Origin of the sequence: Streptomyces sp. NBC_01384, assembly GCF_045040035.1 — a bacterium.
GTDB lineage: Bacteria > Actinomycetota > Actinomycetes > Streptomycetales > Streptomycetaceae > Streptomyces.
In genome coordinates, this window is sequence record NZ_CP109560.1 from 854968 (window position 1) to 1180806 (window position 325839).

266 protein-coding genes and 24 pseudogenes are annotated in these 325839 nt (G+C 69.4%); 113 read left to right on the top strand and 177 right to left on the bottom strand.

Annotation, left to right across the window (positions count from 1 at the left end; translation table 11 throughout):
• Positions 1 to 135: 135 nt before the first annotated feature.
• From OG747_RS51585 to OG747_RS51615, 7 genes are all read right to left on the bottom strand, one after another.
• Positions 136 to 1014 carry a DUF4097 family beta strand repeat-containing protein gene (locus OG747_RS51585; protein WP_331743272.1) on the bottom strand — a complete coding sequence of 293 codons (879 nt, stop codon included), beginning with the start codon at positions 1012 to 1014 and terminating at the stop codon, positions 136 to 138.
• Positions 1015 to 1161: 147 nt separating this feature from the next.
• The gene (locus tag OG747_RS51590; RefSeq protein WP_405886417.1) at positions 1162 to 2778 is read right to left on the bottom strand and encodes an MFS transporter; all 1617 of its coding nucleotides are present in this window, start codon (positions 2776 to 2778) and stop codon (positions 1162 to 1164) included.
• Positions 2779 to 3141: 363 nt separating this feature from the next.
• Positions 3142 to 4338: a cytochrome P450 gene (locus OG747_RS51595; protein ID WP_331743265.1), complete on the bottom strand. Its 1197-nt coding sequence runs from the start codon at positions 4336 to 4338 to the stop codon at positions 3142 to 3144.
• A gap of 37 nt (positions 4339 to 4375) precedes the next feature.
• Complete coding sequence (locus OG747_RS51600; protein ID WP_331743262.1) at positions 4376 to 4594, bottom strand: MbtH family protein; 219 nt, start codon at positions 4592 to 4594, stop codon at positions 4376 to 4378.
• An 85-nt stretch (positions 4595 to 4679) separates the two neighbouring features.
• Entirely contained in the window at positions 4680 to 21047 is a 16368-nt protein-coding gene (locus OG747_RS51605; protein WP_331765212.1) for an amino acid adenylation domain-containing protein, read from the bottom strand.
• A gap of 88 nt (positions 21048 to 21135) precedes the next feature.
• Entirely contained in the window at positions 21136 to 24984 is a 3849-nt protein-coding gene (locus tag OG747_RS51610) for an SDR family NAD(P)-dependent oxidoreductase (RefSeq protein WP_331765213.1), read from the bottom strand.
• Positions 24981 to 25766: an alpha/beta fold hydrolase gene (locus OG747_RS51615; protein WP_331743252.1), complete on the bottom strand. Its 786-nt coding sequence runs from the start codon at positions 25764 to 25766 to the stop codon at positions 24981 to 24983. Before OG747_RS51615 ends, OG747_RS51610 begins: the two co-directional genes overlap by 4 nt.
• 454 nt (positions 25767 to 26220) lie before the next feature.
• Between OG747_RS51615 and OG747_RS51620 the strand changes: the two genes are divergently transcribed.
• Positions 26221 to 27030, top strand: a complete 810-nt coding sequence (locus tag OG747_RS51620) for an AfsR/SARP family transcriptional regulator (protein ID WP_331743250.1) — start codon at positions 26221 to 26223, stop codon at positions 27028 to 27030.
• Here the strand turns inward: OG747_RS51620 and OG747_RS51625 are convergent.
• Positions 27011 to 28531 (bottom strand): FAD-dependent oxidoreductase, encoded by a 1521-nt coding sequence (locus OG747_RS51625; RefSeq protein ID WP_331743247.1) that lies wholly within the window; start codon positions 28529 to 28531, stop codon positions 27011 to 27013. The two genes, OG747_RS51620 and OG747_RS51625, sit on opposite strands and share 20 nt — an antisense overlap.
• 422 nt (positions 28532 to 28953) lie before the next feature.
• Here OG747_RS51625 and OG747_RS51630 point away from each other — a divergent pair, with 422 nt between their 5' ends.
• The gene (locus tag OG747_RS51630) at positions 28954 to 31245 is read left to right on the top strand and encodes a DPP IV N-terminal domain-containing protein (RefSeq protein WP_331743244.1); all 2292 of its coding nucleotides are present in this window, start codon (positions 28954 to 28956) and stop codon (positions 31243 to 31245) included.
• A 128-nt stretch (positions 31246 to 31373) separates the two neighbouring features.
• Here the strand turns inward: OG747_RS51630 and OG747_RS51635 are convergent, their stop codons facing one another.
• Entirely contained in the window at positions 31374 to 34331 is a 2958-nt protein-coding gene (locus tag OG747_RS51635; RefSeq protein WP_331765214.1) for a BTAD domain-containing putative transcriptional regulator, read from the bottom strand.
• Between the two features lie 340 nt (positions 34332 to 34671).
• A complete protein-coding gene (locus OG747_RS51640) occupies positions 34672 to 34839 on the bottom strand; it encodes a hypothetical protein (RefSeq protein ID WP_331743238.1) in 168 nt (55 codons plus the stop codon).
• A gap of 291 nt (positions 34840 to 35130) precedes the next feature.
• Between OG747_RS51640 and OG747_RS51645 the strand changes: the two genes are divergently transcribed.
• The 3 genes from OG747_RS51645 (at position 35131) to OG747_RS51655 (ending at position 37755) form a co-directional block, all read left to right on the top strand.
• Positions 35131 to 36081, top strand: coding sequence for a 4'-phosphopantetheinyl transferase superfamily protein (locus OG747_RS51645; RefSeq protein WP_331743235.1), 951 nt, complete (start codon positions 35131 to 35133; stop codon positions 36079 to 36081).
• 85 nt (positions 36082 to 36166) lie between these two features.
• Positions 36167 to 36490, top strand: coding sequence for a 2Fe-2S iron-sulfur cluster-binding protein (locus tag OG747_RS51650; RefSeq protein WP_331743232.1), 324 nt, complete (start codon positions 36167 to 36169; stop codon positions 36488 to 36490).
• Positions 36490 to 37755, top strand: a complete 1266-nt coding sequence (locus OG747_RS51655) for an FAD-dependent oxidoreductase (RefSeq protein ID WP_331743228.1) — start codon at positions 36490 to 36492, stop codon at positions 37753 to 37755. The genes OG747_RS51650 and OG747_RS51655 overlap by 1 nt, the downstream gene beginning before the upstream one ends.
• 208 nt (positions 37756 to 37963) lie before the next feature.
• Here OG747_RS51655 and OG747_RS51660 read toward each other — a convergent pair whose 3' ends face one another.
• From OG747_RS51660 to OG747_RS51670, 3 genes are all read right to left on the bottom strand, one after another.
• Positions 37964 to 38716, bottom strand: a complete 753-nt coding sequence (locus tag OG747_RS51660; RefSeq protein ID WP_331743225.1) for an LmbU family transcriptional regulator — start codon at positions 38714 to 38716, stop codon at positions 37964 to 37966.
• 102 nt (positions 38717 to 38818) lie between these two features.
• A complete protein-coding gene (locus OG747_RS51665; protein ID WP_331743222.1) occupies positions 38819 to 39361 on the bottom strand; it encodes a winged helix-turn-helix domain-containing protein in 543 nt (180 codons plus the stop codon).
• Positions 39362 to 39897: 536 nt separating this feature from the next.
• Positions 39898 to 40887, bottom strand: a complete 990-nt coding sequence (locus OG747_RS51670) for a ParB/RepB/Spo0J family partition protein (RefSeq protein WP_331744962.1) — start codon at positions 40885 to 40887, stop codon at positions 39898 to 39900.
• 479 nt (positions 40888 to 41366) lie between these two features.
• Between OG747_RS51670 and OG747_RS51675 the strand changes: the two genes are divergently transcribed.
• Positions 41367 to 42029, top strand: a complete 663-nt coding sequence (locus OG747_RS51675; RefSeq protein WP_331743218.1) for a ScbR family autoregulator-binding transcription factor — start codon at positions 41367 to 41369, stop codon at positions 42027 to 42029.
• Between the two features lie 402 nt (positions 42030 to 42431).
• Here OG747_RS51675 and OG747_RS51680 read toward each other — a convergent pair whose 3' ends face one another.
• Together OG747_RS51680 and OG747_RS51685 are read right to left on the bottom strand one after the other, a co-directional pair.
• A complete protein-coding gene (locus OG747_RS51680; RefSeq protein WP_331743215.1) occupies positions 42432 to 43667 on the bottom strand; it encodes a cytochrome P450 in 1236 nt (411 codons plus the stop codon).
• A 108-nt stretch (positions 43668 to 43775) separates the two neighbouring features.
• On the bottom strand, positions 43776 to 44462 hold the full coding sequence (locus OG747_RS51685) for a ScbR family autoregulator-binding transcription factor (protein ID WP_331744959.1): 687 nt from the start codon (positions 44460 to 44462) through the stop codon (positions 43776 to 43778).
• A gap of 424 nt (positions 44463 to 44886) precedes the next feature.
• Between OG747_RS51685 and OG747_RS51690 the strand changes: the two genes are divergently transcribed.
• On the top strand, positions 44887 to 46854 hold the full coding sequence (locus tag OG747_RS51690) for an acyl-CoA dehydrogenase (RefSeq protein ID WP_331743212.1): 1968 nt from the start codon (positions 44887 to 44889) through the stop codon (positions 46852 to 46854).
• A gap of 120 nt (positions 46855 to 46974) precedes the next feature.
• Here the strand turns inward: OG747_RS51690 and OG747_RS51695 are convergent, their stop codons facing one another.
• The 3 genes from OG747_RS51695 to OG747_RS51705 are packed head-to-tail and all read right to left on the bottom strand — an operon-like array spanning position 46975 to position 49948.
• Positions 46975 to 47376 carry a DUF6009 family protein gene (locus OG747_RS51695; RefSeq protein WP_331743209.1) on the bottom strand — a complete coding sequence of 134 codons (402 nt, stop codon included), beginning with the start codon at positions 47374 to 47376 and terminating at the stop codon, positions 46975 to 46977.
• Positions 47373 to 48872, bottom strand: a complete 1500-nt coding sequence (locus OG747_RS51700) for a phage/plasmid primase, P4 family (protein ID WP_405886422.1) — start codon at positions 48870 to 48872, stop codon at positions 47373 to 47375. Before OG747_RS51700 ends, OG747_RS51695 begins: the two co-directional genes overlap by 4 nt.
• Entirely contained in the window at positions 48869 to 49948 is a 1080-nt protein-coding gene (locus tag OG747_RS51705) for a bifunctional DNA primase/polymerase (protein WP_331765217.1), read from the bottom strand. The genes OG747_RS51700 and OG747_RS51705 overlap by 4 nt, the downstream gene beginning before the upstream one ends.
• An 814-nt stretch (positions 49949 to 50762) precedes the next feature.
• On the opposite strand from OG747_RS51705, the gene OG747_RS51710 reads away from it, so the two are divergent.
• Entirely contained in the window at positions 50763 to 52634 is a 1872-nt protein-coding gene (locus OG747_RS51710; RefSeq protein ID WP_331743199.1) for an ABC transporter ATP-binding protein, read from the top strand.
• Between the two features lie 376 nt (positions 52635 to 53010).
• On the opposite strand, the gene OG747_RS51715 is transcribed toward OG747_RS51710, so the two are convergent.
• From OG747_RS51715 to OG747_RS51725, 3 genes are all read right to left on the bottom strand, one after another.
• Positions 53011 to 53640, bottom strand: a complete 630-nt coding sequence (locus tag OG747_RS51715) for a hypothetical protein (protein WP_331743196.1) — start codon at positions 53638 to 53640, stop codon at positions 53011 to 53013.
• A 654-nt stretch (positions 53641 to 54294) separates the two neighbouring features.
• On the bottom strand, positions 54295 to 55875 hold the full coding sequence (locus OG747_RS51720; RefSeq protein WP_331743190.1) for a multicopper oxidase domain-containing protein: 1581 nt from the start codon (positions 55873 to 55875) through the stop codon (positions 54295 to 54297).
• On the bottom strand, positions 55872 to 56384 hold the full coding sequence (locus tag OG747_RS51725) for a hypothetical protein (RefSeq protein WP_331743187.1): 513 nt from the start codon (positions 56382 to 56384) through the stop codon (positions 55872 to 55874). The genes OG747_RS51720 and OG747_RS51725 overlap by 4 nt, the downstream gene beginning before the upstream one ends.
• Positions 56385 to 56451: 67 nt before the next feature.
• On the opposite strand from OG747_RS51725, the gene OG747_RS51730 reads away from it, so the two are divergent.
• The 4 genes and pseudogenes from OG747_RS51730 (at position 56452) to OG747_RS51745 (ending at position 61281) form a co-directional block, all read left to right on the top strand.
• Positions 56452 to 56907 carry a MarR family transcriptional regulator gene (locus tag OG747_RS51730; protein WP_331743184.1) on the top strand — a complete coding sequence of 152 codons (456 nt, stop codon included), beginning with the start codon at positions 56452 to 56454 and terminating at the stop codon, positions 56905 to 56907.
• Between the two features lie 1418 nt (positions 56908 to 58325).
• Positions 58326 to 59564 carry a ParA family protein gene (locus OG747_RS51735; protein ID WP_331743181.1) on the top strand — a complete coding sequence of 413 codons (1239 nt, stop codon included), beginning with the start codon at positions 58326 to 58328 and terminating at the stop codon, positions 59562 to 59564.
• A complete protein-coding gene (locus OG747_RS51740) occupies positions 59561 to 60673 on the top strand; it encodes a ParB/RepB/Spo0J family partition protein (RefSeq protein WP_331743178.1) in 1113 nt (370 codons plus the stop codon). The genes OG747_RS51735 and OG747_RS51740 overlap by 4 nt, the downstream gene beginning before the upstream one ends.
• An 81-nt stretch (positions 60674 to 60754) precedes the next feature.
• A pseudogene (locus OG747_RS51745) lies at positions 60755 to 61281 on the top strand (ATP-binding protein).
• Here OG747_RS51745 and OG747_RS51750 read toward each other — a convergent pair.
• Positions 61282 to 62571, bottom strand: a complete 1290-nt coding sequence (locus OG747_RS51750) for an MFS transporter (RefSeq protein ID WP_331744956.1) — start codon at positions 62569 to 62571, stop codon at positions 61282 to 61284.
• Positions 62572 to 62903: 332 nt separating this feature from the next.
• Positions 62904 to 63461, bottom strand: a pseudogene (locus tag OG747_RS51755) (nuclear transport factor 2 family protein); the annotation flags it as partial.
• 274 nt (positions 63462 to 63735) lie between these two features.
• Between OG747_RS51755 and OG747_RS51760 the strand changes: the two are divergent.
• From OG747_RS51760 to OG747_RS51790, 7 genes and pseudogenes are all read left to right on the top strand, one after another.
• Positions 63736 to 65103, top strand: coding sequence for an MFS transporter (locus OG747_RS51760; RefSeq protein ID WP_405886427.1), 1368 nt, complete (start codon positions 63736 to 63738; stop codon positions 65101 to 65103).
• A gap of 1126 nt (positions 65104 to 66229) precedes the next feature.
• Positions 66230 to 67255 (top strand): bifunctional DNA primase/polymerase, encoded by a 1026-nt coding sequence (locus OG747_RS51765; RefSeq protein ID WP_331765409.1) that lies wholly within the window; start codon positions 66230 to 66232, stop codon positions 67253 to 67255.
• On the top strand, positions 67252 to 68784 hold the full coding sequence (locus OG747_RS51770; protein WP_331743172.1) for a phage/plasmid primase, P4 family: 1533 nt from the start codon (positions 67252 to 67254) through the stop codon (positions 68782 to 68784). The genes OG747_RS51765 and OG747_RS51770 overlap by 4 nt, the downstream gene beginning before the upstream one ends.
• Positions 68785 to 68974: 190 nt before the next feature.
• Positions 68975 to 69358: a DUF6009 family protein gene (locus OG747_RS51775; RefSeq protein ID WP_331743169.1), complete on the top strand. Its 384-nt coding sequence runs from the start codon at positions 68975 to 68977 to the stop codon at positions 69356 to 69358.
• A gap of 80 nt (positions 69359 to 69438) precedes the next feature.
• Positions 69439 to 69718, top strand: a pseudogene (locus OG747_RS51780) (transposase); the annotation flags it as partial.
• Positions 69719 to 70297: 579 nt separating this feature from the next.
• Positions 70298 to 71236, top strand: a complete 939-nt coding sequence (locus OG747_RS51785) for a MerR family transcriptional regulator (protein WP_331743166.1) — start codon at positions 70298 to 70300, stop codon at positions 71234 to 71236.
• A gap of 74 nt (positions 71237 to 71310) precedes the next feature.
• Positions 71311 to 71877: a GNAT family N-acetyltransferase gene (locus tag OG747_RS51790; protein ID WP_331743163.1), complete on the top strand. Its 567-nt coding sequence runs from the start codon at positions 71311 to 71313 to the stop codon at positions 71875 to 71877.
• A 702-nt stretch (positions 71878 to 72579) separates the two neighbouring features.
• On the opposite strand, the gene OG747_RS51795 is transcribed toward OG747_RS51790, so the two are convergent.
• Positions 72580 to 74118 (bottom strand): glycosyltransferase family 39 protein, encoded by a 1539-nt coding sequence (locus OG747_RS51795; protein WP_331743160.1) that lies wholly within the window; start codon positions 74116 to 74118, stop codon positions 72580 to 72582.
• 447 nt (positions 74119 to 74565) lie between these two features.
• Between OG747_RS51795 and OG747_RS51800 the strand changes: the two genes are divergently transcribed.
• The 3 genes and pseudogenes from OG747_RS51800 to OG747_RS51810 form a co-directional block, all read left to right on the top strand.
• Complete coding sequence (locus OG747_RS51800; protein ID WP_331743158.1) at positions 74566 to 75795, top strand: sensor histidine kinase; 1230 nt, start codon at positions 74566 to 74568, stop codon at positions 75793 to 75795.
• A complete protein-coding gene (locus tag OG747_RS51805; protein WP_331743154.1) occupies positions 75761 to 76450 on the top strand; it encodes a response regulator transcription factor in 690 nt (229 codons plus the stop codon). Before OG747_RS51800 ends, OG747_RS51805 begins: the two co-directional genes overlap by 35 nt.
• A gap of 745 nt (positions 76451 to 77195) precedes the next feature.
• Positions 77196 to 77588 (top strand): annotated as a pseudogene (locus OG747_RS51810) (transposase); the annotation flags it as partial.
• A gap of 15 nt (positions 77589 to 77603) precedes the next feature.
• On the opposite strand, the gene OG747_RS51815 reads toward OG747_RS51810, so the two are convergent.
• Complete coding sequence (locus tag OG747_RS51815; RefSeq protein WP_331743151.1) at positions 77604 to 77954, bottom strand: hypothetical protein; 351 nt, start codon at positions 77952 to 77954, stop codon at positions 77604 to 77606.
• Between the two features lie 256 nt (positions 77955 to 78210).
• Here OG747_RS51815 and OG747_RS51820 point away from each other — a divergent pair, with 256 nt between their 5' ends.
• Positions 78211 to 79440 carry a ricin-type beta-trefoil lectin domain protein gene (locus tag OG747_RS51820; RefSeq protein WP_331743148.1) on the top strand — a complete coding sequence of 410 codons (1230 nt, stop codon included), beginning with the start codon at positions 78211 to 78213 and terminating at the stop codon, positions 79438 to 79440.
• A gap of 429 nt (positions 79441 to 79869) precedes the next feature.
• Here OG747_RS51820 and OG747_RS51825 read toward each other — a convergent pair whose 3' ends face one another.
• Complete coding sequence (locus OG747_RS51825) at positions 79870 to 80340, bottom strand: ArsI/CadI family heavy metal resistance metalloenzyme (RefSeq protein ID WP_331743143.1); 471 nt, start codon at positions 80338 to 80340, stop codon at positions 79870 to 79872.
• Positions 80341 to 80476: 136 nt separating this feature from the next.
• Here OG747_RS51825 and OG747_RS51830 point away from each other — a divergent pair, with 136 nt between their 5' ends.
• From OG747_RS51830 to OG747_RS51845, 4 genes and pseudogenes are all read left to right on the top strand, one after another.
• Entirely contained in the window at positions 80477 to 80809 is a 333-nt protein-coding gene (locus OG747_RS51830) for a metalloregulator ArsR/SmtB family transcription factor (RefSeq protein ID WP_331744951.1), read from the top strand.
• Positions 80806 to 81552, top strand: a complete 747-nt coding sequence (locus OG747_RS51835; RefSeq protein WP_331743139.1) for an MIP/aquaporin family protein — start codon at positions 80806 to 80808, stop codon at positions 81550 to 81552. The genes OG747_RS51830 and OG747_RS51835 overlap by 4 nt, the downstream gene beginning before the upstream one ends.
• Positions 81553 to 81598: 46 nt before the next feature.
• Positions 81599 to 82015, top strand: coding sequence for an arsenate reductase ArsC (locus OG747_RS51840; protein ID WP_331743136.1), 417 nt, complete (start codon positions 81599 to 81601; stop codon positions 82013 to 82015).
• A gap of 162 nt (positions 82016 to 82177) precedes the next feature.
• A pseudogene (locus OG747_RS51845) lies at positions 82178 to 82741 on the top strand (LLM class flavin-dependent oxidoreductase); the annotation flags it as partial.
• A 314-nt stretch (positions 82742 to 83055) separates the two neighbouring features.
• Here OG747_RS51845 and OG747_RS51850 read toward each other — a convergent pair.
• The 5 genes from OG747_RS51850 to OG747_RS51870 all read right to left on the bottom strand — a co-directional run bounded on the left by OG747_RS51850 (position 83056) and on the right by OG747_RS51870 (position 87930).
• A complete protein-coding gene (locus OG747_RS51850; protein ID WP_331743133.1) occupies positions 83056 to 83808 on the bottom strand; it encodes a glucose 1-dehydrogenase in 753 nt (250 codons plus the stop codon).
• A gap of 45 nt (positions 83809 to 83853) precedes the next feature.
• Positions 83854 to 84618, bottom strand: a complete 765-nt coding sequence (locus tag OG747_RS51855) for an SDR family oxidoreductase (RefSeq protein ID WP_331743129.1) — start codon at positions 84616 to 84618, stop codon at positions 83854 to 83856.
• A gap of 380 nt (positions 84619 to 84998) precedes the next feature.
• A complete protein-coding gene (locus tag OG747_RS51860; protein ID WP_331743126.1) occupies positions 84999 to 85652 on the bottom strand; it encodes an NAD(P)-binding domain-containing protein in 654 nt (217 codons plus the stop codon).
• Positions 85653 to 85994: 342 nt separating this feature from the next.
• Complete coding sequence (locus tag OG747_RS51865) at positions 85995 to 87005, bottom strand: ester cyclase (RefSeq protein WP_331743123.1); 1011 nt, start codon at positions 87003 to 87005, stop codon at positions 85995 to 85997.
• A gap of 49 nt (positions 87006 to 87054) precedes the next feature.
• On the bottom strand, positions 87055 to 87930 hold the full coding sequence (locus OG747_RS51870; RefSeq protein ID WP_331743121.1) for an SDR family NAD(P)-dependent oxidoreductase: 876 nt from the start codon (positions 87928 to 87930) through the stop codon (positions 87055 to 87057).
• Between the two features lie 422 nt (positions 87931 to 88352).
• Between OG747_RS51870 and OG747_RS51875 the strand changes: the two are divergent.
• From OG747_RS51875 to OG747_RS51905, 7 genes and pseudogenes are all read left to right on the top strand, one after another.
• Positions 88353 to 88493, top strand: a pseudogene (locus OG747_RS51875) (site-specific integrase); the annotation flags it as partial.
• Positions 88494 to 88750: 257 nt separating this feature from the next.
• Positions 88751 to 90208: a recombinase XerD gene (locus OG747_RS51880; RefSeq protein WP_331765223.1), complete on the top strand. Its 1458-nt coding sequence runs from the start codon at positions 88751 to 88753 to the stop codon at positions 90206 to 90208.
• A complete protein-coding gene (locus OG747_RS51885) occupies positions 90208 to 91998 on the top strand; it encodes a hypothetical protein (RefSeq protein WP_331765224.1) in 1791 nt (596 codons plus the stop codon). The genes OG747_RS51880 and OG747_RS51885 overlap by 1 nt, the downstream gene beginning before the upstream one ends.
• Positions 91895 to 92860 (top strand): hypothetical protein, encoded by a 966-nt coding sequence (locus OG747_RS51890; protein ID WP_331765225.1) that lies wholly within the window; start codon positions 91895 to 91897, stop codon positions 92858 to 92860. Before OG747_RS51885 ends, OG747_RS51890 begins: the two co-directional genes overlap by 104 nt.
• Positions 92860 to 93261 carry a hypothetical protein gene (locus tag OG747_RS51895; protein ID WP_331743110.1) on the top strand — a complete coding sequence of 134 codons (402 nt, stop codon included), beginning with the start codon at positions 92860 to 92862 and terminating at the stop codon, positions 93259 to 93261. The genes OG747_RS51890 and OG747_RS51895 overlap by 1 nt, the downstream gene beginning before the upstream one ends.
• Positions 93262 to 93295: 34 nt before the next feature.
• A complete protein-coding gene (locus tag OG747_RS51900; protein WP_331744949.1) occupies positions 93296 to 94114 on the top strand; it encodes a transposase domain-containing protein in 819 nt (272 codons plus the stop codon).
• 12 nt (positions 94115 to 94126) lie between these two features.
• A complete protein-coding gene (locus tag OG747_RS51905) occupies positions 94127 to 94618 on the top strand; it encodes a hypothetical protein (RefSeq protein ID WP_331743107.1) in 492 nt (163 codons plus the stop codon).
• 23 nt (positions 94619 to 94641) lie between these two features.
• Here the strand turns inward: OG747_RS51905 and OG747_RS51910 are convergent, their stop codons facing one another.
• The 3 genes from OG747_RS51910 to OG747_RS51920 all read right to left on the bottom strand — a co-directional run bounded on the left by OG747_RS51910 (position 94642) and on the right by OG747_RS51920 (position 96905).
• Complete coding sequence (locus tag OG747_RS51910; protein WP_331743104.1) at positions 94642 to 95043, bottom strand: DNA-binding protein; 402 nt, start codon at positions 95041 to 95043, stop codon at positions 94642 to 94644.
• Positions 95040 to 95288 (bottom strand): hypothetical protein, encoded by a 249-nt coding sequence (locus OG747_RS51915; protein ID WP_316771341.1) that lies wholly within the window; start codon positions 95286 to 95288, stop codon positions 95040 to 95042. Before OG747_RS51915 ends, OG747_RS51910 begins: the two co-directional genes overlap by 4 nt.
• Before the next feature lie 636 nt (positions 95289 to 95924).
• On the bottom strand, positions 95925 to 96905 hold the full coding sequence (locus OG747_RS51920) for a helix-turn-helix domain-containing protein (RefSeq protein WP_331743097.1): 981 nt from the start codon (positions 96903 to 96905) through the stop codon (positions 95925 to 95927).
• A gap of 127 nt (positions 96906 to 97032) precedes the next feature.
• Here OG747_RS51920 and OG747_RS51925 point away from each other — a divergent pair, with 127 nt between their 5' ends.
• From OG747_RS51925 to OG747_RS51935, 3 genes are all read left to right on the top strand, one after another.
• Entirely contained in the window at positions 97033 to 97998 is a 966-nt protein-coding gene (locus OG747_RS51925; protein ID WP_331765410.1) for an NADP-dependent oxidoreductase, read from the top strand.
• Between the two features lie 30 nt (positions 97999 to 98028).
• A complete protein-coding gene (locus OG747_RS51930; protein WP_331743093.1) occupies positions 98029 to 98349 on the top strand; it encodes an NIPSNAP family protein in 321 nt (106 codons plus the stop codon).
• 79 nt (positions 98350 to 98428) lie between these two features.
• Complete coding sequence (locus tag OG747_RS51935) at positions 98429 to 99415, top strand: SMP-30/gluconolactonase/LRE family protein (RefSeq protein WP_331743090.1); 987 nt, start codon at positions 98429 to 98431, stop codon at positions 99413 to 99415.
• 242 nt (positions 99416 to 99657) lie between these two features.
• Here OG747_RS51935 and OG747_RS51940 read toward each other — a convergent pair.
• Positions 99658 to 100499: pseudogene (locus OG747_RS51940) on the bottom strand (transposase family protein).
• 493 nt (positions 100500 to 100992) lie between these two features.
• Here OG747_RS51940 and OG747_RS51945 point away from each other — a divergent pair.
• From OG747_RS51945 to OG747_RS51955, 3 genes are all read left to right on the top strand, one after another.
• Positions 100993 to 101184: a hypothetical protein gene (locus OG747_RS51945; RefSeq protein WP_405886436.1), complete on the top strand. Its 192-nt coding sequence runs from the start codon at positions 100993 to 100995 to the stop codon at positions 101182 to 101184.
• Positions 101185 to 101411: 227 nt separating this feature from the next.
• Positions 101412 to 103610 (top strand): zinc ribbon domain-containing protein, encoded by a 2199-nt coding sequence (locus OG747_RS51950; protein ID WP_331765226.1) that lies wholly within the window; start codon positions 101412 to 101414, stop codon positions 103608 to 103610.
• Between the two features lie 346 nt (positions 103611 to 103956).
• On the top strand, positions 103957 to 105081 hold the full coding sequence (locus OG747_RS51955; protein WP_331743084.1) for a DUF6011 domain-containing protein: 1125 nt from the start codon (positions 103957 to 103959) through the stop codon (positions 105079 to 105081).
• A gap of 169 nt (positions 105082 to 105250) precedes the next feature.
• Here OG747_RS51955 and OG747_RS51960 read toward each other — a convergent pair whose 3' ends face one another.
• The 3 genes from OG747_RS51960 to OG747_RS51970 form a co-directional block, all read right to left on the bottom strand.
• Complete coding sequence (locus OG747_RS51960; protein WP_331743081.1) at positions 105251 to 106153, bottom strand: hypothetical protein; 903 nt, start codon at positions 106151 to 106153, stop codon at positions 105251 to 105253.
• Positions 106154 to 106304: 151 nt separating this feature from the next.
• Positions 106305 to 107153 carry a hypothetical protein gene (locus tag OG747_RS51965; protein ID WP_331765227.1) on the bottom strand — a complete coding sequence of 283 codons (849 nt, stop codon included), beginning with the start codon at positions 107151 to 107153 and terminating at the stop codon, positions 106305 to 106307.
• A 218-nt stretch (positions 107154 to 107371) separates the two neighbouring features.
• Positions 107372 to 108628 (bottom strand): MFS transporter, encoded by a 1257-nt coding sequence (locus tag OG747_RS51970; protein ID WP_331765228.1) that lies wholly within the window; start codon positions 108626 to 108628, stop codon positions 107372 to 107374.
• A 129-nt stretch (positions 108629 to 108757) separates the two neighbouring features.
• Between OG747_RS51970 and OG747_RS51975 the strand changes: the two genes are divergently transcribed.
• Positions 108758 to 109642, top strand: coding sequence for a winged helix-turn-helix transcriptional regulator (locus tag OG747_RS51975; protein ID WP_331765229.1), 885 nt, complete (start codon positions 108758 to 108760; stop codon positions 109640 to 109642).
• Between the two features lie 221 nt (positions 109643 to 109863).
• Here OG747_RS51975 and OG747_RS51980 read toward each other — a convergent pair.
• Positions 109864 to 110202 (bottom strand): annotated as a pseudogene (locus OG747_RS51980) (IS3 family transposase); the annotation flags it as partial.
• 581 nt (positions 110203 to 110783) lie between these two features.
• On the opposite strand from OG747_RS51980, the gene OG747_RS51985 reads away from it, so the two are divergent.
• Positions 110784 to 111767, top strand: a complete 984-nt coding sequence (locus OG747_RS51985) for a helix-turn-helix transcriptional regulator (protein ID WP_331765231.1) — start codon at positions 110784 to 110786, stop codon at positions 111765 to 111767.
• A gap of 84 nt (positions 111768 to 111851) precedes the next feature.
• On the opposite strand, the gene OG747_RS51990 is transcribed toward OG747_RS51985, so the two are convergent.
• The 4 genes and pseudogenes from OG747_RS51990 to OG747_RS52005 form a co-directional block, all read right to left on the bottom strand.
• Positions 111852 to 112835: a ricin-type beta-trefoil lectin domain protein gene (locus OG747_RS51990; protein ID WP_331765232.1), complete on the bottom strand. Its 984-nt coding sequence runs from the start codon at positions 112833 to 112835 to the stop codon at positions 111852 to 111854.
• Positions 112836 to 113274: 439 nt separating this feature from the next.
• Positions 113275 to 113646 (bottom strand): annotated as a pseudogene (locus tag OG747_RS51995) (transposase); the annotation flags it as partial.
• 1253 nt (positions 113647 to 114899) lie between these two features.
• Entirely contained in the window at positions 114900 to 115478 is a 579-nt protein-coding gene (locus OG747_RS52000) for an isochorismatase family protein (protein ID WP_331765233.1), read from the bottom strand.
• A 365-nt stretch (positions 115479 to 115843) separates the two neighbouring features.
• Positions 115844 to 116038 carry a DUF1918 domain-containing protein gene (locus OG747_RS52005; RefSeq protein WP_331744943.1) on the bottom strand — a complete coding sequence of 65 codons (195 nt, stop codon included), beginning with the start codon at positions 116036 to 116038 and terminating at the stop codon, positions 115844 to 115846.
• A 489-nt stretch (positions 116039 to 116527) separates the two neighbouring features.
• On the opposite strand from OG747_RS52005, the pseudogene OG747_RS52010 reads away from it, so the two are divergent.
• Positions 116528 to 116683 (top strand): annotated as a pseudogene (locus OG747_RS52010) (ATP-binding protein); the annotation flags it as partial.
• 43 nt (positions 116684 to 116726) lie between these two features.
• Here the strand turns inward: OG747_RS52010 and OG747_RS52015 are convergent.
• The 3 genes from OG747_RS52015 to OG747_RS52025 form a co-directional block, all read right to left on the bottom strand.
• The gene (locus tag OG747_RS52015) at positions 116727 to 117218 is read right to left on the bottom strand and encodes a MarR family winged helix-turn-helix transcriptional regulator (protein WP_331765234.1); all 492 of its coding nucleotides are present in this window, start codon (positions 117216 to 117218) and stop codon (positions 116727 to 116729) included.
• A gap of 1132 nt (positions 117219 to 118350) precedes the next feature.
• The gene (locus tag OG747_RS52020) at positions 118351 to 118473 is read right to left on the bottom strand and encodes a hypothetical protein (protein ID WP_405886442.1); all 123 of its coding nucleotides are present in this window, start codon (positions 118471 to 118473) and stop codon (positions 118351 to 118353) included.
• A 396-nt stretch (positions 118474 to 118869) separates the two neighbouring features.
• A complete protein-coding gene (locus OG747_RS52025) occupies positions 118870 to 119490 on the bottom strand; it encodes a MerR family transcriptional regulator (protein ID WP_331765235.1) in 621 nt (206 codons plus the stop codon).
• A 219-nt stretch (positions 119491 to 119709) separates the two neighbouring features.
• Between OG747_RS52025 and OG747_RS52030 the strand changes: the two genes are divergently transcribed.
• Complete coding sequence (locus tag OG747_RS52030) at positions 119710 to 120132, top strand: DUF3291 domain-containing protein (protein WP_331743055.1); 423 nt, start codon at positions 119710 to 119712, stop codon at positions 120130 to 120132.
• Positions 120133 to 120412: 280 nt separating this feature from the next.
• Positions 120413 to 120865: pseudogene (locus OG747_RS52035) on the top strand (transposase); the annotation flags it as partial.
• A gap of 134 nt (positions 120866 to 120999) precedes the next feature.
• Here OG747_RS52035 and snpA read toward each other — a convergent pair.
• The 4 genes and pseudogenes from snpA to OG747_RS52055 all read right to left on the bottom strand — a co-directional run.
• Positions 121000 to 121653 (bottom strand): annotated as a pseudogene (gene snpA / locus OG747_RS52040) (snapalysin); the annotation flags it as partial.
• 461 nt (positions 121654 to 122114) lie between these two features.
• On the bottom strand, positions 122115 to 122282 hold the full coding sequence (locus OG747_RS52045; RefSeq protein ID WP_405886444.1) for a hypothetical protein: 168 nt from the start codon (positions 122280 to 122282) through the stop codon (positions 122115 to 122117).
• A complete protein-coding gene (locus tag OG747_RS52050; protein WP_331765411.1) occupies positions 122279 to 122632 on the bottom strand; it encodes a helix-turn-helix domain-containing protein in 354 nt (117 codons plus the stop codon). The genes OG747_RS52045 and OG747_RS52050 overlap by 4 nt, the downstream gene beginning before the upstream one ends.
• On the bottom strand, positions 122633 to 122854 hold the full coding sequence (locus tag OG747_RS52055) for a helix-turn-helix domain-containing protein (protein WP_331765236.1): 222 nt from the start codon (positions 122852 to 122854) through the stop codon (positions 122633 to 122635). It abuts the gene before it with no gap.
• Between the two features lie 461 nt (positions 122855 to 123315).
• On the opposite strand from OG747_RS52055, the gene OG747_RS52060 reads away from it, so the two are divergent.
• Together OG747_RS52060 and OG747_RS52065 are read left to right on the top strand one after the other, a co-directional pair.
• The gene (locus OG747_RS52060; RefSeq protein ID WP_405886446.1) at positions 123316 to 126612 is read left to right on the top strand and encodes a lectin; all 3297 of its coding nucleotides are present in this window, start codon (positions 123316 to 123318) and stop codon (positions 126610 to 126612) included.
• 379 nt (positions 126613 to 126991) lie between these two features.
• Positions 126992 to 127114 (top strand): hypothetical protein, encoded by a 123-nt coding sequence (locus OG747_RS52065; protein WP_331743049.1) that lies wholly within the window; start codon positions 126992 to 126994, stop codon positions 127112 to 127114.
• A 449-nt stretch (positions 127115 to 127563) separates the two neighbouring features.
• Here OG747_RS52065 and OG747_RS52070 read toward each other — a convergent pair whose 3' ends face one another.
• Positions 127564 to 128073: a DUF2269 domain-containing protein gene (locus OG747_RS52070; protein ID WP_331743047.1), complete on the bottom strand. Its 510-nt coding sequence runs from the start codon at positions 128071 to 128073 to the stop codon at positions 127564 to 127566.
• A gap of 371 nt (positions 128074 to 128444) precedes the next feature.
• Here OG747_RS52070 and OG747_RS52075 point away from each other — a divergent pair, with 371 nt between their 5' ends.
• Entirely contained in the window at positions 128445 to 129173 is a 729-nt protein-coding gene (locus tag OG747_RS52075; protein ID WP_331765239.1) for a hypothetical protein, read from the top strand.
• Positions 129174 to 129280: 107 nt separating this feature from the next.
• Here OG747_RS52075 and OG747_RS52080 read toward each other — a convergent pair whose 3' ends face one another.
• The gene (locus tag OG747_RS52080; RefSeq protein WP_331765412.1) at positions 129281 to 129670 is read right to left on the bottom strand and encodes a transposase; all 390 of its coding nucleotides are present in this window, start codon (positions 129668 to 129670) and stop codon (positions 129281 to 129283) included.
• Positions 129671 to 129902: 232 nt separating this feature from the next.
• On the bottom strand, positions 129903 to 130598 hold the full coding sequence (locus OG747_RS52085; RefSeq protein ID WP_331743041.1) for a TetR/AcrR family transcriptional regulator: 696 nt from the start codon (positions 130596 to 130598) through the stop codon (positions 129903 to 129905).
• A gap of 257 nt (positions 130599 to 130855) precedes the next feature.
• Here OG747_RS52085 and OG747_RS52090 point away from each other — a divergent pair, with 257 nt between their 5' ends.
• Positions 130856 to 131239: a hypothetical protein gene (locus OG747_RS52090; protein WP_331743038.1), complete on the top strand. Its 384-nt coding sequence runs from the start codon at positions 130856 to 130858 to the stop codon at positions 131237 to 131239.
• A 41-nt stretch (positions 131240 to 131280) separates the two neighbouring features.
• On the opposite strand, the pseudogene OG747_RS52095 reads toward OG747_RS52090, so the two are convergent.
• Positions 131281 to 131598, bottom strand: a pseudogene (locus OG747_RS52095) (DUF6207 family protein); the annotation flags it as partial.
• Between OG747_RS52095 and OG747_RS52100 the strand changes: the two are divergent.
• The 3 genes from OG747_RS52100 to OG747_RS52110 all read left to right on the top strand — a co-directional run bounded on the left by OG747_RS52100 (position 131482) and on the right by OG747_RS52110 (position 134717).
• A complete protein-coding gene (locus OG747_RS52100) occupies positions 131482 to 132216 on the top strand; it encodes a hypothetical protein (RefSeq protein WP_331743035.1) in 735 nt (244 codons plus the stop codon). The pseudogene OG747_RS52095 and the gene OG747_RS52100 sit on opposite strands and share 117 nt — an antisense overlap.
• Before the next feature lie 551 nt (positions 132217 to 132767).
• The gene (locus tag OG747_RS52105; RefSeq protein ID WP_331765241.1) at positions 132768 to 133022 is read left to right on the top strand and encodes a hypothetical protein; all 255 of its coding nucleotides are present in this window, start codon (positions 132768 to 132770) and stop codon (positions 133020 to 133022) included.
• A gap of 987 nt (positions 133023 to 134009) precedes the next feature.
• On the top strand, positions 134010 to 134717 hold the full coding sequence (locus tag OG747_RS52110; protein ID WP_331743026.1) for a DUF4232 domain-containing protein: 708 nt from the start codon (positions 134010 to 134012) through the stop codon (positions 134715 to 134717).
• A gap of 67 nt (positions 134718 to 134784) precedes the next feature.
• Here the strand turns inward: OG747_RS52110 and OG747_RS52115 are convergent, their stop codons facing one another.
• Entirely contained in the window at positions 134785 to 135369 is a 585-nt protein-coding gene (locus tag OG747_RS52115) for a transposase (RefSeq protein WP_405886449.1), read from the bottom strand.
• Between the two features lie 424 nt (positions 135370 to 135793).
• Between OG747_RS52115 and OG747_RS52120 the strand changes: the two genes are divergently transcribed.
• The 3 genes from OG747_RS52120 to OG747_RS52130 all read left to right on the top strand — a co-directional run bounded on the left by OG747_RS52120 (position 135794) and on the right by OG747_RS52130 (position 141377).
• Positions 135794 to 137197, top strand: a complete 1404-nt coding sequence (locus OG747_RS52120) for a helix-turn-helix domain-containing protein (RefSeq protein WP_331743023.1) — start codon at positions 135794 to 135796, stop codon at positions 137195 to 137197.
• A gap of 215 nt (positions 137198 to 137412) precedes the next feature.
• A complete protein-coding gene (gene dnaE, locus OG747_RS52125) occupies positions 137413 to 141006 on the top strand; it encodes a DNA polymerase III subunit alpha (RefSeq protein WP_331765242.1) in 3594 nt (1197 codons plus the stop codon).
• The gene (locus tag OG747_RS52130) at positions 141003 to 141377 is read left to right on the top strand and encodes a DUF6300 family protein (RefSeq protein WP_331743016.1); all 375 of its coding nucleotides are present in this window, start codon (positions 141003 to 141005) and stop codon (positions 141375 to 141377) included. Before dnaE ends, OG747_RS52130 begins: the two co-directional genes overlap by 4 nt.
• A 375-nt stretch (positions 141378 to 141752) precedes the next feature.
• Here the strand turns inward: OG747_RS52130 and OG747_RS52135 are convergent, their stop codons facing one another.
• Positions 141753 to 142409: a DUF4232 domain-containing protein gene (locus tag OG747_RS52135; protein ID WP_405886451.1), complete on the bottom strand. Its 657-nt coding sequence runs from the start codon at positions 142407 to 142409 to the stop codon at positions 141753 to 141755.
• 297 nt (positions 142410 to 142706) lie between these two features.
• Between OG747_RS52135 and OG747_RS52140 the strand changes: the two genes are divergently transcribed.
• The gene (locus OG747_RS52140) at positions 142707 to 143210 is read left to right on the top strand and encodes a hypothetical protein (RefSeq protein WP_405886452.1); all 504 of its coding nucleotides are present in this window, start codon (positions 142707 to 142709) and stop codon (positions 143208 to 143210) included.
• A 420-nt stretch (positions 143211 to 143630) separates the two neighbouring features.
• Here OG747_RS52140 and OG747_RS52145 read toward each other — a convergent pair whose 3' ends face one another.
• From OG747_RS52145 to OG747_RS52155, 3 genes are all read right to left on the bottom strand, one after another.
• Entirely contained in the window at positions 143631 to 144068 is a 438-nt protein-coding gene (locus OG747_RS52145; RefSeq protein ID WP_405886453.1) for a hypothetical protein, read from the bottom strand.
• Positions 144069 to 144121: 53 nt separating this feature from the next.
• The gene (locus OG747_RS52150; RefSeq protein WP_331743004.1) at positions 144122 to 144637 is read right to left on the bottom strand and encodes a SigE family RNA polymerase sigma factor; all 516 of its coding nucleotides are present in this window, start codon (positions 144635 to 144637) and stop codon (positions 144122 to 144124) included.
• 277 nt (positions 144638 to 144914) lie between these two features.
• A complete protein-coding gene (locus OG747_RS52155) occupies positions 144915 to 145238 on the bottom strand; it encodes a hypothetical protein (RefSeq protein ID WP_331765244.1) in 324 nt (107 codons plus the stop codon).
• Positions 145239 to 145652: 414 nt separating this feature from the next.
• Here OG747_RS52155 and OG747_RS52160 point away from each other — a divergent pair, with 414 nt between their 5' ends.
• On the top strand, positions 145653 to 147362 hold the full coding sequence (locus OG747_RS52160) for a hypothetical protein (protein ID WP_405886455.1): 1710 nt from the start codon (positions 145653 to 145655) through the stop codon (positions 147360 to 147362).
• 477 nt (positions 147363 to 147839) lie between these two features.
• Complete coding sequence (locus OG747_RS52165; RefSeq protein ID WP_331742995.1) at positions 147840 to 148673, top strand: PIG-L family deacetylase; 834 nt, start codon at positions 147840 to 147842, stop codon at positions 148671 to 148673.
• Between the two features lie 724 nt (positions 148674 to 149397).
• Here OG747_RS52165 and OG747_RS52170 read toward each other — a convergent pair.
• Positions 149398 to 149682 (bottom strand): annotated as a pseudogene (locus tag OG747_RS52170) (FAD-dependent oxidoreductase); the annotation flags it as partial.
• A 294-nt stretch (positions 149683 to 149976) separates the two neighbouring features.
• Positions 149977 to 150891 carry a helix-turn-helix domain-containing protein gene (locus tag OG747_RS52175; protein WP_331742992.1) on the bottom strand — a complete coding sequence of 305 codons (915 nt, stop codon included), beginning with the start codon at positions 150889 to 150891 and terminating at the stop codon, positions 149977 to 149979.
• Positions 150892 to 151041: 150 nt separating this feature from the next.
• On the opposite strand from OG747_RS52175, the gene OG747_RS52180 reads away from it, so the two are divergent.
• Positions 151042 to 151449: a DUF2690 domain-containing protein gene (locus OG747_RS52180; protein WP_331765247.1), complete on the top strand. Its 408-nt coding sequence runs from the start codon at positions 151042 to 151044 to the stop codon at positions 151447 to 151449.
• Positions 151450 to 151703: 254 nt separating this feature from the next.
• Here the strand turns inward: OG747_RS52180 and OG747_RS52185 are convergent, their stop codons facing one another.
• Complete coding sequence (locus OG747_RS52185) at positions 151704 to 151859, bottom strand: hypothetical protein (protein ID WP_331742985.1); 156 nt, start codon at positions 151857 to 151859, stop codon at positions 151704 to 151706.
• A 98-nt stretch (positions 151860 to 151957) separates the two neighbouring features.
• Positions 151958 to 152299, bottom strand: a complete 342-nt coding sequence (locus OG747_RS52190; protein ID WP_331742982.1) for a hypothetical protein — start codon at positions 152297 to 152299, stop codon at positions 151958 to 151960.
• A gap of 188 nt (positions 152300 to 152487) precedes the next feature.
• Between OG747_RS52190 and OG747_RS52195 the strand changes: the two are divergent.
• The 3 genes and pseudogenes from OG747_RS52195 to OG747_RS52205 form a co-directional block, all read left to right on the top strand.
• Positions 152488 to 152754 (top strand): annotated as a pseudogene (locus OG747_RS52195) (transposase); the annotation flags it as partial.
• Between the two features lie 974 nt (positions 152755 to 153728).
• Positions 153729 to 153944: pseudogene (locus OG747_RS52200) on the top strand (transposase); the annotation flags it as partial.
• Positions 153945 to 154035: 91 nt separating this feature from the next.
• Positions 154036 to 154827, top strand: coding sequence for a replication-relaxation family protein (locus tag OG747_RS52205; protein WP_331765249.1), 792 nt, complete (start codon positions 154036 to 154038; stop codon positions 154825 to 154827).
• Here the strand turns inward: OG747_RS52205 and OG747_RS52210 are convergent.
• Together OG747_RS52210 and OG747_RS52215 are read right to left on the bottom strand one after the other, a co-directional pair.
• Positions 154827 to 155054, bottom strand: a pseudogene (locus tag OG747_RS52210) (DUF4158 domain-containing protein); the annotation flags it as partial. The gene OG747_RS52205 and the pseudogene OG747_RS52210 overlap by 1 nt on opposite strands.
• Positions 155055 to 155398: 344 nt before the next feature.
• The gene (locus OG747_RS52215; RefSeq protein WP_405886458.1) at positions 155399 to 157261 is read right to left on the bottom strand and encodes a trypsin-like serine protease; all 1863 of its coding nucleotides are present in this window, start codon (positions 157259 to 157261) and stop codon (positions 155399 to 155401) included.
• A gap of 288 nt (positions 157262 to 157549) precedes the next feature.
• On the opposite strand from OG747_RS52215, the gene OG747_RS52220 reads away from it, so the two are divergent.
• Positions 157550 to 158362 carry a hypothetical protein gene (locus OG747_RS52220; RefSeq protein WP_405886460.1) on the top strand — a complete coding sequence of 271 codons (813 nt, stop codon included), beginning with the start codon at positions 157550 to 157552 and terminating at the stop codon, positions 158360 to 158362.
• Between the two features lie 17 nt (positions 158363 to 158379).
• Here OG747_RS52220 and OG747_RS52225 read toward each other — a convergent pair whose 3' ends face one another.
• Entirely contained in the window at positions 158380 to 158877 is a 498-nt protein-coding gene (locus OG747_RS52225) for a hypothetical protein (protein ID WP_331765251.1), read from the bottom strand.
• A 752-nt stretch (positions 158878 to 159629) separates the two neighbouring features.
• Here OG747_RS52225 and OG747_RS52230 point away from each other — a divergent pair.
• Positions 159630 to 160535: a hypothetical protein gene (locus tag OG747_RS52230; RefSeq protein WP_331765252.1), complete on the top strand. Its 906-nt coding sequence runs from the start codon at positions 159630 to 159632 to the stop codon at positions 160533 to 160535.
• On the opposite strand, the gene OG747_RS52235 is transcribed toward OG747_RS52230, so the two are convergent.
• Complete coding sequence (locus OG747_RS52235; RefSeq protein ID WP_331765253.1) at positions 160510 to 161136, bottom strand: nucleotidyltransferase family protein; 627 nt, start codon at positions 161134 to 161136, stop codon at positions 160510 to 160512. The two genes, OG747_RS52230 and OG747_RS52235, sit on opposite strands and share 26 nt — an antisense overlap.
• Before the next feature lie 142 nt (positions 161137 to 161278).
• Here OG747_RS52235 and OG747_RS52240 point away from each other — a divergent pair, with 142 nt between their 5' ends.
• The 6 genes and pseudogenes from OG747_RS52240 to OG747_RS52265 all read left to right on the top strand — a co-directional run.
• Positions 161279 to 161845: a hypothetical protein gene (locus OG747_RS52240; RefSeq protein WP_331765254.1), complete on the top strand. Its 567-nt coding sequence runs from the start codon at positions 161279 to 161281 to the stop codon at positions 161843 to 161845.
• An 80-nt stretch (positions 161846 to 161925) separates the two neighbouring features.
• Positions 161926 to 163176 (top strand): IS701 family transposase, encoded by a 1251-nt coding sequence (locus OG747_RS52245; protein WP_405886557.1) that lies wholly within the window; start codon positions 161926 to 161928, stop codon positions 163174 to 163176.
• Between the two features lie 289 nt (positions 163177 to 163465).
• Entirely contained in the window at positions 163466 to 163885 is a 420-nt protein-coding gene (locus OG747_RS52250) for a hypothetical protein (protein WP_331765256.1), read from the top strand.
• A 171-nt stretch (positions 163886 to 164056) separates the two neighbouring features.
• Positions 164057 to 164332: a transposase gene (locus OG747_RS52255; protein ID WP_331765257.1), complete on the top strand. Its 276-nt coding sequence runs from the start codon at positions 164057 to 164059 to the stop codon at positions 164330 to 164332.
• 124 nt (positions 164333 to 164456) lie between these two features.
• Positions 164457 to 165806 (top strand): ISL3 family transposase, encoded by a 1350-nt coding sequence (locus tag OG747_RS52260; RefSeq protein ID WP_331744418.1) that lies wholly within the window; start codon positions 164457 to 164459, stop codon positions 165804 to 165806.
• Between the two features lie 283 nt (positions 165807 to 166089).
• Positions 166090 to 166284: pseudogene (locus tag OG747_RS52265) on the top strand (IS5/IS1182 family transposase); the annotation flags it as partial.
• A 20-nt stretch (positions 166285 to 166304) separates the two neighbouring features.
• Here OG747_RS52265 and OG747_RS52270 read toward each other — a convergent pair.
• The gene (locus OG747_RS52270) at positions 166305 to 166952 is read right to left on the bottom strand and encodes a transposase (protein ID WP_331765258.1); all 648 of its coding nucleotides are present in this window, start codon (positions 166950 to 166952) and stop codon (positions 166305 to 166307) included.
• A 165-nt stretch (positions 166953 to 167117) separates the two neighbouring features.
• Between OG747_RS52270 and OG747_RS52275 the strand changes: the two genes are divergently transcribed.
• The gene (locus tag OG747_RS52275) at positions 167118 to 168224 is read left to right on the top strand and encodes an IS3 family transposase (protein WP_331765413.1); all 1107 of its coding nucleotides are present in this window, start codon (positions 167118 to 167120) and stop codon (positions 168222 to 168224) included.
• Positions 168225 to 168254: 30 nt separating this feature from the next.
• Here the strand turns inward: OG747_RS52275 and OG747_RS52280 are convergent, their stop codons facing one another.
• From OG747_RS52280 to OG747_RS52400, 25 genes and pseudogenes are all read right to left on the bottom strand, one after another.
• A complete protein-coding gene (locus OG747_RS52280) occupies positions 168255 to 168857 on the bottom strand; it encodes a DsbA family protein (protein WP_331765259.1) in 603 nt (200 codons plus the stop codon).
• Complete coding sequence (locus tag OG747_RS52285; RefSeq protein ID WP_331765260.1) at positions 168854 to 170176, bottom strand: nucleotide disphospho-sugar-binding domain-containing protein; 1323 nt, start codon at positions 170174 to 170176, stop codon at positions 168854 to 168856. Before OG747_RS52285 ends, OG747_RS52280 begins: the two co-directional genes overlap by 4 nt.
• A 38-nt stretch (positions 170177 to 170214) precedes the next feature.
• Positions 170215 to 171360, bottom strand: coding sequence for a nucleotide disphospho-sugar-binding domain-containing protein (locus tag OG747_RS52290; RefSeq protein WP_331765261.1), 1146 nt, complete (start codon positions 171358 to 171360; stop codon positions 170215 to 170217).
• A 269-nt stretch (positions 171361 to 171629) separates the two neighbouring features.
• Positions 171630 to 172502, bottom strand: a complete 873-nt coding sequence (locus tag OG747_RS52295) for an SCO6745 family protein (RefSeq protein ID WP_331765262.1) — start codon at positions 172500 to 172502, stop codon at positions 171630 to 171632.
• A gap of 240 nt (positions 172503 to 172742) precedes the next feature.
• A complete protein-coding gene (locus OG747_RS52300) occupies positions 172743 to 173336 on the bottom strand; it encodes an NAD(P)H-dependent oxidoreductase (RefSeq protein ID WP_331765263.1) in 594 nt (197 codons plus the stop codon).
• A 127-nt stretch (positions 173337 to 173463) separates the two neighbouring features.
• Positions 173464 to 174513, bottom strand: coding sequence for a ketoacyl-ACP synthase III family protein (locus OG747_RS52305; protein ID WP_331765264.1), 1050 nt, complete (start codon positions 174511 to 174513; stop codon positions 173464 to 173466).
• A 95-nt stretch (positions 174514 to 174608) separates the two neighbouring features.
• Positions 174609 to 176201 (bottom strand): MDR family MFS transporter, encoded by a 1593-nt coding sequence (locus OG747_RS52310; protein WP_331765265.1) that lies wholly within the window; start codon positions 176199 to 176201, stop codon positions 174609 to 174611.
• Between the two features lie 76 nt (positions 176202 to 176277).
• A complete protein-coding gene (locus OG747_RS52315) occupies positions 176278 to 177330 on the bottom strand; it encodes a 2-oxoacid:ferredoxin oxidoreductase subunit beta (RefSeq protein ID WP_331765266.1) in 1053 nt (350 codons plus the stop codon).
• The gene (locus tag OG747_RS52320) at positions 177320 to 179230 is read right to left on the bottom strand and encodes a 2-oxoacid:acceptor oxidoreductase subunit alpha (RefSeq protein WP_331765267.1); all 1911 of its coding nucleotides are present in this window, start codon (positions 179228 to 179230) and stop codon (positions 177320 to 177322) included. The genes OG747_RS52315 and OG747_RS52320 overlap by 11 nt, the downstream gene beginning before the upstream one ends.
• Entirely contained in the window at positions 179227 to 180207 is a 981-nt protein-coding gene (locus OG747_RS52325; RefSeq protein WP_331765268.1) for a Gfo/Idh/MocA family oxidoreductase, read from the bottom strand. The genes OG747_RS52320 and OG747_RS52325 overlap by 4 nt, the downstream gene beginning before the upstream one ends.
• The gene (locus OG747_RS52330; protein WP_331765269.1) at positions 180207 to 181598 is read right to left on the bottom strand and encodes an NDP-hexose 2,3-dehydratase family protein; all 1392 of its coding nucleotides are present in this window, start codon (positions 181596 to 181598) and stop codon (positions 180207 to 180209) included. Before OG747_RS52330 ends, OG747_RS52325 begins: the two co-directional genes overlap by 1 nt.
• Entirely contained in the window at positions 181595 to 182899 is a 1305-nt protein-coding gene (rfbH, locus tag OG747_RS52335; protein ID WP_331765270.1) for a lipopolysaccharide biosynthesis protein RfbH, read from the bottom strand. The genes OG747_RS52330 and rfbH overlap by 4 nt, the downstream gene beginning before the upstream one ends.
• 33 nt (positions 182900 to 182932) lie before the next feature.
• The gene (locus OG747_RS52340) at positions 182933 to 183862 is read right to left on the bottom strand and encodes an NAD(P)-dependent oxidoreductase (RefSeq protein ID WP_331765271.1); all 930 of its coding nucleotides are present in this window, start codon (positions 183860 to 183862) and stop codon (positions 182933 to 182935) included.
• Positions 183859 to 184839 carry a dTDP-glucose 4,6-dehydratase gene (gene rfbB, locus OG747_RS52345; protein WP_331765272.1) on the bottom strand — a complete coding sequence of 327 codons (981 nt, stop codon included), beginning with the start codon at positions 184837 to 184839 and terminating at the stop codon, positions 183859 to 183861. The genes OG747_RS52340 and rfbB overlap by 4 nt, the downstream gene beginning before the upstream one ends.
• Positions 184836 to 185903 carry a glucose-1-phosphate thymidylyltransferase gene (locus OG747_RS52350; protein ID WP_331765273.1) on the bottom strand — a complete coding sequence of 356 codons (1068 nt, stop codon included), beginning with the start codon at positions 185901 to 185903 and terminating at the stop codon, positions 184836 to 184838. Before OG747_RS52350 ends, rfbB begins: the two co-directional genes overlap by 4 nt.
• Positions 185904 to 186071: 168 nt before the next feature.
• Positions 186072 to 186224: a hypothetical protein gene (locus tag OG747_RS52355; protein WP_405886468.1), complete on the bottom strand. Its 153-nt coding sequence runs from the start codon at positions 186222 to 186224 to the stop codon at positions 186072 to 186074.
• Entirely contained in the window at positions 186224 to 186715 is a 492-nt protein-coding gene (locus tag OG747_RS52360; protein ID WP_331765275.1) for a nuclear transport factor 2 family protein, read from the bottom strand. The genes OG747_RS52355 and OG747_RS52360 overlap by 1 nt, the downstream gene beginning before the upstream one ends.
• A 104-nt stretch (positions 186716 to 186819) precedes the next feature.
• Positions 186820 to 187773: an alpha/beta hydrolase gene (locus OG747_RS52365; protein WP_331765414.1), complete on the bottom strand. Its 954-nt coding sequence runs from the start codon at positions 187771 to 187773 to the stop codon at positions 186820 to 186822.
• Between the two features lie 16 nt (positions 187774 to 187789).
• Entirely contained in the window at positions 187790 to 188341 is a 552-nt protein-coding gene (locus OG747_RS52370) for a nuclear transport factor 2 family protein (RefSeq protein WP_331765276.1), read from the bottom strand.
• Between the two features lie 103 nt (positions 188342 to 188444).
• Positions 188445 to 188720, bottom strand: a complete 276-nt coding sequence (locus OG747_RS52375) for an acyl-CoA carboxylase epsilon subunit (protein WP_331765277.1) — start codon at positions 188718 to 188720, stop codon at positions 188445 to 188447.
• 11 nt (positions 188721 to 188731) lie between these two features.
• Entirely contained in the window at positions 188732 to 190297 is a 1566-nt protein-coding gene (locus OG747_RS52380; protein ID WP_331765278.1) for an acyl-CoA carboxylase subunit beta, read from the bottom strand.
• Between the two features lie 20 nt (positions 190298 to 190317).
• On the bottom strand, positions 190318 to 191223 hold the full coding sequence (locus tag OG747_RS52385; protein ID WP_331765279.1) for an ACP S-malonyltransferase: 906 nt from the start codon (positions 191221 to 191223) through the stop codon (positions 190318 to 190320).
• Positions 191224 to 192355: 1132 nt separating this feature from the next.
• Complete coding sequence (locus tag OG747_RS52390; protein ID WP_331765280.1) at positions 192356 to 193957, bottom strand: IS1380 family transposase; 1602 nt, start codon at positions 193955 to 193957, stop codon at positions 192356 to 192358.
• Positions 193958 to 194073: 116 nt separating this feature from the next.
• Positions 194074 to 194238, bottom strand: a pseudogene (locus OG747_RS52395) (transposase); the annotation flags it as partial.
• Between the two features lie 307 nt (positions 194239 to 194545).
• Positions 194546 to 195595 carry a DNA polymerase thumb domain-containing protein gene (locus OG747_RS52400; protein ID WP_331744724.1) on the bottom strand — a complete coding sequence of 350 codons (1050 nt, stop codon included), beginning with the start codon at positions 195593 to 195595 and terminating at the stop codon, positions 194546 to 194548.
• Between the two features lie 275 nt (positions 195596 to 195870).
• Between OG747_RS52400 and OG747_RS52405 the strand changes: the two are divergent.
• Both OG747_RS52405 and OG747_RS52410 read left to right on the top strand, forming a co-directional pair.
• A pseudogene (locus tag OG747_RS52405) lies at positions 195871 to 196134 on the top strand (AraC family transcriptional regulator); the annotation flags it as partial.
• Positions 196116 to 196526 (top strand): annotated as a pseudogene (locus OG747_RS52410) (type I glyceraldehyde-3-phosphate dehydrogenase); the annotation flags it as partial. The pseudogenes OG747_RS52405 and OG747_RS52410, both read left to right, overlap by 19 nt.
• Positions 196527 to 196701: 175 nt before the next feature.
• Here the strand turns inward: OG747_RS52410 and OG747_RS52415 are convergent.
• Together OG747_RS52415 and OG747_RS52420 are read right to left on the bottom strand one after the other, a co-directional pair.
• Positions 196702 to 197043, bottom strand: coding sequence for a nuclear transport factor 2 family protein (locus tag OG747_RS52415; protein ID WP_331744727.1), 342 nt, complete (start codon positions 197041 to 197043; stop codon positions 196702 to 196704).
• A gap of 40 nt (positions 197044 to 197083) precedes the next feature.
• Positions 197084 to 197890 carry an SDR family oxidoreductase gene (locus OG747_RS52420; protein WP_331744730.1) on the bottom strand — a complete coding sequence of 269 codons (807 nt, stop codon included), beginning with the start codon at positions 197888 to 197890 and terminating at the stop codon, positions 197084 to 197086.
• Positions 197891 to 198045: 155 nt separating this feature from the next.
• Between OG747_RS52420 and OG747_RS52425 the strand changes: the two genes are divergently transcribed.
• Positions 198046 to 198969, top strand: coding sequence for an AraC family transcriptional regulator (locus tag OG747_RS52425; RefSeq protein WP_331744733.1), 924 nt, complete (start codon positions 198046 to 198048; stop codon positions 198967 to 198969).
• Between the two features lie 200 nt (positions 198970 to 199169).
• Here the strand turns inward: OG747_RS52425 and OG747_RS52430 are convergent.
• Positions 199170 to 200915: pseudogene (locus tag OG747_RS52430) on the bottom strand (DNA polymerase III subunit alpha); the annotation flags it as partial.
• Between the two features lie 174 nt (positions 200916 to 201089).
• Between OG747_RS52430 and OG747_RS52435 the strand changes: the two are divergent.
• From OG747_RS52435 to OG747_RS52445, 3 genes are all read left to right on the top strand, one after another.
• Complete coding sequence (locus OG747_RS52435) at positions 201090 to 202205, top strand: tyrosine-type recombinase/integrase (RefSeq protein ID WP_405886470.1); 1116 nt, start codon at positions 201090 to 201092, stop codon at positions 202203 to 202205.
• Positions 202206 to 202372: 167 nt separating this feature from the next.
• Complete coding sequence (locus tag OG747_RS52440) at positions 202373 to 204682, top strand: tyrosine-type recombinase/integrase (protein WP_405886471.1); 2310 nt, start codon at positions 202373 to 202375, stop codon at positions 204680 to 204682.
• A complete protein-coding gene (locus tag OG747_RS52445; RefSeq protein ID WP_331765283.1) occupies positions 204679 to 205197 on the top strand; it encodes a DUF6262 family protein in 519 nt (172 codons plus the stop codon). The genes OG747_RS52440 and OG747_RS52445 overlap by 4 nt, the downstream gene beginning before the upstream one ends.
• Positions 205198 to 205346: 149 nt before the next feature.
• Here OG747_RS52445 and OG747_RS52450 read toward each other — a convergent pair whose 3' ends face one another.
• From OG747_RS52450 to OG747_RS52465, 4 genes and pseudogenes are all read right to left on the bottom strand, one after another.
• Complete coding sequence (locus tag OG747_RS52450; protein ID WP_331765284.1) at positions 205347 to 206504, bottom strand: hypothetical protein; 1158 nt, start codon at positions 206502 to 206504, stop codon at positions 205347 to 205349.
• Entirely contained in the window at positions 206501 to 207772 is a 1272-nt protein-coding gene (locus tag OG747_RS52455; RefSeq protein ID WP_331765285.1) for a hypothetical protein, read from the bottom strand. The genes OG747_RS52450 and OG747_RS52455 overlap by 4 nt, the downstream gene beginning before the upstream one ends.
• A 330-nt stretch (positions 207773 to 208102) precedes the next feature.
• Positions 208103 to 208468: pseudogene (locus OG747_RS52460) on the bottom strand (DNA polymerase III subunit alpha); the annotation flags it as partial.
• Positions 208469 to 208507: 39 nt separating this feature from the next.
• Positions 208508 to 209761, bottom strand: coding sequence for an IS256 family transposase (locus OG747_RS52465; RefSeq protein WP_331765286.1), 1254 nt, complete (start codon positions 209759 to 209761; stop codon positions 208508 to 208510).
• Between the two features lie 777 nt (positions 209762 to 210538).
• Here OG747_RS52465 and OG747_RS52470 point away from each other — a divergent pair.
• The 4 genes from OG747_RS52470 (at position 210539) to OG747_RS52485 (ending at position 215876) form a co-directional block, all read left to right on the top strand.
• Positions 210539 to 210757: a hypothetical protein gene (locus OG747_RS52470; protein WP_331765287.1), complete on the top strand. Its 219-nt coding sequence runs from the start codon at positions 210539 to 210541 to the stop codon at positions 210755 to 210757.
• 412 nt (positions 210758 to 211169) lie between these two features.
• Entirely contained in the window at positions 211170 to 212501 is a 1332-nt protein-coding gene (locus OG747_RS52475; RefSeq protein ID WP_331765288.1) for a hypothetical protein, read from the top strand.
• A 277-nt stretch (positions 212502 to 212778) separates the two neighbouring features.
• The gene (locus tag OG747_RS52480; protein WP_331765289.1) at positions 212779 to 215304 is read left to right on the top strand and encodes a DnaB-like helicase C-terminal domain-containing protein; all 2526 of its coding nucleotides are present in this window, start codon (positions 212779 to 212781) and stop codon (positions 215302 to 215304) included.
• Entirely contained in the window at positions 215304 to 215876 is a 573-nt protein-coding gene (locus OG747_RS52485; RefSeq protein ID WP_331765290.1) for a hypothetical protein, read from the top strand. Before OG747_RS52480 ends, OG747_RS52485 begins: the two co-directional genes overlap by 1 nt.
• A 29-nt stretch (positions 215877 to 215905) precedes the next feature.
• Here OG747_RS52485 and OG747_RS52490 read toward each other — a convergent pair whose 3' ends face one another.
• The 5 genes from OG747_RS52490 to OG747_RS52510 form a co-directional block, all read right to left on the bottom strand.
• Positions 215906 to 216151: a hypothetical protein gene (locus OG747_RS52490; protein WP_331765291.1), complete on the bottom strand. Its 246-nt coding sequence runs from the start codon at positions 216149 to 216151 to the stop codon at positions 215906 to 215908.
• Between the two features lie 57 nt (positions 216152 to 216208).
• Positions 216209 to 216523, bottom strand: coding sequence for a hypothetical protein (locus tag OG747_RS52495; protein ID WP_331765292.1), 315 nt, complete (start codon positions 216521 to 216523; stop codon positions 216209 to 216211).
• A gap of 120 nt (positions 216524 to 216643) precedes the next feature.
• Positions 216644 to 217504 carry an IS5 family transposase gene (locus OG747_RS52500; RefSeq protein ID WP_405886559.1) on the bottom strand — a complete coding sequence of 287 codons (861 nt, stop codon included), beginning with the start codon at positions 217502 to 217504 and terminating at the stop codon, positions 216644 to 216646.
• A 73-nt stretch (positions 217505 to 217577) separates the two neighbouring features.
• Positions 217578 to 217988: a RacP protein gene (locus tag OG747_RS52505; protein ID WP_331765293.1), complete on the bottom strand. Its 411-nt coding sequence runs from the start codon at positions 217986 to 217988 to the stop codon at positions 217578 to 217580.
• Positions 217989 to 217990: 2 nt separating this feature from the next.
• A complete protein-coding gene (locus OG747_RS52510; RefSeq protein ID WP_331765294.1) occupies positions 217991 to 218902 on the bottom strand; it encodes a DUF6192 family protein in 912 nt (303 codons plus the stop codon).
• Between the two features lie 972 nt (positions 218903 to 219874).
• Here OG747_RS52510 and OG747_RS52515 point away from each other — a divergent pair.
• The 3 genes from OG747_RS52515 to OG747_RS52525 all read left to right on the top strand — a co-directional run bounded on the left by OG747_RS52515 (position 219875) and on the right by OG747_RS52525 (position 221983).
• On the top strand, positions 219875 to 221074 hold the full coding sequence (locus OG747_RS52515) for a S53 family peptidase (protein WP_331765295.1): 1200 nt from the start codon (positions 219875 to 219877) through the stop codon (positions 221072 to 221074).
• Between the two features lie 332 nt (positions 221075 to 221406).
• Positions 221407 to 221532, top strand: a complete 126-nt coding sequence (locus OG747_RS52520; protein ID WP_331765296.1) for a hypothetical protein — start codon at positions 221407 to 221409, stop codon at positions 221530 to 221532.
• A gap of 67 nt (positions 221533 to 221599) precedes the next feature.
• The gene (locus tag OG747_RS52525) at positions 221600 to 221983 is read left to right on the top strand and encodes a hypothetical protein (RefSeq protein ID WP_331765297.1); all 384 of its coding nucleotides are present in this window, start codon (positions 221600 to 221602) and stop codon (positions 221981 to 221983) included.
• 116 nt (positions 221984 to 222099) lie between these two features.
• Here OG747_RS52525 and tnpC read toward each other — a convergent pair whose 3' ends face one another.
• The 5 genes from tnpC to OG747_RS52550 form a co-directional block, all read right to left on the bottom strand.
• Positions 222100 to 223548 carry an IS66 family transposase gene (gene tnpC, locus OG747_RS52530; RefSeq protein ID WP_331765298.1) on the bottom strand — a complete coding sequence of 483 codons (1449 nt, stop codon included), beginning with the start codon at positions 223546 to 223548 and terminating at the stop codon, positions 222100 to 222102.
• Positions 223549 to 224084: 536 nt separating this feature from the next.
• A complete protein-coding gene (locus OG747_RS52535) occupies positions 224085 to 224903 on the bottom strand; it encodes a hypothetical protein (protein WP_331765299.1) in 819 nt (272 codons plus the stop codon).
• Positions 224864 to 225268 (bottom strand): hypothetical protein, encoded by a 405-nt coding sequence (locus tag OG747_RS52540; RefSeq protein ID WP_405886475.1) that lies wholly within the window; start codon positions 225266 to 225268, stop codon positions 224864 to 224866. The genes OG747_RS52535 and OG747_RS52540 overlap by 40 nt, the downstream gene beginning before the upstream one ends.
• A gap of 29 nt (positions 225269 to 225297) precedes the next feature.
• A complete protein-coding gene (locus tag OG747_RS52545) occupies positions 225298 to 225549 on the bottom strand; it encodes a hypothetical protein (protein ID WP_331765300.1) in 252 nt (83 codons plus the stop codon).
• A gap of 47 nt (positions 225550 to 225596) precedes the next feature.
• The gene (locus OG747_RS52550; RefSeq protein WP_331765301.1) at positions 225597 to 225935 is read right to left on the bottom strand and encodes a thioredoxin domain-containing protein; all 339 of its coding nucleotides are present in this window, start codon (positions 225933 to 225935) and stop codon (positions 225597 to 225599) included.
• A gap of 164 nt (positions 225936 to 226099) precedes the next feature.
• Here OG747_RS52550 and OG747_RS52555 point away from each other — a divergent pair, with 164 nt between their 5' ends.
• From OG747_RS52555 to OG747_RS52570, 4 genes are all read left to right on the top strand, one after another.
• Positions 226100 to 227764 carry a serine/threonine protein kinase gene (locus tag OG747_RS52555; RefSeq protein ID WP_405886476.1) on the top strand — a complete coding sequence of 555 codons (1665 nt, stop codon included), beginning with the start codon at positions 226100 to 226102 and terminating at the stop codon, positions 227762 to 227764.
• 808 nt (positions 227765 to 228572) lie between these two features.
• Entirely contained in the window at positions 228573 to 229007 is a 435-nt protein-coding gene (locus OG747_RS52560; RefSeq protein ID WP_331765303.1) for an alpha-lytic protease prodomain-containing protein, read from the top strand.
• Positions 229008 to 229344: 337 nt separating this feature from the next.
• Positions 229345 to 230535, top strand: a complete 1191-nt coding sequence (locus tag OG747_RS52565; RefSeq protein WP_168500378.1) for an IS110 family transposase — start codon at positions 229345 to 229347, stop codon at positions 230533 to 230535.
• A 50-nt stretch (positions 230536 to 230585) separates the two neighbouring features.
• Positions 230586 to 231935 carry an ISL3 family transposase gene (locus tag OG747_RS52570; protein ID WP_331744418.1) on the top strand — a complete coding sequence of 450 codons (1350 nt, stop codon included), beginning with the start codon at positions 230586 to 230588 and terminating at the stop codon, positions 231933 to 231935.
• A gap of 269 nt (positions 231936 to 232204) precedes the next feature.
• On the opposite strand, the gene OG747_RS52575 is transcribed toward OG747_RS52570, so the two are convergent.
• From OG747_RS52575 to OG747_RS52620, 10 genes are all read right to left on the bottom strand, one after another.
• The gene (locus OG747_RS52575) at positions 232205 to 232447 is read right to left on the bottom strand and encodes a hypothetical protein (protein WP_331765304.1); all 243 of its coding nucleotides are present in this window, start codon (positions 232445 to 232447) and stop codon (positions 232205 to 232207) included.
• A 419-nt stretch (positions 232448 to 232866) separates the two neighbouring features.
• Positions 232867 to 233547 carry an HAD-IA family hydrolase gene (locus OG747_RS52580; RefSeq protein ID WP_331765305.1) on the bottom strand — a complete coding sequence of 227 codons (681 nt, stop codon included), beginning with the start codon at positions 233545 to 233547 and terminating at the stop codon, positions 232867 to 232869.
• A gap of 39 nt (positions 233548 to 233586) precedes the next feature.
• Positions 233587 to 235137 (bottom strand): glycosyltransferase family 4 protein, encoded by a 1551-nt coding sequence (locus OG747_RS52585; protein WP_331765306.1) that lies wholly within the window; start codon positions 235135 to 235137, stop codon positions 233587 to 233589.
• 51 nt (positions 235138 to 235188) lie between these two features.
• A complete protein-coding gene (locus OG747_RS52590) occupies positions 235189 to 236319 on the bottom strand; it encodes a hypothetical protein (RefSeq protein WP_331765307.1) in 1131 nt (376 codons plus the stop codon).
• A gap of 59 nt (positions 236320 to 236378) precedes the next feature.
• Complete coding sequence (locus OG747_RS52595; protein ID WP_331765308.1) at positions 236379 to 237314, bottom strand: UTP--glucose-1-phosphate uridylyltransferase; 936 nt, start codon at positions 237312 to 237314, stop codon at positions 236379 to 236381.
• 114 nt (positions 237315 to 237428) lie between these two features.
• On the bottom strand, positions 237429 to 238337 hold the full coding sequence (locus OG747_RS52600; protein ID WP_331765309.1) for a class I SAM-dependent methyltransferase: 909 nt from the start codon (positions 238335 to 238337) through the stop codon (positions 237429 to 237431).
• Between the two features lie 29 nt (positions 238338 to 238366).
• A complete protein-coding gene (locus OG747_RS52605) occupies positions 238367 to 238837 on the bottom strand; it encodes a hypothetical protein (RefSeq protein ID WP_331765310.1) in 471 nt (156 codons plus the stop codon).
• Complete coding sequence (locus tag OG747_RS52610) at positions 238834 to 239367, bottom strand: dCTP deaminase domain-containing protein (RefSeq protein WP_331765311.1); 534 nt, start codon at positions 239365 to 239367, stop codon at positions 238834 to 238836. Before OG747_RS52610 ends, OG747_RS52605 begins: the two co-directional genes overlap by 4 nt.
• Before the next feature lie 36 nt (positions 239368 to 239403).
• Positions 239404 to 239928 carry a dCTP deaminase domain-containing protein gene (locus tag OG747_RS52615; protein WP_331765312.1) on the bottom strand — a complete coding sequence of 175 codons (525 nt, stop codon included), beginning with the start codon at positions 239926 to 239928 and terminating at the stop codon, positions 239404 to 239406.
• On the bottom strand, positions 239925 to 240482 hold the full coding sequence (locus OG747_RS52620) for a hypothetical protein (RefSeq protein ID WP_331765313.1): 558 nt from the start codon (positions 240480 to 240482) through the stop codon (positions 239925 to 239927). The genes OG747_RS52615 and OG747_RS52620 overlap by 4 nt, the downstream gene beginning before the upstream one ends.
• A gap of 285 nt (positions 240483 to 240767) precedes the next feature.
• Between OG747_RS52620 and OG747_RS52625 the strand changes: the two genes are divergently transcribed.
• On the top strand, positions 240768 to 241988 hold the full coding sequence (locus OG747_RS52625) for a helix-turn-helix domain-containing protein (RefSeq protein ID WP_405886480.1): 1221 nt from the start codon (positions 240768 to 240770) through the stop codon (positions 241986 to 241988).
• Positions 241989 to 242500: 512 nt separating this feature from the next.
• On the top strand, positions 242501 to 243724 hold the full coding sequence (locus OG747_RS52630; RefSeq protein ID WP_331765315.1) for an IS110 family transposase: 1224 nt from the start codon (positions 242501 to 242503) through the stop codon (positions 243722 to 243724).
• 310 nt (positions 243725 to 244034) lie between these two features.
• Here the strand turns inward: OG747_RS52630 and OG747_RS52635 are convergent, their stop codons facing one another.
• The 3 genes from OG747_RS52635 to OG747_RS52645 form a co-directional block, all read right to left on the bottom strand.
• The gene (locus OG747_RS52635) at positions 244035 to 244745 is read right to left on the bottom strand and encodes a GntR family transcriptional regulator (RefSeq protein WP_331765415.1); all 711 of its coding nucleotides are present in this window, start codon (positions 244743 to 244745) and stop codon (positions 244035 to 244037) included.
• A gap of 331 nt (positions 244746 to 245076) precedes the next feature.
• A complete protein-coding gene (locus tag OG747_RS52640; RefSeq protein WP_331765316.1) occupies positions 245077 to 245283 on the bottom strand; it encodes a DUF397 domain-containing protein in 207 nt (68 codons plus the stop codon).
• A gap of 5 nt (positions 245284 to 245288) precedes the next feature.
• On the bottom strand, positions 245289 to 246155 hold the full coding sequence (locus OG747_RS52645) for a helix-turn-helix transcriptional regulator (protein ID WP_331765317.1): 867 nt from the start codon (positions 246153 to 246155) through the stop codon (positions 245289 to 245291).
• 208 nt (positions 246156 to 246363) lie between these two features.
• Between OG747_RS52645 and OG747_RS52650 the strand changes: the two genes are divergently transcribed.
• The 9 genes from OG747_RS52650 to OG747_RS52690 all read left to right on the top strand — a co-directional run bounded on the left by OG747_RS52650 (position 246364) and on the right by OG747_RS52690 (position 253732).
• The gene (locus OG747_RS52650; protein WP_331765318.1) at positions 246364 to 246717 is read left to right on the top strand and encodes an ATP-binding protein; all 354 of its coding nucleotides are present in this window, start codon (positions 246364 to 246366) and stop codon (positions 246715 to 246717) included.
• A gap of 141 nt (positions 246718 to 246858) precedes the next feature.
• On the top strand, positions 246859 to 247734 hold the full coding sequence (locus OG747_RS52655; protein ID WP_331765319.1) for an ATP-binding protein: 876 nt from the start codon (positions 246859 to 246861) through the stop codon (positions 247732 to 247734).
• On the top strand, positions 247731 to 248246 hold the full coding sequence (locus OG747_RS52660; protein WP_331765320.1) for a hypothetical protein: 516 nt from the start codon (positions 247731 to 247733) through the stop codon (positions 248244 to 248246). The genes OG747_RS52655 and OG747_RS52660 overlap by 4 nt, the downstream gene beginning before the upstream one ends.
• The gene (locus OG747_RS52665; RefSeq protein ID WP_331765321.1) at positions 248243 to 248374 is read left to right on the top strand and encodes a hypothetical protein; all 132 of its coding nucleotides are present in this window, start codon (positions 248243 to 248245) and stop codon (positions 248372 to 248374) included. Before OG747_RS52660 ends, OG747_RS52665 begins: the two co-directional genes overlap by 4 nt.
• On the top strand, positions 248371 to 248589 hold the full coding sequence (locus tag OG747_RS52670; protein ID WP_331765322.1) for a hypothetical protein: 219 nt from the start codon (positions 248371 to 248373) through the stop codon (positions 248587 to 248589). The genes OG747_RS52665 and OG747_RS52670 overlap by 4 nt, the downstream gene beginning before the upstream one ends.
• Complete coding sequence (locus tag OG747_RS52675; protein WP_331765323.1) at positions 248586 to 249389, top strand: class I SAM-dependent methyltransferase; 804 nt, start codon at positions 248586 to 248588, stop codon at positions 249387 to 249389. The genes OG747_RS52670 and OG747_RS52675 overlap by 4 nt, the downstream gene beginning before the upstream one ends.
• Positions 249390 to 249741: 352 nt before the next feature.
• Complete coding sequence (locus tag OG747_RS52680; protein ID WP_331765324.1) at positions 249742 to 250611, top strand: glycosyltransferase family 4 protein; 870 nt, start codon at positions 249742 to 249744, stop codon at positions 250609 to 250611.
• 630 nt (positions 250612 to 251241) lie between these two features.
• Complete coding sequence (locus tag OG747_RS52685; RefSeq protein WP_331765326.1) at positions 251242 to 253125, top strand: DUF2637 domain-containing protein; 1884 nt, start codon at positions 251242 to 251244, stop codon at positions 253123 to 253125.
• A 166-nt stretch (positions 253126 to 253291) separates the two neighbouring features.
• On the top strand, positions 253292 to 253732 hold the full coding sequence (locus tag OG747_RS52690; protein ID WP_331765327.1) for a hypothetical protein: 441 nt from the start codon (positions 253292 to 253294) through the stop codon (positions 253730 to 253732).
• Positions 253733 to 253754: 22 nt separating this feature from the next.
• Here OG747_RS52690 and OG747_RS52695 read toward each other — a convergent pair whose 3' ends face one another.
• The 22 genes from OG747_RS52695 to OG747_RS52800 form a co-directional block, all read right to left on the bottom strand.
• Positions 253755 to 257153 (bottom strand): hypothetical protein, encoded by a 3399-nt coding sequence (locus tag OG747_RS52695; protein ID WP_331765328.1) that lies wholly within the window; start codon positions 257151 to 257153, stop codon positions 253755 to 253757.
• An 8-nt stretch (positions 257154 to 257161) separates the two neighbouring features.
• The gene (locus OG747_RS52700) at positions 257162 to 257599 is read right to left on the bottom strand and encodes a TadE/TadG family type IV pilus assembly protein (RefSeq protein WP_405886485.1); all 438 of its coding nucleotides are present in this window, start codon (positions 257597 to 257599) and stop codon (positions 257162 to 257164) included.
• Between the two features lie 14 nt (positions 257600 to 257613).
• Positions 257614 to 258060, bottom strand: coding sequence for a TadE/TadG family type IV pilus assembly protein (locus OG747_RS52705; protein WP_331765330.1), 447 nt, complete (start codon positions 258058 to 258060; stop codon positions 257614 to 257616).
• Complete coding sequence (locus OG747_RS52710) at positions 258057 to 258473, bottom strand: TadE family protein (protein WP_331765331.1); 417 nt, start codon at positions 258471 to 258473, stop codon at positions 258057 to 258059. The genes OG747_RS52705 and OG747_RS52710 overlap by 4 nt, the downstream gene beginning before the upstream one ends.
• Positions 258474 to 258519: 46 nt before the next feature.
• The gene (locus OG747_RS52715) at positions 258520 to 258708 is read right to left on the bottom strand and encodes a hypothetical protein (protein WP_329296065.1); all 189 of its coding nucleotides are present in this window, start codon (positions 258706 to 258708) and stop codon (positions 258520 to 258522) included.
• A 28-nt stretch (positions 258709 to 258736) separates the two neighbouring features.
• Positions 258737 to 259630, bottom strand: coding sequence for a type II secretion system F family protein (locus tag OG747_RS52720; protein WP_331765332.1), 894 nt, complete (start codon positions 259628 to 259630; stop codon positions 258737 to 258739).
• Complete coding sequence (locus tag OG747_RS52725) at positions 259627 to 260544, bottom strand: type II secretion system F family protein (RefSeq protein ID WP_331765333.1); 918 nt, start codon at positions 260542 to 260544, stop codon at positions 259627 to 259629. The genes OG747_RS52720 and OG747_RS52725 overlap by 4 nt, the downstream gene beginning before the upstream one ends.
• Before the next feature lie 49 nt (positions 260545 to 260593).
• Entirely contained in the window at positions 260594 to 262159 is a 1566-nt protein-coding gene (locus OG747_RS52730; RefSeq protein ID WP_331765334.1) for a CpaF/VirB11 family protein, read from the bottom strand.
• The gene (locus tag OG747_RS52735) at positions 262152 to 263024 is read right to left on the bottom strand and encodes a hypothetical protein (protein ID WP_331765335.1); all 873 of its coding nucleotides are present in this window, start codon (positions 263022 to 263024) and stop codon (positions 262152 to 262154) included. Before OG747_RS52735 ends, OG747_RS52730 begins: the two co-directional genes overlap by 8 nt.
• A gap of 2 nt (positions 263025 to 263026) precedes the next feature.
• Positions 263027 to 263710 (bottom strand): SAF domain-containing protein, encoded by a 684-nt coding sequence (locus OG747_RS52740; RefSeq protein ID WP_331765336.1) that lies wholly within the window; start codon positions 263708 to 263710, stop codon positions 263027 to 263029.
• 42 nt (positions 263711 to 263752) lie between these two features.
• The gene (locus tag OG747_RS52745; RefSeq protein ID WP_331765337.1) at positions 263753 to 264646 is read right to left on the bottom strand and encodes an ATP/GTP-binding protein; all 894 of its coding nucleotides are present in this window, start codon (positions 264644 to 264646) and stop codon (positions 263753 to 263755) included.
• A complete protein-coding gene (locus OG747_RS52750) occupies positions 264640 to 265188 on the bottom strand; it encodes a hypothetical protein (RefSeq protein WP_331765338.1) in 549 nt (182 codons plus the stop codon). Before OG747_RS52750 ends, OG747_RS52745 begins: the two co-directional genes overlap by 7 nt.
• A gap of 806 nt (positions 265189 to 265994) precedes the next feature.
• Positions 265995 to 266903, bottom strand: a complete 909-nt coding sequence (locus OG747_RS52755; RefSeq protein ID WP_331765339.1) for a replication-relaxation family protein — start codon at positions 266901 to 266903, stop codon at positions 265995 to 265997.
• Positions 266900 to 269530 carry an ATP/GTP-binding protein gene (locus tag OG747_RS52760; RefSeq protein WP_331765340.1) on the bottom strand — a complete coding sequence of 877 codons (2631 nt, stop codon included), beginning with the start codon at positions 269528 to 269530 and terminating at the stop codon, positions 266900 to 266902. Before OG747_RS52760 ends, OG747_RS52755 begins: the two co-directional genes overlap by 4 nt.
• The gene (locus tag OG747_RS52765) at positions 269506 to 270147 is read right to left on the bottom strand and encodes a hypothetical protein (RefSeq protein ID WP_331765341.1); all 642 of its coding nucleotides are present in this window, start codon (positions 270145 to 270147) and stop codon (positions 269506 to 269508) included. Before OG747_RS52765 ends, OG747_RS52760 begins: the two co-directional genes overlap by 25 nt.
• Positions 270144 to 271256 (bottom strand): bifunctional lytic transglycosylase/C40 family peptidase, encoded by a 1113-nt coding sequence (locus tag OG747_RS52770; protein WP_331765342.1) that lies wholly within the window; start codon positions 271254 to 271256, stop codon positions 270144 to 270146. Before OG747_RS52770 ends, OG747_RS52765 begins: the two co-directional genes overlap by 4 nt.
• 35 nt (positions 271257 to 271291) lie before the next feature.
• Positions 271292 to 274021: a hypothetical protein gene (locus tag OG747_RS52775; RefSeq protein WP_331765343.1), complete on the bottom strand. Its 2730-nt coding sequence runs from the start codon at positions 274019 to 274021 to the stop codon at positions 271292 to 271294.
• Position 274022: 1 nt separating this feature from the next.
• Positions 274023 to 274376 (bottom strand): hypothetical protein, encoded by a 354-nt coding sequence (locus OG747_RS52780; protein ID WP_331765344.1) that lies wholly within the window; start codon positions 274374 to 274376, stop codon positions 274023 to 274025.
• Positions 274373 to 277060 (bottom strand): ATP-binding protein, encoded by a 2688-nt coding sequence (locus OG747_RS52785; protein ID WP_331765345.1) that lies wholly within the window; start codon positions 277058 to 277060, stop codon positions 274373 to 274375. Before OG747_RS52785 ends, OG747_RS52780 begins: the two co-directional genes overlap by 4 nt.
• Positions 277057 to 277620 carry a hypothetical protein gene (locus OG747_RS52790; RefSeq protein ID WP_331765346.1) on the bottom strand — a complete coding sequence of 188 codons (564 nt, stop codon included), beginning with the start codon at positions 277618 to 277620 and terminating at the stop codon, positions 277057 to 277059. The genes OG747_RS52785 and OG747_RS52790 overlap by 4 nt, the downstream gene beginning before the upstream one ends.
• Entirely contained in the window at positions 277617 to 277958 is a 342-nt protein-coding gene (locus OG747_RS52795; RefSeq protein ID WP_331765347.1) for a hypothetical protein, read from the bottom strand. The genes OG747_RS52790 and OG747_RS52795 overlap by 4 nt, the downstream gene beginning before the upstream one ends.
• Positions 277955 to 278893: a conjugal transfer protein gene (locus OG747_RS52800; RefSeq protein ID WP_331765348.1), complete on the bottom strand. Its 939-nt coding sequence runs from the start codon at positions 278891 to 278893 to the stop codon at positions 277955 to 277957. Before OG747_RS52800 ends, OG747_RS52795 begins: the two co-directional genes overlap by 4 nt.
• Positions 278894 to 279599: 706 nt before the next feature.
• Here OG747_RS52800 and OG747_RS52805 point away from each other — a divergent pair.
• Both OG747_RS52805 and OG747_RS52810 read left to right on the top strand, forming a co-directional pair.
• Complete coding sequence (locus OG747_RS52805; protein WP_331765349.1) at positions 279600 to 281021, top strand: hypothetical protein; 1422 nt, start codon at positions 279600 to 279602, stop codon at positions 281019 to 281021.
• Positions 281022 to 281050: 29 nt separating this feature from the next.
• The gene (locus OG747_RS52810; protein ID WP_331765350.1) at positions 281051 to 282508 is read left to right on the top strand and encodes a hypothetical protein; all 1458 of its coding nucleotides are present in this window, start codon (positions 281051 to 281053) and stop codon (positions 282506 to 282508) included.
• Between the two features lie 255 nt (positions 282509 to 282763).
• On the opposite strand, the gene OG747_RS52815 is transcribed toward OG747_RS52810, so the two are convergent.
• Positions 282764 to 282913 carry a hypothetical protein gene (locus OG747_RS52815; RefSeq protein WP_331765351.1) on the bottom strand — a complete coding sequence of 50 codons (150 nt, stop codon included), beginning with the start codon at positions 282911 to 282913 and terminating at the stop codon, positions 282764 to 282766.
• A 262-nt stretch (positions 282914 to 283175) separates the two neighbouring features.
• On the opposite strand from OG747_RS52815, the gene OG747_RS52820 reads away from it, so the two are divergent.
• Positions 283176 to 283421, top strand: a complete 246-nt coding sequence (locus tag OG747_RS52820) for a hypothetical protein (RefSeq protein ID WP_405886493.1) — start codon at positions 283176 to 283178, stop codon at positions 283419 to 283421.
• On the opposite strand, the gene OG747_RS52825 is transcribed toward OG747_RS52820, so the two are convergent.
• On the bottom strand, positions 283418 to 283780 hold the full coding sequence (locus OG747_RS52825) for a hypothetical protein (RefSeq protein ID WP_331765353.1): 363 nt from the start codon (positions 283778 to 283780) through the stop codon (positions 283418 to 283420). The genes OG747_RS52820 and OG747_RS52825 overlap by 4 nt on opposite strands.
• Positions 283781 to 283988: 208 nt before the next feature.
• Between OG747_RS52825 and OG747_RS52830 the strand changes: the two genes are divergently transcribed.
• Positions 283989 to 284156 (top strand): hypothetical protein, encoded by a 168-nt coding sequence (locus tag OG747_RS52830; RefSeq protein ID WP_405886494.1) that lies wholly within the window; start codon positions 283989 to 283991, stop codon positions 284154 to 284156.
• A gap of 48 nt (positions 284157 to 284204) precedes the next feature.
• Here the strand turns inward: OG747_RS52830 and OG747_RS52835 are convergent, their stop codons facing one another.
• The 5 genes from OG747_RS52835 to OG747_RS52855 all read right to left on the bottom strand — a co-directional run bounded on the left by OG747_RS52835 (position 284205) and on the right by OG747_RS52855 (position 289682).
• The gene (locus tag OG747_RS52835) at positions 284205 to 285080 is read right to left on the bottom strand and encodes a hypothetical protein (protein ID WP_331765355.1); all 876 of its coding nucleotides are present in this window, start codon (positions 285078 to 285080) and stop codon (positions 284205 to 284207) included.
• A 309-nt stretch (positions 285081 to 285389) separates the two neighbouring features.
• A complete protein-coding gene (locus OG747_RS52840; RefSeq protein ID WP_331765356.1) occupies positions 285390 to 286028 on the bottom strand; it encodes a hypothetical protein in 639 nt (212 codons plus the stop codon).
• Between the two features lie 92 nt (positions 286029 to 286120).
• Positions 286121 to 286381 carry a hypothetical protein gene (locus tag OG747_RS52845; RefSeq protein WP_331765357.1) on the bottom strand — a complete coding sequence of 87 codons (261 nt, stop codon included), beginning with the start codon at positions 286379 to 286381 and terminating at the stop codon, positions 286121 to 286123.
• 30 nt (positions 286382 to 286411) lie between these two features.
• Complete coding sequence (locus tag OG747_RS52850; RefSeq protein WP_331765358.1) at positions 286412 to 287338, bottom strand: hypothetical protein; 927 nt, start codon at positions 287336 to 287338, stop codon at positions 286412 to 286414.
• 1075 nt (positions 287339 to 288413) lie between these two features.
• The gene (locus OG747_RS52855; RefSeq protein ID WP_331765360.1) at positions 288414 to 289682 is read right to left on the bottom strand and encodes an IS110 family transposase; all 1269 of its coding nucleotides are present in this window, start codon (positions 289680 to 289682) and stop codon (positions 288414 to 288416) included.
• A gap of 98 nt (positions 289683 to 289780) precedes the next feature.
• Between OG747_RS52855 and OG747_RS52860 the strand changes: the two genes are divergently transcribed.
• The 3 genes from OG747_RS52860 to OG747_RS52870 all read left to right on the top strand — a co-directional run bounded on the left by OG747_RS52860 (position 289781) and on the right by OG747_RS52870 (position 292772).
• Entirely contained in the window at positions 289781 to 290866 is a 1086-nt protein-coding gene (locus OG747_RS52860; protein ID WP_331765361.1) for a hypothetical protein, read from the top strand.
• Between the two features lie 92 nt (positions 290867 to 290958).
• Complete coding sequence (locus tag OG747_RS52865) at positions 290959 to 291933, top strand: helix-turn-helix domain-containing protein (RefSeq protein WP_331765362.1); 975 nt, start codon at positions 290959 to 290961, stop codon at positions 291931 to 291933.
• A 92-nt stretch (positions 291934 to 292025) separates the two neighbouring features.
• The gene (locus tag OG747_RS52870) at positions 292026 to 292772 is read left to right on the top strand and encodes an MBL fold metallo-hydrolase (protein WP_331765363.1); all 747 of its coding nucleotides are present in this window, start codon (positions 292026 to 292028) and stop codon (positions 292770 to 292772) included.
• Between the two features lie 157 nt (positions 292773 to 292929).
• Here the strand turns inward: OG747_RS52870 and OG747_RS52875 are convergent.
• A pseudogene (locus OG747_RS52875) lies at positions 292930 to 294089 on the bottom strand (alkene reductase).
• 158 nt (positions 294090 to 294247) lie between these two features.
• Between OG747_RS52875 and OG747_RS52880 the strand changes: the two are divergent.
• The 3 genes from OG747_RS52880 to OG747_RS52890 are packed head-to-tail and all read left to right on the top strand — an operon-like array spanning position 294248 to position 295751.
• Entirely contained in the window at positions 294248 to 294814 is a 567-nt protein-coding gene (locus tag OG747_RS52880) for a TetR/AcrR family transcriptional regulator (protein ID WP_331765364.1), read from the top strand.
• An 8-nt stretch (positions 294815 to 294822) separates the two neighbouring features.
• Positions 294823 to 295107 (top strand): hypothetical protein, encoded by a 285-nt coding sequence (locus OG747_RS52885; RefSeq protein WP_331765365.1) that lies wholly within the window; start codon positions 294823 to 294825, stop codon positions 295105 to 295107.
• Positions 295104 to 295751, top strand: coding sequence for a DNA-3-methyladenine glycosylase I (locus OG747_RS52890; RefSeq protein ID WP_331765366.1), 648 nt, complete (start codon positions 295104 to 295106; stop codon positions 295749 to 295751). Before OG747_RS52885 ends, OG747_RS52890 begins: the two co-directional genes overlap by 4 nt.
• 212 nt (positions 295752 to 295963) lie before the next feature.
• Here OG747_RS52890 and OG747_RS52895 read toward each other — a convergent pair whose 3' ends face one another.
• From OG747_RS52895 to OG747_RS52915, 5 genes are all read right to left on the bottom strand, one after another.
• Complete coding sequence (locus OG747_RS52895) at positions 295964 to 296203, bottom strand: hypothetical protein (RefSeq protein WP_331765367.1); 240 nt, start codon at positions 296201 to 296203, stop codon at positions 295964 to 295966.
• Positions 296204 to 296694: 491 nt separating this feature from the next.
• A complete protein-coding gene (locus OG747_RS52900; protein ID WP_331765368.1) occupies positions 296695 to 297399 on the bottom strand; it encodes a hypothetical protein in 705 nt (234 codons plus the stop codon).
• On the bottom strand, positions 297396 to 299363 hold the full coding sequence (locus OG747_RS52905) for an ABC transporter ATP-binding protein (RefSeq protein WP_331765369.1): 1968 nt from the start codon (positions 299361 to 299363) through the stop codon (positions 297396 to 297398). The genes OG747_RS52900 and OG747_RS52905 overlap by 4 nt, the downstream gene beginning before the upstream one ends.
• A gap of 56 nt (positions 299364 to 299419) precedes the next feature.
• Entirely contained in the window at positions 299420 to 299779 is a 360-nt protein-coding gene (locus OG747_RS52910; RefSeq protein ID WP_405886497.1) for a lasso peptide biosynthesis B2 protein, read from the bottom strand.
• A gap of 335 nt (positions 299780 to 300114) precedes the next feature.
• The gene (locus OG747_RS52915; RefSeq protein ID WP_405886498.1) at positions 300115 to 303744 is read right to left on the bottom strand and encodes a hypothetical protein; all 3630 of its coding nucleotides are present in this window, start codon (positions 303742 to 303744) and stop codon (positions 300115 to 300117) included.
• Positions 303745 to 304141: 397 nt separating this feature from the next.
• On the opposite strand from OG747_RS52915, the gene OG747_RS52920 reads away from it, so the two are divergent.
• The 4 genes from OG747_RS52920 (at position 304142) to OG747_RS52935 (ending at position 306685) form a co-directional block, all read left to right on the top strand.
• The gene (locus OG747_RS52920; protein WP_331765372.1) at positions 304142 to 304609 is read left to right on the top strand and encodes a DUF2690 domain-containing protein; all 468 of its coding nucleotides are present in this window, start codon (positions 304142 to 304144) and stop codon (positions 304607 to 304609) included.
• Between the two features lie 406 nt (positions 304610 to 305015).
• Positions 305016 to 305585 carry an RICIN domain-containing protein gene (locus tag OG747_RS52925; RefSeq protein WP_331765373.1) on the top strand — a complete coding sequence of 190 codons (570 nt, stop codon included), beginning with the start codon at positions 305016 to 305018 and terminating at the stop codon, positions 305583 to 305585.
• Between the two features lie 239 nt (positions 305586 to 305824).
• Positions 305825 to 306385 (top strand): SigE family RNA polymerase sigma factor, encoded by a 561-nt coding sequence (locus tag OG747_RS52930; protein ID WP_331765374.1) that lies wholly within the window; start codon positions 305825 to 305827, stop codon positions 306383 to 306385.
• Positions 306386 to 306526: 141 nt separating this feature from the next.
• Positions 306527 to 306685, top strand: coding sequence for a hypothetical protein (locus OG747_RS52935; RefSeq protein WP_405886500.1), 159 nt, complete (start codon positions 306527 to 306529; stop codon positions 306683 to 306685).
• A gap of 415 nt (positions 306686 to 307100) precedes the next feature.
• Here the strand turns inward: OG747_RS52935 and OG747_RS52940 are convergent, their stop codons facing one another.
• The 19 genes from OG747_RS52940 to OG747_RS53030 all read right to left on the bottom strand — a co-directional run bounded on the left by OG747_RS52940 (position 307101) and on the right by OG747_RS53030 (position 324964).
• Positions 307101 to 308846 (bottom strand): site-specific integrase, encoded by a 1746-nt coding sequence (locus OG747_RS52940; RefSeq protein ID WP_331765376.1) that lies wholly within the window; start codon positions 308844 to 308846, stop codon positions 307101 to 307103.
• A gap of 33 nt (positions 308847 to 308879) precedes the next feature.
• The gene (locus OG747_RS52945) at positions 308880 to 309230 is read right to left on the bottom strand and encodes a hypothetical protein (protein ID WP_405886502.1); all 351 of its coding nucleotides are present in this window, start codon (positions 309228 to 309230) and stop codon (positions 308880 to 308882) included.
• A gap of 464 nt (positions 309231 to 309694) precedes the next feature.
• Positions 309695 to 310636 carry a site-specific integrase gene (locus OG747_RS52950; protein WP_331765378.1) on the bottom strand — a complete coding sequence of 314 codons (942 nt, stop codon included), beginning with the start codon at positions 310634 to 310636 and terminating at the stop codon, positions 309695 to 309697.
• 32 nt (positions 310637 to 310668) lie between these two features.
• On the bottom strand, positions 310669 to 311640 hold the full coding sequence (locus OG747_RS52955; protein ID WP_331765379.1) for a hypothetical protein: 972 nt from the start codon (positions 311638 to 311640) through the stop codon (positions 310669 to 310671).
• Between the two features lie 154 nt (positions 311641 to 311794).
• Positions 311795 to 312445: a hypothetical protein gene (locus tag OG747_RS52960; protein WP_331765380.1), complete on the bottom strand. Its 651-nt coding sequence runs from the start codon at positions 312443 to 312445 to the stop codon at positions 311795 to 311797.
• A 37-nt stretch (positions 312446 to 312482) separates the two neighbouring features.
• The gene (locus OG747_RS52965) at positions 312483 to 313106 is read right to left on the bottom strand and encodes a hypothetical protein (RefSeq protein ID WP_331765381.1); all 624 of its coding nucleotides are present in this window, start codon (positions 313104 to 313106) and stop codon (positions 312483 to 312485) included.
• Between the two features lie 83 nt (positions 313107 to 313189).
• A complete protein-coding gene (locus tag OG747_RS52970) occupies positions 313190 to 314590 on the bottom strand; it encodes a ParB/RepB/Spo0J family partition protein (protein WP_331765382.1) in 1401 nt (466 codons plus the stop codon).
• A gap of 124 nt (positions 314591 to 314714) precedes the next feature.
• Positions 314715 to 315173: a hypothetical protein gene (locus OG747_RS52975; RefSeq protein ID WP_331765383.1), complete on the bottom strand. Its 459-nt coding sequence runs from the start codon at positions 315171 to 315173 to the stop codon at positions 314715 to 314717.
• 39 nt (positions 315174 to 315212) lie between these two features.
• Positions 315213 to 315827 (bottom strand): hypothetical protein, encoded by a 615-nt coding sequence (locus tag OG747_RS52980; protein WP_331765384.1) that lies wholly within the window; start codon positions 315825 to 315827, stop codon positions 315213 to 315215.
• Positions 315824 to 316498, bottom strand: coding sequence for a hypothetical protein (locus OG747_RS52985; protein ID WP_405886506.1), 675 nt, complete (start codon positions 316496 to 316498; stop codon positions 315824 to 315826). Before OG747_RS52985 ends, OG747_RS52980 begins: the two co-directional genes overlap by 4 nt.
• Before the next feature lie 69 nt (positions 316499 to 316567).
• Positions 316568 to 317698: a DUF6573 family protein gene (locus tag OG747_RS52990; RefSeq protein WP_331765386.1), complete on the bottom strand. Its 1131-nt coding sequence runs from the start codon at positions 317696 to 317698 to the stop codon at positions 316568 to 316570.
• Between the two features lie 89 nt (positions 317699 to 317787).
• Positions 317788 to 318681 (bottom strand): N-6 DNA methylase, encoded by an 894-nt coding sequence (locus OG747_RS52995; RefSeq protein WP_331765387.1) that lies wholly within the window; start codon positions 318679 to 318681, stop codon positions 317788 to 317790.
• An 85-nt stretch (positions 318682 to 318766) separates the two neighbouring features.
• A complete protein-coding gene (locus OG747_RS53000) occupies positions 318767 to 319387 on the bottom strand; it encodes a hypothetical protein (RefSeq protein ID WP_331765388.1) in 621 nt (206 codons plus the stop codon).
• A gap of 56 nt (positions 319388 to 319443) precedes the next feature.
• The gene (locus OG747_RS53005; RefSeq protein ID WP_331765389.1) at positions 319444 to 320241 is read right to left on the bottom strand and encodes an LPD29 domain-containing protein; all 798 of its coding nucleotides are present in this window, start codon (positions 320239 to 320241) and stop codon (positions 319444 to 319446) included.
• Between the two features lie 88 nt (positions 320242 to 320329).
• Positions 320330 to 320581: a hypothetical protein gene (locus OG747_RS53010; protein ID WP_405886510.1), complete on the bottom strand. Its 252-nt coding sequence runs from the start codon at positions 320579 to 320581 to the stop codon at positions 320330 to 320332.
• Positions 320582 to 320655: 74 nt separating this feature from the next.
• Entirely contained in the window at positions 320656 to 323160 is a 2505-nt protein-coding gene (locus tag OG747_RS53015; RefSeq protein WP_331765391.1) for a hypothetical protein, read from the bottom strand.
• Positions 323161 to 323283: 123 nt separating this feature from the next.
• On the bottom strand, positions 323284 to 323925 hold the full coding sequence (locus tag OG747_RS53020; protein ID WP_331765392.1) for a hypothetical protein: 642 nt from the start codon (positions 323923 to 323925) through the stop codon (positions 323284 to 323286).
• Between the two features lie 120 nt (positions 323926 to 324045).
• Positions 324046 to 324330 (bottom strand): hypothetical protein, encoded by a 285-nt coding sequence (locus OG747_RS53025; RefSeq protein WP_331765393.1) that lies wholly within the window; start codon positions 324328 to 324330, stop codon positions 324046 to 324048.
• A gap of 70 nt (positions 324331 to 324400) precedes the next feature.
• Positions 324401 to 324964 carry a hypothetical protein gene (locus tag OG747_RS53030; protein ID WP_331765394.1) on the bottom strand — a complete coding sequence of 188 codons (564 nt, stop codon included), beginning with the start codon at positions 324962 to 324964 and terminating at the stop codon, positions 324401 to 324403.
• Positions 324965 to 325839: the final 875 nt, after the last annotated feature.

Genomic DNA, 325839 nt, shown 5'->3' on the forward strand with positions numbered 1-325839 from the left:
GCCGAAACGCGAGACGGACCACGACCGTGACCGATCAGGCAGCGAATCCGACGTTCATGACGTACTCGTACTGGCCCCCACCGCGAGCCAGGTCGTTGGTGTGGGCGAGGCGGTCACCCCTCCTCCAGGAGCTGGTTACGGGGATCCCTCGTCGAGGTCGAGGGCCGCCCGGCGTACCACGATGTCGCCGGTGGCGGTGCGGGCGTGTACCTCGACGGCCCTGTCGGCAGCCGTGGGCCGGGCGGCCAGGGCATCGAGCAGTTCGAGGGAGCGGTAGACGGTTCCGGAGTGGGAGTCGAGGTCCAGGCGGGCGCCCACGCCGTCGGCGATGCCGATCTCGAGGGCGCCCGACACGGTTTCCAGCGCCAGCGGTCCTCGTACGACCTCGTCGATGCGGATGTCGCCCTGCGTGGTCCGGGCTTCCACCGCGACGTGCGCCCGGCCGATGTGGAGGTCCCCGCTGTGCGCCGACACGTGCAGCGCGCCGCCGACCTCGCCGAGGTACGTGGCGCCCCGGGTCCTGCTGAGCCGCACCGTGCCGTCGATCGTGTCGATGCGTACGTCGCCGCACTCGGTGACGGCCTCGACGTCGCCGAACACGCGCTCCACGGTGACGTTGCCGAGCAGGGAGCTCAGGTACAGGGGTCCCGTCCGGGCGAAGTGGAGGTGACCGCAGTCGGTGGTGATCCGGCACTCCCCCGTGCGGCCTTCGCAGTGGAAGTCCGCGGCGAGGGCGTCCCCGTGCACGCTGGAGCCGGTCGGGACCTCGATGTCGACGGTCACGGTTCCACCGCCGTGGGGCAGGCCGCGCGGGTTCGCGACGGACACGGTCAGCTCGCCGTCCGCGTAGTCGACGACGGCCGCGGCCGCGGTCACCACGTCGCGGAAGTCCGAGCGGTCGCCGGGGCGCACGTGGACGGTCGTGTCGGAGCGGTCGCTCGCGACGACCCGGACGGCGCCGACGCTGAGTTCGATGGTGGCAAGGATCGGGTCAGGTGTGTCGAAGACCGGCATGGTGATGCCCTCAACCAGATGGCGCGCAGCCCGTGGCGCACGGAGGGGTGTGCCACGGGCTGCGGGGGGGGGTGTGAGTTGGGGTACTGGGGGGTGAGTTGGGGTGCTGGGGGGTGAGTTGGGGTGCTGGGGCGGTCGGGGCCTCGCTCAGGCCGCGACCGCTTCCTCCGCTTCTGCCTCGCTCCCCTCGCTCCGGTCGGCCTGCTCGCCGCCGGCCGGCTGCCCCTGGGCGCCCTGGCGCAGCAGCCAGGAAGCCACCAGGCCACCGAGCAGGACCGCGAGCGCGCCGATCAGCTGGGCGGTGGTCAGGCTGTCCGCGAAGGCGCTGTGCACCTGCCGCGTCGCACCCGGACCGGCGGCCGCGACGGCGTCCGGCAGCGAGCGCGCCGCGTCGTCGGGCACCCCGGCGGGCAGTGCGCCGGCGAAGCCCACGGTCAGCACCGCACCCAGGCAGGCGACGCCGAGGGAGTTGCCGACCTCGCTGATGGTGCCCATCAGGCCCGAGCCGACGCCCGCCTTCTCCGGCGGAATCGAGGTCATCACCGCACCGGCCATGGCCGGCTTGGCGCATCCGACACCCGCACCCATCAGCACCAGGCCCAGCAGGATGCCCGGGTAGGAGCCGTCGTGCCCGAGCACCGCGATGGACGCGAGCCCCGCCGCCATCAGGCCGAGGCCGAGAGCGGTGGCCACGGGCGGCGCCAGCTTGGAGGTCAGCCGCACGCCGATGCCGGTGAGGTTGAGCGCGACGAGGGTCAGTGCCATCGGCGCGATGCGCAGACCGGCCTCCAGCGGGCCGTAGCCGAGCACGAACTGCAGGTGCTGCGTCAGCAGGAACAGCGAACCGGACAGACCGAAGGCGACGAGCACACCGCCGGAGACCGCGCCGCGGAAGCGGGCGTTGGCGAAGAACGACATGTCGAGCAGCGGGTGCGGCGTGCGGCGCTCCCAGAGCACGAAGGCGATCACCACGACCAGTCCGACGGCACCGGGCACCAGCGTGCGGTCGGAGGTCCAGCCGTTGCCGGGACCCTGGATGACCGCGTAGACGAGGGACGTCATGCCGATGGTGGACAGCAGCGCGCCGACCAGGTCGGGGCGGTCGCCGTGCGGGTCCTTGGACTCCGGGACCAGTTTGGCCACCGCGATCAGGCCGATGAAGCAGACCGGCACGTTGACCAGGAAGACCGAGCCCCACCAGAAGTGCGCGAGGAGCACGCCGCCGATCACGGGCCCGAGCGCCAGGCCGAGTGAGGCGACACCCATGATCACGGTGAGCGCCTTCGGCACCTCCTCCTGGTCGAAGGTGCGGACGACGATCGCCATATTGGTGGCGAGCAGCAGGGCACCGCCGATGCCCATGCCCGCGCGGGCGGCGATCAGCTGGACGGGTTCGGTCGCGAACGCGCCGGCGAGCGAGCCGAGCCCGAAGAAGGCGAGGCCCAGCAGCTGGGTGAGCTTGCGCCCGTACCGGTCGGCGAATCCGCCGGCGGTGATCAGCAGACCCGCCTGTACGAGCGAGTACGCGCCGATGACCCACTGGGTCTGCGCGGTGGTCGCGCCGAGCTCCTTGGTCAGGGAGGGGACGGCGACGTTCAGAATGGTGTTGTCGAGGATCACGACGAGCTGCACCAGGCAGACGACGCCCAGGATCAGCCATCGATCCCCTCGACGCTTCGGCTGGGTCACGGCCCACTCCTTCTCATCAAACGGATGACTTGCTGTCGAATTGCTGGATGCCGAGGGCCTCGAGGGCATGAACATGCGCAGTGCGGGCGAGCGGCGGGGTGGGGAACGGGACGGGACTGTCTTCGTTCCGGCTACGACGCTACGGGGACGGCATATCGGCCCGTTATCGCCGTGGTATCGCCGATTCCGCAACGCGGAAAGCCCCGCCGGTACAGGACCGGGGGGCGTGAGAAGTTCTGTGGCGAGCGGGAGGATTACATCCAATACATCCGTTACATCCGGTACATTCGGTAAATCTGGTACGTCCGGCTCAGGCGCCAGGGCTACGGCGGCGAAGAGGCGTCTCGGCTAGGGGGCGTCGCCATCCCCGCGCACGCACGCAGACGCTCGGCCGGTGAAGCCCGGCCGAGCGTCTGCGTGAACCGCCGTGGTGCGGGCTCAGTTGTTGGGAAGGACGTGCATCGAGCGGACGCCCACCATGTCCTCGGAAGGGAAGAAACCGATCGGCTGGTCGGGGTCGGACTTGAAGTTCGGGTAGCGGTCGAGCAGGGCGTTGATCGCGATCTTGCCCTCGAGCCGCGCGAGCCGGGTGCCCAGGCAGTAGTGGACGCCGTGGCCGAACACGATGTGCTCGTTGGGGCTGCGGTCCGGGATGAACTCGTTGGGGTTCTCGAACTGGAGCGGGTCGCGGTTGGCCGCGCTCACCCACGGCAGGATCATCTGCTGCGCGGGGATGGTGACGCCCCCGATCTCCACTTCCTTGAGGGTCGCCCGCGACAGCGTCGCGGCCGGCGGCAGCAGCCGCAGGGCCTCCTCGATCGCGGTCGGCACCAGGGAACGGTCGTCGCGTACCCGCGCCAGTTTGCCGGGCTCGGCGTCCAGGCACGCCATCGTGTTGCCGACCATCATGGTGCTGGTGATGTGACCGGTGATCAGCAGGACGTTGGCGACGTTGACGATCTCGGTGTCGTTGAGCCGGTCACCGTCCTCCTCGACCTGGGTGAGGTAGGTCAGCAGGTCCTCGCGCGGGTTCTTGCGGCGCTCGAGCACCTGGCCGAGCATGTAGTCGAGCAGGGGCTGAAGGCGCTGCTCCGCACTGTGGATCTGCTCCTCGGCCCCCTCGCCGCCGGCGACGAAGTCGATGCCCGCCATGTTCTCGATGATGTCGAACGCGGCGCCCTTGAACAGGTCGAAATCCTTGCCGCCGACGCCGAGGAGGTCGGCGATGACGCGGACCGGCAGCGGATAGGCGAGATCCGCGACCAGCTCGAAACTGCCCTTCTCCTGGACCGCGTCGAGGAGTTCCCCGGTGATCTTCTGGATCTGCGGTTCGAGGTTCGTGATGACCCGGGGGCTGAACGCGCGACCGATCAGCTTGCGGTACTTGGTCTGCTCCGGCGGGTCCATCTGGGAGATGTCGCCCTGCAGGAACTTCTCGTCGACCTGCACCGCGGCGTACGCGGCCGTCGCGGCCGAGAAGGTCTCGTGGTCGCCGAGGACCCGCTGCACCTCGTTGTAGCCGTAGACGAACCAGGCGCCGAACGCCTCGGAGTACTCGACGGGCTTCTCGGGCCGGATTCCGCGCAGCCAGGGGCTGTTGGGGTGGACGTTCCACCGCTCGATGACTATGGACATGGGAAAGGGTTTCCTCTCTGGTTCCTCGGGCCCCGGGCTACTTCTCGCCGGCCATGGCGACCTGCAGGCTCTTCGGCCGCAGATCGGTCCAGTTCTCCTCGACGTAGCTCAGGCACTCCGCGCGGCCGGCCGCGCCGAACACGGTCCGCCAGCCCGCCGGCACCTCGGCGAAGGTCGGCCACAGCGAATGCTGGTCCTCGTCGTTCACCACCACGAAGAACTCGCCGTTCTCGTCGTCGAAGGGGTTGCTGCTCATTTCTCGAACTCCATTTCCGTTGACCGGATAACCAGTGCTCGGCCACCCGAGAGCGCGAGCTCGTATTCCGTGCGCGGTATCGGTGTCAGGGGCGTTCTGCCGTCTCGGTGCGCCGTTTCGCGGCGATTTCCTGGCCGATGATCCGGCAGATCTCGGCGGCGGGTTCCGCATTGATCAGATCGTGGTGCGTGCTCTCGATGTCGTACTGCTTGACGGTTCCGGTGACATACGGCTTCCACAGGTCTCCGTACGTCTCGTCCGGATTAGGTACGGCGTTGAAGAACACCGCGTCGCCGTGGAAGACCGGCGAGGTGAACCCCGGTGCCAGGGAGGTGTGGTTGACGATGATCCGCACGGCGTTGTCGAGGAAGGACTCGTAGTCGTGGCTGCCGACCACGCTGGTCAGATGCTCCTGGAAGTACTGCCGCAGCGCGCTCGGGGTGGGCGCGGGCTGTGTCGCCAGGTAGTAGCCCGGCACACAGTCGAGCATGGCCAGGAATGCCACGTCGTGGCCCCGGCTCTGCAATTGCGCGGCGATCGCCTGGGCGAGCGTACCGCCGATGGAATACCCGGCCAGGTGGAAGGGGCCCTCCGGCTGGATCGCCAGGATCTCGTCGACGTAGTCGAGGACCATCTCGTCGAGGGATTCGGGCAGTCGGGCCTCCCCGTCGAATCCCTTCGCCTGGATTCCGTAGATCGTCGGGAATTGCGGCAGGCGGTCGCCGAAACCGAGGTAGGGCCAGCAGATGCCGCCGCCCGGGTGGACGAACCACAGCGGTTCACCGCCGGGTCCCGGGTTGTTCCCGTTCCCCTTGATGGCCAGGACCGGCGAGAAGGGGTCGCCGGACGGTCCGGCGTCGCCCTCCGACTCCAGGAACGTGGCCAGTTGGGCGACGGTCGGAGCGTCGAACACCGCCCCCAGCGGCAGGCTGACGCCGAGGACGACACTGATGCGGCTGATGAGCCGGGACGCCAGCAGGGAGTGTCCGCCGCGGGTGAAGAAGCTGTCGTCGATGGTGACGGACGTGAGCCCGAGCACCTCGGCGTACAGGCCGCACAGAATCTCCTCACGGGTGGTGCGCGGTGCCCGGCCGGTCGACTCGCCCGCGTAGTCCGGCTCGGGCAGTGCCCGCTTGTCGAGCTTTCCACTCAGGGTCAGCGGCACCTCGTCGATGACCAGGAGGGCCGAGGGAACCATGTGCTGCGGCAGCCGGTCGCGTACGAGAGCGTGTACCTCGGTCACCAGCTTCTCGTCGCCCGCCCGGTCGGCGGTGGGCACCACGTACCCGGCCAGGCGCCGGTCGCCGCCGTTGTCGTCGACGACCACCACGGCCTGGTCGACGCCGGGGTGCGCCGTCAACGCGGCCCGGACCTCGCCGAGTTCGATGCGGAAGCCGCGGATCTTGACCTGGTCGTCGGCGCGGCCATGGAAGACCAGCGCGCCCTCGGTGTTCCACGCGACCACGTCGCCGGTGCGGTACATCCGCTCCCCCGGCCGGCCGAACGGGCAGGCCACGAAGCGTGCGGCGGTCACGACCGGTTTGCCGAGGTAGCCGCGGGCAACGCCCGGCCCCGCGATGTACAGCTCGCCGGGCACCCCGGCCGGGACCGGCTGCAGCGCGGCGTCCAGGACGTACAGGCGGGTGTTGTGGATGGGCGTGCCGATCGGGAACACCTTGTCGTCCGCGGCCATCGGGGCGCTCATGGTGGCGCACACGGTGGTCTCGGTCGGGCCGTAGACGTTCATCATCCTGCGGCCCGGCGCCCACTGGGCGACCAGCTCGGGCGGCGGTGTCTCACCGCCGACCAGCAGCGAGACCACGCTGGTCAGCGAGCCGGCCGGAAGCGCGGCGAGCATCGACGGCGGCAGCATCATGTGCGTGACCTTGTGCCGGTCGACGGTGCGGGCCAGCGGCAGCCCCGGCGCGAGGTCCTCCTTGTCGGCGAGGACCAGTACCGCGCCGGAGAGCAGCACCGTGAACATCTCGCACAGGGAGACGTCGAAGCTGGGCGAGACCAGCTGCAGCATCCGGCTGTCGGGGGTGACCGCCATCCGCTTGACGTGCGCCGCGACCAGGCTCGCCACACCGCGGTGGGTGACCACGGTGCCCTTGGGCTGTCCGGTCGACCCCGAGGTGTAGATGATGTACGCGGCGCTGTCCGGCGTCGTCGTGCGCGGCACCGGCGGGGTGGAGCCGGCGCTGTGCATCTCGTCCACCCGCAGGGTGTCGAGGTCGTGCCCGGCCAGGACCTCGGCCGCCGCGGCGTCCACCACGGCGAGCTGTGCGCCCGAGTCGCCCAGCATGTAGGCGATGCGCTCGGCCGGGTAGGTGTGGTCGACCGGCAGGTACGTCCCGCCCGCCTTGGTCACCCCGAGCAGGGCGACGACCAGGTCCGGCGAGCGGCGGGTGGCCACCGCCACGACCGTCTCCGGGCCGACCCCCCGCTCGCGCAGGGCGTGCGCCAGCCGGTCGGCCCGCTCGTCCAGGTCGCGGTAGGTCAGCCAGTCGTCCTCGTACAGCAGCGCCGTGGCGTCCGGGAACGCGGCGGCCCAGTGCTCGAACTGGTCGGCCACGGTCCCCTCGGCGGTGCGCTCGGCCGTGTCGTTGAAGCCGGCCAGCAGTTTCTCCCGCTCCGCCGCGGGCCGGATGTCGACCGCCCCGATCGGCACGTCGGGGTCCGTCGCCACCTGGGTGAGGACCCGGGCGAGCCGCTGGGCGATGTCCTCGGCGGCGGCCGGGTCGAAGTGGTCCTCCTGGTACTCCATGACCACGTGCAGGCGGTCGTCGGCCGCGGCCGCGATACCCAGCGGGTAGTGGGTGCCGTTGCCGGTGGACACGTTGGCGATGGCGATGCCGCCGCTCGCGTCGGCGTCGCTGAGGCCCTCGCGTTCCATCGGGTACGACTCGAAGACCACAACGGTGTCGAACAGGGTCCTCAGGCCCGCGGCCCGGCAGATGTCGGTCAGACCGATGTGGTGGTGGTCCATCAGTTCGCCCTGCCGGTCCTGCAGTCCGGTCAGCACCTGGCGGAAGGTGTGCCAGGCGGACAGCTCCACCCGCACCGGCAGGGTGTTGATGAACAGGCCCGCCATGGACTCGACGTCGGGCACCGCCGGGGGGCGGCCCGAGACGGTGGTGCCGAACACCACGTCCTGGCGGCCCGTCAGCCCGGCGAGCACGATCGACCAGGCGCCCTGCACCAGGGTGTTGAGGGTGACACCCAGCTCGGCGGCGGACCGGATCAGTTCGCGGGCGGGGCCGGCGGGCAGCGGGATGTCCAGCTGCCCCACCCGCCGCGGGTCCGCCCCGGCCGTGCCGTCGGACACGATCAGGGTGGGCTCCTCGACCCCGGCGAGCTCGGTCTGCCACGCCCGCGCGGAGACCTCGGCGTCCTGCTCCGACAGCCACACCAGGAAGTCGCGGAACTTGCGCGCCCTCGGCAGGACGGAGGCGTCGCCACCGGAGGCGTACAGGCGCAGCAGCTCGCCCATCAGGATGCTCAGCGACCAGCCGTCGAGCAGCGCGTGGTGCGAGGTCAGGATCAGCTCGGCCGTCCCGGGCCCGGTCAGCGCGACCGACATCCGCAGCAGCGGCGGGACGGCCGGGTCGAAGTGGTCGGCCTGGTCCTCGGCGAGGAACTCTTCGAACGCCTCGGCCCGCCGCTCCTCGTCGAGGTCGCGCAGATCCGTGAAGCGCCAGGGCAGTTCGACGTCGTCGAGGACGAGTTGCACCAGGTCGCCGGTGGCGTCGGAGACGAACGCGGTGCGCAGGTTGGCGTACCGGTCGAGCAGGGCCTGTCCCGCGGCCCGCATCCGCCGCGGGTCCACCGCGCCGGTCAGCCGGTAGACGACCTGCACGTGGTAGGCGTCGTAGGTGGAGTCGGTGAGCATCGACTCGAAGAGGAGCCCGGACTGCAGCGCGGTCAGCGGCCATACGTCGGTCAGGGAGGGGTAGCGCTGCTCCCAGCGTTCAAGCTCGCTCTGACGTACGGCGACGAGCGGTACGTCCGAGGGGGTCAGGCCGCCCGCGCCGGGCCGGGCGACATGCCGGGCCAGGCCTTCCAGAGCGCTCTGCCACAACTGGGCCAGCTCCTCCACGGCCGCACGGTCCAGCACGCCGTTCGGGAAGCCGAAGCGGACGCCCAGCTGGGGTCCGTCCTCCGTGTCGGTGACCGCCGCGTTGATTTCGAGGGTGGACATCACCGGCATGTCGGCGTCGGGCCGGGCGATCAGCCCGGACAGACCGGGAGCCTGGGTCCAGCCGAGACCACGCAGCTCCTCCGGCATGTCGGCCGCCGTGAAATGACCAAGATAGTTGAACGCGATCTGCCCGGCCGGATACTCGGCGAGAACACCCGCACTCTCCTCGTTCAGATAACGCAGCAGCCCATAACCCATGCCCTTGTCCGGGACGGCCAGCAACTGCTCCTTGACCGCCTTGAGAACCGAACCAGCCGCCACACCACCAGCAATGGCATCCTGCACATCAGCGTCACCGACATCGACACGCAGCGGGAACATACTGGTGAACCAGCCCACCGTGCGCGACAGATCCGCACCCGGCACCACCGCTTCCTCACGCCCGTGCCCCTCCATCCTCACCAGCAGCGAGGACTCCTCAACACCACGACCCTGCCGCCAGCAACACACCGCGAGAGCCAGCGCGCTGAGCAGACCGTCATTGACACCACCACGGAACAGGGCAGGCACCTCGGTGACCAACGCCCGCGTCACCGCGACCGGCACATTCAGCCACACATACTCCTGCGTGGAGACGACATCGACCGCCGGGTCCACGGGACGTGATCCGAGCAGCGGATCAGGACCCTCCACCACCGACCGCCACAGCTCCAGCTCCGCGGTCCGCCCGGGTGAGGACGCCTCCTCGATCAGGGCATGCGTCCAGCGACGCACCGACGTCCCCACCGCAGCCGGCTCCGGCACCTGACCGTCACGGACCTGCTTCCAGGCCGCGGCAAGATCCGGCAGCAGGATGCGCCACGACACACCATCAACAACCAGATGATGCAGTACGACAATGAGGCGGCCCGGCGCCTCCTCGCCCGCGTCGAACCACACGAACCGGGCCATCACCCCAGCTGCCGGGTCCAGCTGTCCAGTGGCCGTGTCGAGTTCCGCCGCCGCCCGCTCCCGCCAGGCACCGTCCCAGCCCCCGTCCCAGGCGACACGGTCAACCAGCGCACCCACATCCACCGACCCGGGCTCCCCCACCACCATGCCGCCCTCGACCAGACGCGAGCGCAGCAGATCGTGCCGGTCCCACACCGCCGACAAAGTAGCCGTCAGGCCCTGGACGTCGATACCCGCGGGCAGGTCGGCCACGACCGACATGCTGAACCGGCCGTACCCACCGCCCAGTTCGAGCAGATACCTCGTCATCGGCAGCAACGGCACGAAGCCGACACCACCACCCTCCAGCTCCTCCAAAACGACCGTCGTGGCACGGTGTCCGGCAATCGCCGCGAGCTCGGCGACCGTGCGGTGCTGGAACACCTCACGCGGTGTGACCTCGACCCCGCGCTGCCTGGCCCGGGCCACCACCTGAATCGAGCGGATACTGTCACCACCGACCGCGAAGAAGTCGTCGTCGACACCCACCCGCTCCACACCGAGGACCTCCGCGAACACCGCGGCCAGCACCTTCTCCGACTCCGAGGACGGCGCCCGGTACACCTCACCCTTGAACACCGGCTCCGGCAACGCCCCGCGGTCCAGCTTCCCGTTCGGCGCCAACGGCAGCCGGTCCAGCATCACGAACGCCGACGGCACCATGTACTCCGGCAACCGCGCCGAAACGAACCGGCGCAACTCCGGCACCGACACACCCGCCGTCAGATCGAGGGTGCTGCGGCCGCGGGCGGCCTCGTTCTTGGCGTTCTTGGCGTCGTCCTTGGCGTTCTTGGTGTCCTTGGCGTCGTCGGCGGTGCGGACCGGGACGACATAGCCGACGAGCTGCTTGCTGCCGCCCTTGCCCTCGCGGACCACCACGGCGGCCTGCTCGACGTTCGGGTGGGCGGTCAGGGCGGCTTCCACCTCGCCCGGCTCGATCCGCAGGCCGCGGATCTTCACCTGGCTGTCGCCGCGGCCGACGTACTCCAGCCGGCCCTCACGGTCCCAGCGCACCACATCACCCGTGCGGTACATACGCGACCCGGCCGGCCCGAACGGATCCGCCACGAACCGCTCCGCCGTCAGACCGGGCCGGTCGCGGTAGCCGCGGGCCAGGGACTCGCCGCCCACATACAGTTCGCCGGGCACGCCGGGCGGTACCGGCAGCAGCCCGTCGCCCAGCACGTAGCCGCGGACGCAGTCCAGCGGGGAGCCGATCGGCGCGCCGACGCCGCCGTCCCACGCCTGGCCGCTCGGCAGCACGAACCGGGAGACGTAGTACGTCTCGGTCTGGCCGTACGGGTTGACGACGCGCACGCCGGGGAAGGCGGCGCGGGCGCGCTCCACCAGCGAGCCGGGCAGCGCCTCACCGCCGAATATCAGCGTGTCCACGCGGGTCTTCCCGGCGAGCTGGTCGAGCGCCTCGGAGAACACCGACGGCACCGAGCTGATGACACCGCCGTCCCAGCTCTCCCGCTCGACCAGCTCCAGGACGTCACGCACCACTTCCACCACGCCGCCCGTCGCCAGCGCCGTCGTGATCTCCATGACCGACACGTCGAAGTTGACGGACGTGCCCGCCAGCATCCGTGAACCCGGGTTCACGCCGAGGGCGGCCACCTGGGTGGGCAGGCAGCTGGTGATGTTGCGGTGGGTGGCCGTCACGCCCTTGGGGATGCCGGTGGAGCCGGAGGTGTACATCACGTACGCAGCGTTGTCCGGGTGCACGTCCACGTCGACGGGGCTCGCGTCGCCGTGCTCCAGGTCGATGTCGTCGAGGAGCAGCGGGGTCACGTCGTGCTCGGGCAGTGTCGGCGCCGTCTTCGCGTCGGTCAGCAGCAGCGCGGGGCGGGCGTGCCGCAGCATCAGGCCGAGCCGTGCGCTCGGGTAGCGGGGGTCGATCGGCACATAGGCGGCACCGGACTTGAGGATGCCCAGCATCGCCACGACCAGGTCGGCCGAACGCGGCAGCGCGAGCCCCACCACGGACTCCGTGGTCACGCCCCGCTCGATCAACGCGCGCGCCAGACGGTTGGCCCGCTCGTCCAGCTCCCGGTAGGTGAACCGCACCTCGCCGCACTCGACGGCCGGAGCGTCCGGATGGGCCGGGACCTGCTGCTCGATCAGACCGTGCACGGTGACGTCGGACATCTGCCGGGCCGACCCGGCGTAGTCGTCGAGCTGTTCGCGCTCGCCCGGCAGCAGCACGTCCACCAGGTCGATGCGGCGCCCGGGGTCGGTGACCAGCTGTTCGATGACCCGTACGAGGCGGGCGGCGAGGTGCTCGACGGTGGCGCGGTCGAACAGGTCGGTGGCGTACTCGAGGTAGCCGATGACGCCCTGGCCCGGGATGTCGCCCATGTTGAAGAACAGGTCGAACTTCGCGGTGTCCGTGAACGAGGGCTCCCACCTGACGTCGAGCCCGCGTATCTCGAAGTCCTCGCGGGTGATGTTCTGCCAGGCGAACATCACCTGGAACAGCGGGTGGTACGCGGTGGAACGCTCGGGGTTGAGCACCTCCACCAGCCGCTCGAACGGCGCGTCCTGGTTGTCGTAGGCGCCAAGAGCCTTGTCCCGGACCCGGCCCAGGACCTCTTCGAACGACGGGTTGCCGGACAGGTCGGCGCGCAGCACCCAGGTGTTGACGAAGAAGCCCACCAGATCGGCGAGTTCGGCGTCGGTGCGGTTGGCGATCGGCGAGCCCGTGGTGATGTCGTCGCCGCCGCCGAGGCGGCTGAGCAGTACCGCGAGTGCGGACTGCAGCACCATGGCCTCGGTCGCGCCGCTGTCGCGGGCGAGGCGTTCGACCTCGGCCATGACCTCGGGGGCGAGGCCGAACTCGACCGCGTCGCCGCGGTGGCTGGGCGCCGGCGGGCGCGGCCGGTCGGTCGGCAGCCGCAGCGGCTGCGGCACCCCGGCCAGCTCCTGGCGCCAGTACTCCGCCTGGGCGGCCAGCAGGCTCGCGGGGTTGTTCTCGTCACCGAGCAGCTCGCGCTGCCACAGCGTGTAGTCGACGTACTGGACGGCCAGTTCGGCCCAGTCGGGGGCGGTGCCGTCCAGGCGCGCCGCGTACGCCGTGCCCAGGTCCCGCCCGAGCGGGGCGATCGACTCGCCGTCGACGGCGATGTGGTGGATCACCAGCGGCAGCAGGTGCTCCTCGGCACCGAGCCGCAGCAGCGCGGTGCGCAGGGGGATCTCGGCCGCGATGCGGAAGGGGCGGCCGATGAGCCGGGCGAGTTCCTCGTCGGCCGTGTCCGGCGTGACCTCGATCAGCGGAATGTCGAGGCCGGCGTCGGCGACGGGCAGCACCTGCTGGTAGGGGTGGCCGTCGGCGTCCTCGGCCACCAGGGTGCGCAGGCTCTCGTGCCGGGCGACCACGTCACGCAGTGCCGCGCGCAGCGCCTCGACGTCCAGCCGGCCGGTGAGGCGCAGCACGAAGGACTGGTTGTACGTCGCCGAGGGGCCCTCGAACCGGTCCACGAACCACAGGCGGCGCTGCGCGTAGGACAGCGGCACCCGCTCGGGGCGGGTCTCGGCACGCCGCAGCCGCAGCCGGGCCGGGCCGCTGGTGGCGAGGTGCCGGCTCAGCTGCGCGACGGTGGGCGCGTCGAACACGAGGCGGACGCGGAGCTCCGCGCCCAGTTCGGCGCGGATGCGGTTGACGAGCCGGGTGGCGAGCAGTGAGTGGCCGCTGCGGACGAAGAAGTCGTCGTCGATGCCGGCCCGCTCCAGGCCGAGCACCTCGGCGAACAGGCGGCACAGCACCTCTTCGGTCGTGTTGCGCGGGGCCCGGTAGGGGGCGCTGGTGGACTCCGGCTCGGGCAGGGCGGAGCGGTCCACCTTGCCGTTGGGCAGCAGCGGGAACCGCTCCAGTGTCACGAACGCGGACGGCACCAGGTGGTCGGGCAGCTTCGCGGACATGTAGCCGCGCAGGTTCTGCGGCGCCGTGTTCCCGGACGCGACCACGTAGGCCGCCAGATACTTGGAGGCCGACGCACCGCTCCCCCGGCCCTCGCGGGCGATGACGAGGGCCTGTTCGACGTCGGGGTGCGTGGCCAGGGCCGCCTCGACCTCGGCGGGCTCCACGCGCACGCCGCGGATCTTCACCTGGCCGTCGCCGCGGCCGACGTACTCGAGCTGACCGTCCGCGGTCCAGCGGGCGAGGTCGCCGGTGCGGTACATGCGCGAGCCGGCGGGTCCGAACGGGTCCGGCACGAACCGCTCGGCCGTCTGGCCGGCCCGGCCGAGGTAGCCGCGGCCCAGGGAGGCACCCGCGACGTACAGCTCGCCCACGACGCCGGGCGGTACGGGCCGCAGCCCGGCCCCGAGGACGTAGGCGCGGCCGTACTGCAGCGGCTGGCCGATGGGCGCGCCGGCGCCGCCGGTGAACTCCTCGCCCGCGGCGAGCGCGTAGGCCGTGGCGTAGAAGGACTCGGTCTGGCCGTAGCCGTTGACCACGCGCGCGCCGGGGAAGGCCGCGCGGACGCGTTCCACCAGGGCCGCGGGCAGACCCTCGCCCGCGAACACCAGGGCCTTGGGGTTGATGCGGCCCGGCAGTTCGTCGAGGAGCTCGGCGAACGCGGAGGGCACCGAGTTGATCACGTCGGCCGACCAGGTGTCCCGCTCGCCCAGTGCGAGCACGTCGCGGACGAGCTCGACGGTGCCGCCGTGGCTGAGCGTCGAGAAGATCTCGTACACCGATACGTCGAAGTTGACCGACGCGCCGGCCAGCATCCGCATCCCCGGTTTGACGCCGAGTGCGGCGATCAGGCTGGGCAGGACGCTGGTGACGTTGCGGTGGGTGATGGTGACGCCCTTCGGCGTGCCCGTGGAGCCGGACGTGTACATCACGTACGCGACGTTCTCCGGACGCGCCGCATCCGGGTTCACGGGCGCGGCACCGAGTTCACCGAGTTCACTGAGTTCACCGAGGGACATCGTGGGGATGTCGGTGGCGGGCAGGACGCCCGCGGCCCCGGTGTCGGTGTCGGTGTCGGTGTCGGTGAGGATCAGCGACGGGGCCGCGTCCGACAGGATGAACTCCAGGCGGCTGCTGGGGTATTCGGGGTCGATCGGCAGGTAACCGGCTCCGGCCTTGAGCACACCGAGCAGCGCCACGACCAGGTCGGCCGTGCGGGGCAGCGCCACGGCCACCACCGACTCCGGCCCGATGCCGCGGCCGGCCAGGCCGCGCGCCAGCCGGCCGGCGCGCTCGTCCACCTCCCGGTAGGTCAGCGACACGTCGCCGCTGACCACCGCCACGGCGTCCGGCGCCGCCGCGGCCCGTGCCTCGAACAGCGCGGGGATGGTCGTGTCCGGCACGGACGGCGCCATCTCGCCGCTGTTGCGCAGCACCCGCTCCCGCTCGGCGGGGGTGAGCACGTCGACCGCGCCGACCGGCATGTCCGGGTCGGTCACCAGCTGGCGCAGCACCTGCTCGAAGCGTGCGGCGATGGTGTCCGCCGCGCTCCGCTCGAACACGTGGGGCTGGTACTGCAGCGACAGGTGCAGATTGGGGTCGGCGTCCGCCATCACGGTCACCGGATAGTGGGTGCCGCTGAACGGCGTGATGCCGGTGATCGCGACTCCGGCCGTGTCGTTGGCCTCGCTCAGGCCGACATGGTCGACCGGGTACGACTCGAAGACGACGAGGGTGTCGAAGAGGGTGTGCGTCCCGGTGGCCCGGTGGATCTCGGTCAGGCCGTAGTGGTGGTGGTCGAGCAGCTCGCCCTGCCTGCTCTGCAGACCGCGCAGCAGCTCGGCGAAGCTCCCGCCCGGGGCGCAGCGCACCCGCACCGGCAGGGTGTTGATGAACAGGCCCACCATGGACTCGACGTCGGGCACCGCCGGGGGGCGGCCCGAGACGGTGGCACCGAACACCACGTCCTGGCGGCCGGTCAGCTGTCCGAGAAGCACCGCCCAGGCGCCCTGCACCAGGGTGTTGAGGGTGACGCCCAGGTCGGCAGCGCTCGCGGACAGTCCGCGGGAGAGCTCCGGTGACAGCGGTACGTCGACGTTGCCGACGTCGTCGCTGTGCGCGGCGGGGTCCTTGTCCCGCACCAGCAGGGTCGGCTCGTCGAAGCCGTCGAGCTCGTTCGCCCACGCCTCGGCGGCCGCCTCGCGGTCCTGCTCCGACTGCCACACCAGGAAGTCGCGGAAGCCGCGTGCCCTCGGCAGGACGGAGGCGTCGCCTCCGGAGCCGTACAGGCGCAGCAGATCCTGCATGAGGGTGGGCACCGACCAGCCGTCGAACAGCACGTGGTGGGCGGTGAAGACCAGGGCCGAGCGGTCCGGCCCGCGGGTGATCAGGGAGATCCGCAGCAGCGGCGGCGCCGCCGGGTCGAAGTGTGTGCTGCGGTCCTCGACCAGGAACCGTTGGAAGGCCTCCTCGTCCGCTCCGCTCATGTCCAGGTGCCGCCAGGGCAGTTCGACGTCGTCGAGGACGAGTTGCACCAGGTCGCCGGTGGCGTCGGAGACGAACGCGGTGCGCAGGTTGGCGTACCGGTCGAGGAGTGCCTGTCCCGCGGCCCGCATCCGCCGCGGGTCCACCGCGCCGGTCAGGTGGTAGGCGAACTGCATCTGGTAGGCGTCGTAGGTGGAGTCGGTGAGCATCGACTCGAAGAGGAGCCCGGACTGCAGCGCGGTCAGCGGCCATACGTCGGTCAGGGAGGGGTAGCGCTGCTCCCAGCGTTCAAGCTCGCTCTGACGTACGGCGACGAGCGGTACGTCCGAGGGGGTCAGACCGCCCGCGCCGGGCCGGGCGACATGCCGGGCCAGGCCCTCCAGGGCGCTCTGCCACAGCTGCGCCAGCTCCTCCACGGCCGCACGTTCCAGTACACCGCTCGGGAAGCCGATGCGGGCGGTCAGTTGCCCGGAGTCGTCGACGAGCGCGTTGATTTCGAGGGTGGACATCACCGGCATGTCGGCGTCGGGCCGGGCGATCAGCTCGGACAGACCGGGAGCCTGGGTCCAGCCGAGACCACGCAGCTCCTCCGGCATGTCGGCCGCGGTGAAATGACCAAGATAGTTGAACGCGATCTGCCCGGCCGGATACGCCGCGAGAACACCCGCACTCTCCTCGTTCAGATAACGCAGCAGCCCATAACCCATGCCCTTGTCCGGGACGGCCAGCAACTGCTCCTTGACCGCCTTGAGAACCGAACCAGCCGCCACACCACCAGCAATGGCATCCTGCACATCAGCGTCACCGACATCGACACGCAGCGGGAACATACTGGTGAACCAGCCCACCGTGCGCGACAGATCCGCACCCGGCACCACCGCTTCCTCACGCCCGTGCCCCTCCATCCTCACCAGCAGCGAGGACTCCTCGACACCACGACCCTGCCGCCAGCGACACACCGCGAGAGCCAGCGCGCTGAGCAGACCGTCATTGACACCACCACGGAACAGGGCAGGCACCTCGGTGACCAACGCCCGCGTCACCGCGACCGGCACATTCAGCCACACATACTCCTGCGTGGAGACGACATCGACCGCCGGGTCCACGGGACGTGATCCGAGCAGCGGATCAGGACCCTCCACCACCGACCGCCACAGCTCCAGCTCCGCGGTCCGCCCGGGTGAGGACGCCTCCTCGATCAGGGCATGCGTCCAGCGACGCACCGACGTCCCCACCGCAGCCGGCTCCGGCACCTGACCGTCACGGACCTGCTTCCAGGCCGCGGCAAGATCCGGCAGCAGGATGCGCCACGACACACCATCAACAACCAGATGATGCAGTACGACAATGAGGCGGCCCGGCGCCTCCTCGCCCGCGTCGAACCACACGAACCGGGCCATCACCCCAGCTGCCGGGTCCAGCTGTCCAGTGGCCGTGTCGAGTTCCGCCGCCGCCCGCTCCCGCCAGGCACCGTCCCAGCCCCCGTCCCAGGCGACACGGTCAACCAGCGCACCCACATCCACCGACCCGGGCTCCCCCACCACCATGCCGCCCTCGACCAGACGCGAGCGCAGCAGATCGTGCCGGTCCCACACCGCCGACAAAGTAGCCGTCAGGCCCTGGACGTCGATACCCGCGGGCAGGTCGGCCACGACCGACATGCTGAACCGGCCGTACCCACCGCCCAGTTCGAGCAGATACCTCGTCATCGGCAGCAACGGCACGAAGCCGACACCACCACCCTCCAGCTCCTCCAAAACGACCGTCGTGGCACGGTGTCCGGCAATCGCCGCGAGCTCGGCGACCGTGCGGTGCTGGAACACCTCACGCGGTGTGACCTCGACCCCGCGCTGCCTGGCCCGGGCCACCACCTGAATCGAGCGGATACTGTCACCACCGACCGCGAAGAAGTCGTCGTCGACACCCACCCGCTCCACACCGAGGACCTCCGCGAACACCGCGGCCAGCACCTTCTCCGACTCCGAGGACGGCGCCCGGTACACCTCACCCTTGAACACCGGCTCCGGCAACGCCCTGCGATCCAGCTTCCCGTTCGGCGCCAACGGCAACCGGTCCAGCATCACGAACGCCGACGGCACCATGTACTCCGGCAACCGCGCCGAAACGAACCGGCGCAACTCCGGCACCGACACACCCGCCGTCAGATCGACGTGCAGATCGCCGATGCTCTCGGCGGCGCCGAGCTCCGTACCGATGACACCCACCGGGACGACATAGCCGACGAGCTGCTTGCCGCCCGCGCGCTCGTGGACGGTCACCACCGCCTGGGCGACACCGGGGTGGGCGGTCAGGGCCGCTTCCACCTCGCCCGGCTCGATCCGCAGGCCGCGGATCTTCACCTGGCTGTCACCGCGGCCGACGTACTCCAGCCGGCCCTCACGGTCCCAGCGCACCACATCACCCGTGCGGTACATACGCGACCCGGCCGGCCCGAACGGGTCCGCCACGAACCGCTCCGCCGACAGACCGGGCCGGTCGTAGTAGCCGCGCCCGACCGCGCCCGCGACATACAGCTCGCCCACCACGCCGGGCGGTACGGGCCGCAGCCCCTCACCGAGGACGTAGGCGCGCATGTTGCGCAGGGGCTCACCGATCGGCACGCTGTGCGAGGCGTCCCACTCCTGCGTCGCGTCCACCGTGAACGTACCGGCGTAGAAACTCTCGGTCTGGCCGTAGCCGTTGACGACGCGCACGCCGGGGAAGGCGGCGCGGGCGCGCTCCACCAGCGAGCCGGGCAGCGCCTCACCGGCGAACACCAGCGTGTCCACGCGGGTCTTCCCGGCGAGCTGGTCGAGCGCCTCGGAGAACACCGACGGCACCGAGCTGATGACACCGCCGTCCCAGCTCTCCCGCTCGACCAGCTCCAGGACGTCACGCACCACTTCCACCACGCCGCCCGTCGCCAGCGCCGTCATGGTCTCGAACACCGACACGTCGAAGTTGACGGACGTGGCCGCCAGCATCCGCGAGCCCGGGCCCACGCCGACCACGGTGGCCAGCCGCAGCACGCCGTTGACCACGCCGTGGTGGGTGATCGCCACGCCCTTGGGGACGCCGGTGGAGCCGGAGGTGTACATCACGTACGCGAGGTTGTCGGGGCGCAGGTCCACCGCGACGGGGCTCGCGTCGCCGCCCTCCAGGTCGATGTCGTCGAGGAGCAGCGGGGTCACGTCGTGCCCGGGCAGTGTCGGCGCCGTCTTCGCGTCGGTCAGCAGCAGCGCGGGGCGGGCCTGGGAGAGCACCATGCCCAGGCGGCTGCTCGGGTAGCGGGGGTCGATCGGCACATAGGCGGCACCGGACTTGAGGATGCCCAGCATCGCCACGACCAGGTCGGCCGAACGCGGCAGCGCGAGCCCCACCACGGACTCCGTGGTCACGCCCCGCTCGATCAACGCGCGCGCCAGACGGTTGGCCCGCTCGTCCAGCTCCCGGTAGGTGAGCCGCACCTCGCCGCACTCGACGGCCAGGGCGCCGGGGTCCACGGCGAGCTGCTGCCCGAACAGCTCCGGGATCGTGATGTCGGGTGTGTGCGCCGGCCGCCCGGCGAACCGCGCCAGCCGTTCGCGCTCACCGGGCAGCAGCGCGTCCGTCGCGCCGATCGGCCGCTCGGGCTCGGCGACGAAGGTGCCCAGGAGCTGCACGAAACGGGCCCCGATGTCCTCCACCGTGGCGCGGTCGAACAGGTCGCTCGCGTACTCCAGGACGCACCGCATGCCGTCGTCGACGGGGTCGACGGCGAAGTTGAACTCCAGGTCGAACTTCGCGGTGTGCGTGGGAACGGCCTCCAGGCGTCCGTACACGCCCGGCAGGTCGAAGTCGAGGCGGTCGTTGCTCTGCCAGGTGAACATCACCTGGAACAGCGGGTGGTACGCGGTGGAGCGCTCGGGGTTGAGCACCTCCACCAGCCGCTCGAACGGCGCGTCCTGGTTGTCGTACGCGCCAAGAGCCTTGTCCCGGACCCGGCCCAGGACCTCTTCGAACGACGGGTTGCCGGACAGGTCGGCGCGCAGCACCCAGGTGTTGACGAAGAAACCCACCAGGTCGAGCAGCGCCTCGTCGACGCGCCCGGCGATGGTGGCGCCGATGGGGATGTCCTCGCCCGCGCCCAGGTGGTGCAGCAGCACGGACAGTGCGGTCTGCATCACCATCGGTGTGCTCGCGCCGTGGGCGGCGGCGATGCGCTCCGCGGCTTCGACCAGCTCCCGCGGGATCGCGAAGTCGACCATGCCGCCGCGGTGGCTGATCACTGCGGGCCGCGGCCGGTCGAGCGGAAGCTGCACCTGGTCGGGGGAGCCGGCGAGTTCGTCGCGCCAGTACTCCAGCTGGGTGGCGAGCACGCTGTCGGGATCGTTCTCGTCACCGAGCAGTTCGCGCTGCCACAGCGTGTAGTCCCGGTACTGGACCGGCAGTTCCTCCCAGTCGGGTTCCCGGGACGTCAGGCGGGCCTCGTACGCCTGGGCCAGGTCGCGCATGAGCGGGACCATCGACTCGCCGTCGGCCGCGATGTGGTGGATGTTGAGCACCAGCGTGTGCTCCTCGCGCCCCGTGCGGACCAGGGTGGGCCGCACGGGGATCTCGGAGGAGAGATCGAACTGGTAGGCGGTCGCCCGCGACACCACGGCGTCCACCTCGTCGGCGGTGGCCTCGACGAGCGGCACGTCGAGGCGCAGCTCCTCGACGGGCACCACGTGCTGCGCGGGCACCCCGCCGTCGTCGACGACGAAGACCGTGCGCAGGCTCTCGTGCCGGGCGACCACGTCACGCAGCGCTGAGGTCAGCGCCTCCACGTCGAGCTGCCCGTTCAGGCGCAGCAGGAAGGGGATGTTGTATGTCGCCGACGGCCCCTCGAAGCGGTCGATGAACCACAGGCGCCGCTGTGCGAAGGACAAGGGGGTCATCTGGCGTCTACTCCTCGGTGAGTCGTCCTGCGCGGACGTGGCGTGCGGTCGGCGGGGCACCCCTGGTGACGGGGTGTCCTTCGGCCGGTCAGCCGGCCTGGTGCTGTTCGATCGTCGCGGCCATGCCCGCCACGGTCGGGTTCTCGTAGAGCTCCTGTGTCGTCCCCCGGACGCCGAGCTTCTGGGCTGTCAGCGCGAGCAGCCGCGCCGCCCTCAGCGAGTTGCCGCCGAGCTCGAAGAAGGAGTCGTCCCGGCCGACCCGGGGGCGGCCCAGAGCCTCGGACCACACATGGGCGAGCCGGCTCTCCAGCTCGGTCTCGGGCGGGCTGTAGCGGCGGCGGGGTTTGCCGGGCGCGGCACCGAGGAGCAGCTGGGCCGTGTCCACGGCGCCGTAGGCGTCCCGCGGGATGCGGGGCACTTCGGTGATGCGCACCGGTACCGGGCAGCCGGCCGCGCTCGCCGCGACGGCGGTGCGGACGGCGTCCTGCCGGCCGGCGCCGGCGGCGTCCGCGACGTAGGCGATGAGGACCTCGCTGACGCACAGCTGCTGCGCCGCAAGCTCCTCGACGATGGCCGGGTTGCTCAGGTCGAGGCCGACGACCAGGTACGGGTCGGGCAGGGCCACCGCGTCGAGGAACAGCCGCAGTCCGGCCTCGGGGGTGATCGCCCTGAAGCCGCGGTGCTCGGCCGCCGCGGACGACTGGCTCCGGTTCATGCCGACCCCGGTCCACATGGACCAGGCCAGGCAGTGCACCGGGCGCCGGCGCTCGTGGTGCCAGTGGTCGGCGAAGCCCGTCAGGAAGCTGTTGGCCGCGGAGTAGGCGCTGAACGAGTGGCCGCCGAACTCGCCGTTGACCGAGCCGAACAGAGTGAGCGACGCCTGCGGCCGGGTCTCCAGGACCCGGGCGACGGCCAGGGTTCCGGCGACCTTGGCGTGGTACTGCCGCGCGTAGGTCTCGGCACTCTCGTTCACGATCGTGTGCCGCTCCAGGTCGGCCCACTGCCCGGTCGGGTCGGCGGCCGCGAGGTGCAGCACACCGTCCAGCGGGCGGCCCCAGCGTTCTTCCGCCGCGCCGACGGCCCCCTCCAGCGCCTCCGCGTCGGCGACGTCGGCCTGTTCGTAGACGACACCGCCGGCCTGCCCGAGCGCGCGGAGTTCGGCCAGCCGGGCGGCCTTCTCGCCCTCGGCGGGCGAGCGGCCCACGAGCAGCAGGCGGACTGAGAACGCGGCGAGGAGGTAGGCGGCGATGTCGTGGGCGATGCCGCCCAGGCCGCCCGTGACCAGGTACAGCCCGCCCGCGGTCACCGGCGGGGAGGTACTCGCCCCGGCGTCCTCGCGGACGGGCACGAGCTTGGGCTGCCAGCGCCTGTCCCCGCGCGCCGCGACGATGCCCGTGCGGTCCCGGTCGGCGAGTTCGGCGCGCACGGCCCGGGCCCAGGCGCCGGTGTCGGCGGGCAGGTCGAGCTGCCGGACGGGCAGCGGCGCGGCCTCGCCGACGGCGGTGCGCACCAGGCCGGTCAGGGCGCAGGTGCCGAGGTCGACCCGGTCGCCCGGGTGTACGTGCAGCGCGCCCTGGGTGACCACGAGCAGCTGCGGGTGGCCGAACTCCCCGTCGGCGAGCGCCGCGATCAGCGCGGTCAGCTCCGCGGTCGCGGCCGTCAGGCGGTCGGCGGGCTCGCCGTCGAGGGACAGCGGCAGGGCGAACACGACGGAGGAGACACAGCCGTGGAGCGTGGTGGCGGCCGCGAGCAGGCGGCGCAGTTCCCCGCGGTCGGCCGTCGGGACGCGGAACCGGTACGGCGTCTGCTCGACGAACTCCTCGCCCCTGCGGACCGTGACGACGGTCCCGTCGAAGCCGAGGCGGCGGACGTCGTCGTCCTCGGCGAGGACCACGCACACCCCCGCGGCGTCGCCGCCGCCCGCGCTCCGGTCGAGTTCGGCCCACTGGCGGGCGAAGAGCCAGGTGTCGTCCCGCGGCTGTTCGCCTGCGGCGCCCGGCAGCCGGTCGTCGAAGGCTCCGGACTTGAACTCGGCGACCAGCGCGGCCCGCTGGATCTTTCCGTTCGCGGTCTTCGGGAACTCCGCCTCGGTGACCGGGACGAGCAGGTCCAGGGTGATCCCCGACTCGCGGACGAGGACGGCGCGGACCTGTTCGCCGGTGCGGGCCAGCGCGGCGGCGTCCCAGCTCTTCGGTACGTAGAAGACGACCAGCTGGTCGGTCGAGGCGCCGGGCTCGCGCACGCCCACCGCGGCCGAGAAGGTGACCCGTACCCCGTCGACGCGCTCGACGACGCTTTCCACCTCGTGCGCCAGGTAGTTGATGCCGCGGACGATGATCTGGTCCTTCTTGCGGCCGGCGATCACGGCCTCGCCGTCGTGGACGAACGCCAGGTCCCCGGTGCGGAACCAGCCCTGCTCGTCGTACCCCTCCTGATTGGCCGCCTCGTTGTGGAAGTACCCGGCCATGATGGTGGGTCCGGTGATGCGCAGCTCGCCCATCCGGCCTTCGGGCAGCACCTGTCCGAGTTCGTCGACGACGCGGATGCGCACCCCGGGGATCGGGCGGCCGACCCGGGTGAGCACGACGGCGTCCTGGTCGGCCGGGTCGAGGTGGCGGATGGTGCCGCCGAGCGAGGACGGGTCGATGGCGACGGTGCCCGCCGTGCGGTCCCCCAGGCTCTGGCGGGTGTAGGTGACGCCCGAGCACGTCTCGGACATGCCCCAGCACGGGACCATCGCGTCGGCGGGCAGCCCGTGCGGGGCGAGGAGTTCCAGGAACCGGTGGCTGGTCGCCGCGATCACCGGCTCACCGGCGTTGACGACGTCGCGCAGGTGCGACAGGTCCCAGGAGCGCTCGCGGATCTCCGCGGCCCGCTCGTTGACCAGTGCCATGGCGAAGTTGGGCGCCCAGGTGCTGGTCACGCGGTAGCGGTCGGCCCAGTCGAGCCACAGCAGCGGGTCGGACAGGAAGTGGTCGATCTTGGCGTTGACGTGCAGGCACTGCAGGAACACGTCGCGCACGTTGTAGTAGGCGACCGTGACGTGGTCGAACGGCATCCAGATGAGGCTGATGTCGTCGCGTGTCATCCCGCAGTGCTGGATGACCGCGAACGACCGGGACACCACGCTGGAATGGGTGTGCTGCACACACTTGGGCACCCCGGTGCTGCCCGAGGTGAGCAGGTTGAGCACCGGCGAGTCGGGCGTTGCCGCGAACCAGTCCGCGTCGCTCTCGTGCCGGGCGAGTTCCTCGACGGTCAGGATGCGTACGTCCGGCTCGTTCCACAGCTCGCGCACCCCGGCCAGCGCGGGCGCGGTGGCGGCGTCGGTGACCAGGACCGGGCGGCCGAGCAGGTGCCAGGCGCCGCGCAGCTTGCGGTTCGACTCGTTCTCGGCGGTGTACGTCATGGCGACGGCCACCGGTGTCGGCAGGAAGCCGCCGAGGACGCAGGCCCAGAACGCGGTGAGATAGCCGCGGTTGGAGTCGAAGACGAACAGCGCGGCGTCCCCCGGCAAAAGGCCCGCCGCGCGGAACCCGCCGAGGACGTGCTGGGCCTCGTCCAGCAGTTCGGCGTAGGTCTGCAGGACGTCGTCGTTGCCTTCGGTGATGTACACCGTGCCCTTGTCCGGGGCCTGTTCGGCCGCCCGGCGCAGGCCTTCCTGCAGCGTGGTGGGGGCACCGTCGGGCAGCCGCAGCTCACCGCCGTACAGGTCGGCCGCGGGGAGGTCCTCGGCCGCGGGGAGGTCCGCGTCACCGGCGCCGGGCTGCGCGGCGGCCGCCGGAGCCGGCTCCGGCGGCCGCACAGCCGCGGGCTGTCCGGCCGCCCGCACGCCCTTGCGGGCGACGGCGACCGCGTCGTGGACACCGGGTACGGCCCTGGCCGCGTCGGTGAGGGCCCGCAGCGCGTCCTGGCCGAGTGTGCCGGGGGCGCTCATGCGATCCTCCCGGCCGCCACGGGCGCCGGCAGCCCTCGGCCGATGGCCGAGACCACGTCGGCGGGATCGTCGAGGAAGTAGAAGTGGCCGCCGGGATAGAACTCGGCGCTGAACGCGCCGGTGGTGTGCTCGCGCCACCGCTCGACCTCCGCGAGCGGTGCCCGCGGGTCCGATTCACCGCAGAGCACGGTGATCGGGCAGTCCAGCGGCGCGCCCGGCTCCAGGCGGTGCCGCTCCCAGAGCGTGAAGTCCGCCCGCAGGGTGTAGAGCATGGACTCCATGACGTCCTCGTCCTCCAGGAGCTCCTCGTCGAGGCCGCCCAGCGAGACGATCTCCGCACAGAAGTCGTCGTCGGACAGCTGGTGCAGCTGGGGCACCCCGGACTCGCCCGGCGCGGGCTGCGCGGACAGGAACAGGTTCTCGGGCCCCCGGGCGCCTTTCTCGCGCAGCGCCCGGGCCAGCTCGAAGGCGAGCGTGGCGCCCGCGGAGTGCCCGAAGAACGCGAAGGGCAGGTCGAAGACGGGGCGCAGCGCGTGGGTGAGCACGTTGACCAGCGGGCCGACCTCGGTGAACGGGTCCTCGGCAATGCGGTTCTGACGCCCCGGCAGCTGCACCGCGACCAACTCGATCCCGGCCGGCAGCAGTGCGGCCCACTCGGCGTAGGCGGCCGCGCCGGCGCCCGCATGCGGGAAGCAGATCAGTCGGCGGGTGGCACCCGGCCGCTTGGCACGCCATATGTACGGGGTTTCGGGGGCCAGTTCCTGGATTTCCAACGGCATCATCTGCGGGCAACTCCTCGCTCGTTCTCGCGCAGCCCAGGACCACTCGCCCTGGCGAGTAGGTCCAGCGCGGCTCAGTACGGCGACGGTCTTATGGCGGCGGTAATTTCGGCAGCGGTCCTGAGTGGTCCTACAGGGAAAAGCGGCCGAAATGGCGATCCGCGGAAAGCACGCGGACCTTTCCATGGCAAAGATTCGGCAACGACACCATTACCATCAACGTATACGCTTCCCCCGTCGCGAAGTCGTCAGTGTCAGGGCGGAATTCCAGCCCGTATGACGTCCCTTACCTTCAGCCCTGTCCGACTCTGGAGTCAAGCGACTTCAAGCGCCCGACAAACCCCACGCCTCCCGGCCGTGGCGGGCTCCGTCCCGTCGACGGGACAACGGCCTGCGAGTCCGCGCGACGCCCGCGAGATCCTGCACATCTCGTCATGGACATCTGCGAGGTATTTCGATGGAGTACGGCATTTTGGGCCCCGTACAGGTACGTGACAACGGAGTGGAGATTCCCCTGGACGGGGCGAAACAGCGCACCGTGCTCGCGGCTCTGCTGATGGCCGAGGGCTCGTTCCTCGCCGACACCGAGCTGAGCTGGTTCCTGTGGGGGGATCACCCGCCCGCCACGCTCACCGCACAGCTGTACACCCATGTCTCGCGGCTGCGCCGCGTGCTCGGGCCCGGGGCGGCCATCACCCGCCGCGCGCAGGGCTACTCGCTGCGCACCGGCGCCGCCCGGATCGACCTCCTGGAGTTCCAGCAGGTGGCCGCGCGCGGCCAGTCGGCGCTCGCCGCCGGGAGGTACCGGGAAGCGGGAGCACTCCTGCGCGATGCCCTGGCGCTGTGGCGCGGGCCTGTGCTCGCAGACGTCTCGGAGCACCTGGCGAGCGCGGAGGGCCCCGCCCTGGAGGAGGCCAGGATCTCCGTCCTGGCCGGCCGCATGGAGGCGGATCTTGCCCTCGGCGGGCATCCGCGGCTGGTGCCGGCGCTGACCCGGCTCGTCGCCCGGCACCCTCTGCATGAACGTTTCCGCGCCCAGCTGATGACAGCGCTGTACCGATGCGACCGGCGGGCCGAGGCCCTAGCCGTCTACGACCGGGGCCGGCGGCTTCTCATCCGTGAACTCGGCATCGAACCGGGCGCGTTGCTGCGCGATGTGCACCGCGCCGTCCTCGCCTCGGACCCCTGCCTGCACCGCCCCCTCGACCAGTGGCGGAACGGGCCCGGCGACGCCCCAGGGCCCGGGGTCAGGCACGGAGACGGCTGAAGTAGTCGTACTGGGTGGGCAGCGCCTCGACCAGGCTCCGCGCCGTCTCCTTGACCGCCGCGAACTCCTGGCGCGCGGCGTGGTCGTCGACCAGGGCCAGGGCCGCCCGGGGGCGCAGCGCGATGGCGCCGGTGCCGAGCAGGATCGAGGTGTACGCGTGCGGCGGCAGCCCTTGCGGGTTCGGCGGCCGGTCCTGCGCATCCGGCGGCGGCACCCGCCAGCGCTCGATGCGTTCCACCAGCGCGCCCGGCAGTGGGCAGGTCTGGGCGTCCCGCCAGAACTGCGTGTCGTCGCGCGCCGCGCCCTGGTAGTGCAGGGTCAGAAACTCCCGTGCCGCGTCCAGCTCCTGGGCGACGGCGGCGTTGTAGTCCTCCCCCGGCCCGGGGTCCGAGACGGCGCCCCAGAAGCGCCGCACCAGCCGCACCAGCCGCTCCAGCGCGTGGTGCACGAAGGAGATCCCGGTCGCCTCGAGCGGCTCCACGCGGCCCGCGGCCGCCCCGACGGCGACGCAGTTGTGCTTCCACGCCCGAAGGCTGCGCCCGGACGACAGCCCGGTGTGCACGGCCTCGGCCCCGGCCGCCTCCGGACCGGCGAACTCGCGCAGCGCGCGCTCGGCCTCCTCGGGCGTGCAGTACTCCCGCCCGTACACATAGCCGGTGCCGATACGGCTGACCAGCGGGATGCTCCAGATCCACCCCGCCGCCCGCGCGGTGATGGCGGTGTAGGGCGGGATGCCGTGCGCCTTCATGTCGGCGGGGACCCGCAGCGTGACCACGCTGTCGCCCGGCAGGGTGTCCTGGTACGACACGAAGGGGACCTTGAGCGCGCGGCGCAGCAGCAGCCCCCGCGTGCCGGTGCAGTCGACGAACAGGTCGCCGTGGACGGCGCCGTGCTCCGCGGTGAGGACGTGGTCGATCCACCCGCGCGCGTCCAGCGCCACGTCCAGGACCTCGTCGCTCAGGTGGCGCACGCCCCGGTCCACCGCGTAGCCGGTGAGGAGACGGGTGAGCGCCTCGGCCTCGATGTGGTAGCCGTAGGACATCGCCGCCGCACCGTGCCCGGGCAGCAGGCCGTAGGAGTCGCGCGGGCTGCGCCCGGCGTCACACAGCCAGGCGGCGACGAAGCAGTCGCGGTCGAACCGCCCGCTGGGCCCGATGCGCAGCCACCACTCGGTCAGGGGGAAGCCGTCGGCCTCCCGCGTCTGCTCGAAGGGCAGGTAGAAGTGGTGTCGGGGACGGCTGAAGTCCTGGAAGCGGACGGCCAGTTTGTACGTGGCGTCGCAGGCGGGCATCCAGTCCTCTTCCGCCAGCCCCAGGACATCGAAGAACCGCCCCAGATCGCCCAGGCTCGCCTCGTCGTCCTGTGGAGCGGCCGTCTCGCCGGAGGCGACCAGGGTGACCGCGACGTCGTCGCCCAGCACGGCTTTCAGATACGAGGCGGTCATCCAGCCCGCGACGCCTCCGCCGACGATCACGACCCTTTCGGTTTTCTGCGCACTCACGCCAGCACCTCAGTTCCAGTGTTCACCTGTGAACCTGCCCGGTTTCTTTCAGGCTCGCCGGACCACAGTGGCACCCGGATGGCACCCGGATCTATACGGCACCTATATCCGGGTCCTCGCCCGCGTTTTCCTGACCAGGGCCGGTTTTCCGGACGCGTACGCGAGCGGGCGCCGTCCTGGCAACAGGACAGCGCCCGGACGGCTCATCCGCGGACTGGCCAAGGGAAGGGTGCGGTGGCGATGATGAGGCGGCGCATGCGCCTGCCGGTGAACGGCGAGAACTCCGCCGACGGAGAAGCGGGAAACCGGGAAACCGGGAAACCGGGAGATACAGAACCGGCGAATCCCACGATCCCCCGTTCCGTTTATCCCCCGATTCTTCTATGGCATCAGGACGATTACCCCGAAGGAAGGGCACACCGATGCACAGCACTCAACTTGATGTGCAGGCCTATCAGACGGCGGAGCGACTACTGCGCCACCACCGCAAGGAGCTCGTCCTCGGAGACAAGGTCACGCCGCGCTGGCTCGAGGCGAACGGCCGCTTCTGGTACACCGTCAACACGCCCGAGGGGAAGCGGTTCGTCCTCGTCGACCCCACGGCGGGCACCCGGCAGGACGCGTTCGACCACGAGCGTCTGGCGGCCGCGCTGGCCGAGGCGTCGGGGCAGCCGGCGGACGCGGCCGCGCTGCCGTTCCTGGCGATCCACCCGACCGACGATGCGGTCGAGTTCGACGCGTTCGGCGAGCACTGGCGGTGCCGCCTGAGCGACTACGTCTGCGAGAAGGCCGAGGGCGGCGCGCCCGGCAACCCGCTCGAGGTCCTCGCGCCGGACGGCAAGCACGCGGTGTACCTCGCCGGGCACGACCTGCGCGCCCGCACCCTGGACGGCGCCCGGGACTGGGCGTTGACCTCCGACGGCACCGAGGACCAGGACTACGCCGCGAACCCGGACTACCTCATGTACTCCACGCTCCTCGGCAAGATCGGGCTGCCGCATCTGCCGCCCGCCGTGGCGTGGTCGCCGGACGCGACCCGGATACTGACCCACCGGTCCGACCAGCGCGGCGTGCGGCGTACGCACCTGCTGCGGGCGGCGCCCGCGGACGGCGGCGAGCCCGCCCTGCTCTCCCCGCGCTTCCCCGTCGCGGGCGACGAGCACATACCGCTGGCCGAGTTCGTCGTGATCGACGTCGCGACCGGCTCGGTCACCCCCGCACAGGGCGAGCCGGTGGGCATGTCGACGATGTCCCCGATCTTTCAGAGGTGGGCCTGGTGGGCCGAGGACGGCTCGGCCGTCTACTACCTCAGCCGCACCCGGGACGCCCGCACGCTGAGCCTGCACCACCTCGATGCGGCCACCGGCGAGGTGCGCACCGTTCTGACCGAGCCCGGCCGCACCCGCGTGGAGCCCGCCCAGCAGCAGCTGCAGCAGCCCCTGGTCAAGGTGCTGTCCGGCGGCCAGGAGGTGCTGTGGTACTCCCAGCGCGACGGCTGGGGCCACCTCTACCTGCACGCGGCGTACTCCGGCGAGCTGATCATCCCGGTGACCTCCGGAACCTGGGGGGTTCAGGAGCTCCTGCACGTCGACGAGGAGGAGCGCGTCGTCTACTTCACCGCCTCCGGGCTCGTCAAGGAGGACCCGTACCGCCGCACGGTGTGCGCGGCGAACCTGGACGGCTCGGGATTCACCAGGCTCACCGACGACGACCTCGACCACGTCGTCACCCTCGCACCGGACGCCGCGTACTTCATCGACTCCGCCTCCACGACCGCCACCGCCCCGGTGATCACCGTGCGGGACTGGTCCGGGAAGGTCCTGGTGGAACTGGAGCGCGCCGACATCACGCGCCTGGAGGCCACCGGCTGGGGGGCGCCCGAGCGCTTCAAGACCCGCTCCGCCGACGGGACGACCGACGTCTACGGGCTGCTGTACCTGCCGCACGGCTTCGACCCCGAGAAGCGCTACCCGGTCATCGACACCCCCTACGGCCTGCCCGTGGCGAACCGGGTCAGCCCGTCCTTCGACCCGGGCGTCTACGGGTACGACGCCGAGGCCCTGGCAGCGCTCGGCTTCGTCGTGATCGCGGTGGACGGGCAGGGTTCCCCCGGCCGTAACAAGGCCTTCCACGACGCCTCCTACGGCAACCTGGGCGACGCCTGCGGCCTCGCCGACCACGTCGCGGCGCTGCGCGAACTGGCCGCCACCCGGCCGTGGATGGACCTGGACCGCGTGGGCGCGTGCGGCATGTCCGCGGGCGGATACGCCGCCGTACGCGCACTGCTGCGCCATCCGGACGTCTTCAAGGCCGGCGTCGCGGAGTCCGGGATGCACGACTTCCGCCTCCTTGAGCCCGGCCTGGGCGAGGCGTACCACGGCCCGTTCGACGCGGATCAGTACGCCGCGCTCTCCAACACCGAGCTCGCGGGCAGCCTCCAGGGCAAGCTGCTGCTGATCCACGGCGGCCTCGACGACCGGGTCCCGCCCCAGGTCACGCTGCGGCTCGCCGAGCGTCTGATCGCCCACGGCAAGGACTTCGACCTGGTCATCGTTCCCGACGCCGACCACATCTACTTCGGGTACGAGCACTACGTGGCCCAGCGCAGGTGGGACTTCCTGGTCCGCCACCTGCTGGACGCCGAGCCGCCGGCCGACTACCGGCTTCCGCCCGTCCCGATCGACATGGAGGCCCTCGCCGACCTCTTCGGCTGACCTTCCGGCCGCGTTCGACAAGGCGCCCGTGGCCTGGTGAACTCCAGGTCACGGGCGCCTTGTCGTGCCAGATCGTGTCGACTCGCGCCAGGTCGTGCCGGCTCGCACGAGAGCGACGTGCGGCGGCCTCAGCCCACCAGCGCGCCCAGCGCCTCCTCGGCCCGCCGCTCCCACACCGACGCCCCCGCGGCGGCGAACCGCTGCTGCGCGGTGCGCAGGAAGGCGCGGGCCGCCTCGGTCTTGCCAAGACCCCGGCTCACCTCGCCGAGGACCAGGCCGATCCGCCCCGCCACCAGCGGGCTGCGGCACTCCTCCGCGACCTCCAGCGCATCGGTCAGCGTGGTCTCGGCCAGCTTCGTGTCCCCCCTGCTGAGCCGGGTCTCGCCGAGGCCGAGCAGGGTGTGCGCGAGTCCGACCATGTCGGTCTTCTCCTTGACGATCCGCACCGCGCGCAAGAACGCCTCCTCGGCGGCCGCCAGCTCGTCCAGGGCGAGGTGGACCCGGCCGAGGCGGTACAGCGCCTGCGCCAGGTTTCGGGTGTCGGGCGCCCTGTTCTCCTCCAGACGCACGGCCTCCCGGGCGCACTGCATCGCCGCGTCGAGGTGCCCCCGGTCGAGTTCGGCCTCCGCCATGTTGTGCAGGGTGTGCACCTCGCCGAAGAGGTCGCCGGCCTCGCGGAAGAGAACCAGTGCCTCCGCGAAGCGCGGCATGGCGGTGTCCGGATCGCCCCGCATGCGGTCGCTCTGGCCGAGAGAGCGCAGGGCCATCGCCCGCCCGTGGTCCTCGCCCGCCTCCGTGTAGAAGTAGAGCGCCTTGTCGAGGTACGAAGTGGCGTTCTCCAGCCTGCTGTGGCTGAGCTCCAGGGTGCCCAGGCCGAAGTACATCGCCCCCTGACCGCACAGATCGCCGACGGCGTGTGCCGCCTCCGCGGCCGACTGACAGCAGGTACGCCAGTCATCGGTGTAGCTGCGGGTCCCGAAGAACACCAGGGCGCTGACGGTGAGGTCCCAGGCGAGTTCCGCCTCGCCCGTCCGGGCCGCCTGCTGGACCGAGGCCACCAGGGCGAGCCGCTCGGCCTCGAACCACTCCAGCGGTACGGCGAGCAGCTCGTCCAGGAGGACGGAGTCGATCCGGCGCCGCTGGACGCCGCTGTGCACCCAGGTGTCCTTGCCCGCGCCCTCGCGCAGGTCGGCCTCCTCCGCGATGGTCAGCAAGGTGCGCAGGAACCGGCTGGTGGCGGCGAGCCGGTCCGGCTCCGACTCCTCCTGCCGGGCGCGCTCCCCCGCGTACAGCCGCACCAGGGTGTGGAAGCGGTAGCGCAGCTGGCCGGTGGCGTCGACGTTGACGACCTCGAGGAACTGGGCGTCGACGAGGTCTTCGATGAGCCGCTCCGCGTCCAGGACTTCCTTGTTGAGCACCGCGGCGCCGGCCCAGGCGGTGAAGTCCGGTACGTCGAGCAGCCCGAGCCTGCGCAGCAGCCGGGCCGCCTCGCCGGGCAGATACCGGTAGCTGAGGGCAAGGCTGGCGCGGACCTGCGACTCGCCCTGGCTGAGCTCGTCCAGCCTGCGGCGCTCGTCGCTGAGCCGGTTGACCAGGTAGCGCACCGTCCAGTGCGGCTTGGAGGCGAGCCGGGCGGCGGCGATCCGCAGCGCCAGCGGCAACCGGTCGCACAGCTCGACCAGGCGGGCGGCGTCCGCGCGGGCGGGCGCGATCCTGCGCTCGCCGACGATCGCGGTGAGCAGACCGACGGCTTCCTCCTCGGACAGCGGGCCCAGGTGCACCCGGGCCCGTGAGGGCCAGGTGACGAGGTCTTCCATCTGGTCCCGGCTGGTCGCCACGACGCAGCACCGTCCGCCGCCGGGCAGCAGCGGGCGGATCTGCGCGTAGGTGCGCGCGTTGTCGAGGACGATGAGGACACGGCGGTCGGCGAGCAGGCTGCGGTACAGGGCGACGCGCTCCTCCAGCTCGTCGGGGATCTGCTCGCCGGGCACGCCCAGCGAGCGCAGGAAACGGCTGAGGATCTCGTGGGCCGGGACGGGTTCACGGTGTTCGTCGTAGCCGCACAGGTCGGCGAAGAGCTGGCCGTCGGGAAAGTGCTCGGCGGCCCTGATGGCCCAGCGCATGGCCAGGCCGCTCTTGCCGATGCCGGCGGCGCCGGTGATCAGGCCGATGCCGAAGGAGCCTTCCGGTGTATCGGTCAGCAGGCTTTCCAGGGCGGCGAGTTCCTCGCTGCGGCCGGTGAACGCCGGTACATCGGGCGGTAGTTCGGAGGGAACGGCGGGCGTCACGTGCGCCGGCCGGCGTTCCGCGGAAGGTATCGCGGGCGCCAGGGAGGGGTCGTCGCGCAGGATCGCGTCGTGCAGTTCGTTCAGGTCGGGTCCCGGTTCGATGCCGAGTTCCTCGATGAACTGAGTGCGCGCGTCCCGATAGGTCTCCATCGCGTCGGCGCGGCGGCCCGAGCGGTACTGCGCGAGCATCAGATGGTGCCGGGTGCGTTCGCGCAGCGGGTGCTCGCGCACCATGGCCGCCAGTTCCGGGATGAGCTCCTGGTGCTGGCCGAGTTCCAGGTCGACCAGGGTGGAGTCGTCGTAGGCGTTGAGCCGGTGCTCCTCCAGGCGGGCCGCCTCGTCCTCGATCAGCTGCCCGCTCACCCCGGCGAACGCGGGCCCGCGCCAGAGCCTCAGTGCCCCCGCGTAGCACCGTGCGGCCTCCGGCAGCTCGCCTTCCCTGGCGGCTTGCTCGGCCTGCTGGACGAAGTCCGCGAAGTCCACCGCGTCGAACCGGTGGCCCTCGGTGTTGAGTACGTATCCCGGATGCGCGGTGACGATGACGTCCTCGGTGACGCCCGCGCTCTTGAAGAGTTTGCGCAGGGCCGCGACGCAGATCGCCACCTGGGTGCGGGCGGTGGGCGGCGGGTTGCTGTTCCAGACCGCGTCCACCATCGTGTCCACCGGGACGACACGACCGGGGGTGAGCGACAGCAGGGCGAGGATGGTCCGTTGGCGGCCACCGCCGAGCGGGACGCTTTTCTCCCCCGCGGTCACCGCGAGGGGCCCCAAGACCTTGAAGCTGAGTTGTTCGCCCACTCCGGCTCCCCCTTGTTGAAGTCCTGTTTTCCGGACGACAACCAATGTAGGTCACCAAGCGACATGTTCCAGTCCGGTGTACTGGCGATATGAGCCTTAACAGCCGGACGGACGACGGTTGTTGGGGGCGACGGGCCGTATGGGCCTAAGCGGGATGAGTTCTCTGACACCCGGAGATGACTGTGTCGAGTCGCGGACCGGTGATATCGGTCCGTTGCGGACTGAGCGTCTTCTGCTGAGGGAAAGCGCCGGGTGGAGTCAAGCGCGGTTGCGCTGAAGAGAGAGCGAGCGAGGCGAGCGGGACGAGCGGGATCGGAGGCGGCCCGGGCGCGCCGCGCTCCTACCAGCCACCACGGTCGTCCTGCGGGGTGACGACCGTGGCGCCGGCCGCCGACACCGAGCTCGTGGAGACCTGCGCCACGGCGGGGACGACCACGGTGAGGATCGCCGCCCCGGAAACCAGGACGAGAGAGACGGACTTGACTGCGGCACTCAGGGTCTTCTTCATTGTCTTCGTTTCCTGTCTGTGTGGAGCTCAGGTCCTCTGAGCTGCGCTTCCTTGCGTCTGACAGAAAACTTAAAGAACGGCGTTTTCGGGGCGTTATCGGATCTGCTTCGCCTGCCAGGCACGGCGATAACGGCTGCCGGGAGAGGCGATAACGAAGGCCGCGCCTAAGGCCGCCGGGAGGTTTTCCACCCCCCGTAAGCCGGAGGATTTCCTGCTACCGGCGGCACTTCGGCGGAGCGAAGACTCGGTAGCGCGGCAGAGGCACTGCCGCGCTACGGAGGTGAAACCCCCATGACGCTCCCCGCAGCCGGCGCCGCGTCCGTCCTCACCGCGGGCGCCGAGGAGCCGCAGCCGGTCGCCGAGTGCCACATCTGGTCGCTGCCCCCGTTGCCCCAGCCGTCGAAGTGGTTCGGACTGCTGGACAGCACGGAACTCGTTCGCACCTCGTCCTTCGCCCACGAGCTCGACCTGGCCCGGTTCGTCACCGGGCGGATGCTCGCCAAGACGGCACTGGCTCTCGCCGTGGGCACCGGGCCCGAGGCGATTCGCCTCCATACGCGGTGCCCGGGGTGCGGCGGCCCGCACGGCAAGCCACGACCGGTCGGCATCGCCGAGGGATGGGAACTGTCCATCTCGCACTCGGGCGACATCGTGTCGGTGGCGATCGCCCTGGGCATCCCGCTGGGCCTGGACGTCGAACGGTTCGAACCCTGGCGTGGCCCCGGCCTGCCGCCCGAGTACGAGCTGGTCCTCACCCCCGCCGAACGAGCGGCCGTCGAGCGGCTGCCCGAGGGGCGGCGCGTTCGCGCCTGCCTGACCTACTGGGTGCGCAAGGAGGCCGTCCTGAAGGCCACGGGAGAGGGGCTCAACACGCCCATGACGGACTTCACGCTCTCCGGGCCCGAGGAGCCGCCCGCCCTGCTGAGCTGGCACGGGCCGGATGCCGCCCGCCCGGTTCCCGCGATCGCCGACGTGGCTCTGGACGACGGCCATCCCACCGCCGTGGCCGCGCTGGGCGCCCGCTGCGTGCGGGCGACCGTGCACCGCGGCACGGAACTGCTGCCCGGGCGGCCCCCGGCGCGGGGGCGGCCGGCGCAGGCCCCGCGGATCGCCTCGGCGCAAGGTCCGCCCGCGGGCCAAGGGGGCGTGGCGCGATTTCCCGGCGCGCCCCGGCCGCCCCTCGAATACGCCCGCGACCGGCTTGACTTGCGCGTTAAATCACCTCGTTTTCCAGGAAGTTAAGGCGGTCGGCGACGATCGGGAAGTCCGGGGCCAGGCCGCGCCCCATGCCTGTGCACGCACGCCGAACCTCCCCGAGGAGAACCCCATGCCCAAGATCACCTACGTGGCCGCCGACCAGAGCGAACAGACACTCGACCTCCCGGTGGGCACCACCGTCATGCGCGGCGCGCTCGCCAACGACGTCGACGGCATCATCGGCCAGTGCGGCGGCTACGTGCAGTGCGCCAGCTGCCACGTCTACGTCGGCTCGGACTCCCTCGACAAGCTGGACGCGGTGGGGACCGAGGAGAACGAGATGCTGGAGTTCACGGCGTGCTCACGGACCGCGGGCAGCCGCCTGAGCTGCCAGATCAAGGTCACCGAGGACCTCGACGGCCTGCGGGTCCGCCTCCCGGAACAGCAGATCTGATGGGGACGCGCGAGCAAACAGGCCGCGTCGTCATCGTCGGGGCCGGACAGGCCGGCTACCAGACCGCCGCGTTCCTGCGCGAGCGCGGCCACCAGGGCCCCATCACCCTCATCGGCGACGAGGGCCACCTGGCGTACGAGCGCCCGCCGCTGTCCAAGGCGTACCTCAAGGGAGAGGCCGACGAGGCCCAGCTGTGGCTGCGGCCCGAGACGTTCTACGAACGCAACGCGATCGAGCGGGTCACGGGCAGCGCCGTCCGCCTGGACCGGGCCGCGCGGACCGTCCGCCTCGACGACGGGAGCGTCCACGCGTACGACCACCTGGTCCTGGCGACAGGGGCCCGCGCCAGGGCCCTGCCGGTGCCCGGCGCCGAGCTGCGCGGCGTCCACACGTTGCGCACTCTGACGGACGCCGAGGCGCTCAAGAAGGCGCTCTCCCGGGCTGCGCACGTGGTCGTCGCCGGCGCCGGGTTCGTCGGCCTCGAATTCGCCGCGGTGGCACGGCAGCTGGGGTACTCGGTGACCGTGGTCGAAGCACTCGGGCGCCCCCTTGCCCGGGTGACCTCGGCCCCGACGGCCGAGCACTTCACCCGGCTGCACGGGGAACGCGGCAACGGACTGCTCTTCGGGCAGTCGATCGCCCGCTTCCACGACGACGGCGACGGACGGGTGGCCGCGGTGGAACTGACCGACGGCCGCCGGCTGCCCGCGGACCTCGTGCTGGCCGGTGTCGGGGCCGCACCGTGCACGGAGCCGGCCGAGGCGGCCGGGCTGGAGGTCGCCGGCGGGATCGTCGTTGATTCCCGGCTGCTGACGAGCGATCCGCACATCTCGGCCATCGGCGACTGTGCGGTGTTCCCGCATCCGCGCGCCGCCGCACACCTGCGCATCGAGTCGGTGCAGAACGCCGTCGACCACGCCCGCCTGGTCGCCGACCGGCTCACCGGCACCATCAGGACGTACGACGACCTGCCCTGGTTCTGGAGCACCCAGTTCTCGACGACCCTGCAGATCGCGGGACTCGGCCAGGGCCACGACGACGAGCTGGTCCTGGGCGACGACCCCCACTCGTTCTCCGTGCTGCTGTTCCGGGACGGGGCACTGATCGCGGTCGAGTCCGTCAACCGGCCCGCCGACCACATGGCGGCGCGCCGGCTTCTGGCCGGCGGCGTCCCGCTCGGCCGATGGGAGGCGGCCGCGGCGGACTTCACTCTCAAGGGGCACCTCAAGGCCCGGATGGGCCGCCCCGTACCGGCAGCTGCGTGAGGGGCCCCACATGCCCCACGCCCAGGGAGGGCCGGCCCACCCGGCACGGCCCTCGCATCTCACGCTCCGACGAGGCAAGCCCCGACCGGGCGGGCCCCGTTGGCACCGCGGATGTGCCGGCACCCGATCGGTGCCGGGCACATCCGCGATCACCGTCGCGCCCGCGTCACGCGGGCGCGTGCGCGAGGTCCCGCCGGCCCGAGAGGGTCTAGGCCCCCTCGGGCGCGCCGGGCGGCAGTTCGTCGGCGGATACGGCCGGTTCGTCGGCGGATACGGCCCCTTCGACGACGGCGGGCGGCTCCATGACGGCCTCGATGACCAGCTCGGCGGCTGAGTCGAGGGTGGCGAGCACCCACTCGTCGACCTCGACACCGCTCTGCTCGGCGGCCTTGTGCCAGCGCTCGAACCGCTCGCGCGGGACGGCCAGTTGGCGCAGAGGGGTGGCGTCCGGGGCCTTCCCGGACTCGATGCCCCTGGCCTCCCGCAGCGCGTTGCGCAGCTGCTTGGTCGTCCACGACAGCTCCTCGGCCCGGGTGAGCCACCGGTCCTGCTCCTCGGCGGGCAGGGAGGCCACCTCGGCGTGGTGCTGGAAGGTCAGCCGCGCGTGCCGCCTGCTCATGTCGAACCGGCGGGCCACCCAGGCGTAGTTGCGCAGTGTCTGGTACTGCAGTCCGGCACCACGGATGCCCTGCTGGTACCGGTCGGCGTAGTGGTCCTTGCCGTAGGTCAGCCAGTCGCCCAGCCACCACGAGGACGAGTCCACCACGCCCGCCAGCTGGCGTCCGGCCCGCTCCCATTCCTCGAAGGAGAGCACGTCCGGGATCTGCAGTCCCACCCTCGTGGTCAGCACCTGGTCGGCCCGTTGTCTGTTCAGTCCGCGCTGCTGGGGCGGGATGTTCCGCGCCACTCGGGGCGTGGGCTGCGGCAGGGCCGTCGTACCGCCCTCGGCTCCAGTACTCAAGATCACGTACGTGTCCCCCCGTCTCGATCAGTTCCGTCTACGCGTCGAACGAGCCGCGTGTGTGCACGGCCGGACGGCGGTGCGCCGTCGCCGGCCATGAGGTCAAGACGCCGTTCCGGCCTGGATGTCGAGGACGTAGCCCCGTCCCCACACGGTGCGGATGGTGAGCCCCAGCGAGCTGATCCGGTGCCGGATGCGCATCATGTGCAGGTCGAGCGCGTTGCGGCTCATCGACCCCTGGCCGTGGCCGAGCTGGGACCTGAGCGCCTCACGCGGCACGACCTGGGCGAACTGCGACACCAGCAGGGACAGCAGTTCGGCCTGCATGGGCGAGAGCGTCACCGACTGGGAGGCGAACCGCAGGACGCCGTCCTCGTCGAGCTGGGGCGAGCGGTTGCGGTGGTAACGGTGGACCAGCGCGTCGGCGCGTGCCTTGAGGTCGGGGGAGGTGACGGGGGTGCGGACCCAGTCCTCGTAGATGTCGTCGCAGACCGGGGCCTCCAGACCCGCTTCGACCACCAGGATCCGAGGCATTCCACGGGACCTGTACTCCTCGCGCAGGTCCCGCTGTGCGGGCCAGCGCAGCAGCTGCACCTCCCGCCGCGGTGACTCGTTCCGCGTCGTCCGCGCCTCTTGTGTGATCATCTGAACCCCGTTTCCTCGGCAGCCCGCGTCACGCAGGGCCAGGCGTTCTGGTGTTCCTCCGGGTGCGGTCGCGATCGCGTCGGCCGGTTCCACACGGCTCCCCCTGATGCCCCCGCATGGCTGAAAAATACCAGTGCCCTGGTTTCTTTACAACGGGGAGGATGCCGTACCGAGGGGCCGACGACGACTCGCCGGAAGGGCAGCCCACGAGCGGGAGAGGGCCGGCGACCTGGGTCCACAGCGGCCGGCACGGGCATCCACGTGGCGTGTTCCAGCCCCCAGAAAGAAACCGCTCCAGTGGTTTGCTAATGGGGCGTACGAGGGCGCCGCCAGGCCCTCACGCCGCCCGCGTACCCGCTACAGATGCCCACGCTGTACAGATGCCCACGCTGTCACGGGCCCTTTCCCTCATGCGCTTCTCGGGGTGCGGCGGTCGTCCGTCAGACGGCGACGCCGCACAGCGGCCCGGCCGAATGCCACGACGATCCCGTGACCATGGACGATCCCGTGACCATCGGTGGTCCCGTGACCATCCGTCACATACGCCGCGTCTCAAGCTCGTTCGCGAAGCGCAGCCAGCGGTCCGCACACCGGCGCGCGGCCTGCGCCAGCATGTCCTTGCGGTGTTCCGGCACGCCGCGCATCCAGAGATCCCACTGGGCGTCGTCGCCGATGGAGTGGGCGGAAAGCAGTTGCAGCAGCGTCCGCCCCGCATCCGTGCGCAGCGACGGGTCCTTGCGCATGTTGGACAGGGTCGGCCCGATGGCCGCCGGGGAGGTGCGCTCCGCGCTCCCCTCGTCGGGGCCCGGAGCCGCCGCCGTCACCTTCTCCCGGGCCGCCTTGCGCTGGGCAGGCACCGGATCCTCCCCCCGGCGCATCCGGTCGCGTACGTCCTTCGCGGTGGCGGCGGCGATACCCGCCCGCTCGGCGATCTCCCGCAACGACGCATGGGGGTTGTCGGCGATCACCCGGCTCGCCCGCAGCCGCCCCTCGCTCGCGTGCAGCGGGCGTACCCGCCCGTCCCGGCCCACCCGGGCGGTCAACTGTTCGCCCTGACCGGTTGAACGGCGGCGCAAGGAGGCGATGGAGGTCGCGGACAGCCCGGCGTTGACGGCGATCCGCCGGTTCGACCAGTACGGATAGACCTTGAGGAGGCGCTCCGCCGCAGCCATCCGGTCCTCGCGCGACAGCGGCAGCCCATGGGCGATGTTCAACCGCACCGACAGCGCGAACACGTCGTCCTCGCTGCCCTTGAAATACTCCACGGCGATGGTCTCGTCACCGCGCAGCCGCGCGGCCCGCAGCCGGTGCATCCCGTCGATGACGCGCATCGTCTCGTGGTGCACCAGGATCGGCGGCAGCGCGTCCCGCAGCTTGGCGAGCGTCTGGACGTGCTCCGCGTTCTCCCCGTTGAGCCGCGGGGAGTCGGAGGCCAGCAGCGCGTCGATGGGCACCACGGCCGGCCGGTCCTCGGCAGCGCCGGTGACGCGGGACAGGTCGGCGACGACCGCCAGATCGGGGCTCATCACCCCGCCTCCCGGCGTATCTCCGCCGCGTCGGCGGCGGGACCGTGCGACCGGCTCGTCGAGCCGCCCGAGAACTCACCCGGCCACCCAGTGACGCCCGGTCCCGTGTCTGCGCTCCGCCTCGGGACATGCGAGTCGTACAGGTACACCGACGGCTCCCCTCTGTGGCCGTGATCGCGGGGACGCCCCACCCGCACTCCCCCACACCCCCGGAACGCGGCTCGGAAGGGCACGCCGTCGCGGGTAGGCCCCCAACCCCTCGGTTCGACCATATGAACATACCGAAGTGCCGGTTTGCAACTCTTCTGCAGGGCGCGCAACACGCCACCTCAACGCGCTTGCCCCTGGCTTGTCCCTGACTTTTCCGCTGCGGAGCGGCTACAGCCGACTACACCGGGTGGGGAGACATGAAACCAGCACCCTGGTTTGATACTTTAGGTTGCATGGTGCACCCAGTCGCCCCCTAGGAGCCCCTGGTCATGAAACAGGAACGTGCCGTCCATACCCGCCAGTCGCTCATCCGGTCCGCGGCCGAGGCGTTCGAGCGGCACGGGTACGTTCGGACCAGCCTGGCGGAGATCAGCTCCAGCGCGGGTGTCAGCACCGGTGCCCTGCACTTCCACTTCGAGAACAAGGCCGCGATAGCCTCGACCGTGGAAGCCACCGCGGCGGTGCTCCTGCGGAGGGCGGCCCAGGCCGCCCAGCGCCCGGGCATGAACGCCCTGCAGCGGCTGATCAGCACCTCCCATGCCCTGGCCGACCAGCTCCGCCACGACGTCGTGGCCCGGGCCGGGTACCGGTTGAGCTGCGAGACGCCTCACCGCACCGGCCTCGAGCTGCGCGGCGAGTGGCACGAGTGCATCCAGCACCTGCTCGCCGAGGCCGCCGACGAGAACCTCCTCGCGGACGGCGTCGCCCGGCAGGACATGATCACCTCCGTCACGGCGGCGACCACCGGCTTCGAAGTGCTCGGGCGCGCGGAGCCCGGGTGGCTCTCTCCCGCCGCGCTCACCCGCTTCTGGCGGCTCGTGCTGCCGCGCCTGGCCACCGCGGAAGCGCTGGCCACCGTCGACCTGGAGTCCGCCAAGCCGCATACGGCCAAGGGGAAGGAGCCCGTCCAGCCGCGTACGGCACAGGAGTAGAGCCGTCCGGCCGCCTCCGGTCGCGAAGAATGTCGCGGGGGATGTCGCGGGGGATGTCGCGGCGAATTCTGACGAGCACCGGCCGACCGGCGGCCCGGGTGTGCGGTGACGCCCCGTCAGCGCGCGAGACGGCGGGTGCCACGGGCCGGCGCGCGTCACGGGCCCCGCCGCCGCGCCGCCGCTGACCCGACCGCGCGGGCCGCGCGGGCCGGTTCGGCCCTGCCGATGAAGGGGAGCCGATGAAGGGGAAGTGCACAGTCGGCGTCGCCCACCCCGAACCGGGCGCGGATCGTCGCCGGCATGAGGATCTCCCCTCACCGCGCGAAGCGGCCGCGGCCAGGGCCGGGGCCCCGGTCAGAGCCCCGGTCAGGGCCCCGGCCGCTTCGCGTCGATGACGAGAGGTCAGTTCACCGGTCCGTCGAGCAGGACGGGCAGCGACTTCGGACCGTTGATGATGAAGGTGCCCAACCGTTCCAGTTGCTGCAGCGGCTCGGAGAGCGAGAGCTCCGGGTACCGCTGGAAGAGCATCGACAGAGCGACCGTCGCCTCCATGCGGGCCAGCGAAGTCCCCAGACAGCGATGCGCGCCGTAGCCGAAGCCCAGGTTGTCGCTGCTCTGGGCGCGCAGGACATCGAACTCCCCCGCGTCGTCCCCGTACCGCTCCGGATCGGTACCGGCAGCGGCGAAGGAGACGATGATGGGGTCCCCCTTGGAGATCCTGACACCGTCGAGGTCTATGTCCTCCACCGCGAAACGCAGCGGGATGTACGCCGCGGGGTTGTCGCTGCGCGTGATCTCCGTGACCACGTCCTGCCAGTCGGCGTGGCCCGCCCGCACGTGCTCCAACTGCTCGGGCCGGGACAGCAGTACCGCAATGGCGTTGCATATCAAGGTGCTTGTCGTCTCCTGCCCCGCTCCGATCACCAGATACAGGGTGTCGACCAGCTCCTGCTCGGTGAGCCGGTCCCCCTGCTCGTGCGCCTCGATCAGCGCGGACGTCAGGTCGTCGCCGGGCCGGGTTCTCTTCTCGGCCACGAGCCGGCCGAGCAGCAGGAAGACCTCGACCTGCGCGGCGTAGATCTCCTCCGGCGTCGCCGAGGTGCTGATCGTCCTGTCGATCGCGTCGACCAGCGGGGCCCGCCCGTCCTCGGGGACTCCGAACAGTTCGCAGATCACCCGCATCGGCAGCAGCCTGGCGAACGCCGCACGCAGATCGACCGGCTGCCCGGCCGGGGCCGATGCGAGTTCGTCGAGCAGTTCCTTGGTGATGGCCTCGACCTGCGGCCGAAGAGACTCGGTACGCCGCTTGGTGAACGCACCGGCGACGAGCCGTCGCAGCCGTGCGTGATCCTCGCCGTAGGAGAAGAGCATGTTCTGCGCCGACACCCAGTGGTAGAGCGGCCAGTCCTCCGGTATTCGCCCCTCCCGGAAATCCGGCCAGTGCTGACGGGCGTCCTTGGAGACCCGGGAGTCCGTGAGCAACTGCTTGATGTACCGGTGCCGGGTGACGGCCCATGCGACCACCGCGCCCGGAAGCTCCACCTTGGCAGCCGCCCCCTGCTCCCGCAGCAGCGCGGCCTCACCGACGAGGTCACGCCCTGAAACGTCCAGCGCGTACGGGCATGCAGTCATTTCCATCAGTTGTGCACTCCGTTCGGTTGGTTTCTGCGCACCGCGCCTCGACACGTGACCGCACAGGGGACTCACGTCCCCTCCCCCTCCTCGATGGAGTACCGCAGGGGCTCGCTAGACGAGCTCGTCCACTTCTCCCGGCGTCCGCCGACTCTGCGCCATGGCGGCCTCGTACACCCGCTGCGCCCGCCCCGGCGCGAACTCCATCCGGACGAGCACTCCCGGGACCGCGACGGTCGCCATGAGATGCCGGTACAGCTCGGACACCCGATCCAGCATGTCCTCGTGCCGGGTCATGATGTTCGACAGGACCTGGACACCGGTGAAGCACCCGACGAAGAGCTTCGCGAGCGACACCACGTCGACGTCGGGCAGCAGCTCCCCGTTCGCCTTGGCCTTTTCGAAGAGCTCGACGGACCGGTTGATCCACCCCTGCATCGGCACGCTCCGGTCCAGGCCGTCCTGGGGAGAGCCCTGATCGACGGTCAGCCGGATACTGCCCCGCACCCGCGCATCACCCGAGCGCAGCAGGTACGTGAGCAGCAGCGCTTCGTCCACCGCTTCCTGGAGCGCCAGGTCCTGCGGCGGGACCGGCGGAATCGCATGGATCTGCTCTGCCAGGATCCGCTGGGCGAGCTCTTCCTTGGAGGTGAAGTGGAAGTAGAGCGCCCCCTTGGTCACCTCCGACCGCTTGAGGATCTCAGAGATCGTGGTGGCCTCGTATCCGACCTCGTCGAACACTTCGGCCGCGGCGACAAGGATTTTCTGCCGAGTCCGAATGGCTCGTTCCTGTCGCGCCATCACACACCTCCGTACCAGTACTGCAGCAAAACCAGACCGTAGGGTTCGTACCCTACTGCTGGTTACTCTATGTCGCGAGTATCCACCCATAGGCATAACGGCACGTTGATGACGGACAGTTGATCGAGGGTCACTCGGAATCGACTGCGGGATGCAGAATAAAACCAGCGCCTCGGTTTTTTCAAGGCCCCCGCGCCCTGGTGCTCAAGGCCGCGCACAGACGCCCGCCGAACACCACATGAGCGCACATCACACCGGACGAGCCCCCTCCGCGGGGCAAGACCGGATACCTCCGCCGCGCCCTGCCGGCACATGATCACGCAACAGGAACTGGCCGAATCGTCTTGAAAAGAAAACCGGTTGGTACGTATCTTGTGCCTGGGCTCCCCACACGCCGGGAGCTGTCTTCGACGGGGAGAGGTCCATGACCTTGCTGACGCTCCAGAAGAAAGGCCCGGCACGCACCCGCGCGGCGGTTTCCCCCCAGACCGCCCCGGCCGGGGGTCCGCCCCCGGCCACCGACGCCGACGCCGACGCCACGGCTCGCGGCGAACTGTCCCACCTGCTCTACGACCAGCACGAGCGGGAACGCGTACACGCCCCCTGGCGCACTCTCATCGCCGGTTCGGACTTCACCCCCCGGACCGGACTGTCCGCCGCCGAACGCACGGCTCTCTCCTACCAGCGGCTGCGCCTGGTCAACAGCGCCCTGGACGGTGCCGAAGCGCTCGCGTACGACTCCCACCGGCTGGCGAGCCTGATCGAGTGGACGGCAGTGGTCGACAGCGGGCTGGGAACGCTGTCGGCCATCCACTACAACCTCTTTCTGGGCAGCCTGCTGGACCACGACGGTTATCGGCGTGACCTGTCCGGCTTCTCCTCGCTGGAGCGCACAGGAACGTTTCTGTGCACGGAGGTGGAGCACGGAAACGACGCGGCGGCCCTGGAGACCACCGCCACGCTCGACCGTGCGACGGGCGGCTTCGTTCTGCACACGCCCACCCCCGGCGCCCGGAAGTTCATGCCCAACACGAGCCCCATCGGCGGACCGAAGACTGCCGTGGTGGCGGCGCGGCTGCTGATCGACGGTCAGGACGAAGGAGTCTTCCTCTTCCTGACGCCGCTGAGCGACGAGAGGGGAACCCGGCCCGGCGTCAGCGTCCATCCGCTCTCCGAACGCATGGGCAGTCCCGTCGACCACTGCCTCACCTCCTTCGACCATGTGCGGCTGCCACGGACGGCGCTGCTGGAGGCCGAGCACGGCCGACTGGACCGAGACGGCATGATGCGCAGCACCGTGGGAAACCGGCGGAAGCGCTTCTTGCGCTCCATCGGCCGGGTGACGATGGGGAAGCTGTGCATGAGCGGCGCGGCCGTCGGCGTCTCGCGGACCGCGCTGGCCATTGCTGTGCGCTACGCCCACACGCGCCGTATCAGCGGCCCGAAGGCGGGCGAGCGGGTGCCCCTGACAGCCCACCGCAGTCACTCCGGCAGGCTGCTCTACGCCATCGCCGCGACCTACGCCATGACGTTCCTGCACCGGACCGCGGTGTCCCAGTGGGCCGAGCACACCGAAGCCGACCGGGCCGAGAAGGAGCGCCTGGTGGCCATCACCAAGGGCTGGACCACCTGGCAGGCACGGGACATCGTCACCGAGTGCCGGGAGCGCTGCGGCGCACGGGGACTGTTCACCGCCAACCGGCTGACCGAACTCATGACGGATCTCGAGGGCACCATCACCGCCGAGGGCGACAACCTCGTGATCTGGCTCAAGGCCGCCTCCGAGATGATTTTCGAGCACCAGGTGGACCTACGGCCCTCACGCACGATCCCGCCCGGCGAGCGGCAGCTGACCGACCCCTACTTCCTGCGGGATCTGCTCTCGGATGTCGAGGCGATCTGGCAGGCACGGGCCCGCAAGGCACTGCGCCAGGGGCCGTCCGGAGATCCGATCGCCCGGTGGAACGGGACCTCCGCCGCGGCCCTCAAGATGGTTTCCGCCCATGCGCGGCTCCAGGCCGCCGACGCCTTCCTGGCCGCGGTCGAGCAGGCGAGCGACCCCATGGCGCGCTCCCTGCTGGAGCGCCTGTGCCGGCTGTTCCTGCTCAAGGAACTCGCCGAACACACCGGGGACCTCCTCGCCGAAAAACGGCTGACCGTCGACCACGTGCGCACGCTCTCCACCGCCATCGAGACGATCATCGGCGAGCTCACCCCGCACATGATGACGCTGGTCGAGGCGTTCGATCTTCCGGAAGAGGTGCTGTCCGAGATCCCCCTCCTCCACGGCTCGCCCGCCGAGAAACGACGACCCGCCGCACGGCACACGGACCCGCTCGCTCACCGGCCGGCCCTCCCTGCAGAGGAGAAGCTGCACCTCATTACGCCGTAGTACGTCGGCCGATTATTACGCCGTAATACGTCTGGCCGATCGTCGCACGGTGGCAATGCCCCTCAGCCACCGTGCGGCGGTCGGCCAGACGTGCCCCGCTACAGCGGTGCCGCAGCGGCGCTACAACGGCAGGGTTATGCCCAGTTCCTGCATCGCCGAGGACGGCGGCCCGCCCTCGGAGCGCTCGGTCTTGCGGCCCTTGCTGCCCGGCGCCAGCGTGCGCGGGTCGATGGCCTCGGCGGGCGCCCCGCTGGAGTACAGGCCCGCGGGATCGGTATCGCGGTCGTGCGGCAGCAGCCAGAACACGCGCCGGCGGAAGGTGCCGGACGAGCGCGACGGCTTCGCCCCCGGCCCGAGCAGGGCGTAGCCGACCATGCGGCCGTCACGGTGGTAGGCCGGTTTGCCGCGCCGTGTCGGCAGCCGGTCGAGGCTCTGCCGTACGTAGTCCAGGTCGCCGATGTCCTCGAGCCAGACGAGCTCGGCTTCATGGGCGATCTCGTCCTCTGCGATGAGAGCGCTCATGCCATCTCCTCGTCCACGAGCAGTCCTATGCCCGGGTAGTACTTCCGCTGGTTGGAAAGGATCATCTCCTTGGGCGATGCCAGCCCCACCGTCTCACGGACCCGGGCGGCGAAGGAGCGAGAAGAGACAGCGGGTGCGCCCTCATTCTGGCACCAGGCTCGGTAGGCGGCGTAGAGCTGTGCTTGTTCTGCCCTCAATTCGGCATCCAGTACACACGCCTCGCCGATGAACCGGCCGGTGTGGTCCTCGGTCTCCGCGTACGCGGTGGTGGCGATGCGCACGCGCTCGGGCCCGGTGAGGTCCTTCGCGCCCCCCAGGTAGCGGCGGGCCCCCTCGATGAGCCAGTTGAGGATGCCGGGCCCCTCCTCGGTGACCAGGACGTCCGCGAGATTGTCGATCTTCCGGTCGTCGGAGACCACCCGCTCGAAGGGGATCAGGCGCATACGTCGCCAGAACGCGAAGCCGCCGGTGCCGACTTCGGGCCGGTGGTTGCCGAGCAGCCACAGTTTGTGGGTGGGCTCGAAACTGAAGAAGTCCTGCCGCATCCGGCGCGCCTTGATGCGGTCGCCACCGGTGAGCAGCTTGACCCTGGCCTCGTCGAACTTGTCCCCGGGCTTGACCTCGCTGCACACGATGACACGGCGGCCGTGCAGCTCGGCCAGGTCGGTCGGGTGGCCTTCGTAGGGACGCGACATGAGGAAGCCGGGCGGGGCCGCGTCCGCGTAGTCACCGAGCAGCTTCATCAGCACGTCCAGGAGTACCGACTTGCCGTTCTTGCCGGAGCCGCACAGGAACGGCATGACCTGACCGCCGACGTCACCAGTGACCGAGTAGCCGAGCAGCAGGTGCAGGAAGTCGGTCATCTCCGCACCCTCGGTGCCCTCGCCGAAGGTGTCGGTGAGGAAGCGGTCCCAGCGCGGCGTGGGCATCGGCTGCGGCGCCAGCGACGTGGAGCGGGAGTGGAAGTCCTTGTTCGGGTCGGGCGCACGGACCGCTCCGGTCCACAGGTCCACGATGCCCGACGGGGTGCACAGGGCGTACGGATCGGCGTCCAGGAACGCCGCGTTGAGCACCATGCCCGGGGCGGACTTGGCCTGCGTGAGCATCGCGTTCATACCGCTGGTGCTCAGGGCACGGCGTCGGTGCTGCTGCAGAGCCGCGTTCGTGTACACCCCGCGCGGGTCGGTGGTCGCGATGGACTCCGCCATGTCTCCCGCGGCCCACACCACCGTGTCGTCCTCGTCGATCTGCCAACGCGTGCCGTCCCAGCGGTACCAGCCCAGACCCGGGACGTGTCGGTAGTCATCGGCGTACAACTTGACGAACAGCTTGGCGTTGCCCCGGTCGGTGAGGGTATCGGGCAGCAGGCCCTCCGCCGTCGCCGCGGCGGTCGCTTCCCCTCCTGGGGAGGGAAGGTGCGGCGACGGCAACTGGGCGAGGATCTGCGTGGCCACGGCGTGGGCGTCGAAGAGGGCGTTGTCGTCGTGGGCGGTCACGGCTGTCTCCCGGGAGACAGCGGACGCCTGGAACCGGCGCTCAGACCACCGCGGATGATCGGGGTGTAACGGCGCTCCTGTCCGGGACGCGCCCGCTCCGCCACCTCTTTGAGGATGTTCCCGGCCTCTGTCTCGGTCAGATGTCCGGCCGCCACCAGCCCCCCGGCCGTGTAGGCGGCCCGGTTGAGCTTCTCGGAGAACGCGGCCCCCTCGGGGACGGCGGCGCACCCCGCAACCTCGGCAAGCACCGTACCGAGGGCCCTGGCGGCCGTCTGGCGGCCTCCCCCGGCCGCGATGACCGCCTGGCGCGCCCGCGGCGGTACGGGGCGCGGAGCGGGCACGTGAGCGGGCGGAAGATGCCCTGTGCGCTCGAGCTCCCTGGCCAGCCAGTCCGGCAGGGGCGCGGGCTCTCGCACGGGGCCGACGGGTATGTAGGTGCCCGCTCGCGTCGTGGTCCCGGGAGCGACGATGTACCCGCCGTGCGCCCGTACATCCACCTGCCAGGCCAACGCGCGCCCGGCGCCCGAGCCGGCGGAGCACTGCCAGCGGTGGCCGCGGTGGGCCCGGTACCACACGTGCAGGCCTCCCGACGGCGTGCGTACGCGCAGCGTCGTGTCGTCGTCGGCCGGGCTGGTGACACCGCGCAGGGCGGCCAGCACGGCCAGGGTGTCGAAGCCGTTGGCGAGCCCGGTCAGGTCGATGTCGGCGGAGATCGGAATGCCCGGCAGCAGACGGTCCCGGTCGGGTAACCGCTGCTGGTGCGCGTCGACATCGACGACGACGAGCCCGGCCGGGCCACAGGCGACACCCACGCCGAGCGAGGGGTCACTCCCCCACCACTGGTCGATCCGGGCGAGGTCGAGAGTGGCGGCGTGAAAACCGTGGCACCAGCGACCGGCGCCGAGGCACTCACATCCCTGGGAGGTGTGGCCCGGCGCACGGCACGTCTCGCAGTTGCCTGCCGGGGTCTTGCGTCCCGCGGCCAGCGGGTGGACCGGCCAGCCGCTGCGGGCGCACCACCTGGCGGTCGCGAGCGACCGTGAGTCGCTACGTAAAACGCGCTGCTCAGGAGCCACGCACATCCCCCATCAGCGACTGAAGCGACTCAACGACGGAGGTACATTAGCGAAACCGGGGTGAGAAGGCAGGGACTTGGGATGTCTTAGAGCTGCCCATGTCAATGGCGAAACGATTCTCCCGCTCCCCCGTCGCCCCCGGGTCGCCCCCCGGTGACCCGCCAGCGACTGAGCCGACATCCACAGCTACTCAAGATAGTTCGGTAGCTACTGAAGGTCCAGAGAAAAACAGCAGGTCAAGTGCGGTGCACAACCCCAAACAGCGACTGAAGCGACTCAAGGCCTCTATATATGACGCACACGCGCACACGCCAATGTCTTCATATACCCGGACCTTGAGTCGCTTCAGTCGCTGCGTGTCCTTCAACCCGCCTTGACCTGCGGGTTTTCTCTCGACCCAGAAGCGACCGAAGACGGCCTCAGTCGCTTTTCTTCAGTCGCTGCCCCTCCTGGGCCCGCACCGGGCAGCGACTGAAGCCCACGCCCAGCAACTGCACAGCGACTGAAGCGACCCACCTCCCAGACACTCCGGCAGGATCGGCACAGTCCCCGGCTCCCCCGCCGCCCGCTGTCCTGGGCTCTGTTGTGAACCCGGGTCGCTTGAGTCGCTGCCTGTTTCCCCTGTTGCTAGCGCGACATGATCGAAATCTAACGTGCTGAAGCGACAGTTGATGTCTTCTGTCGGCAATGTGTCTCCAAAAGACTCAAAAGACTCAAGAGACTCAGCGGACCTGTGCCCAGCGACCACCGTTCAACTGACCGGCCGTCCGTGTTGATCCGCCACGGCTTCAGTACGCACTATCACCGCATGCGCATGACCACCGCACAACCGCAGTCCGAAGAGGCCGCGCAGCCGGAGACATCACCAGAGACATCACCGAAGACGCCACCGGAGGCATCGGAGAAGATCTCCGCAGGGGAAACCCGGCGCGCGCTGTACCGGTATTTCCGCCCGCACCGTGGCGCCATCGCCCTCGCCACGCTGCTCACGCTGGTGGGCGCGGCGTCCGGGCTCGCCCAGCCACTGGCCGCCAAGGCGCTGGTGGACCGGCTCGGCGACCACGGTTCGATCACCGGGCTGCTCGTCCTGCTCACCGCGCTCGTGGTGCTCGGCTCGGCGATCCAGTCCGTGGGCGCGTACATCCTGGAGCGCACCGCCGAGTCCGTGGTGCTGGAGGCGAGGCGCTCGCTGATCGGGCGGCTGCTGCGGCTGCGGCTCGCGGAGGTGGAGCGGATCCAGCCGGGCGATCTGATGTCCCGGATCACCTCGGACACGACGCTGTTGAAGGCGGTGACCACGAAGGCGATGGTCTCCGCCTTCACCGGTGGTCTGTCCTTCGTCGCGGCCGTCGTGCTGATGGGCGTGATGGACGTGGTGCTGCTGGGCGTCACGCTGGGAGTGATCGTCCTGGTCGGCTGCGCGACGGGCTATGTCCTGCCGAAGATCGCGCAGGCCACGGAGCGCTCCCAGGAGGCGGTCGGCATCATCTCCACGGCGCTGGAGCGGGCGTTCGGAGCATTCCGCACGCTCAAGGCGTCGGGCGCGGAGGCGCGGGAAGTCGCGAAGGTCGAGGAGGCGGCGCACGAGGCCTGGCGGCACGGGGTGGGGTCGGCCAAGTGGCAGGCGATGGCGTGGAGTTCGGTGGGGCTCGCGGTGCAGATTTCGTTCCTGGCGGTGCTCGGCGTCGGCGGGGCGCGAGTCGCCTCCGGCACGATATCCGTCTCCACGCTGGTGGCCTTCCTGCTCTTCCTCTTCTACCTGTTCGACCCGATCGGCCGCCTGGCCGAGGCGGCCCAGGAGTACCAGGTGGGCTCAGCCGCGATCGCACGGATCGAGCAGGCCGAGCGCCTGAAGACGGAAGACGTAGAGGACATGGACGGGCCGGCCACGCGGCCGGACGACGGCCCGGCGTCGGTGGCGTTCGAGGAGGTGACCTTCCGCTACCGGGACGACCTTCCGCAGGTGCATGACGGGGTGAGCTTCGAGGTGCCGGGCCCGGGCATGACCGCGTTCGTGGGTCCTTCCGGTGCGGGCAAGACCACGGTGTTCGCGCTGATCGAGCGGTTCTACGAGACCAGCGGCGGCCGGGTACTGGTCGACGGCAGGGACGTACGCGCCTGGCCGTTGGCCGAGTTGCGGGCGGCCATCGGATACGTCGAGCAGGACGCGCCCGTGCTGGCGGGCACACTCCGCGAGAACCTCCTGTTCGGTGCGCCGGATGCCACGGAGGCGGAGATCCGCCAGGTTCTCGTACGGGCCAGGCTCGACGCTCTGGTGGAGCGTTTGCCCGACGGGCTGGAGACGGTGGTCGGACACCGCGGGTCGAAGCTGTCGGGCGGAGAACGGCAGCGGGTGGCGATCGCCCGGGCGCTGCTGCGCAAGCCGCGGCTGCTGCTGCTCGACGAGGCGACCTCGCAGCTGGACGCGGTCAACGAGCTGGCGCTGCGCGACGTGGTCACCGAGGTGTCCCGGGACGTGACGGTCCTGGTGGTGGCGCACCGGTTGTCCACGGTGACCTTGGCCGACCGGATCGTGGTGATGGACGCGGGACAGGTACGCGCGGTGGGCACCCACACCGAGTTGGTGGCGAACGATCCGCTGTACGGGGAACTGGCGGCCACCCAGTTCCTGGCGGCCGCCTCCGACACCGCCGCGCCCGAGCCGGTCCCCGCGGGCACCGCCTGAACGGCGACGCCCCGGTGCCCGGCGGCCGCGCGGCCCATGTCGCCCTGGACCCAGCACACGCCGCCCGCCGGCCGTGTCCCAGTTCACGTGGTTTCCGATGTCAACGACGGAACAACCAGGGGTGGTTGACCGTTCATCCATATGTGGCTGCGGAGGGGACAGTGTCCCCGGGCCTCACCTATAGCCCATGGGGACGATCGTCCGGCTGAAGCCCCATGGAGCCTTCCGCCGCGAGGCGACCACCCTCCGCACGCCACCACCTACGGCCCCGGCTGGCCTCCCCCGTCCAGCCGGGGCTTGTTCATGCCCGCCCTGGGGCGGAGCAGACCCTCCAGATGCGCAGTTGGTCGGCGACGGCAAGAACGCACAGCGGGCATCAGTCTTGTTCGCCACGATGTGTGTAGGTGTATGTGGCGGTGTAGTCCTCCACGGGCGTGGCCGTGTCCGCAGCGTAGTCGGCGCGCGCCTGCCGGTCTGCCTCGGTGATTTCAGGGTGTACGGGGGGCATGTCGGGGGCGCGCCAGAGTTGGACCAGGTGGCGTTCCCCGTGGTCGCCGATGCCGGGTTCGGGGTCGGCGGCGTGGCAGTACAGGCGCATCCGCACCCCGTCGAAGCCGTCGAAGCCGTCGAAGCCGTCGGAACCGTCGGAACCGTCGGGGAAGGGCGGGATGTGGAGGGGAGGTTCCTCGTCCGGCCATGCGTCCAGGATGTCGCCCTGTTCGAGAGTCGCGAGGCGAAGGGTGGAGATGTCGGCCCGCAGGCTGATCTCCTCAGCGGGCTCCCAGTCGTAGCCCCTCTCGGGTCCCGGCGGGGCGTCGTGGACCTGGACGGTCATCTGGAGGGGGCCGGTGTCGGTGGTGGTGAGGACGACGGCGCCGGCCTCGCCGGCCGGGCCGCAGCGCCAGCCGAAGGGCATCTCGCCGGGGTACTCGTAGTCGTCGGTGAAGCCGATGAGGTAGCCACCTTCGCCGAGGTCGACAGTGAACGAGGTTGCACGGACCAGCATGGGGACCCTCCTTGAACGGGGCAGAGTGCGCCTTCCCGCTTCGCTCGGGAAAGGGCCCCTGCCGGGCGGGGAGTGTAGCCACGCTCAGGCGGTCACGAAGCAGCTCCACGAGGCTCGCCTGCCCGCCCCGTCTCCCCCGCCTGCCCACTCTTCACAGACTGCCTCAAGTGGGCCCTGGCAGACCCCGACCTCACCCCACACCGGCATCTGGGCGGCGACCACCGCCCGCCGGCGGCTCGTGCTGCGCATCCGTCTCACCAGCCGGCGAGGCGGCGGTCGGTCCCGGCTCCGGCTCCGGCCGGTGCCCCACAGCCAACCTGGGGCAACACCGCGGAGTTCGTCGAGCGCATGGTCATTGCATTCCAGCAGCTCGGCGACCTGCGGCACCGTCAGGCCCCGGACCAGCAACCGGATGCACTCCAACCTCCGCCGCTCGTTACGTGACAGATCACGCCCGGCCAGCCGTCGACGCACTTCGACCTGCTGCTCGGGCGTCAACTCCACCGTCAGGATCTTCGGCATCACCACCACTTCCCGCCAAAGCTCCCACCCCCACTGGGAATTGACGTCACCGAGACCGGGTCGATGGCTGGGTGGCTACGGGGCTGCGGGGCTGCGGGGCTGCGGGGCTGCGTGATCGGCGCGAGGTCTGGCTCACTCCGTGACGAAGTCGGCCATCATCGCCATGTCCTCGTGCTCGAGGTTGTGGCAGTGCAGCAGAAACCGCCCCGGGTAGTCGGTGAAGCGCGTGACGATCTCCACGGACTCGGCGGGACGCAGATCCACGGTGTCCTTCCAGCCCGCGTCGTACGGGCCCGGCGACCGGCCGTTGCGGGCGGTCACCTGGAAGTGGTTCAGGTGCAGGTGCACGGGGTGATGGAAGTCGGTGACGAAGCGCCACACCTCGGCGGTGCCGAGGCGGACGGTCGCCAGCGGCCTGCCGGGCTCGTAGGGGCGGCCGTTGATGGTCCATCCGGATCCGGCCCGCCGCTGGAAGTGGAAGGTACGGGTCGCCGCGATCCGCTCGGTCCGCGGCACGGGGATCGCCGAGAGCCGGTCCGGTACCCGGGAGTCGTCGGCCGGAGGCCGGGCACCGGAGACGTCGAACCGCATGACGGCCGCCGTGCCGCCGCTGCCCAGGCGGTTGACCAGCCGTACCCGGGTGCCGGGCCGGTAGCGGGCGAAGTCGACGACCACGTCGAAGCGCTCGCCTGGGGCGATGTCCAGGGTGTCGTGCGCGAGCGGCCGTTCCAGCAGGCCCCCGTCGCCGCCGATCTGCACCAGAGCGCCGCCGCCCGGTGGCGCGGGGTCGAGCGCCAGTCGGTAGCGGCGGGCGTTGGAGCCGTTGAGCAGCCGCAGCCGGTAGCGCAGCCGCTGGGTTTCGAGCACCGGCCAGGGCGCCCCGTTGACCAGGATGACGTCGCCCAGGACACCGTCCATGTACCAGTCGGTGACGCCCGCCGTGCGCTGTCCGGCATCGAGCGCCGGGTACTGGAAGGAGCCGTCGGCGGCGAAGGACCGGTCGGCGATCAGCAGCGGGATGTCGCGCTCCCCGGCGGGCAGGGGCAGGGCCGTCTCCTCGTCGTCGTGGACCAGATGGAACCCGGCGAGCCCGTGCCAGACGTTCGGTCCGGTGAAGCCCATGCGGTGGTCGTGGTACCAGAGGGTGGCAGCCCGCTGCTCCATCGGGTACGTGTACGTCCGCTGCCCGGCAACGGTGTCCTGCGGGCCATCGGCCCCGGACACGCCAGGCATCCCGGCCGTGCCGGCTGTGCCTGCCGTGCTGTTCCGAGGCAGGATCAACGCGGTCGGATAGCCGTCGCTGCCGTACGGGGTGTGCCCGCCGTGCAGGTGGACCACGGTCGGACGGGGCAGCTCGTTGCGGTGCCGCACCACCGTCCGGCGTCCGGAACGGGACACGATGGTCGGCCCCGGGAACGTCCCGTCATAGGTCCAGGCGTCGGTCTCCAGACCCGGGAGGATCCGCAGCCGCGCCGGCCGCTGGGTGATCTCGTAGACGTCCGCCGTGCCGCTCGTGCTGACCGGTGCGAGCAGGGACGGCACGGGCAGCGGCACCTCGTACGGCCTCGGCAGCGGGGCCCGGCTGCGCAGCAGCAGCCCCGGCTGACCGGACGTCAGCGCCCCGCCGGCCACGGCCCATCCGCCCGCGGTGAGCGCGCCGCCGCCCACGGCCGCCGCGGCGAGCAGGCGGCGCCTGGTGATGCCGCCGGTCATGCGGACCCCTCCTCGGCGGCGGAGCCCTCGGTACGCCCGGCGCCCTCGGTACGGGAGGACGGGGTCCATGCGGCCGCCGGGCGCCAGGCCCGGACCAGCATCAGCAACGTACAGGCGATGATCGCCGCGCCCAGCGGGACATGAACGGCGAGCACCCGCCCGTACCCCATGGCTATCTGCCCGGCCTCCGCGCCGAAGAGCGCGACGGAGACCAGGGCCGGCCAGCCCGGTCCGCCGCCCGGCCGCCACAGCAGCAGCGCGGCCGCGGTCTGCGCCACGGCCGTGAGCCCGGTGGCGGTGGCATTGAGCGCGTGGAGGTCGAGGGCCGCGTAGTGACCGGACAGAAAGCTTCCGGCGAGGACCGCCTGCCCCAGAGCGAGGACGGCCTCGCAGGTCACCACGGTCCGGAAGAGCATCAGGGCCCAGCGCCGCACCGGAGGACGTCCGCCGTTCGCGGGCGTGGGCGGCACCTGGACCGGGGGCGGGGTGGACGCAATCATTTTAGGCATGCCGAGATAGTGCCATCTAGAACCATCTCATTACAACCAATCTCGCTTTGCCCTATGCTGGATGCCGATGAACACGCCCGACTCCACACCCCGCCCGCTCGGCACCGACCGGGTCCGCATCGGCCCGCTGCTCCGTCTCGCCCAGCGGCGCGCGGCACGGACGTTCGCCGAGGCCTTGCGTCCCCTGGGCATCGAGGGCCGCCACTACGGCATCCTGCTCAACCTGGGTCTGCACGGACCGCTCAGCCAGCGCCGGCTCATCGACCTCACCGGCGGCGACAAGTCCTCGATGGTGCGCACGGTCGACGACCTGGAGGCCCGCGGCTTGGCCATACGCCGCCCCTCACCCACCGACCGCCGCGCCTACGCCGTCGAGATCACCGAACTGGGCAGGGCGCTGTTCACCGAGGCGTCCGTCGTCGCCGACGACGTGGCCGCACGGCTCCTCGGCCACATGGATGAGGACGACCAGGAGCTGCTGTGCACCCTGCTGGAACGCTTCATCGCGGCCCCGGAAGCCTGACGTGGCACTGAGCGCTCCGCTGGAAGCACGGTGGTGAACCCGCGGGCCGGTGGGGGCTGGCCGCGCCCACGCGGCGGAGCCGCATATCGATACGGCCCCGCGTCCCTTGCAGGGCGCGGTACCGCACCGGACTTCACCCAAGCCACTTAGAGCGAAGCCGCCGCTCAGGCAGTCCTTGAACGCGTCCCGTTCCCGGCCGAAGCAGCCTCCCCAGCAGCGCCTCAGCCATCGCGTAGTGCAGGCCGGGCACGTCCGTGACGGCCTTTGCCTCAGCGGCCACCGACTTCCGCCGCAGTGAGAACGGTCGTTGGCACGTTGAGCAGGCGGACCCGCGCAGTCCTCAAACCGCGACCGCCACCGCCACCGCCACCGCCACCGAAGAGTCCTACCAGCGCAGGGCTGACGCCACAGGAGCGCTGTGCCGGGTGCAGCTTGTCTGCGGCGAGCCGGAGCTCAGTCGGCTGGCTCAGGAGGCCCTGGACGCGACGACCCAAGTTCACACGGCGCAGGACGAGCGGGATCGCACGGACCGAGGTGAAGTGGCTCGCCTGGCCCTCCAGCGGTTTCTGGTCGCCGCCTCACCTCACGTTCGGTGGCAGTTCCCGAGTGAGGTTGGTCCGCCGAGGCAGGTCCTTCGGAAGATACGTGGCTTTGACAGGGCCGTAGATCGGCTTCGGATTCAACGGTGCTACGGAGGCCGGGACTCACGGAAGTTGAGACTGCCCATGCCTGCGGGGGACAGCGCAACCGCTTCGACCGCTGTGGGGGAGGGCCCGGTACCGTCCGAGCCCTATTACGGCGTAATAGCTCGCCGTCTGCCCTCGACGGCTGCGACGGCTGCGACGGCTGCGACGGCTGCGACAACAATGCCTTCGCCGGAACACACCCTGCGCCGTGCGGCTGCTCTATTACGCCGTAATAATGGCGCCCCCTCTGTGGCGGCCGCTCGTCCCGCGGCGGGACTGCCCCAGACCGCACGCCGGATGTCCCGTCTCGGTGAAGGCGGTGAGCGATCAGCACGGGCCTCCGGCTGGACGAAGCCGTGAGCGCCGGTTCCTGAGGATGTCTCACGGACAGTGGTGAGTGGAGGCCTGACTGGGGATCGCAGCAAACGGGGGCGGGATCGCACATGGGCGGGGCACTGCGGAAGCAGGCGAAAGACACCGCCTACGCCCGGGCGATCCGGGCCACGTGGATGAGATTCCCGCGCGAGCCCGGCCGGCGCCAGTGTGGCCTCACCGCACTCGACAACACGGAACAATAGGGCCATTTAGGGCCACTGGTTCATGATCAGACGCTCAATCAGCTATTACGGCGTAATAGCCGAGCGGGTTCCACGGACAGTTCGGCCATAACAAGTCTGTCTAACTAACGTGTCGATGACGCAAACGATCAAGCACGTTAGTAAGGTGTCCATCATGACCTCGCCAGCCACCTCCAGCGACCGCGAGAAGGTCGTCTCCAAACTGCCGGGATGGCTCCGGCAGGACCTCAAAATCAGAGCCGCCCAGCGCGGCATCGAGATCCAGGCCGCCGTCGAACAGGGCATCAGCGACTGGTGCAACCTGGCATCAGCCCCGGCAGGCGTCGACACCGCGGGCGCCGACTCCTTCTCCACCTTCCTCCCCGAAGGCCAGTGGGAGGCGTTCCGCAGCGTCGTCGCCGACCGCCGCCTCTCCCTCATCCAAGGCCTTGCCCAGTCCGTGAAGTTGTGGCTCGACTCCAACCCGGCCCCGGACATCGAACGGCCCGCGATCACGCGGCGCATCATTGTCTGCAACCAGAAGGGCGGCGTCGGCAAGACCGCCATCACGGCCGGCACCGGCGAAGCCCTGGCCGAGGACGCCGGCACCCTGCATCGCGTCCGCATTGCCAAACAGCTCGCCGCTGCCACGGGCGACAACGCCGACGGCCCCCTCGACGTCGAAGATCTTCCCGGACTCGGACTGCGCGTCCTGCTCGTCGACTTCGACCCGCAATGCCACCTCACCAACCAGCTGGGCGCCACGCCGCTGCCGATGAACGGCGACAGCCTCACCAACCACATGGCCGGCGACCCCAAGGGCGACCTCCGCGACCTCATCGTCTCCATCGACGACGAGAACTTCGGCGATCGCCTCCACCTCCTGCCCGCCTGCAACGACGCGTTCCTTCTCGACGTACGCCTGTCCGCGGTACGCGCCCGGGAAGCCGCCCTGGAGCGGGCACTTGCCCCACTCGAAGCCGACTACGACGTCATCCTGGTCGACTGCCCGCCCAGCCTCGGGCTCAGCATGGACGCCGCCGCCTACTACGGCCGACGCCGCAACGGAGAGAAGCCCGGCCAGTCCGGAGCCCTGATCGTCGTGCAGGCCGAGGACAGCTCGGCCGACGCCTACGAACTCCTCACCCACCAGATCGACGACCTGCGCGGCGACCTGCAGATCGACATCGACTACCTCGGCATCGTCGTCAACCTCTACGACGGCCGCCGCGGCTACATCGCCACCTCCTCTCTCCAGGGATGGGTCGACATAAAGGATCCGCGGGTCGTCGGTCTCATCGGAGACCTCAAGGAACAGAAGGAGGCCGTCCGCATGAAACAGCCCCTGCTGTCCTACGCCCCCAAGTCACAACAGGCGATCGGCATGCGCGCGCTTGCCAGGGAGATCTCATGAGCAAGGCCGACCAGCTGGGCGCCGGACGCTTCGGCGGCGCCCAGGCCCGAGGTGTCAGCGCCCGCCGACAGGCCGTCGCCGCCGCCACCGGCGTACCCACCGAAGGCATCGCCGCGCCGACCGAACTCCCGGTCCACCGCATCAGCCTCAACCCCGACAACCCCCGCTCCAGCCTCGGAGACCTCACCGACCTCGCAGGCAGCCTCAAGACCCACGGGCAGAAGGTGGCGATCACGGTCATGAACCGCGACGCCTATGCGAAGGCCAACCCAGAACGCGAAAGGGACCTCGAGCCGGAGACCACCCACGTCGTCATCGACGGCAGCAGCCGGCTCGCCGCCGCCCGCGAAGCAGGCCTCGCCACCATCAAGGTGATGGTCAGCGACGACCAGGGCGCCACAGCCGACGAACTCCTGGAATCGGCACTGGTCGCCAACATCCACCGCCAGGACCTCGAAGAACTGGACGAGGCCCGCGCACTGGAACGTCTGCTGGCCATCCACGGCACTCAGACCGCCCTGGCCAAGCGCCTGCACCGCTCCCAGGGCTGGGTCTCACAGCGCCTCGCTCTGCTCACCCTCACCCCCGAACTCCAAGAACGCATCGGCCAGGAACCCATCGACCTGCTGCGCGCCGTGGGCAAAAGGCCGGCCGAACAACAGCAGGCGGCCCTGGACGAGCTCAAGGACCGGCGAGCCCACGAGGAGGCCGAGAAGGCGGAGCAGAAGCGGAAGAAGGCGGAGCCGCAGGAGCAGCCGACCGGCACCAGCGCGCAGCCTTCTGCCACCGCCTCCCCTTATTACGGCGTAATAGAGGAGCCGCAGACGCAGGAGGAGAGCCCGGTCTCGGAGGCAGTCCCGGCGGGGGAGCGGGCCGGGAAGTCCTCGGAGGTTGTGCCCGAACCGCGCACCAACGGCAGCACGGCTGTCGAGGAGCAGTCTTACGCCGGAAGCCGTACGCCGCCCCGACTGCCCTATGAGGACGGGGTCTTCCTCGCTCACCACTTGATCCGGAAGATGAGTCCTGCCGAGTTCGAGAAGATGCTGACGCTCCTGAACGAGCACCACACCCAGCTGGCCTCACGCACCCGCGCCAACTCGGCGTCCTGACTCAGGAAGCGCCCTCGTCTCGCTGCCGGCGATCGACAGCCATGCGGCTACAGCACCCAGGCCGCCGGGTCCCCTGCCTCAATGCGGCAGGGGACCCGCACATCTCCAAGGGCCCCAGCCGACCTCGATCACGCAGCACGCAGCACGCTCCGGCTGCCCACCATCCGGGCCCAGTTCCCCGAACTGGCCGAAGCAGCCGCCCCGGCACCAGATGCCGTATCGCGGGTTCCTCGCCGAACTGCTGATGGCCGAGTACGACGACCGTGCCCGGCAACGCTCCGAACGGCGCATCAAGGCGGCGCAGTTCCCGCGGGAGGGCGCGTCGATCTTCTCTGTATCAATGAGCTGGGCTGTAGAGAGCCCGACCGCCGGAGCGCTGAGCTGCTGTTTCAGGTGCTGACCGAGCATGAGGAGAGGAACAGCGTCGCGATCGCCTCCAACGAGTCGTTCGGCCGGGGGAGACCAGAACGTTCACGGCTCTGCGGCTCTGCGCGGCCATCGTCGACCGTCTCGCCTTCGGCGGGAACATCATTGAGACCGGAACCGAGTCCTACCGGCTCGCCGGCACCAGGACGACTGCCCGCGCCCCATATGCCACCGCGAGCTGATCAGCCCTTGCCCTCCCCGGCAGGGGCTTCTGTGCCGTGACGTGTCAGGTCAGCTGTCGAGGGATCGAGTTCGTCGGCAGTGCGAGCCCCCCGAGTACGAGAAACTGCCAGTACAAGTGCCTGGATGACTGCTCCGGACAGTCCAATCCACAGGGCGAACCTATAACTGACCTGGTCGGCGAATACTCCGCCAAGCGGTGCCCCCACCGCTACCATTCCCCAGTTCATCGAGCGGATCGTCGCGTTCATCCGCCCGCGCAGCCGGTCGGGTGTCACCGCTTGCCGATAGCTCATCTCCACCGGGCTTTCGATGCCGATGGCCAGGGACACCACGAAGAAGGCGAGCGACACGCAGGCAAGCGCCCACGGTCCGTGCTCGGCCAGGACCAGGGGCAGCCAGCCGATGGCGGCGAGCAGGCGGAAGGCGATCAGAGTGGCGCCGACATCGAGTCTTCTGGCCACGCGCCCGGAGATCGCACCGCCGAGTACCGCGCCGACACTCGCGAAGGCGTAGGTGACCCCCAGACCGAATTCCCCGATCTTGAGGTCGTGCAGGGCGAAGACCACGAAGACCGTGCTCACCATGCTGTTGAAGAGAAGCATCGCGTGCGAGGTCAGGGCGATGGACGCCAGTGTGCGATGCCGGTAGACCCAGGCAAGCCCTTCGCGCAGCTCGCTACCAAGGCTGCGCCGTGCGCCTGGATCGGGGACGGGGTCGGGTGCCTTCACCGAGGCGAGGAGCAGGCCGGATATCAGATAGGTGAGGGCGTCCACCAGCACGGCAAGCGGCGCTCCCATGATTTTGATCAGTACCCCGGCGATCAGAGGGCCGGTCGAGCCGGCCACCGCGTCGGCCTGTTGCACACGGGCGTACCCCGCGTTGAGCAGCTCTTTTGGTACCAGCTGTGGCACGTACGACTGGTTCGCCGCCTCGAACAGCAGAGACAGCACCCCGAACACGAAGACGAACATGCACAGCGCGGGGATGCTGAGCCGATCCAGCGCATACAGCACGGGTATCGCACCGAGCAGGACTGCCCTTCCGAGATCCGTGGCGACCATCATCGGCTTGCGTCGCCGGCGGTCCACCACGACCCCGGCTATGAGTCCGAAGAGCAGATACGGAACCCAGCGGGCGGCGTTGACGATGCCTACCTCCGTGGCAGATGCGCTCAGCGCCACGGCGGTGAGGATCTGCAAGGCCAGCCCCGTGACCTGAGAACCGAAAGCAGACACAGCCGAGGCGGTCCAGAAACGTACGTACCCAGGAACTTCCACCAGGCGCGGCATGACCGGACCGTACCAGCGAAAGATCACCGCCAGGCGATGATGGACAGGCCACCCAGCGACGGCAGCCATGCGGAGAAGTCTGCTGGACGCGCCGGCGAGGCAGACGTTGCCGGAGGGAGAGATGGAGGGGGAGCGGGGGGAGAGAGGCGGTCGTCGTGGACAACGACCTGCCTGGACCTATGCGTTCCAGCGCGGATGTGGTAACGGACGGCAGCCGGCCGTTCACGGTCCGGGTGTTGTACGAGCGGACAGCACGTTGGATGTTGGCAGCTGCACCGGCACATCCGCGGTGTGTGTTTCGCTGCGGCGCACATCCGCCGCTGGGAAGCTGGTTATCGGTTTGGGAGTGATCGCGGTAGCCCGAACCAGGGGAGCACGCTGTTGTCGAAGCGGGTCAGGGCGCAGATCCGGTCGCCGGTGAGGGTGAGGACGTAAAGGCCGATCCCGTGGCTGATGCCGTTGGGGGCACGCAGATAAGCGCCGAACGCCGGCTGACCGTTGGCTCGCGTTGGGACGAGGTCGAACCTGCGACCTGCGCGGAAGATGCCGGCGCAGAAGCGGGCCACGACGTCTCGGCCCTCGTATTCGAAGGGCATCGGTGGCATCGACATGAAGACGTCATCGGTCAGCAGGGCCACCAGCGCATCGAGGTCGGCGGACTCCCACGCGCGGACGAATTTCGCCACGACCGCATCCTCAGAGGGGGACCCGCAGGCGGGCGGCGGTTCGCGGTCGTCGGTCGTGGGCCGTCGGTGCTCCAGGGTGGCGCGCGCCCGCTTGAGGGCGCTTTTGACCGACTCGACGCTCGAGTCCAGCATGTCGCCCACCTCGCTCGCGTGGAATCCGAGGACGTCACGCAGGATGAGCACGGCGAGCTGGCGAGGCGGCAGGCCGGAACTGGGCCCGGCCGGCTGCCCCGGGCCTCAATCGCCTTTCGCATCGGGCCGCCGAGGGCTAGTGTCCGGGTGCAGCGAGTGACCCACGAGGAGCCAAGACATGGTCGGTCGTCCGAGCGCGCGTTGACGTCATAGGCCGAGATCGGCTTGTCATCGCGTGCTGCCCTTGATGTTGCGGCACAGCGAGCCTTACCCCGCCTGAAACCGTAGATGCGCCGTTCGGGCGCCGGGTGGCGGGCCTCGTTTTTCGGCAACCCAAGGAATCCTCGTGCCGTCCGCTTCCTCCGCTGAATCCGATTCCGGTCGGCCTGTTCCGCCAAGCCTGTGGCGGGACGACGACTTCCGCAGACTCTGGATGGGGGAGACTGCCTCCCAGCTCGGCGAACACGCAAGTCTGGTCATTCTGCCGCTCTTCGCCGTCCTGACGCTCAACGCCGGTGCCGGCCAGTTGGGCATCCTGCGCGCGGTGGGGCAGGCGCCGATCCTGTTGCTCTCGCTCTTCGTCGGCGCGTGGGTGGACAGCTGGCGGGCCCGCACCGTGATGGTGCTGACGGACGTCAGCCGGACCCTGGCCCTGGGCGCCGCCGCCGTGGCCGGCGTACTCGGCCGGCTCGGTCTGCCCGCGCTGTTCGTGGTCGCCTTCGCCGTCGGGGCTCTGTCCGTGTTCTTCGACGTGGCCTATCAGGCGTCTCTTGTACAGCTGGTGCCACGCGATCAGTTGGTGCGGGGCACCAGCGCGCTCGAGGGCAGCCGGTCCGCCGCGCAGATCGGCGGTCCCGCCCTCGGCGGTGCGTTGGTGTCCCTGCTGTCGGCGCCGATCGCTGCCGCCTCAAGCGCGCTGTTTTTCGCGCTGTCGTTCCTGTCGATCCGACGGATCCGTCGGATCGAATCGATCCCGGAGCGCTCGGAACGTCCCCCTCGGGTCTGGCGGCGGGTCCATGAGGGCCTCCGCTTTGTCGTCAGCGACGCCTCGCTGCGGACCGTGTGCCTCGCCTCGGCCGCCTTCCAGTTCTCCTTCGCGGCCATGATGACCGTCTATCTGCTCTTCCTGCCGCGGGAACTGCACCTGTCGGGCACCGCCGTCGGGCTGGCGCTCGCGGCGACGGGGCCGGGCGCGCTGCTGGGCTCGATGCTGGCCGCCCGCCTGCCGAACCGGTTCGGGTACGGCCCGGTACTCGTGTCCGCGGCGGCACTCGGCGACGGCGTGATGCTGTGTGTGCCCGCGCTCCACGGCTCGACTGCGGTGACGGTTCCCGCGCTCCTTGGGGTCAACTTCGTGTTCGGGACCGGCGGCCAGTTGGTGAATGTCACGGTCATGTCTGTCCGGCAGGCCGTCACTCCGGACGGGATGCAAGGCCGCGCGGCCGCGACGATCACGTTTGCCGGTATGGGGCTGACCCCGCTCGGCTCTCTGCTCGGCGGATTCCTCGCGCAGGAGTGGGGGTTGCGCACCAGCATCCTGGTGACGGCGGCCGGCATGATGCTGTCCCCGGTGGTGATGGCCTTGTCCCCGCTGGCCCGCCTGGGACGGGCCCTTCCTGGCTCACGGGACGCACCGCCGCCGGTCGACCGTCCCCAGATCTACGAGACGGCCCTGCGCAAGACCAGCGGCCGTCCACCGGGTGACGTCGAGTGACATCAAACGGGGGTGTCCTGGCGGCAGGACGTCCGGAGTCTCTGCCAGGGCTTTCGCCCGGACCAGGACACTGGGGGACTGGGGGACTGCCCACTGGAACAGGGCGAGACTCCGGACAAAGTTCGGAGAAGTCCCGCTCTTGCCACACCGGGCCAGGCGGGGCAAGAAGCCCTCTGCCCGTTGTCCGACCGACAGGTGACGGATGGGCTCGTCCAAGGTCAAGTGGTGCTCGAGGATCCCCTGAAGGACGGCCTTCGGTTGCCGGTCGGCCCCGGTGTTCGTTGCCGCGGGTCAGGGAGCCCCGGTCCCTGGGCCGGCGCCCAGGGACCGGACAAGGCTGTCATCGGCAGGGTCTCGGGAATTTTCAGTCCCTGCAATTCAGTCCCTGGAAAACATGCAGGTCACAGGGGCAATAGTTCTCGGGAAGGGACTCAAGGGACTCTGGTTCGGAATTATGAGCCAGTCCTGTGTGCGTGTACGCGCGGGCGCATCTCTGGACCTACAGATACGTAACTGGCTCATAATTAGAGAACTTGGTCCCTTCAGTCCCTTGCTCGTGTCGTGTCGCATGCCTGACCTGCGGAAACGCTCAGGGACTGAGGCGAGTGGCCAGTCCCCCCAGTCCCCCCGGTCTTTCGTTCAGTCACTGTTGCGGCCGACGGAACTGTTCCTGCCGGTGGCAGTCGCCCCGCCCGCCGGCCGACTGTGGGCGTTGAGCCATGACCGACCCGGCCTCCCTTGGTCCCTGCGGGACAGGGGAGATCCCGCGCTCTGCGGAAGGCGCAGTCCCTCCAGTCCCTCCAGTCCTTTGGCATACGGTTATTTCGCGCATAAGTGGTGTGTTTTTCCCCGCTTGTGGAGACCGAAGGGACCGTAGGGACCGGGAAGCTGATACACCGCCACGCGGGGGGAGCTGCAGCAGCTTGCAGCCCCCGGGTCCTAGACTCTCTTCCGAAACACAGTCCCTACAGTCCCTCCGGTCCCTGGATCAGCACACGGTCACGGCACCGGCCGTGTCTGTCAGGGACTGAAGGAACGAGACCCTTGGCAGAAAGAGAGAGGCGTGCCCGGCCCCGAGGTGATGAAAGCGCCCGCAGGTCCTGCGCGGCCCGCCGCATCCCACGCCGTGGCCCGCTGGTGCGCCGAGCAGGGCTGGCCCGTCCACCCGCTCGCAACCGGGCGTAAGACCCCCGCCGCCAACTGTTCTGCCTGCAAGAACCAGCACCACTCTCCTGCGAGCTGTGCCTGTCTCCCCGCGGGGCTCCCCTGTCACGGATTCCACGCCGCGACCACCAGCGCCACGCGCATCGACGCCTGGTGGTCCGCCAACCCCTCCTGGGGCGTCGGCGTGGCCTGCGGGGGAGCAGACCTGATCGTCATTGACATCGACGCACACTCAGCCCCGGTCCCTGACCGCAACCGCCTCCTGCCCGGCATCCCCATCCACGACTCGGTGAACCTGCACGGCCTGGCCTCGGGCTTCGACACCCTGGCCCTTCTCGCAGCCCTGCGCGGCCAGCCCAGCCCGGCCGAGGACGACAGCACCCTGCGGGTGCGCACCCCGTCCGGGGGCCTGCACGTCTGGTACCGAAACCCCCACCCGGCCACCCGGTTCCGCTGCTCGACCGGGTCCAGCCCGAAGGTCGCCCTGGCCTGGCAGGTCGACGTACGGGCCGACGGCGGCTACATCGTTGCCCCCACCACCCGCACCACTCAGGGCACTTACGTGCGCGAGGGGCCGTCCCACCTGCCCGCGCCGCTGCCCGAATGGCTCGGCGAAGAACTTGTCAGGACGGGCCACACGACCCAGCGCCGGCGCCCCCCGGTCCCCTCGCGGCCCTCGATTCCCCGCAGCCGTCGTCCGCGAACCCACGCCCGTGCGCACGGCGTCCTGGACCCTCTGCTGCTGGACGTCACCGCATGCGCCGCAACCTCCGAGGGCGCAGCTTTCACCGAGAAGCTCAACAAGGCCGCCTACACCGCCGGAGGACTCTCAGCCGCTGGACATCTTGACGAACACACCGCGCGGGCCCTGCTGCGTGAGGCTGCCGAGACCGCGAGGCCCTGGCAGACAGCTCGTAACGAACGCATCATCGACGACGCCCTCGCCGCCGGCTCCGCCCGCCCGCTTCACCTCGAAGGACGTTCATGAGCAGCGCCCAGTCGCCGCGCTTCGACGCCAGCGCTGCCGCCCAGCAGATGCTGGACCTCGAGCAGGCCGACCACCCGCCGGCAGCATTGCCCGCCCAGGCCCATGCCTCCCCGGTGGCCACGCCCTCATGGGCGCTGCCCTCGCCGTTGCCCGGCACACTCACCGACCGCGGCAACGCCAAGCTGTTCGTCAAGCTCTACCGCGACCAGTTCCGCCATGTCGAAGGTCTCGGATGGTTCTCCTGGGACGGCTACCGCTGGAAGCGCAATGGCGGCGAGAAAGCGGCCCTGTGGGCTGCCGGGGAAATGGCCGAGGACATGCCGGACAGCGATCCTGGCGGCCATTTCAGCGACCGCGAACTCCACCACCACAAGAAGCGCACCCTGTCGACCACCGGCATGAAGGCTCTCCTCACGCAGGCCAAGGCGTCCCCCGACCTGTCCCTCGACCCCGACACCCTCGACGGCGACCCTTACGCCCTGTGCACCCCCGCAGGCGTCGTCGACCTCAACACAGGCCTCCTGCGCAAGCCCGACCCCACCCGGGACTTCCACTCCCGCGCCACCAGCGTGGGCCCCCAGCAGACCGAGACCCCACGCTGGCACCGCTTCCTGCACGACACCTTCGGCGACGACGCCGAAGGCCAGGAAATGATCGACTTCCTGCACCTGCTGCTCGGCTACTCCATCACCGGTGACGTCGGCGCCCAGGTCCTGCCCTTCCTCCACGGCCACGGCAAGAACGGGAAGAGCGTCCTGCTCGACACCATGATCCAGATTCTGGGTGATTACGCGGACGCCGCGCCCCCGGGCTTCCTCATGGACCGCGGGGCGTTCTCCGAGCACTCCACCGAACTGACCGAGCTCCACGGCCGCCGTCTGATCGTCTGCAGCGAACTCAAGCCCAACGACAAGTTCGACGAAGCCCGGGTCAGGCTGCTGACCGGCGGCGACAAGATCAAAGCGCGCAGGATGAGGCAGGACTACTTCTCCTTCAGCCCCACACACCACCTGTGGCTGCTGGGCAACCACAGGCCCGAGGTCTCCACCGGCGGTTTCGCGTTCTGGCGTCGCATCCGCCTGCTGCCCTTCGAGCGGACCGTCCCTGACCACCGTAAGATCGACAACTTGGCCTTCGAACTCGTCCGCGACGAAGGCCCCGGCATCCTGCAGTGGCTCATCGAGGGCGCCCGCCGCTACCTCACCACCCGCGACAACCTCGAAGGACCCGACCGCGTCCGCATCGCCACCACCGCGTACGCCAACACCGAAGACCACATCGGCCGCTTCCTCACCGAATGCTGCACCCGCGAGATCGAGGCCCAGCCCGACCTGCGCGTCGAACAGGGCCTCCTCTACACCACCTACGCGTCCTGGTGCAGCGCCGGCGAAGGCATCCGCCCCGCCGGGGCCCGAGCCTTCGCCACCCGCGTCCGGCAGGAAGTCGGGCTCGCCTCACCCGCAGACATGATCAAGTCCAATGGCCGCAAGTACTACCCCGGCCTCGCCCTACTGGACACCCCCTCATGAACCGACTCCGGCACCCCAACGACGAACCGGCGTATGTCGCCCGCAGCTGCCAGGTGCCACGACCGGCCCTACACACCCCCGCCGGCCCGGCCTACCATGAACCCACAGAGCCAGGCCCAACGACGGACGGCACACCACAGGACGAGGCGGGCCGCCGCCCGGCCCGAAAGACCAAGGAGGGGCACCAGCCATGAGCTCGCTACTGACCGAGGGCGATCTCACCCACGAAGAAGACGTGGTGTGGCTGGAAGACCCCGGAAAACTCGACTATGTCCGCCAGGCCCTCGACAAGACCAGGCGCCGTAACACCAAGCCCCCCTACGCCCGGGACGGACGCATGGTCGGTTACGCCCTCCTCGACGACCAGGCGGAACCCGACCCCGACAGCGGCCTGTACAGGCGCCGGGTCTTCTTCCTCCTCCCACACGACCGGGACAGTCTCCCCAACGGCCTCTACCAGGAAGGCGCCCCGGGCGAAGCCGTCGACCCGCGCACCATCGAGGTCAGGAAAGTCGGAGAGAAAACCCCCCGCTCCCAGAGCGGTCCTGCAGCCATAACCGGCACCCGCGCCTGACTCGGCCGCCTGCCTGACGTGTCTTCCCACGTGACGGGCGAGGCAGGAAGAGCACCCTGGGCGACCAGCCATGCCTGATCATTGATCTTGTCGTCGGCCGGGGCGAGTTGACGGATACGGCGTGGGAGCGGATATTCCCGCTGCTGCCGCGTGTCGATGGTCGCGGGCGGCCGTGGCGGGATCACCGACAGGTGGTGAACGGCGTGCTGTGACCGTTTGCGAACCGGGGCACCCTGGCGTGACCTGCCCGAACGCTATGGCCCTTGGCAGACCGTTTACGAACGCTTCTCCCGCTGGGAGACGGACGGCACCTGGGCGAAACGGCTGGAGCACGTGCAGGTCAAGGACGATGCGGTGGGCGGTTCCAGCGCGTCGCCTCGTGAAGGCCCGCCCGGACAGGACGTGCTCCCCACGTCCTTGGCCAAGGCCACGCTCGACACCTACACGTGTGAGGCACCTCGCATGCGCGGCCTGGGCCTTCTCACCGACGAGGTGCCGCAGGAGGCCCATGCGCCTCTGCTTGACCGCGCACTGGCCTTGAGCGGCAGGGACCCCCGATGGAGCCGACCCGCGCATTAGTCTTCGCGGGCTCGGCCGTCGTGTTCGTACTGACGGACCTGGCACGGCCGCACTGGGACCGAATCGCAGCGGATGCCTCGGTGACGGCAGCAGGGGCAACCGTGGCCCTGGCCGTCTTCACCGGGGCATCGCGGCTGATGCCTCCAGCTACCTGATCAGGCCACACGATCCACACCTCTTGACAGTTACTCCCACCCGGCCGAAGTGCACCATCCAGGTCGCACGGGACACCCCCCAGCCGTACGACTACGACGCACCAGGAACGCGAGGAATTGCCAGGACTTGTGGATGAGGAGTGGTTGGCACCTGGCAGGCGAAGGGGCTTGAGTCTCCAGTAAGGGGAGACGTGAAGGTGGGGACATGGACGGCGACACGCTCTACTCGATCGGCGAGCTCGCTCGGCGGACCGGTCTCACGGTCAAGACCATTCGGTTCTACTCCGATCGCGGGATCGTGGCGCCCACGGACCGCAGCCCGGCCGGCTACCGCCTTTACGACATCGATGCCGTCGCACGCCTGGACCTCGTGCGGACCCTGCGCGAGCTGGGACTGGACCTTCCCACGATCCGCAAGGTCGTGGACCGGGAGCTCTCGCTTCCCGAGGTCGCCGCGGCGCACGCCGAAGCGCTGGCAGTGCAGATCCGCGTCCTGCGTCTGCGGCGCGCGGTGCTGACGGCGGTGGCCGAGCGCGGGTCCACCCCTGAGGAGACGGAACTCATGCATCAGCTGGCCCAACTCTCCGAGGACGAACGCCGACGTCTGATCGGCGATTTCCTCGACGTCGTCTTCGGCAATCTTGGCGCCGCCCCCGCCTTCACGGGGGTCATGCGCTCCATGACCCCCGAGCTGCCCGACAACCCAGAGGCGGAACAAGTCCAGGCGTGGGTGGAGTTGGCCGAACTGTCCCTGGACCCGGATTTCCGCGCCGCCGTGCGGCGGATGGCCGAGGACCAGGCAGCCGAGCAGGCCCGAAGCGGCTCGACGGTCCCGCGCCGCGACATTGCCGCAGCCGTCCGTGACCAGGTCGGCCCGGCCCTGACCGCTGGTATCGACCCGGCCTCGCCCGAGGCCGATCCGATCGTCGCGGCGTTCACGACGTACTACGCGCACCTCCTCGGCCGCCCCGACGACGTCGAGCTTCGCCGCCGGCTGTCGACCCGGCTGGAGAGCGTGAACGACCCCCGCAGGCAGCGGTACTTTCAGCTGCTCGCAGTGATCAACGGCTGGCCGGTTCCGGAGAGTCTGGCGCCAGTGCTCGACTGGTCCGTCCAGGCCCTGCGCGTCCGGACACAGCGATGACGGGGCGGTCGCGAGGCGGCACGGTCCGCACACGGTTGGCGTCGGATGAGAACGCCACCGCATACGATCGGTCGGTGAATACCTCCGTCGTCCTTCAGGTTGCCGCGACGCCGGCCTCTCCCGCTCTCGTTCTTCGCCCTTGGTGCATGGAGGACGTTGCCGCGTTGGTCGAGGTGTACCGGGATCCCGGATTGCGCCACTGGACGAGCCACGTCGTGGAGAACGACGCTGGCGGGGCACGGTGGGTGCAGGCCCAGCAGCGGGGCTGGGCAGCGGGGGACCGGTTCAGCTTCGCAGTCCTCGAGGAACAACCCGGTCCAGTTCGCGAGCAGTTGGTGGGCAACGTGGTCCTCAAGGAAGTCACCTCCGGCGGACCGGCGGCCGAGGTGGGCTACTGGACCGCGGCGCACGCTTGGGGGAGGGGAGTGGCCCCCCGCGCTCTGGAGGCGCTCACCGGCTGGGCCTTCGACACCTTCGAAGCCGACGGGCTGGAGCGTCTCGAACTCCTGCACCAGGTGGACAACCTGGCATCGTGCCGGGTTGCGCTGAAGAGCCGGTACGACTTCGACAGCGTCCTGCCCGCGGCGCCGCCCTCCTTCCCCCGCGATGGCCACCTGCACATACGGCGCACGAGCGCCTGAGATCCCCGCGTTTTCTGCGGATCGGGCCACCGCCCCGTTGCCGGAGATCACTGGTGTACTCGCCCCCCTGACCCGGACACCGGGCGGCGCATGCGCGCCCATCACGCGCGCGCCGCGCAGGCCCTGGCCGTACGAGTGGAGCCGGGCGGGGGAGTTCTGGGGCTGGGCCGGGCGCACCCTGGGTGCCCCGGCCTGCACCGCCGCCGGGGCACCCAGGGTGCGCCCGGTGGCCGTACGGCGGACAAGGCGCCCGGGAAACCGCGGGACGGCGCCAAGGACGCGCAAGGCGTCTTCGGCGACCTCGACGGACGCCGACCCGTGTTGCCGGGCGTGCACGACGCCGTCGACGACGGCACCGCCTACCGGGCGGAGCTCTCGGTCCGCATGGACGACCCGGTCCTGTCCGACGACCCGATCCTGCAGCGTGACCTCCAGCTGCCGGACGCCTGGCGGGAGGACCTCGCCGGGACGATGGAGAAGGTGTCGGCGGCCGGCCCCGACCGCGTCACCGTACGCCGGCAGTACATGGACCGGGCCGTCCCCGAGTTCGTCGGCATCCCGGCCCCGGACACCCCCAGGCCGAAGGAACACCCGACCCGCCCCACGCCACGACGTGCACACACCCCGCAAGACGCAGTCGGCGAAACAGCGAACGAAGAAGTCAACTGCCCCACGGCCCCGTCGCACAGGTTGAGGATCAAGTCAGGGCCGAACGAACAGTTCGACCGTCATTCCGATGACCTGCCGGCAGCTGTCGCGACGGTAGCCGGAAGTCAGAATATCCATTTTCGCCTGGCTCATCGGGGACAGATTGACCGTCCGCGCGCACCGGACGTAACGGGAGAACGCCACCAGCCAGACTCGCTTGACATGGGTCATCCGGACGCGCAGCTCCGCCGCGTTGATCTCGTCACCCGAGAAGTCCGCCGCGCGTACGGCCGACTTGTCCAGCGCGATGTCGGTGACCTTGGTGTAGTACTGGGGGTAGGCGTCCTTGATGGGCCGGCGGCCGCCGGGCAGGAAAAGGATCGCGTCACCGGGTTGTGCGTGCTCGCCGACCACCTGTGACGCCTCGCGGAACTGGTCCGGCGTGCTCGATTCCCTTCGGTCGTGCACGTTCTGCGGGATCATCAGTGCGAGCGCGAGGCCAACCACGACCATGCCGACAAGCCGGGGCCGCAGCCGTACCGCGCCCGCGGCGGCGAGCAGAACCATTGGCGGCAGGCTGAGCAGGACGTAGCGTTCCGCGTACGCGGGATGGACCTGCGACACCAGAAACAGGATGACCGGCGGGCAGAGCAACCAGGGCAGCGCCAGCGCGCGGATCCCCGGCACCGGCGATTCCGGAACGGCGGCTCGCGGGCCACGCACCGGCAGTACGCCGATCAGCACCAGGACGATCACGACAGCGGCGGCCCACGGGCCGCCGGCGAAGGCGATGAGGAGATCCCGGGCCTCGGGCAGCCCCGGCGGCCGCGCCCAGCCGATCAGCTGCTGCTGCCCCTGGGCCACCGCGACGATCGGCAGAACCGGCAGCATCGCCACGGCGCACGACGCGAGCACGGGCGGAAGCCGCCGGCGCCACTGCCCACCGCAGAGCACGGTGATGACGTGGGCCGTGATCAGCAACAGGGCGAAGAAATGCAGGATGCCCAGGGCCGCCATGCCCGCCGCGTACGCCAGATAGGCACGCTTGGTGTGTCGCTCGAGCGCCCGGACGAACAGCAGCGTCACCGCCGCGGCGCCCGCGGCCACGACCGCGTACTGCCGGGCGAAGTGCGCGTACTGGCCGGCGAGCGGGGTGACGGCGTACAGCAGCCCCGCCAGCAGGCCGCCCAAGGGGTCGATCAGCTTCCGGCCGAGGGCCGCGACGGCGGCCGCGGCCAGGACCGTACCGATCACCGACGGCATACGGATGGCTGTCTCGCTGTAACCGAACAACCCCACCATGAAGTGCTGCGCCAGGTAATAGGCGGAATGCACCACATCCATGTGCGGGAGGACACGTGCGATCTGGTACAGGCTGCGGCGGGCCACCGACACCGTGATGATCTCGTCCCTGCCCAGTGAGACGCTGGCGATGCCCCACAGGCCGAAGCCCAAGGCGACCAGTGCGGGCAGGCCGATGACGACCCCGGTAGGCAGGTGAGGGCTGCGAGCTCTTGTGGCTTCGGCGGCCGTCGGCGACCCGGTCGGCGTCGCGGAGGGGCCGGCGCTGTGGCTGGAGGGGAAAGTTGACATTTGCCCGCGAGCATACCGAGCCCCTTGTGCCGCTCCCGCACGCGGCAGGACGTCGGCCGTGGAGACACTCACGGCCGACGACGTACCGGCATGGCGGATGCGGGCCCAGGGGCTCCCGACAACCGCGACCGCCGCGACGCCGTGGCGGCCGTACGGCAGGCCGCGACGCTGCGGGCCCACGACGCCAAGGCGGGAGGAAGCGCGCGATCGGGCCGGACTGCCCTGCGCAACCGGTCTGGTCCGGCGGGCGGCGGATCGGCAAACGCGTCCATGTCCCGTACTGGGCGTTTGTCGCCATGACCGCACGCTCAGCCTCGGTCTGCCCCTGAGCCTGGCCACGTCCCGCGGGACACAGCTCGAATCCGCGGATCGGGCCATGGCGCCCCGGGGCGCCCCGTGCCGTGGTGAAACGATGCCCGACCCGGCGACCGACCCTACGGTGATGGCATGACGGTGCTCAACAGTTGGAGGCGGCGAGGCCGATCCGGGAACCGCGCGGTCGACGCCTTGGGTGTGGCTGTGCTGTGCGTGCTGTCGGTCGTGGCTGCCTCGGTCGACCCGCACCACCACCAGTTCGTGTTGCGCTGGTCGGCCGTGGTGCTGGCTGCCGTCGGCTGCTCGGCGTTGCCCTGGCGGCGGCGCCACCCGTTCGGCGTACTGGGCGTCGCCGTTGGCTGCGGGGTGGTTTTTCAGGTGCTCGGTTTTCGGGAGAGCCCGCTGGTGTCAAGCCCGGTTCTGGTGTCCGTCTACAACGTGGCCGTGCGGACCGACCGGCGTACTGCCTGGACCGCGGCAGCTGTCTCGGCTGCTGTCATGGTGGGCGCTGTCGCGGTGTGGTCCTCGAATTCGTGGCTGGACCCGGACAAGGTTGCGATGCTGGCCTGGACGGCCCTGCCGGCCGCCGTCGGGGACGGGCTGCGCTCACGGCGCGCCTATGTGGCGGCCGTGGAGGAACGGGCGGAGCACGCCGAGCGCACCCGCGAGCAGGAAGCACAGCAGCGAGTGGCGGCCGAACGCGTCCGGATCGCACGGGAGCTGCACGACATCGTCGCGCACCACATCGCCTTGATCAACGCTCAGGCAGGCGTCGCCGTCCACCTGGTGGACCAGCGTCCGGAACAAATCCTGACGGCGCTGGAGAACATCCGGGACACCAGCCGCTCCGCGCTGGACGAACTACGGGTGACCGTAGGCCTGCTGCGGCAGTCCGACGAGCCGGTGGCGCCCCGCGACCCGATGCCGGGCCTTGCGCAGGTACCAGCACTTCTGGCGTCGTTCGAACGCGCCGGGCTGGCCGTGAGCCACATGCGGCAGGGCACCATCGAACCGCTGGAGCCGGCGGTCGAACTGGCCGCGTACCGCATCGTGCAGGAGTCCTTGACCAATGTGCGCAAGCACGCCGGGACCGACCATGCCCGGCTGTTGCTGCACTACGACCGTGAACGGCTGACGATCACCGTCGAGGACGACGGGTGCGCCGGACCGCACCAACCTCACACGGGGGCCGGTCACGGGCTGATCGGGATGCGTGAGCGGGCTACCACGATCGGGGGCACGCTGCATGCGGGACCGCGCCCCGAGGGCGGTTTCACCGTGACCGCCGAACTGCCGCTGCGCCCCAGCCCGGCACCGGATCGGAGACATGAGCACGATGATTCGCGTACTGCTTGCCGATGACCAGGCCCTGCTGCGGGGCACCTTCCGCATGCTGTTCGACGCCACGGAAGACATGGAGACCGTGGCCGAGGCGTCCAACGGCCGTGAGGCGGTCGAGCTGGCCGGCGCGCAGCGCCCCGATGTGGTCCTGATGGACATCCGCATGCCGGAGATGGACGGCCTCGAGGCGACACGGCTCATCACCGAGTCTGAGGACCTCGCAGGTGTGAAGGTGCTCATCCTGACCACCTTCGAAGACGACGAGCACGTCGCGGAGGCACTGCGTGCGGGTGCGAGCGGCTTTCTCGGCAAGGGGGCGCGACCCGACGAGCTCCTCGATGCCGTCCGCACGGTCGCAGACGGCGAGGCGCTGCTGTCCCCGTCGGCGACGCGAGCGTTGATCACTCGTTTTCTGGCCCAGCCGGATCCATGCCCGGCGGCCGTACACGAGCGGCTGGAGAGCCTGACGCCGCGGGAACGCGATGTCACGAGCCTGGTCGCACTGGGTCTGTCCAACGATGAGATCGCCGAGCGCCTGGTCGTCAGCCCGCTGACCGCCAAGACCCACGTCAACCGGGCCATGACCAAGCTGGCGGCTCGTGACCGCGCCCAGCTCGTGGTCATCGCCTACCAGTGCGGGCTGGTCAGTCCGGCTACGGAACCAGAACCCGCATAGTCGCCGGCACGGTGTGTCCCTCTTCTGTCCCAGCCGTAGGCCGACGTACCGCATACCGCAGCCGTGGTAGCCGGAAGTCGCTGCGTGGGGACGATGTGCTGAGGGCCGTTCCTGGGCGAAGGTGAAACCCTGAACGGAGGTTCCGCCATGACCGAAGCCCACTGCCTGACGAAGTCCGACGAGAAGACGGCCGTCGAGGAATGCCGCACGATCCGTGAACTTCTTGCCGGAAACGAACGCAAGACCCTCGCACCCGATGAGGCAAGCGCGGTGCGGGCTCACCGGGCAACCTGCACCACATGCCGGGACGAGTACGACCGCCTCGCAGCCGTGCCCGCACACCTGTCTCTTCTACGCGACGCCCTGGCCTGCGGCAAAGGCCGAAACGCGCGGACACACGCGGCCACCCGGCCCGACTGCGGTCACGCGTCACCCCGTCACCACAGGCCATACCGAGCGGCCCCGGCGAGGCAGCTCACGCTGTCTCAATGGGTCAACAGGACCACGTCGCACATCAGGTGAGCAGACCTCGCGGAAGCGACGACGTGCCTGGGGCGGAACGGCAAGGAGTCCCTTCTGCGGGCGTCTCACCGGCGACCGGCGAAGAGCACTTGTACGGTTGATGAAGACACGGACCGTGGAGGGGCCCACCGCCACCCGCGGCACCACACGCCGCCAACGGTCCCTGCCGAAAGGCAGGAGACCACGATGCCCTCATCCGCATCCCGTCGGCAGCATCCGGTCTGGTCAGTGGGGCGACGCCCCGCAGCTCATCCCCGTCGTGGAACGTATCCGCGTCGGCCGCCTCGGTGGCGGACGTCCCCGCACCCGACCGGACCATCTCGGCGGTGACAAGGCGTACCCCTCCCGGCGCAACCGTCGCTACCTGCGGCGACGCCAGATCAAGCACACCATCCCCGAGCCGAACAACCAGCGGGCCAACCGCAAGCGCCGCGGCAGCCGGGGCGGTCGGCCCACCGGCTTCGACAAGACGATCTACAAGCGCAGGAACGAAGTGGAGCGGACGATCAATGCCCTGAAAAGCTTCCGGGCGGTGGCGACGAGGTACGACAAGCGGGCCTACGTCTTCCACGGCACTGTCACTTTTGCCGCGATCCGACTGTGGCCCAGGACGTGATCGGACGGACGGAATTCAGAGCCACCGCTGTGCCGCCTCGACGCTGTCCCCGCCACTGGTGTTGAACGCAATGGCGGCCTGGGGCGCATGGCGGCGGATCAGGTTCACGATCTGCTCGAAGAGCGGAAGCAACTGCTCGGTCTTGCGGATCCCGCCGCCGACGACCACGACATCCCATGGGTGTTTGGTCAGCGACACGACGAGGGTGGACTCGGCTGTTTCGTCGAACACGACCAGCGTCATGGCCGCGTCGATGCCGTGCTCGCCGAACCGGGCCAGCTCCGCATCGAGAGCCGCGCGAAGAGCCTCCCCGTCGACGCCGGGTATCGCTTGCGGGTCATAGCCAACAACAAGTGCAGAAGACATGCGGGCAACCTACCGGGCCCTGCCCGAGCATGATCCGCAGGACAGGCCCTGGCCACCGAAGCAGAGTTTGTACTGCGCCTTGCCGTTAGGGAATTCGTCCAGAGTTCCGCCGCTTTAACGGCATGACGCATCTCACGCCTTCATCATCTGGTCCGTGCCGAACTATTGACGCCCCCTTATCTCACTTCTTAAATCAAGAGGCGACGCACTCACCCCCCACCTCGCTCGGCGCCCTCGTGCGCCGGAAGGGAGAGCCGTGGTCTCGCCACGATCGCTCCGCAGATGTCTCCTCGCCGCCCTCTCCGCCATGCTGGTCGCGACCGCCGCCATCGGCCCGGCACAGGCAGACGCCCCGAGTGTCGGGGCCGCCGCCGTGACGTTCTCCGACACCTTCGACGGGCCCGCCGGAGCGGCCGTCGACTCCTCGAAGTGGCAGATCGAGACCGGCGACAACGTCAACAACCACGAGCGGCAGTACTATACGGCGGGCAACAACAACGCGGCCCTGGACGGTCAGGGTCATCTGGTCATCACGGCCCGCCGGGAGAACCCGGCCAACTACCAGTGCTGGTACGGGACTTGCCAGTACACATCGGCCCGTCTGAACACGGCCGGGAAGTTCAACGCGCAGTACGGGCACGTCGAGGCCCGGATGAAGATCCCGCGCGGGCAGGGCATGTGGCCCGCGTTCTGGATGCTCGGCACACCGGTCAACTGGCCGGACTCGGGCGAGATCGACGTCATGGAGAACGTCGGCTACGAGCCCTCCACGGTCCACGGCACGATCCACGGCCCGGGCTACTCCGGCTCGGGCGGCATAGGCGCGGCCTACTCCCTACCCGGCGGCCAGGCCTTCGCCGACGCCTTCCACACCTTCGCCGTGGACTGGGCTCCCGACTCGATCACCTGGTCGGTGGACGGGACCGTCTACCAGCGGCGCACACCAGCCGACCTGGGCGGGAAGACCTGGGTGTTCAACAAGCCGTTCTTCCTGATCCTGAACCTGGCGGTGGGCGGCTACTGGCCGGGCGACCCGGACGGCTCCACCGTCTTCCCGCAGCAACTGGTGGTGGACTCGGTGTCGGTGACCACGGGTGACACGGCTGCCGGCGTCGCGATCAGAGGGCTCGCCGGGAAGTGCGTGGACGTCGCCGCGGCGAACTCCGCCAACGGCACCCCCGTACAGCTCTACGACTGCAACGGCACCGCCGCCCAGCAGTGGACCGTCGGTTCGGACGGGACGATCCGCGCGCTCGGCAAGTGCCTCGACGTCACCGGCAATGGGACGGCGGACGGCTCGACGGTCCAGTTGTGGGACTGCACGGGCGGACCGAACCAGAAGTGGGTCGTCTCCTCGGCGAACGACATCGTGAACCCGCAGGCGAACAAGTGTCTGGACGTGACGGGCAACAACTCGGCCAACGGCACCCCGCTGCAGATCTGGACCTGCTCGGGCGGCGCCAACCAGAAGTGGACGGTCGGCTGAGCCGCAGGCCCTGGGCATGTCCGGCGGAGCAGGTCGCAGGAGAGAAACGGCGCCTGACCGGCCGGGGTGTTGCGAGTGGTGGGGGGATCCGCAACGCCCCGGTCTTACGCGCGGTGCCCCGTTCTCCTGGTCTCGCCGAGCGAGCTTCCGCGCCTTGAGGAGATCCGCGACAACCTCACCGACCGGATTCGTGAGGCTGAGCGCGATGGGTGGCTCGGCGAGGTTGACTGCCTCAACGTCAGCCTCGCCGCCGCGAAGGAGAAGATCACGCAACTCGCTGCACAGCAGGAGCGCCGGTCGTCGGTGGTCCACCTCGCACTGCCGGCCTTCCCTCAGATCGCCGCCCGTGCCAATCACCCGCCTGACGGACCACGTCAGGGAAGTCGGGCCAATGGCTGAAGAGCCCAAGGTCGCTCTGGAGGGGGCGGTTCAGCCGCAGGCGCATCCGGCGGCGGCCGGGGCGAGCTCGGCCTCCTGTGCATTGGAGCTGCAGCAAGCGTCGCCGCCGGAGACGGCGCTCTTGCCGAGCTGGCCGGCGTCGGCCTTGACCACGTAGACCTCCCAGGGCTCCTTGCCCGGCCCGTGCACCCAGACCTTGTCCTGGAGGGCATAGCAGCAGGAGGTGTCGTTCTCCTCGAACGTGGCGAGCCCGGCCTCCCTCAGCCGGTCGGTCGCAGCGGCGACCTGCTCGGTGGACTCGACCTCGACGCCGAGGTGGTCCAGGCGGGTGTCCTCGCCGGCAACGCCCTCGATCAGGACGAGCTTGAGCGGCGGCTCGGCGATGGCGAAGTTCGCGTAGCCGGGGCGGAGCTTGGCCGGCTCGGCGCCGAACAGCTTCGAGTAGAACGCGATCGACCCTTCAAGGTCCGAGACGCGAAGGGCGAGCTGAACACGGGACATGGGAGTCTCCTCAATGGGTCCTATATCGACGTCTGCCGATATAGCCAAGGTTGCTCCCCGGATAGATGGATGTCAACATAGATGCATGTCGAAGCTGGAACTGCAGGTGATCGACCAGACGGCGTGCTGTTCGCCGATGGTCCGCGAGTCGCTGGGTGAAGAGGCCGCCGCCGATCTCGCGAAGATGTTCAAGGCCCTCTCGGACCCGGTGCGGCTGCGGCTGCTGTCGCTGATCGCCTCCCACGAGGGCGGTGAGGCATGCGTCTGCGACCTGACCGGCCCGTTCGATGTCTCCCAGCCGACCATCTCCCACCATCTGAAGGTTCTCCGAGAGGCCGGCCTGGTCGGCTCCGAGCGGCGCGGGACCTGGGTCTACTACTGGGTCCTGCCTGCCGCCCTGGCCAAGCTCTCGGCTCTGCTGGAGGCTCCTGCCGGGGCTGTCCCGGCGGGCGTGGGGGCTTCGAGATGACCGAACTCGCCCCCCTCAGCCGCCGGACCGCTGTCGAGTTCGTCGGGACGGGAGCGCTGGTCGCGGTCGTGGTCGGCTCCGGCATCCAGGCGACCAAGCTCTCCCAGGACGTCGGCGTGCAGCTGCTGGCCAACTCACTGGCCACCGTCTTCGGCCTCGGCGTACTGATCGCCCTGCTCGGCCCAGTCTCCGGCGCCCACTTCAACCCCGCCGTCACCCTGGCGGCCTGGTGGACCGGCCGCCGTGGTGGCGAGGGCCCGACCCTGCGCGAGGTCGCGGCCTACCTGCCCGCGCAGGTCGCCGGAGCGATCGGCGGCGCGGTACTCGCGGACGCGATGTTCGCCGAGCCGCTGGTGCGCTGGTCCACGCACGACCGCTCGGCCCCGCACCTGTTGCTGGGCGAGGTCGTGGCGACCGCCGGACTGATCCTGCTGATCTTCGGCCTGGCCCGCACCGGCCGCGCGCACTTCGCCCCGGTCGCGGTCGCCTCCTACATCGGCGCCGCGTACTGGTTCACGTCCTCGACCAGCTTCGCCAACCCGGCAGTGACCATCGGCCGGACCTTCACCGACACCTTCGCCGGCGTCACCCCCGGCTCGGTGCTGCCGTTCATCGCCGCCCAACTCGTCGGCTTGGCCGTCGGCATCACCCTGGTCGCCATGCTGTTCGGCCGACCCACGCCATCCGGCGAGGACGTCGTCGTCCCGCACGGCGAGCACCACCTCGCCGCCTCCGGCCGCTGACGGACCCTCCCCGCATCTCTCGTCTCGATCAAGGAAGCCCCCTGCCGTGAGCACTCCCGCAGTCCCGTCCGTGCTGTTCGTCTGCGTACACAACGCCGGCCGGTCCCAGATGGCCGCCGCCTTCCTCACCCACCTCGGCGGCGACCGCGTCCAGGTCCGCTCGGCTGGCTCCGCCCCCGCCGGCACCGTGAACCCCGCAGCCGTCGAGGCACTGCGGGAGGTCGGCATCGACATCTCCGCCGAGACCCCGAAGATGCTGACCACCGAGGCAGTGCAGACCTCCGACGTGGTGATCACCATGGGCTGCGGCGATGCCTGCCCGTACTTCCCCGGCAAGCGCTACCTGGACTGGAATTTGGAGGACCCGGCCGGGCAGGGCGTCGAGGCCGTCCGCCCGATCCGCGACGAGATAGAGCAGCGCATCCGTGGTCTGATGGTCGAACTCGGCATCGAGGCAGCATGACCGCCGGGCCGGACGGCAGCGTCCGGGTCTCCCGGATGCTGCCACAGCCCGTCCTCGACCTCCCCGGCCTCCGCTGCCCCATACCCACCCCGATCCATCGGATGTAGGCGCAACACGGGCTGACTGCCTGTCATGCCAAGGTAACAACCGCTCATTTCGCCAGGCGTACCGCCGTTCGTCTGGCACGGCTCCATCCGCTCCCCGGAGATCGCCGAGCAGGCCGCCTACTACGGCGACGGCTTCTTCGCGAACAACATCTTCTGGCCGAAGGAGCACTTCCAGCGCCTGATCAGCCTGTACCGGGAGCGGTACGCGCACTACGGGCACGGCACCGCGGAGCAGGCCATCGTCGGCCTCGGCGGGCATGTCCTCATGCGCCGCAACTCACAGGACGCCCTACGCGAGTTCCGCCCGTTCTTCGACCACTCCCCGCAGATGGGCGGCGGCCCCTCCTTGGAGGAGTACATGGAGCAGACCCCGCTGACGGCCGGCTCCCCGCAGGAGGTCATCGAGAGGACGCTCACCTTCCGCGAGCACTTCGGCGACTACCAGCGCCGGCTGTTCAATGTGGACGGGGTCGGGGTCCCCCTGAAGACCGTGCTGGAGCAGATCGACATGCTCGGCGAAGAGGTTGTGCCCGTCCTGCGCCAGGAACTCGCCAAGAACCGGCCCGCCGACGTGCCGGACGCCCCCACCCGCGCCCCGAGCACGATCGCCACGGCGAGCTGGACGAGCACCTTTGCCCGCTCCCGCCACCCGGCCGTCGTACTCGACGGGAGCACCCCGGCGAGCCCTCGCGTCAGTCCCACCCGGTCCGCCAGCCGACGCAGCAGCACCGCCCCCGCATGCCCGACCAGCCCCTTCCCGTCGGCCGACACACACAGCCCACGGCCCCACCCTGTACGCACGCTCACCAGAAAGGTGTCCTGACTCCTGCACCGAAAACGACCTGGACACTCGTCTCCTCGCAGGTCAGCGACACCTTTCTGCTGTCAGGGCGTCAACTCACCCAATTCCGCTGAATAGCCTGGGCCAAGTCGTCATGTCACCGCCTGTCCTCCGTCCAGGACGATCGATGCTCCCACGATGTAGGAGGACGCGTCGGACGCCAGCCACATCACCGTGTCGGCCACCTCGTCCATGGTCCCGATCCTGCCGTTGGGCTGACGGGACCAGATGCGCTCCTTGTAGCCAGGGGTCGTCGCCACAGCCGTCTCGTACAGGGGGGAGTCGATCACTCCGATCGCGACGGAGTTTATGCGGATACCCCGGGCCGCGTAATCGAGTGCCGCGGCCTTGGTCATGCCCAGTACCGCGTGCTTGGAGGCCACGTACGGCGACTGCATGGGAATTCCGCGCAGCCCCAGCCCGGATCCGGCGTTGATGATGACACCGCCGCCGGAGGCGAGCATGGCGGGGACCTCGGCATGCATGGAATGGAACACACCGAGGACGTTGACGGCGATCACACGGTCGAACTCCTCCAGCGACTGCTCGGCGAGCGGGTTCGGCGTCAGCTCGACACCTGCGTTGTTGTAGGCGATGTCCAGCCGACCGAAGCGCTCGACAGCCATGTCGACGACCTTGTGCATGGCCTCGGGGTCGGCAACGTCGGCATGCACAAAGAGCGCGTCACCTCCCATCTCGCTTACCGTCGCACGGCCGGCCTCCGCATCGATGTCCGAGACGACCACCTTGGCTCCACTGTTGGCAAATGCCTTGGCGGTGCTGCGGCCCAGCCCCGATGCCGCACCGGTGACCAGGACGACCTTGTCGGTGAAATCGAACTTCATGACTTAACTCCTCCCAAATTGTTCACAGCTGTCCGCGAAGGGCGCTCAGAGGGTGGCGGTGACGCCGCCGTCCACCGCGATCGCCGCTCCGGTCACATACGAGGACTGTTCCGAGGCCAACCAGACCACGACGTCGGCCACCTCGCCTGGTTCTGCTGCGCGGCCTGCCGGGCTGGCCTCACCTGCCTGTCCGCCGGAGTGCGGGGCGCCTTCCGTGGACCGCTGCGCGCCGGCCGCGCTGACGCTCCCGGGCAGGATCGCGTTCACGCGGACGCCCTGTGCCGCGTAGTCGGAGGCCGCTCCCCGCGTCAGCCCGATGACCGCGTGGTTCGACGTGACGTAGGCGGACTCGTTCGCGGCAGCGAGCGTGCCCATTACCGACGAGGTGTTGATGATCGACCCGCCGCCATCGGACGCCAGCATGGCAGGGATCTGCGCACGCATCGAGTTGAACAACCCGCGCAGGTTGACGGAGAGCACGTCTGCGAACTCCTGGGCCGTCTGGTCGGCCAGGGCGGCCGGTGCGGGCCGGACGTCCGTGTTGTTGAACGCGATGTCCAAACGGCCGAAGTGGTTGAGCGCCGTCTCCACGATCGAACGGGCACCGTCCGGGTCGGCAGTGTCGGCTGCGACGAAGACGGCGACATGGTCGCCACCCAGCGACTTCACGATCTCCCGCCCGGCGTCCCCGTCCCGGTCCGCCAGGACCACCTTCGCACCGGCCCTGGCGAACGCGCGAACGGCGGCCTCGCCCATACCGGTTGTCCCTCCCGAGACGACGGCGACCTTGCCGTCGAGGTCGAATCCCATGAACCTTTCCTCCTTCGACAGAAAACACTTGGCAATCAAATGAGCCGGAAACAGCCGGTCGTCGTGTCATTGCGGTGGGAATCCCGAAGAGCGATGCACCTGTCGAGCGGCGCTGTCGGGGTAGGTGGATCAGCTCAGTGACATCGCGGAGGACGACCAACCCCACGACTCGATGACCCGCACTCCTGGCGGCTGTCCCCGCTCACTCCTCCGGGCGCGCCTCGGAGCCCTGGCTGTTGCGGCTTCGGGTCGGCTTCCCGGAATCCCGTCCCGGCCTTCTTGCCGCACACCGGCCCTGTGCGCGGCAAGAAGGTGTGAGGGGCAATGTGAGCAGCGCAATCCGTGCGCCCGGCCTCTCCTCCGGGATGCGCCTCGTCGTACTACTTCGAGGCGGCGATGGCGGAGTGGGCTTCCTCCGTCGTCACCAGCCGTCCGTCCAGGCCGCCGAAGGGATGGAGGTCACCGAACACCTCCACCCGTCCGGCATCGCGCACACCGCCGGCCTTCACCGGATCGAACCCCGCCGCGGTGATGAGACGCTCGGCCGCCGCGGCAGCTTGCTCGTCGTCCGTCGCGTAAAAAAGGACCGCCCGCTGTGGCGTTCGGTTGGCTCCGGAGGCCAGCAGTTCGGCCGGGAGAGTGCCGAACGCCTTGACGTAGTGGACGTTTGCAGGAAGCAGTCCGGCAATGACCGAACCTGCGGACTGCCCTTGGGGCAGCAAAGGAGTGAAATTCCCCTTGTCGTCGACTTCAAGCGCATTGGAGGGGTCCACGACGACTTTGCCGGACAGGAGGTCCGCGTAGTCCGCGATCAGCTCCTTGAGGACATCGAACCGCACCGCGAGAACGATGACGTCGGCCTGAGCGATGGCATTTTTCACGGACGCGGCGACAGCCCGCTCTCCCAGCTTGTCCGCCAGGGAGGCGGCCTGTGACTGGTCGTGGGAGGCGAGTACGACTCGCTGCCCGCCGTCGACCAGGAGCCGGGCGAGCGTGCCGCCGATGGCGCCGACCCCGATGATTGCTGTGGACATCAGATCCTCCTACTGAATTGCTGTGCTGTTCATGACGTGGACACGCGTCGGCGCTCGGGGCGATCGGGCGGGATCGCTGCACGCCTCGTGCAACCGGTGACGCATCAACCTTGTAAATTGATTGTTCAACTAAATCCGGGCGGCAAGGGGCGACTTGCGAGCCGTCGTACGCTCCTTGACTGTGTCGCCAGCCGTGGGGCGTGCTGGTCCTGCTCGCGCCGGCTCGTTCAGTTCGGCGCAGGGCGAGCTGTGGAAGGCGTTGACGGCATCGGTCCTCACCGGAGACTGCCGCCCGGTGTGCCGGGAGTGGGGGCGCCGGACGGAAGCAGCTGTCAGTCCCGGTCAGACGTTTTCGGGCAGCAGTCCGAAGGACTGGTAGAGGCGGACGTAGTCCACGGTGTCCCAGTGCTCGGCCGCGACCCCGTCCTCGATCCGCAGGAAGTCTGCGGACGCGAAGTCCACTGGTGTGCCGCTGGCGGTGATGGTGCCGTCCCAGACGCTGATCGAGGCGACCCGGTCGTTCTCGGCCACGACGAAGGTCTGTACCGCGAGCCCGTCCGGCATCGCCCCGCGCCCGATCGCCCAGGCGTTGCCGAAGAACTGGCGGCCGTCCGGGGTCCAGCCGGTGTTCTGGATGTAGTCCTCGGCCAGTGCGTCAACGTCCTCGGCTACGCCGGTGGTGATGGCACCGTCGTACAGGCGCCGTCCTGTGGCTCGCGACTCCTCACGAGTGGCAGCGCGGCCCTTGCGGGGCGCGCCGAACTCGGTTCCCGGCTTCTCGACGAAGATGCCTTCCGGGGATTCCGGCACGCCGAGCAGCTGCTGGAACTGCGCGGCCACGCCGGGCAGGTGGCCGATCCTGACCAGGATCCGGTACGTGTCCATGACCTGCCAGTGCTCGACCAGGCGGTCGTCGCGGAAACGGAAGATGTGCGACACCGACGTCTGAATGGGCTTGCCGGTCGCCGCCACTCCTGCGTATGCGCCGGTGTGGTTGCCGGTGACGATGGTGCGCAGCGCGATCAGGTCGTTCTCGACGAGGACGCCGACGTTGTCGTGGACCTCGAAGTGCAGGTGCGAGAAGGAGGCGTGGAGGGCCGCGTAGTACTTCTTCGTGGCGGTGCGGCTGCGCACGCCGTCGACCGAGTACGACAGGAAGCCCCGGGCCAGGATGTCGTCGAGGGCGGCGTAGTCCTGCGCGTTGACGGCGGTGACGAAGGAACGGGCGAGTTCGTCGGCCCGTTGGGCGGTCGCGGTGGTGTGGAAGCCGTCAAGGCTGGTGGGCTGGGTGGTGTTCATGGTTTCTTCCGTGGACTTGCGGTGGGTGAGTCGGTGGATGGCTTCGCTGAACATGGGGTGGTCCTGGTTGTACGGGTGGTCCTGGTTGTACGGGTGGAACTGATCAGTTGTCGCCGAGGCCGACGAGCTGAAGGCGCAGGGTGTCGAGTTCGGCGTCGGACTTCTCACGTACCAGGCGCAGGATCTCCTCGGCGTCCTCGCCGACGGCGCCTCGGATGGGGGCGGGCATCTGCTCGGCCAACTCGATGACCCGGTCGGCCGATGCCTCCGCGCTCAGCCCGCTGCTCTGCATGGAGTTGAGGGCGTCGGTGAACATGCCGAACGCCTCGCCATAGAGGGCACGCTGCTCGTCGGTCATCGCGTCGGCGACCCGCTGGAGCGCGGCGGCGGTCTTGGCCGGGCCGCCCGTGCGCATGTTGCCGGCCTGGGCCATGACGACGTCGACTCCGAACGGCTTCAGTTCGGCGCGGTAGATGTCCGCGATCGCCTCGAGGGTCGCCTTCGAGGCGCTGGAGGGGCCGTTGAAGGGGAGGGGGAAGCGGCCGGTCATCGCCCCGATGAAAACGATGCGCCCGCGCGCGGCCCGCAGGGCGGGCAGGAAGGCGTTGATGACGGACAGGCCGCCGAAGACGTTGACGTCGAACTCGTGCTTGACCTCGGCGAGCGGGAGGACCTCGAGGGGGCCGGGGGTGAGAATGCCGGCGTTGCTGATGAGCAGGTCCAGACCGTTCCGGCCGAGCTCCTCGGTGACCTTGTCCGCCCATGCGCCCACCGCGTCCTCGTCGGTGATGTCGACGACGGAGAGGATGGCTGCGCCGCCGGTGGCCTTGTCCAGGTCGGTGACGTCGTCCGTCGACAGGGCGGTTCCGAAGACCCGGTAGCCCTTGGCGGCCAGCTTGAGGGCGACTTCCCGTCCCAGACCGCTGCCGGCGCCGGTGATCGCGGCCGACAGCTGCTTGTTCTTGTCGGTGTCCGTCATGGTTTCTGCCTCCTTGGACACGGAAGGTTCCCCTCCCTGGCGCGGTGCTCTTGGCGCGCCCCGCAGTGGTTGATGCATCAACGATCTGCCTGTTTGGTTGATCTGTCAACAGCATCTACCGATCATGTTTCCGTAGGGGCCCAGGTCTGGCTTGCGTCAAGTGACTGCTTCTCGCTACCTACCGCACGCTTCGCCCCCGTCTCCTCTTTCATGGCCCTGCAACAGGGCTCCGTAAGTTGTTGGTTGGCCCGGGAGGGTCGGATGTGGCTGAATAGGGGCTGCTTTCAGTGGCCCGCCAGGTGTGGCCGTCCAGCTCTCCTGGGCGCCCTGGCCACCGATTGAAATGCGCGGATTGGTCGCTGTTTACGGAGCTGATGCGGGGTGTCCCTCGGGCCGACGGCATGTTGTGCGGGACGAGGAGCCGGCTTCCGTCCAGCGGCGAAGTCGTACCGCTGCTGCAGATCGCCCCGTCCAAGACCGACACCGAACGACTCCTCTTGGTCAGCCCGGAACTCGCCGACGTCCTCAGCGCCGTCATCAGCCGCCTGCGTGGCCCAGACGGCCCGCCGTCGACGCCTACCGCGCGATGCTCGCCGCCCTGCGCGACCCGGAGTCCTGGACCCCCGGCCGCTGCCAGGACATCGCCGTCCGGGCCGGCCCCTTCGTTGAGCGCGCCCACCCGCGCCCGGGTGACGACCACGGGCCCGATTATGCAAAGGAAGTCCAGATGTCTCAGTAGCGATTCATGAGTGACATGAGGCCCCAGGTGCGGCTGTTAGCTTCCTGGTCCCTGGATGTCTCATGAGCATGGTGGTACTGGGTGGACTACTTCTTTGTCTCACGCAGCAAGGTGCGCCGCCTTTACGAGGCGCCTCCCGGCGTCGACCTCGACGCGATGGCGTACGTGTCTCGGCCGGGTGCGCTGAAGGAGGGCACTCCATTCTTCTTCGACTCACAGATGCGCCCGGCGGAGCCACTGGTCTCGTTCTTCCTTGAGATGGCGAAGACCTTGAAGGCGAAGTCGCTGCAGGACTACACGTACGACGCTCTCGACTTGACCGAGTACCTGGAGAACGAGCTTGACCCGCCGGTCGACCTGTTGTCGGTGATCGAGGAAGACCTCGTGGCGTACCGGGAGGACTGCACCGAGCACCGCGAGTCGCCCGATGCACCGGCGACATGGAAGCGGCGCCGCGCCATGATCAACGGCTTCTACGGGTGGGCCGAAGACCAGAAGCTGATCGACAAGCGCCCGTACTTCCGCCGCCGCAACGGCCGCGACGTGCTGTCCTGGGGTGCGACCACTCAGCTGGACGTGCGTCATCTGACCTGGCGGCAGTGGAACTTCCTCAAGCAGGTGGGGCTGCGCGGCTGTCTGCCCGACGGCCGCGTGGACCGTGCGTTTCGGGGGCACTCCCCGCTGCGCAACAGCGCGGCACCGGAGCTGGCGATCACGACGGGGATGCGGTTGCAGGAGTTCAGCTGTCTGCTGGACATCGAGGTTGGGCCGCCGCGCCGGGATGGTTCCCCGGCGGAGGTGGCGCTGCAGGCGATCGCGAAGTACGGGTTGCCCCGCACGGTGACCGTCCAGGATGCGACGCTGCGGGAGCTGGACATGTACCGGCGCACCGAGAGGGCTGCGCAGGTCCGGGCCGCGGCGAAGGCGCTGTGGCGGCGCCGCGAGGAGCTGTTCATCGTCGACGACATCGACCTTCGGCGGATGAAGCTGCGCGGAAAGCTCGATGGTCGGAGCCGTACCTTCCGCGTCGAGAGCATGAACGCCGACAGGCGCCGCCTCGCCGTCATCGAGGGTGATCACGGACTTGAACCGATGGCTCTGTTCGTCGGCCGCGGCGGCAGGATGCCGACCAGGCAGCGGTGGGAGCAGATATTCGACGAGGCGCACCTGCGCGCGCTGCGGCTGAGCGAGGAGTGCAAGGTCGGCTTCGTCATGCCGCGCGAGGTTCGGATCCACGACACTCGGCACACCTTTGCCGTCTATATACTGCGGTTGCTGACCAAGCTGATCCTCCAGGAGGAAGCCGAGGAGTACCTGGCCGGCGGGCACACTGGCTACCTGACGGACCACATCTCGCGAAATCCCCTGCTGATCCTGCAGGCCCTGTTGGGCCACCGGAGCCCAAGCTCGACTTTGCGGTACCTGCGGTACATGCGCGACACCAACGCGCTGGTCGCGAAGGCGATCGCGGAGTGGAACAACCGGGACGCCACGTACGCTGACTACGCAGCCGCGATCGCCGAACAGAGGGCAGCCTGATGCCCCGCCGCGGCGAGCGCAAGCAGCGCGTGCGCAGCAGCGCCCCGGAGCCGACGCCCGCCCGGGAGCCGGACCACATCGGGATCCGAACCCTGACCTGGACACGCCGGGGCGTGAAGGCCAGGCGCACCGTGGATCCGGCGAAGTACCGGTGCAGAACCCTGGCGGCGCAGCTGGCCGACGAGTGGATCACGTACACCCGCGCGATGGCGCGGACCGATGGTGGCGTCGATCTGGCCCAGGCGGTGCGTAGCTTCGCCAAGTTCGTCGACAGGCATCTGCCCACTCTCGGCATGGACCCGGCGGACGTCCGCCTGGACGGCCACGAAGTGGATTTTGTCGAGGTCATCCACGCGTGGGAGGAAGACCTGCGGCAACAGCACGGACTGCGCTCCAACTCCCCTCATGTGAAGACCAACAGCCTGCTGACGCTGATCGAGCAGCGCGCGCTGAAGGACACGGGCATACCGCAGGCGCTGAGACTGCGTGCCCAGGCCCCGCCCGCCTACCCGCCGCAGAGGAGCGAGCCGCTGGACGAGTTCTCCAACGCCGAGCGGATCGCTCTGCGGGACGCGGCTCGTGGTGCCGTCCGGGCTCTCGAGGCGCGTCTCGCCCGGGGCCGGGCATTGCTGGCCCGCGGTGTCGATCCCCGCGAGGGCGGGTGGCACGTGCCGGAGAACCTTGTGTGGGCGGCGACCCGCCCTGGGCTGCTGATCGTGGAGGTGCTCGAGCCGCAGTTCCCTCAGAACGTGCTGAGCTGGCCGGAGCCGGTGAAGGCGCTGCTGCCGACCGGGCCCGACGGCACCCTCCTCAAACGAGGTTTCCGCTATCTCGTTGCCGAACTGAGCGCGCTGCTGTTCCCGACCGAGATGGACCTCCAGGCGTTCCGGGTGCTTTTGCTGCTGGGCATGAGCGATACGAGCCCGGAAGAACTCCACGGCCTGAAGCTGCCCGACATCGAGTTCACCGACGGCGGCGTGCGCCTGGTCCAGCGTAAAAGCCGTGCCCACCGGGTCCGCGCAGACCTGCACCCCGACCCCGGCCCGGAGGAGGAGACGGCGACGGAGTTCGCCGGGGACGGAGCCTGGGGCGTGCCGGGCCTGCTGCGCCGGCTCCTTGCAGCCACCGAGCTGTCCCGGAAGGTCTTCCCCGATGCCGAGCCCTGGCTGTTCCTGGCGGTGGAACGACGCCACAGGGGTGTTCTAGACGCGGAAGTCGCCCAGTTCAAGAACCGCGAACGACGCTTCGGCAGCTGGATCGCCCAGCAGCGCGACGCCGCAGGGAAACCCCTGGACATCTCCAGGCCTTTCGAGATCCGGCGACTGCGTAAGACGACCAAGGTCGTACGTGCGGTCGCGCTCGGCGGCACGGTGAGTGATCTGGCGGGAGATGACCACCACGTCGAGGTGTACCGCATGCACTACGCGCACGGCACGACCGCGCACATCCTGGCCGGCCGGGCGATCAACCGGGCCCAGAAGTGGGTCTTCGAGCGCATGAGTACGGCCGCGCGCCCGGTGCTCGTCACCGAGGAGGCCGAGAAGCATCTGGAGGAGCCCGAGGTCGCCGAAGACCTCGGGCTGGACACCGGGCAGGCCAGGGCCATGCGGTCGGGGGAGTTGGACATGGGCCTGGTCAACTGCCGCAACCCGTACGCCTCGCCGCACCGCAAGGACACCAAGGTCTGTGGTACGTACCTACTTCGGCTCCCCGGCCATCGTCTCCCGCAAGACCAAGATGGACCCGGCGCGCCCGGAATTGCACTGGTGGGTCATCGAGCCGGTCGCTGAGGCTCTCACGGTCCTCGAGGAGCTGTCCTGGCACTCCACGCACCTGTTCGTGGCGCTGGCGCCGCCCACCGGAAAGCAGAACCACACCGAGCCCGAAATCCAATCCGAGGCCGAGATCGACTTCTTCATCAACGGCGTCAACACCATCGCCCACCAGCGTGGCCTGGCCAAGATTCCGCCCTCGCACGTCCGCTCGCACATGTTCCGCAAGACCATGTCGCAGCTCGCCGGACGTGAACCCGACTCGGAGATCGCGCTCGGCCTCCAGCTCAAGCACGCCGCGCGCCGGGCGTTCGCCAACCGCACCACCCAGGCGTACGCACAGATGGACTCGAGCTGGGCCAAGGAGTTCGACACCGAACTGCAGCAGGCCGCCGCCCGGAAACTCGTGGATCTGTTGCGTGGCCGCCGCCAGGGTGAGCGCGTCGCGGTCGGCCCTGGCGCCGCCCGGCTCCACGACGGCCTCGACAAGGTCATCGCCACCATCGACAACGATCCACAGCTACGGGCGCAGATCGCCGACGAACGGGTCGAAGAAGCCCTGCTCGCCGACGAGTTCCCCAACCTCCACCTGGGCACCGTCAACCACTGCATGTTCGACGCCCCGCAGGCCGAGTGCCAGGACGAGCTCCCTGAGGACCAGCGCGGGCTGGCCCCGCTGATCGGCGCCTGCCAGCCGGCCCGCTGCCGCGACTCGACCATCACCCGTGCCCACGCCCCGTACTGGGCCGCGGAAGAGGACGACCTGACCGCATTGTCCAAGGACCCGCGGTTGTCGCCCCCGAACCGCGAGGCGGTCTTCATCCGTCTCGCCGACGTCCAGCGCATCACCCGCGCGCTCGAAGAGGAAGGCACCGCCTGATGCCGGTATCCGCAGCGTCCGCCGAGAAACTGAGAGCGGCTATGGCCCGGCTGCTGGCCGGCAAGCCCCTGCACACTAACGGCGCGCTCACCAAGGAGAACCTCGCCCGCGAAGCACAGGTCAGCCACGCAACGGTGCACCGCGCCGAAGACATCCTCGCCGAGTGGGACGCGCAGGTCGCCCGCCCCGTGCTGCGCACACCCGGCGAGGTTCAGCGTGACGAGACGATCGCCGAGCTCCGCAAGCAGCTGCGCGAGGCGAAGGCGCAAGCCGCCGAGAAACAGGGAAAGCTCGACGCCCTCGCCACGGTGACGGCGAACCTCTACGCGGAGAACCTCGCACTGAAGAAACGACTCGGACGCAAGGGAGTGGCGGTCCTGCACACCGAAGATCACGAATAGCCGGCCTCGCCAACACCGTTGCGTTTGGATCTTGATGGACTTCGCCCTGGTGGACGCGGTGCTGGAGGAGACCGGGACGCGGGAGAGACGGCTGAGGCTGCTGCCCTCGCGGGTGGTGGTGTATTTCGTCCTCGCTTTGGGCCTGTTCGAGCATGACTCGTACCGCACCGTGTGGGGCAGGCTGGTGGCGGGCCTGGAGGGACTGGCTCTGGTGCGGCCGGCGGTCTCATCGCTGTCCCGGGCCCGGCGGCGGATAGGGGTCACGCCGCTGCGGTGCCTGTTCGAGACCCTCGCTGGGCCCGTCGCTCACCGCAGCCAGGCCGGCGCCTTCTGGCGGGGTTTGCGGACAGCAGCCGTCGACGGGACCCTGTTGCACACGCCCGACGAACCGGCGATCACCTGGCGCTACCTGAAACGTGCCGGTGACCGTCTGGAATTCGGCTACCCGCTGCTGAGGCTCGTGGTGCTGGTCGAGTGCGGCACCCGTGCCGTCCTGGCCGCCGCGTTCGGCCCTGAGAGTGACGGCGAACTGACGTATGCCGGGCGCCTGTTGAGTGCGCTGGACCGCACGATGCTCCTGCTGGCCGATGCCGGTTTCGACGCGAACGAGTTCGCAGCAGATGTCCAGGCCACCGGCGCGCAGTTCCTGGTGCGTTCCTCCGCGCGTCGGGTGCCCACCCCCGCCGGGCACCTGCCGGACGGCTCCTACCTGGCCCGGATCGGCTACGGCGTCCTGCCTGCCCTGCTGACCGTCCGCGTCATCGAGGCCGACGTCACCGTCACCCTGGCCGACGGCACTGTGCGTCGCGAACAGTGGCGCCTGCTCACCAGCCTCCTGGACTCCGCTCGCTAACCCGCCACCGAGTTGATCACTCTCTATCACGAGCGGTGGCAGAGCGAGACGACGTATTTCTCGATCAAGGCCACGATGCTCGACGGCCGGCTCCTGCGCTCGCGCAGCCTCGAGGGCATCGACCAGGAGGTCTACGCCCTGCTCACCACCTACCAGGCACTCATCCGCGCCGCTGCCGACACCGCCTGCACCCGGCCCGGCCTGGACATGGACCGCATCAGCTTCACCGTCCTGCTCAGCTCTGCCGCCGACACAGTCGTCAGCGCGACCGGGATCCTGTCCCCGGCCGGACCCACCGATCTCACCGGCACCATCGGCCGGGCCGTCCTCGACGCCCTACACCCCACCCGCCGCCGGCACCGCATCAAGCCCCGCACTCGCAAGAACCCCACCAGCAAGTACGGACCGAACGCCGGACAACACCCCACGACCAGCCAGAACTACACCGTCCGCACCACCGTCACGTTCTTCGAACACGGACTCGCGAACCGCTCACGGAGGTAAACGCAACGGTGTTGATGTCGCAGTCATAGCCTGATCATCCGGACCTTGCTGCCGCACAGCCGGGTCATGTCATCGACATCCGACGTGAGGATGGCGACCGGGCCAGGCTGACGCAAGGCCACTTCGGCAACGGTGGCGTCGATCGCGTACTTGTGTCCATGCAGACCGGCGCCCTTGAGCAGTTGTACCGCCGCCTTGGCCGCCGCCTCCGTGACCGGCTCCACCTTGACCCGGGAGAGCGCCCATTGCAGTCGGGGCAGGTTCACCCTGGCGTGGCTCACCTCCACGATGGTGTTGGCGCCGACGACAAGGTCCGCTCCCATGTCGTGGAACACCTGGAACATCGCCAGAACCTTCCGGTCCTGCGCCACCCAGGCCGACAGTCCCTCACCGTCCAGGACGACAGTCTCAATATGCCCGCTCACGCGGCGCTCGCGCCGCCGGCGGCCGGCGTGGTACCGAAGATCCGCGCCCGCGCCTCGGCCAGCTCTTCCTCACTGAAGGCCCCGTGCTCGTCTGTGTGGCTGCGCAGGTCGGCCCCCAGAAGCTGGTGCCGGATCTGTCTGGCGACCGCTTCGGCCACGTAGCCGGAAATGTTGTCCGTGATCTTCTTCAGCTCCGCCACCTGCTCGGTGGGGAGTGTCACCGTGATGCGTGTGGTGTCAGCCATAGCGGCAAGCATACTGCGGTATGCGCACCACGTGCTCTTTGTTTCCCGCAGCCGGTCCGGTCAGCGTACCGCGCTCACCGCGGCCTGGTCGCAGAACGGTGAGTAAGGAGGCGATTCCCCCGCTGACCAGGAACCACGAGCAGAAGCTGGACACACTCACGCTGCTCCACTTCCGTGGTTGCAGTTCTGGTTGCATTCACCGGCGTACAGCACCGTTCAGGACCCCCGCCGGGACCAGCTGCACCGCAGGTCAGGACGTTGCCGTACGGCCCAGAACCCCCAGACGAACATGTGGAAAGCGTGTTGGGGGCAACCCCTCACGAGTTCGAATCTCGTATCCTCCGCAGCCGCCTGAACAGGCAAAACGAAGGGCCCCGCCGGTCACCAGCAGGGCGCTTCGTCGTTGTCCTCAGCGGCCGTTGTCCTGGTTTTTGTCCAGCTCGCCCAGGATCAGCGAAGCCTGTTGTCCGCCACCGCGGCACCGTGGCTAGAGACGGGTGAGTGGCCGCCATGGCCAACGTCCAGCACCGGATCCGCCGGGTGAGCGCCACGAGTCTCGCGCCTTCCTCTGCGTGGGTCACTTGATGCGCCGGGCGATTGGTGGGGTGTTGTCGCGGCCATGGCCCGGCTGGGTGGTCACTGTGCCGTCATAAGCTCCGGTGCGTTGTGGGCGCGACGGTAGGCCAGTGGTGACAGGCCCAGGTGCGTGTGGAAGTGCTTGCGCAGGGCGACGGGGTCGCCGAAGCCGGAGGCGGTGGCGATCCGTGCGACGGTCAGGTCGGTGGATTCCAGCAGCAGGCGCGCGTGCGCCAGCCGTCGGTGTGCCAGCCACTTCAGTGGGCTGCTGCCCACCTCGCTGCGGAAGCGCCGGGTGAAGGTGCGCACGCTCATGTGCGCGTGCCGGGCCATGTCCTCCAGTGTGATCGGCTGGGCCAGCCGGTCCAGCGCCCACTGGCGGGTCGCCGAGGTGGAGCGGTCGGTGTCCTGCGGTACCGGGTGCTCGATGAACTGCGCCTGGCCGCCCTCGCGCCATGGCGCCACCACGCAGCGCCGCGCGGCGGCCGAGGCCACCGCCGCTCCGTGGTCCAGACGGACCAGGTGCAGGCACAGGTCGATGCCGGCGGCTCCGCCGGCGGACGTCAGGATGCGTCCGTTGTCGACGAACAGCACGTCCGGATCGACCTCGATGTCGGGGAACAGCCGCGCCAGTTCGTCGCACAGCGTCCAGTGTGTGGTGGCCCGGACGCCGTCCAGCAGACCGGCCGCCGCGAGCAGGAAGGCCGAGGTGCACAGGCTGACGATGCGGGTCCGCGGCCCGATCCGGTCCAGCGCCGCGGCGAGTTCCCCGGGAAGCGCGCCGGTCGCGAGCAGGTCCTCGCCGGGCTCCTGAGTGGCGAGGACGACGGTGTCCGCGCTCTCCAGCACCGACTCGTCGTGGTCGACGACGATCCGGTAGTCCTCGTGCGTGCGCACCGGCCGGCCGCCGAGGGAGAAGGTGACGACGGAGTACAGAGGAGTCCCGTCCGGCTTACGGGCCTCGTTGAACACCCGGGCCGGGATGCCCAGATCCAGCGGCAGGACTCCGTCGAGGGCGAGAACAGCGACACGATGCGACATGGCCGGAATGGTACGACAGGTGGCCCTCCGGCCACTAACCCGCCTTGGCAAGCACACACCACTCTTTGTGTAGCGGGGACGCGGTCCCCGCTGAAGGAAGAGCAAGACGGACATGAGCGAGGGCACCATGAGCGAGAACACCATGCGGGCGGTCACCATCAGCGAGTTCGGCGGAGCGGAGGTGCTGACCGTCGAGGAGGTCGCGCGCCCCGAGCCGCTGCCGACCGAGGTGCTGGTGCGGGTGCACGCCGCCGGGATCAACCCGGTGGACTGGAAGACCCGCGAGGGTCAGGGAATGGCGGGGCTGCAGACGCTCCCGCTGATCCTCGGCTGGGACGTCTCCGGCGTCGTCGAGAAGGTCGGCTTCGGCGTCACCACCCTGAAGGTCGGCGACGAGGTGTACGGCATGCCGTGGTTCCCGCGCGCCGCCGGCGGCTACGCCGAGTACGTGACCGCACCGGCCCGCCAGTGGGCCCGCAAGCCGGCCACCCTCGACCACGCGCACGCGGCCGCCGTGCCGCTGGCGGCGCTGACCGCCTGGCAGACCGTGGTCGACACCGCCCGCGTCCAGGCCGGCCAGCGCGTCCTGATCACGGCCGCCGCCGGCGGAGTGGGCCATTTCGCGGTCCAGTTCGCCCGGCACCTGGGCGCCCACGTGATCGCCACCGCCAGCGCCGCCCGCCACCCCTGGCTCAAGGAACTCGGCGCCGACGAGACCATCGACTACACCACCACGCGCTTCGAGGACGTCGTCAAGGACGTCGACGTCGTCATCGACCTGGTGGGCGACGCCCACGACAACACGAGCACCCGCTCGCTGAAGGTCCTGCGCCCGGGCGGCCTGCTGGTCGCCGTACCGTCCGGTGTCTCCCCGGACCTGGCCCAGGCCGCCGAGGCGGCCGGCGTGCGCCTCACTGCATACCTGGTCGAGCCGGACGGTCCCGCGCTGACCACGATCGCAGGCCTGATCGACGCCGGTGAGGTCGCCGTCGAGGTGGAGGAGATCTTCCCGCTGGAGCAGGTCGGCACGGCCCAGGCACACGTCCAGGCCGGCCGCACCCGCGGCAAGGTCGTCCTCACCGTGACCGACTGACCATCCCTGCAAACAGTCAGGAGCAGCACCGTGTACTACGAGATCCGCCGCTACCGGGCGCAGCCCGGGCGCCGCGAGGAGTGGGTGCGCTACATGGAGGACGTGGTCATCCCGTTCCAGGCCTCGCTGGGCATGGACGTGACCGCCTCCTTCGTCGACGCCGAGGACGAGGACGGCTACGTGTGGATCCGCCGGTTCGAGGACGAGGCCCAGAGCGAGGCCCTGTACGCGGCCGTGTACGAGCACGACCGCTGGAAAAACGAGATCGGTCCGGTCGTCTACGACCTGCTGATCCCCGAGAAGTCCGTCATCACCCGTGTGGTCCCCACCCCGGCCTCACCCCTGCGATGACCCGGCTCACGGCCGCTTCATCCGCCACCGCACAGCACCGCACAGCGCAGCACAACAGCGAAGAGAAAGAACCCAGCCCATGAGCAAGAGACTCAACCTCGCTGCGGCCGTAGCTGCCGTAGCGGCCGTCTTCGTGTCGGCCCCCTACGCGTCGGCCGCCGGGGGGCGGGAACACCCCAAGCCGGTAGTCACCGCCGTCAAGACCGTCGCCCCGTTCGACTGGTCCGCCGGGGAGGTACCGGAGAACATCACCGTCAACCCGGACAGCACGCTCACTGTCTCCATGCTGGGCAGCTACGCCGGCAAGCGGCCGGAACTGGTCCGGCTGAGCGCCAACGGGCAGCACAAGACTGTGCTGGTGACCGGCGTCCTCGGTGACGGCTTCACCGGGAACACCCGTGGCAGCGACGGGACCATCTACTACAACGTGTGGTCCAAGGACGCCTCGCGCGCAGGAGTGTGGAAGCTGCCCCCGGGCGGCCACCCCAGCCGCGTCGCGGCCCTGCCCGCGGATGGCCTGCCGAACGGGCTCGCGATCGACCCTGCCGGACACACGCTCTACGTCTCCGACAGCCTCAAGGGCACGATCTGGGCCGTCCCGGTCGCAGGGGGCCAAGCCAGGGCGTGGCTGACCGACCAGGCTCTCGCGCCGGACCCGACGGCTTCGCTGAAGTTCGGCGTGAACGGGCTGCGCTACCACAACGGGGCGGTGTGGGTCACGAACTTCGACACGGGCACCCTGCTGCGGATTCCCGTGACCGCTGCCGGGAAGCCGGGCTGCATCCACCAGGTGACCGATGGTGAGGTGGGCATTGACGACTTCAACTTCCTGTCCTCCCGCTCCGACATTGTGTTCGTCGCGGTGAACACGCAGAACAAGGTGGACATGGTCTACCCGAACGGCACCAAGGTCACCGTGCTCACTGCGGCCGACGGGCTGGCCAGCCCCACCGCCACCGCCGTGCGCGGCACCGAGCTGTACATCACCGACGCCTCGCTTGCCGCCCCGCACCACGCGCAGCTGCAGGGTGGCCGGATCAACCTCGCGAGGTTGCAGGGCAGCTGACCGTGCAGCGCCGGAGCCACGGCCTCACACTTCGCCGCTCCCCGGCCTCGCCGGGGGGCGGCGTCGGCGTGCCGTCCGCACGCCGACCGAGCGCGGACACCGCCAGGGCTGTTGCCGCCAAGGGCGGCAACGCGATGAAGACCCGCCTGGCCTGCGGGGAGAAACACGGCAGGAAGCGGATGGCCACCCTGGGAGCCGTCTACGACGCCGAGCCCGCGCCGCGCTCTGGTCGTGACCTGTCTTCAGGTGGTGGCGCGGTCGGAGACGAGGCTGGCGATGGCGCGGTAGGTGTCGGGCAGACGGTCGCGGCGGTGGGTCCAGGGCGTCAGCTGCTTCCAGCGTTTGTGGTCGGCGAGGGCGTGTTCGATGCTGATGCGGTCGGAGGAGTGTTCGTGGCGTCGCGTTCCCACTGCTGGATTCTGCCGGGCAGTGCTCCCGGACGCGGTTTTCGTGGCGGTGTGATCGCTTGCCCGCGGTGGCGGCGGCGCAGGCCGAGGTAGCCGTCGTCCAGGAGGACCACGACGTCGGGGAAGTGCTGGAAGCAGACGGCGATGCCCTCGTTGCGGGCGGCCGTGGCATCGTGCATACGACCAGGCCGCAGGGTGTCGGTCCACAACGTCCGGCCCCGCCAGTCAGCAATGACAGTGGCCTTCATGGTGTTCTGTTTCCTCTTCCCGGAAACGAATGCGCGCCGTCCGCCGCGGCCAGCCGCTGGCCGGCGGACCTGGATCTCGGTGGCGTCCAGCCGCAGCTCGGTGCCCTCGGCCTGGGCATAGGCGAACACGTCGGCCAGAGTCCGTAATCGCAGACCGGGGCGGTCGGGGACCGCGCACCTCCGCTCGGCCAGGAGCGTACGTATCTCTGCAATCGCACGGGTGATGGTGGAGCGGTCGACGCCGAACAGCAGGCCCAGTGCCGAGTGCGGCAGGTCGTGCCGCCGATGGATCAGCGTGGCCACCACCCGGTCGACGAAGACCAACTGGTGGCGGGCACCGGCTCCCGCGGCCCGCTTCCTGGTCCCGCCTCGTGCAGCACGGCGACGACCCTCGACCGTTTCGGCGGGTGTGCCGGAGCCGACGTCCATACATGTGGACGAGCGGCTGAGGTGAAGTTTCCACGCGCCTGGACAACACAGCCCGCTACACCGACAGATGACCTTGTACCTGCACGCGCTTTATCCACAGGTCCGTACTCCTAGGTTGATCCAGAAGGTCTTCGCGATCACGCGGGGCGTGATTTCAGGAGGCGGACATGCATGCCGACGCGACAACACCAAGTATTCGTAGGTCGGGCCCGAAGGTCACGAACGAGCAACGGATCCCGGTTATCGCTGAGACACTCGGCTGCGCGGCCCGTACTGGATCATCCGCGGGCTCCACCTGTGTGTTGATGAGACAGGAGGGGGCCTGAGACATGCGAGCTGTTCATAACTCCGACGTGATCGCCGTCGCCCTGCAACACCCCTGCGGCTCGTACGCGCCCTACGGCGACCGCTACCGGCGGCTGGGCCGGCTGCGCTGCGAGACGACCACGATCCTCGGTGCGTGGAACCCGGCGTCCTTCTGGAGAAGTCACTCATGCGTCCCTTCCTCCAGAAGGTGCCCGCCATCGAGGACGATGATCCGGTCGGCGGCGCGGGTGGAGCCGAGCCGGTGGGTGATCAGGACAACCGTGCGGTGGCCATCGCGACCAGGTCGCGGGAGGCGCCCGCCCTGCCCAGGCGCGAGGGTCTTCAACTGTTGGGTGTTTGGCTTGAGCGGGCTGGTTGATGCTATTTCGTGTCATCGGTGCGGATCCTCAGGATCTGCCACTGCTTTCATCCTGGCTGGTTAGGGTTTCCTCGGCTTTGAGAGATGCGGGTGTTCCCCGTCTCGTCCTCGTCGGATGCCGACGATCGTGGTCTTCCCGTACCTTCCCGGCCTTCCCGCACCCTCGGGGTGCGGGAAGGCCGTGTCTTTGTGTGATGGTCGGTCGTCAGGCCGATCGGAGTGCCGGGATGCGGCCGCTGCTGAAGATGACCGGACGCGTGCGGGAAAGCGGGGTGGCGGGCATGGCCAGGCTGATGGCGACGGCCACGTGCACCGCGTTCTCCGGTGTGCTGGAGGGCAGTGGTGAGCGGGTCGGGCAGCGGGTGTTGCTGGAACGGGTGGGTTTTCTGGCGGAGTTGAGCCAGACGCTGACGGGTGCTCTGGTGGCTGCCCGGTGGGATGAGGATTCCCTGGATGTGCTGGCCGCCGGGGTGGATGAGCGGGGCGAGGCGCTGCCGTCCAAGGGGTGGATGGCGCTGCGCCGCTTGAACTGGCCCCAGGATGTGCCGTCCCCGGCGGGGGTGTACGTCTCGGACCGGGTCCGCCGGGGCGTGGAGGAGTACGCGGCCCGCACGCTGCGGCTGGCCCTGCACCGGCGCGGCATCGTGGCCGCGGTCCTGGCCACCTGGCCGGATGATCCGCGGCGGCGCACCGAGGCGGAGTGGACGGCACTGCGAAAGCTGTTGCCCGCCGGGGTGAGTGGTGCGGAGATCCGCAACCGCACCCGCCAGGTGCGTGCATACGTATCCGAGCATGGGCAGTTGCCCGCCGGGCTGTGCGTCCTGGAGGGCCCGCCCCGGGTGGCTGGGCAGGTGTTGCTGGCGGCGATGGACCGCCAGCAGGTCACCCTGGCCCGGGTGGACGAGGTCACCGCCCGGCTGCGGGTCAAACTCCCCCTGCGCGCCGCCCCGGCCACGGGGCGGGACTGGGCCTGGCACGTGATCGACATCCGGCTGCCCGGCACCGTCACGGCGGACGCGGTGCTGCACACTCCGACCTTGCGCACCACCCGCACGGGCCGGATCGCCGTCGACCTGCCACACTCCCGGCCCGCCCCAGCCACCAAGACGAGCGGGCATACCGTGGCACTCGGTTTCGACTGGGGTGTCAACACCCTGCTCACCGGCGTCCTGGGCCGCCTGACCGGCCAGGGCCCGGCCAGGCGGGTGGTCACCGACGGCCGTCCCCTGGTCTTCGACGCCACCACGGTCAGTGCCGCCCTGCACCGGCTGCGCGGCCACCGCGAGCACCTCGCCGCCAAGCGTGACCACTACCGGGCGCTGGCCGACGGGCTCGGCTCCCCGCACCCGGCCTGGGGCGAACACCTCGACCGGGCCCGGGTGCTGGAAGCCGAGCATGTGCGGGTGTGTGCCCGGATCCGGCAGCTGAATGCCGCGCTGGCCTGGGCGGCGGCCCGCTGGGCCGTCGACCAGGCGGCAGCGCTCGACGCGAGCGTCATCTACCTCGAAGACCTCACCACCCTGGAAGCCCGCGGCCACCGCAAGGGCAACGCCCGGCTGTCCGGGCAGGTCCGCGGCACGGTGGCCGAGGCGATGCGGCACCTGGGAGCGAAGGCGGGGATCGCGGTGGTCACCGTCCCGGCCCGGGGCACCTCCACACTGTGCCCCGGCTGCCTGAACACCCTCACCCACCACCCCGCCCCCGACCGACTCGCCGAACGCGGCTGGAAGTGGGCACACTGCGCGGGCTGCGGGCTGTCGATGGACCGGGATCACGCCGCCGCCCGCCGGATCGTCTCCCGCGGCCTGCTCGCCCAGACCCACACCCTCACCGACCGCACCACCGGCGCCCGGACCATCCGCACCACCGTGGACGGCACCGTGCGCCTGGTGAGGCGCCCGAAGAAGGCCACCCGCCGCCTGCGCCGACTGCGCCGCGCCGAGACGGCCCCACCCCGCCCGGCCGGGCCGAAGGCCACCCCGGGCAAGGGGCACCCCACGCCCAGCAGGCCCACCGGCCCCCGGTACCAGTCCGCCCGGCGTGCTGCCCCGGCACAGGCCCCGGGCCCGACGACTTCCCGCCGTATGCCCGATGCGCGTACGGTCCCCGCCACCACCCCCACCTCGGGGGCAGTCCAGCGTCCGGCGGGGCATGACACCACGACACCAGCCCTGTCCGGGCAGGTGCCAGGTCATGGAGTACCCGCACCCCACCGGCCGGAAGACCTTCTTCCAGTCGGCCGGATGCGGCTCTCGAACAGAACCTGCCGGCGGCGCACCCGCGCCGCCGAGCGGACCGGCTTCCACCACCTGCACGCCACCGAGGTCCACCCCCTCACCCCGAGGTTCGGACCACCGGACGGCGACCGCACACGGCCACGCCGCGCCCGAAAAGCCTGGAAACCACAGGCACACACAGAGTTCTAGAGACGCTGAACCCACTGCGCATGCATGTCGCGCAGCACATCGCCGAGCCTGCCCCGCCCACGCGGGACTGCGCCGACGCCCCGCCGCCCAGCGACGGAGGGGCTTCCCCGCACCCTCTCCGGAGCGGATCGGCCGGCACGTGCTCCGGAGCGTTCCGTGTTCGACAGCACATTCCATACGACGGACGCCTCGGCCTGTCCGGAGCCGACGTGCGCCGGCCTGCGGGACCGACGGCTCCACTACTGACCGCCTGTCCACCCGTCAGTGTTTGTGCCGGTACTGTCCTCCTACCCTCACGTGTCCGGCCTTCCGGGGCCGGGCACGGCGCGACGAAAGGAGCCTGGCGTTGGGCTGGGTCGGCGGGTACTACCGCAAGGACGGTACCTATGTGCAAGGCCACTCCCGCAGAGGCGCGAACGAGGGTGACGGCGGAGAGGGGCTGATCCTGCTGGTGCTCCTCGCCATCCTCGTGCTCCCTGCCATGGGCGTCGGCTGGCTGGTCACCAAGAGGTGGGGCAAGACCGCTGGCCGCCTGTCCGGTCTAGCGACGGCACAGTGGTGCGTGCTGCTGGTTCTCACGCAGATGACCACGCCCAGCTGTCCTGACGCGCTCCCCGACGGCACCTTTCCGCCGTGCGTCGACGTGAAGGACGGTCTCGCGCCGCATGGCTTCGCCTTCCTGATAGCCCTGGTGTTGACCGCCTGCTCGATAGTCGCGGTCCTCGTTTACCGGAGCCAGTACACAAGTTGGGTCGCCAGCCCCGGCGATTACTTCCGCGCCGAGGCATACTTCGCGGTGCAGGAGGAGTGCTACCGGGAGTGGGCCGAAGCAGTAGACGCGCTGGAGAGGCGTCTACGCCAGGCGTGGCCACATGCCGCGTCGGAAGCCCATATGCAGACCATTCAGGCCGTCGTCGCACTGCACTCCAGCCTGCGCGGAACCCTGGAGCGCACCCGGGACACCCAAGCAGCCCTCGCCGCGCGCATATCGGCCCCCGTGATCAACCGCATCCAGCTCCTGGCGCCGTACCCCAACCACGCCGACGAGGTGGCCCTGACCAACTGGCTGATCACCAACCCCACTTGCCAGATCCTGCGCGACGCCGGAGCCGAACCTGAGCTGCAGAAGCTCGTTGACGCCATCAACGCCAACGAGCACCGGTTGTGCTACGCCGATTCGAGCTACCAAGGCGCGATGACGTCGTTCCATCCGCCGGGGCTGCGCGCAGGACTCGGCCCCGACATCCGGCCGCCGCTGCCCGCCCATGTGGAACTGCCTCCGCGACTCTGGGCCCCTGAGCTGCAGACGTTCGTCTCGCCGCCACTTGCGCAGTATCGGCCCGCGCCCGCGCTGTTCGCCGACCACGGCATGCCGCGCCTGCACACCAACTGCCTCGACTGTGGCCGACCGCTGTCTGACTACGACTCCATGGTGCGCGGCTTCGGCCCCACGTGCTGGAACCGCATCTAGACGACCAAGATTAATGCTCCGCAAACGGGGGTGATCTACTGCGCCCAGTCCCAGGCGGTGGCGCGAGGCTGGGCGCCGATCTCGGACATGAACGAGTCGGTGCCGTCCGCCGGAACCGGGTTCTGCTTGGTGGCCGGCTCGGGCGCGCACACCTGTCAGTACAGGGTCCCTACCCGCCCGCAAGACGTGCCGCCAGGTCCATGGCCTCCTGGGTGAGTTTGATGTGCAGGCCGACGCTGTCCTGCGTGGCGACCCGGGTAAAGCTGCCCTCATGCCACCAGAACACCGAGGGGCTCAGCGCGCCCGGTGACTCCTCGAAGCCCACTGCAGCGAACCGGGCCATGGCATGGAGTGAGGGGGCCACGCTCCTGTCGCGGACGACGTGGAAGACGAGTTGATGCCGGTGCGGCAGCGCGACCAGGATTCCGTCCGGAGCCGGCGCGTCCTTGGTGTAGCGGCGTACGACCTCGTCGAGGACCAGGGCGAGGCTCGCGATGAAGTACGAGCCTCCCATCAGCACGTCGAAGTGGGAGCCGTCCTTGTCCCTGACCACCTTGTGCTTGCCGACGCGGACGGCCCGGAGGTTCTGGAACGCGCGGTCCCGAAGGGCCGTGATGTCACCCAGATCGGAGAGGGAGTCCGCGGTAAGCATGTCGACGGTTTCCGGGAGGTCGAGCGCCAGCACCTCCAACAGCCCCGGCACCGATTGGGGACCGTACCCGAAGGCCTTCAGGAGCGCGGGATCGCTGGGAATGAAGCGGGGGTAGAGCTGGGCCAGGAGCCGTTCGTGCGGCAGGGCCCTGAGAGCCTGCGGCCCATCCATCGAACGCATGACCCGGTCGACATGTTCGTCTACCAGCGTCCGCCAGCACCGAGGGCCGCGGCTGTCCTGGTGGCACACCGCCGCGAGATTGGAGAGGCCGAAGCGCCAACCCGAGTCCGTGGTCACGCGTCCCGGTTCGACCGTTACCTCGATGCCGCGCTCCGCGAAGGCCTCGCGGACAAAGGTGCGCAACCGGGCAGCCTCCGCCTCGGACAGGAACGCGAACTCCCCGTCGCGAGGTGTGTCCACCCCCTCACGACGCTCTCCGCGCCGAAATATCCCCACCGGGCCCCCATCGTTCGAAGATTTGGAGCATAGCCGCTACAGCCCCGGCGCCGTCTTCAGACGTTCGCGCCCGACAGGACCCAACCACATGACATGACGAGCGAACCGGACCAGATCATCTGAGATTGGGGCCACGTCGACTGAGACGGGACACCTGCTGTCTCTTCTCAGTGAAATTACAGTAGCGGGCACCGGTGATGTCGAGCCGGTCGGCGATCAGGTGCCGACAGGCGCCCTCGATCACCCCGGTAGCGATTGGCCAGCCCGCTTCGAGTGCCCGGTCGTAACGGAGGAAGGACTCCTTGCCGGTCGGGCAGCGGATGCACACCTCGGCGCCGTGACGCCGGGTGGGTGTCAACTGCGCGGCCCAATCCTGCCGTTCGACCGACTCAGTCACTTGGCGGGTACCGCCGGCGAGGATCGTCAGGGCGGGGACGGCGGCCCAGTACTCGGCGGCGGGATCACCAGTGTCGTGGAACGCCCATACGGCCTGCCAGAAATGCTCCAGGACGTGGACGTGGACGTGGACGAGGTAGAGGTCGAGGTCGAGGTCGAGGTCGATGACGATGTGGATGGTGATGCCCCGCAGGACGGCTTCGCTCTGGATGAGGTCGAGTTGATGGCGGGCATGGGCACCGTCGACGAGCACGATCCAGGGCCGCTGGTGGCCGGGGTCGCGGGCTTCGGCCCGGTCGAAGACGTCTTTGACGACGGTGGCGGCATCGTGCAGGACCGATCCGTGCAGCCACTTCGCAGTGGCCTTCGGGCCGGGCCGGGGTGTGCGGGCTGCCGTGGCGTCCGCCCGGGCGGGGGCACGTCGTGTGGACGCCGGGGGCGGGTTCAGCGTCGTGGACCGCGGCCAGGGCGGCCATGCGTTTGCGGCCGCTCTTCTCGCCGGAGGCGAGCCGGGTGCGGAAGAGCCCGAGGCGGGCGGCGGCCTTCTGCGTCGTAGGCCGCAGGGCATCGGGCCGCATCACGATGCCTTTGCCGTCGGCCGAGAGCACCAGCAGCGTGTTGGCGGTGCACGGTGCGGGGATGCGGGCCCGGTAGAAGGCATCGATATCCACCGCGGCCTGGACGAGCAGGTCCTCGACCTGCCGTTTGCCGATCACCGGCCCGCAGCGGCGCATGAGCGCCGCCGGCGCGGTGTCGAACGAGGAGCACGCCGACTCCAGGACCGCGTCAGGCGAAGTCCCGGCGGCGGCCCACCGGGACCGCGAGCAGGTACAGCGGCGGCAGGAGCGCGGCTGTGCACACCGTCCACAGGGCCGCGTGCGTCCCCGCGTACGTGGCGAGCAGGCCGGCGGTGAGGGCGCCGAGCGGCTGGGCGCCCCAGGAGATGAAGCGGACGGTGGCCATGACACGGGAGAGGAGCTCAGGCGGGGACTCGGTCTGGCGATGTGTGCGGGTGGTGATCGACCCGATGACGACGCCGAAGGCGAAGCCGGCGTTGCCCAGGGCGAACCAGTATGCGTCGGCTGCGGACGTGGTCAGCGGGGCCAGCAGGGCGGCAGCGCCGCCGGCCAGCGCGGTCCCGACGAGCCCCCGGGCTGTGCCGAACCGCCGGGTCAGTCGGACCGCCACGGCGGATCCGGCGAGCGCGCCGACTCCGTCCATGGCGAGCACCATGCCGAGTTGTACGGGCGTCAGTCCGGCCTCACGGACCAGGTAGAGGGGTGTGAGGGCGACCAGGGCGGCGCAGACGAAGTTGGTGGCGGTGGCCCAGAGCATGCAGGGCAGCATCACTGGGTGCCGCGTCACGTACGTCCAGCCCTCGCGGATCAGCCGGAGGGTGCCGTCGCCGGTGCGGGCGGCGGGTCGGCGCTCGGGGAGGGTGCGCAACAGCACGGCGGAGAGCAGGTAGCTGGCTGTGTCCACGAGGAGCGCGCCGACCGGGCCTGCGGCGTGCACGAGGAGGCCGCCCCCGGAGGGCCCTCCGGTCTCGGTGACGGCGTGTGTGCCGGACATCAGGCTGTTGCGGTCGGCGAGCTGCCGGGCCGGGACGATGGCGGGCAGAAAGGTCGAGTTGCCGATGTCGAAGAGTACGGTCGCGGCGCCGGTGACCAGCGCGGCGAGCAACAGGTGCGGGTAGCTGAGCCGGTCGAGCCACCAGGCGAGCGGGAGGGATCCGACGGTGACGAACCGTACGAGATCGAGGGTGACCTGGAGGCGGCGGAGCGGGACGCGCTGGGCGATCACTCCGGCCGGGAGGCTGAGCAGCAGCCAGGAGATCTGTCCGGCGGCGGCGAGCAGGGCGGCCTGGAGCGCGGTGGCGTCGAGGACTGTGAGGGCGACCAGGGGCAGAGCGAGGGCGGTGACGGCGGTGCCCGCGTTGCTGACGGTGGCAGCGGCCCAGTAGCGCCAGAAGACGGCCGGGGGCGAGGTCGCGTGGTGGGTGCTGCGGCGATCGTGCTCCGGGACCGTCGGCGTCTCGCTCATACTGCGTCCATCCTCCCGTGAGTCTCTTATGGGAACTTACTTCATGCGATTGAGTTCCTATCCGGAACTGACCTCATGGCGCAAGATGGTTTCAAAGACTGGACGCTGTATCCGCAAGACAGGAGACCCATGGTCAGGTCGGTGCCCGAGCGGGACGCCGCCTGTGCGATCGCGCAGGCGGCGGCGGTGGTCGGCGACTGGTGGAGCCTGCTCCTGGTTCGGGAGGCCGCACGCGGGCACCACCGGTTCGACGCGCTTCAGGAGGAGTTGGGGATCTCCCGGAAGGTGCTGACCGAGCGCCTTGCGCACCTGGTGGGGGCGGAGGTCTTGGAGAAGGTTCCGTACCAGAGTGGCCCGGTGCGGTACGAGTACCGGCTGACGGAGAGCGGGCGGGGGCTGCTGCCCGTGCTGCTCTCGATGCAGGACTGGGCGGACCGCTGGCTGCTCGGCGACGGCTCGCTGAGCGGCACGGCCGACGAGGAGAGTGCGGAGGCGCTGCGGGTGGCGGGCCTGGTGGGCGAGTCGCTGCCGCGCCTCGAACTGCCGGGGCACCGGGACGGTGAGCCGCTGGACCCGGTGGCCGAGGCTGCGGCCACCGTCCTGTTCTGCTACCCGGCGACCGGCCGCCCCGGCCCGCTACCGGACGGCTGGGCCGACATCCCGGGTGCCATCGGCTGCACGCTGGAAAACCGGCTGTTCAGGGACGCGTACGACGACTTCCGCATGGCGGGCGCCGAGGTGCGCGGCGTGAGCACTCAACGCCCGGACGAGCAGCGGGTGTTCGCGGTCGAGGAGGGCATCCCCTTCACCCTGCTCTCAGACGTCGACCTGCGCCTCGCCGCCGCTCTGCGGCTACCAGTGTTCCGCGCCGGGCAGGCACTGCGGCTGAAGCGGGCGGTGCTGGTGGTGGACCGCGAACGCGTGGTGCGCCAGGCGCGCTTCCCGGTGACGGACATCCCGGGGGCGGTGCGCGAGGCGCTGGCGGTGGTACGGCGGGTGGCGGCGGGGCGCTGAAGGGGGCGGGCGCGGGGATGGCTCCGGATATGCCCGCCGAGTCCGTCACGGCGACAGCCGCTCCCACCGTACCCTCATGTCCGTGTTGAGGGCGGTGGCCGCGGAGTGGTCCCGCGGGTCGGGGCCGTGCTGTTGGTGGAGACGGTCCGCAAGAGCGGTCTGGATACGGCGATATCGGCGGCGTTGGTGTCCCGCACCGTCAGGTGACGGCGCCTGCGGCGGGTGACACCGCGGATGTCGCGCTCGCGCATGATCCGCTCGACCTTCTTCCGGTTGATCGCATAGCCCTTGCGCCGCAGCGCGGCGTGTACACGCGGGGCACCGTAGGCACCGCGCGAGGTGGCGTGGATCTCCTGTATCTCCTCGACGAGTTCGTCCTCGGCCCGCTGTCGCGCGGCGGCGGCCGGTCGGGCGGCGAGCCAGGCGTAGTAACCGGCACGCGGAAGCTTCAGCACCCGGCACAGCAGCGCGACGCGGCGGCTTCCGCTGTCCGCTACCGAGGAGATCATCGAGCCGCGGCGCCGCCCGGCCTGCCGCCTTTGCACGGCTCGTCGGCACATCCGCGGTCTCGTCGTCCGCAGCACCCCACACCATGAAGGCGTCTGCCACCGGCACCACCGCTGGCTCCTCGGCGATGAACAGCACGACCTGACACGACTGCCAGAGGTCCTGCGGGCCAACCGGCACCGCCAGCGGATCGTCCGCCGAGGCTCCCACCCCTCCACCGCACTGGCCTACATCGACGCCCGCAACCGCCTGACCAGGTGGTTCACCAGAGAGAGCAGCACTGAGTTCCTTCGGCAGCGGTGGAACCGCCGACTCGACTTGCTGGGCCAGGACCCATTCGGCGATCCCCACCGTCCTTCCGAGGCCCGGATCGAGCTGGCCACCTACCCCCGCCCTCGCCGTCCGGCAAGCCGTCCCCTCCCGCGACACCCGGTCACGGCCCGGGAGTCCTGGCACGGACATCAGGGGACAAGCAACCCGGCGGTAGCTTCAGCTCAAAAGCCCCTGCCGTTGACCAGTGCGAGCACCGAAGGGCGAACATCAAGCGGCCATTGCGCAGGTGTGCTTCGCTGTTCCTGCGTACGCTGCGGTCTGACGCACTGTCGCTAAATCGGGTGAGACAGAGAGTGGTGCGATGCCGTCTGCGCGCAGGGAGCCGGATGCCGCTGCCGGGCCCGTGGAGCACTTCGCGTACGACTTACGGCGGCTGCGCGAGCAGGCGGGCTCGCCTGACTACCGGGCCATGGCCCGCCGGGCCGGGTGCGCGCACAGCACGCTTTCCACCGCTGCCTCCGGCCGCAAGCTCCCCACCTTGGAGGCCACGCTGGCCTTCGTGCGGGCGTGCGGCGCCGACACCGCGGAGCAGGCCCGTTGGGCGCGGCGGTGGAGGCAAGCCCGCGCGGCGCTGGACCACCCCCGGCCCACCGACCCCGCCACCGGTCCCGCACCGCTCCCGGCGGCGCAGGCACCTCCGCCGGAGGCCGACGGCGGCAGCGAGGTGCCGGTCCTCGCGACCCCGCCGCGCCGGGCCTGGCGGCTCTGGCGGAGCTCGGCCGCGATCGCCGGCGCTGCGGCGGTGGCCGGGCTCGGCGTCGCCGCCCTCCTCGGTTTCGGCACCCACCCTGCGGCCCGCGCCGTCGGCACACGGCCCGCCGTCCTCCGCAGTCCGACGGCCCTCCCCGCCGGTCGGCAGTCCACAGCCGCGTCCGTGGCCACGCCCGAGCCAGAGCGCCGCCATGGCCCTCTGGTCCTTGTGCCCGGCACCGTGGTGGACCTGGACTCCCGCACCCCCGACTGGGCTGTACGCACCGCCCCGGGCTCCGGTGACGACGACATCGAGTTCACCAGCAGCGACCACGTGCTCACCGGACTCGGCAATGCCGACATGGCCGTCCTTCCCTCCGGCGACGTCGGCACCTTCGACCAGTGCGCGCTCGAGCAGAACTACGGCGTCCAGCTCCGCGCCTCCGCCATCCGCCCCGGCGTGCTGCTGTGCGACATCACCACCCACGACAGGATCGCCCTGCTGCGCGTCACCAACGTCCAACGCGACGCCGACGGCACCCCGGACCAGGTCACCGTCGACGCCGTCGTCTGGACACGCCTACACAAGAACTGATCACGTGTGCACATGCCGAAGACGCGGGGGCGGGCTGCCGGTCCCGTTCAACCGGCAGCCCGCCCCGCTCTCTCCGGACACGGGTCACGAGTGGGTGTACTCCGGGCCGCGGCCCCACATCTGGTCGGGGTGTCCGTTGCAGTGGTAGAGGACCAGCTGGACGCTCCCGGCGGTGGATCCCGAAGGCACGCCGAGGCAGCTGCCCAACCCGGCCTTGGCGTTCTCCAAGACGTAGAACCCGGGGTATCCCCAGCGTGCCGCGCTGACCGGCAGCCAGATCTCGTCACGGTTCTGCGCGTTGCAGGCCTTGCTGACGATCTTCGTCGAATCGCCGGTCATTCCGCTGGCGGTTCCCAGGCAGCGATTGCGGGCCCCGAAGTTCTTGATGAAGCCCTGCGTACCCTTCAGGTTCTGCACGCTCGAACCCGCCTGCCAGGGCAGATACCACCCCTGGTCCTCATGGGAGATGCACTTGAACTGGACCACTGGTGCGTTGAGGTTGCTGCTGCCGCCGGCGATCCCCACGCAGAGCCGCGAGTTCGCGTCGACCAACTGCGTCGCCCTGGAGGGCATGAAGGCCAGGGCCATCATGCCGCAGGTCTCGTGGGAGCTGGCGCCCTTGGTGGCCTGCACACAGGCATAGACCCACTTCTCGTTGTCGTTTGCGCTGGAGGTCGACCGGGTGGCGGAGGAGGCGAAGAGATAGTCGCTCGCTGCTTCGGTACGCAGCGTTTTCTGGTTCATGTCCAGGTAGGCGACATTGACGGTGATCTTGTCGGCGAACCCGCCCGTGCATCGGACCTGAATCGAGATGTGGTCCCGCTTGGAGGGGTTGTCGACACTGTCGAGGTTGAAGGTCCAATTGCAGGTGACCGTGCTCACGGTCATCGTGCCGCCCTTCGTCGACGCGGCGACGGAGTTGGAGGCGACGCTCGACGAACCGGTCGCCGCCGACCTCACGCCGGGCGACTGGGCGTTGGCCGATGCCGTCGCGGTCAGGGCGAGGACGGCGGCCGCGAAGGCGGCTGACGCGAGTCCCCGCCATCCTTGCTTTCGTGTGAACCCCATGGTTGCTCCTGGGCGGTCTTGATGGGTCGGTCGACTGGGCATGGCCAGTACGGGTACGCGGTTTTCGACGGGCCCGTCGAAGTGATCCGACGGGCGCCCCGGTCTGCAGGCCGGGCTACTGGCCGGTGACAGGAGTAGCAGGGGCCACCACGGGCCCCCAAGTGTTCGCGAACACCGAACGCGTTCGACGTGTTCGAGCCGAGTTCGCACGCTTCTGACCTGCTCGAACGACCGCTTCCCGAACGGCAGACCAGCTACGGCTCTTGCCGGGCTCACGGCCGCGGCTTGTCCCGGCAGAAGGGAGGCGAGACGTGCCGCTCCTCCGACTGGTTGGCTTCCCGAACCTCTCGTGTCGCTGGGGGGTGCCCCTATCTCCTTCGTCAAGGGGCGGGGCGGTTGATTCGTGATCGTTCAGGCGGTTTGGGGGGGCGGTGTGGGACTCGAAGAAGGCGCCGTCGCGGAGCATCGCGAAGAGCACGTCGACGCGGCGGCGGGCGAGACACATCAGGGCTTGCTTGTGCCGTTTGCCCTCGGCTTTCTTCCGCTCGTAGTAGGTCCTGGACGCCGGGTCGGACAGCGAGGCGAACGCGGCCAGGAAGAACGCCCGTTTGAGGTGTTTGTTGCCTCTGCGGGACGGGCTCTCGCCGCGGATCGAGGACCCGGATCTCCTGGTCACCGGGGCCAGGCCCGCGTAGGCGGCGAGGTGTCCGGCGGTGGGGAAAGCGGTGCCGTCGCCGGTGCGGGCCTGGACCTGCGCTTCGATCACCCGCATCGGGAAGCCGCCGATGCGGGTGAGGCAGGAGCCGTCGGGCAGCAGGGCCAGCACTGGCGGAAGGCGTGGGCGCGTACAACAACGACAACAGGGCCTCCCGGCATCGCTCGGTCAGATTCGCATCCCCGAGCTACCGAGAGGCCCTGCCCTCATGCGCGAACAACCGGAAGATCACCCTGTGGCGCGCCTGCTGTCGAGCAGGCCCGTGGCGGTCGATACGCCCACTGCGTGGACCGGGCAGACGACACACCGGCCGGGCTGTCTTCCACCTTGCAGTCCACCGCCTGGTCAGCCCGGACCGGAGCCTGACCCGCCGCGGCGACGTCGCCGAACTCCCCCGGCGGAAGCAGTGGTTTAAAGGGGAGCGGCCCCTGAGCAATCCGTTGAGATCGATCGCTCAGGGGCAGCCGGGCGGAGACTTGCGTCTGTCAGTCGGATGGCTCGGTGTAGCCGGGGACCTGCGACCTCCAGCGAGCCCGCGACCACACCGGACTGAGCGAGGTCGGCGCGGAGGGCTGACCAAATCCTCGCAGTTGGACAAGGGGTCGGCCTGCGTCCGGGATCGATCCGCGAGCAGATCAGCAGGCCGGTCTTGTGTTCACCAGGACAGCAGGGCGCAGCCGTTGCCGCCGGATCCGCCCGCGCCGCCGAAGTCGCTTCCCGAGCCAGTCCTTTGGCCGTCGGTGCCGCCGGAGGCGCCCTTGCCGCCGCCGGCACCGGCGCCTCCGCCACCTCCGCCGCCTCCAAAGCCGCTGCACTGTGCGGGGACGGGCGGAGCGTAGGGGTTGCCAGGGCTGACACCGGCGCCGCCTTGGTTGGCGCCCCTGTACCCAGCACCGTCACCGCCTCGATCGCCCGGGGCCGCGCTACCGCTCTTGCCTCTGCAAGCAGCCCCGTATTCGTCGACGCCCAGACCGTGTCCGCCGGCGCCGCCGTGGGTAACACCGTCGCTGGAGCTCTGTGCCGGGAACCGCTGGTTCGGTCCGGACGGCCGGTGCTCGCGGCGCCGAGCCCGCCGCCAGGGCGGGTCCTGCGGGCGGGGGAGAGCGGAACGGCTCAGGCTCTACCTGAGCCGCTGCCCGTTCTCGTCGACACACAGTTCGTCGCGCAGCGCGTCCATGTGCTGACGCGGATAGCGGGCGCAACCCGCCGCAACGCAGAATTGATACCGCGTCACACCTCGGTTCGGTGGCCTTTGACCCCTTGGCCGGCCCGATAGGCGTGCAGGGCAACGGCCCGACGGGACAGCGCGCCTGCTGCGGGCCGGTCCCGCGGCGGAAGCGTCAGCGGTTTCAGGCGAGGACGACTGGCTCGCCGCTCAGCGCCACACCTGCTTGGCGTAGCTCGCTGATCGCGGTGCTGGTGGTGTCGGCGGCGACGCCGGCGGTGTAGTCGAGCAGGACCCGTACGGCGAAGCCCGCTCGTACGCCGTCGAGCGCGGTGGCCTTCACGCAGTGGTCGGTGGCGATGCCGACGACGTCGAGATCGCTGATGTGGCGGGCACGCAGCCAGTCGGCCAGTGACGTGCCGTCCTCGAAACCGCTCTTCGAGGCGGAGTGCGCCCCCTTGTAGAAAACCTCGTCGACGGCCCCGGAGGTGACGGCGGGCGCGAAGTTCGGATGGAATTCGCTTCCCTCGCTGCCGACGACGCAGTGCTGGGGGAAGGAGTTCTGGAAGTCTGGGTGCTCGGAGAAGTGGGCCCCCGGGTCGATGTGGTGGTCGCGGGTGGCGACGATGCGCGCGTAACTCCCGTCAGCGCGCCGAACCAGGTCGGCGATGGCGACGGCCCTGCCCGCGCCGCCCTTCACCGGAATACTGCCGCCCTCGCAGAAGTCCTTCTGCACATCAACGACGATCAATGCACGGTGCATGGAGATCCTTGCCCTTGGGTGAACCTATTGCCGGTATGGTCCCTCCCTCCGTCGGTGGGCAGACGCAGCACTCGCCAGTCACTCACCCGACTGGGCCGTACATGGTGAGCGAGTCCAGCTGCGAGTTGAGCACCTGGTGTATCCGATGCGGATGTCCGCGGTCGGGGCGTCCGGGTGGAGCTTGATCTCCAAGACCGCGACGACGACCTCGCCGCCAACCGCGAGCTCATGGCCCAGCTCAACCGCAGACGCGACACGCCCCTGCATCCCGAATGAAACCCGAGGTCACCGGCCCCTTGAGCCCGACCGCCGAGCGAGTACGACTACGAAGCGCGTGGTACGGAGCGCCCCCTGATACCTCAGATTTAGTCCCCGGCCTTGCGGTGTTGGACCACGGAGTCCGGACCAGGGCTCATGATCGTTTCGTGGCCGTTCGCTGCGCGCACACGGTAGGGCGGTGATCCGTTGGGCCCCAGTACCTCGACGATCTCCACCACGTGGTCGCCCCCGCCGACGGTCCGGCCGTGCACCACAAGGCGGTCACCCTTGCTCGCGTGCATCCAGGACGAACAGGATGCGGGGGAAGAGCGGGTAGGGGCCTTGACCCCGGAGTTTGAACACGTCTGTGCGGCTCGGGTCAGGGTAGTTGATGTTGAGTGGAAGGCGTTCTCGAAGGTGATCGGTGATCGCTGGCCGAGCCGTGAATGGCGGCGCCGGGTGTTGTAGCGGGACAGCCACCTCAAGGCGTCGAGGACCACCTGATCAACGTGCCTGCGCGGCTGGCACGTTCGGCCCGCCGCCTCACTCTCCATCTGCCCGAGCGCCGGCCCTGGCGGGACGACTTCACCCAGCTCTTCGACCTCACGCACGCGCCACCACCCGCCGTCGAGAAGCCCTGGCCCCCCGCCCGCAAGCGCCTGGGATCTCCGAGCATGTGGAAAAGCTGGGCAGACCAGTGGGCACCCCATACCCGAATCCGCAGCTCAACCTCGGGCCGCCCCCGAACCACCCGAAACGATCACACCGAAATCAAGCCGGTGGATCCGGGCTCAGGCTTCGACTCGATCATGCCCAAGACGCCGGCCACCGCCGCCGTCGACCGGCTCCTGCACCACGCCCACATCGTCCTCACCGAAGGCTCCAGCCTGCGGCTGACCCAGGCCACAACCGGCCAGGGTGTCATCCCGCTGAACCAGCCGGGCTAGAGCGTTCCCTGATGGGTTCGTCGGCTGACCAACGAGGCAGAACCTAGGAGTCCCCGTTGTCCTCGACGTTGGCAACCATTCTGCGCAGCACCTTGAGCGCGGCCACGTACTCTTCATCGCTGATGCCCTCGTGGACCACGGCGCGCAGCTCGGTCACCAGCTCGCGCAGCCGCACCCTGGCAGCCTCCCCGGCGTCGGTGAGCTGCAGGCGCTGCCCGGCGTCCATCCGGAGCCAGCCGCGGTGGAACAGCTGGTCGATGACACGAGCGATCTCGTGCGGCCCGTCCGCGAGGGGCGTCAGCTGGATGACGACCTCCTCGCGGCTCGGCGCCGCGGGCCCGCCGTTCACCCGGTTGAGCACCCAGTACTGCGGCTGCGTGACGTCGATCCTGGCCATAGCGTCACGCAGCTGCCGGGTGACGGCCGCGTGGGCGAGGCCACTCCAGTAGCCGATGGGCTGGGTGGCCAGCATCTCGTCGGTGGCGGCCGGATCAGCCGGCGCCTGGTCGGTGGTGGTGTCAGTCGGCGGTCTCATGATCGCGACGCTATATCCCCCATCGCACCGCCGGCGTAACGAGCCCGCCCCCCCAACGCTCACACACCCCCATCCGAGGGACGAATAGTCGTACCGGACAGGGAGGTCAACTGTCCGCGCACAAGGATCTGAGATGTCCGCTCACCCGGACGGCCTGCTGTCCGTTGACAGCTGGTGATACCGATTGCTGAAAGCGGTTTTACAGCTCCGTGAGAGTCGAGATCGAGGTTGACGATTCCTTCCCGGGCCGGAGCAAGGGTCTTGCCGCCCCAGTTGTTGCCGACGCCCTGGGTTAGAGGTCGTTTTCTGTTGGTGTTTCATCCCATAGATAGCGTTTTGTCCCATGCTGCGGTTCGTGTCAGGAGATGGTGGCCCCGCCGGTGCGTTTCGAGATGAGACAGGCACAAGCCGCATCGCATCCCAGCTGTAACCCCACCCGCCCATCAAGACTCAGCCACACCGGCAGTCCCACCGACACAGCGTCCCTGCACCAAGAAGCCTAGGAAATAAGGGGCGTGACAGACGAAAACGACATCTCACCGGCAGGTCATCGACGCGATCCGGTACGTCGCAGACACATCACTCGACGACGCCTTCATGCAACTGGCCATCAACGCCACCCTCGCCGCCACCCTCGCCGCCGCCCGCGGCAGAGGCCTCGTTCCCGCGCAGCCCTGACGCACCGGCGGGGAGGACACCCTGGCAGCGGAGTCCTACTTCCCGAGCGAACTCAAGAACAGTCGTCCGAGGATGTCCGAGTAGCGGGTCGGGGAAGGCCGGTTCGCCGGCTGGTATCTGCCACGGGGTGTTCCGGTCTCCGTGAGCGACCGTGAAGCAAAGTCACACGCACCGTCCGGTCGGGCAGTGCACCGGCAGATATACGGAGCGTGGGCTTCCTCTGGATGCCCACGTGGCATGGCCCCTACGCTGTCGAGCGCCGAAAGCGGATGCGCCACCCGCAGGGAGGAGAACTCCATGCGTAAGGTTGCACGCACCGCTCTGGCGATATTATTCGCCGCGGCCGCCGCAGTCGGCACTACCGTCGCAGCTCCCACCCCCGCGCTCGCCGCGGGCTGTTACGGCACCTCATGCGCTGGGCACGACCCCTACAAGGCCGCCTGGACCAAGACCTTCACCGGCCCCGCCTCGGCTCGGCCATCGTCGACCGCCTCACCTTGTGCTGGACCTGGGGGCGACCGAGCTGGAAGCGCTCGCCGAAGCCACGGGCGATCTGGAGCAGCGGATCGAGCAGCACGTGTGAGTACCGCAGAGGAAGTCCGCGATGAGGGCCGGCTCCCACGTTGCCCACCACCGCTTTCCTCCAAGGCGGCACGGACCGTCTCCAACACCAGCTCCGGCCGGGTCAGTTCACGCACTGCGGCCCGCAGATAGGTGGAATCGGTACGCTGCCGTCCTCGCGCCTTGACCAGCCCCGCTTCCATCAGCCGTGCCAGCGCCAGATCGAGGAGGGCATCGGCGTGGTCGTCCTGGGCCAGCCGGTCGCGGAAGTCGGACAGCACGCTGTGATGTCGTTCGGACTGTCACGCCACTCGGCGCTTGTTCCGTCATCTCCCCAGGCCATGAACCAGGCGCTGAGCGATGACACAGGGCTTGCTGCGCCCGCCAGGCCCCGCCCTGGATGCAGCGGCGGTCAGCCGCCGTGCCGCACCGCGGACTCGTGCTCCTGGGCCATCCTGCGTAGCGCCAGCAGGGCCGGCTCCAGCAGGACCGTCAGCAGGACGGCTCGCTCGGCCCGCGCGACCGAGTCGTCCGTGTCCTTCAGTTGGTCGAGGTCCAGCACGGCGGTCTGCTGGGCGAGCTCCGCGTACGGGATCAGGGTGCGCCAGGTGCAGTCCGCGCCGAGGGAGCGCAGCGACTCCAGGGTCTCGGCGATGACGCGCCGGGCGGGGGCGTACTCGGAGATCTGCCATCCCATCTGTGCCACCAGCGCGTTCACGTCGGACGTGCCGGGCCCGTCGTCGGGCTCCTCGTCCTTGTCCACCGGCCTGGCGCCGAGCACGAGACCGAGCACCTGGTGCATGTCGGCCTCGTGCTCGGAGACCGCGCTCAGCACCTCCCTGGTGGCGTTGACCGTCAGCCCCCGTACGGCGATCAGGGCCCGGATCAGCCGGAGCCGCCGCAGGTGCGCCTCGCCGTACTCGGCCTGGGTCGCGGCGGTGGCCCGCCCCGGGGGCAGCAGCCCCTCGCGGAGGTAGAACTTGATGGTCGCGCTCGGTACCCCGCTGCGCCGGCTCAACTCAGAGATTCGCAATTCGTCCTGCCCTTGACTGGCCACTGGCTGCTGCCAGTGTCTCGCTTCCGATGCTGTCACTCCCCGCTCTATAGATAGTGTCACTCGCCAAGTGTGAGAGCGAGCGTTGCCGGCCGAGCCCGGGGCGCTGGAACTTGGTGACACTCGCGACTAGCAATTGGATACTGACACTGTCTAAAATAGATACTGCTACTCACCAACTATGAAGCGGGGCATACGGTGCCAACTCTTCCCTGGACGATTCCGAACCCGGCCACGCCGAACACTCAGGCGTTCGTCATGGCGTCGCGCTTCGAGGTGCGGTCCGCCAAGGACGTGCCGCGCTTCTTCCTGAAGTCGCTCTCGGCGTGGCGTCAGGTGCGTTCCGCGCCAGGTGCATTGGGCGCATCCCTGATCGCCCAGCCGCTGAAGCGGACCTTCTTCACGCTCTCCGCCTGGGAGGGTCGTGACGCCCTTTACGCCTTCGCCAGGACGGAGCCGCACCGCAGCATCATGAGCGGCCTGCGTGCCACCATGCGGGACTCGACGTTCACCTTCTGGGAGCTGCCGGTGGAGGAGCTGCCGCTCACCTGGGAGAACGCCAAGCGGCACCTCGCCGAGCAGGCACGACTGGATGCCGCCAAGGGCAGCTCCGGCCGCTGACCCGGGGTCCGACTGCGGGTCGGGCCACTCTGCGCCGCCGGCGAGGCAGCGCCTGCCCACCCAGCACCACCGCGCGTCCCGCGGGCCAGTCTCCAGCAAGGAGTGTCATGAGCGCGGCCAATGACCAGAGTAGGGCGCTGCTGGTCGTGGGGGGGAGTCTGCGGTCTTGATCGTCTGACAGGGCGGATCGGTGCGGTGCGATCTCTCGGTTTGGTGTTGGTGGTGGTGAGAGTCGGTAGTGGGTGGGGGCGTTGTGGGGCTGGTCAGTGGGTGTTTGTGGGTGCTGCGCAACAGCTTCCGCTACGCGGCCCGGCAGGACTGGGACAAGATGGCCAAGGCCCTCAAGCCCGTCTACACCGCGCCCAGCGAGGCCGCCGCGACCGAGCGGTTCCTGGAGTTCTCCGAGACCTGGGGCGCCAAGTATCCGGCAGTGATCAAGCTGTGGTCCGATGCCTGGGCCGAGTTCGTGCCCTTCTTGTCGTTCGACGTGGAGATCCGCAAGGTGATCTGCTCCACGAACGCGATTGAGAGCGTCAACGCCCGCATACGCAAGGCCGTCCGGGCCCGCGGGCATTTCCCGAACGAGGCCGCAGCGCTGAAGTGCGTGTACATGGCCCTGATGAGCCTGGACCCCACCGGCCAGGGACGCCGGCGGTGGACCATGCGCTGGAAGGCACCACTCAACGCCTTCCAGATCGCCTTCGAGGGCCGCCTCACCCCCACCAACCGCTGACCCCTACAACTCAAGATCAGCCGTTAAGTTGACACTCCCTGCTGTAGCGGATGCCCCGGACCGTGGCTCGGCGCCACGGTCCGTACCGGCGGTGCAGCGCTCAGGTAGTAAGGGGGCCTGGTCACCGTGCCCGGGGCCTGTGCGAGTCCGGTGGCCCACAGCTGGTCGACACGCGAGCGCTCGGTGACGTTCGGGTAGCGGTTGGTGCAGGACGGGCCGGCGCTGCCGCCCGACATCAGCTCACTGCACGGCCCGCTGTAGTCGTCCGGCAGGCCCAGCACGTGCCCGGTCTCGTGGGTGGCGACGCGGACCGAGTCGTACTGCTGGTTCTGGGCGTAGTCGAGGAAGACGTAGCCACTTCCGTGGCCGTTGGTGGAGGTGTAGGACCCGCGCGGGTCGTTGCCCTCGTAGTAGGAGAAGTCGGCACCGCTCGACGCCTCCTGGAGCTTGACGTTGGACTCGGAGCTGTTCCAGATCGAGGCCGCGCTCGATATCTGCGAACGGAAGCTCGGTGCCTGGGAGGCGTTGTAGTAGACAGTCACCGCCTGCGCGTTCGGCTGGGCGGCGCGCTTCTCGGCGACGGACTTGAGCACGGCCTCGAAGAACGCCTTGTTGTTCGCGGCCTCCTCAACCGACCCGGCGTACCGTGCCACGGAGGTACTGGCGGCAGCGGACGGGGTGGCGGCCGTCCGGGCGCTCGCCGGCACCGCCGCGCCCAGCGCGCTGGAGGCCAGACCCAAGCCGAGAGCGAGGGCGAGGAGTCTCGCGGACGTTCGGGACGACTTCATGTGGGGGGCTCCTACTCACTCGGTGACGCCGAGCGCCCGGTGTGCGGTCGACTCTGCGTGAACACCGGTTCCGAACTGCGGCGACGTCCTGTGGGTCGTCATTCTTAGAACGGCTCGACAGGGAGCGCAAAGGGTCCCGCCACTACGTCGCCTCGTAGGTCCCGGGACCTCGCCAGGGGCAGTGCACGGGGCTCCGGTCCGCACATGGCGGCAGGAGGGGAAGCTGTCGCGGCGTCAGAAGCCTTACATCACGGGGCAACGGGCGTGCGGGCCAGCCGGGCGGAATCCCGGGACACACGGCAGGATCCGCATCCGGGCTAAGACGGACAAATCATCAGATGTCTGCCATGCCGCGTCTACTAAGTGTGCCGGTTTTTTGGTGGGGCGCTGTGACCGATGTCATAGAACATGAGCTTCCGTTTCTTTCGCGCCCCGCCGGCCCCGGGGCGCCCCCCAGGGAGTCACCCTCGGCGCTGGGCGGCATCCCTCACCTCGCCGTAGACCCAGGTCTTCTCCGGTCCGCGGCCGTAGTCGAGTTCCGCCTTGATCCGGTGGCCGTCCGGTGACCAGGCGGGTGCGGGCGGGAAGGTCCGCGGGATCACCGGCTCCAGCTCGTCGGCGCAGATCACCGTCGCGTCGTCGGGCGGGTGGGTGTAGGGGCCGGTGATCCTTGTCCTTTTGGGACGAAGTCGGGGTCCTTCGATCGTGTCCAGGACCGGGTGCGGCGCCAGCGCACGCCGTCGGCGAGCAGGATGCGGCGGACCTGTGAGCGGCCCACTGCGATCCCCTCGGCCCGCGCGGCTGCGGCCAGGGAATCCAGGGTCCACTCGGGCGGCCCGGACTCATCGAAGGCCCACAGCTCCCCGACGGGCTCCCACCTCAGCCGCCCCGGCGGCACGGTCTTGACCAGGGCGATGATCCTCGACCGTTCCTCCTCGGTGATCCGCCGCTTGCGGCCCTGCCCGCCCAGATCCTCCAGTCATTGCAGGCCTGAGCGGTTGAAACGGTGCAGTCGGCACCGGACCGTTTTCTGGCTGCAGCCCAACTCCACAGCGATCGCCGGCACGCGCAGCCCCGACCAGCTCAGCTCGATCATCCGAGCCCGCATCACAGCATCCCGCGGCGCCTTCCGCGCCCGAGACAACCGGCGAACGACTGCCCGTTCGTCCTCGTCACGCCCCGGCCGTGCCCGTAAAACCATCGCCCAGCACCCGCCCCCGAGCACCGTCAACTACCCCGCCACCAGGGCATATACCCAGCGAAAGAGGAATCCAGCACTAGGACCAGTTGCTGGTCTGTCGAGTGAAGAATGCAAGTCTGCACCCGGTATTGCAGCGCCCCTCAGGTGGACGCCGGTCGCGGCCGTTCGGTGGCCTGGATCGGGGCGCTGGATATACCCGGCCGCGAACTTCGCTCTCAGAAAGTCCTGTTGGCCTCGTTGACATGCCCCACGCACACGCGTTTCACTCAACTCTCGTGCATGGCAACGTTGTCAGGCCGGACGGAGTGACCGGCACCGTTGCCCGTAGCCAGTGTTCCCCCGTTCTCCGAACACCTCAGCACCCACGTGCGAAGCGCGAACCGCTGCGGAGGCAACCGATGGTCCGACCCCGACGTTCAACCGAGCCGCGTAACCGAAGAAGATTCCGCCACCACCTGGCCGTGGTGTCCGTCCTGGGCATCGCCGCATTCACACTGCCGACGATCGGGGAGGCCCAGACCGCGAGCGCCGCGACCCCGCCTCTGGTGAAGGACCCCGCGTCCCTCGTCAACCCCCTCATCGGCACGTCCGGGGCCGTGGACACCTTCCCCGGCCCCGACATGCCGGCCGGCATGGTGCAGTGGGGTCCCGACACCACGCCCGACCGCCCCTCGGGCGGCGGCTATGAGTACAACGACAAGAAGATCTCCGGCTTCAGCCTCACCCACGTCTCGGGCCCCGGCTGCGGCGTCGCGGGCGACCTGCCCGTCCTGCCGACGACCGGCGCGCTGTCGGGCAATCTCGGCGACGCGTCCGTCGGCTTCAGTCACGATGACGAGCAGGCGGGCATCGGGTACTACCAGGTCACCGACGCGAACGGCGTCAAGACCCGGCTGACCGACACCACCCGAGCGGGCCTGGGCACCTTCACCTTCCCCACGGGGCAGCAGGCGAACCTGCTGTTCAAGCTCAGCGGGGGCGCCACGCAGGTGGACGGGACCCGCGTCCAGGTGGTGAACAGCAAGGAGATCAGCGGCTCGATCGACAGCGGTCACTTCTGCGGCGCGAGCAACCGGTACACGCTGCACTTCGACATCAAGTTCGACCGGCCGTTCACCGCGAGCGGCACCTGGGTCGGCGGCACCATCACCCCCAGCGCGACGTCGCTGAAAGCGGGCAGGGCACAACAGAACCTGCAGGCACACCCGTCGAAGCCGCTGAAGGAGAAGCACTTCACCGTCCCCGCGGCGCCGTCCCCGACCGTGCATGGCAGCGGCACCACGTCCACGAGCAAGGCCGCCCAGCCCCCGACCACGGGCGCGAACGGCATGTACCTCACCTTCGACACCTCCTCGAACCCGACGGTGAGCGCGAAGGTCGGCATCTCGTACACGAATGACGCCAACGCCGCGGACAACCTCACCACCGAGATCAAGAACTGGAACTCCGGCGCCGTCGAGCAGGCGAACCACGACGCCTGGAACACGGTGCTGAAGAAGATCCAGGTCGGCGGCGGATCCTCGGACCAGCAGGTGCAGTTCTACACCGCGTTCTACCACGCGCTGCTGCACCCCAACGTCTTCTCGGACGACAACGGCCAGTACATGGGCATGGACAACCAGGTCCACAAGCTGGCGAAGGGCCAGCAGGCCCAGTACGCCAACTACTCGGGCTGGGACACCTACCGCTCCCAGACCCAGCTGATGGCGATGGTCGAACCCAAGGTCACCAGCGACGTCGTCACCTCGATGCTCAACGGCTACGACCAGACCGGCCTGCTGCCCAAGTGGGCCTCGAACAACGGCGAGAGCTATGTGATGGTCGGCGACCCGGCCGCGGGCATCATCGCCGACGCGTACGCCTTCGGCGCCCGGAGCTTCGACACCGACAAGGCACTCGCCGCCCTGCAGCACGAGGCCACCGTCCCGAACAACGACCGCCCCGGCGAGTCGGTACGGGACACGAAGGGCTACCTCCCGCTGGACGAGAACGACTACGGCTGCTGCAACTTCTACGGCCCGGTCTCCACCCAGCTGGAGTACGACTCGGCCGACTACGCCGTCGCCGCCTTCGCGAAGTCGCTGGGCAAGACGGCGGTCTACGAGACGTTCGCCACCCGCGCCCAGGACTGGATGAACGTCTTCAACGCGCAGACCGGCTACATCCAGGGCAAGAACAAGGACGGCCAGTTCACGGGCGGTTTCACCCCCGGCACCTCCAACGGCTTCGTGGAAGGTACGTCGGCCCAGTACACGCCGATGGTCCCGTTCAACCTGAAGCAGCTCATCCAGGCGCGCGGCGGTGCCAAGGCGTACTCGTCCTTCCTGGACAGCCTGCTCGACAACATCACGCACCCCGGCAATACCGACGCCGACCTGAGCAACGAGCCGAGCGTGGAGATCCCCTGGGAGTACGACTACACCGGCGAGCCGTGGAAGACCCAGGCGGCCGTCCGTGAGGCCCAGCAGAACCTGTACTTCAACGCCCCGGTCGGCTCGTTCGGCAACGACGACCTCGGCGCGATGAGCTCCTGGTACGTCTGGTCCGAGCTCGGCGTGTACCCGGAGACCCCGGGCACGGACACCCTGGCGCTCGGCAGCCCGGCCTTCCCGGTGGCCGAGGTGACCTTCGGCGGCGGCAAGACGGTGCAGATCAACGCGCCGCAGGCCGCGCCCGACGCGCCGTATGTGCAGTCGCTCGACGTCAAAAGCAAGGAGTGGAACACCTCCTGGCTGACGTACCAGCAATTCGCGGGCGCGGGCACGGTCGACTTCACGCTCGGCACCGAGCCCGACAAGTCCTGGGCGTCCGACCCGTCGGCGGCACCGCCGTCGGACACCACGGGCGGCGACCGGGTGCTGGCGGCGACCGGTCCCTCCAGCGACGGCCTGGTGCTCCAGCCGGGCACGTCCGGTGACGGCACGCTCGACCTGACCAACCTCGGCGGCAAGGCCGTCACGGTCGACTGGAAGGCGACGGCGCCCGACGGCGTCACCCTGGACACGGCATCCGGCTCGGTGACGGTACCCGCCTCGGGCAGCGCCGAGACGAAGGTCCGGGTGACGGCGGGCACGAACGAGGGAACCTTCCCGGTCACCTTCGCACTGACCGACCACAGCACCGGCGCGGCACTCGGCGGAGCCACCCTCCGCGTGGCCGTGGCCAAGGCCGGTGCGCTGTGGCCGTACGACACCAACGAGGGCATCTACCCCGACGGTGCCGGCTACTCGGGCGGTTTCGACGGTGGCGGCTGGGCGTTCTCGCAGAACGCGCTGTCGGCGGCGGGCGTCACCAGCAGCTCCACCGTCACGGTCGACGGCGTCTCCTACACCTGGCCGACGGTGACGTCCGGTCAGCCGGACAACCTGGAGATGGCCGGCCAGACCATCCCGATGCCCGCCGGTACGTCGGGTGCGTCGCTGGGGCTGCTGGGCACGGCGGCCAACGCGCCGACCGACGGCAGCGGGGTCTCGGGCACACTGACCGTCACCTACACGGACGGCACCACCTCCCAGGCGACGGTCGGCTTCTCGGACTGGACGCTCAACGGCGGACCGAGCAAGCCGCTCCCGGGTGACACGACAGCCGTCGCGACGGCCTACCGGAACACCGGGAGCGGGGGCCGGGACAACGTGAAGACCTATGTCTTCGCCACGAAGGTCCCGCTCGACGCGTCCAAGCAGGTGGCGTCGATCACACTGCCGATCACGGGCTCGACGGGCACCGACCACCTGTTCGCCTACGGCTTCGGCCAGTAGGACACGGCTGCGCCGACAATGGAAAGCGGTTCCCGGGCTCGTGCCCGGGAACCGCCTCTGTACAAATGCACTCAGGATCGTCCGGGCCACAGCAGCGGTGATGGCGTCCCGCCGAGTGGTGCAGTTACTGGTCGAGCTGATTCGGGTCCGGCGGCCAGGACCGCTGCGGCAAGCCGATCGAGGCCGCAGCCCTGTGCTGCTACAAGCGACTCCTCCGCCTCACCACGTAGGACACGGTCTTAGGGGGCAGGATCGTGGTGGAGCCCGATCCCACGGCCGCGGGTGGGTCTTTGCGAAGGCCGGCAGCAGCTGGCGTCTCGACCCGATTGCGGCGAACGGCCAGCCGGGCTTCGCGGCCTATCGCCGTGGCGACAGCGGCGTGTTCGAGTTGCACACCCTGCAGGTGTTCACCGTCACGGACGCCGGCATCAGCAGGACCACCGTGTTCCAGGACATCGAGGTCTTTGCGGCCTTCGGCTTGGACACCAAGAGCGAATCCTGAGGGCTGCTCCGCCCGCCGCGGGCCCCGTGCCGATGTCGGGACGCGGGCGGGTCCCTCTTCGTCGGCTCCGGGGCGGCAAGCCGACCAGATCCGGGCGCATCATCGCTGTTCGGGGCGCTGTCGGCTGCCACTCGAAAAGAATCTCCGCGGGCGCGATGAGTTCTGGCCCGGCCGCCGGTATCTATCTGTGGAGCGAGGGCGACGCGGACATCCTCGTCGTCTTCGACGCCGGAAACGCCATCAGTCGAACTAGACCACGGGCTGCACATGCCCTGAACCGTGCAGCCTTCGCAGCGTCGGGCCAGATGCCTCTGCTTCGGCATGCGGCTGAATAGTCCTCTGCTGTGGAACGTCACGTAATTCGGCTCTGTCGGAGATCTTGTGACGGGGCTGGTGATTCCCCAGGCGCCGACAGGTCGATCGGCATGTTCCCGTAGAACAACGACGCCTCACAGCTGATCACGTCGACGCTGCTGCCGACCTGCACTCGGCGCGGCCGGCCGTCGACCCCATGGCTTGAAGACGGACAGGATGACGTTGGCGAGATACAGCATGAGCGCGACGGCCGGGACGATCACCATGTTGTAGCGGATGAATCCCAGATCCATGGCTGAGATGGGGCCCACCGGATGCCGGGCCACCGCATCCGCCGCGTCGTGCAGTCTGGCAGTGAGGGCGAAAATCGAGGCCACCGTTGCCGCCAGGGTCAGCCAGAACTTGGCACTGACCCAGTAGTACCGAAACAGGCCCCACGGCGTGCCGAGCGCCAGCATCACACCGCTGACCAACGTGAGCAGGCTCAGTGGGATGATCAGAACGTTCCCCAGCATCCCCATCGCCCGGTAGGCGGTCCGCAGGGTGTCGGCATTGTTCGTCGCCAGCGCCGTCGTCCCCAGGGTGAGCAGGCAGAGCATCAGGGCCAACCAACTGACGGAGACGACCACATGCACGACGACCATGCTGTTACGGGCCGTCTGAGGCAACCGGTGGCCTGAACGCCGTTGTGGGCCATCGCCGGCGGGCGTCGTCACCGTCGATGATCCGGTGGAGGGGGGCATAGATACCTCAATCAGGTCAGGGTCACATGCACGCGGCCAGGCTCTCCCTTCTGACCGTCCAGGGCGTCCGTCGGTGGAAGTAACTCCCGCTGCTCCGACGCGAGTACGGTCTGCACCTCCAGCAGTTCAGCGGATGGATCTGTACGCCACCGGGAGTACGCATACGGCCTTCCTGCGCGGGACGTCCCGCAGGAGCCGCTCTGTGATGGTGAAGACAGCGGGGCCGGGACTTCCGCTCCGCCGTCACCACTTACCTCAGGAGGGTCGCCTCCGTGACCACCGCCACGCTCACCCGCACGAGCGCCCAGCGTCGGGACCTTGGCGCTCTGACCGGCGTGCTGTACGTCCTGTTCTTCGTGGCCAGTCTCGTCATCGCCGGGGCGCTGGGCCCGTCCGGCACGGTAACGCCGTACTCCAGCGACGTCGAAGTACAGGCGTATCGGCTGAAGGATCCAGCCACTCTGGAGAACCTCTTCCGCATCCTCGGCCTGCTCCAGGGGCTGTCTGCCCTCGCGCTGCTGGCGTTCGTCCCCTGTCTGACAGCGTTCGTCCGCAGGTACGGCAGCGACGCCCGGGCGGGCATGGTCCGCGCGCTGGCCACCGTCGCCGGAGCTCTCCTCCTGCTCTCCGCCAGCACCAGCTGGGTTCTGGCTCAGATCAGCTCCAAGGCGGAGCTGTCCACGTATCGGGCCGTCTCGGACCTGTCCTTCATCACCGGTGCCGGCCCGGCCATCGCCGCCCTTGGCGTGGCGGTCTTCCTGGTCGCCGCGACGGGACGCGCCAGCCACGCCTTGCCCGCCTGGGTCACGTGGAGCGGCATGGCGATCGGGGTGGCCGGCGTATTGTCGATGAGCTCGCTCGTCGCCGAGGGCGGCTCGGTCTTCGTCCCGGTCGGTCGCTTCCTCGGCTTCGTCTGGTTCGTCGCGCTCAGCGTGTTGCTGTGGCGGCGAGGTGGGCGAACGGATGATCTCACCGGTTTCAGCACGCCGCGGTATCTGTGAGGCCGACGCCGAGCAGGAGCGTGGAAACCGGGTCTGTGGTCACCGTCGGCGGCCGTCGTCCCCATGGGGAAACGGGCGCTGTCGGAGATCTTGTAACCGATGCGCGGTCATGGGCTGTGAAGGACGCGTTTGCGGAGAAGCGGGAGGTGCGCGCGACCGAAGCCCGTGCGCTTGAGGAGCTTGGCTCTCGTGACGTGACCTTCGACCTGGCCCGAGCTCCAGGGGGTGGCGGAGGCGGCAGTGACGGCGCCGAGGTGGCGATGGAAGCCGTTGACCAGCGAGTGCAGGGCGGGCAGGTCGTCGGCCCTGACCCGGTCCATCCAGGCGGGGAGGGCCTCGGCGTTCTGGTTGCGCATCATCGCGGCGAAGTCGCGGACGTGCCTGACGGTGAGGTCCAGGTGCGGACAGCCGGTGCGGATCTCCTTGAGCTCTGCAGCGTCGGCTTCCGGGAGCCGGTCGGGGGCGGTCATGATCCAGCGGACCACACGCCGGGGCATGAACGGCGAAGGCGCCCTCAGCCACCGGCGTCTGCGGATGCCCTGTGAGGTGCGGGCGGCGTGTGACAGCACGGGCCGGGGCAGCCGGAAGACGGCGGTCGGACGGCCCGTGGTCCTGCCGCCCGGAGTGCTGTCCGGGGTCTTCCCGGCCGGTCGGCCGAGGTACCGATCCGGTGTGGCGCCGGTCCGGTGTGATGCGCAGCTGTTGTCCGCGGCCTCGTCTCTCCTGTGGTTAGGACTGCTCGCGGCAGTCCTCTTCGGTGCACTCGAGAGTGACGAGGGTCTGGTCGACCTGCTGGCTGGTCAGAGGAGGTTCGGGCAGTTCGTGGGCGCCCTCGGTGCGGAAGGCGTCGAGCATCAGGTGGAGGTGGCGGCGCCAGGCTTGGGGGGCGATGGTGCGTGTGGCCTGGATGATCCCGGCCTGGGACCAGATCACGAAGGCGATGTCCTGCGCGGTGACGTCGCCGCGCAGGACGCCCTGTTCCTGGGCGTTGCGCATGATCTGGATGCAGAGTTCCTTGGTGCGTTCGTACATCTCGCGGCCGGCCACGTGAAGGGGCAGCCGTGCCGAGACCAGGTCGTTGAAGGCGCGGTCGCAGGCCTGCAGCTTGCAGAGTTTCTCCAGGTAGCGGCAGAACCCCTCCCAGGCGTCGTCCATGGCCGCGGCTTCTTCCGCGGCGGTGAGCAGTTCCGTGTACTTCGCGTTGAAGAGTGTTTCGACCAGGTCGAGCCGGGTGGGGAAGTGGCGGTAGAGCGTGCCGATCGCGACGCCGGCCTCGCGGGCGACGCCCTCCAGGGACGCCCCGAGGCCCTGCTCGGAGAAGGCCGTGCGGGCGGCGGTCACGATCGCGTCCCTGTTGCGCTGTGCGTCACGGCGCAGGGGTTTCGCCGGTGTCTCCCTCGCGGACGGGGCGTGCTGGTGGCTCATGGCTCGAGCGTAACATGAGGCCCCCCTCGAATTCGGTTGTTGTCATGTTTCCGATCGCAATCTCGCCCCTCCGACGTGATGAGCCTCACCGCAAACATGAGGCACCCCTCGGGTACGGTGGCAGAGCCGAACGTGAGGCACCCCTCCGGATGACCTTGCGGCAAGCCGACTGACCCGGGATTTCCGGATCTCGGTTCACATAGAAGCGGCGGCCGCCAGTTCGGCGAAACCGCGGCAGTCTCGCAAGGGAAATGACCATGAACAGCATGACCAAGCGCGTCTCGATCGCACTCGCCTCCACGGCACTGGCCGGCGGAGCCCTTCTCGGAGCCGGCGGCTCGGCGTCGGCAGCCACGACGTCGGTGCCCGTGCAGCACACGCAGTACGTGTCCGCCACCTCCGCGACCAGCAGCGAGCAAGTCGGCCGCCACACGGACGACGACCGCCGCGAGGACCACCGTGGGCAGGACACTGTGCGCTACGTACGGGCTGCGGACCACGAGGGCGAAGCGGCCTCGTGGCGCGGCGTCAGTGCCGCCCGCTGGCACGAGGACCAGGTCGACGAAGCGGCCTCGTGGCACGGTGTCAGCGCCGCCCGCTGGCACGAGGACCAGGTCGTGTGGTCCCTGAACCACAGCTGACGCGGCCCGAGCCGCCCTACTCCGGAACGCCGGCGCCTGCCGACACAGCAACACGGCCGCACCCCCGGCCGACCAGGATCCCGGATCGCGCGCCCCACGGCGGTCCGCACCCGCATTGAGACGAACGCCGCACGCAAGGCGAAGGCACTCTGGCCCTCAGCGCCCGCCACGCCGACCACGGCCAGGCCCGCACCGACACATGAACCTCGTCGACCGCTTCCCTTGCCGATAACTGAGCCTCGTTGGAGCACGCGTACGGCTCGGCCGAGGAGGTACCGGCGCTGCTGACGGCGCTGCGCTCCCCGGACGCCGGGGAACGCCACAAGGCCCTCGACCGCTTCTACGGCGCGGTCCACCACCAGGGCAGCGTGTACCCGCCCACGGCAGCCAGCTTGCCCTTCCTGTTCGAGCTGGCCGCCAACGGCGCCGCGCCCGACCGGGCCGCCGTCGTCGCGCTGCTGGTCAGCATCGGCCGGGAGTCCCTCGACCGGGGCTTCGAGGACGACGGCACCGAGATCGAGTACTACCCGCCGATGGGCTGCGCGCAGGTCGTCGCCTTCCTGCGCGAGCGGGGTGTGGAGTTCGCCGAACTCGCCCGCGACCCCGACCCGGACGTGCGTCTGGCCGCGGTTCCCGGGCTCGGGCTTTTCCTCGACGACGCCGACCGGGCCGCCGCGGTGCTGCGCGAGCGGCTGGCCGCCGAGAGCGGCATCGCGGCGCGGCTGCGGATCGTGGAGGCGGCGGCCACCCTGGCACTGCGCCTGCCGGCGGCCTCGCAACAGGTGATGGACTGGCTCGCCGGGCTCGCCGCCGACCCGGCCCAGAGCCCGGCGACCCGGCTCGCGGCCTTGGTCCAGCGGGCCCGCTGCGCCCCGGATGAGATCGGCGAGGACGTCGTACCGGCCGCCGTCGGCCTGCTGCGCGAGACCGCCCGCGCCATATCCGTGCGGCGGATCGGCGTCGTGTTCGGGATATGAAAGACGGCCTTCGAACCGACGCTGGTGGACCACTATGACGACTGTGCAAAGCGGCAGAACCCATATGGCTGGCAAGAAGATGATCGTCGGCGTTGTGATGGCACTGGGAGCGGCCGGCGCCTGCACGGCTCACGAGTCCGCCCCCGTCAGCAGCAAGCCCCCGTCAGCAGCAAGCGCCCGGCCGTGAGTAAGCACGCGGCCGTGAGTAAGCACGCGGCCGTGAGTAAGCACGCGGCCGTAAAGGCAAGTGTGTCGCCGAGCGCACCGCCTGCTGGAACCAACTTGCGCTTCAGCGGCGACATCATCGGCGTACTTGAGAGTGCTCAACCAAGTACAGACAGACGTGCTCAGTTGGAGATCACCGACGGCGGCGGCATCGAGTACAGGTGCGGCGACTGCCGCAACGTCCTGGAGTTCGACAATCTGGCCTCGTCTCCGACACCCGAGAGGGAACCGCTGCCTGAGCTACCTGCAAGGGAGCAGGCTCCGGCCGATATTCCCGGCAGGGGCCTTCGCCATGTCCATATAATCCTGCCGCGATGAAGAGACGCGTGCAGTTCACCGAGCAGGTTGCGCGGTTCCGTGACTACATGCCGGCCGCAGATCGGGAGAAGTTCCTGCGTCTCGTCGACAGGATCGCAGCTGAGCCTGAAGGCGCCGACAGTCACCTTGCCTACACGACCGACGCCGTGACGCGCTCGGCCTGGGAAGACCAGGTAATGGTCCACTACGTCGTGACGAGCTTCTTCGTGGTCGTCATCGAGACGGACATCTACGACGCGTCGCGCGGCTTCAACGAGGTGTAGGGCCTGTCCGGCGGATCTTGCCGGGTGTGCCCTGGCGTCGGCGCGGAGAGCACGTCGGGGGTATGTGGGGATCAGCCCTCATGGACAAGAGGCTGGCGAGCGCCTCAGCGTGGACCTTGAGGCCGAGGGTTCGGCTCTGGGCCATAGTGGAGTGACTCATCGGGCGACCGTGGCCAACTGCGGTGGCCGCAAAGAGGACTTGGTGCTGGACCGCCGGGAGGCGTTCGTCGGGAGCCTGGCTGGGATCGCGGCCGGGTGCGCGGTGAGGGAGTCGGCACCCGCCCGTGCTGCGCGGCGCCTTCGAGGCCGTCGTCGCCGGGGCCGATCGCCGGATTCGCGGGCCCGGAGTTCTCCCGGATGATCGACGAGAGCCCGACGTTCTCCGCCTGTCCGCGGGGCCCGCACGAATGGTGCGAAGAGGTCTTCGCGGAGGTGCTCGCCGAAGCGACCGGTGCGGCGGGCGGCGTCACCCCGCGTATGGCGGCGGCGCTCGTCGCGGCCGTGCACCGGGTGCTGTTCCGGCCGATCCAGGACCTCACCCTCGGTGGGCGGGCCAGCCCCGAGACCGCGGAAATCGTGGCAGACGAGGCGAGTCGATGCGTGCCTTCGATGTGCTGGAAACCTGGCCTCGCGGACCGGGCGGTGCGGCCGGGCGGCTGCTCCCGTGAGCGAGCGGAGCGGGATGAGGAGGGCAGGCGATCGGTTGTGGTCCGTCGGGTTACGGGTCTGTCCCAACGGGCGGCGGCTGCGAACGGGTGCGCGACGGTGGCGGGAACCGCCGTCCCGGCTGGCCGGCGGCGCGTCCCGGCGCGGTCTGCCCGGTGATGGCGCGCGTTGTGCCTGGCTGCGCGTGTAACAGGGATGTCTTATGAGGTGACTGTATGGAACGGTCCACCGGGCCGGGCCGGTCCTGTTGGTCGGAAACGCTCGCTCGTACCGACCCGTATCGAGCGGCCGACACTGCCAACCGATACTGAGGAAGAATCGATGCGCGTTCACAAGCTCACTTTCGCCGCCCTGGCCGTCGCCGCCGGTCTCTCGCTCACGGCCTGCCAGAACGACGACGCCGGCACGGGACAGAGTGACCCGTCGTCCGCGTCCACCGTGTCGTCCGGGGCCACCGCGTCGTCCTCGGGCGGCGGTTCGGACTCGGGCAGTTCGGACCAGGGCGGCGCGAAGGACTCCGCCGGGACGAGCTCCGCGACGAACTCCGGCGCAACGAGCTCCGGCGGGACGGGTACGGCTGCCGGGACCGGCTCCAACGCGAACGCCAAGGTCGGCAAGTGCCGCACCGACGAGTTGGAGATCACGGCGAAGGACAACACCATCGACGGCGACCCCGACGGCACCGTCGTGGTCGAACTGACGAACCGCAGTGGCCGGGACTGCACGATCTCCGGGTACGCGGGCGTCGACCTGAAGACCAGCGCGGGATCGCTGTCCGCGAAGCGCACCGGCCAGCAGGCCGGCTCGGCCATCCTCAAGAACGGGAAGTCGACGTACTTCCCCGTCAACTACCCGTTCAACAAGTCGGGCGGCTCCGGCGTCCGCGTCACCGGGCTGGTGGTGACTCCGCCGGACGAGACGAAGTCGGTCACCCTCAACTGGCCGGGCGCCGCCACGCTGCCCGTCACGGACGGCTCCGGCTCCCCGGTGAAGATCGGCCCGGTCGGAAGCGCCGGTCAGGGCGGCTGACCCGCACGCCGCCAGGGGCGTTCAGCGCTCTGTGTCGTGCCTGGCAGGCGCATCACCGGCCGCAGGCTCACGAGTGAGGGACGGCGAGCTGTGCGGGCGCGAGGCCTGCGCCCGGCCGAGGGGGGTAACGCTGTGGAGCGCGAACGGGCGTTGCTGGTCGAGTACGGCCAGTTGCGCAAGGACTGCCATCACGGACAAGGATCGGTCTGAGCAGCTCGTCGAGATCGTCTCGGTGCTGTTGCGCCGGTCCGTACCTGGCGACTCCTTGCATCTGTACGACCTGGGTGTGACAGAACGAGCGGGCATCGCTGGTGGCGGCGTCTGGCCGCAGCCACGGCGAGACGTCCACGGCCAGGACCAGACGGCCGTCGGCCGCCCGCGGCAACGCCACTGACGCCAGCACTCGCCGCAGCCGGGCGATCTCGATGCGACCGTGGTTGAGACCGCCGTACAACGCGCTGTGCCCGCGCCGGTGTTCGGGCGCAAGAGCAAGACCGACCAGTGTCTTCACCGGCCCGTCCGTGCACAGCAAGGCGTCGGTCAGCTCGAACAGTGCATCTGCCCGCCCGGTCAAGCAGTCGTAGAAGTCCGCCCGGAAGCATGACAGTTGCCCAAGTGCATCCTGCAGGATATCCACACACGGCAGACTCATCCCCACGGCCTTCCTGCTGAACGGTGTATCTGTGACGGAGCACAGCATCAGCGGAAGGCCGTTCCCACGTGCCCTGATCTGGGCAAACCCCACTCACGTGTGAAACACGTTCGAGGCCAGACGATAAACGACAAGCGTACGTCCAGCAGTCCGGGCGTCACCGCAGCTCAGAAGGGATGTGAACGATGTAACCGGACGTCAAGCTCAGGATGGCCAGCCGGTGCAAGTCCGGTCCGGGGAGACGCCAGGGTCCCCGGTAGCTGGCTCCCGGCGTCACTCGAAATGGTGGTGTCGAAGTGGAGTGACAAGCGCCCCTCGGGGGCGTGCAACCGACGAGTCCGCAACATGAAGTGAAGCCTGCAGCGTCGTCATTTAACCCCCGCTCCGTTGGGGCGGGCCAAGGAGGAGCCGAGCCTGTGCTTGTTTGGCGAAGCTGGCCGACCGTCTTACCGACCGGCTGGAAGAAGCCGGTGGCGGGGCCCTGGTGCGCGAGCCAATGGGCTGGCTGCTCGGTCGCGGCATGGTCCACCGGCAGGCCTGCCCGGATCCGCGGTGTGATGACGGGATCCGCCTGGACACCGGCAGCAACTGCCCGAGGTGCGAAGACGTGGTCCAGGTCCGAAGGGCATGGCGGTCGCAGATCACGGCTGAGGTCGATGAGCGGATGCCGGGCGCCGCCCTCGCCGGACGCCGGGCTGCCATCGAGGGCGGGCTGCGCCGACGGGCGGTGATCGAGGCCGAGGACGCTGCGATCCGGCATGCGAAGGCTGAGCGCCGCCAGGCCGCCTGCGCTGCGGCGGAGGCCCGTGTCCAGACCGAGCACAAGTTCGCGGCCGTCGCCGAAGCCCTCCTGCAGGCCGAGCCGTGCGCGGACTGCGGCGCGCAGCACTCCAGTGGGCTGTGCGAGGCATGCGGCTACCGGCGGGAAACGCGCCGCCTAGCCGCTGAGGCGGGGTTGATCGCGGCCGTGTGGTCGGCCGACTTGAGGGACGCCGACGACGTCCAGGCGGTGGCCGCCGACGTGAGGGCCTCGCTGGAGCGGGACGCGGCGGCCGCACAGGAACGGTTCCTGCAGCTGATGGACCCAGCGGAGATCGAGGCCGACCAGCAGCGCGTGGACACGTGCCTGGCGTTCAACGCCTTGCAGGCCGTCCAGGCCGCGCTTCCGGAGTACCGGCGGGCGGCGCTTGCGATGCTGGCGCGCACGCCGGAGGCGGAGGCCGAAGCACGGCGGGCGTACGCCACCGAGCAAGGCCGCCGCCAGCACCGCCGGTACCCCGACAGGCCGGTCGCGGTCACCGCCGCCGAACAGGCCGCGGACACGGCCCGCGAGCGCACCGCCCAACACCTACAGTTCTCAACGCCATCAAGGACGACCCGAGTTGGAGGGGGCGGGGTGCAGCATGACGTACTGCGGGCATTTCGCTTCGCGCTTGACCCCACTGCGGCACAGACGGCGGTGCTTGTCCGGCATGCGGGTGCGGCTCGCTGGGCGTTCAACCACGCTCTGGGCATGAAGGCGGCCGCGCACAAGGAGTGGCGGCGCCAGGTCCAGGAGCTGACGGGGCAGGGGATGTCGGAGGCGGAGGCCCGCAAGAAGGTGCGGGTATCCGTGCCGACGAAGCCGACGATCCAGAGGCACCTGAATCAGATCAAGGGAGACTCGCGAACCGGTGGTCTGCCGGAGGGCGTGCACGGTCCGGCACGGCCGAGTCCGTGGTGGCACGAGGTGAACACCCACGCGTTCCAGTCGGCGTTCATCGACGCGGACCGGGCCTGGACGAACTGGCTGGGGTCGTTCAGAGGGGCGCGCGCGGGCACCAGCTGAGGCATTCCGGGCTGTCTCGGGCTCCTGAAGATCGCCGTCGACACGCGATAAGCCGCCACGCCGAGGAGCGTTTCGACTTCGTTCTGGGAGAGTGCGAGGTCACCAGGGAAGGGCTTGGCCGAGAGGGCTTTGAGGTCGTTTCAGGGCCGGATCTGATCATCGTTTGGGGGCTAGGGTGAAGTCCTTCCCGCGACTGCTCCGGAGGTGTCCTCCCGGTGACGGATTCCTTTGTTCACCTGCACAATCACACCGAATATTCGATGCTCGACGGCGCGCAGAAGCTCAAGCCGATGTTCGCCGAAGTCGAGCGTCAGGGCATGCCGGCCGTCGCCATGAGCGACCACGGCAACATGTTCGGTGCGTACGAGTTCCATCAGGTGTCCAAGGGTGTCGACGGCGTCAAGCCGGTCATCGGGATCGAGGCCTACGTCGCGCCGTCCTCGCGCCGGAACCGCAAGCAGGAGTTCTGGGGGCCGGGCGGCCAGCGGGCCATGTCGGACGACGGTGAGGGCTCGAAGGACGTCTCCGGCGGTGGCCGGTTCACGCACATGACGATGTGGGCGCAGAACGTCCAGGGTCTGAAGAACCTCTTCTACCTGTCGACCGAGGCCAGCTACACCGGTCAGTTCCCGGCGGGCAAGCCGCGGATGGACATGGAGCTGATCAGCGAGCACGCAGTCGGCATCATCGCCACGACGGGCTGCCCGTCCGGGGCGATCCAGACGCGGCTGCGGCTGAACCAGTACGACGAGGCCCGTGAAGTCGCTGGCGCCTACCAGGACATCTTCGGCAAGGAGAGTTACTTCCTGGAGCTGATGGACCATGGGCTGTCCATCGAGAAGGACGTCCGCGACGGGCTGTTGCGGCTGGCCAAGGATCTGGACATTCCGCTGCTGGCCACGAACGACGCGCACTATGTGCACGAGGATCAGGCCGATGCGCATGACAACCTGCTGTGCATCGGGGTGGGCAAGAACAAGGACGACCCGAAGCGGTTCCGGTTCCAGGGCAGCGGCTATTACCTCAAGACCGCCGCCGAGATGCGGGAGCTGTTTGCGGAGCTGCCGGAGGCCTGCAACAACACCCTCCTGATCGCCGAGCGCATCGAGTCCTACGACTCCGTCTTCGAGAACGTCGACGAGATGCCGCAGTACCCGGACGTGCCGGAGGGGGAGACGCAGGAGTCCTGGCTGCGCAAGGAATGCCTCCAGGGCCTGGCCATGCGCTACGGCGACCCGATCCCGGCCGAGGTCATGGAGCGCTTCGAGACCGAGATGACGGTCATCGGCCCCATGGGCTTCTCCTCCTACTTCCTCGTGGTCGCCGACATCTGCCGCCACGCCCGCGACAACAAAATCCCGGTCGGGCCCGGCCGCGGGTCGGCCACCGGCTCGATCGTCGCGTACGCGACCCGCATCACCGAGCTGTGCCCGCTCGAGCACGGCCTGCTCTTCGAACGCTTTTTGAACCCTGAGCGCATCAACCCGCCGGATGTCGACCTCGACTTCGACGACCGCCAGCGCGACGCCATGGTCCGCTACGTCACCGAGAAGTACGGCGACGAGTACACCGCCATGGTCAACACCTTCGGCAAGATCAAAGCCAAGAACGCGATCAAGGACTCGTCCCGCATCCTCGGCTACCCCTTCCAGCACGGCGAGCGCATCACCAAGGCGCTCCCGCCGGACATCATGGGCAAGTCGATCCCGCTGGACGGCATCTTCGACTCCGCGCACCCGCGCTACGGCGAGGCCGGCGAAATCCGGACGATGTACGAGAACGAGCCGGAGGTGAAGAAGGTCATCGACACCGCCAAGGGTGTCGAAGGCCTGACCCGCGGCACCGGCGTGCACGCGGCCGCGGTCATCCTGTCCAAGACGAAGCTGACCGAGCGCATCCCGCTGCACATGCGCGCCAAGGACGGCGTCAAGATCACCGGCTTTGACTACCCCAGCTGCGAAAACATGGGGCTGGTCAAGATGGACTTCCTGGGCCTGCGCAACCTGGGCGTGATCGACCACGCGCTGACGAACATCCGCGAGAACCGCGGCGTCAAGCTGGCCACCGTCGACCCGGGCAACGGCGACACCAGCGTCACCGTGATCCCGCTGGATGACAGGAAGACCTTCGAGCTTCTGGGCCGCGGCGACACGTTCGGCGTGTTCCAGCTCGACGGCGGCGGCATGCGCGCGCTGCTGAAGCTGATGGAGCCCTCCCGCTTCGAAGACATCGCGGCCGCCCTCGCCCTGTACCGGCCCGGCCCGATGGCCGCCAACGCGCACACCAACTACGCGCTGCGGCAGAACGGCAAGCAGGACCCGGACCCGATCCACCCCGAGCTGAAGGAAGTCCTGGACCCAATCCTGGGCTCCACCCACCACCTGCTCATCTTCCAAGAGCAGATCATGGCCATCGCCCGGACCTTGGCCGGGTACACGCTCGGTGGCGCCGACATGCTGCGCCGCGCGATGGGCAAGAAGAAGCCCGAGGTGCTGGCCGCCGAGTGGCAGAAGTTCCACGACGGCATGGCCGACAACGACTACTCGGAGGAGTCCATCAAGGCGATCTGGGACGTCATGCTCCCGTTCTCCGGCTACGCGTTCAACAAGTCCCACACCGCAGGCTACGGACTCGTCTCCTACTGGACCGCCTACCTCAAGGCCAACTACCCCGCCGAGTACATGGCGGCCCTGCTCACCTCTGTCGGTGACGACAAGGACAAGGCCGGCATCTACCTCGCCGATGCCCGCAAGCTCGGCGTCACCGTCCTCGCGCCGGATGTGAACGAGTCGCTCGCCGAGTTCGCGGCCGTGGGCGACGACGTCCGCTTCGGACTGCTGTCAGTGCGCAACGTGGGCGACAACGTCATCGAATCGATCATCGCGGCCCGCAAGTCCAAGGGGAAGTTCACTTCGTTCTCCGACTTCCTCGACAAGGTCGACCTGCCCGCGCTGAACAAGCGGGCTGTGGAATCCCTCATCAGGTCCGGCGCCTTCGACTCCCTCGGACACACCCGCAAGGGACTGTCCGCCGCCCACGAGAGCGCCATCGACGCAGTCGTCCCGCTCAAGAAGGCAGCCGCCTACGGACAGGACGATCTCTTCGCCGGCCTCGGCGATGCAGCCAGCGACGACAGCTTCAGCCTGGACGTGCCGGTCAGCGACGACGAATGGCCCCGCAAGCAACTACTGTCCATCGAACGCGAGATGCTCGGCATGTACGTCTCCGCGCACCCGCTGGACGGCACCGAGCACATCCTGTCCAACAACCGCGACACCACCATCGTGGACCTGCTGGCCTCAGGGCGCACCGAAGGCGTGGTCCGCCTCTCCGGCCTGATCACCAGCGTCCAGCCCAAGATGACCAAACAAGGCAACGCCTGGGCCATCGTCAACCTCGCCGACCGTGACGGAGCGATCGAGGTCCTCTTCTTCCCCGCCACCTACCAGATGGTCGCCGCCGCCCTGGTGGAGGACAGCGTCATCACCGTGCAAGGCCGCGTCAACGACCGCGACGGCGCCATCAGCATCTTCGGGCAGGAACTGCAGGTCCTCGACGTGACCTCCGCCGAACGCGACGGCGCAGCCCCCGTCCAGCTTCGGCTGCCCTATCACCGCATCAACGAGCTGTGCATCAACGAACTCAAACGCATCATGGGTGCCCACCCCGGCCAGAATCCCGTTCAACTCGCGGTGCGCGGCCCGCAGAAAACCATCGTCTACCAGCTTCCCTCGCTGGTGAACGCCGCTAGCATCGCCTCAGACATCAAGGGATCCTTTGGCCCGGAGGCGTGGCAAGGGGTGGCGTGAGCGAGGAAGCCAGTACAGGCGAGCCGCACGACTTAGAAGAGATCGTCCTCAACGTCGAAGTGACACCACCTTGCCCCAGTTGCAGCCAGCCGACGATACTGCTGGCCCGCTATCCCCACAGCTGGCGCAACAACAAGGGCGGCACCGTCAGCGGCTTCAGAGAAGCCGTGCTGTGCCGAGTCTGCGACCGCGATGACTCGGCCGCCGCACCGCTGGTCGCCCTCTATGAAGAGGATGGTTCCTTCCCTGCCGACAAACTCGATGTCTTCGTGCCACTCGCCGAGGTGTGGGTCGAAAACCGCCGGAACACCGCCGTCGACGAGACACTCCTCAACGAGCAGGAGCGGCTCTGGCGAGGCGGCGAGCTGTAGAGGTGTGCTCGCTGGCTTCACCAATGAGTCGTGGCCACACTCAACTCACAGACGGGGCCAGTACCCACTGGTAGAGCCAGACGGCGGTGTTTCCGGCCGATCCACGACAGTTTCCGTTGCGAAGCTGCTCGGAGTCTCCCGTACGGCCTTGTGCAAGTACGTGCCGGAGCTGGCCGCGGGGCGGAACTCTCTCATCGCTGGTTCGGCGCCGGCGCTCCCTGCTCCTCGCACCTGATATCGCGAACCCTCCGCCGGGGCGGGCAAGCGCCGTGTCCTGGCGCATCGGCCACTGGAGTCGACGCTGACGCGCAGGTCCCGTCTCCTCGGGTCTGCGTCCGCGATGCGGACGGGGCTCTCGTGGGCCGGTGCGGGCCGTCAGCCGCCGGCGGGGCCGGTGTAGGTGCCCGGGTGCGTGGCGCCGTCCTGGAGCAGGAGACTGCCACCGGGCCAGGTCAGGGTGGTCGAGGTGGTCTCGTTCGGCGGGGTGATGACGACCGAGGTGGCCTTGAACTCGGTGCCGCTGCCCTGGTTCCACGGCAGGAAGGTGATGGTGAACGTCGTGCTGCTGCCGGCGGCCAGGGTGACCTTCTTGGGCGTCGCACTGCTGCGGGTCAGCGACCAGCTGCCGCCGGAGGACTTCAGGTCGACCCCGGGGAAGCCCTGGATGGTGCACGCGGCGGACGTCTTGTTCATGAGCACCACGGCCAGCTGCTGCTGGTCGTCCGAGCTGCTGACCTTGCCGTCGCCGGAGCCGAACGAGAAGCCCAGCCCGGCGGTGTGGCAGCGGCCCGCGCCGGTGCTGCCGGTGCTGGTGTCCGTACTACTGGCGCCCGTGCTGCTGCCCGTGCCCTTGGTGGCACCCGCGTTTTCGGCCGGGGTGCCGCTGGACGCGGTGGTCGCGGGCGAGGAGACGGGTGCGGACGACTGACTGTCCGAGGCGCTGCTGCCGCCGCTGCCGCTCCCGCAGGCGGTGAGCGTCAGGGCCAGCGCGGACGTGGCGGCGAGTGCGGCGGCGGCGTGGAACAGTCGCATGGTGGTTCTTCCCCGTTGCATGTATGGGCGCCGGTGGGCTCCGTGTTGATCACCATTGTGCGAGGGGAGTCTCGACAGCCTTGTACTAGAAATGTCCTGACCTCGCAGCAGCCCTCCAGGAAGGCTTTCAGGGCACTCGCCGGCGGATCCGGATCCGCCGCCCCGCACTCGCATCGCCAGAACGCTCTTTGTCGACGCCTATGACAACAGCAGCGAGGGAGCGAACCGAGCGGCAGACGGCGTGAGCTGGGCCACTTGCCCTTGGCGAGCTGGTCGACGCGTGGGGCGATGGCTCCGATGGCGGCGAGCGTCTCGGTGACGACCGCGTGCCGTGACCGGCACGCCCAGCAGACGCAGCAGCGCGCGGAACTGCGGCAGGTGTTGGTCCGCTTTCTCACCCGGCTCGCCGCAATGCGCCGCCTGCAGAACGAGCGCTCCGTACTGAGGGAGGCTGGCGCGTCCGGCGCAGTGCAGGCAGCCGCGAAGCTGGCCGCGCTCGAAGCGCGCACCGCCGTCGGCGAGGCCCTGACCGAACTCCAGCTGCTCGCCGCCGACCCGCGCGTCCTGGAGCTCGCGCCCGCGTCATCGACAAGGCGCTGCAGGCTTCACTTCATGTTGCAGACTGGCCGGTTGCACGCCGCCAGAGGGCTCTTGTCACTCCACTTCGACGCCGCCCTTTCGAGTGACGCCGGAGTCAGCTACCGGGGACCCTGGCGTCTCCCCGGACCGGACTTGCAGTGGCTGGCTATCCTGAGCTTGGCGTCCGGTTACATCGTTCACATCCCTTCTGGGCTGAGGTGACGTCCGGACTGCGCACTGGGGGGGAGCCATCTCGCCCTCGGCCCTCTGCTTGGGCACGGCCTGGTCCTGCCACGGGCATCATCAGCGCACCACGTCCAACCGGAACGGGCAGCACCGCCCGGACGACCCGCCACTCCGCCTCCGTGATGTCGGAGACATAGCTCGAGGTGCGCTCCGGTCGGTCTGCCGCGTTGCCGAACCTGTGCGCGAGGCAGTCACACGACAGGGACGACGAGCTGGACTCCACGCACGCGAGCGCGAAAGACTGCGACAACAGGGCCTCCTGGTACTCGGTTGGGATCGCACCCCCGAACTACCAAGAAGCCCTGCTGCCATGCGCCAAACCTCGCGCGATCACCCGATCAGGAACCCAGTTCGACCAGGCCATACACGTGATCGACAAGCGGATGGCGTCTCAGATCAGTCGGCGCACAGGGTCAGGTTGACCGTGTCGCCGGACTTGACGATCTTCGGGGTGTGCGGGTCCACACCTACCACCGAACCGGGCTTGCAGTTCTTGACGGCCTTCTTGGTGACGGTGCCGAGCTTCGTCTGCGTCTTCAGGAGCGCCTCCTTGGCGAGCACCAGGTCCAGGCGCGAGAAGTCGATCGGGACGGTCACGCCGTGGTCGTCGAACAGCAGGGTGGTGGCGTCGCTCTTGGTGACCGTCCTGCTCGCCGCCGAGTGCGAGCCGCCCGCGACCGAGGTGGCCAGAGCGGTTCCCCCGCCCGCCACGAGGAGGGCGGCGGCGACGGCGCCGATGCCGACGGCCCGCCTGCGCCGGGTGCGGCGCACGATCCGGGGCGCGTCGAAGTCGGGCGCCTCGGCGGAGTTCGCGTAACGGTTCATGGCGTTCATCAGTTCCTCTTCGAAAGATGTGCAGCCGGAAGGCCGTGCGTCGCCGTACGAAGTCATCGGATTCCTTCCGTGTGCTGGCGTGGTGAAGGGTCGGAGAGTGCGGGGAACTGGCTTCTGAGCTTCTCGATCCCCCGGGCGAGCTGGGAGCGCACCGTGCTCGGCGAGATGCCCAGGTCGGCCGCGATCTCGGTGTCCGAGAGGTCGTGGAAGTACCGCAGTACCACCACCGTCCGCATCCGCATGGGCAGTTGCTGCAGCGCGCGCACCAACTGGTCCCTGCTGTCGACCTGTCCGTACTCGTCGCCGCGGGCGGCCCGGTCGGGGCCGTCCGCCTGCAAAGCCGTACGGCGGAAGCGGCGCCAGCGGTCGTTGGCCAGGTTTACCATGATCCGCCGCACATAGGCCTCCGGGGCGTCCTTGGCGGAGATCGTGCGCCACTTGCGGCAGGCCCGCTCCAGGGTCTCCTGGACCAGATCCTCGGCGGCGTCGCGGTTCCCCGTCAGAACGAGGGCGCCCCGGAACAGCGCGGCCGACCGGGCGGCGACGAAACCGTCGAAGTCCGTCTCCACACGCTCCTCCCTTCCTGTCACCCCTCCTCGACGGAGACACCCCGGGATCTGCTGCACGTACGCGATGAGACCTGAGTCACAGCAGCAACAGAGTCGTGCGGCACCCGGGCGGACCAACATCCCCGCTGACCCGGTCGCTGTAACCGGCAGGAGCGAATACCGCATCGAGCACGACTGCATGGGCGAGGCCCGCGTCCCCGCCGACGCCAAGTGGCGGGCCCATTCCGGGCGTGCCGTCGAGAACTGACGCGCACACCACCGATCTGCGGACCTGGCTTCAGACAGCCGCCACCGCGAGCGCGGTGAACACCCCCGGCCGCACCTGGAGCGCCCACCCCCTCTCCACCAGACGCTTCGCCTTCGACCGCAGCCCTTCCACCTTCGCCGGGATCGCCTCCAACCCCAGCGCGACGGCCAGCTGCTGGCAGCGCATGCCTTCCCGGCCCGCTTCAGACTCCAGCACCGACAAGATCCGCTGATAATCCGGCGCGAGGGTCTGCGCCGACACGCCCGTCTGCCGCCGGGGCACTGTCGAACCCGCCACCGCGCTTCCCGCGGGCTCCGCGACCACGCAAGGCGGCCCGGCCAGCACCTCGGCCACGTGAGGGACGTGCTGACCAGGTCGGTGGCCCAGACGTAGAGGTCCGGGTCGGCGTCCGGTTGCTGTGCCCGCTCGGCGAGGGCGTCCTGCAGGCCGAGCAGCCAGTCCCGGGCGATGTCGGTGTCGAGTTCGGCGGTGACGGTTCTGGCCGCGAGGGGCAGGAGCTTGTCGGGTGCGGCGGCGATCGCGCGGGCTGCGCCGGCGGCGAGCACGGGCTGGGTGGGGGCGGCGCGGGCGAGGACGGTCAGGGCCCGGTGCTGTTGGTCTTCCTCGAGGTAGGGGTGGGGCAGCAGGCGTTCGATGAACTGCCCTCCGCTCTTGCATTCGACTTCCGCTACGAGAGCGGTGCAGAGCAGGTCGGGGCCCATGGAGCCCCAGTGGGCTCCGTTGCCGGAGGGGTAGGCGGCGGTGAGGATGTCCTCGTACGCGGCCAGCAGGCGCCGGTCGTTGGGTGCGGCGTCGGGGAAGCCGCTGTGGTGGACGTCGAAGCCGGCGGTGACCGCGGCCTGCGCGTTGTTGAGTTTCTTGGCGCCGGTCACGGCCTGGACGGCGACGAGGGTGCGCATCAGCTTCTCGTCGAACGAGCGCGTCGGCCGGATCGACATCGATGCTGGCGCCGGTGGTCATCACGCTGGTGCCCTGGCGGGCGCGGCGCAGGGAGGGCCACCAGTTGTCGCGGCCGCGGGCCAGGAGCAGGACGCGCACGGGCTGGCTGCTGCGGCGCATGGCGAGGATCTTGAGGACCTGGTCGACCTGGTCGACCTGGTCGGGGCGGGTCTCGGCGTAGTCGACGGCCAGGAGCAGCGGGTGTTTGCTGGTGGCGAGCATGCGGTAGTGGGGTGGCTGCTGGAGCGCGGTGTCGGCGAGGAATCCGCCGGTCCACCCACGGGCCACGGGGTCGCCGGGTCGGGGCTGGCCCAGGCGGTGCATCAGCTCGGTCACCAGGCGGGTCTTGCCGATGCCGGCGATCTCGGTGACGGCGGTGACATCCGTGGGGCGGCTCGTACGGCACCAGGCTTCGAGCGAGTCGAGCTGGGCGGTCATGCCGGTCAGCGGCACGACGGCCGAGCGCGCGTCGAGCAGGTAGGAGGTGGACAGCCGGGGGTCGGGAACGCCGTCGAGCAGGACGCTCAGGTAGGCGGGCTGCAGCTGGGGCGTCATACCGGTCATAGCGGTGACCGTGTCGGTGAATCAGGGCGAGGCGAACAGGCGGGCGGCGGGCATCAGATGGAGCAGGCTGGGAGAAGGAACAATCGGCGCATGGATGAGACCTTCGTCGACTTGGGATTCGTGACTGCACCCTCCGGCGTGCTCGTGCTGGGGATGGCCGGGTGGATCGACTACTGGCGGGAACTGGGTCAGCCGTTGTCTGAGCGCGCCAGGACATTGGCGGCATCGGGGGGAGGCCATCTCCTTGAGTGGCTGTGTGAGGCGGTCGCAGTCCCCGCGGCCGACGATCAGCCACTGAGGGTGCGGGCGACTACCTCTCCGTCGCCGTTCGACGACGAGCCGACGATCGCGATGCTGGAAGTCGACCTCGGTCTGCCATGGCCCGAGACTGCCGACCGATCAATGCTTATCCGGCTTGGAGACCTGCCCGTCGACCGGTGCGGCATGGTGCTCGGCGACGCCTCGGGGCTCGACGCGTGGACGGGGATGAACAGCGAGCCAGCCGAAGGGCTCGCCGACGTCACCTACTGGGGCCGCTACAAGGACGACGCGCACGCTCAGTTCGGCGGCGAGCGGATCGCACGGTATGGGCATGACGGACCGCATGGATGGCTCGACATGCCGCTGGCCGAAGCACAGGCGCTTGCTGCCGAACTCACCACGTGGCGGGGTGGCCTCCAAGGCAAGGGCGTCGCTGTCTCGCTCGATACTCACACCGACTTCTACCGCTTCAGACGGGCCGGGTGGCACCATCCGCTCCACCTTGGTGCGATCGAGATCGGCGGCTGTCAGGTGCTCGGCATCGACTGGGACCAGGGAGATCACTCGATGAGACACCGAGGTGAACGACTTGCTGGCCAGGTCTATCCCGTCACGCTCGAAGCAGACGAGGCCCGTCACGCAGTGATGCGGTGGACTATTCCGCCCTACGACTTCGATGGTGAAGACGAGTGATGAGCCCCGTCGGACAAGATGTCGAGCTTGCTGCAGTCCGGCACTTGCTCTGAGGAATTCGCCATCACCGTGAGACTGATCATGTTGGTTACACGGTGAGACTGCCCGCAGACCAGCAGGTCAGCGCGCTGCCCTATGACACGAGTCTGGAGACCCTACACGCGCTGTACGATCTCAAATTTCGTGTCGGAATCACGGCTGGCGCTGGATGGAAGTCGGATCCGACGTGGCGCTGAGACGTGCAGGTCGCGCCTGTACCTCGTTCGCGTTGAAACGCCGACGCCTGGGAGGTCAAGCGGCCGTGCCGGGAACAGCCGGTCCGGCCGGCACTGTTGCATCGGCCGAGGGACCGGCGCCGCACGGGCGGGGAATCCGGAGACCACAAGGTCGTCCGCCCCGACAGGTTCCGGGCCCTGGGATCGCGGTACGCCCGCCGCGCACTCGGACCAAGACGTATCTCTGCAGGAGGACTGTTTCATGACTGACCGGCCCTTGACGCTCATGGCAGTGCACGCCCACCCCGACGACGAGGCCACCGGAACCGGAGGGGTCCTCGCGCGGTACGCGGCGGAAGGCATCCGCACGGTTCTCGTGACGTGTACCGACGGCGGTTGCGGTGACGGACCGGGGGGTGTCAAGCCGGGCGATCCCGGGCACGATCCGGCGGCTGTCGCCTTGATGCGCCGTCAAGAACTTGAGGCGAGCTGCGACGTCCTGAAAGTCAGCGATCTGGAGATGCTGGACTATGCCGACTCCGGGATGACGGGCTGGCCGAGCAACGACGCCCCCGGATCCTTCTGGCAGACCCCAGTGCAGGAAGGCGCGGCCCGACTCGCGGAACTCATGCGGCACTACCGACCTGATGTGGTCGTCACCTACGACGAGAACGGCTTCTACGGCCACCCCGACCACATCCAGGCCCACCGCATCACGATGGCGGCGCTGGAGATGACCGCGCTGACACCGAAGGTGTACTGGACCACGATGCCCCGCTCGATGATGCAGCGATTCGGGGAAATCGTGCGCGAGTTTCATGAGGACATGCCGGAGCCGGATCCTGCCGAGGCCGCCGCGATGGCCGAGATCGGCCTCCCCGACGATGAGATCACCACGTGGGTGGACACCACCGCGTTCAGCGGTCAGAAGTTCGACGCGCTGGCCGCGCACGCCAGTCAGGGCGAGAACATCTTCTTCCTCAAGATGGGCAAGGAGAGGTTCGGCGAGTTGATGGGCATGGAGACCTTCGTACGCGTCAAGGACGCCACCGGCGCGGCCATACCCGAGAACGATCTCTTCGCCGGACTGCGCTGATCCGCCCGTCCGACCGGCCGGGGAAGCCCATCGACCGCACGGCGCGATCGAGCGGGTCACACACCCGGAGGCTTGTCCACGCGAGTTCCGCTCCGGCAGCCCGCGTCCGGGCCCGCGTCGACGGCGTCGACGCGGGCCCGCACTGCCGACCCGACACCGCGCTCGCCCCCGAACCACCTGGCAACCGCACAGGTGGGAGACCTGCGGGCTGCTGACTCGGAAGGTGCGCGACAGCCCAGGTCACAAGCCCGGCGGTCTGCTCCGATCAAGACAGACCGCCGAGGAAGCGGCACGAAGCTGAGGCTCCGATGTCCGACACGCCGTGAGGCAGCGGAAGCGGTTGCAGGTCAATGGGGCGGTCTCCGACACCAGCCGCGAGACCCTATACGTGCCCGAATGGTCCATGTAGGTTCGCGTTTCGAGTATCCCTTTCTCGTTGACGGTGGCCCCTGTCCGACCCAAAGGCCAGCACGGTGAGACGAACTGAGCTGCCCGAACTGAGCCGCTCGTTGGCCTGCCGGCCAGAGCGGCGCCGACGATGGCGTCAGCGGCAGGCCCGGACCAAGCGAACCGCGCATGGTCACGATTCGTGCGAGCGGAAGCCGCTGTCGTACGACCCGCCGTCCGGCACGGTGCGGATGCTCTAGCAGCAGCACGCCGTTTCGGTTGAAGGGCCGCAGCCGCTCGGGGCAGCGGCCCTTCCGGCGCAAGTCGGTGCCAGGTGCTACCCCAGGTCGAAGGTGTTGGGCAGCCCCAGCTGATAGCGCACCTCGTCGACCCGCTTCAGGGGCTCCATCTCCGGCGGCCGGAACAACTCCCAGATGTGACACCGTTAGGCGCCCGAATTGTCCGCGTCCAGGAGTGCGTTGACGGTGCGTCGCGCGGACTCGTTGGCGCCCTCCATGGTCGCCAGGTCCACGTCCGTACGGACGTAGTCGCCCGCGAGGAAGAAGTTCGGCACCTCTGTCCTCGCCGACGGGCGGTGGTAGAGGGTGCCGGTGGGGTGGATGCCGGTGCAGGCCGCCCTCGGCGAGGCGGAACGCGCACTTCAGCGTCTCGCGGATGCCCGTGTGACGGTGGCCGAGGTGCTGGCCGAGCCGCCGTCCGCGGTCGTGGAGCCGGTGGGGAGCGCGGTGGCGGGGGCGGTGGTGCCTCGACGGGCCGAGGGAATGACGGCGTCGGTCCTGCCTGCGGAACTACTCAGGGGGAAGCGCCGACCGGCCTTTCATCAGGCAGTACTTAGGGCGTGCAGATTCTGCCGACCGGTTCTGGCCGCAAACAGGACGTCAGCGCATGCAGGACGTCAGCGCATGCAGGACGTCTTCGCGTGCGGACCGGTGCCGTGGTCGGTGCGGACCCAAGCCTCGACGGTGACGCAGCCCGTTCCGGTGGAGAGCATGTCGCCATAGCTGCCGGGCGGCGTGTTGTTGCCCCACTCGGAGCGGACCTCGGCACCGTCCGAGGGGCGGTCGATCTGGATGTACACCGTGTACATGCGCGGGTTGCCGTAGAGAGCCGAACCCCAGCTCGCGGCGCAGCGGTTGGAGTGACGCAACCGCAATCGGCCGAACGCCGCGCCGCCGGGCAGCACGAGCGGGACGGTCTGCCGGACAGCAGCGTCCAGGTCGCAGCCCCTGGCCCGGGGATCGTCCCCGTCCATCGGCTCCTTGTCGTACTGCAGGGCCTTGTCCGACACGTGCTGGTTCGACGCCCCGCTCGACCACAGCAGATCCCCTGGTACGCCACCGGAGTTGGCTGCCACCGCCGTAACGACCGCGACCCCGGCGACCGCGACGCCGGCCAGCACGACGGCGCCACGCCGCGAGAGGCGGTGGCGCCTGGGACTGGGCCGCGCTTCCCGGACGGGCTCGGCGGGATCCGCCTCCGCAAGGCCCGCCGGTTCCTCCTTGGGGCCGAGGGCCTGGCGGTCCCGCTGGTACTGGACCTCCGCCTGCCGGGCGAGGTGCCGCACGCGGTGCTCCTGCAACTGCCCTGGGGGCAGCCGGAACAGCCGTTCGCAGGCGAGCAGGACGTCATTGGGCGGCAGGCGCTTGCCGGACTCGTAGTCGCAGATGGCGCTGTGCGCGGTGAACCCCAGCAGCTTGGCCAGTTGCCGCTGGCTCAGCCCGCGTGCCTTGCGCAGGCGCCGCAGTTCGAGGCCCAGAGAGCCGGGATCGGAGTCGGCAGCCTCGGTGTGTCTGTCATCCGTAGGCGGCATCCCCTGGTCCCCCCAAGTCGCCGAGCCGTAGGCCGTGTTGCCGACGGTCGCAGTATGGTCGCCGCTTGGTCGCTCGGACAGTCGTGTACAGGTCACATGGCGTTAGATCGGTCCTGACGCGAACTCCCGTCTCGTGAAAGGGACCAGACCATGCGCATGCGCCGAAGTCTCGCCGGGCTCGGAACCGGTGTCGCCATCGCCGCCTCCCTCTTCATCACAGCCCCGTCCGCCCATGCGGCGAGCTGCTACGGATCCGGCTGCTACGGCCTCGACCCCGTTGCCGCCGGATGCAACGCCGACGCGACGACGGCAGGCCATGTGTCGACCGCGGAGGGCTACGTGGAGCTGCGGTACAGCAACACCTGTGGGGCCAACTGGGCGCGGATCAGCAGCTCCTCGGCCGGTACCTGGTTCTACGTACAGGACTGCTACCAGGACGAGACCGAGACGTACAACGTCCCGTCCGGCTACACCTCGGGCTGGACGAACATGGTCGACGGTCACGGCACCGTGGCAGCGCGGGCGGGCGACGCCGGCGGGAACACCGGCTGCATCTGATCCGAAGCCCCTTGGGCCGGGTCCCGCCCAGCAGCGGGACCCGGCCTCACCGGCGCCGGGGAAACCCGTGGATCCGCGATCGCCGAGACGGCAGACGATCTTGCGCTCCGACAACCGCCCGCGACCAGCACGAGAACACGATCAACGACTCACACCAGCCCCATGGCTACGTAGGTGAGAAGCAGGATCAGGCACATATTCCGTGAGGACAATCAAGGTGGTTCGACTTCGTCATCAGAGGTGAGCGGTGGTGTTCAGTCAGCCCAGCCCGCGGTATTCGAGTACGACTCATAGGAGTAGCGGGTGTTGCGGTCCCATTTCTCGCCGGTGATGCGCTCGTATGCATGGTCCGGTGTGTAGAACAGGCTCTCAGCCCAGATGTTGCCGGTGGCGTAGACTCTGCTGCGCAATTGGCTGCATGAGGGCCGGAGGAGATACGGACGAGACCCGCGACTTGGTAACTATCAGTCACATGGGATGGCATCGTCCGGACAGCACAGCCCTGGGGTCACCCGAGGCCGGCAGGTCGGTCGGGGTCGAGCGCCGGGGCGGGCCCCAGGTCGAACTCACAGATCTCCATTCCCACGAATGAAGTGCGGTCCCGGTCGAGTTGAAGCCATACCCGGGGCTCCTCCTCGTCGTCGAGGTATATCCAGGCACTGTCGGCATGGGTGGCGGGAGCGGTTCGCAGGTAGGTACAAGTCAAGCTGCACCCGCACCATCCGTGACAGGGCAACCGCAGCAGAGCCTGGGCCAGGGCGGACTCCCCCTCGGCGGCCAGCGCCGCCTCCAGAAACGACACCAGCGCGGGATAGACGTCCGCAAGCAGCGGCGTTTCAATCTCGCTCACTCGATCAGGCTAGCTGCACCCAGCAGCCCTATGAGCACGGTGGTTGAGGAATGATCGCTTCTGCGGCCGTGTCCTGTCGTGGGACCGCAGGGGGTGGTGCGGTGTCGTTGCAGGTCAAGGGCTTACCGGAGATCCCGGAGGAGACGGCCCGGGTGGCGTGGTCGGCGTTCCCGAAGGGCTCGCTTGCGATGAGCGTGCGGGACCGGCTCGGGAAGGTCTTCGCGGACGAGCTGTTCGCGGAGGCTTTCGGGGTCCGGGGCGCCCCGGGGCTGTCGCCTGCCTTGTTGTCGCTGGTCACGGTGTTGCAGTTCACCGAGGACCTGACGGATCGGCAGGCCGCGGCGATGGCGGTCCGCGCGATCGACTGGAAGTACGCCATGGGGATGGAGCTGAGTGCGACCGGCTTCGACGACAGCGTCCTGGCCCGGTTCCGGGCGCGGCTGGTCGAGCACGGCATGGAGCGCCTGGTCTTCGACCGGCTGCTGGACTGGTGCCGCGAACAGGGCCTGGTCGGGGCCGGGGGCAGGCAGCGCACGGACTCCACGCACGTGATCAGCGCGGTGCGGGATCTGAACCGGCTGGAGCTGGCCGGGGAGTCGGTGCGCGCGGCGTTGGAGGCGCTGGCGGTCGTCGCACCCGTGTGGCTGGCCGAGACGATGAACGTGCCCGAGCTCGCGCTGCGCTACGGCGGGCGGGTCAGCGGCTGGAAGCTGCCGTCCTCCCAGGTCAAGCGGGAACGGCTGGCCACGGTGTTCGGGCAGGACGCCCTCGCCCTGCTGCGGGCGGTGTGGGCACCGACGGCCCCGCCGGTGCTGCGAACCCTGGAGCCGGTCGCGCTGCTGCGGCGGATCACGGTGCAGACGTACCTGGTCACCACCGACGCCCGGGGACGGGAGGTGATCCGCAAGCGGGAGGCCGAGCAGGACGGCGTCCCGCCCGGCCATCTACGCCTCGCCTCCCCGTACGACCCGGACGCGCGCTGGGCGGCGAAAGGCGAGGACCTGTTCTGGTGCGGATACAAGATCCATCTGACCGAGAGCTGTGACACTCCTCCCGAAGTCGAAGTCGAAGTCGAAGCCGGTGGCGGGCCGTCGCCCGTGCGTCTGCCGCTGCGGCTGATCACGGACGTGCACACCACTGACGCGACCGTGCCGGACGTGAACGCCACCGCGCCAATCCAGGAGAACCTGGCCATGCGGGACCTGACACCGGGCGAGCACTACCTGGACGCCGGCTACCCCTCCGCCGCGCTCATCCAGGCCGCCGCCACGCAGCACATCACCATGGTCACCCCCGCCCCGCCCGACACCTCGCCCCAGGCCAGGACCGACACCGGCTACGCATCGACTGGAAAGCCCGCCAGGTCCACTGCCCCGAGGGCAGGACCAGCACCGGCTGGTACCCGGTCCAGCAACACGGCCACGACGCGATCGTCGTCGATTTCGCCCGCAGCGACTGCCGGCCCTGCCCCGCCCGCGAGCAGTGCACCGCCTCCCGGCGCGGCACCCGCATGCTCACGCTTCAGCCCCGCGAGCTTCACCAGGCCCTGACCGCCGCCCGCGCTGTGCAGAAGACCGAGACCTGGCAGGCCAAGTACGCCCTGCGCGCCGGGATCGAGGGCACCATCAACCAGGCCCTGGACGTCACCGGGATCCGGCGGGCCCGCTACCGCGGCCTGCCCAAGGTCCGCCTCCAGCACGGGATCGTCGACCGGCCTGCGCGCCGATGCGCTGCGCGTGCTCGGGGTGCTCAAGGCCGCGACGGCGGATCAGATCCAGCGGCTGTCCTCACCGCACTTGACGTACCGGCACACCACGAAGAAGACAGCAGCAGTGCGGAAGGAGGCGCGCACCGCCTCCCACCGTGGCGCGCTCAACGATCTGCGACGGCGTGGCCTGTCCGTCGACGGCGGCCGCACCCGAGGGGGAGAGGAGGTGCGCCTGCTCACCAAGGACGGGCTGGCCGCTGCCGCGATCGAGTTGGACCGGGGGCCGGAGGAGATGGGCGGCATGCCCAAGAGCGCGGGGCGCTCGGGTGCCTCGCACGCGATGACGGTCAACGAGACGGTGATCGCGATGATCCGCCCGAAGCCCGACCTTCACCTGGTGGCCGGTAAGCCGGCCGACGCCATCGCGGCCGCCCAAGCCTGTGTCGACGCGCCTGACGGGATCGGCAGCATCACCTCCTACGCCACCGAGGTCGCTCTCCCGGCCACGGGCACGTGGAGGAACCCCGGCGTGGGATGTGCGTGGGCCGACATCGTCCTCACCGCCCCGGAGGCCGCGCTGCCGCTGTTGTTCATCGAGGCCGACAACTGCACCGAGGACGCCACGATCATCGCGGCCAAGTTCGACAAGTACATGCGCCACTTCCACCGCAAGGTGAAGGACACCGACGGCCAGGACAAGCCGATGTGGCGCACCCGCTGGTCCGCACCCGATCCCCAGTGGGGCGACGCGACGCACCCGCCGGTCAGATCCCGCAGCTCGCTGCGGTGCCGCTTGGCTGCGCGGGAGGTGAAGTCGTAGAAGGCCAGTTCGGACGCGGCGACGCCGACCTGCTTGGCGACGTGCTCGACCGCGTCGGGCGGCAGCTCCAGACGCATCCGGGGAAACCGGCCGCGCCAGGTCAAGAACTTGAGTTGAAGGGCGAAGCCCAGCCTCGTGGCGCCGGTCCTGTTCCGTAACCAGCCCGCCTCGTCGCTGGACAGGGTGAAGTGGTCCACCACCCCGTCCAGACCCAGATCCCGCCCCACTGCTCAGCTCCATCCGCACGCCCCTGTGATCACTTGTCGGGCTGGACGGTAGGGGCACCGCCATACGGCGGGCGCAGGTACCGGCGAAGTGCCCCGGCGGGGCGGGCGGGCCTGGTAGAGGCGCGGCCGGACTGCCAGGTGCCGGGTGGGGGCCGGTCACACTCCCCGCCCGGCGCCCGGAGCGTACGGGTCGGCCCCGGCGGCGCCCCACCGAGGGAAGGGCGTCGCCGGGGCCGGGGCCAAGTATCGGAACGCGGCGATCGGCGCATTCGCGGCGTGGGACGGATGGGCGTCGAGGCTGAAGGCGATCGTGCCGCCACCGATCGTGTTGCGGTCCGGCCGGGTCAGGTGCCGGGGTAGACCAGTGTGTTCTCTTTGCCAAGGTAGGAGGGACCGCTGCCGGCGTAGAGGGTGGTTTCTCCGTCGGACCACCGCACGATCAGGTCGTCGTTGTAGCTGTCTCCGATGTAGTTCCCTGCGGTCATCACCAGGTCATGGGTCCAAAGGGAATTGGCGTCCCGCATACGATATTCGGCTCCGAGCCCTGCCGCGGAGGTGGCCACGTAGGTGTCCAGTTCGCCGTCGACCCAGCGGACGAAGATGTCCCAGTTGGGTTGCCCTGCGAGATTGGCACCGGTCACCAGTGTGGCGTCCCTCCACGTGCTGTTGGGTGCCAGAAGCTGGTGTTCGGTACCGAAGGTTCCCGCGCCGACATAGGTGTACAGGGACAGTTCGCCGTCGACCCAGCGGACGACGAGGTCGGTGACGTAGCCGCCGTTGTGGAACTGTCCTGCGGAAATCTGCATGGCGTCTTTCCACTGGGAACCGGGTGGGGCCATTTGGACCTCACTGCCCAGTCCGGCGGTGCTGACGTCGGGGTAGAGCGTGACCTCGCCGTCCGACCAGCGGACCATGAGGTCGTACAGGGGGCCGCCGGCGAAGTCGCCCCCGGTGATGGTTTCAGCGTGCGTCCATATGGACTGGGGTGGCGCGAGTTGCTTTTCGGCAAGGAAGCCGCCCTGGCCGTCGCCGGGGTACAAGGTGACCTCCCCGTCGGTCCATACGACGATGAGGTCGCTGTGGTGGTTCCCGGTGTAGTCTCCTGATGCCAGGAGTTTCGCGTGCTGCCAGGTTGCCGCGCCTTCTGGGAACTTGTTCGCCTGGGACAGGCCTATGTAGGGCGGAGGGTTCGAGGGCGGGTCCTGGTTGGCGATAGCGTCGTTCAGCAGATCGGCAGCGTTCTGTCCGAAAAGCGGCGCGTAACTCGTCCAGTCATTGCTGCCACCGCCGCCTTTGCCACCGAGATTGCCTATCACTTTGCCGGTGAGCATGGTCGGGTTCCAGTCGACGATCCACGGGCTCCCCGACGTTCCACCGAAATAACCGCCGCAGGTCATCTGCATCTGCCGGTATCCGGCCAGTTGACTGGTGACCACTTGCTTGCTGCATTGGACGGCATAGCCTGTGTTGTTGCCATGGGAGTTGGCCGGATACCCAATGATCTGAACCGTGTTGATGTAGCCGCTCGGCTGCGTGAAGGTGAGAGCGCCGTGCACGGCGTCCTGCAGTTGCTTGCCGAACTGGTTCGGCGCCACCCGGGCGAAGGCGGTGTCCAGGTCGGACACCGGAAGTGAGGTCTGTGAAGGGCCGTAACGGGCGTCCATGAAAAGGTGCTGGACCTTGAAGATCCCGAAGGGCTGCTGGTCGGGTCCGGCTCCCATGGTGAACTTGGGAACGAAGATGTAGTTACCGCCGTTGAGCCCCAGGCCGCAGTGCCCGGCGGTGAGAACGATGTTGCGTGTGCTGCTGTCGATGACGGAGCCGGTGCAGTACCAGTCGGTACCGGTTGGGCCGTGGGCGAAGAAGGTACCGACGACCGGCGTTCCGCTGAAGTGCTCGGAAGCGGGGGTGCCAGGAGGCGCGCCCGCCGCGAGACCGGAGGAGGCCTTGGCCCTCCGGCCGAGGGGCTTGTATCCAAGAGGCTTGGCCGCCGCCATCCGAGCCGCTGTCCAGTATTCGGCGGCGACACGGCTCTCCTTCCCGACCGCTTGGCCCGTCGTCGGGCCGGGTGCTTTGATCGGCGCCACGCGGGGCGAGGGAGACCGCGAAGCCGTGGGTGCCGGCGACGGAACGGGTCTGGACGGGATGGATGGCGGCTTGTCCGCCGCCAGGGCCGTATCGGCGGCAGCTGTGGTGAGGACGGCCACACAGAGACCGACGGCGAGAAGACGGAACAATCGAAAGTGTCGCATCGATACCCTTTCAGAAAGGGGCGAGGGAGACGCAAAAAGGACGGAAGCCGCGCACGCTGCCCTGATACTCCGTCAGCACGACGACGGGCCACCGGCGTCCTGCACACGGAGCGTAAGATGATGTTCACAGATGATCAACGGCTTTTTGACAGCATGCGCACCGGCCCGTCATCTCGCCTGCACACGACTTCCTCCACAGGCCGGACCCGTCCGGACGAACGAAAGCTGAGGATCGCTCTCGTGATGTTGTCCCGCACTCTCGCCGCGCTGACCATGATGACCGCCGTCACGCTGACACTCACCGCCGCTGGCCCCCCGCCCACGCCGGTGGCCTCACTCCCCTCGGCGTCGGCGACCGATCCTGATTACCCCTATCTCTGGCCGGAGGAGGGCACCCCTCAGCCACGCGATGCACGCCCGGGCGACACTCTCCTGGTGTCCACCAACGACGGGGTCGCGCATCCGCAAGACACCGTCCGCTCACCGGTGTTCACCGAACCGGTGACCCTCCACGGCGCCAAGTCCAGCTACGTCACCGCCGCAACGGTGCGCTGTGATGCCAAACCAGGGGTGTATCCGGTCTACCTGGTCGGAGAGCAGCGCGACTCCACGGTGTGGGCCAAGGTACGGGTGCAGCCCACGAGCGCCCCCACCGCAGCGTGCGCCCACCCTTCTCCGTACACCACTGAGGAGCTGTGGCCGCTACTGAGTCCCGTGACACCGGTGCGGCCCGGCGAGAGCACCCACATCGCGCTCGGTGTCAACGCGGCCGGGCTCGTGGGCGACGTCGTTTTCTCCCCCGCGTTCGACGGCCAGGTCAGGTTGCGTGAGACCAGGCCCCGCAACCGGCGGGAAGCCGTGCAGCCCACACTGGAGCAGCTGACCCATTCCTTCACGGCTGATGTCGTCGTACGGTGCGGCACCCGAGCGGGCCTGTATCCGGTCCACTTCGGTTTCGGCGGCGGTGCGGGGGACGGTGGGGTGGACTACCGCTTCGAAACCCAGATGCGAGTACTGCCGGCTGACGGGAGCTCACAGACGCACTGCAACCGCTAGCGAGCTGAGCGGTGGCCTCAACCCGTGGCAACGGCTGCGAAGCGCACTCCGGCCGCAGCTGTGAAGGAGAAGTCCACCGACCGACCGACCGTGATCTGCGTGACCTGGTCCACGGCGATCTGGCCGGTCGTGCACCGGATGCTCCAGGACCCACTGCCGGTGGCCGTCACAGTCAGAGTTCCGTCCCCGGTGCAAGCGGTGCGAAGCGTGTAATGCCCCGACAGAAAGCGGACCTTGCTGGCCGCCCAGTGCGTGTCACCGGAGCGCACCGCATGCGCGAACGCGGGGTTATGGGCACTCTGGCGGGCTGCCGTCAGCAGATCGGCCTGGCTTGCGGGTATCGCGTGCGCGGGCGCGGTGGCCGCAGGGGTGGTGGTCGCAGACGCGGTGGCGGTGGGATGTGCCGGAGCCGGGTGCGCCTGGCCGGAGCCGGAACCACAGGCGGACAGGGATGTGGCGAGTACGGCGGTGGCGGCCACTGCCACGAAGGCAAGCGGGCGAGGGGTCCGTACCATGACAGGGGCTCCCGAGATGTTTGAGGCAGAGGGCGAGCAGCGACCGATTCGCCCTCATCTCCCTGCGAGCTTAGCCCTGTTCACCTGACCAGGCTGCGTCACCAGGACATCGGGCAGTCGGGGGAGCGAGGATCTGAAGTGGAACCGACCGCCGGGACGGCCTCGTCGGCATCCGCAGTGCCGGCGGCCCGGTCCGTCGGCGTCTCCGCGCCTGGCCATCGAAGCGGCCCACGCCGACTTCGCCGCCCTGCAAGTAGAGCGGCCCTGACAAGCCATGGGCCCGGATGCGCATCGCCTCCGGCTCGCCCTCGGGCTCCTGCGCCGCCACCGTAGCGGGCACGGCGCCGTTCCTGCGGGCCCGGTCCCGCCGTGCGAACTCGGCTTGAACAGGGCGACGGTCACCCCTCCCAGCGGTCTGCATGAATGCAGAATGACGGCCGGGCCTCACTCGTTCGGGTGCGGTGGAGGGGGTAATCTAAACCGGCTGGAGACAGCCCTTAGTTTCCGGGTGGTTGAGTGACGACGATCCGCCAGATCACCGAATTGACCGCTGAGAATTTCCAGGCCAACCCGTGCATATTGGCGTGCGGTACCTTGGCGGCGAACACGCCGCTCCCGTCACCGCACTGAGAACCAGCGAGGAGTTTTCCGGCGGCGGTGATAGTGAATTTGGAAGGGCCGGCACATGTCCACATCACCGCGACGGATGAGGCCTTCCCCGCCGACACGGGAAGCGTGACACCGCCCGCGCCGTGACCCGACCCCGCACCACCACGGTCCAGGCCCGCACCGATCTCGCCGAGCGCCGGATCCTGCACGGCTACGCGGTCTGGCATCACATGCGCCGGCTCCGCCGGCGCATTGGCGACGACCACACCACCCGGCTCCAGGATCTGAACGTGCGCTGCCACGTCACCGCGGCCGGCAACTTCCTCACCTGGCTCACCGGTGAAGGGCTCACCCTGGGGACCTGCACCCAGCCGGACCTGGAACGGTGGATGGCCGATGCCACGGTCAGCTACCGCGACGAGACCGGCCACTTCGTCCGCTGGTCGGTACAGCACCGACATGCCCGCGGCCTGACCTACGGCACCGTCCGCTGGACCGGCCCGCTCGGCACCATCGACAGCGAGAAACGCTGGGCCGACGCCCGCCGCCTCCTCAACGACGACACGCTGCCGACCCTAGACCGCGTCGCGGGACTGCTACTGATCCTCTACGCACAGAAGATCGCCACCATCAGCCAACTCACCGTCGATGACGTCCACTTCGACGGCGACACTGTCTCCATCACGTTCGGCACCTCGCCGGTCGTCCTGCCCGCGCCGTTGGCCAGCCTCGTCCGCGAGCTCGTCGCAACCCGCCGCGGCAAGGCCAAGATCGGCACTCCGGAGGACGTTCCCTGGCTGTTCCCGGGAGGACATCCAGGGCGCCCCCTCACCGACAGCCAGATCGGCATCCGTCTCCATAAGATCGGGATCCGACCGAAACAGGATCGCTCCACCGCCCTGTTCACTCTCGCGACCGAACTCCCCGCCGCGATCCTCGCCCGGATGCTCGGTGTCCACATCAAGGTCGCCGTCCAGTGGCAGCAGGCATCCGCAGGGGACTGGGCCGCCTACGCCGCCGACGTCAGTCGACGGACGAGGCCGACATGACACCCGTGGAGGGCCAGTCCAGAACAGTCAACTCAGGCCACTGCTCTCGCCACCGCGCTGCCTTGGCCTCATAAACCGCCCGTGGAGCCAGCACCGGGTTCGGCCGAACGACCAGGTTGAACACGTCCGAAAGACCATGCGGCGCATACACGCGCCACCGGCCGTCAGCCTCCAGCCGGACTCCCAGACAGCACGTCGTCGCAGCGAAACTGTCGATCGCCGCCTCAGCGGAGTCATACGGCGGACACGCCACTCCGAACTTGTCCTCATACCAGAGGTGAACCCGGGCCTCGTTCCGGATCTCAACCTCTGCCGGGAGGTCGGCGAAGACCGCCTTGCCGGTCTTGATCACGGCATCTTCTGCTTCCCAGGATAGATCGTCGGCTTCGAAGTAGAAGACGTCGTAGTCCTTGATGCCGCTGGTCGGTGGTCTGTCCGTGGCCACGTTCCACACGGTCTGGAACAGGCATCCCGCGGTCACATACCACCCAGGCAGACCCAACGTCGCAGTCCGCGCGAGCACCTCCGTCAACACGTCGTTACGCGATAGCACCGCACGCAGGGACTCGAGTTGCTCGTCGAGAGGGAGTCGGCTGATCACCATCCCTGCCTACCACAACTCGCCCAGGACCACGGCCGATCCACTTCGCGAAGCCCCTCCTGGCTGTCTCGACGACTTCGGGAGGTCGATCCCACCGAAAGACTCAGACATCGCGAGCAGAACCAGCTGGGAAGCTGTCTTCATGATGGACAAGGCCGGTGGGGTTCAAGGTCAGACGGTTCACCCGGGAAAGTACGCGCGCATCGAGCGGGAACGGCGGTTCTTGCTGGCTGAAGCGCCGGCACCGTCAGCAGTGACGGTCACCCGGATGATCACCGACCGCTATCTGGTGGGAACGCGCCTGCGTCTGAGACGCGCAGAACGGTCAGACGGCGGCTGCGAACTCAAGCTCACCCAGAAGGTGCCGGTCGCTCGGACAGGCGCGATTCAGGGACTGATCACGAATACGTACCTGTCGCCAGCCGAGTACGACCTGCTCGCCTCACTGCCGGCTGCAGTGCTGACCAAGACGCGTTTCAGCGTGCCTCCCTTGGGGGTCGACGTCTTCGACGGCCATCTGCGGGGCCTGGTCCTGGCGGAGGGCGAGTTCACCACCGACGAGGAGGCCCAGTCCTTTATGCCCCCTCCAGAGTGCGTGGCAGAAGTGACCGACGACGCCCGCTTCACCGGAGGCCGCCTCGTCAAGACCTCTCGCCAATACCTGCTCCAGTGGCTGGCCGAGCACGGGCTCCGTCCAGCGGCTCCCTAGTAGGGCTTGGTCAGGTCGGCTGTGGTGGTGCGTGTCCTTTGGGTTCGGTCTGGCGTTGAGTGTGTGTGACACCGGATGAAATTGCGTCTGTGCGTAGTGAGTTGGAAGGCTTCGCAGCGGAGATCTTCGAGCCGTTCGCGCGCGACGATCAGCGTCGGTGGGGGCAGGTCTACCTGCGTGGACTGCTCACCGACGGGCGGCGTAAGTCGGTGGAGCCGATGGCAGCGCGACTCGGGGAGGACGGGAACCGCCAGGCCATGGCCCATTTCGTGACCACCAGCCCGTGGGATCCGGCCCATGTGCGCGCCCGGCTGGCGTGGATGACGGAGGCAGCGATCCGGCCGACTGCCGTGGTCTTCGACGACACCGGGTTCCTCAAGGACGGTGACGCCTCGGCGTGTGTGTCGCGGCAATACACCGGCACCGCGGGCAAGGTCACCAACTGCCAGGTGGGCGTGTCCCTGCACCTGGCCTCGGACCACGCGTCGGCAGCGGTCGACTGGCGGCTGTTCCTGCCAAAGACCTGGGATCCCGGATCCGCACAGGCCGATCCGGGCAAGGTCGCCCGCCGCGCCGCGTGTGGCATCCCCGACGGCACCGGACATGTGGAGAAGTGGCAGCTCGCCCTCGACATGCTCGATGAGACCCGCTCGTGGGGGATCGAGGTGCCGCTGGCCATCGCGGACGCCGGTTACGGCGATGCGGCGGCCTTCCGGCTCGGTCTGCAAGACCGGGGCCTGAACTACGTGGTGGGAGTCTCCAGCACGCTGTCCGCCCAGCCCGGCGAGGCAGTGCCCGTGACCGAGCCCTACCGCGGGATGGGACGGCCGCCGGTGCCGAAGTACCCGGACAAGCCACAGTCGGTGAAACAGCTGGTCATCGCGGCAGGCCGGAAGGCGGCCAGGCCCGTGCAATGGCGGGAGGGCTCCCGCCCCGGCAAAGGCCGATCCGGCCTCAGGCGGATGTACTCGCGGTTCGTCATCCTGCGGGTCCGGCCCGCCGGACGCGAGATCCGCAAGGTTGTGGACGGCCCGGAACTGCCCGCGTGCTGGCTGCTGGCCGAGTGGCCCGCCGGCGAAGCCGAGCCGGTCCAGTTCTGGCTGTCCGACCTGCCCTCCGGCATGCCCCTGACCACGCTCGTGCGCCTCGCCAAGCTCCGCTGGCGCATCGAGCACGACTACCGCGAGATGAAACAGGCCCTCGGCCTGGCCCACTTCGAAGGCCGCACCTGGAACGGCTGGCACCACCATGTCACCCTCGTCTCCGCCGCCCACGTCTTCTGCACCCTGCAACGACTGGCCAGAGCCCCAAAAGGAATGGCGCCGGCCTGAGCCTCTACGAGGTCGTCCGCGAACTACAGCTACTGCTCGCGATCTGGACCGGCGCCTGCCCCACCTGCCACCGCGACATACCGAGCGGCATACCGACCTGACCAAGCCCTACTAGGGCCTGTTCCAGGTTCGGATCATTGGTTTTGGGATTGAACCGAAGCACGATGGTTGTCACCAAGGCAGGCTTGTTGTCATCAAGATCGACAGCGCAGTGTTGGGAGATCCGGAGCCGATGGCCTGGTCAGCTGCCTCCCGGCGTGCCGCGGTCTGCGTCGCGGGAAAATGAACCATGAAGTTCCTGAAGCGGCACAACCGCCGAGCCCAGCACAATGACTACGTTCCGGTTGACGATGATGATGAGGACGACGACGAATTCGCCCGCGGCGGCTACGTGATCAGCATCGAGCCGCAGGCGCCGACGATGACGCTCGTGGAGCCAATTCGAACCATGCGCTCGGAGGAATTCCCGGTTTTTGTACCTGCACAAGAGCTGAAGCCAGGCGTGAACTACCTACTTGGCGGACCCGGGGAGCCGACATGCGAGGTGGTTCAGGTCGCGGCAGGCGAACCGTTGCCGGGCAGGCGTCGGCGCATTCGGCGAGGCAGGTTCAGGACCGTCGCTTCTGCTCATCCGGCGGGCACGTTAGTCACACCGGTCACCGCTGAACGCATCGAGGACTGGTCGCAGTGGATTCAGGCGGGTCGGTGACAGCCACCCTACCTGCCGCGCTCTCGGTGACAGGTAGCGTGCCGATTCGGTGACGACTGCGATGCTTCACCCACGCGAAACAGCAGTTCAGCGAAGATATTGGTGACAACTGTCGTACGTCGGCACAGGGATTCGCCGGTGGCGGGCGGCTGGGCCTGGTAGTTGTCGAGGGTGGCGCGTGGTGATCTCTCGGATGTCGAGTGGGAGTTGGTCGAGCCGTTCTTGCCGTTGGGTGAGCGCGGCCCGGTCCCTGACCTGCGGCGGCTGTTCAACGCTGTGATGTGGCGGTTCAGGACTGGGTGCCCCTGGCGGGACGTGCCGCAGGAGTACGGCTCCTGGTCGACCGTTTACGGTGCGTTCCAGCGTTGGGCGGCGGCCGGGACCTTCCGGATGCTGATGGAGGGGATGATTGCCGGGTCTTCGAACTTGATGGGGGTGCGGCGGTGACGGGCGGGCTCGCCGGTCACTCTGCGTGAGGTAGTTGGGGTGGCGGTACCCCGGACGCAAGGAGCCCGCGGGTCTTCGTGATCATGGTTGTTCTCTACGCAACCGATCATGAAACCCCACGGGCTTGAACATCGACGATACCGGGACCAACGAGGCGGCCACGCGACTTCTGGGGCTGGAGGGGGTGAGTGTGATCAAGGTCAAGGACGATGGATCGGGTGGTTCGACGGTGTACGTCGTCACGGCCGAGGACTCCGCCCGGGCCTGCCCCTCGTGCGGGGTCTTCGCCACCCGGCTGAAGGATTACCGCACCACCCGACCCAGGCACCTGCCCTGTGGTGGGCGCCCGGTGAGTATCCGGTGGCGCAAAGCGCGCTGGCGCTGCACCGAACCCGCCTGCCCACGCGGCTCGTTCACCGAGGCGATCCGCGCGGTCCCCGCCGGGATGCGCACCACCACAACCCTGCGCCGGGCGGCGGGGGCCGCGGTCTGCGACGGCTCTCGCACCGTCGTGCAGGCCGGCCGCGACCTGCACCTGAGCTGGCCGATCGTGCAGCACTGCTTCGAGAACTACGCTGCGAAAGCCCTGCCCGAGACCCCGCCCGCGACCTCGGCGATCGGGATCGACGAGACCCGGCGGGGCAAGCCGGCGTGGAAGCAGAACCCGGCCAGCGGGAAGTGGGAACTCCTCGCGGACGCCTGGCACATCGGCTTCGTCGACGCGATCGGCGGACGCGGCCTGTTCGGCCAGGTCGAGGGCCGCAACGCGGCGTCGGTCGCTGACTGGCTCACCTCCCAGCCCGCGACCTGGCGCGAGCAGGTCCGCTACGTCGCCATCGACCTGTGCTCCACCTTCCGCGCCGCCGTCCAGCGTGCCCTGCCGCACGCGACCGTGGTCGTGGACTGCTTCCACATCGTGCAACTCGCCCAGCGCCACCTCGCCGACCTGCGCCGACGCCTCACCTGGAAGCAACACGGCCGCCGAGCCCGCAAGGGCGACGGCATCTACACCGTCCGCAAACTCCTGCGCCGCAACAAAGAGGACCTCAGCGAGGACCAACTCGCTCTACTCAAGGCCGAGTTGGACCACATGGGCACCTACGGCCGGCAGATCTACGCGGCCTGGCAGGCCAAGGAACTGCTGCGCGACCTCCTCCACCTGGCCGTCAGCCGCACCCACCACGCCCCCGACCGCTCCGCGATCTCCGCCGCCCGCCACCGCTTCCTCTCCCACGTCGCCGACCACGCCCACCTGCCCGAACTCGTCACCCTTGCCGAGACCGTCGAGCAGTGGTGGGACGGCATCGAGACCTACCTGACCACCGGGATCACCAACGCCGCCTCCGAAGGCAACAACCGCCTCATCAAGCTCGAAGCGCGCAACGCCTTCGGCTTCAGGAACCGAGAGAACCAACGCCTGCGCTCACGCTGTGCAACCACTCGGCGGAGCCGACGGGAGGCGCACCCCCACTAAATTCGAAGACCCTGATTGCCGAGGCGGCGGCCCGTGACCAGGTCGATCTCGACCTGGTCAGCGTGGATTCCACGGTCGCGCGCGCTCATCATCACGCGGCGGGGATGGCCGTCGACCCTGAGCTGCTGGACGAGCTGGAGAAGGACGTCGCCGAGGAAAAGGGGCTTCTCGAAAGGGGCAAAGCGCACCGGTAGCTACGCCGGACGAGGACGGCGACGACGTGGTGCGTGAGGAGCGGCGGCGTTTACGGCGGCGGCGTAGAGCCCGGCTCCGTGCGGCTGAACTGGGCCGTTCCCGGGGTGGGCTGACCACCAAGACCCACCTCGCGGCCGAACGCCGGTGCCGGCCGCTGTCGTTCGTCCTCACTCCGGGACAGGCCGCCGACAGCCCCCGCTTCGTCCCGGTACTGGAGGGCATCAAGGTGCGTGGCCCGGTCGGGCGCCCGCGCACCCGGCCCGGCGCCGTTGCCGCGGACAAGACATCCCACGCGGATAGGCGTCAAGCCGCCGCTGTAGTTAGCCCGCGTGCAGGCTGTGGGAAAGCGATTGCTTCGTCGTAGGGGTGGCCGTTTTGGAGGCAGTGGAACAGCATGCCCATGAAGCGGTTGAAGAGATTTCGCTGTGCGGCGACGTGGCGGTCGCCAGCTGCTCGTCGGCGGTCGTAGTGGGCTCTGGCGCCTTGTGATCGGGTGAGTGAGACGAAGGCCCAGACGTAGCCGACGGCAGCCAGTCGCTGGTTCTTGACCTTCCGGCTCATGACCATGCAGCTCTTGCCGCTCGCCCTGGTCACTGGGGCGCTTCCCGCGTAGGCCTTCAACGATCCGGCGTTGGCGAATCGGGTCCGGTCATCGCCGATCTCCGCCAGGACCCGGGCGCCGGTCAGTGCGGCGAGCCCCGGAAAACTGCGGATGATCGGTGCGTCCGGATGCTCCTCGAAGGCCTGCGTGGCGGCTTCCTCGAGCTGGTCAGCGTTGTCGCAGGCGGTTTTCAGCTGCCTGAGCAGAGCCGAAGTCTGGCACCCGAGTGCCGCCTCCACCTGCGGGAGCTGATGGAGGTAGTCGCGGGTGAAGACCTCGTGGAGCCTTTCGGCTTCGGCCTGGATGCCCCGGACCCGGCCGGCCTGCTTGAGCGACTGAAGTTCCCCCATTGATCTGGACAGCTTGATACTGGGACGGTTGGGTCCCGGAGGAAGCAGTCCAGGTTGAGTGGCAAGAGCAACATGAGCAAGCGGTACACGGCCGAGTTCAAGCGCGATGCGATCGCGCTCGTCCGTTCGTCGCCGCATCGGAACGTCACGGAGATCGCCCGGTAACTGGGGGTCAGCCCCGAAGGGCTTCGCGGCTGGGTCAAGCAGGCGGAGATCGACCGGGGCGAGGGGCCCGCGAGCGCGCTGACCAGCGATGAGCGCGAGGAGCTTCGGCGCCTGCGCCGCGAGCTGGCCGAGGCCAGGAAGGCGAACGAGATCTTGGCAAAAAGCCGCGGCCTTCTTCGCGAAGGAGATCGTGAAGTAGGCACTGTGTGCCTCTTCATCGATGCGGAGAAGGCCACCGAGGACAACCCCGATGGCTACAGCGTCGCCCGGCTGTGCCGCGTACTGGGCATCAACCGCTCCACCTACTACGCGTGGCTCGCGTCGCGGCCCGACGCAGTCGAACGGCAGTGCGCCGAGGACGAGTTGGCCGGGCAGATCCGCGCCATCCACGTGAAGTCCCGAGGCGCCTACGGGGCCCCGCGCGTGCACGCCGAGCTCCGCCGCAAGGGCCACGCGATCAACCGGAAGAAGATCGAGCGGATCATGCGGGAACGCGACATCCGCGGTATCACCCGCCGCAAGCGCCGTCATCTCACGAAGCAGGACACCAAGGCCGCCCCGGCCCCGGACCTGGTCGGCCGCGACTTCACCGCCGACAGGCCGGGCGCGAAACTCGTCGGGGACATCACGTATCTGCCGACGGCCGAGGGCTGGTGGTACCTCGCGACCGTCATCGACCTGGCGACCCGTGAGGTGATCGGGTACGCGATGGCCGACCACCACCGTGCCGAACTGGTCACCGGTGCGCTGCGCATGGCCGCGGGCCGTGGCGACCTGCAGCCTGGCTGCATCATGCACACCGACCGCGGCAGCGAGTACACGAGCGCCGAATTCCGCCGGGAAACAAGGAAGTTGAACCTGCGGCAGAGTATGGGGCGAACCGGTATATGTTACGATAATGCCGCGGCTGAGAGTTTCTTCGGATTGCTCAAAGCGGAAATCGGCACCACCATCTGGGAGAGCCGCGAAGCGGCCCGTGTCGACGTTTTCCGCTTCATCGAGGTCGAGTACAACCGCACCAGGCTCCGCAAGCACCCCGAGTTCGGGTACCTCACCCCACTCGAAACCCGAGCCAGGCTACGACAAGACTTCACTCCTGCAGCGTAAGCACCCGCTGTCCAAGATCAGGGGGGAACTTCAGGACGCCGCGTTGCCCGCCAGCGCGGCGTCCAGGACCTGTTCGCTCTGGGAGCCGGAGAGCACGGTGCCGTCGCCGAAGAAGAATACCGGCACGCCGCGCACTCCGAGGGAGCGCACCCGGTCGAGCACGGCCTCCAGTTCCTCGCGCCCGGCATCGGAGAAGGTGACACCCACTTCCGCGGCCAGTGCGGCGAGCGTGGCCGGGTCACCGATGTGCAGTCCGTCGGTGAAGTGCGCCCGGAACAGCCGCTCGGTCATCTCCTCCTGCAGGCCCTGCGCCGCGGCCAGCGCGATCAGGCGGTGGGCCTCGAAGGTGTTGGTGGCCAGGGCCCGCTCGTAGTCGAGGGTCAGCCCGTCCGCGGCCGCATCGGCGGCCATACGGGCGGCGCCCTCCCGTGCACCGGGGCCGAGATGCCGCTTGAGCGCCTCCAGCAGCGGCGTCGCCGCCCCGGACGCGTGCGGCGCCAGCTGGAAGGGCAGGAACGAGACCTCCACCGTCTCCCCTGCCGCCCTCCGCCGCTCCACGGCGCGGGCCAGCCGCGTCACCCCCACGTAAGAGTGCGCACAGGCAATGTCCACTACGACCTGGACCGTCGTCACCGGGTCGCCTCCTTCTCGATGAGTTGACGGGTGGCGAGCCGCTCCAGTGTCGGAACGAGCTCTGCGGGGGTGGGAGCGCTCAGCGTGTCGTGGTGGACCTGCTCAGCCGCCTGCCGGAACGAGGCGTCGGACAGGACACGGGCCAGCGTGCGGCGCAGCAGGTCCGGCGTGAAATCGGCTGCTTCCAGGACGACTCCCGCGCCGCGCTCCTCGATGTAGCGGGACTGCCCGGTCTCGTCCCAGCGTTCGTTCGGCACGATGATCTGCGGCACCCGGTGGGCGACGGCGGCGGCCATCGTTCCGGCCCCGCCGTGGTGCACGAGGGCGGCGCAGGTGGGAAGTACCGCGTTCAACGGGAGATAGTCGACGACCCGGACGTTCTCCGGGATGCGGTCCACCTTGGCCAGCTGGTTGCTGTCGAGGGTGGCGACCAGCTCGATGTCGAGCCCCTCCGCGATCGAGAGGAGGTCGGCGATCGCCACGTCCTGGTCGGCGAACCGCAGCATCGGCCGGCTCGTCTGTCCCAGACTCAGACAGACGCGCGGGACCTCGGGCGGTTCCCGCAGCCAATCCGGCAGCGGGGCCGCTCCGTTGTACGGCACCGCCCGGACCGGAATGTAGGTCAGCCCGGGCAGCTCGGACTGTGCCCTGCGGCCGGTGCGCAGCAGGTCGAGGGTCCACTGGCCGAGCAGCATCTCCTCGTCGTACTCCAGTCCGTGGCGGCGCAGCATGGGCAGCATCCAGGTCACCAGCGGGTCCCGGGCCGGGTCGCCGCCCTCGCGGGCCTGCTGCTCCAAGGAACGGGCGCGGATCCGCGCCACGTTGTCGGTGCCGAACAGCACCCGCCCGTGAGCCGCGCCGACCAGGCGCGCCGCGATAGGCGCGGGGAAGCACAAGGGGTCCCAGAGGACCAGGTCGGGCCGCCAGCTCCGGGCGAAGTCCACCAGGTGGTCGACGACGGGTGCGAGGCCGTCGCCCGCGGGCTCCAGCGCGTAGTTCATCGACCACTGGCAGACCATGTTGGCGCGGGTCCGCTGCCAGTCGGAGAGGTCGGCGGGGTCCAGGGCCAGGGCGTCAGGGGCGAGTTCGGGGTGCTGCCCAGAGGCGCGGGCCAGGCCCATGGGGAGCAGGTCCTCACGCACCCCGAGGGGGACGACGGTCAGACCCGAGCGGGTTACCGCCTCGGTCATGTCGGGTCTGAGCAGACCGGGTTGGGTCGCCACGGCCACACTGTGGCCGGCGGCCTGGAGGGCCCAGGCCAGAGGAACCATCGGGTACAGGTGGGAAGCGAGCGGGAAGGCGGCGAAGAGGATGCGCATGGGGCTCCGATCGAAGGGTGAAGACGGAGATCCGTCGCTCAGCACGTGAGCCGCTCGAGTACGCCGACGACCGCCGAGGGCAGCGGCATCCGGGCCATCTCCCGGGCGAGCGCGCCGGCCGCCGTCCGGTGTGCGGCGTCGGCGAGCATGCCGCCCGCCGTCTTGGCCATCAGCTCCGGGGAGTCCCGTCCCGGCAGCAGTACGGTCGCGGCGCCGAGCTCCTCCAGGCGGCGGGCGGCGGTGACGAAATTGGCGGCCTTCGGCACCACGAGCTGCGGTACGCCGGCATTGACGGCGGTCAGGCTGGTGACGCCGCCCCCGTGGTGCACGATCAGGTCGCAGGTGGGTGCCAGGACGTCCAGCGGCACCCAGCCGATCCTCACTCCTCCCGCGGTCTCCGCGCTCAGCGCTTCGGCGGCGGCCTCGGGCGCGGCCACGACGAGTTCGGCGCCCAGGGAGAGGAACTCCTGGATCGAGGCGCGCAGGAAGTCGTAGTTCTGGTCCACCTCTTGACCGGGGGTCACCCGGCTGCCCGAGGTGATGCAGATCCGGGGCTGCTCGCCCTTGGTGTACATCCAGGGTTCGAGCTGCCGCTGGGTGTTGCCAGGGGTCCAGCGCATCGGCTGGACCGGCTGCCCGTGCGGCGGGCGGATCGAGGGCGGGCTGATGTCGATGAACAGGTCGGGTTCGGGAAGGCCCGCGAGACCCAGCTCCGTCAGCTCGGGCAGCAGCTCCTCCTGGGCCCCCGCGTCCATGGCCGCGAACTCCATCGCGTCCCAGGCGTGGCGCACGTACGGCACCCGCAGCCGGGCGGCCAGCAGGGGCGCCGCGTAGGACATGGTGCCGCCGACGATCACGTCCGGCCGCCAGCACGCGGACAGTTCGAGCAGCGGCACCAGGCTCTCGGCGGCCATGCGGGCGAACCAGCCGCCGGTGTGGTGCATCTGCTCGGCCGGGGTCCGCGGAACCGGGAGCGGGTTGCCCGACCGGTCCTTTGAGGCGAAGTCGGGTATGCCCTTGGCGGTCACCGGGATCCCGGGCAGTCCGACGCCCGCGACGACCGGCATCATCTCCTGGGTGGCGGCCATGACGACGTGATGTCCCGCCTGCCGCACGGCTGTTGCGAGGGGAGCCAGCGCGAAGACCGTCGCCGAACTCGCGCCCGCGATGAAAAGGATGCGCACGTCCGTGTACTCCTGCGTGTGGTCGAAAGGGTCGGGTCTGCGGGTGGAGAGGGGGAGGCCGGGAGCGGGCGTCGGGGGTGCGTGCCCGGCGAACGTGGCCGGAGACGTCGGCGCCGGTAGGGGCGCACGACGGGAATGCCCGGGGACGTCACGCGGGTACGGGCGTACGCCGAGGACTCCCGGGACAGCAGCGCCGGTACCGCCTGCACGCCGAGGACTCCCGGGGACGCCACGCGGTACGCGCGAACGCCGAAGGGCCCCTGGGGACATCAGCGTCGGTGCTGGCGTACGAAGAAGCCCACGAGCGGCTCGGGGAAGGCACCGCCCGCTGCGGCCGCCACGACGAAGTCCCCGCTGATCCGGGTGAGTTCGGCCGCCGCCTCGGCGCCGAGGTGGGCGTAGGGCGCCCGGTCCCGATGGTCCGTCTCCTCCTCGAGGTCGCTGCGCAGTTGCCGGCCGCGCGCGGTCAGGGTGCCGTCGGCGGCCATCAGCCCCCGGTCGCGGAGGCGATCCTCGGCGGCCGACCAGTCCTCCGGCGTCCAGCCGCGCTTGGTCATCACGACCTCGCGCGGCATGCCGCCCTCGCCGGCGCTGTGCGAGACCAGCGCCTCCAGGCCATCGAGGCCCGCGGCCGTCAGGGCTCCGATGTGGCTGTCGCCCCGGTGTTCACGCAGCAGCGTGGCCGCGTACCAGAGCGCGAGATGGGGCTCGTCGGGCACGGGCTGGTCGGCGTGGGCGGCGTAGAGGGGGCGGCCGGGGCGGGCGCAGCCCTCGGTGGCACGCAGCGCGAGCCGGGCCGCCTCACGCATGGGACGCGAGGCGAGCGCCTCCTCACCCAGCACCCGGCGCAGGGTGGCGTCGGCGGCCCGCAGCCGGGCCGCCAGCACCTCCTGCGGCGAGACCAGCGACCACAGCTCCGGCAGATGTCCGGCGATCATGTCGTGGTGGAAGCTGTAGAAGGCAGCGGTGACCACTCCGGGGCCGACCGGGCCGAGCGCCGCCGCACGGCCCGCCAGATAGCAGGCCATCGGGTCGCCGACACCGTACTCGGCCAGTTCCTTGTCGAGTTCCGAGCCGAAGTAGACAGTGGAATGGATGGTGTTGAGCGCGTTCTGGCAGTGCCGCACGGGCAGCGAGGACATGGTGCGGACCTCCAGGATCCGGGATGGGGAACTCGGAACTCGGAACTCGGAACTCGGAACTCGGAACCCGGAACTCGGAACTTGGAACTCGGAACTTGGAACCCGGAATGCGGGATGCGGAACCTTGGCTTCCATTGACTTCCGGCCATTTCCGGCAGAGCTGAGCGGCCGGCCTTCCGGCCGGCCGCTCGGTGAACCGGCTGACGGGGGACGCGACGGGATTCCCCCGCCCGCTCCGGTTCAGCGCTTGTACGGGTGCTCCGCACGGGCCTGGCGCAGCGCGTTGCCCCACCACGCCAGCTGGTCGAGCAGCGACTTGGCCGCGCCCTCGCTGCCCTCGGGGCTGACCGGCTCGCCGTCCTTGTGGAAGTGCGACCAGGCGTTGTGGAAGCTGAGCATCTCGCGGACCGTGACCGCGTGCACCTCCGCGAAGATCTGCCGCAGGTGCTCCGCCGCGCGCAGGCCGCCGCCCATCCCGCCGTACGAGATCAGGCCGACAGGCTTGGCCATCCACTGGTCCATGTACCAGTTGATGGCGTTGCTCAGGGCGGGGGTGACGGTGTGGTTGTACTCGGGCGTCACCACGGCGAAAGCATCGGACGCGGCGAGGCGCTCGCCCAGCCTGCGGTGGATTTCCGCAGTCTCGGGGTCGGGCTTCTGACCGAAGGCCGGCATCACCAGGGGCAGCGGAAAGTCCGCCAGGTCGATGACGTCGACGGTGATGTCCTCACGCTGCCCGGCCTGCCGCGCGAACCAGTCGGCCACGGTCGGGCCGAAACGGCCGTCGCGGATACTGCCGACGATCACGGCGAGCTTGAGCGGGGGGTTCGACATGAATGTCCTTCCTTCGTGACACGGGAACAGCCCGGGACGATCCGGATTTCCATCCTGGTCACCAAATACCGTGTTTTACAAATGAGTTGACGAAGAATTGTCATGGGCGTGCGCAGTCCTGAATTTCTCAGGCGGCGCTCGAGGACCATTCGGGTATCCGCGTGATCTCCAGCACCGCGCAGCCGAAGGTGAACCCGCTGCCCAGGCCGCACAGCGCGATCCTGTCGCCGACCCGCACCCGCCGTGTCTCCAGCAGATGCGCGAGGGCCGCGATCTGGTCGCCCGCGCCGATGTGGCCGACATGGCGGCCCCAGTCCCATGTGGTGCGCGCGACATCGATGCCCAGCTCCTTGAGCCGGAACATCCGCTCGGCGGCCTGCAGGCCCAGGTTGGGCAGGACGAGGACGGCGAGGTCCTGGAGCGAGGTCTTGGCGTCGACCAGGGCGGTCTCCAGCGCCTCCTTGTTTCCGCCGAGCAGCGTCTGGGAGACCTCGTGGCCCGGCTGGGCGTCGCTGCGCAGATAGTGCTCCTTGCGTGCCCGCAGGTCGACCGGCCAGCCCAGGGCGCCGGGGACCTCGGACCACGGTTCGTCACCGCGGTGGATCTCCTCGTGTGTGGCGTCGCCGATCAGCGCCGTGGACAGCACCCGGGCGACACCGTCGCCCCGGGTCACCACCATCGCCCCGGCGCCGTCGGCGCGTACCGTGCCCTGGTCCGAGCGGTACCGGTCGAAGACCGGCAAGGGGTAGGCGTCGGCCGTGGTGATCAGGGCCGAGGATGTGCGGGAGCCCGCCGTGACATGCGCTGCCGCGAGCGCCAGGGCCACCAGCGAACCGTTCGACGCCTGCTTCACCTCGAACGCGGCCGCCCGCCCGCCCACTGTGCGGTTCTGTATGTAGGCGGCCGGGCTCCAGTGGTCGATGCCCTGGTAGCCGACACTGGCATGCATGAGGAGCTCTATGTCGTTACCGCTGCGCACCGAACGTTCCATGGCGAGCCGGCCGGCCGCCACGGCCATGTCCGGCGGAGCCTCGCCGTCCGCGACACGGATGTGGGCGTAGTCCTGGACCGCGCACTCCTCGGAGTCGTAGCGCCCCTGCGCCACCGCGTCGCGGACGTCCTGGGGGCGGGCGAGCCACGCCGCGGACGAGCTGATGTACACGTCGTCCCACTGCACTGTCTGACCTCTCTCGTCGTCTCGACTGTCCGCATCAGCGGCCTCGTCGGGTCGGGCTTCAACTGTCCGCACCGACGGCCTCGTTGGATGGGACATCAACCGTCCGCACCACGGTCCCGTCGTCCTCGGCCTAAGCTCTCGGCATCGGCGGTCTCGGTGACTCTGGCCGTCGCCGCGGTCCGCTGGACCGCGGCGGCCGAGGGACCGGTCAGCGGAACGTCCTTGAGGAACCAGGCCGTCAGGAACCCCGCGACAGCCACCGCCGCGGCGAGCAGGAACGCCTGATGCGCGCCGCTCACCACCGCGTGCTCGTACGCGGACCGCACCGCCTGGGGAAGGTGCCGCAGACTGGCGGCGTCCAATTGCGCGCCGCCCTGGCCCGAACCGGCCCCGCCGACGTGACCGGCGACGGCATCCTGGACCCGGGCGGTGAAGACAGTGCCCATGATGGAGACTCCGAAGGCGCCGCCGATCGTGCGGATGAGGGTCGCCGTGGACGAAGCGACTCCCAGGTCCTTCGCCTCGACGTTGTTCTGCGACACCAGCAGTGTGGTCCGGGTGATGAACCCCGCCCCGGCGCCGTAGACGAGCATGTAGAGCCCCGAGGTGAACCGGGACGTCTCCGTCCCCATCAGCGCGAAGAGGAAAAGGCCCACGGACATCAACGCGCTGCCGATGAGTACGAAGCGGCTGAACCGTCCGCTTTCGGTGATCCGGCGCCCGCCGACCATGCCCACACCTGTCATCGCGACGACGACCGGTAGCAGGAGCAGACCGGAGTTGGTGGCCGACGCGCCCTGCACGGTCTGCTGGAAGACCGGCAGGAACGTCATCGCGCCGAACATCACGAACCCGGCGAGAAAGCCGACCACGGTGATGAGCGAGAAGTTGGCGCTGCGGAAGACGCGCAGCGGGATCACCGGCTCGGCCGCCCGCCGTTCCACCGCCACGAACGCGGCCAGGGTGACCAGGCCCAGCGCGGCCAGACCCAGGATCGGGGCGGAGCCCCAGCCATAGCGGGTACCACCCCACGTGGCCAGCAGGACCAGCGAGCTGATGCTCACCGTCAGCAGCAGGGCGCCGAGGTAGTCGATGCGCGCCTCGGTCCGCTTCTTGGGCAGGTGCAGCAGGAAGCCCAGCGCGATCAGCGCGACGGCCCCGATCGGCAGGTTGATGTAGAAGGCCCAGCGCCAGCCCAGGTGGTCGGTGATCACACCGCCGACCAGCGGACCGGCGACCATGGACACGCCCATCACGGTGGCGAGCATGCCCTGGTAGCGGCCGCGCTCCCGCATCGGGATCAGATCACCGATGATCGCCAGAGCGCCGACCAGCAGTCCGCCGCCGCCCAGACCCTGCAGGGCGCGCAGGGCGATCAGCTGCCCCATCGACTGGGCCATGCCGGCCAGTGCCGAACCGGCCAGGAAGATCACGATGGAGGTGAGATAGACGCCCTTGCGCCCGTACATGTCGCCGAGCTTTCCCCAGATGGGCGTCGAGGCGGCGGTGGCGAGCGTGTAGGCGGTGACGACCCAGGAGAGGTGGTCGAGCCCGCCGAGCTCGGCAACGATGGTGGGCATCGCGGTACCGACGATGAGGCCGTCCAGCATCGCCAGCACCATCGCGGTCATCAGTGCGGCCAGCACCCAGTACAACTGGCGTGTCTGCGCCTTCTCTTCGTCGGACATGGCTTCACTTCTCCCAGTGGGGGGCGGCTGTTGCGTGGACCGTGCGACCACGGTCCAACCTCAAGTTCGCTTGATGTCAAGCGCCGATCGTCCAGGCGTCGTTGCCGGTGAGGAGGGCGGACAGGTCGCCCTTGCCGTTCTGCTCGATGGCCGTGTCGAGCTGGTCGGCCATCTCGGTGTCGTAGACGGGGCGTTCGGTGGAGCGGAAGACGCCGATGGACGTGTGGTGGAGGGTGTCGGGGTCGGCGAGACGGGACAGTGCGAACGCGGTGGTGGGGGACGCGGAGTGCGCGTCGTGGATGAGGATCTGTGCCTCGTTGTCCGGGGTGACGGTGACGGCCTTGAGGTCGCCGGTTGCCGGGTCGCGGACGACGCCCTTGGAGAGGTCGGCTCCGAAGCGGATGGGCCGGCCGTGTTCCAGGCGGATGACGGCATCTTCGGCCTGGCTTTTGTCCTTGAGGGTGTCGAAGGCGCCGTCGTTGAAGATGTTGCAGTTCTGGTAGATCTCCAGAAGGGCGGTGCCGGGGTGGGCGGCGGCCTGGCGCAGCACGCTGGTGAGGTGCTTACGGTCGGAGTCGACTGTGCGTGCGACGAAGGAGGCCTCCGCGCCGATGGCCAGGGACACCGGGTTGAAGGGTGCGTCGAGGGAGCCCATCGGGGTCGATTTGGTGATCTTGCCGACTTCGGAGGTGGGGGAGTACTGGCCTTTGGTGAGGCCGTAGATCCGGTTGTTGAAGAGCAGGATCTTCAGGTTGACGTTGCGGCGCAGGGCGTGAATGAGGTGGTTGCCGCCGATGGAGAGGGCGTCGCCGTCGCCGGTGACGACCCAGACGGAGAGGTCGCGGCGGGAGGAGGCGAGTCCGGTGGCGATGGCGGGGGCGCGGCCGTGGATGGAGTGCATGCCGTACGTGTTCATGTAGTACGGGAAGCGGGAGGAGCAGCCGATGCCGGAGACGAAGACGATGTTTTCCTTCGCCAGGCCGAGTTCGGGCATGAAGCCCTGGACGGCGGCGAGGATCGCGTAGTCACCGCAGCCAGGGCACCAGCGCACTTCCTGATCGGACTTGAAGTCGCGGGCGGCGAGCGGGACTTCGCTCCTCGGTATCAGGGACAGTGACTCAGTGGGCATGAAGGGCCTCCGTGAGAGCCTGCGCGAGCTGTTCGGCCTTGAACGGCATGCCGTTGACCTGGTTGTACGAGCGGGCGTCCACCAGGTATTTCGCCCGGATGAGGGTGGCGAGCTGGCCGAGGTTCATCTCGGGGATCACGACGTGCTGGTAGGAGTGCAGGACGTCGCCGAGATTCCGCGGGAAGGGGTTGAGGTGGCGCAGGTGGGCCTGGGCGATGCTTTCGCCGGCGGCGCGCAGCCGCCGTACTGCCGCGGTGATCGGGCCATAGGTCGAGCCCCAGCCCAGGATCAGCGTGTCTGCTCCGTCGGGGTCGTCGACGTCGATGTCGGGGACGTCGATCCCGTCGATCTTCGCCTGCCGGGTGCGGACCATGAAGTCGTGGTTGCCGGGGTCGTAGGAGATGTTCCCGGTGCCGTCCTGCTTCTCGATGCCGCCGATGCGGTGCTCCAGGCCCGGGGTTCCGGGGATGGCCCAGGGGCGGGCGAGGGTCTGCGGGTCGCGTTTGTAGGGCCAGAACACCTCGGTGCCGTCGTCCAGGGTGTGGTTGGGGCCCTGGGCGAACTGCACCCGCAGGTCGGGGAGCTCGTCGGTCTCCGGGATGCGCCAGGGCTCGGAGCCGTTGGCGAGGTAGCCGTCGGAGAGCAGGATGACCGGGGTGCGGTAGGCCAGTGCGATCCGGGCGGCTTCCAGGGCGGCGTCGAAGCAGTCGGCGGGAGTCTTGGGGGCGACGACCGGGACGGGGGCCTCGCCGTTGCGCCCGTACATCGCCTGGAGCAGGTCGGCCTGCTCGGTCTTGGTGGGCAGGCCTGTCGAGGGGCCGCCGCGCTGGATGTCGACGACCAGCAGCGGCAGCTCCAGGGAGACCGCGAGGCCGATGGTCTCGGACTTCAGGGCCACGCCGGGGCCGGAGGTGGTGGTGACGGCGAGGGAGCCGCCGAAGGCCGCGCCGAGTGCCGCGCCGATGCCGGCGATCTCGTCCTCGGCCTGGAAGGTGCGCACGCCGAAGTTCTTGTGTTTGGACAGTTCGTGCAGGATGTCGGAGGCCGGGGTGATCGGGTAGGAGCCGAGGTAGAGCGGCAGGTCCGCCTGGCGGGACGCGGCGATCAGTCCGTAGGACAGGGCCAGGTTCCCGGAGATGTTGCGGTAGGTGCCCACCGGGAAGGCCTTCGCGGCCGGGGCGACCTCGTAGGAGACGGCGAAGTCCTCGGTGGTCTCGCCGAAGTTCCAGCCCGCCCGAAACGCCGCGATGTTCGCGGCCGCGATGTCCGGCTTCTTCGCGAACTTGCTGGTCAGGAACTTCTCGGTGCCCTCGGTCGGCCGGTGGTACATCCACGACAGCAGACCCAGCGCGAACATGTTCTTCGAGCGCCCGGCGTCCTTGCGGGAGAGGTCGAACTCCTTGAGCGCCTCGACCGTCAGCGTCGTGAGCGGGACCGGGTGGACGCTGTAGCCGTCCAGCGACCCGTCCTCCAGCGGACTGCTCTCGTAGCCGACCTTCTGCAGGGCACGCTTGGTGAACTCGTCCGTGTTCACGATGATCTCCGCACCACGCGGCACATCGGAGATGTTCGCCTTCAACGCGGCCGGGTTCATCGCGACCAGCACATTCGGCGCGTCACCCGGCGTGAGGATGTCATGGTCCGCGAAATGCAGCTGGAACGACGACACACCCGGCAGGGTGCCTGCGGGAGCACGGATCTCGGCCGGGAAGTTCGGCAGAGTGGACAGGTCATTGCCGAACGACGCCGTCTCCGACGTGAAACGGTCCCCCGTGAGCTGCATACCGTCACCGGAATCACCCGCAAACCGGATGATCACCCGGTCCAGACGCCGCACGTCCTTCACACCGGCCTCGTACACCTGCGTGCCCTGCTTCGCGGGCCGCTGCTGAACAGTCATGACGCTCCTGAAGAATCCCGACGGGTGGCCGACTCCCGGATGTCCTGCACGAGTTGGGCCTGGCGCAGGCAGCTCTCGTCCGGGGCCGCCCCGGACGAGACGGCGGCCGCGAAGGCCGCGACGGTGGCCGCGACCTGGTCGGCGGGCTCCAGCTCCCTCAGTTCGGTGCCGGACGGACTGTCCAGGCGCACCACGGGGCGATGGCCCGCGGGCGGTGTGAAGGCCCGCTCAAGGGTGATGCGGCCCTCGCTGCCCCACAGCTCATAGCGTGAGCTGTAGGCGTGGTCGAGCCCGAAGGCCAGCTGGGCGGTGATGCCCTCCGGGCTCCGCAGCAGCGCGGAACCCGCGGTGTCCACGGCCCGGCCGCGCGTGCTGTGGAGCACGGCGCCGGCGACCTCCAGCCGGTCGCCGAGGAAGTGCAGGGCCGCCCGCACCGGGTACACGCCGGTGTCCAACAGGGCGCCCCCGCCGAGGGTGGCACTGTGCCGGATGTCCTCGGCGGGCAGCCGTGGGATGGCGAACTCGGCGCGGAACTCCCGCAGTTCACCGATGGCCCCGTCGGCGACCCAGCGGCGTACGGTCTCGTGCTGCGGATGATGGACGAACATGACGTTCTCCATCAGGGCCAGCCCCGATTTCGCTGCCAGGGCGAGGAGTCGGCGGGTGCGCACCGGGTCGGTGGTGAGCGGCTTCTCGGCGAGGACGTGCTTCCCGGCGAGCAGCGCCGCCTCGGTCCACCGGTCATGCAGTGCCGCGGGCAGCGGAAGGTACACCGCGTCCACGTCGGCCAGTTCAAGGAGCGGGGCATAGCCGTGCACGGGCCGGGCGCCGAAGTGGCCGGCCAGCTCCCGTGCCCGGTCGGCGTCCCGGCTCGCGACGGCTGCGATCTCGACGCCGGGTGTGGCCGCCATGGCGGGCAGCATGCGGCGGCGGGCGATGTCCGCGCAGCCCATGACGCCGATCCGAAGGGGTGCCATCAGGTGTACGTCCGCATCGCGTTGAGGCAGGCGAGCAGGCTGCGCCCCTGCACATTGACGTAGTGGCCGTGCCGGACGAGAGCGGTGAGCTGGGCCGGAGTGACCCAGCGGTAGCCGGGCGGCGGATCGAGCGGTGCCTGGTCCGCGTCGGCCTCCACGACGAGGTAGCGGCTCTCCGCGTTCAGGAAACGGCCGCCCTCCTCGGAGTGCACCGCCTCGTAGCGGATCCGGGCCGGGTCGGCGCCGAGCACCAGGTCGAGGAAGGGGGGGCGGTCGGTGCCGACGAGGTGGGCGTAGTTGCCGGGCGTGTACTGGACGGTGGGGCCGAGCTCGACGGTGTCGAGGAAGCCGCCCTCGACCCGGGCGTGTGCGAGGAGGTGCAGGACGCCGCCGATGGTGCGGGTCAGGAAGGCGGTGACACCGAGGCCGACCGGCTCGAACAGCGGCTGGGTCCAGCCGGCGACCTCACGGCTGCCGGCCTGCACGTTCACGGCCACGACGTCGAAGTAGCGGCCGTCCTCGTGCTCGATGGCCTTCTCGCCACGCCTCCAGCCGGGCAGCCCGGCCAGCGGGACGCGCTCGGCGCGCACGTCGTGGCGGGAGCGCTCCGCGGTGAACCAGGACAGCAGCTCGGTGTCCGAGTGCAGCGCCCCGGCCGTGTCGTCGGGGAAGGGGGCGCAGGCCAGGACGGTGCGCGAGTCCATGTTGACCACGTTGTCCCGGTGCAGCAGCTCCGCGATCTGGCCCAGAGTCAGCCAGCAGAAGTCGTCGTACAGGGGTACGTCGCCCACGGCCTCGACGATCATGTTCCGGTTGCTCTTGTGAAGGAACCAGGAGCCGTGCTCGGACTGCAGGACGTCGGCGAGGACCCGGCCGCGTCCGGGGCTGACGAAGTACTCGATGTACTTCACGTCGGCGCCCTTGTGGACCTTGGTGTAGTTGCTGCGGGTCGCCTGGACGGTCGGCGAGAGCTGCAGCAGGTTGGGGTTGCCGGGCTCCATCTTGGCCTGCATCAGGAAGTGCAGGACCCCGTCGAACTCCTTGACGAGGATGCCCAGGATGCCCACTTCGGGCTGCTTGATGACCGGCTGGTGCCATGCGCCGGGCGACCCGTCGCCGGTGGTGACGTGCAGTCCCTCCACGGAGAAGAACCGCCCGCTGCGGTGCACGAGGTTCCCGGTGCCCTGCTCGAAGAACCAGCCGTCCAGTTCCGCGAACGGAATCCGGTCGACCTGGAACCGGTGGGCCCAGCGGCGCCCTTCGAGCCAGTCGGGGAAATCCTCCGTCCGCAGCCCGGCGCCTGTGGTCGCGGCCGCCGAGCGGGCGATGCGGGCGGGCAGAGCGGAGTCCTGGCGGGGGCCGAGGACCGGCTCGACGGCGCGCGCGGTCATGAGTTGGCCTCCACGAACTCCTTCACGGAGGCGACGATGTAGTCGAGCATCTCGTCGGTCAGGCCCGGGTAGACGCCCACCCAGAACGTCTGCTCGGTCACGATGTCGCTGTTGGTGAGGTCGCCGACCACGCGGTGCGGCTGGTCGATGTAGGCGGGGTGCCGGGTCAGGTTGCCGGCGAACAGCCGCCGGGTGCCGATCTTACGGTCCTCGAGGAAGTCGACGAGCGCGGCACGCTCGAAGGGCGCGTCGGGCTGGACGGTGAGGACGAAGCCGAACCAGCTCGGGTCACTGTTCGGGGTCGGCTCCGGCAGCAGCAGGTGCGGCACGCCCTCCAGGCCGTCCCGCAGCCGCCGCCAGTTGCGCTTGCGGGCCTCGATGAAGCCGTCGAGCTTGGCGAGCTGGGTGAGGCCGAGCGCGGCCTGCAGGTCGGTGGCCTTCAGGTTGTAACCGACATGCGAGAAAATGTACTTGTGGTCGTAGCCCGCGGGCAGCGTGCCCATCTGGTACTTGAACCGCTTGAGGCACTTGTTGCTCTCGCCGGGCTCGCACCAGCAGTCCCGGCCCCAGTCGCGCAGGGACTCCACGATCCGGGCCAGCGCCAGGTTCGAGGTCAGGACGCAGCCGCCCTCGCCCATCGTCAGGTGGTGTGCCGGGTAGAAGCTGACCGTGGTGAGGTCACCGAAGGTGCCGGTGAGCTTGCCGTCGTAGAGGGAGCCGACGGCGTCGCAGTTGTCCTCGATGAGGAACAGGTCGTTGTCCTCGGCGAGTTGGGCTATCTCGGCGACCTCGAAGGGGTTGCCCAGCGCGTGCGCGATGATGATCGCCCGGGTCTTCGGGCCGATGGCCTGGGCGACCCGGTCCGCCGTCGTGTTGTACGTGCCCAGCTCCACGTCGACGAAGACCGGGACGAGGCCGTTCTGCAGGATCGGGTTGACCGTGGTCGGGAAGCCAGCGGCGACGGTGATCACCTCGTCGCCCGGGCGCAGCCGCCGGTCCTCCAGCAGGTGCGAGGTGAGCGCCGTGGTCGCCAGCAGGTTCGCGGAGGAACCGGAGTTGGTCAGATGGGCCTTGCGGCGCTTGAGGCGTCGCGCGAACCTCGACTCGAACTTCCGTGAGCTGTGCCCCGCGGCGATCCGCATCTCCAGGGCCGCCTCGACCAGGGCCACCCGGTCGTCCTCGTCGAGCACGGCACCGGACGGCCAGATCTCCGTCGTCCCGGGCACGAAGCCGTCGGTGGCCAGCGTGTCCTGGTGGTATTTCCGGACCTCGTCCAGAACGAGTTCCTTGTGGACGCTCATCGTCACCTTCCTGCTTCTTCTGGTGGTTTTCGTTCATACGGCTGCGAGGAGGTCCCGCAGCGATTCGTCCAGAGCACGCCGGGGCTCCCAGTCCAGGACGAGCCGGGCCAGCGTGATGTCGGCCTGCTGCCACTCGGCGTCGGAGCGCACCCCGGCCGGTGCCGGCTCCTCCACGAGCCGGACCGCAAGCCCGCTGAGGGCGACCATGCGGTCCACCAACTGCCGTACGGGTACGGCCTGTCCGCGGGCCACGTTGACGATCCGGCCCGCGACGTCGCTCCGTGCGGCGCCCACCGCGGCGACGACCGCGTCGGCCACGTCGCGTACGTCGACGAAGTCCCGCCGTGCCCGCAGGGGGGCCAGCCGCAGTTCCCGGTTCGCTTCCCGGGTCCCGGCCTGGCGTGCCAGCTCGGCGGCGACCTTGCCGAGCAGGCTCTCGGGCGGTGCGCCGGGGCCGCAGGCGTTGGCGATGCGCACGACCACCGCGTCGAGCCCGTCCCGGGCGGCGTCGAGCACCCACTGCGTACCGCGCAGCTTGGTGCGGCCGTAGGCGCCCACCGGGGCCGGCGTGCGGTCCTCGGTGAGCGGGGTGCCGGCGGGCACCGGGCCGTACTCGTGGACGCTGCCCAGCTGGACCAGCCGGGGCGCTCCCGGCAGCCCGGGCAGCACGGCGACGAGGCGGCGCACGAACGCGTCGTTGAGTTCACGCATCCGCTCCTCGTCGGCCTGCCACACGGTGCCCGCCGCGTTGACCACCACGTCGGGCCGGTGCGCCGCCAGGAACGCGGCCAGTGCGGCCTGGTCCTCGGCCGCCAGGTCGAAGGCCGCCCGGCGGCCGCCGGAGCCGGGCGGTGTGGTCCGCGAGACCCGCAGCACCCGGTCGCCAGCGGCCTCGAAGGCCTCGCTGATGTGGCGGCCCAGGAAGCCGGTGGCACCCAGGACCACGACCCGGCGGGCGGTCACTGCCGCGCCGCCCGGTCCTTGGCGGCCTTCCACCACTGCGGGTTGTCCCGGTACCAGGCGACGGTGTCGGCCAGGCCCCGCTCGAACTCGACGCGCGGGGCGTACCCCAGCTCGTCGCGGATCTTGCTCTCGTCGAGCGAGTACCGCAGGTCGTGCCCCTTGCGGTCGGCGACATGGCGGACCTTGGACCAGTCCTCGTCGCACAGCCGCAGCAGCCGCTCGGTGATGGCGCGGTTGCTCTGCTCGTTGCCGCCGCCGATGTTGTAGATCTCGCCGGCCAGGCCCCGGGTCAGCACCAGCTGGATGGCCCGGCAGTGGTCGTCCACGTGCAGCCATTCGCGGATGTTGGCGCCGTCGCCGTACAGCGGAAGGTGCTCGCCCTGAAGCAGGTTGGTGACGAACAGCGGGATGAGCTTCTCGGGGTGCTGGTAAGGCCCGTAGTTGTTGGAGCAGCGGGTGATCGACAGGTCGAGGCCGTGGGTGCGCCAGTACGAGCGGGCGACCAGATCCGCGGCGGCCTTGGAGGCCGCGTACGGGGAGTTGGGCAGCAGCGGCCACTCCTCGGTCCACGAACCCTCGTCGATCGTTCCGTACACCTCGTCGGTGGAGACGTGCACGATCCGCTGGATGCCCGTGCGCAGGCAGGCCTCCAGGAGTGTCTGTGTGCCGCTGACGTTCGTCAGAATGAAGTCGGCGGCGGACTCCACGGACCGGTCCACGTGGGACTCCGCGGCGAAGTGGACCACGGCGTCGTGGCCCGGCAGCAGTTCGAGCAGCAGGGGCAGGTCGCAGATGTCGCCCTCGACGAAGTCCAGGCGCGGATGCCCGCTCGGGAGGTTGTCGCGGTTGCCCGCGTAGGTCAGCTTGTCGAGGACGGTGACGCGGGCTTCCTCGTACCCTTCGTAGCCGCCCTGCAGAAGGGTGCGCACATAGTGCGAGCCGATGAATCCGGCACCGCCGGTGACCAGGATCCTCATGCCGCCACCTCGATCCTCGTGTGGTCGCCGACGACCAGCCGGTGGTGGGCGGTGCCCACGTCGGCCGGTCCGATGCTCGCCATGCGTCCGATGAGCGAGCCGTGCAGTCCGCGCACCTCGGTGACCGTGGCCCCGTCGAGGGCGATGGAGGAGTCGAGGTGGGTGTGGCTCAGCACGCAGTTGCGGCCGATGGAGGTGTTCGGGCCGATGTGGCTGTACTCGACCAGGCTGCCGGCGCCGATGACGGCCGGGCCGACGATCCGCGAACCGGTTACCCGGGCGCCCTCCTCGACGACGACCGGCCCGATCAGGACGCTGTCCTCGTCGACCTCGCCCCGCACGGAGTGGACCAGCCCCTCCAGCAGCTTGCGGTTGCAGTCCAGTACGTCGTCGGCGCGGCCGGTGTCCTTCCAGTAGCCGTCGTACACACTGGCCGTGACCTCCGCCGCGCTGGCGACCAGCCACTGGATCGCGTCCGTGATCTCCAGCTCGCCCCGGGCGCTGGGGGCGATCGCGCCGACCGCCTCGTGAATGGCGGGGGTGAAGAAGTACACCCCGATCAGGGCGAGATCGCTGATCGGCTGCTCGGGCTTCTCCACGAGACGCTCGACACGGCCCTCGGTGTCCAGTTCGGCGACACCGAAGGCGCGTGGGTCGGCGACCTTGTGCACGACGATCTGGGCCGCGGGACGGTTCTGCGCGAATTCGCGAGCGATCTCCTTGACTCCATCGGGAAGCATGTTGTCGCCGAGATACATTACGAAGTCGTCGTCTCCGAGGAATTCCCGTGCGATCGTCACGCAGTGCGCGAGACCCAGCGGCTGTTCCTGCGGAATGTAGGTGAGGCGCAGACCGAGCCGGGAGCCGTCTCCGAGGGCAGCGCTGATCTGCGCGGCCCGGTCGCCGACGATGATCCCGACCTCGGTCACCCCCAAGTCCCGTATGTTTTCCAGGACATGTTCGAGAACCGGCTTGTTGGCTATCGGGATGAGCTGCTTCGGCATGGAATAGCTGAAGGGCCGCAGACGAGTTCCCGACCCGCCCGACAACACCAGAGCTTTCATGACAGTTTCTTCCTCTCGCCCCGGTTCCGGGGACGTTGTCAACATTCTTCTTCGATGTGCGGACGTAGGAGAAGAGGGATCCCTACAGATCCCGTTGAGGTTTTGTCAGGCCTCTGCGCGCCATGAAAAGCGCGACAGAGAGACGTCAGAGGAATGCAAACTCCGTCCTCAGTCGATGCCGCGGAAGATGTGACGGTCGGGGAATTCGCGCTCCTCTCCGGCGAGCAGCGCCGGGCGTTCGGGCGCGGGCTCGGCCGGCTCGGCCCAAGTGGCGTCCTCGCGTTCGAGGACGGCGGAGTGTTCGCGTGCCGACCGGGTCATCACCGCCTGCCCTCCGCGGTCCACAGGACCGTCACGGTCAGCTGCGGGATCCGCCAGCCGGCCGCGGTGCGTTCGGCCCGTACGTCGTAGTGGGCGCCGCCCACGAAGAGCGGAGCGGAGTCTTCGTGCGGGACGTGCACGGCCTGAACGTTGGCGCGCGCGGTGGCGCGGTCCCCCTGCACGTCGACGACACAGTTCGTGGTCAGGTGCTGGGTGCGTGCCCACTGCAGCTTGGGGCCGCGCAGGAACTCGGGGAGCCCGGCGATGCCGTGGTGGGTGCCGTTGGGCAGGTCGAGACGGACGTCCTGCGTGAACAGCGAGCGGTACCACTCCTCGTCGCACCACTCGGGGTCGACGTGGTCGAGCCCGAGGGCGAACCGGTCGATCAGCCCGGTGATGTCGGCCCGGTCGCTCAGGGCGAGCAGCCGCTCGTCCGAAGCGGCTTGTTCCCCGGCCCGGGGGCGCGTGGGGAGCAGAGAGGGCGAAGCCATGCGGATCTCCTTGTCGTGTGCGGGTGATGGGCGGGTGCCGTCGTGTCCTGGTGGTGGGCGGGTGCCGTACGGGACTCGGCGTGCGGTTTTCCGGTGTCGCCCGCTCAGTCGCGGCCCTCGGGCGGGGCGGTGCCCCGGTGCCGCGCGGCCGCGGCCCGCGGCGGTGCGGCGTCCCGGGCCAGCAGACACTCCTCCAGGAAACTCAGGACCCTGAGGTGGTAGGTACGGGCCGCCCATCCGAGGCTGATGTTGTGGCCCGCGTTGGGCTGGTGATCGACCCTCACGTTCGGTGCGGCCAGCGGGCGGCACAGCTCGGCGACGGCGTCGTCGTCGAAGCTCCACCACTGCTCCTGCTCGGCGAAGGTGAACCGGACCGGCGCCCGGACCCGGGCGGCGATCCGCGGGTACATCTCCGGCCACCGCGGGTACTCGCGCGCCTCGCCGGTCGGTATGGCGGACACCAGCGCGCGGCCGAGCCGGAAGGCGTCCGGAGGATAGAGCCGCAGGGCACCCCAGTGCCGCCGCCAGTCGCCGTGCCCGGCGAGGCCCGGCAGCTGGTGCGGAGCGACGGCGAGCCGGGTGCCGAGGCCGGAGATGTCGAGGCCGAGCAGTCCGGCGCCGCGCTCGTGGGCCGCCGCGGCCAGCGCCAGCTTGCCGCCATTGGAATGGCCCACGACGAAGAGCCCGGCGCCGACGCAGCGGGTGCGGGCGAATTCGGCGAGCGCGGCGTGCAGCACGTCGGCCTGCCCGGCCAGCGGCAGCCCTTCGGGCAACCGGTCGGCCGACTCCCCGTAGCCGGGGCGGTCCAGGGCCAGCACGGTGTACCCGAGATCGGCTCCCGTGGTCAGCAGCGAGAGCCCGGCGCGGGCTCGGCTGTCGAAGTAGCCGGCGCGCATTCCGCTGCCGTGGACCGCGACCACGACGGCCCGCGGCGGCAGCACGGGCGGTTCGGCGAGCAGGCCGGAGAGGGGAATGCCGCCGGCGTCGAGGACGATGTCGCGGACCTGCGGGACGGCCGCGACGGGTGTACGGGAATCCGGTAGGCCCGGGGCGAGCAGTTCGGTCACGGCCGGCTCACATGACCGGCTTGCCGTCCGGACCCGGTCCGGCCGCCCAGGTGAGGTGGAATCCCCATTCACTGAACCGCCAGCCCCGCTCCGTGCGGACGGCCTCGCCGCCGTAGTGGCCGCCGATGTCGAAGAGCGTGCCGATCCGGTCCGGCGCGTCCGGGGACGGGTGGTGCACATGCGTGGCGAGCAGGTGCATGCGCACGCGCGCCCGGTCGCCGTCCAGGGTGATGGCGTGGTTCGCGCTCAGGTGGAGCGTCCGGTCGAACCTCACCTTGCCCGCGTGATGGAACTCGGCCACGCCCTCGAGGCCCTCATGGATGCCGATGGGAAAGTGCAGCCGTACGTCGTCGGTGAAGACGGTGGCAGGCCAGGTCGAGTCGAAGCCGTGGTCGTCCTGGGTGTCCAGCAGGATCACATAGCGGTCGATCAACTCGTTGATCTCGGCCCGGTCGCGCAGTTCACACACGGTGCGCCGCAGGGCGGCGACCTCGGCCGCGACTTCGCGCAGGGTCATCGCTTCCTGCTGGTCGGCGGTTTCCTGCAGGTCCACGCTCACGTTTCTTGCTCCCTCGCTCGGCTTCAGAGATTCGGTACGGCGACCGCCAGCAGGGCCACCACGGTGATGGCCGCCCAGAGGCTCCCGGCCATGAGACGCTGCGTCACCCGTGAGCCCCGGCGGCGGCGTCGACGGGCCTCGGCTCGGCCCGCCAGCTGCGCGGAACCCGGTGGCCGTGGACCCGGTCGGGCCTGCGCCAGCGGGCCGACGGGCGGTGCGGCAGGCCCGGTTGCACGGGCTCCTGGGCCGCCGAGCGAGCCAGCAACACCACGGCGAGCGCGGCGAGTTCCTCCTCGGTCGGCGCGCCCTTCACCACGCGGATGGTGTCGGCCGGGCCGGACGACTCGGCGAAGACGGGGACGGAGACGGGAACGGTCATGGGCGTCGTCCTCACTGTGGCGGGTTGCCGTGCTTGCGCGACGGCAGGTCGGCGTGTTTGGCGCGCAGCATGTCGAGCGAGCGGATCAGCACGCTCCGGGTCTCGCGCGGGTCGATGACGTCGTCGACGAGACCGCGCTCGGCCGCGTAGTACGGGTGCATCAGTTCGGCCTTGTACTCGGCGATGCGCTGGGCACGGACGGCCTCCGGGTCCTCGGCCGCGTTGATCTCGCGCCGGAAGACGACGTTCGCCGCGCCCTCGGCGCCCATCACGGCGATCTCGTTGGTCGGCCAGGCCAGTGCCAGGTCGGCGCCGATGGAGCGGGAGTCCATGACGATGTACGCGCCGCCGTAGGCCTTGCGCAGCACCAGTGAGATCCGTGGCACGGTCGCGTTGCAGTACGCGTACAGCAGCTTGGCGCCGCGCCGGATGATGCCGTTGTGCTCCTGCTGGACACCCGGCAGGAAGCCCGGCACATCGACCAGGGTGACGAGCGGAATGTTGAAGGCATCGCAGAACTGGACGAAGCGGGCGCCCTTCTCGGAGGCCTCGATGTCCAGCACCCCGGCCATCCCGGCAGGCTGGTTGGCGACGATGCCCACGACATGGCCGTCGAGCCGGGTGAGCGCGCAGACGAGGTTGGTCGCCCAGGACGGATGCACCTCGAAGTACTGGCCGTCGTCGACGATCTCCTCGATCACCTCGCGGATGTCGTACGCCTGGCCGGGCTCGGCCGGCACCAGGTCCAGCAGCCTGTCGTTCGGGCGGTCGGCCGGATCGCCGCAGTGCTCGACCGGCGCCAGTTCACGGTTGTTGGCGGGCAGCAGCGCAAGCAGATGGCGCACGTCCTCGATGCAGTGCTCCTCGTCGTCGTACGCGAAGTGCGCGACGCCGGAGGTGCCCGCGTGCACATCGGCGCCGCCCAGGCCGTTCTGGGTGATCTCCTCGCCGGTGACGGCCTTGACGACGTCGGGGCCCGTGATGAACATCTGCGAGGTCTCGCGGACCATGAACACGAAGTCGGTGAGCGCGGGCGAATAGGCGGCGCCGCCCGCACAGGGCCCGAGCATCACGGAGATCTGCGGGATGACGCCCGAGACGCGCGTGTTGCGCTGGAAGATGCCGCCGTAGCCGGCCAGCGCGGTGACGCCCTCCTGGATGCGGGCGCCCGCGCCGTCGTTGAGCGACACCAGGGGCGCGCCCGCCGATTCGGCCAGGTCCATGATCTTGTGGATCTTCTGGGCGTGTGCCTCGCCCAGCGCGCCGCCGAAGACCCGGAAGTCGTGCGCGTACACGAAGACCGTACGGCCGTGGACGGTGCCCCAGCCGGTGATCACGCCGTCGCTGTAGGGCTTCTTGTGCTCCAGGCCGAAGCCGCTCGCGCGGTGCCGACGCAGCGGCTCCACCTCGTTGAACGACCCCTTGTCCAGGAGCAGTCCGATCCGCTCGTGCGCGGTCAGCTTGCCCTTGGCGTGCTGGCGCTCGGTGGCGGCCGGGTCGGGGCCGCTGCGCGCGGTCTCCTTGATGGCGGTCAGTTCGTCGATCCGGGCGTGGATCGTGTCGTGTGATACGGACATGGTCATCCTCCCCGTTGGTTTCAGAACGTGGTGGCGGGCGCCAACGCGCCCAGCGTGAGGGCGAGTTGGCGGGCCGATCCGGTGGTGTGCACGCGTGCTCCCGGAGCGATGCGACGGATCAGACCGCCGAGTACGAGACCGGGGCCGACCTCGACGAACCGGTTGGTGCCCGCGGCGGTGAGCCGCTTTACGGCGTCGGTCCAGCGCACCGGCGTGGTGAGCTGGCTGCGCAGCGCGGCGACGGCCCCGGCCGCCGTGGTCACCCGGTCTCCGGTGACGCTGGAGACGAAGGGCACCCGCGGAGCGCGGAACTCGGTCTCCCGCAATGCGTCGGTGAACTCCGCCTCGATGCCGCGCAGCAGGCTGGAATGGAAGGGACCGCCGGCCGGCACCGGGACCACCCGTGCGGCGCCCGCGGTACGGGCCTGTCGCACCAGCCGGGCCACGGCCCGGGCTTGCCCGGACACCATGGTCTGCCCGGGGTCGTTGTCCCCGGTGATCTCCACGATCTGTCCGGTGGCCGCGGCGGACTCGGCGCACAGCCGCGCCACCGTGGCCCGCTCCAGGCCGACCACCGCGGCCATGGCGCCCGGCACCCGGTCGTTGAAGCTGGCCACGAGTTCGCCGTGCAGCCTCACCAGCCACAGCGCGTCGGTCCATGCGAGGCAGCCGGCCGCGACCAGGGCCGTGTACTCGCCCAGACTGTGGCCCGCGACCGCGTCGGGCTGCACTCCGTGGGCGCGCAGCACGTCCAGGGCGGCCAGGCTGGTGAGGAGGATCGCCGGCTGGGCGACGGCCGGGTCGTCGAGATCGTGGGCGGGCCCCTCCCGGCACAGCCGCGCCAGCGGGATGCCGAGCAGTTCGTCGGCCGCGCGGTAGTACGTCGCGGCCAGCCCGGGCCGGTGCGCGAGCAGGGCCTGCCCCATGCCCACGTGGTGCGAGCCGAGGCCGCTTCAGGGGCAGCACGGGCGGTGCCCTCTATGCGGAAGCCTTCTCCTGCATGCCGACCAGGAGCCGCAAAGCCCCCAGGAATGGGAGCAGTGGCTACGGGCGACCCGGACGGCGGTGCGCGGCAACGCGCTCACCCTCATCCCGGACGCAGGCCAGCCGGACGATCGTGTCGCCTTCCGACTGATTCACGTCCACTGCCACCGCTGGCGCGGTAGCCGTGGTCCGGCAAATCTGGCTGCCCGTGGGCCTTCAGGGCCTGCTTGAGCCGGATGCGGTTAACGCCGCCCGTCCGGTTCTGAGGGGGGTGCGGCGCAGCAATGCGCCGCACCTACCCGACAGGTCGAGTCCGCCTTCTACGCCCTACGCCACACACTGCAGGACGGCCGGGTCCTGCGTTCGTGTGATCCGGCCGGACTTGAGCAGGAGCTGTGGTCCAGTCTCATCGTCTATCAGCTCCTGCGCCGGGCGATGACGGACGCCGCACTGGGGTGCCCCGGTACAGACCCCGACCGCATGAGCTTCACCGTCGCCCTGGAAAGCGCCCGCAACCAGGTGACCACCGCCTCCGGCATCGACGGCTGCGAGATCGATCCCATCGCTCCCGGCACCATCGGCGGTGCCGTGCTCACCGCTCAGATGCCCCCGCGGCGCCCCCGCCTCAGCATCCGCAAGGTCAAGTGCTCAACGTCCCGTTACGCGGGCAAAGCCGACGGCGACAGGGCAATGACCAGCACAAACGTCGTCCGTCTGTCCATCGATATCTACGACGGCCACGTCGCCTTCCCGAGCGCACCCACCTACACCCCCGCCCAGGACGAACAGCTCACAGCCTCCCGCTCCCGGCGCAAAGAACAGGTCATCCAGCTCCTGCAGAGCATGCCCGCCCGCTCCTGGACAGCCCGCGAGATCGCTCATTCCCTCGGCCTCCCCAAGCACAGCGTCATCGCAGGTCAGCTCTGCCAGTGGGCGCTGTCCGGAGTACTGGAACGGACCGCTCCCGGCGCCTACATCCTGACCCACGCGTGGGCCGATCCAGCCCACCCAGGACGCGCCGGACACACGGCGAGAGAACGCACGATCGCCCTCCTTCAGGCACATCCTGGACGATCATGGAAGGCCCGCGAAATCCTGCACGCCTTGGACTTTCCACCCTCCCGACACCGCAGTCTGGTCAGCGAACTCTGTCGCTGGGTCCACCAAGGCGTCATCGAACGCAGCGGACCCGGCGACTACACCCACACCCAACATGCCCAAAAATCGCCCCAGTTGACCAGCGCTGATTCCGCTTAACTGCGGGGCATTGGCCCAGGGCCAGGTGCGGTCGAGGTGCAGAGTGCGGCGGCGGGCGTGGGTGGTGAGGCGGGCGGGCAGGTGGTAGAGCTTCCTGCGGATCGTCTCCGGCTCGGCGGCGGCGAGTGTGGGCTCATCATGCAGGAGGAGGAGCCGCGTCCAGGCGTCCAGGTCGGCGGCGAGGGTTGCGGCCTGCACCCAGGCGGCGTTCAGCTGCCAGGACGTCGAAGGCAGCAGCCCGAGCCCGACCCGCTTGATCGCTTTCACGCGGTCCTCGACCTCGGCGTGATCGCGGTAGAGGGCGTCGACGAACCAGACCTGTCCGGAGCCCGGGGTCCCGGAAAGCCCCTGGTGGGCTGGGATGTTGGTGGCCACGATCTGGTAGCGCCATCCGGTGCGCTTCTCGAAGTCGGTCAGCTTCTTGGCGTCCCGGCGCGAGGGCTTAACCCGGCGCACGATCAGCCGCATCCCCTCGGGCCAGCCGTTCAGGTCGCGCACCCCGGTCAGCTCGGCGACCTGGTAGGAGATCCACTCCCCGTCGGTGCCCTTGATCTCGTGGACGTCGCCGTCCTGGCGCAGCGCGAGGGTCCACACGTGCTCCGGCAGCCGGGCGATGGCCTTCTCGTCGGTGTCGTTGATGGCCCAGCCGGTCACCCAGCGCACCCGGCGTCGGCTGGTGGTCAGCGCCTGCAGGTGCGCGAGGAGGGCGTGGCTGAAGGCCGCACCGTCGATCCGGATCAGCAGCTTCGACCAGATGGGCAGCGGGAGCCCGCGCAGCGCGGCGGCCAGTACCCCCTTGTGGTCGGCGACGTCGTTGGCGGCGGCGTTGCCCGGTCGCAGCAGCATCGCCGCGCACTCGCGGGTGTTGGCCACCCACGCCCCCAGGGGGTGATGGCCGAAGGTGCCCTTGAAGGTGCCGGCCGCACCCTCCTTCTTGCTGGTGCAGGTCACGATGGTGGCGTCGAGATCCAGGACGTACCAGCCGGTGAGTTCCCTCCCGCACACCGAGATCCAGGGGAAGCCCCCGGGCCGCAGGGCGAGCAGGGTCCACACCATGCGCCGCACCGCGGCGCGCACGCGCTCGATCCGCGCCGCCACCGGATCGTCGATCTCCTGCAGGGTGCGGCGCAGGGTGCTGTCGGAGACCGGGCGCGGGAACAACGACCGCCACTGGTACTGGAACTGCTCGGCCTCCAGCACGTTGGTCGCACCGAGCGCGATCGCGCAGGCGAGCTGGACCAGCGCCATCCCGCGGTCCCGCCACCCCGGCCCGGTGCCCCGGGGCAACGCGGCACTCAGGGCCCGGGCCAGCCCGACGCGGTCCGCGATGCGGCGCAGCAGCACCACCCCCGCATGCCCAACCAGGTTCTTGCCGTCGGCCCGCACGGCAAGCCGGTGATCCCATTCGGTAGCCTGCACCTGTTGGGTGCCTCTTCCTCGCGACGTTCTTGATCTAGTCAATCCAGATCATCACAGGTGAGAGGCACCCTTCCTCTGTCGGGGCGTCAGATCACGACCGTAGCTGAATACATGAGGCCGAACTCCCGTGGCATCTCCCGCCACTGCGCACCCGTCCTGAACCGCCAGATCACTCCCTCGAACTGCTGCCGCAGCCGCTCCGGGTACGGACCGCGCTCGCCGACCGGCAGGTACGGCTCGATCAACGCCCACTCGGCATCAGTCAGTTGCGCACGCGTCATACACGACGATCTACCGGATCCACCCCACCGCGCGGGCCAGATCCGGCAGATTGATCGAAACCAGATACGCGCCCTAGGCGCCCAGCGAGTTGGGAGCCTGAATGCGCTGGTCAAAAGTGATGGGGATCACCATCGTTTTCCTTGGCGACCGCGAACTTGCCCAGCGCGGAGGGAAGTTCTCGCCTGCTCCGAAATCGATGACGGGACGCATGCCATGCCGGTCGACCGGCATGCGCACACGCCGCCGAAGGCGTGCAGCATGGTCAGCACGACCTCCATGTAGCGGAGGAACGCGAAGCCCAGCTTCTTATGTCGCACGCGGTCCATCTGGACGACTGCCTTGCTCCCGGTGCCGAGCTGACGGAGGACGTGAGCCGATGGCGAGGGCCGCGGGGTAGAGCACCTGGTGCCCGTAGCGGGCGCGGGCACGATCGGCGACGGCTTCGATCGCGAGAGGCCTGTCGTCGCTCGCGTCGAGAGTGAGCTGTCGGGTGGCCAGGCCCACGGGCCGAAGGGCATCGGCGCGCAGCGCGATGCTGCGGACCCGGGCGCGCTGAAGCCCGAGGGATTCGTAGACCGCGTACGCCGCGCGGGCCAGGAGCACCGTGTGCTGAGTCGCTTCGGACAGGACACGGCTGCGGCGGGTGGAGCTCTGGTTGGCATAGTGGATGGTGCAGGTCAGGCCGCTCGTGATCTGGCCGGAGTTGCGGAGGCGGGCACCGAGGTCGTCGGCGAGGGCGAGCAGGGCGCGCCGGTGGGCGGCCGGGTCGAGCTCGTCGCGGTCAAAGCGGTGCTCGACGCCGATGTTCGCCGGGGTCGGCGTGGGGTCGACGACCTGGGTGTCGCGGCCCTGGGCGTGCTCATGGAGGGCGCGGCCGGCCCGGGCACCGAGCAGACGCTGCAGCGTGAATTGGGGGACATCGGCGACGTCGCCGACGGTGTGCAGACCGTACTCGCCGAGCGCCGCGGCGGTCCGCACGCCCACACCGGGCAACTCGTGGACCAGACGCGGGCGCAGGAAGACGGAGATCGCCTCGGGGGAGTCATGGACGACGGTGCGCTGTCCGGGCAGGGTGAGGGCGCAGGCCATCGCGGCGAGCATCCGGTTGGGGGCGCAGCCCGCCGCGCTGCGCAGGCCGAAGTGAGCGAGCGCGCGCAATTGGACCAGCTCGGTCAGGCCGCGGGCGTCCCGCTTCCAGTACGGAATCGCTCCAGTGATGTCGAGGGCAGCCGAATCCGGCACGATCATCTGCACGCGGGGCGTGACGTCCTCCAGCAAGCGGCGTAGCCCCTCGGGGAGTTCGGCTTCCTCGGCCGGAACGTCGAAGCGGAGGTGGAGGAGATGGCGCCCGCTCATGTGGTCACCCCGCGCTTCCCGGGTTCACCAGACGCCTCAAACTGTCTCGCCGCCGCGTCGGGGGCGGAGCTTTGATGCCGGGCTCCTCAATGCGGAGAAAATGGACGCACGCGTTTCGTGACGTGCCGCCCACCTCCAGTCGTAGGGGCAGTACGTCCGCTCCACGAACAATATATCGAACGTAATTCGAACGAGGCGACCTTTGGCAGGTGCGGTGTGTCGTCTGCCCGGTCCGCGTGGGCGTATCGAAGCCACGCCCCACGTAACCTCTTCCTGTGCCTGCACCCCGCCTGCATCGCGTCGCCGTCCTTGTGCTCGAGGGTGCGAAGCCGCTCGATGTCGGCATTCCCGCGCAGGTGTTCACGACCCGCGCGAGCATGCCGTACGAGGTGCGGGTGTGCGGGGCGACACTCGGTCTCGTGACCGGCGGCGATGGCCTGGCGTACCACGTCGCCGACGGCCTCGACGCGCTTGCTTGGGCCGACATCGTCTTCGTCCCCGGCTACCGGTTCCCGGACCGCGAGGACCCGCCGCCGGCGTCAACATCGTGCCGACCACGACCGGCGCCGCCAAGGCGATCGGCCTGGTGCTGCCGAACCTCGACGGCAAGCTGTCGGGCGACTCGATCCAGGTGCCGGTGCCGGTGGGCTCGCTCGTCGAACTCAACACGACCGGCGCCCGCGACTTGACGCGCGACGACGTGCTGGCGGCGTACCGCGCCGCAGCACAGGGGTCGCTCGCCGGCATCCTCGAGTACTCGGACGACCCGCTCGTGTCGTCCGACATCACGGGCAACCCCGCCTCGTCGATCTTCGACTCGGCCCTCACCCGGGTCGACGGCCGCCACGTCAAGGTGGTCGCGTGGTACGACAACGAGTGGGGCTTCTCGAACCGCGTGATCGACACGCTCGAGTTCCTCGCCACCCGCTGACCGGACGCCGGGCTCGCCGGCACGTCGATCTCGGCCTGCATGCTGCCCGGCGAAAACGCAGATGAGAAGCGCTGCCAGGGCCGCCCTCGATTCCGTGTCGGTCGATCGTGACAGCTAGTCGATCGTGATGGCCAAGGAGTCGGCCGGCAGCGAGTTTTTCAGGCAGCGGCCGTGGTCAGGGGGCGATCGTGAGGTCCTCGATCAGGCCGGCGCGTAGCGTGAAGCGGTAGCGGAGATCGGCGCGCCCGCCGGGGAAGTCGCCCTCCAGCCGGTTCGTTACGATCCAGTGGGTGTCGTCCAGTTGCTCGGCGCCGAGCCGTTCGGTGGTGAATGTGAACTCGCTCGCTGCTGTGCTGAGCCACGTCTCGATGGCGGCGGTGCCGGTGTGGGTGACGCCCTCGTCGGTGACGGTGGCGCTCTCGTGGAACGCCGAGAGGGCGGTCGGGGTGTTCCGGACGCGGTGAGCCTCCAGATAGCGGCTCACCGTGTCGGGCAGTTCGATGGGGGTGGCGTTCATGGGAGTTGCAACTCCTTGCTGGATAGTGCTGGGCGTCAGATCAGACAGTGGGTTTGGTGCCGCCGTCGATGACGTGTTCGGCGCCGATGATCGATGACGCCCGGTCCGAGACCAGGAAGGCCACCAGTTCGGCTACCTCCTCGGGGCGAGCCGGCCGGCCGAGGGGAATGCCACCGATCCCGTTCATGATCATCCGGCGGCCTTCTTCGTAGTCGACTCCCGCCTGGTTGGCGAAGGTCGCGACGAAGGAGCGGCCCCAGTCACTCTCGGCGAAACCGGGAGTGACGCTGTTGACGCGAACTCCCCTCGGGGCGACTTCGTTGGCCAGCCCCTTGCTGTAGTGGGACAGAGCAGCCTTGGCCGATCCGTACGGAACTCGGTTCGCGCCCGGGATCGAGCGGGAGAGCGAGGAGACATGGACAACAGCTCCCGCGCCACGCTCAACCATGCCGGGCACCAGCGCCCGGTCGAGCCGTGCGGGAGCGAAGAGATTGACGTCCATGACGAACTGCCACACAGCGTCCTCCTGCGTCAGCAGCGGAACATGCTGGTCTCCGTCGGTGCCCACGTTGTGGACGAGAATATCGACCCCGCCCAGATGCTCGTTCACATGCCGGGTGACCACTTCGATCCCCTCCCGGGTGCCGATGTCGGCCTGCACGAACAGCTCGCTCTCCTGCGCGGATGCAGAGCGGGCAGTGAAGGCAACCGCGGCACCGGCACTGGTGAGCCTGTCGACGATCGCTGCGCCGATCCCACGCGTCCCTCCTGTCACCAGGGCACGCTTTCCAGCGAACTCGCCGCTCTCTGCAGCAAAAAGGGAAGCGGTTGAAGCAATGGTGGTCATGGTTCCTCAGTCTCGGGATGCTGTCAGTGGCCGGCGGACCCGGGGCACCTGACGCATTCCGACGTTAGAGGCATCTGGAAAGACGATCCATGCCTGAAAGTCTCGTTCCCTTGACCGTGCGTCTCATGTGAGCCATCCAATGTAGAGTTTCACTCATGGACGTCGTCAGTGACGCGGTAGCTACGATCCGGACCGGCCGACCGCACTCGGCACGTACCCATCTCACCGCGCCCTGGGGCCTACGCTTCGCGCCGACCAGTGGCCCCGGGTTCCACGTGGTGCTTGAGGGCGGGTGCTGGCTGCTGTCGCGCGACGCCGCACCGGTGGCTCTCGCGGCGGGCGACGTGGTTTTCGTCTCTCACGGGCAGGAGATGGCCCTCGCCGACCACCCTTCAAGTGCGCTCGTCGACGCCACTGAGGACCTGGACGACGCCTGGATCCCCCGTAGCGAAATTCAGCGCACGGAGCCTGCCACCGTACTCATCTGCGGTTCCTACCAGCTCAACCGCGCCCGCTCGCACCCGCTCCTGGCAGAGCTCCCGGACCTCATCCACCTGCCCGCACGCGTAAGCCGGCAGGCTCCCCTCTCAACCGTCGTCGCCCTCCTCGGCGACGAACTCGACGAGCACAACCCCGGTTCCGACGCCATCGTCTCCAGCCTGCTGGACACGATGCTGCTGTACATCCTGCGTACCTGGTACAAGGAGCGGGCCCAGAGCGCCACCACCGGCTGGGCAGCAGCCCTGTCCGATCCGGCGGTCAGCACCGCACTGCATCACCTCCACCGCGACCCCACCCACCCCTGGACAGTGGAAGAGCTGGGCACACGCGTAGGGCTGTCACGAGCAGCATTTGCCCGCCGCTTCACCACCCTCGTCGGCAAACCACCACTCACCTACCTCACCTGGTGGCGGATGACCTCGGCCGGCACCCTGCTACGCCTCGATGACACGCCCCTGCACACCATCGCCCGGCTGACCGGCTACACCTCTGAATCCGCATTCAACCGCGCCTTCAAGCGCGAGTACGGAAAAGCCCCTGGCGAGTACCGCCGCCAGCACCTCCGCACCACAGGATGAGTCCCTTCGCCAGGACCACACCCGCGACTCCAAGATCCGTTTGCGTGAACGGTTCAACGCTTGCGTGTGGCAACGGACAGCCCCGTGCTCGACCCGACTTGAGGAAGGGGGCAGGCGGGTGTCAGCCCAACTCTGGCCACCTCTCCGTCGGTTCGAGGACGCCCCCGCGGAGGGTGTTGATGTGTCTCGTGAGACACATATCAGCCTGGAGAACCTGGGCTGCGGTGCCCGAGACGACGGAGATCGGCGGAGCGGCTGCCGGCGGGCTGGAGATCCGCGTACGGGTGCAGCCGGGCCCCGGCGGTGCCGTCGGGGAGCGTCCGGGCCGGTGCCGCGGGTTGGGCTGGGGTGGGTGCGGGCGTGGTGCGGCCGAGCAGGTCCAGGGCGGCCTGGGGGCCGTGGTCGCGGCGGGCAGCGGCGACTTCTTCCAGGTCCCACACCATCTCGCCGACGACGGTGCGGCGCGGCCCGCGGGCTTCGACTGTGCCGCGCACCAGGAGCAGCCCGGAGTGGAACACGGTGTGCGCGCAGGCGTCGTGGCTGTCTTCGAAGAAGGCGATGTCGACCAGGCCGCAGCCGTCCTCGAGCGTGGTGAAGATGACCCGCTTGCCCGACGGGATCGGCGGGGTCTGCGTGGACGCCCGCACTCCGGCCACCAGCACCTTCTGCCCGGGATACAGGCTGCGCAGGTGGGCGGCGTCGGTGGCGTCCAGTTCGCGCAGCAGCCGGTGGTGGTACTCCATCAGGTGGCTGGTGACGTCGATGGAAAGGGTGTCGAGTTCGGCACCGAGCTTGTCGCGGCTGGTCATCTCCGGCAGACCGCTCGGCCCGGCGGTCACGAGCTCTCCGCCCAGCGGCAGCTGCCCGTCGGCGGCGGCGCGGTTGCGGTACTGCCGGTGCAGTTCGGTCGCCTGCAGCAGCAGGTCCCGGCGGGTCAAATCTGCCGCAAGCTCATCGAGGGCACCGATGCGGATCAGGCGCTGCGCCAGCGGCAGCGACGGGCGTGCGCGCTGCCACAGGTCCTGCAGGTTCGTGTAGGGCTGGCCGGCCGCGAGGCGGGCGGTCTCGGCCGCGGTGATGCCCTTGATGGTGGCGAAGGCGAGCCGGACGCCCCACCCTTGTGGGGTCTGTTCGACGCTGTGCCCGGGCCGGGAGCGGTTGACGTCGACGGGCAGGATGGGAACGCCGTGGCGGCGGGCGTCGGCGACGATGACGCGGCTTAGCCACATGCCCGGATCATGCTCGAGCAGCCCCGCATACAGATACGCCGGGAAGTGCGCCTTCAGGTATGCGGACTGCAGGGCCGGGACGGCGAAGGCGACCGCGTGCGCGCGGCAGAAGCCGTAGGCGCCGAAGGAGGCCACGGTCTCCCACACCTCGTCCAGCACGGTCTTGTCGTAGCCGCGCTCGCCGGCAGTGCGGCGGAACCAGGCCTCGACTCTGGGCAGCCGGTCGCCGTCGGCCAGGGCGCGGCGGGCGACGTCGGCGGCGGTGCGGTCGCAGCCGGTCATCTTCGCGAGGATCGCGATGATCTGCTCGTGCCAGATCACCACGCCGTAGGTGTCGTTGAGGATCGGCTCCAGGTCCGGGTGCGGGTAGCGGGGTGCGGCGCCGTGACGGGCCGCGATGAACAAAGCGGGCATTCCGCCGGAGACGGGGCCGGGTCTGAAGAGGCTGATGTCGGCGATGACGTCCTGCATGTGCCGCGGTTGCAGCCGTCCCACCAGGTCCTGCTGGCCGGGGGACTCGAGCTGGAACAGGCCCACGGTGTCCGAGGCCTGGATGAGTTCGAAGGCGAGCCGGTCGTTGAGGTCGACGTGGTCGGGGTTGTCGAGGTCGAGCTGGCGGCCGGTGGTGCGGCGGATCTCGGTGACGGCGTGTGCCATGGCCGACTGCATCCGCACGCCCAGGACGTCGAGCTTGAGCAGGCCGAGGTCTTCGACGTTCTCTGGGGGTTCAGCAGGGGTGGTGTGTCGTTGCGGAGGGTCTCTCGTAGGGTCCTTCTGCAACAGGTCTCAGGGGGTGTGGCGCTGCGGCAGATCGTTGCATCAAGCCGTGGAGGCGAAGTGGAAGTACGGGCATTTCGGGTGGTGCTGCCTTCGGGTACCCAGTACTGGACTGTGGTTGACGATGAATTCGAGGTGATCAGGGAGGCCGACCAGTTCCTACGGGAGACCCGGTTGGCAAGGGGACGAGCAGAGACGACCACCAAGGCGTACGCCGAGGGAGTCGTGCTGTATTTGCGCTGGTGCCTGGCCACGGGGCGGGACTGGAAGACTGCCGCTCAGGAGATGGGGCTGTTCATGCTCTGGCTGAAGTGGACGCCAGGCCGCGGCGGCAACGCATCGGTGGTCGTGCCAGGGCCGGGATCGAAGCCCGTCCGAGCCGAGATCCGGGTCAACAAGGTCCTCACCGCAGTGCGGATGTTCCTGCTATACGCCGTGACGAACAAGCTGGTGCCGGGCTCGGTGCTGGAGCAGATCTACGAGGTTGGCGACACCCGCGATCTGCCCGAGGAGGCCCAGGGCGAGAGCGGTGGCATGCGGGTGCGACTGCGTGCTCGCCATCGGGTCGACGAGCCGGAGACGGACATCGACCGCGCCAGCGACGAGGAAGTCGTGGCGATGTTCCTGGCCTGTCGTTCCTCTCGGGACCGGTTGACGCTGCTGCTTCTCTCGCGGGTCGGCCTGCGTCCGGGGCAGGTTGCGGGCCTGCGCCGGAGCGACTCGCATTTGCTGATGGACTCCAGGCCGCTGGGGTGTGACATCGAGGGCGCCCATGTCCACGTCGCCCGCCGGCAGAACGAGAACGGCGCCTGGTCGAAGTCGAAGAAGGCCTGGGCGATGCCGGTGGACTTCCTCGTGGTTCAGGCGTTCGATCAGTACGCGCTTGAACGGCACGAGCATCTCCCCTCCAGCGACAGCGACTTCCTTCTGGTCAATCTCTTCCGGCCGCCATACGGCAAGCCGGTGAGTACGGACGCGATCGGCGAGCTCTGCGAGTCCTTGTCCCGCAGGGCCGGCCTGGGCCGGATGATCACGCCACGGATGTGTCGCCACGCAATGGCCAGCAACGTCGCGGACGCCGGGGGAAGCCTGGACGAGGTCCAGGCTCTGCTCGGCCAGAAGAATCCGCACTCGCCAAGGCCCTATCTCCACCCGTCCCGCACCCGGCTTCGGGACGCCATCGAGCGGGTTCCCTCTCCTCGCCTGCAGTTCGGGGGCACCGACCGATGAGCACCCTTCGCGCCGTCGCCTCGACCGCCAGATCCACTACAGATGAGGTCGTCGACCCTCTCCACGAAGCCGTCAACCCGGAGTTTCTGCAGCTCATGAGGTGGGATCCACAGATCAGGTTGCTGGTCATCCCACGCGACCATCCTCAGTTCAGTGCACCTGACTGCTTGGTCACGGGCTGCGACAAGATGGTCTACTACGCCTATCAGCAGGGCCTCTGCGTCGGTTGCATGAGGCGGTGGGAGAAGAGCGGACAGAGCATCGAGGAGTTCGCCGGAACCGCAAAGCGGATCTGGCGGGCAATCGGCGAGGTTCCCTGCAAGGTCCCTGAGTGCGCCCGGCCCAGCTACGGCCTGTCCACTCCGCTCTGCGCCGCTCACCTTCATCAACAGAGGCGGATTTACAAGGTCCCGGTCGAAGAGTTCGTACAGCATCCCGATGTCGTTCCTCTGGAGGCGTTCGGGCCCTGTCACGTTGCCGCGTGCTATCGGCAACGTGAGAGTCCGACCGGCTACTGCCCCGCACACGCTCAACGCCGCAGGGCTGCGATCCGCAAGGGAACTCTGGGCGACGAGGACCACTGGCGCCGGACCACGAACGCGGTCTCCGAGCATGGCGTCATCAGCCTGCGTGGACTCCCCGACCAAGTGGTCCACGAGGTCCTCTACGGCCTGCAGGAACGCGTCCGTGAGGGCGTGAAGCAGAAGGACTACATCCTGCGACCGCTGTGCGATCTGATCCGTTCACAGCAGGTGACAACGCTCACCGAGCTCGACCTGGGCAAGGTCAACCACACGACGGCCGACGCCGCCAAGGGCTTCATCAAGCACCTCGGCCGCTTCGGCCTCACCCCCGAGACCGAGCGGCACAAGGACATCTGGTCCGGCTACGCCTTCGGCCTGGACGGCTACATCCACTTCGACAAGATCAGTCAATTCTGGCTGCGAGAGGCCACGAAGGCCTGGGCCCTGGATGACATTCCGCAGCGGCGGGGCAAGGGTCGAACGGCCGTCCAGTCGCACATCAACGCAATCGTCCAGCTCTCGGACAGCCTTCGGCTGAACCGGCCCGACCACGGCGAGGACGTTCGCACCGTTGCACGCGATGACCTGACGATCTTCCTGAACCGCCTCCTGTTCCTGAAAGAACAAGGTGAGATCAGCGGACACACACACGTCCGCCTGGTCCGGTATGCCCGGCGCCTGCTGAGCCGAATGCGGACCCTGGGCCTGACCAAACGCGATCAGCCCCTGCATGGGATCTGCGATACCTTCGGCCTTCGGGCCGAGGACGTGCCGGACGACCCCGAGGACAGCGAGGCCGGCCGCGATCTGCCGGCCGAGGTGATGACACAGCTCTGCCAGCACCTCGATAGCCTCGAAACCACGGGAGCCCCCGAGATCCGCACGGCCGTGGAATTGGTCATCGACACCGGCCGACGGCCCACGGAGATCTGCCGGCTTCCCTACGACTGCCTTGAGCGCGACGAGGACGGCAAGCTGACGCTGATCTACGACAACCACAAGGCGGCGCGGAAAGCCCGTCGCCTACCCATCAGCGGCGAAACAGGCGCCGTGATCACCGCTCAGCAGGAACGTGTGCGGGGGCGGTTTCCGAACACCCCCACCAGCGAGCTCAAGCTGCTGCCCACCGTCCTGACCAACGCGATGGGCACCAAGCCGATCTCCGCTGAATGGTTGTCCGCCCGCCACCGAACCTGGGTGGATTCACTGCCCGAGTTCCTGGTCCCCACCGTGGTCACAGTCAAAGGCCGCCAGGTCACCCAGATGCTGCCGTTCGACAAGGCGAAGATTTTTCCCTACGCCTACCGACACACCTACGCTCAGCGGCACGCTGACGCCGGCGTCGCTCCCGATGCCCTGCAGTCACTCATGGACCATCGGCAACTGACGACCACCCAGCAGTACTACCGGGTCGGCGAGAAGCGCAAGCGGGAGGCGGTGGAACGGGTCACCGCGATGCAGTTCGACCGGAACGGCAACCGTGTCTGGCGCAAGGCACAGGCCCTGCTCGACTCCGAGCATGCCCGCCGGGCCATCGGGGAGGTCCAGGTCCCTTATGGGCTCTGCACCGAACCCACCAACGTCCAAGCTGGTGGCCACGACTGCCCTGTCCGATTCCGCTGCGTCGGCTGCGACCACTACCGCACCGACGTCTCCTACCTTCCCGACCTGGAGGCATACCTGGCCGATCTCCTCCGCGGCCGCGAACGCCTCGTGGCATTCGCAGCCGATTCCTGGGCGAAGGCCGAGGCCATGCCTTCTGACGAGGAGATCACCCGGGTCCGCCGCCTGGTCAAACGCGTCCGGGAAGACTTGGACGACCTCACAGAGGAGGACCGGATTCAGATCAAGGAAGCCGTCACTGTGGTCCGCCGCACCCGCCGCGTCGTCTCGCTCGGTCTGCCCCGCGTTGGACCACCCGAAGACCTCCGCCTCGGAAGGCCGGCCGGATGACCAACCCCATGATCGGCGGGAGGCGCGCAGACTCGGCCCGCCGCCGTAAACGAGTCCTCGAAGCCATCGATGCCGCGGCCAAGAACGGCGGAGACATCACCGTTTCTGGTCTCGCCAGAGCCGCCCGAGTCGATCGCACCTTTCTCTATCGTCACCGCGACCTGCTCGAACGCATCCACTCAGCAGCTAGCACTCCTGTCGAGGAGGGGCGGGTCGCGGCGGTCAGCCGAGCGTCGCTCCAGGCTGACCTCGCGCACGCGCTCGAAGGTAATAAGCGCCTCGCGGCACGGGTTCGACAGCTGGAGACCCGACTTTCGTCCCAGCTCGGCGACGCCATCTGGGCCGAATCCGGCCTCGGCGCCTCGGTCGACATCGACCAACTCCAACGCCGCATCGCCCACCTAGAACAGGAGGTCGCCGCCAAGCAGAGCGAACTCGACGAACGCACAGAAGAGTTGGAGGCATCGCGGGCGGCAAACCGGGAGTTGACCCGAGCCCTGAATCACGGGCCTTGATCACGACCAGTCATTGTCCGAACTGAACCAATCAGGTCCCCCCACGGCCGTTCTCGGCGGCCACAGGCCGCCGAGAACTGACAGCGCCACCCGATCGGTAGCACCCGATTCCACTGACTCATCTCCAGAATCGCTAAGTACGGCGACACTTAATCATTGACGTCGCCGAGCGAAAGCTGCCCTGGAAATTGCTCTGGCGGCTCTATGAGAAAGTCATCAATGGCGACCGCCCTCGCAGCCTGGCGGAAACTTGGCTTAAGCCCTGCAGCTGAAACCAGGAAACCTGCAACGTCAGCTACCAATTTCGCAGCGGTCGGCTGCGAGAATTTCCCAAAGGCGGTATGGATGCTGGCTGGGTTTTCAATGGTGAGAGAAAAGCTCAGCCACTCTGCGTAGCGCATCGCCGCAGCAAATAGAGACGGATTTCGAATCAGGCGACCGATAAGCTCCAGGAGCCCTGGATACCATTCTGGAAGCACACTACCCACGGATGGGTCGTTGCCGACGAGCCCGCGCATTTGAGTCGCCAGGTGCTGCTTCTCCCGAAGTGCAACTTGCCCCCCGAACAAGTACGCCTGAAGATTTTGGTCCACATCCGAGATATGCGTCACCCGCACGTATTCAATAGCCTTGGCGCAGGTTGCCAAGTAGAGCCAAATGCAATCGAACAGAATACCCAAATGGCGCGGATTGCTCGGATTGAGCAAACTTCGCACATCAGCAAGATGGGCGACCATTTGCGTGAGGTTCCGATACGGGTCATAAACCCAGTAGTCGAACTCCACATACTCCGCGAGCGGCTGAAGTCTCGAATCGATCTGCCGACTATTTTCTAGCTGCTTAGCAATCAATGCCGGATCAAAAAGTTGCGCCAAAGGCCCCATTCGAAAGTCAAATGGAACCCTGTGCAACTTTTCCATCTCTTCAACATCGACAGGAAGCAGGGCGCCAAGCTTCAGCCTAGACGCCAGCTGTCGAGCGGAATCGGTGACTGCTTTACTGCGCAGCATGTACGCCATATCGGCCTCGAAGAAGTCAGCGAGACCTCGCAGCCAAAACATCCTCTCAGTCGAACCCGCCTTAGTCGTTTTGCAGTCGATGACTACTCGTTGCGTCTGGAACCCCGGACTGAACGCGATACCAAGGACGTCGAGGTCGGTGTAGGACTCAAATCCCGTACTGTTCCTCCCTCCTCGAGATCGAACGGGGACGTACGAGCGCATCTGAACGTCGACCCTGGTGGAGAACCCCATGGTCCACAAAAGGCGCCGGCCAAGCGCCTTCAGCTCCAGATCCAACTCACTCACAGTGCTCCCCTTCCCATCAATGCCTCCCAGAAGCCACGGTACTGGGCAGGACTGACATCCGACCTCGTGCGCGTCCGAGAGACCGTCTGGATGGGACGCAGGTATGAGGCGTCGAGATCGAGCAGCTTCCGCGTCTCCGGCGAGGGGGTCCTGCCAACCATCGTCTCTCCGGCCGCAATCAGCTCGCGCGCAATCTCCATCGCTTCACGGTTGTCTGGGGTGTCAACGAACACAGGCTGAACCCAGGTCCCCCCTGGAAAGGGGTCAGCATCAAAACGGATAACCCCAAGATTCCGCATCAAGGCGTACTGGCGTTCGTGTGAACTGTGGGGAGCCAGCATCCCTCTTTGCGGGTCCAGTAGCACCGAGATAATCGCCAAGGCGCTGGCGACGTTCGTGGATCCACCGAACTGTTGCCCACACCTCACGCACGCAATAATCGCCAATGCCTTGTCCAGGACGGGCTTCCTACCTGTAAGCAACTCCCGGTCGAGAGTATAAGGAAGAACGGCGAATGACCTCTCCTGCCCATCCGGAAGTGAAACCGAGGGCGCAGAAATGAGCCCACGCGCCACGGCATCTGTGAGCATAGGGTAGGAGCCTATCGTGATGGGAAGCCCCTGGTGTTTGTGCAACTTCTCGAACTCGTCCTGCATTTGGGCACTTCCGTGCTGCAGCAGCAAATCGTTCAGAGCCGAGGGATTCTCGAATGCCGAGAACGGAGAATAGAGGATGTCTCCGTCTAGCGTCGACTCAACTTTGATAATACTCGACTCGCGCCCCAACATGACGATCTCGTCCGGATGGGAACCGATACCAATTTCCGAGACGAGCGACTCAACCGGAATAGGCCCCTGAGCGAGGCGCCTCACAACGGCGAGCATTTCTTCTTCAATTTGCCGGGGCCGACTCTCTCGCCATGCCGACCCGAGATCTTCATAGAGCGTCCGATAGACAGGAACGTTTTCAGTGAGTCCGACGGGCTCGCCTCGACTATTACGAGCAAGATCGATAAATCCGGCGGTCTCGAGGACGTCCAGCACTTGCTCAAATGACGACGGGGCTACGTCTAGTTCTCTGACGGCGATCACCTGCAGCGCGGACACATCTTGGATCACTTCCCGCCCACGGATCAGGGAAGCCACGTCCGCCGCGCTGCCGACCAGGCGTGTTTTCGTTAGCGGAACCAGGGCCGGAGAGTGGGGGTCCATATTGCGCAACCCCTGGTGAACGTCCTGACTTCTGAGCCCAGCCTCGTAGTTCTCCATTGAACCCCCCCCTGCGCTTCCGGCACCTTTGCCGGGAAGCAGACATTGTCACGAGCCCCACGCGGTTGAAGTCTGGCCACACGTAGCGACCGCAGGCTTCACACCGCCCCATCACTGATTGTAGGGATCGCCGCGGCTTCATGAGCCGCCACGGACCGTTCTTGGTCAGATCAGCAAGAACGCTCCGTCAGCCAGGCGTGGTTGCCAGAGGCCCACTGCACGTCAGATCACCCGATCCAGCGGTAGCACCACACCTGTTGCATAGTCTAAAATCCCGGGCATAGCTGCTGAGCTGCAAGTTTCTCCTGCGCGTCTGTGCACCACGCGGCCCACCCCCAGAGAATCGACGTCCTCCTTGTCGGCCTGCACCATCGGGTAGCCAGCCGGGGTCGGCTGCACCGGCAGCCGGTCCAGTAGCGACGCGTTGGAGATGATCACCCCGCAGGGGTGCATAGCGTAGCCGCGCGGCAGAGCGTCCAGGCCCTCGGCGAGCTCCCACAGCGGCCCGAACTTTTCTGCCTGCGTGCGGAGTTGGCGCAGTTCGGGGAGTTCGGCCAGGGCGGAGCGGATGTCCCGGGCCCGGATGTGCGGGAAGCTCTTGGCGATCTCGCCCACGACCTGGGGCGGCAGACCGAGGTCGAGCCCGGTGTCGCGCAGGGCGTGCCGGGCCCGGTAGGTCTCGGGCATGCCGGTGACCGGAGTAATTGTCAAGACCTGTGGATCAGTTGAGGTGGATCACGCTGCGAGGGTCTCGTCTCGTTCGACGAGGAGGCCGTTCTCGAAGCGGGCGCCGGCTCGGACGAGGGCGACGAGGTGCGGTGCGGTGACCGCTCGCCAGCGGGCCTGGGCGGACTCAACGAGTTTGAAGACCATCGCGAGGGCCGCGGCCGGGCTGCCGGCGCCGCGGGTGACCTTGGTCCGAAGCTTCACGGTGGAGAAGGTCGACTCGATCGGATTCGTCGTCCTCAGATGGACCCAGTGCTCGGCGGGGAAGTCGTAGAACGCCAGCAGCTCGTCGACCTCGCCGGTGATCTTCTTGACGGCCTTGGGGAACTTCGCCCCGTACGCCTTCTCGAACGCGGTGACCGCCTTCTCGGCGTGCGCACGGTCCTCGGCGTTGTAGATCTCCTGCAGAGCCTTCTTCGCGCCGGGCTGCGCGGACTTCGGCAGCGCGTTCGAGACGTTCCTTGTTTTGTGAACCCAACACCTCTGGTGCCTGGCCTGCGGAAACACCTCCGCCAGCGCCCTCCACAGGCCCATCGCACCGTCGCCGACCACGAGCATCGGGTCGCGCATCCCGCGCCGCCGACAGTCGCGCAGCAGGTCCGCCCAGGACTCGGTGGACTCGCGCAGACCCTCGGTGATCGCGATGAGTTCCTTGGTGCCGTCGACGCGGACGCCCATCAGGACCAGGAGGCAGGAGTGCGTCTGGGACAAGCGGATCTTGGGATGGACGCCGTCGGCCCAGACGTAGACGTAGTCGGATCCGGCCAGGTCACGGCGCTGGAACTCGGTGTGGTCGGCGGTCCACTGCTGCGTCAGCCGGGTCACTGTGGCCGGCGACAGCCCGGCAGAGGAGCCCAGGAACTGCTCCATCGCGGGCACGAAGTCGCCCGACGACAGGCCGTGGAGATAGAGCAGCGGCAGCACCTCACTGATCTTCGGGGACTTCCGACACCACGGCGCCAGGATCTTCGAGGAGAACCGCTGACGTTCACCCGTCGTCTCGTCGACCCGCTTGTCGTTCACGCGCGGGGCGGCCACCTCGACCGGCCCAGCAGCCGTGGTCACGGTCCGCGGCCGGTGCCGGCCGTTGCGGACCACCAGTCGGCGACCGGCCTCGTCACGCTGCCCGGCGAGCTCGGCTATGTACTGGTCCACCTCCGCCTCCAGGGCGGCGGCCAGCATCCGCCGAGCACCCTCGCGGACGATCTCGTCGATCAGGGAACCGGCCTCGGTGGTGCCGCCTTCATTGACTACGCTGAGCACGGGCGTGCCTTCCCGACCCGCGTTCGCAGCGCGGGCCTACTCGGTGACTTGACGATCACTCACTCGGGAAGGTACGCCCTTCGCGCGTCCTCCAGAGGAGCTGATCCACAAGTCCTGAGCATTGCTCCGGCAGATTCTCCCGTGGGCGCTGACAGGAACAGTTGCCGCACAGCGTGCAGGGGACGCAGGCGTGGCTGCGTTGGCTGGGGACGATCGGGATCTGCCACCGCGATCATGAGGGTGAGCAACAGGCCCGGCGTGATGACGAACTCGGTCATCGGACGGCGGGCTCCTTCACCCGGCCGACGGCGCGACAACCGTGGCCCGTCGTCCTACCACCGTCCGCTCCACCGCCCGTTTGTGCTGGTCGGAGCGCTTGTCGGTACCGTGCTGTAGCTTCACAGGTGTCAGTCAAGGTACCTCCTGCTGCCTGCACGAGGGGGCCGGGGGACCTGGACGCCGGGAGTTCCTGGGACATGGCCAGCCGCCAAGCAAAGACCGTGTGTCCAGGGCTCTCCCGAGTGCGCGGGCCCGTGGACACCAACGACGCTACGCGCAGGGTCCGACAACGGAACGTCCGTACCGCAGCCCCCTTGGCCAGGGCCTGTTGTCAGTGCCAGGAGCGTCACGCCCCCACCGGCGTACCGGCGCCACCCCTCCTCCCGCGCCGGGGCAACGACCCCGACGTCACACCCGCCCGGCGAGGGTCCTCAACGGGACTCGCGCCCCGCCCTCGCGCCCCACGTCACCCGAAGTTCTGCCACCCTGGAGGCCGTCATGGAGTACCGGTATGTCCGCGTGAACGTGTTCGGTGTGAGCCGCGCCGATCTGCGTACCGAGAACGTCCTTGCCGAAGAGGACATCCGCGGCGCCTACGGGGAGCAGCCGGTGTACATCAACCAGGACGCCACGAGCATGACCGTGATCTTCGACGACGCGGGGCCGGTCTTTACCTACCTTGCACAACGCCCCGCTGATTGGGACGAGCGAGCCTGACGTTTCGGGAGGCGCCCGCAGCGCCCTGCCCGCCAGCGTGGTGATGGGCGCCTGCGGTGCAGTACATGACGAGAGCGTAGAACCGAGGCGGAGGGCCGGGCGCCGACTTCCGCGTGCGCTCGTACCCGTCGGGCGGGGGCGTTTCGTGCATCGGCACCGGACGTGGCGGGCGGACCGGTACGCTGCGCAGCAGTGGCCGGCGCATCGGCCCAAGCCCGCTCCCTGGCCCATGACCGGGGTGCACCACGGCGAAGGTGCCCGCGGACCCCGCGCACGAGGGTCCGGTCTGTGAGCATCAGTGTGAGAGGTACGTCATCTTCCGGCGGCCACAGGGCCGTTGAGCCTTCCGCATGTTGCTCTTCGTCACGCGCATCGGGTCATGGGGCCGGGGCGCGGGAAATGCGAGAGCCGTATGACCAAGAGCCACGGCCGTAAGAGCCGGGCGAGAAACAGGAGCCGCCGTTCCGGCGTCGCCTACGCGGCCGCCAACGCGGGAACCCTTCACGTGCACGCCAGCGGCCCGTCGGCCACGGACCTCCAGCCTGACCCCGGCCGGTGGGGAGTCGAGACCGTGCCGGACCTGCGGACCGCGGCCGCGCTGATCGGCGCCAGCATCGAGCGGTGCGCGCCGTGCCGGCAGTCCCTCACGGCGAAGCTCCTCGAGGAGGACCCGGTCGTGCTCGCGGTGACCGCGGGCGCCGCCTACCGCCTGCACGCGGCGGCCCGCGTACCCGAAGAAGAAGGCCCTGTCGCCGGGCCCGCCCAGGCGTTCTCGTTCCTCGTTGAGCACGCCCGCGCACACGGTGGCGATGCCGGACTGCTGCTCGCGGGAGTCGAGCGGATGCCCGCAGCGGACCGTGCGGCGCTCCTGGACGACGCGCTGGACCTCTTCCGCGTCCCCGCTCCCGCATCTGGGGGCGGGGGCGCGGCGGCCATCGCCGTCTCGTCGGATGAGCACGGCGTGATCCGTACAGGACCGCTGCCACATCACCAGCTGCCCGCGCCTCTTCAGCCCAGCAAGGAGAACCGGATCCGTATGAGCGAGAACACCGAAGACGTCATCCGGCACGCGAAAAGTGCAGCCCGGTCCCTCGCCGAGTTCGTCACCGACCTCCAGTACCGGGGGAGGAAGATCGAACACCCTGCGGAGGCCTCCTTCATCGACAGTCATCTCGCCCGCGCCGCAGGCGAGATGACGACCACCCTCACTCTGCTCAGGACCTTCGTGGAAGGCCTCCGGGAGCAGGACCGTCTGATGACCGACTACCGGGGTGAGCCGCTCGGCGAGGTGCTCCAGCGCTACACCGACTCATCCCGCGCGGCGGAGCAACTCGCAGACGTGCTCGGCAAGGCCTTCTCCGTGACCGAGCACCCGGCGTATGAGGAGGTGCCGGGCGGCGAGCAGAGGCCGGCAGCCGCGGCCCGCTCCCTTGCCGAGCTCGTCACCGGCCTCACGTACCGGGGGATCGAGTACCTGGTGGAGGCCTACCGCGTCTACAGCTTCCTCACCCGCGTGGCGGGGGAGATGAGGACAGCTCTGACCCTGCTCAGGACCTCCGTGGAAGGCCTTCGGGACAAGGAACTCCTGAGGGACGAGACGCTCGACGAAGCGATCCAGCGGTACACCGATGCATCTGTCACGGCGGAGCAACTCGCGGGAGCGCTAGGCAAGGCCTACTCCGCCGTCGGGCACCTTGCCTACAAGGAGGCGCCCAGCGGACAGGAGCCGGCAGTGCGCGGCTGAGTCTGCCTCTTCGGCGGGTGTGCGTTCGTCTGCGGACGCGGTGAGTCAAGGCCGGGGCCGGTAGGTGGCCCCGGCCCTGGTCATGTTGTCCGGCCGTGCGAGGCTGCCGCCCGTAAACACCCAAGCCGTCAATCCACACCGAAACGCCTCACGAGTGAGTGAGATTTGCCAAGGCGATGTGTGACTTTGCCCAATCGGATGAGTGACTCCTGATATCCTGAAAGGGAGTTGAGTATCGGGAGGGTGAGTGAGTCAGTCACCACAGGCAGACCCCGCGATGAACGCGAGTGACGCCCGCAGGGACCTGTACGCCTTGGTCAAGTGCGTCGAGGACGACGGGGTCACCACCCTGATCCACCGGATGGGCTCCAAGCGGGAGGACCGTGTTCTGCTGGCCCCGCTCGACCGGTTCCCGGCCGCGCGGAAAGCCGGCGCCTTTCCTTCCTGGGCGCTGAGTGCGGCACAGAAGGACTTCGGCACCCTGGTCAGCCAGGCGGCCAGCGGCCAGCCCCAGGTGCTCCGCAGGAACACCACGCCCGTCGCGGTGCTGCTCCCCGCCGACACCCACGCAGGTACTCCCTCGTCCGACCCGGCCGCACCCTCCGGCGCGGCGCCCGCAGGAGGTGCGGTGAACAGCCAAGGACAGCAGAACCGGGAAAGCGCGCAGCGCAGGCTCGCGACACTGGGCGATGCCATCGGCTCCGTGCTCACCACCGGCCCCGCCGACGGCCCGACGTTCGGGCTGCCCGGCCTGGACGCCGCGACCGGCGGTCTGCAGCCGGGCCGGCTCACCTTGGTGGCGGCCGCCCCGAACGTCGGCGGAAGCCTCCTGGGGCTGGCCGCCGCCCGCACGACCGCGCTGGTCGACCACCGCACGGTCCTGTACGCGGCGTCCGGACCGAACCGGGACGACGTCTTCCGCCGCATCCTGTCCGCGGAGACCGGGGGCGACTACCCGCGTCTGAAGCAGGGACGCCTCACCGACTACGAGCAGGACGTCGCCCGCCAGCTGATGCAGGCCGGCGACGTCCTGCTCATCGATGACGGCAGCAACCTGACCGCCGAGGACATCGCGGAGACCGCCCCACACATGGAGGGCCTGGCCCTCGTGGTCGTGGACCGCCTCCAGGCCGCCCACAGCGCTCGCCTGCCGCTGTCCGGGAACCGGCTCCCCGACGCCTCCCAGATCCTCTCCACCCTCGCGCGCTCCCTGCACGTGCCGGTACTCGCCGTCGTCGACAGTGACGACCCCACGCTGCTCTCGCTCCTGGACGCCGATGTCCTGCTGACACTCACCGCCACCACCGACCCCGGCAGGGTCCAAGTCACGGTGGCGGAACGTGACTTCGGCGTGATCGGCTCCGCATACCTGCGCCCCGACCTGCTGCACGCCCGCTTCGGCGACGCAGAGGCCGTGCCCGTCGTCGGGACCGGCAGCGAAGACTGGAGGCTGCACACCACGCCGGAGGAGCGGGAGCTGGCCGACGCCGCGCTGCCCTACACTTCCGGCGCCCAGAAGGGACTGCCGTCCGCTCTCACGCACCTGCTGGCCGCGCTGCGCACCGCGCTGGCAGCCGGTGACCAGGCGACGATCGACGAGCTCGCGGCGCCCCTGGCGCAGGCTGCTGCCGCGCCGCCGCACATGCCGGACACCGCCGAGGGCCGTCGTCTCGCGGCCGCGCTGCACGCCTACAACGCGCCCGCCCCCGTCGGCGCCACCGCGCAGCCTTCTGGCCCGGAATCCGCCCGCCCGGCCGCCGACAGCGGCACCGTCACGGACAGGGATGACGAAGACGCGGCGCGGGACGACGATGACGGACTGGTCCCGGGTGACGAGGAGGACGAGCCGGAAACTGCGGTGTTCCCGGCGTTGAGGATCCTCAAGGACTCGGTGACGCGTTCGAAGATGCACCCGGTCCCGGTCATCCGCCTTGAGGACCGGGAGGACGGCCCCTGGCCGTTGATCAGCGAGGACATGGACGGCGAGCCTCGCTGGGTCCACCCCGACGTCACCAGCACCCGCGTCGCCCACACCCGGGACAACGGCAAGCGGGTCCGGCGCGACCAGCTCGACGTGCCCGCCTCCTTCGGGGACGGCGTGCTGTGCCTGATCGACCGCAACGGCTCCTTCCCCTCCGCCTGCTCGGCCGTCCCCCTCGCCCCGAACAAGCTCCTGCACACCGGCCCCCTCGACGCGTTCGACAAGACCAAGGCCGGGATCTACCAGATCGACATTCCGGAATGGGACTACCCGGGCATGCCGCACCCGCTCGGACGGCTCACCGACCGGCCCGACGACCAGGGCCGCGTGTGGGTGACCACCCCGCACATCAAGCAGCTGGAGCGCCTGCACCGCGAGGGACACCTCACCGCTCCCGTGACCATCCACGACTCGTGGACGGGGAAGGCGAACGAGTCGCTGTTCAAGCCGTTCTACACCGCGGCCCGCGAGGCCCGCACCGAGCTCATCCAGGCCGGCGGCGAGCCGTACAAGAACTACAAGACCCGCCTGTCGATCGCACTGCGCCTGCTGTGGCCCAAGCGCCCCTCACAGCGGTCCCCGTTCTGGCGGCCGGACTGGCGCATGAGCATGGTCGCCGAAGCATCCGTCCGCCACTGGCTCAACGCCTTCAAAGCCGTCCAGGAAGGCCACACCCTCGTTGCGCTGCGCAACGTCGACGCCGCGATCTTCTGGACCCCCGACGAGACACCGCCCGGCACGTACCGGCTCGGGACCGGCTTCGGTCAGGTGAAGGCCAAGTTCATCCAGCCCGGCGAGTTCATCCCCGAAGGTGACGACTGATGGCAGGCCCCACAGGCCGCGGCAACTCCCTCGGCGCTGCCCTCAATGACCTCCTGCGCGCCCAGGTCACGCCCCGCCACCGGCTGTCGACGTACAGCGCTAAGCACTGGCACGCACAGCTCAGCCAGCTCACCGGGACCAGACGCGGCTACGAGGCACTGGAGAGCGCCGGCCTCGACGTCAAACCCGACACCCTGATCAAGTGGCTGTCGGACCCCGAGTACAACGTCCGCCGCAGCTACCGCGACCTCATCCACACCGCGTACGAGAACGTCGCCATCGTCCCCGCCGACCCCATCCCCGACCACGTCAAGAACGGCCAGTTCGAGATCAGCGGCCTCGTTAAAACCGGCGCCGACGAACGCGAACGCGGGACCCGCCGAGCCGCACCCCTGCGCATCGACGGAAGCCGCGGGGACTGGAGCGACATCGAAGCGCTCTGGCTGGCCGGCGACCTGCGCGACGACGACTTCGAGGACCGCTTCATCGAGGACGTCATCGTCGCCGACATCGGTGAAGGCACCGACGGCTGGGAATTCTCTGGCAGCAGCTACTCCGTTGAACTCAGGTAACACACCAGATGAGCCCTGAAGAGCCCGCGTTACCGCCGATCGTCGTGCACGCAGAGGCAGCTGCGAGCGCCCGGCGTCGCGTGTCCGATCTCCTTGAAGCAGCCGGCGCGAGGCCGGGGGAGGTGCAGCACCTCCTGGCGGTGATCGAGGCCGGTGCCGTAGAAGGCGCCCATGCCGAAGTAGCCGAGGACACGCAGGTACCCGCCGGCAGCAGCGACGAGTTCGGTGAGGGCTGGCTCGGTGCCGTCCAGGCGGTGACGAGCAGGCTCACCCACATCGCCGACCGCACCGTCCGCCAGGCCCGCGCGACAGCCGCCGCACCGAAATCGCCGCTAGCCGTATCGAGCCCGCCACCGCGCCGCTCGCCCATGGCGGTCGACGCCGTGGGGGAGGAGCAGGTGCACCGGGTACGCGAGGCAGCCGAGCGGATCTTCGTGTCCCTGACCGGCTACACCGGCTACGACCTCGACCTGTCGGAGGAGATCCTCACGGTCGTCCTGAAGTGCGTGGGTGCCGAGCAGCAGGACGGCTACGTACGGCAGTTGGAGGCCTTCGCCGAGGCCAACCGTGAACGCCTCGGGCACCTGTACGGGAAGTACGGGCCGGGCGGGAAGTTGGAGGACGAGAGCCGCTGCTACCTGACCCATCAGTGCCTGTGTCACATCCTCTTTCCGCAGGTCACGGTCTCCTGGAGCTGGGTGGTGATCGGGTTTGCCGTTCGGTTGAGCGTCGATGGACGCCGAACCGAACGGCAGCCGGAGGGATCGTCAGGCGGCTGCGGCGAGGGGAGTTGGGACCGCGTCGGTTCGGCGGTTTCGTCGGGTGAGGCGGCGGGTCATGAGGGTGATGAAGGCCCACTGGACGTGGGCTTCGGCGTGGGACATGAGGCGTTCGTAGTCCCGCGCGTTGCGGCGGGCCCGCATCGTCCACGAATTCGACCGCTCGACCACCCAGCGCTTGGGCAACAGGACGAAGCCCTTGGCGTCCTTGGGCCGGGAGACGACCTTGACGGTGATGCCGAGGGCGGTCTGGGCCCAGGTGCTGAACTCGTCTCCGCCGTAACCGTTGTCCGCCCAGACCAGGACGATTTCGGGGTGCTCGGCGTGAAGGCGGGCCAGCAGGACGCGCGCCGCGTCCCGGTCCTGGACGTCGGCGGGCGTGACGAGCAGGTCGACGAGCAGGCCGTCCTGATCAACCAGGAGGTGCCGTTTCCGCCCATTTATGTGTTTGTTCGCGTCATAGCCGCGCGTCGCCTTCGACACGGTCTCCGCACCTTTGACGGACTGCGAGTCCACGATCACCCGGACCGGCCAGGGACACCGCCGGCGGCGCAGCCGCAATCGCCGGCGGAGCTGGTCGAGGATGTGGCGCAGGACTCCGGCCTTGGCCCAGCGGGCGAAATACCCGAACACTGTGCGCCAGGGGATGCCGAAGTCTGCGGGCAGCGCCCTCCACTTCGCACCGTTGTCCGTGATGTACCTGATCGAGTCGACCACGCGGCGGCGGGGCCACTTCTCCGGGGCCCCGCCTTTCGGGGTCTGGCAGGCGGGGGTGGGCAGGAGCTGTTCCAGGAGGGCCCATTCGAGGTCGCTGGTGTCGGAGGGGTAGCGGTAGCGGGGCAGCGGCATGACGGGGTGCCGGGCCGCGGCCTGAAGAGGGGCCAACTGCGGGGCGGTCGCGGCCCGGCGCCTTTCCGGGGGTTCACTCCAGGTTGGACAGGAGCTGCAAGGTGGACTCGATCGCGCCCATCTGCGCCATGACCGTGCGGATGTAGGGGTCGTCGGGCTTCTTCTTCTGGTGCGGCAGGAGGATCCCGGCGATGAAGTTCTCCACCCGGTGGTGGACGGACTCGAAAAACGCCCGCTCGTAGCCGATCCAGACCTCCGGCGCATCGTCCAGCATCCGGTAGCCCCACGTCTTGTCCCAGGTCACCGGCGGGAGCCCCTTCGCGGCGGCGACCTGGCGCAGGTGCGCGAGCCCGGTGTGGACCTGCGCGCGAGTGCGCTCGGTGGCCGCCACCAGCTGGACGACGCTCAGGCCGGCGGGACGGGCCTCCAGCAGGGCGGACAGGACGGCTTCGGCGTGGACGTGAGCGGGAACGCCCCGCCCCATCGCTACTCGCCCGAGCCCTTCAGCAGCTTCTGAAGCTGCTCGTCCAGATCGACCTCGCCGCGGGTGACTGCGTTCTCGATCCAGTCCGCCGACGCCCGCACCCGCGCAAGGCCCCGCAGGATCGTCTCGCGTTCGGCGTCGTCGTAGGGCTCACCCCGCAGGTTCGGCACGATCCTGCCGGCGGTGACGGTGAACTGCGTGCAGACCGCGACCAGGTCCATGAACTGCGTGTTGTGCTCCATGCGCCGTAGCTGGTCCAGCTGCGGGGCGGCTTCCTCCTGCCCGTACTGGACCTGCTGGCGGAACTGGTCGAACTGCGCCTCGTTCACGGCGTGCCTGGCCGTGCCGTCGGCCATGGCCTTCGAGGCGACCGCCGGGCGGCGCAGGAAGTCGGTGGCCACCCGCGCGGCCACCTGGTCGTCCGCGGCCAGGTCGTGAATCGCGTCCACCTTCTCCTGGACGCTCTCCGGGGTATCGACCTTCCAGCCGACGATCCGTTTCGCACTGTCGTGCGTCCAGCGCGCGGGCCCGCCGCGCGGACTGGACGGGGGGTTGTCCACCGCCTCGAACCGTTCCCGCTCGTCGGGGATGGAAGCAAGGATCTTGTGGATGGTGTGGGAGACGTCCGCCCGCCGGTGTTCCTTCGGCCAGCGCGAGGCCACCCACCGGTAGTCCCGGACCGTCGAATACGCCAGGCCGACGTCCTCGGCGAACATCCGGATCGCCTCGCTGACCGTGAACAACTCCTCGCTCCCCGACGGGTTCGTACCCCCGTAGGAGCGCATCGGCTCGATCTCCATGCCTGCGTCCCCGAGCTGCCACTGGACGCTGCTCATCTCGGAGACCCAGTCCCGCCCCAGCTTGACCAGCTCGTCGTAGCGCTGCCGGGTCACACTGCCGACCATCCCGGTCATCCGGACACCACCCCCACGAGCCCCGGGGACAAGACCCTCACGTGCCGTCAACTCGCCCTGGAAACCCGCCACTTCGCACCATCCGACCGACTCGCCCAGCAGAGAAGGGCGTACGGCCCAGGCGCCCGAAGCAGCCCCGCCTCCACCAGACGCGCAGGCTCACACCCCGCCCGACCGCGCGCGCCGCGCATGCCAGGCCCGTTTGCGGCAGGCGGGAGAGCAGTAGACCGTCGAGACCAAACGGTCGATCCCGACCGTCCAGGACACCCCGCACTGCGGACACGTGACCGTCACGCCGGCCTTCACCACCTCGGTCCGAGCCCTCGCCCGACGCATCCGCCGCCAGTGCCTGGAGCGGCAGGCCGCCTCACAGAACACCGCCGTCGGCTTCGCCGACGGCATCAACGGCCCACCGCACCCCCGGCACAGCCTTGGCCCGCCCCCGTCAACCGCGACGACGACCAGACGCAACCGGGGCACCCCGTCCCTGCCCATACGACCACCGTACGGCGGGCGGTACCCGCGGCCCAGCCGTCGCGTCGGGCAGATCCACCCGAAGCGACGAGCCCCTGAACTGCATCAACAGACCACTCGACTTGTCACGCAAGGACCTGACACAGGCACTTAGCGCACGATCTGACACGGATGTTCCTCAATCCCCGTGACCACCGACCCGCCCAACACCTGCGAGGGCGGCATCGGAGCGGGCGCGACCGCGTACAGCATCCCGGTCCCGATGCTGGCACTGCGGCAGAACTGACCCCGCGTCACCAGCACGGCAGCGGGCAGTTACCCTGGGATCCGGCTACCCAAACCCCCCATGCGCATGTCAGAGTTTCGCACTCCGAATCACCATTCACGCAGGCAGGAATCATGAACGAATCCCGCCTTTAACATTACATGGCTTTCCGTTCGGCTGCTGTTCCAGCACGCTTGCGCCGTCGCTGATCTCCACAACCCAAGGAGACCCATATGCAGCTGCGCGCAAGGCTGTTGACTATCGTGACCGCAGCCCTGGCGGCGATCCCGCTCACGGTCCTCGGCCCCGCCGTGGCCTCCCACGCCGCGGGCACGCCGAGCGTCAAGGCGCCGGCCCACTCCTGCGCCACCGCCAAGGCCGGGTTCGCGGCGTGCAAGGCCATCGTCCGCACCGACCTCACCCCCCTGAAGTCGGTCGCCCCGAACGCCACGCCCTCCGGCTACGGACCCTCCAGTCTGCAGTCCGCGTACAACCTGCCGTCCAGCACGGCCGGTTCGGGCCGGACGGTCGCGATCGTCGACGCGTACGACGACCCGACCGCCGAGGCCGACCTGGGCGTCTACCGCAGCCAGTTCGGGCTGCCGGCCTGCACCACGGCCAACGGCTGCTTCAAGAAGATCGACCAGAACGGCGGCACCAAATACCCCCGCAGCAACGGCGGCTGGGCCCAGGAGATCTCGCTCGACGTCGACATGGTCTCCGCGATCTGCCCCAACTGCCACATCCTCCTGGTGGAGGCCAGCTCCTCGTCCTTCGCCAATCTGGGCGCCGCGGTGAACCGTGCGGCGGCCACCTCCGGCGTGGTGGCGATCAGCAACAGCTACGGCGGCTCCGACGCCTCCGACGCCACCTACGGCTCGTACTACAACCACCCGGGCATCGCGGTGACCGCCAGCTCCGGTGACAGCGGTTACGGCGCGAGCTACCCGGCCTCCTCGCACTACGTCACCGCCGTCGGCGGCACCCACCTCACCACCTCGACCAGCAGCCGCGGCTGGGCCGAGACCGCGTGGAGCGGCGCCGGCAGCGGCTGCTCCGCGTACAACGCCGCGCTCAGCGGCGCCGCCTCCTTCGGCACCGGCTGCGCCAACCGCGCCGAGGCGGACGTCTCCGCGGTCGCCGACCCCGCCACCGGCGTGGCCGTCTACGACAGCACCGCGTACCAGGGCCTGTCCGGCTGGCTGGTCTTCGGCGGCACCAGCGTGTCGTCCCCGATCATCGCCTCGGTCTACGGGCTGGCCGGCAACACCGGCTCGATCGACAACAACTACCCCTACACACACGCGACGTCGCTCTACGACGTGACCTCCGGCAGCAACGGCAGCTGCCCGACCACCCAGTGGTGCAACGCCCGCGTCGGCTGGGACGGCCCCACCGGCCTCGGCACCCCGAACGGCACCGGCGCCTTCTGATCCGCCGCACCTCTCGTACCAACTGCCGGGCCGCAGGCGGCTTCCCGCCCGCGGCCCGGCAGCTTTTTCACATCCTCTTTACGCAGTTCAGAGCGGTGAGGCTTGCCGGGGTTGCTGACGGCACCGTTCGGAAGAGCGTCGTGGCAACGCCTCCGGGAACGGATGCCCAGTCCGGAATGACGGCTATGCCTGGAACGGGTTTCAAGGAGTTCCCAAACTCCTTGCCCGGGGTGCCGTCAGCTTCCAGTACGGCCCCACTGCTTCGCCACAGCAAGGCTCTGGGCGAACTTGTCATGTAGGCCTCAGACACAGCTTCTCAGCCCGAGAGCGTCGTGGTCTGCGAGCGCCTGGACACCGTCCCGCTGTGGCTCGAAGGGGTGTGGAACGACGAACTCGACGCCGAGCTGACGCTGGAGCGCTTCACCAAGTACTGGCGTTTCGGCCTGGGACCCTCATGAGCGGAACCGACGATCGATCTGCTGACTTCCGGCGACTCGACGGCGCATTCGGGGAGAGGACGATGCTGTGGCTCAGCTGAAGATCCGGGACCTGCACGAACTCGTCCGTCAGGCCCCACGGCGACGAGACCTTGAGCAGGACGGGATCCGGCTCGTCTACGACGGCACCGTCCTGCGCATGTCCACGGCCGACGCCCCGGACACCGTGATCGCCCGCGCTGATACCTGCGGGTTCACAACCGAGCCGTGGGACGTGACCGCGTACCGCGCCAGCATCACCAGCACGGAGGTGTGGCTGCGCATCCTCGTCAGTGAGCACGGCGACCACCTCATCGACGTCTCTCCCTTCTGGGCCAGCGCCCCCGCCGCGATCACGTTCACCGCCGGCGGGCACACAGCGGCGTTCCCGACGGTTGCCTGCCCGTCGGCACCAGCCGACCGGCGCCCGTAGCGCGGCCGGCATCGAGGGAAGGATGACTAATTAGCCCCTGTTCGTGCTGATCACCCATTGCAACGCCGTATCGCCTTGTCTGACAGGCGTCCGATCCTTGTAACTGTTTAGGGGTTTCAGCTGGTTGTGGGCAACATCCATGGCCGTCCGGCGAAGAGGTCGCGTAGGGCGGTCAGGGGGTTGACGCCGTGCTTGCGCACGGTGGAGATGTAGGAGCGGATCCGGGCGAAACGCCTCGCTCCGGTCGGGGTCCGCCAGGAGCCGGAGACCTTCTGTTGCGTCTTGATCATTCTGAGGTCGCGCTCGGCCTGGTTGTTGTCGAACGGGACACTGAAGTCGGTCATGTACCGCTGGTACTCCTCGGTGCGGTCGTGCAGCCGCTCGGCCAGGGCTCTGGCCTTGGCTCTCGGTCCGGTGCCGGAGTACGGGTTGGCTGCGATCCCGCACAACGCCGCGTGCCGGTAGCGGTCTTGGAAGCCGGCCAGTACATCGGCGGCCAGAGCGTCCTGTCCGGCCGTGACCGCGTCGGCGACCGTGGTCTTGGCCTCGATGAGGACCTGGATCATCGTGGTCGCCCAGGTGGGGTCACGACGGGTGTCCTCGGTGACGGCGATCAGTTCGCGCAGGACGTGCGCACCGCACAGGGCCTTGCTGTTGCCGTAGATCGTGTAGGAGGCCAGGGCGTCGGTGACCAGGGTGCCGGTGAAGGCGGGCAGCACGCCGAGGTCGTTCATCGCGATACGGCCGCGCTGGGTGTGGATGCCGTAGAAGGTGACCAGGTGGGTGCACATCACGTGCAGCCAGTGCAGTTTCCCCGCCACCCGCACCCCCGACTCATCGGCGTGTGCGACCGGGGCGGCGGTCAGATGCTCCTTGACCTGCTCCTCGAAGCCGGCCAGCCCGTCGTGGGCGCGGGCCAGGACGGACAGGACGGTGCCGGTGGACAGGGGCAGGCCGAACAGGCTGTCCATCGCCTCGGCCAGGCGCTTGGCAGGAAGGTGCTGGTAGGCCGACAGGTAGCAGACCGCAGCCCGCACTCCCGTCCCGTACACGGTCGCGGCCGGTACGTGCTCCGGTGCTGTGGCCGAGGTGGTGTGCCCGCAGCCGCAGACCGCCCGGTGCAGCCGGTGCTCGGTGACCTCCGGTGCGATCTTGGGCAGATCGAAGACCTGCCGGGCCCGATAGCCCGTGCTCACCGCACCGGCCAGGTCATTCCCGCAGCCGCCGCAGGCGGCCGGATGGTGATCGAGTATCACGTCGGGATCGGCGACCTGCTCCAGTCGGCCGCCCGGATCGCCCTTGGCCCGACCCGGCTTACGGCCCGAACGCTGCCGCAGCGACTTCGGCGCGGGCCTCTTGCGCAGCCCGTCACTGGACGGCGGCTTGGAGGAGTTGTGCGAGTCCGATGAGACCTGCCGCTCCAGCTCCGCGATCCGCTCCGCCTGCTCGGCGTTCCTCGCGGTCAGCTCCGCGATCGTCGCCGCCTGGGCGGACACCAACAGCTTCAACTCCACTACCAGCGCGGCAAGCTCCTCGTACGAGGGCGGCGGCGGGGCGGAGGACACAAGATCAACCTACCCGACCGTCAAGAACCGCCTGGCACCGCATCACTGCAGCCCATACGCGGTCCAAAACAGTCACCGATCCTTGGCCAGGCCGGGGGGCACTGCACGACCTTTCCTCGGCTCCACCAGCCGAGGTCGAACGTCGGCTGGCGACGCTTCCACTCCACCGCATATTCCAAGCGGAGCTTTCGATCGGGATGGGTAAGCAACAGCATGAACACGGGGTTCGCATACGAGCCCGGTTCGTAGTGCCAGTGATCGCTGGCCCTCCAGCCGTGCTGCTCTGCGATGCCTGACAGGACGATCGCCGGTCCCGGACGTGGAGGCTTCGTCAAGGAAACCCTGTGGTCGACGGGAGGTAGGGAGTTCGGATACCGCTTCATGTTCGCTCCTGCTGACGAAGTCGGTGATGTGGGGTACGTCCACCGCACGAAACGCTTCAGTATCCGCCGCTTGTGGCCGCCTCATTCCGTCACCCCGCGAACCGCATTTCGTCGGTAGCCCGCAACGGAGCCGTCGGCGACTTAGCGGTCTCCCTACTCCTCTACATGGGTCGTGAGCTTGTAGAAGAAGGGTGACGGCGTCAACGCCCCGGCCTGCTCCAGGTATGCGGCCTCGAAGTGCTGCAGCAGCGCCATGTCCCCGTCGACCTCAAACACCCCCGTGCTGGGGTCGCCTACCCCAAAGATCAATTCCGTCCACCGTCCGAGGTCGGCCGACCAGACAACGAGGCTGTACGGCGCGAAGAGCATCCACACGCTGTCCACGCCCTCAGGGAGATCGGGCGCCTCAAGGTGGTGCGCGATGACCGGCTCCAAAACCTCGACGAACGGGTGATCAAAAAAATGCGCGATGAGGAAGACACCCCGTGCACGATCCGAGGCTGACTTCCGCGCAAGCTGCTTGCTCGCATTCTCGATCATTCCGCCGGCGGCGCGGACCACGTCGTTGGCCGCTACGAAGGTTGACCAATGCCAGGTCTCCCTCGGCTCGACCCCCGCGGCGGTCGCCTTATCAAACTCCGCTTCGAACTGCCGATAGGTTCCCGGTAGTGACTTCACCTCGAAGTCCGCAAACTGAACATCAATCCGCCCTACCAGGTCCCTGAGGGCGAGACCGGTGAAGTTCGATGTCGTCACGTCGAACACCAGGTCTGGGCCTCCATCGGTGTCGACCGACGTCGGGGCGGTCCCGAGGAACGCGGTCGCCAGCAGCGCGGCCAAATGCTCGCCCGATCCCACCTTCAGCTTTGCAAGCTCATCGGCCTGCACTCCCCGTATGAGTTCTGCGACCGCCCACGACACGGCCTTGTGCCCTATCCCGATGAAATGCGTCCCGCGCGGATCCTTCTCCATGTCGAGGATTGTGACACCGCCTCAGTCTGCGACATCTGTCGCGCACCCAGCAGCCACAGACACACCCTGCTGAGCTGGACGGTCATCGTGCCTGCCAAACTCCCGTGACGGTCCACCCCGAGAGAAGCCACGTGCCGGGCCCCGGCGAGCGCCTCGACCGGGTCTACTGTCGCGCGGAGCCGGCCGGGCAAGACGACGTCGGGCAGGTACCGGGCGTTCTGGTGCCGGACGTTGATCTCGGCGACGACCTCAGGCCGTCTGGCGTGGATCGTGACGTCGCCGCTGGCGTCGGCGAACACCTTCGCCATCGTCGTCCCCCACGACCCTGCGGAGAGCACCGCAACCCGAGCCACCCGACACCCCATCCACCTCGCGAGCCCTGACCCCGGTGACCCTATCCGCCACCCGAAGGCCTCCTCAGCGTCACGGCCAAGGCCTCGCGCGTCGCCAACCGGGGCAGGACCAGCCCGGCCTCCCGCGCCGCCTGGTCGTCACCGAGCTCCCGGCGCAGCTCCGCTCCATGGGGCTGCCACAGCCGGTAGAAGCGCCTCCACATCGCCGAGTCGTCCGGCCGCTCGTCGATGTACTCCACCGTGAGCCCGGCCGCGCGCGCCTGCTCCACCACCGACGCCCGCAACCCGCGCACTACGGCTTGCGTGACGGACGTGGCGGCCGCACTGCCGCGGCGACCGCTCAGAGGTGGCCGCCCAGGAACTCCCGTACCTCGGCGATGGTCATAGGCCCCGTGCCGTGCGCCACCACCTCTCCCTCCTTCAGCAGGACGTAGGACGGGGCTCCGGTGATCCCGTATCGCTTGGTCGCGGACGGACAGCGCGTCATGTCGGTGCGGACGGCCGTCAGGCGGCCCGTGTACTCGTCTGCGATGTCACCCACGACGAGGTCCATCGCCCGGCAGGGCTCGATTGCCTTGGGCCATGTCCCGGTGAAGTATGCGAGGACCGGGACTCCGCTCATCCCGAGGATGAAATCGAACTCCGCGTCCTCACGGGGTTGGTGAACCCGCTTCGCCATGGAAGCTCCAGACCTCGCGTTCCGTCATTCCATCCCCATCTTCCCCCGCGCGGTGCGCCAGGCTGAGTCCGGTCGGTCGTCTGGCTGACCGATGGGCGCGTGAGAGAGTTGCGGTTCCGACCGGCGCGGTTGGGGTGTTCGGCCTGTGGGGGGCGTTGTAGTCCATGCGTGTTCATCCTGCGCGGCCTGGTGATCCGGGCCGGATCGGCCCGTACCGGCTCATCGGCCGACTGGGTTCGGGCGGTATGGGAACGGTCCATGCGGCCCTGGATCCCGGCGGGCGGCGGGTGGCGGTCAAGGTCGTCCACCCGGCGCAGGCCGGCGACGAGGAGTTCCGGGCCCGGTTCAAGCGGGAAGTCGAGGTGTCCCGGCGGGTCACGGGGCCCTGCCTGGTGGCACTGCTCGCCGCGGACCCCGGCGCGGATGTTCCCTGGCTGGCCACCCCGTACGTGCCCGGCCTCACGCTCGGCGAGCACATCGCCGCGCACGGCCCGCTGTCCGGGGCCCGGCTGTACGCGCTGGCGGTCGGCACCGCGGCCGCGCTGGCGGCCGTCCACGCAGCCGGGGTGGTGCACCGCGATGTGAAGCCGGGGAACGTCATCCTGGCACCGGACGGACCGCGTGTGCTGGACTTCGGCATCGCCCACGCCCTGGACGGCACCTCGGTGACCCGGACCGGCGTGATGACCGGCACCGCGGGCTGGATCAGCCCCGAGGGCTACCGCACCGGCGCTACAGGTTCGGCCGGGGACGTCTTCGCCTGGGGAGCACTGATCGCCTACGCCGCCACCGGACGGCTGCCGTTCGGCACCGGTGCACCGGACGCGGTCGCGGCCCGGGTGATGTCCGGCGACCCCGACCTTGCCGGGATCCCCGACGACCTCCTGACCCTGGTGACGTCCGCACTGACCAAAACACCGGAAGAGCGGCCCACGGCCACCGCGCTGGCCGGGCAGTGCACGGTGCTGCTGGCCGCCCAGGCCACCCACGTCCTGCAGCCGGGGGCCGAGGCGCCGACTCTGGCGGGTGACCTGGTGGCGGCCGGGTGGGAGGGTCTGCCCGCTGCCGAGGACGACCGGGCCTGGACTCTGGCCCGGCGCCGGTTCGCCCGCCGCCGCACAGGGCTCATTGCCGCGGCCGCCGTCACCGGGTTCGCCGTGGCCGCCGTCAGCACCTACCTGATCGCAGATCAGAACCAGGACGGGCAGAGGGGCAGCACACGGGCCGGGGCGGGCACGACGGCCTCCGCCACGGCCTCCCCAAGCGCATCGGTGACCACCTCCCCGGAAGCGGTCACAGCCTCCCGGGCAGCAGGCAAAGCGGAAGCCGGGCAAGAAAAGAAGACCCCGGCGGCGACCGTGTCCGCCACCTGCCTACCGGCCACCTACAAGCTGCCCACGGGCCCGGCGACCTGCGAGTCCAAGAAGGACATCTGCACCGTCCGATCCCCGTACTACGTCAAGGACATCAACAGCCTGTGCGGTGGCCCGACCGCCCTGCAGAGGGTGAACATCATCTCCGAACCGCCCACCGGCGGAGACCCCAGTGTTTTCTACTGCGTCGCCTGGACCGGTAGTGCCAGCGACACATCTCGCGACGCTGTGCTGCTGATGAACGCCCCCGGCTACCAGTGCGGCGCCGACCTGGTGGACCCCTCCGGCACCCGGGATGCACTGGGGGACGCGATCGTCTTCTACGACACCGAGCAGGACTGCACACCCCTGTACCCCGGAACCCGCCTGACCTACCCCGCCGTTCTGGACTACAGCAGCCTCGGCGACCAGGAATCCCCGAAGTATGTCTGCCTCACCGAACATGTCGGCGCCTGACCGAGCCCTGCTCAGCCGTCCCGCTCGCCCCGAACAAGCTCCTGCACATCAGCCCCCCGGGATGCTTTCGACAAGACGCAGGCCGGCGTCTACCAGATCGGCATCCCGGATTGGAACTACCGGGCATGCCGCACCCGCTCGGGCGGCTCGTCAACCGGCCCGACGACCAGGGACGCGTGTGGGTCACCACCCCGCACAGTCCTGGTGATCGGGACACTGGTACACCTCCCGCCGTGCCAGTGACCGCATCAAGCCGCGACTTCGATGTTCCCGCAGGTACTGGTCCGGCAACACGCCGTCAGGACACCTCCTGAGTGCCTGTGTCTGAGCCATGCATGACAAATGGCGGTGCGGCAGTCCTGACTGGCCCAAGGGCGCGGTCCTCCAGAATGCCGGACGCGGCAGTACGGGCATGCCGCGCTGCGGCCATTGGGATGCAGCACCGTCGGCGACGGCGAACTGACCGAAGCGAAGGTCACCGCCGCGTCCGAGGCCGGCCAACTGCCACTCAGGCCCGGGACCACTGCCCCACTCGCGCCGGCGGCGCCTACTACACCCGTCGCCGGAGATGAGACGCAACGCCACCACCGCCATCCACCGGCGAGCATCACGCTGAGCCTCACCATCTGGGGCTTCTTTTGGCCGTACACCGCGTTTTCAGGTCAACCTGCCGCCAAGGCCGAGTTTGTCATGTCTGGTTCACCTATTGGTCATTTTGCGTTGCCAGTTTCACCTAAAGCATGTCGATCAAGGTGCATTCTCCGAGAATGTGAGGCCATAGATGCGAAGACGTCACGCGTACCGGGGGTTGATCGCTGCGTCGATCGGCGGAGCGCTCGCACTGACCACCACGACTGTCGCCCAAGCGGCGCCGCCACCGCTCACCGATCCAGTCAAGGCGTCAGCCATAGCAGGCCAGTTAGGCAACGAGCGCACAGCCGGCGTCTACTACCGCAACGGACGAGTCGTCGTGGCGGTCACCGACGAGGCCGCGGCGGAAACCGTGCGAAGCGCCGGCGCGGTAGCGGAGGTCGTCCCCTACAGCACGTCAGACCTCGACTCTGCCAAAGAAGAACTGGATCAGCTGACAGGCATTCCCAACACTGCCTGGAGCGTCGATCAGAGCACCAACCGGGTGGACGTACAGATCTACGACGGGGTTTCCACCGCCGACAGGTCCCGAATCGAAAACGCCGTCTCTGGATACGGAGACGCGGTCGACATAACGGGTCTTCGAACTTGATGGGGGTGCGGCGGTGACGGGCGGGCTCGCCGGTCACTCTGCGTGAGGTAGTTGGGGTGGCGGTACCCCGGACGCAAGGAGCCCGCGGGTCTTCGTGATCATGGTTGTCCTACCTTTCTTGATGTGGGTCTGAGCTGGTCATTCGTAAGATCGGCGGGGCCCAGGGGTTCCGGGTATGGCTGTCATGGAGTCGCCGCTGGATGGCTCAGAGAACTTGGCCGCCCGAAACCCCGCGACGACTCGACCGCTAATTGGGAGACGCGACGCGATCGCTTTGTAGGACAACGTCGGCGAGGTCGTCTGCTGGGTTGGTGTACGACGAGCTGACGGAGGGGCTGTGCCCGAGATCTGGGCCGGAGTGGACATCGGCAAGGAACATCACCACTGCGTGGTGATCGACGCCCAAGGCAAGAGACTGCTGTCGCGTCGGATCCTGAACAACGAGGCTGAACTGCTCCAGCTCATCGCTGACGTACTGGAGCTGTCGCGGGATGTGCTGTGGGCGGTGGACATCAACCACGGCGGGGCCGCGCTCCTGCTCGGTCTGCTGGTCAGCCACGACCAGCACATCACCTACATCACCGGCCTGGCCATCCACCGCGCCTCGGCCGGCTACCGCGGCCAGGCCAAGACCGACGCGAAGGACGCCTTCGTCATCGCCGACCAGGCCCGCATGCGCACCGACCTCGGTGTCCTGCGGCCCGGCGACGAGATATCGGTCGACCTGCGCACTCTGGTTACCCGCCGCACCGATCTGGTCTGCGACCGGACCCGGCAGATCAACCGACTGCGCGCCCAACTCCTGGAAATCTTCCCTGCGTTGGAACGCTCGTTGGACCTGACGAAGAAGGGGCCGGTCCTGTTGTTGACCGGCTACCAGGCCCCGGCCGCGATCCGTCGCGCCGGTGCCTCCCGGATCGCGGCGTGGCTGAAGAACCGCAAGGTCCGCAACAGCGCGGCCCTGGCCCGGACCGTCGTGGAGGCCGCCGAGGCCCAGTTCACCGCACTGCCCGGCGAGAAACTCGCGGCCACCATGGTGGCCCGTCTGGCGAAGGGGGTGATGGCCCTTGACGAGGAGATCACCGAGCTCGAAGCCCTTATCGAGGCCCGGTTTCGCGAGCACCCGCACGCCGAGGTGATCCAGAGCCTGCCTGGCATGGGCACCATGCTGAGCGCGGAGTTCCTCGCTGCGACCGGCGGCGACATGGACACCTTCGGCACCGCCGACCGCCTGGCCGGCTACGCCGGCCTCGCACCCGTCCCCCGCGACTCCGGACGCGTCAGCGGCAACCTCCACCGCCCACGCCGCTACCACCGCGGCCTGCTCCGCGCCTTCTACCTCTCGGCCTTCGCCAGCCTGCGGAACTGTCCCGCCTCGAAACAGTTCTATGAGCGCAAGCGGGCCGAGGGCAAGGGGCACAAGCAGGCGCTGCTGGCACTCGCCCGCCGCCGGGCCAACGTCCTGTGGGCCATGATCCGCGACGGAGCGTGCTACCAAGCCACACCACCAGTCACGGCAACGGCTTGACAACGTCATTGGGAAGTTCTCTACGCAACCGATCATGAAACCCCACGGGCTTGAACATCGACGATACCGGGACCAACGAGGCGGCCACGCGACTTCTGGGGCTGGAGGGGGTGAGTGTGATCAAGGTCAAGGACGATGGATCGGGTGGTTCGACGGTGTACGTCGTCACGGCCGAGGACTCCGCCCGGGCCTGCCCCTCGTGCGGGGTCTTCGCCACCCGGCTGAAGGATTACCGCACCACCCGACCCAGGCACCTGCCCTGTGGTGGGCGCCCGGTGAGTATCCGGTGGCGCAAAGCGCGCTGGCGCTGCACCGAACCCGCCTGCCCACGCGGCTCGTTCACCGAGGCGATCCGCGCGGTCCCCGCCGGGATGCGCACCACCACAACCCTGCGCCGGGCGGCGGGGGCCGCGGTCTGCGACGGCTCTCGCACCGTCGTGCAGGCCGGCCGCGACCTGCACCTGAGCTGGCCGATCGTGCAGCACTGCTTCGAGAACTACGCTGCGAAAGCCCTGCCCGAGACCCCGCCCGCGACCTCGGCGATCGGGATCGACGAGACCCGGCGGGGCAAGCCGGCGTGGAAGCAGAACCCGGCCAGCGGGAAGTGGGAACTCCTCGCGGACGCCTGGCACATCGGCTTCGTCGACGCGATCGGCGGACGCGGCCTGTTCGGCCAGGTCGAGGGCCGCAACGCGGCGTCGGTCGCTGACTGGCTCACCTCCCAGCCCGCGACCTGGCGCGAGCAGGTCCGCTACGTCGCCATCGACCTGTGCTCCACCTTCCGCGCCGCCGTCCAGCGTGCCCTGCCGCACGCGACCGTGGTCGTGGACTGCTTCCACATCGTGCAACTCGCCCAGCGCCACCTCGCCGACCTGCGCCGACGCCTCACCTGGAAGCAACACGGCCGCCGAGCCCGCAAGGGCGACGGCATCTACACCGTCCGCAAACTCCTGCGCCGCAACAAAGAGGACCTCAGCGAGGACCAACTCGCTCTACTCAAGGCCGAGTTGGACCACATGGGCACCTACGGCCGGCAGATCTACGCGGCCTGGCAGGCCAAGGAACTGCTGCGCGACCTCCTCCACCTGGCCGTCAGCCGCACCCACCACGCCCCCGACCGCTCCGCGATCTCCGCCGCCCGCCACCGCTTCCTCTCCCACGTCGCCGACCACGCCCACCTGCCCGAACTCGTCACCCTTGCCGAGACCGTCGAGCAGTGGTGGGACGGCATCGAGACCTACCTGACCACCGGGATCACCAACGCCGCCTCCGAAGGCAACAACCGCCTCATCAAGCTCGAAGCGCGCAACGCCTTCGGCTTCAGGAACCGAGAGAACCAACGCCTGCGCTCACGCTGTGCAACCACTCGGCGGAGCCGACGGGAGGCGCACCCCCACTAAATTCGAAGACCCCCTAATCAGCGGCCGAGTCGTCGTGAGACACCGGGCGGCCAGGTGCGCGGAACCATCGAGTGCAACCGCTCAAAAGCCATACCCGGCGTCTCTGGATCTCTGGACCTTACGACTGGCCCGTCCGACCCACGCATCAAGATAGGAGATGAGTAGGCCCGGGGCGCGATGTCGGGATTGCTCCCGGTCCGTTTCCCCGGACCTCTTGCCGAACCCGCCGTACGAATCTCTCCGTAACGGGCTCTCCACGGTTCCTGTCGTCAAGCGTGTTCAGGGATCCAGAGGTTGGGGATCGCGGTGCTGCGGTAGCGATACCGGGTGACCGGGATCGCGGCGATCTTCCGCAGTTCGACCTGTCCGCCCGTGATCGGCTTCCAGCGCCCAACGGGCGTGGTGAACCGTCGGCGGACATCCATCCAGCTCCAATGGTGCCGCTCCGTCAGCATGCGGATGATCCGCCACCAGGTGTCGGAGTACGGGGTTTTCTCCCCAGCTAGGTACACGCGAACGTGGCTGACTGGGTGCTCGCCACAAGGCCGGGGCCGGCCGATAGCCAGCCAGCCTCGTGACAGGGCGGGCTGTCCAGGGTGGGGCGGTCACGTCCACGGACGTGACCGCCGCCCGCGGCCTATCGACCGATCCTGCGCGAGAGCGAATGGGGGCATTCCTTGCGTCCTTGCACCTCGACTCCTGGAGGGATGCTCCGACGCCCCGGGAGATCTACACAGCCTGCGCTTATGGGCGGGCACCCGCTCGAGGGCAGGTCCTGCGACCCGACGACCACCTGTGGCAGGAGCATCTGCGCGACCGCGCGGCGGCGGCTCAGGCCTGCGAGAACCTGCGAGAACCTGCGAGCCTACTGGGCAAGCGCGGACCGGGCAGCCGACGCCGCCGCGAGCAACGCGCCGGACGAAGTACACGATCACCGCGGCGGGGACGCGGAGGGATCCTGGCCGGGGGTGGCGTGAGCGGGCGCGCCCTTCCCCTGACGGGTGGACAGGGGGAGGCCGAGTTCGCGGAGGCGCGCGGCGAATTCCGCTGCTGTGGTGAACAGGTGGGCCTGCATTCCTGTGGATCGTGCGGCTTGGACAAAGGTCGGTTCGTCGTCGAAATAGGCCAAGCCGTGGGTGGGGATGCCCATGTGTTCGGCAGCACTGCGGTAGGCGTGGGGGGAGGGTTTGTCGACGCCGAGGTCCGCGGAGGCGAAGACGTGGTCGAACGTGATGCCGTGGTACTGGAGGTCGGCGCGAAGGGCGTCGGTGGAGTTGGACAGGACGCCCACAGGGAGGTGCTGGCGTATCTCGGTGAGCAAGTTGGTCATCACTGGGTCGGGTTCGCCGCGGTCGGTGCGCCAGGGGCTGAGGGCGTGGCGCACATGCGGTCCGAAGTCGGTGGCGAGGCGATCGGCGACGTCTTCGGCCCACTGCTGGTCAGTGAGGACTCCGACGCGGGCGAGGCGGTAGGCGGGGTGTTCGTAGGCGTAGCGGGCGATTGTGCCCTCGGGCAGGTGGGCGAGGTGTTCGCTTCTCCGGGCGCCGATGTCGTGCCAGTGCCGGAAGAGGCCGTTCATGTCGAGCAGCAGACCGTCAATGCGGGCAGGCATGGGACTCCCTCGGTGTGAAGCGGTGGTGTGGGCGGGGGGTCAGTGCGAGCGGGCGTGGTCGTAGAGGGTGAGGTAGCGGTCAGCGGTGCGGGTCCAGCTGTAGGCGGCCTGGACGTGGGCGCGGCCGGCAGCGCCGCGGCGCTGCCGGCCGGGGGTGTCGAGAATGGCCGTGACCAGGGTGTTGGCGAGGTCATCTGCGTCGTCGGGGGCAACGAGCCAGCCGGTGGCGTGGGGGCCGGTTGCCGTGATGGTGCGGGCGGGGCCGCCGGTGGCGGTGGCGATGGGCGGAGTGCCGCACGCCATCGCTTCGAGGTAGACCATGCCGAAGGGCTCGTTGACGGCCGGGGCGACCATGAGGTCGGCGGTGTTCAGTCCGGTGGGGAGCTCGTCGTGGCCGCGCCAGCCGATGAAGAAGACGTCCTGCTGGATGCCGAGTTCGGCGGCGAGTTCGGCGGGGTGGTCGCCTTCGTACTCTCCGGGGTAGCCGCCCCACATCAGCAGGACGGGGGCGGGGTCGAGGCGGGTGCGGGCGGCGGCGAAGGCCCGCAGCAGCACGGGGACGCGTTTGAAGTCGAGGAAGCGGCCGGTCCACAGCAGCAGCGGGCGCAGGTGTCCGTCGGGGGTATGGAGGCGGCGCAGGTCGGTCTCGGTGTAGCGGATGGTGCCCGGGGTGCCGCCGGGGGCCCAGCCGCGGGGGTCGGTGACGAGCCAGTGGCGCAGGTGTTCCCTGCGTTGGGCTGCGTCGAGGTGCTGGGGCCGGAAGGTGTAGGTGTCGACGCCGTTGGGGATGACGGGCGGCGCGTCGTGGAGGTGGAGCAGGCGTGTGGCGAGGTGCTGGTCGTGGTCGGAGACGACGACCAGCTGCCCGGCGTGGGCGGCGGCCTGGCGGAGGCGGGTGAGCCAGTAGGCGGAGTGGGGCCACTTCTGCCAGGCGGTTGCGGTGAGCAGGTTGGCATCGTCGTCGTCGAGACCGGCGGTCTTGGCCAGGCGCAGGGCCTCGGTGGTGCGGTGCGGGTTGTCGCTGTGGAGGAGGTGGGCGAGTACCTCGGGGGAGGAGCCGGCGCGTTCGGTGAGGCGGATGCGCTGGGCCATGGCGTCGATGAGTTTGAGTTCGGTGCCGTGGAGGGTGGTGACGCGGGGGGTGCCGGGGTAGGCGGCGCGGGCGCTGGTCTGGAGGTGGCTGAGGTGATGGAGATGCAGCAGTCCGGTGTGGGGGCTGCGGTGGGCGGCGAGGTGCCGGGTCCAGGCGCGCGTGAGGTGGTCGGCGTGTGCGGGCGGCACGGCGCTGAAGAGCGGGTCGGGGCAGTTTCCACGGTCCTCGTAGGAGGGGTGGAAGGGCCAGGTGGCGCGCTGAGGGTCCTCGCCACGGGTGAACGCCGCGAAGGCGTCGTTGTGGTCGTAGGGGTGCAGGTCAAGGCCCCGGTAGAAGGTGGGGGCGTGGGAAGGGTCGCTGGGGTTCCCGAGGGTTCCGGCGTGTAGGCGGGTGGTCCAGGAGCGGCTGTTCAGTTCGCGCAGGAGGTAGCGGATGACCTGGGCGCTGCCGCCGCGGGGCCAGAACAGTACGGCGGTGTCCATGGTGTTGGGAGGCATGGCGGTCCCTGAATCGCTGAGGAGTGGGGTGTGCGGGCGGTCGGCCGGCGGTCAGATGATCAGCGGCTGACCGCCGGACAGGCGGCCGGGCCAGTAACGCTCGTCGGGGTCCTGGGGGGAGCGGACGGTGACGGCGAGGACCTGGGCGAGGTTGTGCCGGTCGCGCAGCGGGACCGGCTGGCCGAGAACCACGGTGCGGGTGCGGGGGTTGAGGGTGTAGGGCAGCCCGGAGTACCCGATCTTCGCCAGGTGCTGGTCGACGTCCGTTTCGGTCACCGGGCGCTGCCCGGTGACGGCGTTGCGGCAGCGGTCGCGCTGGGCGGCGGGACAGCGGTTGGCGGTCAGGCACGTCGGGGTGTCCAGGACGCCGGCGCGGTCGGCGCCTGCGAGGACGTAGGCGAGGGCGCAGCTGTTGGTCTGGAAGACGGGGTGGCTGGCGTAGCGGTCGGGCAGGTGGTGGAGCCAGTCCCAGGACGTGCGGGGCCAGACGGAGTCGGCGGCCTGCGGGTCCAGGTGCGGATCGGCGAGCTCCGGCCACAGGCCGGTGATCTGGTCGAGGGCGGTAGGCTTGACCTTCGTGCCGACCGCGACGGTGCACGCGGCGTACCGGGCGGCCCAGTCCATGACGTGTTCGATGACGTCCGGGGTGCTGTTCTGCGGGAGGGCGGGCCGCCAGTAGTGGATGACGGGGATGCCCGCGGCGTGCAGGCGGGGAAAGTTCGCGCGCAGTGCGGTGTGGTCGATGCCCTGCTCGATGTCCGGGCCGAGGCCGGAGTAGCTGAGGTAGACGAGGATCGGCAGCCCGGCTTCCCGGTTGCGGGTGATGCAGGTGACGACGTCGTCCGGGATCGCGCATTTGGTGATCAGGCAGACCGGGTTGCGGACGGCGGAGGCTCCCAGGACGTCGAGCAGAGCGGTCAGGTGCGCGCGGGTGACGGGGGTGGCCAGGGCGTCGGTGCAGGTGTAGAGCGCCAGGACCAGTTCGGGGTGGTAGTAGCGGTGGGCGAGGAGCTGATCGAGCGTGTCCTCGGGCGTGGCGAGGACGGCGGGCTTGGCGCGGGTGAGGCCCAGGTCCTGCAGATAGCAGTAGGTGCAGCCCTTGGGGCAGCCCTGGACGGGATTGACTGCCAGCCAGGTGTCGTGCTGGTCGATGACGGGTTCGTAGACAGGTTGGGGTGCCACGGGTGCTCCCTCGGGGCCGGCCGCTCGCCGTGGCCGGGCGGCCCGAAGGGAGCGGCGGATCAGGTCGTGGTGGTGCTCTCCGTGCCGGATGCAGGGTTCTGGCCGTCGCCGAGCTCGCGGGCGAGACGGCGCAGGACGGGCCCGTACTCCGGGTGGGTCAGGGCCGAGGCGAACTGCGCGACGAGGTAGTCGGCCGGGTTTCCGGTGTCGTACCAGCGGCCCTGGATGACCTGCCCGTACACCGCGCGGCTGGCGGCGTAGGCGTTGATGGCGTCGGTCAGGTAGACCTCGCCTTCACGGTGGTCGTACCAGCGCCTGGTCTGCTCGCGCAGTTCGTCGATGATGCCGGGAGTGATGACGTAGCCGCCGATGGCCGCATACGCGGAGGGCGCGTCGGCCGGCTTGGGCTTTTCGACCAGACCGGTGATGCGCAGCAGGCCGTCGTCCAGGTCCTCCTTGACCACGGGTACGCCGTAGCGCTGGGAGTCGGCGGCGTCCATGGGCATCAGGGCCAGCACCGGGCAGCTGGTCGCCTCATACGCGCGGATCAGCTGCTGGGCGCGGGGTACCTCGGCCACGAACACGTCGTCGGGCCAGAGCACGAGCATGGGCTCGTCGCCGAAGTTGCGGGCCGCGTTCAGTACCGGCGTGCCGTTGCCGTAGGGGCCGTGCTGGTCGAGGTAGGTGATGTGGCCCTTGCGGGCCAGCTCGGCTACCTCCTCCACAGCGTCCGCGTAGGCGGTCTTGCCGTCGGCGCGCAGCTGCTCGACCAGGGCGGGGTTGGGGCGGAAGTGTTCCTGGATCAGCGCCTTGCCGCCGGAGACGACGATGGTGATGTCCGTGATGCCGGATGCCACGAGTTCGCGCACGGTGTGCTCGATCACCGGCTTGTCGCCGACGGGCAGCATTTCCTTCGGGGTGGCCTTGGTCAGGGGCAGGAGGCGGGAGCCGAGTCCGGCGGCGGGGATCACAGCCCTGCGGATCGTCGGGGGCATCAGGTCTCTCTCGGTCGAGCGGCACACCGGGCCGGCCGGCCCGGCATCCTCTGACGCTACCAACGCTCCGGGCCGCCTCCGGACGGCAGCCGTTTATCTGCTCTCCTGAAGGGATCACCGGCACAGGAAGGAGCCGGTGTATTTGGTCACCGCGAAGTACCCGTTGGTGGTGATCGCCTCGGTGACCTGGGCGCGGACGCGGTCGCGCAGTTCTCGGAAGAAGCCGTCGTTCAGGCGTTCGTCGGGCTCGGAGGAGGCGCAGCAGTGGTTGTGGCCGACCTCGTAGAAGCGCATGAACGGGTCGGGGTCGGTGAAGCGCAGCTGGTCCTGCCACGTCACGGTGTCCACTTGCTCGAAGTGCTCGCCGAGCAGGCCGGCGCCGTTGGCCAGCGACAGCCGCCCCTTCGGGCTGGCCTTGAACAGGTCCTGCGGCGCATCCATCGCGGTCAGGGCGGTGAAGTGGACGTCGTACATCTCCAGCATGCTGTCGGTGCGGTCGGTGGTGAGCTGGAAGATGCCGCCGGGGCGCATCACGCGGCGGACCTCGGTGAAGCAGCGGTCGAGGTCCGGCACGTAGTGGATCATGTAGTTGGCCATGACGCGGTTGAAGCTGTCGTCGCCGAGCCGCGAAAGGTCGTCGGCGCTGCCTTCGATCCATGTGCACAAGGTGGCGGTGCCGTGCAGCCGCTGCCGGGCGGCGTCCAGGACGGCCGGGGCGATGTCGAGTCCGGTGATCGAGCCGCCGGCGAGGTGGGGGCGCAGGCCTTCCAGGATGAAGCCGTTGCCGCATCCGAGGTCGAGGAGGTCCTCGGTGCCGGTGAGGGCGAGGTTGCCGAGCATGTGCTCGAGCATCGACGTCGGGTTGGTCCGGAACACGTTGTGGACCCACTGCTTGACGACGAGCATGCGGCTGTCGTTGAAGAAGCGGTCCCGGGCGGTCTCGGCGGAGAACTCGAAGTGCTCTCCGGGGATGATCTTCTTCGCCAGGGCGTCCAGGGCAGGGGTGCGGAAGTCGGTCGTCATCGGGCATCTCCTTGTCGGGGCTGGGCTGATCAGGAGCGGGTGAGGACAGCGGGCCATTTGGTGCCCACGTATTTGTGCGGCAGCAGGCCGCTCAGCGGTGTCAGCACGAGCTGGGTTTCGTCGTGTACGACGGCACGAAGGCCGGGGGCGTGGTCGAGGAGGAGTTCGCGGCACAGCCCGCACGGCGGGACGACGCGGGCCGTGGCTTCTTCGGTGGCTTTGGGGTAGCGGACGGCGGCCACCGCCACGAGCTCGGCGCCGGTCGCGAGCCGGGCTGCGGACAGGGCGCCCGCCTCGGCGCAGACCGAGGCCCGGCCGACCATGGCGTCCAGATGCAGGCCGAGGTGCATGCCGCCGTCGGCGTCCAGGACCGCGGCCGCGATCTGGTGGCGGGCCAGTACATAGCGGCTGCTGATCGCGGTGAACGCCGCGGCGACCAGGGCGCGGACGGCGGGATCGGGACAGCCGGCCGACGGGTCCTCTACCGTGCGTGCGGTCACCGGGCCGCCGCCACGGCGGTGTCACGGTGGATCTGCGAGGGCTGCGGCCCCCGCGACCCCTGGTACTTGCCGTCATACAGGGTGATCTCGCCCTGGGGGCGCCAGAACGTCACCTGGGCCAGCCGGTCGCCCGCATGCACCCGCACTGACTGGACCGCGTGAAGCTGGAATGTCGACTGTCCGATGGAGCCGATGTCGATCAGGTCGGCGGTGACGTGGACGAACACGCCCAGTCGCGCGGCCCCCGAACGGGAGCGGATCACCGGCACCAGATGGTTGCTGCCCAGAACCTCGACGCTGGAGCCCAGGTAGATACGGTCCGGCTCCAGCACGAACCCCTCCGGGGGGATCGGCACCACCGTGGACGGATTCTCGCGGCGGGTGTCCAGCACCTCGCCGGTGTAGTAGGCCAACGTGGGCCCGAGCGCGAGGTTGTAGGAGTTCGGCTGAACCTGTGCGGGGTCGAACGGGTCCAGGACAAGACGGCCCCGTTCATGTTCGCGGGCGATCTCCGGTCCGGTCAGGATCACGGCAGCTCCTCTCCAGCAGGGGTGGATGGGTGCGGTTCAGCGGGCGGCGGCCAGCAGGCCCGGCGGCGGAAGTGTGGCCTCGCTGATCCGCCCGAAGCGCCCGGCGTAGGCGAGGCCGGCGCCGACGGTGGACCAGAAGGTCACCTGGCCGGCGGTCATGCCCGCGTAGACGCGGGTGGGCTGGACGACCTTGATCTCCAGCGTCCAGCGGTGGCACGACCCGACATTGCCCAGGTCGGCGCTGTACTGGAGGAACACGCCCAGCCGCCCGAGGGAGGACCGGCCGATCAGCGACGGCACGAACACCGAGCTGCCGATCTCCTCCACCGTGGTCCCCAGGTACACCCGTCCGGGCTCAAGGACTAGGCCGCCGTCCGGAATCGCGTGCTCCTCCAACTCATGCGCGCCATGCGTGTCGATCACCTCGGCACGATGTGTCCGCAGGACCGGACCGAGCCGGTAGTTGTAGGAGACCGGGTTGAGCTGTCCGAGGCTGAACGGTTCGATGGTCAGGGCGCCCAGGTCACGCTGCCGCACGATCTCGCATCCGGTCAGGATCACCGCAGCACCTCCCCGGCCAGCTCGGCCGCCTGCTTGCGCAGGTCGTCGAGGCCACCGGTGTTGTCCACCCGCCACCACGGCGCCGCCCCTATTGGCGCCTCGGTGAGGTGGTGCTCGTCGCCCGCGGACAGATCGGCCCGCGCGTGCTTGCGCGCCAGCCGGACCGCATCGGGTGCGGTCACTTCCACCAGGATGAACCCCAGGCCGGTAACCGCTTCCACGTCCGGGGCCCGCAGGTCGTCGCAGACCAGCACGGCCCGCGGCCGGCCCTGCTCGGCCTGCCGCACGCGCTGGGTGAACGCCTCGGTCAGCGCGGCCGGGTTGATGCGCCGCAGCTGGCTGCCGAGAACGTTCAGCAGCTTGCCGTCCTGCTCGCTGCCGTCCAGCAGCGGCCGTCCGGCCATCGCATGCACGACGGCCTGCAGTTCGTACAACGGCGCCCCCACCTTCAGACTCAGCACATCCGCACCGACGAGGGCCAGTTCCTCCGCGAGCAGACCGGCCAGCGTGCTCTTGCCGGCCCCGGGCCTGCCGTACAGCGCGACTTTGGGCATGACTGGGCTCCTCTCGACAGCTCGGGAAATCGAACAGGGCTCCCGGAAGGCGCCCCTGCCGTTGTCTTGGCCGGCCTGCAGCGCACCCCTACGCTCGGGGCCCGTGCCAACCATGGTGGCCATGCCCGCCGCCCCCGGGCAGGGTGCGGCTGTCCGCACTTGTCCGCAGCCTGTCCACGGGCCACCCGCGCCGCCGAGAGTGGGTGTGTGCTGGTCACCGCAGCGCACATGCTGTCCGCACTACCGTGCGGACAGCCGGATCACCACAAAGGCGTGGAGGTAGCGATGCCGGAAGCCGACGAGACGACCTTCGCCGCCGAACTTCGGCGGCTGCGGGGAACGGTGACGCTCCGGGAACTCGGGCGCCGCGCCTCGTGCAGCAAAAGCATCATCAGCGATCTCGAACACGGGCGCAGATCGCCAACGCTCCCGATCGCGACGGGTCTGGACAAGGCCCTCGGTGCAGGCGGCAGACTGGTCTCCTTGGCCGAAGCCCAACGACAGCGCTCGAGCGAGGAGACAGCCGAAGCGGCCCCGGACCCTGCCGAAGGCGGTCTCCTGCGGGAATGGGACAACGTGTGGCGCAGAGATTTCCTCAAGGGTGCGGGCGCCGCCGGCGCCGCCCTGGCCACCGGCCTGGGCACAGCGGGCACCGCCGCCGCGGGCAGCCGTGACCTGATGGACGCCCATACCGCACTGCGCGCCGCCCACGGCCGCCTGGACAACCTACGCGGGGCTTCCGCCGTGTACGCCCCCGCCCTCGATCATCACCAGCAGGTCCTCGTCTGGCACGCCAACGCGGCCACTGCGGCCGAGCGTCAGCAGGTGGCAGCGCTCGCGGCCGACACCGGCGGGTTCGTAGGCTTCCTCACCTACGACCTGGGCATGGCCGAGCACGCAACCATGCGCTACCACGATGCTGCCGTCTACGCCCGGCAGGCGGGCGATCTCTCCTCGTGCGTCAACCTGATCGGACAGATGAGCCGGATCCTCACCGACCAGGGGCACTACCGCCGCGCCCTCGCCCTCGCTGACGGCGCCCTTCGCCTGGGCGGCACCAAGGCCCACCCAGCCGTACGGTCCTGGCTCTACGCCGTCCGCGCCCACCACCACGCCTGCCTCGGCAACGCCCGCACCGCCCAGAACGACCTGGGCGCCGCCTGGAAGCTGCTGGACCGGGCCGACGACGGTGAGAAGCCCACCTACATCGGCTACCTCGGCGCCGCCGAGCTGAACAAGTGGACCGGCCACGCCATGGTCCGTCTCGGCCAGACCACGCCGTCGTTCCTCCGCACCGGACAGACTGCCCTCCACGAAGCCCTCGCGGCCTGGCCCGCCACGAGTTTCCGTGGTTTCGCCGAAGTGCTGACCGTCAGCGCCCGCGTCCATGCGGCTCGTGGCGATCGAGACGCCGCCACCGATCTCGCTGCACGTGCGGTGGCCATCGCCAGCGAAACCGGATCAGCGAGGAACCTGCACGCCGCACTGGCTGTCACGTCTGGCTGAGTACGTGCAGTAGTCCGCCGGGCCGTTACCCGTCCGCCCAAGCGCCAGCGGGTCCGGTGGTTCCTGCGTGACAGCGGAGCGTTGCTCGGAGCCCTTGGCTACGTTGAACGTCGACTGAACTGGCCTCGTGAGCACGGCGGTTGTCAGAATTCTTGGGAGCGGAAGAGCCGCGGCGATCGCTTCGAGTGTGGTGGGGTTATCGCACCGCGACCCCGACCGGACGTCTGCCGCTGCCTTCGCCCCCGTTACCTTTTCCGTGGCCCCGCAATGGGGCGCCTGGCCCCCGGGCCCGGTATGGCTGTGTGCCCCCTGTCGTACGGATGACCTGGGGGGTGTTGCCGCCGGGCTTCGGGGCACCGCTTGACCGCTGATGAGGGGCCTGACGACCGCTTGGTCCGGCGCAATGCCGGGCCGCTTCACGGGCGGCATGTCTGCGTAACGTGGTTGCCGGCGTGTGGTGCCGCAGGGACGGCCGGGAGTTTCAGGAGACGAGGGGCGAGGGGCACGCGCATATGGTCGATACGACCGCGACAGATCTCTTCCTCGGCCTGGACCTGGGCAAGGAGTTCCACCACGCCCACGGCCGGACCGAGGACGGCAGAACCGTGCACGACAAGCGGCTGCCCAACACCGAGCCGAAGCTGATGGAGCTGTTCACCAGGCTGGTGGCGAAGTTCGGCACCGTTCTGGTGATCGTGGACCAGGTCGCCAACATCGGTGCGCTGCCGCTGACGGTGGCCCGCGCGGCCGGCTGCCGGGTGGCCTACCTGCCCGGGCTGTCGATGCGGCGGGCCGCCGATCTGCATCCGGGCGAGGCCAAGACCGACGCCCGCGACGCGTTCGTGATTGCCGAGACCGCCCGCACCATGCCGCACACCCTGCGCGCGGTGGACCGCGACGACGAGGTGCTGGCCGAGCTGACCATGCTCACCGGCTACGACAACGACCTGGCCGGCGAGGTCAACCGCGCCACCAACCGGCTGCGCGGCCTGCTCTCCCAGATCCACCCCTCTCTCGAGCGTGTGCTCGGCCCGCGCCTGGCCTACCCCTATGTCCAGGCCCTCCTTCAGGGCCACGGCTCCCCGGCCAGGCTGAAGAAGCTGGGCCGTGCCCGCTGCGAGGCCCTGCTCAAGGTGCACGGTTCGCGCAAGGCCCGCCACCTGACCGCAGAGATCTTCGACGCGCTCGCCGAGCAGACCCTTGTCGTTCCGGGCACCGAGGCCAGCGCGCTGATCGTGCCGGGACTCGCCGCCCAGCTCGCCGCCGCCCACGCCCAGCGTCGCCAGGCCGAGCAGGAGATCGCCGCCCTGCTGGAGGCCCTCCCTCTTTTCCACCTCCTGACCTCCCTGCCCGGCCTGGGCGTCAGGACCACAGCGGCCGTGATCGTCGCGATCGGTGACGGCATGTCCTTCCCCACCGCCGGACACCTCGCCTCCTACGCCGGACTCGCGCCCGCCACGAAGTCCTCGGGCACCTCCATCCGCGGCGAGCACGCACCCCACCGCGGCAACCGGCTCCTCAAACGCGCCCTGTTCCAGGCCGCGTTCGCCGCGATCGGCTGCAAGTCCGACCCGTCCTCCCGGATCTACTACGACCGGCAACGCGCACGCGGCAAGACCCACACCCAGGCGATCCTCCGCCTGGCCCGCCAGCGCGTGAACGTCATCCACGCGATGATCCGCACCGGGGCCCTCTACGAAGCACGCACCCCGGGCGGCGTCGACCTCGCCGCCTGACGACTCCACCACCCCTGCCCTCCAGGCCCCATCACGCCCGCGCACCGGCACGGCCACTCCGGCCCTGCCGGCCACAGGGCTGCCCATCAGCCACCCGATCCGCCGGGAACATCCCGCTTCGCGGGACGTTCCCGAAAACCAGGATCAACCCCTACAAGCCGACCACACCGGGGTTGACGAAACAGATAGGGGCACCCCCCAAGCCGGACGACGGGATACCTGTGCGCTCGGCCCGCTGCCCGGACCCCGCCGAACCGGAGCGGCCCCGGACTCGCGGGCGCAGCGACGACGCCCCTCCAGTGACGGGCGGTCAGGCGAGCTCGGGCGGGTCGACGGCGAACTCGTAGGCCACTTCCCAGCTGCGATCGGGGACGATGATGTCGGCGGTTTCCACGGCGCGGCCATCGTCGTCGTAGTACGTGCGCTCGATGGACAGGACCAGGTCGCCGACGTTGAGTCCGAGCAGGGAGGCCTGCTCCTGGGTGGCGCGGGCCGGCCGCGGGATTTCAACCCATGTTTCGACGGCGACGCCGATGGAGCGCATCCGCTCGACCACGCCCTTGCCCGCGAGCGGGCCCATCTCGGGCAGCAGGATGGGCGTCCCGCCGGTGACGGCCATGGGCTCCCAACTGGTGGACAGCTGGGCGGGCTTGCCGTCGGCGAGGAACTCATAGGCGGTGCGCACGGTCGGGTCGCCGGCCTCGATACCCAGGCGCCGGGCGATGTTCTCCGGGGCGGGCGTGCGGGCCTCGGAGAACGCCTCTCCTGTGCCGCTGCGGCCGATCTCGTACATGTCTGCCTGGAAGGGGCTGCCGCCGCGGCGTTCGCGGTGGCGGGAGCGGACCATCCGGCGCCGCTCGCGCGGCTGCGCCACGTAGGTGCCCGAGCCTGTACGGCCTTCGAGGAGCCCTTCGACGATCAGGCGCTCGACGGCTTTCTGCGCGACGTTGGGGCCGACGCCGTACTCCTGGGCGAGCTGGACCGGGTGCCATGGTGTGCGTTCGGGGTCTCCCAAGGGGATGGAGCGGAGGTAGAAACGGAAGACACGCGTCCGCAGCCTCTCGGTGCCGTCACTTCTCGTGAACAATCGCTCCCTCGGAGATCATCAACCGCTGCTGAAACTCGCCAACAAACGCCGTCGCTGGAAGTGGACGAAGCCAATGGTCTCGGTTTCTTGCGGGAAACACGAGATGGCGGCAGGGATTTGCCAGATGCCGGATAGCTCGCGGTCTGAACTGCGTGTCCGTCGTGGACGATCGAGCCCGCCGCTCCGTGGACGGAGGGCGGGCTCATTGCGGCTGGCCGCCGTGGGCAGCGAGGTAGGCCGTTGGCGAAGAGGGTGATCGACCGGCCTATGCGTCGCTGCTTGCGAAGGCGATGAACGCGGACCAGGCGTGTGGAGCTATGGCCAGGGCCGGACCCTCCGGGTTCTTGCTGTCGCGTACGGGCACCGCGCCGGGGACCTTCGCCACCTCCACGCAGCTCTGGTCACCGCTGGAGTACGACGACTTCACCCAGTCGAAACCGGTGGCGGAGGCGTTGGGGTAGTACTTGCTCACGGGTGTTAGTCCATTTCCTGTATGGCGGCGCGGATGCGGGTGATGGATTCCTCAACGGCGAGTGCTTCCGAGTTGAGGCGGCGGAACAGCGTCGTGAAAATCTCCACTTGCGCCGGTTCCTCGTAGTAGACGGTGTCGATGAGGCCGTCGGCGTAGACGACGTCGGTCTCCGCGGGCTCGGGGAAGGAGAGGATCCCGAACGGCCCGTGTAGCGCTGAGTTGATCGACGCAGCGGAGGGCAGCACCTGGACCTGGATATTGGTTTCCACGGCCTGGGCGGCGAGGTAGTCGAGCTGTTCACGCATCACATGCGAGCCACCCACGCGGTGGTGGAGGCTCGATTCGGTGAGGATGGCCCACAGGCGGAGGGGTGCGCTGCGGGCGAAGACCTGTCGCCGTTGGCCGCGGACCTTGACCTGCTCCTGGACGTACTCGAAGTCGTCTGCCTTGTCCGGGCGCTGTTCCCTGATGACCGCTTCGGTGTAGGCCGACGTCTGCAACAGTCCGGGGATCAGCCCGGTTTCGACGACGTAGAGGTCGGAGGCGTCCCATTCCAGGGCGATGTAGTCGGCGTATGCCGACTTGAGTGTGTCCTCGTATTGGGACCACCAGCCGCGCTCACGGCCGTGACGCGCCAGTTCCTGCAGACGGGCGTGCAGGGCTTGGTCCTTGATGCCGTAGAAGTCGAGAAGCACGCGCAGGTCGAGAGCGCGGACGCCGGACTGGGCAGCCTCGATGCGGCTCATCTTGGATTCAGCGCACTGCAGTTCGTCGGCGGCCTGGGCGAGGGTCTTGCCAGCTTGGTTGCGGAGGTCCTTCAGCATGCGGCCGAGGCGTCGTTGCCGCACGGTGGGATTCCGGTTTACGGGCACAGCGCTTCCTTCCTCCCCTATCGGCTGCTGTCAGTGTGCCTGGCACGACTGTTCGCGACAAGCAAGATGAAACCAACCCACAGTAGGGACTTGCACCTTGAGGTGTTGCGGCGGGATAGTGGGGGCCCCTAGGCAACTCTATGTACAGAGTTGATCACTTCGAGCTGCCTGCAGGTCTGCAGGTCAACGCAGCCATGGAGGCATCCGCATGCCGGAACCGCCCGAGCCGACCACCGACCGCTCCCCCTATCCCGCACACCCCCGGCAGGTTGCGAACGCCCGCCGGCGCGCGGAGCGTGTGGCAGTCGGCTGGGGCGCGGACCAGGAAACTGTCGACAACTTCTCCTCAGTGGTCAGCGAACTCGTGACGAACGCGGTGATCCACGCACGCATTTCACGCGGACGTGAAGTCGGCGTCACCCTCCTTCTCCTCGACAGCGTCGTGCGTGTGGAGGTACGCGACGCCGACCCCACCCTCCTGACCCCGCCTTTCGAGCCGATCGACAGCACGGACTTCCCCCCCCAACGGGCGCGGGCTGGTGCTCGTGAACCGCTTATGTGAAGGCCGCTGGGGGAGCGTTGAGGAAGTCATCGGCAAGACCGTGTGGACGGAGATACCCCTCACCCGATCCACCGCCGAGGAATCCGTCCAACCCTTATCGCCTGAGATGGACCCCGGACTGTGCCAACGATCGGGGGCCTAGTGAAGACGCAACGCCCCACCTCGGCGCCGCCCGCCCAACTACCCGCGGCGCCCCCGTACGAGACCGTCGGCGCAATCTCCGACACCCCGCGCGTCGTGCTCTACACATGCACCTTCGACTCGCAGGTCGCAGCCAACGCCCTGTCAGCCCTTCGCGACTTCGCCGCGCACCAGGGCTGGGCGGCCGTGCATGAGATTTACGACCTTGCGCCGCTCGACACCCCACGCCGCCGCCGCATCGGCTGGCTGACGGTCGAGCGCGCCCTCGCCCGGGGTGAGGCCACCGGCCTGCTCGCCCCTTCAGAGCAGGAGATCGCCTGGCACCCTGGCGACCGCACCGCGCTGCGCGTCTGGCTCCTCGGCGTGCCCGCATTCGCCGCGTACCCGCAGGCCGGAGCGCGTCACTCCGTTACTACGCACGATGAGGCCACCGCCGAGATGGCGCAATCCATCGTGAGCGCTCCGGTCGACCGTCAGTGGTCCCGCTCGTACGCACTCGATCGGGCAAGCCTGCGGCGGGTGAGGTCGGACGCCTACACATATCTGACTGTTCTGGGATGGACCGGAGACGTCGTGGCCGCGGTCGAAGTTCTGACCCGGCTCGCGGACAACGCCATCGTCCACGCCCGCTCTCTCGACGAAGCAGACGCGCGGATGGATGTGATCCTGGCCGTGACCGAGGACGACGAACTGCGCATCGACGTCCGGGACCCGTCTCCCGAGTTCCTCAACGGCGAGGCCGCCATCAACGGTGAGAAAGGCGGCGGCCTGCGGGAGGTACGCCAGCTGGGGGCGGACGTGACCTGGAGCCTGGCCGAGGGCGGCGGCAACAAGACCGTCCGGGCCCGCATGGTGCCGGGGGAGGCGTCCGTATGAACCGCACCCCGCCGCTCGGCGCCACGGCGACCGGGAGCACAACGGACTGGATGGATCGGGACAACGCGACCCAGCGATGGCTGCTCCGAGACCGGACTCATGTCCAGCCCGAGCCCCGGCTGCGGCTGGAACGGTTACGCAAGCACCTGTTACGGGTCACCGCGGAGGGCCTCGGCCGCACCCGTACGCTCCGCGTGATCAGCTACACGTTGATCTCGCCCGGCGGTGACCCTGAGCCGGATTACGTCCGGCTGCGCACGTACGCCGGGGGCGTATGGAAGATCAGGCGTGAAATCCACGACGAGGCCGCCGATCCGCACCGGGCGCCTGCACCACAACACCGCAACGGGTGGCTGACCGCCCGCCTTCTCGTGCGCCAGGGGGCCGCAGACGGCGTCATCGCCATCTCCCGCGATGCCATCAGCCCCGACGACGCCCTGTACGAGCACGAACTGCTCTGGATCGGCGACCACTTCTCGTTCGTCGACCTGATCATCCCGGAGTACCGATGAGGAGTCCGATCCGCTGGATGGACAAGCGCGGCTGGGGCTGGCGCCAGTGGGCACTGCAGCTTCTCATCATCGCCACCGTCGCCGCCTTCATCGCCCCCCTCGCCCTGTACAGGAGTGACCGACCGTGACCTTCGAGGCCTTCCCCGACCGCCGTCCCCCGCAGCGCCTGCCGGTCCGTGAGCCGCAGGCCGCGCTGCACGAGCTCGTCCCCGAACAGCCCGCCGAGCCCTTGTCGGTGAACCTGTTCGGCGTGCCCGCCGGCGAGGTCGTCGACCGCTGCTTCGACCTCGGCCGATTGCAGCGCGTCCGCATGGTCGACGAGTCATCGGAGCCCACGCCGTGACGGCCGCCCTCTCCCGGACGGTGCGTCTGTCGGCGGCGGAGTGGGATCACTGGTACCAGACCGGCTACCCCACCTTGGTCAGCCACAAAGAGACCGAGCGCTTCTACACACACGTCGCCCCGAAGCCGGGCATGACCGCCGTCGACCTCGCCTGCGGCTCCGGACAGTGGACCCGTCAACTCACGGCCTGGGGACTGACCGTGCGCGGCTACGACTTCTCGCCCGAGGCCCTGCGCCAGGCCAATGCCGCAGGCATGCGCGACGGCCTGACCTACGCGCGGTGGGACATCGACGGTGATCCCATCCCGCGCACCCTGCGCCCAGGCACCGTCGATCTCGTGACATGCCGGTACGCGCTCCCGTACCTCGCCTACGCACGGCTGCTGACCGACGTGGGCCGCTGGCTCACTGGCACCGGCACCTTCTACGCACTCGTCCGCGTCGACGACAAGGGCACCACCGATGAGGACCAGACCGCGAACGACGAGCAGCACGCCCGCGATCCGTTCCACCGCGGCCTCACCGAAGACCAGATCGAGACGCTCGGCTACGGCTGGGCCTACGGCGAGACCTACAGCCTCAGCGCCCGGCACCGCGCCATCGTGTTGCGCGGCTACGGCAACACCATGCCGTGCTCGGAGGCCGGTCGCAGGAGAGGACACCAGACTCCCGGCGCCGGCGGCGACCCTCCTTCCCCCGAGAGCTACGCCCCGGCGCCGGGTCCCTACGGCCACGGCGACCCCGCCCAGGCCGAAGATCCGCCACCCGACCGCGCGGCACACGCGTGCGCGATCGGCTGATCCATCTCCCGACCCCGCTGGCCCGTTGCCGTTCACCAATGGCCAGCGGATGACCGCTCCGCCACCAGGCCCCCCTTCCTTGGCCGACATGCGGCGGCGTGCGGTCCACACCCAAGGACCTCCCGTCTGACAGGACGGGCAGGCGGATCCGATCCCTACCGGGTCCGCAGGCGACGTTTCTTGATCAATCCGAGCTTCCAACGAAGGAGGCAACCGTGGTTCCTTACCTGGGTCACCACCGCCCGCGGCGGCGCAGAGAACTCCGTTGGCGAACTGGCGGGGACTCTGTCCCTGGAGCGGCTACCTGCAGGCTCTCACTCGTGCCTGCAGGCCGGCCGACGACCGCCCCCTGGTGGTGATCTCCAGCCACCGCACCGCGGCCGTCGACGTGGTACTCGCCCCTCATGCCCGTGTCATCCCGGTCGTCCGGCACGTCGTCAACGCCGACCAGGTCCTCCGCGTCATCGCCCCCCACGACGGCGCCATGGTCGAGTGCACCATCGGCGAGCTTCCGTGGGAGCTGCTGTCCGCCGTGCCCGTGTCGGTGGGCATCTCACACGCGTCGTCGGCCGCACTGCGCGCGCACGCTCCCCACGCGCGGTACGTCAGCACCATCCACAACGGCGTCGCCATCCCGGCCACGGCTCCCGTCCGCACCCGGCCGGACACGGGCAGGCTTCTGGCTGCCTCGGTCGCGCGTACGCTGCCGTGGAAGCGGACGGACCAGCTGGTGCGCGCGGTCGCCGACCCGCGCTTTTCCACCGCGGTGCGCCTGGACGTCTTCGGGGAGGCAGGCTCTCACCAGGGTGAGCTGGAGGAGTTGCTGCGCGAACTGGCCGCACCGGTCCGTTTCATGGGCTACGCCGATGACCTGCCCAGGCACCTGGCCGGGTACGACCTGCTGGCCACCGCGGCGGTCCAGGAAGGCTTCGGATGCGCCGTCATCGACGCGGCCGGCGCCGCGATCCCCGCCCTCGTGCCTGACGTTGGAGCCAGTCCGGAACTCGTCGTGGACGGGCTGACCGGCATGGTCTACGACGCCGACGATCCCGGCGACCTCGTGGCCGCCCTCACGGATGCGCTGCTCGACCGCGAGATGCTGGCTCAGATGGGCAGCGCCGCTCGCGCACTGGCCGAAGCCTGGTACACCCCCGGCCGCTGTGCCGCCCAGTACCTGACGCTGGTGATGGGGCAGCAGCCCCGCTCCCTGGCGGCCGCGTGATGAGCGCCGCCGGACCCCTGCTCGGCGACGTGCTGCGTCTGGGCGACGACCCGCAGTTGAAGGAAAGGGGCGCGGACGCCCTCGACGGCCGGCCCATCTCCGAGATCGGCGACGTATCGGGAGCGGTCTACGACCTCGGCTGCGCTTCCTTAGTGGTCGACGCTCGAAGTCCTTCGGGGGTTGATCACGCAGCGGGACGGGCGGAGGATTCTTCCTGCCGACGGATTGCGTGTCGGTCGAGCCGGACCAGCAGTTCGTCCAGGTCGGAGGTGGTGAACCTCCACTGGAACGGCTGTGCCGTGGCGTTGTAGCGGTCTTCGAATGCTCGGAGCCGATCCCGGACCTCGCTGAGGTCCGTGAAGTCATTGGGCGAGACGACCTTGCGTTGGACGATCGAGAAGAAGATTTCGATTTGGTTCCTCCAGGAGGGGCACACCGGACAGGATCCGGCTGTACGTCAGGCCGGTATCGGCCGCCGCCAGTGGGATATAGGGGAGGCAAGGCAAGAGTTGATGCAACTGTTGCCTTACGTGGGCGGTGCGTCTCACCGTGCGGAACAGGTTTAGCGGTGCTGTCGTGGGGGATGGTGCCATTTTGCGTGTGTGCCTTCTGGGAATTGGCCCTGGCGGCATGGCAACCTCTTGGAGGCGGAAGAAGGTGGGGGAGCGCCATCGGTTAACACGCTTGCAGAGGTCCTTGGTTGGGGTGGTTGTCGCCGGTGCGCTCGTCATCGCGGGGATCGGCTTCGCGGGTTCCTACGCGGCGGTGCGCGAGCTCGCCCTCAAGAAGGGCTTCGGGAACTTCGCGTACGTCTTCCCGATCGGCATCGACGCGGGCATCTGCGTCCTGCTGGCCCTGGACCTCCTGCTCACCTGGATCAGGATTCCCTTCCCCCTCCTGCGCCAGACGGCGTGGCTGCTGACGGTCGCGACGATCGCGTTCAACGGCGCGGCGGCCTGGCCGGACCCGCTGGGCGTCGGTATGCACGCCGTCATCCCGGTCCTCTTCGTGGTCTCCGTCGAGGCGGCCCGGCACGCGATCGGCCGGATCGCGGACATCACCGCCGACAAGCACATGGAGGGCGTCCGCCTCACCCGCTGGTTGCTCTCGCCGATCCCGACCTTCCTCCTCTGGCGCCGTATGAAGCTGTGGGAGCTGCGCTCCTACGAGCAGGTCATCAAGCTGGAGCAGGACCGCCTCGTCTACCAGGCCCGCCTGCACTCCCACTTCGGCCGCGCCTGGCGCCGCAAGGCCCCGGTGGAGTCCCTGATGCCCCTGCGACTGGCCAGGTACGGCGTCCCTCTCGCTGAGACTGCACCCGCCGGTCTCGCCGCCGCCGGTATCGAGCCGCCGCCGATCCTCTCCACTGACGAAAGGGTCACCATCCCGGCCCAGCTGGAACCCTCCGTGCTCGAGGCCGCGGCAGATCATGAGCAGGAGCTCGCGGAGAGTACTGAGCCGCGGGCAGTGCAGGCAGCCGCCGCGTCCGGGCCGCGGCCTGGTCCACAAGAAACGACCGACGCAGCCACTGAGCGGTTCGCTGAGGCCTACCAGGGGTTCATCGACCAGTTCCAGGTCGAACCGACCCCCGCGCAGTGGGCGTTCTGGCTCCGCGACGCGTACGGCATCTCCACGGGGGCTGGGGGCCCGCTCTCCGAAGAGCAGGTGCAGCCCCTGCTCCAGGTCCTCCAGAAGCGCTACGTACCGCACACCGAGGAGATCGCCGCCTCCGGTGAACCGCAGTCGATCGACCAGTCCTGGCACGACTACTTCTACAGCGCCTGGCGCAGCTATGAGCATGAGCGCGGCGCCTACCCAGATGCGGTCGCTCTCGCGGCATACGTGTACGAGCGGGACGGCATCACCGGCGCGGGCGACCGGCCCATCTCCGGTGAGGATCTGGACGACTTCGTGGTGAGCTTCCGGCGGCGCGAGGTCGACGGAGCGGAGCTGCCTGCCGAGGAGGCTGCCGCCGATCCCGGTGAGCAGGAAGCCGACGGACCCCTTCCGGAAGCAGAAGCTCCGCAATCGGTGCCCGCCGGCGCTGCAGCACAGGCTGCGAAGGAGCAGCGTGGCCTTCGGGTGGATGCTCCCATCGATGAGCCGCCGCCAGGGCCAGGGGGAGCAGCGGGAGAGCGAGTTGCCCTCACCACCGTCGACCGCTACTACCTGGCGTGGACGGACTACCAGACCGAGCACGGCGACGAACCGACGGCCGAGCAGCTGTCCGCCTACCTCGCAGGGAAGGGCATGCATGGCCGCGGTGGGAAGCCGGTCAGCCCCGCCAACCTGCGCCGCTACTTCCTGCCGTCCCGCGTCTACAAGGTCTGGGCCGAGTACCGGATGCGCAGTGAGGAACCCGCGGCGGACGCCGTTGCGCAGGAGTGCGCAGTCCGCGGGATCACAGCCCAGTACACCAAGCCCGTCACCACCGACTACATCACCGAGAACGCCGACGACTTCGAGCGACGCTGGCAGGCCCTCACCCGCCACCACGCCGACCCGCAGCAGTAAGCCCGCGACCTCACCCTGCCTGCGCAGTGGGTTCCAGCAAGCTGCGCAGTCAGCAGAAACCCCTGATCAGCCGCACATTGCGCAGACAGCGTGATCACTGCGCAGATCTGAGCACCGTGCCTCCGCGCACTGCGCAGCGCCGCCCCTGAACCGATGAGGAGGACCCATGCGAGCACTGCGCATCGACCCGGACGCCGCGGTCACGGACCTCAACCTGCCCGAGACCGATGCGCATTCCGCGATCCGGGAACACGTCGGGTCCCCCGAAGCCGTCGATCAGGGGGTGTACCACCGGCGGGCCGTTCTGCACATTCACGGCAACGGCCGGAGGGTCGGACTCCCGCAGAACCTGGCCGCATGGGCCCTGGCGAGTGCCTGGCGCGGCACGGCCCTGTACCCGCTGGCCGGGCCCATCGTCATCACGGGACGAACGGAGAGCGGGGAAGTGACGGCGCTGGACGACGACCTGGCGCAGCACGTGCAGGCAGTTGCGCAGACCGTTCGGGAAACGATGACGGAGTGGCGCACGCGAGCTCCCTCCTCGAACGAGGCAGCCATCCGTGAACTGCTCGCCTACGCAGCCCGTGACATCGCCTCCCGCCGGTAGGGTCGTGCTGCGCACCTGTCGGCTAGAGAACCTTGCGCACCGCCGCACCCGAGCCGTTGAGCAGGTCGTTGATGAGCTGCTCGGTCTCGATCTCCAGTGAGCAGTCCAATGCCCGGTTGACTTGTTGGACGCGTGTGATGGCGGTGTGGAGCCCCTGCCGGTTCCCGGCGGCGGCCTCGATTCTCATCCAGTCCCGGTACAGCAGCTCTGCCGCGTCGTCGACGTCGAGACCGGTCGCGACTGCCTGTCGGGCCGCGCTGAGGTCGTGGTGCCGACCCGCAGGGGTGCGGTAGGTGGCCACGGTGTGCGTCACGTCGATGATCCGCGTGATCATCTCCTGCTGGTAGGGCTCGGCCCAAGGCAGGGGCCTGCCTCCGAACGGCCGGCCCCGCACCAGGGTGAGTGCCCTTTCCAGGTCTGGCAGGCCGGCCGGGCCCAGGGGCAGGGCGCGCTCGGCGAGTTGAAGGAAGCGCATCCAGTCGCAGCGCACGCCGGGGGAGAGCCGGTAGGGATCGTCACCGGAGCTGCGGCGTGGCACGTAGGGGTGGCCGGCGGGATCGCTGCCCAGAGAGCGGCGCAGTCCCTGCAGCCGGGCATTGAGGGTGCTCGCCGACCAGGGGCTGACGGGGTCCATGTCAGCGCACAGGATGTCCGCGCTGCGCCCGGGCCGGAAGTACAAGAGCGCGGCGACCTGGGCGATCCGGGGGCCGTGGCCGGTGCTGTCCACGCCCGTCACCTCGACCGGTCCCAGGACCCGGATCTCCGGCGCGTGCAGGTCGTGCGCCTCACTCTCGTCAACCTTCTGCACTGCGCCCTCCGCGCCGGAACCCTCGCCTCCGTCCGTCTCTGGGGTCGCTGGGGCGGGGTCCGTTGTTGCGGTGCCGGGGTCTTCCTCGGCAGGGTCTTCCTCGGCCTCGGCTGGCGCCCCGGCGGTGGGCAGCAGGCGCAGTCCGGCCGGATCGGTGGAGGCGGCGAGCAGGGCCGGGAAGATCTCCGGGCTCACGTCGACTACCGTCGCCGGCGAGGGGCTCGTAGCAGTGTCACCCGTGGGTGCGCTGGGTCCCTCCGGCGCCAGGCGCTGGGGCTGCTGCCTGCTGTCGGGCTCGTCCGGGACCTCCTGCCAGGGCCCTTCGGCCGGGTGGGACGGCTGCCCGGACACCTTCAGCGCGGTGGTGATCTGCAGGTAGGCGGCATGCTCCAGACGCTGCACCGTGATCTCAGTTCCGGCGTAGTCGAGTTGTTGCGGATCGCCGAGCGAAGCGTTGAGGATCTCAGCATCGGGGAAGTGCGCGGCTGCCGTGCTTGCCGGGGCAACCAAGGTGACAGGAACTGGTCCGGCCTTGTCGATGACGTCGGCGAACTCCCACGCAAGGTCCGCGTCCAGAGCGGACGCGCACAGCAGCAGGTACGGCTGATGCTGGGTTTCGGGCATCTGGTGCGCTTCCAGAAGCCGTTCGCTCAGGTCCCGCAGTGCGTGCGCGGGCTGCCGCATGTGCGCGATCCGCGATGTGGGCAGTAGCTGCGGCAAGTCTTCGCCGAATCCGATGGTGACGACCTCGACGTCGCCCGCCCATGGGCTCATGCCGTACTCCAGCGCGAGGGAGGTGCACACTTCGGTGATGTGCACCGGGTTACCGTCCAGCAGCAACGCGGGCACCTGGGCGAGGTTGAGCAGTACGAGGTCACCGGCCTCGGTACTGCCGACGGTGACCAGTGCCGGATACGGCGCCGGCATGTCGCGTGCGGCCTCCTCTTCCAGGAGGGGCGCGTCGGCCGGCAGCACCCACCAACCGCTCTTCCCCGCGGCGAAGGGTGCCCGCGGCTCGTGGGCAAGGTCTTCGGGCAGCACCTCGAGCGTGCGGGCGCCGATCCGCGCGGCCCGCAGCTGAGGCAGTTCGCCGTCGCCGTCCTGGGCTGCCTGGTGGGCCAGATTCCGCAGGGCTACGTCCAGGCGGGCGGCGCCGCCCGGCTCGGCGGCGGCCGCCAACTGCGCCTCCGCTGGGGAGACCTCGGACGTGATCGCGATTCTCTCGCCCGGCTTGCGGCGGCGGCGCTGCAGCAGCCGACGCAGCGCGAGCGCCCCGGTGACCGCGGCCGCCAGGAGCGCGCCGGCGCCGAGGACGGTACGCAGCTGCAGTGTGCCGCTTGACGGGGATGAGGCGGGTTCCTGGGTTGACGTAGCGGTGGGGGAGGGGGCATCGGAGGCGGACGGTTCGGCGGACTCCGTTGCGGAGGTGCTCGCGCTGGGGCGGGGCGCCGCGGATCCGGCCCCCTGCTCCTGGCCAGGCTGGTGTGTGGGACGGCTGGACGGTGTGCTGGGCGTGGACGTCTGTGGTGCGGGCGCGGTGGACTGACGTGGCGCGGGAGCCTGCGTGTTTGCGTGGTCGTTGCCGGGCTTGTGCCCGCTGCGGGGAGCGTTGGTGCTCGGCGGGGTGCTCGACGTGTCGCTGCTCTCGCCCTCGGCGGGACTCTCGTGACGCTCGGCCTGTGCGCCGGGCACGGTGACCTGCTGCCCCGGGTAGATCACATCCGGGTTGGTGATCTCTGGCAGGTCCTGCGGCTGCGGTTTGCCCCGGCTGGCTTCGAACAGCTTCGGCCACTCAGCACCGTCGCCGAGCTCCCTCTGGGCGATCTCCGACAAATAGTCGCCGGGCTGCACCGTGACGGTCGCCCCGTGCCCGCTGCCGGAATCCGGAGCACTCCTATTCAGCTGTGTCCGGGCGCCTCCCGCCTGCGTGCTGGCTGCGCTGACGGCTGGTGTGGCGGGGACGGCATCGGAGGGCAGCGTGATGACCGCGCCCTTGGGCAGGTACTGGTCGCCTGCGGCGAGGCCTGGGATGTCAGGGTTGAGGGCGGCGATGTCCTGCCACCGCTGTCCGCTGCCGAGGTACTCCTCCGCCAGGTCCCATGGCAGCTCCGTGGACGAAGTGACCGTGTGCGTCGGGACATTGGTGTGATCGGGCGACGCGGACGCGGTGGACGAGGCGCTGGGGGTGCTGTCGCCGGCTGTCTGGGTGGCGGTCACCGCGTGGGCGGGGGCCGAGGTCGCCGCGGAGGCGGCGGTCGGGGCGAGCAGCACGATCCCGCCGACGAGGAACGTGGCCACTGACTGCATGCCGCCCAGGCCGCGTAGGCGCGGGGCGGAACGGCGCCGCGCGACGGCGACGACCTCCAGGGCCACCGAGAGGGTGAACGCGGCCCAGGCCACCCACCCGATGCAGGTGATGGCGGTGAAGAAGAGGGTGCCGTCGTCCGGGCGGAGCAGGACGTCGACACCGCCGGACAGGTCGGTTGGCTGAGTGCCGACGAGCAGCAGAACGTACGGGGTACCAACGAGCAGGACGACGAGGAGGGCAAGGCCGAGCAGCGCGCGCACCAGGGCGCCAACGGTGCGCAGGGGTGCGGGGGTTCGGTAGGCCACGGTTGGGCTCAGCCTCCAGCCTGGGTCTGCAGGTGTGCGGTCGCGGTGCCGGTCACGTTGATGGTTCCCTTGCCGATCAGCTGCGCGAAGTAGGTGTTGTAGGTGTCGTGCACGGTGACCGTCATGGTCTGCCCGTCGTCGGTGATCTGGACGTCGCCTTGCACGCCGGCGGCGGCGAGGTAGTCCTGGGCGGCGGCCTGCGCGGCGTCCGGGTCGATGGTGATGGCGGTGCCTTCGATGGCCTGGGCGGGGTCGAGTTGCTGTCCGGCGGTGCGGGCGGCTTCCTGGGCGAGGGATTCCGCGCGGTTGGAGGCGTTGAGTGCCCCGCCGCCGTCGACGAGCAGGCCCATGACCATCAGCAGTGCCACGGTGGTCACGGCGAAGAACAGGGACATCGAGCCGTCGTCGCGGCGCGCGCGCAGCGTGGCGAGGCGGCTCCTCAGCACGGCAATCAAGATCATTAGCGGGCCCTGTAGGTATCGATCGGGCTGGTCCAGGAAGCGGTGATCGTCTTGGCGCCGGGCAGGCCGGGGACGCCGATGTCGGACAGGGTCGCGGTGCACGAGATCGTGGCGGTGACGGTGGCGGCTTCGCCGACGTCGGTGGCGTAGCCGGAGGTGTCGATGGAAACGTTCGAGGTCTGGCAGGTGACGCCGTCGCCGTCGAGGCTGCGGGTGACCGCTTCCTGGGCTGCTGTTTGTGCGGTGCCGGCGTCGCGCTCGAGGGAGGCGGCGCGGGCTGCCGCGTGGGCGGCGGCGTCGACCGCGCCTTTCGCGTCGGTGACCCGTCCGAAGGCGATCATGAGGCCGAGGATGATGATCAGGACGGGGGCGAGGACGGCGGTCTCCAGTGCGTAGCTGCCCCGGTCCTGGCGCAGCAGTCGGAGCCGTAGTCTGGGGCGCTTCACGGGTTGGTCCAGCGTTCGATTGGTCCGTCGGCGTGCTGGGTGACGTGCAGCGTGAGGCCGGGTACCAGGGTGGCGACGTCGCCGGTGACGGTGATGCGGATCTGCTGGGCGGTGCTGCCGGTTGCCGAGACCTGGGCGTCTTTCACGGAGCCGCCGAAGCGGGCGAGGTACTCCTGGGCCTGACTCACGCCGTCGCCTTCGCCGGCGCCGAACTGCCGTCCGGCGTCCACGCCTTGCCGTGCCGCGGACTGGGCGACCTTGCGGGCGTGGTAGTACAGGCCGACCTGGATGGTGGTGAAGGCGAGCGCGAGTACCACCAGGGCCAGGGTGGCCAGTTCGAGGCCCAGCACGCCGTCGTCCCTGCGGCGGATGCGTGCGCGGATGGCCCTGAGGTGCCGTGATCGGCTTGCCACCGTTTCCCCCTCGATCGTCGTCGGTGTGGTGTCTGGGCGCGTGTGGTCAGCCGCCGTCGATGATGCCGATCTTCTCCAGGAGTTTGGCGCGGATAGCCGCGACGAGCAGGCCCGCGCCGACGAGCAGGGCGCCGGCGAGGACGGCGAGTTCGGTGCTGGTGGCACCTCTGTCGCGGGCGGTGCGCAGCTGCTCGGCGCGGGCGCGGATCCATACGGTGAGGAGCTGGATGTCCATGAGGGGTTGGTCTCCTTCGGTCGCCAGGTCAGCTGGCGAGGATCGTGTTGACGATCGGGATCATGACGAAGGCCAGCATGAGGATCACAGCGAGGGTGACCGGGAGGACCATCGCCGCGGAGGCTTCGTTGGCCTGTGCTTTGGCGTCGCTCAGCAGCGCGATGCGCAGCTGGCGGGCCTGGGACTGCAGGGTGGTGTAGACGGCGGCGCCGTCTCCGGCCAGGGCCAGGGTGTCGGCGGGCCGGGTCAGTTCGGGGATGTCGAGTTCCTCGCCGAGCTGCTTGAGGGCGTCCCACGGGGTGACGCCGGCGAGCTCGGCGTGGTCGAAGACCTGGCGCATCCGCTGGAAGATCCAGCCGTCGCCGACTTCGGCGGTCTGGGTCAGTGCCTGCCCGGCGCCGCTGTTGGCGACCCGGGCCAGGGCGACGCGCTCGAGGTAGGAGGCGGCGGCATGCCGCACGATGAGGCGGGCGGCGGCCGCGTCGCGCTTGACGTCCTGCCCGGGGCTGAACCAGAACAGCGCACCGAGCAGGAGCGAGACGCCGGCGGGGATGGCGAACGGGAACGGCGTGCCGGCGAAGGCGAGCATTGCCTGCAGCAGCTGGGGGGCCAGCAGCCCGTACAGGGCGAACAGGACGCGCTTGCCGAGGTGTTCGGCCGGGGAGATCCGCAGCAGTCTGAGGTCGCTGAGCGGCAGGCGGATACGGACGCCGAACTCCTCGAGCAGCCGGGCGCCGACCCGCTCCGGCACACCGCGCGCGCCGGGCGGCGCGGCGACGGGCATGGCGTTGGTGAAGTGGGCGGCGTCGAGGCGGTCCAGGACGCTGGCCAGGTCCGGCTTGGTGGGCAGGGCGGCGCGTACGGCGAGGCCGATCATCACGCCGGCCGCGGCCGCGGGCAGCACCGCGTTCATGGGGATCATCGGGTCTCCCCTTCCAGGACGGCCAGGTGGTCGGGCAGCGGGTCGAGCAGGCGCGGGTCGGGCTTCGTGCGGGCGATGCGCCGCAGCCACGACAGCGTCCACGCGAACAGGCCGCCCAGGACGACCAGCGCGATCTGCCCGACCGGGCTGGCGTACCAGCCGGACCAGGCGTTGTTCAGCATGCAGCCCATGACCACGATGCAGATGACCAGGGAGACCTGGCGGGAGGACTTGCGGACGGAGGCGCGGTCGGCTTCGACGTCACGGGCGTCGGCGGCCTGCTGGTGGATGGTCACCGCGAGCGCTTCGAGAGCGTCGGCCAGACCTGGGCCCTTGTAGACGGCGTGGCTCTGGAAGAGCAGCACGACGTGGTCGGAGACGCCGTCGGCGAGTTCGTCCGCGAACATCGCGAACGCCAGGTGGGCGTCCATGCCGGTGCGCAGCCGGTCGGCCAGGCGTTGCACGTTGCCCGCGATCGGGCCGGGTGCGTTCTTCGCGGAGGCCCGCACGGTCTGGGTCAGCGAGATGCCCGCAGTGTGCACGCCCGCGAGGTGGTTGAGCCACTGGGCGAGCGCTTCGAGGCGTTCGATGCGGGCCTGTGCGGCGCCGCCGGGGTGCAGCACGAACGGCAGGCCCAGGACGGCGGCGCCGGCGAGCAGGCCGTGCACGGGCCAGCCCGTGTACGCCCACACCAGCAGGGCTACGACGGCGGCTGTGATGACCAGGTGACGCCAGCGGCGCTGCCAGCTCTCGGGCAGTTCGGCCTTGGCGCGGCGCATCCGGGCGGCGATGCGGGAGGGGGGTTTGACGGGGTCAGGGATGCGGCCGCGGAGTTCGCGGGTGGTGGCGATCGCGGCGATGACTGCCAGCACGGCGCAGCAGGCCGCGACCAGGGCGAGCTGAGACGTGGTCACTGATCTCTCCGGGGCGGCGTGATCCGGTACGGGGCGGGGTGGCGGTAGGTCATCGTCGTCCCACCGTCTGCAGGGGCTCTCCCCACCAGCCGTGCGGGTTCTCGGCCAGCCACGAGCGGGCGATGAGGCCGGTGCGCTCCAGTTCGTCGATGAAGGACGGCATGTTCTGGTAGATCGCGCGCGGGTCGCCGCCGCCCGGGGCGAACAGTTCGGTGGTGGTGGGCCGTCCGGCTTCGCCGACGACGTCGTGGATCTCGTAGATGTGGGAGACAAACCGGTGCCTGCGGCCGCCGACGCCGGTTTCGTCGAGGTAGGTGAGGTAGACGACGACATCGATGGCGGAGGCGATGAGGTGGTGTGCGGCCTCGGTGGCCATGCCGGCCTCGGTGCACAGCTGCACCAGGCGGGAGACGATGGCATGCGGGCGGCGCACGTGCATGGTGCACATCGACCCGGAACCGCCGGCGGACATCGCCTGCAGCATGGGCACGATCTCGGTGGAGCGGACCTCGCCGACGATGACGCGGGTGGCGTTGTAGCGCAGCGCCGTCGCGAACATGTCGGCGATGCTGACCTCCCCGGCGAGCCGGTCACCCGTGCTGCGTTCACCATTGGACTGGCGCGCTTCGAAGGCGAAGGTGACCGGGCCGGGCTTCGGGCCGGGCTCGTCCAGGTAGAGCTCGCGGTCGGATTCGAGGGTCACCAGCCGTTCGGCGGGCGGGATTTCGCGGCCCAGTGCGCGCAGCAGGCTGGTCTTGCCGGCGCCCATGTCGCCGACCACGAGGACGTTCATCCGTGCCTGGACGCACGCGGTGAGGAACCGCTCGAGCAGCGGGTTGATGGACTGCCACTGGACGAGCTCGCCGATGCCGTGCTGGCGGATGCGGTGCTTGCGGATGACGACCGAGGGGCGGCTGGTGAGCAGGCTCGCGGTGACGCGGGAGCCGTCGGGCATCCGGAAGCCGACCATCGGCGTGGCCTGTGTCAGGGCACGCTCGCCCTGGCCGGACTGGCGGGCCATCCGGTTGACCCACGTGATCAGCTCGTCGTGGGAGTCGGCGACCTTGTCGATGGTGCGCCGCGGGCGGTCGTAGTACTCCACGTGCGCGGTCAAACCGTCGACCATGACGTCTTCGACGCCGTCCTCGTCGAGGAGGGACTGCAGGCGGCCGCCGCGGAACATGGCGTCGTAGACCGCGGTGGCGATGCGGCCTTCCTCGGCCTGTGTCAGCGGGGTGTTGCCCTGCGCGTACTTGGTGGCCCAGTCGGCGACGGCGGTGCTGGCGAGCGAGCGGGCCAGGGCGCGCCGGTCCGGCTCGGCCATGGTGCGCTCGGGGTCCTTCTTGCTCAGCTCGGCGGACACATCCGCCTGCAGGGCTTCGATGACCTCCCAGCCGACGGGCAGGAGTTCCGTCGGCAGCCCGGCCAGCCGGGGAACGGCCGTGGGACTGACGGTGCCGCCGGGCACCGCCGGTGGCGCGGCCGCGGTAGGCGCCGTGGGCGGGGCGGGCCGCCGTTCGCCGAGCTTCCCGGTGAGCAGATGGGCGATGTCGTCTCGGCCCATCGGCGGGGGAATCTGCCCGTTGACGCCCGCGCGCTGGTGCGTGTCAGCCACGGCCACCTCCCCGCTGGGCCAGCCGGTCCAGAACGCCCGCGAGCTGCGGGTGGGCCGGTGCGCTGGGGTAGTGCTGCTGAATCTGGCGGCGTGCGGCGAGCGCCTCGAACTGCTCAGTGGCGGTGCGGGCGTAGCGCAGGAGCGGGCTGCGGGCGAAGCCGCGCGGCGGCTTCCCGCCGGTGGTGAGGTAGGCGGCGGTCTCCGGGTCCCATGGCAGTGAGGCCAGCACGGGGGCCTCGAGGGCCTCGGCGACCTGGTGCGGGCGGAACGGGCCGTCCTCGATGAGGAGCAGGCCGAGCGCGTCGGATCCGGAGCCGTGCTCGTCGAGTTCGGTGCGCAGGGGCCGCATGAGGTGGCGGGCCAGGGTGAGGCCTTGCTCGGTGCCGCGGACGGCGAGCAGGACGAGGTCTGCTCTGTGCAGGAGCGGCGCCGGGGTGAGGGTGGGGTGCAGGTGGCCGGATTCCAGGGCCAGGCGCCCGGCGTCGACGAACACGTCGTGGCCGGCGGAGTCGGCCATGACGTGCAGGACGTCGGCGAGGGCGGGCCAGGTGCGGCTCAGGGCGGCGGCCTGGGCGGGATCGGTCAGCCCGGGCAGCACCTTGCGGTGTCCGGTCTGGCCGTCCAGCGGCCACAGGTGCGAGGCGAAGGCGTTGGCCAGCTCGACCGGTCCGACGCGGTCGGCGGCCGCCAGGTGGTAGAGGCCGTATCCGGCGCTGATCTGGCCCTGCAGCAGGCCGGCGCGGATGGTGCCGCCGGCCGGGTCGCACTCGGCGAGCAGGGACGGGCGGGTGGAGGCCAGGGTGAGAGCGAGCGCGGCGGTGGTGACGCCGCACGACTTCGCGGAGGCGATACAGGTGACGGGCATGGTCAGTTGCTCCGCGGTTCACGGACCAGGGCGATGCGGCCCAGGGCGGCGCGGCTGGCCAGGACCGGGCCGTCGTCGGGGGCAACCGCGAGGTTGACGACCACGGTGCCGGTGGCGTCCGGGCGGGAGACGGAGACGACGGTGGCGTCGATGGTCTCCGGGACGGTGCCCTTCTTCGCGGGCTCGTCGCCCTGGGCGGGGGTGGTCACGGCGCGGACCTTGTCCCCGGGCGCCAGCGTCCCCGACGGCGCCATGCCACGCTTGATCTGTACGCCGACCTGCTCCTGGTTGTCACCCAGCCCCGTACCGGCGCCGAGTTGAGAGGTGAGCAGGAGCCCGCCCTTACGCAGGTCGACGGCCGTCCGCTTGCCCAGCACCGTGGCCTTCTGGGTAGCGGGGATGGGGGTGAGCGTGGAGTCCGCCGAGACCTCGGCGACCGTGAGGTCGGCGTCCGTCAGCGCGCGGCCGGCCGGTACGTCCCGTGCCACGGCCAGCACCCGGGTGCGGTCGCTGGCCGAGTTGACGGCGGCGGCGGCCCCGAGCGCGGCCACGACCGCAAGCACGATGCACAGCGCGGCCACGGACCAGCGGCGTTGCCGCTTGACCGGCGGGGTGGTGGTGATGGGGATCTCGGGCCGGGCCGGGCCCTGCGGACGCGGCACCGTCGGCGCGGCGGGAGTTTCCATGACGGGCTGGGGCCTTTCAGGGTGTTCGGGGTGCGTGGCCGGTTAGTTGAGGACCTGGACTTCGGCGACGTTGATGTCCACGGCGTTGTTTCGGGTCGCAGCGAGCTGTCCGGTCTCGCCGCCGCCGTTGACCTGCCAGTCGACTTGCCAGGTCGAGGTGGCGGTCACGTGGTAACGGCCGCCCGCCTGCGCGGAGGAGGGCTCGGTGTAGCGGTATCCGCAGTCCGGTGAGGCCTTCTTCCCGAACGCCGCCTTGTATGGGGTGCCGGCGGTGGTGCAGGTGACGGTGTTGCCGTCGCCCATGTCCCAGAGGATCCGCTTGACCTTCGCGGTGGCGGTGACGGTGACTCGTCCGGCGGAGGCGGAGGCGCTGTTGGGGCCGTACGTCTCGGCGGTCTGGGCCGTCCACATGTACACCGGCATGCCGACCACGCCTTTGCCACCGGGCTTCGGAGTAATCCCGATGTCCGGGCCGAGGAGCGTCATTTTGTCCAGGGCCTCCTGAGCCAGCTGTGCAGGATCCACGTTGGCGGCGGGTGCTTGAGCGGCCCAGAAGACCTGCGGTCCAGCGATCGCCGTGCCGACACCAGCGACGCCCGCGGCAGCCTGCAGGGCGGGACAGACTCGCACATAGATCGCCCCCTCGCTGGGGTCGTGCCCCTCCCACAGCGCACTTCCGGCCGGGGGCTGGGGGTCCAACTTGCTGACGGTGCAAGGCTGCGCCGCAGCAGGTATGCCCTTGCCGCCCTTGGCCGGCTTCCCAGAGGTATTCCCCTGGCTGCCCGGCTTGGGATCGGTGTGGACGTTCACGCAGAACCGCACGATCTCGCACTCGCCTGCGCCGACATGCGGGTCATCCGCCGCGCGGGCCGTGGCGTGTGCTGATCCGAGGAGCAGGAGAGCGGACCCTGCCGTGGCTGCTAACCGTCTCAGCACTTGCGCTCCTGCGGTGTCTCCTTGAGGACGACCCACTGCTTCCCCCACTTCTCCACGCTGATGATGTCGACGTACTTGGTCAGGCGCTCCTTGGGCAGCTCGACTACGTTCTTGGTCTTTTGGTCGACGAGCTTCCACTGGGAGACGTCCATGCAGTCGGTGATGGTCGCATTGGGAACCTTGTGGCCGAGGTTGATGGCGGTGACCTCGGGCGTGCTCCCTGGCTTGCCGGTGGTGACCTGACCGGCCTTCTGCATCGCCTTCGTCTCGCTTTGCACCGTGGCCAGCGCGGCCCCGGTGGCGTACTTCTTGATATCCGTGCCTTCAGTGCCGGCCTGCGAGTACGACTTGGTGACCTCATTGAGGTACTGCTGGTACGCGGCCAGGAGTTCATCCTTGGCCGCAGCCTCGGGGTCCGTGCTCGACGGTGTCGGCGTCTCAGCCGCGGAAGAGGTCGTCGGCGAGGAGGGCTTCGCCTCGTCGCCGTTGTCGGACGAACTGCACGCTGACAGGGCGAGTACGGAGCACAGCCCGAAAGTCACCGCCGCCTCGTTTCGGAAGCGAACAGCAGAATGAACACTCTGGTGTGCGCGGCGTTTCATGATGCCTCCCCGTTCAGCGCAGTTGGGGCGGACGGCAGACGCGGGCGTACCGCCCGATTACCCGCCCCATGAAACCTGGTCGAGCTGCGCTGATGCGCTTGTGTAGTCAGAAGGTTACGCATATGCCAGTCAACTTCCCAGCGTGATAGTTGAGTTCACTCGTACAACTCGTGACGTATCCGGTCACTTTCGAAACCTGAAGTCGATTTGTGGTTCTGTGTATTCGCTCGTCCCGCCCACGCGTGATCCGAGTCGGTCTTCGCTTCGTGCGGACCGGTTCACCCCTGTTCGTAAGAACGAGACCTCGCCCCGTCGGTTCTTCTGGGGCCGGCCCAGGTGGCGTTGGGCCGACTGCATGCTGCTCTCCTCGCTCGCGACGCGGGGGAGTCGGCCATACGGTGATCACGTCACCGTCGAGGGTGACGCGCCGGTCCGGGAATTGGCGGCGTGCCAGCTTCGGGTCGTCCAGGTCGAAGTCGCCGGTCCCCTCAATCACGCAGGCGCTCCCGACGTGCGTGACGACCCGCGTCCGGACGGGCCACAGGCCCTCCGTGCACTCTTCGTTGTTGCGAATCACGCCAGTCGCTCGTGTCATCTGGCATCCCCTAAGTTCAGTGCGCACAAGGTGATATCGATCTCAGACTCTACTGTGCAGCAGTAAACTATTGGTTCGCGTAAGCAAACCGCAAGTGGTTTGGGGAGGAGTTGCAGGGCTGCGACATTCGGCCGTGGAGCCTGTTGCGGTGTCACAGCTCGGTCCACGGACGGGGCTTGTCGCCGGCCAGCGGAACCCACACGTCTGAGGTGGGACCGCACTCGTCCAGGTCCTCCAGGACAACCGCCCCCAGCGGCACCTCACGGGCCAGATCGGCTACGAGCGGATGATGGGCGACCATGGCCTTGAGGTCGCTGATCCGGTTGTCCATCGCCTGGCGCCCAGCGCCGGTCAGCACGAAAAGGACCCGGGGAAACACCGGATACCAGCGCAGCCAGCCGTGACCGCCCGTCTGCCGGCGTCGGCCAACGGGCTGCGGCTCGTACGCCCACAACCTTGCGTACTCGATCAGCTTCGCCGCCAGGCGCTCGCTGCTCATGGTGGCGCGGTCGACCTCGACGAACGCCCGCAGTTTGCGCCGCTGTTGGCCATCGATGAGGGTGTAGTGCATGACCGCGTCGGCCACGACCCTCTCTCCGTCGCCGATTGCGTGGAACACCTCGGGAGTCCAGTCCAGGTGCCCGTGCTCGTCGCCACGGCGGCGGGCATCCGCGACGAAGGCCAGGTGCGTACGCAGGACGGTGAGGGTGTGCGGGGTCTTCAGTGAAGCGGCCGTCGCCGAGGTGATCGGATACGGCGGACGGCCCCGCAGCGCGGGCCAGTCCCGGGTCAGGCGGGCGCCCTTCGGGGTGAGGTACCAGACCCGGGTGCGATTGGACTGCGGCAGCACGACGAAGTCGACCAGGTGCTCGCCGAGCAGATCGTTCAGCCGTTCCGAGACCGACTGGCGGGAGCGGTCGGGCCGCAGCAGGACATGCAGCTGGTTGGTGGAGGCCATGCGGTGCTGGGCGAGCGTGGCCAGGAGCTGATGCTTGAGGGGCTCGGTGGGGCTGGGCGTGAAGCCCGCCGTCGTACGGTCCTTTGGCTGGGCGGTGGTCATCCGAACTCCTTCTCCTTTGACAGGTGGACAGTGGCGGCGCCGGCAGGGGAGCGCGCGCGGAGGAAGGCGGCGACCCGGCCGAGCTGCTTGGCGGCCTGGTCGGTGAGCTGGTCCAAGGGGAGCGCCTGGGCGTTCGCCAGCGCGGCCCGCTCCAGCGCGGGGACCTGCTGTGGGCGCGCCTGGGCGGCGAAGATGTCGTCGAGATGGGGCCCGCGCAGTTGGACGGGCCCGACACGGCGCCCGCGCACGTTCATGGAGACGTAGTGCTCGAACCGCTCCATGGTGGCGACCCGGTCGGGGCTGGGGTTGTCGCCCCACTCGGCGGTGATCGGTGCGATCGCGGACTTCGACCCGGCGGTGGTAGCCAGCGTGGACGCGTTCTGTACCAAGGACAGCCGCACCGGCGTGGGCAGCCGGGACAGTAGCTGAGTCATGCCGTGGATGTGGCACCGGTACTTGCGGAGATCCTCGAACATCGACGCGATGGTCTCCGGGGCCGCACCGGTCAAGGTGATCAGCTCGTCGAAGTACGGGCGGAACGGAACCCGCTTCTCCTCGGGGGTGTCGCGTCGCGAGCGCGCGGCCCGCAGCAGATCCCGGGCGAGCAGCGCGGTCAAGAGTCGGTCGGTGGGCCCGTTGCCGCCCGGGCACACCCACACGATCATCTTGGAGTCCATCGCCGCCCGGATGTTGTAGACGCCGACCGGCTGGCCGAGGAAGGCGCGGGTGATTGGGTTGGCGGCCAGCCGGGCGATCGGGTTGAGGACGACGGCGAATGCGTCGGGCGGCAGGGTCGGGAACACCGACTGCCACCACGCGCGGGTCTCCTCATCCAGCCGGCCCGCCACTGCGGCCAGCGCTGCCTTGCGGAACGCGGCGTCGGTGATCAGGGCCCGTACGTGGAAGATCGTGGCCTGGTCCTCGGGGCGACCGGCCTGGCAGGCCGCCTCGTTGATCGCGACCAGGACGGTGAGCGCGGCGGTCAGGATGGTGAGCGCACGGGGGGCGGTCGCGTCGTCCCAGGCCAGTGCGGAGGCGTAGGCGTCGGTGATCGCCTCGACGACCTCGTGCGCCGCCTGCCCGTGGTGCATGCCGAGCGGATTCCACGAACTCACCCGCGGGTTGGGACCGAGACCGTTGAGGTCGACCAGGGCGATCCGCGGCATCAGATGGTCGTGTGCCAGGAACGGGATGGCCCGCGGCCACGAGTCGCGGTGCGGGTCGACGAAGATCAGCCCGCCGCCCGCGTGCCCCCAGCCGATCGCCTGCGCCAGGGCGCGCTCCGTCTTGCCGCCGCCCGCCTTGCCGACCCCGACCTCGAACAGGGTCTCCTCGGCGTAGGTGGCGACCAGCCGCTCCCTGCCGTCCGGACCCCGGTAGATGCCCTGCAGCAGCAACTGGGGCTCGCCGAAGGCGAAGGTCGGCAGGTCCCCGGCGAGCACCGGCAGACGGCAGTTCACGGTCGGGGGCTTGAGCAGGCCCGTCAGCTCCTCCAGCCTCACCCAGTTCGCGCGGGGCGGCTGGCAGTGCCCCAGATTCCAGCGGCGCTCGAAACCACGCTTAGTGGGCCAGTGGTCGGCGCCGATCCGCCACGGTCCCAGCTGCCAGCCACGCATGGCCCACCTGGAGCGCCCGCCGAAAACATCGAAGGCTGCCTGGAGTTGGGCGAGCCGGGCCTGGGCCCGTCCCTCGGTGTTCGAGGCGCACATCACCAGCAACTGGACGCGGACCAGGTGGTCGTCCTCGGCGAGCTTGCCCAGCGCCTCGGCCGGCTCGACCCGACGAGGCACCGGCGGCATCACCAGCCGCCGCCCGGAGCCCGAGCCGGGCTTGTCCGTGAGCAACTGCTGCAGCTGCCAGCCCAGGGAGTCCTCGATGCCGCTGGCGTCCTGCCGCAGCCAGCGCGCGGCCCGCTGAGCCTCCCGGCGTTCGGACCGGCGCGCGGCGCCCATGAGCTGCAGGCGGCGCGCCCGCAGGGCCCACTTCGGGGCGCGCTGGATGTCGAGCCTGATCTCGGCGAGGTCGCCGAGCTCGGCGCGCAGGTCGGCCACGGCGTCGACGAGCGGCTGGAGCGGATCGGGGCTGAGCGGCACCTCGCGCAGCGGAGAGGTGAGCTTGCCGCGCAGGATGAATTCGGCTCGCACGGTGTGCGTCCGCGACTCGTCGACGATCGGCCTCGCCCGGTTGACGGTGACATCCGGCCCGAACGGCGTTATGGACAGCAGCCGTTCACCGCCCGCCGGGCCCTCGATGCGGTAGCGCAGCGGCGCACTGCCGTCCGCGCGCAGCCGGATCTGCACGGCCTTCGCCCGACGGGGCGCCCACCAGGGCATGGCCGTGGAGGCGCGTGCGAGCTGGACGCCGCGCCGGAAGATCTCCTCTAGGTTCGGAGCGAAGTGCCGGTTGGGTACAAGCTCCAGGGCCATCCGCTCGGCCGAGGCACGCGCCGCGAGCCGGCGCACGACGGTTTCGCCCACGCCCCAGGGCACAGCGACGGCCAGGGCGAGCAGATACCAGTGGTCGTACAGCCAGTCGGCGGCGTTGACGAGCGAGGTGATCAGGCCGAGTACCTGACTGGCCGCCGTCTCATCGGCCCGGTGGGTCAGGTACGGGGCTGCGGAGTCCACGTGGAGGCTCCCTTCTTCGAGGTCGTACGGGTGAAGTGGAGGTCGGTGATGCGGCCGTCGGTATAGGTGCCGCCGCGGTCGGCGCCCGCCCACACCAGGTGCACCACCGCCCGGTCATCCCGGCCGTCGCGGCGGGCGATGGCGGCCTGGATGCGGAAGCGGGATGACGCGAACGCCGGTGCGACCGCCTGGTCCGGGTCGCCGAAGACCGTCGGCCATGTGGCGCGGCCGATCCCGGTGGCGTCCGCCCGCAGCAGGTCACGGCCGGCCGTGAGCAGTTGCCGCTCATCCCCGGCAGCAAGGTCGGCGGCCCATGCGGCCTCCAGTGCCCTTTGGATGGCGCGGTCACCGGAAACGCCCTCCCCATGCGGAGGCAGCGCCGGCGCGCTGGGTGGCTCCGTCGGCGTGGCGGCCGTGAGGCCGCCGGTCTCCGCAGGGCCTTTGCTGGGGGAGATTGCTGAGGTTGGGGATGCCGCGGCGGCCGCAGGCGGTGTTGCCGAGGAAAGGGGAGCGCTCGGTTCGCGTGGCAGGGCCAGCAGGACCATCCCCGCCATGGCCAGGACCATGGTGGCGATCAGCAGCAGGCGCGGTGAGCCCGGCGCGAATGAAGTGGTCATAGAAGACGAGCTCCTCCCGCGTAGCCCGGCATCGCATCGACTGCGTCCAGACGGACGACGGTGCCGGGGCGGGCGGCGTTGACCATCTGGCCGCTGCCGACGTAGATGCCGACGTGGTAGATCGTGGAGTCGAAGCCCGGGGCGTAGGCGTAGAAGACCAAGTCACCGGGTTTGAGTGCGTTCTTGCCGAGGCTGGCGGGAATCCGCTGGCCGTAGCTGGCCTGGGCGGCCGCGGCGTGTGGCAGGGTGATGCCGGCCTGCGCGTACGCGTACTGGGTCAGCCCGGAGCAGTCGTAGCCGGTGATGGAAGCGCCGCTCTTTCCGCTCGGAGAGCAGCAGGTTCCCGTGCGTGGACCGTTCTTGTTGCCGCCGCCCCAGGAGTAGGGCACGCCTCGCTGGGAGAGCGCCGCCTTGATCACGGTGCGGACCTTCCCGGACACGTTCTTCAGGTCCGGGTCTTCGGCGGCCGCCGTGTACTGGTCGATCCAACCCTGCACGTTGGACAGGTACTCGTTGGAGTGGTTGTACTGGAGGATCGCCGCCTCGAGTTGGGACCGCTTTGCCAGGTTGCGCCCGTTGCCGCACAGGTAGATGGCGGCACCGAGTGCGGCGTCGTCGGCGTTGTGCGGGTCGGCGGTCTTGTCGCCGTTCGCGTCCTCGCCAATCGACGCCCAGGTGGAGGGCAGGAACTGGAACGGGCCGACGGCTCGCTCGCCGTTCGCGGTGCCGTCCCAGCGGCCGTTGTCGGTGTCCGGGAAGACGGTGGTGTTGCCGCCCGTGCCGGAGCCGTTGAGGAGCACGCCGTAGATGCGGGGGCGGATGTCGCCATTGTCGGCGATGTTGCGGCCGCTGGCGTGGTTGGACTCGACCTTGGCGATCCCGGCGAGGATCGGCCAGCGCATCCCCCGGCACTTCGGCACATACCGGCTCACCAGTTGGACGGCCTTTTTGTAGGCGGTGAGCATGCGTGGCGGAATGTCCGCGGCCGTGCCGCCGTCGGCGATTCCGCCGTCGTCCTGTGCACCCGTCTGCAGCGCGATGACGGCGCCGATCGCGCTCGATACGGGAGCGGCGCAGCATACGGCGGCGAACAGCAACAGCACCACCACACAGCCCCACCGCCCCACGCGGCGCCGGGCCGGCCTCACCCGTCCTCACCGTCCTTGTTTTGCCGCCGGGCCCGCTGCTGGCGCAGCCGCTCGGCGTCGGCTGCGGTCCGCCGCATCAGCTCCTGGAACCGGGCTTGTGCCTGGCGGCGCGTGCTGTCGCTGGTGTTCCCCGGCACAACCGGATTGGGCCGGCCTGGCCTTCTGGCCGGCGGTGGCGGAGCGCTGGGGCTGGGAGGTGAGGCAGGTCGGGGCGGAGCGCTGGGGCTGGGAGGTGAGGCAGGCCGGGGTGGCGCGAGCGGCCTCGGCGGGACCGCCGGGGCAGGGGGCGGCGTGGGCGAGGGGCGTGGAGCGGGAGGCGGTGGTGTGGGGGAGGGGCCGGGCGGGTTGTTGCGTGGGGGTGGTGGCAGGCGTCGGCTGCTGGACGGGCTGGCCGGGGGTGCGGGCACAGGCGTGGGGGCGGGCTGCGGTCGGCGTGCCCAGGCCCGGACGTCCTGGCGGACCGTGTTGCGCCACACTCGCCGCTGCTGACCGGCATCCTGGGCGTAGCGCGAACCGCCCGACTGGGCGCGCCGCGCGTTCGCCGGCAGCCCGACGGTGGAGCCGTAGACGATGCGGCCTCCCCGGTGGAGGATGCGGTAGCCGCGCAGCCGGACGAGCCGGTTGTGGGCGCGGGTGGACAGCAGGGTGCGGTCGGAGTTCTGGTCGTGCAGGATTTCGCCGGAGTCCGGGTCGATGATCTTGCCCTGGTCGTTGCGGTAGCGGTCCGGCGGACCGCCCCGCCGGAGGCTGCCGCCCTGCCCTTGGTTCCCGCCGCCGGGGTGTGTGTCGCCTTCGCCGTCGACGCCGGTGGGCTTGCGCCACTTGGCCAACTGTTCTTTGTCCAGACGTCGGCCGATCAGCAGCCAGTGGGCACCCTTGGCGCCGAGCCGCGCTCCCAGCCCGCCCACGGCCGCCGCCGCGGTGAGGGGTGCAAGACCGCGCCCGGCTTCGGCGGTGGCGTCGGCGAGTATCCCGCCGGTGTCGACGGGCATGCCCGCGCCGTCGAGCAGGGAGGTGAGGGCGCCCATCAGGCGCTGGCGGGTGCCGAGCATTCCGAACCGGCCACCGCCGCCGGTGAAGGCGCGCAGCCCGCCGCCGTAGCCGCCCAGGGCGGCGGGGGAGTTCATGGCGAGGGCGGCGCCGAGCTCGGAGGTGTCGCCGGGCATGTGGGTGCCGCCGATTTTGGCGTAGCGCATCCGCATGGCCATGCGCCGGCCGAAGGACGTGATGCCGGTCAGCAGCCTGCGGTGCCCGGCCGCACCGGCGATGGCCAGCACGTCGATCAGCAGGATCCGTTCCACCATCAAATCGGGGCCGTGGGTGATGGTGGCGTCGACGGCGATGCCGAAGAACGGCACGAACGCGCAGATGCCGACCACGGCGAGGACCGCGATGCCCCACAGGGACAGCCACTTCCACACCGACTGGCGGGCAGGGCCGGGCAGCATGCCGGCGATGAAGGTGACCCCGCCGGCGGCGGCTGCGGCGGCGCAGATGCCCTGGGTGCCGAGCAGGACGATCGCGCTGGACAGCAGCATGCCGCAGATGAACAGTGCGGCGATCAGCAGCAGGAAGGCTCCGCCGACCCGCCACCAGGTGGGCTTCTCGGCGTAGGCGGCGCACGTCTTGCCGACCGGGCCGGCCTTCTTCATGTCGGCCAGGAACGCGGCGAACGCCTGGTCCTCGTCGGTGACGATCGCGTTGGAGGCGTTGAGGAGTTCGCCTCCGGGCGTGAACTCCGGGAGAGCATCGCTGCTGCTCGGCGTGCCGTCGACGCCGCGCTCGCAGTACTTCTTGCCCGGACCGTGGATCTTGCTACAGGCGTCCTTCGCCTTGTCCGAGGGCGTCGAGCTGGGCATGTACCCGCCGGTGACCCACTTCAGATGGACCGCATACGCCGTGCGGTCGGCAGTCTTGGCCGGGTCGAGGATGCGTCCGTACTCCAGCAGCATGTACGGCTTCACGATCAGGGCGTTGGTGATCGAGTCCTGGATGGGGCGGGCCACCTCCGCCGCGGAGACGGGCCCTTCACCTTCGCGCTGAAGGCACTTGATCTCTTCGTGGCCGGCCATGCCGGCGCACGGGTCTGTGCTGGCGAGCTTGCCGCCCCAGTCGTAGGAGTTGACGCTCTGCTGGGCGACGTCGGCGGCCACCTGCTGGGACTGGCCCAAAGGGCCGTCCGGGCCGAGCAGGGTGTCGGGGCGGATGAGGGCCGAGGCGGCGATCGCCCCGATGAGCAGGGTGAGGAAGATTTCGCCCAGGCCGCGGCCGACGCGGCCGCGCACGATCATGAATCCGGCGAAGACGAACGCCCAGGCCAGCAGCAGCCCCTTCAGCCCGAGGGTGTCGACCACCACGTTGTCGTAGGTGTCGGCGACCTTCTGTGCCGGGTGGGCGAGGATCTTCAGCAGCGGGAACCGGAAGGCCACCTCGATCGCCCACCCCGCCAGCCCGACCAGCAGCCGGATCAGGGTGAACAGTCCGGACAGGGCGAAGGCCAGGGCCTGCGTCTTGAAGGCGACGATGGAGCCGCCGTCGGAGTTCAGGTCGTACCCGTCGATCGGCACACCCTCGGACGAGTAGATGTTCAGCGGGGCGAGCAGGTCTCCGGTCTCGCTGTTGCTGCTGGCCGCGTACACAACCTGGCTGTTCACCAGGAGGAACACGCCGGTGAGCAGCACGACGAAGCCGGCCGAACGCAGGGTCGCGCGGTCTGGACGGAACACTTCAGTGCCGCCTTCGCCCGGCGGCGTACCGCAGCCGCCACACCACCAGGGCAGCCACACCCGCACCGGCGGGCACCAGCCTCCACGCTGCACCGGCCACGTCCTGCTGGCCGGCAGGGGTGGTCTTGGCGCCGCGCTCGCAGTACGCCTTGGCCGGGCCGACGATATAGGTGCAGGGATCGTGGTGCGTGGTGCGGGTGTCGGCGGCGAAGGCCTGTCCGGTGTGCGGCCACCACGCGTCCGGCACGCCCACCCCGAGGGCGAGGATGACCGTGGCGGCGACGACGGCGATCACGGTGAGGACGCTCGCGGCCGCGGCGATGCGCCGGGAGCGGTCCCAGGAAGAAGTGGTCATGAGACGTGCTCCTTCGGACGCGCATCCACGGCCTCACCGGCAACAGGTACGGAGGGCGGGGCAGCGCTCGTGCGGCGTCCTGGCGTGGTGGTGATGGAGGTGGTGATGCGCGGGATACGGGGGATGGAGACCTTGATGCGGCCGGTGTTCTGCCGCGGGCAGGTCAGCAGGAACTCGCCCTCCCGGCCCTTCTGGCCGACGGGGGACAGGCCGGTGGTCACCAGCCGCAGCAGCTCTGGGTCGTTCGGGTCGAGCCCGACGAACTCCAGGCCCCGGCGGGCGCGTTCGCGGTCGGCGGTGCGGGCGAGCACCCGGTAGGCCATCAGGCCGCGATCGGGGCCGAGTTCCTCGGCGTCGTGCGAGCCCGCCAGGAGCCCGGCACCGTGCTTGCGCCCGTCGTGGAGGATCTCGTGGACCAGGGCGGTGCCCTCGGCGGACGAGGTCAGCCAGTACAGCTCGTCCAGGACTACCTGGGTGAACCGCTCGGGGTCCTCGAACGCGGTCTGCCGGGCGATCGCGGCGATCAGATAGAGCACCGCGCGTCCGATGAGCGCCTCCAGCGGCTGCTGGCGCAGGACCTCCGGCTTGTCGAACGCGGCCTTCGGGGGCAGCTTCAGACCGGTCGTGGTGATCACGATCATGTCGGTGCTGCTGGAGGCGTCCAGCCGTACCGGCGGCAGCGTCGGGTCGAAGACCATCCGGGCCAAGGAGTTGGTGGCGACGACGCGTATGAGGCCGGCGAGGGTGGCTGCCGCGTCCTGCCGCTTGCCCGCCTCGCTCGTGGCCATCTCCTCGAGGACCTCAAGGACGCGGTGCATGGACGGCTCGGGGCCGGCGGCGGCCTGCTCGACGGCATGGTGGAGGACCTCGCCGCTGGTGCTCATCGGACCGATGCCGAGCTGCAGCGTGAGGTAGGACAGGGCGTAATGGCGGCCCTCGGGGCCGTCGAACATGCGCAGCGGGTCGATGGACACCTCGGCCTGGGCGGCGTCGATGATCTGGACGCGGCCCTTGGCCGCGGTGCGGGCGAAGGTGGCCCACTCGCGGACCGGGGTGCGGTCGATGCAGATCGCGCAGCCGCCGCGCGCCCACACAGCCTCCGCGATCAGCTTCTGCATCACGCTCTTGCCCGCACCGAGATCCCCGACGATCCCCATCGAGGCCGACGCGTCCACCTTGGGCGCGTCCGCCACGTTGATCATCACGGGGCGGGTCGTGCCGCTGTCCAGGTCGATGCCGAGGAACATCCCGTTCGGGTCGCCGACCTCCGCGGTGGTGAAGGCCCCGGAAAGCGCCCAGTCCTCGCTGATCTGGTGCTGGGTGAACTCCCGCACCACGCCAGGCCGTACCGTGCTGGGCAGGCCCAGGGTGAACAGCGCATCCTGCAGGCCGGCCGGCCGCACCGCGCGGTAGTCGGCGCCGCCGAGCAGCGCGGCCAGGGCGCGGGCCCGGGCGTCGCAGACGGCCGCGGTCGGCCCCCACACCGTCAGCACGGTGACCGACTGCACCTCGACCTCGACGGACGTGCGGGAGAGACGGGCGTCCAGCTCGCCCAGGTCGCGGGCGGCCTCGGTCAAGGAGGCGGGCATGCCGGTGGGGCGGGCGTCGTACTGGTCGGCCTGGTCGATCAGCTCGTTCTTCTTGCGCCGCACCTGGTCGCGGGCCTTCTCCGCCGGCACCAAGGCGAGGTCGACGGTGTAGTCGACGGGAAAGTCGAGCATCTCCAACTGGGCGAACAGATCCGCGGCATCCTGGCTGACCGAGGGCGGGCACTCGGCCAGCGCCAACTGCGCCTGGTAGCCGACTCCTGCGTCCGTTTCGACCTGCAGCCAGCGCCGCCCCAGCGGCGAGCCGGTGTTCAGCCGCCACCAGGCCTTGCGACCCGACCGCGTGATCCGGCCCGCGCTCTTGAGCTCGTCGACGTCGTCGAGGTCGGGGTCGATGCCGCCTTCCTGCAGGCGGACCTGGCCGAGGTCGGCGTAGCTGGGGGAGCGCAGCACGCCGTCACGGATCTGCCCGCCGTACAGCTCGCTGGTCTCGGCCTCGGCCAGCAGGGGCTCCGCGAGACCGCGGTGGAGGGCGTGCTGGATCATCCACACGATCTCCGCCGGGCGTGCAGGACGGAAGGCGATGCCGCCGGCGAGCGCGGCCTCCACCCGAGAGGCCTGCTCGCGGTAGGCAGTCACCTCGCGCCGCGCCACGGGCACCGGCCGCATGCCCAGCATCGGCGCGATCTCGGCCCAGGCTGCGCCGAGGGACGCCGACACCTGCAGGCCGCCTGTCTCGGTCCGCAGCGGCACGGCCAGCCACAGGGTGCGGCGGTGCATCTCCTGGTCGTCCAGCAGACCCAGGGTGGCCTCGACGTTCTCCACCCACGGGTGCCGGCCCGCACCGGGTGCCTGCTCGGCCGGCTCGATGCCCTCGATCATGCGCAGGGCGATCTCACCCGGGTCGACCTGTGCGCACAGACCGAACAGCCGCGGCGCCCCGGACAACGACCGCACCAAATGCGTGATCCTGGCGAGCTGTTCGTCGCGGACCGCGGCGGGCACGTACGTGCCCTGGACGGTCTCCTCGCGCTGCCCTCGCGCGTCCGGGCCGGGGTGAAGGCGATAGACGGCCCACACGCTGCCCTGTGTCGACCACACCAGGTGCCCGGCGATGTGACGGATCGGAACCCTCACCGCGCACCCCCCTGCTGGGCAAGCGCGAGCAACTGCTGCACACCCGACACCGGCCCCACCGGATCCGCGGGAGCAGCCGGTTTTGTGCGGCGGCGCGCGGACGAGCGAGCGGCCGGGCTCGGATGCGGCCCCCGGGCCGGACGGGAGGGTGCGACCGACACGGCGGGGCCGGGCGCGGGCGCGCCCTCGATGGTGAAGCCGCCCAGCAGCAGTCGGGGCGCACGGTCGCGGGCGGCCCGCCCACCGATCCGCCCTCCCCTCGGCTGCCAGCCGAGCAGCACCCAGCCCAGCGCGGCCTGCATCGGCGCACGGCCCCGGATCTTCGGCCGGCGCACCGCCCAGATGGCCAACACCCACGCGACGATGGGGACCGGCCCCATCCACGACCACCAGCTGATGGTCTTCACCAGAAGGAAGCCGCCGCCGACAGCGACCGCGATCTGCGCGGGGGTGTAGGGGCCGAGGGGAATCTTCCAGTCGGCGACCTTGCCCAGTACCCAGGGGTGGCGGCGGGCGGTGGTGTAGAAGCGGCCCACCCGCGCCGCTGCTGCCGCGCTCACAGCCAGCCTCCCGCGTCGGCGGAGTGGTCATGCGCGAGGGGATCCGTGCTGCGGACCGTGCCGGGGATGGTGGGTGCGCTCTTGGCCGGGTTCTTCACCTCGTCGGTGAACATGTTCGCCAGGTCGTTGCGCGAGTTGTACAGACCCAGCGCGATCACCATCAGAAGCAGGGCGCCGATCCCGGCCTTGAGGCTGAACTTCTGGATCATGATGACGACCACGAGGCAGACCAGACCGGCCTGCAGGCCCTTGGTCGCCCACTCCTTGAACATCGTGATCCACGAGTTGCCGAGGTCGTTGAGCTGTCCAGCGAGCATCAGGCTGTGCACCGTGTTCACCGGGCACCCCCGTCCTGGGCGCTCCCGGATTCCAGCGCCGCGACTTCCCACCGGCCCGAGCGGGCCTTGAGCGTGAGCTCGTACCCCAGCGGCCAGCGACCGCCGGAGTCCCGGGCTTCCACCTGGACGAGGACACGCACCGCAGTGCCGTCGGCCGGCACCTTCTCGGCGGCCGCGGCCTCCTCGACGGCGGACACCTGCTCGGCAGAGACCGCCACGTACGGGGCGGGGGAGACGGCGGTGAGCTTCACCCCCGGCGCGAGGTAGCGGTCAACCTCGCCGGCACCGGTCAGGTAGGCGGCGAGGAACTCCCCGACGGCGGAGGACAGATCACCCTCCGGGACCGTCACGCCGTACGACGACTTCGGCACCTCGGCCCGGACCGGGCCGGCCACCACGCCGGGCGCACCGGTCACCGTGAACGGGCCGCCCGTGCCGCTGACGGTCACCGGCACGGCGTAGTAGCGCACCGATCCGTCGGCGTACTGCGCAGCCACCGTCACCGACCACGCGCCGCCCTCGCGCTGCGCACTGCGCACCGCCGTCACGGACTCCGGCTTCGACTGCGCACCCGCAGCCGGGGCGGGGGCGGGCAGCTCGACGTCCGGCGCCATCGACTGCGCAAGCCGCGCCTGCGCACTCGTCGCATCGTCCGCGCTGCTGCGCAGCCAGATGCTGACGAACAGCTGCGCATAACCGCCCGGGTCGGCGGCGACCGCCGCGGTGCGCACGGCGGCGGGCTTGGACGGGGTAGCCGCTTGGACCGTGGTCGGGGTGGAGGCGACGGCGACGCACAGGGCGACGGGGCCGGCCGCGATAGCGGTCAGAACCGCCAGGCGTGAAAGGCGGACGCGGCGCCGCATCGACTCCAGCCGGGCGCCAGCCGCCATCGGAGCAGCAGCCTCGCTCTCCGAGGCCTGCTTGCCAGGGGACATGGTCAAACTCCCAGGTCAGAACGGATGTTGCTGACCTCGAGAAAACCCGCCGACCCCGACCCGACCACCGACCACGAACCCCCGACCACGGTCACGATGGGGACACGAAGCCCGTGGTCGGGGTCATGGTCGGCCCGACCACAGGCCCGACCACGGGCTGGCCGAGAGCCGAGGACAGGACATCGCGTCCAGCCCGCGGTCCCCGGGCCGGCGACCGCTGGGCGACCACGTGACGCCCGGCCAACGGACCCGCACACCGATGCGCAGACGCAACCCGCCCGGCCCCGGCAAGGCGCCTGCGCAGTGCTCCACCCGGACCTGCGCACCAGAGGACCAGGAATCCTCGGGCCGACTGCGCAGCCGCACCGCGCAACCCGACTGCGCAGGATCCACGGCCGGTTGCGCAGCCCGATTGCACACCGCCCCTCCCAGGCTGCGCAGTCGGTTGCGCAACCGCTGCGCACCGGGGGTGAAGGTGGCGTGGTCGGCCCGACCATGAGCCCGACCACGGCAGCTAGACGGCTACGTTGCCGGATCGTGACCGGTGGTCGGGGCTCGTGGCCGTCAGCCTGGTCGGGGTCGACGGATGAGCTGCCGGCATGGACCACACGCACCCCCGCGCACCCAGGACCGATGACCGCCCCACTTCGGCGGGCCCGGTGCGCTGCCCTGGCCACCGCGCGCGGCCCGCATCGGGGGCACGGCGGTGAGCCGCTTCGGGACAGGGGTCCGCCGGGGCGTGATGGCGGCCGATCAGTTCACCCAGGTCGCCAACGGCCTGTTCCGGGACAGCCGGTTGTCCTACAAGGCGAAGGGGATCTTCGGGTACGTCAGTACGCACCGGGACGGCTGGCAGGCCACCGTCGCCCACCTGGTCTCCGTGGGTCCTGACGGGCGGGAGGCGGTCCGCGCCGGCCTGAAGGAACTGGAACGCTACGGCTACCTCATCCGCGAACGACTGCGTCGCCCGAACGGAACGCTCGGCGAGGTCGTCTACTCGATCACGGACCGCCCCGCCGCCCTCGACGTTGCCCTGCTGCTGGAAGCGACCTCCATCCTCGCGATCGAAGACGAACACGATGCCGGCTTCGGGGCGGGCATCCGGCGTGGGGTGATGGCGGCCGATCAGTTCACGCAGATTGCCAACGGCCTGTTCCGGGACAGCCGGTTGTCCTTCAAGGCCAAGGGGCTGTTCGGCTTGCTCAGCACGCACCGGGACGGCTGGCGGATGACCGTCGCTGACATCGCCCGCCGCGGCCGCGACGGCGAGGCAGCGGTGAAGAGCGGGCTGAAGGAGCTGGAGAAGCACGGCTTCCTGGTCCGGGAGCGCCAGCGTGATCCCGACGGAACGCTCGGCGGGGCTGCGTACTTCATCACCGACCTGCCCAGCCTGCAAAGTCGCAGGTCACAACCAGAGTCGGGTTTTCCACCAGTGGATAACCCTACGTTGGCTGATCGGTCCACTAAGAACACCATCAGTAAGAAGACCAACAAGCAGCACACCAGATCCCTCCGTCCGTGCGACCCGGGCGATGCCGCCCGAACGAACGGAAGGACGGACCCCCCGGACGCGACAGCGTCCCCGGCGCCGCCCCCTGCAGACGAGATGCATCCGGGGATCCGGCTGCTGCTCGAGATCGGGGCGAGCCGTCCTGAACTCCTGCTGACCGGGAAGCCGCTGACCGATCAGGGGCGAGTGGCGACCGTGATGATGGACGCCGGCTGGAGTGCTGAGCAGCTGCGCCACGTCATCACCGACCGGCCCCTGCCGAACCCGGTGCGCACCTCGGTCGGCGCGATCATCGCCGCCCGGCTCCGCGCCGCCCATGCCTACCCGCCGCCCGCCACCGCAGCGGACCACCACGATGCGCCCCCTTGGGACGAGCCGTACGCGGCGGCGACAACCGAGCGGTCATCGACTGGGGCCGCCGCCCGCACCGTGACCGAGGCCCTGACCTACCGGGCTCTTGTCGAATGCGCCGGCTGCGGCGTGCCCGCAACCGCCCCCGGTGAGGACCTCTGCCCGACCTGCCTCGGCTGGCCGCTGTGCCGCACCTGCCCGGGCCCGACACCCCGGCGCGCCCACCCCGCCGGCGACGGACGCTGCATGACGTGCGCCTCCGCCTGACCGCCCCACTGGAAGAAAGGAAGAAGCCCGTGACGGACACGCTCCGCACACCACCGCCGACTGCGACCGCACAGCACCGGCGCCCCTTCACCCTCGACCCGGGCCGCTGGGAGGCGGAACGCTCACGCGCCCTGCGGACCGGCCACGTCCGTGACCACACGTGCACGGCCGAGTGCGAACCCGTGCTCGTGTACGAACGCACCCGGTGGGGCTGGCTCGCCTGGACCGTTCCCGGTGACGGCACCCCGCCCGAGCAACCCCATCAGATCGGGGTTCTCACCCCCACCGCGAGCCGTATGCAACGCCTGGCCCTGCGCTGGCTGACCAGGCACCCCGCCCAGCGCCTCGCCCTGGCCCCCACCATCCCCGGGTCCCTGCGGCTCTCCGCCGCTGCCGTTTCCCTCATCAGCCTGCTCGCAGGCCTGTTCGCGATGGGCCACGGCGTTCCCGTCGACGTCGTGCTGCCGGCGATGCTGCTCGCTCCGGTACTCGCCGAGTACCTGCCGGGCCAGCTGGACGCCCGGGCCCGCGAACACGTCCGCAGCGTCGAAGGCGACGGCGCCTGCCGGTACCTGCAGCGCCTCGCCGCCCTGCACACCTCCCTCGTCCAGGCCGCCGCCGGCAGCGACCGCTACGAGCTGCGCCGCTCGGCCGAGATCGGCCAGCACACGCTGTGGGACGCCGCCGGCCTGCTCCAGACCCAGGACACCCGCTCGGCCTCGGCCGACCTCATCGCCCGCGAACGGCTGATGGTCCAGCTAGCCCACCAGGCCGCCCAGAGCCTGAAGCGCACCCACACCGAAGACAGGCCAGCCGACGCGGACCAGCCCGGCTGGCACGAGCGGCCGTTGGGCCCGTACCCGCCCGGCTTCGAGCAGACGGCACGGCCAGCATCTCGACGCACACCCAGCACGTCACCTCTGAAGGGATTCCACCCCATGCCCCAGACGCAGCCCGATCAAGCCGTCCGCGCTGCGGACGTCTACCTGCTCTTCGCGCACGAGCCCTACTACCCCGGACCTGGCGCCCAGGAGATCAACACCACCCTGGTGGCTGCTGCCTCTTTGCTCCACCCGCGGGTGCGGCAGCCCGACGGGGCCCAGATCCACGACCGCCTCACCCAAGGACGCCATCCGGGAGAGATCGTCCCGCTGGCCACCCTCACTCACGAACTGGGTGGCGGCGCCGACTGGCCGACGGTCGGCGACTGGGAGAGCGTCACCACCGACCTGCTGCAGCTCGTCCGCGACGGGGAATGCGATGCACTCAGCCTCGGCCTGCCCGAGATCGCACGTGCCCTCATCTGCACCGGCCCGCACAGCCACGTGCGCGCCTTCGACGCCGCGGCTGACGAGTTCATCACCCACGGACCGGCGGAGCGTGCCGCCGTCCTGGCCAAGGTCGACACGTTCCTCGCCTGTCTGGTGGCCGAGCAGGACTTCTGGCCCGGCGACGGCCTGCTGACCCCGCTCTGCCGGCACGTGTGAGAGCGCGATGAGCCGCAGGCAGACCGGGCCCGACCGGCCCCGAAAGAAGAGGGGTGCAATACGAACCACGGATGGTGTGGGCGGACCTCCGGTGACTGCTTCACCGGCTGACACACCGGGCAAAGGGCAGAACACCCTCTGCCTGAACATCGCTCTCTACTGGTCCAAGGTCGCCCGCGAACGACGGAGCGGCCCGACGCTGGGCCGAGCCGCGCCTGACATCGCTCCGTTCCCCGGCACAACGCCGGGCCGCCGTCAGAGCTTCAGCCAGACCAGCAGCACGGCCACGACGGCTGCGACGACGCCGATGACCGGGATCGACGCGGGGTGCGCCACGGCGATCATTCCGACAACCACCGCCGCGATCACGACCATCGCGAATTCGGTGCGCTTGTCGTTGTTCACTGGTCCTCCAAGATCTCGAAAAAGTCCCGCCATCCCGGCGATGAGTACGACGGTGGAGGGCTGAGGGGTTAGACCGGCAACTGCCTCCAGACCCACCACTCGCCGGCATCCGCCTCCACCAGTTCGGCGGGCTCGACCCCCGGTTGACAGGACTGGGCACGGAAACGCCCTCCGCCGGATCGGACCGGTGGAGGGCGTGCCGAAGCTGACCATGCAAAGAGTGGCCATTCAAGACCTGGCCCCTACAAGGTGCATGCCCCGCGTGCGCCGCTCGCCTTCACTCGGCCCGGCGTCCGGGGTGCAGAAACGCGCACTGAACAGCCGGACGCCCCCGACGATCGTCGGGAGCGTCACGGTGATCACTCCCTACCCGCAGCAGGCTCAGCGGGAGGGGCCGGCTGTCGCCGCCGCGGCGGTCGCGGAGGATGCTGACGTCGCCAAGCATGCTGCGCAGCTCCTCCTCCTGCCCTTCGGCGTACGCGTAGCGCTCGGGCAGGACTTCCACTAGGCGCTTCCACTGGCGCTGGCGCGCACGCACGCGCCACCGCAGTTGTTGTGGCCGAAGCCGGGTTCGTACATGCGGGGCGGTGCGACGCCCAGGGCCCGCGCCTCGGTGAGGAGATCCTCCTTGGCCCGGGCCGGCTCCCGCTTCCCGCACAGCGGGAAGCGTGTGACCCACGGCTTCCAGTTGCGGGCGATCGCCGGGATCCGGGCCCGGTCGCGCCGGGTGTTCTCGATCCCGACATACACCAGCGTGTCGGCAGGGTCGGCGTGCGCGTCCATCCACTCCCGGCATGGAATCTGCTTGAGCAGGCGTGTGCAGGGGGCGAGCCGGTCGTTGCCGAGGAACCGCACGTCGCGGAACACCTCCCACGGGGTGCGCCCGTCGGCGACCTTTGGGTTCTGGCACAGATCTTGGGGAGCGGTCGCAGAGCGTGACGCCGCTGTTCGATTGCGAGGCGGTGGGTTCGCGTGAGACCGCGTACGCCTTGCCGTCTGCCGACCGATGGTGACGCTCCATCAGGTCTCTGGCCGCCTCCGCCGTGTTCGGCTGTGGCCGGTGACGGTACTGCTCATGCAGACCGACGCACCGTTCTGGGACTCGCTGGTGTTCGACGGGATCGACGACGTGGACGTCGAGGCGGTGACCGCCGCCTTCGGCACGGTCGATGTGGCGGTCAGAGGCCGAGCGACGGGGGCGACGTGCCCTGACGGATTCCTCCATCGAGAGTTGAGTTGGTGAGGCCGTCGGCCGGGCGTTGCCGCGCCCGGCAGACGGGAAGGGAGTGGATCAGGCGTCCTGGGCGAGTTCGCCGCTGTGGGGCTGCTTCGGCGCGTCCTTGAGGACGGGCCCGCCGCCGTGCTCGCGGGCGCATTCGAGTACGGCGGCCGCCAGAGCGGCGGTGTCCGCGGCGCGGGTCAGGCCCCGGCGGGCAGAGCGGTAGACCTCGACGAAGCTGTCGTTGAAGCCGCCCCACACGGCAAGCCAGTCGGCGTGGTCGGCGGCCGTGTGCTGGGAGCTGGCCTCGCGCCCGTCGGCGGTCGCGCCGCTGATGGTGATCTCCGAGCTGTCGGCCAGGGGGACGCGCAGGTACGTTCCCGCGTGCTCGGGGACGGGGACCCAGCACAGGCCCTCCGTCTCCAGCTGGCCCATGAGCGAGGCGGTGAAGTCGTCGGGCAGGTCGGCGAGCTGGATCTCACGGGTGTAGCGGGTGAGCGTGATGTCGAGGATCCGGAGAGTGGAGACGTCGACGTAGACGGCCTGGGCGCGGTCCTGGGTGGTGACGGTCCAGTTGTAGAAGCGGCGGACATCGTCACCGGTCGGCAGAACGGTCGGGCCGAAGCGGGTCAGCGAGCCGTCCGCGAGAGCGCTCGTGAATTTAAAGAACCGCTTCACCTCGTGTGCGCCGGCCGGGAGATCCGGCAGCGGCGTCGCTTCGCGCTCGCCCGGCAGGTTTTCGAAGGTGGTGATCGTGCGGGCCTGAATGAGCGTGTGCTCGGTGAGTTCCATCCGGGCTGTCGACGGCTTCGCGGGCCAGAAGTCGTACTGCCGGCGAACGGCCGAGGCGTGGAGGCCGGTCGACTGGTGCACGGACCCGTACGTGTCGTGGACCGCCACCGTCCAGTACACGGTGCGCTGTTCGGGGCTGAGAGGCAATGTGATCACGTGTGCTCCTGAGTCGCTGGTGACCGCTCCAGGTTGCCGCCTGAAACTTAAAATCAATTATACTCTCGTTCGGGTTGGTGCAACCCCCTTTACAGAAGGCTGCGCAGGTCAGAGCCCCACTCATTCGGCGGCCGCGAGCCCGTGATCCTCAAGGAGCGAACTGGCGGCGCCAATGGAAGCTGCGAGCGTCGCAGCCGTGGTGCGGGCTTGCGCGAAGTGACCGCTCCGTGCGGTTGCGTGGTGAGGATCGACGGCATCGTCGACGGCCAGGTCGACGAACTCGTTGCGGGCATCGCCGCCAGGCGAGTCCTACTCCGACTGTTCGGCTCGCGCGACGTGCTGTGTGACGATGCTTCGCAGTGACTGGGTCCACATCACGGCGTCGTCGATGGGGCGCCTCTCGCCGAGAGTTTGAGCGCGCATCAGCGCTTCCCGGACAGCGTCAGACACGACAGCCGGGTCCGCCCCGTCGTCGGCGTAGAGCGCTCTGTACTCGTCCCGGAGCTGCTCCAGATGACGTGTGCGCTCGGAGACTTGGGCCGTGATGACCTTTTCCGCACCCGAGGTGTCGTACGTTTCGCTCTGCAGCGTTGCCAGCTGATGAACGAGCTGCGCGCAGGTCCACAGTTCCTCGCTCAGCCGCTGGTCGACGTCGCCGAGCTCCACTACGCCGGCAATAGGCTTCGCAGCAGCCCAGACTTCCTCACAGGCCTCTCGGACTTCTTGTATGTGGCCGTAGGCTCCTTTTTCGGATCCAATTTCCTGCAGGTCGCAGTGGGCGAGCGCCCGCCCGTGCCAGCGCTTCCTGAAGCGTCGCAGTGCCCACTTCGGTGGGGGCTCGTACCCCAGATTGCTCGTGAGGTACTTGCGCTCCTTGAGCGGCACATCAGGAGCGTAAACGGCACCGCTCCAACGCAAGGTGTCATCCCACACGTAGGCAGTGGCCATCCAGGGACTCCAGATGTCGTCGGAACGCGCTACCGATCGTCCAGGATATAGGCGTGGAATCGCGCGTGATCGTCGTCTTCATCCGACTGCGATCACAGCGCGGGCAGCGGGTCGGTGTGGTCGTCGACGCCGAGGAGGAGCACGTGGTGTCCGACGGCCTCTGAGGTGCCGTCGGTGACCTTCTCGACGTCGAGGCGCAGCCGGATGCGGCTGGCGCCTTCGCCGTTGGCCGCGAGGTCGTGTTCCAGCTCGTCGTCGAGGCGGTCCAGGGCGGCTTCGGCCGCGGCGTAGTCGGCCAGGTCGCGGGCGAGGACCTGGCGGGTGGCGGTGTCGCGGAGCTGATAGCTGGGCATCGGGGATCGTCCTCCGGCTGGTCGGGGTGATCAGGTGGTGGGGTCGGTGAGCCGGCGGGCCGCGTTCACCGCGCGGGACCAGACGTCGGGGCTGCCGCCGTGCTCGCGGGCGAGGGAGGCGGCGAGCCCTCGGACGTCGCCGCGCTCGCGCAGGGCTGCCAGGGCGATGGCCGCCCGCCGGTCGGCCTCCGAGCGGGTCGGCGCGGCCGCGGGGCGGTGCTCGAGGGCGTTGCGGACGACGTACTCCCAGGACCTCTGCGGACCGCCGTACTGCACGCTGAGCTCCGCGGCCAGACCCGGGTGGTAGCCGTCGCGCTCGATCGCCTCGGCGGCGTACTGCTCGGCGACCTGCGTGGCGGTGCGCGGCTCACCGCTGGCGCGGTCGCTCAGCTCGGCCGCGAGAACCTCCTCGAGGGCCGAAGGCCGGCCGACGGGCGCTTCGTCCTGCGGCCCGGGACGGCGGCCGGCCTTGCCGAGCTTGTCCCCGGTGCGCTTCCGGTCGAAGTCCTGCAGATCGCCGACACGGAAGCCGGGGATCATCCGGCCGGTGGGCCCCTCGACCTCGCCGGCAGAGTCCGGGAAGTAGTCGGGGTTGTCCCGCCGGTACTTGCGGATCACCGAGGGCCCGTTGAAGCTCAGCAGCGCGGCGGCCTTGTTGATGGAGACGATGTCCGCAGGGTTGAGCTTGTGCAGCTCGGGGTCGGCCTTGAGTACCTTGCTGGCCTTGTCCTGCTGGAACCAGGTGTAGAAGGCGCGGAACTGCTGCTCGTCGTAGAAGTCGGTCCCGTCGATGCGCTCCTTCTCCGGGTGGCGGTGCTCCTTGGGCTGCTCGTCGCGCACTTTGTACCAGCGGGCCGCGGTGCCGACGCTGGCGCCGGTGAACTCGCGGATCCAGTCGCGGTTGACCACGGCACGGTCGCCGAGGACGCGGCGCTGCGGGTTCAGGGGCTTGGTCATTGCTCTCTCCGGTCCGGGCCGCGGCCCTATACTGAGGGCCTGCTCCTCTTGTTTCCTTCGGCGCTCACGCGTCTGCAGGCGAGATGGGTTGGTGAAGGTGGTCGGCGGGACGTTCGGCCGGGGTTGCCGCCCTGGGTCGACACCCTCGTGAGAGGGTGCCTTCCGCCGCCCACCATTTTTACCGCTGTTTCGCGTAATCAATATGGCGCTCTTGTTGGGTGGCTGTCAATCTCGCCGGCGCAGACCCCGCCGCGAAGCCACCCTCCACTCCCGCTCGAAGCGCGGCACCTGCTTGCTCTGCACGGGATAGAGCGGTCACCATCAGCTCCTCCACCGTCGGCAGCTCCGGCTCCCTGCGCCGCATCCACGTCCGCACCCGTCCGTAACGCTCGTCGACCTCGACGGGGTAGCCGTGCCGCTCGGAGACGGTGCGCAGCCTGCGGCCCACCGCAGACGCGCGGCCCACGTGGACCCGTTCCACCGAGCGCATCGGCCGTCCGCACCGGGTGGGGTCCGCCTTCGAGACAGGCAGGATGCGCCGCACGTGGTACAGCGCCCACGGGCAGGTGAGCTCCTCCTCGAAGGCGGCGAAGACGGGCCGTCCTCGCCGCGGCCGGGGTCGAACTGCCCCAGCAGGCTTCGGCGGCCGAACAGCTTCGCCTGCGGGTTGAGGCTGACCGACGTGTACTCCAGGCGTAGCACCCGTCCGGCGATGTCCGGGTGGGCGCGCATCCGGTCCAGGTGTGCGTCCATGGCGCCCATCGAGACCGGGAAACAACAGAAGCTTTCCCTGTCAAGTTCAGATGTGTTGCGTTGGCCCTCGGAGGCGTAGGTGCTGGCGCCTGACTGAATGCGCCAGTTGACGGATAAACGTCCCGGTTGGCGGGGTAGTGCCGCTGTCGGCCGAATTGCAGGCTGAGGTCAACTTCGGGGTGGAGAACAGCACCGATACCACTCAGGCCGAGATCTTGGAGAACGTGTCGGCCTTCCTGTCTCATCCGAAAATGGAGGAACCGGAAGGCGCGCGTCATCAGCCCGTGGGCAAGGTGCCGGCGGGTGGACTGGGTCTCTGTCATCAGGCGGGTGCGAGGGTGACGGTGAAGCCGAGGGCTTCGAGCTGGCGGATGTGGTTGCGCTTGCGGCGGTCGGGGTCGATGCGGGAGTCGTAGTAGTCGGAGCCCAGGTCGTGGAAGCGGGTGTCCGGGGTCGAGAGCAGATGCCAGATGATCACCAGGAGTGAGCGGCCGACTGCGACCAGGGCCTTCTTCTTGCCGCGGCGGCGGCCGATGCGCCGGTATCGCTCACCGAGGAAGGTGTCGGTCTTTCCGGCGGCGGTGGCACAGTTGCCCAGCACGCGGGCCAGGTAGGAGTTGCCGTGGCCGGTGGTGCCCCGGCCCTTCTTCTTCCCCGCGGATTCCTTGACGCCGGGGGCGAACTTCGCCCAGGAGGCGAGGTGGGCGGCGGTGGGGAACCGGGTCATGTCCAGGCCGATCTCCGCGATGATCACGTGAGCTGCGATCGGGTTGATGCCGGGGATCTCGCTGAGCCGGGCGATCGCGTCGGCGTAGGGGGCGACCTCCGCGCCGATCCGGGCGTCGATCGCGACGATGTCGGTGTTGATGGCGTCGATGCGGCCGAGCATCTTGGCGAGCAGGAACGCGTGGTGGTCGGTGAAGTGGCCGGTGAACGCTTCCTCCAGTTCGGCGAGTTTGGCGCGCAGGCGGCGGCGGGCGTACTGGGCCAGGACCTTGGGGTCGCGCTCGCCGGCGATCAGGGCGGCGAGCATGTCGCGGCCGGAGGGGCCGAAGATGTCGGTGGCCACCGCGGTGACCTTGATCTGGGCGTCCTCCAGCAGCTTCTCCACGCGCTGCTTCTCACTGGTGCGCGCGACCACCAGGTCGGTGCGGTAGCGGGTCAGGTCCCGCAACGCGCGGATCTCGCGCGGCGGGACGAAACTGGGGCGGATCATCTGCCGTTCAGCGATCTTGGCCAGCCAGACAGCATCGAGCTTGTCGGTCTTGGGCCGGCCCGGCAGGTGCTTGACGTCCCTCGCGTTGACCAGCCATACCTCGAAGCCGGCCGCCTCCAGGAGGTAGAACGCGGGCCGCCAGTAGTCGGACGTGGCCTCCATGACCACCCGGGTCACCCCCAGGCAGCGCAGGTGGTCACACATGCCCAGCAGGGAGCGGGTCATGGTCGGGTAGGTCACGACCTCCTGCATGCGCCGCCCCGGGGACCCCTCACGCGGCACTCGGGTGCAGCACACGACCTCGGCCTTGCCGATGTCCAGCGCGGCAACCCGCTCGATGATCTCCTCGGTGTCCTGCGTCTCTTCCAGCACCACTGCCCTCCCTCAACTCCCGGGCGGCTGCCACCTGTGGGAGCCAAAGGGCTGATGGAGGAATCTCATCCGCGTGCTCGAAGCGACACTGAAGGCGCCCGATGACTGGCTCCCCGCGCCCGGCTCAGTTACGACCTCGAAGGTCACAGACAAGACGGCGTCAACAGGCAGCAACCACACCCATTTTCCGCCCGGAACGGGCGTCGCCGCAGGGGATCCGATGGGCTCAGGAGACTGACGACACCTGGCGCGAGAGCGGTGAGCCGATTGTCGCCCAGCTACGTGCCGAGGCCGTCCGCAAACTGCCAGATGGCAGCGAGATTCTCTTCTCCGCGGTTCCCGCGGAGATCCAGGCGTGCGCACTCGCCGGGCAGGGCCGGTGGCAGGACGCCAGTGCTAAAGCCCAACAGGTCGCACAAGCGCTCTCCTTCGGCGGCGCCACCACCAAGGGCTACCGCGGGTTCTGGCTCTACCTGGCCGGGATCTGGGCCTACCGCGCTGCCTCCAACGGTGCACCTGCTGCCAGCGGTAGTCTCGCAAATGCTCGTGCCCTGATTCGTCAGGCAGAGCAAACCGCCGAGGGCACATGGGCGAGGTACATGCCGCTCCTGCCCGCCATGGAGGCGCCCGCCCTGCCTGCCCATGACGACCAGGCCGTGGCTACTGCCATGAACCTCCTACGGAAGATCGCCCCCGGCCAACTCGACAAGCGCTTGGGGAACATGATCGAGGGGCTCAAGGAAACCGCAGCGTCGGCCTACGAGCCCGCCCTCACCCAGCTCGGGATCTTCCTCGGCGCAGAAGCGAACAAGCCGTCCGGCACAGGCCGCTGCGACTCCACCTGGTGCTGGGGCAATCACCTGTGGGCCGTTGTCGAGGCCAAATCCGACCAGGAGCCCGACGGTGTCATGGCCCACAAGGACATCCGTCAGGTCAACGACCAACTCCGAATCCTCAAGAGCGACCGCAAACACAAGGTCATCCCGGACGGCAGTTTCACCGCCCTCATCTCCCCAACACGCCTGGGAGGAACTCCTCGCGGGTCTCGTACCGGTGAGCTCGCGTATCTTCCGCGCCTTCGGTCCGGCCGGCGGCGGGCTGCGGCCCCTTCGAGACCCGGCGGAGGCTGTGGACGAGGACGACGAGGCGGGAGCAGGCTGAGTGTCAGGATCCGGCCAGGGCGCTGATCAGCGTGCGGGCCCGGCCACCCCTCTCGATGGCCTGATGTGACAGATCCTGGTCATTGCGGCCATGTCCGATCGGGCGGGATGATCAGGGCATGCCCCCACCGCACGGCGTCGTGATCGTCGCCTTCCCCGGCATCGAGCTGCTGGACGCCACCGGACCGGCCGAGGTGTTCTCCGTCGCCTCAAGGCTCGCCGGAGCGGACCGGCCTGGCTACCTGGTGCGGATCGCGACGGCTGACGGCGGCCCGGTGACCACCTCCAGCGGCGTCCGGCTGATGGCCGATCTGGCCTTCGACGATATGGCTGGCCCGATCGACACTCTGCTGGTGTCGGGGGCGATCGAGCTCGTCGACGGCGGCGTGGAGCCGGTGATCGACCACGAGGTCACCGAGTGGCTGCGCCATGCGGCACCCCGGGCCCGGCGGACCGGGTCGATCTGCGCAGGGGCGCACCTGCTGGCCGCCGCGGGGCTGCTGGATGGCCGGCCCGCCACGACCCACTGGCTCACCGCAGGCAGGCTGGCGGCTGAGCACTCTCAGGTCCGGGTCGATCCCGATCCGATCTTCATCCGGGACGGGCGGGTGTGGACCTGCGCCGGTGTCACCTCGGGGATGGACATGGCGCTGGCCATGGTCGCCGAGGACCACGGCCAGGACCTCGCGCTCGCGACCGCCCGGATGATGGTGATGTACGTCAAACGCTCCGGCGGGCAGAGCCAGTTCAGCGTGCCGCTTTCCGTCCAGGGCTCCTCGGACGACCGGATCGACGAGCTGCGCAGATGGATCGACGAACACCTCACCGAGGATCTCTCGCTCCAAGCCCTCGCGGCCCGCACACACCTGAGCACGCGTCACTTCACCCGGCTGTTCCAGCAGCGGACCTCCACGACACCGGCCGCCTACGTGGAGGAGGCCAGGCTGGAGGCCGCCCGGCGACTGCTGGAGGACAGCGACTGGAGCCTGCCCGAGGTCTCCGCCGCGAGCGGCCTGGGCTCCGTGGAGACGCTGCACCGCGTCTTCCGGCGGCGGCTGGGCACCACCCCGGCCGAGTACCGCCGCCGCTTCTGACCCGCACCGCCTGCCCGGGCGCGCTCGCGCCCGGCCGAGCTTCGCCATGCCCGCACAGCGTGGCATCGACCAGCACACTTCCGAGGAGAACCGTGTCCCGCACGAAGGTCGTCCCGATCCCGGTCATGGGCCGGCACAACGTCAACGCCTATCTGCTGCTCGGCCGACGGCCGGTCATCGTCGACGCCGGAATCCCCGGCAGCGGCCAGAAGATCTACGACCAGATCACCGCCCACGGCGTCGACCCCACCGACGTCTCGCTTATCGTCATCACCCACGGCCACATCGACCACTTCGGCTCCGCCGCCGAACTGCACCGGCTCACCGGCGCGCCCGTCGCCGGCCACGTCGCCGACCTCGGGCAGTACCGCTCCGGCCGGGTTCGTGAACCGTACCTGCCCACCGGCCCGATGGGCCGCATCATGGCCCACAACAAGAAGCTCCACGCTCGGGCCGAACCCTTCGAACCCGCCGTGCTGATTCGCGGCGAGACGAACCTGGAGGACTTCGGCCTCGCCGCGAGCATCATGCCCACCCCCGGCCACACCGCCGGATCGGTCTCGGTCCTCACCGACGACGGCGGCCTCGTCGCCGGCGACCTGATCGCAGGCTCCTTCATGGGCCTCATCCCGGGCAGGCCCGCCAACCCGCCCTTCCACGACGACCCCCGGCAGAACCTCGCCAGCCTCCGCGAGATGCTCGCCCTCAACCCCACCGCGCTCCACGTCGGCCACGGCACCGCGCTCGATCCCGACCGGGTACGGCAGTGGGCCGATCGGGAGCACGACCGCCTCGCACGACTCGAAGCCGCCGGGCGCCTCACCATGCGAAGTGAGTGACGCACCATCTCGCAGCCCAGCAGCGGGACGGCCCCTGGCGCCGACCGACAACGGCCTGCCGGCTTGGCGGCGGCTGTGCCCTGCTGCCGGCCCGCCCAACCCGGCGCGCCGGCGACCCCGGTGGAGCCGGCCGAGCGGCCCGAGGTCGGCAGGCGCGTCAGCCGACCGGCGGCAGGCCCTGCAGAGCCAGGTGCGGTGGCATGCCGTGCTGGACATCGGCCGCGGTCGCGAGGGCGCGTGTCTGGGCTCCGTCGCCCCGGTGCGGCGGATAGTCCGTGTAGCCGGCCTCCCCTCCGCCGTAGAACGTGGTCGGGTCGGCTGCGGCCAGAGGCAGGTTGTCGCGGTAGCGGTGGACCAGGTCCGGGTTGGCCAGGAACGGCGTGCCGAAGGCGACCAGGTCGGTGTGCCCGCTGTTCACCGCCGCCTGGGCGCGCGCGAGGTCGTAGCCGTTGTTGGCGATGTACGCGCCGGTGAACCTCGTCCGCAGCGCGCGGTAGTCGACGGATGCGGTCTTCGTCGTCATGTCGCCCTCCAGGACGTGCGCGTACGCCAGGCCGCGCGCACTCAGCTGCCCCAGGAAGTACTCGAAGTGGCCCTGCGGGTCGGAGTCCGACATCGAGTTGAAGCCGTTCTCCGGCGTCAGGCGCACGCCCACCCGCTCGGCGGGCCACTGCTCGCAGACGGCGTCGAGGACCTCGTTCAGCAGGCGCATGCGGTTGGCCGCGCTGCCGCCGTACGCGTCCAAGCGGCGGTTGGTCCCGTCGCGCAGGAACTGGTCGATCAGGTAGCCGTTGCCGGCGTGGACCTCGATGCCGTCGAAGCCCGCCTGCTTCGCCAGCTCGGCGGCGCGGCGGAACTGCACGACGACTTCCGGCAGCTCGTCGCGTTCGAGCGCGCGGGGCGTCACGAAGTCCTGCGGACCGGTGTATGTGATGGCCTGGCCGACGGGTGCGAGCGCCGAGGGGGCGACGGGCGCCTGCCCGTTCAGCAGGCTCGGATGGGAGACGCGGCCGCAGTGCTGCAGCTGGACGAAGATGCGGCCGCCCTCCTCGTGGACCACCTCGGTCAGGCACCGCCAGCTCGCCGCGTGGGCGCCGGCGTGCAGGCCAGGCGTGAAGGGGTAGCCCAGCGCCTGGGGGGAGATGGTGGTGGATTCCGCGATGATCAGGCCCGCGGTGGCGCGCTGCCGGTAGTGGGCGACCATCAGGGAACGCACCCGTCGGCGCCGGCGCGGTTGCGGGTCATCGGCGCCATCACCATCCGGTTGGCGAGCTTGAGGCCGCCCAGGTCGAACGGCGCGAACAAGTCGAGGGGCATGCGGAGCTCCAGCGTTGCGGCGAACATCGTAGGACAGCTGTCCTAGAGCGCCGTCACGCTGGGTGCTCGCACCGGCGATGTCAACGGCTTGACGATCTAGGACGGCTGACCTACGTTGTGGCTCTAGGTCGACTGTCCTACGACGTGAGGGGATCACTGTGACCGCTGTGGCGACCCGTGAACAGATCGTGGCGGCGGCCGACCGGCTCTTCTACCACCACGGCTACGAGCACACCTCGTTCGCGGACATCGCCGGAGCCGTCGGACTGTCGCGGGGCAACTTCTACTACCACTTCAAGTCCAAGGACGCGATCCTGGACGCGGTGATCGATGCCCGCCTGGCTGACACCCGGCGGATGCTGGAGCAGTGGGAGGCCGAAGCGCCGACCCCGGCCGGGCGCATCATGCGGTACATCGAGATCGTGCTGACCAACCGCGCCGACATCCAGGACTACGGCTGCCCCGTGGGCACCTTGACCACGGAGCTGGCCAAGCTGGAGCACGCCATGCTCGGCCAGGCCGGCCGCCTGTTCGCCCTGTTCCGCACGTGGCTCCGCGATCAGTTCGCGCTGCTCGGGCCGGCCGAGCAGGCCGACGAGCTGGCGATGCACGTGCTCGCCTTCAGCCAGGGCGTCGCCGTCATGGCCAACGCCTTCCGCGACGAGGCGTTCATCCAGTGCGAAGTCGAGCGGATGCGCGACTGGCTGCACACCTACGAGAAATGAGAGATCGCATGTTCGTGGTCCTGCTTCGGTTCTCCGGCAACAAGGCCGCCGCCGGCCAGCACATGGCCGGCCATCAAGAGTGGATCAAGCGCGGCCTGGACGACGGGGTCTTCCTGCTGGTCGGCAGCATCCAGCCGGGCCTCGGCGGCGCGGTCCTCGCCCACAACACCTCGCCCGAGGAGCTGCACAAGCGCGTCGACGAGGACCCGTTCGTCGCTCAGGACGTCGTCACGGCGGAGGTCATCGAGATCGCGCCTGGCATGGCGGACGAGCGGCTGAGCTTCCTGCTGTGACAGCGCCGTTCCTTGGCCCCGACGGCGCGCCGCGCTGCGCGTGGAGCGGAACTGCCCCGGAGTTCCTCGCTTACCACGACACCGAATGGGGCTTCCCCGTCGGTGACGACCAGCGCCTGTTCGAGAAGCTGAGCCTGGAGGGCTTCCAGTCCGGGCTGAGCTGGCGCACGATCCTGGCCAAGCGCGAGAACTTCCGCTCCGCCTTCGCGGCCTTCGAGATCCCTGCCGTCGCCCGATTCGACCAGCGCGACGTCGAGCGCCTCCTGGGCGACGCGGGCATCGTCCGGCACCGCGGCAAGATCGAGGCGGTGATCAACAACGCCCGGCGGGCCGAGGAGCTGGTCGAGCGGGAGGGATCGCTGGCGGCGTTCGTCTGGCGCTATGAACCCGACGCAGCCGACCTGGCCGAGCCGCAGACCCTGTCGACCTCCCCAGCCTCGGTCGCACTGTCGAAAGATCTGAAGAAGCGCGGCTGGAAGTTCGTCGGGCCGACCACGGTGTTCGCGTTCATGCAGGTCATGGGATTGATCAACGACCACGCCCGCGGATGCACGATCCGGCCTGAAGCCCAGCGGATCCGCGAAGAATTCGACCGCCCCGGACAAGCCGCCCCTGGGGCTGGTCGGACCAGAGTTCGACGGTAGCAGTCAGCTGGCGGTGAGCTGCTTCGGAACCCGCCCGGAGGCGCGGAGTTCCTGCAGGTCGGGGATGTGGTTGCAGTGAGTGCCAGGGGTGACGCCGACAGCTCACGGATGAACTCCGCGAGCGCGGCGAGGACTACCCGAACCCCCACACCGGCTGTCGGCGCGCCGGCATCCGAGCGGCACCCGTTGTCGGCCGCGTGGCCCGCGGTGCGTCAGCAAGGTCCCCATTTCCGCAAGTTCCAATAGCCGGGCTTACCGATATCCGCGTGGGCGCGGGTGGCCGGCCACTCGTCCCCGGTGAGCTCGTGCATCACCATGGTGCGGTCCAAGTCGACTCCGTGAGCGGCCGGGTCCTCCAGCATCCTCACCAAGTACGCCGACGAGTCGACCCCCGCGCCCCAGTGGATGACCAGTTCGACGTCCTCTCCGCCGGGGCGGGGTAGGGCGTTCATGCGATCGCACCCGACTGGTCGGCCTTCGGGTACGGGTAGGAGGTGGCGGTAAGCGGCCGGCCGGTGCGCGGCCTAGGCTGCGTACCGGTGATTGCCCCCGTGGGAAACGACCCTCGCGCCGACGGTCTGCAAGGCCTCCTGCAGCCATGCCCGGCCCGGCTCGCTGGCCTCGCGGGATCGGGCACCGAGGGCGATCAGGCGCCGCTCGACACCGCCTCGTCCACGCTCGCCGTTACGGAGCTTGGACATTGCTCGGTCGGAAGCGCGCGAGTTCCCGGATTCTCGGACGACATGAGGCGGGAACCCGTGCGTGAGCCACCCGTTGAGGGCGGCCGAGCGAGCGAGTTCGGCTGGTCGGCGCCGCCGAGGGACGGAGCGCGGACTCTGCGACGCTTCCCGCAATAAAGCGGACCCGCTCCCGATGCCCCGGCAAGATCCGGGAGTACATCGCGCTGCAAGCCCTGAGCGGGGTGCCCGGCGTCGGTGCTTCCCTACTGGTCGGCCTTGGCCCGGATCTTGCGCACAAGGTCGGCGTCACTGCGCAGGACGTCGGGGACCTTCGTGTCGGCCTCGCCCTGGCCGTACTCCTCGCCGCAGGGACAGACGCTCCATCCGTTGCTCTCGATGCGGTCGGCGACCCGCTCGATGATCTCGGCGGCCTCGTCGAGCAGCCCGAGCGGGAGACCAGCGGCGTCGCTCTCGGATTCGACTCCGATCGCGAGACCGATCTCGAAGATCAGGTCGACGGCGTGCTGCACGGTACGGCAATCGCCGTTGTTGGATGGGTACTTGACTGCCTGAGCCAAGGCCATGAGTGGGCGGGAGCAGACCCAGCCGGGCATGTAGGCCGTACGGTCGTCGACGCGGACCGGCCGTACGCCGTGGATGGTGTGGGCGCCGTCGGTGTCCACGGTACTGGTCTCGGCGATCTGGTCCGCCACCGCAGAGGGTTCGATGTAGCGCAGGGCGGAGCGGGGCTGGATCCCGAGCTGGTCCGCGACCATGGTCACGTTGTGGGCGAGGGCGTTCGCTACCGCCACGGAGACGACGTCGAGCCCGCGGGTGAGGAGTTCGGCCTCGGTCTGGGCCGCGAGGGCTTTGAACGCCTGGGTGTTCCTGATGTCTGCAACGGAGACCAGCGTAGAGCCCGTGCCGGAGGGCTCTCGCCGGAACAGCGGGGCCGTGGAGGGCTTCACCCTTGGGGCTGGCCGGCGTAGGTCCGCGCTTGCGTGCGCCACAGGGTGGCGTATTCGCCGTCGGCTGCGAGGAGCGACTCGTGGGTGCCTTCCTCCAGAAGGCGTCCGCCGTCCAGGACCAGGATCCGGTCGGCGGCCCGGGTGGAGCCAAGGCGGTGGGTGATCAGGATGACGGTGCGCCGTTCGCTCAGTGCGCGGATGCGGTCGTAGACAGCTTCCTCCGCGCGGGGGTCGAGGGCGGAGGTCGGCTCGTCGCAGATCAGGACGGGTGCGTCCTTGCGGTGGAAGGCCCGAGCGCCGGCCAGGCGCTGCCACTGCCCGCCGGACAGGTCGCGTCCGCCCCACTGGGAGGGGGCGAGGTTGGTGTCGAGGCCGTCGGGCAGGCGGGCGATGACGTCGTCGGCTCCGGAGGCGCGGGCCGCGGCCATCACGGTCTCGTCGTTTCCGTCGCCCTGGCCGAGGGTGATGTTCTCGCGGGCCGATACCTGCCAGCGGGCGATGTCCTGGGGCAACAGCGCGAGGCGGGACCACACCTGTTCCGGGTCGGCCGTGGCCAGGTCCACGTCGTCCCAGGTGACCGTGCCGGTGGTGGGGGTGTAGAGGCCGGCGAGGAGTTTGGCGAGGGTGGACTTGCCCGCGCCGTTCGCGCCCACGATCGCCAGGACCTCGCCGCGGCGCACGGTGACGCTGATGTTCTCGAGCACGGGCAGTTCGCTGCCGGGGTAGCGGAAGGTGATGTTGTGCGCGGCGATGACGGCCGGGCGGTCGGGCACCGGGACGGGCTCGGCGGGGAGCTGGGCACGGCGTTCGGCGTCGGTGAGGAAGGCGGCCCAGTCGCCGAGGTAGAGGCCGGTCTTGTAAGTGGAGTTGATACCGGTGACCAGTTGGCCCAGGAGCAGGCGGCAGGTCTGGACGGCGATGAACGCGGTGCCTGCCGCGGCCGCCGGGATGTGGCCGCTGAGCACCAGAGCGAGCAGGGCGCCGTACACGACGAGTGCGGCTCCTCCGGCCATCGTGTCGCCGAGCAGCTGGTAGCGGGCGGTGGCCCGGCCGATGCGGGCGGCGTGCTCGGTGAGCCGGTCGGTGACGGTGGTGAACTGATCCAGGAGCCAGCCGCGCATGGTGTTCGCCCGGACGTCGAGGGCGGTGGCGCGGCCGGCGGTGCAGTAGATGAGGTTGTGGCGCAGGCGGCGGTCGGAGAGGGTGTGCCGCTCGGCGAGGTGGGCGGCGCGCGCGGCGCGGACGGCGGCCGCGCCGCGCGGGATCACGGCAAGCAGCAGGAGCGGCAGCAGAACGGGGTGGAGGGCGGTGAGGATGCCGGCGGCGGCGAGCAGGCCGAGGAGGGCGGCGGCAAGGGCGGTGAGCGCGTCGGTCATCAAGTGGGCGTCCTTGGAGGCCCGGTTGGCTGCCTCGCTGTGGTCGCACCAGGCCGGGTCGTCGTACGTGGCGAGCGGGACGCGGGCGGCGGCGTTCAGGTAGCGCAGTTCGGCGATCGCGTCGACGCGCGGGCCGATGCGGGCGGTGACGGCCAGGGTGGTGGCGGCGATCAGGGAGCGGCCGACGGCGGCGCCGGTGATCAGGGCGAGCGAGGGCAGCGCCGATTGGATGCGCTCTGCCGTCGGTCCGGCCGCGAGCAGCGGTGCGAGGGCGCCGCGGGTGGCGTAGAGGCCGATCGCGGTGATGACGCCGGTCGCCAGCTGCAGGACGGCGGTGACCAGGACGGCGCGCCGGTCGGCGTCCCAGGCCAAGCGCAGCGCGGTCGTGGCCAGGGCGGGAAGGCGTCGCGCGATGGTGGTGAAGCCGTCAGCGAGGGCGTTGTCGTGGCGCTCGGCGCTGACCGTGTACTGCGGGATGACCTCACCGCCGGCGGGGCGGCGGCGTGGCCACGGCAGCCGAAGCCGGTGCCTCGGCGCCGGGGTTGCAGGGGTCTCGCGGGTAGCGCTGCGGTGCGCGGTGTCTGTCACGTCCTGGGCAACGCCTCACCCATACGGGTGGTTGTGGTGGCGAGGGGTGGCGAATTTCAGTTCGAACGTTCCACCTGTAGAGCGGGGACGTAAGGCCAGACGCGGTCGGTCTCGGCCTGGCCGATGATCGCGGTGCCGGCTTCGATCCAGGCGTGGGCCCCTTGGGGGATGAAGCGGGCGCCGATCACCCAGCGCACGCGGCGCCCGGTGAGCGCGGCCGCGAAGTGCGCGGCCAGGGATTCCTCCAGGCAGGCGGCGCGGCCGGGCCAGAGCCGGGCGGCACAGCGTACGGCGGCGAAGGTGCCTTCCGCTTCGCGGGGCGGGGCGGCTCGGCCCGGCAGGTGAGTGGCCGCGCGGGCACCGGCGACGGCGAAGCGGACGGGCAGGAGACGGAGCACGAAGAGCGCCAGAGTCAATGGGGAGACCGACAGGTGTGCCCTTGGAGGCCGTAGGGCCTCATGTTGAAAACGAGCCGACTCGGTGCATGAGGTGCCGCAGAACAGCCACCCACGGCGTTGCGGCGGTTCGCCCGCACCGACGGCCGGGCTGCTGGATGGCGGGGGCATGGCGCTGTGCTGCTGGAGTGCGTGGCTCTTGCCGGGAGTCCGGTCAGGACTGTCTGAGCACGCCGTGAGGCCGCCAAGAGTGAGGTGTCGCCTATTCGCGGCGGTGCCTATGGGCCATGAGGCTGGGTCTTGGGAAACTGTTCCGAATCGGCGCCCCCGCCGCGTGGCCGACCCAGAACCTGTTCTCAGCAGGTCCTGCGGTAGGGCACTTCGGGAAGGTACGTCTTCCAGTCCGTCCGGGACAGCGGGCCCCCAGCACGTTCACAGACGGTGGCTGCCACTTGCTCTAGGGCGATCACGTTCTTCTGCCAGGACACGTGTTCACCGGCTGTGTAGATGGTGGTGTCGTTCTGGCTGAAAGCGACGGACAGGATCCCGTCGCCTGGAGTGGGGAATGATGAGCCGAGGAGTTGGTGCGACGCCACATCCCACAACTGCAGCGTGCCTTGTGAGCCGGCTACAGCCAATGTGCTGCTGTCATGAGAGAACGCCAGTGCGGCAACCTCTTCCTGGTCGTCGCGTCGGCCGCTGCTGAAGCTGCCGGTCAACACCCCCAGACGTCGGTGAAGTTCTCCGTCCCACAGGGTGACTCGGCCGTCCCCGTCGTCGGCCGCGAGGTATTTTCCGTCCGCGCTGAACGCGTATACGTCGTTCCCGTCGCCGAATTGGTCAAGCGCCTCCTTACCGGAAGGCGAACTGATCATCTTGCTGCTGTTGGTGAGCAGCAGGCCCCCATCGGGGCGGACGGCCGTCAGCTCCCCGCCTGCGCCCATTGTGGTTCCGTTCTTGGTGTAGTGAAGGGTGTTGATGGTTTTCCCACGCCGCACGTCACGGATGGTGACGCCGTTGTACTGAAGCTCCGTGGTCATCAACTTTCTCCCGTCCGGGCTCAGCAGCATTCCCGAGAGTCCGGAGGCCGAGTCCGCTCTGACTGTGGTGAAGTGGTTGATCTCCCGGTGGCCTGGGACGTCCCATACCCGGACGGTATTGGGATATGAAGGCCCGCTGCTGTCGCTCCCCATCCCGTAGGCGAATGTCCTCCCGTCCCTGCTCAGCGACATCAGCTCCACGAGCTCAACTCCTTCGGTATCTGGCGGCAGAACGACCTCCGGCAGGGTTGCGATCACTCGCCCGCTTGCGGCGTCCCGCAACTCGAAGTGTTCATTACCCCCGTGTCTCCACGCGAGGCCCATGGTGTTGCCGTCTACGCTGAAGACCGCATAACTGGCATCCTGTTTATGCCAGTCAGGACTTGCTGCTGGGCCCACATCAAGCGAGTTGATAATGGTGGCCGCCGTCAGGTTATCGCTGACGTACCGGATCTGACGGGTTTCCATATCCAGATGTAGGTCGCTCGCGGACGCAGTGACCAGTGGATGCCGCAATACAGGAGCTTCCGGGTGGCTCACTCGCCAGAGCAGGATTTCGCTGGCTCCGGCGCTGACGATAAACCGCCCATCCTTACTGAACGCGAAGGAATTCAGCGAGGGCTGCGGGAGGGCTGAGAGCTGCCTGCCCGATGGAGTATCCCACCGCTGGATGCTTTGTTCATCCGGCACCAGAAGTGAGCGGCTGTCAGGGCTGAACTCCATCCGAGCGGTGTTTTGAGGATCCCTCGCGCACAATCTTTTCGGGAACCAGCCGCTGGGAATCCGCTTGTGTCGCCGCACATCCCACAGTTCCAGGGAGCCGTTCTGCGGGCAGAGGGCGACGAAGCGGCCATCTGGGCTGGCAGCCATGTCAGCGATGTCTCGTGAGGTGCGTCGTGTGAACAGACGTCGTTGGGGCTGCATACCCCACAATTCCATCCGGTCGTTGGCGGCGACGATCAGCGTCCGGCCGTCTGCGCTGAACTGGTTTCCGGACCAGCGAGGGGTGACGAGTGGTCCCATGACCGGTCCGCGAAGGCGCCCCTCCCGGATGTCCCATAACCTGGTGCGTGTCGCGTCGACCTCGATCGTCAGCGTCTGCGCATCGGGGGTCATGTCGCCAAGGTTGTTGACCTGGTCCCCTAGGCCCTTGAAGGTGCCTATCTTGCTGCGCGTCGCTACGTCCCACTCTGTGACCCGGTGCGCTCCGGCGGAGACCAGGACGCGGCCGTCAGCACTAAGGAACTGCTCGGAGTCAGCGTCTGTGGGTGGGACAAAAGGCGCTCCCTCTCGCTGGGTCAGGGCGCCGAGCAAGGCGGAGCGAGTCTCGGGCGTGTGGCTGGTCTTCCAGGCGGCAACGGCGAGCTGCAGCGCCTTCACCGGGTCGGAGGAGCGCATGCTGGTGGCGACCGCGGCGGCCCGCCGGGCAGCAACCTGCGTGCGCTGCCGGTCGCTGACCGCGTTTTGTTGCCAGGCGATCACACCTGCCACCAGAGCGAGCACCAACAGCACCGCCAGTGAACCAGCGAAGGCCCTCAGCCGTCGGAGTTCTGCGCCGCGACGCGCGCGGCTCGCGGCGAGGAAAGCCTGCTCGAGACGGGTGAGCTCAACGGCTCGCCATGCGGCGAAGGCATCCTCGGCCGTCACCAGGCGTACACCTCGATACAGCGCACCGGCATCCCGTCCGAGGTCGTCCCATGCTCGGGCGTCCTGAGTAAGCCTGCGGTGCAGGGCCAACTGCTGACGGTCCTCGTCGATCCATTCCTTCAAACGCGGCCACGCTGTGATCAGAGCCTCGTGTGCGAGCTCGACGCTCTCCTCGTCAAGAGTGACCAGGCGGGCGCGGGCGAGGTGTTCGAGGACCGTTGTCGTGTCGTTGGGGTCACCGAAGTCGAGTTCCGTGCGAGGGGCGGGCCGTCGGGTGTCGGGGGTTCCCTCGCCCGGGGTTATGAGGCGCAGCAAGATACGTCGGGCGAGGTCAGCCTGCGACGGGGTCAGATGAGCGTGAACGTCTTCGGCGGTGCGGGCGATGGCACCGTCGAGACCGCCAGCCGTCTGGTAGGCCTCCGCGGTGAGGGCGCGGCCTTTGCGGCGGCGCCAGGTCTCCAGCAGGGCGTGGGACATCAGTGGCAGGGCGCCGGGTTCGCCTTCGACGTCGTCGAGGATGCGCGAGGTCAGGGCACGTTCCACGATCGCCCCCGCGGCCTGGGCAGGTTTGACGATGGCCTCACGCAGCTCGTCGCGGCTCATGGGGCCGGCCAGCACGGTCCCGTCCTGTAACGCGGCAGTGAGGGCGGGGTGTTCGGCGCAGCGGCCGAGGAAATCGGCCCTTACGGCGATGACGACGCGCAGCCGGCATGCCGGGTCGGTGGCGGCCAGGAGGCGGTCGATGAACTGATTGCGTTCGGCCGGGTCGGTGCAGAGGGTGTAAAGCTCCTCGAACTGGTCGACGATCAGCCACGTCTCACCGTCGGCGTCCTTCGGTATCAGCCGTTGCTCGTGAACGCGCAGGGGATGCTCGCCGGGGGTGAGGATGCGCACGGCGGCCGGCTGCGGACCGGCCGTCTCCGGGCTGCGCAGGCGTGGGATGAGGCCGGCGCGCAGCAGAGAGGACTTGCCGCTGCCCGACGGACCGAACACAGCAGTGAACCGGCCGGAGCGCGCCAGCTCAACCAGGCGGTCGGTGAGCTCATCGCGGCCGAAGAACAGATCGGCGTCGCCGGGCTCGAAACGGGCCAGCCCCCGATACGGGGGCTCAGCGCTCTCGTCCCCGGTGCGCGGCTCCGCCGCCGCCTCCAAGGCCGCCTCACGCCACCGTTCCTCCCACTCCTCCGGATCGCCGCCGCAGGAACGCACATATGCAAGAACAACCGGCAGGGTGGGCAGCCGCTCTCCCGCAGCTGCCTGCGACAGGGTGCTTGCCCCCTGACCTGTGCGCTGCGCCATAACCCGGTAGGTCGGACTCCCGGCCTCCGCACGGAGTTTGCGTAACTCGGCCGCGAGTCGTGCCACCGGTCCCGCACTGGGATCGAGTGGGCTCTCAGGACGCCCCGCCATCCCCAACACCCCCGTTGCCCCGCTTCCCCCGTGGACGCGGCTCTGTGACTCGTGAAGCTACGCGCGCCCGCGGCAGAAAGGCAAAGCAAATGCACTCTCTTTGGTCAGCGTCTCCATGCGGTGCCCGTGACCAGCGGTCCAGCCATTGATCAGGGTGGCAGAACCAGCTGCCCATTCAATCCCCGGACCGCTGAACTCGATGGCGTGACAGCAACGAGCACTGGCAGAGGCTCTCACTCCGAGCCTCGTCCGGTGACTCTCGCACTGCATCGAGAAAGGAGACGAAATGCGCGCACTCAAGTCGATCGGGGTGGCCGCTCTCGCGTTGGCGGCGGGCACGACCTTGGTCTTCACCGGCCCCGCCGACGCGGCCAACCGCCAGTGGGACGGCAAGGACCCCATCTACACCGGTTGCGCGAGCACCGGACGCATCGTTCACAAGAAGACCGACAAGTACTACAGCTCGCGTTACCACCAGCACGTGTCGGTCACCGCGTCGCTGTGGTACAGCCGCGGCTGCCGCACCGTGTGGGCCATGGTCGACGCCAACGTCCCGACGGACAAGTGGACGGGCAAGGGATGCAACATCTGGCGCAACAGCGACATGAAGCACTACACCTGCAATCACACCACCGGCACCCAAGAAGAACTCTCGCCGATGCTCAACGACAAGAACACCACCGGCTTCGCCACCGCTTGGTCCTACATCGGTGACGACCCCCACGAAATGTACGCCCGCACCGGCTCTTACTGACGGGTGAGATCCGGACGGGCCGACCGACCGCCGCGGCCGGGCAGAGGCTCGGCGGGGCGAGCCTGATTCTTGCCCGGCGGCCTCTATCGGCGCCGTTCCGCTTTGGGTTCCCCGCCGTATCCAGGACGCCAAGTACACCGAGGTGTTCGCGTCCCTGCGTTCGCACCGCCGCCCACACTGCGACACAGCGCCAACGGGGCTGGACAGGTCGGCGCGGAACCGACCGCCGGCTACCACCTCGCTCGCCAGCGACCCCGGGGGCAGACAACCGGTCGTGAACAGGACGGTCTGGGCTTTCTGTAAGCGATGAGTCCCACCGCTGCAGGGCTGGGCCAGCCCCGTGGAACTGCCCCGCCCCGGCGCGTTCTGACAGTCAGTCAAAATCAGAGGAGAAGGGAATCGGATCATGCAGGTACACAAGCGGCTCGCGCTCGCCGCGACGGCGATCACCATGGCTGGCGGCCTGACTGCGGCTGTCCCCGCTCAGGCGGACCCGCCCGCCGCCGCAGCGTCACAGGGAGCCAACGCGGCTGAAGACGCGCTGCGCTTCCCCGGCACCTACCGGTGGCTGCCGGAGCACTTCAGCGGCCCGTGCATCACCGCCCACGGAGGCGTACGCAAGGGGGCGAAAATTGACCAATACCGTTGCGTCGGACAGTCGAACCAGAAGTGGTACGTCGAAGTGGTCGACCTTCTTGTGTACCAAATTCACCCGGCGGGTGACACGAACCTCTGCGTTGACCTCCCCAACTACCGCAAGGGCACACAGCCCATCCTCTGGAACTGTAACGGCCAGAGGAACCAGGAGTTCCTCATCGGGTGCGGCGGCTCAATGCGCCACTGCCAGATCAAGCCGCAAGCGGGCGGCCAACACGACAAGTGCCTGTCCGTGAAGGGTGGAAAGACGGCCAACAACACCCCTCTGATCTTGTGGCGGTGCAATGGGGCCCGGGACCAGAAGTTCACTTTCCGCTGACTGGCGCTTTCCTGGCCTGGCGAACTGGTCGGCGCAGGGGATCGGCCAGCGCGTCAGACCATGAACGGCTGCTTGGAGCAGGGCGGCCATGCGCCTGCCGTCCGAGCCTCGTGCAGCGGTCAGTAACGAAGTGCGCCGGGCGGGCGGTCGTGGGCCGACCCGCCCGGCGCCCCCGAAAGCCCAAGCCCACACGGGAGTGCCCGAGAACACCCACGCCACGTATGAAGGGAACGACCCGCATGGACCCGAGCAAGCACCCGGGCGCGGTGTCGGATTTCGAGGAGTACGTCCGTACCCGGCATGAGACTCTGCTACGCAGCGCTCGCCGCTTGGTCGCCGACCCGCTTACAGCCCAGGATCTACTGCAGACCGCGTTGTTACGCGCCTACCTTCGGTGGGAGCACATAGCGGACAAGCAGCTCGCGGACGCCTACCTGCGCCGCGTCATGATCAACACCCGCGCCGAGTGGTGGCGGGCCCGGAAACTGGAAGAGCTCCCCACCGAACATCTGCCAGACGCGTCCGTCGAGGATTCCACCACGCAGCACGCCGACCGCGCATTTCTCATGGACATCATCAAGACGCTGGCGCCCCAGCAACGCAACGTCCTCATCCTGCGGTACTGGGAGCAGATGTCCACCGACGAGACTGCCACCGCCCTCGGCATGGCGCCCGGCACAGTCAAAAGCACCCTGCACAGGGCACTCGCCCAGCTCCGCCAGGAGCTGCACCGCCATGACCTCGAGCCTGTCCGGCCGGTCCAGGGCGCGCAGCGGCCGGCCGATTCCAGCGCCGCGTGAGCCGACCGAGGCGAGCAGATTGCTGAAGCAGCCGCGAGCGACCAGACGAAGCTGCGGTGTGCTCACCAACCGCCCGAGCTACTCCGCAGGTGCATGTCGGCTCGCGGCCTCGAGCAGTCGGCTGTTCTCTACCATCAAGCGTTGGTTGACGTTGCGGAGGGCCGTCAGGTCGGCCTCTGTGCGCTGGCTGGCGGCCAGAGCGGCGTCCCGCTGCTTCCGCAATTCCGCCATCTCGGCATCCCGTGCAGCCGGGACGCCGAGTCCGTCGCGGGCACGGGCACCGAGTTCCTGGACACGTAGCACACGGAGCTGAGCCCGCACCTCCTCAAGGTCGCGCCGGAGTACGGCGTTCTGGTCGAGGAGCATGCGGTTCTCGACCTCTCCAGCGTGGCCTCCTTGCGGGCCGATACTGCCGCAGCGACCCGCGGCCGATCGCCAGCAAGATGGGCGCGTACTACCTCGACTTCAGCCTTGAGATCGCGGTGCCGCTGCAGGTACTGCGGATTGACTCCGGCCCGGCGGGTGATTTCCGCGTCGGACAGCGGCGTTCGGCTCCTGCGCATCGTGACCAAGACGTCGAGGACGCGCTGTCGGCACTGCTCGCTGTCGGTACGGCGGCGTCGTGCGGCCGCCGCCCGCCCGGCGTCGAGCACCGCTGTGCGAGCGGACCTGATGCCTGTGGGGACTTCCTCCGCGGAGATGTTGGCTGTGTTCGTCAACTCGCGTCCCCAGCCCGAAGAATCGGATCGTCGGTTGGTTGGTCAACGTGGTGCCGCCCGGCGAGGACGGCGGCCACGGGGATTACGGCGAGGAATCTGTTGTCCTTGGTGTGGAGCCACGCCTCCACCGTTGTTCTCTCCTCCGTGGTAAGTGAGCCGAGGTCCGCCTCGCACTTGCTGATGAGCTCGTCGATCTGCCTGATCTCCTGGCGAAGGAGTTCTATGTTCGCTGCGCTCAGAGGGCCGGGGGTGAGCACGCTGTCGTAGGCGCTCTCCAGACGTGCGAGCTGCTCGGCCTTGCTGGCGCGCAGCTGTCGCAGTTCGGTCAGGTGGGTGAAGTCGGTGGTGAAGAACTTGCAGGAGAAGCGCCGGTAGTACACCGGGCAGCCGCGGCCGTCCGCCCGGACGTTGTTCATCTCGTTGCACTGGCCCGCAGGCACGGGGACGGAGCCGGCACCTGCCCGGATCCGATCGGTGAGGTCTGCCCCGGCCGTGCGAGGGCGCACTCTGCCGCCGGTGAGGTCGAACTGGTACTTCGCGGCGATGGCGCGTACGGCCTCCACGCGTCGGGGGTGGGACGTGCGGTAGTAGACCTGTGTCGTGGAGGGCTCTTGATGCGACATCAGAGCTTGCAGCACGTCCAGCGGTAGGCCGGCGTCGGCGCGGAGTTGGGCGTAGGTGTGCCGGAATGCGTGCGGGAAGACGCGTGACCTGTCGAAGTCGCTGCCGTGCTCGTGGATCAGCTCGAACTGATCAAGCCAGGATTGCAGCCAGTAGCCAATGGAACTGCCGTCGTAGGGCCGTTCCCCGCGTTTGTTGGCGCGAGGCAGGCGCGGGGTGGGGAAGAGCAGCATCCGCTCGGACAGGGGCTGGCCGTCGGCATCGAACCACTGCGGGAATTCCTGCCGGAGGTGGTTCTGCTGACGGACGACGACCTCGACGTCGGTGGGATGGAGCGGCAGCTTGTGCCGACGGCGCACCTTCTGCATCCAGTAGACGATGAACGGATATCTGCGGCGTCGCACGCTGCCCTCCGGCTCCTCGATGTCGACGTCGTGCCATTCGAGGCAGTTGAACTCCAGGTGGCGCACCTCCCATGGCCGCCTGCCGATGCGCAGGGCGAGCTCGACGTAATTGCGCCGGGTCCCGGGCACGAGCAGATCGAGATGGGCCTCGTCCATCAGCTGGAGGAATACGGACTCGGGCAGAGCGTCCTGGGAGCGCCCCTCCAGCTCACTGTCGGTATCGTCGCGCTCTGGGAACGGGGGCACGTCGCGTTCAAGAAGGTGCACGTCAGCGGCTTGGTTCTCGGCCAGCCACGACCGACCCCGCTCGAGGATGTCACGTAGCGAACGCACCAACTGGTAGTGACGCTGCGGGGTCACGAGAAGCGGACCGGCCCCCGTCAGGGAAGGCAGCAGCCGTTTGGTAATCACGGCGCGCGCGGGATTTTCGTCGTTGAGCGGCTGGTAGTCGCTCGTATCGCGTGCTCGGTGGGCCAGCCAGCTCAGGTATGCCGTCATGCTGATCCTTCCCACGTCGCTCGGTCGGCGTCCTTCGCCGGGGAGGGTGCGCAGGAACATGGCGAACCACCGGGCCGCGTAGCCGGCCGTCAGGAGGCGACCGGTGGAGGCGCCGGACGCGGCCAGGTGGAGCACGTGTTGTTGGGTGAGATGCAGCAGCCAGGGCGCGTGTACATCACTGAGGTCGACGCAGCCGCCTTCGTAGTTGGGGTTCAGCACACGGAGCCTGATCTGGGTGCGGGTGTGCTCGGTTTACCGGTCAGCCTCCAGATAGGGCAGTGTCCGTTGCCAGAGACGGAGATAGGTCGTGGTCGCCCCGGTCTTCGGGAGCTCCGCAGAGAGCAGGTCGCCGACCGAGTGGTCGGACAGCCAACGGACACCCGACTTGACCTGTGACGGGCTGATCCGCCCTCCTTCCCGGAGCTGGGCCTCATAGCCGAGTAGCAGCTGGTGGAGCACCGTCAGCGCAAGGTCGCTCAGGGGGACCCTGTCGATCGAGGTGTAGATGGCAGAGGCGGTGAGCGCCCATGCGGCGCGCTCGGGTCTTCCCGTGTCGGCCCACTGCCGCTGGTGTGGGTTGCACAGCCGGGTGCTTTTCTGCATTGCCATACGAGGACAGACGCGGACAAGACACTTGCCGAATCCCTGACGGGGCCTTGGACGGGTGGCCAAGTATGCGTCGACGGTGAGTCCTGCCTTTGCGCGGGCCCCAGCGCAGGTCTTGCACAATCCGCTCGCCTCGGCCGGCCGGACGCAGCCGACCCGGCAGGGGCTCTCGCCGTAGATCCGGCGTGACGGAGGAGCCGGTGCGGAATCGCACCACGCGGCGACATCGCCGGGGACGCCGGCCGAGCGCCAGGCCGCCAGGCACCGCTGGCACAGCCACGGGGAATTGCTCGCGGGACGGTCACAGGCTGGGTGGACGCAGGAGCGCAGGGTGTGCCAGTCGGCGCCGAGCGGGAAGAGCAGCTCAAGCGCGGCGCGGTCAAGGCCGTGTGCGACCAGGTAGTCCCAGTCGGGCACAGGCTCGCAGGCGGGCGCCGCAGCAGGTTGAGAGGTTGCGGAGGTCATGGGGATCCGAAGAGCTTGTCGGTGACGGTCTGGGCGGCCTGCACCACCCTGCCGTCGGACACGTTCCGGTAGGTGTCCTGGCTGTTCACGTCGCTGTGCCCGAGTAGACGCTGAAGGACGTCGCGTGCGACGTCGATGTTCGCGGCCGTCTCCCCGAAGGTGTGACGCAGCATGTGTGGGTGGATGTGGCGCAGACCAGCCTGCTCGGCAAGATTCGCGACGAGGTCCTGCACCCGCCGGGTGCCGATCGCCTCGCCGCCCGGGTCGCCGGTTGGTCCTGGGAACGAGACGAAGGCCCACGGACTGTTCCCGGCGCGGCGGATGCCGAGTCGCTCGCGCATCCAGTCGGCGTACAGCATCTCCACGGGCCCGGAAACAGGCAGGACGACCGCGCCTCGATTCTTGTTTGCCGCGCCCCGCGGGTGGCTATCACGCCTGCGCAGGTGCAGGTGCGGGCCCAGAGTGTAGGAACACCCGGGCGCCGTGCGACCTGGAGGAACGAGGTGCATGTCCTCACGCAGGAGCGACACCAGTTGGCCGACCCGTAAGGCGCAGCCGCCGAGCAAAGCGATCATGCAGCGGTCGCGTGCCGTTGTGGCCGCGCGCAGGAGCGCGGTGAACTCATCGTGCGTCGCCGCCGGAGGGCGCGCGGACGCGTTGCTCGGCCGGGAGTCGACTCGGATTCGTGGCTTGACGATCAGCGTCCCAGCACGGTTGTTCGTAGCCGGGAGCGTGGTGAAGAGAGCCTCGACAGCGTTTGCGCTGACGCCCCCGATGTCTGCCAGATGCAGGTAGAACCCGTGGATTGCGGCCAACGCTGGCCCGAGCGTTGAGTCCACGGGCAACTCACCCTGCCCACGGCCGCTTGTCTGCCGGGGCGTCGTCCGCAGACGCATCACATAGCGGGCCAACTCGAACGCGGCTGCGTCCCTGGACATGTCCCGTTCGCCGCACCAGATGTGGAACCGCTTCAGGTGACCGGCATACGTCTTGGTAGTCGACTCTGCCCGGCTGCAGCCAAAACGGAGGTGCCGGAGGTAGTCGTCGATGAGCTGTGCCGACGGTTCCTCCACCGCTGGCAGACGGCACCGAAATCGAGCGGCGGTTGTTCGTACGCAGACATCACAGGGTCCTCTCGGGGCGGTGGGTTGGTGAACTGGCCGGTCCGGGGCTGCCGCCCCTGGACCGGCGGTGGTGCGAAGAGCTGAGCGCCGCCGTGGCGGCGGGGCGAGCCGGTGCGGCACGCGTTCGCTCCCACGGCGTCAGGAATCCGTGCCGGGAGGGTCGCCGCGGTCCCAGGGCCCGAGGACCGCATGCGGCTCGCTGGCCCCCTGACCGTGTTCCTGCTGCGCGGCCGCCAGGAGAGCGAGGATCCGTTCGCCCTTGACGGCGGCCTGTGGCGCAGCGGGCCAGCGGGGATCTGGTCGGGGAGCGTCACCCGCATCGCCCGCAGGTCGATCTGCAGCGTCACGGTGCGCACGAGGAGGCATCCCTGTTCCCGCCCGGCGTACAGCTGGAGCCGCGCTTTGACGCGGTGGTCGACGGGGGTGAGCTGTACGTACTCGTTGCGCCAGGCGCGGTTCGCGACGTCGGGGGAGATCCGCACGGGGGCGGGAACCGTGCGCCAGGTGGGCACCTCGCGGTCGTTGAGCGGGTAAGCGGGGTCCTTCTCCCGCCGCGTCACGTGCTTGTGGAACGGGTACCAGCCGGGCCCGTACAGGACGGATTGGGCGTCCAGGACGTACCGCCAGCCGCCGAGCTCCAGCTTCACGCCGTAGATGTCCCGCTCGGGCTCGGGGGCGACGAAGAGGTCCAGGGGCGCCGTGACAGGGCGCGGGATCAGAGCCGGGTCCAGGCAGGGGAACGCCGGGAGGTCGGTGGGCAGGAACGTCGTGCGGGTGTTCCCCAGCTCTCCCAGGCCGAAGGCGCCGTCGCCCACCACCGTGCGGACCAGGCGGGGAACGGCGTGGTCGTGCGGAGTGACGCGGAGGGCGACGGCTGACCCCAGCTCCTGGACGTCCCAGTCCGGCTGGTCCGTACGCAGTCCGTGTCGCAGCTCGCGCAGGGCGCGGGAGACGCGGCGGCCGAGCGGGTCTTCAGGGTCCTGGCGCGGGGCGGAAGGGAGGACCAGGGCGGCGTCGGGGTGCCACTGGTCGGACAGGACCTGCCACGGCCCGGGCGGCAGCAGCGAGGCGAAGTTGCCCGGCGAGCTGCTCGGCGTCGGTCAGCTCCCGCAGGACGACGGCGGTGAGGCGCGCGGTGGACGGCGCATCCCAGGGACCTCCCAGGATGAGACTCAGCCCGTTGCCGGGGGCGCCCAGGGTGACGCTGAGCCGTCGGCCGTTCAGCCAGGCCTGCGCATGCCCGAACTGGACGAACAGCCCCGGCTCGTCGGGCTGCTGGAAGGGGGCGCCGGTGGTGAGCAGGCGGGCTACGGCCTCGCGGGGCGGGTGGGCATCGGGGGCGTCGGGCAGGGCTGGGGCGTAGCGGGTGACCGCGTCGAGGATGCGCGACACGGCGGGCGTCGGGGTGAAGGCGCTGAAGCGCGCGGTGCAGATCCGGGCGGGCCCAGATGGTGACGGCGCGGCCAGGGCCGCTTGGACCGGCCCGTGCAGCTCGCGGGTACGCAGGGTCAGCCGGTAGCCGCCGGGCAGGTCGGCGCGGACGCGTTCGCCACCGCGCAGCCGGTGTGCGACGACGGTCTCGGAGATGCCGTAGGTCGGAGAGACGGGCTCGAACTCGTACATGGCGCAGGCCTCCACGGGCGGCGGTGAGTGGTGCTGGTCAGCGGGTGATGCGGGCCCGGGCCTTCTCGGCCTGGACGTGGACGGTGTCGGCGTGAGCGGCGGCGCGGACCTTGTCGGCCCAGTCGGCCGCGCGCTGCGCCAGGTCGGCGAGGCGCACGAAGGCGGCGTCCTGGTGCTGGCGGGCACGGTCCATGAGCCGGGCGTGCTCGGCGGTCAGCTCCTCGGCGGCGTACGCGGCGATCACCTCGGCGCCGTGGCGGCGGGTGACGCGCCCGAAGGGGCAGGCACCCTCCTCCTGCTCGATGACGGCGAGGCCGGCGGCGGGCCAGCCGGTCTCCTCGTCACGCGGGCCGAGCTGGATGTCGAGCACGCACACCGCGTCCGGATCGTGTAGGCCGTTGCCCTGATAGCGGCGGTGCGGTCGGGGCACCGGGCCGGTCTGGCGTTCGGTGTGCGCGCGCCAGAGTTCGGGGGAGGGGTCCTCCTCGTCCTGATGGAGGCGGTGAAGGTAGGCGACCAGCGCGGGCAGCTGCCAGGCGGCGGAGCCGAAGGGCGCGGCCGGCATGGCGAGCCCGGCACGGGCGATAAGTCCCGCGTGGTTGCTGACGGCGGCTTGGGCGACGAACAGGCCGGTGGTGAGACGGAGTTCGGAGCGGAGCATGGCGAAGCCTTCCGGGCGGGCGGCACGCAGAGAGAGGAGGCGGGGGGCCGGGCCGGACCGAGTGGTCCGGCCCGGGTCGCAGGTCAGGACGCGTCCTCGGAGTCCTCGGCGCTCGCGCCGTCCGGGGAGTCCTCGGTGTCCTCGTCGGCCTGTCCGTCGACGTCGGCCGCGTCCGGCTCGTGCTCCTGGAAGGGTTCGTCGTCGACCACGGCCTGTTCGACGCTGGAGAGCGGGTAGCCGATCTCGGCGAGGAACGTCAGCCACGTGCGGGCGTCCGAACGGATCTCTCGCAGCTCGTACACGGAGGACTGCGCGCTGCGGTCGGTGCGCCAGGTCCGGACCTCGTTCATCCGCTTCTCGAACGTCGCTGCCAGCACCGCGAAGTTGAGCAGGGTGAGCTTGGCCGGGGTCGCCGTCTTGGCGCGCTCGGCAAGGGTGCTGTAGCCGGTCAGCTCCTTGATGAGATTGCGGCGGCCGACGTCTCCCGACCACTGGGCCACCGGCTTGGGACAGGTCAGGAGCTGCTCGGTGATGAACGCGGCGAGCGGCTTCGGCGCGCTCTTGCGGCCGATCAGGTCCTTGAGCCACGCCTGCCGGGCCTTCTCGGCGGCGCGGTAGGCCTTGTTGCCCGCCTTGACGTACTCGCGCGACGGCTCCGACGACTTGGTCTCTCCCGCCGCCTCGGCCTTCTGTACGTCTCCCTCGCCGTCCGGGCCGTCAAGCTCGGCGAGCGGCTCGGCGGTCGGCGGAAGGCTCTCGGAGTCCTCGGCCAGCCGTACCCCGGCCTCCTTCAGCTGCGGGCGGACCGTGGCGCGGGCCTGCTGCTCGGCGCGGTCGTCGCGCTCCCACTGCACCTGGAACTCGAAGCGGCCCTCGCGGTAGGCCTCCAGCAGCCGGTCTACGGCGTCGCCGTCGTCGTCGAACTCGCCCAGCACGCCAAGCACTTCGAGATCGAGGTCATACGTCCCGGCCTCGGCGAGGACAGAACGGGTCCGCTCGCCGACCGTCTTGGCGGTCTTGACCGCGCGGGAGACCTGGGTGCGGGTCCGGCCGGTGAGTTCGGCGACCCTCGCCTGCTTCATGCCCTCGCCGACCGCACCGAACAGGGCGTCGGCCTGTTCCAACTCGGTCAGGCCACGGCGGTAGTCGTCGTCGTTCTCGATGAGCTGGTCGATGAAGTCCTCACCGGCCTCCCGAAGGGAAGGGTCGAGGACGTACCCGGGGACCTCGACTGCGTCCTGCTCCTCCTCGGTCTCCTTGGTGGCCCGGGCGGCGAAGTAGCGCCGGTGGCCCATCTTCAGCTCGTACGTGTCCTCGCCGAGAGGGAGGACCACGACGGGGACCTTCACGCCGTTGGCCGCAACCGACTTGAGGAACTTCTCGTCGAGGTTGAGTTCCTGGCGGACGTTGCGCTCGTTGACGCGGATCTGGCCGAGCCGCAGGGTGACCCGCTGCATCGGTGTTGTTGTTGCGGTGTCGCTCACGTGTGCTCCTGGTGCGATCGGTTGGTGTCGAGCAAGTTGCCGCTTGCCCATGAAATCAATTATACGCCTTTGCGCCTGTGGGGCAACACCCTTTTTCCTGGGGGATATCGGGCAACCATGCTGGTCAGGGCCGCCGCGCTGCCTGGACGCGCCGCAGGGCGGTGAAGAACGGTGCATGGTGCGCGATGTGGTCCGCCGGGAGGGGGGAGGCGCTGTCCTGCGCCAGGGGCAGGGCGTCGAGTACCTCGGTCAGCTTCACGAGCGGGGAGCCGCAGGAGTCGCACACGCCCTCGTACGCGCCGATCCTGGGAAGGTGCGCCACGTAGCGGCCGGCGTGCTGGAACACGGGGTCCTGCCACAGCTCGAACGCCGTACCGGGGGCTTTCGTGAGCAGATGTACGGCGAGGTCGTACGCGGAGCCGACCGGGACTTCCTCAGTCAGGTAGCGCATCCCGAGCACGATGCCGTTGCTGGAGTCGTCGTACGGCTCAAGGCAGTTGTCGTCGATACCGAGCTGTACGGCGGCCCGGTCCTCGTCGGGCATGGCGTAGACGTAGAGCTGGAGCGCGGAACGGTCGGACACGGGGGTCTCCTTCGGGAAGGCGCAGGTGCGCCGGGGCGGTCAGACTTCGGTCACCGTCACGGGCGGAAGGCCCATGTGGGCAGCCCACGCTTCGGCGGCGCCGTGCAGCGTGCGAAAGCCCGTCGGCCAGACGGGGTTCCGGGCTCTCTCCGTCGCGTAGATGTAGGTGAACACCTGCGGTCCCAGGCCGTGAGAGTTCTGCAGGCGGCCGGTCAGATGGGGGTGCTCGGGGCACCAGATGCGGTAGCGGCCCAAGGCGCCGAGCCCGTCACGGAACACGTCGCCGTGCTCCAGGTGCACGGCGACCGGCTCAGGCCGGGGCGGTGTGGCCCGTACACCGGCCTTGGTCAGCACGGCGGCGAACCCGGCCCGCTGGAGGCGGGTGGCGATGTCGGCACGCACCCGCAGCCAGGTGTCGCGCGCCGGTCCGGGACGCGGCGGCTTGCCAAGATGCTGGCCTATGAGCAGCGTCACGTGGGCGGTGCCGTCCTCGCCGGAGTGGCCGACGGACACGGCCACCTGTTCTCCGGTGAGCTGCTGGCGTTTGAAGGCGGGGAAGCGGCTCGTGGGCAGGGCGCTGCGGGTGGCGCGGACGTACCAGGACGGTGCGCTCGGCCGGTAGGGGCAGCGGTGGCGGGCGGTCGGCGTGCTCATCGCGCGTCCTCGCGGGTGCTGTCGGAACGGTCGTCCGGGGCCGGTGGGGTGCGGCGGAGAACGTCTCCGTAGGCCTTCATGACGGCCGCTGTCGCCTCGTCGTCGACGTAGCGGAAGGTGACGATGTTGAGCCCGTCGCCGAGAACCTGCGCGGTCACTCGCTCGATGGTCCCGCGCTTGCGGTACTCGACGGTGGGGGACGGTTCGGACCGGGTGACCTCGGCTCCGGGGACCACGGACACGAGGTGATCTGCAAGGGCGGCCCGGGCCTCTGCGTGCTTGCGGGCCTTCTCGTTGGCCGCGAGCGCCTTCGGGTAGGTCTCGTCGTAGACCGGCAGCAGCTTGGTACGGACGGCTTCTTCCAGCGCCCTGCCGCCCCGGTCGGCGCGCATCTCGGTCCTGGGAGAGTGCGCTTCCGTCAGGTGGTACGACGCGTCCGGGTAGGAGACCCGCGCCCGGACGTACCCCTCACGCCGTGCGGGAGAGATCTTGATGCACCGGCCGTCGGGGTGTTCCAGGGCGGCGCACTCCTCCTTGGAGACGGTGTACGCGCGGACGGTCCAGCCGCCGCCGGGCATCAACGGCTCGGCCTCTGCGGCGAGTTGGTAGGTGATGGACGGCATGATGGTTCGCCCTTCCGACGGGTTGGTGCCGGATGAGTTGCCGCTCATTCGGGGAGCTGTGGCGGTGTGGTCGGCCAGGACCCGAGGGGCGGTTGTCCGCCCCTCGGGTGGCGGGGGTCAGTCCTCGTGGGGCTCCATGATCGTGATCACGGGCTCGCCGTGGTCGCCGGGCCCGATCGCGCACACGAGCTGGACCGGGCGGGCCTGCCGGGCGCGGCCGTCGCGCGGCACCCGCCGCAGGTCGACGGTGACCCGGTCGCCGTCCCCGCCGCCGCGCCGGATCGCTGCGCGGGCCATGGTCAGTACGTCCCACAGGCGTCCGCGCTCGTCCTGCGGCACCTGCCGCTCGCTGTCGCCGTCGTTCCAGGCCACGCAGCCCTCCCACACGGCACTGGTGAGGGCGACCGGAACCACGAAGCCGGCCTCGCGGGCCAACTCGGCGTCGGCGGCCGTCAGGACGCCGTCCGCCAGGGCCTGGGCGCGGGTGTAGGCGTGGATGATTTCGTCCGGCTCGGCCAGAGGGACCGACCGCATGGCGTCGCCGCTGACGGTGGGATCGTCGGTGACGGCGGCCTCGTGCAGAACGGAATCGATGCGGAACAGCAGGCTTCGACCGGCGTCGTCGGCGGCGGGGTCGGTGGGCGTCTGGGCGGCGGTCTCCTCGGCCTCCATGGCGGCGTGCACCGCGAGCATCGTTTCCGTGGCCGTCACCCTTCCAGACTCCCCGGAGGCCTGGGCGTCGGCGCGCTGCTGCTCGAACTGGTCCCGGATCTGCTCGTGGCTGAAGCCCTGGGCGCGTTTCACGCGGACGGTCTTTCCCACGAGTTCGACCGCCATGGCGGACACGTGACCGGTCGGGTGGTCGCCGCCCGGCACGACGCCGGATGCCTGCCTGCGGCGGGCGAGAGTGCGGGCCGCGCTGCGGTCGTGCGCCTCGGCCGGTCCGGCGTCCGGAGCGGCGGTGGGAGGCGCGGGAGTCCCAGTGTCCGGTGCGTTGTCCGCCGGGCCGGTTCCGGGGTCCTCGGTGGTGAGGATGTAGAAGTCGTTGGAGTGGACATGGACCGTCCACTTCTGCCCGGGGGTGTCCTCGGTGAGCCTGGCGCGCGGCGTGCGCTCCCACGCCTCGAACGCGCGGGCCGGGTCGACCGGCACCATGTTGCCGCTCGCGGTGTCGTAGGCGCGGCAGGTGCGGGCCGCCGTGCGGATCTCCGTCAGGCGCTTGGTCCAGTTCCGGCGGATCGTGGTCATCGTGCGTCCTCCTGTGAGTGGGTGCCGGATGGGTTGCCGCCCATCCAGAAAATCAATAATACACTCTCATGGCGGGTGATCAATTCCTTTTAGAACAGCGTGTTCCCGCCGCCGTCGCCGAACTCGGTCTCCTGCGCGGCCCTGGGTGCGGCGGCGGTGCGTGGGGCCGTCGGCCTGGGCTTCCTGCTGGCGGCTGCCCGTTCCGCGCGTTCGGCCTGCTCCGCCTGGGCCTCCAACTCGTCCTCGTCGCGGTTGTGCAGCACGATTTCGGTGGCCGGTGAGGCGTCGCGCCACTGGTCGCGGTACTCGTCCGTGGAGATCCCGGGGCTGGGGCGGAGCTTGATCCCGGTCTCGCGGTGGAAACGCTCGTACGCGGGCGAGTCCTGCCGCACAAAGCCGCCCTCGATCCGGAACGGCGCGGACTCCCTCTGGATGATGAACGCCCCATGCCGGGCGAGCGTCTCGGCGACCGCGATCACGTGGAACTCGAACAGCGGCCCCCGGTACCCGGGGGCGTTGCCGCTGCGCTTGATCCGCCCGAACGGCGGGTTGCTGATCGCACAGTCGAAGGGACCGAGGTTCATACCCGGGACGTCCAGCACATCGGCACAGATCCACGTCGCCTCCGGCAGGATGCGCCGCCCCACCCGCACGTACTCCGGGTTCTTCTCCACGCACACGATCTCGCGCGGCGGCAGACGCTCGAAGTGCCGGGTCACCACGTCGCGGGCGTGCCAGGCCAGACGCCCGATGCCCGCGCACAGATCGATGATCCGGTTTCCCGGGATCACGAGGTGGAGTTGGCCGGCGAGCTCGGCGGGCGTGAAGAACGCGCCGTCCAGGGCGCGGCCCGTGTTCGCGGACTCGTGGTAGTGATCGAGGACGAATTCCCGCTCCTCCTCCGTCAAGTCCCGCTCTGCCGCGACCAGTTCGCACGCCTGCTTGTGCTTCTGGGCCTGCTCCTTGCTGAGCTTTCCGGGCATGGCATGCCGCCTTTCGGGGTGAGGTGGTGCGCCGGTCCGGGATGCCGTCCGGGACCGGCGGTGAGAGGGGCGGTGCGCCTTTGCCCTAAGCGCTGGCGGGCGTCGGCTGCGGCGCAGCGGGGAACCACCACTGCTTGCGCTCGTCGCCCTCTCGGGGATAGGCGGAGATACGGACACCGGCCGCGGTGGCCGAGTGGTAGAAGCACCACCGGCGGTGGCCAAGGACGCGGTCCCATCGCGTGACGTAGCCGTCGAACACGCTGACGGGCGTGCCGTACCGGTTGCGCTCGGTCCGGTAGACCCTCCATCGCATGCAGTCGGCCACCTGCCACCGGGGCCCGATCCCCGCCCGCTCGATCCACAGTTCGATGCAGTCGTGGCACGACACCCGGCGCAGCGCCTGTCCAGGGTCTGTGGACTCCCACCACGCCGGGGCGGCACCGCACAGAGCTGGGCCGCCGTCTTCCTCTGCGCGGTGGACGGTCAGGGCCAGGCCGTCAGCCGTGCGGTAGCCGAACTCCCCAACGGCGCAACGGGCGGTGAACATCCGTCGGGCGCGGCGGGGGGCGGTCGGCGGTACCTGCGGGGCGCGGGGAGTCTCGACGCCGGCGCAGGCTCCGCCGTCCGTCTCCCAGGCCTCGACGGCGGCGGCGCCGGACGGGTGCGAGCGATCGCCGGCGGGCTGAGTGGGGGAATGCGTGGGCATGGGGGCTCCGCTCGGTGGGCCGGGCGCCCCGGGGCGCCCGGCCGGTCGGGTGTCGTTCAGGCGGTGGGGGTCGGCTCGGGAACGGCCGTGGTAACGCTCAGGTCGGCGGCGCGCAGGTCGGCGGCGACGGCGGCCATGAACTCGTTGTCGGCCTGCTGGTCACGGCTGCCGGGGGCGTACCAGTACTGGTTCTTGCGGTGCCACTTGAAGCCGTGAGCCTTCAGCACGTCGGCGGCGCCGTCCCCCACACGCGTACCGGTGACGGTCGTTCCGTCCTCGTCCGTGTGCGTGAGGGTGAGTCCCTCCGCGCCCTCCTGCGGGGTGCCCGCCGTACGGGCGGCCTGGGCGGTGGTCTGCTCCTTGGCGGCGGCCCAGCGCTGGGGCAGGACAACGTCACTGGCGATCTGCCACATCTGCTGCGGGGCCCAGTTCTCCTGGATGACGTGGCCGTCGACGACGCAGGCGGCGAGCATGCCGCTGGTGGGGGGCTCGGCGCCGTCGTGGGCCTCGGACCACAGGACGGCGGCGGCCTTCAGGGCGTCATCGGAGACGTCCCGGTGGGGGTTGATGCCGTCGACCAGCGGCTTACCGGTGACCTTCCGGCCCTTGACGGTGACGGTGACCGTGTTGTCGGTGGACTCGTAGCGGTCCTCCATGCCGTTGAACTGCGCGCCCTGCATGGGGCGGGTGAGCTCTTCGACGTCGGCCGTGTCGGGGCCGTCGGTCCAGTGGACGGAGATCCACGCGGAGGCGGTACCGGTGCCCTTGCGCACGCTGAACTTCACGCCGGGGAACGAGGCCTTGAGGCGGTTCCGGAGCTCGGCGGCCACGTGCTTGGTGTCGATGTAGTCCATGTCCTGTCCTTCTGGTGCGAGTTGGGTTGGCGGCCGGTGAGTTGCCGCTCACCTTCAAAATCAATAATACACTCTCTTGGTTCTGGTGTCAGTCGCCTTTGAAGACGCAGTCACCATTGACGGTGATCCGCAGCGTGATCGTTCCGTCCGGGCTGATCAGGTCGTCGGGTACCTCGCCGGTGTCCAGGTGGACGGACACCACCAGGCCTTCGCCGCGCTTCCAGTAGGCGTAGACCTGGGTGCCGCCGGTCTCCATGCACGGCAACGTCGATCGGTCCTTGCGGTGTTGGTGCAGGAATCGCGCACGGCGGTTCAGCGTGTCCGCGCGGCGCTGGCTCATCCGCATAGCTGTGCCTCCTCCGGGGGCCGGTCCGGGATGTGGGCCCGGACCGGCCCGGGGGTGTTGGGGGTGTGTCAGGACGGGGTGTTCGCGGCGGCCTGCGCGCGCTCTGCCTCCCAGGCTTCGCGCTCGGCGCGGCGGTAGTCCTCGACTCCGTCGACGGTGAGCCGCGCGACGCGTACGGCTTTCGCCTCGTCGGGGTGCTGCTCGGCGAACTCGGTGGCCCGGGCGTCGGCCTTCCAGCCGCTCTCCAGCCAAGAGGCCAGGGCATCTTGGGAGTTGCGGTGGCGGCAGTCCTTGCCGAGCCGTACGAGCCGTTCGCCCTCCTTTCCGCCCAGGGCGGTGCCGACCGCTACGGCCAGCGTTCCGCGCGCGCCCTTCAGGGCGGCGCTCGCGTTGAGGTATGCCAGCGTGTACGCGGACCGGTGTCCCTTGCCGTGCCGCTCTTCGGTCCACCGGTCGTAGGCCTCGTGGAAGGGTTCGCCGGCGCGTCCGCGCTCGGCGTGCCAGGACACCCACGCGCGCTGGGGGTCCTCGAACATCTGGATGAGCCGCCCGTACGCGGCGGCGGTGGGCTCTCGTCCTTCGGCGGCGAGCCGTGCCCGCCACGCTTCCTCCTGGGCCTGCAATTCGCGCTCGCCCTCGGTGATTGCCACCAGGGCGAGTGCCTCGGCCTCGGTCGCGCGCGGTGCGTCCTTGACCTGCTCCAGGGCGGCGCGGACCCGCTTGCCCGCGTCCAGCACCGCGTCTCGCTCCGCTGCAAGGGGCCGTGCGTCCTCGCCCCCGCTCGCGCTATAGGCCTGCTGGGCCCGGGTGAGGGCGTCGACCGCGTCGCGGTGCGCCTGCTCAGCGTCGGCCAGAGCTGCCCCGGCGCGCTCGGTGGCGGCGCTGGTCACCTGGCCGTGCTCCAACCGGGCCTGTGCCGCCACTTCGGCGGTCTTGGTGACGGCGTCGGCGATTTGGCGGCGCCACTCGGCCGCGTCGCGTCCCCACACGGTCCGGCCGGCCTCCTCGTCCGCCCGGTTGATGGCGCGCACGTCGCGCACCTGCGCGAGCACTTCGCGGAAGGCGGCGCCGTGGCGGCCGTTGCGCTGCGAGGCGGACCCCCAGTAGCGGGCGCCGTCCCACACGCACCGGGCGGTGAACCCCTGGGTGCCGGTGCGCACCGGGAACGCACCGGTCACCGTGACCGCCCGTACGTAGGTGCCCTGCATGAGGCTGGACGTGACGGTCACGTCCCACCCGTGCGCGGTCGCTGCCTCGGCCAGCGTCCGCGCGTTCCTGGGCAGCTCGGCCACCTCGTCCGCCGACGGGGCGGCGGGAGGGGCCGCGGGGGCGTCTCCGGTCGGCTCGGGCTCCTGCGGGGCGGTGGTGGCGGTCGGTCCGGGCTCGGGGCCGCGGGGCGGCTCGACACCGGGGCAGGCTCCGCCGTCGGACTCCCACGCGTCGGCCGTTCCTGGGTCGGACGGCGGGGCGTCCGCTGCGGCCACGGTCGGCGTCGTCTCCGCTCCGGGAAGGGCGGTCGGCTCGACGGGCACCCGGCGGACGACGTCGCCGTGCGACCACTCACCCGCAACCTGGTACCCGCGTGCGGTGATCAGGTCGGCGACGTGGTCCAGGGGGACGGCGCTGGAACTGGGGTAGTGGCACCCGTCGTCGTTCCACACCGTGGCGCCCTCCCACGGGCGGCCCGGGTGACGCTGCCCGCAACCGCACTCCAGGCGGAGCGCTGCGCCGTTCATCCGCGAGTACGTGAGCACCGCGAAGGCAGCGGTCATGGTGCACGTGAGCGACCGCACCCACTGCTCATACGCCGAGCCGTACACCCCGAAAGTCATGATCTCGGACGAGATCACCCACCGGGCGAACGCTGCCCCCTCCTCGCGCGTGCGGCCCTCCGCGACCGCGTACGCGGCGAGATCTTCGAGGTAGGCGGCGTTCGACGTGAGGTAGTCGGCGGGGAGCACCGACAGGACCGGCTGACTGTCGGGGGCGGCGTCGTCGCCCTTGGGCGTCAGCAGGCAGTCAGCGCCGACGTAGTCGCGCCCGACGAACCGCGACGGGTACAGCTCAAACGGGACCGTGGCCTTGATCCACGGACGCAGCATGACGGGGACCTCACCCGCCGGGGCGGCGGCGATGGACGCTGAGACGACCTCGGCCGTCACGGGGGAGGCGTCCCGCTCCCCGTAGGCAGACAGGACCGGCGCTGTCCGGGCGGTGGGAGCCTCGGCGGCCACCAGGTCCCCCAGGGCGCGCCACGGGATGCCCTCGGCGGCCTGCTGGCCGTTGCGGGCCAGGGTGGCGCCGTCCCAGCGGTAGCCCCGGGCGGTGAGCCTCCACACGCACCGCAGGACGGTTTCCCTGGGCTCCTGGCGGGCGGTGAGCAGCAGCGCGCAGTGTCCGGGCTGCGTCTGGACGGCGGCTGTCCATCCGGCCGCTTCCGCGCGGGCGGTGAGCTGGACCAGGTTGCGGGGCAGATCGGCGGTCGGGGCGGTGGGCGCCGGCACTTCGGCAGGGGTCGGGGCCGGCTCCTGGGCAGGGGTGCGCGTCGTGCTGGTGGCGGGGTGCGTCGTCATGTCGGGTCTCTCCTGGTCGGGTTGGTGCCGGGTGAGTTGCCGCTCACACCGGGATGGCGGGGCAGGGGGAGGCAGGGGCGTTCCCGCCGGGCCGGTCGGGCGACCGGCCCGGCGGGATGGTGCTCAGTTGCGGCGGTTCGGGGGCCGGTTGTCCCGGGGCGCGGTGCGGCCGGTGCTCGCGCTGCTCGCGTCCGCCTCCGGGCGGGGCACACGCTCGGCCTGCCGGTACTCAACGCCCGGTTCCGGGGCCAGAGATGCGCCGGTCTCGGTGTCGACGGTGTACGCCTCCCGGATGTCCTCGGCGGTGAGCGGCCGAAGCCAGAAGTTCCGGACCCTCCAGCCGCGTACGAACTCCGATCCGTCGGGGGCGAAGGTGCGCACGACCAGGCCACCGGTGGAGCATCCGACCATGGCTGCCGCGATCACGATGGCTACGCGGACGGCGGCGGCCTCGTCGACGATCAGGGCGTCACCGATCACGGTGAGCTGCTGGCCTTCGGTGAGTTCACCGTGCGGCGTGCTGGCGCTGGCCACCATGTGGTGTGTCCCGTCGCCGAGGACGTCACCCACGAGGGACAGATACGCGTCTGTCGCGCGGTCGATCAGTGCGTGTGCCGTGTCGGCGGCGGTGTGCATCGCTTCGTCCGTCACGGCGTCGCTGACGGGTGCGGGAGTCCACCGCATCTCGTCTGTGCCGAGATCCTCGCTCGGGTCGACGTGCTGACCTTCAAGGCTCTGCCGTACGTGGTCCTGGTACTCGCTCATCGTTCCCCTGCCTTGGGTTGGTGAGTTGATGCCGGGAGAGTTGCCGCTCTCCCGTAGAATCAATAATACGCTCTTGCGGGGGTGATTCTCAACCCACAATCACCCGCCGGACGTGGCGAGTTACGACGACTTCACCGGCGTCACTGTCGTACGGAAGTACGCGTTCCGGGCGAGGCTGAACGCAACGCGCTTGGTCTCGCCGGTGCTCTCGCGCTTGCCGTAGATCTCGACGTCGGTCAACTCGTCGTCCTCGTAGGTCACTTGCAACACTGTGCCTTCCCACACCTCGGGCCACGGGGCGGGCCGGTTCGCGGTCCTCGGGCGGGCGTAGGCGGCCAGGCTCCGGGTAGGGCGGCGCTCGATCCGTACCCGCTGCCCCTGGCCGATCGGTCCTGTGGCGGTCATGGTGTCCCCTCTCTGGTGGCTGTGCCTGCGGGAGGGTGGGGCGACCGGCGGTCGCCCCACCCTGGGCGTGTCACTGCGTCCGGCCTGCCCGCTGTTCCTCGGCGGCCGTGGACAGCTCGTTGACCCCGTGGCGCGCGTGGTCGGCCCGAACGCGCGCGGCCACCTCGTCGGCGGACGGCAGTCCGAACCCTCCATCACGGGCGAACATGTCGTACGCCTCGCGCCACCCGCGAACCTGGCATTCGACCGCGTCCCGAGACGCGCACGCGATCGTCAGACCCCCGACAGTGACGGACAGTGCGCCGATTCCGTCGGGGCTTGCTGCCGCGCTGCGGGCCCGGATCTTTGCGCGACGGGGCGCGTCGTCCAGAATCACAAACGAATTGATGGTGAGTTCGGGTTCACGCAATTCGCCTGCGTCGACCTGCTCGGGGAAAATCCTGTCGAGCATTTCGGCGGCCTCGCACCAGCCTTCCCACCAAACGCGCGCGCCGGTAGGGTGCCTGAATTCGACGATGGCTGTCGGGATCTTGAGTAGGGGAATGAGCGTCAGACCGATGGATGCATTGACCTCGTGCTCTCCAGCAATGTGGATCGTGAGTCGGCTTGCCGCCTCAACGGTTTCGGTGTCCAAGGGGGCTCCTCGGGTTGGTGATTGAGACTCAGTCAGGTTGCCGCCTGACTACGAAATCAATAATACACTCTCGGGGTGGGGGAGGCACCCGAAACGCCCGAACCTGCAACATCTCTTGCACCTTCTCTTGCGGCTACTCCTGCGCCTTCTCTTGCAACATCTCTTGCGCAAGCCTCTTCGGGAGGGTCGTCATATCCGCAGGTCAACCAAGGTTTCCGCCTGTGGTCGGGGTTCTGACATCCCCTCTGCTGCCACTTGTCCCGCGCCGGTTGAAGGATGAGTGAGGAATGGGGGCGGGGGCGGGTCGGGCGGCGGCGTCGGGGATTGGGGCGGCCTGGTGTGTGTTGCGCGACGGCGGGGCCGTCGCGCTGCCCCGGGGTGGTTGTCCCGGGGTTGGGGTGGGGGGGGTGTGGGCCGGTGCTCCGGCCTCCCACCCCTGGTGTCTCCCTCACTCCCAGGGGTCTCCTCTCTCTTCCTCTCTTCTGTCTGGTCCTGCCGGAGGCAGGCTCAACCCCTCACCCCTCCCAGGGGGTTCGGGCCCCGGAGGGGCCCTATTTCCCTTTCCCGGTATTCCGTGGTTTACTTTATTCCACGGAATACAATCAAATAGGCTTGCCTGTAAGGGAATCGGAGATTCCCCAACCCTCACCCTGGACAACGAATATGACGAACTCTCAACTAAACCACCGTCAACCCACAAACAAAACCAGCCCATTTCCGTTCCGGAGGAACGCAAACAATCCCATTCGCTGTTCGTTCCGGAGGAACGCACGTTATGGAATGGCCGGAGGCCAATTCCATAACGCCCCGCCGGAGGCGGGCAATTCGCGCGGGGACGCGCGAAACGAGCGGAGCGAGTATTCGGCTGCCGGAGG

Excerpts from the sequence above, each read along its gene's own strand:
- OG747_RS52505 (WP_331765293.1), bottom strand. The coding sequence starts at position 217,988 with ATGGGGCGGGGCGTTCCCGCTCACGTCCACGCCGAAGCCGTCCTGTCC.
- OG747_RS51830 (WP_331744951.1), top strand. The coding sequence starts at position 80,477 with ATGGTCCGCGAGTCGCTGGGTGAAGAGGCCGCCGCCGATCTCGCGAAG.
- OG747_RS52220 (WP_405886460.1), top strand. The coding sequence starts at position 157,550 with ATGTTGTCCCGCACTCTCGCCGCGCTGACCATGATGACCGCCGTCACG.
- OG747_RS52240 (WP_331765254.1), top strand. The coding sequence starts at position 161,279 with ATGATGGACAAGGCCGGTGGGGTTCAAGGTCAGACGGTTCACCCGGGA.
- OG747_RS52495 (WP_331765292.1), bottom strand. The coding sequence starts at position 216,523 with ATGGGTCAGGTAGCAGCGGCTCTCGTCCTCCAACTTCCCGCCCGGCCC.
- OG747_RS51620 (WP_331743250.1), top strand. The coding sequence starts at position 26,221 with ATGGAGTACGGCATTTTGGGCCCCGTACAGGTACGTGACAACGGAGTG.
- OG747_RS51720 (WP_331743190.1), bottom strand. The coding sequence starts at position 55,875 with ATGACCGGCGGCATCACCAGGCGCCGCCTGCTCGCCGCGGCGGCCGTG.
- OG747_RS52540 (WP_405886475.1), bottom strand. The coding sequence starts at position 225,268 with ATGGGGTGTCGGGTGGCTCGGGTTGCGGTGCTCTCCGCAGGGTCGTGG.
- OG747_RS51950 (WP_331765226.1), top strand. The coding sequence starts at position 101,412 with ATGCGGCCGCTGCTGAAGATGACCGGACGCGTGCGGGAAAGCGGGGTG.
- OG747_RS52015 (WP_331765234.1), bottom strand. The coding sequence starts at position 117,218 with ATGAGACCGCCGACTGACACCACCACCGACCAGGCGCCGGCTGATCCG.
- OG747_RS51605 (WP_331765212.1), bottom strand. The coding sequence starts at position 21,047 with ATGACCCCCTTGTCCTTCGCACAGCGGCGCCTGTGGTTCATCGACCGC.
- OG747_RS51865 (WP_331743123.1), bottom strand. The coding sequence starts at position 87,005 with ATGTTCAGCGAAGCCATCCACCGACTCACCCACCGCAAGTCCACGGAA.
- OG747_RS51850 (WP_331743133.1), bottom strand. The coding sequence starts at position 83,808 with ATGAAGTTCGATTTCACCGACAAGGTCGTCCTGGTCACCGGTGCGGCA.
- OG747_RS52690 (WP_331765327.1), top strand. The coding sequence starts at position 253,292 with ATGCGAGCACTGCGCATCGACCCGGACGCCGCGGTCACGGACCTCAAC.
- OG747_RS52355 (WP_405886468.1), bottom strand. The coding sequence starts at position 186,224 with ATGACCCGGTCGGCACGCGAACACTCCGCCGTCCTCGAACGCGAGGAC.
- OG747_RS51945 (WP_405886436.1), top strand. The coding sequence starts at position 100,993 with ATGCGTCCCTTCCTCCAGAAGGTGCCCGCCATCGAGGACGATGATCCG.
- OG747_RS51655 (WP_331743228.1), top strand. The coding sequence starts at position 36,490 with ATGGGGACGCGCGAGCAAACAGGCCGCGTCGTCATCGTCGGGGCCGGA.
- OG747_RS52550 (WP_331765301.1), bottom strand. The coding sequence starts at position 225,935 with ATGGCGAAGCGGGTTCACCAACCCCGTGAGGACGCGGAGTTCGATTTC.
- OG747_RS52665 (WP_331765321.1), top strand. The coding sequence starts at position 248,243 with ATGAGGAGTCCGATCCGCTGGATGGACAAGCGCGGCTGGGGCTGGCGC.
- rfbB (WP_331765272.1), bottom strand. The coding sequence starts at position 184,839 with ATGAGGATCCTGGTCACCGGCGGTGCCGGATTCATCGGCTCGCACTAT.
- OG747_RS51990 (WP_331765232.1), bottom strand. The coding sequence starts at position 112,835 with ATGGGGTTCACACGAAAGCAAGGATGGCGGGGACTCGCGTCAGCCGCC.
- OG747_RS52270 (WP_331765258.1), bottom strand. The coding sequence starts at position 166,952 with ATGGGGGAACTTCAGTCGCTCAAGCAGGCCGGCCGGGTCCGGGGCATC.
- OG747_RS52850 (WP_331765358.1), bottom strand. The coding sequence starts at position 287,338 with ATGACCAAGCCCCTGAACCCGCAGCGCCGCGTCCTCGGCGACCGTGCC.
- OG747_RS51915 (WP_316771341.1), bottom strand. The coding sequence starts at position 95,288 with ATGGCTGACACCACACGCATCACGGTGACACTCCCCACCGAGCAGGTG.
- OG747_RS51775 (WP_331743169.1), top strand. The coding sequence starts at position 68,975 with ATGAGCTCGCTACTGACCGAGGGCGATCTCACCCACGAAGAAGACGTG.
- OG747_RS51585 (WP_331743272.1), bottom strand. The coding sequence starts at position 1,014 with ATGCCGGTCTTCGACACACCTGACCCGATCCTTGCCACCATCGAACTC.
- OG747_RS52685 (WP_331765326.1), top strand. The coding sequence starts at position 251,242 with ATGGCAACCTCTTGGAGGCGGAAGAAGGTGGGGGAGCGCCATCGGTTA.
- OG747_RS51710 (WP_331743199.1), top strand. The coding sequence starts at position 50,763 with ATGACCACCGCACAACCGCAGTCCGAAGAGGCCGCGCAGCCGGAGACA.
- OG747_RS52115 (WP_405886449.1), bottom strand. The coding sequence starts at position 135,369 with ATGAGTCTGCCGTGTGTGGATATCCTGCAGGATGCACTTGGGCAACTG.
- OG747_RS52090 (WP_331743038.1), top strand. The coding sequence starts at position 130,856 with ATGAACAGCATGACCAAGCGCGTCTCGATCGCACTCGCCTCCACGGCA.
- OG747_RS51610 (WP_331765213.1), bottom strand. The coding sequence starts at position 24,984 with ATGAGCGCCCCCGGCACACTCGGCCAGGACGCGCTGCGGGCCCTCACC.
- OG747_RS52925 (WP_331765373.1), top strand. The coding sequence starts at position 305,016 with ATGCAGGTACACAAGCGGCTCGCGCTCGCCGCGACGGCGATCACCATG.
- OG747_RS51785 (WP_331743166.1), top strand. The coding sequence starts at position 70,298 with ATGGACGGCGACACGCTCTACTCGATCGGCGAGCTCGCTCGGCGGACC.
- OG747_RS52350 (WP_331765273.1), bottom strand. The coding sequence starts at position 185,903 with ATGAAAGCTCTGGTGTTGTCGGGCGGGTCGGGAACTCGTCTGCGGCCC.
- OG747_RS52225 (WP_331765251.1), bottom strand. The coding sequence starts at position 158,877 with ATGGTACGGACCCCTCGCCCGCTTGCCTTCGTGGCAGTGGCCGCCACC.
- OG747_RS52515 (WP_331765295.1), top strand. The coding sequence starts at position 219,875 with ATGCAGCTGCGCGCAAGGCTGTTGACTATCGTGACCGCAGCCCTGGCG.
- OG747_RS51735 (WP_331743181.1), top strand. The coding sequence starts at position 58,326 with ATGACCTCGCCAGCCACCTCCAGCGACCGCGAGAAGGTCGTCTCCAAA.
- OG747_RS52885 (WP_331765365.1), top strand. The coding sequence starts at position 294,823 with ATGTTCGTGGTCCTGCTTCGGTTCTCCGGCAACAAGGCCGCCGCCGGC.
- OG747_RS52380 (WP_331765278.1), bottom strand. The coding sequence starts at position 190,297 with ATGTCCGTATCACACGACACGATCCACGCCCGGATCGACGAACTGACC.
- OG747_RS52400 (WP_331744724.1), bottom strand. The coding sequence starts at position 195,595 with ATGAGCGGGCGCCATCTCCTCCACCTCCGCTTCGACGTTCCGGCCGAG.
- OG747_RS51650 (WP_331743232.1), top strand. The coding sequence starts at position 36,167 with ATGCCCAAGATCACCTACGTGGCCGCCGACCAGAGCGAACAGACACTC.
- OG747_RS52475 (WP_331765288.1), top strand. The coding sequence starts at position 211,170 with ATGACCAAGAGCCACGGCCGTAAGAGCCGGGCGAGAAACAGGAGCCGC.
- OG747_RS51795 (WP_331743160.1), bottom strand. The coding sequence starts at position 74,118 with ATGTCAACTTTCCCCTCCAGCCACAGCGCCGGCCCCTCCGCGACGCCG.
- OG747_RS52510 (WP_331765294.1), bottom strand. The coding sequence starts at position 218,902 with ATGACCGGGATGGTCGGCAGTGTGACCCGGCAGCGCTACGACGAGCTG.
- OG747_RS52145 (WP_405886453.1), bottom strand. The coding sequence starts at position 144,068 with ATGAACGCCATGAACCGTTACGCGAACTCCGCCGAGGCGCCCGACTTC.
- OG747_RS51640 (WP_331743238.1), bottom strand. The coding sequence starts at position 34,839 with ATGAAGAAGACCCTGAGTGCCGCAGTCAAGTCCGTCTCTCTCGTCCTG.
- rfbH (WP_331765270.1), bottom strand. The coding sequence starts at position 182,899 with ATGAGCGTCCACAAGGAACTCGTTCTGGACGAGGTCCGGAAATACCAC.
- OG747_RS52600 (WP_331765309.1), bottom strand. The coding sequence starts at position 238,337 with ATGACGACCGACTTCCGCACCCCTGCCCTGGACGCCCTGGCGAAGAAG.
- OG747_RS53000 (WP_331765388.1), bottom strand. The coding sequence starts at position 319,387 with ATGCCCACGCATTCCCCCACTCAGCCCGCCGGCGATCGCTCGCACCCG.
- OG747_RS52990 (WP_331765386.1), bottom strand. The coding sequence starts at position 317,698 with ATGACCACGATCCGCCGGAACTGGACCAAGCGCCTGACGGAGATCCGC.
- OG747_RS52715 (WP_329296065.1), bottom strand. The coding sequence starts at position 258,708 with ATGGACATCCAGCTCCTCACCGTATGGATCCGCGCCCGCGCCGAGCAG.
- OG747_RS51825 (WP_331743143.1), bottom strand. The coding sequence starts at position 80,340 with ATGTCCCGTGTTCAGCTCGCCCTTCGCGTCTCGGACCTTGAAGGGTCG.
- OG747_RS52160 (WP_405886455.1), top strand. The coding sequence starts at position 145,653 with ATGTCCTCGTACGCGGCCAGCAGGCGCCGGTCGTTGGGTGCGGCGTCG.
- OG747_RS52625 (WP_405886480.1), top strand. The coding sequence starts at position 240,768 with ATGCCGGAAGCCGACGAGACGACCTTCGCCGCCGAACTTCGGCGGCTG.
- OG747_RS51855 (WP_331743129.1), bottom strand. The coding sequence starts at position 84,618 with ATGGGATTCGACCTCGACGGCAAGGTCGCCGTCGTCTCGGGAGGGACA.
- OG747_RS52165 (WP_331742995.1), top strand. The coding sequence starts at position 147,840 with ATGACTGACCGGCCCTTGACGCTCATGGCAGTGCACGCCCACCCCGAC.
- OG747_RS52500 (WP_405886559.1), bottom strand. The coding sequence starts at position 217,504 with ATGCCGCTGCCCCGCTACCGCTACCCCTCCGACACCAGCGACCTCGAA.
- OG747_RS52830 (WP_405886494.1), top strand. The coding sequence starts at position 283,989 with ATGCAGACCGACGCACCGTTCTGGGACTCGCTGGTGTTCGACGGGATC.
- OG747_RS52135 (WP_405886451.1), bottom strand. The coding sequence starts at position 142,409 with ATGCGACTGTTCCACGCCGCCGCCGCACTCGCCGCCACGTCCGCGCTG.
- OG747_RS52250 (WP_331765256.1), top strand. The coding sequence starts at position 163,466 with ATGAAGTTCCTGAAGCGGCACAACCGCCGAGCCCAGCACAATGACTAC.
- OG747_RS51615 (WP_331743252.1), bottom strand. The coding sequence starts at position 25,766 with ATGATGCCGTTGGAAATCCAGGAACTGGCCCCCGAAACCCCGTACATA.
- OG747_RS51590 (WP_405886417.1), bottom strand. The coding sequence starts at position 2,778 with ATGTTCATGCCCTCGAGGCCCTCGGCATCCAGCAATTCGACAGCAAGT.
- OG747_RS51730 (WP_331743184.1), top strand. The coding sequence starts at position 56,452 with ATGAACACGCCCGACTCCACACCCCGCCCGCTCGGCACCGACCGGGTC.
- OG747_RS52595 (WP_331765308.1), bottom strand. The coding sequence starts at position 237,314 with ATGCCCCCGACGATCCGCAGGGCTGTGATCCCCGCCGCCGGACTCGGC.
- OG747_RS51770 (WP_331743172.1), top strand. The coding sequence starts at position 67,252 with ATGAGCAGCGCCCAGTCGCCGCGCTTCGACGCCAGCGCTGCCGCCCAG.
- OG747_RS53010 (WP_405886510.1), bottom strand. The coding sequence starts at position 320,581 with ATGAGCCAGCGCCGCGCGGACACGCTGAACCGCCGTGCGCGATTCCTG.
- OG747_RS52455 (WP_331765285.1), bottom strand. The coding sequence starts at position 207,772 with ATGGAGAACTACGAGGCTGGGCTCAGAAGTCAGGACGTTCACCAGGGG.
- OG747_RS52865 (WP_331765362.1), top strand. The coding sequence starts at position 290,959 with ATGCCCCCACCGCACGGCGTCGTGATCGTCGCCTTCCCCGGCATCGAG.
- OG747_RS51805 (WP_331743154.1), top strand. The coding sequence starts at position 75,761 with ATGAGCACGATGATTCGCGTACTGCTTGCCGATGACCAGGCCCTGCTG.
- OG747_RS52445 (WP_331765283.1), top strand. The coding sequence starts at position 204,679 with ATGACCAACCCCATGATCGGCGGGAGGCGCGCAGACTCGGCCCGCCGC.
- OG747_RS53015 (WP_331765391.1), bottom strand. The coding sequence starts at position 323,160 with ATGACGACGCACCCCGCCACCAGCACGACGCGCACCCCTGCCCAGGAG.
- OG747_RS52295 (WP_331765262.1), bottom strand. The coding sequence starts at position 172,502 with ATGTCCTCGCTGCCCGTGCGGCACTGCCAGAACGCGCTCAACACCATC.
- OG747_RS51815 (WP_331743151.1), bottom strand. The coding sequence starts at position 77,954 with ATGTCTTCTGCACTTGTTGTTGGCTATGACCCGCAAGCGATACCCGGC.
- OG747_RS52780 (WP_331765344.1), bottom strand. The coding sequence starts at position 274,376 with ATGACCACTTCTTCCTGGGACCGCTCCCGGCGCATCGCCGCGGCCGCG.
- OG747_RS52920 (WP_331765372.1), top strand. The coding sequence starts at position 304,142 with ATGCGCGCACTCAAGTCGATCGGGGTGGCCGCTCTCGCGTTGGCGGCG.
- OG747_RS51935 (WP_331743090.1), top strand. The coding sequence starts at position 98,429 with ATGAGCAAGAGACTCAACCTCGCTGCGGCCGTAGCTGCCGTAGCGGCC.
- OG747_RS51800 (WP_331743158.1), top strand. The coding sequence starts at position 74,566 with ATGACGGTGCTCAACAGTTGGAGGCGGCGAGGCCGATCCGGGAACCGC.
- OG747_RS51675 (WP_331743218.1), top strand. The coding sequence starts at position 41,367 with ATGAAACAGGAACGTGCCGTCCATACCCGCCAGTCGCTCATCCGGTCC.
- OG747_RS52965 (WP_331765381.1), bottom strand. The coding sequence starts at position 313,106 with ATGCTCCGCTCCGAACTCCGTCTCACCACCGGCCTGTTCGTCGCCCAA.
- OG747_RS51665 (WP_331743222.1), bottom strand. The coding sequence starts at position 39,361 with ATGATCACACAAGAGGCGCGGACGACGCGGAACGAGTCACCGCGGCGG.
- OG747_RS51860 (WP_331743126.1), bottom strand. The coding sequence starts at position 85,652 with ATGTCCACAGCAATCATCGGGGTCGGCGCCATCGGCGGCACGCTCGCC.
- OG747_RS52285 (WP_331765260.1), bottom strand. The coding sequence starts at position 170,176 with ATGCGCATCCTCTTCGCCGCCTTCCCGCTCGCTTCCCACCTGTACCCG.
- OG747_RS51725 (WP_331743187.1), bottom strand. The coding sequence starts at position 56,384 with ATGCCTAAAATGATTGCGTCCACCCCGCCCCCGGTCCAGGTGCCGCCC.
- OG747_RS52930 (WP_331765374.1), top strand. The coding sequence starts at position 305,825 with ATGGACCCGAGCAAGCACCCGGGCGCGGTGTCGGATTTCGAGGAGTAC.
- OG747_RS52140 (WP_405886452.1), top strand. The coding sequence starts at position 142,707 with ATGGCGGCGAGCGTCTCGGTGACGACCGCGTGCCGTGACCGGCACGCC.
- OG747_RS52845 (WP_331765357.1), bottom strand. The coding sequence starts at position 286,381 with ATGCCCAGCTATCAGCTCCGCGACACCGCCACCCGCCAGGTCCTCGCC.
- OG747_RS52735 (WP_331765335.1), bottom strand. The coding sequence starts at position 263,024 with ATGCCCGTCACCTGTATCGCCTCCGCGAAGTCGTGCGGCGTCACCACC.
- OG747_RS51925 (WP_331765410.1), top strand. The coding sequence starts at position 97,033 with ATGAGCGAGAACACCATGCGGGCGGTCACCATCAGCGAGTTCGGCGGA.
- OG747_RS51975 (WP_331765229.1), top strand. The coding sequence starts at position 108,758 with ATGGTCAGGTCGGTGCCCGAGCGGGACGCCGCCTGTGCGATCGCGCAG.
- OG747_RS52000 (WP_331765233.1), bottom strand. The coding sequence starts at position 115,478 with ATGCACCGTGCATTGATCGTCGTTGATGTGCAGAAGGACTTCTGCGAG.
- OG747_RS52840 (WP_331765356.1), bottom strand. The coding sequence starts at position 286,028 with ATGGCCACTGCCTACGTGTGGGATGACACCTTGCGTTGGAGCGGTGCC.
- OG747_RS52740 (WP_331765336.1), bottom strand. The coding sequence starts at position 263,710 with ATGGAAACTCCCGCCGCGCCGACGGTGCCGCGTCCGCAGGGCCCGGCC.
- OG747_RS52585 (WP_331765306.1), bottom strand. The coding sequence starts at position 235,137 with ATGCCTCCCAACACCATGGACACCGCCGTACTGTTCTGGCCCCGCGGC.
- OG747_RS52360 (WP_331765275.1), bottom strand. The coding sequence starts at position 186,715 with ATGGCTTCGCCCTCTCTGCTCCCCACGCGCCCCCGGGCCGGGGAACAA.
- OG747_RS51670 (WP_331744962.1), bottom strand. The coding sequence starts at position 40,887 with ATGAGCCCCGATCTGGCGGTCGTCGCCGACCTGTCCCGCGTCACCGGC.
- OG747_RS51970 (WP_331765228.1), bottom strand. The coding sequence starts at position 108,628 with ATGAGCGAGACGCCGACGGTCCCGGAGCACGATCGCCGCAGCACCCAC.
- OG747_RS51595 (WP_331743265.1), bottom strand. The coding sequence starts at position 4,338 with ATGTCCATAGTCATCGAGCGGTGGAACGTCCACCCCAACAGCCCCTGG.
- OG747_RS51600 (WP_331743262.1), bottom strand. The coding sequence starts at position 4,594 with ATGAGCAGCAACCCCTTCGACGACGAGAACGGCGAGTTCTTCGTGGTG.
- OG747_RS51715 (WP_331743196.1), bottom strand. The coding sequence starts at position 53,640 with ATGCTGGTCCGTGCAACCTCGTTCACTGTCGACCTCGGCGAAGGTGGC.
- OG747_RS53020 (WP_331765392.1), bottom strand. The coding sequence starts at position 323,925 with ATGAGCGAGTACCAGGACCACGTACGGCAGAGCCTTGAAGGTCAGCAC.
- OG747_RS52175 (WP_331742992.1), bottom strand. The coding sequence starts at position 150,891 with ATGCCGCCTACGGATGACAGACACACCGAGGCTGCCGACTCCGATCCC.
- OG747_RS52310 (WP_331765265.1), bottom strand. The coding sequence starts at position 176,201 with ATGTCCGACGAAGAGAAGGCGCAGACACGCCAGTTGTACTGGGTGCTG.
- OG747_RS51750 (WP_331744956.1), bottom strand. The coding sequence starts at position 62,571 with ATGCCGCGCCTGGTGGAAGTTCCTGGGTACGTACGTTTCTGGACCGCC.
- OG747_RS51870 (WP_331743121.1), bottom strand. The coding sequence starts at position 87,930 with ATGACGGACACCGACAAGAACAAGCAGCTGTCGGCCGCGATCACCGGC.
- OG747_RS52995 (WP_331765387.1), bottom strand. The coding sequence starts at position 318,681 with ATGCCCGGAAAGCTCAGCAAGGAGCAGGCCCAGAAGCACAAGCAGGCG.
- OG747_RS52950 (WP_331765378.1), bottom strand. The coding sequence starts at position 310,636 with ATGTCCAGGGACGCAGCCGCGTTCGAGTTGGCCCGCTATGTGATGCGT.
- OG747_RS52480 (WP_331765289.1), top strand. The coding sequence starts at position 212,779 with ATGAACGCGAGTGACGCCCGCAGGGACCTGTACGCCTTGGTCAAGTGC.
- OG747_RS52005 (WP_331744943.1), bottom strand. The coding sequence starts at position 116,038 with ATGCACGCGAGCAAGGGTGACCGCCTTGTGGTGCACGGCCGGACCGTC.
- OG747_RS52555 (WP_405886476.1), top strand. The coding sequence starts at position 226,100 with ATGCGTGTTCATCCTGCGCGGCCTGGTGATCCGGGCCGGATCGGCCCG.
- OG747_RS52485 (WP_331765290.1), top strand. The coding sequence starts at position 215,304 with ATGGCAGGCCCCACAGGCCGCGGCAACTCCCTCGGCGCTGCCCTCAAT.
- OG747_RS51835 (WP_331743139.1), top strand. The coding sequence starts at position 80,806 with ATGACCGAACTCGCCCCCCTCAGCCGCCGGACCGCTGTCGAGTTCGTC.
- OG747_RS53005 (WP_331765389.1), bottom strand. The coding sequence starts at position 320,241 with ATGGACTACATCGACACCAAGCACGTGGCCGCCGAGCTCCGGAACCGC.
- OG747_RS52420 (WP_331744730.1), bottom strand. The coding sequence starts at position 197,890 with ATGACCACCATTGCTTCAACCGCTTCCCTTTTTGCTGCAGAGAGCGGC.
- OG747_RS51645 (WP_331743235.1), top strand. The coding sequence starts at position 35,131 with ATGACGCTCCCCGCAGCCGGCGCCGCGTCCGTCCTCACCGCGGGCGCC.
- OG747_RS52580 (WP_331765305.1), bottom strand. The coding sequence starts at position 233,547 with ATGCCTGCCCGCATTGACGGTCTGCTGCTCGACATGAACGGCCTCTTC.
- OG747_RS53025 (WP_331765393.1), bottom strand. The coding sequence starts at position 324,330 with ATGACCGCCACAGGACCGATCGGCCAGGGGCAGCGGGTACGGATCGAG.
- OG747_RS51985 (WP_331765231.1), top strand. The coding sequence starts at position 110,784 with ATGCCGTCTGCGCGCAGGGAGCCGGATGCCGCTGCCGGGCCCGTGGAG.
- OG747_RS52765 (WP_331765341.1), bottom strand. The coding sequence starts at position 270,147 with ATGACCACTTCATTCGCGCCGGGCTCACCGCGCCTGCTGCTGATCGCC.
- OG747_RS52915 (WP_405886498.1), bottom strand. The coding sequence starts at position 303,744 with ATGGCGCAGCGCACAGGTCAGGGGGCAAGCACCCTGTCGCAGGCAGCT.
- OG747_RS52895 (WP_331765367.1), bottom strand. The coding sequence starts at position 296,203 with ATGAACGCCCTACCCCGCCCCGGCGGAGAGGACGTCGAACTGGTCATC.
- OG747_RS51680 (WP_331743215.1), bottom strand. The coding sequence starts at position 43,667 with ATGGAAATGACTGCATGCCCGTACGCGCTGGACGTTTCAGGGCGTGAC.
- OG747_RS51690 (WP_331743212.1), top strand. The coding sequence starts at position 44,887 with ATGACCTTGCTGACGCTCCAGAAGAAAGGCCCGGCACGCACCCGCGCG.
- OG747_RS51895 (WP_331743110.1), top strand. The coding sequence starts at position 92,860 with ATGCCGGTATCCGCAGCGTCCGCCGAGAAACTGAGAGCGGCTATGGCC.
- OG747_RS52070 (WP_331743047.1), bottom strand. The coding sequence starts at position 128,073 with ATGGTCGTCGTGCATGTGGTCGTCTCCGTCAGTTGGTTGGCCCTGATG.
- OG747_RS52055 (WP_331765236.1), bottom strand. The coding sequence starts at position 122,854 with ATGGTTTTACGGGCACGGCCGGGGCGTGACGAGGACGAACGGGCAGTC.
- OG747_RS52660 (WP_331765320.1), top strand. The coding sequence starts at position 247,731 with ATGAACCGCACCCCGCCGCTCGGCGCCACGGCGACCGGGAGCACAACG.
- OG747_RS52425 (WP_331744733.1), top strand. The coding sequence starts at position 198,046 with ATGGACGTCGTCAGTGACGCGGTAGCTACGATCCGGACCGGCCGACCG.
- OG747_RS51900 (WP_331744949.1), top strand. The coding sequence starts at position 93,296 with ATGGACTTCGCCCTGGTGGACGCGGTGCTGGAGGAGACCGGGACGCGG.
- OG747_RS52985 (WP_405886506.1), bottom strand. The coding sequence starts at position 316,498 with ATGAGCGGCAACTCATCCGGCACCAACCCGTCGGAAGGGCGAACCATC.
- OG747_RS52800 (WP_331765348.1), bottom strand. The coding sequence starts at position 278,893 with ATGTCCCCTGGCAAGCAGGCCTCGGAGAGCGAGGCTGCTGCTCCGATG.
- OG747_RS52180 (WP_331765247.1), top strand. The coding sequence starts at position 151,042 with ATGCGCATGCGCCGAAGTCTCGCCGGGCTCGGAACCGGTGTCGCCATC.
- OG747_RS51740 (WP_331743178.1), top strand. The coding sequence starts at position 59,561 with ATGAGCAAGGCCGACCAGCTGGGCGCCGGACGCTTCGGCGGCGCCCAG.
- OG747_RS51695 (WP_331743209.1), bottom strand. The coding sequence starts at position 47,376 with ATGAGCGCTCTCATCGCAGAGGACGAGATCGCCCATGAAGCCGAGCTC.
- OG747_RS52720 (WP_331765332.1), bottom strand. The coding sequence starts at position 259,630 with ATGATCCCCATGAACGCGGTGCTGCCCGCGGCCGCGGCCGGCGTGATG.
- OG747_RS52080 (WP_331765412.1), bottom strand. The coding sequence starts at position 129,670 with ATGCCCCGGCGTGTGGTCCGCTGGATCATGACCGCCCCCGACCGGCTC.
- OG747_RS52960 (WP_331765380.1), bottom strand. The coding sequence starts at position 312,445 with ATGTACGAGTTCGAGCCCGTCTCTCCGACCTACGGCATCTCCGAGACC.
- OG747_RS52535 (WP_331765299.1), bottom strand. The coding sequence starts at position 224,903 with ATGGAGAAGGATCCGCGCGGGACGCATTTCATCGGGATAGGGCACAAG.
- OG747_RS52980 (WP_331765384.1), bottom strand. The coding sequence starts at position 315,827 with ATGAGCACGCCGACCGCCCGCCACCGCTGCCCCTACCGGCCGAGCGCA.
- OG747_RS52330 (WP_331765269.1), bottom strand. The coding sequence starts at position 181,598 with ATGACCGCGCGCGCCGTCGAGCCGGTCCTCGGCCCCCGCCAGGACTCC.
- OG747_RS52620 (WP_331765313.1), bottom strand. The coding sequence starts at position 240,482 with ATGCCCAAAGTCGCGCTGTACGGCAGGCCCGGGGCCGGCAAGAGCACG.
- OG747_RS51920 (WP_331743097.1), bottom strand. The coding sequence starts at position 96,905 with ATGTCGCATCGTGTCGCTGTTCTCGCCCTCGACGGAGTCCTGCCGCTG.
- OG747_RS51630 (WP_331743244.1), top strand. The coding sequence starts at position 28,954 with ATGCACAGCACTCAACTTGATGTGCAGGCCTATCAGACGGCGGAGCGA.
- OG747_RS52375 (WP_331765277.1), bottom strand. The coding sequence starts at position 188,720 with ATGACCGTTCCCGTCTCCGTCCCCGTCTTCGCCGAGTCGTCCGGCCCG.
- OG747_RS52300 (WP_331765263.1), bottom strand. The coding sequence starts at position 173,336 with ATGTCGAACCCCCCGCTCAAGCTCGCCGTGATCGTCGGCAGTATCCGC.
- OG747_RS52415 (WP_331744727.1), bottom strand. The coding sequence starts at position 197,043 with ATGAACGCCACCCCCATCGAACTGCCCGACACGGTGAGCCGCTATCTG.
- OG747_RS52470 (WP_331765287.1), top strand. The coding sequence starts at position 210,539 with ATGGAGTACCGGTATGTCCGCGTGAACGTGTTCGGTGTGAGCCGCGCC.
- OG747_RS52945 (WP_405886502.1), bottom strand. The coding sequence starts at position 309,230 with ATGCAGAAAAGCACCCGGCTGTGCAACCCACACCAGCGGCAGTGGGCC.
- OG747_RS52630 (WP_331765315.1), top strand. The coding sequence starts at position 242,501 with ATGGTCGATACGACCGCGACAGATCTCTTCCTCGGCCTGGACCTGGGC.
- OG747_RS51685 (WP_331744959.1), bottom strand. The coding sequence starts at position 44,462 with ATGGCGCGACAGGAACGAGCCATTCGGACTCGGCAGAAAATCCTTGTC.
- OG747_RS52085 (WP_331743041.1), bottom strand. The coding sequence starts at position 130,598 with ATGAGCCACCAGCACGCCCCGTCCGCGAGGGAGACACCGGCGAAACCC.
- OG747_RS52860 (WP_331765361.1), top strand. The coding sequence starts at position 289,781 with ATGACTGGCTCCCCGCGCCCGGCTCAGTTACGACCTCGAAGGTCACAG.
- OG747_RS52315 (WP_331765266.1), bottom strand. The coding sequence starts at position 177,330 with ATGCCCACTGAGTCACTGTCCCTGATACCGAGGAGCGAAGTCCCGCTC.
- OG747_RS52110 (WP_331743026.1), top strand. The coding sequence starts at position 134,010 with ATGCGCGTTCACAAGCTCACTTTCGCCGCCCTGGCCGTCGCCGCCGGT.
- OG747_RS52325 (WP_331765268.1), bottom strand. The coding sequence starts at position 180,207 with ATGGCACCCCTTCGGATCGGCGTCATGGGCTGCGCGGACATCGCCCGC.
- OG747_RS52320 (WP_331765267.1), bottom strand. The coding sequence starts at position 179,230 with ATGACTGTTCAGCAGCGGCCCGCGAAGCAGGGCACGCAGGTGTACGAG.
- OG747_RS51885 (WP_331765224.1), top strand. The coding sequence starts at position 90,208 with ATGCCCCGCCGCGGCGAGCGCAAGCAGCGCGTGCGCAGCAGCGCCCCG.
- OG747_RS52755 (WP_331765339.1), bottom strand. The coding sequence starts at position 266,903 with ATGACCACCGCCCAGCCAAAGGACCGTACGACGGCGGGCTTCACGCCC.
- OG747_RS51965 (WP_331765227.1), bottom strand. The coding sequence starts at position 107,153 with ATGCCCTGCGGCCTACGACGCAGAAGGCCGCCGCCCGCCTCGGGCTCT.
- OG747_RS52385 (WP_331765279.1), bottom strand. The coding sequence starts at position 191,223 with ATGGGGCAGGCCCTGCTCGCGCACCGGCCCGGGCTGGCCGCGACGTAC.
- OG747_RS52650 (WP_331765318.1), top strand. The coding sequence starts at position 246,364 with ATGCCGGAACCGCCCGAGCCGACCACCGACCGCTCCCCCTATCCCGCA.